Genomic DNA, 461,373 nt, shown 5'->3' with positions numbered 1-461,373 from the left:
ATTGATAAAACAACAGTTGTTGTGTAAATGGCTATGAGCGATAAACCAGATATAAGGCTCACCGTTAATAATCCGCCAATGGCAAGGGTCGTTGCAATCTGGGCTGCAATGACGATTGTCTTTCTTGAATACTTATCCGCTACATAACCTGCAAATGGAGCCATAAGCGTCCGCGGTAAAATATTGCAAATCAGATTTGTCGCGAAACTTGTTGCGGATCCAGTCAGTTGTAAAATGTAAAAACTAATCGCAAATGTGTATACTTGCGCTCCGAAGGAAGAAATAATCCTGCTCGTTGTAAAGGTCCATAAGTTATGCGTCGCGCGTTTTAATTTTAAAGCCTCATCCATAAAATTCCCTCCATTCCGAAAATGTTGCTTAATCAGATTAAACAAATAATAACATGCCCACACTATCTTTTCAAGGAAAAGTTTAATATAATTAAACTATGTTGTACTACATGGAGGTGCTACTCATAAATACATTAGGTGAAAGAATTCGCAAACTGCGAAAAGAGCAGAAATTCACATTGGAAGCATTAGCTGGTGATGAGTTGACGAAAGGCATGCTCAGTTTGATTGAAAACAATAAGGCGAATCCCTCAATGGAAAGCCTTACTTACATAGCGAGGCGCCTTGGCGTGGAAGTTTCTGAGTTGTTGGAAGAAGTGAGTAGTCAGGAACTAAGAGAAGTATTAGAAAAAGCGGAAAAGCTATTTCATACTAAAGTTGACGAGGTAACGGATGAATACGACCAGCTTATTGCGTTAGTTGAACCTTATATTCCGAAATTGGCTCATGATTATGAAGCTGCGCGCTTGCTAGAAATGTACAGCCGTACGCTAAGCAGGTTAAATAGAGGGGGATGGCAGGAACCTTCTGACAAAGCTGCTAGCATATATGAAGAAATGAATATAATTCCCAGACGCGCAGACATTGGTATATTTCGTGCGATGGTGAAATTCACCAAACGCGATTATGAAGGTTCTCTTAAAATAATGTTGCAGGAAAGACGGCTGATTGAAGAGAAAGCTGCTTTTATCGATCCTATGACTAGAATCGATCTTGACTATCATGAAGCCATTTTGCATTATGCTGTTGGAGATGCTCAATCCGCTAGACGTCTTTTGGAAACCGCTATCGATTTTTCAAAAGAACAACGCGTATTTTACAATATTGACAGCCTGTATCGCCTTTCCGCTGTTCATGCGATGATGACGCTCGATGAAAAACTGACGAATTATTATTCGGAAAAACTTAAGTTGTATGGAGATTTCACTGATGATGAAGAAGCATTCTATTTCCCGATCTTTTTGGAGATACATTATTTAAATTCGTATAAAAAATCGTATGAGGAAGCATTACAATTACTCAACCCCTATATTGAAACGCATGGAAAAGATAATAGTTATAGTCCCTATATGAATTTAGAAAAAGGAAAAACGTTTTACGGATTAGGTCGTATTGAGGATGCTTTATCTTCGCTAGTCGCGGTAGAAATCCCCGGATATGTTCATCATCCGCTAGATCTATCATTACTTTTTGAAGCAGATGTCTATATAGCTTTATGTCATCTAGCGCTTGGCAATCAAGAAAAAGCTTTAGAGCACGCCAAATTAGCTTTTAACAATATTGCGCCGATGCCGCATTCGCCATATAAAGATTTTATCAATGAAACCTATGAAAAAATCCGCAGTCGACACTGATGTCGGCTGCGGATTTTTTATTTATGAATGTTATTTTGTTGCGTTAGTCGTTTGAGAAGCGGGTTTGGTCGTTTGAGCTGCCGCTTTAGTCGTTTTGATAGCAGGTTTAGTCGTTTCGACGGCTACTTTAGTCGTTTTCACGGCAGCTTTGGTCGTTTCGTGCATTTTTAGTCGCTTTGCTTAAGCTTCGACCGTTTGCCCTTCTACATTCCCATTATAAATATCCGTATCTAGTTCTCCAGACATGCGTGCTGTTGTGACGCCGGCTGTCATTGAACCGCTGACGTTAACTGCTGTACGTCCCATGTCAATTAGCGGTTCGACTGAGATGAGTAGTCCTGCGAGCGCGACTGGCAAGTTGAGTGCGGATAATACTAGAATTGCTGCGAAAGTTGCTCCCCCGCCTACACCAGCTACGCCGAATGAACTGATCGCGACGATAATAACTAATGTTATAAGAAATTGTGCGTCGATTGGTTGGCCAACTGAAGGTGCTATCATTACTGCAAGCATAGCCGGATAAATTCCCGCACAGCCGTTTTGGCCGATTGATAATCCGAATGCACCCGCAAAGTTTGCAACGCCATCAGGAACACCTAAACGGTTCGTTTGCGTATTGATGTTGAGCGGTAAGGTTCCCGCGCTTGAACGGGACGTGAATGCAAATAGTAACGCATCACCGGCTTTTTTCACGTAAGTAATTGGGTTTAATCCCGAAAGCATGATAATAATCAAGTGGATTCCGAACATAACACCTAACGCTACGTAAGAAGCCATTACGAATTTCCCCAAACTGTAAATTGCGCCGAAATCAGATGTTGCCACAGTACGTGCGATAATCGCTAAAATTCCATAAGGCGTCAAACGTAATACAATTCGTACAATCCCCATTATTAGCGAATAGATTGCGTCGATTCCTTTTTTCACAGTGGCAGCATTTTCAGGTTCTCTGCGTGAAACTGCTAAATAAGCAAATCCTAGAAAAGCAGCGAAAATAACTACGCCAATTGTTGACGTCGGACGTGCTCCCGTGAAATCAAGAAAAGGATTAGCTGGTAAAAGATCTAATATTTGATCAGGAAGCGCGCGATCTGCGACTTCACCTGCTCGTTCCTCGATTGACACCCCGCGCGAGAGTTCTGCTTCGCCTTGGACAATTTCAGATGCGTCAAGTCCAAATATAAGTGTTGCTGAAATCCCGATAATTGCGGCAATCGCTGTCGTTCCAATAAGCATTCCTAAAATTCTTCCTGCCATTTTCCCGAAATCTTTCCCGATTGTCACTTTCGTAAAAGCCGCAAGTATTGAAATAAACACTAGAGGCATAACAATCATTTGAAGAAGTTTCACATAACCGACACCGATTATATTAAACCAAGGCATTGATTCTTGTAGAACGGCGGAATCTGTTCCGTATGCAAAATGTAAAATCAGACCGTAGGCAATTCCCAGCCCAAGACCAGTAAAAACTCGTTTTGAGAATGAAACATGTTTACGTTGCATTATATAGAGTAAACCCACTAATAGTAGAAGACCTACTATATTTATTATCAGTAATAGTGAAGACACATTTTTTCCTCCTAAATTATAATACTATCAATCACACTTTATACCAGTAATTCATATCAGTCAAGTAGGAATTGATATAAATATAATATATGTGCGTCTTCCTAATTCTGTCACATTCCTTACCCCATCAGTTATACTATAGTGAGTAATAATATGTTGAGGAGGCACTTATGTCGAACTTCATAAGTTTTACAGTCACCGCAATTTTAGTATTAAACATTTTTCTTGCTATCGCTCTTATATTTCTTGAACGTCGTGACGCCACATCAACATGGGCTTGGCTGATGGTCTTGTTTTTTATTCCGTTTTTTGGTTTCTTCATTTACCTCATGTTGGGACGACGTTTTCGAGAAAAACACCTTTTCCGATGGGAAGGCCGAAGTAAAATCGGCATCGACCAACTTATCAATTATCAAATTGAAGCAATTGAGGATAATACGCTTGATTTTCGAATTAAAGAAACCGAAAAGCATAAAGATATGATAAATCTTCATCTTCGAAACAATCACGCCGTGTTAACACAAGACAATGACGTTGAAGTTTTTAATGACGGGGCAGCAAAATTTACAGCGCTCATTGAAGACCTTGAAAATGCGAAAGATCATATTCATTTCCAATATTATATTGTCAGACTTGATAATTTGGGAAAGCGACTGTTGGATGTGCTCATTCAAAAAGCGAAACAAGGGGTTCAAGTGCGATTACTCTATGACGACATGGGGTCACGCGGTGTTCATAAACGACATTTCAGAGAATTGATACGCCACGGCGGACAAGTTGAGGCTTTTTTCCCTTCGATTCTACCACTCATTAACCCTCGTCTAAATTACCGGAATCACCGGAAGATTGTCGTTATCGACGGGCGTATCGGCTATATTGGCGGTTTTAATGTAGGGGATGAATATCTAGGGCTTAAAAAGAGGTTTGGTTATTGGAGGGATACGCATTTGCGAATTGAGGGAAGTGCAGTTCATCCCATTCAAACAAGGTTCATCTTGGATTGGAATCAAGCATCAGCAAATCAGGATATAGAATACAATGATGCCTTTTTCCCGGCTATTCCTCAAAAAGGATCTGTCAGCATGCAAATCGTTTCCAGTGGGCCAGACTCTGAGTGGGAACAAATTAAAGACGGGTACTTAAAAATGATATTCCGGGCAGAAAAGTATATTTATATTCAAACGCCTTATTTCATACCGGATGTCAGCTTCGTAGATGCTCTTCGAATCGCCTGTTTGTCAGGGGTCGATGTACGAATTATGATTCCAAATAAACCTGACCATATGTTTGTTTACTGGGCAACGTATGCCAATGTAGGGTATTTATTGAAAGCCGGGGCCAAAATTTACATTTACGATAACGGGTTTCTGCATTCGAAACAAATTGTAATTGATGATGAAGTGTCAACTGTCGGAACAGCAAATATTGATGTTCGAAGCTTCAAGTTGAATTTTGAAGTGAATGCCTTTATCTATGATCGTGATAAATCACATGAACTTGCGGAACTATTTGAACAAGATATGTTGCTGTCAACTGAACTTACGCTAGATCTGTACAATAAACGGTCAACAATGATTAAATTAAAAGAGTCGATCGCGAATTTAATTTCTCCGATTTTATAATTAAAAGGACGCCCAATGAAGAAGGGGCGTCCTTTCTATTTGATTAAATCCCTAAATATTCTTCAAGAGATATATTTTGCTTATAGATTTCTTCTGCGATTTCGATTCCGACGTAGCGGAAATGCCAGGATTCGTGCATATAACCGGTGATTTTTTCTTTGCCTTCAGGATAACGCATGATAAAGCCGTAAAGGTGTGCATTTTCGGCTACCCATTTACCGGCATCCGTTTCGCCGAACTTGGCGGATGCATAGTATTGCTCATTATCCACTTCGCCGATGTCGAAAGCGAGACCCGTTTGGTGTTCCGAGTAACCCGGGCGTGCGCTGTAACGATCGGCGGCTGCACTTCCATCCCGTTCTACATAACGTTCGTATAATCCTGTCTGGTAGTCATAGGAGCGATATGTGCTGAATGCGATAAGTTCAAAGCCGTCTAATTTAGCTGCTGCCGCCATTTCGTTGAATGCCGCTCTCGCCTCTTTACTTTCGCCGGGTGCATACGTCCTCGGGAGAGGATATTGTTTATTTGCGATAAGTATGCCTTTTATATAGGTCGGTTCTTTCGGCAACTCTTGGCCTTCAATGTATTTACGATTATCTTTATCGGGAGTTTTTTCAGGCATTTCTTCTTCTGGAGTTTCCCCTTCAGGAACTTCATCCTTAGGTTCTTCACCTTTATCATTTTCATCTATAATTTCAGAATCCGAATTTTCATCTGGATTAGTCGGCTCGGTTGTTTCATCCTCGACTTTATTATCATCTTTATAGATAACTAGTGTAATTGCGTCTTCAACTTTCTCGTAACTCTTTTCTAAATTCCAATCATTCATGCCAATCCATATGATTATCCCTGCAACTATAACCCCAAGACTAGTAAGGGTTATTGGTAGCGCTTTGCCTTTTTTCTTTTGTGATCTATACTGATAACTTTTTTTCCTCTTCATTTCATAGCCTGCCTTTTCGCAATATCACCTAAGTTTATCATTATTTCTAATTCAAGTCGCTAATTAATTGATAGCGAAAAAGGATACTTTTCGCGAGCACAGAGTCATATTACACTATAAATGATTATCAGAACGATAAAAGCGAGAACAAAAAAGTAGGATACCCATTTCATCCATTTTGATTCGCGCGCTAGCCCTTGGTCGTGGAATGTTTTTGCACGCATCCCGTTCGTTAACGCAAACAAACCTACCATCGATAAAACAGCCATATTCAAATTGAGTTGAATAACAAAATAAAATGAGGCGATTATTGCGATTCCAATTCCAATTCCAAATATCCATTTTACATTCATTCGGAAAACCCCCAAAAAAGAAGCCGAAGATTCCTCTTCGGCCTCGATCATTCTTTATTTTTCATCTGTTTTTACATCATCTTTTTTCGCTGATTTTGAATCCTTTTTCAGCTCAGTCTTCTGTTCACTCTTATCCGGAGTTCCAGCTGGTAGAACTTCTGGTTCCTTATAGTATAACTTCCGTCCGAGGTAAGTTTGGAAAATCAGAAGGATTCCGCCGATTGCCCAGTAAAGCGGAAGTGCAGCTATCGCTTTGAAAGAAATGAACATAATCATGATTGGTGATAAGTAGATGAACATTTTCATCTGTTGCTTTTGCTGATCTGGCATTGTCCAAAGCGAAACGCGTGCTTGGACGAAATAAACAGCACCTGCAATTAGCATCATGATCATATCGGGACTGCCTAAGTTGAACCAAAGAAATTTAGTTTCTTTTACTTCTGGCGAATATAAAATCGCAAAATAAAGACCCATAATGACCGGCATTTGAAGAATGAGCGGTAGACAACCCATATTGAGCGGGTTAACCCCATGCTTTGAATACAGACCCATCATTTCTTGTTGAAGTTTTGTTTGTTCATCTTTATTTCCTGATTCTTTCGCTTCTTTTAATTTCTTTTGGATATCTTCCATTTCTGGTCGAAGCGCATCCATCTTAATCTTCATTTCTTGTTGCGACTTATAATTTTTAAGCATAAGAGGCATAAGAATCAGCCTTATCAATATCGTGATCACTACAATTGCTAAACCGTAACTGCCACCAAATTGACCACTAAAAAAATGAAGTAACCACTCCATCGGTTTGACAAGAAGCTCGTAAAACTTACCTTCTTTGTTCTCGACTCCAGCACATCCGCTTAAAAATACAGCTGCTGTCATTAATATAGTTAACAATCCAAATCGTTTCATCAATAGATTCACCTTCACTAATTCAAACTACTGAAAAGTATACAACAAATCTACGTAGGAATACAATCTTTCTACGTTTAATTGTATTTTTCTTCTAGTGGGAGTGTGCAGTGGAAATATTTTCCGGCTAAGTTGTTGCGGAATCTTCGTGGTGTTTCACCTGTATACTTTTTGAATATACGTGTGAAGTAGCTTTGATTACAAAAGTTGAATCTATCTGATACATCCGAAATTTTCATGTCCGAAAAACGCAAATAATATTGTGACTCTTCAACTTTTTTCAAATTGATATATTCTACTAGTGTAATTCCAGTGTGTTCCCTAAAAATTCGCGATAAATGGCTAGTACTGACATCAAACATCGAGGATAGCCCTTCAACTGACATCGGCCCTTCAACTTCTTTGTCAATATATTGAACCACTTTGTTTACGGTATGATGCATTAATAATGAAAATTGCTTTTCCGCGACGATATAGATAAAGAACTCGATTAATTCTTCCGCTAACTTTTCTGCATTATCTTTTGTCAAACGTTGTTCAATTAGCATTAGGCATGTCGCATTAAACGATAATGCTTTTTTCGGCTCTGAATATTCCTTGCTAATATGTCTCGCAATGATTCCAGCTAACGTAATAAAATAATATTTTAATCCTATTAGCTCATTATCTTTAGATGTTTTGCTAACAATCTCAACCATCTTTTTCGCAGATTTTTTTGCTTCCTTCCTATCAAAACGATATAACTGCTTTAGTAGATTCTCTTCCGTTTCAAAAAACTGCTCATCAATTTCAAAGTAATTACTTTGCTCAATTTCATCAAGGAATTTACTTTCAGAAACGGGGTTTTCGCTCATCATTACATTCATCATTCTCACCTCTCAACAAAATTTGATTTATACTAGAAAGCTAGTTTGGTTCAATACTTTTGAAAAGGCGCACCCCAGGTAGGGCGCGCCCATTTTGCTTGTTATTGTTGTTTATTTTCTGGTTGCGGTTTATGGTTTTCATTGTAAAGTCCGTCTAAATCCACTTCTGAATTATGCTTATCTTGAACTTCTTGGTTATAGTAATGCACGCTCGTTTGAGCACCTTCACTTACCATTTTATTATCTTGCGTATCGTATGGATCTGAATGACCGACTTTGGTTTCTGTTGCACGGTTCATCTTCTGTGTATCGATAAACGATTCCACTTTTGTTTTCATGTTATTGAATGCAACCTGCGCTTTATCACGATTTTCTTTTTTACTAAAATAAGCATATGCACCGGCAGCAAGTGTCGCAAGCAGAAAAGTATTCTTTTTACGCGCCATAACAATCATTCCTCCTGAATTATCAAAAATTGTAATAAGTTTATATTATAAGTATACCCGAACCGAAGTAATTAGAAACTTTTTTTAGTAACATCTTGATGCTTGCAAAATTTCTTAGGTAGTTTTTAGCGCATTTATTTGTTATGATTACTAAAAGAAATACTGAGGTGACTAGGGCATGATTCGACCGATGACATCTAAAGATATTGAATATGTGCAACAAATTGCGCATGTCACATGGCGTGAAACGTATCGCGGCATCATTCCCGAAGAGCTCCAAACAATTTTTCTGGAACATTCTTATTCGGATATGATGCTTTTGATGCGAATGGAGAAAACGGAGATGTTGATTGCCGAAAGTGACGGGGTTCCTGTTGGCTTTGCGAATATAACAAAAGTTGACGAGGACGGCGATGCTGAACTTACAGCCATGTATATATTGCCGACCCATCAACACATTGGTTACGGGACGAAGTTGTTCCATAATGCACTTTCTACACTTAAATCTGCATCGCAAGTATTCGTTTATGTCGACGGAAAAAATGAAAGTGGACGAGCATTTTATGAAAAGCAAGGCTTTAAATTATTAGACGTTTTTGAAGAAACTTTTGAGGGACATCCGGTGGAAACTGCTCAATATGTATATTCATGCAAAAATCAATAAAAACCGCTCCCTGTTATCGGGATGCGGTTTTATTTTTATAAATTATAGTGGACGTAATGTGTCGTCGTATTGATTTTCAACAAATGTTGTTTCATCAGTAAGCGGCGCTTTTCTTGTGAAGCATAAGATTCCGGCTATATAAAGAAGGATTGATGTTGGCGATAAAACAAATGCGAATAATCCTGCCAGTATAAACATTGTACCCGCTAATTTCGGATTTTTATTATTCCATATGAAAATGATTCCCACAATCGTGGCTACTAAACTAATAACTAATACGATTACAAAAAGCCAACTAAAGTCAGCAAACGACTTGATCATGCTGAAAAATAAATCAACATCCTCCGCACTCAACGTTGGATCCGCTAAAAATTCAGCTTCCATCTGACTTCTAAGTGTTCCATCTGATAAAGCCACTTTCATAATTGCTGCAAAAACGAAAAATCCAATGATACCCAGCAAAGTAAACACTGCACCAATAATCGATAATACTTTTTCCGCGGTACGTTTCATTGCATAACCCCCTATTATTCTAGTTCCCTATTCTATACGTACATAATATTAAATAGTTTCATCTATTATTATTTCCGCACAGATAATTTACTTATAACATAGCAACAGAGACGTGACAATACAAAAAAGCAATCCGCTACTATTTATATGGCGGATTGCTTTCACTTAGACTTTTAAATCATTGTAATCGCCATAGCGCTCGAAAGCTGTGACAACATACGAACAAATCGGTTCCATCTTGAAATTTTTCTCTCGTGCATATTCTGCGGCACGGTCAAGTAGTTTTTTCGCTACGCCTTGGCCGCGTAAATCTGGCGATACAAAAGTATGATCCATTACCATGACATCGCTCAACATCGTCCATGATATTTCAGCGATAACCTTATCATTTTGTGTATTGCGAAACGCATATGCGTCCCCATCTAATTCTACCAATTCAAATTCCATATGATTAAAACCCCTTTCTATCCTTTGTTCGTAATGATCGGGCGTAAGGAAGCTTCGATTTCCGCCCTGCGCGGCTCTAGAAATGGTGGTAAGGCCAGCGTTTCTCCTAGTTTATCAATGGGTTCATCACTTGTAAACCCTGGCTCATCGGTTGCCAGTTCGTAGAGAATTCCATTGGGCTCTCTGAAGTAAATAGATTTGAAATAAAAACGATCGACTAAGCCGCTCGTCATAAAACCGTTTTTCCGTAAATGGTTTTCCCATTCCTTATATTCTTCCATTGTTTTCACGCGAAATGCGACGTGGTGCACGCTGCCGCGCCCGGGTCTTTCCACAGGCAGGTCAGTTCTTGTTTCTAGGTGGACTTCCGATGCAGGACCGCCTTCTCCCGTTGAAAATACGCGTATTTCAGGCATTCCTTCTACAATTGATGGATAAGATCCTATCTCTGTGAAATTAAGAATTTCAACAAGAACTTGAGCGGTCGATTCTGGTTTTCGTACAGTTAACGTCACAGGCCCTAGTCCAACAATAGAAAATTGTTCTGGAATATCTTCTTTCACCCAAGGAATACCATATGGAACACCTTCTCCATTATCAACGACGAGCATAAGCCGCGATCCTTCATGGTCTATAAATGATAATGTTTTACGTCCAAATCTTTCTCTGATTTCATCATGTTCGATTTGAAATGTCTCAAATCTCTTTTTCCAAAAGTCCAATGCTTCATCGGACATGACCCGAAAGCCGGTATTGCTAATACTCGAAACGCCAGGATACGTCCTACCCGCATTCGGAATATCAAAATAAGTCATATCTGTACCTGGCGTGCCTTCTGCATCTGCATAAAACAAATGATAAGAAGATGTCGAGTCCTGATTCACAGTCTTTTTAACAAGCCTCATCCCCAATATACGTGTAAAAAAGTCGTGATTTTTTTCAATGTCAGCGCTTATGGCTGACACGTGATGGATACCTGCAAGATTCATAAAAGAACTTCCTCCTCAACATGCCTCGAATTCAAGATACTTAAAGTTTACCATCTGATACTTCGCTTCACAATATATTTGTTTTTGTCACGTTCTGTACTTAATGATTACCTTTTTCGTCTTGAAACAAACAATTATAGAGTCTCTTTGGTCGTTTCGGCATCTGCTTTAATCGTTTTGTTGCCTGCTTTAGTTGTTTCGCCGCCTGCTTTAGTCGGTTCGCTGCCCGCTTTAGTCGTTTCGCCGCCTGCTTTAGTCGTTTCGCCGCCTGCTTTAGTCGTTTCGCCGCCTGCTTTAGTCGTTTCGCCGCCTGCTTTAGTCGTTTCGCTGCCCGCTTTAGTCGGTTCGCTGCCTGTTGTTTACTTTTTCAAATAAAAAAACAAGCCTGGTAAAACGGCCTGTGTAGAAACCTTATTTATTTATTCAAACCAAGTTTTAATTGAATCAACGAGATTCGCAAAGAACTCTTTTACTTTATCCCAGAATCCAGGATCGATTTCACCGATTTTCTCTTTGATTTTATTGCTCATATCCTCGAGTTGAGATGATAATTTGCTAAAGTCAATATCGAGACTGCGAATCTTATCCATCAAATCGATCAGCAGTTGACGGTCTGCTTCGTTCAACTCGATTTGCAGCTTCGATAATTGCTCATTCACAATTCGTTCGACATCTTCTTTGGTTGCAGGGTTTTGCTCAGCAATTTGTTTTTTAAGTTCCGTTAAAAGTTCTGAAACCTTATCTTTATCAATCCCGGAGCCTTCAGAGAACTTCGTTGCCAAGTTCAGTTCATCATTGGCGACATCTGTACGGTCCGTATCTAATTTTTCTCCGCTTACTTCATACGCTTTATAAATTCCTACGAGTGCCGAGTGTCCTGTTACTGGTTTCGGCGACGCCACTTCAACAATTGCATCTTCAATTCCAGCAGTTAACATTGCATTGGCGTACATATCCGCTGTTACTTGCGTGATGTTATCAGGGGTCACAATCGTAATAACAAGTCCTTTTCCAGCATCGCGTCTCGTAATTTTCGCTGATGAATACATGCGGGCATTTTTATTGCCATCTTTTATATAAGTCGTTAAGTCACTGCCATCAACCGTTACCTCTTCAACTTCCGCTTCATTGGCAACATCCAGACTTTCCTCTACGCTTATCTTTTCTGTTGCAGATAGATCCGCGCCGTAAACGACAATCGGCACACCTAATTTTTCATCAATAACCTTATCTGCATAAGTCGTTTCGGGTACTACAAACGCAACTAAAAGCGCAAGAGATGCAATGAACATCATTAACCTCTTCATAAATTCAACCTCCTTTATCTACCTATTAGTACGTCTTGGCTAAAAAAAGGTTCCTGCCTACTCGGATATTTTGGTCCAACCATCTTCCTGCGCAACTTTTCGTTCCTTCATCAGTCGGCCAAGCGCTCGTTTAAAAGCACCTTTACTCATGCTGAACATCTCTTGGATTTCATCCGGCGTAGACTTATCTGTAAAGGGCATTTTCCCGCCGACCTTTTGTAAATAATCGAAAATTATTTCAGCATCTCCCGACAAACGTTCTTCGACACGCGGAAGCATTGAACCGTTCATCGTTCCATCATCATGGACTTCGATTACGCGAACATCGACTTCTTGTCCAAGACGCGGCTCCCTTTCCTGCTCCGTGTTATGAACGAAAATCCGATAATTTTCAGGAATACTCAACATAAAGGAACCTACCGGTAATAAACGGTATGCTCTCGCTTTCAAATTCGTATTGAATAGATTTGGTTCTGCTTTCGTGTAATGTTCCATCACTCGTTCTTCTGTTGCGAGCCTGCCGAAAATCTCTCCGCCTAAATCTGTACGCAACGTCATGTATAATTCATCGCCCGGCTTCGGCCACAATGAGCGAATTCTCGGCATATCAGCGCCGTTAACAAGAACTTCAAAAGAAGAACCAATATCAACATAAACGCCTTCGCGATCATCTATGCGGATTACTGTTGCCCAACCGAATGTATCTGCTGTCATATTCGGCATTTTCATTGTAGCCGTTAATTCGCCGCGACGATTGGCATATAAAAATACATGCACGAAATCCCCGACTTGCACGCCTTCTTCTGAATCGGAAACGTTTAACATAATATCATTTTCATCGCCGCGAAGAACCCATCTCGAACCTTCTTGACCGATTATTTCCAATTCTGCTGTCTTTCCAGACTGTAATTGTTCCATATACTATCATCCTTTTTCTACTGTTTCTTATCATTTAATTTTTTCACGAAGTCAGTTTCCTGTTCTAATGTCTCTACTAAAGCGGTGATGCGGTCAATCGCATTCCAGCTCAAATGATGTTCAATTCCTTCTACATCACCGTAAATATTTTCTTCTTTTACACCGATAATTCGGAGAAAGTCCTCCAGAATATCATGGCGTTTCACTAGTTTTTTTCCGAATGCGAGACCCTTTTCTGTCAATTCAAGACCTTTATATCGTTCATAATGCACATAACCATCTCGGTCTAATCGTTGAACCATTTTTGTCACTGATGAAGGAAGTACATCGAGTGATTCCGCAATGTCAGATGCTCGCGCAATTCCGTTTCTTTCAATGTGTAAATAGATTTGTTCTAGGTAGTCTTCCATACCTGGTGTAGCCACTATAGATCGCCTCCAGTATGTATTCCCCGACTGATACTCATACTCCTTTTTTATTCTTCGTGTTTAGCATGTAGATAGAGGGGGTAAATTCATACTAATATCGAAAAGGAGTGAAGATTGTGGGCCGAATTCTTTGGTTTATCATAGTTGCGCTGATTGTATTTTGGTTGTTAGGACTGATATTTAAAATCGGCGGAGGGCTAATTCATATTATCCTTGTCGTTGCAGGAATTATTTTCATCCTTCAACTTATAACCGGCAGAAGAGCTGCATGACGAAAGGGATGTTGACTTCACAATTCGTGGAAGCTCAGCATCCCTTTCCTATTTATCTAGCCTTTAGCAATCATACGCCAACGCACTTTGCCTTATTCAATTTTCGCATAGATGCATGTGTTTCGTAAACTATTTCCATCAATCCCTATAGAATCTTGCTTTAAAATACCTTCTAACTGAAAATTAACACGCTCTGCCAACAAACGGCTTTTATGGTTTTCCTCATCGCAACGAATTTCTATGCGACGCGCACCTAATTCCTCAAATGCAAACTGTGTAATTCTTTCAACCGCTTCTGTCATATACCCTTGACCTTCAAATTTAGTATCCAGCCAATAACCGATTTCAAACTTCGGTATGCGCCAATCAATTCGATGAAGCCCAGATGAACCGATAAACTCTCCCGTTTCTTTTAAATAAAGATGCATTCGCAAATCTTTACGGGTTATAAAGTCAGCAATCGATTGCCTCAAGCTCTCTTCCGTTTCATGCAACTTGAGTCCAGGCGTTGCCCATGGCATCCACAAACGAAGTGAATCCATCGATTGTTGGATTGAATTCCAGACATCGAGTCCGTCTTCAATTTTCGGTGCACGAATAATGAGTCGTTCGGATTCAAATGCATCCGGAAAGTTGGGTATTTGAGAAGATGAAAGAGACGGATTTATCTCCGTGTTGTCTCCGTCTTCCCAAACGACAGGAGTTGTCGTCCCTTTATCAAAATCTTCTCGTGTAATGCCATAAGTAACAGCATCATAATACGAATTTTCTTTTGGTGAAAACCAAGCATTTCGCAGATGCGCCTCTTTAACGAAACCGGCACGCTCGAATGTTTTTCGCATAGCAAGATTATCCTGTCTCGTATGTCCTTCGAGTCGTATTTTACGCTCTTTCAAATTAAAAACGTATTTAGCGACAAGACGAAGTGCTCGTGGCCCGTAGCCATAACCCCTTGACTGATCGGCAATTCGTAAATCGAAGAGTGGAATTTCGTCTTGTAAATCGTAAATTTTCACGATGCCTACTTTTTCGTTGTCTTCATTTTCCACCCAAAATGTTTTTACTTCATCCGATTCATATCCGCCTTCTTCAATCGCTTTTTCAATAATATCACGACCGGGATGAGAATGGCCGTGGTAAGGCCATGTATTGGTCGTCATGAAGTGAATCAGTTGTTCTTGCTCTTCCATCGTCCATTCTTTTAAATGCATTAACATCCGTCCCCCATTTTCGAACTATCTATTTATGCGTATTAATCTAAGCGAATTCAGGACGACTAGGATTGTCGCGCCCATATCCGCGAAAATCGCAATCCACAAAGTTAACCATCCTGGAATAATTAGTAACAGGGCGATTAATTTCAGGCCTAATGCAAACATAATGTTTTCTTTAATAATTCGCAACGTTTTTCGGCTTAATTTAATCGTATAGGGCAATTTTTCAAGGTCGTCGGCCATCAATGCAATGTCTGCTGTTTCCAACGCGGCGTCAGTTCCTGCCCCGCCCATCGCAATCCCGACCGATGATGCCGCCAATGCAGGAGCGTCGTTTATGCCGTCTCCAACCATCCCGACACGACCGTACTCTTCTTCAAGTTGCTTAATCGCCGTCAATTTATCTTCAGGCATAAGTCCTGCGCGAACATCTGTCATGCCTAGTTTTTCTGCAATTGCTTTTGCTGTTTGTTTGTGGTCGCCGGTCAACATGACAGTATGTCGAATTCCGATTTCCTTTAACTCTTTAAGAATTGATTGGCTTTCTTCACGAATCGGATCGGCTACCGCGATCAAACCGCTGTATTCCGTTCCAGATGCAATCGCCATGACCGATTTCCCTTCTCGTTGGAGCGTTGATATCTTCTCTAAAGCTTTAGGCGGTACAGAAGAAATCTCTTGAATCCAATCGATACTTCCGACGTAAATCGGAATTTCACCGACCGATGCAAATGCGCCTTTTCCGGTTACTGATTGAAAATCAACAGCTTCGATTATTGCTAATCCTTTTTCACGGGCATAATTGACGATCGCTTTTGCAAGCGGGTGTTGGGAAAGCGACTCGACTGCGGCGATTTCTTGCAGAAGCCTTTCCTTTTCCACACCTTCATTCGGAATGAAATCTATAACTTCAGGGTATCCCTTCGTTAATGTCCCAGTTTTATCAAAAGCAATAACGTCTAAATGGCCTGTTTCTTCTAGATGCACCCCGCCTTTAATTAAAACGCCTTGGCGCGCGGCATTCCCGATTGCTGTAACAATCGCGACAGGCGTTGATATCACAAGTGCGCACGGACAGCCTACGACGAGGACAGCAAGGCCTTGGTAAACCCAAAGATTCCAGTCCGCGCCTAGAAGTGGCGGAACAACTGCTACAAGGAGCGCTAACACCATAATAGCCGGGGTATAGTATTTTGCAAAGCGATCGACAAACTTCTGCGATGGGGCTTTTTCCGCTTGCGCTTCTTCTACCAGATGAATAATTTTCGCAATGGTCGTGTCGCCTACTAATTTCGTTACGGCTATTTCCAATGCGCCTTCTTCGTTTAGCGTTCCAGCGAAAACTTCATCTTCTTTTTCTTTCAATACTGGAATTGATTCGCCGGTGATGGCTGCTTGGTTGATGGTTGATGAACCCGCTATCACCTTGCCGTCCATCGCGATTTTCTCGCCCGGTTTCACAATGAGTACATCGCCAACCCGGATATCCTCGGTTGGCAATTCAACAAAGCGTTCGCCTCTTTTTACAGTAGCAGTAGAAGGTGCAGCGTCCATCAACAATCGAATGGATTGCCTAGCTTTATTCATTGAATATGCTTCTAACGCCTCGCTCACTGCGAAAAGGAAAACGATAATGGCACCTTCTCGCCACTCGCCGATGATTGCTGCTCCGATAATCGCAATCGTCATGAGCGTCTTCATATCAAAATCTAAGCGAAATAGATTTTGTATGCCGATCTTGAACATGCTTGCGCCGCCAATGGCAATCGAAATTGCAAAAAATACAATCGATGGAACATATTTTTCGGAATGACTGATTGATAGCACAAAACCGATTGCTAGGAAAAATAATGATAAAGCTGAAATAATATTTTCTTTCCGTTTATAAAAAGGAATTAATGGTTCTAATTTCCGTTCGCTTGTCGACCTAACTTTTATGCCGTCAAAAGCGCCCGCTTCTTCAAGCTCTTCAATTGTGGTATTTCCTGTAATCGATAATTTTGAAGCGCCGAAGTTCACGTTCGCGTCTTCTACTAATGGTAAATCTTTGACGTTTTTTTCGAATTTCATGGCACAGCTTGCGCAAGTCAAATTTTCGAGCCGATATTCTTTTTTCTCAGTCGTTGTCACTGTCATCACCTTCTGTAGCATGGTCATAAGCGATTTTCACGAGTTGGTGTATGTGATTATCGGCTAATGAATAATAGACCATTCTTCCTTTACGCTTTGATTTGGCTAAAGAGTGGTCCCGTAAATAACGTAAATGATGAGATGCAGTTGCGTCTGAAGAATTGATAACCGCCGCCACATCACACACGCACATTTCTTCTTCCAAGGTCAAGGAATAAGCAATCTTTAGTCTTGTGTCGTCTGCAAGCGCCTTGAAAATTTGCACCATGCCGTCCAGGTTCGGAAGCAGTCCTTGAACGCGCTCGACAACATCTTCATGTACACTTTTGACCTCACATATATCTTTAATCGTCATCATGTTCACCTCATTCAAATGGTCGTTTGATTATAGAATAGTATATGCAAATTTTTTTGATGTTGCAAGGATTATCAAACGAATGTTTGAATATGTTTTTCGACGTTTTTTCGCGGTCTTTTCCAGACTAAGAAGAGCATTGCAGTAAAGCGTTGTAGGTGACCATTGCAAACTAATCATGTAGTATTTTATATATCGCTATCTTTTATTCTAAGTGAAGGAAGTGTATTTAATGTATAAACGAATTCTAGTTGCAGTCGATGGTTCAGAAAACTCAAAGCGGGCAGCGCAACATGCCGCAAAACTGGCAGCATTGAGCAAGGAGACGCATGTCGAAATTTTATACGTCCAAGACTTTGAAAAAATAAAATCCGATACACAAATAGCACGGACCGCTACGATCGATAGCGAAAGACAAAAAAGAATCGCCCCGATTAAAGGCGTATTTGAACAGCCGCCCGTCAGTCACGAGTTAATCGTCAAGCAAGGAGAGCCGGGTTCGACAATTGTCAGTTTCGCTAATCGAGGCGGTTTCGATCTAGTTGTCATCGGCAGCCGCGGTTTAAATTCATTTCAAGAAATGGTGCTCGGCAGCGTGAGTCAAAAAGTAGCCAAACGAGTCAATGCACCAGTGATGATTGTTAAATAAGATTAAAAACAGAGCCCTAATTCGATGATGAATTAGGGCTCTTTCATGTACCTGTAATTACGAAGGGAGATTTAATTGCCACGATACGCCATACCGGTCATTTATCCAACCAAACCTCTGACTAAACCCATAATCGCCAATTGGCATAAGCGCTTCTCCTTCTTCAAGAAGTTTCTCATAAAGGTCGTTAATTTCCTCTTCAGTATCGCAAGTTACAAAAATCGAGAAGGAAGGCGTAAAGGTAAACTGATGTTTCACATTACTGTCAATGCACATAAACGCTTGTCCTTTCAAGGAAAATGTCGCCTGCATGACAGTTCCTTCGTCTCCGCTTTCACCTGCTCCGTAACGAACAATACTTGTAATTTCCGAATTGTCGATGAGTGAAACGTAATAATTCATCGCTTCTTCCGCCTTGCCGTCTTCAAACATCAAGAATGGTGTAACTTTCCCCATTATCAATCGACTCCTTCCCTTCAATTTTTTAAAATAGAACTAAGCCGATTAATGACCCTATTCTACTTCTCTTCTTTATGCAAAACATCATGTAGATCATCCGTGCCGGATATATCCGCTAATTTCACATTCGACCGATAAGCTGCACGAACGAGCAAATGCCCCGCTACGGGAGCCGTCAAAAATACAAACACAATTCCCAATAATAAACGGACACTGATAAAGTGAGCCGTCGACCAAAAGTAAATAAAGGCGCCTAATAATGTCAGTAATACCGCTAATGTCGAACTTTTCGTCGCTGCATGGGACCTTGTGTAAACGTCAGGCAAACGAAGCAATCCATAGACGCTAATGACACTCATAATTCCACCCAATAAAATAAATAAAGCTCCAACGAATTCACCGATCTCGCTTGCGTTCAACGACAACACCCCTCTCGATAAACTTTGAATAGGCGATTGTTCCGATGAACGATAAAATCCCTAAAATAAGAATAGCCTCAAGAAAGGCTTTTGTATTCATCAAGACTGAAATGACAGCGATTGAAGCGATTAAATTCACGCCGATCACATCAAGCGCTAAAACTCGATCAGGCATCGATGGCCCGAGAATAATACGCAGTACAGCCATCCCGATGGCAATTGCAAATAAAACAAGCGCAATTGTAATCATCATTTGTATCATTAACGGGTCACCTCCATGATTGCTTTCTCAAAATTTTTCAACTGACTCAAAATCGCGCCGCGCTCACTTTCAACATCCATCGCATGGACGTAAAGGACATTGCCTTCCGGCGAGACTTCCATTACGACGGACCCCGGCGTCAAGGTTAGCAATAGTGAAATCATTGTAATCTCAAGGTCGCTTCGCAACACAGTCTCATGCCTGAAAATGCCAGGTTGTATTTTCAGCTTCGGACTTAAAATTTGTTTCAAAACGAGCACGCTCGATTGGATTAATTCCCAAATGAAAATCAAGAGCAGTTTAAACGTCGCGTAGACTCGCCGCAAATAGAACCGGGTACCGAAAAAGCGATGCATGAGAAAGATAACGCCAATCCCAACGAGAAAGCCTGCGAAAAATGTAGTAAGGATTATTTCGTCTTCATCGATTAACAGCATCCACAGAAATGCGATCACGATATTCAATAACAACTGGGCCAGCATGACTCGTCCACCTCACTTTCCATTACCGATTTCCATTCATGACCGCGTCTATGTAAATCTGAGGATTCATCAATGTTGTCGCTGCATCGCTGACATAGGCGGCAATGCTTTCCGCGCCGATTCCGAGCGCAATCGTCCCGATCCCCAGAACGACGCACGGCAACAACAATCTATTCTGTAGCGGGGTTTCTTCATCCTCACTAATAATTGTTTCGCCCCAAAAAGCATTCATGAAAATTTGCAGGAGCGAGTATAGAACGAACATGCTCGACAGAAAAGCGATTGCCAAAAGCGTGTAAGACCCCGCTTCCACAGCACCTTGACCAACATATAGCTTTCCTATGAATCCGCTGAGCGGCGGAATGCCGGCAAGCGACAAGGTCGTTAAGAAAAACAACCATCCCAATGCCGGATAATTTCGGATTAACCCGCTCATCTCTTCAATACGCGAAGTCCCCGTCAAATAAATCATCGTCCCTGCAAGTAAAAACAATAAAGCTTTAATAATCATATCGTGGACGAGGTAATAGATTGAACCCATTATCGCCACTTCTGTAGAAACTGCTAGTCCCACTAATATAAAACCAATCGTAATGACAACATTATACGTCACGATTTGACGAACATCTTTATACGCAATCGCGCCGATACTTCCGCCAATCATCGTGAGTGCCGCCATGACACCGATCAGCGTATGTGTAATGGATGGTTCGTGGTAAAAAATAAGCGTGAATGTCCGGAACATCGCGTAAATGCCGACCTTGGTCAGAAGCGCGCCAAATAACGCAGCAATCGCTGTTGGCGGAGCACTATACGAGCCCGGCAACCAAAAGTAAAGAAGAAGACCCGATTTCAAACTGAAGACGATTAAAAAGATCAGACTAATTGTCGTAAGTAGCGGGCCTTGCCCCACTTCCGCAATCCGTTCGGACAAATGCGCCATATTGAGCGTTCCTACTGAACCGTATAAATATGCGATACCTAGCAGGAAAAACCATGATGACAAGACATTGATAACCACATATTTAATTGATTCAACAAGTTGAACTTTTCGTCCCCCGAGGGTGATCAGCACATACGAAGCCAATAGCATGACTTCGAAACAGACGAACAAGTTGAAAAGATCCCCCGTTAAGAAAGAACCGTTCACACCCCCTATTAAAAACAACACGAATGAGTAAAAGTACATATTTTCACGCGTCGCTCCAATTGTGGAAAACGCATAGAGCAAAATAATTGTCGACACAATCGCTGTCGTCAAAACTAAAAGAACTGAAAAGGAATCAGCGACAAACAAAATCCCATACGGCGGCAGCCAACCACCGAAATCGAGGCGCAAAATACCCTCCGACTGGATAGCATTTAGAATAGAAATGCTGACAACCCCTGTTGCGATAACCGCGAGAAGACTTAAGACGCGCTGCACTTTTACGAATGAACGTAGAAAAATCAGGATAACACCCGCCAACAATGGAATAACCATTGGAAGAACTACGATATTATTCATCTGTAAAACCCCGCAGTTCCTTGGAATCGTCCAAACCAGTTTCTTTATACGTTCGATACCCAAGCACCAACAAAAATGCAGTAACCGCAAAGCTAATCACAATCGCTGTCAAAATGAGCGCTTGCGGAAGCGGATCCGTATAGCTAGTCGCATTTTCATCTAATAGCGGCGCACTTCCTTTTTTCAACCCGCCCATCACCATTAATAAAAGATGGACCGCATGAGATAACACAGCACTTCCTACTATTATTCGTATCAAACTCCGGGACAGTAGCAAGTAGACAGCTACGGTCACAAGTATTCCAACCAGAATCGTTATTAACGTTTCCACCTGCTACACATCCTCACTAATACTTAATATGATCGTTACAACTGTTCCGACAACTGTCAACGCAACCCCTACTTCAAATAAAACAACGGTCGCTAATTCTGTATCACCGAACACCGGCAAATGAAAAACGCCGAATGTTTGAGTTAAAAAAGCTGCGCCAAATAAAACCGCCCCTACACCCGTCCCGACTGCAAAAATAACGCCGACGGCCGCAACCTTCTTGAAATCAACCGGGATACCTTGTTGAACAGTTTCGATATCATGCACCAAAAACAATAAGACTAAGGCAGACGAAAGAACAAGACCTCCGATAAAGCCGCCGCCCGGGCTATTATGACCGGCGAAAAACAGCTCCACGCCAAAAGTTAAAATGATGAAAACAACAGCTTTTGTTACTGTACGCAAAATGACATCATTAGTCTTCAACGTCTCGTTCCCCCTTCCTCGCCTTGAGTTTAATCAATGTATACACACCAATACCAGCGATGAAAAGCACGACGACTTCCAGCATCGTATCGAACGCACGAAAATCTCCTAAAATCGTATTGACGATATTTTTACCGCCTGTTAATTCATACGCATTTTCAAAATAAATCGAGATAGAATCGAATAATTTATTGCCTTGAACTGAAAGCGCAATAACCGTGACAAGCACACCAGCAGAGATTGCGATAATTCCATTCAGGATTTTCGATGAACGAACCGATTTTTCTCGCTTTAATTCCGGCAAGAAATAAAAGCATAAAAGGAATAATGCAGTCGTCACCGTCTCGACAACAATTTGCGTCAAAGCCAAATCAGGTGCACGGAATATGACAAAAAACAATGCGATTGAATAGCCCAGAACGCCGTTCAATAAAATGGCTGTGACACGCGATGGAACGAAGACGATGCACACAGCAGCAATCGCCATGACTAAGACTAGAATCACTTCATTGATCAATATAGGCGCGTCGTTTGAAACGTCAAATGAAAAACCGCCGAGTAACACTAGACTCCCACCCACCGCAAACAGAAAGAATCCGAATATATATGTAAGATAATCGCGAAGATGTCCTGACATATAATAATTCGTGATTGCGGTTGAGCTGCTTTCCATTTGCTTCAAAGACCAATTATAAAGCGTGTCCAAATTCCAAAGCATCGGACCAACTGAATATAGCGAACGCCAACGATGCAAAGAAATGTACAATAAAAACCCGATAATCACCACGCCGATTGTCATGAGAAGCGGCATATTGTTTTTCAGTCCGTGCCAGGCCGAAATATGGGGTGTTAACTGATCAACATCCAAGAAAGTCGGATAGATCGCGGCCATCGCAGGTCGCAACAAATAGTTTCCGATGATATTCGGAAAAAAGAAAATTCCAACCACAAGTACTGCCAAAACAGATGGCGCGATCAGCATTCCCTTTGAAGCTTCATGCGCTTTTCTGTCCAGTCGATCCGGTTGATGTTCGCCGAAAAACGTTTGAAAAACAATGATCATACTGTAAACAAACGTAAAGATGCTGGCTATCCATGCGACAATCGGAAAAATAGTTCCCAATGAACGAATTGATAAGACATCGAAATCGCGCATCATTAACATCGCTTCAAAAAACATTTCCTTACTAAGAAAACCATTAAACGGCGGCAATCCGGCCATTGAAAAACTTCCGATCAGCGCGATTGAAAATGTCACAGGCATAAGAGACATTAGTCCCCCGAGTCTTCGAACGTCACGTGTACCGACATTATGGTCGACAATTCCGACGACCATGAAGAGTGCGCCTTTGAAAGTTGAATGGTTGATTAAATGAAACAATGCAGCGAAAGTTGCTTGCGTATACAGAATTGAATCCGAGGAAACGCCGGCGTTTAGTGCTACAGAGCCCAGTCCAAACAAACTCATCACTAACCCGAGTTGACTAATTGTCGAATAGGCTAACAGCGCTTTTAAATCAGTCTGTCTGATCGCGTTTAATGAACCCCAAAACAAAGTAAGCAGTCCGATACCGCTGACGGCATAAAACCATACTTCTTCACCGCCGAATATCGTTGTAAATCGTGCGACTAAATAGATACCAGCCTTTACCATTGTTGCTGAGTGTAAATAAGCACTCACTGGTGTCGGTGCTTCCATCGCGTCTGGTAACCAGATATGGAAAGGAAATTGTGCGGATTTCGTAAATGCACCGAGTAAAACGAGAACTAAAGCCGCGACAAATAATGGGTGATTCGTAAAATCCCCTATCGCTGCGATATTTTCTCTAATGCTGAATGTTCCAGTCATCGCATACAACATGACAAACCCGATAAGCATCGCCAATCCGCCTGTAACTGTGATGAGCAAGGACTTTTGCGCGCCGTATCTGGATTGTTTCCGGTGGTACCAAAATGCAATCAATAAGAAAGATGAAATGCTCGTTAATTCCCAAAAAACGTAGAGCACCATCATATTATCCGAAAATACTACGCCGAGCATAGCGCCCATGAACAAGAGTAAATACACATAGAAATGTCCTAACGACTCCCGATCGGACAAATAATAAATCGAATAAAGAATAACAAGACTTCCCACTCCCGTAATCAGGAGTCCGAATATTAAACTAAGACCATCCAAATATGTAGTGAAATTAATACCTGCGGAAGGAATCCAAGATATTGTTTTTATGTATGTTTCGCCAGCGGCAACAGAGGGGACGTATCTGACCAACCCTATAAATAATAAAATAGGAACAACGAGTACGAACCAACCAATATTAATACGTGGGATGAATTTATATATGAATGGAATGAGGATAGCAGCAATAAAGGGAATAAGTATTGCCATTAATATTGTTAACAAATGCTTACCTCCAATCTAAAACTTTTGAATTATAAAGAAAGCTTGACTCATGCGGTGACTGAGCGCATAATAGGATGCCATAGAGGACTTCAAATATCGACATATGTTATTAAGTGGTTTTTCTGCCTAGGGTTACTAATGTACAGTGGAAATTATACACTAAAATCGCTTTGTTCGCACTTAGAAGCATTTTGATCAATCAACTTGTCCTATTCGGCAATATCATATATACTAGTTAAGTTTTCATATACAGGAAAGTTTTCGTTCATGATTATGGAAAGACTATAATTAAACAAGAGGTGAATACCACCATGGGCAAGGTAAAAGGTCGTATGGACGAGGCTATACTCGTTTGTGTCTACTACGGTCCAAATGGTGAACGTCTCATAAGACGAGGACATAAAATGGCGAGTATCATGAATTGTCCAATTTATATTTTAACCGTGGATCCCCTTCCTTTCGACGAGTTCGATGCTGAGAAATCCGATTATGTGGAACGCTGGCAAGCACTTGCGGAGGAATTGGATATTGATGAATTTATTATTCGCGACAGCGAAAAACGTCCGTCTGCTAAAGTGATTGCGGAAGTTGCGCATGAGCATAATATTACGCAAATTATTATCGGACAAACTGCACAGAGCAGATGGGAAGAAATTACGAAGGGATCTTTCATGAATGTGTTATTGCGTGAAATTACTTTTGTCGATTTCCACGTTGTTTCCGTTGACCGTTCTATAAAAGATGAAATTGAAGGGATGTTCGAAAAGGGCGTCCGTGCTTATTTAGTTAAGGAAGGCGAGGATTATCGCGTGAAATTCACCTTGTCTAAAGATGCGTGTTATAAGGGGATTTTCTTTAAAGAAATCGGCACTGATTTTAACAATGGAATTTTCAAGTTCTTTAGCAACCATAAGATGTGCCAGGTTCATATAACTGATGATCTGGTTGCTAATCCTTCGTTGATTCAGGAAAATAAAAAAGTAAATTGAATTCGTTGTGGACATTTGTCCAACGTTTATAACATTTTCGAGTACTTGAATTATACATTATTCAGGTGCTCGTTTTTTTAATTCGTTGATTTCCGTTCCGGACATACACGTTGTACTTCATCCGGGCCGAGAATATCTAAAAGAGCCCGAATTCTTATGCGAATTCGGGCTTCATTTATGTTTTTAATTTTGATTTTGAATCAGAAAAATGGACGCGTGACTAGTTAGTCAATTGCCTCTTTTTCTTCTCCAACGATTTTCACTTCGAGTTCAAGGTCTACGCCGAAGTTCTTTTTGACTTCGGCTTTTACCATTTCAATGGTTTGTATATAGTCCGAAGCAGTTGCGTTGTTTTTATTGACGATGAAACCTGCATGTTTGACGGATACTTCTGCTCCGCCGAATCCTCTTCCTTGGAGTCCGCTGTCTTGAATGAGTTTTCCCGCAAAGTAGCCAGGCGGACGTTTAAAAACGCTACCCGCTGATGGGAATTCAAGAGGCTGTTTGGATTCTCTTTGGTAAGTAAGGTCTGCCATTTTGGCGTTGATTTCTTCTTGGCTGCCGACTTCAAGTTTGAAATCTGCCGATAGAACATAATAGCCTTTTTTCGTAATAATGCTTTGGCGATAGCCAAGTTCTAGCTCCTCTTTGGAAAGAACGATGCGCTTCCCTTCTTTTGTGAGCACGGTTACTTGGACGATAATGTCTTTAATTTCCCCGCCGTACGCCCCGGCATTCATCGCCATCGCGCCGCCTACTGATCCTGGAATGCCGCAAGCAAATTCGAAACCAGTTAATGACTTTGCGCCCGCAAGTCGGGACACGTCGAAAATATTCGCGCCGCCTTCTGCGTGAACAGAAGTGCCTTCGATTTTTATTTGATTAAGTTTTGATAAATGAAGAACAATTCCTCTGACTCCGCCGTCCCGCACGACCATATTGGATCCATTTCCAAGAAGGAGCAGCGGAATGTCATGCTCATGGGCATAACGCACGGTAGCTTCTGTTTCATCTATTGTAGTTGGGATGACAAGAATGTCGGCGGAACCGCCAAGCTTCGTCATCGTATATTTGCATAAAGGTTCATCGATTCGGAGTACACCGTGTTTAATTTTCCCTTGTAAATCTTTATACCACTGATGCTTTGACATCAACATCCAGTCCTTTCAAATTAGCCTTTCACCTCTATTAGTATGCTTGGAAATTGTTTATTTGACAAGGATTGTTTATTGAAAGAAAAAGAACACTTCTTTCTGACTACCTTTGGACGAGGGAAATAGTGATAACGCTGCTTTTTTTAGAGATCTATAATTAATTAAAACAAATAGCTTGAATTCAAGATACTCTCCCTTTATAGTAGATGATAGCTTCAAAAATAAAAGGAGGAATTTTAACATGAGTAAATGGGTAGTAGATGCTTCGCATTCAAACGTCGGGTTTTCTGTAAGACATATGATGGTTTCAAAGGTGCGCGGACGTTTCACGGGAGTCGAAGGCACGATTGAAGGGAATCCTGAAGATTTGACAGGGGCTAGCATAAATTTCAAAATTGACGCGGCGACAATTCATACAAACAGCGATGATCGCGACAACCACCTTCGTTCGGCGGACTTTTTCGATGTTGAAACATATCCGAATCTATCGTTTGTCTCTACTAATATCGTTAAGTCTGGCGACAATGAATATGAGATTACAGGAGATATGACGGTTAAAGGCGTTACGAAACAAGAAACGTTCAAAGCTGTTTACGAGGGCAGCGGAAAAAATCCATGGGGCGTGGATGTTGTTGCTTTTGAAGTTGAAGGTAAAATTTCAAGAAAAGAATTTGGCCTGACATGGAACCAAACGCTTGAAGCTGGCGGCGTTCTTGTCGGCGATGATATTACGATTACAATTGAAGTGCAAGTAAACCCTGCACAGTAATATAAATGAAAACGGACATGCGGCTTTAAAACCGCATGTCCGTTTTTCATATGTCGCAATTATCGTCTTTACAAGCGCCGTTTGCATCGCTGTTTAAAATTGTAAGCTTAGGTTGAATGCCTTCTTCTTCGGCAACTTTTTGAAGCGCCTCGGCAAAGGTTTCAGCGGGTTGTGCCCCGGATATCGCATATTTACGATTAATGACGAAAAACGGCACGCCTTGAACGCCAATTTGCCCTGCTTCGGTAATATCTGCCTTCACATCATCCGCGAACTCCTCCGAATGAAGGACTTGTTCTGCCCTTTCTTTTGAAATGCCTACATTTTCACAAATATCGATAAGCACATCATCTAAGCCAATTCGTTTTGATTCAATAAAATATGCATGGAGTAATTCCTCAGTCATCTTTTCTCCAAGCCCCTCTTGTTCAGCAAGTTTTGCAAGACGGTGGGCATTGAACGTGTTCGCTGGATGCATCGTATCGAAATTGTACTTTAGTCCAACAGTCTCCGCTTGCACGACGACATTATCGGTCATTCTTTTCGCTTCTTCTACGCTTATATTATATTTCTCTGCAAGTGATTCTTGCATTGTTTCATCTGTTGTTGCCGGAGCATTCGGGCCAAGTTCATACGCTTTGAAGACAACTTCCACTTTATCCCCTAGACCCGTTTTCTCCAAAGCTTCTTCAAATCTGCGTTTGCCGATGTAGCAAAAAGGACAAACGTAATCGGACCATACTTCAATTTTCATTGGTGAACACCTCTCCTTTTATTTATCATAAATTCTTTGAATTAAGGTAACAATGTATATGCCTGCACTAAAGTTCAAAAAGGAGGCTTTTTTGGATGTCGAAATCATTATGGCTTCGAACTGCTTATCCACGTGACGATTATCCTTCACTTGAGGAAGATCGACATTGCGATGTTTGCATTGTCGGTGGCGGTTTGAGTGGAATCGCGAATGCCTATTTCCTCGCAATGGAAGGAAAAGATGTCATTCTTCTAGAGAAAAACCTGATTTTAGAAGGAGCGACGGGAAATTCCACAGGTAAACTGACCGTCCAACATAATATCGTTTATGCGAATCTAATTAAAAAGTTTGGACTAGATGCAGCAAAACTATATTACGAAGTGAATAAAGAAGCAGTTCATTTCGGACAATCAATCGCCTCGGATGAAGAATTAAGGACCGCGAACTCCATTCTTTATTCTCAATCGAATTTCGGCACCCAAGAACTTCGGAGAGAATTTGACGCTTATCAAGAAATCGGCATTCCCGGGGAACTCGGCAGAAATTCAGAGCTGCCTATTCCCTTTGATGCAACTCTGACTTTGAAAAATGAAAGCCAAATACATCCAGTGCGATTTGGACAGAAGTTGGCACGATTGGCAGTCGAAGCCGGTGCACGAATTTTCGAATATACAGATGTTATCGAAATGGATTTCAACAGTAAATACTTGACGACTAAAACCGGTAATACGGTCCATTTCAATGAACTCGTTTTATGTACGCATTATCCCATTGAAGCACTTCGAGGTATTCAAGTTATGAAGCTAACCGTTGATCGTTCTTATATTGTTTCTGCCGAGGCGGATATGGCGTTGCAAGGACAGTATATTTCCGTTGATTCGCCGAAAAGATCTGTTCGAACTGCGAAAATTGACGGAAAAACTTATATTCTACTATCAGGCGCGAGCCATCCTGCGGGAATGAAAGAAAATACGGAAGCGCATTACACTCGTTTATATGATGATATGGAGGACACTTTTAAACTATCTAGAACTAAGCTGGGTTGGTCAGCGCAAGATCCTGGGACGCCTGACATAATTCCTTATGCCGGAATAATATCTTCTGACATGCCTCATATCTATTTAAGTACGGGGTACAGAAAATGGGGACTTTCAAACTCGCTAGCTTGCGCAAGAATTATTAGCGATCAAATTGTCGGGAAAAAGAACCGCGCGACTCCCCTATTCGCGCCAAGTCGTACTGGATTCGGGGCATTTGTACTTCAAGCATTAAAATTAACCGGGCTAGTCACCAAAGAATTCGCAATCGGACATATTACAAGGAGAGAAGCGCCAATCTGTACACATATGGGTTGTAGAACGCGGTGGAATAATGCTGAAGAAACATGGGATTGCCCGTGTCACGGCTCACGCTTCAGAAAAGACGGTTCCGTTCTCGAAGGGCCTGCTACAAAACCGCTGAATCTATCCCGCAATAACGTTCCGTAAAACCCCATCAACGGCACCAAAGTGCGGAGGAATAAAAATCAATTCCTCCCTATTGCCCGATTGGTTCAACTAACAATCAGTTGAGAAGAATTGAACTGCATTCTTCCTTAAAAACCACTGATTGAAGTTTCACTTTATAAACTAATCCCTTCCCCTTTGCGGTATACTACCCTAAAAGGGGTGTTTCAACTGACATTACGTGAAATAAGGCGCATTCGCTGGTCGAAAGAAGACCGTTATCCGTTCAACCCTGAAGTTGTTCAAAACTTCGATTCACTAAATTTGACCGCTCCCGTGACAATAATTGCTGGTGATAATGGAAGTGGCAAAACGACGCTCCTTGAAGGAATTGCTGCTGCCGCTGGAAGTATTTTGATCAGCGGCGAGCATATGGAAATGGATCGTTCTTTTTCCCCGGCATTTGAATTAGCGGATGAGTTAAAATTAATTTGGTCCGTGAAAACAGGCAATGGTTTCTTCTTCAGAGCATCCGATTTCATTACATACACACGCAGCCTCGCAAACATTCGTGAAGAGGCGCGAATTACGATGGAAGAAATTAAAAAACGCGACCCGAACAGTCTTGAAATATTACCCTATGCCCGCACCTATTATGAACTTCGCCATTTATACGGCGTGGGGCTCGATAAAAGGTCCCACGGCGAAAGTTTTCTGGATTTATTTCAAGCGCGTTTTAAACCCGATGGATTCTACATACTTGATGAGCCGGAAGCACCGTTGTCGCCAAACAGGCAACTAAGTCTGCTCGCCATGCTCCATGACATGACAAAAGACGGGGCTAAATTTCTAATCTCGACCCACTCGCCGATTCTCATGGCCTATCCCGATGCGGATTTATATGAAATCCAAGACGGCGAACTTGTAAGTCGTTCGTTTGACGAAATCGAACATGTTCAGCTAACGCGAAACTTTTTGAATGAACCTGGAAGGTATTTGCGACATTTGTTGGATTGAAAATATGAATTCCAAACCTCGCATTTCTGCCAATAAATTAAGTAATAATGATTATGTTCATTGAAATTCGCTTCAGCGCTAAGGAGGGATTTAACTGTATCCCTCTTTTTTGTGCCATCGCTACCACTTACAAGATACTTAATTCCTCGTAGATTTATAAATGAAGTCTTTCATTCTAGCTGACTCGATAATCAGTCATATTAATACAAAATCCACCTTTTAGTTCAGTCCGAATTAAATATCACCTGAAATTTTGTTTCAATATTTTCGCTATAATATGAAACTTTACTTTATTAATTTCATAAAGATAATATTCCCCTTGACACCTTGATGCGACTCACTTCCTTCCTCTTTCCCAAAGTTATACATATGCCGTTACTCCCGGTACTTTTCAATCATAATTTCATCGATAATTACAAATTATAGTTCTCAAGTGGCGTAGACAGTTTTTTAACTATCCTATATCTTTAAAGTGTTGTAAGACTTTTTCAATATTTTGTTTATTCTATTAAAATTAGTCAGGAGGAGACGTATGCGACGCAATGCAGTGTATTTTTCGATGGCTGCGGTCTTAACGACGACATTACTATTCAATACGGGGACCGCGACAAATGCCGAAGATGGGAAGATTAATAGGTCTACAGTCAAAAAGAAAGAAAACAAGTTAGCAACATCTAATCCGCATCCTGAATTTTCTTGGGGTAATTCTGGTCCCGTTTCACCGGTTCTGCATCCCGGCTCAGTCAAAGGTGCCGGCATGGTGGAAGAACCATTACTGGAGATTGATTCAGTTATAGAGGAGATGATCGAAAATGGAACAATGCCTGGTGCCGTGACGTTCGTTGCAAGACGCGGTCATATCGTTCAACATGAAGCCTATGGTCAAGCTGTATTGTATTCAGATGACACCGGGACAGAGGTTGAAAACCCCATTTCAATGGATAAGGATACAATATTCGACCTCGCCTCTATCAGTAAAATTTTTACAACTACTGCCGCAATGATGCTTTATGAAGATGGCCATTTTGATCTGGATGATCCTGTTGCAACCTATATACCCGAGTTTGCGCAAAATGGAAAAGGCGATGTAACAATTCGTCAATTGATGACACATACATCAGGTTTTACTGCTTGGGTTCCCTTGTACACGATTGGTAAAAGCCGGGAAGACCGCATACAATACGTGTTTCAATATCCATTGGCGAATTCACCGGGAACGAAATACACATATAGTGATTTGAACATGATTACTTTAGGAGAAATTATTGAACGAATTTCCGGAAAGGGTCTGGATAAATATATAAAAGAAAAAATTACTGGACCACTCGATATGAAGGATACAATGTACAACCCTACTGCAGAATTGAAAATGCGAATTGCTGCAACTGAATATCAGCCCGGGATAAACAGAGGGCTTGTCTGGGGCGAAGTCCATGATGAAAATGCATGGTCACTTGACGGGGTTGCCGGACATGCCGGGGTATTCTCCACCGCAAATGATTTGGCAAAACTTGCCCATATGTATGTAAATGATGGCCGTTATGGAGACAAACAGCTGCTGCAGCCTGAAACAGTTCAATTGTTGGTTGAAAATCAAATACCTGAATTCCCTGGAAACGACCATGGCTTAGGATGGGAGCTTTCACAAATGTGGTATATGGATGGATTATCAGAAGCCTCGACACTTGGACATACTGGTTATACGGGAACATCGATCGTTATCAATAAAAACAACGATACAATCGCTATATTATTGACGAATCGTGTTCATCCGACTCGTGCAACCGTCTCAACCAACCCGGCCAGACGTCAGTTCGCTCAACAGGTTGCTGATGCCATCCCTGTTTCTATGCCGAACAAAAAAGACGGCGCATGGTTCTCGGGATACGGCGGCCTTTTAGATAGAACCCTGACTGGAGAAGTCCATCTGGAAACGGATGCTACACTTTCATTCGACACATGGTATCGAACAGAACAAGGCTATGACTTTGGTGTTGTTGAGGTATCGAGTGATGGCGTAAATTGGAATACTGTAGTGGATCCATATACAGGCAGCAGCATTGATTGGCAATCCGATGAAGCACGCATACCTGCAGGCACTACCCACATCCGCTTCCGATATGATACAGACACTTATAATAATGGGCGCGGCTGGTACGTAGCCAATCTTAAGCTTACAGGACTAGGAAATGAAAGCTTGCCACTTGATGTAAGCGGTGACGGCTGGACGAAACGCAATTACTAAATCTTAGGAGGAGAAGAATTGAATTTATTTCGAAAAGCTCCATTTGTTTTAGTAGCTATATTTGCATTGCTGATCAGTCCTTTTAGCTTCTCGGGGAATGTCGTTAATGCGGAAGCTGGCAATCATGTGAAGGACCTGATCATTTTTCAAAACATCCCCGAAGCAACGATTGAAGTGGAAAATAACCAAATTGAACTTAAAGCCTTGCATCTATTTGATGACGGACATTTTAAAACGACATCCGGAAATTTGACTTGGCATTCCAAGAACAAAAATGTGGCTTCTGTGAATGAAGATGGTGTCGTCACATTTACAGGACAAAATGGACGAACGTTTATTACTGTGACGGATGGCGAGTTTACAGATGAAATCGCCGTTCACTACAAAGCGAGTGAATCCAATAAACATTCAGTGATCAAAGAAAAAGGTGATCGCTACAATGTCATCGATCGTGCAATCAATGGTATGACATTGAATGAAAAAGTCGGCCAGATGCTTATGCCTGATTTCAGGAACTGGAAAGGTCAAAATGTGACGAAAATGCTTCCGGAGATTGAACAGTTGATCCAAGAGTACCATCTTGGCGGCGTTATTTTATTCCGGGAAAACGTTGTTACAACCGAACAAACTGCAAGACTAGTAGCAGAATATCAAGAAGCTGCCGAAAAGTATGGTCTTCTGATGACAATTGACCAGGAGGGCGGAATTGTAACACGTCTTCAATCAGGTACGGACATGCCTGGTAATATGGCACTCGGGGCGACACGCTCCTCTGAAATTGCCCATGATGTCGGTCAAGTCATTGGTGAAGAATTAAATGCACTCGGGATCAATATGAATCTTGCACCTGTTTTGGATGTCAATAACAATTCAGATAATCCGGTCATAGGTGTCCGTTCCATTGGTGAATCGCCGGAATTGGTGGCGGAATTAGGTGTTGCCTATACGAAAGGTCTCCAAAGCGCCGGTGTCGCGGCGACTGCAAAGCATTTTCCGGGTCACGGAGATACGGCAGTCGATTCGCATCTTGGATTACCTGAAGTTCCACATGATAAAGAACGATTGATGGAAGTGGAGCTTTACCCATTCCAAAAAGTAATGGAGGCAAACATTGATGCGATCATGACCGCGCATGTTACATTTCCGAAAATTGACGATACGAAAGTGATTTCCAAAAAAGACGGTACGGAAATTTCCTTGCCAGCCACGCTGTCATATAAGGTTCTAACCGAATTGATGCGCGAAGAAATGGGCTATGAAGGGGTAATCATTACCGATGCCTTGAATATGTTGGCGATTGCCGATCACTTCGGTTCGGTTGATGCGGTTATCCGTTCTGTTAAAGCAGGAACAGACATCATACTAATGCCTGTAGGACTAGAGGCTGTTGTTGATGGTTTGCTCGAGGCTGTCGAAACGGGTGAAATCAGTGAAGAACGCATTGAAGAATCGGTAAAACGAATCTTGAAGTTAAAAATCGAGCGCGGCATTGTAAAGGCCGAAAACCCACAGCCTATCGAAGATGTGGTAGCCAATGCCGAAGCCGTTGTGGGATCCTTTGCACATAAGCAAGTCGAAGCAGAAGCAGCCAATCGTTCGATCACACTTGTTAAAAATGAAAATGCACTTCCATTGAACGTTGCGAGCAACGAAAAAATTGTTGTTGTAGGCAACACGTATATTGAGGATTTGTATACTTCAGTAAAGATTCACCATGAAAATACGGTGCTTATCAAGGCTTCAGGACCGTTAACAGATGCACAGCTACAACAGTTACAGGATGCAAGTGCAGTCATTGTCGGAACGAATACATCAACCGTTAGCGCCCGTGATCCTAACAGTGCACAAATGAGAATGGTGAATCAACTGATTGAACATGCAGATGCACCTGTCATCGGTGTTGGAATACGTAATCCATATGATATTATGGCCTTCCCCAACGTCGATGCTTATTTGGCACAGTATGGATTCAGGGATGCAAGCTTCAAGGCAACTGCTGCAACACTGTTTGGGGAAAACAATCCTACAGGACTGCTGCCGGTAACCATTCCGGGTCAGAACGGCGGCGTTTTATATGACTATGGTCATGGACTTTCATACTAAAAAGGAGTTGAATGAAATATGAAGAAAACGCTTGTAACATTGTTTGCATTTCTTTTGGTGCTCAGTTCCCTTACCGTGGCTTTTGCCGATAAGGGCGACAATGGCAAAGGGAAAGATAAGGGAAATTCAAATGAATTTAAACTTGGTGTCGAGGTTTTGCTGGATGAACAAAAGGATTTGATCCAAGGTAAACGTGTCGGTTTGATCACAAATCCGACAGGTGTCGATCAAAACTTGAACAGTATTGTCGACCTGCTCTACAATGATCCTGACGTTGAATTAACCGCATTATACGGCCCAGAACATGGTGTCCGCGGCGATGCGCAGGCTGGTTCCTATGTCGAGTACTATATTGATGAAGCAACAGGCTTGCCTGTTTACAGTCTATACGGACAAACGAGAAAGCCAACACCAGAAATGCTAGAAAATATCGATGTACTTCTGTTTGATATCCAGGATGTAGGAACGCGTTTCTACACATACATCTACACGATGGCCTACGCGATGGAGGCAGCTCAGGAAAACGATATTCCGTTTATTGTTCTTGATCGGCCGAACCCATTGGGCGGTCAGAAAGTTGAAGGACCAGTGCTTGACCCTGACTATGCATCCTTTGTAGGGAATTATCCTATCCCGCTGCGTCATGGCATGACTGTTGGCGAATTAGCAACATTATTTAATGAAGAATTTGAAATCGGCGCTGATTTGACTGTAGTCCAAATGAATGGCTGGAAACGCAATATGTATTACCATGACACGCCATTGCAATTTGTCCTGCCGTCACCAAATATGCCAACATTTGAGACAGCGTTGGTCTATCCAGGCGCTGCTTTAATTGAAGGTACAAACGTTTCAGAAGGACGCGGAACGACTAAACCGTTTGAATTGATCGGCGCTCCGTTTGTCAATAGCACAGAATTCGCTGCAGCCTTAAATGATTTGAATCTGCCTGGCGTAACGTTCCGTGCAGCATCGTTTACACCGACATTTTCAAAGCATAGCGGCAAATTAAGCCATGGGGTTCAAATTCATGTTACAAACCAACAACCTTATGACCCGATTGTAACAGGGCTTCATATCGTAAAAACCCTTCATGATATGTATCCGAATGACTTTGAATTCAGAGCTAGAAACAATGCCGGCATTTCATTTTTCGATAACCTGATCGGAAATGGCTGGGTAATGGACGCAATTAAAAATGGAGAATCAATCAAATCAATCGAGAAACAATGGGAAGATGATCTGAAAGAGTTTGAACAGTTACGTCAAGCGTTTTTACTCTATTAAAATAGGAAAAGAGACAACCGATTGTGGGAATGGTTGTCTCTTTTCTAATTCGGTATTTTCTTATTTCAATGCATCCGTCAATACTGGAACAATTTGCTTCTTCCGTGACACGACGCCTTTTAATGTCGCTGTGTTATTTATTGGCGAGACATTAAATGCTGCGCATGCGCGGTTTGCTTCCTTGCCTAGTGCTAGGACGATGGAATCGTTGTTGATGATATCGGTTACGACAAATAAGAATAATCCAAGATCTTTCGCCGCGATTACCGCATCGATTGCCGCTTCCAACTCTGGTTGTTTTTCCATGACTTCTTCAATATCAACTGCATTCACTTGCGCAATTTCGATTTTCAAGCCGTCTTCCAATGTGAATTCCTTGGCGTCTAGCGAAATGAGATCTGCGATTGTTTTATCACTTAGGTCAGCGCCGGCTTTCAGCATTTCAAGACCGTATGCTTCCGCGTCAACCTCTGCGATTGCCGTTAATTCTTCCACTGCTAAACGATCTTCTTCTGTAAATGTAGGCGATTTAAACAATAGTGAATCTGATATTAATGCAGAAAGCATAAGTCCTGCGATATTTTTAGGCACTTCCACGCCGTTTTCTTTAAATAATTTATTCAAAATCGTAGCTGTGCAACCTACTGGTTCAGCGCGGTAATAGAGCGGATCACTCGTTTCAAAGTTTGCAATGCGGTGGTGATCGACAACTTCAATGACTTGAACTTCGTCAAGATCGTCCACGCTTTGTTGTTTTTCATTATGATCAACTAATATTACTTTTGACGCTTCGGGGGCCGCTTGTTTGATTAAACGCGGTGCTTCAAAGCCAAAATGCTCGAGTGCATAAGCCGTCTCGCCTGTAACCTCGCCAAGGCGAACCGCTTCTGCATTCATGCCCAATTGTTTTTTAAGGTATGCATAAGTAATCGCTGAAGTGATTGAATCCGTATCCGGGTTTTTATGTCCAAAAACTAACACTTTTTCCATGAAGTAATTCCTCCTGATTATCTATCGTCACATATATATTATCACAATGAGGTATCCTGTAGAGTGATATTTTTACCTACAGATATATTCTGCACTCTTTCATTGAAAAGAATCGCTCTAAGTCCATCATTATTTTCCACGAAGTCTGCCAATGTGTAACTATCTAGCACTTTAAAATAAGCAGCGAGCGCTTCATGCAACACACCTTTTAATCTGCAAGCGGGCGTAATCACGCATTTATTCAACTCGCAATTAAAACACTCGACAAGATGAAAATCATCCTCAGTTTTTCGTACAACCTCACCGATATTTATATCGCTCGGTTCCATATTTAATCGAATGCCCCCACCGCGACCACGCACAGTTTCAATTAAACCATGCTTGCCCAATTCGTGGGCGACTTTCGTTAGATGATTTTTTGAAATTCCATAAGCATCTGATATTTCTTGAACAGTTGATAACTCATCTTTACCTTTAATGCCTATATATAAAAGAACACGCAGGGAAAAATCCGTGTACATCGTTAAACGCATCTTTTGTTTCACCGCTCTTTCCTACCCCATTATACCTTTTGTGTCAGTCACGTGAAAGAAATGTGACCAAAATAGCAACCAATTCTAAAGTTATATATTTTATATAGCTTTTAATTTTTGTCTGCGTTATTCTTAATTTATTAACTAAAACTAAAAGGACGTGTTAATATGCTATCACAAGAAACGATTAACATTATTAAATCTACTGTTCCCGTGCTGGAACAACATGGAAAAGCGATAACAACTGTCTTTTATAAAAATATGTTCGAAGCCCACCCGGAGCTTTTAAATGTATTCAATCACGTTAATCAATCACAAGGACGTCAACAAACGGCTTTAGCCAATGCGGTTTATGCAGCTGCAGCAAATATCGACAATCTCGGTGCCATTTTACCAGCGGTTGTTCAAATTGCGCACAAGCATAAATCACTCGGGATTACAGAAGATCAGTATCCGATAGTTGGCCATCACCTATTGGGCGCGATAAAAGAAGTTCTCGGAGATGCCGCTACACCTGAAATTATCGAGGCATGGGGAGAAGCATACGGCGTAATTGCAGATGCCTTTATCGGAATCGAAAAAGAAATGTATGACGAAGCAGAACAACTTGACGGCGGTTGGAGAACATTTAAGGACTTCACGATTGTCAATAAGGTCGTTGAAAGCGAAGTCATTACTTCATTTTACTTAGAAGCAGCGGACGGCAAAAAACTTCCTGCTTACAAACCGGGTCAATACCTGACTGTTCGGGTTAATATCCCGGGCGAAAATAATACATTTAATCGTCAATATAGCCTTTCCCAAGCATCAACTGGCGATGTTTACCGAATTTCAGTTAAACGTGAAGATGAAATTGAGCCATACGGGAAAGTATCTGTTTTCCTTCATAACCATGTAAACATTGGAGATACAATCGAAGTTAGCGTACCAGCCGGCGATTTTTATCTAGATACTGAGAATACGGCACCTGTCACGCTCATAAGCGGCGGTGTTGGCATTACCCCAATGATGAGCATGTTTGAAACAATTGCGAAAGATTCGCCGGAACGTCCTGTCGCGTTTCTTCATTCGGCACGAACACGAAAACACCAAGCATTCCATGAGCGCTTAGTCGAATTAAATGCATCTATGCCGGATTCAGCGTACGATGCTCTTTATTCAGAAGAAGGAGATGGCTTCATCACGCGTGAATTCCTAGCTGAACATGTGCTTGAAGGCAGCGATATTTATGTGTGCGGACCGGTTCCATTCATGCAAGCTGTCATTAGCAGTTTACATGACCTTGGAATTCCGGAAGAGAAAGTCCAATTCGAATTCTTCGGTCCAGCTGTACAATTAGAACTCGTAAATGCTTAAGAACAAAAGCGCAAGGCGCCCGTCTAGCCCCGACAGGCATAAGCAATCGAGCGACGTGGCGCTCTTTGCCAGGGAAGAATGCAGTTCAATTCTTCTTTATAGCTCGATTGCTTATGACCCGAGGGGCTGGCGCCTGGAGCTAGACGTGAAATCTCAAAAGCCGTTCCTCATCATTGAAGAACGGCTTTTTTTTGTTCGATTTTTGCAATATAGTCAATGGATATTTTGTTGAAGATTTCAGGCTGATCAATATTGCATACATGCCCGCTGTTTTTAATCTTGATAAATTCAAATGCGTCGCTTTTCCGAATCGCTTCTTCAATCGGCGGGATGAATAAGTAATCTTCGTCTCCCATGAGGAAAAGTGTCGGAATGTCTGTTGTTGAAGTCTGAAGACGGGTTAAATAAGGATTGATGAGCTTCGTTAGAGAGAACCATTTAATGAATTCTTTCTGATACATTTTTTTCGCTTCATTGACAAAAGCTAGACGGGATTCTTCATGTTGCTTTCGCGGCATGATAATATAGGCGAATAATTTATAGAGGAACATATAAGGCACGAAGCGCTTTGTAGCACGGCCAATCCATAACAGTAGTTTCGTTCGAATATCAAAACGGATAATCGCGCCGCCGAGGATAAGTGACTTTACACGTTCGGGATAATTATCTGCCATCGTTTGGGCAACAATCGTGCCGAGCGACATGCCGATAACATGCGTTTTTTCTACATTCAATTCATCTAAAACATCGATGACTTCTCTTGAAATATCTAAAAAAGTGTCGCCTTTTTTCCAGCGACCACCTTCCGATTTTCCATGTCCGCGCAAATCGATAAGAAGGACGTTATGTTCTTTTCTAAATTCACGAATTTGTTTAAACCAAGTCGAAGAGCTCCCGCCTGCCCCGTGCACAAAAGTAACCCACGGCGCATCTTGGCCAACTTCGTAAGTTCGATAATGAAGCATAATTCCCCCCCTAGACTATTGATATTCTTTATAAATTAATTTGATTAAAGTTTAGTAGTTAATTTCAGTTGACACTTCTACAATTTATCATATCTAAGGGGTTTATTCAAACTGAAAGAAGGCCAGTTTCCTGACCTTCTACTGGTAATTATTATTTTTTGAAATTGTTATTTTTCTAGTAATTTTAGCGACTCACGGTTGAACGCGGGCAAATCATCGGGGGTTCGGCTTGTTACGAGTTGGTTTTGGCAAACGACGACTTCTTGATCTAAATAGTGGGCGCCCGCGTATTCCATATCGACTTTAATGGATTTGTATCCTGTTGCATGTCTTCCTTCGAGCGATTTGGCCGAAATTAATAACTGAGGACCGTGGCAAATTGCGAATACGGGTTTTTTATCATCCATGAACGCCTTTGTAAATTCTACAAAGCGATCATCTGCACGCAAAATATCTGGTGAAAATCCGCCAGGTAAAAGTAATGCATCGAAATCTTCAGGTTTCACATCATCGATGCCGTGATCTACTTTGAGCGACTCACCTTTTTTCCCAGTAATCTCCACGCCTGATTCCTTTTCAATTGTTACGACTTCATGACCAGCGTCTTTAAATGCTTGTTTCGGCACTGTGAACTCCGAGTCTTCGAATTCATTTGTGATTAATGTTGCGATTTTAGCCATGTAATTGAGACACTCCTTTGTTCGTTATACTACTTGTTTACCCTATTTTTATATAAGAAAACTTAGCGGTATTTCGAAACAAATGGATTATCTTTTTCATGAAAACGCCAAGGGTAATGGACCGCTTCCCCAGAATTCCCGATCCCGACTCTCGGCCCGGCAACGATTTCCTCGACCTTCTTCCCTTCGGCAATGAAAAGCGGTTCGTGTGACCAATGGTGGCCGTAATAGTCCATGGAGATGTTCATGGCTTTTGTCAATTTACCCGGACCATTCGTCCAATCGATCTCTCTCATATGTTCACCGCGATTTTTCCTCATTACTTCATGACCGAGAACCGGTTCAACAGCGCGGATAAGAATTGCGTGCGGCGTGCCGACTGGACCGGCAACGACATTGATAAGTGTATGGGTATGCATTTGGTAGGTATAGACGAGTCCCGGACTGCCAAACATGATTTCCGTTCTTTTTGTTCTTCGATTGTTAAAACTGTGGGCAGCTTGATCTTCCGGCCCTTGGTAAGCTTCAGTTTCAACTATTCTTCCTACCAACAGGCCTGAAGGTTGTTCGTGGACGATATATTGTCCTAATAATTGCTTTGCAAGTTCTAATCCGGGTGACTCGAAAAATGATTTATCGACTGGTTTATACATATATAATCGCCCCCTTCCATTTGCTATTATTCCCTTCAATTTGTTTTACTAACACGGTATAATTAAGAAAAAAGAAATGCGGGTGGGGTCTTCGTGGAACGACTGCAAAAGGATATTATACAATTTACCAAGGCGCGCAACTGGGACGGGAATCATGATGCACGAAATCTCGCCATATCCATCTCACTCGAAGCCAGCGAGCTACTTGAACATTTTCAATGGCAATCAGCAGAAGATGCGCTTGCTACTAACAAGCAGGAAATTGCTGAAGAAGCGGCAGACGTCTTTATTTATTTGTTGCAGTTTGCAGATTTACTTGGGATTGATTTGAAAGAGGAAGCTCGGAAAAAGATTGAGAAGAATGAAGCGCGGTTTCCTGTTTAATTATTGGAAAAGTCGTCTAGGGTAGGCGACTTTTTTTGTTGCGTTGTAATTTGCTTGCACTAAAATGATTTTGCTTGCAAGTTGGGATTTTATGCCTACACAGATTCCGATACACGCTGAAACGGAAGTCTACAATACAAATAAAAACAAGTACTCGAATAACAAACTCTTCCAAGTACTCGCTTTTTAGAAAACACTGATACCTATTCCTCAATCAAACCTTTTTCAATCAGAAAATCCCTCGCCACATCTTCTGGCTTCTTTTTATCCAAATCCACACGGGAATTCATTTTCAACATATCTTCTTCTGTGATTTTCCCTGCTAAGCTGTTAAGTACTTTTTCTAGCTCCGGGAACTTTTCCAGCGTGTCTTGACGAACGACTGGTGCTGCGTCGTATTTCGGGAAAAACCCTAAGTCATCTTCTGTCGTTGCCAAGTCGAAAAGTTGAATTCTGCTATCCGTTGTAAACGCTGGAATCACATCGACATCGCCGTTCTTCACCGCTTCATACATCACATTTGGATCTAAACTCTTGGCATCTGCAAACTTAAATGGGTACGCATTGACAAAATCATCATACCCGTCACCTTTACGCTCGTAAAAAGCGTGTGGCGCGCCGAATACCATATCTTCTTTTGACGACTTCTCAGCTAGCTCTGAATATGTGGCTGAATCGTAGGATTTTTCTTTTGTGTAGGCTAATGTATATCCATTTTCAAATCCGAGCGGCTCCAACCATGTAACAGCGAACTTGTCTTCGTAACCCTTTTTCACACGATCAAATACGCTTTCGGAACTCTCGCCAGCCTCCGACTCTTCCTTTAATACATCTTTAAGGCCTGACCCCGTATACTCGACGTATAAATCGATCTCGCCTTTTTCAATGGCAGGCGTCAGTATCCCTATTTCACCTAGACCATCTTCATATCTCACCTTGTAATCCGTTTCAGATTCAATATAGAGACCTAATATATGAGGCAAGATATATTGTTCTGTCCACGGCTTTCCACCGATCACTATCTCATCTTTCGAACCACAAGCGCTAAGCAAAAGTGCTAGTGAAAGGACGATAACTCCCATAATTTTCTTCACATGAATTCCCCCATCCTATTGATTGTTGATACCTTTAGGTGTTACTCTCTTCTCCACCCATTTCAAGACTAAATCGAACATGATTGCAAGTAGCGCTACAGGCAGCGCACCTGCAAGAACTAAAGCGTTGTTATACGATTGAAGTCCTCTGTAAATGACATCCCCTAATCCGCCTGCTCCCACAAATGTTGCGAGCGTTGCGATGCCGACCGTCAAAACGGTAGCTGTTCGAATCCCAGCCATAATGACCGGCAATGCGATCGGCAGTTCAATCTTTTTCAATATTTGATTCGGGGTCATCCCCATTCCACGACCGGCTTCGATAATCGATTCATCTGCGCTAGTCAAACCGGCATATGTATTGCGAACAATTGGTAATAAAGCGTAAATAACGAGTGCAATAAGTGCTGTTTTTGATCCTATTCCGATTAGCGGCACTAAAAATCCGAATAAAGCTAAACTCGGTATGGTTTGTAAAACTGCGGTCACGCCGATAATCGGCTCCGCAAAACGGTGATACCTGGCAACCAGGATTCCAGCGGGAAGCGCGATTAGAATTCCGATAGCGAGCGCTACAAAAGATAAATAGATATGTTGAAAAAATGCTTCCGTTATTAAATCTGAACGGCTGCTAATCGTCTCAAGGAAATTACTCATACCGAAAGCTCCCCTTCCCGGTCTTTCATGGCCGCCTTCAAAAGAGTGTGATGTCCGAGATATCCTATAATAAGGTCATTGCGCTTAACAGCAATTCGTTTATTTGAATTATCGGCAAGTAAATCAATTGCTTCTTGGACCGTTATCATCGAGCTGGCTTCCGCGTAATCGCCTACCCAGGTTTCATCCAATAGCTCGTCGAATTCCTCGAGTGTTCTCTGTGCAAAATCCCGTCTACGCGCAATTCGATCTTGACCGATGAAATCACGTACAAAATCCGTTGCTTGATGTTCGATTAATTCATCAGGCGTTGCCATTTGTTCAATTTGACCTTCACGCATAATGATGATTTCATCAGCGATTTCTAACGCTTCATCCATATCATGCGTGACAAACACAATCGTTTTCTTTATTTTCTTTTGGAGTTTACGTAACTCCACTTGAAGTTGCTCGCGGCTAATCGGGTCCAGCGCGGAAAAAGGCTCGTCCATCAAAATAATATTGGGATCGCTTGCTAATGCCCGACTTACCCCGACTCTCTGTTGTTGACCTCCAGATAATTCAAACGGGTAGCGACTTCTATATGTTTTCGAATCCAAATCGACCAATTCAAGCAATTCATCAACTCTAGCCGTAATCCGACTCTCATCCCATCCCAACATTTCGGGGACTATCGCAATATTTTCTTCAATTGTCATATGAGGAATCAAGCCGATCCGTTGAATTACATAGCCGATCGAACGCCGGAGTTCGACTTCATCTCTTTCGGAAACAGCCTGTTCATCGATGAATATCTCGCCCGATGTCGGAAGTTCTAGTCTATTGATCATCCGCATGAGCGTCGTTTTCCCACAACCGCTCGGACCTATAATCGCGGTTAATTTATGAGTCGGGATTGTTACTGTAACCCCGTTTAAAGCTTTCGTTCCATCTGGAAACACTTTTGTTACGTTGTCAAATCGAATCACGTCTTCACTCCTATAGTACTATCTTCAGGATAGTCCCTGTCCTTGTGCAAATTCGCGGTACAAATCATGTGTTGCAATGAGCTCCTCATGTTTTCCTATGCCAGTAACCTTTCCTTTTTCCAGAAAGATTAACTGATCCGCATGAATGACCGTCGCCAATCTATGTGCGATAATGAGCGTTGTTCGCCCTTCCATGAGACGAACGAGCGCCTCTTGAACATGAGTTTCTGAACCACTGTCTAAATTCGACGTGGCTTCATCGAGAAGTAATATTTCAGGGTTGTAAAGTAACGCTCTAGCAATCGCGATGCGCTGGCGCTGCCCACCCGATAATTTCATTCCGCGTTCGCCGACAAGCGTTTCGAACTGTTCAGGCATCTCTTCGATGAAATTGACTGCATTCGCCGCTTCTGCAGCACGCCTCACTTCTTCAGTCGTCGGTCTTAAATCAAGTCCATATGCGATATTATCCATGATTGAACCACTAAGTAAAGGGCTTTCCTGCGAAACATACCCAATTTTACCGCGCCACTCGGACAGAGCGATCGTATGAATCGATTTACCTCCTATTGAAACTTCCCCACTTGTCGGCGTATAAAACCTCTCCAACAATGAAAATACCGTCGTCTTGCCTCCTCCGCTCGGCCCTACCAAAGCGGTTACCGTTCCGGGATTGGCCTCAAAAGAGATTCCGCTAAGAATTTCCTTTCCAGGTTCATAAGAAAAATGGACATCTTCAAATTTAATGATTCCTTCAGGAACAACTTGACTCCCCGTCGAAACTTCACTTTGCATTTCAATAATATATTGAATGCGTTCCGTAGCCCCAACCGCTTTTTGGAATGAAGTGAAAAACGATGCCATCTGCGCGAACGGCACGATAATCTGAAACATGAAAAAGATAATGGCAACGAGCGTGCCAGCCGATAAAATTCCTCGTGATACCTGAGAGCCGCCGTATCCTAATATAACGACTAGAATACTCATCATCGTTAACGTCATGATGGGGGATATGACAGCTTGTATTTTTGCTTCTTTCAAACCAAATCCAAATAATGAGCGAATTGCTTTTTGGCCTTGCTCCGCTTCCGTCTTCTCCGCACGGGATGCCTTTACAAGTCTTATATCGCCGAGAACACGACCTAAATGACCTGAAAACCTTGCCATTTCTGCTTGTGTAGCCTTCGCAACTTTATGCATTATGCGACCGAGCGGAATGATAATAGCCATGCTGATCGGAATACTGATCAGCATAATCAATGTCATTTGCCAGGATAGAAAAAACAATATAATAATCGATCCAACAATCGATATGACGCCAGATACAAAGGTCACGAGATGATTCGTCACTAATTCCTTCAGCGTTGTCGTGTCTTGTGTAATCCGGCTCATCGTTTCGCCGGTTTCATTCGCATCATAATACGAAACCGGTAGACGGAGCACTTTATTCCACAACTTCCCGCGCAGATCCGCGACAACCGTTTCTCCTATATATGTCAATAGATAATGAGAAACGCCGCCGGTCAGTGCTTGCACGATAAAAATCACAAACAAAAAAGCAGCCGTTTTCCAATTAAATAATGCATCAGCCAACGTATCTACAAGCGTTTTCGTGATAAGCGGAATGACTAGCCCCGCAATCGTCGTCATCAATGAAAGAATGAGTGCGACGACGGTAACGCCAATTGGCCATTTCAGCTTTTTTAATAAAGCGAAAAAGTCCTTTGTCGAGGATTTTTTATTATCTTTAATTTGTTCTACCATTCATGACTCTTCCCCTTTGGAGTGCGATTCTCTATGTGTTTGAAATGTTACTGAGTATGCGTCCGATTTCCAACCAGTCTGCATCTAGTGATGGTCGATGTGAAGGACGATAAAATATGGATGCCGGATGAAAAGTCGGGACGATTGTATATGTTTCACTCGTCCAATTAAATTTTGTATCGTCTAGTTCCTTTAAATACTGTATTGGTCTCTCTAACAGTTGTCCATGCAATTCGGTGACTTTCGTATCTTTTCCTAATAAACGTTGCAACCCGACATTGCCTAGCGTGACAATTAACTTCGGTTTAACCGTCAATAATTCATAATCGAGTACAGGCGCGTGTGCCAAAATTTCTTTTTGCGTGGGCGGCCGGTTATATTTCCGCTCCGTTAACGTGCCATCACGCTCTCTTTTCGTTCCCCATCTATACGGTCGACTCCGCACAGCACTGGTAATGTAAACATCTTCCCTCGATAAACCAATCGTAGCTAGCGATTTCATCAATTCTTTGCCGGCACGGCCAATAAACGGGATTCCGTCCACGAGTTCGAACTCGCCGGGTGCTTCGCCGATCAGCATCAGTTCGGGATTTCTCGGACCTTCACCGTAAATAAACCCTTCTACCGGGAACCCTTTGATGCGGTCTTTTCCAAGTTGTGCAATCGATTCTGGTATGCGGAACATTGAAACACCCCTTTCCTTTGTTTTACTGTAACAAAAATAACCTCTCCACTAAAGGAAAGGCTCTAGACTTCTTAGATTATGAACGGATTTAGCGCATTTTCTACACTGTTGGAAAAGTTCTTACCTGCGCCCCAGTCAAAACGCATCACGAGGCCTTCAGACGTACCCGCAGCCACTGCGCGCACATTGGTCTCGCCATCGAAATTATCGATGGTCACCGTAAGCGATGCCCGATTATTCGTGCGCATATAAAATTTCTCTAGAATAATAACAATTACTATTTTATCATCTACAGTTCTTTCATATTGATCGACAAGTGTACCACTCACACTTCTCCCGAGAACCCAATCTTTAATCGTTTCCATCGCTTCAGTCGGCGTTAAGTTAACGAGGAAATTTCTTACAGCCATTGTTAATTCCTCCCCCAGCTTTTATTCATTATACGTATTGATTCGGGGAGAAGTTTCATTATAACGGGGGTACAGTGCGTTTATTCTCGTTACGGGTGGCGTTGTTCTCGGTGCGCTTCCAGTTATGCTCGTTGCTACTCGGTTTATTCTCGTTGCTCATAGATTTATTCTCGCACCGAGATTTTCAGTTTTTTCGCCGAGGATTTGGAGCATGAAAAAAGTGCTTGAACAATTAATCGTTCAAGCACCAAGTGTGTTTTATTCCAACTCCAATTGCTTCGTCTCTGTTCCTAGGAAAACAACCGCCAGGACGCCGATGATGATGGCTCCGCAGAAAATCCCGAAGATCAGGCCGAAACCGTATCCCGCCGCCAATAATGAACCTACGAGGAGCGGGCCGAAAATACCGCCGATTCGACCGACTGCTGCGGCCATTCCTGAACCTGTCGCGCGAATAGATGTCGGATATTGTTCTGGTGAATACGCATATAATGCACCCCATGCTCCTAAGTTAAAGAATGATAACAGCGCACCTGAAACGAGTAACAAGCCAAGTGTTTCCGCATTTCCAAATATGTAAGCACTTGTAGCTGTTCCAAGAAGATACGTTGCCAATACAAATTTTCGCCCGACTCTTTCGATTAACCAAGCCGCTGTAAAATAACCCGGCAACTGCGCGAGCGTCATCAAAAGTACATAGCCAAAACTTTTAATCATACTGAAACCTTTCATCACCATCACACTCGGCAACCAAAGGAACATTCCGTAATACGAGAACACAACCATGAACCAAACAATCCATAGCATCACCGTGCGCTTCGCATATTTTTTCGACAAGAGCAGCTTCATCTTCGCACCGGCAGATTGCTTCGGTTTCCCGTCTTCCACATACTTCGGTGAGTCCGGTAAGTTTCTTCGAAGATAAATCGCATAAAATGCTGGTAGTGCAGTAATTATCAAGGCGACTCTCCAACCAAACGAGGGAATAACGAAATAAGCGATCAGCGCAGCGAGCAACCATCCTGCCGCCCAAAAACTTTCAAGTAACACAACAACTCGTCCACGTTCTTTCGCATCTACACTCTCAGATACAAGCGTCGATGCCACTGGCAGTTCCCCGCCTAGGCCGGCCCCAACAAAGAAACGTAAAATTAAAAAAGCAGTAAGCGTCATCGTTAATGCTGACAAACCGCTCGCGACCGAGAACAAGACAAGTGTTATCATAAATACATTCTTTCGACCGATTCGATCCGCTAACAATCCAAATCCGAATGCGCCTACTGCCATTCCGATTGAGTTCACGCTACCGATCCAACCCATTTCAACCGATGATAAATTCCATTCGAGCGCAACTGCTGCGATAACGAATGATAAAATTCCAACGTCCATCGCGTCGAACATCCAACCTGTTCCAGCCAGTCCAAGCAAGCGATTCCGTGATATTTCTTTTTTCTTCTGCTTCAAAATTCTCTACTCCCCGTGTTCATATTCATGTGTCATGACACATGTCATTATACTTCACTTCTTAATCAAACACAAAGGTTTTTTTGAGAGCACTGATTTCAGCGCTCTCGTTTTTCACACGATCAATACAAGACTTACGGCCATAACCGCCATGCCGGCCATCATTCCGTAAATCGACGAATGGGCTTCGTCGTATTTTTTGGCGGCGGGCAGTAGTTCATCAATTGAAATGAAAACCATAATCCCTGCGACAGCTGCAAAAATTACGCCGAACATGACCCCGTTCAAATACGGCATGAGAATAAGATAAGCCACAATGGCACCGACAGGTTCAGCCAATCCTGAGAGGAATGACAACTTGAACGCTTGCATTCGATTACCCGTTGCATAGTAAATTGGAATCGCGACGGCAATTCCTTCGGGGATGTTGTGAATGGCAACTGCAATGGCAATCGCTATACCGAGCGTAGGATCTTGCAAGGCTGAAGTAAACGTCGCAATGCCCTCCGGAAAATTATGAATCGCAATCGCTAACGCAGTGAACAAGCCCATTTTCTTCAATTTGGCATACTCGGCATTCGTCGGGCCTTCATTGACATCCTCAACGCTTTTCACATCATGCGGATTTCCGATAGCTGGAATAAAGTGATCAATAAGTGCGATTAACAGCATACCTCCGAAAAACCCGGCAAGTGTCATCCAATATCCATTTTTCGCGCCGAGTTCGAGTACTAACTCAGCTTTCGCCTTAAAGAAGATTTCCACCAATGAAACGTAAATCATCACACCGGCTGAAAATCCGAGAGCCACCGATAAAAACTTGGTATTCGTCCGCTTTGTAAAAAAGGCAAGCAAACTTCCAATACCAGTCGCCAAGCCTGCAAATAGGGTTAACGCAAATGCAAAAATTATACTTCCATCCATACACACATCTTCTTTCTAAGTTTTCGTTAATGCTATTGTATGCCAAGAGTTTCCCATGTGCAAAACTTTAAATAATTCTCTCAATGATTAATTTGTAAGACAAAAAAGAATCGGCCTATAGAAGACCGATTCTCATGTTTTTCTAAAATTAAAATGCTTCTTCCATCTCGCTAATCATTTCTTTCATTGACTGAAGACCCCCGCCTGATAAGTACCAGTAGTCAGCGTTTAAATAAATTATTTTATCATTTTTATAAGCATTTATTTTCTTGACAAGGTCATTCTCAATTGAATCTTTTACGCTCGATTCCGTACCGACCGCGGCATCACGATCTACTACGAAAAGAATATCTGGATTTGTTTCCACAATATATTCAAACGTAACATTTTGACCGTGCGTAGATACTTCAATTTTTTCATCAGCAGCCTTGAAACCAAACACATCATGAATTAAACCGAAACGTGAATTAGGTCCGTAAGCACTTACTTTCCCTTCGCTTCCAAGAACAATCAATGCTTTTTCATCGACATTTGAAGTTTTTTCTTTAATCGTAGCAATTTGCTCGTCAATTTCGGCTAATTCTGTTTTCATTCCATCTTCTTTATCAAATATTTTAGCGACAAGATCCATATTCTCTTTAAATGAATCCATATAGTGCGCCGTATCTAAACCGACGTAAACAGTAGGGGCAATTTCACTAAATTCTTTGTAAAGATCTGCCTGACGTCCAGAGATGAAAATTACATCTGGTTTCATCGCATGGATCGCTTCAAAATCAGGCTCTTTCAAGCTGCCAAGGTTTTTATATTTTGCATCTTCAAATTTGGACAGGTAACCAGGAACGTTTGCTTGCGGTAGGCCCGCGATTTCAACACCAAGTTCGTCTAGCGTATCAAGTATGCCAAAATCAAACACAACAACTGTTTCAGGATTTTTTTTCACTTCTACTGGCTCTTTATCGAGTTCATGAGTAACTTCAACAACTTCACTGTCAGCTTTCTCACCTGTCGAACCGGATGTTTCAGGTTTTTTGGTATCAGTTCCACATGCCACAAGAAAAGCCATTAATGCAAACATCATAACTGCTATAGATAATTTTTTCATCATTTGTTCCCATCCTTTATTTTATGAGTTGAAATAAACGCAAATACGGCAGTTGCTTAATTGTTTAATCGGGATATCCATGTCGTATATTTCTTTCAATGAATCCGAGTTAATAATATCATCGGTCGGTCCATCTTTAACGACGCGGCCATCTTTAAGTGCAACGATTCGATCAGAGTATACAGATGCAAAGTTAATATCATGCAAAACGATGATGACTGTTTTTCCAAGATCATCAACAAGTCTGCGCAAAATCTTCATAATTTGTACCGAATGTTTCATATCCAAGTTATTAAGTGGTTCATCCAATAAAATATAATCAGTGTCTTGTGCAATAACCATCGCGATAAATGCGCGTTGACGTTGACCGCCAGAGAGTTCTTCCAAATAACTATCTTGCATGCCCATTAAATCCATATAATCGAGGGCTTGATCGATGATACGAATATCTTCTGCGTTTAAACGACCTCTAGAATATGGATACCTGCCGAAAGATACGAGCTCGCGAATTGTTAAACGGACATTCATGAAATTTGATTGTTTTAAAATCGAAACTCGTTTCGAAAAATCATTCGACTTCATTTTTTTTACGTCTTTTTTATCGACAAGCACCTCTCCCGTGTCCGCATCGAGAAGGCGGCTTACCATCGAAAGGAGCGTTGACTTTCCAGCACCATTCGGCCCGATGAATGAAGTGATTTTTCCGGGATGTATATTCACGCTAACATTTTCGACGACCGCTTTTTTACCGTAAAACTTCGTTAGCTCACGGACTTGAATCATGTAGATCGACTCTCCTTTAATAATAAGTAAATGAAGTAAATGCCGCCGACGAAGTTGATGATGACACTTAACGTCGTCGAGAACGTAAATACGCGTTCCACAACCCATTGCCCGCCAACGAGAGCGAAAACACTCATAAGCGACGCGCCGATAATGAGAACAGAATGCTTATATGTTTTAAAGAATTGATAAGATAAATTTGCAACGATGAGTCCAAAAAAAGTAATCGGTCCAACGAGCGCTGTTGAAACAGCGATTAACACCGAAGAAATGATGAGCGTCTTTTTAACAACTTTATCGTATGATACGCCCAAGTTGATGGCAGTGTCTCTCCCTAGCGACAAAACATCAAGGTCATTTATCGATCTCCAGCCGATAATCATTGAGATAACAATAATGGCAAGCGCCCACCAGACAAGGTCTCCACTAACATTGTTGAAGCTCGCGAACATTTTGTCTTGCACCCGCAAAAACTCATTCGGATCAATAAGGACTTGCAAAAATGTTGAGATGCTACCAAAGAATGTTCCAACGATAATTCCGACAAGCAACAGGAAATAGATTGGTCTCTTCCCTGATTTAAATAAAAACTGATACAACAGGAGCGCAAACACGATCATTGCCGATACGGATAAAATGAAATTCACGTGTTTGTTGACAATCGTCACATGCGATGAGCCGAGAAAGAAGATTCCAACTGTCTGCAAGAGTAAATAAAGCGAATCGAACCCCATAATGCTCGGTGTTAAAATCCGATTATGTGTAATCGTTTGGAAAATAACTGTCGAATAGGCAATCGCGACGCCTGTTAATACCATAGCTAGCACTTTGATTCCGCGGCGCGGCAATGCATAATCGAAACTTCCGTTTAATCCTTGAAATAAGTAAAGACTGCAGAAAAGTACGGCAAATGCACCGAGAATAATCATTTTTGTTGAATTACGCATACGATTTCCTCCTAAACAACAAGTAGAGGAAGATACCGCTTCCAATGACGCCTACCATTAAACTAATTGAGATTTCATAAGGATAAATGAGAACTCGACCCAAAATATCGCAAATAAGGAGAAATATCGCTCCAAGTAGCGCAGTATGCGGCAAAGTCTTTTGCAAGTGATCGCCTTTAAAGATTGAAATGATATTTGGGATTATTAAACCTAAAAAAGGAATCATCCCAACTGTTAAAACGACAGTTGTCGTAATAAGCGCAACAAGTATAAGACCGATATTTACGACTCGCCGATAAGCAAGCCCGAGGTTTTTAGAGAAATCTTCTCCCATTCCCGCAACCGTAAATCGGTTTGCAAAGAGATAAGCAATTAGAATAACCGGAATACTTATGTAGAGAAGCTCAAAACGCCCTTTCATTATCATAGAAAAATCGCCTTGCAACCACGCTGACATATTTTGAATAACGTCCGCCCGATAAGCTAAAAACGTCGTTACAGATGACAGTATACTCCCAAACATAAGCCCTACTAGCGGTATGAAAATCGCGTCCTTGAACTTTATTCGATCAAGAATTTGCATAAACAAAAGCGTGCCGGCAAGCGCAAATGCAAATGCGACAATCATCTTTTCAATTGTTGATGCGTTCGCGAACAAGAGCATTGAAACGAGGATTCCAAGCTTTGTTGCGTCGAGCGTACCAGCAGTCGTCGGTGAAACAAATTTATTTCTGCTTAGCTGTTGCATAATTAGTCCCGAAATACTCATACCAGCACCTGCTAGAATGATTGCGACGAGTCTTGGCAAACGGCTAATCAAGAATATTTCCGTTTCTTCCGATTTGAAATCTAGCAGACTCATCGGAGTTATATGGCTGACTCCTACAAATAACGAAAGGAAGGAAAGGCCTATTAATGCAACTATCAAATAACGTTTCTTCATGAGCAGCCTCGATATCGATTATTTAAATCTAATTGAGAATATTGCACTGAAAACCATTATCAATTAGACTTAATCTCAATTATAGCACCGGTTAAATCGATGTCAATAATAAATGAAAATGATTATCAATTGGATTTCTATGGACTATATGAGAAAAGTATACAAAAAAGAAGCGCATATTATGTACAAATATATTTCGTATATCGAATCTAAATGTCGTTTTAAATGGCAGAATCCGCTATACTATCTTTTAGTGAAGGAGGAATAAATACTTTATGTTAAAACAATTCTTTTCTTATTATAAACCCCATAAAAGGCTATTTATCATAGACTTTTCGAGTGCCGTATTCGTCGCTTTGCTCGAACTTGCATTTCCATTGGCGGTTCAGTGGTTTATTGACGTCTTGCTTCCTGGTGGCGATTGGGGAAAAATCGTAACGGTTAGTATTTTATTACTACTGGTCTATTTATTAAGTACTTTCCTTCAATATATCGTCAGTTATCTCGGTCATAAACTGGGTATTAATATTGAAACGGATATGCGTCAACAACTTTTCAACCATGTACAACGGCAATCGTTCAGATTTTTTGATAATACGAAAACTGGACATATCATGAGTCGAATTACGAATGATTTATTTGATATAGGAGAACTTGCACACCATGGTCCCGAGGATCTGTTTATCGCGATCATGACGCTCGTCGGAGCATTTATTCTTATGTACAATATCAATCCGGAACTCGCCATCATTGCAATCGTTATCGTTCCGCTCCTCGTGGTGCTTGTTACATTCTGTAATATTAAAATGAATCAGGCGTGGACAAATATGTATGGGAAAATTGCAGACGTTAACGCCCGTGTCGAAGATAGCGTTTCGGGTGCGCGCGTAGTTCAATCATTTACGAACGAAGAATTTGAAATCTCGCGTTTTGAAACGGATAACGGCAACTTTCGAATCGCTAAACTAGTTGCTTATAAAGTGATGGCGTGGACGCATTCGAGCATGTATATGATGACCCGATTGATGACCTTAGTCGTTCTCGTGGTTGGCGCTTGGTTTTCTTTCAACGGAAAACTATCGTATGGTGAACTCGTCGGTTTTATACTTTTTGTTAACATCCTTATCAAACCTGTTGATAAAATCAGTGCATTACTCGAGCTTTATCCAAAAGGAATGGCTGGTTTTCGCCGTTTCCGCAATTTGCTCGAACAAGAACCTGAAATCGAGGACCATCCCAACGCAATTGCTGTTAATCATTTAACTGGCGATATCATCTTTAAAGATGTTTCGTTCAATTACGACAGCACGAAAGTTGTTCTAAAGGACGTTAACTTGAGTATTCGTGCGGGCCAAACGGTTGCTTTCGTCGGCCCATCCGGCGCAGGTAAAACAACGATTTGCTCGTTAATCCCTAGATTTTATGATGTGAATGAAGGATCCATTTCAATTGACGGGATCGATGTTCGTGAAATGACGCAAAAATCGTTGCGAGCACAAATCGGAATTGTTCAGCAAGATGTCTTCTTATTTACGGGAACCATTAAAGAAAATATTGCATACGGAGACTTAGAGGCTTCAGATGAAGAAGTTTATGAGGCTGCGCGTAAAGCGCATCTTGAGGAATATATCGCCTCCTTGCCAAATGGGTACGAAACTCAAATTGGCGAACGCGGATTAAAGCTTTCCGGCGGACAAAAACAACGACTTGCCATTGCGCGCATGTTCTTGAAAAATCCTCCGATACTCATTTTAGATGAAGCCACGTCTGCGCTTGATACGGAAACGGAGCGGATTATTCAACAGTCACTTAATGAACTCGCCGAAAATCGCACGACGCTCGTTATCGCTCATAGACTTGCGACAATTCGCGATGCGGACCGCGTCATCGTTGTCACGGAAGATGGGATCGCAGAAGATGGAACTTATACTGAACTCCTTGAAAAAGACGGGATTTTTGCACATTTGCATAATATTCAATTCCAAAAAGTTTAAGTTTCGATTTTCTGGACAGTATAAGTTCATCCCCCTTTCTCAAAAAAAGAATGCACCGCATTTGACCTCCCCCCGGTCATGCGGTGCATTTTTTGCTTATTAATAACTGGTCACGAATTCTTCGAAACGTTCTCGGTCATACTTCAACATTTCCACGGTCATGACAGTTCCATCTTCGTCATAAGACGTTTTTTTCACATTGGCTTTGTCATTTAAATACGCGACGATATCTCCGCGGTCAAATGGGATGAGCACTTTACACGTAACGTATTGATCGAAAACATATTTCTTGATTAAATCGACCAGTTCATCGAGACCTTGTCCCTCTTTCGCCGATAACCATACATTATTTTCACTCACATGCGGATAATGCACTTCAGCCAAATCCGATTTATTGAATACGTTTATGGTCGGTACGTTTTCGACCCCGACGTCATTGAGTGTTTGATCGGTGACGTCCATCATGAACCGATATTCAGGATGCGAAACATCAACGACTTGAAGCAGAAGATCCGCGTCACGCGCTTCTTCTAATGTAGAACGAAATGCCTTCACCAAGCTATGCGGTAGTTTACCAACAAAACCAACTGTATCGGTTAATAGAAATTCCTTATTATCCGGTAACTTGACATTCCTCACGGATGTATCCAATGTCGCGAATAACATATCTTTTTCAAACACTTGTTTTTCTACGGACGCATTCATCTTTTCGAGCAGCCCGTTCATAAGCGTTGATTTTCCCGCATTCGTATAACCCACGAGTGATACGACAGGCAAACCACTTCTTCTGCGCTGTTTTCGCTGTGTTTCCCGTTGCGCTCCGACACTTTCCAAATCTCGTTTCAATTTGGCAATTTGATCTTCAATCACTCTTCGGTCTAGCTCAAGCTTCGTTTCACCAGCACCTTTGTTTTGAAAACCTCCGCCCGTCCCGCCGCCTTGTCTGCTTAACGACGCGCGCAGTCCGACTAAACGAGGCAACATATATTGTAATTGCGCTAAATCTACTTGCATTCTCGACTCCCTGGAACGAGCTCGTCTCGCGAATATATCAAGGATCAGCATCGTTCGGTCGATGACTTTGCACTCCAGCCCATTTTCCAAATTTCGAATTTGTGAAGGCGATAATTCATCATTGAATATGATTAAGTTCGCATCGGTTCCTTCAAAGTAGTTTCTAATTTCGCCTATTTTTCCCGTCCCTACATAATGAGAGGGATTGACACGCTCCATATTTTGAACGACGGTACCGACGACTTCCACGTCAATCGCTTCGGCAAGATTTCCCAGTTCCTCCATCGAGTATTCAAAATGATCATCTGTTTGAACTTTTACACCGACAAGCACTGCGCGTTCGACTAATATATCCAAGAAAACGACTCCCTTCAACGACTTACCTATATTAATTTTACCATATACAGTTTTTTGCAACAAACGGAAGGGAATCTAGTATGTTATCTTATACATGCTCAATAACGACTTCTATTAGTCTTTCCTCTTTCACTTCTCGGTCCTTGCCGATGAACTTCAAGTTGACATTTGGTAACGCTATATTATTTTCTGAATGTATAGTCGACAATAATGACGACCATTCAGCTGCAGCTTTGACAGGCTCATTCACACTGAAAACACATTCCGTAATGATCAGCTTTTCATTGTCCGGCAAAATTGTACCGTCTTCACGCAGCTCATTGAAGCGCTCTTCATCATCTTTTTCCCATTCTATAAAGAATGGGAACGGCAAATCTGCTGATGGCTGTTGATCGACGAAGAGCATTTTCCACCTGCGGATATCGCCGGTCACCGTCTTTCTTTCAGCTTCTATAACGCCCGAGGTCTCATAACCAGCTGCACGAAGGCGCGTATCAAAAGCATTTAGATTTTCTGCAGAAAAACAAATTGTTCCCCAAGCTTCCCCTTTAGGAACATCACGCAACAATAAATTAACGAGTTGATGACCGGATTTCTCTGCAATGTCTTTATTTTCAACTGAAAGCCATTCAATATACGCATTTTCCACATACATGAGTGCATTATGCGTTCCCCATTTTTCATGACTTCCCCCGATTACTGCATGCCACCCCATCTTTTCTTGTTCAGCGACAATTTCATCAGGCGACTTTTCCGTGAAATAAACAACATGATCAAGTTTGACCATCCCCATCCCTCTTTCAAATTGTTATCTTTCTCGATTAAGTTTTTCTAACGTATCCGTAAATTCTTGTTCGATTACAGGATCCTTTTTATAGGTTAATAAACTTATGAAATACGTCACAAGAAGACATAAAATGAACCCGGGAACAATTTCATACAGCGTATTGGTAAGGAATTTTATATTCCCCCAAATAATGACTGTAATCGCGCCGACGACCATACCAGACAACGCCCCGACAGTCGTAATTTTCCGCCAGTATAGCGATAACAAAATAATTGGACCGAATGACGCCCCGAAACCAGCCCATGCGAACGACACGAGTTTCAGGATCGTGTCATGGTCGCCCCACGCCAAAACTGCGGCTACGATTGAGACTAGCAAGACAGACATCCTGCCTAAAAACACATAACTTTTATCAGATGCATCTTTATTAATGATTGCTTTATATAAGTCCTCGATTAGCGCGGAGGATGTTACAATTAGCTGTGAAGAAATCGTGCTCATAATTGCGGCTAAAACCGCTGCAAGCATGATACCGGCCACGAACGGATGGAAGATGATTTGACCAAGAGCAATAAACACCGCTTCCGAATCCACCAACTTTGTTCCTGCATTTTGTTGGTAATAAGCAATTCCGACAAGCGCAGTCGCAATAGCTCCCGCCAGACTCAGCATCATCCAACCTATCCCGATTCGTCTGGCACTTTTCGTCTCTTTTACGGATGTAATCGCCATAAATCGAACAATAATATGCGGTTGACCAAAATAGCCCAGTCCCCAAGCAACTGAGGAAATCACGCCAAGCGTTGTCACACCCGAAACCAAATTCAATAAGTTCGGGTTCACTTCCCGGATACTTGCTGCTGTTTCTCCAAATCCTCCTGTAATGAAAACACCGAATAGCGGGACGAGAATCAGCGCTAGGAACATTATCAATCCCTGAACGAAATCCGTATAACTTACCGCAAGGAATCCCCCGAAAAGCGTATACGCCAAAACTACAGCGGAAACGATTAGTAGTCCAGTATGGTACTCGAGTCCAAACGAGCTTTCAAAAAACACGCCGCCCGCTACCATTCCTGATGAAACATAAAAAGTAAAAAATATTAATATGATTATCCCGGAAACTATACGGAGAAGACCCGATTTATCCTTCAATCTGTTTTCCAAAAAGCTTGGAATCGTAATGGATTCATTTGAAACTTGGGTATACACACGTAAACGGGGCGCAACGAACAACCAGTTTAAATAGGCACCGACCGTAAGACCAATCGCAATCCATGCTCCTCCTAACCCTTTCAAATAAATGGCTCCCGGAAGCCCCATCAGAAGCCACCCGGACATATCTGCTGCCCCGGCACTAAGCGCAGTAACTGCAGGACCGAGAGATCTTCCGCCTAACATATAATCTGTCAGATTCGATGTCCGTCGAAAGGCATAATACCCGATAATTAACATGGCAGCCATGTATAAAATAATTGCAATTAATTGATAGACGTCGCTTGACATTAGTATCCACTCCTTTTATGTTATATTCTAATTAAAACAGGTTTCCCTTCCATAAGATACAGATTTTCAAAAATCAGTTTTGGAAATATAATACACTAGTAGACAGGATTTGCATATTTCCCCTAATTCCCCGGGAAATATACACGAAACGACAAGGAGGAAATAAAATATGATACATACTAAATGGCTCGATAAAACGGTAGAAATGGCAATCGAAAATGTGCGCAATGGAGGAGGTCCCTTTGCGGCAATCGTTGTGAAAGACGGCGAAATAATTGGAACCGGAACAAATCTTGTCCATGTCAACAATGACCCTTCAGCACACGCAGAACTACTAGCCATTCGTGAAGCATGTGCGGCTCTTTCATCAGTCGATTTATCCGATTGTGTATTATATGCGAGCGGAGAACCATGTCCAATGTGTTTAGGCGCCGCCTATTGGTCGACAATCGGGAACATTTACTATGCATGCAGCAAGGCCGATGCATTAGAAAGTGCAAATTTCGACAATCCGCTTGCCGCATTCTTTTCTGATCAGTCCAAAGAACCTGAAAACCGCGAAGTTCCTTTTATTCAAATGAAAACAGAGAATTCACTAGCCCCGTTTCATGAATGGAATCGTAAAAATACGAACACTTAAGTTTTGATTTTGTTTTCAGTGGGTATCGTGTTCCTAAAGGAGGCGATTTCACGATGCCCTGGAATAATAATGATTATCCCGCGTCGTTCAAAAACCTTGAACCCGATGTTCGAAATAAAGCTATTGAAATAGCGAATGCACTCATAGAAGAAGGCTATGATGATGGACGCGCAATTCCAATCGCAATGTCGAAAGCACGTGAATTTGTTCACGGCGATGACGTCAATAGACCAGAATATGAAGTGATCTCAAAATCCGATCAATGGATTTTCAAAAAAGTCGATGGTAAAAAAACAATTTTCAAGAATGATACCAAAAATGATTTATTAGAGAAAGCGAAGCCTTATGTTAATAAACAAAACGGGATTTTAAGAATTTATCATGAAGACGGTTCGCATGAAGATACTTTGTATGATTGACTGAAATAAGCGTATCCCTCTCTCAGGGATACGCTTATTTTGTTAGTTAATTTTCACTTCAGCCATTTCCTGCAGTTTAAATTTCATAATTTTTCCCGATGCGGTCATTGGGTATTCATCGATAAATTCAATGTAACGCGGGATTTTATGGAATGAGATTCTGCCTTTGCAAAATTCCTTCACAGATTCCTCGTCAATTTCCGCCCCTTCTTTCGGGATAATCCACGCCATTAATTCCTCGCCGTATTTAGGGTCCGGAACGCCGACAATTTGTACATCTGCTATCGCCGGATGCGTATAAAGGAACTCCTCGACTTCGCGCGGATAGATATTTTCACCGCCGCGGATGACCATATCGCGAATTCTTCCCGTAATACTGAAATAACCTTCCTCATCCTCAATGGCAATGTCTCCTGTGCGCAACCAACCTTCTTCGTTGATAACCTCTTTTGTGGCTTCCTCGTTATTGTAATAGCCTTTCATGACATGATACCCGCGCGTCCATAACTCTCCTGGTTGACCGACTTTCACTTCTGCCTCGGTAACAGGATTGACAATTTTCACTTCAACATTCGGATGCGGCTTCCCTACCGTTGATACTTTCTTTTCAATCGGGTCGTCCGTTCTTGTTTGCAAGAAGACGGGCGACGTTTCCGTTTGGCCGTAGCAAATGGTTATTTCGCTCGCTCCCATATCATTAATCACGCGGCGCATGACTGCAATCGGGCATGTTGAACCGGCCATAATGCCCGTGCGCAGTGAAGAAGTATCATACTTTTTGAAATTCGGATGGTTTAATTCTGCAATAAACATAGTTGGAACACCGTGAAGCGCTGTGCATTTTTCATCTTGAACCGCTTGCAATACTTTTTCCGGATTAAATTGCTCGATAATAATCATGGCGGATCCATGTGTCACCGCTGCCATCGTCCCAAGAACGCATCCGAAGCAATGGAAAAACGGGACTGGAATACAGACTCGGTCATGTTCGGTCAGTTTCATGAAGTCTCCAATCTGCTTCCCGTTATTGACGATGTTATTATGCGTCAGCATTACTCCTTTCGGAAATCCTGTTGTACCCGATGTATATTGTATATTAATGACATCATCCGGACGGAGCCCCTCCAAGTGCTCATTTAAAACAGTATCTGTAATACCATAAGCATGAGCCATAAACTCTGACCAATTGTACATCCCTTGTTCGCCGCGGTCGGACATAAGAATGATTTTCTTTAAGTGAGGGAGTTTCTCACTCGAAATAACGCCCTCTTTACTATGTATGATTTCGGGGCATATCGAACGGATGATATCTATATAGCTTGTCCCTTTAAAACTCTCATCTAGAATTAGCGTGGTTGCCTCGGATTGCTTAAGTAAATATTCTAATTCCGCTGCTTGGTAATTGGTATTCACCGTGACAAGAACAGCACCCATTTTCCCTGTCGCAAATTGGCTCAATAACCACTCGCGTTTATTATCTGACCAAATCGCTACATTATCGCCCTTCTTGATGCCCATGCCAATGAACGCCTTCGCTAGCAAATCCGTTTCTTCATCAAATTCTTTGTACGTTTTTCGAATTCCATGTTCAGGATACACATAAGCTTCTTGATTTGGATAAAGTTCTGCTTGCTCTTTAACAATTTCCCCTACCGTCTTTTGCAACAATGCCAAGACCATCCCCCCATTTCTAATTTCTTCTATAAGTCTATTTTATCACAAGATTCTAAATGATTGTAGAGGCTTTTGAATGTATATGGAGGTGATAAAAAGTTATTTTCACCAATATATAGACATAAATATCTAAAAAAACCGTTTCACCGACTAGCAGCGAAACGGAAAGTTGCTCTTTATTCGACAGGAAACACTCTTCCCCGTTCATCTTTATACACGACATGCTCTCTTTCAAACTTTGTCGGCGAATCAAGTCCCGCCGCTGCCGCGATCCGAAATAAGCCTTCCCGCATCGTTAAAATGTAGTTCGTCACGCGGAACTTTTTCTCTTCAACAACAAGCCCTTTTTGCAATTTCGGATCCGTCGTCGCAACACCTGCGGGACAAGTATTTGTATGGCAACGTTCCGCCATGATGCAACCGACTGAAATCATGAAACCGCGGGCAATTTGAACGAGATCGGCTCCCATCGCTAAAACAATCGCGGCACGATCCGGCGTTGTCACTTTACCTGATGCAATGATTTTCACGCGGTCACGGACTTCGAATTTTCGCAGCGCATCATCTAGCAGAATGAGTGCGGAACGAAGCGGCAATCCGACTCCGTCAGCAAGATCTTGATAAGTTGCACCAGACCCGCCTTCAGCACCGTCTAGGGAAATGAAGTCAGGCCCTAAACCTGTTTCCTGCATAAATGACGCAAGTTCTTCCGCGTCTTGCTTCCCGCCGATAACTAATTTAATGCCAACAGGTTTACCTGTGTGATCTCGAATTTTATCAATAAAATCGAATAGAGTCGGATAATCACTGAACTGATTAAAACGATTCGGGCTGTTAATGGTCGTAAATGGGACGACGTTTCGGATTTCCGCGATTTCTTCCGTTACTTTCTCCCCTTCGACATGCCCACCGCGCATCTTTGCCCCTTGCGCTAATTTTATTTCAAAAGCTTTCACTTCCGGAATCTCTGCTTTTTCGCGTAATCGTTCCCAGCTGAACTCGCCTTCTTCCGTTCTAAACCCGAAGAGGCCTGAACCGATTTGCGCGATAATATCGGCGCCCCCAGCCAAATGATATTTGGATAACCCGCCTTCTCCTGTGTTCATCCAAGCCCCTTTTGCCATGCCGATGCCTTTTGACAACGCTGTAATCGCATTTTCACCAAGTGATCCGTAACTCATTCCAGACTGACCCAGCAAACTGCGAACGTGAAAAGGGTGTTCGCAATCTGGACCGATAATCACAGCATCTTCTTCTGGCAGCAACCACGGCAATGCCGGAATTTCTTCACGATGCTCGCGTCTTGCGAATAAGCCGTCTTCATCCACGATATAGCGCATCGTGTCGACAAGTGTTTCATTATCCACGCGCATTTCTTCGTTCTGTTTTGTAAACATTGCATTGCGAATAAAATAACCAGATTCATCGAAATCGCGTTTTGATCCAAAACCGATGACGCTGCTTAAATATTTTCCTGGGAGGACCATATGTAAGTATTCTTCACGATTAAACGGCTCCCCGTCATTGTCATCATTGAATAAGTATTGCCGAAGCTCTGGCCCGGTCTTCTCTAGCATATAACGCATACGGCCTAAAATAGGAAAGTTTCTTAATATGGCATGTTGTTTTTGCCGACGGTCTAATAAGTATAGAAAAACCACAATTATAATCGGAACAATCACTAGAATCGAGATGACAATCATCGTCGTAATCGATACTCCTTCAAACCAATTCATACCCCACACACCCTTCCCAAGCTTTATTAGTAGTTTACCACGAATGATGTCTGATACTCTTGAATTATGTAATTACTCAATTTTAGGAGGAAATTGTTATGACGATCAAACTATTAACAGCGCATGCTTCAGTGAGAAAATATAAGGACTATACGCTATCCAAGGAGGAACTTCATGAAATAATACGTGCAGGGCAACATGCTGCAAGTTCCAATTTTGTACAAGCTTACTCTGTCATTCATGTGACGGAAAAGGAAACACGGAACGAACTTGCGCGCTTGTCAAAAAATCCAGGACAGATTTTATCTGCTGGCGCGGTTCTCGTACTGTGCATGGATTTTTATCGTGTAAAACAAGGCGCAAAAATGTTAGGTAAAGAAATCGACTTCTCTCTTGCCGAACACTTACTTGTCGGTGCTACAGACGTTGCTTTATTCGCACAAAATATTGCGATTGCGGCTGAATCGAAAGGATACGGAATTTGTTATATTGGCGGCGTGCGTAATGCTCCCGAGGAAATCAGCGAACTCCTAAATTTACCGGAAGGCGTCGCGCCGATGTATGCGATGACAATCGGCGTGCCTGATGAGGCAAATGAAGTGAAACCGAGACTGCCAGTAGAAGCGATCATTCACGAAAACAGCTACGATGGCGACAAATATGACGCGATCATCCCAGCTTATGATAAAACGATGAATGATTATTACATGAGTCGCGGCTCCAATCAAAAAGATGCCGCATGGTCTGACTCTATGGCCGCATTTTTAGGAGAACCTCGACGCACATATATGAAAGAATTTCTTGAAAAGCGTGGATTTGAGTTTAACTAACGTCAAGCGCTCGACAATCAAAATCCCGATAATTAGTGTAGAATACTGATCATATCAATGTTTCATTAGGAGCGACTGACCATGCAATTTGAAGAATTAGTAAATACACTTACAGAACAACTATCAAACGGATTGTTTATTAGCGGGACGATTAGCCAGCCGCGCATGAAATCAGATGAGCTAAAGCGTGTTCGGCTCAAGCCGGTGAAGCTACGCGACGAATTGCACATCCAATTTGAATTTCAATACGAACGGATCTTAAATCATGAAAACATTCCACTCAACGATTTACATGATAAATTGAAAGGTCTACTTGAGCGATTTCGCCAAGTACATCTTGAGTTTTCGAATGAAAAAGTTCATATCCAAATTTCAAAAAAGTTTAAAGTGCTATGGAAAACCGAAAAAACGGCATCGGAGAAAGTTGTTGATTTATCGCATAATCGCAAGAAAAACTACTTGCTCGATGAAAATACGCCCTATCCGTTTTTAATACGACTTGGCGTTCAAACCCCCGAAGGCAAAGTGCGGAATCAGCATCATGATAAATTCAGGCAGATTAACCGGTTCGTCGAATTCATCGATGACAGCCTAGCCCATTTACCAACGGATCGGACCATCCGCATTCTCGACTTTGGTTCGGGAAAATCGTATTTAACATTTGCGCTCTATCATTATCTACGCATTGAAAAAGGGCTGGATATTAAAGTGACGGGGCTCGATTTGAAGAAAGAAGTGATTGAGGAATGCAACTTGATTGCAAAAGACCTTAACTACGATAATCTCGAGTTTCTTGTCGGCGACATCAATGAGTACAATGAGGAAACCTCCGTGGACATGGTCGTCACGCTGCATGCTTGCGATGTCGCGACAGATATGGCACTTGCTCGCGCCGTCAAATGGGATGCAAAAGTTATATTAAGCGTGCCATGCTGCCAACACGAGCTGTTCAATCAGATCAAATCGCCAGCGCTCGACGTCATGCTCAAGCACGGACTAATTAAAGAGCGTTTCTCTGCACTCGCAACTGATTCAATCCGTGCGGAACTATTATCGCTTGTCGGCTATGAAGCGCAATTACTCGAATTTATCGACATGGAACATACGCCGAAAAACATTTTGATTCGCGCGTATCAAACAGGTCGTAAAGCGACAGATGATGAATTCAATACCTATAAAGAGTTTCGAAACTTATTAAGTGCAACCCCATTCTTGGAGAATGAACTGAAAGACTTATTACCATAACGAAAAGCATTCACATTCAACTGTGGATGCTTTTTTTGATATGACGTTCAATCCAACATTTTTTTCAAATAAAAAAAGTGTTTCACTGTTATTATGATTGGCAGAAACAAAACGGTGTTGTACGACAATTCTACTATTTATAGAAAGTCATGCTATTATTGTAGGAAGATATCTGTTCATTCATAAAGGAGTTGTGGGTATGCCGGTTTATAATAAACTTGTACGCGATCGCATTCCGGAAATCATCGACTTGTCGGGAAAGTTTTTTACGACTCGCATTCTTGAAGAAGATGACTATTTGATTGAGATCAATAAAAAGATGCATGAAGAACTTGCTGAATATGAAGAAGCAACGTCAAACGAAGATTCGATCGAGGAACTTGCGGATTTACTCGAACTTATTTATGCAGCCGCGAACACTTATGGGATAACTATTGAAGAACTCGAGAAAATTCGTCTCGATAAAGCAAAGAAACGCGGCGGATTCGATGAACGCATTTTTCTTGTGGATGTAGAAGATGACTGAAGTATGCAACTATCGTCTACATTCTCATTTCGAAAGAAAATATATAACTGCCAACGATTAACTTTCGTAGGCAGTTTTTCAATGGCTGGAAACCTAGTGCTAATTTGCCAGAAATGGTGTATACTAGATTAGCTGATTTGGAGCACCATACTGTAACCAAAATAATTTTCGTCAACACGAGTCCGTTTAGTCATATGACTAACGTGGGCTTTTTCTTATGGATTAAAATAATTGAATTGAGGGATTGTTAGTGAAGGTACAAGATTATGAGCGATTGCTTCGTATTAAAACAACGGGTATGCGTAGTGGTTTGAAGAAATCGGCTCACCATCACCGTTATGAAGCGACGCCATATTCAGCATTGGATGAACTTTTCTTCGAGTATGATTTAAAGAAGTCAGATGTCGTTGTCGATTTTGGATGCGGAAAAGGGCGGGTTCCCTTTTATATTCATAGCCGCTTCCAGACTCTGGTGAAGGGTGTTGAGATGAGTGAAGAACTTCATCAAAAAGCACTTAAGAATAAAGCGAATTACCGTCAACGGGTAAAACGCGCAAAGGGATCTATCCGCTTTAAAAATAAATTGGCCGAGAATTATAAAGTAAAGCCTGAAGATAATCGTTTTTATTTCTTTAATCCGTTTTCAATCGAGAACTTCAGAAAAGTTGTGAATAATATTTTGCTTTCTGTTGAAGAAGAAAAGCGCACAGTCGATATTATTCTTTATTACCCAACGATAGAATACATTCGGTTTCTTGAAAGAAGCACCCCTTTTAAAGTCGTGAAAGAAATTCGCGTGCCTAAGAAATACGAAAAAGACAATCATAAACGATTTTTGATTTATCGATATAAAGCTGAATAAACATAGGAAAACCGGGCAAATGGGCTCGTTTTTTTATTTATCGATTCCTGCAAGAAAATATTATCAATTAACAATCGAATATATTTTCTTCTTGATGGCATCGATGCTTGTAAACAAAATATAAGTTTCAGTTGTCGTTTTAATGACTATTCTATCGACAGTACCATAAGGAAACCCTATTCGAATAGCATCCTTTTCTTTACCAATATATGTATCGTCTTCTGTCACCTCTATAATTTCAGAAATAGGAATTACTATTTTAGCTAGTTGCCATTTAATAATGATATTATCGTTAAGTTTTTCAACATTAAGTTCAAACAAATTATGATACCTCCACTATATTTAATTAAGCGTTATATTAATCAATACGGAAATATACACCAATAGTTTCATAGATATCAATAAAAAAGACAGCATAGCTGCCTTTGTCAAAAACAATTAAATTTTCATTTCACAAACAATGCATCGCAGCTTTCGCTTCATACCACGGGACAGTATACCCTTTTCCCTTGGCGCAGAAGATCGATGAGGATGTGTACGCTGGGTCAGCATTTTTGTCGTATCCAATTTCTTCGATTACTTGTTCAGGGTTATGGCAACAATCATAACCGCCAAATTGCAATGACAATACCCCTTTTCCATTCGTAATGGATGCGAAAATGGGACTGTAATTCATGAAGGTGGCGACGGGCACCCGACCTTTTATGATTGTTTTGTCTCCCACTGTTTCTGGTGAATGGAATGTGCCGTGCGCTTTTTGGATATCGGTAAGAACACGACCCATTACATCGATATCTACTTTTATTTTTAAGTCATAATAAGGTTCGAGTAAAATGTTTTCGGCTTGTTCTAAACCTTGTCTCAAGGCGCGAAACGTCGCTTCCCTAAAATCCCCGCCGGATGTATGTTCATTATGGCCTCTTCCTGTTAGCAATGTGATTTTAACGTCAGTTAAGGTCGATCCTGTTAATAAACCATGATGATTTCGTTCAAATAAATGACTTTGAATCAGGTTTTGATTACCAATAGACAGATCATTGGCATGGCAAATGTTGTCGAAAGCGATGCCGCTATTTCGCTTAGCCGGTTCAATTTTAAGATGCACTTCAGCGTAATGCCTTAATGGCTCAAAGTGACCATAGCCAATGACGGTTGATTCGATTGTCTCTTTGTAAAGAATATCTGGATCGCTAAATGAAACCTTATAAGCAAAGCGTTCTTTCACAATTTGTTCGAGGACTTCGAGCTGGATAATGCCCATCACATGAACGTGGATCTCTTTAAAGTGTTCATCCCAAACTACGCGTAACGAAGGGTCTTCCGCATCTAATAGTTTGAAACAATGCAGCATTTCTTTCGGATGGATAGATGAATCATAGTCAACTTTGGATGTCAGTGTTGGCACTAATTCGAAACTCGCCTTCTCCTTTATTCCCCCTACCCCATCACCGACATTGGCATTTTTCAAACCTGCCACAGCGAATAGTTGACCGGCTTTCACTTGATTGACCGATTCGAAATTACGACCATTATAAAGTCTGATTTGCGTTATTTTCTCCGTATGCTTTCCAATTTCCACATCGTCTCGCACGGAAAGTAAGCCACTGATTGATTTTAGATAGGTGATTCGGTTTCCATTTTCGTCATGCCTAATTTTGTACACGCGTGCAGCGAAATCGTCGTCGTCCGAATACGATGTTTCTGTTAATCGATCCAACAAATCAAGAAACTCTGCCACACCACGATCATGCAATGCCGACCCTGCTGAACAGGCAAAGATTTGGTGATGTTGAATCATTTCTTTTGCCTTTTCAAGCCATAGATCTTTGTCATATCCTTTTTCCATATAATGTTCAAATAAGTCTTCATCGCGTTCTGCAATAAATTCAATTAAATCTTCTTCCATTACACCCTTAGCAAAACTATCCGTGAAGTCATAAACATCCTCCGTTAAGTTTTCTCGAATCTCTTTAATGACATCGGCAACAATCGTTCCTTCTCGATCGATTTTATTCAGAAAGAAAAAGGTTGGCACTTTGAGCTTTCTTAGCAATTGCCACACCGTTTCGGTATGCCCTTCGACGCCGTCTACAGCGCTAATAATAATGACTGCGTAATCCATCACTTGTATCGCGCGTTCCATCTCCGGCGAGAAGTCTACGTGTCCCGGTGTATCGATGATTGTGTATGTAGAATTGTTGTATGTAAATTGAGCTTGATCTGCAAATACGGTTATGCCACGGTCTCGCTCGATATTATGGCTGTCGAGAAATGCATCTTTGTGATCAACGCGGCCTCTTTGTTGAATGCTATTTGTATGATAAAGTAGTTGCTCGGAAAAAGTTGTTTTTCCGGCATCTACATGCGCTAGTACTCCGATTATTTTGTACATCCATACCCACTCCCGCTACTTTTTCTTTAGTATATCATCGCTTTGATAAGGATAATTACGAATACACAAAAACCGAGCGAATGGGCTCGGTTTTCTTGTACACTTATTTCATTGTTGTCAGCACTTTACGAATCACTTCTTTTTAAGCTCCGCTTTGAATAAATAACTCAATTCCCTACTTTTAATATCGTCTAAATCACCGTCACTTCCTTTTAACATGTTCCCGGAACCGGTGTACCAATACGCCAAATAGACGGGTTCATCAGTTTCGACCGGGATTTTTCCTTCAAACGTTTTAGCACTCGATGAACCCCCTCGAAGCGTTTTCATTTCCTGCGTCGTCACGCCACTTGGGTGTCCGAAAAGAACCTTTCCTTTTTCACTGTCTGTAATGACAGCGAAACTCACCGCGCGATCTTTAGTGTCTAAATTGACTGGATTAGGTGGGAGATTGTTTTGAATAAACTCGCCGTTTTCGTATTGCTCAATTGCAAAATAGAGTTCATAGCCTTTCGGAATTTGACCGATGATTTCAAAATGGTCGGCCCATTCACCACCTGAATTCTTTATGAGTATCGATTCTTCTTCTGTCAAAATACGTTCCGAAATCATCAAGTCGTTTGAACAAGCAGATAGCGCTAAAGTTAGAAGCAGTGCAAAAAAGAGTAGTCGTTTCATTTAATCCCTCATTTCATTCAAAATAGGAGAAGCTTTTGTTCATTCCAACATTACATCTAAAAACACATAACCATCACGTTCATGTTGATCAGAAAATACGATGGGCACGCGTTCGCTGAATATCGGCCCGTCTACGACGACGGTATGAAATTCACCGGCTTCACCGCAAGAATCTATGCCGAGCGCCTCTAATTCATCAATTAGTTCGGTCGTGAATTTCCTTCCGACAAATTCGCTTGGCATCATTGTTGTATTCACTACGACAATGTATGCTTCAAATCCTGCTTCTACGAAATCTTGTACCACCTTTGTTCGTGACTCCATCCATAACGGATGAATTGCTTCGATACTGACTTTCGCGCAGGTTTCCTGAATCCATTTTAAATGGTCTTCTAAATCGATGTCGCCGAATACGCCGTGATTAATTCCCGCATCTTTGCATTCTTTCATCGCATCTAAAAACTGTTCTTCGTAGCCATTCCAATCCGCACCGCGAATCATTAGCGGAACGCCTAAACTCTTTGCTTGCGCTTTGACTATTTCAATTGGAAGTGCGTGGGATTTCGATCGTTCCTGGTCCTCTTCAAACATCGTCCATACTCTTTTCGGAACAGCCCCAGATTCTAGTGCCCGGTAATAAGCCATTGCGGAATCCTTGCCTCCGCTCCATGATGCTACAAAAGGTAGTCCTGTCATTCTAATCATCCTTTTTTAGATAAGTATATCATTGGAATTAAAAAACGCAGGCACCTTTTCGTGTCTGCGTTCCTTGATTATGACGGCATTGGCGTGTCTGTTGGTTCCGCGTAGCCTTCTTTGTAGGTTTCATCAATAATCGTGCGAATTTCTTTGAGCGACTTGCCTTCTTGGGTCATCATGACTGAATCTACCGCGGTATCCAGGCATACTTGACAACGCGTGCTGTGATCGTCCCACACGACTGAACCATCTTCACGGATTTCATCAATGAAACAGTTCATATTGCTTCCGTGATTCGCGCTTTCACCGCAGCCGCAGTAGCACGGCATCCACTCGATGATATCGGTGGCGGTAGCGGCGACTTGATAAACGAGTCTCATACCTTCGGGTTTATCATCAAGAAACGACGGCAAAATATCAGTTGAAGCGGTCACTTCTTGTAGATCACCATTGGGAAGCTGATGCTGCTCGCCGACTGCCAAATCGTGCTTTTCATGTGTTGTATTTGTATTTTTTCCACAAGCTGATAGAACGAGAACTATCGCTAGGAAAATCAATAGTAATGTTTTCTTCAAGTGTCATCACTCCAAATTGCATAGTTATCCTTCTAGCATAGCCAAAATTGTCCGTTTTAGGAGTTACAATTTCGTGAACAATTAGCAGAAGCTGAAAAGCCTCTTGACTAATAAATTAGCAAAAGGCGTAACAATGCATGTTAGTTAGTGCTGACAGCTTTGATCGTTAAGTCTAGCAATCTTAATATTTCTTCTTTCTAAGCAGTAAATTCATCATCAACTCTTGCTCCTCGAGTAGCGTTAGTTCCGTAAGTGTTCTTACCCCAATGTTCCTCTTACTGCTTCGTAAACAAAGCTATCAATAGAATTAGTCTTCCAACAAAAATCCATCCCATAATTAAAGAAATAATCAATAAAACCGATTAATTTTCTTCGAAATGATTGATTTGTCTCAGGTCGAAATCTTCATATTTTGTCCATTGTATTCTTATTCTTTATGTGATATCTTTCACAATAACGAATAGTTCCTAGGAGAGGTTTAAATGAACTACTATAATCCAAAGGAAATTGCAGATATCGCCATTCAAAAGGGGACTGAGAAGGCAAACATTTCAAATACTGCAGTTGCCTTATTAGGTTTTTTGGGAGGAGCATTTATTGCTCTAGGTTATCTTGCTTGTATCCGTGTAACGGGTACAATGCCGAATGAATGGGGAGGACTAGTGACACTTATTGGGGCTGCTGTTTTCCCTGTAGGGTTAGTCCTAATTTTACTTGGCGGAGGAGAGTTGCTGACAGGCAATATGATGGCAGTTAGCATCGCTTATTTCGCTAAAAAGGTAAAGCTTTCACAGTTAGTGCGTAACTTGCTTCTTATCACTTTCTTTAATTTTCTAGGTGCATTGTTTATTGCTTATTTCTTTGGGCATTTTGTTGGTTTAACAGAAGGTGCCTTTTTAGAAAAAACGGTTCTTACAGCAGAGTCAAAAATTAATGATACTTTTTGGGTCGCGTTTGTCTCTGGAATTGGCTGTAACTGGCTTGTTGGCATGGCCGTTTGGCTATGTTATGGGGCAAAAGACTTTTTCGGGAAAATCTTAGCCATTTGGTTCCCTGTTATGACATTTGTATTAATAGGATTTCAGCACGTTGTTGCCAATATGTTCGTGATTCCAGCGGCTATTTTTGCAGGGGAATTATCATGGAATACATTCTTGCCAAATATCATTCCTGTCTTTTTTGGAAATTTGGTTGGTGGAGCTATTATAGTCGGTTTATTCTATTTTGTGGTTTATAAACAAGATGAAGTGAAACTAAGATCAGTCGATCAAAGAGATGAAGTGAAACTTAGTTCAGTTGATCGAAAAGAGAGGAAGGTTGGTTAAAGTTTAAAATATGTTGATTGGATGGAAGCTGTTGCAAAAAAATGATCATATGCCAATTTGATATAATGATGAGTCGACAGGAATTTGGCTTTTTATTAACCCCCTCCTGCTTAATTAATAAGTATAGGGCATTGTGCGGTTTCTCCTTTCATCTTCCAGAATATATTTATAAAAGACAACCTCAATATATTAAGCGGTTGTCTTTTAATTATCTTGGAATTTATTAATAATCCAATTACAATATTTGTTCTTCGATGAGTATATCGATTAGGTCAGACCAGTCTTCAATCCGTGGTATGTCCAAATGTTTATTGTAGGACTGCGTTTTTGCATACAACTTTAATGGGTGGTTTCTTAATGTCTCCAAAACGGCAGGCTTGTCATCAAAGTAATAATCAAGTTCTAGATCATTGATAATATGAACCTTGTCTTCATCATTCATTCCGTAAAAAAACCTGTCTTTGCGAACCGGAAACTTGTTGGCAATCATCCATTCCATCGTACGCTGACCATGTTCTTTCGGCCTTGCCGTAATATAATAAATTTCATGCCCTTCGCTTTCTAGCCTTTGCAATATTTCCACGGCATCCGGATAGGGCGGGCATGATGTGTAATAGATTTCATCTAATGAACTGTTCCACATCTCGCTTCCCTGCTCGGCTGTCATGCCGAAAAGCTCGTGAATCTCAACTTTATCCAGCGCATGAAAGAGATCTACTTGCACATCACGATTCAGTTTTTTATTGTATAGATTAAAAGCATGTTCTCTCAGGTTAATCAATGTATCATCGATGTCAAAACCAAATTTCATAGTAAACTCCCTTAGTTTGTTTTATATTTCGGATAGCCAGTGAACTTGATATCTTTACCGATTTGGGTAACTTGAAGATTTTCCAAGTCCACGGCATCACGCATTAGTTCGACGCCTACACCTTCAAGAAATGTAGGCGCCTGTGAGCCTCCGACCAGTTTCGGAGCGAAATAAATCTCCACTTTGTCGACGAGCTGGTTTTCAAGAAATGCAGCGTGAATAGTTCCGCCCCCTTCAATCAGGACCGAGGAAACGAGCTTTTCACCAAGAATACGGACGACGTCATTCGGGTCTACATGCTTGATCCCTGATGTTGGATAAATTGAAATTCCTCGTTCCTCCAATATCCTCTTGGCTTTTTGGTCATATTTATTGGCCGTGAAGATCCAAGTGGGTGCCTGTTCGTCGGTAACAACCTTCGAATCCAGTGGAATTCGTAATGTAGAATCTAAAATGACGCGAATCGGATTCCTTCCATTCGGTATCCTTGTCGTCAATTCAGGATCATCTTCGATTACCGTATTTACGCCGACTAAAATTGCCATATGTTCATTGCGCAGCATATGTACATCGCTTCTCGCCTCTTCAGAAGTAATCCACTTGCTATCGGCCGTATGGGTAGCAATCTTCCCATCTAATGTGCTTCCGGCTTTCATCGTCATGAACGGCTTTTGTTCAACGATGAATTTGTTAAATACTTCGTTCATCTTTCGAGATTCCTCTTCCATTACACCGATGACGACTTCGATTCCCGCATCTTCCAAAATCTTAACTCCGTTGCCTGCGACGACTGGATTCGGATCCAGTGTAGCAATCACTGCTGTCTTGATACCAGCTTCCACAATAGCTACTGCGCACGGGCCTGTCCGTCCGAAATGCGAGCACGGTTCAAGGGTTACATAAATCGTGCCGCCTCTCGCCTTATCACCGGCCATTCGAATCGCATGTATTTCAGCATGGGGTTCTCCAGCCTTCAAATGCGTACCGATACCAACGATTCGATTTTCATTGACAATAACTGAACCTACAAGCGGATTCGGATCAGTCTGTCCTTTCATCGCACGTGCATTCTCAATGGCTAATTTCATATAAAATAAATGATTAGTCATTTGGGCATGTTCCTTCTTCTTCCAAATGGCCAGAACGCATAATCTTTGTCTGCAAATACTTTTCGTTATACTCTGACTTATCGCCCCATAGCGGTTCGCGTCCTGATATTGGAAGACCAGCGTCTTGCAGTGCTTCTAGCTTTTTCGGATTATTCGTCATCAGCTTGACGGGTTTTGTTCGTAAAGCTTTAAGGACTTGAATTGCATCCTCATAATTTCTGGAATCATCGACAAACCCGAGACTTTCATTTGCTTCCACCGTATCGTAACCATTCTCTTGAAGCACATACGCCATCGCCTTGCTAAATAAACCAATTCCGCGCCCTTCATGGTTCGCCAAATAAAACAACGCACCTGTCCCATGATCTGCAATGTTTTTCATCGACTGCTTTAATTGGTAACCGCAATCGCATCTTTTACTGCCGAATATGTCTCCCGTATGACAAATAGAATGCATCCGGATCAGTGCATCCTCTGCGTTTTCAAAATCTCCGTAGACAAGCACGCTTGACTGTTGGTACTCCGCCAAATTCTCGGATGATAGCTTATCAATGATTTCTTGGTAATTTTCCGTTACCTGGCATTGGCTTAGCCAACAATACCACTGGAAAACAACCGTTTCTCCGTACAGATTAACGGGTAGTTTGATTGGACCTACCAAGTAGATGGCGCCTTCACCGGTCTTTATCATTTTGATTTTCCCTTTTAAGACCTCAAGGATTTCAGGTTCCAGCTTCGCATGCAACATAATAATCATTCCTTTTATTTTAATTTAAGTTATTGTGCAAATTTAGCCGTTCGATACTATGCTTCAATAAATCATATATAAAATCCAATTCACAGGGATAGGATTAAAGCATTTACTTGAAAAAATAATGTCTATCTTATGTGTATGAAAAACGAATGCTATAGCAACGTCACTTTGCCCGGGGTACATAATTTATTCGAGCGACCCGTACTATTACAATCCATTGTTTCTCTAAAAACCGAATTATAGACCTACTCATTCGTTCTTTATTTATTGAAAACTGTTCTCAATTAGTTGTTTTTATTATAGCACTGCGATAAATATAAATAATAGCAAAAGGCAACTGTTACTTAGAAACAGTTGCCTCTTGCTATTGTTTTATATGAGAAATGATTCTACTAAACTTACGAATTGCCAGTCATTTTCGATGGGTCAACGTATTCGTCGAATTGTTCTTCTGTTAATAAACCTGTAGCAAGCGCAGCTTCTTTTAATGTTGTGCCGTTTGCGTGCGCAGTTTTCGCGATTTTTGCTGCATTTTCATATCCGATATAAGGATTGAGCGCAGTTACGAGCATCAAGGAGTTGTTCACGTGATGCTCGATGACTTCGCGGTTCGGTTCGATTCCTACCGCACAGTTGTCGTTGAAACTAATTATTGCATCCGCCAGTAGTGTCACGGATTGCAAGAAGTTGTAAATGATAACCGGTTTGAAAACGTTTAATTCAAAATTACCTTGGCTCGCTGCAAATCCGATTGTTGCGTCGTTCCCCATTACTTGGGCGACTACCATTGTGATCGCTTCGCTTTGTGTCGGGTTCACTTTTCCTGGCATAATGGAGCTTCCTGGCTCGTTTTCCGGGATTGTAATTTCACCAATACCCGAGCGTGGACCGCTTGCTAACCAACGTACGTCGTTTGCGATTTTCATGATGTCTGCTGCAAGCGCTTTAACCGCACCGTGAACATAGACGATTTCATCATAGCTAGTCAGTGAGTGGAATTTATTTTTCGCAGACGTGAATTCAATGCCGACTGCACTGCTGATTTCTTCAGCAACACGGTCGCCAAATCCTTCAGGTGCGTTCAATCCAGTACCAACTGCTGTTCCGCCGATTGCGAGTTCTTTCATTGATTCGACGCTATCTGTAATCATTTTTTCAGTTTTTTCGAGCATGCGGTGCCATCCGCTAATTTCTTGACCAAGCGTTAATGGTGTTGCGTCTTGTAAATGCGTACGGCCGATTTTAATAATGTCAGAGAATTCCTCGGACTTTTTCGCGAAAGTTTCTTTTAGTTTTGCAAGCGCTGGAAGTAGTTGCTCTTGTACCGCGATTACCCCTGCGACATGAAGCGCTGTCGGGAATGTGTCATTCGAGCTTTGAGATTTATTCACGTCATCATTTGGGTGAAGGCGTTCTTCTTCATCCCATGATTTAAGTAATTGGTTGCCGCGATATGCGATGACTTCGTTGACGTTCATGTTCGACTGCGTGCCGGATCCTGTTTGCCATACGACTAGCGGGAAGTTGTCGTCAAGTTTTCCTGCGATGATTTCGTCTGCTGCTGTTGAAATCGCATTCATTTTAGCATCGGAAATGGCACCGTTTGCATGGCTTGCAATCGCTGCTGCTTTTTTCAAATGTGCAAATGCGCGAATGACGCCAATCGGCATTTTTTCGCCGCCAATTTTAAAGTTTTGTTTACTGCGCTGTGTCTGCGCACCCCATAGTTTGTCCGCTGGAACTTGAATTTCACCAAATGTGTCATGTTCAATACGATAATCCATCTTTCATCCGCCTTCCGTTATGTATCATTACATTCCTTTCTATTATAACATGACTTTTTAGTATGTTAACTTCATTCAGAGAATGCTTATTAATAATTGGGGGATTGAAAAAAATGCGGTAAATATAGTCCATTAAAAAATGACTATCAAATATACACACACTTTGATAGTCATTTATAATTTTTCTTTCAAAACCTTGATAAACGCGGCTACGATTTTTGGGTTGAATTACTTTCCTTGTTTATCATAATTCAGTTCTCAATGCATTGATGACATCGATTTTCGTCGCTTTTCGTGCTGGACGCCAGCCGGAAATCATTGCAACGCTAATACTGATGGTAGAAGCGATAACGACGAGTTGCCATGGAATGATGGAAAACTTGACTTGGATGCCCCCAAGATCTTCTTCGCCTAATGCTGCAGTAACAATAATCGGGAGGACGAAGTTTGCGATTATGCTGACACCGTATGAAATCACGATGGCAAGGAATGTACCTAAAATTCCAATCCACGCACTTTCCATGAGGAAAAGTCTCTGAATTAACTGCGGCTTTGCCCCAATCGCTTTCATAACACCGATTTCACGAGTTCGTTCCGTCACCGCCATTGTCATTGTGTTGAAGATCCCGATAGATGAAATTAATATTGCAATCGTACCCACGAAGATTAGTCCTGCTTTTAACGCAAAAAAGAATACGTCGAGCTGATCCAACTCTTCTGTAACGGAATAAACACTATGTCCTTGGTCTTTTAGCGTTTTTGTAATAGCTTTTACGTTTTCCAAGTTATTGGCGTAGACCATCACGTTATTATAAAATAAATGCATGGCATCTGGATGATCATCTAGTTCCACTTCCGTGTTAGCCTTGTAGATTTTTTCGATTGTCGGAATGAGAGATGCATTTGTATAGATGCTTTGATCTGTGAACCAGTCTCTAGCAGGCGGTGCCGCGACACCAACAATTGTTAGTTTGAGTTCGTCCTTTTCGAACATATCACCATTGAAATCGCCTAATCGGACTGTAAATTGCTCACCGACTAAATTTCCTTCGTAGCCTTTGAAACCCTCTTCCCCTTCTTCGACTTCGCCATTCGCCTCTTCCTCTGTAAGGAGGAATTGACCAAAGTGGCTTCCCACAACAACTTCGTTCGGGTTTTCCGGCAATCTTCCTTCAGCTAGTTTAAATCCTACTTTTCCCTCTTCAATAAAATCGGTCGCTATGATGCCATTATTCCCTTTCATGTTTTTAAAACTTGTTTCTGTTTGCGCATTGAATTCTTGTCGATTAACTACTGCACTGACGTGATCAATTTTCTTAAATTCATCGGCTATTTCCTGTGACATTTCACTCGCATAAACTTGAATTTCGGTTACTTTTCGATCTGATAAAATCTCTTTGGTGATTGTGTCGTGGATGCCAAAGCCGACTGAAGCGAGTACAATCAGAAATGCTGTACCCATCGTTGCAGCAAGAACGGTCATAAACACGCGTAATTTATTTTTCGAAATATGTTGTCGAACGAAATCGATTTGATCTTTAAATTGCATGTTGAACGACCCCTTCCTTTAATTCGCCATCGTGCATTGTATAAACCCGATTTGCGGTTTGGGCGACTTCATCGTCGTGGGTGATGATGACGAATGTGATGCCGCGGTTTTTATTCAGCGATTGGATGAGTAACAGAATTTCTTGCTCTGTTTCAGAGTCGAGGCTTCCGGTTGGTTCGTCCGCTAAGATGATTGGCGGATCCGTGATGAGAGCGCGCGCGATACTTACCCGTTGTTGCTGTCCGCCCGATAATTCGTTTGGGTAGTGGTCTTGAACTTCTGTTAGACCGACGTATTTCATTAACGTGTTCACTTTTTCTTGGCGCTCCGCCTTTTCAATTCCTTTGAGCTTTAGCGGTAACTCGACATTTTCAAACGCGTTCAGTCCAGGCATGAGTTGAAAGTTTTGAAAGATAAACCCATAATTGTTCAATCTGAATTCTGCATTGTCCGTTTCATTGAAAATAGAAGTTTCAATTCCGTTCACTTTAATTTCTCCGCTTTCCGGCGCCATGAATCCAGCGAGTATATGTAAAAGCGTCGATTTACCGGAACCGCTTTTCCCGACGATTGAAACAATCTCTCCGTCGTTGACATCAAAATTTACATCTCTTAACACCGGGATATGCTTCTCTTTCCCTTTTTTGCCGATTTTGAATGAATGATTTAATCCTTTGACCGTAATCATATTTTCCCCTCCATCTGATAGTGGTTTTATTATAGAGGATTGTTCTTAAGGTTGTGTGAGGATAAAAATGAAGAAATTCTTAAGGTTTTTGGGGGAACTTGGGAAGCTTGCTAGTAGATTGCGCTCTTTCTATTCCCGTATCGAGCCGACTCTTCCTTTTATTCACGTTGCGGCGTGGGTTGCTCTCGCTGCGGAGCTGGTTGTGCTCGGTGCTCCTACGATTATTCTCGTATCAAGCCGACTCTACCTTTTATTCTCGGTGCGTAGCGGGTTGCTCTCGGTACGGGGCTGGTTGTGCTCGGTGCTCCAACGTTTATTCTCGTATCAAGCCGACTCCAGATTTTATTTTCGTTGCGTTTCGGTTTTCCATAGCGTTTAAGCCCGTATTAAACTGGGTTGCTCCCGTTACGAATTTGGTTATGCCAATATAAAAACGGAACCCGACATTTTGGGTTCCGTTCGATGAAAATATTATTCTTTTGTTGTTGCAGTTTCAGCTTCGACCGGGTCGCTGTTTTGTACGGCGTGTGTTAGTTGGTCGATGCTTGGGCGCAGATTGTGTTTGCCCGCGTAGCTTTCGAGCATTTCTTTGACGTCGATGCCTGAAGTGGCTTTTAATGTTTCTTGGAGTGTTGACATTAGGTCGGTTGCGTAAGATGTTACTTTGTTCGCACCGCCGCCTTCTCCGCCACCTGTGTCGACGACTGTAATTTTGTCGATGTTTGAAAGCGGGCTGGCAATTTGTTTCGCGTACTCAGGAATCATTTCAATGACCATATCAAGCATTGCAGCCTGGCCGTATTGTTCGAACGCTTCAGCGATTTTGCGTTTCGCTTCGGCTTCTGCGAGACCTTTCAAGCGGATGATATCTGCTTCGGATTCACCTTGTGCACGTTGAGAATCCGCTCTCGCCTGACCTTCAAGGCGCACCTTTTCCGCATCAGCTGTTGCTCTAGCTTCAATACTATATTTCTCGGCATCTGCTTCAGCCATTTGTCTAGATTTTGCGGCTGCTGCATTTTGTTCGATTGCGTAACGATCCGCATCCGCTTTCTTCTTAACTTCGGAGTCGTACTGCTTCTCGCGACGCAAGATTTCATTTTCTTCAAGTTCGATTTGCTTTTGACGCTCGATGATTTGAATTTGCATTTCTTGCTCCATAACTTCTTGTTTGGAACGAGCTGATTGCAATTCGTATGCTTGGTCCGCACGTGCTTTTGCGCGGTCTTGCTCAAGACGATATTCCGCGACTTTTAACTGATTCTCTTTTTCTGCTTCAGCAATTTCAGTTGCACGTTCAAGCTCCGCTTTTTGTGCTTCTTTCGATGCTTCGGCATTTTTAATACGCGTTTCTTTTTCCGCTTCAACGGTTGCAATATCTGCATCGCGTTTCACTTGTGCAATACGCGGTTTTCCGAGTGAATCGAGGTAGCCGTTTTTATCGCGAACATCTTTAATTGTAAATGAAACGATGACGAGTCCCATTTTGGAAAGGTCCTGTGATGCGACACGTTGCACTTCCTGGGAGAACATATCACGGTTCTTATAAATCTCTTCAACGGTCATTGATCCTAAAATCGATCTCAAGTGACCTTCTAAAACTTCTTTCGCTTCATTTTCACGATCTTCTTTTGATTTTCCTAAAAACTGTTCAGCCGCAGTTGCGATTTCAGTAATCGATCCACCGATTTTAATAATCGCAGTTCCATCTGCCATTACCGGAACGCCCTGCTCTGTATAGACTTCAGGCGTTGTCACTTCAAGCTTGCTCGATAAGAGGCTCAGCGGTTTTGCTTGTTGGAACACTGGAAATACGAATGTACCTCCACCACGAATGATTTTCACGCGGTTTCCTGAATCGTCTGTATGGACGTTTTTGGTCCCTAGATAACTACCAGTTACGATAAGCGCTTCGTCTGGACCGACTGTTTTGTATTTTGAAATGTACACAAGAATTACTGCCAATAAAACAAATACTACAATTCCAATTGCTAACCAAGTTTCCGGCATTGTGTTTCCCCCTTAAGTTTTTATTTAGAATCTGCGAAACGGAATGGTTCATATTCTTTTACAATAAGCGTGCCTTCTTTTACATCAATTACAAGTACTTCTTTTCCGTAATCAATGCTGCTGTTTTCATAACCGGAAGCACGTTTTGAAATAAGTCCATTCACTGTTTCAATGACGACCTCGCCGAATCCGTCGACTGGCACGGGTACGATTACCTTACCAACTTGCCCAGATAATGAAGCATCCGTGTAGGCCAGTGACACTTCTGCCGACGAAAGCGGAAGTAAAACAAAAAAGTAAAGTAGTAAATCGAGTACAAAGGCGATGGCTAAAGCTACAATTATAATGATGCCGCTATTCCAGTCCATCGTGAGTTCCAGAATATAGCCGGTAGCAGCCGTGAACGTTAGAAAAGAAAGTACAACCGCTGGATCCAAAAATGGACTTCCTTCACCGATTCCTTCCGCGATATCACTGAAAAAGACATACAAAATTGTAATCAGACCTAAAATGATTAACGCATACAAGTAAAATTGCACGATAGGTAAACCAAATAGTTCCATTTTCCACACCCCTTTACACTACTATACTCTTCTTCCAATACAGATACGTATGAAGTTCGCGAAAGTTTCAAATTAAATAAGTTTTATTTTCCATAATACAGATTCTATTTATTAAATCTTCTAAACTTTTGATTTTTGAGTTTATTTGGTATAATCAAGTTGTTCATAATTAAATTCCGGTAATACGGATGGAGGCTTTATAATGTTTAGTTTACGAAAAACAGATCCCTTTTTCACGGCTTTATTGGCGATCGCGGAGCATGTTCAGGAAGCTGTTCACTATGCAGATGACTTCAAAATTAATAATATTGCTGATTTGAAAGAGGTAAGTATAAAACTTAAAAATTATGAAAGAGAATGCGATTCTCTTGTTTATGAGCTAACAACGAAGCTTAATACATCATTTATGACACCCATTGAGCGGGAAGATATTTTGCAACTTTCGATTAAAATGGATGACATCCTTGATGGGATCGAGCATTTTTCAGCACATCTCGAAATGTTTTCGCTCATTGATGTTGATGAGTATGTTCATTCTTTTATGGACAACATTGTGAAAAGCACTGATGAAATAGTCTTAGCAATGCAATTACTATCCAAGAAAAAACTTGTCGAGATGCGCGAACATGCTGTTAAAATCAAGGGATTTGAGAGCATATGCGATGAGATTTACCGAACATCTATTAAACAACTTTTCATAACTGAAAAAGACCCGATTCGAATTATTCAATTCAAAGACATTTATGAACAACTCGAAGATGTAGCAGATTACTGTGAAGACGTTGCAAATACAATTGAAACCATTATTATGCGTAACGCATAAGGGGGAGCTAAATGGATACGATTCTACTCCTCACAATACTTGTCGTTATATTCGCGCTCACATTTGATTTCATTAACGGATTCCACGATACCGCAAATGCAATTGCAACTTCGGTTTCAACACGGGCATTAAGACCGCGAACGGCTGTTTACATGGCTGCGATCATGAACTTTATCGGAGCCCTGACTTTCACTGGTGTCGCGAAAACAATTTCCAAAGACATCGTTGATCCGTTCCATCTTGATAACGGGGCACTTGTCATTTTAGCGGCGTTAATAGCGGCCATTGCTTGGAACCTGATTACTTGGTATTTTGGGATTCCATCGAGTTCTTCCCATGCCTTGATCGGATCGATTGCCGGGGCCGCAATTTCCGCTGCTGGATTCGGCATTTTAAATTACAGGGGCTTCAGTAAAATTTTACAGGCGCTTATTATATCGCCTTTTATCGCTTTAATTGTCGGATTCTTAATGATGTCGTTATTCAAGGTTTTATTGAAAAATAGAAATTTATTCACGGCGAATACTCGAATCCGTTATTTGCAAATCGGGACAGCTGCCCTTCAAGCGTTCACCCACGGAACAAATGATGCGCAAAAAGCGATGGGAATCATTACAATGGCCCTTATCGCAGGCGGACTGCAAGCCGGCGAAGACATTCAACTATGGGTCCGGGTTTCGGCGGCTGCAGCTATGGGACTAGGAACTTCTGTCGGCGGCTATAAAATCATAAAGACGGTCGGAACTAAAATCATGAAAATTCGTCCTGTTAACGGAGCGGCTGCTGACTTATCTTCTGCTGGTATTATTTTCGCCGCAACATTACTTCATTTGCCAGTTAGTACGACGCATGTTATTTCTTCAGCTATTATGGGAGTCGGAACAGCGCAACGTGTTCGCGGAGTCAACTGGGGCGTCGCGCAAAGAATCATTTTAACATGGATTATTACATTGCCGATTTCTGCTGCACTTGCCGCAATTGTATATAAAGTTCTTGAATTGTTTTTTTAATTTAAACATTTCACTTGCATTCTGCGAATATCCCTGTTATGATAAAGAAGAATTATTTTTGTTCGACAACATGATGGTCTCGGAAATCTTGACCGCTTCAAGACTTGAGCAAGGATAGTAACACAATGTGTGTAAACATTACACACGAGGAGGAAACAAACATGGAACAAGGTAAAGTAAAATGGTTTAACGCAGAAAAAGGTTTTGGATTCATCGAACGTGAAGATGGGGACGACGTATTCGTACATTTCTCAGCTATCCAAGGCGAAGGATTCAAGTCTCTTGAAGAAGGCCAAGACGTAACTTTCGAAATCGAACAAGGCGAACGTGGACTTCAAGCTTCAAACGTTGAAAAAAACTAATTTGAACTAACCATTCAAAAGCCATTCCCTCAGGGGGATGGCTTTTTTTCTTTGTTTATTTTTTATAAATAAACGCATATCTATCGTATGGATAAAAGACTTTTTAAACTATTTCCGTTATTATATAAGAATAAAGTTTAATTTTACCAACGGAAGGAATGACTACCTTGCGCACACTCGCTCGCTTTGTTACAAGTAGCTATAAATACATAATTATTTCATGGATTGCCATCTTTATCATCATGGCACTTTTCGCGATTCGCCTCCCTAGCATGTTGGAAGGCGACGGCTTTGAAATGAACGGAGATCATGCGGCCGTCATGGATATTGTTTCAGAAGAATTTGATATGCCAGCCGAAACCATGTTGCTCGTATTCGATCGTGTCGATGATGAAATGATTTCATATACGATTGAAGATATCGAAAAACTTGATGTGACCTCTGCAATTGATTCACCGCTAGAGGATGAATCACTCTATAAAGAAGACGTGTCCTATGCTCTTCTCCACTTTGGAGATGAAACCGATAATATGTCCGATGTCGTAACGGATATCCGCGACGCCATCGGGGATAAAGACGGAATTACGTTGACAGGTGCCTCTGCAATTTCTAAAGATATTAACACAGCAAGTCAGAAAGACCTTATTACGGCTGAGGCGATTGGACTTCCGATCGCGATTATTGTATTGCTGTTTGCATTCGGGACTGTAGTTGCATCGATGGTTCCACTTATGATCGGAATCGTCACAGTCGTGTCATCCTTTGGTATCTTGACGATTTTAGGCGCTCAAATCGATTTATCTATATTCGTATTAAATATTATTCCGATGCTTGGTCTCGCGCTTAGTATTGACTTCGCCTTATTATTTATTAGCCGCTTCCGTGAAGAACGAGTTCATAGCGATATACTCGATGCGACAACCACCACGATTCTCACTGCAGGGCGTTCGGTTATTTTTTCAGCGTTTTGCGTGTTTATCGGGCTCGGGGCGATGTTATTGATTCGAGTTGACATTTTCCAAAACATTGCAGTCGGCGGGATGATTGTTGTTGCAATGGCGGTGCTTAGTTCCGTGACACTGCTCCCTTCCGTTCTTATTGCACTTGGTGATCGAATTGAAAAACTGCGCATTTTAAAAGTAAGCTCGAATGGCTCGAATGCTTGGCGTAGATTTGCCAATGCGGTGATTAAACGTCCGGTTCTAATTACACTTGTCGCTGTAATTTTACTCGGCATCGCGGTAATTCCAGTGAAAAACATGGAGTTGTCGATTCCTGAAATCGATTCTCTCCCGGAGTCGTATGATTCCCGTTCTGCTTTTGAATTGGTCGAAAAAGAATTTGATCTTTCAGGTGAATCTTCACTTTATGTGATTGCCGAGCGGTCTGGCGGTTGGGAAGATGAAGATGGTTTAAAGTCGATGAAAGAACTTGAAGATCAATTGCAAAGTGATAATCTCGTTAAAAATGCAACCACGATTTTTAGCGCGAGCGAAATCGGCTCGGTTGACGAGTGGAATCAAGCTATGCAAGTTCCTGAAATGGCGGCGGGACTCACCCCGCTGCTCGAAACATTCGTGAAGGTTGAAACACTCATGATTCCTGTAACGCTTTCAGCGGATGGTTCATCCGAAGAAGCGCAGGATTGGGTTCGGGATTGGTCGGATTTGGAGACTGATTGGAATTTACTGATTGGCGGAGCAGCAAAATTCAACCAAGAAATCTTCGATGAAATCTGGGATAAAATCGGCTATGTTCTCGGATTAATTGTTGTAACGACTTTCTTTATTCTCATGATTGCATTCAGATCTCTGTTAATTCCTATTAAGGCGATACTGATGAATATCATCGGATTGTCCGCTACATTCGGGATTCTCGTGTACATCTTTCAATACGGGCACTTCGGACTCACCGCGGGATCTATCGCGCTCATTATTCCTGTCATCGTCTTTAGCCTTGTCTTCGGATTAAGCATGGACTATGAAGTCTTCTTAATATCAAGGATGCAGGAAGAGTATGCGAATTCCTTCGATAATGACAAAGCAACGGTTGAAGGACTCGCGACGACGAGTAAAGTGATTACGTCCGCTGCGCTAATTATGATTGTGCTAACGGGGGCCTTCGCCTTCACAGATGTCATGCCCGTGAAGCAAATCGGGGTCGGCATCGCCATCGCAGTCGCTATCGACGCGACGATCATTCGCCTGCTGCTTGTTCCAAGTTTGATGAAGTTATTCGGCAAATGGAACTGGTGGTTGCCGTTCGGGAAAGGGCTTTATAAAGGTAAATAAAAAAGTTGTCTGTACATCGGGTTCCCGAAAGTGCAGACAACTTTTTCTTTTAGACGTTCAGTATTTGCGAATCAACATCCACATCAATAATGGATACATCCTTCTCTTCACCATTCCGATCTTTATCATACTCAGCCATGACTGAAAAATAAATGGCTGCGACAATCACGATCACGAAAAGGACGATTCCAATCACTAGATGCTTTCCTTTCATTTTCAATCACTCCTTAACTTGTGTAAACTGCTCGTCTTTCAAGTAACTTTGCGCGTAGCCGTAGTTACCGAAACTTTCTTCTAAGTTCAGTCCGTGATAAATATTCCAAGCGCCTTCTTCTTCGACTAATTTCAGCTCGACGCCTTCACCGTTGACCCATGTTTCTTCGACAGCTGGTGTTTCTGCTTCTTCCTCTTCTTTTGATAATAAAGCAATGGAGTCCGCAATCGTTTTGCGAAGCTCTTCTTCTGTCGCCTCTCTTACATTAACCAGTCCTCGGTCATCCGCGCTGTAGCCAGGAAGTCCCGCGACATACACGAATGCATTGCCGTTCGGATGGAGATGTTGCACGACGACTGTTTTGTCTAACACGCTATCTTCGTAATGGTAATTCACGCGCTTCATGGATACTTCTTTTCGTGTCAATTCTGGAAATGATTCAATAATTTCTTGTTTTTGTTCAAATGTTAGCATAGGGTTCTCTCTTTTCATTTTATATTTTAGAATAGCATTACGATTCTTTTACTGTTAATCCCAGAACGCGGGCAAAGCCAATCGCTTGTTCTTTTGAAACGATACAGCCTGTGATGTTCGGAAGCGTGACTTCAATTCGCTCATAGGTGCTATCCGATAAATCCACGCCTTTTAAATCCGTTTCGGAGAAATTAATATTGTCCATTTTGCATTTGGAAAAACGAACTTCTTTAAAAGTGCATTCATAAAAATCGCTGTCCGATAAATTACTATTCGCATAGTCGACTTCTTTCATTCCAGAAAAACTGAAGTTGCTATAGCGTGCCTCGCACTCATCGAATAATGTATGGCTCACTTTCGAGTTTGCAAAATCAGCGCCCGTTAATTTAGAATTCACAAATTCACAACGATGGAAAAATGCGTTTTGAAAATTAGCATTCGAAAAATCGCAGTTTTGAAAAACAACGTCAACGAATTCAGCTGCTCTTAATTCGCAACCTGAAAAGGATACCTCTTTAAAGTAGACATCATCAAATGATAGCCTTTCATCTTCAGAACCTTCTAAAGTCCCGCCGGTAAAGCTAGATTTTTCTATGTGCCCATCAAAGCTCCAGACATCAGCGACCGACAGCTCTTCATGAACTAGCGAGACTTTCGGCCGTTGCCGTTTGCCTATTTTCTTTTTAGTCAAGCCTAATTCCCCCTAACGCGTTTTCCATTCTGTGAAGATGATGAATAAAACTACAACTGCAATGGCAAGAATATAAAACCAACCTGGAATACTGCTCAACATTCAAATGCACCCTCATTTCTCTGTGTAGCTATAATAATAGTAAAGTCGATTGTAATTGATGGAATCCCGATACGGAGCGCTTCGTTCACCTTTTCTCCGCTCGCTCCCCAGGTCAACGGCGTCATGCGAATTAACTTCGCGAGCAGTTCCTGATCGAGCGGGAATTGATATGTGATTCGTTCCGTCTTTACATCGCTAAAATGTTCCGCCACTCGGGCGGCCGGATCTGCATCTTGTTCGCGCCCGGCTTCATCGTAAAATACAGCACGCAACTCTTTCAAATAGTCCTGTTCCGGTACGACTTTCAAAAACAATCCATCCGGTTTGAGGAGCCGAGTAAATTCAGCGTAGTTTGCGGGCGATAAAATATTGAGAATGACATCAAATTGTTCATCGGCAAACGGGCAATTTGCAAGGTCCGCCACAGCCCATATATTGCCGGGATGATCCTTTGCAGCGGCTAGAATTCCTTCTTTTGAAAGATCAATTCCAACGCCTGTGACATTTTTTCGGAGTTTAGAGAGTATGGTCGATAAATGGGATCCTTCACCGCACCCCGCATCGATGATCACCGCTTCTAGTTTATCTTCTAGTTGTTTTGAAATTAAATTTGTACTACTATCTAGCACCGGATTAAAAAATCCGCTATCGATTATCGTTTTCCTTGCTTCAAAGAGAGCTTTATCGTATTTCGTGAGATGTCCTCCCGAGGTCAGATTCACATAACCTTGTCTCGATAAGTCGAACGAATGATTTTTCGTGCAGACAAGCCGGGACTTGTCGATAAGTATTAGTTCCGTCCCGCAAACTGGACAACTAAATAGATGGGCGTTCTTTTCAATTTGTTCCGCATTCATCATTTTTTTAGATATCATTACTTTTTCTCCGTTCATCAGTTGTCTCTCTAGTATACATTTTGTGGACCGCGATAGGAAACCTTTGTGGTAAAGGTTTCCGCTATAATCACAACCTTATCCGGGTTATACTAATAAAAAGGAGTTTATATTTATGAGGAGATTATTTCTTTTACTATTATTAATTGCCACAATTTATTTTATAAAACCGCTTTGGGAAGAACCTGTCTCGAAGTATTTTGATATTTCATTTCTAGAGCCTTTCGATGAAAAAGTTGCAACGTTTCTGACGAGCGAATCAGTAACTTCCGCGATAGATTCGATAAACGATACGGTCGATAAAGCTTATTTTTTCTTATCTTCAAAAACAGCGGATAAAAGCATGATTGTTGATCATGTCGATAAACCGAAGTTAGTAAAACCTCTGAACACTAAGCTTGCGATTTATAATATAGAACTAGGAACGCCGGAAGCTGATGTCGTCGAGAAGCTCGGTGAACCAAACCGCGTTTCTCTGAATGAATACGGATCCACTTGGAATACGTACCACGACGGCTATCATAATTTCATGATGCTTTCTTATGATAAGAACGGAAAAGTCGACGCCATCTACACGAATGATGATTTAATCTCGTCGGATATCGGTATTGAGTATGGTTCTGCAAAATCAGTCGTGCGAGAAACGTTAGGCGAACCTTTGAAGGAAATTCGAAAAGGATTAAATATATATATATTGCAAGACAGTGAGGAATTCGACTTGTTCGAGGTAGACGGCATGTATGCGTATGTATTTTATGATTTGCATAAAGACGACACCGTTACTGCGATGCAACTCGTTTCTACTTCACTTGAACGTAAAAAAACCGGCATGTACGCCGGCGGTAATAAAACGCTTCGAAACGGTTTCGAAGTTCAGCTCTTCGACTTGACGAATGCTGCGCGTGTCCGAAATGGACTAGTCGCGCTCGAATGGGATGACCGATCTGCCGAGACGGCAAGAATGCATAGTATCGATATGGCTGAAAATAATTATTTCAGTCACGATAACTTGGAAGGAAAATCCCCATTTGATCGCATGAAAGACAATGGCATCAAGTTTCGCGGCGCAGGCGAAAACCTGGCTTATGGCCAAACTAGCAGCATCTTTGCACATGAAGGCTTGATGAATTCGAAAGGCCACCGTGATAATATCTTGCAAGATATTTATAGTCATCTCGGGACGGGTGTTGCATTTAACGAAAAATCAACGCCGTTTTACACAGAAACCTTTTTGTTGAAATAATTTACTTAGCAGTGATTGCCGCGCATGCGATTCGCGCGCCGGAATTACCCGCAGGATCTGTTTCGTAATCGTCTGGACCTTCATGAATGACAAGTGCGCTGCCGTCCTTGTCTAGGATTGAATTGTCCATGCCTTGTTTCAGTGTAATATCGGTTAAATGCAAGCTGACATTCACTGTTCCGTCTTCGGCAACTTCGATATTTGGCAAATCGCCTAAATGGAAACCTTTCGGGTTATCAAATCCATGTTCCTTACTTGTCGGGTTAAAATGACCGCCCGCTGACTCGAATGTTGGCGTTGCGCACTCGCCTTTTTCATGAATATGGGTGCCATGTATACCTGGTTTTAGCCCTTCTGCCCTAATGTCGATGATTAAGGCTTTGCTATTTTCAGTGAACGCCACTTCCCCGATCTCGTCCCCGTCGACATTAATAAACGGGGCACTCAGATTTTCCGTTTTATCTCCACTGACTGGCAGTTTGGTTTTCTTTTGCAAGCAACCTGACATGACAAACAATAAACAACAGCTTATGAACAGTAGTAATATGCGTTTCAATAGAATTCCTCCTAGGAAAATGTTTTCATTTTCTTAGGTTGTCCAAGTTTTCAACATTTTATGTATAGAAAACTATTTTCAGACAAAAAGCGACTCTTCCTTATTTTTCGTAAGGAGCGAGTCGCTTTTTTCAATCAAGAAATAATTTTTCTAAATCAAGTGGAACAATTGATTTTCCGTCTTTGTAAACGCGCATATTCCCGCCAGAAATTTCGTCTATGAGCATGATTTCGCCCGTTTCGCTGTTACGTCCGAATTCCAACTTAATATCATAAAGTTCCAGTCCTTTGGCAGCAAGTTCATCTTTGACAATTGACGATACATCTTTCGTCAACGTTTCGAGTGTTTCATATTCTTCATTTGTTAACAGACCGAGCTGATTGAGCGCGTCTTGACTGATCGGCGGATCGTTTCGCTTGTCATCTTTTAATGTCACTTCAACAAAGGCATCTAGCGCTTGGCCTTCTTCACAATATGCGCCGTATCTTTTAAGAAAACTTCCGACAGCGCGGTACCTGCAAATGACTTCAAGTCCTTTTCCGAAAGCGGTTGCCGATTTTACGGTCATTGATACATTGTCGAGATCCGTATTGACATAATGCGTCGGTATGCCTTTTTCCATCAATTTCTCGAAAAAATATTTTGTCATGCGCAGCCCCGATTTCCCCATTCCTTCTATGGTCAGTCCAACCTGGTTCGCACCTGGATCAAATACGCCGTTTTCACCCGTTACATCGTCTTTAAACTTTAAAAGTACATTTCCGCCGTCTAATTTATAGACATCTTTTGTTTTGCCTTTATAGAGAAGTTCCATGAGCTCGTCCCTTTCCGTCCAACTTTATTCTTATAGGTCTATTATAAAGCAATTTTGCGGGAAGAAAAAGAAATGTGTGGTTTTTTGTCTTTTTAGTTGTTGTTGGTTGATGCGTTGTTATGTGGCTTTGGTCGTTTTACGCGCGGATTTGTTCGTTTACGCGCGCTTTATTCGTTTTACGCGCGGATTTATTCGTTTACGCGCGGATTTAGTCATTTCGCCGGTCCCTTTACAGTTCAATCTTTTCCACTTTACTTGATGTAGGTCAAGGATTCATTATCGAAGCCGTCTTATGATGTATATAGAAAGTAAATAAATTATTGGAGGATGAGGAAAATGAAAAAAGCAGTATTTGGTTTGGAGCCGTTAAGCTGTCCGACTTGTATTAAGAAAATCGAGATCACTGTTGGAAAATTGAATGGTGTGGAAGAGGTAAAGGTTTTATTTAATTCCAATAAAGTCCGTGCACAGTTTGATGAAAATATTGTGAAGGCGGATCAGATTAACGAAGTCATTACGAAGCTCGGCTATCCCGTGTTATCGCAAAAAGTTTCTTAACTAACGAGAGAGGTGGAAAAATCATGAATGCAAAACGCACTTCACAAATTACCGCGTTGACCGGTATTCTTCTAGCCATTGCAGTCGGCCTCCATTTCGGGGGCCTTCACGAATGGCGCCAAGGAACGCTTATCGCGGCGACGATTATCGCTGGGATTCCAATTGCAATAAAAGCGTTTCAAGCATTACGAATGAAAGCCTTCAGTATCGAACTTCTTGTCACAATCGCTGTTATCGGTGCCCTCTTCATCGGCGAATACGTTGAATCAGCCGCCGTAACATTTCTCTTTTTATTCGGCGCATTCCTCGAAGCGCGCACGCTCGAAAAAACACGTTCTTCCCTTCGCTCCCTCATCGACATGGCACCGTTGGAAGCGACAGTCATGCGGAATGGAGAAGCAGTTATCGTCTCTGTAGATGATGTTGAGAAAGGCGACCGCATCATCATTCGTTCCGGTGAAAAAGTTGCCATTGACGGTGCAATCGTTTCAGGTAAGGCTTCATTGAATGAAGCTGCGATCACCGGTGAATCTGTTCCAGCAAATAAATCCATTGATGACCGTGTATTCAGCGGAACGATTGTCGACAACGGATTTATTGAAGTAATTGCCGATAAAGTCGGTGATGATACAACATTCGCTCGCATTATTGAACTTGTCGAAGATGCGCAAGAAGCGAAATCAAAAACACAAAAGTTCTTGGATCGATTCGCGAATGTTTATACACCAGCTATCGTCATCTTGTCTGTGGTCGTTTATATTTTCACACGCAATATCGAAATGACACTAACCTTCCTAGTCGTCGCATGTCCTGGGGCTCTCGTTATTTCTGCACCCGTTTCCATCGTTGCGGGAATTGGTAACGGCGCACGAGACGGCGTGCTCGTTAAAGGCGGAGACATTATGGAAACTCTTGCGAAAATCGATACCGTTGTTTTTGATAAAACAGGTACGCTCACAAGAGGACGTCCTGAAGTGACAGATATTCATACGTTTTCGGGCGATAAAAACAATCTGCTGCGTATCGTCGCGGAAGCTGAAATGATTTCCGAACATCATCTAGGGCAAACAATCGTGAAAGAAGCTCGTAAACGCGGCATTCCCCTTTTGAATGAACCCGAAGAAGCAGAAGTCATTGAAGGAAATGGCATTCGTGCTCAAATCGAAGGTAAACTTCTCACTATCGGAAACCGCAAATTGATGGCCGCTAATGGAATCAATGTGGACGATGCAGTCGAAAGTTATGCTGTGAAACGTGAAAAACTTGGCAACACTGCAATTTTTGCAGCAATTGACGGTGTCGTTGCAGGGATTTTCTCCATTGCCGATCAAATTCGACCAGAAGCCAAAAGCGCTTTGAATGAACTCCGAGCAAGTGGCGTTAAACAAATTATCATGATGACTGGAGACAACCGCCATACTGCGGAACTTGTCGGTAAACAGCTAGGATTAGATGGGGTCTATGCCGAACTACTTCCAGAAGACAAAGTAGCCATGATTCAAAAATTGAAAGAAGCAGGCCATAAAGTCGCAATGGCTGGTGACGGCATTAACGATGCACCTGCAATCGCAACAGCAGATATAGGACTCGCTATGGGTGAAGGCGGAACGGATATTTCAATGGAAACGGCGGATGTCGTCTTAATGGCAGACAGACTCGACCAATTTTCACATGCTTACTCGCTCGCCAAAGCAACGATTAGAAATATGAAGCAAAATACGTATTTCGCGGTTGGCACAGTCGTCCTTCTTCTCGCCGGCGTGCTCTTAGGCAAAGTGTTTCTCGCATCCGGTATGCTCATCCATGAATTGAGTGTACTCATCGTTATTCTAAACGCGGTGCGATTAATACGGTATACTAAAAAACAAGTAAACATTAAGCAGCCGGTGCCGATTTTACAAACAGAATGAACTTGGGGGGTACAATTGAGATGCAAAAAATGTGCATCTCAATTGTACCGATTTTCAACCATTTAGATGCGAATGAAATGAGCGAGATTGTAAAGGAAACCAATTCTGTAAAATATCCGCGCTGTCATACGATACTTCTGATGGACTCTATATCGTTCACAAAGGTCGTGTAAAGATTTACCGTTTATCCGAAACGGGTAAAGAACAACTAGTTCGGATTTTAGGACCAGGAGATTTTACGGGAGATCTTTCATTATTCACGAAATCGGTTCACGATTCTTATGCAGAAGCAATGGAAGCCGTTGAACTATGCGTCATGAGTCGAGATAATTTTCAACAGTTCATCTTAAAGTACCCGGCAATATCACTAAAAGTCCTAAGCGAGTTCTCTAAGAGATTAGCGAAAACTGAAAAACAGGCGGCAAATATTGCGATGGAAACTGCGGAAACGCGCATTGCGATGTATTTAGCGGAGATTGCCGACGAGACAATGCGTAATACTGAAAACGCTTCCATTATTATCACCTCCTTTCCACACAAAATGGAAAGAGAGGATTGATAACCAACCACCCTCACAATATTCAGTTGTAATTTAATAATACCATATTCCGATTATTTTAATAACTTTTAATGTGTATTACTCAATCTTTCGACAAACGCACTGACCTCACAATAAAATACACCATCGAACCGAAATTAATCAGTAAGAATGCAGGCAAAAACCATGCGCCTAATGAATCATGCTCGCCAATGGCAATTTGAACGCCTTTCCAAGTCAAATAAGAAAATAAAAGGACAATTTCATTTTTCAATACATTAACAAGCAGACGGCCATTCAAATATTGTGCACGAACATTATCTTTTGTTAAATTCATATAGTTATACACATGTGGAAACTTTTCCAAAACCGTCATCCCAATCCACATCACTAGCCCTATTATGGGTAGAATAAGAATCTCGCCTTTGCCGCCCCAACGATCTACCTCGCCAGCTGCATTATAATGCGCAGGAATCTCACTCAGTATTACTGTCCATGATGAGATAAGATATACTATCGCACCGACAAAGGCCGCTAATGTAATGACGTTAAGAAGCAACTCTAATGGAGTCATTTTCAAGTTCAAAATGGGCCTATTATTCAATTCGACCAGCTCCTCTCTTTCTCTATATACTTACTACGGAAAATTAAACGTTAAGTTTCAATAGTTTAGGGAATACCATAATCTGAAGACATGAAATCATTTCATGCGCTTTGAATTACTCCCCTTCGTGTGACATAATAGAACAGTTACAGAAATATACATACCGTAAAAAGGAGGTCCCAAAATTGTTTTTTATAGAATCAAAACGAATTGCTGTCGTTATTTTCGGATCATTATTACTTGCAATTTCTCTAAATTTTTTCTTGATCAATGCTAATGTCTATGCAAGCGGATTTGCTGGGGCTGCCCAGATTACATCTAGTGTATTCGAGGACTATTTAAACATTAAATTAAGTACCGGAATTTTATTATTACTATTTAATATCCCGGTCTTTATATTAGGATGGTTCAAAGTAGGAAAAGGATTTACCATCTACAGTATTGTTTCCGTTGTTTTCACTACAATTTTCTTAGAAATCTTGCCTGTAATTTCGGTGTCCGAAGACATTATATTAAATGCAGTCGTTGGCGGGGTCATTGCCGGTATCGGTGTAGGCATATCATTAAAACTAGGTGCATCAACAGGTGGTATGGATATTGTTGCAATGGTCCTGTCGCGATTACAAGACAAGCCGATTGGAACGTATTTCTTAATACTTAACGGAGTCATTATCGTTGCAGCAGGTGTTCTTTATGAACCGGAAAATGCCCTTTATACAATGCTTGCGCTATATGTAACAACTGCGGTAATTGACACAATCCATACGCGTCACGAGAAAGTTACAGCAATGATAATTACACGAAAAGCCGACGAATTGCAACAAGCCATTCACCAAAAGATGGTACGCGGGATAACAATTTTACCCGCAAAAGGGGCTTACTCGAAAGAAGATAGAAATATGTTGTTCCTCGTCATCACTCGTTATGAATTATACGATTTAGAAACGATCATTAAAGAAGTCGATCCGAACGCTTTCACAAATATTGTGCAAACGGTAGGGATTTTCGGATTCTTTAGAAGAGAAGGCGATAATATCGCTTAATGAAATAAGGGCTTAATTCCAACAGGGAATCCATTGAATTGGGTTCTCTTTTTTATTGCTAAAATCGGATAGTTACTCTGATTTAGGGGAAAGTAATTTCAAAATGGTTCGTAGGAGAGATTAAATGAGAGCTGTTACCTATCAAGGTCCAAGAGACATTAAAGTGAAAAAGGTCGATGCACCGAAAATTGAAAAGGCCGATGATATTATTATCAAAGTCACTTCAACAGCAATATGCGGTTCTGATTTGCACATCTATTTAGGGTCGGTGCCAACTCACAAGGATTATGTTATCGGGCATGAACCAATGGGTATTGTAGAAGAGGTTGGCCCCGCGGTGACAAAGTTAAAAAAGGGTGACCGTGTCATCATCCCCTTTAATCTATCGTGCGGGGATTGTTTTTATTGCGACCATGCAATGGAAAGTCAATGTGATAATTCCAATCGAAACCCGCATATCGATACCGGCGGATTTTTAGGTTTTACTGAACGCTATGGCAATTATCCCGGTGGGCAAGCTGAATATTTACGCGTTCCTTACGGCAATTTTACGCCTTTCCTCATTCCCGAATCATGTGAACTCCCCGACGAAGCCCTTCTTTTTCTTTCTGATGTTCTACCGACTGCTTATTGGAGCGTCGAAAACGCCGGGGTTAAAAAAGGTGACACAGTAGCGGTCCTCGGATGCGGACCAGTCGGACTTATGGCTCAGAAGTTCGCTTGGATGCGAGGGGCAGAGCGCGTAATTGCTGTCGATCATGTACCTTATCGTTTAAACCACGCCGTTAGGATGAATCAGGTAGAAGCGTTAAACTTTGAAGACTTCGACCATATGGGAGGACATATTAAAGAAATAACGAGTGGAGGTGTTGACATTGTTATCGATTGCGTTGGTATGGACGGTAAGAAAAATATTTTCGAAAAAGCAGGACAAAAAGTTAAACTGCAAGGCGGTACGTTGAGCGCGATCGATATCGCCCATAACGCCGTCCGTAAATTCGGAACTATTCAACTCACAGGTGTCTACGGGCTACTTTACAACATGTTTCCACTCGGTGATTTATGGGAAAGAAACATCACTTTAAAGATGGGTCAAGCTCCAGTCATCCACCACATGCCAACACTTTTTGACATGATTAAGAATCGTGAATTCGACCCGACTGAAATTATCACGCACATCGTATCACTCGAAGAAGCCGCCATCGCGTATCAGCGTTTTAATGATCACGAAGACGACTGTATTAAAGTAATATTGAAACCTTGATTAAATTAGGAACTATAAACCTTCTTTGGTTATAGTTCCTTTTTTATCGTCGTTAGTTGATACAGTTAGCATTTCCCTCTTTTACTCCTTTAATTTATATCACCTAAATAGGTTGGAAGTTTCTTTCCGTCAAAATAACCAATTAAATATTTCCTAATGGTTTGAGGATATAGCCTATATTGCAGCAGTTCTGCTACAGACAGCCATTCTACGCCAATCTGCCCGACATCCGGTAATATTCCATTTTTGATATGCTCGTTTCTTTCTTTTAATCTGCACAAAAACATAAATTCCATTTGATGAACTTGAAAGTCGAACGCTGCATGTTCATGATTCTTCCCAATATATTCGCGAATAAAAATCATATCGCCAATCTCTATTTCTTCACCAATTTCTTCGATGCATTCTCTTTTTAAAGTTTCATGAAGGGTTTCTCCATGTTCTTGTCCGCCTCCAGGTAAAATGAAATAATGGCCGTCCTGGTCTGCTTTTTTATTGTCAACAGCTTATTATCTTGAATGATTACTGCTTTGGCTGAGTTTCTAATTGCCATTTAGCCGCCTCCTATCAATACAGGCACTGTTCGATATCTTTGAACAGTGCCTGTTTAACAAATTTTTATTTAGTAATGATGAACACGCCACCACAATGCGAGATTGGATAGAATTCCGATGTACAAACATCTCCAAACGCTGAATAAATTTCATCTGCGACAAAATAAAATTCATCGTCATCCCAATATCCAGCACTTTCTTTTCTGCATTTATCAAGATTCTCTCGTGTTTGAAAAGCGATGTCGCCAATGAGAATCTGCCCGTCATTGTTCAGTAATAGCAGTAGTTTTTGAATGAATGTAATTTTGGCTTCATCTGTTAAATGGTGCAGTGCATAGGTACTGACGATTGCATCATATTTATTAGTTAAAATCTCTTCAGGTAAACCATTTGAAATATCCCACTCGATTAAATTCGCCTGCGGCATTTTAGATTGAGCTATCGCAATCATTTCTCCTGAAAAATCTATGTCATCTATTTGATGACCATTTTCGTATAGTTTACTTGTTAAAACGCCAGTGCCAAATCCGATATCTAACACCTTAGACTGCTTTGTTTGCATCACTTCGTTAAATATTGTATTTAATATTTCTTTATATCCTGCGAATGGATACAAATTACTCTCTTCACTTATTTGTACCGTTTGATCGTATTCGTTTGCCCACAAATCAAATCCTTGCTTGTTTAGCATAAATGCCCTCCTAGTAGTAGCACGACTAGCGAGCATTCCATTTGCTCAATTAGTCGCCCATCATTTCTCCAAAGATAGTCTGAATTTGAATCGTTGTGTTATTTTTCATAGCACTCTCCACCTTCCTTAATTGATTTAATAGTACCACAATTTTTTGTATAATACGGATTTTATTTTTGGGTGTTTACAGGACATTTTTTTCGCTTGCACTCGATGACTGTTTGCTTGTGCTTAATCTAATTTGCTTGCAAGTCTTGACCTTCGACCCTTTCAAATATAAGAAAAACCCCTAGGAAAGGTTTCCAAAAAGGGTACGGAAGAGATAATATCGTTTCGAAATTATATAATTCAATAGAATGGAGATACACCACCAAAATCAATAACAAGCATTGCATTTCCATATTAATGAAATACATATTTGGGTTAATTCTTGAAAGAAACTTCAAACAAATAGTCTTCCTTTTGAAATGTGCATAATATTAATCTTGTAGTTTCTAGATATAAATCAAATTGTTAAAAAATCCGTCCTTATGGTGCTACCAATTCAACCTTTATTCGATCAGGATCTTCGAAAAAGACAGCATAATAATCTTTCCCGCCGGAGTATGGATGCCTATCAGTATAGAGTATCGTAACTCCCTTATCCTTCAACTTCAGAGTGATAGCATCAACTTGCTCCCGTGAAACTGCATGAAAGGCCAAATGATTAAGACCCACCCGGCGTCTATGGTAAGGAACATCAAGAAATCTTTCTTCTGTTTGAACAAAAACGATATACGTTTCACCAAGCCGCCAGCTCTTTCCGCCTTCCCACTTTTGGAACTGATCATAGCCCAATTCCTCCAAAAACCAAATCCAAAATTCAACCGTTCCCTTTAAATCAGAGACATTTATCTCTACGTGATGAATAACTCCTTTTGGCAATAGAAATCCTCCTAACTAAACGCATCAATCCCTTACAAATAGGCAAGTAAGTCTTTTATATGTTTTATTTCATAAATATCCTCATTACAATAAGTAGAACCTACACCTATGCCGAACCCCTTCATTTTCATATTGATGGCTAATTCAATGTCTACCACTGAATCACCAACCATGAATGATTTATTAATATTTATATCTGGATATTTTTTTAATGCTTCTGTAATCATTCCTATTTGTGGCTTAATACAAGCACAACCTTCACTTCGTTTGTGTGGGCAATAGAATATATCTAAAACTTCAATTCCGTGAAGAGCCAACTCATTTAGCATCATTTCTGTAATTTCTTTGTACTGTTCCATCGATATAAATCCTTCATTTAGTAAATATTGATTCGTAATGATAATAATTTCATAACCTTTTATCTTAACAGATTTTAAAGTCTCAATTGAATCTGACAAAATTACCGGTTTTTTTATATATGTCCATTGATGATCCGGATAGTCTTCAATGATCGTTCCATCCCTATCAAAAAATGCAACCTTCAAATTAGACACCCTCTTTCAATTAATCTTTTCATGAAAATTTCCCCGACTACAGATAATTACTTCCAAGTTTGATCTAATATATCAGAATAAAAATCAATTGCTTTTTTATAATCTAGTATTTCTTCATTCTTCGTGGTACTTATCAAGGATTTCAGCAATAACTCCATTGCACGACCGTGCTCATTTAAATTGTATAAAGTCATGGCATAAAAGACTTTGATCGCTTCATTATTTGGATATAATTCAATTCCCTTTTGAAATACTTCTCTGGACTTTTCGTAATCACCTAATGTTCGGTATGTACTTCCCAATCCTATGATGGCACCTTCTAAGTCTTTTCCTGATAATCCGAGTTGAATGGCCTTTTCATAATAGGCCACTGCTTTTGATTCCAAACCTAATACATCATAGCTCCACGCGCATTGATAGTTGATGAATGCATCTTCGGGATATTCATCTACTAACTTAATGAGCAATTCGTTCGATTCCTTTTGTTTACCTGTTTTTCTCATTTCAATTGCTCTATCTATTTCTATTTGCATCGTATTTGCCCCCCCTGATATTTTCTAATTGAATTAATATTAACACAATTCTGCGCAAGTTTTTACTAAATAAAAAAAGTCGCCTAAGCAACCAGTTAATTTACTTCTATAACGAAAGCATAGTAGGCATCAGCGTGCGATACGTTCGCTTCTTTTTCATCCATCCACATCACACTATAGATGTAATAGTAGACTCCTTTTTCCATCGGCGCTATGAATCGATTATTTTCTATCTTTACTTCCGTGCTATCATTCTTGTTCTCCATCTGTCCCACATAGATCTCATTAGGCTGCGGGTTATAGTCCATCTCGATGGTAATTTCCTCACCTGGGCTTACCTTTATTGGTTCCTTTCCTTCTAAAAGTTTATGTGGTCCAACAGTATCTGCGCACATGTTTTTCCAACAATAGCTGCCAAGCACGGTTGCATAGGTATCATTTTTAATTTTCACAACGGTTTTTGGCGGCTTTTCCCCTGACATTGACTCTCTATCACTTGAACATCCAATCAAACCGATCCCTAGAAACAGCACGAGTAGTAACAACCATTTTTTCATACAATTCCCCCATTTATTGAGTAGACGGAATTGTCATCGTTTAGTTACTAATTCGCTAGATTAAATTTTAATAACATATGTTTTCGCGATAATATCGTAAAGGGATTGTTTCTTTTTCGTGAAGATTGCAGTCAGTATATAAGCAAACATGAGTGCATAAATGACGCCGTGGAACAGTCTATAAAGAGTGCTGCAGGTTTACAAAGATACACTTTGCATCATATGTTTAAACGAATGGAAGAAGCTACTTTTCGTAAATAAATTTAGGGCGTAACGTCAAAGTTACCCCCTGTTTTTTTAGGTTTTAGTTGCCCGATACCGTCTGAAATGGAACTTCTGCGCCGTTGGCAAAGACCTGGATTTTGTCGTACTTTTGATCTGGCCTAATTTTATATAGCACCTTATGCTTTAAGTTTTCATTGGAATAGTCTTCCGTATACTCTACTTCGTATAGAAAACTACGGACATCTTTATTGGCCTTTTCGCTTTTTATTTCAGTAAATGTCAGATTTGAATTAACCACTAATGCGATAACAATGAACATAATTGCAAAAAGGATTGCACCAAAGGTTTCAAGAATCCATATATTTGCATTTCTGTTATATTTCCATTGCATGAATCCGCGGATGAACGAAATGACCATGAGAAATGGAAATATAACAAAGAATATATTGAAATCATCGTACTGAAAAATCAGGGTAGATGAAACGACTAGATAAATAATGAAGCAAAACGTTAATAAGATGAATTGACGTTTCTTAATTGACTTACTTAAGGGGTTTCCCTTTCGATCAATGTTAAATTTTCTTTTCAGAAAGTATTCCATACTGAATGCAATAACAATAAATAGAATGCCTAAAAGTAATAGTTCTTTCATAATTAAACACCCCTTAACTTCCGCTTGTTGCGGATTACCTGTATGAATGATAGGACTAGTAATAGAAACGATATTATGGAATCATAAAAAATTTTTTACAGAAAATCCCCTTCGCCATGCCAATTTGCTGTCATTACTATACGAAACAGGTAGTGGAAAAGATTCAAAATCGGTTTATTTGAAAATGTAAAAAGTGAATTTGCTTACGCTAAAGAAAACCCATTTACAATGTAACGTGCAAATTGTACAATTGAGCGTAATTCATTACTCAGAACATTACAGATACAAACTTAAGGGGGTTCCAAAATGCCAGTCGTATCTATGCTCATCTATGCTTTTGTTGCTAGTTTTACACCGGGGCCAAATAATATCATGTCTTTAATGTTCGCCAATCAATATGGTTTCAAAAGGACGGTTCGATTTTGTTTGGGTGTGGGTACTGGCTTCTTTGCCCTCTTATTAATAAGCAGTTATTTTAATTTACTTCTGAAAAACTACATTCCAAAAATCGAGTTCTTTATGGCGATAGTGGGAACAGCGTATATGTTATACCTTGCTTTCATTATTATTCGGAGTAAAGGAGATAGTGAGGATTCAAGTGGTGGAAAATATAATAGTTTTGTTGCGGGTGCGTTTTTACAATTCGTCAATCCAAAAGCCGTGCTCTATGCGCTTACTGTCGTTTCTACTTTTGTCTTGCCTTACCATATAAACCATTCAAGCTTATTATTTTATTCAGTCATACTTGCAGTTATCGGATTTTTGGGCACCCTCAGTTGGAGCATCTTTGGATCACTTTTCAAAAAGTTCTTAGCGAAATATAGAAGTCAGTTTAATATTGTGATGGCTTTGTTGTTGGTGTATAGTGCTGTATCGATTCTAGTGAGGTGAAATTTATTAACAAGCAACCAAAACACAGCCATTATGGATGCTCATTAGATTTAACATCACATCAACTGGCGTCATGTTTCCCTTCTACTAGTTGTTATGAAAAGGTCTATTCAAACATCGCGGAGCGTATTAATTTATAGAGAATCCAAATTCAAAGATTGAAGATGTGTTCTTCGACTTTATATTTCCATTTTCTCTACTGAATACATTTTTTCAATAATGAAAGGAGAGGTGCAGCATGGGTTTACTATTATATTTAATCATTGGCGGTATCATCGGTTGGTTCGCGGGCGTAATTTTAGGAAAAGATTTGCCGGGCGGAGTCATAGGTAATGTTGTTGCCGGTATTGTCGGTGCATGGATTGGAGGCAGACTACTCGGTTATTGGGGTCCCAAACTCTCTGACTTTTACATTGTCCCCGCAATCATCGGAGCAATTATCTTTATTATCATCTTAAGTTTTGTTATGAAATCCATGCGTAAGAGTTGGTGATCTCTTGATATGAAAGAAAATGTGAAATCATATGTAAAAATTATTTTAAGCCAATCCAAACTTAAATCTATCAAAATATAAAAGGAAGAACACTACCTTTCTCTGTTCAGTGTTCTTTCTTTTTACTCAGTAAGCTCTTCCCGCAACTTGTAAGATTTCCTCAAAAACAGCATGCCACCCTTTATGGTATTTTGAAGCCTCTTCAGGACGGATAAAAATACGTCTACTTGATTCAAATTCCGCGTCAAAATGGTACTTGCGTGAAATGTTCATCCGATAAAAAACTTGATAGCCTATTTTCGGATAGGGACTTTGTTCATTCCACAATGGATTTTCATTATGATCGATTTCAATCGCTCCTAAAAGCTGGCACTCTCCTTCGACATAGCCTTCTTCCATGGCCTCACGTCTAAAACAATCTTCAGTTGTTTCACCAACTTCGATATGGCCGCCTGGGAAATCCCATCCTCGGTCATTCAAATCGACCATCATTAACTTTTCATCTTCAAAACAGAAGCCATGTACACTCGTGATAAGATCATTTTCCGGCAGCAGACCAGGTTTCCACGTCAGTTTCAGTTTATGCCCACCCCAATCTACGTGAGTTGTTGTTGTCTGTATGCTGTTATTTGAACGCCATGCCTTCGCTTTTTCCACGAGCTCATTTACAAATTGTTCTTTTCCATCCTGATATTGATGCGTGTCATGAGGAAACTGTTTGGCAAGTTTCCTTTTTAAGTCGCCATATTTTTCTGCTTCAAGTGGATGTGCTATTAAAAACTCTTTGAAATCCAAATGGGTTTGTATGGCTTCATGTCCAGCTTGAAATATATGCACATGATGCGTTCTATTGCCTTTCCCCTTTGGAAAATACCTTCTGCCCGGGATTCCAAATTCGCCTCTTGGTTCATACCCCATGGCCCTCATCTTATTGTTATATAAATCTACTGCTGCAATGTTTTTTACAACAATTAAAATATCAATTATCGGTTTCGCATAGCTCACTGGCGGGATTGATGTACTTCCGATATGAAAAATATCTATCAGTTCATCTGTAAATACTTCTTTCAGAACTTTTTCTTCCTTGTGATATAACTTTTCCCATTCAGTCGTCCAAGGAAGAATAAGTGTTTTCCTCACTGGTGCCACCTACCTTTTGCTATATTCCATCAACCAACAATCGCGATACTCTCCTTCATGAAGCTCCCTTTTCGGTAGCAACTTCACTTTTTCAAAACCACATTTTTCATAACAGCGAATAGCACGTTCATTCCACGTTTGTGGATCCATCACTAACCTGTCAGCCCCTTTTTCGCGAATTAAATACTCCGTGACAGAACTGATAAGCTGCGTACCTATTCCCTTATCCCAATACGCAGATTCCGCGATAAACTGATCCATCCCGTAAATGACATCATTTAAATCCGAATAGCCATAGAGTTCTCTTTCTTCCTCATCTATTTCATAAAACTGAACATAACCAATCGGTGTTTCATCAAATTCAATTATGCAACGCGTCACACCTTCTTCATCATCAAAATATTCCCGCTCGACTTTATCAGCGTCAAAAGGGTTATCGCGGCCTTCGTAATACTGGAGAACTTCAGGATTTGAAAGCCATTTTGCTAATTGGGGTTTATCACTATCTACTAATGCACGAATCCGCAAGATTTTATTTTCTATAATAATCTTAGCCTTTGAAATTAACCCAACATCCTCACGAATTGCTTCCACAATTTCAGCAACCCTTAACTCATCAGTAGAAATGAACTTTCCAAAACACGCATCTTCAAATGCTGCTATACATTTGTCTGTTTGTTGAAAGCACCAATTCCCTTCAGTTTCACCCCTATCTAAAAGCCTCTGATGAATTGTCTCTTTTTTAGCAGTTAAACAGAAATGAAAAGTTTGCTTATCTATCTTTTTGAGTCCGTTCAAAATGTACTCGAAATAATCCTTATTGTAAATTGTCATCGGGACGATTAAATTCTTTTTAGTTTGAAGTTGTTCTGCAATATTAACAGTTAAACTTCTCCACATTTCCAGGTCTTGAAAATTGTCTGTTTGTTCATTTTGTTTCTTAATTTCATCTGGAATAACATTGCGTAACATGAACCCGATATCTTCTGGATCAAACAACATGAAATCATCAAGATCCTCTAGTAATTTATTCGCGACAGTTGTTTTTCCAACACCGAATGCGCCGTTAATCATAATTATCATTGGAATCCTCCATCATTTCATGCTATTTCCCTTCATATGTCAAAAACGGCTCGTACATCATAATCGCATGGTTTTCTGTGATGAATTCATCATCGATTAGCTCGCCGCCCATATTGTATACCTCTCTATAAATCGCATTGTGCCTTACGTAGCCGCCCCATAATTCCAACGAATATCGATGATCTTTTTCGTGCACTTTATAAGTCTTTGTTGATGGTGCCGTAGCCCGCCATTCACCGACTAAATCATGATCCGTCAAATAAATGACGAGCTGATAAGGTGCGTTTGTTTCGTTCTTTATTTGCAAATCGAGATAATTGTACGCACATGTAGCACCGCTTCCGAATGGCTGCCGCCTATTTGAATCCGGAAACACGTCATAGCTATGGCGATACCTTTCCGTCACTGTGAGGGGGGTGTGGAGCGTCATCCAATAGATCAAGTTCGATAATTGACACAGTCCGCCGCCAATTCCTGTCCTCACTTTCCCGTAATGCAGCACCATGCCATCGACATAACCTTTACGTTTTGTCGGATTTCCGATCAAACGCCAATAAGAAAAAGTTTCACCCGGTTGAATTACAAGTCCATTCATACGCTTCGTAGCAATCTTCAAGTTCGTGATCTTGTTATGTTGCAGCTCCATATCGACTTCCTTCAACTTGCGAAGCAATGGTGTTCGATGTTGGATAATCATATGGCTAAGTTTTTCAACTGATAACTTTTTCGCGTATTTCTTACCATCTGTATACCACTCCGAATAACGCTTCAGTCGATAAGCTTTCTTTCCGAAATAAATTCTAAACTTGCTTCTTTTTTTAGGCTTCAATGAAATCAAAATCAGCGGCCCCCTTTTTGATTACAATATTTTCTATAGTAATTCGATACCGACGCCTATTTCCCCTTTACTCTCCGACAGAAAATAAATGCATTTCACCTGCTAATTACTGCAAGTTATATTCGTAATTGTGCCACTCGCCGAAATTACCACGACAGCAGGTTACATAACACATATACTTTGGTTATAAAGAGCATTAAATTGGAGGCGTTACAATGGCGATTGTTACGATTAGTGACATGGAGATAGTTGAAAGGGGCGGGATTATCATGTGCGGGTGGGAAAAGTGATCGGGGTTATCAGGAAAAACGGCGTTGGTAATCGTTAGGTTCTGGAACAAAAGGCTGATTTCCTAAAGACATTGATCGTCTGAACAGATAAACTAATGTCAAGAGAGGTGTCTGAAATGAAAGTATCTTTGATGATTGATAGTGATTATAAGGAAACAAAAGTGACGATAGAATGTCCTGAACTGGACGATTCCGTGCAAGAAGTACTTGATTTTATTAAAGGAAGAGAGACGGAGTTCCTTATTGGCCGAGATGGAGAGATGCAGCATATTATGAAGCCCGACGACATCCATTATTTTCACACGGAAAAAGATAGCGTAGTAGCAGTAACGGCTGATGGGTCATTTAAGCTAAAAGAGAAGTTATATGAATTGGAGGAAATTCTTCCTTCGGCAAAATTCATTCGGCTGTCGAAATCGGTGATCGCCAATCTTTACGAATTAAGCCGCTTTGAAGCGTCGTTTAACGGCACACTTTGCGTGTATTTCAAGTCGGGTGTGAAAGAGTATGTATCGCGGACATACGTAAATGCCATTAAAGAGGCATTGAAAATGAATAGGAGGAAAAACGTATGAAAACTTTTTTATTCAGAAGTATGATTGGGATATTCTTCGGTGCGTTTTTAGCTGTAATAGTGACGAATTCAGTCGTATACTTTGGAAATCAAGATATGCTAGATGGGCAATTGTTTATGAAAAACTCATTGGGATCTATATTTTGCGGGTGGTTTTTTACGGTCTCTCCACTTTATTTTGAGAATCCCAAATTGCGACTTACACAACAAACTGGTCTACATTTCGCGACTGTTGTTGTTTTATACTTCATACTTGCGTTTGGGATTGGATGGGTTCCGTTCACCTTGAAAAGTTTCCTAGTTGCGTTATTAGTATTCATTGTCTTCTATTTATTTTTCTGGATTGCCTTCTACCTGTATTTTAGAAAACAAGCACAGAAATTGAATGAGGAACTTAAGGGTCTATGAATAGCAAAATTCCGCACAAGTTATTTAACCGTGCGGATTTTCGTTGCGTATTAACTAATGTTCCCTATCAGGCGGATTGCCATATAAACCGCGACTCCCCAAACGACGAGAGCAGAAACTTTATTTAATAAAGCCATGAGTTTCCCACTCTGATTCAATTTACCAAAATAGCGCCCTGCTATCGCAAGTCCTAAAAACCATAACCAGGATACAATAATTGTTGTAAGCGCGAATGCAAATCTGGCATCCCCGGAATAGCTTAATGAATTCGTGCCGATGACGCCGATAGTGTCGAGGATTGCATGCGGATTTAGAAGAGAAACAGACGCTGCGAAGATAATTTGTCTTTTCATTGAAAAAGTCTGACCCTCAACATCAGTTGTCGAAACCGTCGTCTTCCATAAAACAAATCCCATATAAATTAGGAAAATAATTCCAACATTAAAAATTATGTTCTCGAGCCAAGCTAACGTCAGCACGAGAAGTGATACTCCTGAAACTGCAGCGACAATAAGTATCGTGTCACATATTCCAGCTGTTATTACGACTGGCAACGCCCTAGAAAACTTTGGTTGCAGTGCGCCTTGATTGAAAACAAAAACATTCTGTACGCCCAACGGAATAATAAGCCCAAATGCTAGAATAATTCCATGCAAAATTGCTTCAGTCATTGTTTCCTCCACTTCCTTTATCTATGTATAAAAAAGTCACACCAGGGATACTCCCAGTGCGACATTATTGTTACTTCGTCTTTTGCAGAATGACGACTTTTAAATAGTTGAATTCCGGGAAATCGCGATTTGTACGGAAATCTTTCGGTAATGATGATTCCTCGAGAATTTTGTATTTTGAACCCGCATCTGTAAATGCTTTTTCAATAAATGTTTTGAATCGCTTCATTCCGAAACTTGCGTTATTCGTCGATGCGACGATAATTCCATTTTTCTCTGTAATCGCGATGGCATCCATCAGTAATTCAGGATAGTTTCTGGCGGTACTAAACGTATATTTCTTGGAGCGTGCGAAACTTGGCGGATCAAGAATAACAAGATCAAATTTCAATTCATGTCGTTTTGCATAGCGGAAATAATCGAAGACATCCATTACACGGATTTCTTGTTGTTCATAATCAAATCCGTTCACGCTTAACTGTTCGATTGTTTTTGCTTCGCTTCGACTTGCCAGGTCGATATTCGTTGTTTTTTGTGCGCCGCCATGTAGAGCTGCAACGGAAAATGCACCTGTATACGAAAATGTGTTAAGTACATTTTTGCCTTCGGAATAGTTTTCACGGATTGATTGGCGAACGTCACGTTGATCAAGGAAGATGCCCGTCATTGCACCATCATTTAAGTCGATTGCAAAGTTCATGCCGTTTTCTTTTATGATGATAGGAAAATCTCCTTGTTCGCCGCGAACGAAATCGTCTTGTTCGATGTATTGACCTTTCGTATCGAAACGTTTCTTTTCATAAATTCCTTTGTAGTCCACGATTTTCTCGAGAACTCCATAGACATGATGCTTGAGCGAATAAATTCCTTGGCTATACCAACTCACCATGTAATACCCATCAAAGTAATCAATGGTTAGTCCACCGATTCCGTCGCCTTCACCGTTGAATACTCGAAATGCTGTCGTGATAGGATCATTGAAAAAAGACTCACGTCGTTCAAGAGCTTTTCTAATTTTTGATTCGAAAAAGTCAAAGTCGATTTCCTCATCTTCATTTTTTGTAAGTACCCAGCCAATCCCCTTGTTTTGCTCACCGTAATAGCCTTTAGCTACAAATCGCCAATTACGATCCACTAGTCGAATAATGCTACCTTCTTCTTTTAGCACTTCCGGGTTCATAACTGCCTCTTTTAATATTAGCGGGTAGCCCTTTTTTATATCTGCGATACTTTTTGCGTTTAGTTGTAAATCAATTGATTTAGTCATAATTTCATCCATTCCATCTTTTTCTTTATTATCGCATGTTTACCCTCAAATTGCGAAAATAAAAAAAGCTTTCTTAAAAAGAAAAGAAGCTTTTTTTATTATGAAAGTATACGTACTGCCAAGTGCCGCCACATACCTATTTTCGGGGGCAACCGTTCTTCTACCCCTCTTACATTTTGCAAATAACTTTGTAGTTCTCCTTCATATACAGGTTTGAGATTAGGTAATTGTGTAAAATGATGCGGTTGCACTAAATTCGGAGGAATCGAAAACATTTGTATTCCACTTTCGTTCACAATTGTCGCTACGAATTGGGAGCAAAAATATGCATGGTTTCGGTTAATACTCTTGTTCATCGCCACAGCAAATAGCCCAATGAAATTATATTTATAATGATCCTGATTTAATTCAATTTGATGGATCCGCCGACGCATACATTCGTATTTTTCGTTGGAGACTTGATAGCTAAAAATTGCACAATCTGCATCTATAAATATTCCATCCGTAACATTTTCTCGAACAAATCCACCGACAAAAGGATTATGCTTATTTTTTCTTCCAAAGCTATACACTTCTTTTAATTCCTGATCAAAAGCAATTGATGCGTGATTTAAATCTTTTCGTGTATACATACCAATCGCCCTCGAAAGTAATGTCCCGGTGTCAGTTAATACAATATATATTGTTTTTTGCCCCATGGCACCCTCCTACTTTCCCCGTTCCCGGGAAGCAATTCGCCTCCCTATCTTTTCTATATCTCTAATCATGCCCTATTTTAAATTCCATGTATACGGGCCGCAGAGGGAATTTATCTAGGACCCGCGACTTACTTTTCACTTGAAAATTAAAACCGATCTTGAGAAGCTTATCTGTCTAGTATAACCATTATACGTTTATAAATGGGAAAAAGTTTCAAATTTTAATATATTTCGTATGACGAATCAATCTATATTTATAAATTTTTGTTATCGAAATATAAGTAATATTTTATTCCGTGTGTACTTAACTAATTCTACTTTTTTTTGTAAATACCTTCATTGAAATATCTTTTTATTCCCCGATTCCATCCACCCTTCGATTAAGAACTCTCCTAACAATCATAGCAACTCCCATCCCTACAGATATAATTGCAATTAACAACCCCATAATTCGGTCACTTAGCTGTCCATTTTCAATAAGAGGATACTCTTCACTAAAAATAAATGGAACAGTTGAAAAAACGCCCATTGTCGCTGCTAATCCCAATAAAAATACAAGAGCAATCGGATAATCATTCTTACTAAAATAAGCATTTTTAGAGATTGACATGACCGCAAAATATAGGCCCGGAATCCAAACCATTATAAACGCCTCTAGTAAAGGAGATGCCCAAATTCCATAACCCGCCTTAATGTAACCGTTAAGTCCGATTAGTATCATTGCTAATATAAATGACTGAAACCCGATTCTATGTCTGTTCGAAATTTGAAATTCATCATATCGAGCTTTTTTCATTTTGACTCCTCCCAAAATAAATCATTTAATGTTAAATCGAGCGCTTTGCAAATTGCGATGCAAAGATTTAATGACGGATTGTAGTCCCCATTTTCGATCGCATTCATTGTCTGGCGTGTAACCCCAACGGTGTTCGCCAATTTTGCTTGCGACAAATCTTTTGCTGCGCGTGCCGCCTTTAATCGTAAATTTTTATTCATCGCAAATCCTCCTATTAATTTGATATTAGTAAAAATATAAAAATATGTCAACTATACCCGACATTCCGCATCATATATATGACACTAAGTATAAAAAAAAGAAGCACAGTGACAATTCATCTGGACTTCTTGTATCAATTACTATCGCCAACCACTAATACGGTCCGCTTTTTCAACGAAAGCCGCCGACAAAGCAGTCAATCGTGCGGAAAGAAGTTCTTTTCTGCCTTCAAATGTCCGGGTGTATACTAGTTCAGCCTCTCCGACACGTTTTTTCCACTCTATTTGCAAGAACTCAGCATGCTCTTTTTTTCGACCTAGTTCTTGCGGAACCGCATGGACATCTCTTCTCTTAATCAACTTTCCTGCTCGTCGAATAAGCAAGTACCTTGGATTTTCAATTGGATCTATAAACTCTTTCAATGCTTTCATAAACACATTTTTATCGTGCGTTGTTCCGTCCATAAGCCAACAAGTATACTCGCTAAGTCTATCTTTTGTGACATGAATCATTCCTTTTCGATATGGCGTACTAACTAGTTTTGCATTATGCAATGAAACATATAACGCCTCGCCTATCTCTTTCATACTCGATTCGACAGAAGGATTCCTGAAATAGAGTTTTCCCACTCTCAAGATTGAAGGCAATCCAAAAAGAAAACCAAGAATGATTCCGTAAAACAACCCCATACCGATCGATACACCATCGAACTTCCATAGAATTTGAGCGGCATCGACAATTCCGCCTACTGTAGTAAATCCAGCAAACCATAGTAATCCTCTCAAAGAGTGTTGCAGGTAAAATGGGCGCGGCCATGATTTTCTATCCGCCACAATTTCTTCTGTCATTTCACTCCCATTGAAAATTGCACGTTCCCATCTGACAAATAACCCATCAAGATTAGATGATCTTGCAAATGTTTTTGCATTCATTAACCTGATTTTTTCTAATGTAAAAGGAGGATAATCCAATCTCAAGCGGGCGATTCCGGTTTCAATCACATCTTTTTCAACGCCAACACCGACGAGCGAACGAAAACGCCTATCCATTAAGTCGTAATCATAGCCCCTATCCTCTATATCACGATTAACACAAACCAGATGCCAGATAGATGATGTTTTTTCTGGATTGTTACGGTCCACGCGAATCGCTCGTCCTCGCATTTGATTTGATTGCATAAATGAGCCGACATAAGAGGCCATAATCAGTGAATTTACACACGGCGCATCCCAGCCTTCCCCGAGAAGCGCTGCAGTTCCAATCAACACATCGATTTCACCTTTTGTAAACACTTCAGTCAAAATTGAAACCACTTGTTGGCGATTCCCTGCGTTCAACTCTGTGCGAATGAAAGTCGGATCATGCGTCAGTTCTTTCCATCGTAACTGACAATCTTCGCGAATCGCTATATCTTCGACAAGTTGTTGCGCGTTCTTGGGAATGATGACGAGTGAACCTGTTAATATCGCTGCCTTAACATGTATCCCGACACTTCGTCTAATCATTTCAAAAATCGGTACTACTCCGATGCGAGTGAGCGGCAACTCATCGTCAGTACTATTCGGGAGATCGGTTAATCGAATATAATCAGTCAGAATGACCATCCGTAATTTTTCTTGCAATGAGGTCTTTTCGTATTTTATAATTTCTCGAATGCTGTTCAATTTCGAAACACTTTGGGTGAGTTTTCTATTCATTCCGCTGGTGGATTGTAAACGAACCTTTCTCCGCTCAATCGCGCCCATTCGAGCTAGCCGGTCTTTAATATTTTTTCGGAATTCCTTTTCGGCTGAAATACGCTTATCTGTATATAAAATCCCCGTTAAAAGTTCTTCCAACCATTCGGATGATAACGCAGGCATATCTTTTTCAGAGACACCAATGATAGGCAATGCATCCAAATATTTGTCGCTACCGACATGGTTTAAAAAGATTAATATGCTCGAAAAATAAGCGGGTTGTTCTAAAATTTCTCCGACATATTCCATTGGATCCATTAACCAAGGATGGCTTTCAAGCAAGTTCTTGCTTCGTTCATCATGAATAAAGGATTCGATAAACTTATGCGCTTCATCTCTAAAATGAAGAATCATTTTCAGTTCCTCATCTTGAGGTGCAGAAAAATGGACATAGTCTTGATGCGGACATAATTCTTTTGCTTTGACTAGTTCAGGCACGCTAATTTCAATGTCAATCGTTCCGCATAATTGAATATAGCGCTGCCATTCCGATGCTGAAACATCGAAAGGCGGTGTTGCGGTCAAGGATACTACATTGCTATTTTGAAGTTCGTTACGAAGTTGCATCATCGAATGCCACCAAGCAGTCCGTAAATGATGGGCTTCATCTAAAATAAGCGTGCCAAAACCGATTGCTTTTATTTTTTGTTGGATCCGTGCACTTTCACTCAAGACGATAGGTTCCTCTTCTAGTAGCTCAGCATCATCGACGAGTTCGTCATCTTCCTCTTCAAGATAATCATTTTCTTTATAAATGGAATGTAAAGATTGATAGGTTGTGATTGTGATAAATTTCGGGTTTTTAATGTCCATGGAAATCCAATCCGGTTGTTCGTCCTTTAAGAATAGCTCCGTAAAACGATCTTTCCATTGTTGTTTAATCGCCAATGTCGGCGCTACGATTAATGTTGCTTTATTCATCCGCAACATGACCTCCAACCCGAGCACCGTTTTCCCTGATCCGGGCGGTGCGATAAGGTGAAGTTTTTTGCTTTTCATATGAGCGTTAAGTTCGTTCAATACCCTTTTCTGATAGGACCGCCATTCATAGCAAAACTGGATCCCTTTCGGAAATGTTTTCATTCGACAATCCCCCTCTATGTTCATATACGGTTTCACTTGTATCGAAGTTTCACATTCTTTCCATAGAATCAAAAAGACATCCACTAGATAGCAGATGCCTCCATAAATTTTATTCTTTAAACAAACTCTTCGAATAAAGCAAACCGACAACACCTACAATCGTAAACAAGATTGCCCGGATCAGTATCGAAACAGCCCCCAAGTCAATGATGAATAACTTCAGCACGCACAACACGATTAATCCTGCGCCGATGAATTTTACGTATTTCCAACCGAGTTTCCTTCCGATGCTGACTGACGCAAAGGCGAATGCGAATAACAGGAATGTGTGTGCGAGAAGGATGTATTCCGTATCCCACTCATAAGTTTGCGTAAATGTCAGGAACCATTTATTCAAAAAGATGAAGTATACGACTTGCATAATGATCGCCAGAATCGGCAGCTTAACTTTGAATTTTGCTAGTGTGATCATGAATTTATCTTTCATGATCGTTATAAATAAGAATGTGAGTCCGATTAGATAAAGTATTTCAACGGATAGATTGAAAAGGTAATGTTCAAATTCAATGTAAGTTGCCAACCGGACACCCATTGTGATTAATCCTAAAAATAGATATAGAATTACAGCGGAATATGCTAAGTACTTCCCTCTTGCCCATTTTGAAAACTGCATCATACTGCCGATTGCGATAATCATGACCAGTAAATGAATATGTTCGTTTGTCGCAAAGCCGATTTTAAAGTCGGATAAAACGACGGTGGTCAGCTTCAACAGATAAACAAGCAAAATAATCTGGCCGACAATCAAACTTTGATCGATTTGCCTTAGTTCGACTTTCAAATTCTTAGGCAGAAATTGATAAGCTGTATAGTAAATGAATACAAGTGTCAGTATTAACACAATCCAAGACAAATTTTCCAACGATATAAACTCATAAATTCCTGTCGCAAGAAAAACTGCGGAACCTGCGATCACATAAATAAACGAGCTCGTCGCAATGGTTCTTTTTGTTTTATAGCGAAATCCCACCCATAAACCGACAGCTCCGTTGACAAGCAACAAGATGACCCTCATTACGCCAGTTTCTATGTTAAATGCCAAGATAAATGCACTTACCGCAAGGACTCCTACCGCTGAAAATACGCCTAGCAGCAAATCGTCTTTTTTCGAAAATGAAAATACAGAAAGTGTGACATAAAGTGCTGCGAAAAGACCATATACGAGAATCTCCGGATTGTGCTCCAGCACTTTAATCCAACCTAGTGCGAATACGAAATTCGAATAAATCAGCGATTCGGTAAACACATGCCGCTCGATTTTCCCCTTTAAATAAAAGGCCAGCAGCAATACATGTTGAATTAAAACAGTGCCTACAATGATCGGTTCGTCCCCGACTTCCCCGCTTAATACGCCGTAAGTCACCAATGTTAAATGGAACAAAAGAAACGAAATGTAAAAGGATATTTTGTGTTTTTGTCTGAGCGATACATAAAACAAGGACAAGAACAAAATCAGGATGTAAGCGCAAAATTGAATGGAAGTCGCGCTTTCGCCTTCGAGCAGGAATGGGAGTAGGAATCCTGCGATTGCTGAAAAGATTGTCAGTGTTTCTGATTTTGTTTTCTCGGACAACCATAATCCCGCCGCAATATAAGCGACTCCGATAATAAATGCCACTATAAAACTAAAATAGCCGTAGAGGTGATGGGCTGCAAATGTCGTGAGAATCCCGAGCGCGATAAAACCGCCGAGCAAGGTTAAGCCGAATACTTTATTCTTTTTCCCGTAGTACTTCATTCCAAAGTAATAGAGAAGTCCGGTTCCGACGTACCCCATCACGATTCTGACAGGATTTGTGATGAAGCCGTTGTCCATGCCAACTTTCAGCCCCCACAGGACACCTAGTAGTAAAATGAACATGAACACGCGTGGAAGCCATTGACTCAGGGCTTTCTCGAAATCAAACTCTTTCCTCGCAGGTTTCGTTATGACAGCAGTCGCACTTTGTTTATCAGGAGTTACTAGTGGCCTAAAAGGTTTGATTTCCTTCATTACTGGTGCAGTTTTGCCAATTAACTGTGCTTGTTGTTCTTTTAGCAATTTCATTTCTCTTTCTAAATGCTCGAGCCTCTTTAAAATATCCTGATGATTCTCTGACATTTTCCCCCTCCTCCACCTAACCTATTTTATGAAATCAAAAAAGATGCTACCCTACTAATTAAAAAGTAGAGTAGCACTCTTCATTTTCCAAGTATTACTAATTATTTTACCAAACTATCAAACGAACATACAACATTAATCTACAGGTATATCTGTTTCAATTTTGTTTCTTTTATTATGCACTGCTTTAAAGAAGAACAGCACTGCAAGAAACACCGTTAGCACAATGCCGACGATATAAGATACATTCAAGTCTAAATTGAATCCGATTTTCTGATTTAGAATGTAGATAAACACCATATAGGTTATAAACAGCGCTGGCACTAGCGAAATAATATAATTCTTCCCTTTGATGAATAGATACATCGTCGCAATCCACAACGCGATCGCTGCAGTTGCTTGATTCGCCCACGAGAAATATCTCCATAATAGGTTGAAATCGATTTGCGTCAACAATGCTGAGACGATGAATAATGGAATCGCGATTACTAAACGTTTGACCATTTTCTCTTGATCGATTTTCAAATAGTCTGCAATGATTGAACGTGCAGCACGGAATGCTGTGTCTCCAGATGTGATTGGAAGTACAATCGCACCTAACACCGCAATCGTTCCACCGACAGCTCCGAGTAATGTCATTGAAACTTCATTGACAACAGATGATGGTGTACCTGTTTTAATAAATTCGCTTAAAGTCTGTCCATCTAGCATGCTCATCGCGGCTGCCGCCCAAATCATAGCGATGACAGCTTCAGCGATCATCATTCCGTAAAACACATAACGACCTTGTGATTCTTTTTCAACCGTTCTTGAAATAATCGGTGACTGTGTTGCATGGAAACCTGATAGCGCCCCGCAAGTGATCGTGAAGAAAAGAATCGGGAAAATCGGCAAGTTATCAGGATGCATATTTTGTAAACTCAACTCTGGAATTTTATAATCGGAGAATAATAATGCAATCCCGACACCTACTGTACCAAGTAATAAAACAGCTCCGAAATACGGGTATAATCTACCAATGATTTTATCGATTGGCAGAATCGTTGATAAGAAATAATAAACAAATATAACGCCGATAATCACCCATAAAGCAACTTTACCATTCACTAAGATGCTTAATAGAGATGCTGGTGTTGTTACAAACACAGTTCCTACTAATAAAAGCAGCAGTAACGCGAAAATATTTACGATATGTCTTGAAAATGCGCCGAGGAACTTGCCTGCTAATTCAGGAATATGCGCGCCTCGGTTTCGAATTGAAATCATGCCTGTCAAATAGTCATGTGTCGCTCCTGCAAAAATCGCGCCTAAAACAATCCATAAAAACGCGACCGGGCCGAATAGCGCACCCATGATCGGACCGAAAATCGGACCTGTTCCCGCTATATTTAAAAGCTGGATCAAAGCGTTTTTATGTTTGTTCATCGGTACATAATCTACACCATCAGCATTTGCGTAAGCCGGCGTTTTTCTTGATTCGATTGGATCAAAAACTCTTTCAACAAATTTACCATAAATAAAATAGGCCGCAATTAACACAACGATAGACACTAAAAAAGTAATCATATTACCAAATACACTCCCATTTCCTTGAATTGAATACGCTTTCATTATTTATAAAAAGAATTTATATCGAAAACGTCCTTTGCGATTTCTATCGCTTTTCTATAGTTTAACAGATGTTTTCTGATAAAGGCGTATTCTGTCGTAACATGTCGAAAATGATTGCTAATGTGTGATTGTGATTCATTTACGTATATTTCATTTTCATTCATATAAAAAAACCAGCCTCGATAACTCCGGCTGGTTGTTGAAGTTTATTTATTCTCCGCCTGATTTCCGCTCGGAATCATTCGCTCCGCGTGAATTAAGAGCCGGTGCGTGTTGCTTCCATAGGGGTGGCAGGTGATGAGTGTGGATAAATCTTGTTTTGGTTGAATTTGGAGCGAGTCGGTTTCATGAGGCAGTATGACTTCTTGGCTGGTGATGCGGTATGAGATTGTTTCATTTAATACATGGATATGAAACACGTCGCCTACATGTAATTTGTCTAGATGTTGAAACTGTTCCCGCGTGATGCCGCCGCGGTGTCCAGCTAAGACAGAATGCGTGTTGAGGCCCCCGATTGGGAGGGAGGATCCTTCTACTTGAGCGACGCCTACGCTTAAATTTTCTTGTGTTGCGCCGATATAGATAGGTTCTTTAATTTTCATTTTTGGTATTTCAAGAACTCCGAATATGTTCTCGTTAATCGCATGATCAGTGCAATCGATAGTTCCTTCGACTGTTGATTCGAAACTAAAAGGATCTTGAAATGCTTCCGAATTTTCGAAGATAGCATCGTTGCATTTTGCAATCGAGTCGATTCGCTGTTTCGCTTCTTGATCGGTCACTTGCCTAATTTCTTCTTGAAATGTTTGGATGATTGCTTCTTGTTCGATTGAATTGGAGTAGCGGGCGATGTGTGGATAGAGAAAAATGAGTAACCCGATACTAAAAAGCACGACAATTAGCCAATTTTTTCTCAACCTCATCACTCCTCGTTTTGCGCTTTCACAACTTTCTTCCGATAAATTAAGTAGGACACTGCGAGAATTATTAGTAGCGCAATCATGATGGCCCCAAATGGATTAAAAGCCTTCTTCATACCCATATTATTTTCTTCATTTAATCGCTCCATCACTTCGGACTCAGATCGGTAACCGATACGTTCACCGCGCACTAACATGCGATGGGTATTGATCATATAAGGTTCGCATGTAATGAGCGTCGCAAAGTCTTTGCCTTCTTCAATACCCAGAAGTTCCACTTCATTCGGCAAAACAACTGATACTTGGTCTACTTTGTAAACCAATGTTTCATCCAATGATTTGATGAAAAATAAATCTCCCACCTTTAGCTTATCCAAGTTCCGGAACATTTTTGCACTGGGCAGTCCACGATGTCCCGTCATTACGGCGTGCGTCCCTTTTCCACCAATCGGCAAAGACGTATTTGAAAGATGCCCCACTCCGCTTGCCAACACTTTTTCACCAGTTCCGTGGTAAATGGGAAGCTTCACATCAATTTTCGGAATTTCGAGACTCCCCATTGATTCACCTATATTTAACACGTTGAAATACCCCGTAACGGTCGTTCCTTCCGATTCTTCTGCAAAAGGGTCTTCAATTGGCACGGTTGAGTTTATTATTTTTTCATTATAGGCTGCGGCTTGGTCTTTCAAGTCTTTGATTTCCGATTTGGTCAGCTTCAGTATCTCTTCATCGCGCTCGCTAATGATCGTGTGATGCTCTTTTGTAGCAAGAACATTGCTCATTATTGGGTACGCGAAAATGGCAAGGCCGATAAGAAAGACTATCGCAAATAGGACGTTTCGCTTCATGATAGACCACCCCTATGTAGTAAAAACTTTGGTTTTAAAAAGATAGGGAGACAGGCTCCCTATCTCTTATTATTGCAAGTTACCTCTTACTTGATAGCTGGTTTTTCTCTGCGCGCGTAGATGAAGACTGCTGCTCCCATTAGGAGTAGCCCGATGCCAGAGAATAGCGTTGTTCCGATACCTCCGGTTTTTGGTAAATCCCAACCAGATTTAGAGTTCACTACATTAATAATTACGTTTGCTTCTGTTGCATCAATCGTAACCTCAATTGGTTTCAGCAATTTACGATAACCATCCGGTGCTATTACTTCGTGTAACGTGTATTCTCCATAATCTAGTTCTGTCCATAAAATTGTTCCACCCGTTCCCGTTTCAACTACATCACCGTTAGAATTTCTTAGTTCAAAGTTTGCTCCAGATAATGCATTTCCCTTTTCATCTACTTTATTTACCGTCAAAGATCCAGCTGTAGGAACTACATTTATTAGGTTTGATTCAGAATTCCCCTCAGTATCGTTTCCATTTTGATAATCAATTTTCCCGATGTTTGCAATTGGCTCTCCAGCCGTTGCTTCTGTTTTAACATTCGCTTTGAAATTAATTTTGATACTTTTGACTCCAGCGAGTGCCGCGAAATTATCGACTGTCCATTTAAGCATTTGGCCTTCTTGAGAAAATGCTAGTGCTGATTTATCTACACCTTCCACTGTCCATGTACCACCGTATGCTAATCTCGCATCTAATTCATCTTTAACTATAAAACTTTGATAATTTTGGATGTCAGATGGAAGTGTAATATTTAAATTGTATTCAAATTCTGTCTCACGGTTAATTGGCAAGTCTGCCTTCTTACCGTTGATTGTTTTTTCAATTTTAGGTTCGTGATAGTTCTTAACAGTAACTTTTACAATTGTACCGCGTTCGTCGATTTCCCCTGTAAACTTCCCACTGGCCTCAATTTTAAAGTGATGCTCCGCTCCATTAAGAACAAAACCTTCTACAGTAGCAGTCTCTTGGAAATAGTATTCACCATATAACAATGCATCAACTTGAATTTTCCCACCGTTCTCTGTTGGAAGGTCAGTTTTAATTGGAGTGGCATTATTTTTTTCATAAAGATCAAACATAACTCCATCTAGTCCAGTACCAGCTTCACTATTTTCTTTGAATAATTCTACCGCTCCGCGGATTATTTCGTTCTTCGGATAAATATGAACGTTATAATATATATCCGTCCCGTTTGCGCTTGTCATTGGGATATCCACGGAGTAGATATTTGTATTTAAATTAACATTCTTTGGGCCGGCTGTTTCTTCAACTGTATAACGTCCTAATTTTAAATTATCAAATAGTGCTACCCCATCTACTGTTAACTTTACATCAGAAAAGTCTTCTACTGTCGGTGTCCATTTATCCAATACTGGATCATAATCATGTGTTTTAATAATTGTAAATTCTACATCATCAATTAACACTGCATCGTCTTTTGGAATGTCCCCCTGTTGTCCCGCCGAACCATCACCATCTTCACCTACATAACCTGGTTCAACCTCATACTTGTAAATAGTTAAACTACCCGTTGTTCTAACTTCTTCATTAGCTTCCGCATTGGCAACCTCCCCCGTAGCCATTGTCATAAATGTGAGTAACGCAATCATCATTACAGCGATCAGTTTCTTGATCTGCATTTGATTTTCTCCTCTCCATTATGTGTTTCATTGAAACTGTTACCTACCTCATTCATTCGGCTTTCTTCTGCGCAAGAAGAAACCGAGCGTTAACACCATCAATAAAGCACCAAATCCGTAGAATCCAGCTGCTCCGATGCCGCCCGTTTTCGGAATTATCCATCCACTTAATGTATTGACCACAGTCTTTTCGATGTGCAAAAGATCACCTGGTCCAATCGTAATTTCAATTGGTTGCAGTAACTTTCGATAGCCATTCGGCGCATTAGTTTCTATCAATTGATACTCGCCCCATGCAAGACCCTCAAAATCGATTTCTCCGGAAGAGTTTGTTGTTTTAGTTCCTACATGATCTCCGTCTTTAACCCATAATTCAAATGTTGCACCTTCTAGGACTTCTCCACTCTCATTAACTTTTAATACTTTTAAAGAACCAACAACCTCAGTATTCGTTACAATAATCTTTCCATTAACTAATGGGCTATAACTAACTGCATAACCATCCGGGACATTTTGCTCCACTACTGAATAACGAATTTCTTCTCCTGAAATCGCATCGTATTTTCTCAAGTCCGAGAAGGAACCCTTCCAACCGTTGTTTTCATTAAGTAACAATGTTTGTGAGGTATCTTCATCATTTGCGAGTAATTTGATCGTGACTGAACTTGTTTTTCTTCCGTCCCATTCCTTAACCACATCTACTGAAATTTTTTCATCATTGGTGTTGGTGAAAATAAAACCCTTTTCTGTCATGGTTTTTAAAGTTGAATAACCAGCGATTGCAACTTCCTCAACTCTATAGTTAATTTTCTCACCAGTTATATGATGAAATTCTTTCAGATTTGAAAAGGAAGCACGCCACTCGTTTGCATCATTTAAATCCAACATTTTTCCTGTATCTATGTCATCAGCAAATAGTTTAATAGTGACGGAACCTGCCGCTGGACCAATCCACTTTTTCTCCACTTCAATGTTAAAAAGGGTTGGGGTGTAAGTATTCGTTACAATCCATTCATTCCCAATCAATTCAACTAATTTAACATAGTTAACAGGTACAGTTTTTTCATCGACAGTGTATTCATATTTTCGGCCATATGCATCAGACACAGGAACATCCGTCCAAGTATGAGCCCAAGCAGTGGGGCTTTCTGTTCCATTAACAATTGCCGATTTAAATTCCTTACCTTGCCTCATAAGCATCAAGGTGATTGCGGGTCTTTCCGTTCCACCTACCCATGTTTTCTTTCCTTTTACATCTTTCTTGGGAATCTTGAATAGAAGATTTCCTTCTTTGATGTCGTGTCCTCCACCTTGCACAGATGTCACCGAAAACTTATACACCTCAGAATCACCTAAGCCTAATTCCAATAAATCAAACTTGAAAACCGTCCAATGCGCATCGTCAGTATTCCCTTGTATTCCAACTTTCGGGTCATATTCAATACAATTTACATAAATTTTGGTCGTCGGATTATATTGATCCATACCCATCGATGATTTTCCATTGAGAACCATACTTTTGAGCTTGTGTGTTGAGTTGATTGCAGCGTATACGATGTTTCCATTCGTCCATATTATTCTCGACCTAGTGTGGTCATTTGTGGATTTTTCAATTTCAATAGGCACAACTACTGAGCTATCATCGAACTCATAAGTATCGCCTGGACAGGATGCTATTGTTGCAGTATTTACCGCTGTTTTTCTAGCAGAATCATCTATCCCTACCACCTTGTCGTCACCTAGTGAAATTTCTTCCTCTTTCTCCAACACAATATACGAATGTGTCACTGTATAATTTTTAACCGATGTTTCATAACCCTTAACCTCACCACTTTTTACCGCGTACTCAATTAATGCGCCATCACCGTCATATTTGTCCAATCCACCAAACAAATAGGATGTCTCCACATTTCCCAACGTCACCGACTTTACTTGTTCGCCGGTTTGCTTGTTTACTAGATACAGTTTCACTGACGGTGGATTTTCGCTTTCCGGAACATTTATCCATTGATTCGAAACTAAAATATCCACTTTCTCATCTACAACCGTTTTCTCTGGTTCGGTTGTTTCAATTGGTTCAGTCTTCCCGACTACCTTGACTTCCACTTCTTCTGCCGAATCCTCTATCTCCTCCGATGCTTGCGACGTGTCATCAGACTTCTCACCTTCTTTGGCCATGGCTTGTAGCGATGGTAAAACTATTGATAGAATGATCATCCCTATCAATAGCAAAACGGATGACCGTTTTAAAACCATGGATAAAACCCCTCCTTTTGCTGATCTATTTCAACGACAAAAATCCGGTCGCAATTGTAATCGCGACCGGACTGTCGTAGCAACTAATGCCGTAGACTCCAAAGTTTTGCGCCCTTTAATTTCTTAAAGTTTGCCTATTATTCTATGTTGGATGAGGACTTTTATTACACAATCATTGGTAGTATCTTCAGCATATAGAACATTGAAAGTTGCCGCTATTGACGAACGTCAGTAATCCAGTATTTTTTTGCATGGGATTTTCTTGAAATAAAAAATGCCATGCAAATATTGTCAATGACAAAATTTGCATGGCATTAATGAAATTAGTTGTTCTCTGCAAAGGTCTTCATGGCATCGCGCATAAATTCAGCGAGCCCCTCGCCAAACTGATCGATGTTTTTTGTGAACCGCTCGTCGGCGACATACATTTCACCGAGTCCCGCAAAAGCTTCTAGCGAATAGGTTCCAAAGTTATTGTTCAACATATCGAACCAGTCTTTAATAGCCACTTGCGCTTTTTCAGATTTTGGATCCGTATGACGCAACTCCGCTAGGTTAAAGTAAATACGATTCATTTCCTCTTGAACTTCGGGGCCAAACTGCGCGACCTTCTTCTTCGACTCGTCAACCGCTTTATCCCCCCACCGGTCCCTGGCTTCCTGTTCGTATGGGTTCGTGCTAAAATCAAATCCTTGAAATTTCTCTTCGTTCGTCATCCTTAACTCTCCCTTCTCATGGCGAATTGTTTTCTCAATCGTATCGATCATTTCATCCAGTTGCTGCCGTTTAGCAATCAGCATTTTTCGTTGCATTTCGAAAGCTTCCTGGCGATCAAACGATGGACTAGAAAGCAATTCCTTTATTTTTTTCAAAGAGAAGCCGAGTTCGCGAAAGAATAGTATTTGTTGTAAGGTTGCCAGATTTTCCTCTGAATAAATCCGGTATCCCGCTTCCGTCAAAACATCCGGCACGAGCAAGCCGATGTCATCATAATGATGGAGTGTGCGCACACTAACACCGGTCATCTGTGATACTTCTTTCACTTTCATCGCGATTCGCCTCCCTTCATTACCAACAATAAACTATGACGTAACGTGAGAGTCAAGGATAAGTTTTACTTTTCTTCTAGCTCGATAGTTGTAAAAAATCCATCCACTATTGGATGAATATCTGGATCAGTATGATAATAGTTGCCGTTTAAATAAGTTTCACTAAATTGAAATGTCCGATCATCATCTTCGAAAAAAGTAATAGAATACCTAAAACCATCTCTTTTCCCTTGATCATCGTCAGGGATAAATTTAATGTTTTTTATTTCACCAATAAAACCCTGAATCTTTTCATAATCAGTCGTAGTCACTTCATAGCCTGTACTTCCATCAACAATTCCGATTTTAGAAACATCGTTCAAGTCGTTCTCACAAAATTCCTCGAAGGTTTTAGTTTCCAATCCGCACCCCGACAGTAACAATAAAATCACTAACAATAAGGATAATCGATAAGATTTCATTACTAACACCCCCATCTACTTCTTCAACCAAAAAAAGAAAATCATCGTGTATGCGAGTTTTTCTTCATTTGAAATATGGGATCCAAAACGGATATAATTATGAACGCCCTCCGCTTCAAATGCTGGATGCAAAGCATAAGGAAAACGGCCGAATCGGTACTTCGCAGTCATTTTTCTTTTGTCATCTAAAACATCGATATCCCCTGCCATATTATTCGACCTGAGCTCCCGCCATACCCGATCATTTTCATGAAATAAAGTTCCCCTATTTTTAAGCACAGATTTCGTTAGCCATTGCTCGAAATAGCCGATTCTTTTTCCGTCTCTGCTATGGAGCGTCAGGAGAAAACGGTTACCGTTATTCCACATGGTAAATGAGGCTAAAAGTTCTTCTTTCATATCAAGAATGTCATATGTTGCAGGTAGAATAAATCCTTCTGAAAGAATTTTAACAGCGGTTAATTTGCGTGCAAAAGGTCGGCGTTTTGTAGGGAGGATTTGAAATAAAGAAATACCTGCAGCATTGACGTTATGCATGGTCGGATAAAATGACGGCATCCACTGCAAAATTAACTCATCAATATTTTCAAAATGGACGTCACTTTCGATTTCAGCCATCGTTTCATCTCTGAGGTTCTGCTGCGCATTATTGAAAAAAAGTCCCGCAATCAGTAAAGAAATTGCGGATACTCCTGAAACGATTAGCGATTCCCCGTTCACTGAAAAACCCTTGAACCAAACAAAGTAAAAAACAATGGCGTAAATCGCTGCGATGCTGCCCCCGACAAATGAAAAAATCGATGTCTTCCGGTAAATTTTCTTCATATCCTTCGCTCACCTTACCTTTTCATCCCACGGCGGGAGTCATCACTCAAGTTTACTTTTTCTGATCATCAAAAAACTAAATCTCGTTTCGGATAAAATGATCGCACTAAGTATAAGCACTGCCCCGATACCCATTCTGAGCGTCAATACTTCACTTAAAATCGCGACTGAAAATGCCATGCCCCAAAATGCTTCTGTCGAAAGAATGATGGCCGCTTTTGTTTCTGAAATATACTTTTGGGCGATTGTTTGAAGTAAAAAGGCAATCGTCGTTGAAAATATTCCGAGATATACTAGTGGATATAAACCTGCAGGCTCAAACGAAATTGATGTTTCGCCTTTTGAAAGTATGACGATAAAAGCTATGATTGCGGCAACCGCCATTTGAACGAGTGTCAGTAAAACCGGATCTTCGTCTTCTACGAATTTCGAAGTGTAAAAAATATGAAACGCAAACGCGAAGGCGCAACAAACCGTCAGGAAGTCCCCTAGATTAATTTCAAAGGATAATTGAAGCGATAATACCGCAACGCCGACAATCGCTAGAATCGCACCGCCCAGTTCAAATACATTAATTCTTCTTTTGTAAATTAAAAACCCGATAAAAGGAACAATGACAACGTTAATCGCGGTCAGAAAGGCATTTTTAGAAGGCGTCGTGAATTGCAAACCGACCGTTTGAAGCGCAAATGCCGCGTATAAGATGCTTCCTAAAATCGCGCCTTTAATGAGCGTCTTTCTCTTGATTGCTTTTAGTTTATTATTGAAAATCAGGCATAAAATGAGTGCGCCTATTAAAAATCTTCCCGCCATCAATTGATACGGCGTATAATATTCCAATGCCACTGCACTGGCTACAAACCCACTGCCCCATATGATTGCAGTGATTGTCAGCCCGATCTCACCAATGTACTTTCTCATTTCATCCCTCGCAAGCTTTCTCAAATTAGCATCTATTTATATGAATTTCTCAATTATTTCTTTCACAGTTCCTGCGGTAGTTAAATGAACATTTTCACCCGACCATAGTGACATGAAATCACTCTTTCCTTGTATTGCCGCCTCTTTTCGTATTTCCTTTGTTAAGTCATTTTGATAAGGATAAGGCGCGATTTCTGCGTTTTTCATCTCTGAAATGAATCGATTTTCGATACCGCGAGCAGCTTTACCCGAGAATGCTGTTGTAAATGTTGTACATCCTTCGGTTGAATGTAGTATTTCCCGCTTATGCAACGGATTTGCACCGCTCTCGTTCGAAGCCAATAATGCGGTTCCAATTTGGACAGCTTTTGCTCCGGCGGATAACGCTGTTTCGAGCATCATTTTATTCGCAATGCCGCCAGCAGCGATGACTGGAATTTCGACTGCGTTTACGCAATCTATTAGTAGTTCATTTTGTGGACTGAGGGTTAATTCGCCGTGGAAAGATCCTCGATGTCCTCCCGCTTCACTACCTTGGACGACTACAGCATCCATTTTAGCGTCTACTACAAGCTTTGATTCTTGCACGGTTGTTGCCGTTCCGATTAAATATACACCATTTTCTTTCAATAAGTGAATGGTTTTTTCATCGGGCATTCCGAACGTAAAGGAACAGATTTTAATACTTTCCTCGATTAACACCTGGACTTGATCATCGAATTCGGAAGTTGAACGTTTCTGTATTTCCGAAGTGATGCCGAGTTCCCTTCGAAATGGTTCAAGTGCGTTATAGGCATCTTCCAATTGTTTTTCATTCGGTTCTATTATTTCAGGGATAAATAGATTCACCGAGAATGGTTTTTCCGTCCGGGCTTTTACTTCTCGAATAAATTTACGCGTATCCGCAGCTGATAGATAGCCTGCCCCGATTGAACCCAATGCACCAGCTTCCGCACAGGCTGCGACAAATTTGGGTGTCGTGACGCCTGCCATCGGTGCTTGAATGATTGGGTGTTTCATTTGTAAGAACACTAAATTCATTCCTTTCGAAAATCATATACGTCTTTTCGAACATCTAACTCCTTGCCATTGAAGGAAACTGTATGTTCATCAATCCAAACTATTTCTGCAGTTGATTCGCGGTAACCCCAGTAAATATTTTTCTCCCTATCCCTCTTTTGATGATAAACAGCTTCACCTCTAACGGCATCCGCAACAGTCGCGCCGCTCATTGACACATAGGCCTTGACTGTATACTCACCGGTTGGTGATTGGGATTCTGTTAGGAATTCTCCATCGGGAAGATTGGACATGCTGAAGAAAAAGTGATTGATGACCAATAACAAAATAATAATTGCACTCGCAAGACCTGCCAATAAAATCCCTAATACTTTCATGAAATACTTCATATTAAAGGGTACCTCCCTTTTTCCGAATAGGGCGTTCAGGAATGAGGCAATGTTACTTTACTGAATCGAAACATAACCCGTTTTCTCGATGATTTCCTGTCCTTGTTCGGATAACATCCATTCTATGAATTTCTCAAGATGCGGATTTTCACTACCTGCGGTTATTGCATAGAATTCCCCAGTAATCGGGTAAGCCCCAGAACGAATGGTTTCGATTGTTGGTTCGACATCATTCAAAGCCAGCAAGCGAATGCGCTTGTTTTGCGTCATTTCAGTGGAGTAATACCTGAATGTGTACCCCATGGCGTTGTTAAAATTTTTATAATCGGAAACTTGGTCGACAATTGTTCCCATGAGCGACGCGATATCTTCTACAGGCGGATCCATGATCGGCACTTCTCCCATGAATTGTTGAAGCGCGGTCTGGCTGCCGCTATCCTCAGGCCGTTGGAAAGCGCGAATCGTTTTATCTTTCCCGCCGACCTCTTTCCAATTTGTGATTTCGCCGGAATAAATCCCTTTGACTTCATCTGTTGTTAAGCCTGTTACAGGGTTTTTGGCATTCACGAAAAAGACGAACGCTTCTTTCCCGATTGGCGTCAGTTTTAATTCGCGACCTTGATCTTTCGCCCTGTTTAACTGTGCGTCAGACGGGGCCAATGCAAAAATCATATCGACGTCTCCATTAATAAGGTTGTCGTAGGCTTGACCTGTACGATTCGACATCACTTCGCTGTCATATTGATCGTATTCTTTTTCAGGATAAACCGCTTTAACGAACGCTGAATAGACCGGATAAAGTGCAGTCGCTCCGTCAATAATCGGCAGATTGTCTTCGATTTTATAAGTTGATGGTTCAGAAAGCGATACAACTTTGGATGCTTTGCTAAAAGGTGCATACGCATAGGTATCGACATCACCATCTTGAACGGTAGCTCTCGTCTTTTCGTAAAATCCTGGAATGGTGTAAATGAGCGATAAAGCGATTGTGACTCCTAAAATTCGGTAAATGGCATTCTTCGGTTTTTTCAATGAGAAAAATCGGATTGTGAAATAAAAGCCTGCGGAGATATAGAGAACGACGATAAATGGAATTAGAAAAGGCATCCCGCTCAAAAAGGCCACGGCCCCCCTATGAACGCAAAAGGGAATATGAGCCCCATAATCAATAAAATATAAATGACATTTAGCAAATGATTTTTCAACCCGAATTCCCCCTTGATGCGATTTTTGTTTATATTCCTATTGTACATGATATGGATAAGGAATTTTCAATTAATTTTCACTAAATAAAAAAGATCCGAGAAGGATCTTTACTTTATTCCAATATCTCCGCTACGCGGCCGACTTGACCATCTTCGAGTCTTACTTTAATCCCATGCGGATGAAACTTTGATTTCGTTAATAAATCTTTTACGACGCCTTCAGTTTTTGCGCCAGTGCGCTGGTCTTTTTTCAATATGATTGCGACTTTTATACCTGGTGTGATATCATCACGATTTTTTCCGTCCATTGTTCAATCCTCTTTTCTTTTTTGAAACATGCTTTGCACGACATGGGCAGTGCCTGTATGTAGCTGTCCTTCTTCACGATTCACTTCGCCAACGTGAAAATGCTTGATAAAATAGCCGTCAAATTTTTCGAGTATTTCCTTCGGGTTAATGAGCATGGACTCGTTTCTTGGTCCGCCTGTTCCATATGCAAGTTGTTCTTTTGTATACAATTCACTTATATAGTATCCGCCTGGTTTCAAAGATTTTTTAATTCCAGAAAATGTGCGCGCCATAACGTCTTCAGGCAAATGGCCAAAGATATGGACGATGGCATCCCATTGTTCGGCTTCCCATATAACGTCTGCAAGATCACGATATTCAGTAGTCACGACAACTCCTTTTTCATCAGCGAGTTGTTTTGTTTTATCAAGCCCTGCTTGTGCATAGTCCCACGCGGTAACATCGAATCCGAGCGAGGCTAAGTACACCGAGTTTCGCCCCTCGCCTTCCGCGATGCAAAGCACTTTCCCTTTCGGCATAAGCTTTGCGGCTTCGACCACGAATTCATTCGGCTCTTTCCCGTACACGTACTCATCTGTGGAGAAACGTACGTGCCACATATTCGACATTCTGCATCAATTCCCTTCGGATATGGTGGTTCTAGTTTAGCATACCGGGGGTTGTGAGGGTTGCGATTGCGTTTTCTGAGTTTGGTCGTTTCAGAGGTTGCTTTAGTCGTTTCACGCGCTGGTTTAGTCGTTTCTTCAAGTGCTTTAGTCGTTTCACTCAATACATTGGTCGTTTCGACCGCTAGTTTAGTCGTTTTCCGTCGTTTATAGTCGTTTCGTCAAATCAAGTGCCGTAAAATCACTTATACATAACGACACTTTCCACAAAAGCATCCATTCGCGATTCCATCATCCGATTTGTAAGTCCTTCAACTCCTAAATCCGTCCATCCTTTATAAACAGTCACTGGTCCATCGATGGCATCGAAAATAGATACGATATCAAAATAAGCATCATAGACGAATTCGGTTGCATGACGGCAGTACGCTTTTAAAAATAAATCCGCGATTTCTACTCCGTGCAATAAAGCTAGATTCACCCTACAATGACCGACGTCAATTCCAGCGGGGCCCAGGCAAGCATTCGGCCAATCCACAATACCGCTAACTTCGCCGCCTCTCCATAACACATTTGCTGGATGGAAATCTCGGTGGATGAATGTTTCATGGTATTTTGGTTTCTCACCGTGTAATCGTTCTAGTCCTGCCGCCCACACACCTTGCTTTCTTGTCCATTCTGGAATTTCAACATGCACATGATTCATATACGGCGCATACTTCCATGGAAACTCCCTCGCTTCAATTCGATGAATTTCACTAAGCGTTTTAGCCAATCCATCAGTCCAAGCATGAAAATCCAGTGGCTCTAGTACAACTTTCCCTTCTACTTTCGTCATCAGAATCGAAGGCAACCCACATTTTTCACCAGTTTCATCAGTTGCTATAAGTAATGGTGTGGATAAATCGCCTCTGGACGCTATTTGTAAATTTCCTGATTCATGCAACACAAGATCTGGTTCTTCAAGGAGCCATTCCTCGTTATTAAATTGGCGCAATATTATGGGGTCCTTTTCAGTTTCCACTTCATATATAAGAGATGAGGCACCCCCGTAAAGTCTTTTCATCGACTTGACCGCAACACCTAGTTCATGTTCTATCCAAAGTTTCCGTTTTTCATTTAAACTCAAATTCATCCCCCATTTAACAGTAAAAAAATCAACCCAGCTAAAGGATTGATTTTTTCCACAACTTATTTTCCCACCGGTTCAAAATGAACTTGTTTAGTACCGGTTATTTTCAGTTTTTGCCCCTCGACTAATTGAACATCACTTTTCGTTTGAAGTGATCCTCCGCCGACTAGCTCGTAAACACGGACCTCTTTTCCTGGATCAAAGACCTGTAAGTATCCCACCAACCTGTCATCGGTTGTAACAATATAATTGCCTGCGTTAATATCCAAACCGACCTCCCATATTCCCGGTGATAAGCTATTTGAGAGTTTCGTTTCAGCGTGACGAACCGTTGCGCCTTCCAATCCACCATCAAAGAAAATTGTATGGTTTTCACTAAGGTCGACAGTCAAAGAAGAGTCCACCCCGTAAAACCGATCAAACATTTCGCGGATCAATAAATCGCCCTGTTCATCATAAATAAATACATTTCCCGCCTCACCCGCAAAAATCTCATACCTGCCCTCAGGAACATTCACTTCCATTCCCGACTTTTCGATTTCACCCGTTTCTATGTTCTGCCCTTTCGAATTGTTGCGATCAACCGTGTCGAAAATCGTCTGACTTACTTTCCCGACAATCTCATCTTTTTCTTCTCCGACAATTTCACTGTTTTTTTCAGCATCAGTCATATTGTTGTATGTCGGGGCATTGAGTATACTTCCGCAACCGGCAAGAACTAGTAACACGGCAAAAAGCAAAGTAATCTTACTAACTACCTCTTTAATCGGTGCTGTGATAGTGTTTTTCATAATATTCCACCGTCCCTAGCGCGCCTATTGTCAGTTCTTCGTCATTCAATACGAGTAATCGTTCTATCCATTTGATTTGTTCCGGAATCGACATGCCCGCCAATGGTATGCAAAGTAGTCGCTTTGCGATATAAATATGATCATCTGGCAACGCGTATCTCAACTGTTCATACTCATCTGAACTAATGACAATCTTTATAAAGGATTCATTTTTCTCATTCAACATTTGTTGCTGAACAATTTTCCCTTCTTTTAAGAATAGCACGCGGTCCGCATATAAATCCAAGTTCTCGAGTAAGTGCGAGGAAACAAAAATCAGCTTATCTTCTTTTTTCATGTCGAGTAAATAGTCGGAAATGAGCGCTACGTTCGAAAAATCCAAGCCGTTCATCACTTCATCCATCAACATGATGGGCGTATCCGCCGCTGCCATCATCGCAAAACAAAGCCTTTGTCGCATACCGAGCGAATAGGTGCCAACTTTTCGCTTAACATAGTCGCCCATTTTTAACCTTTCAATAATCCCTGGAAGATGTTTTGTAGAGCCTTTCCACATGTTGCCGTATAATTTCAAGTGATCAACGCCCGATAATTCGTCAAATAAATCATCTTGATCTGGAAAAGTCGACATATGCTTATGGATATAAAGCTTATCTTTTTCAGTATTGAAACCATATTTATCATTGAATGTCACTTCCCCATTTGTCGGTTTCAGGAAGTTTGCCATGACGTTGAATAACGTCGTTTTACCCGTACCATTTGGTGCAGCTAGCCCGATTATTTCACCTTTATTCGCCGTTAACGATAAATTATCCAAGACGACTTTATCTTTGAATGCAACAGAAATATTCTTTAATTCTATCATCGTCTACCCCGACCTCCCCCGTTTTACACGCTTCTACTCAATGTTCTCTGCGTCTGTCGATAGCTAATTTTATTTTTCGCAAATAGTACGATGATCAGTAAGGCGCAAAGGACAACTAACCATAGGATTGAGTACCAAAAATCGATTTGGGCATTCTCCAACTGTTTCGCTAAAGCTCCAGAAAGGACACTTGAAAAGTCGATGTATTTTAACGGATGGAAGACCGAGAAATTCACTCCCCAGACCAATAGCAAATTCGGAACTAAAAACAAACTGAATCCAACCAACACGTTTGCAAAAGCATTTTTGAACAGGATATTGAGCAGGATGCTTAAATACAGAACGACTAATGTAATAGCTGCCAACGCCGCCAATGCATACAGCAAGTAATCGAAAATGATGACTGCTTCATAGCCGCCATTTCGGTAAATGACGATAGGATCCGTCAAATAACCCGTTCCGAACTCTTTTGATAAAAAATAATGCCCAAAAAGCAATCCTGCAATGAGAAATACCATCGTTTGAATGAAATGGATCAAAACTTTAATATTGATTTTATTCATAAATGAAATCGGAAATCCGCTCATGACCGTCTGATGCCTTTGTTCATAGACAATGATTTCGCTGCTGCTTATCAAGACAAAGAAAATAAACGGCAATCCGCTTAACAAAGCCAGTGCAGAAGCATAATGCGGTTCCGCTAAAAACTTATTTGAATCTAACTCCAATTTCTCTTTCTGAATAAATCGCAATAACGCATCTTCTTTTAAGATTTCTTCTTTCGGAACAATAAAATGCTGCGGAACACCCGGATAACCTAATTCATGCGCTTTGAGTCGCAATTCGTTTAGCTCCAAACCGTTTGCAACATAATCCTCAGTCACTTCGCCTTCCATGATATAGAATCTTTGAAAGTTCACCAATGTAGATTGCCGGGTCAAAATCTCATACATCGCTTGTTTTTCCGCATCACCTTCTTGCAAATCGTCACCATAAGACTTGAATAATATACTATTCGAATTTGCTTCCGCCCCTTTTAGGTCTCGCAAATTTTCCGCCGGCGTCTGATTTGTATAAACGATAAACAGCGGGAAAAATAGCATAATGACGATACCAAGAAACCAATTCTTCCGATTCTTTAATATGATTTTTGATTCAAAAAGAAAGTATCTCCAAAGCATAATCGTTTCCTTTCTTCCAAAAAGGCGTCAGTTTGTTTGATAAAAACGCTGTTTGTTTACAATTCGAGCAATAAGAACAAGCAAGAACTCAATAATAACGATTGAAATGATAAATAAAAGATAGCCTTTTGAATAAGTAATCGTTTCTAGATTCACCAAAAAGTTTTTTGCGCCAGTGATTACCTTTCCAAACTCAAAATAAGTCTGAGGGAAATGGCTGATTTCAACACCGAAAATATCTCTTAATGTTCTTGTGAAGTAAAGGCGTTCAGAAAAAAGAATGAGCGAACTGACAAGAAGGACAAGCCATTCGTTCTTCAACACCAAACTTAATACCATATTCAACCTAATAAATAAGTACACAAGAATCGGGATGAAACCTATTGCAAGTAACAGGAATTTCCCAATCGAAATCATTTCAGAGTCCATGAAATCGACTTCACTGCCCGGAACTAGCACAGGAATTTGTATATCAAAATAACCGAAACCATTTTGGAATGTTAATGCGGTCATTCCGGCAATGAATAGCGCTAATAGCACTAGCATCGTATAAGAAAATGCCACGAATGTTTTAAGATTGATAAGACGGTACCAAGATAAGGGGATCCCTTGTAAAACTGTCGGGTTTTTTCGATCTCGCACGAGCACATCACTACCGAAATAAATTGCGCAAAAAAAGATTAAGTAAATCATGGGACTTAACAATAAATTCGACAAAACCTGAAGCGCTGTCTTTTGCTCAATTATTTCATTAGAAACTGGAAGATCACTAGTTAAATAGCTGTCATAGCGTAAATTCATTTGCTGCAATAGATTTGAACGATCCTTGTGCGGAAAAGGTGACTTCGGAAATAATGTCTTGTCCTCTATAAAAGCCATTGAATCTATGTTCAGGATTTTAAAACGTAAATACCGAGTATATTCCTCATTTTCGAACGCATGAACCATCGCGTTACGAACTTTATTTTTATATTCATCTTGCGCATAGGCCGACATGCCAATAAATTGGATGATTCCCGTCGCGCCTCTGGCTTCCCTGCTTTCTTGGGAAGCCTTTGTGTCTGAGACGAGAACCTTCAATTCATCGACATCTATCGTGTCGATTGTTTCCTGATTTGGCAAAACGATAAAACAATAACTAAAAACCAATGCAGCTAAAAATACAATGAACATATTATTCTTTTTACTTTTTCGCATGAGCATGAACTCATGTTTTACAAAGAATCGATTCATCCTAGCCTCCCCTAACCTAACTTTAGTTCTAGGGTTTTCAACATTCTATCTACTCCCTATTTTTTACTAGTTTACCAAAGTGGCCGAAAAGTAACAAGGGTTCGATTATTAAATCAATTCATCTGCTTTTCACTTTTTCATAAACAATTTCGCCTGCAACCACAGTCATTACAACCTTCGCAGCAATTATCCCTTCATCTTCAACAGCGAATAAATCGGTGTCGAGAATCGTGAAATCGGCATCGAAGTTTTCCCCGAGTTTCCCGCGCACATCGCCTTTTCCGATAGTGGCGACACTTCCCGCTGTAAATAAATGAACCGATTCGAAACGACTAAGTTTTTCAGTAGGCAAATAGCCTTCATGGGTCTCACCTGGTTTTCGCCGAGTTGCAGCGGCATAGATTCCGAGTAAAGGATCCGCTTCTTCAACCGGCGCATCCGAACCGCCGCCGCAAATGAATCCGCGGTCGATCAACTTTTTCCAAGCGTATGCCCAGTCCAGGCGGTCTTCGCCTAACCGGTCCATCGCCCAAGGGAAATCTGACGATACAAATACCGGTTGTAGATCAAGAATGACTGGCAACTTTTCCATTCGCGCAACCAAATCGTCACGCAACACATTCACATGAATCAATCTGTCGCGCTTCCCTTCAGGAACAGGATGTTTTTCAATGGCATCTAGTGCCTTTTCAACTGCTGCGTCCCCAATGACATGGACAGCTATCGCTTCATCGTATTTCCTCGCTAACTTAACAAGTTCTTCAATCTCTTCATCAGTAAGGACTGCCACCCCAGATGTTTCAGGCGTATCCGAATACGGCTTGCTCAATAGCGCGGTTTTTCCACCAAGCGCTCCGTCGATGAAGAACTTCATCTCACCGGGCGTAATCCACGGTTCATCGTAAGTTGCCTTTTCCTCCATTAATTGTTCGAATACCGGGGATCTTCTTAGTAAATGAGCACGAAACTTCCGCTGTTCGCTGATCACATTTTTAAACGCTTGAAGCGGTTTCGTGTAATCGCCGTAATAACCGAGATCATCTGTCACTGCGCCGGTTAATCCCAGAGCGACCAGGTCATCGACGGATTTTGTTAAAGCTTTTGTCAACGATTCTACTGTTGGTTCCGGCAGTAAATTCAGCAACAGGTCCTGAGCGCCTTCATGAAGATAGCCCGTTGCTTCGCCGTTTTCATCGCGTTCGATAACGCCGTCTTCAGGATTTGCGGTGTCTTTCGTAATTCCAGCGAGTTCGAGAGCTTTTGAGTTTGCGAGGACTGCATGGCGGCATGTCCTTTTCAATACCATTGGAGAATCCGTGACCTTATCGAGTTCGCTCGCTCGGGGAATTCTTTTATCCGGAAAATTATTTTCGTTCCAACCTTCCCCCACAAACCACTCATCCGGCGATAGATCTTTATGCGCAGCGTGAAGCATGGCCATCATTTCATCCGCTGACTTTGCTTTTGCTAAATCAAGACTAAGTAGCTTTTCACCATGCCCGATCATATGCATATGGCTATCGACAAATCCCGGATAGAGAACCGCCCCTTTTAAATCGATTTCTTTACCCGCCTGCCCTTCTAATTCCTCATAGGTTCCAACCGCGATAATTTTCCCCCCTTCTGTAAGGAGCGCCTCGACTTTATCGCCTTCAAAACTCATCGTATACATCGTGCCGTTATGCCATACTGTTTTCATGTACAATTCCCCCTATCTATTTATATAGTCTAAACTTTCGGGCAATCCTCTGCAACGGCCGCGAAAAAAATGCTACAATTATAGTAGAAATATATTGGAGGGATTTCATTGAGATTAACTGTTTATTTAGCAGGAGAAATTCATAGTGCGTGGCGAGAAGAAGTCAAAGTGAAAGCTACAGCTTTAAATTTGCCCATTGACTTCGTCGGTCCGATGGAAGATCACGACCGTTCCGATAATATCGGAGAAGAAATTTTAGGTGAGCAGCCAAATGCCATCTATAAAGATGCGACGGCTTCGAACTTTAATAATTTAAGAACTGAAATTCTAATGAAGAAGGCTGATCTTGTCATCGCTTTGTTCGGCGAAAAGTACAAGCAGTGGAATACTGCGATGGATGCAAGCGCTGCTGTTGCATACGGAAAACCGCTTCTTCTTATTCGTCAAGAAGCACATCACCATGCGTTGAAAGAATTGTCGCGTAAAGCGCATGCTACTGTTGAGACGGTCGACCAAGCGATTAAGGCACTTCATTATATATTTGAATGAAGATTTTCAGGACTCCACTTTGATTAGTGGGGTTCTTTTTTTGATTTGATTCGATTGGGTAGGCATTAAGTATTGCGTTGCGGATATATGTATCAATCGTACAGATATACATGATAAAGCTTCTTATATCGCGTATTATCTGACGGACATCCACTCCAATTTACAAAATCTTTACACCTCCTTTATACTTCCTTAACAATCCATCTGTATTATTAGTACTAGATAAATCGAATGGAGGATTCTCATGACATTAATGAGTGAGCATAAAGAAGCTATACAACTTCGACTGATGGACAATGCGAACTGGAGAAAACCTGTTTATGAAACGAACGGATTGAATCTTTGGTACGGGGCTACGCATGCACTGAAGAATATCGATCTTTCCATTAATGAAAAAGAAGTAACCGCAATTATCGGTCCATCCGGTTGCGGGAAGTCAACTTATTTAAAGACCCTGAATCGAATGGTTGAAATGGTTCCTGATGTATCTATATCTGGACACGTTACATTCAAAGGAAAAAACATTCTCGGAAAAGCGATGCCTGTTGAAATGCTTCGGTCTAAAGTGGGCATGGTTTTTCAAAAACCAAATCCCTTCCCTAAATCGATTTATGAAAATGTCGCATTCGGGCCTAAAATTCATGGAATTCGAACCAAGGCGATGATCGATAATATCGTCGAAGATAGTTTGCGAAAAGCTGCCCTTTGGGATGAAGTGAAAGACCGCCTTCACAAAAGTGCTTATGGGCTTTCCGGCGGGCAACAACAACGACTTTGCATCGCTCGCTGTCTCGCGATTGATCCTGAAGTCATATTGATGGATGAACCTACTTCCGCCTTAGATCCAGTTTCGACGCACAAAGTGGAAGAGCTAATAAATACGATTAAAAACGATGTAACAATCGCAATCGTCACACACAATATGCAACAAGCAGCGCGGATTTCAGACCGTACAGCGTTTTTTCTAAATGGTGAAATTATTGAATGCGATCAAACATCCACAATCTTTAATAACCCTACGGACCACCTAACGAATGACTATATAAACGGCCGGTTCGGCTAACAATCAAACACCGTCTTTTATTCGAGAAGTTCCTATCTCCTCGAATAAAAGACGGTGTTATTCATTTTACTTTTATCTCCTTATTTACAAAATGTTTACATTAAACACATACTAGCTTAACAATCACTCTTTATACTAAAAATTAGAAAGAGCAAATCTTTCTACTAAAACAGAGATTAAGAGGAGGACTATTCAAATGAAATTGAAAAAGTATCTTTTATTCCTAGCTATCGCAGCTCTTGCAGCAGTTATTGCCGCATGTGGAGCTGAACCGAAAGCAAATAATGACGAACAATCTAAAGGTAACAACGAAGAGTCTAAAAGTAACAACGAAGAGTCTAAAGATAACAGTAACTCCGAAAAGCTAGAAGGAAGCGTTGTGATTGATGGATCTGGAACAGTTTATCCGTTGATGGCTAGAATCGCTGAAGAATACATGATAAATGAACAAGAAAATGTATCTGTTGAAGTTAGTCGTGCGGGAACAAGTGCAGGATTCAAGAAGTTTTTAGTTAAAGACGGAACAGACTTTAATGACGCATCCCGTCAAATAAAAGATGAAGAAGCAGCTGAAGCAAAAGATTTAGGTATTGAAGTAAAAGAATTAAAAGTTGCATTAGACGGCTTAACCTTTGTCATTAACAAAGAAAATGACTGGGCTAAAGAAATGACTCCCGAACAGCTCATTAGCATATTCAAAGCTGACAGCGGTGTTAAAAAATGGTCGGATCTTGACCCGAGTTGGCCTGATGAAGAAATCAAGCCTATGGGGCCGAACGAAAACCACGGAACGTATGAGTTCTTCTATGAAACCATTTTAGAAAAACAAGATCTCGTTGACACTGTAAATCTACAACAAGATTATTCTACACTCGTTAACTTAGTAGCTGAAGACGTTAATGGAATTGCATTCTTCGGATTTGGGTACTACGTCAATAATAAAGACAAATTAGAAGCAGTTCATGTAGATTTCGGGAGCGGCGCGGTAGAACCATCGCTCGATACTATTTCGGAAGACGGCGACTATGCGCAGTTTACTCGGCCAGTCTTCACATATTTGAACGTTCAACATGCAACAGAAAAACCTCAAGTTCTAGATTACGCGATTTATTTGATGCACAATATCAATAACTTTGCCGGAGAAACTGGATTCGCACCAATTCCGGATGAGGAAGTCAAAGAAGGCGTTGAATACTTGGATGGATTAAAAAACTAAAAATCTCTAAAAGAAGATGAGCGCGCTTCCCATGCCCTCATCTTCTTGCACCTTATAAATGATAAAGGAGTGCTCTGTGCAATGCCTATTAAGAATGAAATCGCAAGAAAAGAGATTGGCATCAGGGAATTAATCGAACAAAAGCAGCGCTCAAGAAATTTCAAAGAAATGTTCGAAAGAGCTATTCCAATATTTCTATTTCTAATAGCATCAATATCGATCTTAACAACCGCGGGTATCATCTACACATTGTTATCGGAAACGATCGAGTTTTTTAAACGGGTGCCAATGGCAGAATTTTTTACTGGTACTGTGTTAAAACCGCTTAGTCAAACACCGCAATTTGGTGTCCTGCCGCTTATTGTCGGTACGGTCACATCTTCACTCATCGCTATGGCAGTTGCCGCCCCTATCGGTTTAATGTCTGCAATCTATTTGAGTGAATATGCGTCTGATAAGGTTAGAAAAACGGTTAAGCCTTTACTTGAAATCCTCGCGGGGATTCCCACAATTGTCTATGGATTCTTCGCATTCACTTTCGTCACGCCGCTACTGCGCGAAATTATACCTGGGCTTGCAGCAACAAACATTTTAAGTCCCGGTATTGTGATGGGCGTTATGATCATTCCAATGATTGCGTCGTTGTCTGAGGATGCGATGAGTTCGGTTCCAAATTCGATGCGTGACGGTGCTTTAGCGTTAGGTTCAACGAAATTAGAGGTGACGAAAAAAATTGTGATTCCTGCCGCACTTTCTGGAATCATCGCCTCCTTTGTTCTCGGAATCTCTCGTGCGATCGGGGAAACGATGATTGTCACGATTGCTAGCGGAAGCACGAAAAACTTCACATTCGACATTACACAATCCATGCAAACGATGACCGCTTATATCGTCGAAGTAACCGGCGGAGATGCACCAGCAGGCTCCACAATCTATTACAGTCTGTATGCTGTTGCGATGACGCTATTTGCATTCACGCTACTGATGAATTTATTGGCAAGATCAATTTCCCGTAAATATAGGGAGGAGTATTAATAATGGAAAAAGTCTTAGAGCGTAAAATGAGCAGAAGAATGAATATGCGGTTACTGGTAAATTCTGTTGCCAAATATATCTTTCTACTGGCTACTCTATTCGGTCTCGTTGTGCTTTCAGTTTTAATTTACCGAGTCTTTTCCGAAGGGTTTGGGTGGTTAAATTTCGATTTTATAACAGGAAAATTGTCGACTCAACCTGAACGCGCGGGGATTATGGGCGCAATTTTGGGGACATTCTGGTTAATGCTCGTCGTCGCTCCCGTCACCATGTTTTTGGGCGTCGGAACAGCAATTTACTTGGAACTTTATGCGAAGAAAGGACGTTTGCAAGGTTTCATTCAAACAAATATTTCAAACTTAGCTGGAGTTCCTTCTATTGTATATGGGATTCTAGGATTGACTGTATTTGCTCGCGCGATGAATTTCGGTAATATCGTGTTAGCGGGCGGGCTCACAATGTCGCTCCTAATTCTCCCGATTGTCATTGTCGCAAGCCAGGAGGCCATTCGAGCGGTCCCGAATCCGTTAAGTGAAGCATCTTACGGAATGGGCGCGACGAAGTGGCAAACGATTAAGGAAATCATCTTGCCTGTAGCACTGCCTGGAATATTAACGGGTGCAATCTTATCGCTATCACGCGCAATTGGTGAAACCGCGCCGTTAGTAGTTATTGGAATTCCTGCGTTATTAATTCCTTTTCCGGGCGGGATTCTCGACAAATTTACAGTCCTTCCCATGCAGATTTATTATTGGACACTCGACTCATCCCTTACTGCAGAGTACGCGAATTTAGCGGCTGCGACAATCATTGTGTTGCTTGTCGCTTTATTATTGTTAAACACAACTGCAATTATCATTCGGAATAAATTCCAGCAAAAACACTAAATGAAAAAAGCTATCCAAGTAGCGTCTCGCACACGCTCACATTGGATAGCTTTTTGTTATTACTCCGTCAAACCCATTTCAGCTTGAACAACAGCGACAATTCGTTCTACATAGCGTTTACAGTCATCGATTGTAGGTGCTTCGACCATTACGCGAACGAGTGGTTCTGTACCTGAAGGACGAACGAGAACTCGACCGTTGCCAGCCATTTCTGTTTCGACATCAGCAATTATTTTTGCAACTCGTTCATTGGCTGTGACTGCATTTTTATCAGTTACGCGAACATTGATGAGTTCTTGCGGGTAAATCGTCATTTCGCTCGCAAGACTAGATAATGTGCGTCCAGTTGCTTTCATGATATTCACGAGTTGGAGTCCAGTTAGAAGTCCGTCACCCGTCGTATTATAGTCAAGGAATATAATATGACCAGATTGTTCTCCGCCAAGATTATAATTGCCTCGCAGCATTTCCTCGACGACATATTTATCGCCGACTGCGGTTTTCACGCTTGTCAAACCGTGTTCAGTAAGGGCTTTGTAAAACCCTAGATTACTCATGATCGTGGAAACGATAGTATCCTGTTTTAAACGTCCTTCAGATTGCAAGTAACGTCCGATGATATACATGATTTGATCGCCATCGACGATTTTACCGTTCTCGTCCACAGCAATGAGACGATCTCCATCGCCGTCAAATGCCAATCCGATATTCGCCTCTTTTTCAACAACAAATTCAGCGAGCTTTTCAGGATGTGTCGAACCCACCCCATCATTTATATTAAGTCCATTTGGAGATGCGCCCATCGTTGAAATGTCGGCATCTAAATCTGCAAAGACATGTGTAGCCAATGTAGAAGTCGCGCCGTGCGCACAGTCAACGGCTACGTGTATACCCGTAAAGTCTTCCTCGACGGATTGTTTCAAGTATTGAATATATTTATGGCCGCCTTCAAAATATTCCATTACAGAACCGACATCTGCACCAGTCGGGCGAGGCAACGTATCTTCCTGTTCATTAAGCAATTTCTCAATTTCTTCTTCTTGCTCTTCCGTCAGTTTGTAGCCGTCTGCACCGAAAAATTTAATGCCGTTATCTTCAACCGGATTATGTGACGCGGAAATCATAACTCCGCCATTCGCATTCATAACGCGGGTTAAATAAGCGACGCCGGGTGTGCTAATAACGCCGAGTGTCATAACTTCTACACCTGTCGATAAAATACCAGCAATTAAAGCACTTTCAAGCATATAGCCCGAAATACGTGTATCTCTACCCACAATTACACGCGGCTTCTCCTGCGAGTCCTTTGTTAACACATAACTCCCAATTCTTCCAAGTCTAAAAGCAAGCTCTGGGGTTAGTTCGTCATTTGCAATTCCACGTACGCCATCCGTACCGAAATACTTTGTCATTTCCATTCTCCCTTTCAAACTACACATTGTATCGAATTCATTAAGCGAGTTCAATTCTCATTGTTACTTCTTCTTCAGAAAGTGTCCACTGCAAATTCTCCGGACCTTCTACCGTAACAGGATAAACATCCTCGCCCTCTGCAACTGTTTCTGATGCATCAATTGAAACCGTAAAGTCAGTTTTTGCCAGTTTATCAATGATGTCAGGTTCTGCCACAACTGTCAATGTCACTAATCCATTTTCCGGTTTTATCAATGTACTTTTAAATTTTTGATCAAGACCGTTTACATGTATTTCAACGTTTTCAAAGCTGATTGTTTCGGTGGCCGGTTCGGCTTCCTCCGTCGCAATGTCATCGACTAAGTTATCTTCCTTTTCCGCTTCTGCTTCCGTTTCCTCTTCCGGTTCTTCAACCGTAGCTTTAACATCTACTTTCACTTTTGAAATCGACATTGCAGAAACGCCTTTTGGTTTTGGAATCGTAATTTCCATCGATTGTGACTCTTTTAACTTTGACATATCAACATCGACTGTAACCGCATCTATTGTGTCGAGAATTTTACTTGGACCAAAAATCGTTATTTTTTCCGATGCGGATGATAGCGAATCAATCGTCACATTATCTGGCGGAGTTCCCGTAGCTTTTATTTCAATCGGAACTTCTTTATTATTTTCAACAACTTCCACCTTGACCTTAACGGTTTCCGGGACTATCGTGACATCCAGCTTATTCAAATCTCGATCAAGCACTCTAATTTTAGCTTGTTGCTCGAATGAATCCCTAACGCCATTTTCACTAGAGACGGTCGCCTTCACAAAACTAATTGACTCGACGATGCTTTTAGCGCCCGTCACTTCAATTACAGATGGAACGACATCTATACTAGAAACATGAAAATCATCGGCAAGTAGCCGTTTATTGAATTCAGGTTCTACTTTGAACGTTTCAGTGATCTTCTCTTCGATTAATACATTCACCATGGCTGGATCAATGCGCACCTGTAATTTCTCCGAAATGTTTTCAGATTGTATACTAACCTGATGCCTGCCCATCGTCAATGTCCGCAAATCGACAAATAAAGAAAAATCTTTTAACATCTTGGTTGTTTGAACAAGATTGATCGGTCCTTCAATTGTTATATTAACTGTTTCAGGCACGCCGGTCACAACTAGATTTTCATTGTCATAATACACTTCAACGGGTACATCGCTGATCATATCGAGGTGGTCGCCGACTTTATTGCCATTCTGTTCTTTATCATCAGTCTGGACTGAATAAAACAAGATAACCGCTAGAAATAAGGCCGTGAAACGAAGAAACCATGGGTTGTCCATAATCCTATCCATTTCTTCTCACTCCCCATTTCCATTTGGAAGTATTTTTTTGCTCAGGTGTCACGCCGAACCAAACTCTTCGAAGTCTTACTTCGAACTCTTCAATACTAAGATCACGATGTAAATCACCGTCAATCGCTAAGCTAACCGCTCCCGTCTCTTCAGAAACAATTATTGTAATGGCATCCGTCACTTCACTCAACCCAAGAGCTGCACGGTGCCTAGTTCCTAGCTCCTTTGAAATAAAAGGACTTTCAGATAGCGGTAAATAACAACCCGCTGCTGCAATTTGATTTTTGTGTAAAATAACTGCACCGTCATGAAGCGGCGCATTTGGAATGAATATATTTATTAAAAGTTCAGATGTTACAACTGATTGAAGCGGTGTACCTGTTTCGATATATTCACTTAACCCCGTTTCGCGTTCAATTGAGATGAGCGCACCTATCCGACGTTTCGCCATGTAGTTCACGGATTTCGATAATGCTTCCATCAACCGATCGTGTTCTTCTTCTTCTTGCATCGCTGTCCGCGCAAAAAGTCGGCCACGTCCAAGTTGTTCGAGGGCACGACGCAATTCTGGTTGGAATATAATAATGATTGCTAGGAAACCCCAAGGCAATACTTGATCTAACAACCATTTTAAAGTGTCAAAATGAAAAACATCTGTTAGTAATCGAACAATAATAAGAACAAAAATCCCTTTTAATAACTGTACTGCTTTCGTTCCTTTAATAATCTTGAATAACTGATAAATAACAAACCAGACAAGAAGCACATCCACAATATTAATGAACGTTGCGACTGGACTGAGGTGAACAACTTTTTCCCAAAACGGCATGTGCTTCGCCTACCTTCATTGACGATTTCATATGTTTACTAGTATATCATATCGATGCCACTCTTTGCTTCTATAAAACATATGAAAAGCGACCGAATACCGCCACCCGCGGTTTTGTTCGGTCGCTAAATTTACTCTTCTGCAGGGTCATCCTTTTTCGATGATGGCCAAATATCTTTCGCCGTCTTCTTGATCTTATACCACAACCAGTCAAACGCCTGATCGATTTCTTCAATTTCTCCGGTTACTACGGCGGTGGAGGCCATATATTTTGACCCGCCAATGACTGTAATATTTCCATCTACTTCGCCATCGACTCGGAGTTCCCCATTTTTCACAACGACATCGCCTTTTACGACTTCTCCTTCAGGAACGAGAACAGTTTCTCCTTCAACGACGAGGTTTGGTTGTTTCGTTACTGAAAATTGTTGGTCATTGCCGAAACTTGAAAACGTTGAAACGCTCATCATTAGGAAGAATAACGCTACAGCTGCCATTAGCGGATGTTTCCTGAGCCACCTCTGAACTCCAGCTTGCTTTTTCTCTTTCGGCAGACGATTCATAACTCCTTCTACAAATCCCTCAGGTGCTTGTATTGGTTCTATATTCTCTAACAATGCGATCGTCTCGCTCATGCTTTTCATAAGTTCATCACATTCCGAACATGATTCGAGATGCTTCATCAATTCTCGCTCATCTTCACGGGTAATGTCACCATCTAAATACGCGTGCATAGAATGAACGATGTGTTCCGGACACGTATTCATATCAGATTCCTCCCTACAAATTGCCCATTTGTTTTCTTAAGGCAGCTCGACCGCGGTGTACGCGAGTTTTAACAGTTCCCAATGGCAATTCTAATATATCACTTATTTCCTGTAACGGTAACTCTTCAATATAGCGTAATATAATAACTGAACGGTATTTATCGGAAAGCTGACCTATTTCGTATTGAATGCGTTCCTGCGTTTCCATTCGTTCTATCTCTTCTTCTGGAAGTTCACCGGCTGCCGCAATTTGCGAATACATTGTGAGTCCTTCCGTTCCCGGGACATTTGCGTCTAGGTAATAATCAGGCTTTTTCTTTCGTATACGATCGATGCATAAATTCGTCGCAATTCTAAATAACCATGTTGAAAACTTTCGCTTCTGGTCAAAAGTATGAATGTTGATATACGCTCGGACAAACGCCTCTTGCGCAATATCTTCCGCTTCTTGCCGATTACTCAACATTCGATAACAGACATGGTAAAGACGGTGTTGAAATAGAGTCACAATTTCCTCAAAAGCATCTTGATCGCCTTTCAACACTTCATCTATTCGTTTATTAATCAAGTCATCCACAGTTTTCCCCCCGCTCTATGCGGCTGCCCCTTCTATACGGTTGAAGGTGTCAACAGGTTTCATTTATTTTTAAAATAGTTTATTTAATATTAACAGATTTTAGGAATAATTTCCCTGTTTATTTTATTTTCAATAAATTTATTCCATTTTCAGGTCTTTTTATCATGAAAAAAGGCTTATCCATTTAGTGGACAAGCCTTTTTTATATAAAAAGATTATATCGTTTACAGTAATTTTTCACCAAACAATGAACCAAGCAGACCGACTGCAACATCTGCAGTTTTATTTTTTTCATCTAAAATCGGATTTACTTCAACAATTTCAACGGATGTAATGAGTCTGGATTCTTCCAGCATTTCCATAGCCAAATGACTTTCGCGATAGTTAATCCCGCCTGGCACTGGCGTTCCTACACCAGGCGCATATAGCGGATCTAGCGCATCCAAGTCTAATGACAAATGCACGCCGTCCAATTCGCGGGATTGTAGATAGGCGATGGAGTCTTGCATCACCGCCGTCATGCCGTATTTATCAATTTCATGCATCGTGTATACTTTAATGCCTTTTTCTTTAATTAACTCCCGTTCTCCAGGATCGACTGATCTCGCTCCAATAATTACTATATTTTCAGGTTGCACTTTCGGACCATCTGTATGTATATTTACAAGTTGTTCATCACCGAGACCAATGCTTACCGCCATTGGCATGCCGTGAATATTTCCAGAAGGCGATGTTTCACTCGTATTCAAGTCAGCGTGTGCATCGTACCAAATTACCCCTAAGTTTTCGTATGCCGATGCAAGTCCCGCAAGCGTTCCAATCGCAATGCTGTGATCTCCCCCAAGTACAAGCGGAAAACTTTCACCTTCTACAATGTGGGACACTTTTTCCGCGAGATTTTTATTTGCTTTAATCACTTCAATCAGATTTTTCAGTTTGGAATTTTGTGTTTCTGCATCTTTCGCGATCTCAATTTGAATATTGCCTTCGTCGATTACTTCATGTCCAATTGCTTCAAGGCGATCGATTACGCCTGCATATCGTATTGCACTCGGTCCCATATCTACACCGCGTCGGCTTTGACCGTGATCTAGCGGAACCCCAATGATTGATATTTTACGTTTCTCCAACTTTAACTACCCCTTTCGCACAATACCTATAGTATAAATCGCAAAATGAATTGGCTCAACTCGACAGTATATCGAATTTTTATTCATTATTCGATCATGCGGGCGTGGAAACGACTAAAGATGCGAGTCAAACGACCAATGATGCATCCGAAGCGACTATTCACCTGGTTCAATCGACCAATAAGCTACTAGAAGCGACCAATCGCATCATTCAAACGACTAATGAGGGTGTAAAGGAGAATTTAAAACACAAAAAAAATCCTTCCCGAGTCATTGGAAAGGATTTTTTGAAAATTTACTGGGGTAGCTGGATTCGAACCAACGAATAACGGAGTCAAAGTCCGTTGCCTTACCGCTTGGCTATACCCCAAAGGTAGAGATTATTTTCCCGGCAGATCTATTTTTGATAAAACCCTCAAAAATATGCCTCAATTGTCAAAACAAGTTTTGACTAGTGATTTAGAGAAGAATTTTCAAATGCGAAGCATTTTAAAATTCATTGGTGGTGGGGGACGGATTCGAACCGCCGAACCCTGAGGGAGCGGATTTACAGTCCGCCGCGTTTAGCCACTTCGCTACCCCACCTGGTTATATATACCTTTTCCGGCAGTTCTATTTTTGATAAGACCCTCAAAAATAATGCCTCAATATCAAAACTTTGTTTTGATAAGTGATTACAAGGAAGAAATTTGAAACGCAAACGTTTCAAATTTCTTTATGACCCCTACGGGATTCGAACCCGTGATACCGCCGTGAAAGGGCGGTGTCTTAACCGCTTGACCAAGGGGCCTTGTGAAAAATAATGAAGTAAGGCCATTGATGGCAGCTTTAATACATTTGTTTACGTACTATCGACGAAACTTAATTGCAAAAATTCACGTTTGGCAATCCTATGTATTCTCTGGAGCTTCCAACCGGAATCGAACCGGTGACCTCTTCCTTACCATGGAAGCACTCTACCTACTGAGCTATGGAAGCGTATGGCTCCGCAGGTAGGATTCGAACCTACGACCGATCGGTTAACAGCCGATTGCTCTACCACTGAGCTACTGCGGAATAATCATTAATTTATCAACAAAATCTATTATAACAAAACAAATATAAAAAGCAAGCTTTTTGCTCTTTCTGACAGCGACTTTTAAATAATAACATGACTTCATCATATTTGTCAAATCATGCTCATATCGTATACATAGGTTGTGCAAAAGGAGGACAAGATATGTACAAGAAATTAATTATTTTATTTATTATTACTTGTGGTTTGTTTTTACTTTTTCCACCGTTGCCAAAAAACTATTCCCTGACAAACGTCTTCCGTATCACTGAAGAACCAGTTGCTATTACGCATGGTACATATGGTTCTGCACTTACTGTTAATATTTCGTTCGGTGATGACGAAGTACTGAATTGGATCAAGGAATTAAAAAAGCCCTATCCGACACTTTTTATTGACATGGATTGGGCTGGTCGGTTTCCAGAAACAGTTCGTATTATCAAAGATAAAAATATTCCTACCGCTCTTCTCGGACATGATGGTTCAGCTTACGAAAATGATGCAAAACTTTTAGTGCAACAACTAGAAGAGTTCGAAAAGGTCTTCGGCGAAAAACCATTGTGGTTTCGAACGAAAGACGAAGTGTTTTCTCATTTTTTACATGAACTTCTATGGGAGTCCGAAGTAAATGCAATTGGTTCTTCTTATGTATGGACCGGCGGCGATATTCCACCCGAAATAAAAGGAGAAATTATTTCTATACCCCATCACAGGAAACTACGCGTAAATTTAGCTGACATAAAAAGACTTTCCGAAAGTCGAGATTTCCAATCAATTGAAAATGTTATTTTTGGTATTCAGGGAAAAACGAAAAAAATTCCTAAATAATCATCTTCATTTTTACCGTACAAAAAAACAGCACAATTGTCTGATTCGACAAATTGTGCTGCTTTTTATTATTTAGAGGCTGCCGCTTTCTTTTCTTTTCGACGCGCTTCGCGACGAGCGTCTAATTTTGCCTTATCAATATCTGACATTGTATTATACTTTGGCAAAGCCAATATTTGATATGCATTCACCGCAAGAAGCGGGAATAAAAGTATTGTCACCCACGTATCGATATTACCAGAACGAACCATGAGTGCCGGCAACCATTCGAGTGTCGTAATGACAATCATAAAAAACAATGCTGATATGAGCGTATGTTTCTTCGTCCACTTCGCTTTAAAATAAGCTGTAATTGCAGAGACAATGACAAGTGAAGCGAGTAATGTTAAGTATAATAATGAACGACCCGTATCTTCAGACGTCAAACGGAACCTAAAGAAGATCAAGTCAAACAGAACCACCGCTATAATTAAAAGCTGCACCCAATTCCAAAGTGTCAGCGTTCTAAAAATATTCACGCCAAATTGATGAACTGTTAAGTAGGCAAAGAAACCCATCTGCGCCACGACACTCATTGTGAATCCCAAAAAGACCATCCATAGTAGCGCACCTATGAACTGCCAAGTTTCACCTGCAGCTAATAACTCCGAAAAGAATCCCCAACGGACAATCAAACCGGCTACCGCTGTAACGAATCCTCCAATTAATAACGCGTTAAAAAAGAATTTAACCCAATTTCGTATTGTCACGACAATTATTCCCCCGTTTTAGATTGCTCTTATTAGTGTAACAACGATTTCCCTAAAAATCTATTTATGAAAACATTAAATGCATATTATCCGCCTGAATGTGAACAATAGATGAAAACGGATTGAAGGGAATGAATTCCGTGAAGAAAAGCTTACTGAAAGTTTTTGCTGTCATATTTTTATTAGCCGGGTGCACTACGGAAAATACCGCCCCGAATTATGATGAGATTAAAAAGATGATGACAGATTCGCTTCAAACAGAAGATGGAAAGAAAACACTTCGCCAAATATTGTCTGAAGATGATTTTCGCGAATTGCTTGCACTGGAACAACCAGAAGTAAAAAAGTCGATAGAGGAAACATTGCTTTCCAAAAAGGGAGAAGACTTTTGGAAAAAAGCATTTGAAGATCCCAAATTTACGGAATCAGTCGCTAAAAGCATGAAGGAACAACAAGAGGACGTTATGAAAAAGTTAATGGAGGATGCTTCATTTCAAAAAGCAATGGAGGATTTTTTCGGACAACCCGATATGCAAAAACAAATGGAAACAATTCTCAAATCTTCAACGATGAAAGAGCAATACGAAAAAGCAATCGAAGAGACGATAAATAGCCCACTTCTTCAAACGAAATGGGAGAAATTAATTAAAGAAGCCGGAAAAGCAGAAGAAAAAGGTGAAAAAGGCAAAAAAGAGGAAGAATCTGGACAAGGAGGTCAAGGTGGTCAAGGTGGTGGCGGAGGAGGAGGCAAATAGCCCCTCCGCCATTATATGTTTATTTGTTCGTTTTTTCCAAAATGCGATTTGCAATTTCTGTATAAATCATTCCGATTGGATGGTCCTCCGCATAAACAGATGGAGCGAAATCTTCTTCATTCCAATCTGGTTGCCCAAGTGGAATTTGACCGATCAAATCAGTCCGAAGCTCTTCAGCTAATCGAGTACCTCCGCCTTTACCGAAAACATATTCACGCTCGCCAGTAACTTCTGATTCGAACCACGACATATTTTCAATAACACCTATTAGTTCGTGATCCGTCTGAAGTGCCATAGCTCCGGCACGCGCAGCTACAAATGCTGCTGTCGGGTGAGGTGTTGTAACGATAATTTCTTTTGATGCAGGAAGCATTTGATGAATATCAAGAGCGATATCCCCAGTTCCCGGCGGCAAATCGAGGAATAAGTAGTCGAGATCCCCCCACTCAACATCACGGAAAAATTGGTCCAGTGCTTTTCCAAGCATTGGGCCCCTCCATACAACCGGTGCATTATCTTCCACAAAAAAGCCCATCGAAATGACTTTGACACCGAGACGTTCTACCGGAATAATTCGATTATCGCGAACAATCGGCATTTCCGTAACACCCATCATATCCGGAACGCTGAATCCGTAAATATCAGCATCAATTAAACCGACTTTTTTTCCGAGCCGTGCAAGTGCAACCGCGATATTAACCGATACAGTTGACTTTCCGACGCCGCCTTTACCCGAAGCAATTGAGATAAACTCAACATTACTTAATGGCGATAATATATCTTGTGCTTCCGACTCAGTCGCCGTTCCGCGAAACTTATCCAGAACTTCTTGCGATAGTTCTTCAAATCGAATCCCGACGGTTTTGGCACCAGCCTCTTTTAAGATATCGACAACCTTCATTTGAAACGGCAATTGTTCTGCAGTATTGACTTTAGCTAGTGCAAGCTTGACGCTAACATGCTCTTTCTCAACGTTAATTGAAACTTCGCTTATTCCATCCGTCTCCGCAAGTGATTTATGTAAAAACGGATCTTTTAACTGACCTACTAATTCACGTACTTCTTGTTCATTGATCAACGTCAACACTCCTTGGAGGTTTATTCAATTCGCCTCCAAGTATACCACAGTCAATTATACGTTTCGATCGAACGAGCTCCTACATTTCTTCAGCATTCATGAAGTTCATGATTCCTTCGACAATCGCATCTGCAACTTTCCCTTGATACCCCGGATCTGTTAATAGCGCCCTTTCTTCAGGGTTCGATATAAAACCTGTCTCAACAAGGACTGATGGCATGGGCGCATGTTTCAACAAATAGACTCCGCTGATTGCAAGAGCTTCACGGTCAGTATTTTTCAAGTTGCTGCGAAAAGAATTTTGAATCGCTTTTGCCAGAAACTCTCCGCCAGGATCGCCGCCCTTATGATAAAACACTTGAGCCCCGCGCCATTTTTCCTGTGGAATCGCATTGACATGAACGCTAATAAAGACATCCGGGTTTTCATTTACAGTAATATCTTCGCGTAATTTAAGATCCGCCAGCTTCCGAGATCGTATAGATGGAAATTGATCTCCCGGCGCATGTTCCGCTAAGGCATCACCACTTTTTTCCCGCGTCATGACAACCGTCGCACCTTTTTTCTTCAATCGTTTAGCAACTTCATGCGAAATACTAAGTGTAATATCGCGTTCCACAACGTCGCCCGCCGATGCACCGCCGTCCAATCCTCCGTGTCCGGGATCAATCACAACTTTCACACCCGCAAGTTCCTCAGGCATAAAAAAAGCATTATCCGATGCCTGTACCCCATAAATGACAATACCAAGTGTGCAAAAAAAGATAAATCCAATTAGCCCCCACCGTTTCATATAGACACCGCCTTTTTCCTCCACTATACGCACGAAAGAAGAAAGATATGTCCACAAAAAAAGGAACCTCAAAGGGTCCCTTCTCACCTAAAATTATTCAGTTTCGCCTTCCCACTCAAGCATGCCGCCAGTCATATTGGTAGCATCATACCCAGCACCTTCTAAAAACTCCGTTGCACGCCCACTGCGTCCGCCTGAACGGCAAATGATTATGTAGGGCTTCGACTTCTCGAGTTCATCTACACGCCCTGCAACCTCTCCAAGCGGGATGTGGATAGCCCCTGGTATAATTCCTTCCGCCACCTCGTCATCCTCTCGAACATCCACTAAATTCAATTGTTCGCCGCTTTCCAACAATTCTTTTACCTCAATCGGTGTAATTTCCTTCATCTTACAGTCCCCCAATCATTATTTTATCTATTTTAACATAACCTGATTTTTTTATCTGTCCGGGTTTTTCAATTCTACAAACAAAGAACCGTCATCTTGGATTTGAGCTAGAAATACTTGATCAGCGGACTCCACGCCTTTTTTGCGAAGTTCTTTCATGAGCCACTCTTCCGTCAAACTCAATTCCGTCAGGGTTTTCTGCATCACTTTACCGTCTGAAATGAGTTCCGTCGGAAGGTATTTCGGGGCTGTTGTAGACGCTTTAACGTCTTGTTTCGTTGCGCCTTGTTGTGTAATCTTTTTCATGACGCTAAGTTGTCCGTTTGTTTCCAGTATGGCGTAGTGAACGTCCTGGAGAGTGAATATCGATTGCTCGCGCAACATCATCATCAAGTCATTGACATGCAGCCGTTCTTTCTTCATCGCATTCTCCATAATGGCTCCTTCTTTTACCACAATGGCTGGTTGATCATCCAATACGACTCGTAAGTTACTCGACTTAAGCGAAATATAACTCGCCAACAAAGTTAAAATCGCCCACCAAGCGAGTGCAACGAGCCCATCCATAAACTTCACATCAGTTTGGCCTGCAATTTCCGCAGCGATTGAACCAAATGCAATTCCCGTGATATAATGAAAAAAAGTTAACTGACTCAGTTGTTTTTTACCAAGCATTCGCGCCAATATTAGGAGCGCCACGAAAGCACCCGTCGTCCTAAAAATCATTTCCCAAAAATCAAATTTAAAGAATTCCACTTCAAACAACACTACCCTTCTTTTAATCCAATCGGGTGTAGTGTGTACTTAACTCGGTTCACGTATTCAACAAATCATTTTCCCGCTTCTGTTATCAACAGTTTTTGTAATTAGTCCACTCTCAAGAAAGATGATCTTATCTCCGAGTTTCTCCGCTTCTTGCATATCATGCGTGACGATAATGAAGGGAGTCTTCCATGTTGCATGCAGCCTTTGGAGTTCCTCCTGACATTCCAATCTCGTTCTTGAATCAAGAGCAGATAATGGTTCATCCAGCAGTAACAAGGACGGCTCAGTCGCAAGCGCTCTTGCAAGCGCCACTCTTTGCTTTTCTCCTCCGGAAATTTGATGAGGATATTTGCTTAGCAGATGATTGATTCCCAAGGTATTCACTAATCGTTCAATACGCTTCTCCGCCTCAATAGCGTTCATTTTTTTGACGCCGTACGCAATGTTTTTCTCCACAGTCATATGAGGAAATAGCGCATAATCTTGAAATAAATAGCCGATGTTACGTTGTTGCGTGGGAAGTGGTTTTTCATTATCACAAAAGAATATGTTTCCATTCAAGGTGATTCGTCCATCATCGGGATGATCTAACCCTGCAATTGCATTGAGTATTGTTGTCTTCCCAGAACCAGACGGTCCAACCAATACGAGAATTTCATCTTCTACTGTCAAATTAATATCCACTAAAAAATGGGGCAATTTCTTTTTGATTTGAACTTCAAGCATGTTATCGACCTCTTACGCATTGTCATTTTTATAACGTTCAATATTCCTTCTACTCCACCAGTTCAGCCACATAATCGTGCTAAACCCGAGCGCGACGATGATGACGACCCAGAAAGTCGCCTTTTCCATTTGCCCCGATTCAACCGCAAAATAAATCGCCATCGGAATCGTGTCTGTTTTCCCCGGGATATACCCTGCCAACATTAGCGTAGCACCGAATTCACCGAGACCGCGCGCAAAGGATAGGACAAGTCCCGCAAGAAGTCCCGGCCAGGCAAGTCGAAAGGAAATCGTCCAAAATACGCGCCAATTCGACGCGCCCATCGTCCGCGCCGCATTTTCCATTCTAGCATCCAAACTTTCAAATGCTGCCGCCGCGCTTTGATACATCAGTGGAAATGAAACGACAATCGACGCAATCACAGCCCCTATCCAAGTAAATACAACTTGGAAATCAAACCAATTCAACAGCCAACTGCCTATAAAGCCATTCTTTCCGAATAAAATAAGCAAGCCGAAACCGACAACTGTCGGCGGCAATACAAGCGGGAGCATGAATAATGATTCGATAATGCTTTTTCCAAAAAACTTTTTACGCGAAAATAGATGCGCGAAGAACACTCCAAAAATGAAGACAAAAAAAGTGGAGATGCCCGCTACTTTTAACGATAATAATAATGGTGAATAATCGGTCACGTACATCCCCCTTGCTTATTTGAATCCATGTTTATGTAATAGTTCTTGTCCTTTTTCACTCGTTAGAAACGCTAAAAACAACTTCGCTTCTTTGGAATGGGATGTATCTGAAACGACTGCACCCGGATACATGATCGGGTCATGCCAATCCGAATCGGCTGTAGCCACGATCGTCACTTTTCCCGAGCGTAACGCATCGCTCGCATAAACAATACCCACATCCGCATTCCCCAACTCGACATGCGTCAACACTTGACGCACATCCGAACTTAGCACTAAACTCCCCTGCAATGAATCCCATAGCTCTAGATGTTCCAGTACTTGTTTTGTATAACGACCCACAGGTACGCTTTCTGGTTCGCCAATCGCTAAATGTTCAACGGTAGCAGAACTAATCTCATCGAATGAAGAAACTTTGACCGGCTGGTTTTTATTTGCAATCAAAGCCAGCTCATTTTCAGCAAAGTTCACACGCGTTTCTTTTAGTATCATGTCTTCCACCTGCAGTTTATCCATATCGCTTTCGCTCGCCGACAGAAATACATCCGATGGCGCACCTTGAATAATCATTTGCGCTAATTTCCCTGAACCTCCGAAATTAAAAGTAAGTTCAATAGATGGATGTTCATCTTCAAACACCGGTTTCAGCTCATTCAACACATCCGTCAAACTAGCCGCCGCAGAAATCATCAAAGTGGTCTTTTCCTCTTTGTCCTCCGGCGTACAACCGATAAGTAATAAAACGAAAAATATCATAACAAGAAAATATATAATTTTTTTCACCGAAACATTCTCCTTAGGAGCAACATTACAAATCACTTTATCTACCTACGAATTATATCATTATGGAAAGAATAAGCCTATGGGAGAAGATGTGAGATGAAGAAATAAAAAAATCCTTTCAGGAGTGACAAGGATTTGTTGAAAAACCTAGGGGTCTTTGGTATTTATTTATTGACCAATAACCTACAATATAAAAAATACCTACACTAATAAATCCTTTTGATGTAGCTGTTCAGTTTGCAGAGGGTAAAAAAGGAATTCCCTAATGCAACAATAGATACTACTGGACATTCCTTAGGTGGTGCTCTCGCTACTTATGTACGGGTTTTAGCGAAATACAATGGACTGAAATTCATCAGGCAGACAACGACCTTTGCTGCGCTAAACGTCTATGGCATGTTCGCAGAAGATGTACAAGAGAAAATCAATAGCGATGCTTACCGACAGTATTCAATCGTTAGGGAATCATAGCTCGGAAAACTTTGGCCATGTTTTTATCCGATGGCGAGAACGTCTTACCCCCCGGACAGTCAGAAACTTGGCTAAAAAAGCTGATAACTTACAGGATAAAGTGAAAAATTCTTTTTAATGAAGTTACAACAAGCTGCGGATGATCGAATTATGCAACTTCAAAGGATGACAATTGGGCACAAATATTTCTTACAATGCAATATAATTATTATGGATTATTATTCCGAAGTGTATTATTATTTTTCCCGCCCGGAACAGAAATCAACGGATCAACTAAAAAACGAATACCAGAATAATGGATTGTTCAAGTAATCACTATTGTTATTATTAAAATTCACCACAAAAATGATTATCATTTTGAGAATTGTGGCGCTTACGTCCGCCTTTAAGACCGTATTTTTTACGTTCGTTCATTTATATTTTAAATATGAAGAAACTAGGACTAAAATGAATTGCAAAAGATGTTTTTTAGACATAAATCTCCTTCTCGATTATTAGTAGTGTACTTACTACTTTGCATCTTTACCTTATAGTAGGTGGCTCTAATTATATAAGTACCATTTTATTGATTAAACTTCACTCATGGAAATGACAAGTATTTATTGACATGAACACGGGAAGCAAACGTCACTATTATTTGGAGAAGGCATACAACGCTTTATATCTCCACCAGAAGGGTATTCTTCACATCTGAAACCTTTTCTTTCTTCACATAATCTCATACTAATACCAAGTCGTGCACATACTTCCTCAAGTTGTCTATAAGTTAGATTTTCCTCAAGAGATTCAAAATTTCCTGAACAAAAACCTCCATTAGAAGAAAAAGATACACTTTTTTCGAAATCCTGCATTGCTTTTTTGATTTTATTATCATTTATAAACCGTTCATTATCTTCTTTATAAAACCTTTGTAAGTCTTGAATATTATAAATTAAACCGTTTGGTTTATTTTTTATAAGTTCCTCAAATTCCTCAATCGTATCAGCAGGTTTAAAATTTAGGTTAAATTTGTTCAAATTCATCGTTAAATCATCCTTTCTTCAATATTAACACACTGATATTATCTATCCATTACCAATGGTTATACTTGGAACATTTTTCTATGTGATTTTATAACAGGATTTTCATTTTTAAATATATTTCATCGTATAAATTTATTGGGACATAATAAATTGGGAGGTGAAGAATGATGGAAAATGGATCTAAAAAAGAGGAGTCCTTAGGCGAAGTAAAAACAAAAAATTACCAATTAGAACTTTTGCCTTTAGGAGTAGTATTCCGTGAAAAAGCACCAAACTTTAACGGACTTGAGACTGGTACATCAGCTTCGGTAACAGTAACTGCAGGCTTAGATACTGATTCCGATCCCCCTGATACAGATTAAAAAAGTCATCAGTCACCAACTTTTAGTTGCTTAGCTAAATTTTGGTGACTTAATGTTTGATTACAATATTAAAGAATCAAGCTAGTAGCTTCTTTCTTTTTGGAGGAATGAATTATGAGTTACGTTTTATTGTTTGGAAGCGAACATGATCCACATATACAAGTAATACATTCTAAATTGGTTAACCATGGGGCACGTAGCATTATATTTGATATTAACAACCAAAACCATTTACTCTCTTTAGCTTTCAGTGATGGCCAATTCAACGGTACATTGAATGTGGATAATGTAAGAATAGATTTCAATGAAATATCTAAGGTTTGGTGGCGAATTAAACCTAATCCTTATCTTGGTGATGACATAAATCAAAAAGCTACTAGAGATTTTATCAGCACTGAGTGGCGTTCATTATTAAATAGCTTATTTCATTTTACTCCAAATTGCCATTGGATTAACTCTCCATTTCATCAACATCAGATAAACTATAAATCCTATCAGCTGTCGATTGCACAAAAAATTGGATTTTTAATACCTCAGACCGTAATATCTAATGATGTTGAAAAGATTATTTCTCATTTCAAGAGACATAACAGTCTCATCTATAAACAGGTAGGATGGACGATGTTTCCAAATGGAGACATTATATTCACCAACGAGGTTAGTAATAAAGATTTAGAAATCCATCATGAAAAAATACCTGTTGCACCAGGTATTTTCCAGGAGCTCCTTGATAAAGAGTACGAGCTCCGAGTAACAGTAGTGGGCGATATTATAAATTCAGTAAAAATTAACTCTCAACAAAGTGAGAACACCTTATTAGATTGGAGACACGATCAGTTATCAGAGATGTATGAACCATATACTATTGATTTGACATTAGAAAAGATGCTTTTTGAATTTAATTCTTTATCAGGAATATCATATGGGGCATACGATATTGTTAAAACCAAATCAGGTCAATACATTTTTCTAGAATGTAACCCAAGTGGACAGTGGTTATGGATTGAAGAGAAGGTAAAATCATATAAGGTAACAGATGCACTAGTTGAAATTCTTAGTTCTTAAATTATAACCCTTATGAATTGATGAACCAAAAATTCATTTTACATGTCCAATTACGAACATAGTATTAAGGCTCATGAAAAAACGGTTTATGGTTCTTATGAATTTGGTATGCTTTGAAAATGGACATTATTGAAAGGAACCCATTAGAGCATGTAACCATACGACATCCCCATGCTTCTCTTTTGTTTGAAGCGGGAGCTATATAAGAGGTTCAGGAACGATTAAGACACTCCGATATACAAATGACATTGAATATTTATATACACGTTACCGACTATCTTAAAGAGCAAACAGCAGAAAAATTTCAAAGTTATTGAGCTATGAAATTGCGGTCACTCGTGGTCAAATGCACTTTTCAAGCATAAAAAAGACCCTTTTCACATAAGTGAAAAGAGCCTTGAAACGTAGATATATTATCGTTTTGAGAATTGTGGTGCACGACGCGCGCCGCGAAGACCGTATTTTTTACGCTCTTTCATACGTGGGTCACGTGTCAAGAATCCTGCTTTTTTAAGTGCTGGACGGAAATCAGGGTCAACGTTTAGAAGTGCACGTGCGACACCATGACGGATTGCTCCAGCTTGTCCTGTGTATCCACCACCGTGAACATTTACAAGAACATCGTAGCTTCCTAGAGTTTCTGTAGTGTTAAGTGGTTGTTTAATGACTTCACGAAGTGTTTCGAATGGTACGTAGTCTTCTGCATCACGGTTGTTGATGATGATTTTTCCATCACCAGGTACGAGACGCACACGAGCTACTGAACTTTTACGACGGCCAGTGCCGAGATATTGTACTTGTGCCAAAGCTATTTTCCTCCTCTAATTTATCCGATAAGCTCGTAAGCTTCTGGATTTTGTGCTGCATGTGGATGATCCGGACCAGCATATACGTTTAGTTTTCTATAAACTTGGCTGCCTAAAGGACCTTTTGGAAGCATGCCTTTAATAGCAAGTTCTAGCATTTTAGTTGGGTAGTTCGTACGCATTTCAAGCGCTGAACGCTCTTTCAAGCTACCTGTATACCCTGAGTGACGGTAGTATTTTTTATCTTTTAGTTTATTACCTGTAAGATGAATTTTCTCAGCATTGATGATGATCACATGATCACCTGTGTCAACGTGAGGTGTGAATGTTGGTTTATGTTTACCGCGTAAAAGTGCTGCAACTTCTGAAGCAAGACGACCTAAAGTCTGTCCTTCAGCGTCGACAACGAGCCATTTACGCTCTACTTCGTGACCTTTAGCCATGAATGTTGTACGCATGTTTGAATCCTCCTAATTTACCTTAAATTTCCCGTTTTATATCTATATCCCTAAACACAAATAACCTTCCGGGGCTTTTTTGTGGGGTTTTAGAAATACCACTACTTATCTTATACCGAATACGCAAGTAAGTCAAGCATTTTATAAAAAAACACGTGGCAAAGTTGCTCTAATTATCATACGTCACGCTTTCCAGGTACAAACCGTGTGACGGCGCGGTTTTGCTCGCTTCTTTTCGGTCTCGTAATTCAAGAATTTCCTTGACGTTTTCGGGGGTATGCCAACCCACTCCCACTGCTAGCAACATGCCCGCAATTGTTCGTACCATATTGTACAAAAAACCGTCGCCTTCAATTGTCATGATGAGTTCATCATGACTTTTTTCAAGCGTTAATAGACGGATTGTCCGCACTCGATTTGATGTAGCTGTTTTAGATGAACAAAAACTTGTGAAGTCATGTGTGCCGATTAAATATGCGGCAGCTTCCTTCATCTTTTCAACATCTGGTCGCCATCTCTCAAGGTGTACGGAAAAGTTACGCTCAAACGGGCTATGTACTTCTGCATAAGACCATTTGTAGACATATGTTTTCCCAGTTGCAGAATAGCGCGCGTGAAAATTTTTATCTACATATTCTACTTCTACAATCCGGATATCCTTTGGCAGCAACACATTTAACGCCATCCGCCATCGATCCGCGGGCAATGTAAGCGGTGTGTCAAAGTGGATGACTTGTCCAAATGCATGCACCCCTGCATCCGTCCTGCCGCTCGCAACTGAGTGTATTGCTTTATCTTTATGAATTTTCACCAATGCTTTATCAATTTCCGATTGGACAGTCCGCATGCCAGGTTGCGATTGATAACCCGCAAAATTCGTCCCATCATAAGCGACGGTCGCTTTTACACGATTCATCTTTTCAACCTCCTACCCTTTCAACAAATAAAGGGCACCAATTAGCATGACGAGCAACACCATAGAAATTGTGTCACGCGAGCCCCATGTCAATTGTCTATAGCGCGTTCGTCCCTCGCCGCCGCGATACCCACGGACCTCCATCGCAATCGCAAGCTCCTCAGCTCGTTTAAACGCGCTGACAAAAAGCGGAACGAGTAGTGGAATCACCGCGCGAATTCGTTGTTTAATGGATCCCGTACTAATATCAGATCCACGAGCAAGCTGCGCTTTTAAAATCTTGTCCGTCTCATCCATCAGTGTCGGAATAAACCGCAACGAAATCGACATCATTAAAGCCAGTTCATGGACAGGCAATTTAAATCGCTTAAATGGATTTAACAAGTCTTCCATGCCGTCCGTAATGGAAATCGGCGATGTCGTCAGTGTTAAGATTGAGGTCATTAATACAAGGACAAGAAACCTTATAGAAATAAAAATCCCTTGACGCAGTCCTTCTTCATAAATTTTAATGATCTTCAAATCGACAAGAAGTGTTCCTTCTTTCGTAAAGATAATATGCATTAAAAAGGTGAAGATGATTAAAATAAGAATCGGTTTTAATCCGTTAAGCAAAAAATAAAGACGAATGCGCGAAATGAAAATGACGAATAATGTAAATGCCAATAATAATCCATAAGTCGCTACATTATTAGCAAGAAATACGGCAACGACAAAAAAGAGGACGAATAGCAACTTAGAGCGTGGATCCAGTTTATGAATAAATGAATCGCCAGGTATATACCGACCAAAAATCATTTTTTCTAACAAGAATCGGCACCTTCTTCCAAAGCTGCCTTGGCAATGAACTCGGCAAGTTGTTCTTCAGTAAGTGCAATGTCCGAAAGTTTGCGGCCAATCTTTTTCTCGAAGTCTCTTTGAAATTGGACAGAACGAGGCAAGCCCAGCCTGTAGGAAGCCAACTTTTCTTCATCCGCAAATACTTCTTCTGGCGTACCTGTCATTACGGATGTTCCATTGCTCATGATGATCAAATTATCCGCATATCTTGCCGCATCTTCCATACTATGCGTAACAAGGATCGTCGTTAAATCTTCTTTCTTATGGAGATGGTTAAACAATTCCATTATTTCCTTTCGGCCGCGCGGATCTAGCCCTGCTGTCGGTTCATCTAGAATGAGGACGGAAGGTTTAAAGGCGAGTACCCCCGCAATCGCAACTCGCCGCATCTGTCCCCCCGATAAATCAAAAGGCGACTTTTCGGCGACATCCTCTGGAAGCCCTAAAAGAGTAATCAGCTCATAGGCTCGCCTTTTCGCTTCTTCTTCGGACACGCCAAAATTCATCGGGCCGAACATGATATCTTTTACAACCGTTTCTTCAAATAATTGGTGTTCCGGAAATTGAAAGACGATGCCGACATGACGTCTTACATCCTTTAAACCTTTCGTCTTCGTACCAGCTGATATCGTAGTGTCACCAATCCTCACAACGCCTTCTGAAGGCTTTAACAGGCCGTTCAAGTGCATCAGCAATGTTGACTTCCCGGAACCCGTATGACCGATAATCGCGGTGTAGGAGCCTGAATGGATGGTCGCATCTACTCCTTGCAAAGCTCTTTTTTCAAAAGGCGTGTCTTTACTATAAAAATAACCTACATTTTGAAGTGAGATGTCCATAATTCATTCACCAACTCTTCTTCTGTCATATGTTCACCTTCAAGGCTCAATCCGTTTTTACGAAGGAGTTCTGAAACTCTTAAAGCAAATGGCATGTCAAGGCCTATCGATTCCAGTTGTTCGCCATGTTTAAATACTTCATCAGGTGTTCCTGTTTGCAGTATTTTCCCTTTATTCATCACAAAAATACGGTCGGCAAGAAGTGCTTCTTCCAAGTCATGTGTTATTGAGATGACCGTGAGGCCCGTTCTTTGTTTTAATTCCTGCACAATGCGAATGACTTCATCTCTTCCCTGAGGGTCGAGCATAGACGTCGCTTCATCCATGATCAATAGATTAGGACGTAATGCAAGAGCTCCCGCAATCGCGACTCGTTGTTTCTGTCCGCCAGACAAATGGTGTGGCTCATGGTCAAGGAATTCGCTCATCTTCACTTGTTTTAACGATTCGTGGACACGTTTGACCATTTCTTCAAATGGAATCCCGTTGTTTTCTAGTGCAAATGCGACATCATCTTGTACAGTCGAACCGACAAATTGGTTGTCAGGATTTTGAAAAACAATGCCCAATCGCGATCGAATGTCCCACAGGTTTTCATTCGTCAACTGTTCATTAAAAACATTTACTACGCCGTCCTGCGGGAATAGGAGACCGATTATCAATTTAGCCATGGTTGATTTGCCCGATCCATTATGTCCGACAATCGCAATCCATTCGCCATCCTTAACAGAAAGAGACACGCCGTCAATCGCTTTCACCACTTCGTCATCGTCCGTGGGATATGAGTACGATACTTGTTCCAGTGATAAGATTTCCTTCATTGCCATCACCTCCAGCATTATTTTTATGTATAGAAATAAAAATCCCTTGCTGATTGCCAAGGAATTCATAGTTTTTAAATAAAAAAAAGCGCGCACCTCATCCGAAGAAATGCGCTCATATCTATAACGAATACCGGAGTGCTCAGGTCCAGTACCGCGGACGAGGTGCGTAGAGCTAGACCAGGCAGTAAGTAACCCGCTGATCGTAACACTCAGCTTTAAATTGTCGTATAAATCTTTTAAAAAAGAGGGTGTGGACAAGCATTTGCCAGACACACCCTGCCTTAAATTTAAATCAAACACGCCTCGGCGTGTTTGCGTCGGGATTTTGAATTGAGCTAGCTCAATTGATTCCTTTCAAAATCCCTGACATCCGCCGGAGGCTTTAATTTTATTCAGCAGGGGTTCGCCCCCTGATGGATAAAATTAAACTAGTTCAATTACCACTACTGGTGCACCGTCTCCGCGACGGGGACCCATTTTCATGATACGTGTATATCCGCCTTGACGTTCTGCATAGCGTGGAGCTACATCATCAAACAACTTTTGGATTGCAAAGACTTCAACATCTTCGCCTTCCGCGTTTGTCATTGTAACTTGCTCACGGCGCATGTATTGTGCAGCTTGGCGACGTGCATGTAAATCTCCACGTTTACCAAGAGTAATCATTTTTTCAACGACTGAACGCAATTCTTTTGCGCGTGCTTCTGTCGTTTGAATGCTTTCATGTACGATAAGATCAGTTGTAAGGTCGCGAAGCAACGCTTTACGTTGTGAACTTGTACGTCCAAGTTTTCTGTATGCCATAAGAGTTTCCCTCCTTCAACCTATAAAGTCAATCAATCTTCTGTTCTTAAATCAAGATTAAGTTCATCTAGCTTCGCTTTCACTTCTTCAAGTGATTTACGACCCAGATTGCGTACTTTCATCATTTCTTCTTCTGTTTTATTTGAAAGCTCAAGGACAGTATTAATGCCCGCGCGTTTTAGGCAGTTATAAGATCTAACAGATAAGTCAAGTTCTTCGATCGTCATCTCTAAAACTTTCTCGATCTGATCCTCTTCTTTTTCCACCATAATTTCCGCAGTTTGTGCTTCATCTGTCATGTTGACAAATATATTCAAATGCTCAGTAAGAATTTTCGCCCCGAGTGCAACAGCCTCTTTCGGGCCAATGCTACCATTTGTCGTAACATCCAATGTCAATTTATCAAAGTTGGACAATTGACCAACCCGAGTATTTTCAACTTGGAAATTGACGCGTGATACAGGAGTATAGATCGAGTCGACTGGAATTACACCAATTGCAAGATCCTCGCGTTTATTTGTTTCAGCTAAATCGTAGCCGCGACCACGAACAGCATACATGCGCATGCGTAAGTGTCCATTTTTTCCGAGCGTTGCAATCTTTAAATCAGGATTCAGAATTTCTACATCACTGTCATGCGTAATATCCGCTGCAGTAACAACTCCTTCACCTTTCACATCAATCTCGATTACCTTCTCTTCATCTGAATAGATTTTAAGAGCTATTTTTTTCACATTCAAAATAATCGTAGCGACATCTTCAACGACACCTTCTACAGTTGAGAATTCATGAAGAACTCCGTCAATTTGAATGGACGTTACAGCAGCTCCTGGTAATGAGGAAAGAAGAATTCGACGTAGGGAATTCCCTAAAGTATTCCCGTAGCCACGCTCAAGTGGTTCAATGATAAACTTCCCGAATTTGGAATCATCGCTGATTTTCACTGTTTCAATCTTTGGTTTCTCAATTTCGATCATTCGTTTACCCTCCTTCAAAACGTCGTATAACTTGGCCGTTCCATATTGAAATCGATATTCACAGACGGCAAATTGCAGTCTTATAATTCATTTTTACCAAAAAATGTGTTTCTCAATCAAATGGATGAAAAGCCATTATACACGGCGGCGTTTTGGTGGACGGCATCCGTTATGTGGAACCGGAGTTACGTCTCTAATTGCGGTTACTTCAAGTCCAGCAGCTTGTAGTGAGCGAATTGCAGCTTCACGTCCAGCACCTGGTCCTTTAACAGTAACTTCAAGAGTTTTTAAACCATGCTCCATAGATGTTTTAGCAGCAGTTTCTGCAGCCATCTGTGCAGCAAATGGTGTTGATTTACGGGATCCTCTGAATCCTAGTGCACCAGCACTTGACCATGAAAGTGCGTTACCTTGCATGTCCGTAATTGTAACAATCGTATTGTTAAACGTCGAACGGATGTGCGCAATACCGGATTCGATATTCTTTTTCGTACGACGACGTGTTGTTTGTTTTTTACCTTTAGCCATGTTAAGAAGAAACCTCCTTTACGTATAATTTATCTTCTAACTGCGCGCTTAGCGCCTTTACGAGTACGGGCGTTGTTTTTCGTGTTTTGTCCGCGAACTGGTAGTCCACGACGGTGACGGATACCACGGAAGCTTCCGATTTCCATCAAACGTTTGATGTTAAGGGAAGATTCACGACGAAGGTCACCTTCTACTCTTAAACTGTCAATTTCTGTACGGATTTTGTCGAGTTCTGCATCAGTAAGGTCGCGAACGCGAGTTTCTTCAGAAACACCCGCAGCTGCCAATACTTGTTGTGCAGTCGTTTTTCCAATTCCGTATACATAAGTTAAAGATATAACAATGCGCTTATCGCGCGGAATATCTACTCCAGCAATACGTGCCATATTGATTGTGCACCTCCTTCAATTTAGCCTTGTCTTTGTTTATGTTTTGGATTTTCACAGATAACCATTACTCGCCCACGTCTGCGAATAACTTTACATTTTTCACAGATCGGTTTTACAGATGCTCTAACTTTCATCTTACCCAACCTCCTTCATATTCCGGAGTACAAAAGTTTATTTGAAACGGTACGTGATACGACCGCGCGTCAAATCATAAGGAGAAAGTTCCATAGTTACTTTGTCGCCAGGCAGGATACGGATAAAGTGCATACGGATTTTGCCAGAAACATGTGCAAGAATCGTATGGCCGTTTTCAAGCTCAACTTTAAACATCGCATTTGGCAACGTTTCGACTACAGTACCTTCTACTTCGATTACATCGTCTTTCGTCATCAATCCTGTCTCCCTTCTCTATCATTAAAGGTTCTCACCATCAATCGGCATCAGTCGCCTTTAAAGCTATCTTCAACATATGTCTGGAACACAAGAGTGATGTTTGAAAGACGTTTGTCGCATTACGCTTCCCATAGTAAATAAATCTTTCCACATATGTTGTGGTCGAATCGCTATTAGGAATGGACACGACCGTCCAGATTGCCTTGGATGAGTTCCTAAGCTACGTTATTCCAGTTCTATGCACAAGAGTAATTTTATCAATAAATGATCAAATAATACATTTTGCGGATTTAGAACCTTTACGCCTCAGAGAACTCCAGCAGTTCTTATCCCGGGCATCATATGCTTTTGCAGCTCTTTGTGTGAAATACCTCTCCGACTAGCAACCAGCATGAGCCCGGAAAGGTTTACTGTCCGTTCCCTTGCAGGATTGCGTCCAGTTCTTTGAAAACGTCATCGATGTCTTGTTCTCCATCGATATTAGAAAGCACATTTTTAGCATTATAAAATGCTAGCAGCGGTGCTGTTTGAGTCATATTTACTTCCAGACGATTCTTTACAGTTTCGGGATTATCGTCCTCGCGCTGATAAAGTTCGCCACCATCTTTATCACAAACACCTTCGACCTTTGGCGGGTGGAATTGTAAGTGATAAGACGTTCCGCATACTTTACAAATACGGCGACCCGTTAATCTTTTAACGAGTTCATCCGGATTCACTTCAATATTCAGAACGTGCTCGATTTTTCGGCCCATGTCCTCTAAAAGTGCATCTAACGCTTCTGCTTGAGGAACCGTTCGCGGGAATCCATCGAGAAGGAATCCTTTATCGCAATCTGGTTTGCTCAGTCGTTCACGCACGATGCCGATCGTTACTTCATCAGGAACTAAAGCTCCTTGATCCATATACGATTTCGCTTTTATACCGAGTTCTGTACCTTCAGAAATAGCGGCACGGAACATATCGCCTGTAGAAATATGAGGGGTCTCGTACTTTTCAACAATACTGTCTGCCTGTGTGCCTTTTCCGGCACCCGGCAAGCCCATTACTATGATATTCATACGGTTTAGCCTCCAAATCTATTTCATAAAGCCTTTATAATGTCTTTTTACAAGTTGTGATTCAAGTTGTTTCATCGTTTCAAGTGCGACACCTACAACGATTAGTAAACTCGTTCCCCCAATTTGCAAAGACTGCGGCAGATTAGCTACATTGATGAAAATGATAGGCATTACTGCAACTAACGAAAGGAAGATTGCCCCAACAAACGTTAGTCTATACAAAGTGCTTGTTAAATAACGCTCTGTATCATGACCTGGACGAATGCCCGGAATGTATGCTCCTTGCTTTTTCAAATTATCTGCGACATTTTCAGGATTAACCTGGATGAATGCGTAGAAATAAGTAAATGCAATAATGAGGCCTACATAGATAACCATCCCTACCGGATTAGTATAGTCGAATATATTAATTATTGTCGACGTTACTTTGCTTTCCCCGAAAAATGATGCAATTGATTGTGGTGTGATGAAAAACGCCACTGCAAAAATTACTGGGATAACACCCGCTGCGTTTAGTTTCAATGGCATATGCGTTTGTTGACCCGCTGTAGTTTGACCACGGCCTGTCGCACGCTTTGCATATTGAACCGGAATTTTACGCAATGCTTCTTGTACGTAAATAACTCCGACTGTTACCGCAACAATAACGAGAAGCAATAAAACCATAATCGCTAACTTTATGAATAATGCGTCACCCGCATCTTGAATTTGTGTTGCATACAACTGGTTTGCTGCAGTTGGGATCCCGGCGACGATTCCAGCGAAGATGATGATGGAAATACCATTTCCAACGCCTCTCTCTGTAATCTTTTCACCGAGCCATAATAGGAATGCAGTTCCAGCTGTCAGAACGATTGCAATCACTACGTAGGTTGCAATACCTTCGTCTTTTATGAGCGTTCCACCATACATTCTGTTAAAACCGAATGACATTGCGATTGCTTGAATAAAGGCTAGCACAATTGTGAAGTATCTCGTGAACTGTGCAAGTTTACGTCTTCCGACGTCCCCTTCTTTCGCCCACTCTGTAAACTTTGGTACGACATCCATCTGCAATAATTGCATGATGATGGAAGCTGTGATGTAAGGCATAATTCCCATTGCTAAAATGGAGAAGTTCGCCAAAGCACCACCGCCGAAAATATTAAGAAACCCGATTAAACTGTGATCTGATTGTTGCAAAGCAGTCGCATCGACGTTTGGCACAGGAATAAATGCACCAAGTCTGAATGCGATCAATACCAGCAACGTAAAAAAGATTTTATTTCTTATATTTCGAACGCGCATAAAGTTAGAGATTGTCTCAAACATTAAATCACCTCGGTATGTCCGCCGGCTTTTTCGATAGCTTCCTTAGCAGCAGCAGAGAATTTGTGGGCCTTAACTGTAATCTTTTTCTCAAGTGTTCCATTGCCTAGAATCTTGATTCCTGATTTAGTTTTGCTGACAATACCCGACTCAAGTAACATTTCGGGTGTTACTACTGTGCCTTCATCAAATAGGTTAAGTTTATCGATATTTACTACTGTATAGTCTTTACGGTTGATGTTTGTAAAACCGCGCTTAGGAAGTCGTTGGAATAATGGTGTTTGACCACCTTCAAATCCTAGACGTGTACCACCGCCGGAACGAGCATTTTGACCTTTATGCCCTTTACCAGAAGTTTTCCCAAAGCCAGATCCGATGCCGCGTCCAATACGTTTCCGTGATTTACGAGCACCTACAGCTGGTTTCATTTCATGTAAGTTCATTTCATTGGCACCTCCTTAATAAGAAAAACGGGATTATAGTTCTTTAACTTCAACCAGGTGGGATACTACGTTGACCATGCCACGAATTGCAACATTGTCTTCATGTTCAACCGTCTGATTAATTTTGTTTAGCCCTAAAGCTTCTACTGTTTTACGCTGTGCCGGTTTTGAACCGATCACGCTCTTTTTAAGGGTGATTTCGAGTTTGTTCGCCATTGTCTTTCCCCCCTTAACCTAACAGTTCTTCTACAGTTTTTCCGCGCAATTTTGCTACATCTTCTGCACGTTTCAAATTCTCTAGTCCTGAAATTGTTGCACGAACCATGTTGATCGGCGTGCTTGAACCAAGTGATTTTGAAAGAATATCTGTAATACCAGCTAGTTCGAGTACAGCACGGACAGGTCCGCCTGCGATAACTCCTGTACCAGGTGCAGCAGGTTTAATTAGAACTTGACCTGCACCAAAGCGTCCGAGAACTTCGTGCGGAGTTGTACCTCTAACCATTGGTACAAAAATTAGGTTTTTCTTAGCATCTTCAATTGCTTTACGGATAGCCTCTGGAACTTCCTGTGCTTTCCCAGTTCCAAATCCGACTCGACCGTTTTTGTCGCCGACTACTACAAGAGCAGTAAAGCGGAAACGACGTCCACCTTTTACAACTTTAGCAACACGGTTAATCGTAACTACGCGTTCTTCAAATTCACTTTTATTCTGATCATTACGACGCATTAAATATGTCCCTCCTTTTAATTAAAATTCCAGACCATTCTCACGTGCTGAGTCAGCAAGAGCTTTCACACGGCCGTGAAATAGGTAACCGCCACGGTCGAATACAACCGATTTGACGTTTTTCTCTCCGGCTTTATTCGCGATTATCTCGCCAACTTTAGCAGCAGCTTCAGTGTCCGCTTTAGACTCGAGACCAAAATCTTTGTCCATCGTCGATGCGCTAGCAATCGTTACTCCGTTCACATCATCGATCAATTGAGCATAAATATGCTTATTTGAACGATAAACGTTTAAACGAGGACGCGCTGCAGTACCGCTAATTTTCGTACGTACGCGATAATGACGTTTTTTACGGACAGCGTTTCTATCATTTTTCGTAATCATCGTGGTCACTCCTTCCAAATACCTATGCGGTATTATTTACCTGTTTTACCTTCTTTACTACGTACCTTTTCGCCTTGGTAACGGATTCCTTTGCCTTTATAAGGCTCAGGCGGGCGTACTTGACGAATTTTAGATGCAAGAGCACCAACGCGTTCTTTATCAATACCAGTTATTTTAACTTTTGTATTTTCAGGAACTTCGATTTGTACACCATCTTCCGGTGTAAATTCAACCGGGTGTGAATAACCGACGTTAAGAACTAGTTTGTTTCCTTGAAGTTGTGCACGGTAACCTACCCCAACAAGTTCAAGTGAACGTTCGAATCCTTTTGAAACGCCTGTAATCATATTATCAAGAAGTGAACGTGTCGTTCCATGGATAGAACGGTGTTGTTTAGATTCAGATGGACGAATTAACGTAATAACGTTGCCTTCTTTTTCGATCTGAATATCTTGGTTAAATTTATTAGTAAGTTCGCCTTTTGGTCCTTTAACTGTAACAACATTACCTTCTGAAAGTGTAACTGTTACTTGTTCAGGTACTTCAATCGGCTTTTTTCCTATACGGGACATTCAATTGCACCTCCATTCAATTGTTGCGTATTACCAGATGTAAGCTACGACTTCTCCGCCTACTTGTTTAGCGCGTGCTTCCTTATCAGTAAGAACGCCATGTGATGTAGACACGAGGGCGATACCTAAACCATTCAATACTTTAGGAACTTCATTTGTTTTTGCATAAACACGAAGTCCTGGTTTTGAAATACGTTTTAGACCAGTAATAACACGCTCGTCGTTTTGACCATATTTAAGGAAGATTCGGATGATGCCTTGTTTGTTGTCTTTAACAAATTCAACATCACGGACGAAACCTTCACGTTTTAGGATTTCAGCAATTTCTCTTTTCATGTTTGATGCAGGTACCTCAAGCTTCTCGTGACGAACCATGTTCGCGTTACGGATGCGAGTAAGCATATCTGCGACCGGATCACTCATTGTCATTCCATTGACCTCCTTCCCATATTTGGGGATTACCAGCTTGCTTTTTTAACGCCTGGAATTTGTCCTTTGTACGCTAATTCGCGGAAACAAATACGGCAAAGCATGAATTTACGATATACAGAGTGCGGACGTCCACAACGTTTACAACGCGTGTACTCTTGCACTTTAAATTTAGGTGTACGTTTTTGTTTTGCAATCATTGATTTTTTAGCCATGATTTCGCCTCCCTCTTATTTACTTCTGGAATGGCATGCCGAACTGCTTAAGCAACTCGTGTGCTTCTTCATCTGAATTAGCAGTTGTTACGATGTTAATGTCCATACCACGAATTTTAGATACTTTATCATATTCGATTTCAGGGAAGATCAATTGCTCTTTTACACCAAGCGTATAGTTTCCACGACCGTCGAATGCTCTTTTTGAAACACCGCGGAAGTCACGAACACGTGGCAATGAAACGGAAATCAATTTATCTAGGAACTCATACATGCGTTCACCGCGTAATGTAACTTTTGTTCCAATAGGCATTCCTTCACGTAGACGGAATCCTGCGATAGATTTCTTCGCTTTTGTGATAACTGGTTTTTGACCAGAGATAATCGCTAAATCTTCCACTGCCGCATCTAGTGCTTTCGTATTTTGAACAGCATCGCCAACACCCATGTTGATTACGATTTTGTCCACTTTAGGAACTTGCATCACTGATGTATATTCAAACTTGCTCATTAGAGCAGGTGTAACTTCGTTAATAAACTTCTCTTTAAAACGGCTCATCTATTGGACCTCCTTTCAACCGCTACTTAGTTATCCAGTACTGCACCGGATTTTTTAGCAACACGAACTTTTTTGCCATCTTCAATCTTGTACCCTACACGAGTTGGCTCGTTAGTTTTAGGGTCGATTAGCATGACGTTTGAAACATGGATCGCTGCCTCTATGCTCATTATTCCGCCTTGAGGATTTTCCTGGTTAGGTTTCGTGTGTTTCTTAACGATGTTTGCACCTTCAACAATCACACGGTCCTTCTTAGGAAAAGCTGCTAGGATCACGCCGGTCTTACCTTTGTCTTTCCCGGATATGACCATAACTTTATCGCCTTTTTTTACATGCATTCTGTCGCACCTCCTGTTTTGCACTGTCATGTTAATTAAAGTACTTCTGGAGCAAGAGAAATAATTCTCATGAAGTTGCTATCGCGAAGTTCGCGAGCAACAGGTCCAAAAATACGTGTTCCACGTGGGCTCTTGTCGTCCCGGATGATCACGCATGCGTTCTCATCAAAAGTTATATATGATCCGTCGTTACGACGAACGCCGGTTTTCGAACGCACGATAACAGCCTTGACGACTTCGCCTTTCTTAACAACGCCACCTGGTGTTGCTTTTTTCACTGTACAGACAACGATGTCACCGATATTGGCTACTTTGCGACCTGTACCACCAAGTACTTTAATTGTAAGAACTTCACGAGCGCCTGAGTTATCGGCGACTTTCATACGACTTTCCTGTTGAATCATTGAGGCTACCTCCCCTCGGATTTCAGTATCCGATATCTATTAAATAACGATTGCTTTCTTGACGATTTCAGTTAGGCGGAAATGTTTTGATTTCGAAAGCGGACGCGTTTCCGCAATGCGAACGATATCTCCTATTTTCGCTTCGTTCAACTCGTCATGAACTTTATGCTTTTTAGAATACTTCACACGTTTACCGTATAAGGTATGCTTCTTTTGTGTTTCGACCAACACAGTGATCGTTTTATCCATTTTGTCAGAAACGACGCGCCCTGTATATACCTTGCGCTCATTACGCTCAGTCATAGTTGGAACCTCCTTCATCAGTTATTTGCACTGATTTCTCTTTGACGTATTACAGTTTTCATGCGCGCAATCGATTTACGAACTTGACCGATGCGTGCAGTGTTTTCTAATTGACCAGTCGCCAATTGGAAGCGAAGGTTGAAAAGCTCTTCTTTCAGTGATTTCACTTGTTGCTCAATCTCTGCAGTTGTTAAGTCACGGATTTCTTTAGCTTTCATTAGATTCACCACCAATTTCTTCACGTTTTACAAACTTACTCTTAATAGGAAGCTTGTGAGATGCAAGACGAAGCGCTTCACGAGCTACCTCTTCATCGACACCTGCAATTTCAAACATGATTCTACCAGGTTTAACAACTGCTACCCAGCCTTCAACAGCACCCTTACCGGAACCCATCCGAACTTCAAGAGGCTTTTTTGTATATGGTTTGTGTGGGAAAATATTAATCCAAACTTTCCCTCCACGTTTCATGTAACGTGTCATTGCAATACGCGCTGCTTCAATTTGACGGTTTGTGATCCATGATGCTTCAAGAGCTTGAAGACCATACTCGCCAAATTCAACAGTTGCTCCACCTTTTGTAGTTCCACGCATGCTGCCGCGGAATACACTACGATATTTAACTCGTTTAGGCATTAACATATTAGTTGCCTCCTTCCTCAGAGTTCTTCTTTCTCGCTGGAAGGACTTCTCCTCTGTAAATCCATACTTTTACGCCAAGCTTACCGAATGTTGTATCAGCTTCTGCATGAGCGTAGTCAATGTCTGCACGTAAAGTATGAAGAGGAACAGTACCTTCACTATAATGTTCTGCACGAGCGATGTCCGCACCGCCAAGACGTCCAGAAACTTGTGTTTTAATCCCTTTCGCACCAGCGCGAAGTGTACGTTGAATTGCTTGTTTTTGCACACGACGGAATGAAACACGGCCTTCTAATTGACGTGCAATGTTTTCTGCTACTAATTTCGCGTCAAGATCTGCACGTTTGATTTCGATGATGTTGATGTGTACGCGTTTGCCTGTAATCGCATTTAATTGTTTACGGAGAGCTTCGACCTCGGAGCCACCTTTACCAATTACCATTCCAGGTTTCGCAGTGTGAATAGAAATGTTTACACGCTTTGCAGCACGCTCGATTTCTACTTTAGAAACAGATGCATCCACTAGATGCTTGTCAATATACTCACGAATTTTCAAGTCTTCATGCAATAATGTTGCGTAGTCTTTTTCAGCGTACCATTTTGACTCCCAGTCACGTATGATACCGACACGCAAACCATTAGGATGTATTTTTTGACCCACGAATTATCCCTCCTTCTTCTCTGCTACCACGACAGTGATGTGGCTTGTGCGTTTGTTGATAGCACTTGCGCGTCCCTGTGCACGTGGGCGGAAACGTTTCAATGTCGGTCCTTCATCAACGAATACTTCGCTAACAATTAAGTTCTCGACATCCATTTCATAGTTATGTTCAGCGTTTGCGACGGCTGAATTTAATACTTTTTCTACAGCTGGAGATGCCGCTCTCGGCGTCAGACGTAGAATTGCCACAGCTTCACCGATTTTCTTACCTCTGATAAGATCAACCACTAGACGAACTTTACGAGGAGCAATACGGACTGTGCGGGCAGTAGCTTTAGCTTGTTGCATCAGATTTACCTCCTCTCAATTAACGACCTGTTTTCTTATCGTCGCCACCGTGATTTCTAAATGTACGTGTCGGTGCAAACTCACCTAGTTTATGACCAACCATATCTTCAGTAACGTATACTGGTACGTGTTTACGACCATCGTATACTGCAATCGTCATTCCGATGAAAGACGGGAAAATTGTTGAACGTCTTGACCATGTTCTAATTACTTGTTTTTTCTCTGAACCTTTTTGCGCTTCGACTTTCTTTAAAAGATGATCGTCTGCAAAAGGTCCTTTTTTCAAGCTTCGGCCCATGTCAGAACCTCCCTCCTTGATTTGACTACGGCCCAATAATTGAACCGCAGTGATTCTAACTTACTTCTTGCGACGACGAACAATATGTTTGTCAGAAGCGTTGTTTTTCTTACGCGTTTTGTAACCAAGCGTTGGTTTGCCCCATGGTGTAAGTGGTGATGGCATACCGATTCCAGTACGTCCTTCTCCTCCACCGTGCGGGTGATCGTTCGGGTTCATTGCGGATCCACGTACTGCCGGGCGTTTACCCATCCAGCGTGAACGTCCTGCTTTACCGATGTTGATAAGTTCGTGTTGTTCGTTTCCAACTTGACCGATTGTTGCGCGGCAAGCAGAAAGGATCATGCGCACTTCACCGGATTGAAGACGAATAATGACATATTTACCTTCACGTCCTAGAAGTTGTGCAGATGTACCAGCTGAACGTACGAGTTGACCGCCTTTTCCAGGTTTCATTTCAATGTTGTGGATTGTTGAACCCATTGGAATGTTTTCAAGCGGCAGTGCGTTACCTACTTTAGCGTCAACATCTGGACCTGACATAATTGTCATTCCAACTTGAAGACCTTTTGGAGCAAGGATGTAACGTTTTTCTCCATCAGCATAGTTAATTAAAGCGATATTCGCAGAACGGTTCGGATCGTATTCGATCGTAGCAACGCGTCCTGGTATGCCATCTTTCCGACGTTGGAAATCGATGACACGGTATTGGCGTTTATGGCCGCCACCTTGGTGACGAACAGTAGTCCTACCTGTATTGTTACGTCCGCCTGACCGTTTAACCGGCGCTAGCAATGATTTTTCTGGCTTATCCGTAGTAATTGCGGAGAAATCAGATGAAGTCATATTACGACGTCCATTAGAAGTAGGTTTGTATTTTTTAATCACCTTGTTTTCCCTCCTTCGTATAATTCGTGTTACTTAATAGTAGAAACTTATAGTTCGAATAGTTCGATGTCGTTTGAGTCCTCAGTTAACGTAACAATCGCTTTACGGCGTTTGTTTGTATAACCAGCGTGTTTACCCATACGTTTGAACTTGCCTTTATAGTTTTGTACGTTTACTTTTTCTACTTTCACTCCGAAGATTTCTTCAACAGCTTGCTTAACTTGTGTTTTGTTAGCGCGCGTGTCGACATCGAAAGTGTATTTTTTAAACTCCATTTGATCAGAAGTACGCTCGGTAATGACCGGACGTTTTAAGATATCACGTGCTTCCATTAACCAAGCACCTCCTCAATTTTTTCTACTGCTGCTTTAGTTACGACGAATTTCTCGTGCGCAACGATGTCAAGAACATTGATGCTGCTTGCAGTTACAACACTGATTCCAGGAATGTTACGAGCGGACAATGCCACCGTCTCATCAAGGTCTGCAGTGACAACCAATGCTTTTTTGTCGATTGAAAGATCTTTCAATACTTGTACAAACTCTTTTGTTTTTGGTGCATCAAATGACAATTCGTCAAGAACGATAATGTTCTCTTCGCGTACTTTTGATGAAAGTGCAGATAAAAGAGCGATTCTGCGAACTTTTCTTGGTAATTTGTATGCGTAGCTTCTTGGTGTTGGACCAAATACGACACCGCCTCCACGCCATTGTGGGGAACGGATTGACCCTTGACGCGCACGGCCTGTTCCTTTTTGACGCCATGGCTTGCGTCCACCGCCAGCAACTTCAGAACGGTTTTTAACTTTGTGGTTACCTTGGCGTAGTGATGCACGCTGTTGGACCAATGCTTCAAACAAAATCGCTTCGTTCGGCTCGATTCCGAAAATCGCATCGTTTAATTCGATTTCGCCAACTGAAGAACCTGTTTGACTTAAAACGGATACTTTTGTCATTCCAACTTCCTCCTTCCTTTATTAATTAGTTCCCTTTAATCGCGCTTTTCACTTGAATAAGAGATTTACGTGATCCTGGAACGTTACCTTTAATTAGTAGCAAGTTGCGCTCAGCGTCAACTCTAACAATTTCAAGGTTTTGAATTGTTACTGTTTGATTTCCCATACGTCCTGGTAGTTTCTTACCTTTGAAGACACGTTGAGCGTCTACAGATCCGATTGAACCTGGTGAACGGTGGAAACGTGATCCATGAGACATGGAACCAATTGAATATCCGTGGCGCTTAATAACACCTTGGAAACCTTTACCTTTTGATGTACCTACAACATCGACGATATCGCCCTCTGCGAATGTATCGACTTTGACTTCCTGACCAACCTCGTGTGCGTTAACGTCCAAACCACGAAATTCGCGGATGAAGCGCTTAGGCGTTGTATCAGCTTTCGCAACGTGCCCTTTTTCAGGTTTGTTCGATAGCTTGTCTCTTTTATCGTTAAATCCTAGTTGGATTGCTTCATAGCCGTCCGTTTCTGCAGTCTTCTTTTGAAGAACAACGTTTGGAGTAGCTTCAATCACTGTTACTGGGATCAGATCACCGTTTTCAGCAAAAATTTGCGTCATGCCGATTTTTTTCCCTAAGATTCCTTTGGTCATTCGTCACACCTCCTGTAATATAATAAATTTGTTCTATCGATTATAATTTCTATTATAATTTGATTTCAATGTCTACGCCTGATGGTAAATCGAGTTTCATTAACGCGTCGACAGTTTGCGGTGTCGGGTTAACAATATCGATCAGACGTTTATGCGTGCGCATTTCAAACTGCTCACGTGAATCCTTGTTAACGTGTACTGAACGAAGAATCGTGTAAACAGATCTTTCTGTCGGTAGCGGTATCGGACCCGATACACTTGCTCCAGAACGTTTTGCTGTTTCGACAATCTTTTCAGCAGATTGATCAAGGATACTGTGATCATATGCTTTTAAACGAATACGAATCTTTTGTTTTGCCATTACTTTCCCTCCCTTTCGCCTAATTAATAGACATTCTCCACGAAAATTTCCCACACACGCGCCATGGCAATGCGGCCGGGTGTGTCGGCAACCTCTCGCTTCATCGCAGTCAAAGAGCAACATTCAACATTATACACAAGGAAAAAGAATTTCGCAAGTGTTTTAACGAAATTCTTTTCAATGCTTTTATTATTATAGTCGCTTTGATAACTAGATGCAATAACCTAGCAATTAGTCGGAAAAGTTACTAAGCTCAATCTAGCAACATTACCGCAATCCAACCGAATACTAATAACGGAATACTGAAGTGAATAAAGGTTGGAACACAAGAGTCCCATATGTGGTTGTGTTGTCCGTCCGCATCTAGTCCCGCTGTCGGTCCTAACGTCGAGTCGGATGCAGGTGAACCGGCGTCTCCAAGCGCGGCTGCCGTCCCTACAAGCGCAATGATAGCCATTGTACTGAAACCGAAAGCGATACTTAATGGGACGAAGATGGACGCAATGATCGGAATCGTGGCAAATGAGGAACCGATGCCCATCGTCACTATTAAACCAACGAGCAGCATTAAGAGTGCTGCCAATCCTTTATTATCTCCTAACATTTCACTTGTACGCTCTACAAGTAAAGCAACATGGCCTGTTTCATTAAGAACCGCAGCAAATCCGTTCGCAGCAATCATAACGAATCCGACGAAAGCCATCATCTTCATGCCGTCGTTTAATAGATCATCTGCTTCCTTCCATTTTAATGCTCCAGTTATATATAAGATACCGATTCCGGTAACAGCTCCTGCAATCATGGATTGCGTCGGTATTTGTACAGCAAGTGTACCGATCAAGGCAATTACAGTAAATACGAGATTACGAGTTTTAATTTCTACAATGTTCTCGGACACTTCGATTTGTCGGTTTTCGTACTCTCTCGGTTTTCGGTACGAAATGAATATCGCGATTAACAAACCGATAACAAGTCCTAACACTGGAATAACCATCGCTTTCGGAATATCCGACATATTAATTGTCAGACCAGCGAGTTTCATTTGAGTTGCTAATATTTCATGGAAAATGAACCCGAACCCATACGGTAAAATCATATACGGCACGGTCAACCCGAACGTTAAGACAGAAGCGATCAATCGACGATCGATTTTCAACATATTCAAGACGTGTAAAATCGGCGGAACTAATAATGGGATGAATGCGATATGAATCGGTATTAGGTTTTGCGAGAACATCGCCATTAGAAGCAGGATTAAGATGACCAAAACTTTCCCAAGCGCTGTACGATCTTCTTCTCCGTCTTTCTTTACGATTTTCAACATTCCATTGACGAGCAACTGCGGAATCCCGGTTTGCGAAATCGCAACAGCAAATCCACCTAAAAGGGCGTAGCTTAATGCAATATTGGCACCGGCCCCGAGGCCCCCTGAAAACGACTCTATTGTCGCCTCAAACGTAAGACCGCCCGTTAGGCCCCCCGCGATTGCACCCACAACCAACGCAAGCACTACATTCACTCGAATTAAACTTAAAAACAACATAACTACTACTGCAATAAGAACTGCATTCATATATTTCACTCCTTAGAGATTTCATTCTGCTAAAGTACTAAAGTTCACTGTCCTAATTTAACAAAATACTCTTAGTCTGTCAATAAACAAATTTTAACAACCTTACCAGAGGAGTATAACGACTAAAATGCTGACCATTGCGATCAATATCTTCAGACAAACGACTAATACCGCAACGCAGGCGTCTAAAGAAGCTATATGTTTATTCCCGCACTAGGATTTCGCACAACTTTGTTACCTGATCGCCGCCCGTTGTTCCCGTAACGGATGTGTTTATTCCCGTAGCTCGCTTGTTTATTCCCGTATTGTGATTTTGCACAACTTTGTTACCGGATCGCAGCTCGTTGTTCCCGTAACGGGAGGTGTTTATTCCAGTAACTTGCTCGAAGCTACCAATGACGCCACAACGCAAAAAAACTCCCGCCACGTCTGGCAGGAGTTTTTCATATTAGTATAAATTATTTTTGGATTGAAGCAACTACGCCTGATCCAACAGTACGTCCACCCTCACGGATAGAGAAACGCGTACCTTCTTCAAGAGCGATCGGAGAAATAAGTTCAACTTTCATTTCTACGTTATCGCCAGGCATAACCATTTCTACGCCTTCAGGAAGTTCGATTACACCCGTTACGTCAGTTGTACGGAAGTAGAACTGAGGACGGTAGTTTGAGAAGAATGGAGTGTGACGTCCACCCTCTTCTTTTGATAGAACATAAACTTCAGAAGTGAAGCTCGTGTGTGGAACGATTGAACCTGGTTTAGCAAGTACTTGTCCACGTTGGATATCTTCACGTGCTACTCCACGAAGAAGAGCTCCGATGTTGTCGCCAGCTTCTGCATAGTCAAGAAGCTTACGGAACATTTCTACACCTGTAACAGTTGTAGATTTAGCTTCTTCAACAATACCGATGATGTCAACAGTATCGCCTACTTTAACTTGTCCACGCTCAACACGTCCAGTTGCAACTGTACCACGACCTGTGATTGAGAACACGTCCTCAACAGGCATCATGAATGGTTTGTCAGTTTGACGTGGTGGTGTTGGGATGTACTCGTCAACAGCAGCCATTAGTTCCATAACTTTATCTTCGTATGCTTCGTCGCCTTCTAGTGCTTTAAGCGCTGAACCTTGGATAACAGGAATGTCATCGCCAGGGAAGTCATACTCAGAAAGAAGATCACGGATCTCCATTTCAACTAGCTCAAGAAGTTCTTCGTCGTCAACCATATCACATTTGTTCATGAATACTACTAAGTAAGGAACACCTACGTTACGTGAAAGTAGAATGTGCTCACGTGTTTGTGGCATTGGGCCGTCAGCTGCAGAAACAACTAGGATTCCGCCGTCCATTTGTGCTGCACCAGTGATCATGTTCTTAACGTAGTCCGCGTGACCTGGGCAGTCAACGTGCGCGTAGTGACGGTTTTCAGTTTCGTACTCGATGTGAGACGTGTTAATCGTGATTCCACGCTCTTTTTCTTCTGGTGCGTTATCAACTTGGTCATATGACTGAGCTGTTCCACCTAGTCTTTTCGCAAGAACTGTTGCGATTGCAGCTGTTAGTGTTGTTTTACCATGGTCAACGTGACCAATTGTTCCAATGTTCGCATGCGTTTTGGAACGATCGAATTTTTCTTTACCCATTATGGAAAGCCTCCTTAAAATATAAACATTTAATAGTTTTTATAGCTATTGTAGCAATAAAGCTACAACAGCTTAGTGCATATAAATTATTTATACTAGAATCAACAGCGAATTACAATTATTCGCCTTTATTCTTTTTAATAATTTCTTCTGAAACTGACTTCGGAACTTCTTCATAGTGATCAAACACCATTGAGAAGACGCCGCGTCCTTGTGTGTTAGAACGAAGTGCTGTTGCATAACCGAACATTTCAGCAAGTGGAACCATTGCAGCAACAACTTGTGCATTACCGCGCGCTTCCATTCCTTCAACGCGACCACGGCGTGATGTAATATCACCCATGATATCTCCCATGTACTCTTCAGGAATAATGACATCAACTTTCATCATTGGCTCAAGAAGAACCGGGTTGACTTTTGAAGCTGCGTTTTTAAGTGCCATAGAACCGGCAATTTTAAACGCCATCTCGTTGGAGTCAACGTCATGGTAAGAACCGTCGAAAAGACGTGCTTTAATGTCAATCAGTGGATATCCTGCAACTACACCATTTTCTAGCGCATCACGGATACCTGCTTCAACAGAACCGATGTATTCACGTGGAACAGATCCTCCGACAATATTGTCGATAAATTCGAAACCTGCACCCTCTTCGTTTGGTGAGAATTCAACCCAAACGTGTCCATATTGTCCACGTCCACCTGATTGACGGACGAACTTACCTTCGATTTCCGCAGATTGACGGAAAGTTTCACGGTAAGATACTTGTGGAGCACCAACGTTTGCAGCAACGTTAAACTCACGACGCATACGGTCAACGAGTACGTCTAGGTGAAGTTCACCCATACCTGCAATAATAACTTCGCCAGTTTCCTCATCAGTATGAGCATGGAAAGTTGGATCTTCTTCTTGTAGCTTAACTAAAGCTTGACCCATTTTATCTTGGTCCGCTTTTGTTTTTGGTTCAATTGCAACTGAGATAACTGGTTCTGGGAAATCCATAGATTCGAGAATAACCGGAGCTTTCTCGTCACATAGCGTGTCACCTGTACCTGTATCTTTTAATCCGACTGCAGCTGCAATGTCTCCGGAATGCACTTCAGAAATCTCTTCACGGGAATCGGCATGCATTTGCAGAATACGTCCTACACGCTCACGCTTACCTTTAGAAGTGTTCTGAACATACGATCCAGATTTTAGCGTCCCGGAATATACACGGAAGAATGTAAGTTTCCCTACATATGGATCCGTCATAACTTTAAACGCAAGAGCCGAGAACGGGCCGTTGTCGTCTGCAGGACGTGTAACTTCCTCTTCGTCGTCAGGATTGATACCTGTCATCGGAGGGATGTCAATTGGTGATGGAAGGTAGTCGATAACTGCGTCAAGGACGAGTTGAACACCTTTGTTTTTGAACGCAGTTCCACATACGACAGGATAAAACTCTACGTTTAGTGTCGCTTTACGAATTGCTTCTTTAATTTCAGCTACAGATAGCTCTTCGCCGTTCAAATATTTTTCCATCAATTCTTCATCGAACTCAGAAATCGCTTCAATTAGTTTTTCACGATATTCTTCTGCCTTTGCAACATGTTCTTCAGGGATATCACGGACTTCAACGTCCATGCCAGTGTCATCGCCATAGAAAGTTGCTTTCATTTCGATTAAGTCGATAATCGCTTCAAATTGATCTTCCGCGCCAATCGGTAACTGGATCGGGTGTGCGTTTGCACCTAGACGATCATGGAGTGTACTTAGTGCGTAAAGGAAATCCGCACCTGTTTTGTCCATTTTGTTAACGAATACTAAACGTGGAACTTGATAGTTTGTAGCTTGTCTCCAAACCGTTTCAGTTTGTGGTTCAACACCTGATTGTGCATCAAGAACAGTTACCGCGCCATCAAGTACGCGTAAAGAACGTTCAACTTCAACAGTGAAGTCTACGTGTCCCGGTGTATCGATGATGTTTACGCGGTGACCTTTCCATTGAGCTGTCGTAGCGGCAGACGTGATTGTAATTCCACGCTCTTGCTCTTGCTCCATCCAGTCCATTTGAGATGCACCTTCATGCGTTTCACCAAGTTTATGAATACGACCTGTGTAATAAAGGATACGCTCAGTTGTCGTTGTTTTACCCGCGTCAATGTGAGCCATGATTCCAATGTTACGAGTATTCTCTAAGGAGAACTCTCTTTCCATGCTGTTTATCTCCTTCCGTGGATTAGACTTTTAATACTGTCCGATCTTACCAGCGGTAGTGAGCGAATGCTTTGTTCGCTTCTGCCATTTTGTGCAATTCTTCACGTCTTCTGACGGATGCACCTGTGTTGTTAGACGCATCTAGGATTTCATTCGCAAGACGCTCTTCCATTGTTTTCTCACCGCGTTGACGGGAGTAGTTTACGAAATAGCGCAGACCTAGAGTTGTACGACGCTCTGGACGCACTTCAACTGGAACTTGGTAGTTCGCTCCACCGACACGGCGTGCACGAACCTCTAGTACTGGCATAACATTTTCTAGTGCTGCTTCAAATACTTCCAATGGATCTTTCCCTGAACGTTCTCTAACAAGTTCGAACGCACCATAGAGGATTTTTTGAGAAGTACCTTTCTTTCCATCAACCATCATTGAGTTAATAAGACGTGAAACCAGTTTCGAGTTGTAAATCGGATCTGGTAGTACATCACGTTTAGCTACTGGACCTTTACGAGGCATATTGTTTTCCTCCTTTCGATTTCGATAAGTTACTTATATTTTTACTTCTTAGCTTTTGGCTTTTTAGCTCCATACATTGAGCGGCTTTGCATACGGCCAGTAACACCAGCTGTATCAAGTGCACCACGTACGATATGGTAACGAACACCCGGTAAGTCTTTCACACGTCCACCGCGAATAAGTACAACGCTGTGTTCTTGCAAGTTATGACCTTCACCTGGGATATAAGCGTTAACTTCTAGAGTGTTAGTCAAACGAACACGAGCATATTTACGAAGTGCCGAGTTCGGCTTCTTCGGTGTCATTGTACCAACACGCGTACAAACACCTCGTTTTTGTGGTGAGTTTACGTTTGTCATCGACTTTTTAAAGCTGTTATAGCTTTTTCCTAGTGCCGGTGATTTTGATCCAGCAACCTTCGTTTTACGGGGTTTGCGGACTAATTGGTTAATTGTAGGCATCGATTTTGTCCTCCTCTCAAATGTAAATTTGTAAGACCACACATCCAGGTGGTTCATTTTTGGGGTAAAAACAAAGTCTTTATGCTTTCTTGATGCATAAAAACGGTTATCCAGTAATCGCAACGACGGCTGTACCGACTTCAATACCGCATGATTCTCCAAGTTTTTTCCTTGAATCGACATAAGATATCGGAATGCGATGCAGTTCGGCTTCCTCCACTACTGGAGCAATCAGTCGCGTCTCAGAATCCTGAGCGATAATGATCTCTATAACTTTACCTGCACGAATTGCTTTTACTGTTTGCTTTATACCGATGATTGTTTTCTGTGCCTGGGCTACTTTTTCATAAGACATTTACATATCCTCCAAAGTACAGACATATTACTATCAACCTTTTGTATATTATCATCTAAATTTGAATATGTCAACAAGAATTAAAAGATACGGGGGGATTATTTTCGGCTCCCCCCGTAAATTCTAAGAGCTTACTCGGCTGCAGCTTTTTCGTCTGCATCTTCTAGTGTTTCATGATTCATCTCAATCTGGCGATAACGTTGCATTCCGGTTCCTGCTGGTACAAGTTTACCGATAATGACGTTTTCTTTCAGACCGAGTAATTCATCCATTTTACCTCTAATTGCTGCATCAGTCAGGACACGTGTTGTTTCCTGGAACGACGCGGCTGATAAGAAGGATTCTGTTTCAAGTGACGCTTTTGTAATACCGAGAATAACTGGACGGCAAGTTGCTGGAGCTTTTCCGAGTTCGAACATTTTGTTATTCGCTTCTGCAAATTGATGAATATCGACTAGAGATCCTGGAAGTAGATCCGTGTTCCCTGCCTCGATAATATTCACTTTACGAAGCATTTGGCGAACCATTACTTCGACGTGCTTATCACCGATTTCAACACCTTGCATGCGGTATACTTTTTGAACTTCTTTCAACAGATATTCTTGAACTGTAGCAACGTCTTTGACAACGATGAGTTCTTTCGGATCGATTGAACCTTCTGTTAGCGGTTGGCCGCGTTCAATTACATCGCCGACTCTAACCGTGAAGCGCGCGTTGTAAGGTCCAAGGTATTTACGTGTTTCCACGCTGCCTTCGACTGTAACTTCATGCTGGCCTTCGCGAATTTCATCGATCTCCGTAACTGTTCCGTTGATTTCCGAGATAACTGCTTTACCTTTCGGATTACGCGCCTCGAAAATTTCTTGAATACGCGGAAGACCTTGTGTGATATCGTCTCCAGCAACTCCACCTGTATGGAACGTACGCATTGTAAGCTGTGTACCCGGTTCTCCGATTGATTGCGCAGCGATAATTCCAACTGCTTCACCAACTTCGACTTGTTCACCTGTTGCCAAGTTAATCCCGTAACACTTCTTACATACGCCGTGCTTCGTATCGCATGTAAATGCTGAACGAATGGAGACTTTTTCAATCCCTAATTCCGTTATAATACGGGCAGTGTCTTCAGTGATTAACTCATTTCTGCCAAGTATCACTTCGCCAGTTTCAGGGTGATAAATTGTTTTCTTCGTGTAACGGCCGAAAATACGCTCATCGAGTCTTTCGATGACTTCTGCGCCTTCCATAAGTGCGCCGATTTCCAATCCACGATCCGTGCCGCATTCATCTTCTCGGACAATGACGTCTTGTGCAACGTCAACGAGTCGACGAGTCAGGTAACCCGAGTCAGCCGTCTTAAGCGCCGTATCTGCAAGTCCTTTACGGGCACCGTGCGTAGAAATAAAGTACTCAAGAACAGTAAGACCTTCACGGAATGATGACTTGATCGGAAGTTCGATAATACGTCCAGCCGGGTTTGCCATCAATCCTCGCATTCCTGCAAGTTGCGTAAAGTTAGAAACGTTACCACGAGCACCTGAATCACTCATCATAAAGATCGGGTTCAGATTATCCAAGGATTCCATAAGTTTAACTTGAATGTCATCCCTAGCAGCACTCCAGTAAGCAATAACGCGGTCGTAACGTTCCTCATCCGTGATCAGACCACGACGGAACTGTTTCAACACGTTGTCTACTTTACTTTGTGTTTCAGCAAGAAGTTCATCTTTATTTGGAAGAACGATAATATCGGACATTCCGATTGTTATTCCAGCACGAGTTGAATATTTAAAGCCAAGATCCTTCATCCGGTCAAGCATTTTAGAAGTCTCTGTAATGTGGAAACGTTTGAAGATCTCCGCAATGATATTACCGAGAATATTCTTTTTGAACGGTCCGACGAGTTCAGTGTTTTCGAAATGCTCTTTCACATTTTCAGTTCCTGAAATGAAGTACTTGTCTGGCGTCTTGATTTGCAAGTTGAAATCCGTCGGTTCATTAATATAAGGAAATGACTCCGGCAAGATTTCGTTGAAGATAACTTTACCAACAGTTGTTAGTAAGAGCTTTCCATTGTTTTCTTCAGTAAATGTTGGATTTTTCAGCGAACCTGCTTGAACAGCTATACGCGTATGAAGATGAACATAACCGTTTGTATAAGCGATCATCACTTCATCCGTATCGCGGAAAACTTGGCCTTCGCCTGTTGCTCCCTTACGCTCCAACGTCAAGTAATAGTTTCCTAAAACCATATCCTGGGAAGGGGTAACAACCGGTTTTCCATCTTTCGGGTTCAAAATGTTTTGCGCTGAAAGCATCAGAAGACGCGCTTCTGCTTGTGCTTCAGCAGATAAAGGTACGTGAACCGCCATTTGGTCACCATCAAAGTCCGCGTTGTATGCAGTACATACAAGCGGGTGAAGTGTAATCGCACGGCCTTCTACTAGTACCGGTTCGAACGCTTGAATTCCCAGTCGGTGAAGAGTAGGTGCTCGGTTCAAGAGCACTGGGTGTTCTTTAATAACATCTTCGAGAACGTCCCAAACTTCCGAATGGAGTCGTTCGATTTTACGTTTAGCACTTTTAATATTATGGGCAAGTCCCCGTTCAACGAGTTCTTTCATAACGAAAGGTTTAAACAATTCGATGGCCATTTCTTTCGGCAAACCGCATTGATACATTTTCAAGTTCGGACCAACAACGATTACAGAACGACCTGAGTAGTCAACACGTTTACCTAGCAAGTTTTGACGGAATCGACCTTGTTTTCCTTTCAACATATGAGAAAGAGATTTCAATGGGCGGTTTCCTGGTCCAGTAACTGGTCGACCGCGACGACCGTTGTCAACGAGTGCGTCAACTGCTTCTTGAAGCATGCGCTTTTCGTTTTGAACGATAATTCCCGGTGCACCAAGATCAAGAAGTCTTTTCAGACGGTTATTCCGGTTAATAACCCGACGATACAAGTCATTCAAGTCGGAAGTCGCGAATCGACCGCCGTCTAGTTGAACCATTGGGCGCAATTCAGGTGGAATGACAGGTAGAACTTCAAGAACCATCCACTCTGGTCTATTGCCGGAGTTACGGAATGATTCAACAACATCCAGACGTCTAATTGCACGTGTACGGCGTTGTCCTTGAACAGTTTTCAGTTCTTCTTTTAATGTTTCTGTTTCTTGATCTAAATCGATTGCTCTAAGGAGACGTTCAATTGCTTCCGCACCCATTAGCGCTTCGAATTTATTACCGTATTTTTGTCGATATGCACGGTATTCTCTTTCAGAAAGCAATTGCTTTCTTTCGAGTGGCGTATCTGCTGGTTCAACAACGACATAGGAAGCGAAATAAATGATCTCTTCCAATGCACGCGGTGTCATATCAAGAATAAGACCCATACGACTCGGAATTCCTTTGAAGTACCATATATGCGTGACTTGAGCCGCAAGTTCAATGTGGCCCATACGTTCACGACGCACTTTTTGACGTGTTACTTCTACTCCGCAGCGATCACAAACGACGCCTTTGTAACGAACGCGTTTATATTTTCCACAGTGACATTCCCAATCTTTCGTAGGACCAAAAATACGTTCACAAAACAGACCTTCTTTTTCCGGTCTCAATGTACGGTAGTTAATTGTTTCTGGCTTTTTGACCTCACCATAGGACCACGAACGGATTTTATCCGATGAAGCGAGGCCTATTTTCATATACTCAAAGTTGTTTACATCTACCAAGGAGCCTACCTCCCTTAAGTGTTATCGCTGGCAATTGGTTTTGGGGGAAAAGTGATTTTCTTTTCCAGGATTATTAACAAGGTTAATTGGTTATCGAAAGTATAGGGGAAACGGCAGCTTCCCCTATTCTTCTTTTATAATTATTGCTCTGCCTTCATAAGATTCAAAGCATCAGTTGGTTGCGTGTCATCATCTTCATCTAAGTTGCGAAGTTCTATTTCTTCGTACTCTGATGAAAGCATCTTGACGTCTAACCCCAAACTTTGAAGTTCTTTGATGAGTACTTTGAACGATTCAGGGATTCCCGGTTGCGGGACGCTTTCCCCTTTAACAATCGCTTCGTACGTTTTCACACGTCCGACGACGTCATCGGATTTCACAGTTAGAATTTCTTGCAACGTATAAGCTGCACCATAAGCTTCAAGCGCCCAAACTTCCATCTCTCCGAAACGCTGTCCGCCGAACTGCGCTTTACCACCAAGCGGTTGTTGCGTAACGAGTGAGTAAGGACCTGTTGAACGAGCATGCAATTTATCGTCAACCATATGATCAAGTTTGATCAAATACATAACTCCGACGGATACGCGGTTATCAAAAGGTTCACCTGAGCGTCCATCATAGAGAATTGTTTTACCATCTCGGTCCATTCCAGCTTCTTCCATCGTCAACCAAACATCTTCTTCGTTTGCGCCGTCAAATACTGGAGAAGCCATGTGAATACCAAGCTTTCTAGATGCCATGCCTAAATGCATTTCGAGCACTTGCCCGATGTTCATTCGGGAAGGAACACCTAGTGGATTTAGCATTACATCAATCGGCGTGCCATCTGGTAAGAACGGCATATCTGCTTCGGGTAAAATACGTGAAATGACACCTTTGTTACCGTGTCTTCCAGCCATTTTATCTCCAACAGAGATTTTACGCTTTTGAACGATGTACGCACGAACTAGTTGGTTAACTCCCGGTGGAAGTTCATCTCCGTCTTCACGATTGAACACTTTCACGTCGAGAACAATCCCGCCCGCTCCGTGTGGCACGCGAAGTGAAGTATCTCGCACTTCTCGCGCTTTCTCACCGAAAATCGCATGTAGAAGGCGTTCTTCAGCCGTTAATTCAGTGACACCTTTTGGCGTTACTTTTCCGACTAGAATGTCGCCGTCGCGAACTTCTGCACCAATACGGATGATTCCGCGGTCGTCGAGATGACGAAGCGCTTCTTCACCGACGTTTGGAATGTCGCGTGTGATTTCTTCCGGTCCAAGTTTCGTATCTCGCGCTTCTGATTCGTATTCTTCGATATGAACTGAAGTATAGTCGTCATCTTTCACGAGACGCTCACTCATGATGATCGCATCTTCATAGTTGAATCCGTCCCACGTCATGAATGCAGTAAGAACGTTACGTCCAAGTGCGAGTTCTCCTTTTTCCATTGACGGACCGTCTGCAAGAATATCATTTGGTTCAACTCGATCTCCGACGCTGACAATCGGGCGCTGGTTATAACAAGTCCCTTGGTTGGAACGAATAAAGTTGTCCAAACGGAAAATTGTCAAGTCGCCTTGAACTTCTTTTCCATCGATTGTTTCAATACGACGTACTCGGATTTCTTTCGCTTCGACATGTTCCACAATTCCAGTATGCGTTGCCAGAACTGCAGCTCCTGAGTCACGTGCAGATACGTGTTCCATGCCTGTTCCTACAACCGGTGATTGAGGATTGAGAAGCGGAACCGCTTGACGTTGCATGTTTGCTCCCATAAGCGCACGGTTCGAGTCATCATTCTCAAGAAACGGAATACATGCTGTAGCCGCTGAAACGACTTGCTTAGGCGAAACGTCCATATAATCGATTTGTTCACGTTTGAATACTGTGTTATCTCCTTGGAAACGTCCGACAACCTCTTCGTTGACGAATGAGCCGTCCTCGTTTAGAGGCGCGTTCGCTTGAGCAACTACGAAGTTATCTTCCACATCAGCAGTTAAATAATCAATTTGAGCTGTTACGCGACCCGTATCAGGATCGACTTTTCTATATGGAGTCTCAATGAAACCGAATTTATTCACTTTAGCAAATGTTGATAATGAGTTTATCAATCCGATATTCGGACCTTCCGGTGTTTCAATCGGACACATGCGTCCGTAGTGAGAGTAATGCACGTCACGTACTTCCATTCCAGCACGTTCACGCGTCAACCCGCCGGGTCCAAGTGCAGACAGACGACGTTTATGCGTCAACTCTGCCAATGGATTTGTTTGGTCCATGAACTGTGAAAGTTGCGAGCTTCCAAAAAATTCTTTGATAGATGCGATAACTGGACGAATGTTAATCAATTGTTGTGGCACAATAGACGACGTATCGTTAATTGACATTCGTTCTTTTACAACACGCTCCATACGGGAAAGACCGATTCGGAATTGGTTTTGTAAAAGTTCGCCTACCGAGCGAAGACGTCGGTTACCAAGATGATCGATATCGTCTGTATTTCCGACACCGTGCAATAAGTTAAAGAAATAACTAACTGACGCAAGAATATCAGCAGGCGTCACATTTTTAATGGCATCGTCGACATAAGCGTTCGAAATGACATTAATCGCTTGTGGTTCATCACCATTTGGATTCGGCGCATACACTTTAATAGATTGGATTACAGTTGGTTCATCCAGAACACCTTCCGCATGCGTGATTTCACGGAAACCTATTCCTTTTTCTAAATGAGGCAGTAATGTGTTGAGGGTACGGCGATCGATAACCGTGCCTTCTTCTAGAAGGATTTCGCCCGTTTCAGGGTCAACAAGCGTTTCCGCTACTGTTTGGCCGAATAGACGGTTTTGAATATCAAGTTTTTTGTTCATTTTATATCGACCCACATCTGCTAGGTCATATCTTTTCGGATCAAAAAATCTTGAGTACAACAGACTTCTTGCACTATCGAGCGTTGGCGGCTCGCCTGGACGAAGTCTTTCATATATTTCAAGTAATGCTTTTTCTGTAGTTTCGGTATTATCTCTTTCGAGCGTGTTACGCAAATACTCGTTATCGCCAATTAGATCGATGATTTCTTCATCGGTCGAAAAACCTAGCGCGCGTACGAGCACTGAAATTGGAAGCTTTCGCGTCCGATCAATTCTAACGTGGACAACGTCTCTAGCATCGATTTCATACTCGAGCCAAGCACCCCGGTTCGGAATTACAGTCGCTCCGAAACCGCGTTTCCCGTTCTTGTCGATCTTTGCGTTATAGTAAACGCTTGGTGAACGGACAAGCTGAGAAACAATAACTCTTTCCGCACCGTTAATAATGAATGTACCGTTTTCTGTCATGAGTGGAAAATCACCCATGAAGACGTCCTGTTCCTTCACTTCTTCAGTTTCCTTGTTGTGCAGGCGGACCTTGACTCGAAGCGGCGCTGCGTAAGTCACATCACGCTCTTTCGATTCATCAACAGGGTATTTCGGATCCTCAAGATGATAATCGACAAATTCTAATTGAAGATTTCCTGTGAAATCTTCGATTGGAGAGATATCACGGAACATTTCCCGTAAACCTTCCTCCAAGAACCACTCGTAAGATGCCGTCTGAATTTCGATTAGGTTTGGCAAATCTAAAACTTCACTAATCCGCGCGAAACTTCTGCGCTGACGGTGTTGACCATATTGAACTAGATGACCTGTCAACTCATTCACCCCTCATATACAATAATAATTCTTTTCAAATACAGAAAAACGGTGTACGATATAAAAAAACTAAAAAGAAAATGAGATCTACTGCGAGCTCATTTTCGATTTGACAATTTTCTATCCATCATAAGTATGCCAAATAATGTTAACTTTCATGCAAAAGGGCACACGATTGCATTATATTAATTTATCCATCTTTTAACGCTACCATATAAATAACACTGCGTCAAACTTTAATCGCCTTAATAATATGATAGCCTTTTTTCTTCATGATAATCTCCGCATTGCCAAAAAGTTTTTCAAGATGTTGAATCGTGGAAGGCGCGCCTTGTTTTTTCTGAATGACAACCCACAATTCCCCGCCAACTTTCAACTTCGAAAATGCACCATCGTAAAAACTAAAAACGGTACTTTTCCCCGCACGTATCGGCGGATTCGTCAGTATCGCGGCAAATCCTGTAGCCGTGACGTCATTAAGCGCATCGCTAGAATAGATTTCAACATTTGAAATGCCATTATTCTCCGCGTTTTTAGCACTTAATGCTAACGCGCGTTCATTCACATCGACCATATGGATTTTTCGTTCTGGAAATGAAGAAGCGATCGATAACCCAATGGGCCCGTATCCGCAACCCGCATCGAGCACGTCGCCTTCAATCTCTGGTATCACAAATGATTCCACAAGAAGCTTTGAACCGAAATCCACATCTCCTTTACTGAAAACACCTGCATCCGTGAGAAAACGAAATGATTTTTGTCGCAAAGCGGCAACTAATTCTTTCGGCTGACTCTTCACTGTTGGATCTTTTGAATAATAATGTTCAGACATTAAGATTCTCCTTTTATTGAAGTAAAGAAACGTCCGTTTCTTCAAAACAAAAGCGCAGAGCGAAGCCCTGAAGTTTTATGTAAACACTCTTGTTTTAAATAAGTTACCCATAATCCACCTACTCCATAATTCAACAGAGTATAAAATAACGAAGAAAAGCCCGTCTTCGCTGACGAGCTTTTCTTCACTATTCATAAGAATTACTTAAGTTCTACAGATGCGCCTACTTCTTCAAGTTTAGTTTTTAGCTCTTCTGCTTCTTCTTTAGCAACGCCTTCTTTAACCGGACCTGGTGCTCCGTCTACAACTGCTTTAGCTTCTTTCAAGCCAAGGCCTGTAATTTCACGAACTGCTTTGATAACTTGGATTTTTTTGTCTCCAGCAGATGTAAGAATTACGTCGAATTCTGATTGCTCTTCTTCAGCAGCTCCGCCAGCAGCTCCGCCAGCAACAGCAACAGGTGCTGCAGCAGTTACGCCAAATTCTTCTTCAATTGCTTTTACAAGGTCGTTTAGTTCAAGAACTGTCATTTCTTTAACAGCATCTAAGATTTGTTCAATAGTCATTAATAGTTCCTCCTAATGGTTTTTTATTGTCAAGCTAACCGCAACGGGCCCAGCTTGCATTTTTTTGTTCAGGCAGCTTGATTAAGCTCCTTCTTTTCCTTCTTTGTCGTCTGCAACAGCTTTCGTAATTGCAGCGAAGTTGCGCATTGGCGCTTGTAGAACGCTGAGTAGCATAGAAAGTAAACCTTCGCGTGATGGAAGTTCAGCTAACGCTTTCACTTCTTCTGCAGATGCAAGCGCACCTTCAATCACACCAGCTTTAATTTCGAGCTCTTTGTTCTTTTTCGCAAAATCGTTAAGGATTTTTGCAGGTGCAACAACATCTTCATCTGAAAACGCGATCGCGTTCGGTCCTGTCAGGTGTTCGTTCAACCCTTCAAGTCCTGCTGCTTCAGCCGCACGGCGAGTCATTGAGTTTTTATAAACTTTGAAATCGATTCCTTGGTCACGTAGCGTTTTACGAAGTTCCGTAACTTGACTAACATTTAGACCGCGGTAGTCAACTACAACAACTGTAGATGCTGACTTTAGCTTGTCTTCAATTTCAGTAACAACTGCTTTTTTCGCTTCTAATACTTTGCTCATCTGGACACCTCCTAAATAAATTTCTTACTCATACCATAATAAAAAGCCCTCTGTCTACATAGCAGACACGAGGGCAGAAAAAGTCGTCTTCTTTATTTAAGAAAGAGCGTCTTGTCCTCGGCAGGATTATTAAGCGGCAAGCCGCTCCTACTGTCTACGGTACAAATAATATATAATTAACAACGTCGATTATCTTATCACAAGATAATCCAGTCTGTCAACATTTATTTTTGAACTTTAACACTTGTTGTATCAATTTTCACAGCAGGGCCCATTGTAGTCGTTACGTTAACGGACTTCATGTATGTGCCTTTTGCAGCTGCAGGCTTCGCTTTTTCAATCGTATCAAAAACTGTCAAGAAGTTTTCTACTAGTTTTTCATTGTCGAATGATACTTTTCCGATTGGCGCGTGGATGATTCCAGCTTTGTCCGCACGGTATTCAACTTTACCAGCTTTGATTTCTTCAACCGCTTTTGCAACGTCGAATGTAACAGTTCCTGTTCTCGGGTTCGGCATAAGCCCTTTAGGTCCGAGTACGCGACCGATCTTACCAACTTCACCCATCATGTCAGGAGTCGCAACGATAACGTCGAAATCGAACCATCCTTGTTGGATTTTGTTGATGTACTCTACATCGCCAGCATAGTCTGCACCAGCAGCTTCTGCTTCTTTAAGTTTTTCGCCTTTCGCGAAAACAAGTACTCTTTGAGTTTTACCAGTACCGTTCGGCAGTACAACTGCTCCACGAACTTGCTCATCATTTTTCTTTGTGTTGATTCCTAGACGGAATGCAACTTCAACTGTCGCGTCGAAGTTTGCTGTGCTCGTTTTTTTCGCAAGATCAATTGCTTCTTGCACATTATATAACTTATTGCTATCGACAAGCTTCAATGCTTCAGCGAACTTTTTACCTCTTTTTGCCATTTGAAATTTCCTCCTTGTTGTGGTGTTAACGGATTGAACCTCCCACGAATAAAGGTTGCGAGTTCCGAGGAACTACCGCAACCTCTTTACTACAATGCAACTCTATATCAGTCTTCGATAGTGATTCCCATACTGCGCGCAGTACCTTCAACCATCGCCATTGCCGATTCAACTGATGCAGCGTTCAAATCTGGCATCTTTTGTTCTGCAATTTCGCGAACTTTATCGCGTTTTACAGTTGCTACCTTCGTTTTGTTCGGTTCACCTGAACCTTTTTGAAGATTAGCTGCAACCTTTAGCAATACTGCCGCAGGTGGAGTTTTAGTAATGAATGTAAATGAACGGTCTTCGAACACAGTGATTTCAACAGGAATAATTAGACCCGCTTGATCTGCTGTACGAGCGTTGAACTCTTTACAGAAGCCCATGATGTTCACACCTGCTTGACCTAGCGCTGGTCCAACTGGTGGAGCCGGGTTCGCTTTACCTGCAGGAATTTGTAGTTTTACAATTGTAGAAACTTTTTTAGCCACGTGATATACCTCCTTAAGTCCGTGATGTGGTAATCGGGTTGCCCCTCCCACTCAATATGTGCCTGCCGACTTGTGTCGGTAGAATCAGTAAAATAAATCAATCTGCCGATTGACAGCCTGACCTTTGAAATGATACCACTTTTTCGTTACTAGTGCAAGTGGCATTCATATTATATTTTTTTAACTTGGACGAAATCCAGTTCCATCTTCGTTTCTCGGCCGAACATATCTACAGCTACCTTAACTTTTCGCTTGTCTTGATCGATTTCTTCGACTTTTCCTTGGAAATCAGCAAACGGGCCTTCAAGGACTTGAACGAGTTCGCCAAGTGAAATATCCATTTGAGCCACACTTTCTTTTACGCCCATTTGTTTCAGGATAAAGTCTACCTCTTCCTCAAGAAGCGGAGTCGGTTTTGCGCCGCCGCCTGATGAACCTATAAAACCTGTTACGCCAGGAGTATTTCGAACGACGTACCATGAATCATCTGTCATAATAATCTCCACTAGAACATAGCCAGGGAAAGTTTTCTTCATGACTGTGCGTTTTTTGCCATCTTTAAAATCTGTTTCTTCTTCTTCTGGGACGATAACTCGGAAAATCTTATCCTGCATGCCCATCGTTTCAACGCGGGCCTCCAGGTTAGCTTTTACTTTATTCTCATAACCAGAATACGTATGAACGACATACCAATTCTTTTCCATTTCCATAAGTGCTAGGACTATTCGTCCATCCCTCCTTTTTCCATACAAATTAAAAAAACCCGTTATGTTCGCAGACGGGCTATTTTTCAGGAATTATTTATTCTACTTTATTATAACGTAAAGTTCCACACTATTAAAAGTTAATGTACCATTCCATCAAACTTGATATCCCTAAATCCGTAAGCGCGAAAAAGACCGCCATAAATACGACCGTCACAAGAACGACAATCGTGTACTTAGTAAGCTGCTGTCTCTTTGGCCAACTCACTTTTCTCATTTCTGAGACTACGTCTTTAAGAAAACCGGTAATCTTCCCCATTTGTATCGTGCCCCTTCGAATACAGATATATTGCTTCCCAATTTAGGTAGCTTTTATGCAGTTTGCCTATGCACAGTATGCGAATTACAGTGTTTACAAAACTTCTTTAACGTCAAACGCTCCGACGGATTATTATTGCGTGCAGGAACCGAATAATTGCGCGATCCACATGCATCGCAGCTCAATATTATTTTTTTAGCCATTTTATCACCCTCGGACCTTTAGTCTTGCTAAAGAGTATCACCTTGCATGTCCTCTGTCAACAACTCTCGTAATAAATTCCTATCTTACAGCATCAAATTGCATGTATCGTTCGAGTTTTCGTTTAATTCGTTGCAATGCGTTGTCAACTGACTTTACTTGCCGATTCAACTCGAAAGAAATTTCTTGGTAAGACTGGCCATCCAAGTATAGAGCTAGCACTTGTTTTTCGAGTGCGCTTAGTACTTTGTTCATTTCTTTTTCCATATGACTATAATCCTCTTGATTGATGATTAAGTCTTCAGGGTCGTCATGGACTGAACCCGATAACATATCGAGCAACGTGCGGTCGGATTCTTCCGAGAAGACAGGCTTGTCCAATGAAATCGATGAGTTAAGCGGAATATGTTTTTGACGTGTTGCAGTTTTGATCGCGGTAATGATTTGCCTTGTAATGCACAGCTCGGCAAAACCTTTAAACGAACTTAACCGATCCGGCTTGAAGTCGCGTATCGCCTTATACAATCCAATCATGCCTTCTTGGATAATATCTTCGCGGTCTCCGCCAGTTAAAAAGTAGGAGCGCCCTTTCAAACTAACAAATGAACGATACTTTGTAATCAGATAATCAAGCGCATCCGGATTGCCCTTATGAATAATAATAATGATTTCTTCATCGGACAACGCAGTGAAGTCTAAAACTCTATCATCGATGTATGTTTTTTCCACTATAGGATCACTCCGGTTCATCGTTGCTATAAACCTAGTATACCGTATGGAAAATTTTGTCGTCAACTGTTTATTTCATTCCGCGTCTCCATTTTTCAAATATTTCTTTAATTTCGTCAGTTAAATCGATCTTCGACACGGGTCGCTGTTCTTCAAAGTTTTTCACGCTTTTCGATATTAAGTTAGTAATCTCTCTCATTTCAATTTCGAGTTCACGCGCTGATTTCCGCAACGCACCTTGCGCAAAGATAATCCATTGCTCAGTGAAATCAGATGTGGCGACGTGAATTTGGACACGTCGGCCACTAAGTTCGGAAACAAGTTTCTCAATTCGCTCGTCGGCTGTTTCGTTTTCCCTTGTGAATAAAACTTCGACATCATGTCTTCGTTTCTTTTTCTCGATTCCAGGCATCATGTACGCATCAAAAACGACAATGACCCGCCACCCCATATAGGCCTTGTACTCGGCCATCCGTTCGATAAGTAAATCTCGTGCATCTGCCAACTGGTGTTTTTTCAGTTTTTGCAGTTCCCCCCATGCACCGATAATATTATAGCCATCGACAAGAAGAACATTTTGCTTTTCCATTGTTACTATTCGGCAGGTTGGCGCTTTCGCAACACTTCATACATGAGGAGAGAAGCTGCAACAGAAGCATTTAGCGATGTAACATGTCCACGCATAGGAAGGTTGTATAGGAAATCGCACTTTTCTTTTAGAATGCGCGACATGCCCTTACCTTCACTCCCGATAATCACAGCAAGGGGAAGGGTTGCATCCATTTTTCTGTAATCAGCAGAACCTTTTGCATCCGTTCCCGCAATCCAGACGCCGCGCTTCTTCAATTCATCGACAGTTTGCGACAAATTATTCACGCGTACGACAGGAACATGTTCGATTGCACCCGTTGATGCCTTTGCCACAACTGCCGTCAACCCAACAGAACGCCTTCTTGGAATGATGACCCCGTGAACCCCCGCTGCATCAGCTGTGCGCAATATAGAGCCTAAATTATGCGGATCTTCAAGTTCATCTAAAATGAAAAACAAAGGGTCTTCCCCGCGGTCAGCTGCAACTTCAAAGAGATCATCAAGTTCCGCGTAACGATAGGCCGCCACAGACGCAATAATTCCTTGATGATTCACATCCAACATGCTATCTAGTTTTTGCTTTGGAACTGATTGGACGATCACTTTCGCTTCTCTTGCAAGCGACAAAATTTCGCCGATGCTTTTTTTGTTTAATCCTTCGGCAATCCATATTTTATTTAATTCCCGACCTGAACGAAGCGCTTCGACTATCGGGTTTTTACCACCGAGCATTTCGGATTCAATTTCAGTCATAACGTTTCACCCTCCTTGGCATTCTCAATGATTCGAATGGATTCGACTATAAATTCTTCGGTTCTTTCGGTCCTGCCGAGCAGATATAAAAAGCCGAGAATCGCTTCGAAACCCGAGCTGTTTTTATAAGTGCCGACATCTGTATTTTTCGGAATCGAGCCCGACTTCGCATTGCGGCCGCGTCTCATGACGGCCGCTTCCTCTTCTGTTAAATAATCCGAAGCCAACATCTCTTGCAAAATAGCTGCTTGCGATTTCGCGGATACATATTTTGTCGCTTCTCGGTGCAAAACATTCGGTTTAACACGGCCCGAACGCAGTAAGTGTTCTCGGACCGCTTGCTCGTAAACCGCGTCGCCCATATACGCCAATGCGAGAGCGTTCAATTGTTTTACATCCATATCTCTTAATACGTACATACGAATTAGCCTCTTCTCCAGCGCGTTCCTTGCGCGGTATCTTCTAGAAGAATTCCTTTCGCGACGAGTTCGTCACGAATTTCATCAGCCCGCCCGAAATCCCGGTTTCGACGCGCTTCAAGCCGTTCTTCGATTAATTCTTCAATATCTGTATCTAAAAGGTCTTCTGCGTCATTGAAAGGCAAGCCGAGTACATTCATCAATGCATCAAATGTTGTCTTAAAGTATGCTAACACACTAGTTTCCGTATTTTTTTCCAATAAATAAACGTTAGCGAGTCGGACAAGTTCAAAAATCGCTGCAATTCCGTTTGCAGTATTAAAGTCATCATCCATCGCTACGGTAAAGTCATTTTTGCATTCATCAATCTTGTTCATCCAAATATCTTTTTGATCGCCGAGATCAGCAGAGTTTTCTAGTCGATGTTTAACATTATTGTAAGCAGTCGTAATTCGCTCTAAACCATTCGCCGCATTTCCAACAAGTTCTTCCGAGAAGTTAATCGGGTGTCTGTAATGGACGGACAGCATGAAAAACCGTAGCACTCTTGGATCGACTTGTTTTCGGATTTCATTGACCAAGACGAAGTTATTTAATGACTTCGACATTTTTTCATTGTCGATATTAATATAGCCGTTATGCATCCAATACTTCGCGAAAGGTTTTCCTGTCATTGCTTCAGATTGCGCAATTTCGTTTTCATGGTGCGGGAATGTCAAGTCTTGGCCGCCCCCGTGAATATCGATCGTATCGCCGAGGTGAACGCGCGCCATTGCCGAACATTCAATATGCCAACCCGGACGCCCTTCCCCCCATGGACTTTTCCATGAAACCTCATTTTCTTTTGCCGCTTTCCACAAGACAAAGTCCAATGGATCATCTTTCTTTTCGCCTTTTTCGATTCGCGCACCGACGATTAGCTCATCCGTTGATTGTTTGGATAGCTTTCCATACCCGTCGAATTTTGTCGTACGGTAATAAACATCGCCGTGGGATTCGTAAGCGAAACCTTTATCAATCAACACTTCGATAAATTCAATAATGTCGTCAATATGGTTTGTCACGCGCGGATGAACATCGGCTTCAGAGCATCCAAGTGCGGAGACATCTTCAAAATAAGCGTTGATGAAACGCTCTGTCAATTCACTAGTGTCTTCGCCGAGTTCATTTGCCGCCGCAATAATTTTGTCGTCGACGTCCGTAAAGTTGGACACGAACTTCACATCGTATCCACGGAATTCGAGGTATTTGCGAACCGTGTCGAATACGATGACAGGTCGAGCGTTTCCGATATGAATGTAATTGTAGACGGTTGGTCCGCATACATACATCGAAACCTCCCCTTCGACTTGCGGGATGAAAGGCTCCTTTTTTCGTGTTAACGTATTATAAATTTGTATGTTCATTGCAAATCCCTTCCTTGTTCATAGATTCTTCGAGTTCCTTAAGGCGTTCTTGGAGTTGGGAAATTTTATTTTCAAGCAAATCGCATTTATCGGCTATAGGATCCGGCATGTCTTGATGGTCAAGTTTTCGGTTTACCTTTACGCCGTTTGTAACGACTACTTGCCCCGGGATTCCTACGACTGTCGAATTGGCCGGGACATTCTTCAGTACAACAGAACCCGCGCCAACTTTACTATTCTCTCCAATTGTGATGGATCCAAGCACCTTGGCTCCCGTTGCAACAAGCACATTATCCTCAAGTGTCGGATGCCGCTTTCCTTTCTCCTTGCCCGTACCGCCTAACGTGACGCCTTGATAAATGGTGACGTCATTGCCGATTTCGCAAGTTTCACCAATAACGATTCCCATGCCGTGGTCGATAAACAATCGACGCCCGATTGTTGCGCCTGGATGAATTTCGATTCCGGTAAAAAAGCGGCTGATTTGAGAAACTGCACGCGCTAAAAATAGTAAATTCAGTTTATACAACGCATGCGCGATTCGGTGCGCCCAAATAGCATGCAAGCCGGAATACGTCAGTATTACTTCAAATACACTACGTGCTGCAGGATCCTGGTCAAAAATGCATCGTATATCTTCTTTCATTGTCCGAAACACCGGCTTCCCTCCTAATTTAATTTCGTGAAAACAAAAATACGCCCCTGTCAAAAATGACAGAGACGCATTGAATGCGTGGTTCCACTCCGCTTGAAAGGTTCGCACCTTCCCGCTTAATGCCTGTTAACGTTGGCGAAACGTCCGGCTTACTACGACTTCAGCGCGGCACTCAAAGGGGCATTTCCACATCGTAATGACTCGGATCACTTTCAGCCAGTGATGATCCTCTCTGAAGAGCTTACCTATGTGTACTTCTCCTTATCAACGGTTTAATCATTTAATTACTTTCAATCTTACACGCAAAGTCTGGAAAGTCAAAATTATTGTTCTGCGTATTTGGCAATGCGTGAAATTGCAATTTCTTTTCCAACGAGGGCGATGGCTGCAGGTAATTCAGGTCCGCTCGTTTCACCCGTCGTGACAACGCGAATCGGCATGAATAAGTTACGGCCTTTATGACCCGTTTCTTTTTGAACAGCGCTGATCGCCGCTTTGATCGACGGCGCGTCAAATGTTTCAAGTTCAGAAAACTTGTTTTCCAACGATGCCATTACTTCCGGAACTTGTTCACCTGCAAGCACCTCTAAGGATTGTTCATTATATTCAATCTCATCCTTGAAGAACTGGGCGGTTAGCTCGACGATTTCAGCCCCGTAGCTCAACTGGCCGTGATATAAAGCGATTAAATCATGTGCCCATTCTTGTTGTTCTGGAGACAATTCTGCTGGCAATGCACCTGATTTTTGCAAATGAGGCAGCGCCAGTTCAATTACTTTTTCGAGCGGCAATTGTTTAATGTATTGGTTGTTCATCCACGTTAGTTTGTTTTTATCGAATGCAGCCGGGGATTTCGATAAACGATTTTCGTCAAAAATCGAAATAAGCTCTTCTTTCGAAAACAGCTCATCTTCTCCTTCTGGCGACCAACCAAGCAAGACGATAAAATTGAATAACGCTTCTGGCAAATACCCAAGCTCCTTATATTGTTCGATAAACTGGATAATGGCTTCATCACGCTTACTCAGTTTACGACCGCTTTCATTCACAATTAATGTCATATGGCCGAATACCGGTGTTTCCCACCCGAATGCTTCATAAATCATTTGTTGTCTCGGCGTGTTTGATATATGGTCGTCTCCGCGTAAAACGTGCGTGATTTCCATGTAGTGGTCATCTACAACAACAGCAAAGTTATACGTTGGAATACCATCTTTTTTCACGATGACAAAGTCGCCGATTCCGTCTGATTCAAATGATACATTATCTTTTACGATGTCGTTAAACGTGTACACTTTTCCGCGCGGCACTGCAAAGCGGATGCTCGGTTCTCTGCCTTCCGACTCGCGTTCAGCTCGTTCCTCGACAGATAAATGACGACATTTCCCGCTATAACGCGGCATCTCATTTCTTGCAGTTTGCGCTTCACGTTCAGCTTCTAACTCTTCAGGCGTACAGTAACATTTATATGCTAAATCTTTCTCTAAAAGTTCATCATATAGTTTTTTGTATAGATCATTTCGTTCGGATTGACGATAAGGCCCGAAATCTCCACCGACGTCAACACCTTCATCCCAATCAAGCCCTAACCAATCTAAATACTTGAGTTGGGAGCTTTCGCCGCCTTCGATATTCCGGCTCGAATCTGTGTCTTCAATTCGGATGATGAATTTTCCGCCTTTACTGCGTGCAAACAAATAGTTGAATAGTGCCGTACGTGCATTTCCAATATGTAAATGCCCGGTTGGACTCGGTGCGTATCGAACGCGAACTTCCTTCGTCATTATTAATCCTCCTAAGTTTTCGTGCATATATCCTTTTTATTTTAACATATGTTTGATTTTACAGAAAAGATGTTAGCTCTTTTGCAATAGAATCGTTGCCATCGCTGCTATTCCTTCTCCGCGGCCCGTAAATCCCAATTTCTCTGTCGTTGTCGCTTTAACATTAACTTGTGAAGTCTCTGCTTTTAAAAGCTTTGCCACACGTTCTTGAATGACTTCGATATGCGGCGCCATTTTTGGTTGTTCTGCAATAATCGTGCAGTCAATATTCCCCAATTTATAACCCCGTTCAGCGACTAGTTTCCAAATCTCTTCTAGCAAAACTGCAGAGTCCGCATCTTTAAATGCCTGATCTGTATCCGGGAAATGTCGACCTATATCGCCTTCGCCAATCGCGCCCAGCGCCGCATCCGTAATCGTGTGAAGCAGCACATCCGCGTCGGAATGACCCGAGAGTCCCTTATCATGCGGAATTAATACGCCACCAAGAATTAAAGGACGGCCCACTTCAAATTTATGCACATCAAAACCTTGTCCAATCCGAATCATACAAAATCCTCCAGTTGCCTCTTAAGTATTATTTCACCGAACGCAAGATCTTCTTGCGTCGTCATTTTCACATTTTCATACGTACTTTCTACAATCTGAACTGGATGTCCCAGTCTTTCAACGAGCATGGACTCATCCGTTCCTAAAAAACCATCGCGAGCTGCCAGTTCCGATGCCGCTTTCAACACCTCATATTTGAAAGCTTGCGGAGTTTGAATGATCCATAGCTTTTCGCGGTCAACCGTCTCCTCAACAACTCCATCTGTCGCTGTTTTCATCGTATCTTTAGGTTGAACCGCTGCAATCGCCGCTCCAAACTCCGTTGCCTTTTGAACGAGATCAGCGATGACAGACCTCTTCAAAAATGGACGAGCTGCATCATGAACTAAAACAATTCCATTTTCCGCATGCGCTTCAATACAAGCCGCAACACTATATTGGCGTTCCGTTCCGCCGTCCACAATTACCTTGATTTTCGAAATCTCAAAGCGGTCAAGCATGGATTGAATTTCTTGTCGTTCATCCGGCTTCACCGCTAGAATAATTCCTTTACATGCTGGATCTCCTTCAAACACTAACAGCGTATGAATAATAATTGGTTTATGATCGAGTTGCAAAAAAAGCTTATTATAGCCGGCACCCATACGCTGTCCGCTTCCGGCTGCCGGCATCATTACCGTGTAGTCCACTTTTCCATCTTCCTCGTCTATCGTTATTAATTTGCCTTGGCAGATCGACCATTTTTCGGTTTCGCGAAAATCATTCGCCCTGCTGATGTTTGCAACACGCTCGTTACAGTCACATCAATTGCGTTGCCGATATGGAACTTCCCATCTTCAACGACAATCATCGTACCATCGTCCAAATAAGCAATCCCTTGCTGATGCTCTTTCCCGTCTTTAATAACGACGACATGCATGTCTTCACCGGGAATAACGACCGGCTTGACCGCATTCGCTAAATCATTAATGTTCAATACAGGAACACCGTGCAGATCAGCGACTTTGTTGAGATTAAAATCATTGGTGACGACAAGGCCACTCATCTCTTTTGCTAGATGGACGAGCTTAAGATCAACTTCCGCAACGTCCGCAAAATCCGTGTCCGTTATTAATATTCCTGGACCCTCATCCGTTTGCAAGCGCCTCAAAATATCTAGCCCGCGCCTGCCTTTTGTTCTCTTCAACGTATCCGAAGAGTCTGCAATATGTTGCAGTTCCGTCAACACAAACTGCGGAACAACGAGCACTCCTTCGAGAAAACCAGTTGCTGAAATATCTGCAATGCGTCCATCGATAATGACACTCGTATCTAGTATTTTATATAGGTTCCCCCGTGTAGCGGCTAACGCATCATCAGATTCTTTCCTCTTACTGCCGGTGTTTTTTGCAGATTGAATTGCATGGAGAAATTCATCACCTTGTTTAAAACCGACTTGAAACCCTAAGTAACCGAGAATGACGAATAACACCGTCGGCAACACCGAGTTGAGGAGCGGAATTTCGATATTCCCTAACCAAAAACTTATGAGGAATGCTACACTTAATCCAATGATTAAGCCGAGCGTCCCAAATAACAAGTCAAAAATAGGCGCTTTTAATAACCAATCTTCCATCCATTTGACAAAATTCACGACCGGTGAAGTTAGAAAAAGATTTAATAAGAAAAAAATAAGTGCGCCGATAATAGCGGATATATACGGGTTATTAATGAGCGGATTTGAAGTAAATGTAAATAACGAGAATAATTCCGGTAAAAATATGACTCCTAGCGTGCCTCCAATAAGTAAAAATGAAAGCTGAACAACTCTTTTCAACATATGAAACACCTCCTTAATTAATTATACATGTATTCCCAACCACCCGCCTTTAATAACCTAGTTAAATCCGTCTAAATGTGACTAATTTAACGCGGCGTTCTGACCCTCGTTGTCTAGCATGTGCAAAATGCACTAAATTCAAGCAAGTAATTCTAGGGACTAACACGTAGCCCCTATTTTGAAAAACCGACTTTCAAGGCATCGCTAACAGTTTCGACACCGATTACTTGAATTCCTTTTGGATAATCCCAACCGCCCAAATTTGATTGAGGGATGATTGCGCGTTCAAATCCTAGTTTGGCAGCTTCGGAGACTCGTTGTTCAATACGCGACACGCGCCGAACTTCCCCTGTCAAGCCAACCTCTCCAATAAAGCAGTCGGATAAACCAGCAGCCGCGTCGCGGTAACTAGATACAATACTTACTAACACGGCAAGATCGATAGCGGGTTCATCTAATTTGACGCCGCCTGCGACTTTAATATAGGCATCTTGCGCTTGCAGCAGCATGCCCATTCGTTTTTCTAAAACAGCCATTAAGAGAGATACCCGGTTTTGATCGAGCCCTGTCGCCATCCGTTTGGGATAATTAAAGCTTGACGGTGTAACGAGGGCTTGGATTTCAACCAGTATCGGTCGCGTTCCTTCCATGGAAGCGACGACTGTTGAACCCGCTCCGCCTTGCGATCTTTCACGCAGAAATAATTCCGAAGGGTTCAGAACTTCTTTTAATCCGGATTGCAACATCTCAAAAATCGCGATTTCATTTGTCGAACCGAACCTGTTTTTAACGCTCCGCAAAATCCGATACGTATGATGGCGTTCCCCTTCGAAATAAAGAACGGTATCTACCATATGTTCAAGTATGCGCGGACCCGCAATTTGCCCGTCTTTCGTTACGTGACCAACGAGGAATATCGCGATGTTTTGCGTTTTCGCGATACGCATGAGCTCGGCTGTACATTCACGCACTTGCGTAATGCTTCCCGGAGCCGATTTCACTTCGGGATGATGAATCGTCTGGATGGAGTCGACAATGACAAACTTCGGTTTTACTTCTTCAATTGTATGATGAATTTGTTCCAAATCGGTTTCAGCATATATGTAAAGTTCATCCGATAAAACACCAAGTCGTTCTGCTCGCATTTTTGTTTGACGAATCGACTCTTCACCTGAAATATATAAAACACGATGGCCAGCATTCGCTAGAAGTGAGGATACTTGAAGAAGAAGGGTCGACTTGCCGATCCCTGGATCTCCGGCAGTCAGAAGAAGTGAACCCGGTACAATCCCCCCGCCGAGAACTCGGTTTAGTTCACCTAAGTCAGTTTCAACGCGTGGTTCTGCTTGTGTTTCAACTTTGCTGATCGGCATAGCTTTTTGACGCACATTTTCAGAATGCTGGAATGCGCCGCGCGGACCTTTACTAACGACTTCAATTTCTTCGTTCATTGTGTTCCATTCGCCGCAACCTGGGCAGCGTCCCATCCATTTAGGAGATTCATAGCCACAATCTTTACACATGAATTTTGATTTTCTTTTAGACATATTTACCTCCAAAGACGGAAAGGACAGTCCTATCCCGCCGAAAAATCCGACGGAGGACTATCCTGATTCCACTATTACTTTTCTATTGTTACTTCTTCCGTTTCGATACCTTCTGTTCGAACGACAAATTCATCATTTTCGACATCGACTACAACTTTACCGCCAGTTAGGACCGTTCCTCTCAGGAGCTCCTCAGATAACCGGTCTTCAACATGTTTTTGAAGCGCACGGCGCAAAGGTCGAGCACCGTATTCAGGATCGTAGCCAACTTCCGAAATCTTCATTTTCGCTGCGTCTGTTAATTCAAGAACAATATCTTGTTCTTCGAGACGTTTCGCTAATTCGTTCGCCATCAGCGTAACGATTTTGCGCAAGTGCTCTTTTTCAAGCGAGTGGAAGACAATCATTTCGTCAACACGGTTCAAGAACTCCGGACGGAATGTTTTCTTCAACTCATCGAGCATTTTAGATTTCATGCCTTCGTAATCAAAATCCGAATCTTGCAAGTTGAAGCCGACATAGCGGTTCGATTTAAGCGATTGGGCACCGACGTTAGATGTCATAATGACGACCGTATTACGGAAGTCGACTGTGCGTCCTTTTGAATCCGTTAGTCTGCCGTCTTCTAACACTTGAAGAAGAATGTTGAAAACATCAGGATGCGCCTTTTCGATTTCATCCAATAAAATTACCGAGTACGGCTTGCGGCGAACTTGTTCGGTTAATTGACCGCCTTCTTCGTGACCGACATACCCCGGAGGAGAACCGACGAGACGAGATGTGGAGTGTTTCTCCATATATTCGGACATGTCGACGCGAATCATCGCATCTTCATCTCCGAACATCGTTTCCGCTAACGCCCGTGCAAGTTCTGTTTTCCCGACACCTGTAGGGCCCAAGAAGATAAATGAACCGATAGGTCGTTTTGGATCTTTCAGCCCAGCACGCGCTCGACGAATTGCTTTCGAGATGGCTGTGACGGCTTCCGCTTGACCAATAACACGGCCGTGTAATGTTTCTTCCATATTCAATAATTTGAGCGATTCGGTTTCAGCAATTTTTGAAACAGGGATGCCGGTCCACATGGCGACAACTTGCGCGATGTCATTCACCGTCACCTTCGATTCTGTCTTGCCTTGTTCTTCTTTCCACGCTTTTTTCGTTGTATCGAGCTCTTCTTTCATCTTCTGTTCTTTGTCGCGGAATGACGCAGCCTTTTCAAATTCTTGGCTTTGAACTGCAGCATTTTTCTCGGAACGAATAGCTTCTAATTTCGTTTCAAGCTCCTTTAAGTTTGGAGGTGTCGTATACGAACGCAAACGCACTTTAGACCCCGCTTCATCGATTAAATCAATCGCTTTGTCAGGCAGGAACCTGTCAGAAATATAACGATCCGACATTTTCGCTGCAGCTTCGATTGCCTCATCTGTAATTTTCACGCGGTGATGCGCCTCGTAACGGTCGCGTAATCCTTGAAGAATTTGAATGGATTCGTCGACAGTCGGTTCGTCAACTTGAATCGGTTGAAAACGTCTTTCAAGCGCTGCATCTTTTTCAATATATTTACGGTACTCATCAAGCGTTGTCGCACCGATACATTGGAGTTCTCCTCGCGCTAAGGATGGCTTTAAAATGTTCGATGCGTCGATGGCACCTTCTGCGCCGCCTGCGCCGATGAGCGTATGAAGTTCATCGATGAATAAAATAACGTTGCCTGCTTGGCGGATTTCTTCCATTACTTTTTTCATGCGATCTTCAAATTCGCCGCGGTATTTCGTGCCTGCGACGACCGTTCCCATATCGAGCGTCATCACGCGTTTATCGCGAAGGATTTCCGGCACTTCATTGTTCACGACTTGTTGTGCAAGACCTTCTGCGATCGCTGTTTTACCGACACCCGGTTCTCCGATCAGCACCGGATTGTTTTTCGTGCGGCGCGCTAGCACTTCAATAACACGGGTAATCTCATTGCTTCTTCCAATTACAGGGTCAAGTTGGCCTTCACGGGCCACTTCTGTTAAATCTCGCGCAAGTCCATCTAATGTCGGCGTTGCCGCGGAAGCAGATGCGTTCGAATTTGAACCGCTTGAACTTTCAGTAGTTCCCAGCAATTGCAATACTTGCTGGCGAGCCTTGTTAAGACTGACACCGGCATTGCTTAAAACACGCGCCGCGACTCCTTCGCCTTCACGGATAAGCGCAAGCAAAATGTGTTCTGTTCCGATATATGAATGATTTAACTTCCGTGATTCATCAACAGATAGTTCAATTACTTTTTTTGCACGCGGTGTATAGTGAACGATAGGACCAACGTCTTTTGTGCCGGATCCGACAAGCTTGTTGACACCTTCTTCAATCGTTACAAAACTGACGTCGATTGCTTCAAGCGCTTTCGCTGCGATCCCCCCGCCCTCGCGAATAAGGCCGAGCAAAATATGCTCTGTGCCAATGGACTCGTGTTTCATGCGAATCGCTTCTTCTTGGGCAAGTTGCAACACTTTTTGTGCTCGTTGTGTAAATCGGTTAAACATCATAATTCAGTCCTCTCCTTCTACTATATATAATCTATTCCACAACCTTATACGCCGTTAAACGAAAATAATTAAATCTTTATAAAGAAGGTCGGGTATAACACGCCTTGACCTAATTTGACTAATTATACGCCAATGAAATACAAGGTTCAAAATTTTTGCCTATTCTTCAGTTCCTGTTTCAGCTGACGGCCGAGTACCATCTATGGACAGTCGCTCCCGGAAGAGTTTCGCCCTGAAAATATCGCGTTCTTCTTGCGTTAAGTCCGTTTGGGCAAATTGCTGAAGAAAACCCGGCTGCATAAAAATCATGAGCTCATTGAGGATCGACATATCAACATCTTTAATAATCCCCAAATCGATGCCGAGCCGTACATCCGACAAGCAACGAGCGGCTTCGCCTGTTTGCAATAATCGTGAATAGACGAGCGTCCCTAGTGATCGGAACAATCGATTTTCAAGCGCGATTTGCGATTTTTCTACTAATAAATTTCGCGCTTTGCGTTCATGGGCTAGAAGATGCGACGTGATATTGCTGAGATCCTCAAGGATTTCGGCTTCTGTTTTTCCAAGCGTTACTTGATTGGATACTTGATAAACATTGCCGAGCGCTTTACTTCCTTCACCATAACTTCCCCGAACGACCAAACCTAAACGCCCGATTGCCGGGATGATTCGTTCAATTTGTTTCGTAATCGTCAATGCAGGCAAATGCATCATGACCGATGCCCGCATTCCCGTTCCCGTATTCGATGGACAACTCGTTAAATAGCCAAAATTCTCATCAAATGCATAGGGCAATTCTTTTTCTAATATATCGTCCACGTGGTTGGCTTGATTGAAGGCCTCTTCCAACTGCAAACCAGGATAAATGCATTGAATCCGAATATGGTCTTCTTCATTGACCATGACGCTTATTGACTCATCTGATGACAGTAAAACAGCGCCGTGTCGTTTTGGATCCGTCAAATGCGGACTGACCAGGTGTTTTTCGACAAGCACTTCCCGATCCAATGAAGACAGTTCGGACATTCTCGAATAGGTATAATCATCTTCATTGTCATCCAATAAAGTTCCCGCCACGAGTTTGTCGACGGCTAAAGCTTCTTCGTCATTGGCGGCGATTGGAAACTTATAACCTCTTAAATTTCGGGCCAACCGAATACGTGTGGAGAGTACAATATCGGAGTTTTCACCGTGAGCAGTCATCCAGCCTGTCGCTGCGTTTTGAATGAATTTCTCAATCGACATTGCGTTCTTCACCTCCATGCGCAAGCTGCTTTTGAAGTTCATTTGCCTGGTCGCGTAAAGCGGCAGCCTCTTCGAATCGTTCTTCCGCTACGGCAGCTTGCATTTTCGCGCGCACTTCTTCAACTTTTCGTTTGATCGCATAAACTCTGTTAAACGAAACAGGAATTTTCCCTGTATGGGTTGTATGACCGCTATGCAGTTTGCCGAAGACGTTCGGAAGATGTTGTCTGAACGTGTCATAACATGTTGCACAGCCGAATTTCCCGATGTCGAGGAACTTTGAAAATGTTAAGTTGCATCCCGGGCATTCAATACTTCCGAATTGATTGCCACGCGTTTGTTGCTGCTCCGTTTTGAATGGTTCCGTTCCGCCAAACCATTGAGATAAGAATTGCTGAATCGATAACGGTTCTTGATTTGGATCAAAATGGAACGTTTCCGATTGGAATGCGCATTTCTCACATAAGTGGCGTTCGACGGCTTCACCGATATACCCTTTTTTAATAATGACGGAAGCGGGTCTTTCTTTACAGTTTTCACAAATCATAGTGTGCCACCTCACTTTTGTTAGGTTCCCAAAAATCAGCTTTGCTTATAGTTGTTCATAAATAAGCGTTATGAGCATTGCGCGCAAAATACGCGCCCGGATTTCATCGCGTTCCGGCAGCGGAATACGGATTGTCGTTCGATCGACCGCTGCAAGAATCAACTTCGATTCGCGCTCCGATATCACTTCTTCATCGACGAGCCGATGCACCACATCTAGCGCCATCGTATGCGAAGTTCCGCCGTCCAGACCGGCTAAGATATGTTCAATTAATTCTTTACGGGAATTCGGGCGGACACGAAAAATACGAATATAGCCACCGCCGCCCCGTTTCGATTCAACCGCATATCCACGCTCCGCTGTAAAGCGGGTATTGATCACGTAATTAATTTGCGATGGCACACATTGAAATTTCTCTGCAACTTCATTGCGCTTAATTTCAATAATGCCATTCTGTTCCTTTTCGATAATCGCTTTTAAATACCCTTCAATAATATCAGAAATGTTTCGCACGTCCTCACCTCTTTCATCACGGGCGATAAGGTATTGACTTTGACTATCTTTGACTTAATTGTACAATCGAATTTACCGATTCGCAATTGATTTGCATTGGATTTGATGATCTATTTCAGTATCGGGTATGGGTTGGTTGTTTAGACATTGGATTGGCGCGGGGGGCGGAATTTAATGGAGTGAAGAGAGGGATGCACGTTGTTACCTGGTTTATAACCGCAACGGGCGGGGCGACAAGTTTGTTCCCGTATAGTGGCGGTTTGTTCCCGTAACGGGCTACTTTATTCCCGTATCTCGATAGTTTATTCCCGCAACGGGCGGGGCGGCGAGTTTGCTCCCGTATAGTGGCGATTTGCTCTCGATGCAGATCGGGTTGTGCTGGATGCTCCAGCGGTTATGCTCGTATCGAGACGGTTCCGGTTTTTATTCTCGTTGCGTCGCGGTTTGCTCTCGCTACGGATTCGGTTGTGCTCGATGCTCCAGCAGTTATGCTCGTATCGGTTGATGTTCGAGATGAGGAGTTCCCGTGGTGGCGATGAGTTGCCAACACGTCACCCGGAAACATAAAAAATGAGCTCCCCATAAAACCGGGAAGCCCATTCCAATTTATTTCACGCTCATATTCGTCAATTCCCTCACCGGTAAAAACAGTTCCCCGGTGTCTAAATACGTCAAGACTAGCTTGTCGCCTTCTTGAATATAGATCGCAAGCGGTTCAACTTCGGAGGAGACGAGAAAGTTTCGACCGTCATCTGCCAAAATCGACACTAACGTAAAGTCTCCGACACGTTCTTTAAACACACGGGAGACCGTGATTGTTGCTTTTGCCTCTTCCGCATTTGAACTGCCGTCGACTGTGCTGCCGCCTCGCTGAAGCGCGGTCTTATAAAGTTTCAACGCTTCGTTTGGCGTGTTCCCAAACACGGATATTTCCGGATTCGCTGCGGAAACGATAAAGTAATTTTGCAAAAATCCGTTAGAGTCCAGAACTGGCGTCAGCCAACTTGCCTCGCCGTAAAAATTATAAAGAACCGGCATTTCGCCAGACCATTTCTTCTCGATAAACTTCTTCTCGATAATTTGCAGGGCCCCTTGCGAATCCATATACGACTCTTCAAGATTCCCGGTGTAATAAGTCGCTTTTCCTGTACGGCCATCTGTCAACGCATAGCCCAGCATTGAATCGACGCCTTCTTTCGGACTTGTAAAGTCTGTGAAGTAATACATATGCCCCTCTTCATCAAATATCGGGCTCACATTTGCTTCTGTGCCTTCATCAGAAGGAAGTTTCACATCTTTCTTTCCGACAACAGAATTCCAAAAACCGTGAATGTAATTACCGAAATAACTATTTTGCAGGCTTACGGCTTCCGGAGAAACCGCGCCGTTAATAAAGGCAGGCACTTCAGAAATCGGGAATTTCTCAATATCGCCCGTCTCTGGATCCATCATGACAATGCCTTTAACGTCAAAACCGTTTCGCCCGGTAATAAATTCCCCATACGAACGAATGTAATGAGGTTTTCCTTCATCATCGACTTCCAGTTGAACATCACCGTAAAAGATGAGGTCCGGCATATTCATTCTTATGTGCCGCTCAACATTCTTGCCGAAAAAAGAGGACGGCGTGTATATCATTTCAGCTTTCACAAATTTCGGATTGTCTGCCGAATCAGTCGCGCTCATCGTGAAGTATCCAGGAGTCGTTTTCGCGCTCAACCATTTGAAGAACCCTGAAAATTCAACAGGTGCGATGTAGACGAAATCATCGCCCACCTTCTGGATTTGCAAGTTGCCAAGTTCATAGTAGCTCGTATTCGGCACTTGTCCGAACGCTTTTTTCATTTTATTCCGCGCGAACTTCGGCGGAACGCTTGCAGGTGTTTTCGTCTCATCAAATGCCGTAATTTCCACTTTCTGATCCATTTCAACCGCATTATATTTCTTGTCTGCGTTGAACAGCGGAGCACTTAGTAAATAGACAACAAAAACTGCTGCTCCGATAAAGAGGATGATTTTCGGTTTGCGGTCTTTCGGCCCCGCGAACGCAACCCCCATAAATGTGACGATAAGAAGCATCAGCCATAATGACGTCCAATTTCTATCTAAATTCGATAGGTAATAAACTCCGAACACGATGACTGCTATCAAAACTGCAGTACTAGCCAAGGCCGCCCATCGGTTGAACACTAACCCTGTTTCTTCATTTTCCTTATTCCTTTTCACAGTTGTCGCAAGCGGAACAATTATCAAACTCGATACAATTCCGACTATAATTGAAAATAACAATAGGTTGATCATATGATACACTCATTTCTCGTAAAAAATTTTAACTACTTCTTTTATACGATTGGAAGACGAAAGTGTTTCATTTCTTCTACAAAAAAATTCTTCAATAACAAAACGGACTTCCCTAAACTCTGGGAAATCCGTTTCGCTTTATACAGATACATTTCGTTTTAACGGTTCAAGATCAACTTCAAATCCTAAATCCTCAAGCATCTTCCGGTCTTGATTTCCTTCTTGACCTTCAGTAGTCAAGTAATCGCCTATAAAAATTGAATTCGCTGGAAATAATCCAAACGGTTGCAAGCTGCGTAAGTTTACTTCTCGGCCACCCGAAATTCGAATCTCTTTCGACGGATTCATGAACCTGAACAAACAAAGTACTTTTAAACAATAGCGCGGGGTTAACTCATCTACCCCACCAAGCGGCGTGCCGTCAACAGCATGTAAAAAATTTACAGGGATTGAGTCTGCATCCATTGCATGTAAACTGCGTGCCATTGCGATAACATCTTCTTTTGTTTCACGCATACCGATAATAACCCCAGAACAAGGCGAAATGCCCGATTGCTTTACTAAATCAACCGTATTGACTCGGTCTTCGTATGTATGTGATGTTGTAATACTTGCATGATGGGCTTCAGATGTATTGATGTTGTGGTTGTATCGATCGACGCCCGCTTCTTTCAATCGCACTGCTTGCTCTGCTTTTAATAATCCTAGACACGCACAAACTGTCATATGTTCATGTTTTGATTTAATTTTTTTAACAGAATCAATGACTATGTCAAGTTCACGATCAGCAGGCCCACGCCCGCTCGCAACGATACAATATGTACCCGCATTCAGTTTCGCCGCGCGTTCGGCACCGGCAATAATCTCTTCTCTTTTCATCATGGAATACTTTTCGATCGGCGCTACGGATACAATTGACTGCGCACAATACCCACAGTTTTCCGGGCATAGTCCTGACTTTGTATTAATGATCATATTAAGCTTAACTTTATTGCCAAAATAATGTTTTCGAATTTTATAGGATGCATGCAAAAGGAGCAGCAAATCGTCATCCGTGCTATTTAATATCGAAAGTGCTTCATCATCAGATAGTACTTCCCCCGCAAGGACGCGTTCGGCTAATTTATTATATTGCGTCATAAATTACGCCTCACTTTTAACACTTTATACATGCGGTGTCCGAAAATACCTGCCAAAACAGATAAAAATATATCTTTCGGCAATGGCGGTACCATCCATAACCAAGCGATTTTGTAGGTGAATGCATCGGGGGCAGCCGCCCAAAGTTTATAAGCGAAGTACATCCAGTTCGTCCCAAATCCGTAGTTAATCACACAACCAACGAGTGCCGCGAAAATATAACTGTTTAAATGACCATTTTTCTCAACGATTTTCCCGACTATGTACGCCACAAAAATAAATGAAACAATAAATCCGAAAGTCGGGCTAATAATCGAACCAATTCCTCCGCTAAACTTCGCGAAAACCGGTGCTCCTGCAAGCCCTACAAACATGTAAACAGTCATCGAAATTGCGCCTAACCGACTTCCAAGAATTAAACCTGCAAGAATCGCGAAAAATGTCTGAAGCGTGATAGGAACTCCGCCAACCGCCAAAAACGGGGCAAATGCCGTAATGTTTGCTCCGATCATCATGAGTGCCGCAAACATCCCGCTATAGACCAAACTTAATGCACTCATTCCACTTTTTGCTTTTGTCGTTGCTGTTGTCATAAGTCACCTCAATAAGTTATTTGATATTTTTAATAATAAGAGATGACCACATTTGTGTCAACATGAATTTACTTTAGGTTAACTCAAAAGTTTTACCCACAAAAAAATACCGACAGCTCGATGGCCGTCGGTACTTATTATTTCTTTTTAATTTCATCTTTCGGAAAGAGAAAGTATGAAATGATCCCGCTCACAACTAAAGCGCCAATCGTGATGAGGACGCGTGATGTTTCGGGCACTTCTGTATGGCTCCGATTTAACATGAACCAGCTACCCCAAGCAACGATAATCATTATCGGAACCGTGTACGCTAAAGCTCTCAACTTGTTCACCCTCAGTAAGTTTTAGTAGCTTTAGTCTATCATAATTCGGTTTTAGAACCAGCGTGAACGGCCTCTCCTGCCGAACTCAGGACCATAGCCACCTCCGAACTCCGGTCCAAAACCACCACGTGGGACGACTGGTGCTCCCATTACATCTACCGTCGTTTCTTCATAATAATGTCTTGGTATATCGACGTAATGATGTCTATTCACGTTGACAATCGGGTGAATAATAGGAACTTCCCGCGGCATAAATTCATCGTGACATCTATACTCCGGCGGGCATACAATCGGCATAACCTGATTGTCATGGCAATTTCCATGTTGCATCATACGATCACCTCCTCCCTCTAGTACATGTTTTTAAAAGGAAGACAGACGGGCGAGCGACTATAGGCTTTTGAAAATAATGAAGGGGGCTGCGGAACGGGAATAAAATCGGCGACCCGCGCGTTGCGGGACAAAGATAGTCCGGTACGGGAGCAAAAGTGGCGACCCACGCGTTGCGGGAATAAACCAGCGAGATACGGGAATAAAGTAGTCCGTTACGGGAGCAAACTGCCGCGATACGGGAACAAACTGTCGCGATACGGGAACAAAAGTGGCGACCCACGCGTTGCGGGAATAAACTAGCGAGATACGGGAATAAGATAGTCCGTTACGGGAGTAAACTGCCGCGATACGGGAGCAAAAGTAGCGACCCACGCGTTGCGGGAATAAACCAGCGAGATACGGGAATAAAGTAGTCCGTTACGGGAGCAAACTGCCGCGATACGGGAACAAAAGCGGCGACCCACGCGTTGCGGGAATAAACTAGCGAGATACGGGAATAAGATAGTCCGTTACGGGAGCAAACATCCGCGATACGGGAATAAAACTGGCGACCCGCGCGTTGCGGGAATAAAAAACGGGGGCGGATACGAGAAGAAACGTTGGAGCAACGAGAGCAAATCGCCACGCAACGAGAATAATAAATGGGTCGACTATATACAGGAAAAACAAAACACAATAATCCGCCGTGCACTTTATTCAAGAAGTCAAACTATTTTATTTTCCTGTTAGACACATTAGATGATTCATGGTATCATACATTCAGAAAATTATGTAAAGGGGAAGATGTCATTCATTATTAAAGCACGCCGCGAACCGATAATACTTGAAGGTCTTAGAGCGGCATTATCACGTATTGATCCAACGCATGAAAAATATGCAGTGCTAAATACCCCCCATTTGTTGGACGAAAAAAACTTTTCCCTATTAATCAATGATCTTCTTCATAGCGATAAAGAATTTATACCTAAGCCTCTTTGCGTAACTTACTCTTTACAAAAAAATGATGTTTTTACTGGCGTCTTCTGTCCCTCATGCAGTTTTTTAGGTATGACGAAATATAGGGGCGGTTGGCGTTGTCCAGCATGTTCACGAAAAGATTCGCATGCCCATTTCCAAGCCATACGAGATTGGTTTCTTTTATTCGGCGGTAAAATAACAAATAGAGATTGTCGCGAATTTCTTAACATATCACAACGGCAAACAGCTACCCGAATACTACAAAGCATGGAATTACACGCAGAAGGAGAAAAACGCAATCGTACTTATGCATTGACAACCTTCGGCAAAAGCGAACAATAGTATCCTAATAAAAAACGTGCACTAAATTCCCAGTGCACGTTTAAGGATTTATTAAAATATGAATAGGAAGATAGAAAACATAACCATAATTGTGACCACTATGATAGTCCCGAGGGTTATCATGACAACTCCAAAACCGCGCGTTGCTGAAAAATTATGCACGAGCCCGATTGCTTTTGACAGTACGACAATACCATAAATCGAAACACCCATTGCTATCAAATTGTTGATTAAATAAAATCCAGTCGACATATTTGTTATGGCGAAAACATCTACCGGCTGCATAAATAACTTCTCTCCATAGATGATAACGGCGATAAACCCAATTGGCATCGTCCAAATCATCGGAATTGACCCGGCCGCAACAGCATAACACATGTTCCGAATCGTTCCGGTTCCACCTAATAACTTTCCCAGCCAAGTATAAATAACAGATGCCAATCCCCAACCCGCTATATTGAGGATGATTGATATTACCGTGATAATCAATAGAATAGCTGGTAAGGAAAAACCTTCGAAAAAACCTAGATCAGCAAACATTAAAATCCCTGTAGCAAAAGAATATAAGATGGCTAGAAAAACTAAGTAACTGATCGGTTTATTGTCCATCATATATTGCACGGTGTTCTTTGGCTGAGACCAAATCGATAATAACGGATTCATATGGAACCCCCCTTTTTTTAATTATCAATCTAATGGCAGGAAATGTCTACCTAATTTTCAAACTTCTTTCATGCACTTTGACCATTCTAATATATGCGGGAGCTTTCCATCGGATTTATCAAAAAAACATTAAATCCAACTATTTCACACAAAATAAAAAAGAGTCTTCCTGATTAGGAAAACCCTTTGTATGACACGTATAATTAGGCAACTTTATTATTGGTAAGTCTCAGGTAGTTGTTGTCCTTGGAAATAGTGTTCCTTTGCTCCCTTTGCGCTGGAATCAAATATTGGCGCGCCTTCACTGACCATCCGTAACGAAGCAATATGATCCTCGTCATGTCTAAGCGCCATTTCTTCCGGATCAACTGGTAAACGATTCATAAACGATCAGCCCTCCTTTACATAATAACCATGACTAAATGTGACAGGAAAAAAATCGTTTTAAATCAAATCAAGCATCTGTTTTAGTTACACTAAACTTTCTGTCACTAGTAAACTACTACGCTTTATTCATTATACTTTCGCGATGTAGGGTTATACTATGCAGTAGGGAGGGATTTTTATGCAGAGAGTTATCTTATTTGACGGCGAGTGTAATTTCTGTGATGCCAACGTGCAGTTTATCATCAAACGGGATCCATACGCACATTTCCATTTCGCATCATTGCAAAGTGAAATAGGTGCAGCGTTCACGAAAAAATACGGCATACTCGAAAGCGTAGACAGCCTAATCTTGATTGAAAACAATAAAGCTTACACAAAATCGGATGCCGCCCTTCGAATCGCGAAAAAGCTTGATGGTTTATGGCATCTGTTATTCATATTTATACTCGTCCCGCGGCCGATCCGTGACGGCGTTTATAACTACATCGCTAAAAATCGCTATAAATGGTTCGGCAAAAAGGAACTGTCATGTTCATTGCCATCCCCAGATGTTCGAGAACGATTTTTATAAATTAAAAAAGCCTTTTGGATTTCTCCAAAAGGCTTTTTATATTTACACTTGCAAAGTCTCATATTCTTCTTTGGTAAAGGCGCGCGATCTTACTAGGAAACGTTTTCCCTCAACACCTTCGAGTGAAAACATGCCTCCGCGACCTTCCACTACGTCGATAATGAGTTGTGTATGTTTCCAATAGTCGAACTGGTTTTTATGCATATAGAACGGCGCATCGCCAATGTGGCCGAGAAGGACATCTTGCTCACCGATTATTAATTCGCCATCTGGGTAGCACATCGGCGATGATCCGTCGCAACATCCGCCCGACTGATGAAACATGAGCGGGCCGTGCTTTTTCTTCAAAAACTCAATGAGTTCCAGTGTCGCGTCCGTTGCAATCACACGTTTTGTCATCGACCTGCTCGCTCAAAAGAATCCTTGCTTGTTTTCGTTGTAACTAACAAGCATATTTTTCGTCTGCTGGTAGCCGGACAACATAGCCAGATGGTTTTCGCGTCCGATACCGGATGCTTTGTAGCCTCCGAAAGCCGCATGAGCCGGGTAGACGTGGTAGCAATTCGTCCAAACGCGTCCTGCTTGAATGCCGCGACCGAAACGATAGGCCGTATTGACATCTCGCGTCCAAACTGCAGCGCCTAGACCATATAATGTGTCATTCGCGATTTCGAGTGCTTCTTCTTTCGTTTTAAAAGTCGTCACAGAAACGACAGGTCCGAAAATTTCTTCTTGGAAAATCCGCATTTTATTGTTGCCTTTAAAGACTGTCGGTTTGACGTAATAGCCTTCCGCCAACTCTCCTTCGAACTTATTCCGTTCGCCGCCCGCTAAACACTCTGCCCCTTCTTGTTTACCGATGTCTAGATAGGACAAGATTTTCTCCAGCTGTTCCGTTGAAGCTTGTGCGCCCATCATCACTGTTGGATCGAGCGGATTTCCGACTTTAATGGCTTCTACTCGTGCAAGCGCGCGCTCCATGAATTTATCGTAAATTGATTCGTGAATTAAAGCCCGCGATGGACATGTGCAAACTTCCCCTTGATTGAGCGCGAACATGACAAAACCTTCGACAGCTTTATCGAAAAACGCGTCGTCTTCGTCAGCAATATCCTCAAAGAAGATATTTGGCGATTTTCCGCCCAGCTCGAGCGACACAGGGATTGTATTTTGAGATGCATATTGCATAATGAGCCGTCCTGTTGTTGTTTCACCTGTAAAAGCAATTTTCCCGATACGCGGATTCGACGCGAGTGGTTTTCCTGCTTCCAATCCGAAACCATTCACAACGTTTACGACGCCTGCCGGAAGCAGATCTTCGATTAATTCGACAAGAACCATAATCGATGCCGGAGTTTGTTCAGCCGGTTTTAAAACGACGCAGTTTCCAGCTGCTAATGCTGGGGCGAGCTTCCAAACCGCCATTAAAATCGGGAAGTTCCACGGAATAATTTGACCGACTACGCCGATCGGCTCATGGAAATGATAAGCGACTGTGTCATCGTCAATTTGACTCACGCCGCCTTCTTGCGCACGAATTGCCCCCGCGAAATAACGGAAGTGGTCAATTGCGAGCGGGATATCCGCATTTAAAGTTTCGCGTACCGCTTTCCCATTTTCCCACGACTCCGCTACAGCCAACATCTCCAAGTTTTGCTCCATCCGATCTGCGATTTTCAATAAAATATTCGAGCGCTCCGTTACAGATGTTTTTCCCCAAGCATCTTTTGCGGCATGCGCTGCATCGAGAGCAAGTTCAATATCTTCTGCCGTTGAACGGGCTACTTCTGTGAAAACTTTCCCCGTAACTGGCGTCGGATTGTCAAAATACTCACCGTTTACCGGCGGTGTCCATTTCCCACCGATATAATTTTCGTACCGTTCCTTGAAATTCACTTTCGCTCCGTCCGTGTTTGGAAATGCGTAAACATGATTCTCTACTGCTTGTACCATTTTCCATTCCTCCCATTTCGATAATTTTCTAGTACATTTGTTGCGAATAAATTTTCTTGAATCTATTCGACTACCAAATTCCTGAAATTCTAAGAGGTTGCCCACTCATTATGTCAGATTAAATATAATATTTCAACTAAACAGATAGCGATTTTTGTTTTAATTCGAATTTACGACAAAATCTTTGATATTTCGTTTGTATTCCCCAGGAAATAGAACGAATAAATTCCAAATCTCGACCCGGCTATTGACCCTTCAATTCTTGCAAAAGAATTGAAGCCCACTATAAATATCTTTTAAAACCACTCACTACCACTAACAATTATTTGATTCACCTGACTCCACTCCCTGCTCTGTTGGGGTTATCTCCAACATGATGATTTGACGTGATTTTTTCACGCACTGCTATCCTATGGGCTGACACACAGGAATATACCAAAATAGTTAAAGTTTTTATTCTACAAAAAAACCTCTCCATCTTTTCTAGATAGAGAGGAAATACTTTTAAAATTATTAGTTGAACTGTTTTAGATAAGCCCAAGCATACTGTGCATATAGTTCTGCACCTGTGGCAAGTGCATCTTCGTCGATATCGAAGTTCCCATGGTGATGCGACCATTCAGTATCTTTACCGGGATTCCCACTGCCTACGAGCGCGAAACTTCCAGGGGCTTCGTCTAGATAAAACGAGAAGTCTTCAGCGCCCATCGTTGGTTTTTCAGCAAAGATAATTTCGGATCCAAATGCCTCTTTCGCAACTTGTTGAACAAGAACAGCGCTTTCTTCATCATTAATGACTGGTTGTGTACCGCGGATGTACTCAACTTCTACAGTAGCACCGTACGTCTCCGCCACGCTTTGTGCGTAGTGACTAATGCTCTTTTCAATATGATTTCGCGTCTCTTGATTAAATGTACGGACGGTTCCTTCTATGAGAGCATTCTCGGCAATCACGTTGAAACGAGTGCCTACATCCATTCTTCCGATGGTTAGTACAGCTGCATGTTGTGGATCAATTGTCCGCGAGACTACTGTTTGAATATTCATAACAAACGAAGAAGCAACGAGTGCAGCGTCGATGCAATCTTCTGGAATTGCTCCATGTCCGCCTTTCCCTACAAAATTAACCCTGAAAATATCAGCCGCGGCAAACGACGGCCCAGGGGTACAAGAAATTTTATGTGTCGGCATTTGTGACCAAATGTGGATGCCGAATACATTATCGACACCATCCATCGCACCTTGTTCGACCATCGCTTTTGCGCCTTCGGCAATTTCTTCAGCGGGTTGAAAGACAAGACGTACATTTCCTTGAAGTTCATCCTTCACTTCTGATAATGCTTTTGCAGCAATTAATAGCATAGATGTATGTGCATCATGTCCACATGCATGCATTTTACCACTCACTTTGGAAGCATAAGGGACATGAGTATTAAGCTGTTCAACAGGTAGCGCATCCATATCCCCGCGCAGTGCAACCGTTTTTCCGTCGGTTTGACCTTCTATCGTTGCAATGACGCCCGTCGGTTCGGCTCTTCGATATGTAATGCCAAGCGCATCGAGATAATCACAGATGAATTGGGTTGTTTGTACTTCTTCCCACGGCAATTCCGGTTCACTGTGTAATTTTCGTCGAAGCGCTGTGAGTTCGTCACTATATTGGGTAATTAAATCTTTAATTTGTTGATTAATCATGAAGACTCTTCCTCCATTAATCGTCTTACTGTTTCGAATAAAATATTCGTGCCGGCTGCCAAATCGCTTGCATCCGACCATTCTTCCGGGCAATGGCTAAGTCCGTCTTTACTCGGGATGAATACCATTCCACAAGCAGTGAAATCTGACAACACCATTGCATCATGGCCAGCACCGCTTTGCATGTTACAGTTCGTAATTTCTAACGAATCGCTAGTCTCTTTTAAAATCGAACGAATATTTTTATCCAAGAACTTCGGTTGAATGTAGAGCATTTCCTCCACGCTGATATGAATACCCTTCTTTTGTTGAGCAGCAATACGTTCTTTAGTACGTCGAACAGCGTCTAGTACATGTTCTTCCTTGCCCGCTCGTATATCGACCGTGAAGTTCACTTTTTCAGGAATTACATTCGCCCCATTTGGATAAACATTCAATCGACCCGTTGTAATGACTGCCCCTTCCCCGATGGAAGTTGCCAGTTCAGGCAAGTCACCAATAATTTGTGCGGCCGAAACAAGGGCATCAGAGCGCCGGTTCATTGGCGTTGTACCTGCATGTCCAGCTTGACCTTTCACTGTTACTTCCAATTGTGTCAGTCCCACAATTGCCTCAACAATACCAACCTGGATAACTTTTTCTTCAAGAATTGGACCTTGTTCGATATGCAGCTCAAGAAAAGCACGAATTGTTTCGGGATTGCGCACTTTCCTTTTCGAAGGATCCAGTCCGATACTTAACATCGCCTCTTCAGCCAAAATACCATCTTTATCCGCGAGTTCTTTAAAGTCCTCTTCAGAAAGTATCCCCATCATGCCTCTTGAACCCATGAGCCCCCCGCCAAACCGCGAACCTTCTTCTTCAACCAGCGCGATAATTTCGAGGGGGTACGCTGGTTGTATTTCGTTTTCTTTAAATAATGCAGCTATTTCCAACCCAACAACAACACCTGCGGTACCGTCGTATGCACCGCCATTCGGAACAGAATCAAAATGAGAACCGACAATAACAGAAGGTCTGTCCGGTAATATTCCCTCGAGTTTTCCAAAAATATTCCCGAATCCGTCCTCTGTTACTTCGAGATCGTACTCAATCATTTTTTCTTTAATATAGGTTCGTGCCTGTAAATCTTCTTTGCTATATGTAAGCCTTGTCACACCTCGACCTGGAGTTGATGTGAAACGGCTTAATAATTCGATATGTTGTTCAATCCGTTCTTGATTTGCCATCATAGACTTATCCTCCCATTACTTATAGAAATCCAACAAAAATACCAGCGAGAATAACAGATACAATTGTGACGCTTATAAAGCCGCCGACAAGCATCGGTGGAAGCATATGACTCGTCAATACTTCCCGCTCCTTTTCATCTTCAGTCAAGGAGACGATTACTTCGTTCGTAATGATGTAGTCCGCCGGGAAACCATACAATGCAGTTAAAGAAATAGCGAATGCCATCTCCTTACTTACTTTCAACACTTTACCCATGAAAAATGAAAATAGGTACATGCCGATTACCCCTAATCCGATACAAACAACAAGCGGATATAGAATATCCATCATCATTTCGGGTGTTGCAACTTTCAATCCGTCGAAGACGAAGAGCATTAACGCAAGGATCGCAAATCCGAATCCATTTGCTTTTTGCAATACTTGACGCTCCAAAAATCCAATACTCGTCGCAATGACACCGAATAATAAACAAAGAACATAAGGACTAATTGTAAAGAGTGGTGCAAGCAATTCAGATGTAAGGTATGCCAGATACCCTACAATGGCCAGTCTGAAAAACTTAAAGTAATCCGTATTATATTTCTCAGGCATTTTGCTAAATAACTTGAGTTCTTGTTGTTTTATATCGTCCTTACTTTCAGATTTCTCCGCCAGTTCCCCATTTCGAAGCTTGCTAAGAAGCATTTTACCTTCTTTCTTAAGTACAAATGAAGTCAATGGGTATCCTGCAAACCCTTGCATCACGTATATAACAATCGCGAAAACCGACAACATCGTCAGTCCAGCGCCAGCCGCGCCTTCTGACATAATTAACGCCGATACGATACCGCCGACTAATGGCGGAATTGCAACGAGAACTGTTTGAACGTCAAATAACAACGTGCCGATTCCAAATAATATGACAACAATCCCTAAAATTCCTGCCAGGGAAATTAATATTGTTTTCCACTGCCTTATCAATTCTTGAACAGAAAGCAATGTACCCATATTTGTTATCAGTAAATAGATTAACATTGTTGCAACAACGGGCGGTACACCTGCAAGAGCGACAATATCTTGCGGAAAAAAAGTCCAATAGCCAAGCAAAAATAGGACTGCACTGATAAACACGGAAGGGATCCAAGCTTTCGTGCGAACTGCGACAAGATCTCCGATGAATAGAATAGCTACGACAAGCACTAAAGCGAGCATTTGCGACACCAAAATCCCTCTTTTCTAATAATAAAGAATTAACTTACACTACCATAATAAATTGTGAAATAAAAGTGTATCTTTTTACCATTATCAAAAAATAATGAGATTTATATTTTCTTTATTTGTTCATTTCTCCTTAATAATTTGTTCATATTTTCCAAGTACTCTATATGTAACGAGAGAAAATATGAGGAGGAATTCAGATGGATTATGAAAAGAAGAGGAGTCCTTGGAAACAGTTTTTATCCACTGTGGGAGCTGGAGTCATTGGATCAGCGCTGACGCTCGGGGTTGTTTTTAACACGAATTTAGCTCCTGCGACTTCACAAAATGCTTCCGGTGTTCAGGCGGAAAATACCCAATCCTATAACATTGAACAAACTTCAGCAAAAAGCGCTCCCCTTTCGCTTTCAGACATGGTTGAACAGGCTTCGAGCGCGATTGTCGGTGTCGTAAAATATCAAAGTAGCGGAAACCGTTTTGCGCAAAAGGTAGAAGATGTTCAGAGCGGAACAGGATCTGGCGTTATTTATAAAGTCGATGGAAACGACGCTTATGTCATTACGAATAATCACGTCATTGATGGTGCGCAGAAAATTGAAGTTTCTCTTGAGAGCGGAGATACGACGACCGCTGAACTGATCGGTCAAGACGCACTTAGCGATTTAGCTGTATTGAAAATCGATGCCAAATACGCGAAAAGCGTACTTGAATTTGGCGATTCCGATGCGCTCCGAGCTGGAGACCCAGTTGTCGCAATCGGGAATCCGCTCGGTCTAGAGTTTTCTAGAACGGTTACACAAGGAATTGTCAGTGCCGTCGACCGGACGATAAATGTCGAAACAGCTGCAGGCGCATGGGAATTAAACGTCATCCAAACTGACGCGGCTATTAACCCTGGAAATTCAGGAGGCGCATTGTTAAACGCGGCTGGTGAACTGATTGGCATTAACAGCTTGAAAATCGCGCAAGGCGGCGTTGAAGGACTCGGTTTTGCGATTCCGAGTAATGAAGTCCTTCCGCTTGTCGATGAAATCACTAAAAAAGGCAGTGTTGAACGACCATATATCGGCGTTGGTCTTGCCAATCTCAACGAAGTTCCGGCAGAATTTGTGCAACATCTTCCTGATTCTGTCGAAGGCGGCGCCATGATTGTTAGCGTCGACCCTGAATCAGCGGCTGGAAAAGCCGGTATCAAGGAACAGGATATCATTACCGAAATCAACGGCACGGCCGTGAAAAACTCTACTGAATTACGAAAGTATCTTTATTCAAAACTTAAAGTCGGCGATAAAGCCTCTTTCACCATTTACCGCGAAGCCGATAAAATAACGATTGACCTTACTTTAACGAGCAACAAAAAATAACGATTCGAAGCTGACCCCTCCTCATATGAAGAGGGGTTTCTAGTTGCTAATTTATCGTTTTCGCTTTAATTTTAAAACAAAGAGAACTTTGGAAGGAGGCGCGGTTTGTTGAAAATTTTAGTAATCGAGGACAATGAAAGTGTCTCTTCGATGATAGAATTGTTTTTCTCGAAAGAAGGAATTGAAGGCGAATTCGTTAAAGACGGGCGCGAGGGCTTGAAACGAGCGAGAGAAGGCAGTTGGGATTGCCTCATCATCGACTGGATGTTGCCTGGCATGGAAGGCATTATGATTTGCCGAAAATTGCGCGCAGAAAACTATTCCGGACCGATTATCATGCTCACCGCCAAAGACAGTGAATCCGACCAAGTGCTAGGCCTTGAAATGGGCGCGGATGATTACGTAACCAAGCCGTTCAGCCCGCTGACATTAATGGCGCGAATAAAAGCTGTCACCCGTAGATACTCGACACATACAGCCGAAGCCGAACAACCGGGAATCGTCAAAACCAATCATTTCATCATTAATCAAAACACGCGGGAAGTACTTCTAGACGGAAAACCTATCCAAAACTTAACACCAAAAGAATTCGATTTGTTACTCCATTTTGCGCAGCATCCAAAACAAGTTTTTTCACGAGAACAACTACTAGAACGCGTTTGGGGTTTTGATTTTTACGGAGATGATCGAACGGTGGATGTTCATATTAAGCGTCTGCGCACAAAAATAGCGACCGATACGCAGCCGTTTTTCCATACGGTTTGGGGTGTCGGGTATCGTTTCGACGAAACTGTTGGTGATTCCACTTGAGGATTAAATACTTATACCAACAAATTGCGAGTCACTTAAGCGTGATTATTGTCGCATTTTTGATTTTAAGCTTAGTGTTTTCCCAGTACGTCGAGAAATTCGTTTACGACTCGAAAACTGAAGAACTCGTGACCTACGGGAAAAACATTTTGTCAGATATGGAAAGAAACCAATTTAATTCGAGTAGTATCTTAAAATCCTATGGACATATTCTCGACGGCCGAGATATTCAGTACAGCCTTTTCAACGAAAACTCAGTCATCACGTATTCAACCGGGCAGAAAACACCTCTTATTGAACTGCGAGACGAGGAATGGCAAAACATAAAAAGCGGAAATATCATCACTGTTAAGCAAGAATTCAACCGATTCGATGAAGCCGTCACTTTCGTCCTATTGCCGTATTTTCAAAACAATCGCTTCATCGGAGGAATCCTGCTCACTTCCCCCATTAAAGGATCGCGTCAAGTCGTCTCGCAAATGAATTCCTTTTTACTTTATACAACCGCGATCGCGCTGGTATTTTCATTATTGCTTAGCTGGATTCTATCCACCTTACATGTCCGTCGCATTAAAAGACTTCAAGAAGCAACATCGCTCGTTTCCGGCGGAGATTATTCCGTACGCATTCCCTCCTCCAATTTCGATGAAATCAGTGAACTCGCCGGCGATTTCAATACCATGGTGGAGAAACTGAATGACTCTATGGAAGAGATTGAAACATTGGAAAATCGACGACGTCAATTCATGGCGGATGTCTCCCATGAATTAAGAACGCCGCTCACGACGATTCGCGGAATTATCGAAGGAATGAGCAACGACATGATCACCGAAGAGGAAAAATCAAAAGGACTAGGACTAGCGAGCAATGAAACACGACGCCTCATTCGCCTAGTCAATGAAAACTTGGATTACGAAAAAATTCGCTCGAACCAGATCGAGCTGCATAAACAAGATATTCAACTCATCGAGTTATTCGAAATCATTAAAGACCAACTTGCTGATATGGCCGCACAAAGGAACAATGATATCGTTATTTCTGCTGAACCTTATGTAACTTTGCATGCGGATTATGACCGTTTAACGCAAATTTTGATTAACATCACCAAAAACAGCATCCAATTTACAGAGAACGGCGTTATATCTTTACGCGCTTATGACCAAAATGAACATATTGTGATTGAAGTTTCAGATACGGGCATTGGCATTGATCCCGCTAATATTGAAAAAATATGGAGCCGCTTTTATAAGGCCATTTTATCGAGAACGACGAACCCTTATGGAGAGTTCGGCCTAGGGTTATCCATTGTCAAACAACTCGTAATGATGCATAATGGAACAATTGACGTTGCAAGTGACAAGGGAAAAGGAACAAAATTTACAATTACATTGCCGAAATAGGGTATACTACTAATACGCAAACGGAAATTTCCATCAACTAATTCTATTTGTTAATAGTTTGTTCATATTCGGCATGTACAATCGAATTAAATCTAACATTTATGGGGGAGAAATAATGCGCAAGAAGTTCATGAAATCACTACTACTCACGGGTGTACTAGCTTTAGCATTTGTTATCGCAGGTTGTTCAAATGATGATGGTGGAGAAAAAGTAGCGACAGTCGACGGTCAAAAGATCACAAAAGATGAGTTATACGATGCAATGGTTAAAACAGGCGGTCAAGAAGCGCTTTCTGTACTAATTGACGGCAAATTGATTGATCTAGAAGTAAAAGATAAAAATATTAAAGTTTCCGACAAGGAAGTCGATGATGAGCTTGCAACATTCGTTGAACAAACTGGCGGCGAAGAAGCTTTCAAATCCGCTTTAGAAAAAAGTGGAATGAGCGAAAAAGAATTCAAAGAAAATATCATCGAATACCTGTCACTTCGTAAATTATTAGAACCACGCATCGAGATTACTGATGAAGAAATCGAAACATATTTCGAGGAAAACAAAGAACAACTGGACGAAGCTGAACAAGTACAAGCAAGCCATATTCTTGTTGAAGATGAAAAAACAGCGAAAGAAGTTAAGAAAAAACTTGATGCCGGCGAAGATTTCGCGAAACTTGCCGAAGAATATTCACAAGATCCATCCAACGCGAGTAACGGCGGCGAACTTGGGTATTTCGGAAAAGGTAAAATGGTTCCAGAATTCGAAGAAGCTGCATTCGCGATGAAAGTCGACGAAATTAGCGACCCTGTGAAAACTAGCCACGGTTACCACATTATCCACGTAACGGATAAAAAAGAAGCGAAAGAAGCTACTCTTAAAGATTCAAAAGAGCAAATTAAAGATGCAATTTTCGAGCAAAAAATGCAAGCGGAATATGAAGTCTTAATGGGCGAATTGAAAGAGAAGTATAAAGTTGAAAATACTTTGGAAGAAAAAGAAGGCAAAGCGTGAAAATAAGTTAGCGTTTAAAGGAAAAGCTCACGGGCTTTTCCTTTTTTTATTGGGAATTTGGCTTGTAACTTGTTGGCTGGCGATTGCTCTCGGTGCGATGGCCATTGCTCTCGTTGCGTTGCGGGTTGCTCTCGGTGCGCGACCGGTTGCCCTCGGTGCTCCAGCATTTATTCTCATATCGCACCGACCGCGATATTTAATACCGTTACTCGGCCCGTTATGACCGTTGAGCAAATTTCGATTCCTTCTTTTTCAGAATCAACAGATGCACAGCAAACATCACATAAATAAGCACCATCGAAATAATCCAACTTACAATTATTTTCCATTCATCATTAAACGACGTAAAACTAAACGCTATCTGTGGCCCGAATAATAAAATGGGAATCACAATGGCAATCCACTGTTTTAACCAAATTGCCCCGAGGACAAAGATTAAAGCACAAATAATCGCAATGACGATGTTCATCTTAGGCGACGCTACATACAATGGTTCGATAAAAAACATGCTTGAAAGCGCCACAACGAAAAACAAGAGCATGACGGAAGTGACCGCGAAAAATGATGCAAAAAAACTTTTCTTGCCAGTCCATTCCTTTTTCGCCATGTTTCTGAACAATGCCCAATAAATAATAAGCGAAACAATTGCAACAACCGGCACCCCGATTAGCTGGATGATATTTACTTCAAACGCACCGTTTATCGCACTTCCCATCACCGAATACGCTACAATAAAAAGCCCAATAAACGGCACGTATTTCAACCAAGCGGCATAATCATTCGTCATCTCTTTCTCCAATGACTCCATGTACTCGGCCGGCGATCCAGCCGTTATGCTCTCAACACTTTTCCCGCGACTTTCAGGTTCCGCGAGGTGATCTTCCAACTCCCCAGTAACTTCAACAATTTCCTGTTCATTTTTCCCCGATGTGAATAAATACATCCGAACGTTTTTGACAAACTCATCACTTCTCTTTGATAGCTTCATGATGCTCCCCCTCCCTTTCCAATAACAAATCAACACCTGTTGATAGCTCTTTCCAACGAGCTTTAAAACCTTCAAGCTCAGCTCTTCCTTCAGGAGTCAGCCAATAATACTTCCGTTTCGGGCCATTCGGAGATGGACGCATCGCTGTCGACACGAATCCTTCTTTTTGCATCCGAAGCAGCACGGGATAGATGCTTCCTTCACTGACCATCGTTAGTCCGAATGTCCCCAATCGCTCAATCATCTCGTACCCGTATGTTTCCCCTTTGCTGATGACTGCAAGAAGACAGCCTTCTAAAACCCCTTTTAACATCTGACTCGATGAAGCCATCCATTCCACCTCCATTGTCGCTATCTTGTAATACATACTAGCAGGCACAGTTTAAAATGTCCACTACATTGTATAGCAACATAGCCAACAAAAAAATCGACTCCAATCAGAGTCGATTTTCTGTAATTATGCTTCTAAATGTTTCAATGCTTTTGCAACTTGAACTGTACGCTTTGCTTGGTGCTGAACTGCGGCTTTAATTGCTGCTTCATCATCGGCGATTTTACCGTCTTGCCCAACAGTGACACTCGTTCCATACGGGTTTCCGCCGGCCGCAAAAGCAACTGGATCTGTATAGCCCGGTGCCGCTACAATCGCGCCCCAGTGGTAAATCGTCGTATATAAAGAAAGAATTGTCGCTTCTTGTCCGCCGTGTGGATTTTGCGCGGATGACATCGCACTCACCGCTTTATTCGCAAGCTTCCCTTGCGCCCAAGATCCGCCTGTCGTATCCAAGAAGTTTTTCATTTGTCCAGGCATATTTCCGAAACGCGTCGGTACGCTGAAAATAATGGCGTCTGCCCATTCAAGATCTGCAGGCGTCACTTCCGGAACGTCTTTCGTCGCCTCGACGTGAGCTTTCCAACCTGCATTCGAATCGATTGCAGCTTGTGGAGCTGTCTCGGGCGCTTTCAACACTCTTACTTCAGAACCAGCTTGGCTCGCTGCTTCTTCTGCCCATCGTGCAAGTTGATAGTTTGTACCACCCGAACTGTAATAAACGATTGCTGTATTTAAGTTTGACAAATTATCCATCTCCTTTGTGCTTGTATTCCCGAATAGTCTATATAAGTAACCCATTTTTTATTCACAGCTCCTGCAAGGAATTTGATTTAGAACTGGCTTCGGTACCAATCCGCTGCTACAGCGACTTCAGATCCTGTTAACGTATGCCCGTTCATCTCCCAGTGTACCGTTGTATTCGCGCCAGCACCTCTTAAAAGCTCATCAAGTTCTTCAGACTCCGCAGCCGGACAAATCGGATCATTTTTCCCCGCGGCGATAAACACTGGAACCTCGGAAAGATTCGGCATCCGAATACCGCGCAGCGGGACCATCGGGTGATGCAGACTCGCGCCTTTTAACGAATCGTCATAGTGGAACAATAAACTCGCTGCGATATTGGCACCGTTTGAATAACCGAACGCCACAATATTCGAGCGATCAAAACCGTGTTCTCTTGAAGCTTCATCAAGAAATTCATGCAGTTCTTTCGTGCGGAAAACTAAATCTTCCTCATCAAATACCCCTTCCGCTAACCGACGGAAAAAGCGCGGCATGCCATTTTCTGACACATTCCCCCGTACGCTTAATACCGAAGCTTCGGGGTCAATCATTTCAGCTAGCGGCAATAAATCTTGTTCCGTCCCGCCTGTACCATGCAGTAATAACAAAACCGGTTTCGACGAATCGCTACCTTGTTTGAAAATATGCTTCAAGTCACATTCCTCCTCCCAATTCTTTTCCCAGAATAGCTTAAATTAAACTATCTCGAATTCAAGGTAATGTTATCAAACCAGATTCACATTGTCAAAGAGGTTGTTTCATTCGAAATTTGAAAATCGCCAATATTGCCATGCGATGACGCCGGACATCCAAGCAAGTCCCTTACTCTTGCTTAAATGGATGGTGCGCCACCCACTACCTTCCCCGCGAGAGAGATAGATTTCGTGATGGGGCGCTTGATCATGAAAACCCGTCATATCGAATGTTCCGTCGCGCCTAAAGACAGCTCGCACTTCATAGTCAATAGTAGGCGCCGTAACGAGCGGATTGCCAACAGCATGCGTCAATAAAAAACCGACTTCTCCCGGTTGATGTTCACTTTTTTCCAACACGATACCTTCGTCTGATGCGACAGCGTCTCCACGAAGATTTCCGACACGATCATAAGCAATCGTGCGTCCAATATCTTTCGTGAACGTCATTGATTGGTGATTAGGATAATCGAGATTCACATTGACACATGTACGATATTTTTCACTTTCAGGATGAAAACCTCTGCCGTCACCTTTAAAAATATGATTTTTCGACAATGGATTTGGATTGACGACAAAATCTTCCTGTAAAAATGTAGCGTAGCGAAATTTCCAATAGTCCACATTTTTTCGATGTTTCCTTTTTAAGACAGGGACTAACAAATTCCTCGGCTCCGCAATCAACTTCGACACGGTATAACGTTCTATAGCCGGTTCTGCGCTGGCAGAATTTTTATCGAATCTCTCGAACACATTGGATAATAGCGATTTACTTCGGCTCATTCGCTCTTCAGATTTTTTTAACGGTCGTTTTGAATGAATTCGATATGTATATTGTTCATCTAATGAGAAGTCGCGGTCAATATAGCGATTCCCTTTCACTGTCTGCATATAAATGCCGTTACGATAAATTTCATAAGTATCGACATCTTTAATTTCTTCCCATGACAAGGCAATTTGCGTCTTTGCGACGATGGTCGTCATGACCAGGAACTGAAGCGGATTTTCAGCATTTCGCTCCTCTGCAAATGCCGAGGTTTGAAGTGCAATGACGTCTACAACTTCATCATTGATAAGCCGTTCAATCGAATAATTATACATTTTCGCATGTTTAAAATCACCGTCTGAAAATTCCGCGACAGTCCCTTCATAGAGAAGTTCCTCATCACGATAAACCTGATAAACTCCACCGATATCCTTCCATGCGAATGCGATTACGTCATGCTTATGCGTTACGGTTTCCACTTCGAAAAGGATTTTATTGTCCATACAAAAAGCCACACTCCCTCTAAAAGAAAGTGTGGCGTATTTTATAGTGTGCTATACGTCTTTACTTACATTTCGACACCGGTTAGTGCAAGCGTGACGCGGCCTTTGATATTTCGTGTCGCTTCTTCCGTATTTTCAGCTTTTGCAATCGCTGAAATGACTGCAACTCCAGATGCACCTGCATGGATGACCTTGCTCGCTTTCCCCTCAGTGATACCGCCGATTCCCACGATGCACAAGCCAGGAAGATGCGAGACGATTTCTTTAACAAGTTCCGGTCCTACTGCAGCTCCGGCATTTTCTTTCGAATCAGTTTCAAATAATGGACCGACGCCGACATAATTCGCTCCTGCGTCTGATGCGGTTAATGCTTCATTCACCGAATGTGTTGAAACACCGAGAATTTTGTCTGGGCCGATTTTTGAACGCACTTCTGAAACGACCCCGTCTTCCTGTCCGATATGAACGCCGTCCGCATCTATTTCGAGCGCTAAATCCACATCGTCATTGATAATGAATGGCACCTTGTATTCATCACAAAGCGCTTTACATTTCGCGGCTAACTCTTTCAATTCAGCACCGACGAGCGCGCCCTCTCCTTTTTCACGGAGTTGGAAAGCGGTTATGCCGCCTTTTAACGCCCCTTCGAGTACAGTTAGCGGATCTCTATCGCCTATGTTTGGTGTTCCCATTATAAAGTATAATTGTAGTTTGCTTTTATCCAATAATCGCAACCCCTTCTATATGTTTCTTGTTTTTCATGCGACGGCCATACGCCCAATGATTCGTTGGCCCATGACCGCCGCCGATAGTCAGACCATCTTCAATTGCCGCATGGATAAAATGCTTTGCAGAAACGACCGCATCTTCGAGTTTTTCTCCATTCGCTAGAAATGCCGTTAAAGCAGCTGCGTATGTGCATCCCGTTCCATGCGTGTCTTTAGTATTTACCCAAGAAGAGCGAACTGAAAACTTATTGCCTATTTCCGACATGAACACATCTTCAGCAAAAGATGCATTACGGCGATGGCCGCCCTTGATGACGACAGCCTTCGCGCCTAAGGCTAGTATATGCTTGGCCGCCTCTTCTATGTCTTTATCCGTTTCGATGGTCAACCCCGTCAAGATTTCAGCTTCCGGGATATTCGGCGTTACAATCGTCGCCAACGGTAGAAGTACGGACTTCAATGCCTCAACCGCTTCATCATGAAGCAAGGAAGCTCCGCCTTTGGCAATCATGACTGGATCGATAACGAGCGGAATCCCTTTTTCACGTATCGATTCAGCAACTGCATGTATAATCTCTGCTGAAAACAACATGCCTGTTTTTATAGCTTTCACTGTAAAATCATCTGTAACTGCTTTAATTTGTTCAGATATAATCTTTGGTTCTATTGCTTGAACCGCCGTCACGCCGTGTGTATTTTGCACCGTGATGGCTGTTATTGCTGATGTGCCGAACACGCCAAGTTCTTGAAAAGTCTTGATGTCCGCTTGAATTCCAGCGCCACCGCCACTATCCGAACCCGCGATTGTCATTGCTACATTCACCATATAGAAACACGCCCTTTATTAAAGTTAAAAAGCCGCCCCTGAAGACGATAGGAAGCGGCAACCATGAAAACAAAAGGCGCGGATGCCCACTTTCCTACGTCGGTATAATCCGAATCAGGTTCCAAGGGTCCGCGCATACTCGCACGTCTCAGCCTATATTAGGCACCCCTAGTGGTTATCAAACTATTCAGCTTTGATTCCACTATAACATACTTGAACGAAAATCCGAAATGGATATTGTGACGTGTTTTAGACTTTTAGGATTATGAAATATATTCTCTTGGTATTCGACTTCTAAATTTGCAAACCCTTTTTCACTTTTTATTAATCTATGATATAGTAGTTGTGAAAACTAATTGAATGATTTTGCCACTAGGGGTGTCTTTTTTAAAGACTGAGATGCATATGGATATGCGGACTCTTATTACCTGATCTGGTTCATGCCAGCGGAGGGAAGTGGGACTGCATATTATCACGTTTTTAATTCGAAACCGCAGGCCGCTTCCCGACTATCAGGAGGCGGCTTTTTCAATTCCAAAAATGAGTGAAGGCGGGAATCAATTGAAGAATCAAACCGAAAATCTCTTAACAAAACTACGTGCGGAGCAGCCACTAATTCACTGCATCACAAATATCGTGGTCGCGAATTTCCAAGCGAACGGCTTACTTGCGCTCGGCGCATCACCGGTGATGGCGGATGCAATTGAAGAAGCTGCGGAAATTGCGGCAGTGTCGTCTGCGACCGTATTAAATATCGGAACGTTAAAACGGGATACCGTGGAAGCAATGATTCTGGCTGGAAAAAGCGCCACAAAAAACGGCTCTCCTGTCGTACTTGATCCAGTTGGTGCCGGGGCTACTTCTTTCCGAAAAGACTGCGTTCGACAAATTTTGAATGAAGTCGATATAACGCTTATTCGATGCAATGCAGGCGAATTGGCAGCGATTGCGGGGGGTGTTTGGCAAGCAAAAGGAGTGGACGCGGGTGAAGGCGATGCCGATATCGAGGATATTGCGAAAGATGTCGCGCGTAAACATAATTGCGTCGTTGCCGTCTCTGGAACAGTCGATATCTTGACAGATGGTATTGAAATCATCAAAATAACAGGCGGTCATCCGCTTATGACACGCGTCACTGGCGTTGGATGCTTATTAAGCAGTGTCGTCGGTGCCTTTTTGGCGGTCGCCCGAGAAAATAAAATGGAAGGTGCCGCTACTGCATTGACTTTTTATAAACGCGCCGGTGAAAAAGCCGCGGAACTTGCTGAAGGACCTGGCGATTTTGCCGTCCATTTCTTGAACGCGCTTTATTCAGAGGAGGATATTGAAAAATGAGTACACGAAAAATAGCGATTATGACGATGTTTGTAGCGATAGCTGTCGCTGGATCAGCATTTGTTTCATTCCCCGCGGGTATCGCGCGGGCTTACCCAATTCAACATGCTGTCAATGTGCTGGCTGCGATTATGCTCGGACCGATTCCTGCACTTACGATTGCATTTGTGACGGGGCTCGTTCGCTTGTTAACCGGGACGGGATCGCTTCTTGCATTTCCGGGCGGCATGATTGGCGCTTATCTGGCGGGGGTGATGTACAAGCGGTTCGGAAAGACCGCGTTTGCCGGGATTGGCGAGGTAATCGGGACGGGCTTCATCGCCCCATTGTTTGCGGTTCCGTACGCAAAAATCTTGATGGGTACGACGGTCACGACCTTTTTCTTCGTCCCGCCGTTTCTCGTTTCTAGTTTCAGTGGAGCAGCGTTAGGATTGTTACTCGCTTCACGATTACAACATACACAGATCGGGAGAAAACTTGGAACGCTAGAGTAATATCAATAAGCCGCTTCAACGCTTAAGTTGCGGGAGCGGCCTCTTTTATGAATCATTCTCTTCAACTGAATTAACATTAAGCAGAAGCGTTTGTCAAAAACCGTTTCTTTAATTGCGTGGAGAATAGCTCGAGACCGATTGCGATTACTAGTATAAAGTACGTAATAAACCCAACTTCACGTAGATCGAAATAGAAACCGGAAGCCATTAACAATTCAAAACCGATGCCACCAGCACCCGCTGCAGCACCCATTGCTACCGCAACTGTAAAATTCGTTTCAAAGCGTAAAAATGACCAGGATAATAAGGAACTTGCAGTTGTAGGGATGACAGCATGCGTCACAATATGCCACCAATTTGCTCCGCTTGCACGCAATGCTTCGATTATTCCCTCGTCTACTTCCTCAAACGATTCAGAGAAGGCTTTCACCAAAAATGCAACCGAATGCAAGACCATTCCTAGTATGACCGCTTCGCTTCCAAGTCCTGCCGCAATCGCAAGAATCAATACCCACAACACAGTCGGTACAGCACGTATAAAAGTCACAACGACAATAATCGCGTTCGAAACCGTCTTTGTCGATAAATTTTTTGCAGCAAATAATGCAAGAAACAAAGAGAGGATTACCCCCAACAATGTCGAAAGAAAGCCAAGTCCCAATGTTATGCCTATTTGGCCAACCGCATCCAACAAAGTAAAATGACTAAAAGAGGGTTGCAAAAACATCACTTTCAAATTATATAACGTTTCGTTTGTCGCTTCTATTAGAGATATCCCTTTTAAGTCGAAGGTCCAAAATCCATAAACCGTTAATATAAAAAGTGATAGAAATGTAAGCAACATGACAATCTGCGACTTTCCCCAAACTTTAATTTTTATTTTTCCAGCGCTCGTCTTCTTTTTGAAATCATAGGTCAGATCATTACTCTTTATCGTCGTCATTATAAAATTACCCTCCTGACATAATTGGAAATGAGTTCAATTCCAATTACAACAACGACAATACTGATTGTGATCAAACTCACCACATTGTAGTTCATGCTTTTATAATATAAATCGAACATGAAGCCGATTCCCGTTCCTGTTAAAATCCCGACAAGCGTCGAACTTCTGATATTCGTTTCAATCATATATAAAATCCAACTAATCATTTGCGGCGAACATTCCGGCATGACCGCTTTCGCCACCATCTGAAAATAAGTAGCTCCCGATGCCCGTAAAGCTTCGACTGAACTACTACTCGTTTCATCAATCGTTTCAATAAAAGCACGTGTTAAAAATCCGAATGTGGCGAGAAATAAAGCAAAGTATCCTGTTAACGCATTTTGCCCGAATGACAAAAGCAGGATTAACGCCCATGCGACAATCGGAATGTTTCGATATACCGAAGCAATGATTCGGCTCAATGATGCGAAAAAGTTATTCACCTTCGTAGTTTGCGAACCCATTAATGCCAAGAACATCGCTACAACAGCGGCTGTTGTAGTGGAAGTAATCGACAGAAAAATAGTTTCTACTAATTTTTCTAAAACAGATGGAAATTTCTCTAAGGATTGCGCTGAAATATACAGGTTAGAAAACATCCAACCAATCGCTTTAGGCAAGGTTTGAATTCCATGCAAGAAATTGAAATTCGTTAACTTTGCAGATAAAAGCGTAATGCCAATAAGCGTGACAAAGAAAATTGTCAGTTGTTTTTTACTTTTCTTATAAGCATGAATCGTCATCGAAGGTTCCCTCCTATTCCATTATTAAACTTCCGGCTTCAGAACCATAAATTGCATGAATCGCCTTTGACGACAGCGCTTTTGACTCCCCGTCGTAAACAACACGACCACTATTCAATCCAATCACCCGGTCCGAGTATTTCCGGGCTACATCGACCTGATGAAGGTTGACAATACAGGTTATATTCATTTCCTTCGAAATGCTTTGTAAGTGATCCATAATTACTTTCGAAGCATTGGGATCTAACGAAGCAATCGGCTCATCACAAAGGAGCAACTTCGGGGATTGTATTAAAGCACGCGCAATACCGACACGTTGCTTTTGCCCCCCACTCAGTTGATCGCATCTTTTATAGGCGTGCTCGCTCATTCCTAACTTCTCAAGAAGATGAAACGCCTCCATTTTTTCATCTTCTGTAAACATTCCCAAGACACCTTGCAATGTCGATTTATGGCCAAATCTACCATGTAACACATTTTCAATGACTGTTAAACGAGAAACCAAGTTGTAATGTTGAAAAATCATGCCTATTTTCGTTCTATGTTTACGTAAACTTTTTTTATTTAACGACGACACATCGATTCCATCGAAGTGGATATCCCCTTCAGAAATATTAATCATTCGATTAATGCAACGAAGAAATGTTGATTTACCTGCACCAGATGGGCCAATAATCGATACAAACTCACCTTCAAATATTTCCATGTTAATATCTGATAAAACATTCTTCCCTTTTTCATAATGCTTAGAGACATCTTTAACATGTAATAAGGCCACCTGAAAAACTCCTTGCATCAATTTTTTTATCGGAAAGCATGTGCCTCATCATCGGCACATGCCCGCTCAGTCTAGTCATGATCTTATTTTGATAGTTCGCGGATTGGATTAAACCATTCGTCATCTACAGAAACAAATCGCTCTTCCGCTTTTTTTGTGAAGAGACCTGAAACTTGGGAATCCGCAGGAACAAAGATACTTTCGTTATTTGCAATCTCATCTGAAATTAAAGCGTCTTGAATTTTCTTGAAATCGTCCTCGCTTAACACCTCTGTGTTCGCAACAAACGGCGCATTTAAAACAGGTGTCACGTTAATCAATGTGAATTCTTCACCGTACAAATTATTAAATGGTTCTGCAGCATCATCTTTCACTCTGTAAATTGCGCCTTTTTTGTTCGCTTCACCTTCTGCAACTTCTACATAATTCCCAACACATGTATCACAGAATGCAGCAACGTCAGCACGGCCATTTAAAAGGTTTACAGCAGAACCCTGGTGCGAATCACCGTATAACACATCTTTGAAGAATGTTCCGCCCTCCATCAAATCCTCTTGCGTCAATTCTTTCCATTTATCTTGTGTTGAAAAATAAGAAACGATATCAGTTGAAGGAACTTTAAACCCTGACGTTGAACTGCTTGATACGAACGAGAAATCGGAATCGACAATATGATCTATTGAATAGTCACCATCTACTTTATAGTTCTCTGCATCTGCCTTTTTCACAGCCAACCAGCTATAGTAAACTGCATCATCAATTGTGCCTGATGCGCCACTTGGAACAACAATCGGCTTGATCTTATCATTCTTGTTACTTGCCTCGATATATCCCTGCGCCCCCATGAATGCAAGCTGTGCGTTTCCATTAGCGATTGTTTCAATAGCAACGGCATAGTCAGTCGTCAGCTTATGGTCGACCTTTTTTCCAGTTACCTCTTCAACTACCTCACCAATTGCATCACGTGCCGCTTTTAAATCATTGCCTGATTCATTTGGATACCAAACCATTACCAACTCATCTGAATTTGATGCAGATCCTGTGGAACAAGCTGCTAAAACCGACGCTATAACGATAAGTGTTAAGAAAGACAAAATTTGTTTTTTCATTTTTGCTCCTTTTTAATAGATAGTTTTTTTGCTAATGTCCTCATATATTGTAAGAGTTTGTAAGGACTAATTCGAAGAGTTGAGTCGGGCTTAACTGCTCTCCAATTTCAACTTGGCATCCATATCGACCATGAAAATCACTGCCGCCAGTCTGAAATAATGAATACTCATTTGCATATTGCGCAACTCTCTTCCTGTCTTCTGCTGTATGAGCGATGTGATTGCTTTCGATTCCGTCGAGTCCATTTTTCACAAGTTCAGGAATCAGGTCATATGAATCCAGTTGTCCAGGATGCGCCAAAACTGCATAGCCGTTATCTGCCTTGATTGCCCTGACAGCTGAAATGGCATCTACGTATTCAATATCTCTTGCACAAATTCCATTTCCTTTAAAAAGTTTCTTATACAGTTTCTTGTAGTAGTGCGTGTTAAATGGCTCATCAACTAAAGCCTCCATAATATGTTGTTTGTAAATAACACCTGACGTCATTGCTTTTTTTGCAACTTCTATAAATTCAATATCAAAATAATTCTTTTGCAATTGATGAATTTGCCACAAGGAATTCTCATGTCTTCTTGATAACAATGGATTACAAAGTCTTTTTATTTGGGTTGCTTCCTTATCAAAGGCATAGCCTAGAATATGCACTTTACGGTTCCTTGAAAAATCATAAGCCGATATCTCAATACCAGGGATCACTGTAATTCCATATTTTTTACCTGCAATTTGTGCCGGTTCGATCCCACGAACTGTGTCATGATCGACTAAACTGACATGAGTTAGGCCTTTCTTTGAAGCCATTTGAAGTAGCTCCTCCACAGAGAAAGAACCATCAGAGTAATTGGAATGAATATGTAAATCTGCCTTCATCAGTAAAACCTCCTTTTTAAACAACGATTTTCTTCTGCAAGTCATAGACTTTATCGCATAAGCCATCCATAAATTCTAAATCATGAAAGATGCCAATTAATGTTGTGCCACCAATTTTCAAGCGTTCAATAATTTCTCTGACTCTCAATTTAGAAGCATCATCCAAGCTCGCTGTCGGTTCATCCAATAGAAGGAGTCGAGGTTTTTTTACAATGGCACAGGAGATATTCAATCGTAACTTTTGCCCTCCTGAAAACGTATTTGGATAACTGTCCCATAACTCGGGATCCAGTTCGAAATGAGTCAACGCATCTTCTGCGGCTTGCCTTGCTTCATCTTTGGGCCGTCCCATTTCAATAACCGCTTGTTCTACAAGTTCGCGGGCAGTCGTTCGTGGCATTACGTTCAAGAATTGTGACACATAGCCAATTTCATGTTGGCGTAAATACAAAACTTCCCTTTCTGAAAGCTTTGCCAAATCCACCAATCCGAACTTCTCAGAGTTGTAGAGTATTGAACCTTTTTCCGGTAAGTACGTTCGGTAAATGCTTTTTAACACGGTCGATTTTCCACTGCCACTCTTCCCTACAATTCCGATAAATTCACCTTCTTCCAGTGAAAAGTTGATTGTTTCAATTGCTGTCATTTTTTTAGTTAAATGATGAATTATAAAGGATTTACTTAAATCTTTAACTTCGAGTAATCGCGACATGATACCCTACCTTTCATCGTATAATTTAATAAATTCTGCAATGTTCAGCTGGAAGTCATCTATTCTATTTTTAATTGTTTCAAAGGACCAATCCCACCAACTGATGCGACGAAGCGCTTCAATCTCGTCATCTGAAAATCGGTATTTAATAACTTTCGCAGGAACACCGACAACAATCGCATAAGGCGGAACATCTTTTGTCACAACGGCTCCACTTCCAACGATTGCCCCAATGCCAATTGAAATACCTGGCTGAATAATGGCACCATGACCGATCCAAGCGTCATGACCGATGTATGTGGTTCGGCTTTCACGTTCACCTAAATACTGTTCATCATCCCGATCACCAAATCCATACATGGCCTTACGGTAAGTAAAATGGTGAAGGGATGGCCTTTTATAAGGATGATCTGTTGGTCCTATTCGAGTCTTTGCAGCGATATTGACAAACTTTCCGATTTTCGAATTTTGTATGAAACAGAACTGCCCCGTGTATGAATAATCATCTAACGTGGCATTTTCGATGAAATTGTACAGTCCGATTTCTGTAAATGCACCAAGTTGAGTGTTTTTCAGTTCAACATTGTCATGAATATAAGGCTTCTCGGTTAAATGAAGTTCCTTTGTTTGCATCGACGCGGTACACCGTCCTTGTAATTAGTTTTCCATCCACTATTGATGTCGTAACCATCGGATATCCATCGTCCATTTTTTCAATAATAATGATATCTGCCTTTTTCCCTTCTTTAATGGACCCAATATCCTCATCCATTTGAACAGCTTTTGCGGGATTCAGTGTAACGAGCTGGAACATTTCATGTAGGTCCTGTCCGTATTCTTCATTTAATTTGAAAATAGAATGAAGCAATGCAGCCGGATAATAATCGCTACATAAAATATCAATTGTCCGTTTCTGAATAGCCTCTGCTGCCGATAAGTTTCCAGAGTGAGAACCTCCAAGCAACACATTCGGGGCTCCTGCAATCGTCCATAAACCCATTTCATTGGCTTTTTTCGCAACTTCTAACGTCGTTGGAAACTCACTAATCGTTGTACCGAAACTTTTTACGAGCGATAACTTTTCTATGTCATCGTCATCATGCGACGCAATCGCAATCTTGTTATCTAGCGCGATTCGAGAAATCTCCTTGATTTGTTCGAGTGTGATTTTTTCTGTGTTCACGTTACCCGCAATGATTTTGTCCAACTCTTCATCAGATAGTTCATTGAATCCCTGTAATGTCTTACGATAGATTTCCAAGTCTCGGTATTGTCCTTGTCCCGGTGTATGATCCATGAAGGATATCAAGTGAACTTTTCCTTCTGCAACGTTTTTGGTGAAACGCTCTACCTCATTAATATTGTCGATTTCAAAGCGGGCGTGAGTACGATTCCTGATTAAATGCTCACTCGTCGATGTGTCATTAATGGCATCGATAAGTCGATTCACGTTTTCTGGACTGCGTATCGGTTTAGGTGCAAATCCATTGCCCTTATAAATCGAGAGGGAGTGAAACATTGTTGTAATCCCATGGCTCACTAAGATTCGTTCAGCTTCCCGAATACCCATTTTAAAATCCATTAAGCAAGTCGGTCTCGGGGAAATAATTCCTTCGATATAATCCGAATGGATGTCTACGAATCCCGGTGAGATATATCCGCCTTGTGCATCGATTAGCGAATAGCCACTGTACATGGCAATATCCTTCGCCGGGATAATTTCTTGGATTCGGTCATTACTAATCACGACTGCATGGTTTTCAAGTATCTGTTCTTCCATAATAATTTGGCCATTTATCAGAATGTACACAGAAGCACTCCTTTAAATTAATGAATAAACTAGCTGTTGCGTATACGCATGCTGTGGATCTTCCAATATTTGATCAGTTAACCCTTGTTCAATAATTTCTCCGTTAAGCATGACAATGGTACGGTTTGCCAACATCCGAATAACTGCTAGATCATGTGATACAACAAGCATGCTTATTCCAAGTTCTCTTTGAATTCTTTTAATCAGATCAAGAACACTTGCCTGTACCGATAAATCTAAACCTGTTGTAACTTCATCCAAAAATAAAATCGGCGGATTATTGGACAGCGCTTTTGCAATCTGAACACGTTGCTGCATCCCGCCCGAAAACTTCTTTGGTTCATCTTTCATACGGGCTATAGGAATATGAACATGTTCAAGTAATTCTTTGCTTCTTTCTTCCATGCGTTTTACTCTACGGTCCCCAGCTGCAATAAGCTTTTCAGCAATATTTCCAACAGATGAAAAATCCATTTTTAATCCAAGTATTGGATTTTGGTACACCATCCCAAGGATATAATTTCGAATAAATCGGTGTTGTTGAGATGACTCTTCAAAAATATTCGTTTGCCCACCTTGATACGAACGAATAAAGGCTTTCCCGTCTGTTACAGCTTCATCGAAATACAGGCACTTCATCAGCGTCGACTTTCCGCTTCCGCTTTCTCCGACGATACCCAGTATTTCGCCCTCATGTAAATCGAATGAAATATTACGGCAAGCATAAACGGTTTGGCACTTAGGGCAATGGTTCTTCTCGATGATTCTATTCGCCGGATCCGCACAGTCGGCGCAACCTGGTCCGTACTGTTTCTTCAAATTCCTTACTTGTAAGATTGGTTTATCGTGCATGTGCGACCTCCACTTCTGCAGTAATCCCGTCTTCGTTCAACATGGATAGACAATAGCTAGTATCATTGCATTGATATTCAGTGCTGCCTGTTTCCTGATTTACCAATTCATCAAGAAATACATTCGTTGCAGAACACAATCGACATTGTTTACCATCAAACGTTTCGACTTCGAATGGGTAGTCTTCAAATGCAAGCGACACAACATTTGTGTAGGGAGGAATCGCATAGATTTTCTTTTCCCTACCAGCGCCAAACAAGATCAAAGCTTCCGATTGATGAATTTTCGAATTATCGAATCGCGGAATTGGACTAGGCGCCATAACATATCGGTCATGTACAAGTACAGGATGATCTGCATCCGTGGCTGTTTTTCCATACTTCATAATTTGTTCAAACAACATGAGCCATGCACCGCTGTAATCATTTTCAGCATGAAGTTTTTTCGTCTTGAATTCACTCGGTTCAACCCAGCGCAAAGGTTCAGGAATTGGAACTTGTAACACCATAATTTGCTCTTCCGTCAAAGGAACTTCTGGAATACGGTGTCGAGACTGAATGATTGTCGCCTCGCTTGTTTCGATTGTCGTTTTAACGCCAGTTGTTTTATTGACAAGTTTCTTTATGTTAACCGCATTGACCGATTCATCGGATCCTTGATCAATCACTTTTAAGACATCTTGTTTTCCGATTATCGATAATGTGATTTGAAGGCCGCCAGTCCCCCAACCGCGAGCAATGGGCATCTCTCTTGAAGCGAATGGCACTTGATAGCCTGGAATGGCTACCCCTTTTAAAATAGCTCTTCGTATTTCTTTTTTGGAACCTTCATCAAATAAAGCGAAGTGTGTTTGCAACTGCATTATTTTTCAGACTCCTTTTTTATTTTTCGCATGCTATCGAGCTTGGATTGAAATGTCACGTAATGCGGCAATTTCAAATGTGAGATAAAACCGCTAGACTCTACCGAATCTATGTGGAGCAGTACGAATTCTTCATCCTGTGTTGGATATTCTTTCTTCCCAACTTCTAAACTATGATCTAAAATGCTTATCGCAATGGCTTTCGTTTCGTTTTGTCCATAACAAATGCCATAGCCGATTTCAAATTCCATTTCTTCTGTATTGTTCTCGTTTTGAACAGAAACCGGTACAAACGATTCCACTTCTGTCACTTTGATTTCACCGATATAATAATCATTTTCTTCATCATCCGATTGTTCGGTTGGATGGCTAATCCAAAGCGGCAACTTGCCTACACGTAACTCCCCGACTGTTGGATGGACTTGACCGAATCCTCTAATGGCCGCATACCCTAGCGATGTAACAGCACCGGTTTGTCCTCTCGTCAACACCTGCAATCGCTCACTGCGTGTCGTCGGGAACTGAAGACTCTGTTTTGTTACGTCTATCGGTTCCGTGTTGTCGTCTTCAATTTGAGAAAACAACTTTTCCCCACGAAGATACTCAACAACTTTTGGTAGTGTGGTTAAGTCGGGATTAGTTGTTGTTTCAATTTCCTCGCTCAAAAATTGCGACACCCACTCTTTCATCCCTGCTTTTGATTCTCCAATCAAATCAAAGTCCATTAATCGATGCGTATAATCATAGGAAGCCCCTAATATTTGTCCTCCCGGGATATCCTTGAAACTCGCTGATATTCTCCGTTCGACAGCCATTGTATTTGTCTCGACAACCCGTGTATAATAAGTCCTCGGCAAAGTTGAACGATGAGCTCGCAACAAAAATACGGCTTCTTCCACATTGCCTTCCGACTGTTTAATCGCAATTGCTGCCAAAAACTCCGAGTATAGGCTACTTTCAGACATGACTTGGTCAACCATTCCACGCATAGTCGCCGTAATCGTTTCGAGTTCCAATAGTTCATTCGCATGGATGCGTTCATAAGTCAGGCGCTTAATCGACTCCTCTATCGCTTCAGCGCCGCCCTTTACAGCTACATAAGCCATTAGTACACCTCGCGCTTGTGAATAATCGTCGTTCTAGGCAGGCACATGATATTGCTTTTTCGATCGATTAAGATGATGTCTACGCCAAGCGGATATTCTTTCATGGCTTCCGCTCTTTCAGCTATCCAAAACTCACTATCAACTATTTCAGCGTTTTGCGTATGCGCAATTCCTGGACCCTCTAACGTAAGCTGATTTCCATTTGACAACCTATCTGTTTCAATTAGAATGGTTGCGGACTGCTGCGGATTCGTTAATGTGCCTTTTTTCGCCTCTTTAAAAACTTCTTTTATCATTTGTTTTTTAGCATCTTTCATAATGAAGATATAATCTGCTGCTTGAAGATCTACAACTTTTGAATAGGTAAAGGATGAAAGAAATTCTTCAATCAGATCAGCTTGTTCGCCAACGACATGAAAACGCGTCTCCGCATCCAACAATGTGATTGCACTAACGAAAATTGAATGCTGGCAATATTCGTGTTGTCCAATCGGTCTTCCAATTTCCTCAATATTTTTTATCGTTCCGGGTCTTGACATGCAATGAAGGAAAGTACGAAAAACTTCTTGTGTATCGTGTACTAAGTCAATGGCCATGATCTCACTCCTAGTTTGAATTTAAGTTTCATCATTCGACATCCATCATTTCAAAATCAACTTTCGTTTTTAAAATTGCTCTTTCTCTAGTCGTTTTATTTTCACGAATTCGTCTTTCTTCTTCTTCAAAAAGTAACGTCCAATTTTTAGTTTCCTTTAACGCGCCTTGGTATGCTGCATCAATCACTGCCAACTCATAGGAAAGTTCTTCTTCATTGCCCACCACGATGCCAATTCCTATTTTATTGTTGATTTGCACCTTTGTTTCAGTCACTAACACTTCACCAAGATAAAAAAGTGAATTTTTGGCTGTCTCCCTCAACTTGATCATTGTTAACGCATGTTGCGGTTCTGACAAAATTCGAACAGCATAGTTACGTTCAATTTCACGAGCTAAGTCTTTTGCAAAACTAGGTGAGCCGTCGATTAGAATTGCCGTTCGTCTGCGTCGATTCATCATCTCACTCCTTTACAACACAAGCTTATCTTGTTGCCAAGTTGCGTGGTGTTAAGGGTTTGTAAAAAAGATTGTTAAAGGAATGTAAAGATAGAGAAACAAAAAACCTTATCCAAGGATAAGGTTTTTACTTGTTTAGTCTTCCGCAATGACATATGTAAATAAGTCGCTACGATAAATAATTTTTGTATAGCCCAGAACCCTATTTTGATTGGCTTCAATGCAATCACTTTCAACAACCAATAACGGTACCAGTGCAGCACACTCGAATAGCGCACGTTCCACACTCGTTGGAAATGAAATACTTACACAACCTTTATTGCTTGAAAAATCCGTATAGCCTTGATCGGCATAATAAGAGAACATTGATTGAATATTGTCGCCATCTCGCTCAATTCTCGGGAAAACAGATTTTGAAACATATGAAATATGTAGAGCAGTGGGTTGTGAGTCAACAATATGAAGACGTGAAATCTTAATCACTTCATCATCCTGCCCTACTTGTAGTTTGGAATAGATTTTTTCATCATAAGGAACTTTTACATACCCGAGATTCTGTGTTTCCAAATCATGTCCCGCATGTTTCATTGCCTCGGTAAAACTTTTACTTCCTGTAAGATTCAATTCTAACTGATGCTTTTTAGGCTTCAAAAACCGACCTTTTCCCTGCTTTGAATAAATGTAACCCATATCTTCCAATTTTAATAATGCGTTTCTCACATTGATCCGAGGCATATTATAATAAATTGCCAATTCATTTTCCGAGGGTAGCCGATCATTTTCTTTATACTTTCCTTCGATAATCAATTGAAGTAAATCATCTATAATTTTCGAATCATTTTGAGCAAGCATTTTTTCACCCTTTTCAGCTAGTGTTTATTTTTATTTCGTCTCTGAGGTCGTCTTTTTCATCTCATCAAAGCTATTTAAAGTAGTGCAGGAGACGTCTGCACCCTTTCATTCCGTCAAAATTCATCGATACAAACTTCATATGATCATCCCAACTTTCTCAATATTTTTTCCGAATTAAGAGCATGTCCCATTAGTTATAGGTAGCAACTCTTTTTAATTTCTATTACTACTGTTTCTTAACTATATCTACACAGTGTTAAAGAAGTGTTAATGCAATGTAAAATAATTGTAAATTTACATAAAGTTGGCGAGAGTGTTAAACCATGGTTTTTAGAAACACTTGAGGCCGCTCCGGCAATTTATTTACCGGGCGGCTATTCTTTTTAATGATTTTTATAATAAAGAGCGTCAATCCCAAATTCGTTCTACAGAAACTTCTCCAGTATGAAATGTTATACGATAGACATCAGGATTTGTGAGATCCCGCCATTCTTCAAAACCAAACCTCTTATCAAAACATCTTAACAATAATGTCATCAGATTTCCGTGCGTCACAATGACCGTACGAGAGCCAACTTCCAATTCTTTCACGACTTTATAGGCGCGAGTCATTGCTTCTATCGAAGACTCGCCGCCTTTATATTTTAAATGGACATCCGAAAAACTGTCTCTTAATTTTCCTATCCAGTCTTTTTCATCTTGTGAGCTAAGCACGCGCTCGGTCAAATCACTATTTTGTTCAATACACAGTCCTTTCGATTCGGCAATCGGCATTGCCGTGCACCTAGCGCGAACGAAGGGACTTGATATGATTCTATCTATCTCGACATCACCGAAAAACGACACTAGTTTCTCAGCTTGCACCTTTCCTTCTGGCGTCAATTTCGCATGCGGACACTGCCCTTCAGCCTCGCAGTGACGCACGAGATATAATACTTTTTCCATAACCAACACCTCACTCTACTTTCCCCCGGAAACCAGTAATGGAAACATTTTCATTTGGATAAAAAACAGCGCTTACATTTTTTTAGACGCTGCTTTATAATCATCCTGTGTATTCAGTACACTCAAAACGGATAGGCATGAACTATATTCCCTTTTCGACCGGTTGTGGTTACAGCTTGCGACAAAGAATTTAATATCGCTTCTTCGGTAACTTCAGTGGCCGCAAGGAAAAGATCATTCATAATCGCGTGATCTTCTCTTAATTGAAAACTGCTTTCGACACTTCCCGTGGAGGTATGCTTTATTTTACGTGCTGTCGAAAAAGCAATGACAATGTCTCCACTTCCATTGCTGAAGTGGCTGCCGGTCTTGCCAAGCCCGATACCGCACCTTTTCGCTATTCTTCGCAACTGCCTGCTATCGACTGGAGCATCGGTAGCCAAAATAATCATGATTGACCCGTCTGCTGATTGGGGATAAGCCGGAACTTCTGATTCATCATCCAACTTATACTTTTCAATCTGAAAGTCCTCTTTTTCGCCGAAATTACTTAGAACGAGACAACCAATTGTATAATTATTCTTCGACCTATCATCTTTAACAACTCTAGATGAAGTACCAATCCCGCCTTTATAGCCGAAACAAATCATCCCTTTTCCAGCGCCGACCGCACCTTCCAATGAAGAATCAGTAGTTGCTGCTTTAATTGCAGCTATAGCGTCTTTTGGTTGAACCGAAAGCGCGCGTATCGCGTTCAATCGACTGTCATTGCACTCCCCGACAACAATATTAATTGTCCCAGTCGCGTCGCCAATTTCAGGGGTTTCTTCCAACATATATTGAAGCGTCCCATGAGTCACCGCGGGAACTCCAAATGTATTCGTTAACATAATCGGCGATTCAATGAGACCTAATTCTTCTAATTGGACAAGCCCCGTTGTTTTACCAAAACCATTCAATACATAAGTCGCGCCGACAACTTTATTTCGGAATAAATTATCTCCGTGCGGCAAAATAGCTGTCACGCCAGTCGCGGCGTATTCCTCTCCATCCAAAGGTTTATCAATCGTGACATGCCCGACCTTCACACCTTCCACATCTGTAATACAGTTTTTCGCTCCAACAGAAAGCCGTCCAATCGTTATTCCACGCTCTCGAATCTTCTTCGGTTCATTCATCTTTATCCACTCCGATTAACAGTGTTTTTATGAGTATACCAATAAATAGACAAAAAACTCAGCAATATTGAAATTGCTGAGTTTTCGTGTGTGATTATCACTTATTCATTTGAGCAAGAAAATCGGCAAGTGGATCGATTTCTTCTTCAACTGGCGTAGGCTCGCTCTTTGTCACCTGGGTCCAGTCAAAATTATCTAAATCATCATCTATGTCACGATAATCATTCGTTACCGGTTCGACGGTGGCTGCTGTTTCTTCTTGAAGATACAAGGCTTCATCCACTTCTAATGCATTACTGTTAAGGGATGCAAAGAGGGCTGCCGTACGGTTCGGATCAGACAAGAGCTGATAGACAATGCTCCCGAGAAGCGCCTCGGAATGTTCGTGTTTCAACCAATCTCGTTGCGCTTTCGACAACCCTTTTGGCAGCGGAATGACAATGGCTTCTCGGTGTTTTAATAGAGAATCATTCACCCCATAAATCACAAACTCTGCAATTTTACTGGAGAAGTTTCTTCTTTCAACTTCTTTCAGTTTTTGCAATTCTCGTAATGTGTGATCTGATGTGTCGGAAGGAATTCGAAACGTAATGGGTTGACCCCTTTTTAATCCTTTTTCATTCATGCACAATCACCCTATTTAGTTTTAGCCGCTACTTTTTCTTCTGCTTTCGGTTGTGCTTTTTGATTCTTTTTAGCGAAATCTGTAATCAGTTTATAATAGGCATTCGCCATCATCCAAACACTCTCTTTTTCATCTTCAAAGAAATCGATGTTATAGCCGTCTAAGCTATTATTCAACGTCTTCAGGTAATCCTTAAGAACAATCGACCCTCCACCGATGAAATAGCAAATTTCAGTTTGTGAATTTCTTGCCCAAGTATTCCGCAAGTGACGGTATTGCTTTTTCGCTAAATCCAAGAGAATCCGGTCTACGATATCATGCACGTTTGTACGGCTACCTCTCACCATGATGTGATTGCGGTCATTCTTACGCGTGAGAATATCCACTACATCCGCCCGGCTATCCAACTCAACTTCATGTCGAGCATAGATTTCTTCGCGAATCGCATCAAGCGACTCCGATACGCCCAAGTTAAATCCTTGCGCCTTATCATCATCTACTTTGCGGTTTTTAATAACTGCTACATCTGTTGAAAGGCCGCCAATATCTTGAATCAGGATTTGTTTGTCGATCAATTCTTTATTGATAACATTCAAATCATTGTCCATGACAAGGTTTATAAACGCTGCGAATCCTTCCGGATAGACTTTAACTTCGTCAAATTTGATATTCACTTTAATTCCTTGATATTTAGGTGTCACTAAAAACTCTACTTGGTGAACAGAACCAAGCAATTGGGAACGATAACCAACGTCTTTCCCTTCTTTCACTTCTCTCAGCGGAAGTCCTGTTCCTAATGTGTAAGTAGCTTCGATGACATTATCTTTGCGTTTGAAAACTTCATTATTCTCTTCTCGAGCCGCGTCCAATGCCAGTGCCGCAAATAACATGACAAGCGTTTGATCTTCTTCAGACTTGTTGCTCCCTGGATCAAGTTCAGTAGAATTTCCGCTTTTCGCCGCCAAGTTTCCAACACGGTAAATCGAATTGTTGTCTTTTAGTGCAGGGGAGTGCAAACGAATATGAATTCCATCAACCGATTCTTGTTTATCTAATTCTTCGATTCCGATAACTGGACGATCTTCGATATCCTGTGCAATAACATTCGGGATGTTAAGTTCTGCTTCTAATTTTCCGAAAATAGCTTTTAGTGAATCATTTCCTACGTCAACTGCTGCAATGCGCGAATTTGTCAAAATAAAACATCCTCTCTATTAACCTAGATTACTATATAAACTTTATCGAACTTCTATTAGAAGGTCAATGACTAGCAAAGATTTAACACACAACTGTAATGTGTTCACATTGATGTATACAAGATTACAATATCGTACACACGCGTCACCTATTGATGTGTACAGGTTTGTATACTTGTATTCTTTATTGTGTACACTTGTATACATAATTGTAAACATGTAACTATTTTTGTAAACATCGTAAATAGGAGGTTTAGAGAACCATTCAGATCCCCTCTCCTCCCCCTATTTTTTGCAAATAAAAAAATCGGCGCCAAATTACGCCGACTCTTGGAAAAATTCATTATAGTCGATAAATATGCTTTGAAATTAACTATGAAAAAATGATTGATTTACATAGTAAAAACCCGTATTTTTTATAAATGTACTCAAAAACCGACCTCACAGCATGCATTCTGAGGTTAATCAACGGGTATAGGAGTCATAGAATACCTGATTACACTAAAATCGCTTATATTGGCTACTGTGGCTTCAGGAATAATAGGGACAAAGCTGACGAAAGATTGTGATAATAATCGAGGTAGAATTAGAGTATATGCTTCTAATATGATAGAATAGAATGACAATTACGAAAGCAGGGTGGGCGGTTGGTTACTTCCCTTAAAGGGGGGTGATGCCAATGATAACAACTTTTGAGTTATTCAGTTTGCTAATGCAACTTTCCGTTGTATGGCTGACGATTATAACCATATTGTTATCGGTATTCTTTTTCCAAATGAAAAAGAAATAACCGTCCCCCGTGACTAGGTTCGGACGGTTATTTCTACACCTAACGGACCAGCCGCTCTTCTTGCGGTTAGTAGTTGTGAAGCCGGATGTTAGCGCACCCGGTCTTTTTCATGTTATGCACTTCTACTATTATTATACGCTAGGGATTACAAAAAATCCAATATTCTAATTTCACGCAAAAAGTCTCTATCCCTATTAGGCGATAGAGATCAATTTAAAGAATTAAACGATGATTCTTTCCTTCGCTTTCGCCTCAATTCGACGTTTGTGTAAAATTGGTTCAGTATAGCCATTTGGCTGATCTATCCCCTGCAAGACTAAATCGCATGCAGCGGAAAATGCGACAGAGTCGGCGAAGTTAGGTGCCATCGGACGGTATAATGGATCATTGGCATTTTGTCCATCCACCACTTTTGCCATGCGTTTCATCGTTTCAATTACTTGCTCTTTTGAACAAACTCCGTGGTGCAGCCAGTTTGCGATATGCTGACTTGAAATCCGTAGTGTGGCGCGGTCTTCCATCAATCCAACATCATTTATATCTGGCACTTTCGAACAACCGACACCTTGGTCTATCCATCGCACGACATAACCTAAAATCCCTTGGGTATTGTTATCGAGTTCTTCTTGAATTTCTTCCGGAGACCAATTTGGCTTTTCGACTAACGGAATTTGTAGAATCTCATCTCTTAAATCCAACGAACTTTCGATTCCCTTTTGGACTTCCCCGACATCCACTTGATGGTAATGAAGCGCATGTAACGTTGCTGCCGTTGGAGAAGGCACCCACGCAGTATTCGCGCCAGCTTTTGGATGGGCAATTTTTTGTTCTAACATTGCAGACATTAAATCTGGCATCGCCCACATGCCTTTACCAATTTGTGCATGGCCAGGTAACCCGCTATCAATTCCAACAGCTACGTTCGATGTTTCATAAGCCTTTAACCAATTTGCTGTTTTCATCTCATTTTTAGGCATCATTACGCCTGCCACCATAGACGTGTGAATCTCATCACCCGTACGGTCTAAAAACCCTGTGTTAATGAATGCGATTCTTTCTTTCACTTCATTGATACACGCTTTTAAGTTCAGCGATGTACGCCGTTCTTCATCCATGAGGCCAATTTTCAATGTATTTCGCTTTAAATCCACGATATCTTCAATGCGGTCAAACAGCTTATTTGCAAAGGCCGCTTCTTTAGATCCATGCATTTTTGGTTTTACAATATAAATCGAACCGTGATTAGAGTTTTTAAATTCCGGATGAGATAAGTTAAGTTTAGCAATTAACGATGTCATGACCCCATCAAGAATCCCTTCCGGAACTTCTTCTCCTTCTTTATCCAATATTGCACTATTGGTCATTAAATGCCCTACGTTCCGAACGTACATTAGAGAACGGCCAGATAATGTAATCGTTTCACCATTTGGAGATGTATACGCGCGATCCGGGTTTAATGTACGTGTAATCGTTTTGCCACCCCGTTCAAAAGTAGCCGTCAGGTCCCCTTTCATTAAACCTAACCAGTTGCGATAGACACCTACTTTATCTTCCGCATCGACCGCAGCAATAGAATCTTCGCAATCCATAAGTGTTGAGAGTGCCGCTTCTAAATAAACGTCTTTTACACCCGCTGCATCGTCTTTACCAATCGGATGCGCACGATCAATTTGAATTTCAATATGCAGGCCGTTATTCACCAATAATATAGCTGTTGGTTCTTGGGGATTTCCTTGATACCCTACCAACTTCTCGGCATCTTTCAACCCTGCTTTATCCCCTCCCTTAAGTTTCGCTGACAATTTACCGTCAACAATTGCATATTTCTCCACATTCGTATGGGAAGCATCCGCTAATGCTGCATGTTCGTCTAAAAATTGGTTCGCAAAGGCGACTACTTTATTGCCGCGGACAGGATTGTATTTTCCGCCAATTTCTGCTCCATTATCCTCGCTAATTGCGTCTGTTCCGTAAAGCGCGTCGTAGAGGCTCCCCCAACGAGCATTTGCAGCGTTCAGCGCATAACGGGCATTGTCTACTGGTACAACTAACTGCGGCCCGGCTTGTATAGCGACTTCACTGTCTACATCGGTTGTCGACACTTTAAACTCTTCAACTTTTGGTTCAAGATAGCCGATTTCCATCAGAAAAGCTTTATACTTTTCAAAGTCAAAGGACTTTTGATGTTCTGTATGCCATCGACTAATCTGTTTTTGTAATTTATCGCGTTCCACTAATAATTGCTTATTTTCCGGTGATAGTTCATGAATCAGTGTGCTGAAATCTGACCAAAACTTTTTTTGATCGAGTCCGGTATTAGGTAACACCTCTGAATTAACGAATTCATAGAGTAATTGCGAAACTTGAAGATCGTTAACATCAACATAATTTGGCATCTTTTTATCCCCCTACATTATTTTACTTTCGACAATGTTAAAAACGTCTCTATATCCTTTTAGTAGGAATAGAGACGCTTTATTTATTGGTCATGCCTACCGATACAACGTTCACACTCATATACGACTGATTCAATTTTTTCGGTAAATTTCTCTCCGCATTCCGGGCATTCTTTCTCTACAGACATCTTAACGTTTTCTTTTCCTCTCATTATGATCTCCTCCAATTTTTATGAACTTCCACCCTTTTTAAGGGGTGGAAGTTTTATTATTTCCGATTAACGATTAAGCAAATTGCGCTTCTTCAGTAGAACCTTTCATAGCCGTTGTAGATGAAGTTCCACCTGAAATCACTTGCGATACTTCATCAAAGTAGCCAGTTCCGACTTCGCGCTGGTGCCTCGTTGCTGTATATCCTTTCGGTTCGCTCGCAAACTCAGCTTCTTGCAGTTTAGAATATGCGGCCATGCCGTTATTTTTATATTCATGCGCAAGTTCAAACATGCCGTGGTTCAACGAGTGGAATCCTGCAAGTGTTACGAACTGGAATTTGTAACCCATTTTCCCTAGTTCTCTTTGATAGTTTGCAATTTCCTCATCGGAAAGCGCTGCTTTCCAGTTGAATGATGGTGAACAGTTGTACGCTAACAGCTTACCTGGGAACTTTGCATGAATCGCATCCGCAAACTGTTGTGCTTCTTCTAGATTCGGTGTTGAGGTTTCACACCAGATAAGATCTGCATAAGGAGCGTAAGCTAACCCTCTTGCAATCGCTTGATCAATACCCGCTTTTGTACGGAAGAACCCTTCTGGTGTCCGTTCACCTGTGATAAATTCTTGATCCACTGGGTCGATATCACTTGTCACCATATCTGCAGCGTCGGCATCCGTTCTTGCGATGATGATTGTTGGTACACCCAACACGTCTGCCGCTAGACGAGCAGCCGTCAAGTTGCGTACAGCGTTTTGTGTCGGCAGTAATACTTTCCCGCCTAAATGACCGCATTTCTTTTCCGATGCGAGTTGATCTTCAAGGTGAACACCAGCCGCACCCGCTTCAATCATACTTTTCATGAGTTCAAAAACGTTCAATGGGCCGCCAAATCCCGCTTCCATGTCTGCTACAATCGGCGCAAACCAATCGAATCCGTCTTCTCTTCCTTCTGAATGATCGATTTGGTCAGCCCGTTGCAGTGCTTGGTTAATGCGCTCTACAACTTTCGGAACGCTATTAACTGGATATAAACTTTGATCGGGGTACATCTGACCTGCTAGATTCGCATCGGCTGCAACTTGCCAGCCACTTAAATAGATTGCTTGTAAACCGGCTTTCACTTGTTGAACAGCTTGGTTTCCAGTTAATGCACCGAGCGCATTGACAAAATCTTCTTCATGAATCGATTTATATAGACGCTCTGCTCCTTTTTTTGCAAGCGTATGTTCAATTTGAATAGAACCTCTAAGTTTTACGACATCCTCACCTGTGTATAATCTCTCAATGCCATTCCATCTACCATCATTTCTCCAGCTTTCTTCTAATTGTTTAGCTTGCTCTTCTCTGTTTAACATACAAATCATCCTCCAATATTTTTTATTTAAATAAACTGTTCCATAACAGTTGTTGTTGATATATACTACTATATAACAGAATTTTTAATCTGTCACAATGTTTTGATAGAATCGCATAATTGCCGACAGAACCGCTTATATCAGGATGAAAGAGTTGACGAGTGTTTAGCTTCTTAAAACTGAAGGAGGAATTAGTATGACGAATGAAGGATTACAACAGTTGGTCAGTTTAATGAAAGATTGGATTCCGTACGATGCTTCCATAGTTGTTGCCACTGATAACGCTTATTCGCAATACATTTCTGGCGCACATGATATTCGCATTCAAAAAGGACAAATGATAGAGAAAGGAAGTGTCGCTGAAACAGTTATCGAGAAAAAGTGTAAAGTAGAAAAACTCGTAGATGATTCAATTTTCGGAGTTGCCTACTACGGAATTGGCTATCCTATCCGTATAGAGGAGAAAGAAGGGGCATTAATTATTATTTTGCCTGCAACACATTCGTTTACTAAACAGCAACCGCTCACCTTTTTAACAGGGAGAAATGAGGACCTTTGGTGTCCAATTGCAATAGAAGAAGTTTCTCATATAGAGAGCTTGCAAAAAAAGACTTGGTTTTATACAAATAACGAGGGTTATCAATCAATCTATACGTTAAAAGATTTAACGCTTCAGCTTCCTACTAGTTTTATACGAATCCATAGATCCTATATCGTGAATATATCGCATATCATGGAAATTTCGCGTGACTTTGCTTCAAACATTCAAATTACATTAAAGGACGGAACTGTGTTGCCTGTCAGCCAAACGTATTCTGCAGACGTTCGTAAAAAACTCGGATTTTAAAAAATCGCAAACTCGCTTTCTTTTTAAATTTTCGGAATCATGCACTTGTATTTAAAATTTAGATGTGGTAATAATTATTCATCTAAACAAATAAATCAATGGAAAAGAGGGTTAATTATATGGAAAGTGTAACTGCATTAGAGGTCCATCGAAAGCATAGAGGGAAAATGGAGATTAAATCTAAGGTTCCATTGGAAAACGATGTCGACTTGAGCTTAGCTTATTCACCTGGCGTTGCAGATCCTTGTGTCGAAATCCATAATGACCCTACCAAAGTGTACGATTATACAATTAAAGGGAATTTAGTTGGCATCGTAACGGACGGCACTGCTGTTTTAGGTCTTGGTGATATTGGACCGGCCGCGTCACTGCCTGTGATGGAAGGAAAAGCATTGCTACTTAAAAAGTTTGCGGATATCGATGCGTTTCCTATTTGCTTAGATACAACTGATACAGAAGAAATTATTCGAACCGTTAAATTACTAAGCCCCACTTTCGGCGGTATCAATCTTGAAGACATATCCGCACCGCGTTGTTTTGAAATTGAAAAACGACTGCGTGAAGAATGCGATATCCCGGTATTTCATGATGATCAGCATGGTACAGCAATCGTTGTTTCCGCTGGTCTAATGAACGCTTTAAAATTAGTGAATAAAACAATGCAAGAGATAAAAATCGTTGTGAATGGAGCAGGCGCTGCAGGTATCGCGATTACAAACTTGCTTATCTCCCTCGGTGTCAAAAATATAATGATGTGCGATTCAAAAGGAATTATTTATAAAAATCGTCCGCATGGGATGAATGAACAGAAGGAACATATTGCTGAAATAACAAATTCGAGCGAAGAAACAGGGACATTGAAGGATGCATTAAATAATGCGGACGTATTCATCGGTGTTTCGGTAGCGAATATTTTAACGAAAGAATTAGTCGAACGCATGAATCCAGACCCGATTGTTTTTGCACTTGCAAACCCGATTCCAGAAATTCTTCCTAATAAGGCCAGAGAATACGGAGTTCGGGTCATCGCAACCGGTCGATCGGATTACGCCAATCAAGTGAATAACGTCTTGGCTTTTCCTGGTATTTTCAAGGGCGCATTGAATGTTAGAGCTAAAGATATTAATGATGAAATGAAATTAGCCGCAACATACGCCATTGCTTCGTTAATTACCCCAGCGGAATTAACTGAAGAATATGTTATTCCCAATCCTTTCGATCCACGAGTTGTAGATGCAGTTTCTAGAGCTGTTAGCGATGCTGCTATTAATACAGGTGTCGCCCAGATTTGATCAATAAATCAAAGTACTATTGCGCCAAGCCCCCAAAATCTTCGGGGCTTCTTTTCTGTTTTCAAATCGTGTAACAGTCTCCTGACCTCCCGATTGAAAAACCAGCTATAAAGCTGAACACATAGATACCTAGTGAAGAAATCCAATACAACTGGTGGTTGTCTTTAATGGCAAAAAGTGCAATTACGTAGAAATCATCGTCCTCTTTTCCCTTCAATTCGCAACGCTTCAGCCATTTCGACACTGTCTTTCAAATAATCCTGTGCTTTTGCGTTATACACTTCTTCAGGCGTCATCCAATACACGACGTCCACCTCGTCGGCACTAACTGCATGAGCTTCTCCTTCTACTTCTTCACAAAGAAAAATTACATTTACAACATGAAATCCGTTATCTGTGACAAAATTTGTGCTTTGTATATAACGCGGCTTGCCTATTATTGAAAGACCAACCTCTTCTTTCACTTCCCGAATGATTGTATTCTCCAACACACCTGTAGAATTTTCCTCAATTTCCACCTTTCCACCGACCAAAGAAAGCTCTCCGCCAGCATGCGCTTCCTTTTCCCCCCGCTTGATGATTAAGTACTTACCGTCTTTGTAAATCGCTGCCTCTGTGTTAACGATGAACATAAAATCCCCCATCCTTTACTTCTATTTATAAACATTCACAGTTTATCCGTGACTTGCTAACACCTTCTAGTACCACTACTAAAAAACCTTTATATATATAAAAAACAGTACCCATTTCACGGATACTGTTTCTCATTCAAATACATCACTTTCGACTTTCAAAATCCTTTTCAATGTTTTCCTTCCAAAGACGGTCTATCTTTTGACCTTTTCGAAAAGATGTAACAGCCTCATTAAGCGCTTGGAAATTAACTTGAGTGCCTTCGCTGTCAGCATGATAGTTTACGGCATAGTCTTCTTGAATCCCGAACTTCGAAGCGGTAGCCAATGCGTCGATATTGGCACCGAGGAAGATAAACTCCCAGCCGTACTTAACCTTTTGGTGCTCAATCATTGCCTTTATCTTCGCATAATCGTATTCACGGCTGGCGTTCTCCATTCCATCCGTGGTGATGACAAAAAGTACTTTTCCAGCACGCTCTTCTTCACTCGTTCTCTTTTGGACATTGCCGATTTTATGGATAGTCGACCCAATAGCATCCAGCAATGCAGTCGTGCCGCCCACCTCGTATTCCCGTTCGGTAATCGGCGCAATCCCTTTGATCTTAATACGGTCATGCAGCAAGTCGATGTCGTGGTTGAATAAAACCGTAGTGACCGTCGCTTCGCCTTCTTCATTTTTTTGTTTCGCTAGCATCGCATTATAGCCGCCGATGGTATCCGCCTCAAGCCCCGCCATCGAACCGCTTCTGTCTAAAATAAAAACTAATTCCGTTCCATTCGCATTCATATTTGTCAGCCTCCTCGTTTGTTACCGGAACCTCCGTCCGGTTTCCTCTACAAATTAAGAATAACAAGTTATGAAATCGAATAGGTCGCTTCAGAAGCGACATTTTTACGCGCCTAACAACACTTGATCAAAACTAAATAGCACCTCATTGATTTCGTGAATATTATAGACTTCCTCTTCAATGAAATACTCAATAATCACATCGAATTTATAACTCCGCGACAACGTGTACCCCGCTTTCGCCAATAAATCGATTGTTTCATCAAGGTTTAATTCCAACGCGATCGCGAAAGCAATGACGGTTTTTTTAAGCGGCGTGTAATCGACTGAATTGCGGATTTTAGAAAATAAACGACGGTCGATATTCGCTTTTCGATACGCAGCCGCGTCTGTCATGCCCTTTTCATCGATTAAACGCAACAAGCTTTTGGAAAAAGATTCATCCATTTGCGCTAAAACGTCATCTAGACTTCTTTTGATAACGGGCGTTTCGATTGGATAAGCCTCTGATTCCTGCAAAATTTCGCTTTCCAACTGCCGTCGATTTCGAGGATAAGCGGCTTCATGCTCTTCCACATAATGCTCATCGATATACTCTGCAATCGATGTAAACAGCTTCTTGCTTATCCCGAACGCCTTCTTATCGAAAACAACAAGATAGACATATATATCATGCTCGCACAAGAATTCGCTTATGGTCGACATGGCGACTTGGAAGGCTTGTTCTCTGGGATAGCCGTAAATTCCAGAAGAAATTAGCGGAAACGCAATGGACTCATAACCTTCAGCAACAGCAAGCGCTAATGAGTTTTTATAACAATTTCTAAGAAGCGTTTCTTCATTCGCCGTGCCGCCTTTCCAAATCGGTCCGACCGTATGAATAATTTTCTTCACCGGCAATTGAAATCCATCAGTAATGACAGCCTCCCCTGTCGGACATCCGCCAATATCATCGCACGCCGCCTGCAACTCATCTGCGCCAGCAGCATTAAAAATAGCCCCGCAGACACCGCCCCCCATTTGAAGCGCGCTATTTGCCGCGTTCACGATGACATCTACACGCATCTTTGTAAGATCATTTCGCACAATTTCTAAAGGCATCGCTCAAACCTCCAATAGTGATACTTCTTTCTTCTATTCTACAAAAACGCCATTTATCCTCTGTAAAACTCGGGGTTCTGCTTTATAATTCGGCCATTCAGTTGTACACTTAACTTTGAAAGGTCGTGAATTGCCATGGAAAATCACTTAAAATCCTCCAAACAAGATATCAAACTAGGCATTTTGTTATGGTTTAGAATCACTCGATTTTACAATAAAAACATTAAATATACGAATCAACATCTAAAAAACTGGAACTTGACCGCAGCCCAATTCGATTTACTTTCCAATGTCGGAAAGAGCCAGCCGATTACTCAACAAGAATTAGGCGAGAAACTAGTCGTCACAAAAGGAAATATCACTCAATTACTGAACAAGTTGGAAAGCATGGATTTAATCCGTCGTGACAGAGAGTGGAAAACGAATTACATCTCATTAACGAATAAAGGAAAAGAACTTTATAACGAGGTCGTGCCTGAACAACAACTTTTTCAAGCAGAGCAATTCAATAACTTGGATCATGAAGAAAAGAAACAACTGCTTCATTTACTAAAAAAAATTCAAGGCTAAACTATACACTTGATTTTTCATCAGTTTAGCTATAAACTGATATTAGAAAAGGAGGATTAATGACATGAAAAATAACAATATGATTTGTGATTTAGAGACGGGTATTTGCGGACCAGGCGGCGATGCGGAAATGGAGATGATCGACCTCAACGCACCTGAAAAGAAGCTCACACTTTACTACGTAACGGATCCAATTTGCTCTCATTGCTGGGCGCTTGAACCTGTTCTGCGCCGCTTTGAAAAGCAATACGGCCACTATTTAAACATTCAAACCATCATGGGTGGATTATTGGAAAAATGGGGCGGTTTCGCGGACACCAGCAACGGCATTAACAAACCTTCTGACGTTGCCGGGCATTGGAGAGAAGTCGGAGACCATTCCCGCATGCCGATCGATGGCACTGTTTGGCTCGAAAACCCTATTTCATCATCCTACCCGCCGTCTCGCGTGTTTAAAGTGATTCAAAAAAAGAATGAGCAACTAGCATCCACATTTTTACGCCGAGCAAGAGAAGCCGTTTTTGCGTTTAATCAAAACATCGCTGAAGACAAGGTATTAATCGACATCGTCAACGAGTTAGGATTAGACGGCGAAGAAATCATTCGCGAAGCAAACCAAGCGAGCAGCCAAGCGCTCTTAAACCAAGATTTCGAACTGACAAGAAACTTGGGAGCCAGAGGGTTTCCAACAATCATTCTAGTAAATGAAGATAACAAAGGCGTTAAAATCGTCGGGGCACGTCCAATCGAATCCTACATCACCGCATTAACACAAGTTCTCGAGAATGAAGCACCGCAAGCAAAAGCAGTCCCTGCACTATCCAACTTACTCCAAGAAGAAGGATTGCTGTTCTCACGAGAAATCGAAGAGCTCTATGACATCGAACAAAAAGACATCGCTGCCTTTATTCAAAAAGAACTAACGACCGGGCAATATGAAGAGAAGGAAATTCTCGGTGAAGTTTATATTGAAACAAAATAAGAATATCGCTTTGCTATGCCCACTTGAATTCACGTGGGTATTTTTTATTTGCACGACCTGAATCAATTATCCACATGTGTATAAAATTGCTTGGTATACATATCGTGTGTAGACTAAGTATTGAATTAATTATTTCATGGAGGGGAAATTAATGAACTTAAAATTTGTCGGTATGATTATTTCAATATTCATTATTGCCTTCATGGTTATTATCACTATTAAAACTAATTTTGTAGGGAAAGATAAATCTGTTAAATTAGAGGAGTACCCCAGTGGTTTAATAAAAGATCAAGTTAATAAATTAGAAAAAGAAGGCTCAGAGTTTGAAATAGGGTCTGAAAAAAATAATGTCGCGCCTGATTTTGAATTAAAAAATTTATCTGGTGAAATGGTTAAACTCTCCGACTACAAAGGCAAGAAAGTATTCCTGAATTTTTGGGCATCATGGTGTCCACCGTGTAGAGTTGAAATGCCGCACATGGAGAATTATTATAAAAAATATAAGGACTCAGAGAATGTAGAGATTATTGCAGTCAATATGACTACCGATGAAAGAAATATTGAAAATGTTGAGAAGTTTGTTGAGTCTCTTGGATTATCATTTCCTGTGCTATTAGATCCTGAAGGTGAAATAAATGATTTATATGATTTTGATTATTATCCAACAACATATTTGATAAACGCCGATGGAATAATTGTGAAAAAATTTTGGTATGCAGTAGATGAAAAAAAGATTGAAGAATTGATAGATAATATTGAATGAGTTAAACCTGATCAACAGCACCAGTTAGTGGGGTTGATAGGTTTTTTTAATCCATTCAAAAAAAGTACTGATAAGAACCCCCAATCGACTATTATCACTCCACAAAACATATAAATCCTAATCAGGAGGAGATTCTATTTTACTCAAGTCAAAAAGTCGTTAAGCCTTATTTGATTACGCGTAGTTTGCAACCCGAAAATCAGGAAACGCCGACCCAATTCATCGAGACGGATTTAATACCTAGCCATTTATTTTATCGACGAAACCATTTCTCTTATCCAACGCTTTCTGCCGCTAACTATTGGATTCCGTTAAACGGTTCCGTCAACACACCTACACTGTTTTCCATGCAAGATATCCTTCAATTACCGTCTAAAACGATTAACGTAGTCCTCGAATGTGCGGGAAACAAACGCAGTTTATTTGAACCTAAAGTGTTTGGTGAACAATGGGGAAAAGGAGCAATTAGCCAAGGGGCATGGAAAGGAGTTCCGTTAAGGGCTCTTCTTGAACTTGCTGGAATTAAAGATGGAGCAAAAGAAGTTGTCTTTGAAGGATACGATTTTGGGAAAAGAACTGATTTAGATCGTGTATATACATTTACCAGGAGCTTGCCGATTGCAAAAGCACTTCATCCTGACACCATAATTGCTTATGAATATAATCACCAACCCATTCCATTTAAGCATGGTTTTCCCTTGAGACTAATCGTCCCGCAGTGGTATGCAATGGCTTCTGTTAAATGGATAAAGCAAATAACGGTAATTAATCAAAGCTTTAAAGGCCCCTATCAGTCTATTGACTATGTTTATTATCCGCATAAAGAGACGAACGAGGACGCCCGGCCCGTAACAACAATGAATGTCAACTCCACCATCCAAAAGCCGCTAGATCGGGATATCCTCGACACAGGTAAGCATTTGATTAAAGGGATTGCATGGACGGGTAAAGGCACTATAACAAAAGTAGAAGTCAGTACAGACAATGGGCAGACTTGGTCAAACGTGAAGGTTAATAAAGGCGACAATAAGGGCTATAAATGGGTATCTTGGTCTCATGTATGGGTAATTGCAGAGAAAGGCGAATACAGAATCATGTCGAAAGCAACCGATTCCTTTAACCGAGTTCAGCCATTAACCCCTCTTTGGAATCGAAAAGGCTATGGATATAATGCCGTCGATGAAATTATGGTTAAAGTAGAATAGCGACCTAAAAGTAGAGCAGGAATTAACATTCTCTGCTCTGCGGTAGGTTCTAAAATAATTGGGATTACCCACTAAGCCATAAGAAAATCGTTATTGGAAAGTTTGAAAGTAATTATTCATTCCCATTTATACACTTCATACTCTAGGTGATTTAACTAACTAGTCCATCTCAATCCTGAAAGTTCGGGTAAAATATCTCTGTGATGTCCCCAATTTAGAATATGAATATTCTGTAGTTCGGAATCGGGTAATGAGGATATACTCCGAGAGTTATAAGCAGGTTTGTGAACGTAAATTAATAAACGTTCAGCCAAATCAATATCTTTTGACCACATTTCATTTGTCGGCTTTTGCAGACCATGTAACCTTCCAACATAAACCTTAGTGTTATTCGAGGCATTTGTATCGAGCCAACCTTCTTGTGAAATTCTTTTTCCTAGAGTCTGAAAATCAGATTTGCCAATGTACAGCAATACATCGCTACCGTAAACCGGATGTTTCCCATAAATCTGATAAATACCGTAATCAGTCACGACATTCGTTAAATTCGGCAGGTCTTTCAGATTGTATGATCCTTCCCAATCAATTTGAATTAAATGTGTTTTTGCAATCACCATTTTTTCTATCCCCCCTCTAACAACAATATGTTTAGTATTGAAATTGTATTTTCATGTCAGGTGTTCAATGTTACTTAATTGTTTTAACCTCTTCAGATTTCTTTCCTTTAATAAATGAATATACATCTCTAAAGAAGCCAAGGTACGCAATCAATAACAGGATCGCCAGCCGCTATATGCAGGATATCCGTTTTAGTTAGTCCGATTACTCTATATTCGCCTATACATCAGCACAACAAATGCGATATATTAGCAATAGGTGATGAAATGAAAACGAAACTATACGTAAACTACGAAAACTCCATTGCAGGAATGACAATGAAAGATGAAACGGAACTTGAAAACAACAATATGGCGCTTCATGCATGTGAAAACCCTGAAAATATAATTATGAACAGAAAAAAACTAGCCGCGTCTTTACAATGCGACCTGGCGTCTTTTGTATGCGCTAATCAAACTCACAGTGCCCACTTCCACAAAGTAACCCTCACGGACATAGGACGCGGTTCTGAGCAGCTAGAAACCGCCATCCAGGATACAGACGCACTTTATACTTACGAACCGAACATAGTCCTGTGCAGCTTCACAGCGGATTGCGTACCTGTCATTTTTTATAATGAAAAAACAAATCTCATCGGAGTCATCCACTCCGGCTGGCAAGGCACAGTAAAAGAAATTACACCGAAACTGTTCGAGCATTTAAAACAAGTTGAACAATGCGATCCACACGATTTCCACGTTCAAATCGGCGCTGCCCTGAGCCAAGAAAAATTCGAAGTCGATGAAGACGTGTACCGTAAATTTAAAGATCTTGACTATGCGGACGAGTTTATGTATTTCAATGACAAAACCAACAAATACCACATCGATAATCAATTAACCGTGAAAAAACAATTGGAGCTAGCGGGCATCCCTGCTGAACAAATTACGATTGATCAAACCTGTACATATCAAGATCCGGACGGCTTTTCATATCGTGAAGACAAGCAGTGCGGAAGGCATTTGAGTTTTATCGTTAGAAAAAGTGACTGATTTAATGTTCGAAAATGTTTTGCTTGCACTTAGTCAAGGTTTGATTGCACATAAACGTTTTTTGCTTGCACTCAACACGATTCGCTTGCGAGTCGGGACTTTTCAACTACCTATATTCATCCTCAAATGTCGATGAATCTGACCAATTATCAGCTACATAAAGTCACAGAACTAAATTTAATTTTAATTAAAAAAATTGTATTAATTCACAATCGTTGCGTGCTATAATATACGAAACTAACAAGTCATTTGGGGGAGTCGCGACGTGAAACGATTGATTGTAATGATGGCTGCATTATTGATGGGGTTTGGCACGACAGTAAGCGCGGAAAGTGATTATGAATGGATTGAAGGCGGCACATCAGTAGATTTGGGCGACATCGTTTCGATAGACCTCGATCCAGAATTCGTCTTTTTAGACGCGGAAAATACGAAGCAAATGTCTATGGACTACGGGGATCCTGTTTCAGGGTACGAAATCGGAAGCATATTCCCGATGGACGAATCTCAAACATGGGCGGTCTTTTTCGATTATGAAGAGACGGGCCACATCAAAGATGATGAAAAGGAAAAGATCGACGCTAAAGCTTTATTGAAAAGTTACAAAGACGGGGCGGAAGACGCCAATAAAGACCGCCAATCAGGCGAGCGCTTTTATGTAACCGGATGGGACATCGAACCGCATTATGATGAAAAGACGCATAATCTGACTTGGTCCTTATTACTAGAAGATGACAATAAAGAAACCTTTTTAAACTATAATACTCGCTTACTGACAAGAGAAGGGAATATTTCAGTCGTTCTTGTGACTGACCCGGATAATCGAGAAGCGGATAAAAAGTTGCTGAACGAACAAATTTTGCCCAAGCTAGAAGTAACAGCCGGCAACAAATACGAGGACTTTGACAAGTCCACTGATAAAGTGTCCGAACACGGCTTGAACGCTTTAATCTTAGGCGGCGCGGGATTAGCTGTAGCCAAAAAGGTAGGAATTCTAGGCGTCATTCTAGTTTTCGCTAAAAAGTTCGGCGTGTTAATAGTAGCTGGTCTTGCGGCACTTTGGGGATTCATCCGAAAGAAGAAAAAGCAACCAGTTTCATTTGAGGAAGAAGTGGTAGCGACTGAGGAAGACGAAGAAAAAGATTCATTAAATAAATAAAAGAAGCTTAGTCGTCACTTTCTAACTGTGACGAACTAAGCTTTTTTATATCAAGTAGTTACTTTTATTCTAGTTTTTTCCTCCGAAACATCTTCGACAACCGGCTTTGCTTCTCTCAAACCCAATGTCTCTGCTGTCATCGCATGAATCTCTTCTAACAGCTCCGGGTTTTGCCCGAGTGACACGCCGTATGAAGGAAGCATTTCTTTAAGTTTGGGTTCCCACTCGTCCATATGATCAGGGAAGCATTTATTAAAGATCTCAAGCATAACGTGAACCGCAGTAGAAGCGCCTGGGGATGCACCTAGTAATGCTGCAATCGACCCATCTTCCGCACTAATAACTTCCGTGCCAAATTGAAGCGTTCCTTTTCCGGCCACAGTGTCTTTAATGACTTGTACACGTTGACCCGCGACGACCAAATCCCAATCCTCGACTTTCGCATTCGGGATGAACTCGCGCAATTCTTCGATACGCTGCTCTTTCGACAGCATGACTTGCTCGATCAAGTACTTTGTCAATGACATCTCTTTCGCGCCCGCCGCCAACATCGTTAAGACGTTATTCGGTTTTACCGAAGTGATTAGATCCATATTTGAACCAGTTTTCAAAAACTTCGGCGAGAAGCCGGCAAACGGTCCAAAGAGCAACTCTTTTTCATTCTCGATAAATCTCGTGTCAAGATGCGGAACAGACATTGGCGGCGCTCCGACCTTAGCTTTGCCGTATACTTTCGCATGGTGCTGAGCGATAACATCCGGATTATTGCATGCTAAAAATATCCCGCTTACCGGGAATCCGCCAATATGTTTTGATTCTGGAATGCCGGTTTTTTGTAGTAAATGCAGACTTCCCCCGCCTCCGCCGATAAAAACGAACTTCGCTTTGTGGCGTTCAAGTTTCCCGCTGCCGTTACGCACTTTTAATTCCCATGAGCCGTCTTCTGCACGCTTAATATCTTCAACGCTATGCTTGTAATTCATATCAACGTTTTGACCCTTTAAGTGGTCAAACAACATGCGCGTTAAAGCCCCGAAGTTAACGTCAGTTCCAGAGTCGATTTTGGTCGCTGCTATAGGTTCTTTCGACTTTCGATCTTGCATGATCAATGGAATCCATTGCATCAGTTTTTCCGGATCATCGGAAAACTCCATCCCTTGGAATAAAGGGTTGTTCGTCAATGCTTCAAAACGTTTCTTTAAAAACGCGACATTTTCTTCTCCTTGCACCATGCTCATATGCGGCAATGGCATGATAAAGTCTTCTGGATTACTGATCAGACCGCTGTTTACCAGATAAGACCAAAACTGCATGGACAGCTGAAACTGCTCATTAATCTTGACGGCTTTACTGATATCCATTGTCCCGTCCGGCTTTTCTGACGTGTAGTTCAGCTCGCACAAGGCCGCGTGCCCTGTCCCCGCGTTATTCCATTCATTGGAGCTCTCCTCGCCTGCCATTACAAGCTTCTCAAATACTGTAATCTTCCAGTCGGGCGCCAATTCTTTCAGAAGCGTCCCTAAAGTCGCGCTCATGATTCCGGCGCCTATTAAAATAATATCTGTTTTATTTTCTTTATTATTCATGTCAACGTCTCCATGCTCCGAATTTTCAAAAAGGATGGAGACAATTCCCCCCTATCACACCTTTTTTCTCCCTATGCCCCTATCACAATCTATCGTTATTATGTTCTCATAATTTTATCTACTATTTCTAATTATAGACTAGTTATGACATATAAAAAAGGGTGAAATTTATTTGGAGTTTTTGCACGAATTAAAAATTAACATTAAAATCACATGAAAATTAGCTCGTATTTTTCACCAAGCCATTTTCCACTCTAATATCTGTCATTCAATTAAATCAATCGTCCTGACTTTCACCTCTTTAATCGCCCTGACCGTAACCTTCCTCTGCAGCCATTGCATCTTCTTTCGTTACATGAACGGTCCCGAATGGATGGTTAGGCGGCGCATATATCGAGTAAAGTTTTAGCGGAACATTGCCAGTATTGATTACATTGTGCCATGTTCCCGCAGGTAGCACGATCGCAGAATCATCATAAATATTTCTTACAAAGCTTAAATTATCTTTACTCTTGCCCATTTGAACGATACCCTGACCTTGTTCAACACGCAAGAATTGGTCAACGTCAGCGTGCATTTCCAAACCGATATCTTCGCCAACATCGATACTCATTAAGGTAACTTGCAAGTATTCTCCGGTCCATAAAGCCGTACGGAAAGTATTGTTTTGCTGCGTAGCTTGATTGATATTAATGACAAACGGTCCTGCTCCGTAATCTTTTAATGCAATACTGTCATTACCATAGGATGAATGAAAATAATCAAATCTGTTTGCAAGATCTACCTCAACAGGAAGAGTCCAGCAACCACATTGTCTACCGTAACTATACATTGGCATATCAGCATAATGAGGATACGGATAATGATACATATTTGGAACGTAATACATTTAAATCCACCCTTTCATAACTAATGAATTATCCTATGCGTTATGTAGAGAGAATGTACTTAAATCCAGATTTCATAGCCGCAAGTCATTTCTGCTAAGATAAATTTTTCCATGTTTACTTTAATTACAGTAAGTGCAGGATATGTGTACAAAAACAAAGGAGTGTTATTTTCTATGGGCATGCAAGATAAAGTGAAACAGGAACTGTCGAAGATTAACGTCGAAGAGAAAGATCAGATTTTAGAGAATTTCAACCAATTCAAACAGTACCTCTCAGAAAAAGTAGAGCTGGGCGAAAATATGGGGTTAAGCGAAGAAAAGCTTGCGAAAACTGCCGAGTTAGTTGCAAATTATCTCGCCAACCACGAAGAACCTCGTAACCGTGAGGAAAAGGTTTTAATGGAACTTTGGAAGGCCGGATCCAAAGAAGAGCAAGGCGTGCTTGCACATATGCTTTTAGAAATGGTTAGAAGAGCTTGAAATAAATTGATCATGACCGTGTTTTGGTCTAATGAAAAAGGCGACCGCTCAAGTGGTCGCCTTTTTAAACGTATAAATTACTTGAAAGCAGAAACCTTCTTCAACAAAACACAAACCGGAAGCGCGATGGCCATCCCCACGACGTTTTGAACGATATTCCCTGGAATCGAAGCCAAAGGAATAATCCAACTGCCAAACAAGACCCGTTCACAAAGAAAATAAACGGCTAGCATAACCGGAATCGAAACGATGGCAGCAAGCAGATTGAATGGCATGCTATTTCCTCTCCGACCGTTCGACCAAGCAATTTTACCAACGATGTAACCTTGCAACCCGCGAGCTAGAATAGTGAAAGGCGCCCATAACGTCCAACCCGAAACCAAGTCAAATAACCCCATGCCGACAGCCCCGGCAATCGCTCCTTTTTTAGGCCCGAATAGAATCGATGCGATAAAAAGCATGCCCGTTCCAAGATGCACCAACCCGCCATTTGCCGCAATTGGCAGTCTGATATTCAACAAGAGTGTCGCCACAAATACAAGTGCTATTAGCATTGCCGAAAGAATAAGATCAAAAGTGCGCGATTTTGAATAACCAACTGTAGTTGCTTTCATTATCCACTAACCTCTTCCAAATTAATATTATAAATTTAATACTGATAACTTAGCACGGAGCTGACATGTTTAAAAGTATCAATCGCGACCATAAAGCAGGGGTCAGATTGCGGAATAAATAATATAGACCTTTTACTTCAAAGTAAATATCTACTATAATGAGAAGAAGTCAACTATAGTCAAAAGATTACAATATTACAGAAATCTATTCATTGGGGGAATGACCATGTATATCGGGGATTTATTATTAAAAAGAATCGCCGTCGCAACTGTGAACAGCGATCAAACAGTTACCGAAGCTTTAGCTAAAATCAATGATAGTGGCTACAGATCGGTGCCTGTCGTAGGTGCAGACGATACCTATAAAGGCATGATTTATAAAGTGGACCTGCTCGAATATCTTCTCGAGCAAAATGGCGATGGAAACGCATCAATTGGTCCATTAATAAAACACCAAGATATTTATCTAGACGAAAATGTCTCGTTCTTAAATGCGCTACTTGAAATTAAAGCATTGCCGTTCATCAGCATCGTGAAAGACGGAAAACTGACAGGGATACTCACTCATAACCAAGTCGAAAGCGTGTTAGAAGATGCATTCGGACTAAAAACGGGCGGCATCAATATGACAGTCGCATCGTCGGAAGCGGCGGGCACGCTCGAGAGATTGACCAAAACGTTGCGCGGCGAGCATATCGAAGGATTATTCACGCTAGACAACGGTTCAGTACTCGCGAGACGCGTCGTCGTCACCCTGAGAGGCGATAAAACTAACGAGGAAATCGATAAACTGAAAAATAAACTGGAGAAAAACGGCTTCAGAACTTTGCAAACGAATCGGATTGAAAAGAAATGGTGAAGCAGATGGATTCCTAATAATAGGGGGATTAATAATGAAAAGAGTTTGTCATCAATGTCAAACGGAAATGATAGATGATTGCAAAGTAAATGTTGAAGGCGGGATGTATGGAATTAAAATTAGTCAAAAGGGCAAAGGAATCTTCAATAATATTTCTGCAAAACCTAAAGCAGCTATCTGTCCAAACTGTGGTTATGTAGCTTTCTATATTGATGAGTTTAGAGAATTTAATAAGTAAATACACAATCTCGACAAACCAGAATATATATTATAAGCCTGATTCCTTAAACAGATAGAGGAATCAGGCTTTTTCATGTTTCAATATCCTTAACACTTTGTGCCATTAGTCATAAATCAGGCCATATTCTTGAGAAGGAACTTAGACAGTGAAGCTTTGTAGATGTAAAATAAAGCTGTACCAGAAGATATTTTAAAATATGATTGCTTAAGAAGCGGTTTGATGGTTAAGACAGCATGAAATGGAGAGTTAATCTTGAAAAAGTATCAAACTTTATTATTTGATGTAGATGATACACTATTGGATTTCGGAGCTGCAGAAAGTGAAGCTCTACGATTGTTATTTAAGGAACAAAACATTCCCCTGACCCCTGAAATCGAGGCATGCTATAAAAAGATAAATCAAGATCTCTGGAAGTCCTTTGAAGAAGGGAAAATTAATCGCGATGAGGTCTTGAATACTCGCTTTTCAATTTTATTTCAGGCATATAATCGAGAAGTTGATGGAGCTCTACTGGAAAAGAGCTACCGCAGCTATTTGGAAGAGGGAAAACAACTTGTTGACGGGGCTCTTGAATTGATAACAGAGCTACAAGATCAATACGACTTATATATTGTCACGAACGGTGTTTCCAAAACTCAGTACAAACGATTACGCGCTTCGGGATTATATCTATTATTTAAAGATATTTTCGTGTCAGAGGACACGGGCTTTCAGAAGCCAATGAAGGAGTATTTCGATTACGTATTTGCAAGAATTGCTGATTTCGATCTAAACCGAGCATTGATCGTCGGAGATTCTTTAAGTGCGGATATTTTAGGCGGCCAGCTAGCCGGAATAGACACATGTTGGTACAACCCCGAAATGAAGCCCAACAATACAAATATTGTTCCAACCTATGAAATTCAAAAACTCGAAGAGCTTTATCGGATTTTGCTATTAAAGGAAAATAAAATTGGTCTCAGTTAGTCAACCGTGCATGCATGATTTTCTATCGGGCTCGTTTTAATATAGTGCAATAACATATTGACATGGTAATTTTTCTCTGATAGATTATATAAAAGTCTTTGACGAGAAAAAGTACGAAAAGAACCCTGTTCCCCAGAGAGTCGGCACTTGGTGAAAGTCGATGAACAGCGCTTATCGGAAAATCATCTCCGAGATGCAAAGCTGAGAATTGGTAAGCTTTGACGGATTTCCGCCGTTACACTGGAGGACGTATGATTGTACGTTGATGAGAGCCGTATGTTTCTTGATAGAAACTTGCGGAATTTGGGTGGTAACGCGAGCACAAACTCGTCCCTTTTTTAAGGGGCGAGTTTTTTATTATTTAAAAAGAAGGGGTTTTGCTAATGAAGAATTTAGTTGTTGTCTTAGGTTCATTGATCGTTGCATTTGCGTTTAACTGCTTTCTCGTTCCTTTCGGGATTTTGAGCAGCGGTATTAGCGGAATCGCCATCTTACTCGGGTTACTTACCCCATTTAACACGGGTGTATTGAATTTCTTACTGAATTTGCCTTTACTTGTTTTAGGCTATTACAAGCTCGGAAAAACCATCACGATCAATACTTTGGTCTGCGTAGCTTCACTATCTGTCTTCTTATATTTGTTGCCAGAAGTTGCGATCACGGACAATATGCTGTTGTCGACCGTTTTCGGCGGAGGGATCGGAGGTCTTGGCGTCGGTCTTATCCTGAAGTATTCCGGAACGTCCGGAGGCTTGGACATTATCGCCATCATCGTTTCTCGTGTGAGTTCTTTCAGCATCGGCCTTCTTCTCACGGGCATGAACGGCATCATCGTTCTCATCTCAGGATTCATCTTCGACTGGGAAATCGCGCTCTATACAATGCTGTCTATTTACATAACGGGTAAAATGATCGACACCGTCTTCACCGACCACGTCAAACTGACAATGCAAATCGTCACAACAAAAGGTCAAGAAATACGCGAGGAGCTAATCGCATCCATTTACCGCGGAATTACGATGTCCGAGGGGTACGGGGGCTATACGCAAGAGAAGAAAGATATATTGATGATGGTCCTCACCCGTTACGAAACACTGCATGTCAAAGACATTGTGCGAAAACATGATGAAGACGCGTTTATTAATATGTATGAAACTGTCGAGGTTGATGGTAAATTCCACAGAAATTTAGAGGCTTAAAAGTTAATTGTGTCGGTGCCTGTGCACAGGCACCTTTTTTATTTCATTTCTCCAAATACCCCTCTTTCACATGGGATTTATAAGCCAAGGAACTAAACAGGAAAATAAGCCAGCACGAGAATAGATACATAATAGTTGAAACGTACGGCATCATGATGGCATCTCCAAATCTATCGAAGTATCTCCGTGTTGTTATATAGTCACCACCAAAACCGAGAAAGGTTAACAAAATCACAATTGCATAGTACACATATGCCATCCATTTTATTTCTTTATCATCACCCGGATAGACAATCGGCACTTCTGTTCGCTGATCGAATCTCGCCAAAAAGAAAATGGCAATAAAGAAACCGACTAACAGCAATTGATAAACGATTTCTTCCCTCAACACTTTCAGCAATGGAAATGTCATATAGAAGGTGAAAGCGTATAATTGATACATAATTGTCAACCGATATGCTTTCTCCTTATTATCTGGAAATCGAATCACTAAAACAATCGGCATGAGCAGCAATATGACAAAGACCGCAATTATCCACATTGTGAATAAATGGTCATATGCCGGGATGAACGCCACCATCGCTGCTGCTAGTAGAGGTAATAAATATCCCATAATCATTGTCTTCAATGGTTTTTCAAATGGACTTCCCATTGACTACTCCCCCTCGCTTTATGAATAAAAGAAAAAATCATTTTATACTACTGGATATAAACATCGAAGCATCCTGATTCATGAATATACGATTTCCATGATAGAAAGTTTCAATTTCAGTTGTTTTAAATCCAACATGGGATAATATTTCTTTCAATTCATCATGCGAAAAACCGTTATGAACTTTCGGATGGTATATTTTCTCGTTTTTGTCGAAATCAACTATGATTAACTTGCCGCCGTCATTTAAAATATTGAACAAGCTTTGTAAAATTGCTTTAGTATCCGGAATATGTAGAAGTACTAGTGACATTATAACGATGTCCGCCTTAAATTCGGGAGTTTCTTCAGTGAAATCTGAATAGAGCACTTTGGAGTTGGTAATTCCTCTTTGGGAAATTTTAGCTTCCGCAACCTCTAACATCTGTTTTGACGAATCAACCAACAGAACAGAATCCACTAGATCTGCTAACTCTAAACTAACCAGACCAGTGCCGCTCCCATAATCAATTAAAGACTTAGATTCGCTTTCGATCAATTCTGGTCTTACTGCCTCAACGACAACTTTAGCTAATTCAATTCTTTCTTTTGTATCATATCTTTTGGCCATCTCTTCAAAAACGTTATTTTCCATATATTACACTCTCCTATTTACATATGGTCATTATAGCAAAAGCAAAAGCCATATCCGACACTGTATAATTGTACTTAGATATGCAGTGTCTACTCAGGGGAAAAACAAAAAGGAAGTGCCAAACGATGAATTTAGAAACAGTTATGCAGGAACTCGAAGCCCTCGGCAAGGACCGAACTAAAAAAATGTACATATCCAATGGTGCGCATGAGCCGCTATTCGGCGTAGCAACAGGCGCCATGAAACCAATCGCGAGGAAAATAAAAATAAATCAGCCATTAGCCGAAGAACTTTACGCCACAGGAAACTATGATGCCATGTACTTTGCAGGCATTATCGCCGATCCTAACGGCATGACTGAGTCGGATTATGATCGTTGGATAGATGAGGCGTATTTTTATATGCTCTCGGATTACGTAGTGGCCGTAACCTTATCAGAGTCAGATATCGCGCAGGAAGTCGCTGATAAATGGATCGCGAGCGGTGAAAAACTGAGAATGTCAGCGGGCTGGAGTTGCTACTGCTGGCTTTTAGGAAATCGAAAAGACGCCGAGTTTTCGGAGAGCAAAATTTCCAAAATGCTCGATCTCGTCGAAAACACGATTCACGATTCGCCGGAACGAACGAAAGCCTCTATGAATAACTTTCTATCCACTGTGGGGATTTCATATTTGCCACTACATGAAAAAGCCGTCGAAACCGCAAAAGCTGTAGGTATAGTAGAAGTCAAACGGGACAATAAAAAAAGCAGTTTCCTGAACGCTTCAGAAGGCATACAAAAACAAGTAGATAAAAATAAGCTCGGTTTCAAACGCAAGTATGTGAGGTGTTAAAAATAGCCTTGTACCACTAAAATAAGGAGACCAATTCATAATGAAAACAGAAAAAGAGCTACGGACTTGCGACAAAGGCCACAACTATTACAAGAGCAGCGATTGCCCAACCTGTCCGACTTGCGAGCAAGAACGGAAACCTGAAAGCGGATTTTTGTCTCTGCTATCGGCACCGGCAAGGCGGGCATTGGAACACAATGGAATCCAATCTTTGCAACAACTATCATCCTATAGCGAAAAAGAGATATTGCAATTTCACGGGATCGGACCAGCATCATTACCCACACTTCGGACTGCTTTGAAGGAATACGGGTTATCATTTAAAAATTAAACACTCACTGACTTTTTAGGCCCCCTGCATAAGAAAGTGCATGCGTTTATTAACATGTATGAAACTTTCCTAATTGAAGGTGATTACAGCCATAAGTCAAGAATCCAAATTTACGTTTAGGATTTTGAAAGATAAAAAAGCCTAATCTCTCCGTATATTTAGCGAAAAATTAGGCTTATAATCTTTTACAAACATCCCTTTTCTTGAATAAGAATCAAATAGAACTGAAGTCTCTTCCAATAAAATTAGCTGAAACTGGACTTAATTCTAATTCTCTTGCCCAAACAGACAGTTGGCCAACATGATGAATTTCGTGAGCAACTATATGATGTAGTATTTCACCTCTTGTATAAGTTGCTTCATCCCAAGAAACAGACACAAGTTTACTACATGATTCATCCGGATTTGATTGTATAAACTTTAATATCTCATTACGTAATGTATCTGAAAGAGATTTAACTTTTTCGAGGGTATTATAATCATTAAACTGAACTACCACATCGACTTCACCCAAAATAGCACGTATCCAACTATACTCCACATCAATTATATGAAAAAGAGTATATAAAATACTTCCCACCCCTCCAATACGGTCTTTCAACAAATCTTCGGGTGTTAATTGTTTACACCAGTTAAACCATTCGTCTCTTACTTGCCAGTTATACTCAAAAAACTTCATCATTCGGAACACCCCAATACTTCCTTATCTAATAACATTGCTGCCATTGCCGAAAAACCATAGTTTCATGAATAGCTAACTTCTTATACGCATACAGCAGCTAATACTTTTTGAATATCATATATGCTGTCATCTTTTCTAAACTGCTTTTCTATCGCGGGAATTTGCGCTCCGGATATCCATATTTTCAGTTCTGCATCTAAGTCAAACCGTCCTGCAGTTTCTATACTAAAATGTGAAATGCTTTTATAAGGAATCGAATGATATTCAACCTTTTTCCCCGTGAGTCCCTGCTTATCCACCAATAAAAGACGCTTGTCTGTGAACACAATCAAATCTCTCACCAGTTTAAATGCAACATCCACCTCTTCACCATCAACCAAAAGTCTTTCTAGTTCTTTTGCAACTTCCTCTTTGTTCGCAGTAGAAGCGTTTCCCATTAGAGCATTTAGAAATCCCATTGTAATCCCTCCTAGTATAGAATGATTACTCTAATACCCAAAGCAATGACTTGTTCATGATTCTCGATTCAATTTCCTAATAATAAGCTTTCCCGTGATCAATACGTACATTTACGTCTACTTGATTCAAACTCTTAATAATTAAAGTCCCCAACTGACGAGTATTAAAAGGATTCCCCTTCGAATTAAATAAAGGTACTAAAATCTCACCTGCAATAACCTTTAAAACAGGCATTATCACAGATTGCTTTTCCCCATTATCATAAACTTCAATCGTACCGCTTTCTATCTCTCTTACTTCATAATTTCGATATGTTGCGCTTTTAATGACGGCAATCTCACTATCATTTCGCACCTTTGTATTCGGTTTATAAATCTTCGACATCGCAATAGACAACTTGCCGCTACTGTTGGCAGTCATAAGGGTCTTCGCCTCTTCGATTGATTTGTCTAATAGAATTTCAAGTTCCATTTCATCAGCGTTGAACCTCAAAATAATAACCCGATCAACATATTGCAAAGTATTCGGGTTGAAAGATACATGACCATGTCCACTAGACATCGAAGTCGTTTTCACCGAAATCCTTTCATTGTCCTTTGTAACCACGTCATAGCCTTTTTCATTCACATTGTCCGCCATATTCCCATTCGTGTACATCGCCACATACAATTCACCGATACGACCCATGAGATGCGTCAATTCAGCCGGACTCGCTCCCCAACTGATTTCCCTTTCCAACCAACTCATTGCTTCGCCTAACGATTGTATGATTTGCATTTGTGTAAGCGCCAAGTGGAGCCCCCCCTTTATTACTCACCTTCGACAATTAATTTGAAAGTCCTTTTATTGGTTGAAAGCTCCTGACTCACTATCTCATAATTTGGTACAATGGAAATAAGTGCTATTCAGAAAAGATATTCAAATTAGCAAAAGGGATCTGAATAGAAGGGGGTTATAACATTGGATAATAAATCACAAGGGATTATAGAAGAGATTTACCTTACAGAAAAAGAATACCCTTCATCAAACTTAATTCAAAAGTTATCTGTAGATGAGTACGTAGAAACTTTAACCATGCATGCGGCAAATATCATTGGCGATAAATTAAAAGGATTAGCTGACGAGGATAAATATAATGAGATTTTCCAGTTAATTGATCAAGTACATGAGCTGGCCGGGAAAGATGAAAGAGAATTTAGTCAGCCTTTATCAATGATCACTTACAGCAAAAAGGAAAACACGATACCCATCAAGGAAGATCTATTTTTAACACGCGTTGACGTTTTATATAATGACTCTCATAAGATTAAAAACTTCTTTAAGACACTTGCATATGAAATGCAGACATCCGATGAAGTTTTCTTTCTAGTGAGCTTCGTTAGAATGTCTGGTGCCCAATTGTTAACCAGGGAACTAATTGAATTAGAGAGAAGAAGTGTACCAGTCAAAATTTTAACAACTACATATTTAAATATCACGGAGGCAAAGGCTATTCGTCATCTATTGAAATTTAAAAACGTAGAAGTAAAGATACTGCCATTAAAAAATGAGTCCTTTCATACAAAATCTTATTTATTTAAACGAAACTCCAATCAAAATACAGTGATTATAGGATCTTCTAACATTTCACATTCTGCCCTAATTAACGGACACGAGCTCAACGTAAAAATTCCACATACACAGCACATGCCGGCTTATGAACAAACGATGGATTTTTTTAATAAAATGTGGACACATGAAAAGGCTATATACCCTACAGAAGAGTTTTTAATGCAATATGAACAACACCAAAAGACGGAGACTAAATTATTACCATCCTTTACTTTCGAACGTGAAGTACCATATTTAGAACACACGGATATAAAGCCCAATGAAATGCAAAAAGAAGCTTTAAAAAACTTAGTTTTCACTAGGAAAAACGGACATACCAAAGGAGTTATCATTGCAGCAACCGGAACTGGTAAGACATACCTATCAGCGTTTGACGTACAACAATTCCAGCCAAAAAGACTTCTCTTTATTGCTCATCGAGAGGAATTACTAGATGGTGCAATAAAAACATTCAACTCACTGTTCCAGGATGAATTTCTTTGCGGGAAAATCACGGGGAATAAAAAGGAATTTGATAAACGGTTTATTTTTAGTACGATCCAATCTTTATCAAAAGACAATACACTAGAAAAATTTAATCCAGATGACTTCGACTATATGATCATTGACGAATTCCATCATGCGGAAGCGCCTACTTATAGGAAGGTTATCGATCACTTTAAACCGAAATTTCTTTTAGGATTGACTGCAACACCAGAAAGAATGGACGGAAGAAATGTTCTTGAGTTGTGTGACAACAATATTGTTTATGAAATCCGTTTACGAGATGCATTAGAGGCTGAATTATTAGCTCCATTTCATTACTTTGGGGTAGCGGACCAAACAGTTGATTATGACAAAGTAGATATTTTGAATGGGCATTATGAAGAAAATTCACTTGTCCGAGCACTATCTACATTCACTAGAGTTGAATTTATTATTGATAAAATGAAAACTTATGGACATGACGGAGACTTCTTGCACGGGTTAGGATTTTGTGTGAATATTGAACATGCAAAATATATGAGTGCGGAATTCAATAAACGAGGGTTTGTAACTGAATGTTTAACTGGCGATGATTCCGTTGAATACCGACAAGCAATAATTAGAAGATTAGAAGACCCCAAAGACGAATTGACTATGATATTTACTGTAAATATTTTTAATGAAGGTATCGATATTCCAAAAGTGAATCTAATGCTTTTTCTAAGACCAACTGAGTCTTCTACTATTTTTATCCAGCAATTGGGAAGAGGATTACGAAAAATAGAAGATAAAGAGTATGTTACAGTTCTCGATTTTATCGGAAACTATAAAAAATCTTTTATAATTCCTTTAGCATTGTCTGGACAGTATAATGCCAGAGCCTTTGATACCGATTCGTTACGTGTCGCTGTTCTTCATGAATTTGCGGATGCACCTGGGGGGTCTGTCGTGCAATTAGATCCTATAGCACAGCGGGAAATATTAAATAGAATTGACAATATTAAACTAAGTTCTGTTGCGGTTCTTAAGGAAATGTATGCACAGTTTAAATATGATCTTGGTAGGTCTCCGGAAATTATAGACTTTTTATATTCCGAAGAAGCACCGAGCCTAACCTTCTTTATTTATAAGTTCAGGTCTTGGGTAAAGACCAAAGAATACATGAAAGATCTTAATCTTTACGATAAGGAAATTTTAGAAAACGACTATAAATATGAAATTATCGAAAGAATTGAGAGTATGCTCCCAATTAAGTGGCCATACGAATATGCCATCATTTATTTAGCTAAGGGTAGTAATGAAATTTCGATTAACGATGTAGTTAAATGGTTAACAAAGAGGTTCGACCTTGAAATTAATCGCGATGAACATGAATCACTAATTATACGTGCTATGGATAGATTATCAAAACGTCATAAACAGCAAAAGTGGAGTTTCGGGGAAAAGAAGGGTGAGGTATTTTACGTTAAAAATACAATTACCAAAGTTTTTAACGATGACAGTTACGCCAACTACGTAAAAGATAGACTTGAATACGGTTTAATTGATTTCCGTAGGTCATTCCGCACTGATATGGTTTTAGCCCAAGAGAAGAAGCTAGCACTTTATCGCAATTACACTAGAAATGAATTAATGTTTATTTTTGAAGCGGAAGTTCCTGAAGGCACCTGGCGAGAAGGTGTAAGCAGAGTAGATAATCACTATTTACTATTTATCAATCTTAATAAAGCCGATGACGTTGAGGACCACTTACTTTATAAAGATTTCTTTAAAGATCCAACTACTTTCCATTGGCAAAGTCAAAATAAAACATCACATGAATCTGGACAAGGTCAGGAATATATTAACCACAAAGAACGCGATATTCACATCCACCTTTTTATACGTAAATTTTCTAAAATGCACGGAATGACTTTACCATTTATGTATCTAGGCGAAATTGATTACGTAAGTAGCCACGGGGACAAGCCCATGAATATTATTTGGAAATTACATAAGCCTGTCCCTGAAGACTTATATCACGACCTTATCAGATAACAACTTTTCAATTGCAGGTATATCTGCGGGTGCCCAGTTTAGAGTGTTGAGCTCTTTTCTAGGCACCCATTTTATTTCTGCATGCTCGGATACCTCAGGTACTCCTTCAATGATTTTCGATAAAAACGTTTCAAGTCTAACAATAACTTTTTCATATTCATAAGTTGTGTCATCGACATGTTTCAATACTTTAATTCTGCAACCTAATTCCTCGTCGATCTCTCTAATTAAGGCTTCCTCTTTAGATTCGTCCTCTTCAATTTTACCGCCCGGAAATTCCCAGTAATTAGGCAAAGTCATTTCTGGTCCTCGTAATGCACAAAGTATTTCTCCGTTCTCATTTTCAATAATTGCCCCAACAACATGTACTGTTTTTTTAATCGATCTCACCTTTTCTATTTGCAAGTTAAGCTTTGCATTAGTTTTATATACCAATTGTCCGATAACAGCTACTAATTTTCAACAATCATACCAACCCATCCAAAAAGCATCTCCGGTTCTGTTGTCACGGACCTTCAAATACTCTTGCCATAAAACAATCTTTGTTTAGTAGTTCGCTGCAATAATGTGTACCATCTGTTTCCAAGTAAAATCCCTAAAGCATAAGAATATCACAGTAATCTTTCATTTCATCTATTTTGAGAAAATGTGTCATGAGAATACGATCTAATTGGCACTGCGTTGTGCTTACAAATTCAAGGTAACCCTCGACGTAAATTGCATAAAGGCTATCTCTCCCTCAATTAATAAACCTTTTATAAAATAGTCTTCGGCATGTCTTTTCCAACTTATTAATTCATCTAAAAAAACTCCCCTTCTAATCCCACTGCATACCATCTAGTAGATCCACTTCCGGCACGGCTCGAATGCTTTCACTGCCACAAGTTTGACAATGATCTGTTTCATCTCCATGCATGGAATCGCATTCATTGCAGACATAGAGTATTTTGTTCATTTGAACCTCCCCCTTTGTCATTTTATTAATTTAATTATATCAAGATCGGAATTCATCCCCTATTTCCTTAGGGGGGCTAATTCCGCTGAAACACTATAGTCCATCAAAGCCTCGCCAGAAAATGCTTTATCAATTAACTTCCTTAGCGCCGTCGTAATAACCGAACAAATTTCGAAATGTTTTTCTTTTTTGTTGATTGGAACGTGTTGGTAATTGCTTCTAGTGACAAGGCTTCGAATAATTCTTTTTCGTCTTGTTGAATTGAGTGCATATCACTGATCCCCCCTGATCGATCGATTAAGATTTCATAATGATATATAGACCGGGGTTCAAAGAAAGGAGACTTTCGAAAAAAATAAGCCATCTCCTTTGTTATAAAAAGAGATGGCTTAATGTTTATTTTTTCATTTAAGGTAAGTCGAGAAACAAAATATTCTATCTTTTAATATAAATTATTAATTAAAGAGTTTAATATATCTCTACCTCTCCTTTTAATAAATTTCTTCGCGCTTTCTCCCTTGTCGGAATTCAAATCATTTTCTATAATGGAGAGTTCTCGCTCACTTGGATAATCAACTTTCCTCAAATATTCAACATCTAGTATATGTCCTTCTTTTACTTGCGAATATAAATTATCATCTTTTTTACTTCTATTTAATCTTTTGTCCATAAACATAATATTACCTAAACTTCCACCTGGTATCTCTTCTGATTTATATATGGGACTTAACCTTCTTCTAGCTATAATGTGCTCATAATCATAAGAATCCGCTGCAAAATAATTCAAGCTGAATGAATTATGAATTGTCAATAATGCTTTAGAGACATCTTCTAATCTGATACTACTTTTGTTAACTACCTCGTCATGCCATTCCAATAAATTATTAGTTAACTTTTCTTTATCAAGGGGTACGGAATACCTAATGTTTTTGTTAATATATATATCATTTAATAAACTATCTCCCGAGCCTCTCCATGTACGGTTTACAATATCTAGAACATAATACTTAATAAAGTTCTTAGTTATTAAATTGTAACTTGATCGGTAATTAGAAATTGTTTTAATCGCTTTACTATCAAAATCCACATCATATCGAGTCACCCACAAAGCCGCGAAATAGGACATTAACTGAAAGTTTGTTTTAACTTTTGATTCATACTTTCTTTCATTTCCTGGAAGTAATAGATATTTATTAAAGTAAGTATTAATTGTTTGGTAAACATCTAATGTCTTTTCAACTATTTCTTCCACGATAGCTGGATCTTTAAAAAACTCAGCTTTATCGATAACCTTATGGAGCTTATTGTTTGGTATGTTCATCAGAATACCCATCGTAGAATATCCTATTTCATTGGCAAGGTCCTCTTTTTCTATATCGTTTTTCCCGAAAAAGACATCTAACTCTTCTATTATTAAAACTCCGAGGGCATAGCACAATTCAGATAAGTTTATTTTCCGTTCTTTCCGCATTGAGTATTCATCGAAATCCTTTATCTCGATTTGTCGTGAATCATTTAATTTAATATACCTCTCAATAACCTTGTTCAAAATATTTGAACCATTTTCTCCGTTATCAAGATAAATTTCTGAATTACTCCATTGTGCTGCAAAAACTTGATACTTGCTTAATTTTTTCCCGCCCCGATTAAGGTTCTCGAAAACCTCTGCCAATTCACTCTGATCGCCTATAAACTCGATACAAGGTATTACTATTTCATTTATATCTAAATAATTCCTGGAAAAGTTTATTATATCCGTTTGAATATTGACGGCATATCTTTCTAATTCTCTCGGAAAGACTGGTATTTTCTCTTTGATTCTATCATTTAAATAATAGTTACATAATTCCTCATTTTTATTATGCTTTTCAATTATTTCTTTTATTATCTCCTTTATTATTCCCCGATACTCCCTTTTTTGTGCCTCATTTATTTTAATATCAGTTTGTATACTATTTACAATCTGTTGGATAAAATGATCTACATCCATGTACTTTGAAGGGTCATCACGGAAATCTAGTATCGTAGTATACCTTTGTAGCCCATCAATCAAACTATATTTTCCGATATCTTCGTATTTATATATCAGAATTGAACCAAAAGGATATCCCTTATGTAAAGTTCTGATAAATTGTTTCTTCTCATTATCGCTCCATACCAATGCCCTTTGAAAACTTGGTAGCATCACCTTATTTTCCAGTTCCTTAAATGCAAACTTATCAATCTTATATTTCATTATATATCTCCTCCATTATAATGAGTGACAGTTGCAAAACAGCCCATTTAGTATCATTTTACTATACATATCCACTTTATGTAAACCAATAGAAATCTATACTACTAGGACTAGCCTATTATAGTCGAAAATCTATTCAAACCATTTGAATTCACCAATTGTTAGTGTTGTCACCTTCCTAATTCTTCGGCTTCGCTTATTTCCATAGGTATTGTGAGGTGCAATACGTTGAATTAGGGTGGCGAGTCTACCCTATTTTTGTTTTTAATTTTTAGTTACAGTTAGGAATAATGTAACAAAGGTGAACTGCCATCCTTGAATGTATTTCACCCTCAAGCGGAAATTTATTAGAACGTACCTGTGAAGTGCATGGTTCAATTATGACAATTCACGACTTTGGACAAAAAACCAAGAGGATATCGACAAGAGTTTATACAGTCGATATCCCCTTCTTATTTTTGCAATTGTAGTGTATCGTCCGAAGGAGAGATATTTATATATAAACAGTAATATTTTTTTAAAAACTCAGAGGTTTTATCGTTATAAGTGTAGAAATACGTTAGAAGTTTGTGAAGTGATTCTAAAAATAACGAGGCAGGTTAATGAAATATAAAAATTTCATTGAAAGATTTGAGGAGGGAATAAATTGAAAAGAGTAAAATACATTCTATTTTTACTACTTCTTTTCAACGCTATTGTACTAACAGCTTGCAGCGAAAAAGAAGCCTATGAGATAAAAAAATTTGATAGTAAAGTGTCTGAATCCGAAAACGAAATACAATTGGAACTGGCTTTTGAAATTGTCAATAATTCGAAGGAAGATTACTATTTCACATTCGGTTTTCCGTCATATATTCAAGATGCTCTCATTTCCAAAGTTGGTACTGAAAAATTACCTGCTAGTAGTTACCATTCAGGAGTTGCAATTATAGCGGTCAGTAAGAATGGTGGTGAAATGACAGAAGGAACAATTGAAGCCATACTTAATGGTGAGATTCCTTTTGTAGAACATATTCTAATTGGAAAAGCTATAAGTCTAGAATAGAAGGTGTAATTAATTACCGGGTGCGTTTGTCAGATACACTCCTATAACTTTTTGAAAGGTGACGGATTATGTACATACCAAAATATTTTAAAGTCACAAATGTTGATGAGATTTCGGGTTTTATTCAAAAAAATTCTTTCGGAACAGTTATCACGACAGAACAAGGTAAACCGATTGCCACTCACTTGCCTATGGCGTTAAAGAAAAAAGATGAGGATTACTATATAACTGGTCATATGGCTTATGGGAATCTCCAATGGAAGACGTTTGAGCACTGTGATAATGTGCTTGTTATGTTTCAGGGTCCTCACGCTTACATTTCTTCTTCTTGGTATGGGCATGAAGAGGTTCCGACGTGGAATTATCAAGCCGTCCATATATATGGCAAAGCGAGTATTATAGAAAAAGAAGAGTTGATAGAAGATTTGACAATCATGCTGGAAAAGTATGAAGAAAATCGTGAAAATCCTGTTTTGTGGGATAAACTTTCTCCAAGGCTCTTGGAAAATCAATTAAAAGGTATCGTTGGATTCAAGATTAAGGTGGGAGAAGTTCAGGCTGCATATAAATTGAGTCAGAATCGAAATGAAGCAGATTATATAAATATCATTGATCAATTGCAGAATGAAGGAAAACCGGAAATGGCGGAAGTGATGGAAAAAAGATTAAAAAATCACAAGTAAGCAACCTTTTATTCAGTCTTGAAATATATGTGTCAGGTACCTTTTATTGGTACCTTTCACGAAACTATTTATCATCCGCCTTGTTAAATTCACCTTCTAATTCCTTTTCAATTTCATCATCACTGACTGTAACAATTTCATCTTTAACTTCGTACTTCGTTTTAATTAACTGACCTACCACTGATTTGTCGATTCCATCCTTTACTGCTGTAAAGATCACTACGTACAAAATAAATAAACCGACAAGCGATAATAAGATAGTTCCCCATACCATTGATATCTCCCCCGTCTGTTTTATTTACTCGATTGTTTCTGGAAGACTGATCAAAGCAGACTTCGCTATGTGCAGATTCGTAAGTTTTTCAAAGTCTGTTGGAGTTAAAAACATTAATACATCGTCGCCAAAGTCATGTGAAGTATAGATGGATTCATCATTTTCATCCAAGATATCGAAATGGAAGAAAGGTGAATGCGTTATAATGTCTTCTGGCGTGCTTTTACAAATGAAACCTTTAACTTTATCACTTAATACAACAGTTAATAAGGTCAAATTATCGTCAGCTATTCCCCTTACATAATTAATATCTAATTCGAATAATTGCTTGATGCCATAGCCTGAATAACCTATGTCTGTCTCGGCTAAATCGGCTGGCCAATATTTAAATCTTGCTTTTGTTCCTTTTTCTAGAAAGAAGCCTGTGATAGTGAGCCAATTTTGTTTTATTGATTGTTGTCGTAACTCATAGCCCCCTTCTAACTCTTCAAGGTTGCTTGTATCCAATCTGAAATTGTACATCCTCCCACACATCCTTTAATATTTTAAGATCAAGTACGCCACTAGTGGGGCTGCTGAAACCATAGCCGATAATACCACTAGTTTTGTATTGCCTTTACATCGGCTGTATAGATCGTTAAATAGATTGATGCCAATTAGCAAGAATATTATAGGCAAGTAAAAGCTGTGAGTAGACCCTGACGCAGGGATTATTAATAAAAAAACTCCAATAATAGTGCCATAATGAATTGTCTTTTTCATGAAGGAATCTTTTTCCATCGTTTTATCCATAGAATCTACCTACCTTTCACTACTTGATAGTATTCGACCATAGTGTGTTTTACACCTTTAAATTCAAGAATTTAAAAGTGCACGGTGCAATTATGACAATTTACGATATTGGATAATAAACCAAAAGGGATACCGACAAAGTGTTATATAGTCGGTATCCCTTTTTAATGTATACAATTGTAGTGTATTGTCTGAGTCCTGTCATGCACAGGCACCTTTTAGGAAGGTTTTTGTTGTAATGATACTTTGAAAAACGCGAAAGAAGAGATGCATGTAATTATGGATGCTGTGAAAAAAAGGATTAAAAATGGTGCGATTTTCAGGCTGATGATGACGATGATTATATTCATCAGTGTGACGACTAGCGATATGATCGGATTTTTTAGCGTCATGTATAAAGCGTTTTTTAAACTAATCTGTAATTTCGTTTGAAAGTGAACCGTGTTGGAAAAGAAGTGAATGGTGAACATCGCGACAAAGAAAAATAATGCATAGAAGAAATACTTGAGAAATTCATTTACGAAGTTCACAAAGTAAAAGTAGTCAATTAATAATATGGCCCAGATCAAAACGATAACAAATCCGCCGAGCATGCTTCTTACATAATTTTCTTTATAGTATTTCCAAAATGATCGAACAAGCGGTATATCTTCTTCGTTTAGAACCCACCTGCGGACTACCGCAAACATGGCGGTTGTTGCAGGAAAAAAGAAAAATGGCAGCATTATCATAATAATTGCACTGAAGAATATGAATTCACCAGTTGTATCCGTGAATAATAAATTCAGTCCGACAAAAATAATTGGGATATTGAAAAATAACCACAGTAAATTGGTTACCGCAAGCCTCGTCGCCCATTCTGTAATTATATATAAACCACCAAATAGCCCTTCTGTTCTCATTATGAATCCACCTTTACCTATTTATTGTCGACATTGGAGGTTACTTTCAGCAAGTTTCTAGTAACTAGTATTCTATACGGCAATTAATTTTTTAACAATGGTGGATATTTTTTTCATAAATAAATAAAATGGTGAAAACTATTTACAGTTATCAGAATTAATGTTATTGTGTGCATGTAAGCGAATACATGGCCGCGGAGGAGATAGATAAAATGCTGTTAAATAAATATAAAGGAATCATTCCTGCATTCTATGCTTGTTATGATGATGCTGGAGAAATATCCGAGGAAAGAATTAAGGATTTGTCTAATTATCTCTATGAAAAAGGTGTCAAAGGTCTTTATGTTGGTGGAAGTTCTGGAGAATGTATTTATCAAAATCTTGAGGAAAGAAAGGCAACATTAAAATATGTTGCTGACAACGTAAGAGGAAAGCTTACTTTGATTGCGCATGTTGGAGCACCGTCAACAAAGGAGAGCATTGAACTGGCGCAGTATGCGGAAGAATTAGGATATGATGCATTGTCTGCTATCCCGCCAATCTATTTTCTGCTTCCAGAAACGGCAATTGAAAAATACTGGACAGAAATTATGAATTCAACAGAGCTACCTTTTATTATTTACAACATACCGCAAACGACGGGTTATAATCTTTCAACTAATTTACTGGAAAAATTGTTGAAAAACGAGAAGCTGATCGGGGTAAAAAATTCATCCATGCCAGTCATGGATATTGAAAGATTCAAAGCCGCAGCAAATGAAGATTTCATTGTATTCAACGGTCCAGACGAGCAGTACGTTGCGGGTCGGCTGATCGGAGCGGATAGCGGAATTGGCGGGACATACGGTGTAATGCCGGAGCTTTTCTTGAAAGCTGAGGAATATGTAGCTGCAGGAAAGTTTTCTGAAGCGAGAAGCATTCAAAAAATGATTAACGATATCATTATTGAATTATGTTCATTGAATGGTTCGATGTACTCGGTAATTAAAGAAATTTATAAACTTAGAGGATTAAATATCGGTTCTGTCAGAGGACCTTTAGAGCCGGTAACCGGAGAAGACCTCAATAAAATAGAAGGCATCAAGAATATGATCGATGATGCCATTACAAAGTTTGTTTCAGGAGAAGCGCAATGAGTGGAGTCAAGTATGGTGTCGTAGGAACTGGTTACTTTGGCGCGGAACTTGCGAGAATACTGCATGATATTGAAGGCGCTGAAGTTGTAGCCGTGTATGATCCGGAGAACTCGGAAGAAATCGCAAAAGAATTGAATTGTGCAATCGAGAAAGATGCAGAATCATTATGCCAGCGCGAAGATATAGACGCGGTCATTGTGGCATCTCCTAATGCTTATCATAAAGAACCGGTGCTATATGCGGCTCAAAATAATAAGCATGTATTTTGTGAAAAGCCGATTGCACTTTCTTACGCTGATTGTAATGAAATGATTGAAGCGACGAAAAAAAATAACGTTATTTTTATGGCTGGACATGTTATGAATTTCATGGACGGCGTGCGCCGGGCTAAGCAGTTAATTCATGAAGGTGTCATCGGGGATGTTGTTTTTTGTCATGCGGAACGAACTGGTTGGGAAGATGCACAAGAAACGGTCAGCTGGAAAAAGAATCGGGAAATTTCCGGCGGGCATCTGTATCACCATATTCATGAATTAGACTTTATTCAATTTATCATGGGGCCGGCGACAAGGGTGAATATGGTCGGCGGAAACGTTGCGCACCAAGGGGAAAATTTTGGTGATGAAGATGACCTATTATTGATCACGCTTGAGTTCGGCGGCAATAAATACGCCACGTTGCAATATGGATCTGCTTTTAGATTCAATGAGCATTATGTCAAGATTCAAGGAACAAAAGGCGCAATATTATTGGACCTTCAAGATGTGAAAGTTGTCGTGAAAACAGCAGAGAAAGAAGAACAATTTTTACTGCATGCCTCCAAAGAAGAAGATGAGGACCGGGCTAGAATCTACCAAAATCTTCATGGCGGCATTGCGTACGGTAAACCGAGTCAGTCGGTTCCGATGTGGCTTGATACGATCATGAAACGGGAACTGCAATACTTTCATGATGTTATTTTAGGTGCTGAAGTAGAAGAAGAGTTCGTTCCATTATTGGATGGCACGGCGGCTAGAGCTTCTATTTCGACGGCTGATGCACTTACATTATCGCTGAATGAAGATCGAAAAGTGAGTGTAGAGGAAGTCATCTTGAAAAATGAAAAGCTGAATGCGTAATCCAGGATTTATTAATTAATATAAAAACTATAAGGAAAAGGAGAGATTACTATGTTTAAGGGACGTTTATTCAGAAAATTATTGTTACTTGCACTTGCTTCAATCGTTCTCGTTGGTTGTTCTGATAAAGATAAAGATAAAGGATCAAAAGGCAGCGAAAAAGGTGCAGATGGAAAGGTTCAACTTACACTATGGTTAACACCTCAGTGGGAAGGTGTTCTAGATGCTACTGAGAACGGGGCTAGTTATGATAGTTTCTTCAAACATGCAGCTGAGAGATTCTCAGAAGAATATGATAAACACGATGTAGAGATTAAAGTGGAAGTTGTCGCGTCAGATCAACGGGACGAACTATTAAACGTAAATCTTAACGGCGGAACGCCACCGGATATATTCTATGAAAGTGTCTTTGCTATGGGCGAGTACGCGCATAGAGGCGCGCTAGTTCCTTTAGATGACATCGTTGATGATGAAGCGAAAAGTGATATCGGTGAAACTTATTGGGACAACGTAACATTTGGCGATGAGGTTTACTTCTATCCGTTTTCTCATATGCCTGGAACTTTAACGTATAATGCCGACATGTTTAAAGCGGCTGGATTGGAAGACTATATCGGAGAAGAAAATGAAATTAAAACATGGACTTTAGAAGAATATGAAACAATCTTAAATACTCTTAAAAAGGATTTACCGAAAGATGAATACCCTGGCGCATACCCAATGGCTTTATATGCACTTAATAATCAGGGAGACACTTGGAACCTTGCTTACTTAAGAATGTTTGGCAATGAGTTCTTCGATGAAGACGGAAATATTGTCCTCGACGATGCGAATGGAGCTAAAGCTGCTAACTGGCTGAAAAAGATTTACGACGAAGGCTTAACAAATCCAGGTGCTGAATCCGTATCTTCTAACGATACGATTGCCATGTTCCAAAACCAGCAGCTTGGAATCAACTTTACGAATTCTGTTTTATTTAACAACATGAAGGCAGATATGGAAAGCGGTAAATCACCGAAGTTTGATGCAAGACTTGCAAATATTCCTTCTGAAAGTGGAAAACCACTGACATTCACTTATGTGACAGGGGCGGCAGTATTCGATACTGGAGATGAAACTAAAATTCAAGTGAGTAAAGACTTCGTGAAGTTTTTCTCTTCAGATCCGGAACTTGTGAAATCATCTAAGAATGGTGTGCCTGTCAGATCTTCAGTGGTTGAACAATATACGGATGAAAACCCATTGTTTGCAGCCTATGATGAAAACGCTCAGTATGTCTTCAGCTTTACTGGTAACGTACCAGGCTACAATCAATTAAGACAAGTGCTCTATCCTGAACTTCAAGCACTTTATACTGGCCAAAAGACTGCAGAAGAAATCGTGAAAGATTATCAAGAAAAAGGAAATGACATTATTAAAGAATCAAAAGAAGACTCCGTTATTTTCCAATAATCGTTTTTGCATAGTACGAATATTTATTGAGCCCCTATAAATGGGGCTCAATCTATATAGAAAGGTTGTGGGTACTAATGAATATTAACAGGGCTGCATTGAAAGAAAATATGACTGGTTATCTATTTATCGCGCCACAGTTTATACTGTTTCTTCTCTTTCTAGTGTACCCGATATTTGAAGGAGCTCGGTTAAGTCTATATAAAATAAATTATCAAAAAGAAACTTTTGTCGGTTTTGATAATTACATTAAATTATTTAGTGATCCTGTATTTGTGAAGTCTACAATCAATACCATTATCTTTGTTGTTTTCATTGTGGCATTGACAGTCTTATTCGGTATTTTTGTAGCTTCAGCCGTATTTGATAAAAATGCTAAGTATGTTTCATTTATTAGAGGAAGTTATTACATACCTGTAATGGTATCGATGGTAGTTATGAGTATGATTTGGGGATTTTTATTGAATCCGGCAAATGGCCTTATTCCATTTGTAACGCGAGAGATGGGATTGCCCGCAGTCAATTTTCTTGGGAATAAGGATCTCGTATTACCCGTAATTATTTTCGTTACCTTTGCAACTAACGTCGGGCAAGCCATTATTCTTTACATAGCCGCCATGATTGGTGTGCCGAAGGATTTGTTTGAGGCTGCTGAGATTGATGGGGCTAGTCGAATGCAAGTTATCAGGCAGATTTTGATCCCCTCGGTTAAACCGATGACGGTATACATCACAATTATTAACATCATCGCTGTGTTAAAGATATTCGTTGTTATTCAACTATTAACTGGTGGCGGACCGAATAATGCGTCTACGACACTCATGTATTTCTTATACAATAATGCATTCAAATACAATCAATTGGGCATCGCATCTGCTGTCGGCGTGATTATGTTCACAATCACATTGTTACTGTCAATTCCGCAGTTAAGATCCGTGCTAAAGAACGATTAGGGGTGAGAAGATGTTCGGACGAAAAGATAAAATTAAAAAAGAACCATTTGATATTGCCTCCAATATTTTTGTTACGTTCTTTGCGGTATTAAGTCTATTTCCTCTTTATTGGTTATTTACAAGTTCACTGAAAAATAGTTCGGATGTTGTGAAAATGCCGCCTGATTGGTTTCCAAAGACAATAACACTATCCAACTATATAGAAGTATTTAATAGTCAACCGGCTTTAAGATGGACGTATAACAGCTTAGTTGTGTCCCTCGTTTCGACCGTTGCGCTTATTGTCGTTAGTTGCCTTGCAGCTTACGCGTTCTCAAAGCTTAAATTTAAAGGCAAAAACGTTCTATTTATCATCTTCATTTCAAGTTTGATGGTTCCAAAGGAAGTTGTTATTGTTCCTTTGTTCCGGATCATTCAAGATTTGGGGATGGTCAATACATTGAACGGAATGATCTGGCCTAACGTTGCGACAGCCTTTGGTGTGTTTTTACTGAAAGGATTCTTTGATAGCATTCCAGATTCATTAAGGGAATCTGCGAAAATGGACGGCGCAAGCGAATTGAAAGTACTTTATCAAATCATGTTGCCGATTGTAAAACCTGGTATAGGGGCTTTATTCATCCTGAATTTTGTTCAGGTTTGGAATGACTATTTATGGCAATTAGTAGTCGGACAACAGAATGAAGTGAAAACGCTAATGGTCGGCGTTGCAACCTTAATGCAAGACTTGAATCCAAACTTTGCATATAAAATGGCTGGAGCTACAGTTGCAGCGATTCCGATGTTAATCATTTTCGTGTTATTCCAGAATTACTTTACACGCGGATTATCGATGGGCGCGGTGAAAGAATAATTTATTTGTGGGAGACGGTTTTACTATGAAAAGAAATGAAGAGATTTTCGCGTCAATTAAAGGAAAGCTTATTGTCTCTTGCCAAGCATTGCCTGAAGAACCCCTGCATAGCTCTTTTATTATGGGGAGAATGGCTTCTTCCGCAATGAAGGGCGGCGCGGCAGGAATCAGGGCCAATAGTGTCGAAGATATTAGAGAGATTAAAAAGACTGTGGACTTGCCTATTATCGGCATTATTAAACAAGTTTACGATGGTTCAGATGTCTTCATTACGCCGACAATGACAGAAATCGATCTTTTATGCGAGGAAGGCGTAGAGATTATTGCGCTGGATGCGACTAAAAGGGTCAGGCCGGATGGAAAAACAATAAGTGAAGTTTTTCCTATGATTAGAGAAAAGTATAAAGATCAGCTATTTATGGCGGATTGTTCTACATATGAAGAAGCAAAAGAAGCATATGAGTTGGGATTTGATTGCTTAGGTACGACCCTTAGCGGTTATACAGATTATACGCAAGGCACGAAATTACCAGATACAGCTTTATTAGAAAGGTTAGTAAAAGATTTTCCTATACCGATTATTGCAGAAGGCGGTATTTGGACGCCAGAGGAACTAAAAACTGTATTTGAACTAGGGGTTTATTCAGCAGTTGTCGGAACAGCAATTACAAGGCCTATGGAGATCACGAAACGATTTATTGCGGCGATTCAGTGAAATTGTATATAGATGGATATAAGTTCTAGGTGTGGAATCTCTTCAATTGCCTAGGAACTGACTAGGAGGAGCACCCATGACAAAAGTAGATATCCTTGCGTTAATACATTCGATATATAATCGATTTACAAATACCGAAAAAAAAGTTGCAGACTATATCCTTAACAATACAAATAATGTTATTTACATGTCGATTACGGACTTAGCTGAAGCTTGCGGTGTAGGCGAGTCGAGCGTCTTCAGATTTTGTAAAACATTAAAACTTAGAGGTTACCAAGAGTTCAAAATCGCTTTGGCTCACAATACGACTTTGGGTGATGAAATGCCCCAACTTTCGAGTCAAGTGACAATGGAAGATACGGTTGCCGAGTTATCCTCCAAAATGTTAGCTGCCAATATTAATGCACTTACAGAAACACATAATTTAATTGACTCAAATGTTGTCGGGAAAGCTGTTGACTTAATCATTGAAGCTGAGAGGGTTCACTTTTTCGGTGTCGGTTCTTCTCTGATGACAGCGTTGGAGGCAAAGAATAAATTTATGCGAATTACCAATAAAACAGAATGTTCGATTGACTCCCATCTGCAAATCATGTCAGCTTCTTTAATGACAGAAGCTGATGTTGCTGTCTTGATTTCTTATTCGGGATCGACTAAAGATACGATTGAAGTTGCAAAAGTTGCTAAAGAAAGAGGAGCGAAAATCATTGCCATCACAAGATTTTCTAAATCACCTCTGACTAGTTTTGCGGATATCACCTTGCTCTGCGGGGCAAATGAAGGTCCTTTACAGGGCGGTAGTTTAACAGCCAAAATATCACAATTGTACTTATTGGATCTTCTTTATACCGAGTACTTCAAACGAACAAGCGAAGTATCAAGTGTCAATAAGGAACACACTGCGAATGCTGTTATTGAAAAGATGATGTAAAAGGCACCAGTGAGCGGTGCGCTTATGATAATTCAAGGGGATATCGACAATGGGTTATACCGATATCCCCTTTTTATTTTATGCAATTGTTTAAAGCGAGTATCTATAAAGTTATATCGCTTCCCCATTGAATCCCTCAATGGTCTCGATGAACTTTTCGATTGTCGAGGTTAAGTAGGCATTGGATCTTCTGATAAAAATGGTATTAATTTCGCTGTATTTTTTAGGGAGGGTGTGGCATTGGATGAGTCTCTTCTCCTCCAAATGTGTGACTGCTGATTTAGGGACGAAGGTGACGCCCAGGCCTACCGTGACGCTGCTCAAGATTGTTTCTAAAGTGCCGAATTCCATCACTTTTTGGGGTTTGAAATTTTGATCTTTATACCATCTCTCGAGCCTTGCCCGGTAGCCGCATCCTTCGCTAAAGCAGAGGAATGGCTCATTTTTAAGTTCGTCCAGCGAAGTTTCTTTCGTATCGGATATCAAGACGAGTTCTTCTTTAAAAACGTCGTGTGCAACGAGGTCTGGGTGCAGTTCTGTTTCCGTGACGAAAGCGCCGTCCAATTTATGATTCAATACATCTTCTTGCAACTTTTCAGTAACGCCCGAGAACAGGGATAGATCTACATCTTGATACTTTTTATTATAAGCAGAGAGAATATGCGGCAATTGAATGACGGTTTCTACCGTGCCGATTTCCAATTTACCCGCCGGTTCTTCTCTGCTTTGGATTACTTTCTTCATTTCATTCGTGAGCGATAAAATCTTTTCGCTGTATACCAATAGTTTTTTGCCTTCGGGCGTTAATGTCATCCCGCGATTGTGTCGGTTAAACAAAGGGGTATTCAGCTCAACTTCGAGTTTTTGGATTCTTGCTGTTACGTTTGATTGGACATAACTCAACTCTCTGGCCGCAGCTGAAATGGTCCCCTTTTCTGCAACCATTTGAAATATCTCCAAGTCCTTAAATTCCATCTCTTTCGACTCCCCTTTTAATAGCTAGCTTGATGATATCACAAATAATGATAACCAACATCATTATTGTTCGTTTTACATGATTCCTATCTTATAGTTCAATGAATATATAGATAAAGGTGAAGGAGAATTTGATTCATTGAAAAACAAAGTTTTGTGGGGGGCTCTCTTGTGTTTCATAGCGAGCGTTTCCTGGGGCGCGATGTTCCCGGTTGCGAATCACGCGTTCAATTATATTGACCCGTTTTATTTCACGATTTTTCGTTACATATCAGTTACAGTGATATTAGTTGTTCTTCTCCTATGGAAAGAAGGTAAACAGGCTTTTCGCTTTGAAGGAAAGGGGCTATCACTATTGTTCTTTGGGACGATGGCTTTTACCGTGTATAATTTACTTATTTTCTGGGGGCAAGATTTACTTGGTGAGCCAGGCGTTATGATTGCATCGATCAATGAGGCTTTAATGCCGATGATTTCTATTGTTATCGTATGGCTGCTCAGTAGAAATCGACCGCATGGCATTACGCTATTCTTTGTATTCACCGCGTTTGTCGGCGTATCGCTCGTCATTACAAAAGGGGATTTCGGCACGTTCCTAACTGCAACTAGTGACATTATTCCTTCGTTACTCATCTTTATTGCGGTTGTTGGCTGGGTAGTTTACACGATGGGCGGCAGCAGGTTTAGCGAGGACGGCTGGTCTGCACTGCGTTTTTCAACGTTAAGTTGTTTACTTGGGACAGCTGTAGCGACAGTTGTCACGATTGTTTGCACGTTTACCGGTTATGTGACTGTGCCTACAATGGAAACAATCCAAATTGTTAGCCCGCATATCGCATTTATGGCTATTTTCCCGGGTCTCATTGCATTGCTTGGATGGAATATTGGCGTGGGGATCCTGTCTCCATTAAACGCGCTGTTGTTCATTAACTTTGTACCTGTGACAACGCTCGTTATTTCATTCGCCCAAGGCAATCAGTTGACCGTTTATGATTATACCGGAACAGCATTCATTGTTTTTTCATTGATTGCTAATAATATTTTCATCAGAATGCGCGAGAACAATACAACACCGCAGGTTCTGAGAAAGAGGTTGCGCGAGGTTCTTTCTTTATTGCAGAATCAAGCTTGACTGAATGATAAAAAGTATAAAGTGCCAGGTACCTTTTAAAATAAAAGCATCTTCATCCGCGAATTAAGTTTTCGTGGGGGAAGATGCTTTTTAGATTGCTTTATTTATCCGAAGAAAAAACAAAACAAAATTCCATAATCGTGCCGGTTTGTTTAAGTAATTATATCATTTGGAAGTAATTCTTAAAAAGTATCCATCTGGGTCACCAATCTTAAATCCTCTCATTTTCCAAGGGTATTTTTCTACATCAACTTCAATTGGATAGTTGCTATGGAGACATCGCTGATAAACTTTTTCCAATTCATCTACAACAATTATTAATTCAAAACCGTTTCCTTTAACATCGCTTATAGCTTTACTGTTAAAATAATGTTCATCCCCTAGGATTGATTCAGAAGTAATTAACAATGAAAAGCAATCGTAATTGAAGCGACCAGAACGTTCATTTCGACCGTAGAGTTCCAGTCCAATAATATCTTGATAAAATTTCAAGGATTCCTCAATGTCCTTTACATACAACTCAACTCTAAAAAGTACACTCATATTTTCTTCTCATCTCTCTTAATACGTTAATTTACTCTACTACTACTCAACAAAATGGCCCGTTTCTTGAACTACTATATAGCAAGATAACCTCTATGCTCCCTATTCGAGTAGGCAATAATGCTGTAAGCTGCATCATCTTCGTCAACGTCAAGACGTCATTCAGCATGGTTTTTTTCACATGCTATCTTCATGATTTTTGCAGTATTCAACCCATAATTACACCTTAAGTGTCCTTAATCTGGATTTGAGTTACCTAATTTGTTCCTTATATATGTTTTATGAATAAGCAGTACGTAAAAAACGTTGTCATCCAAAATATATTAGACAGGAAGAAAATGCTTTTATTTATGGCTAACTCAGCACACCATTATTACGAAACTCCAAAATTTGCTCCTTTGTATACCCTTGCGCCATTAAGACTTCTTCAGTATGCTCCCCAAGCCGAGGTCCAACATGAGTGTACACCGGTTTTGCCGATGAAAATTTAAGAGGCGTGGCAATTTGCTTCTGCCCTTCGCCGTCTGGTCTCGGCACTTCTGTTATCATTCCACGTGCCCGCAGTTGCGGGTGCTCACATGCTTCAGCGAACGTTAATACCGGTTCCACGCATCCTTCGAACCCTTCATCAAAGACCTCTAACCATTCATCAAAGTCTTTTTCCAGGAATGATGCTTTTATTTCTTCCTTAAATCGATGCTGATCCGCTGGTTTCTCACTCATCGCGAACCTTATCAAGTCCGGTTTTTGTAAGGCTACGCAAAGCAACATTCGAAATTGCGGCTCCAAGCTCCCTACTGAAAAGCAACGGCCGTCTTTTGTTTCGTAATAATCATAAAAAGTACCGCCGTTCAGGAGCAATTCTTCCGGCTGTGGCTCCACTCCGTTAACAAGATAATCAGGTCCGAACATCGCGTTCAATGCGAATGATGCGTCGGTCATACTGATATCGATATACTGCCCTTCCCCCGTTTTTTCTCGGTGGAGCGCCGCCGCTAGAATGCCAATGACTGCATTCATCGATCCGCCTGCGATGTCTGCGATTTGGATGCCCATCGTAGTTGGTTTTTCGCCTCTTCTCCTTGAGTAATCGAGCATTCCCGATAACGCCAAGTAATTATTATCATGTCCGGGACGATTTTGATAAGGTCCCGTTTGGCCGAATCCCGTTAATGAACAATAAATCAGTCGCGGATTTACTTGTTTCATTGATTCGTAATCAAGTCCTAATCGCTTCATCACGCCCGGACGGAATTGTTCGATGACAATGTCGTAGTCGAGCACCAATTTCTTAACTATTTCGACCGATTCTTCCTTTTTCAGATTCAAAGTGATGGAGCTTTTAGAGCGGTTGAGATGATGATGCGTTGCTTGCATGCCGCTGAGTAAATCGGGTCTCGTCGATGATTCCACTTTCAGGACATCAGCCCCCATATCCGCGAACATCATCGTCGCGTAAGGGCCAGGTAACAACGTTGAAAAGTCTAATATTTTCATTCCTGATAAAATACCGATTGCTAGTCACTCCCTTCCGACTAAACGCGCTCGATTATCGTCGCGTTGGCCATGCCCATGCCTTCGCAAATGGCGAGTAATCCGTATCGGCCGCCTGTGCGCTCTAATCTGTTCATGAGTGTGACTAATAGCTTCGTGCCGGTTGCCCCGAGCGGATGTCCTAGCGCGATGGCTCCGCCATCTGGATTGAGTTTGTCGGGATCTGCTCCGATGTCTTTCAACCAAGCGAGCGGTACTTGGGCAAATGCTTCGTTGACTTCGTAGGTGTCCATATCGTCGATTGTCAGCCCTGCTTTTTCTAGCACTTTTCGTGTGGCTTCAATCGGGCCTGTCAGCATGAGCGTCGGATCGGATCCAACGACGCTTCGAGCCACGATTCGGGCTTTCGGTTTCAAGCCGAGCTCGTCGGCTCTTTCACGCGACATGAGCAGGACTGCTGATGCCCCGTCGCTCATTTGACTCGCGTTACCTGCAGTGATGACGCCGTTTTCGTCGAAGACTGTTTTTAATTCGCTGAGTACTTCAACGGTAGAACCTTCTCGCGGGCCTTCGTCGACTGAAACGGTTGTGATAGTGCCGTCATCTTGTTCAACGTCGACCGGCATAATTTCATTTTCGAAATGCCCATTATTAATCGCATGAAATGCTTTTGTATGGCTGTCCGCTGAGTAACGATCCAAGTCTTCTCGGGTGAATCCCCATTTTTCCACCATACGTTCGGAAGATAGGCCTTGATTGATAATCTCGTATTTTTCCGTCAGTTTAGGACTTGGTTTTGTGTCTTTCATCGTTGCTAACATCGGCACGCGCGTCATATTTTCCACGCCGCCCGCGATGACGATATCCATATCTCCCGAAGCGATTGCTTGAGATGCGAAATGGACCGCTTGTTGGCTCGAGCCGCATTGACGATCGATTGTGACGCCGGGAACATGGATTGGGAACCCTGCAATTAGCGCTGCTGTTCTTGCGATATTACTTCCTTGTTCGCCCATTTGCGTCACGCAGCCTAAAATGACATCTTCCACATCGCCTTTATTAATTCCAGCGCGCTTAACTAGCCCATCGAGCACAACTGCCGCAAGCTCATCCGGCCTGTATCCAGCGAACATTCCTTTTCTTCGGCCAACAGCCGTGCGAACTCCTTCTACAATTACAACTTCAGTCATTTTACGTTCCACCCCTTTTTATGAATAAATCTTTTACCGCGGTTGCATCCGAATTCCGCCGTCCAGCCTGATAACTTCTCCGTTTACATAGCCGTTTTCAATTAAGAATAGTGCTGTCGATGCATATTCATTGGGCGTTCCGAGTCGCTTTGGAAATTCGACCATTCCCTCGAGTTTTTCAACGACTCTTTCCGGCAATCCTTCTGCCATCGGCGTTCTGAATAAACCTGGCGCAATCGTATTAATGCGGATGCCGTATGAGGAAAGATCCCGTGCAATCGGCAACGTCATTCCCGCGACGCCCGCTTTACTCGCACCGTACGCGGCTTGCCCCATTTGGCCGTCGAAGGCTGCGACCGATGCCGTGTTTATAATGACCCCTCGTTCCCCGTCTTCTGTCAGCGGCTCGTTTTTCGCCATTGCTTCCGCCGCCAGTCTCAATGTATTAAATGTCCCGATCAAGTTAACGTCGATGACTTTTTTAAAGTTCTCTAATGGCATCGCGCCTGCCCGCCCGACTGTTTTTTGCGGCGGCGCGATGCCTGCGCAATTAACGCATATATGTACAGCTCCAAAAGTATCAATCGCTGTTTTGATGCCCGCTTCGACCGATGTTTCACTTGTGACATCTACGTTTGCGTACGAGACATTTCCCCCTAATTCTTCGCACACTTCATTCGCTTTGGATTCATTCAGATCGAAGATGACAACTTTAGCCCCTTTATCCACTAAACTTCTGACCGTTCCAAGACCTAAACCAGAAGCTCCCCCAGTAATGACGGCCACTTTATCTTGAATATCCACTTTCCCACTCCCTTTTTACGATACTTTCTGAAGATTCTATCTCACTATAATTCTAGCAATCAATTTACTGAATTGCAATTCAATGTCAAGCAAGATGTATTAAAAATATGATTTATTTAGGTGCGAATTTTTTTGATTTCGATAGATGTGAACAGTTGGTACATCAATTTTGGTTGCGCTTTCACAAAAAAATGGACAAAATTACTATATTATAATTTTTCAGATAGTCATTGATTTTTGACTATTGGCTCTCTATAATTACCCTAACAACTGTTAGGTGGTGACAAAATGAAGCGACAAGAACTGATAGATGCGGCACTTCTCCATTATTCTTTACATGGTTATCAAGGCGCCACAATGAGAAAAATCGCGTCGGAAGTCGGGATAAAACCTGCTTCTATCTACTTTTTCTATGAAAACAAAGAAGCGTTGTTCATCGCAGCATTCGAGCAGTTGCTTTTGAATCATTTTGATGAAATGAATAGAATCCTCCTTGAAAACGAGGATGCTACGGTCGACAAGATATTTTCGGCGATGTTAAAAGGAATTGTTTCTCACCATACGGGAGATCTTCAAGCGACAACAGCTTATATTTCACTCGTAACTTCGCCAATCCCGGAAATTAAAGCGGATTTGCAAAAGCATATGCTCAAATATACTGACTGGCTCGTCGATTCCTTGGAAGCTCTTTTGAAAAGAGATTTTCCATTAATCCCATCAGAAGAAGTGAATCGTGTTATCAAGCAATTTGTATTAATCGGAAATGGCGTGTTTTGGGGCATCAATCTTTACAAAGGCAAAGATTTTGAAGAACAAGTGGCATTGGCCGACCAAATGATTCAATCCATATTCGACGTATTGAAATCTGAATATTCATGATTATAAATAAAATATAATGAAAAGCGAGGGAAAAATTATGGAAAAAAGAGTTGAACCAGAATTAGTGCAAGACTATGAACTGGAACCAGTTCCACAAGATAAACGTAAAGGTTGGGGGAAGCTTTCGATTGTTTGGATTGGAGGCATCGTCGCTCTCTCTGCAACAGCACTAGGCGGGGCACTCGGAGGCGGACTTTCCATGACAGATGCAGTTATTGCTTCGTTCATCGGTTGTTTCATATTGGCAGTACTTAGCGCTCTTTGCTGTGTAGTCGGAGCTAAAACGGGGCTGTCGACATCGCTCGTTTCCATGTTTGCCTTGGGGCGTTATGGTTCGTACGCGGTGTCAGTTGTTGTCGCGATTGCCCTTTTCGGCTGGTTCGGCGTGCAGCTCGATCTATTTGGAATCAGCTTGCACAATGTGCTTGTTGATGTGTTTAACCTTAACATTCATCCAAAAATACTCGTTGTCGCGGGTGGCGTTTTAATGACAACGACTGCTTTTATCGGTTATAAAGCAATTGAAAAACTAAGCCTGATCGCCGTTCCCCTTCTTGCAGCTTTATTAATCGGTTCATTGATCAAAGTAATGAATGGTAGATCATTTTCAGAAGTCGCAGCGGCTCCTCTTATCGGTGATCCTTTAACGGTTGGATTGTCAATTTCACTGGTTATCGGTTCCCTTGCGATTGGGGCGATTATCGGACCTGACATTTCCCGATATGCCAAATCATCGAAAGATGCAATTATTGCTTCATTTGTCGGATTTTTCGTCGGGTTCAGCATTGTTCTTATTATCGCTGCCATCCTTGCAAAAGCGACCGCAGAAGTAGATATCGTTGCCATCATGCTCGGACTTGGCTGGGGTACTGGCGCAATGTTAGTTCTCATACTTGCGCAGTGGACAACGAATGATAATAACTTATATTCTTCGGCACTTGGATTTTCTGTTATCTTCAGAAAAACGCCTAAGTTCATTTTAACAATCGCCGCAGGATTTATCGGTACGATGATGGCGGTTGGAGGGATTTACGAAAACTTTATCCCCTTCCTTATTTTCTTAAGTGCCTTGATTCCCCCAATTGGTGGAATTTATGTTGGAGACTTCTTATTGAACAGGAAGAAATATGATTTTGAAAACCTCTCATCAATGAAAAACTTGCATATTGTCAGTGTTTCAATTTGGGTGCTTTCATCACTTGTTGCGTTTATGACAACACCCGCGCCTAATGGATTTGGACTGTTTTCTATAACCGGAGCGTCTGGATTTGATGCGTTTTTGGTCGCATTCGGCCTTCAGCTTATCGCAAGCAAAGTTATGCAAAGCTCGAGTGAAAAACTTGTTTTAGTGAAGCAAAGGGGGAAAATTTCATGAGATATATTGGAATAGAAGAAATTGAGAATATCGCGATTGGAGCAGCCTTACTGGGTACAGGTGGCGGCGGTGACCCTTACATCGGAAAACTAATGGCGCAGCAAGCCGTAGAAGAATACGGACCCATTCGCCTGATAAGCCCGGACGAGGTTCCGGATGATGCGCTTGTTATCCCTTCTGCCATGATGGGTGCGCCAACTGTTATGGTCGAGAAAATTCCTAACGGCGAAGAAGCAGTTGCTGCATTTGAAGCGATTCAAGAGTATTTAGGCAAGGAAGTGTATGCGACAATGCCAATCGAAGCGGGCGGCGTCAACTCATTACTCCCCCTCGCATTGGCTGCGCGACTCGGTTTGCCTGTTATCGACGCGGATGGAATGGGACGCGCGTTTCCTGAACTGCAAATGGTGACATTTTACTTGGATGGCGTCCCTGCAACCCCGATGGTTTTATCGGATGAAAAAGGAAATAATCTTCTCCTCAATACGATTAATAATGTATGGGCTGAACGGATTGCGCGAACTGCGACGATTGAAATGGGCGGCTCAGTAATGCTTTCCATTTACCCAATGGACGGGAAAACAGTGAAACAGTCCGCAATCCATAATATTTTAACGCTAGAAGAGGAAATCGGACGAAAAATCCGTGAAGCGAAAGAACGAAATGAAGACCCAATTGAAGAAGTGCTTAAATTGACGAACGGCCATCGACTCTTCAAAGGAAAAGTGACGGATATAAACCGAAAAACTGAAGCAGGTTTTGCAAAAGGAACTGCGACGATTGAAGGTTTAGACGACTATAAAGGTGAAGAGTGTTACCTTCATTTTCAAAATGAACATTTACTTGCCGAAACTAAAGATAAAGTACTTTGCGTGACGCCCGATTTAATTGCTGTTCTGGATTCGGACACGGGCATGCCGATTACGACTGAAGGACTGAAATACGGTGCGCGTTGCATCGTCATCGGAATGCCGGCCAATCCTCTGTGGCGCACGGATAAGGGAATTGAAGTCGCGGGTCCTCGTTACTTCGGCTATGACTTGGATTTCACACCACTCGAGGATTTAATTCGCAAGGAGGGGAACTGACATGAGTAGTTATAGAATTGGTATTGACGTTGGCGGTACGCACACAGACGCAGTCATTTTAGATGAATCATATAACGTTATTTCTGAAGTGAAAGCACCTACGACAGAAGATGTCAGCAGCGGAATTTATAATGCGATGAAGGAAGTCGTCGCATCGGCTGATGTGCCTGTAGAGAAAATTAAGTTCGCGATGCTCGGAACGACACATTGCACGAATGCGATCGTCGAGCGAAAACGATTGAATCGCGTTGCCATCATCCGCATCGGCGCTCCGGCTACGCTTGCGATTAAACCGCTGGTCGGTGTTCCCGAAGATTTAAAGACCATCCTTGGCAAACACGTTTATCTTGTCCGCGGTGGTCATGAGTTTGACGGTCGTGAAATCGTTGAATTGGATGAACAACATATTTACCAAATTGCAGAAGAGATTAAAGGTCAAGTAGATTCCGTCGCGATCGTATCCGTCTTCTCCCCCGTCTCAGACACGCATGAGACAAGGGCGGCAGCCATATTAGCGGAGGTTCTCGGAAATGATGTAGCTCTTTCAATGTCCAATGAAATCGGAAGTGTGGGCCTCTTAGAACGAGAAAATGCGACCATCTTGAACGCCGCTATCGTCGATGTCGCACGATCTACAGCGGATGGCTTTGTCCAAGCGTTAAAGCAAGAAGGCATTCACGCAAAAGTGTTTTTCGGACAAAATGACGGCACGTTGATGTCGGTGGAATATACAGTGAAATACCCGATTTTAACGATTGCTTGCGGACCAACAAATAGTTTGCGCGGTGCTTCCTATTTAACCGAGCAGTCTGACGCAATCGTTGTCGACGTAGGCGGGACAACGACCGACGTTGGTGTGCTGATTGGTTCATTCCCTCGTCAGTCTTCCCTTGCAGTTGAAATTGGCGGTGTTCGTACAAATTTCCGAATGCCTGATATCTCTGCCATCGGGCTCGGCGGCGGCACGATTGTTCAAATTAATGATGATAGAAGTTTCCAAATCGGTCCTGAAAGTGTTGGCCATAAGCTCCATGAAAAGAGTTTAATATTTGGCGGCGATACACTAACGACGACAGACATTGCCGTTGCTCTTGGGAAAGCTGAACTTGGTAATCCCGAGCATATCGCTCATTTGGATAAAGCATTACTTGAAAAGATTTACGCAGAAATGATTGGTATGGTCGAAGAATCCATTGATAAAATGAAAACAAGTGCAGAACCCGTTCCCGTCATTTTAGTAGGAGGCGGAAGCATCTTGTTCCCTGCTGAATTAAAAGGCGCATCCGAAGTGATCAAACCGAACAACTCTGGCGTCGCAAATGCCATTGGTTCCGCAATATCACAAGTAAGCGGACAAATCGAACGAATCTTTTCACTTGATGAGCTTGGAAGAGAAAAAACACTTGAAGCTGCCAAAGAAATGGCTCGACAAGAAGCAATCAACGCCGGGGCTGATCCTGATGATCTTGTCATCGTTGATTTTGAAGATGTGCCGCTTGCTTATTTGCCAGGTGACGCAACGAAGATACGTGCGAAAGCAGCTGGGGCTTTGGCAATTGGTTAAAACCTATTCTTAAACAATGATATAGTGTGTATATTAACAACGAAATTCCCCAAGTCATTATAGACTCGGGGAATTTTAATTTACCTACTTTCAAACAATGTTAAGACTCAGTAACCTTCTTTTTCCTCGTATAGCGTAAATAGTAATACAGATAACATGCACCAATAAAACCAAGGCCTAAAAATAGCGACACACGTTGCGTTGGATCGATTGCTGTGAAAGCGAATAGCAGTATGCAAATCGAGATACAGAGAATCGGGATGAACGGAAAGAGACGCACTCTGTATTTCAAGTCTTCTAGCTTACCTCCATCTTTCAAATACTGTTTTCGGAATCTATATTGCGATAAAGCGATAATCAGCCAAGTTATTGTTCCGCCGATTCCGCTGACAGACAGCAACACTACAAATAATGTTGATTCCGCTATGAAACTAGTAAGCAGCGACAAGAGCGCGAAAGCCAACGTTACATATAATGCATTCATAGGCACGCCGCGTTTATTCAATTTCCCAAACAGCGGATGCGCCATTTTGTCCTGGGATAATGAATAAAGAATTCTCGTACAAGCGAAGAGACCGGTATTTCCGACTGACAAAATGGCTGTTAATATGACGAAATTCATAATATCCGCCGCGAATGGAATGCCGATGATATCTAAAACAGTCACGAATGGACTTTCAAGGACCCCGGCTTGTTTCCATGGAACGAGTGCCGACAAAACGAAGATCGCAAGTATATAAAACACAATCACCCGCACAACAATCGTGCGAATTGCCTTCGGTATGTTTTTCTCGGGTTCTTCCGTTTCTCCGGCTGCGACCCCCATAATTTCAGAGCCTTGAAATGCGTAAATAACAGTCATCATAACGATAAAAACGCCCGTAACTCCTGTGGGCAATATTCCGTCCGCGACAATATTAGACAAAAATGGGGCCGGTGTTCCGTCCATTGCAATTAACCCGAACATCGCACATAAACCGATCCCGATGAACAAAATAACTGCAATGACTTTTATTCCCGCAAACCAGTATTCTGTTTCGGCAAAGGTTTTGGTACTTAAAGCGTTGATGGAAAATAGAAGCACTATGAATAACGCGCACCAAATCCATGTCGGCACATCCGGGAACCATCTTCCCATTAATAATCCGGCTGCGATAAACTCAAGCCCTACATACAGCGCCCAACTTAACCAATAGATCCAACCAATCATAAATCCTGTTCCGGGTCCGATATACTTGGTTGCATGGGCCTGGAAAGATCCTGAAACCGGCATTATCACCGACAGTTCTCCAAGGCATACCATTGCTAAATACATTAGCAGACCGCCTACTAGGTAGGCTAAAATTGTCCCAATCGGTCCGGCTTCCCCTATCGCATAGCCCGAACCTAGAAATAATCCCGTTCCGATGACTCCTCCTAATGAAATCATGAATAAATGTCTACTTTTCATCACTCGCTTAAGATTCTGTGGACCTTCTTTAACCGTTTCCTTCATATTCACCATCCTTCTTTTGTGGTGTGGAAAATTTATTTCAATGGCAAAAGGTGTTTCAATCTTTTTTGCATGAGTAAATGAAAATGGTGGACACAGTTTTCAGTCAAAGAAAACCTTCCTCGTTTGTACACACCCGTTTCTATCCCCTTTTGAACGACTTCACAAATCTCTTTGTCTTCTTTTCGTACATCTTCATCGACGGCCATCAGTTCTTCCTCTTCATTCGAAATGTTATCGTTCATAAAAAATGTCGTATAAACGTATTTGGTTGTTTTATGATCAATCGGTATCGACTGGTGAATAGATACATTTGGCGGTCCGGGATCAAATGAGAACCACATATTCGGGTAAAGCCAGTAGTACCTCCCCCCTTGACCCATTTCAAAATCGCTTGTCTCGCCTTTGAGCGGGGTTTCTTGATAAACGTAATTGTCGTAAAGAGCCGATTCATACTGTCCCATATCCACTTTGGATACGAGTGATTTATGGACGAGCGGGCAATGATCACATTCCAAGTAATTATCGATTCCTACTTTCCAATTCGAATGGCAAATCGTTTCCTTCACCCGAACTTTTTTAAATCGTTCCAAATTATCGTTCTTCACATGTTCAAATAAACCGCCATACAGTTTTGTCATCGGTTCTGCATGCGGATCGAGATTGACAAAAATAAACGACTCGAATAGCTCTAATCGGACGTCATGCAAGCAAAAGTCTTGCGCGTTGAAGCTCTCGACGCCTTGCATATTCGGAGCTCGATTAAGCGAGCCATCCAATCGGTAAGACCACGCATGATACGGGCAAGTTATGATTCTTTTATTCCCTTCTCCTTCAACTAGTTTTGCAGCCCGATGACTGCATACGTTATAAAAGGCACGCATTTCCCCATCATTTCCTAATGTCACAAAAATCGGCTTTCCAACGATTTCAGTTGTGATATAATCGCCCGCTTTTTTAAATTCACTAACATGTCCCACATACTGCCAGGACTTGGCGAATATTTCAGTTCGCTCTACCTCTAAGACGTCAGGGTCTGTATAAAGCCATGATGGTAAAGTGTGCGCTTCGCTAAGTTTTTCGCTGACTAGAACTTCATTTCCCATTGATAGGAACACCCCTTTAGTTAGTTGGAATTAATTAAATGTATAACTGCGATGTTCTGTCACTGTATGAAATTATTCTTGTAATAATGTGTTTTAAAGTTATTACTTTTTCTTAATTGGGCGGGAGCGTTGGAGGATGGGAGGACTTCGAGAGCGATTACGCGTAATTCATAAATTGGGCGGAGATTATTGCCGGTTTTAACCGATTGGGAGGACATAATCGTTGTTTTTATCCGATTGAGCGGACGTTATATGAGATTGCGCGAAACAACATCAGGGTAAGACCACTTCGTAAATAAATAAAACTACACCAATCTCGACTTAGGATAAATTTATAGAATTAAGAAGGTTTATCTTAAACAAACGTTGAATTCTACTGACAGAAGGGCGTAAGGGTTGATCATAATAAAGAAACGAAGAGAAGCAACGCCTAAATTTTTAATAACTATGTCAGTTATTTACGCCTTATTTACAATTTATCAATGCTATCAAGTTATTTATACGCCACATACATTCATAAGAGTTATTAACTTAGTAGTTATAATCTTTCTGTCTGGAGCAACTGGGGCTTTTATTCGAGAATCATTTATTTTAAGGAAGAAAAATTAACTACTAGTTTGAGTATATTCAACTAACGGAGCAGGATAGTTCAACAAGGTTTACTTGAAAAACTAATCGATGAAAGGAGTTTCATAATGGAGTGGATTTTGATTAGCATATTCTCAGCTATAATAATATTTATGACAGTTTATTCTCTGATTAAAGTCTTCAATATCGCATATAAAAGAAGAGAATTATCGCTTCGTAAATTCAGGCTTTTAGTAACTGCTTCATTCTTAGCAGGTTTACTCGTAGGTTCGATCTTGCCCTTCTTTTATCAAAAAATATTTGATGGAATACTTTGATCTCCTTTGCCGAAATTTATCGAGAAACACTAACTAGTGTTGAGCTTATTCAAGTATCTATTAATTAATTTATTCAACCTACAGCATAGTTTTAGGAACAGGGGGGACATTGTTGAGAAATAAACCAATGCTATATAAAACGTACAACGATGATACCTTCATGAAAGATAGGAAATTTATCTATATTGCTCTAGTTCCTTTTATTATATCTATGGTGTTAAATTTTCCTTTCCCACATAAAAATCCTTATGGCGAAACAGTTGTTACGGCATTAAATATACCTATTAGAACAGTAAATGGTTTTCATTACGTTGGTTTAGCATCGTTATTGTTACTAATTGCAAGCCTATCTTTATTGGGGAAATCATTGAGGAAGTATCATGTTCGATTTCAATTTCTTGCTATTATGATAGCGATTTTTATTCCTCCTTTCATAGCCAGTACATATCAAAAAACCGTTGCAACTGGCATTTATGCAATTTCCTATCAAAGCGATGAAAGTAATTGTAATTTTGAAATGAAAAATGAGACAACGCTGCATGGAGTATGTGAACTTCTTTTCGAAAATTATAATAAAGGAAATACCCAATTCACTGTTGAATTTTATGAACACTATCCCGGCGAAGATGATTTACCAATGTTATCGCTCATGAACAACGATGCACTATATGTGGTCACTTTAAAAGGGAAGGAACGTAAACGAATAGTAATCAAGAAAGATATTGATGTGTCGCAGATGAAAAACCACATAGAATGGGGCCAAGCAAGTGATATCACAATTATTATTAAGTCAGGAGAAAAAACAAGGAAGTTATGAGAGTAGTATAAAAATCTAATTAATCTAACGGAGTGAAAGAGGGGTTTCTTATGCCACTAGAAGAAGAAGAAGAAGAAGTTTTAGAGCTGTTAATTGGAGGGTTTTCTGTTGTAATAGTCCCCTGTCGATTTAGCCCAGTCAAACCATTCACAGCAGGCCTCTTTCAGTTCATATGTTTTGCTCAATTCTTCAGATATTCCTAAATATCGATCCAAGTACCAACGATTTTTCTTCGTCAGCTTTTCACTACGTTTATATAAACGTGTCGCATTCTTTTACATTTCTTGCGGTCATACGCATGCCATTCTCACTGTACTTTTCTCCAGACTTCATCAATCGTCCGATATATATAACGACAATAATGGAAACAATCAGCGATAATCAATCGAATCCTTCTTCCATTCTGTCAAAAGTTGCGCTTTTTCAAAAGTATGGAGTTTAAATCAGCAATTCCAGCGAAGGCAGATCAATGGAAAAAAATCACTTGATTATTTGAAAAAGTAATACACAAGCTATAAATGATTAAGAAAAAAAACAGTCTACAGAAAGGTGGAGTAAAAATGAAAAATAACATTCAGGTATTACCAATTGTTGCAGCCATTGGAATTGGCGCTGCTGCCTATAGCCTGATGACCGGGCGTGGCGGACAATTACAAAATATGATTCCGCAGTTATCTAACATGGGCAATCAAGGCACAACTAACCAGCAACAGTAATCTACAGTCGGAACATGTTCCCAATAAAATTTAGCGATGAAACACTGACAGTTAGCTATGGTATGGATGATCATTCTTAGCTAACTGTCGTTTACATATGGTGGTAACACACTTAATTTTTGTAATATAGTGTTGCGATTACCGGCAAATGATCGGAAGCGTTCGGTATTTTTGTTACAATACTGGCATCGACTACTCTAAAATCTTGACTGGCGAAGATATAATCCAGCCTCGCTCTTGGGCGATGTGATGGATAAGTGCAACCTGCATCTTTTCCTTTCAAATGCCATGCATCTTGAAACTCTTCAGCTAATTTATTCCATCCTTTAGATCCCGGTCTCATATTCAAATCCCCCATTAAAATAACTGGATTGGAATTCTTATGGTGATGATTTACTATAAAATCTGTTTGCTTCCTGTGAAGAAAGGGATTAAGACTAAGGTGTGTAACATTTATTTGAATGGGTTGTTTGTTTATCTGAATGGTGGCATCTAACAAAGACCTTCCTTCGATTATCCCTGATACTTCATTGATTTGGTGCGTTTTCTTTATAAGAATTGGGAATGTAGATAAAAGAGCATTTCCATATTGTCGTACCTCTTTTAATGACTTTGATTGTTTTGAAATAGATGGGCTGAAGGCATAATCCATTTTTAATTGATTTGCAAGCCAATCGGCCTGATCCTCATAAAGACTGCGCTTGGAAAAGTGCCTGTCAACCTCGTTAAGACCGATGATATCAGCATTACATATATCGATAACTTCAGCAATTCTGGAGAGATTGGCTTGTTTATCCAATCCCTTGCCATGATGAATATTAAAAGTCATTACTTTGATCTCCAAAAGTTATTCTCCTTAATAAATAGCCTTTATACACTCATTTTTCTCATTATTATCGTTTCAATACATTTAATTTCTTATATGGTTATCAAGGATCATTAATCTAAATAGTGATTTTGAATAGAATAGAATCAAATATGAAAGGTATGCTATTCATGACAAGATAAATATTCTGAAGAAAAGGAAAGGTTAAAGGATGAAAAAAATGTCATATATTTTAACCCTCATCATCATTGTGTTTGCAATCATCTTTTTGAGAAGAGGCATGAAACCTCCAAATCAATCTTTAGAACAAAAAAATGTCACACAATCAGAGAATCCCATCATTCTATTAATAATTGACTCCTTAATGGATAAGCCTCTCCAGCAGGCGATCAAAGAAGGACGTGCGCCAGCTTTTAAATATTTAATCGAACAAGGTCGTTATTACCCAAACGTTATCAGCAGTTATCCAACGATGTCAGTAACAATCGACAGCTCCCTTCTAACCGGAACCTATTCGGATAAGCATCGAGTTCCAGGTCTTGTTTGGTACGACCAAAAAGAAAAGCGGCTCGTGAATTATGGAAGCGCAAAAGAAGAAGTGTTTAAATTAGGATTAAAAAATGTGATTGAAGACAATCTGTATCATTTAAATCACTCCCATTTAAGCCGTGACGTAAAAACGATACATGAAGAATTAGCGGTGAAAGGCTTGCAAAGTGCCTCCATTAATGCACTTGTCTACCGGGGAAACGAAAAAAAGACATTAAACATGCCGAAAGCGTTATCGAAGCTGGACATGCTGCCCGAAAGCTTGCAAATTGAAACGCCATTGTTATTTTCCTATGGTGTATTGGCACAGTTTAGCCCGAAAAACAATCAAAACACCCAACCATGGGAAAAGTTCGGATTTAATGACAAATTTGCTGCTCAGGAATTAAAATATTTAATTCAAAATGGAAAGCTTCCTGCTTTTACAATCACCTATTTTCCAGATCTCGACCAAAGTATTCATAAAAACGGTCCTATGGATCATATTGATGCCATCGAAAAAACAGATAAGCAGCTTCAGGAAATATTCAGTGCTTACGAATCTTGGGACGAGGCACTCAATTCCGCTATTTGGATTGTAATGGGAGACAGCGGACAAGCAAATGTCGGGGAAGAAAAAGGTAAATCATTAATCCATTTAAATGAGATTTTAGACTCTTATAAAGTACACAAAATCACAGAACCAGTAAAAAATAATGACCAAATCGTCTTAGCATATAATGAAAGGATGGCTTTCATCTATAATTTAGATCAAAATATAGCACTTGAAGAAATCGCAGTCCATCTTCAGCAAGATGATCGAATGAATCTGGTTGCCTGGAAAAGTGGTTCAGATGTGCATGTAGCAGCAAGTGGCTATAAAGAAAAAATAATATTCCGCCGTAACGGAGACTATAAGGATAAATACGGTCAGTCATGGTCATTAAAAGGTGAACATGCTGTTTTAGATCTTTCAGTAAACAATCATAATGTCGAATATGGTACCTACCCGGATGCACTGGCACGATTGTATACTTCCTTACATTCCCATCCCGGAAATTATATTATCGTTGATGCAAAGCCCGGTTTTGAATTTGCGGGCGAAGGAACGCCAGTCCATCCAGGAGGCGCGGCACATGGGTCCATTCACAAGCAGGATTCATTGATTCCAATGATTGTCACGGGGACAGAAAAGGAGCCAAAGCATATGAGAGTTGTTGATTTGTATCCTTGGATTATACAACTATTGAAGGACTAAAAAGATTTTTTAGTCCTAGGGGGCTAATTAGTATATTTAACTGAAAGCCCCTCGAATTCTTTATAATATCATCCTTGAGCAAAAGATGTATATCCAGATTCTAGAACAGTCTCCAACGAAGTTTTTCAGTTTCCCTAAATCTTTTATCTATGGCATTCGATTATATCTTTGAGGCAGTATTTATTACCTTAGTGCATATAGACAGGAATAATTTGCCCCCTAATTTCTCCATCAGGATTTTGTTCAGTGTGAGCGTTTACATACGTAAGTTCTTTTTGCATAAGTTCTAGTAAGTCACTGACATCATCTACACCTACGTTATTTTCGACGATATCCTTATCTGTAATGATTCCAGTAATTATTCCCCGACGAGTGCTTATCCCATTTTGTTCTTCTAAAGTCATTAAATCAGCCCCAAATAGGAAAACGAGGACGGGTCCATTTACACCACGAGCGCCAAAGTGAATATGTGCTTGAACGAAATTTTCAATATCGTTGACTTCTAGATGGAATTTAATTGTTGTACAATGCTTGTTAGAAATAAATTTAGCCACTCCAAAAGCTTCTGTATTTACGGGAGGTACTTCGTTTTTACCTCTTAGCTTTGCGATAAATTTCTCCAAAATTTTCACCTCCTTAGCAAACTAATGTATTCTATGTAAATCGAAGCAGACTTGTATAGGTAAAAGGATTAGAGGATTAAAAAGGGGCATCGCGTCTATTTAGTGTTTGGGCCAGATTGACTGATGCAGACCCTTGATTATGAACTGAAGTCTAATTCACAACCTCTATGTATTCCATATGTTTGATACAATAAAATGGGAAGGCAGTTATAGTATATGGATACATGGGTGCCGATAATTACAGGTTTATTCACATTATTTGGAGCAATAGGGGGTGGGTGGATAACTGCGTATGGTAATGGAAAGGTGCAAAAGGATAAGTTGTCTATTGAGATCTCTAGAGAGAACAACACTACTCATATAATTAAAAAAAACGCTCATCCTCTGGATTGGGTGTTTTTTGAATTCGGCGTTTATATACAATCAAAATTATAGAACGGTTATTTCATCTGGTAAAACATTGAAGAAGCTAAATATGCAGGTATTTAAAAGAGCCCAATTCCTAAACGAATTTGGGCTCCAATGTTTTATTCGAATAAAAGTCAGTCGTTTATACTGGTACTTCCAATTGCGCTCTAAATCTCACTACAGCCTTCTCCAAATCAACAACATGACCCATTTCATTCAACGTCACGCCGATCAGCTCAACCGCTTTCTCCAGCATTTCCGCAGTCGTATTCCCCATATGCCCGATTCGGAAAGCTTTCCCGCCTAAATGTGCGAGCGATCCAGCGAGGATGACGCCTTTTTTCGCCATTTCGTCACGGAATGTTGCGTCGTCCACACCTTCTGGATACAGAATACAACTTAATGTTGCTGCGGCGACATCTTCTTCTGCCAACGCTTTCATGCCGTATTCGGCAAGTCCCGCGCGTACTGCTTTTCCGTAAGCTTCATGGCGTATATAACGTTTTTCTAGACCTTCATCCAGAACCATTCGCATACCTTCGTGGTAAGCGTAAATCAAGTTCACCGGTGGGGTCGCGAAATATTTGCTCGGGTCGTTCATTATCGGAATCCAGTTATAGATGTCAGCATAATAAGCCGGTACGCGTTCAATTTTTTCGCGCGCTGCTAATGCGGTTTTATTGAAAGCGACGATTGCAAGACCTGGTGGCACCCCAATTGCTTTTTGTGAACCTGTTAAAATAACGTCGATTTTATAGTCAGGATTGCCGTATTCTTTGCTCATATCTTCTTCAATCGCTGCGGTTGCAACAACGCCGTCCAATATGATGAGTGCGCCGTGCTTTTTGATGACCGGCACGAGCGCGTCTAAATCGGCGACAACTCCTGTGGAAGTGTCCGCGTGTGTTATTGTTACAGCTTTAAATTTATCGGTAGCGAGCTTGGCTTCGACTTCGCCAGGTGTTACTTGCTTGCCCCATTCGGATTGAAGCACTTCAACGTCGATGCCGAACGCTTCGCCTAGTTTAATGAAGCGGTCGCCAAAATAGCCTTGGCTGATGACTAATAACTTTTCTCCTGCGGTAACAGTGTTGACGAGTGCCATTTCCATCGCGAGCGTTCCTGATCCCGATACGACAAATACTTCCCCGTCTGTTCGGAACATTTCTCGGGTCATGTCGATGGCCTCTTTGTAAATCGCGGTGAATCTTCCGTCCGTGTGGCTTCGTGTTTCCTGTGCCATTGCATCATAAATTGAATCGACGACCGGTGTTGGTCCAGGAATGAGTAGCATTTCTTCGTTACGCATATTATCCGCCCTCCAAAATGAATACTATTGTTCTATCACTAGTATATCATTGTTCGGTTTTTTCAGCATTTTTTCGTAGGCTGCTACTAGCAAATCAACACTATGCACCGCGTCCATTTGAGCCGCCAGCCCCTCGCGTTCATTGCCGAGCTTCATATTCTAAGACTTAGATACGGGGATATATGACATTTTCATCAACAATTATGTCTCCTGGTCGCTGCCATCCAATATTCTCCCTAAAAAGAAACCATCAATCTCGCTTAATTTGCCGCGCCAAAGGATTTGTCCCTTTGAAGGAGTTGGCTTGCTGTCGCCGCAATATACCTTGGCGTCTTTCATATGGAGAAAATTCGCCTCGGTATCATCGTTTTTCTGGGCAATCTCCTCAGCCTGATCCAGCTCTTCACTCAGCATCTGGGCAATGTCGTTTCCACCTTCGAGAGTACTGCTTAAGGTGCTGAAGTATTCCTTTGCCGATACCAATGTACCTGTAATGACAGCTCCTTTAACATTTAATGTGATATCCAAGTTGAAGTCGTGTTTATTCGCTGCTTGCACCAAAAATTCAAGTATATTATCTTTATTATGTCCAGAACTATTACTCATTTTTACTGCTCCCTTCTTAATCCGTCCAAAAGCAGATAGGATTCCTCATCTCGGGAACTTACATTGTACGTTTTTCCCTCACCTTTTTTATTTGTTTTCTTGGATTCGTTTTTTTTTTCGGATTTCTGCTTGGAAGCTTTCTCAGATTTGGCATCCGAACGAGTGCTACTCTTTGTTTTTTGATCTTTATTCGGCGTTCCTTTTTCTAACTCGTCAAGTTCTCCATTTTCTTCACTCGCGTCTTCGTCCTGATTATGCTTGCCTTCTTCATTTTCCTCGTCGTCTTCCTGTACATCTTCCGTTTCCACCTCGGAATCTTGAATTTCTTTAGGTTCTTCAAGTTCTTCCTTTTTAGAGTCCTCTGAGTTACTGTTATCTTCGGTCTCTTCATTTTCTTCAGGTTCTGACTCAACTTCATTTTCATCTTCCTGGTCGTAACCTAAAGCTTCCTTTTCATCTTTTTCTTCATCGGATCTATCCTGCTTTTCATCACTTTCTTCCTTGCTAGCCGTTGCCTCATCATTTCCTTTACCGCTATCTAGATCCTGGTCCTCATCAGAGTTCTCTTCTTCGTTCTGGTCTTCTTCCTCTGTCGAGTCCTGGCTTTGGCCATTTTTGTCTTCAGCTAGTTTTACTAGAAGCTCTTCTATTTTGCCCAGCCGATCCTGAAGTTGTTCATTTTCTGCTTTTAAAGTTTCATATTCCTGGTTAGCCGATTGATCATCTGCCTTGGATTTCGCCTCGTTATCTTGATCTTTATATTGAGGCTCTTCCTGCACTTGTTCATCGTTTTCTTGCTGTTTTTTATCTGTTGAATCGTCATTTAATGGATTTTGTAAAACAGAGCCAGACTCTTTGCTGTCATCTTTGCTTTTATCTTCCTCTTGATTGTCCGCGGCAGAATCTTGTGAATAGCTTTGATTGGATAAGCTTTCCGATTCATTCGAAGTTTTATTTTCCTCTGAAGCTGAATTATTTTGTCCATTCTTTCCATCTGATAGTTTGGCAAGCAAACATTCCAGGCGGTCTAGACGATCTGAAATGCTTTTATTTTTTTCAGAGGAATTCTCAGAAGCATTGTTGGATGGCTCATGATCGTCGGAAGTATTCCCGCCTTCTTTTGAAAACAATTTGGATGCATTATTCTTAATGGTATTGACGGCTTTCTTCGAACTGTCTTTCACTGCATGCCCCAACTCCAAACCTTTGTCGCTTAGCTTTTGGCCATTTTCAGGTGTAGCCAAGTATCCGACTGTTGCACCAATCAGGCCTCCTGCTAGTGATCGTTTAAGATTGCCTTTTTTATTTCCTTCAGTTTGATTTTCCTTCAAGATTGTCTCAGTCATTTCGTTTCCTCCTAGTATGCTTGATACTTTCTTTGTTATTAGATTAGTTATAGTTTTCTAGTTGAACTAATTGGATTTTAGCCCGCTTGCTGACATGCTCTTTTCAAGCATTTCGATTCTCTCGTGGAGCTTCCGGTTCTCTTCCTCTAGAACCTTCGTATTGCTGTCCACCGCTTTGGAAGATAGATAGGGGTCGGTTTCCCACCAGTCCATGCCGATTTCCTTTGCCTTGTCGACCGAAGCGACAATCAGCCTGATTTTGATGGTGAGCAGTTCTACATCCGCAACGCCGACTGTAATGTCTCCTGCAATCACCACTCCTTTATCGAGTATCTTCTCAAGTACGTCTACAATCGTGTTGGATTGCATGGAATGTTCCATTTAAAGTCCTCCTTGGGTGTTTGTATTAAAGCAAGCTTCCTAAAGGACCCAGGTCAATATTCAAGTCTTCGGCATCTAGACCGAATATTTCTTTTAGCTCTTCCATTTTCTCTTCCAAATTCATCAATGCTTCGCCTAAGTCCTCAACCTGCTGATCCGTCAGCGTTCCGCCTTCGACTCGCCGAATAGCGTGTCTTTCCACTATTTGTCGCAATAGCTCAATTACGGTCAGCACCAATTGCGCCAATCCATGCTCCGCATTATCAGGGTCTAAATTAATCTTTCCACTTGCTTGGTTGGCCGGTAGCATCAGTCAATGCCTCCCTCTGTCTTTCAAATTGTTCTGAAGATACGGTTTTATGGCTTCCCGCTTGGGCCTGTACGAGAGATTCTACTGAAGCGATCAATACTCTCAAATCCAAATACACAAGATCTATGCCAGCAATGGAAATCACTAAATCCGCCTTGATCGCAACACCTTTATCCAGGATGACATCCAAAATATCAATGAGCGCTATATCCTTGTTTTCCATCGATTCTCTTAATGCCATAGTTCCATCTCATCCTCACTTATGAAAAGTTAGAGAAGTGATAGGCTGGCCATGGCCCAGTTGCTTCGAACTGCCATCCCATTCCCTTCATGTTCTTTTCATATTGCTGGATCTGTTCTAAAAAGTTTTCTACATCTGCTTCGGGAATCAGATAGACGCTATTCCAAGTCATCTCATCCTTTCTTCCCGTTACGTCATTGCTCCAAGTTTTTTTGACATTTCCTTTCAGTGCAATTTCGCTTAGATGTCCATGAATGTTTTCACTAATTCTGTTTTTTTCTTCTTCCAGTTCGGATTCGATCAGTTTGTCTAGCTTTTTCTTTTCGAAAAATTGCTTTCCCTTAGAAAGTTGACTTATTTCTTCTCTTTTTGCTTCAATGGCCGGATTGCTCTCACTCACCTGTTCTTTTAGCAATTGATCATCGCAGTATATTTTCAAATTCCACTCCTCATTTCCGTGAATCGAGGAAAATGTATCAATCAAGTGCGCTTCCTTCGTGTGTACCGCGTTTTCCAAACTTGCCTGGTTTTTAAAAAGCGTGCAGAACTTCAGGGGCACTACCGTGTACATCTTGGAGAGCATCATGACAGTTTCGTGATGGTGAAAAGCCTTTTCCTGGAGCCACTCCATGTCATTGTTAATTTGTTCCTGAATACTTTCCTCCGAGTACTGTTCTGCATCAAGGTCGCAGACAACGGCAGTTGTCTTGCCTATAGGGAGGGTGTATATGTGCCCTTTGCCATCGAAGCCTTTATTAGAAGGTATCTGTTGTTTGCTTAATTCCTCAGTTGGTATCAATCCATATAAGTAAATGAGACTGTCCATCTTTTCCTTTCCTCATTTCTTCTTTGTCATCTCTTCCCATTGTTGCATTTCCATTCGTTTTGCCATTTCATATCGCAGGATCAACTCTTCTTCTTTTTCTTTATATGCCTCTTCTGGTATCTCCCCAAGTTCATACATCATTTGAAGCTGGATCAGTTTTTGCTGAATTGTCGGAAGATCGTAAAGCTCTTTATCAGCTTCCTCTTTCACCTTTTCACCGATTTTTATGACCAGGTTGATTGGAGCGGAAACCAGTTTATGGATCATCACGCATCCTCAACTTTTAAACGGATATTGATGAAATTATACGCGGGCCAAGGTCCGCTGTAGCTGAACTCTACCTTGTCCTTCCACTTTTCGTATGTTTCATTAATTTTTTTATCGAAATCTGCTTCTTTCCCTCGGTCTACTAAGAAGGCTGCATTAAGAAGCATTTTCTCCCCGATCGGGTCGTTGGTCTTAGATGCTTCAGCCAGCTCCGTCAATGGGCTGAAGACTTCCTGCTTTACATCCTGTTGCAGTGAAGTGATTATTTTTTGGGCAGCTCCGCCAATCTGAATTCTCTCGTAATAGCTGGCTGCTTCTGATTTCCCTTGCACGGCCTTTGCCATTTTATCGATTTTCGAATTCTCGGCGACAAGCGATTCAAGCCAATCTTTTTTGCCGATTACTTTCAGACCTAACTCCACCTTCCCCTTTATCGCAGGGAACAGTTTTTCAAACTGCGGATATAGATTTTCTAGCAGCACGCCAACGTCTTCCTTGGAGTGGAATACACTGCCGAAGCTGACAGGAATCACGGTGTCGTTCACTTTCATCACTTGCGAGACGACATTTTGGTGCATAAGTAAATTGTCTTTATTCGGATGATAGATTTTCATCGGAACCTCTGCTGCTACAATCGCTGCATCTTTATAGCGTATGATAAACAGCTCTTTGGTTTCACCTTCGATAGTAAACGTGCCGAAATCTTCGTCTGTTTCTGTCTGGATTCCGCAAAAAATATAGATGCCATTTTGCTCTTCTTGGCTCATTTATAGTTCCTCCCTTATTACTTATTACTTGTTACATGTTGATGCAGGCCTTTTTGATTAATCTCTCTGCTGCTTTGATCGGTTCATCGGATTCGATGCACCTGCTCACTTGGTGACCCAGAATGTCCAAGCACAGTCGTACGAAATCAGGATTGGATCCATCAATCTTGATTTTTTGTTCTGCCGCCAACCTCGCAATCATGATGGATGCCCGAAGACTCGGACCGGTTTCTTCTATGCATTCTTTGCGCAGCTTGGCGACCAACTTTGTAACGGCTGCAGCGTCTTTTTCATCGATGTCGGCTTTATGAGCTACGATTGCCGCCTCACGGTCATGATCTTTATGATCGATATAAATGGTGATGAGCCGGTCAAGAAGCGCATCCTGCGTTTGGTAAACCCCCGCGTATTCATCCGGATTGCTAGTGAAGATCACCGCAAAGTCGGGATGGACTCGGATAAAAGGCTCGGTTAATTTGGTGCCGTACAACGGAAGGATACCTTCCTCCAAAATGGATAGAAAGATGTTATTAGTAGTAGGCAATGAACGTGTAAACTCATCGTAAACCAGCGTGTATCCGTTCTTGACCGCCTCGAGCAATCTTCCATCCCTCCACGTCTCCGTCACGTTTTCATCCCACTTATAGACCGACCGTATATAATTGTCGACCACCTTCTTGCTCGTATAACCTGTAAAGTCGCCTATCAGGTCTTTGTTGTTCAGCTCATGGTTGCCGTGTATGAGCATGACAGGTTTCTTTCTTCTTTTAGCAAGTGCAAGAGCAAGAGATGTCTTTCCGGCTCCAGATGGGCCTGTTAAATGGATGGGATACCCGGCTTTCATGTACCGCAGCGAACGGGAAAGCAGTTCTTCCGTCTTTTCATCGCGAATGATTGTCCGTGAATTCTTGTCGATTTTGCCTTTTAAGACCGTCACTCTGTTTCCTCCTACTCCCAAGACTTACTCTTCCATATTGATGGAGCTTCTAAAACGGATATCCCGCCTTTTATAGGATGTGATTTCCTTTTCCTCATTTAGATGGACATCATAAACGCCAAGCATTTCATCCTTTGCATATCTCTTCATATATTCCTTTTCCTCAATGACTTCCACCGTGAGCTTCCAGCCATTATCATCACTTGCTTCTACGGCAGTAATTTTATGGACCGGGGCTACAAACTCATTGAAAAATCCCGTCACATTTCCGATAATCTGTTTAATTTCCATGGCAGCCTCCTGCTAAAAGCTAGCATGCCAGGGTTGCTTTAACCCTGGCGACGCCAGCGGATTTCTAGATACTAAATCGAGCATTGCCTTCATTCGATTGGAGAGCAAGACCGTCTTCTTCAGCACCGTCTTGCAGCAGCCCAACCGCCTCCGCGTATCGCAGCCATGTATCGACACTGGCAATGACCACCCTTGCTTCAACGGTCAAAATCTCAATCCCGACAACTGATACTCTTACAAATGCATCAATTACAATCCCTTTATCCAGAATTCGGTCAATAACCTCCGCTAAACTTGAACTGTCTGTACTTTTTTGAAGTGCCATTATTGCATTCTCCTTTCGTTAATCCTTTTAAGAACTAATGGTCCGGATGTCTTTAATAGTTTTAATCTTGGTGGCTCCCTTAATGTCCTTGGCCGTCTTGATCGAGCCAATTCCCTTAATGTCCGAGACACCTTTCACTTTCCGTTTATCATCACTTTTACTTGCCGAGGAGATTTTTTCCTGAATTTCTTCCCCCGCCTCGACCACTTTCCCAAGCTTATCCCGGGCAGAAAGCAGAAAATCCTGGGTTTTTTCCTTCGCTTCTCCTGCATTGTCTTCAACTTTATCGACTAACTTTTCTTTGGCATTTCCCAGTTTTTCGGTTAATTGATGTCCCTTGTCCTGGACATTCTCGACTATTTTCTCCTTCGCTTTATCAGCTGCAACTTCTTTCACTTTGTCTTTAATCGGTTCTGGTGTATGTTCAATCACCTTTTCGGCCACTTTCCCTGCAGTTTGTGCCAGTTTCTTGTCCATACCCTAGCCCCCTTCGAGTTAAAGACTTGTTATCACTTGGTAGCCACGAGATCATTCAACATTTCTTCAATCTTTTCAAGGCGATCGTTTAACTGTTTGTTTTCTTCTTTTATTTCGTTATAGCTTTGTTGGTTTTCCGGTTTTGGAACACTGTCATCGCCCTTCTTTGGGGACAGCAGCCCTTGTTCGATTTTATTCATGTACCCAGAAGCAAGATGCTTGATGCTGTTTTGCGCTTGCCCTGCTAGAAGCTCCTGAGCCGTTTTTCTGAATTCCTCGCTCGCCACTTTCACCAATTCGGATTCACTTAATTTTTTCATGGCCTTCTTGCTCGTATCCGGATTGGCAAGCAAGCCGATTCCCGCTCCAACCACACCGCCGATCAGCGCATAGTTCATGGAATAATTCGGCCCTTTCTTTTCTTGTGCCGGCTGATTATTTTCCGTTTGCTTTTGTTCTTCCTTTTCCACCACTTCATAGTTTTCATTGGATTCTTGGCTGTTCATTTTCTGTCATCCTTTCTTAATAACTTAATTGCTCTTTTTGATCCCGGCCTTCATCCTGCAAGAGGCCAACAGCCTCCGCGTATCGAAGCCATGTATCCACACTAGCGATAACCACCCGGGCTTCCACTGTAATTATTTCAATGCCGACTAGAGAGACCCTTACAAAGGCATCAATCACAATCCCTTTATCTAGGATTCTATCAATCACCTCAGCAAGGCTTGAACTATCCGTACTTTTTTGAACACTCATTATTGCTTCCTCCTATCCATTATTTCACCTGGCTGGAGTTGCGTTTTCAATTTTATAACTGGCCGTGTTATTTATATACCTGTGTTAAACTCAAATAAACTAGGGAATATTAACCAACACCCAAATACCTGTTCTTAAAAACAGGTATTAAAAAGAGCCCAATTCATATGAGAATTTGGGCTCCAAGTCTTTATTTGAATAAAAGTCAGTTAATTATACAGTTACTTCCAATCGCCAATATTACAAACAAAAACCAAAAAGTCACACCATATTGATGTGACTTTCAACTTAGTCCTATTTTAATCTTTTCGACTAGTACCATTCTGAGTACTTTCAGCAATTGGAGAATCTGCTTTTTTGAACTCATTATTGATAGGCGGTGAAGAGGCTTTTACCGGATCTCCGTAGGCTGTATCGGTAGTTGGATCTTTCTTGTTTTCGCTAGCACTCGCATTCGTGTTCGTGTTCGTGTTTTTATTCGTCATTATTGAACCTCCTAGCTAAATTTCCAAAACCATCTAGTCATCCCTTTAACTTTATAATCTCCAATAATGCGCTAATCATGCATCTAATTGCGATTATAAAATGCAACCCGTAGATCACCGAGTGTAGTGTTCACTTTTCTACCAATTATATATCATCGTTCCGACTTTTCAGCATTTTCATAGGCTTCTACCAGCAAATCAACAATATGCACCGCGTCCATTTGATCCGCCAGCCCTTCGCGTTCAATGCCGAGCTTCATTTGCAATAAACAGCCGGGGTTCGTCGTCACAATGGTTTTCGCATCGGTCTTTTTCGTTTGCTCCATTTTATAATCTAGAATCTGCATCGACATTTCAGACTCTACGATGTTATAAATACCGGCAGATCCGCAGCAACGGCCCGCGTCATGCATTTCAACAAACGTGACGCCTTCAATCGATTGCAGTAATTTACGAGGTTCTATAAATGTTTTCTGGCCGTTTTTCAAATGACAAGAATCTTGATACGTAACGATTTGGTCATCGAGTCGAAGCGGCAGCTTATCAAATTCGAGTTCGACTAATATGCTAGTGATGTCTTTGATTTTATTCGAAAAGGCTTGCGCGCGCTCGCTCCACTCGGGATCATCTTTTAACAGATGCCCGTAGTCCACTAGAAATGCACCGCATCCGCCGGCATTCGTAATGATGTAGTCGACTTCGGCCGCCTCGAACGCTTCGATATTGCGTTTGGCCATTTCTCTCGCCCGGTTTTGCTCTCCGCTATGCCCGTGCAATGCCCCGCAACAGCCTTGGGTTTTCGGAACGACGATTTCGCATCCTGCATATTGCAATAGTTTCGTCGTGGAATCATTCGTGGACATGAAAACCGTATCCATTAAACAACCTGAGAAAAAGGCGACGTTTTTCTTCCGTTCCCGAAGCGGTGCAAAATGACGTTGTCTTTGTTTCATTTCCTTTTTCTTAGGAACTTCGGGCAACACTTTTTCCATCGTGCGCATCGTTTCAGGGAATAGGTTCATGATACCGACTGATCTCGTGATTTTTTGAAGGCCCGATCGCTGGTAAAATCCGAGCAAACCGACTGCACCGATCATTCGGTTGTGATACGGAAATAGATTATTAAAGAAAATACTTCGCATCGCTTTTTCAGGTAGTGATTGATTGTTAGTTTGATAGATTGCATCCCGTGCTTGTTCGAGTAAATGACCAAATTTCACACCTGATGGACAAACAGGTTCGCATGCTCTGCATCCCAAGCATAAATCGATGGAGCGTTTGACGTCTTCATCAGGTTCGATAAGTCCATCCACGACGCCTTTCATCAATGCAATTCTTCCGCGCGGGGAATTGATCTCTTTCTTGCCGGATTCGATATAGGTCGGACAACTCGGCAAGCAAAAGCCGCAGCGCGTGCAATTCATCAGTTCGTTGTAATCCATTTTCTCTTTAAAGCTCACTTGAATCCGCGCTTTTTCCTCCGTGCTCATCATCTCAAATCACCACCCGATTGCGTTCGGACTCCGAGAAGATTTTGCCCGGGTTCATGATATGGTTCGGGTCGATCGCCTTTTTGATGCCTTGCAGCACTTCAACCCCGGCCTCCCCTATTTTCAAATGCAAATAAGGTAATTTCATCGCGCCGACACCATGTTCCCCGGTAATCGTTCCGCCGAGTTCGATCGCTTTATGAAAGATTTCTTCAAATGCTTTTTCCACGAGAGCCATTTCTTCTTCATTACGCGCATCCGTCAAGCAGGTCGGGTGAAGATTTCCATCCCCCGCATGCCCGAATGTGCAAATGGTGAGCTGATACTTTTTGGCGATTACTTCGATTTCACGCACCATTTCCGCGATTTTGGAGCGAGGCACTGTCGCGTCTTCTAGGATTGTCGTCGGCTTCACTCTTGAAAGCGCGGATAAAGCCGTTCGTCTCGCGCTTGTTAATGCATCGGCTTCCGCTTCCGTTTTCGCCACTTGCACATCGACGGCATTGGTCAATCTGCAGATTTCTTCGATTTTCGCCAAGTCCCGCTCGACTACTTCCGGCGGTCCATCTTGCTCGATCAGCAACACCGCTCCGACATCTTTAGGGAGCCCGATTTGCGCAAAATCTTCAACGACCCTTACAGTTTGCTGGTCTAAAAACTCGAGAGTTGCCGGAATAATACGGTTAGCGATGATTGCCGAAACGGCTTCTGCTGACGTTTCTAAGTCATCAAATAGCGCAAGCATCGTTTTCTTCGTTTCCGGCTTGGGAATTAATTTCAACGTCGCAGCCGTCACGACACCGAGCGTCCCCTCCGCCCCGACAAATAATCTCGTCAAATCATAACCAGCCACGTCTTTCGCCAACTTGCCGCCTGTATGAATGATTTCACCATTCGGTAATACGATTTCGAGCCCCATGACATAATCTCTCGTCACGCCGTATTTCAACCCGCGCAACCCGCCTGCATTCTCGCTAATATTTCCGCCTATTGTTGAAATATGCATTGATCCTGGATCTGGCGGATAAAACAATCCTTTTTCTTCAGCCGCTGCGATGATATGGGAAGTGATAACGCCCGGCTGGACAGTCATCGTTAAATTCTCTTCATCTATTTCTATAATTCCATCCATATGTTTAAATAGAAGAACAACGCCGCCTTGCAATGGAGTCGTGCCTGCGCTTAAATTCGTGCCGGATCCTCTTGGAACGATCGGTATTTTATGTTCGTTGCATAGTTTGACGACCGCGGCGACTTCATGCGCATTTCTAGGTGAAACGATGCAATGAGGCATCGCCTGAAAACCCGGCGTCGCGTCGTACGAGTAAGCAAGTAACGACGCCTGATTGTCCTCGACATTATCTTTTCCGACAAATTGTTCAAACTGTGATTTTATAGCTTCAGAGATCATTCGCATTCTCCTACTTTCAAATCTATTTATCGTCAACCACAATATAAGTAGCTTCTATCGGCCCGTGTACACCGACAATGAGGTTCATTTCAATATCCGCACTGTTGCTTGGTCCTGATATAAAACTAACACATGACGAAACTTCACGCCCTCTTTTATTTGCTTCATGAATTTGTTTCACTGCTTGCGTCATCCGCGGAACGAGCGTGCTTTTCGGGATGATAACTACGTGAACTCTCGGGAGCAAACTGATCGAACGGCCGTTATCTTTGTCGTTGAACAAGGTGATCGTGCCGGATTCCGCAAGCGTGATTTCGCTAAACGTAATACCGATGTCCGCTTGTTCAGCGAAAACTTGGTTTTCCGTGCCGATAGCCGAATCCCAAAGACGAACATCGACGCCTTCCTGTTTAAGGTCGTCAAAAATAACTTCCAATCCGTATTCTTTATTCCGGCGGTCATTCGCCGCGAGCACTTTATTTCCGTCATGCCCTTTTATCGCCGATTTGAGCATTTCCGATAATCCATCGAAGTTCGTCCGTTTGAAGTTCGTATGAATGACTTTGCATTGCTGCTCCAAAACATCGACTAATTCGTCTTGCGACAATCCGTCATAGACCTCCCACTGCGGACTGAGACTCCATTTTGGACGCTCTACTCCCGTTTTTCTACGGGGTCTTCCGAGTGTATTAGCCAAGTTATCTAAAAAACTTTCACGGTTTTGAATGGTCATTTCGACTTCTCTCCTTTTTGACGTTCCTTGAACCACGAACGAAACGTTTGTTGACTAGGAGCAGGAAAATCGCGCTGTGCTGTCCAATTTTTTAACGGACCCGGACCATTTGTAATGTTTTCGTCTTTCGTCCACGGTTTTAATGCCGTGCGCGCCAGCTTGGAACTTAATTTATAAGCAGCTGGATGGGTTGACCACTTCACAAATCCATTCATCGCAATTTTTTCAGCTGTCGGCGCCATATTTTTTTCCACCATGATTTCACGATGACGAATTAATTGCTCATGGAGCGGAATTTTCACAGGGCAGACATCTGTACAAGCAGCGCACAACGTTGAAGCATGCGGAAGCTCTTTATGATTTTCGTAGCCGTCCAGTAAAGGCGTCAAAACCGCGCCAATCGGACCCGGATATATCGAACCGTACGCATGGCCGCCAATATGACGGTATACCGGGCAAACGTTAATGCATGCCGCACAACGGATGCAGTGTAGCGCTGATTGGAATTCAGTCCCTAAAATTTCAGACCTGCCATTATCGACGATGACTAAATGGAACTCCTCTGGTCCGTCGATTTCCCCTGCCAAACGCGTTCCAGTGATTCCAGTTATATAACTTGTTAACTTTTGACCGACAGCGGATCTTGTCAGCAAACTAACTAAAACATCTAGTTCTTCCCATGTAGGCACGATCCGTTCCAGACCCATGACCGAAATTTGCGTATCAGGCAATGTCGTTGCAAGACGCGCGTTTCCTTCATTCGTCACGAAAGTCACCGCACCTGATTCGGCTACTGCAAAGTTGCATCCCGTAATCCCGATATCTGCCGTCAAAAAGTCTTTCCTTAATTCTTCACGTGCAAATAAACCAAGTTCTTCAGGCGTGTTCGATTTGTCATAGCCTCTTTTATTGGCGAAGGTTTCTTTTATTTGGTCTCTATTCAAATGTAGCGCCGGCGTCACAATATGGGACGGTACATCGCCGTCTAATTGTAAAATCCATTCGCCCAAGTCCGTTTCAATGACTTCCGATCCGGCTTCTTCTAACGCTTTGTTTAAGCCGATTTCTTCGGTCACCATCGATTTGGACTTCACGACTTTTTTGCCGTTTTTCCTTTTTACGACTTCTTTAATATATTCATTGGCTTCATCCGCAGTTGCAGCAAAAAATACATGCCCGCCGCGTTTTGAAACATTGTCACTCAATTGTTGCAAGTAATAATCAATGTTTTCCAACGTATGCGACCGTATTTCTTCGCCTAAGGACCGCCAATCTTCCCAGTTTCCTAATTCTTCTGTCGCCACGCCTCTTCGACCTCTGAAACGACCTTGAGCAGAAGCAACTGAATTCAACATAAAGTCATTTTCGATTCCTTCTTGAACTCGAGTTTCAAATGAAGGATCGCCGATACGAATACCCATCTAAATCACTCCTTCACTTAACGGTATTTAATATTTCAGCAAGATGAACGACTTTCACGTAGCTTCCTTCTCTAGACAGCCGCCCACCGATATTTAACAAACAAGCCATGTCTCCGCCGACCAAATACTCCGCTTCTGTTTCAACGACATGATCCGCTTTTTCCTGAACCATTTGCCCTGAAATGACGGAGTTTTTAACAGCAAACGTCCCGCCGAATCCGCAGCAATCCTCGCCATGCGGCAGTTCTACGAAATCTACGCCTTCCACATTTTGCAACAGTTGCACAGGCGCTGCCTTCACCCCTAAAATTCGGGTCATATGACAAGATGGGTGATACGTCACTTTTCCTTTGAATGTGGAACCGACATCGACAATTCCCAAAACATCGACTAGAAACTGCGAAAGCTCGAACGTTTTTGCGGCCAGTTTTTTTGCTTCTTCTTCCCATTCGGGATCCCCGCGAAAAATTGCCTCGTAACCTCGCAACATCGCTACGCAAGAACCAGACGGACCGACAACATATTCCGATTCGCGGAAAACCTTCATCATATGCTTCATCGTCGCTTTCGTGTTTTCCAAATACCCGCTGTTGTAAGCCGGTTGACCGCAACAAGTTTGCGTATCAGGAAAATCGACCTCGCACCCGAACCTTTCCAAAATTTCCACAGTGTCTTTCCCGACATTCGATGTCATAATATCCGCCATGCATGTTATAAACAAAGAGACTTTCATCTCGATCACCTCTACTATTCTCTAAATTTCATATACTTTTCCAATGACCTTTCGACATTCGTTAAATGCTCCAACATTGATTGGTAAGCCTTTTCCGGCTCTCTCGCTTTGATGGCGTCATAGATTTTTTGGTGTTCATGAATCAATGAAACCGTTTTTTTCTCCGAATAAATCAACACTTCCCGCGTCTCTCTCAACACACTGACCATCACTTCAGAAACCGACCGCATCAAATGAATGAGAATGTCATTATGCGTTGCGTTCGCAATCGCCATGTGAAAGTGCATATCGGCGTCCTCGCCAATTTCACCATTTTTTTGAGCATGCTTCATCTCTTCAATCGCGTCTTTAAGCGGGATTAAGTCTTCTTCTTTATGATGGAGTGCAGCCGATCTTGCCGCTCCCACTTCAAGAATTTTACGTACTTCATACAATTCTTTGATGTCTTCCATCTTCATTAGCAACCCTGCATTAACGGGCAAGGCAAAGTTCGAAGCATCGAATTGCGTGATATAAGTCCCTTCGCCTTGCCGCATGACGACTAATCCCATCGCGCGCAAACCGCTCAGCGCTTCTCTTACCGCAGAACGGCTCACATCAAAACTTTTTGCCAATTGCTCTACTGAATCTATTTTATCGCCAGGTTTTAACTCACCGTTTTTTATCATGTCAATCAGTGCATCCGCAACTTCTTCATAAATCTTCTTTATTTGAATACGTCTATTTCCCATTATTTTTTTCTCTCCCAATCAAGCTTTATTCCTACTTCAAACTTTACTGGATAGAAGGGCGTATTGGAAGAGTTGGTTGTCTTCATTACAGCAGCGAAAGAATGACAAACCCGCCAACTCCCGCCAATAAACAATAAAGTAAAGAAGGGATTATCGTTTTCCGGATAATATCGCCTTCTTTTCCTGACAATCCAACAACAGCCGAAGCGGCAACAACGTTATGGACACAGATCATATTACCCGCCGCAGCCCCGATAATTTGACCCGCCAATATAACTTCCGTGCTAAGCCCGGTTTGCTGAGCGATACTAAACTGGACCGGTGAAAAAGTCAGCGTGGACACGGTTGCACTTCCTGTAATGAACGCCCCCAATGCACCAAGGAATGGCGCTACAAACACCCATACAGGACCGAAAGCACCCGCTAGCGCTTCCGCAATATATTGAGGCATGCTGATTAGATCTTTCACGTTCATCCCCGAATTCGTAAAAACTTGCACTAAAGCGAGCGTGAATAGCAACGCAAAACTTGCGCTCTTAATGGAAATCAATGATTCTTTGCTCGCCTTTGTAAAGTTGCTAAATGATTTTCTTTGTATGAATACCGCTAAAATTGCAGCTAAAATGAGAATCGTCCCCGGAGAATATAAAACTTCCCATCCCGATGTCACGCCTTCAACTCCAAGAACATTGCTCCATGTGAAATCTACCGCAGAAAGAGCAAAATCCTTAACTGCCGGAACAATGCGCGTGAGCAGCAATAACCCGACGACAACGAGGTACGGAGACCATGCTGTCAGCAACCCCATCTTCGATTTTTCTGTCCTTAATTCAAAACCGTCGCGAAGAGCATCTTTCCACTCTATTTTCGGCATGAGAAACCCTGCTTTTGCGGTTCCTGCCGCAAGAACTAAACCAGTTAGCGATGCTAGAATCGAGACAAACTCAGGTCCGAAAAGCGTTGCATATAGAAACGCGGAAGACGTATATCCAATTCCGACAAGTAACGCCCATGGAAGTAACGCGAAAGCATCTGTCAAACCTTTCTTTTTACCGAAAAACACCGTTAAAATGACAATGAGCGTGAATGGGATAAAAGTTCCCGCGAAAAAGTCCAGCATCGTTATTTTCTGAGCCACTTCATGATAGAGAACCAAGTCAGCTCCAGGGAGATTACTCAACCCTACAACGACCGGCGTACCAACTGCTCCGAACGGGACAGCCGAACTATCCGCGATCAAAGCTAAAACGGCTGCCGCCATCGGATTAAACCCTAACGCAAACATCAATGGACCAACTACTGCGGCCGGCGTTCCGAATCCCGCAGCCCCTTCTATCAATGCGCCAAATAAAAATCCGACAATCACGACTTGCACGCGCATATCGCCTGAAATGCTTTGGAACCCTTGGTTAATCCGTGCCACCGCGCCTATATTTGTTAGCGTGTTTAGTAATACTACCGCCCCGAATAATATTAATAGAATCGTTAACGCCTTATGTCCTCCCTGCAAGATTGACGCTAAAACAATTTCGCCTTTCATTCCCCAAACTGTCAGTCCTAAAATAATTACAATAATTGAACTAAAAAACATTCCCTTTAACGCTGACATTCTTAAGATTACTAGAAAAAATAATGGCGCAATAATTGCTGTTAGTGCTACAAGTAATAACAAATTATTTCCTCCTCCTTTGACGTTGTCTCCTTTTATAAAGTCTTATCATAAGGTCATCTGATGACTTGGTTGGAAATATAGTATCTGTCTGCGATATAAATTTTGGTGCGTGTTCTATGTAATCGTTTTCACAGTGAATTTAGTATACCGTAGATTTCATGATGTGACAAAGTTATTTTTATTATGTTGTTTTCATTCACATTGAATTTTCTAAAATCTATGACCAGAAATCATGTTAACAATCAAGTTATTAAATGGCAAGTCTTTTTTTATTCCGGGCAAGAAAAAACCCCACTTTCCAGTGAGGTTTTACTTCCAATCTATTCTCTTTCAACCGGCATCGAGCAACATCTGAAAGAGCCGCCCGACTTGATAATTTCCGAAAAGTCGACTTCGATGACGTTGAATCCGAAGTCTCTCATTTTTCTATTCACATCAGTATTTTGAGGCAAGCTGAACACTTTTTTGTCTCCGATTGAAAGGACATTCGTCCCCAGGGTAAATTGTTCTTCTTCGGATACTTCGATGAGCGTGTACCTGCTCGCCAGCATCTGAACCGTTTCATCGTCCAATGCTTTCGGAAAAATAAGCGCGACTCTTGGCGAAAGAATATTAAATACACAGTCCAAGTGCAAATAACTTTCATTAAATCGAATTGGAATGACTTCATGTTCCGGGAGCTTTTTTGATAATTCGTGGACGGCATCCATGCTCGTCCGGCTGCTAATGCCGACAAAGACAGTGTGACGGTCGATAATGACGTCGCCGCCTTCTATTTTATTCGTCCGAAGCTTATTATATAAAGTGTTCGTCGATTGCAACCATCTTTCAAGCGTTTTTTCTTCACCTTCGCGAATATCCCTTCCCATTTCAGCGATGAAAATATCATCGCCTAACGTAAAGCCAATATCGCGGGTGAATACTTGTTCTGGAAATTGCTCTGACGCTGGTAATCTAATGACTTCCACATCATGCTCTTCCAATTTGTCTAGGAATGCCTCATGTTGTTTTTTAGCAATGTTTTTATTTATGTTTTCATTTTTATAGTGTGCTTGAACTTCATTAATCACTTCTTGAATTTCCATATATTTCGGCTCGCAAACGATCACTCGCTGCAACGTATCGTATTCACTTCGACAACCTGTGGAAGTGTTCTGTTCAGCTTCTTTTGGAAGTTTCATTTTGAATATCCTCCGGTAAATTTATTTGATCCAGTAGTAGGGATTCCCTATTTACCGTATTTCAAACACTTTCGAATCTAAATCGTTTCATTTCCGCTTAGATGGGTACTTATAAATTAGCAGTGAATATAATTGAGTAGAACATCTATTGGGACGGAGGAACATTATGATTATGACAGGCAAGGATTTACTTGAAAAAAAGGACTTCGAAACAAGAGATGATTTACCCGAATGGCTTATCAATGAATATAAAACATTTCATAAAATCGTGACCGATAAAACGTTTCCTTGCTATTTTGGAATGGCAGGAGAATTGGGCGGCGAATTGCGCTACGGCTACGTGACGCAAGATGATTGGTCTAATTTACCGAATATCTTAAAATCATTTTTATCACTTTTTGATAACCCCAAACATAAAAGGCATGGATTATTCGTTTTTGTCGAGCCGTTTGAGGTTGAAGGATCTATCGAAGACTACCGGAAACAATTTTGGGACATCTTGCAGTATTTGCATGACGTCGATGAAGTCGAATGGCCAGCAGAAAGTCCGCGCGACCCGGACCATTATCTATGGGATTTCCGGTTTCACGGCGAGCCGATATTCGCATTCGGCAATGCCCCGGCTTACAAACAACGAAAGACCCGGCACCTGGGAAATTCCATGGTCATCGGTTTCCAACCGCGAAAGATTTTCGAAGGATTAAAAGGAACAGAAAAAGGCGGAATCATGTCGAGGGAAAAGGTTCGTAAACGCGTCGAGGTGTGGGATCAGTTGCCGAAACACCCGGACATCAGCCACTTCGGAGATCCCACGCATAATGAATGGAAACAGTTTTTTATCGGAGATGATAGTGAACCGATTGTTGGAAAATGTCCATTTTTGCATAAGGAAATGAAGTGAACGCCGCCTGGATGGGCGGCTTTTTTGTTGTTGGCGGTTTGCTTGCAGTTAGGGGCAGTTTCTTTACACTCCGGCGGGTTTTGCTTGCACTTGAACGCAGTTTCCTTGCACTAGTATGACATTTGCTTGCACTCAGAGGAATTCTCTTGCAAGTTGGGACCTTCCACCTATGAACATTCCTGACTTAAAATCGGTTTCCTCGCTATTTTCTAATAAAAAAAGGCTAAAACCGTTGATTGGTTTTAACCTTGTTGGCGTCAATCATTTAAGACTCTTAAGATAAAGCTTTCCTTATAATTCGTGTAATCATCCATATTCCCAGTTTCATTCTGAATAAAATTCGCTTTTAACTCCTCATATTCTTTTCTTAATTCCACTGACGAATTTAGTTTGTCACGGAATAAAATCAAGTCATTCCACTTTGCACCTTGATAATCTACCATATGAATAATATGAGTTTTGATGTCGAAGGTCTCATTGTTATCGAATTTAGCCAAAACGATTTCATCTTCTAGCACGACACGAAGCCGATAAAAACTGATCTCCTGCATACTTTTAAAGAGCTGGGAAGGAACATTATTTATATCTTCTACACCTACAGCAATATCAATCATTGGTTTTGCTTTAATTCCCGTGATTGAGGTGCTGCCGATATGTTCAATGCGGTTGATGTCTATCCCGATAGCTTCATGAATTTCTTTTTGGACGGTTAAGAATTCTTCTTTCCAACCATTTTGCGGTTGTACTAATTTAATTTCCCCTCTTTTTAAACCTAAAATCACTTTGCCAACTCCCCATTCCCTGTCTTTTATTGTCGATTTCCCAGGAAATTTGCCAGTTTACTTTCCGCCCATTTCATAATAAAGATCCATTTCAGATTGAGGCACCATGCCGCCGCCTGTTGCCCAAACGATATGCGTGGCATTCTGTGAATTTGACTCATTTATATTTCTCTGGATCGTATTTACAGGTCCTATCATTCCTGCCAGCGCGGAGGGTTCGAGTCGAATGCCTTCCGAATCGACCAGTAGTTTTAATAGTTTAAATAGTTCTTCATCTTGAATGGTGTAAATTCCGGATAATAACGGTTCCATCGTTTTTCCCGCATGGTGTGAAGGCCTGCCTACCGCAAGACCATCTGCCGCGGTCAGATTGTTAAGACCGAATTCTTGTACGGACACTTTTTCGTGCAGCCCTGTCATCATGCCTAATAATACAGACGGCGAGTGCGTGGGTTCCGCGAAAAAACAATGCACATTGTCACCAAATATGAGTTTCAATCCGAATGCAACACCGCCCGGGCTTCCGCCGACTCCGCAAGGCAAGTAAACAAATAGCGGGTTCTCCTCATCGACTATCGTTCCGCGTTCTTTCAATTGCGCTGCAATCCGTTCGCCCGCAACTGCATAGCCGAAAAATAAATCATAAGAGTTTTCATCATCGATAAAATAACAGGACGGATCCGATTCGGCTTCCCGACGCCCTTCGTTTATCGCTACACTGAAATCATAAGGATATTCGATGACAATGACGCCTTTTTCCCGTAGAAGATCCTTCTTCCACTGTTTTGCATCTGCCGACATATGAACCGTAACGTTAAAACCGAGTTTCGCACTCATAATTCCAATGCTTAGTCCGAGATTTCCCGTTGATCCGACAGCAATTTTATATTTTGAAAATAAATTTTTGAATTCCGGCCCCGCCATTTTCGCGTAGTCATCTTCTTTAGTAAGCAGTCCGTGTTCTATCGCAAGCGTTTCTGCATGCTTGAGCACTTCGTAAATTCCGCCGCGCGATTTGATGGAACCCGAAATCGGCATTGCGTTATCTTGTTTTAACAGCAGTTCGCCCGGAACCTGAACCGCGTAATTTTGTTCGAGTTCTTTTTTCATGTTTGGTATGGCGGTCAGCGGTGATTCAAGAATCCCATTCGATACTTGGGTTTCAGGAAAAACGAGTTGAATATAAGGCGCGAAACGTTTTAATCGATCGGAAGCGTCTTTCACATCCTCCGCTGTCACGTTCACCTTAGTAAGACCTGTTTTCGTTGTTTCTATCAAGGGATTCACCCAGAAGACTTCTTCTTGATTCATAATGTTTCCGATTAGTGGCAACTTTTCTGCCCACATATTTGTGTCTACTTGACTCATTTAGGTCTCGCTCCCTTTTCAGAATGATCTATAACTAGTATACCATCCCGGGCTGTTTGCAATCTCGTCCTAACGTTTTATTGATTCAAAACAAATTGTTCAATGAGCTCTTCAGTCAGTTGAAATTTAGGATTTGTCTTATCGCTTCCATCTGCATCAACACCCATAACAACCGAAATAATGCGCCGCCCGTCAAAAACGCCTGTACTCGCGAAACAAGGTCCAGCCATCTCTGTATAACCAGTTTTCAAGCCATCAATTTCCCCTACAGCCATAGGCATGCCCGGCAACATTGAATTCGTGCTCCAAAGCTGATTGCCAGCGGTTGTTGTGAAGTTTGTTATTTTCGTGAAATCAAGCACTTCTGGATGCTTGTCAATTAATTTCTGAGCGATTACTGAAACGTCTTTCGCAGAAGAAAGATTCGTTTCGTCTTGACTTTTTCCTACATAATCACCATCCAAGCCGCTCGCGTTATAAAAAGTTGTTTTCTTGAGCTTAAAAGCCTTTGCTTGTTCATTCATAAGATCGACAAAAGCATCTTCAGATCCACTCACCATTTCAGCAAGCGCAATTGCCGCGTCATTTGCAGAAGTTACAGTCATCGCAGTGAAAAGTTCTTTCACAGTATATGTACGATCATTTGACATGCCTAGTTTAACAACAGCCGATTCGCTGGTCATCTCGCGAACATACTCACTCGGACTGTATTCACTGTCCCAAGATAACGAACCGCTCTTAACAGAATTCAGCACAAGGTATTGCGTCATCATTTTAGACATACTCGCGATAGGCAGCGATTCAGTACTATTTTCTTCATACAAAACCTTTCCCGTATCCGCTTCAATTAAGATCATTGCCTTCGCATCCACATCAAAGTCGTGTGCTTCAGTCGTTGAGTTATTATTTTTAAATGCAAATGTAAAGCCGATAATTAGTATGAGGACGATAAATAAAAACCTTTTCATGTTTAACACGCCTTTTCATTTATTCGTTATTTCTATCATAGCCCATGAAACTGAAGAATCCCTAATTGAAATCATTAAGTATTTCTTAAGATTCGCTAATTATTATAGGACGAATTTTAGAACCCCAATAAGACAAGACGCCTGAGAAACTTCCCCCCTATAGTGAACTTAGTTGATTGGAGTGGAAGGCGGCGACTCCAGCGGGAATAGAGTGCAAAGATGGAAAGAGAAAATTCACTCTTTCCTTATCAACCGAAAGCCCCGCAGGAAGAGCCGTCACGAAGAACGGCTTTTGCGACCGAAAAGCGAAGCGTTTGGGAGCACGGTTTTAGCGACGAGGAGATTGAGGTGATGCCCGCGGAACGCGTCCGCCTGGAATGGAAATCAACGATTCGGGTAAAAAACAAGTACCTGAATAATGGACTTTTCAGGTACCCGATAGTGTTATAATTATTGAACAGCCTTTAGCTATTTCATGAAAAACCAAACAAAAATTAAAATTACCCCAAACGCCACCCATAACAAAGATAACATTTTCTCGCGTTTCCTCTTATCTTCCATCCCTCTAGTAAAATAGCGAACAATTAATTCAACCACAATCGCAATAACAATAATCAATAACCAATTCACGTCAATTCCCCCTATTAATAACCTATTTTAGCATATCCCAATGCACACACCACCGTCATCCAACACGAATACAATACTGTAATGATCTAATGATGGTGGTGTATTCGATGGAATTACAAACAATTCTAGCTGGGCCAACATTAAGGAGAGTAGATACGAATTCAGTCGCGATTTGGATTGCGACCAGTCGATCCTTCGATATTGATGCGGCAATTTTCAAGATTAATGAGAAGCTTTCATTGCCCGTACGAACAGCCACGACTTCAATTCGTGCAGGGGAAAACCTATACATTCACCTCGTTGAAATTTATGGTTTTTTTCCTATGGACACCTTACTCGGCTATGATTTATATTTTCATGACGAAGAAGATTCCTACGATCTGACGAGCCTCGGTTTAATTTCCGACAATGAAGAGCAGTCCATAACCTATGATGACATCCCTTACCCATCCTTTTTTATTCCCGCGAACACCACTTCGAACTTCCTTTATGCATCTTGTCGAAAGTTTCACGGAAAGGGTGGTGATTCACTTGTAGCCGGGGATAAAATGCTTTGGAACGCGCCCAGAAACTTAAAAAAACGACCGAGTTCGCTATTTTTACTAGGCGATCAAATCTATGCAGATGATGTGGCAGAACCACTTTTCTCGGTTATTCAATCGGTCGTGGAACGTCTGGCATTTGAAAAAGAAGATTTAACGCAATTAGAACCTCGCCTGGCTGACCATCCTTTCAATCAATTACTCCAGAAAGTGAACGGTCGCCAATTCGGCATGGAACAATTTTGCCAATTCACATCGGCAAGCATGAGCAATCATTTAATGACTTTTGGGGAATATGCCGTGATGTATCTCTTATCATGGGGGCCGAGTTTATGGGAAACGGCTTATATTCCCACATTCGAAGAAGTCGTGGAAAAGGGAAATTATCATTTCATTTTCCCGAATGACGACACTGAAATTGCTAAATGCAAGAAAAGATATAATCAGCAAACGGAAGACCTTCTCCAAACCATCGGAAATCTGCACCAGGTTCGCAGACTACTAGCGAACGTGCCCACGTATATGATTTTCGATGACCATGATATAACGGATGATTGGAATTTATCTTATCAATGGAAGGAAAACGTTTCGCGTTCAGCTTTAGGTAAACACGTTATTGCCAACGGTTTATGTGCATATTGGGCTTTTCAAGGCTGGGGCAATGAACCGCTACGGTTCGAGGAGGCGTTCCTACAGTCGATGGAAGATCATTTAGACAGGTTCGTTGCCGGCACACCCGCCTATGAAGAATGGCTCGAACGGCTTTGGCCATTTACTCATTGGCACTTTGTCGCTCCGACTAGTCCTGCAGCATTATTTCTCAACACGCGAACGATGCGTTCTTTTGATGAAGCTCCGCAACCCGTGAAAGTCGGTTGGATGTTCAAAGAAAATATTCAAGCACCGAGATTGATTGGGCCTGAAGGATGGAGGTCGATAGCAAAATCACTTTCTTATTCCGATTGGAAGAAGAAAGATCCTTTAATCATTATTTCGCCAACACCTTTATACGGCATGGGGCTAATTGAATCCGCGCTTCACTCCTATGTCTATCCGCTTCGGGCCATCGGAATTCCTGTTCATGAAATGCTCGATTTTGAGGTATGGAAATATAACGGCAAGGGGTTCAGCGATTTTATCAGATATATTTTTAAGTGGCAGCCTTCCCAGTGCATCATACTATCTGGAGATGTCCATTACGCTTCCGCCGTAAAGTCACGTGTCGAATCCAAGAACGGGGCGGAGACGGATATCGTCCAATTCACGAGCAGTCCTTCAAATAACATGAGTTTTACCGGCGTTTGGGGATTCCTGATGAAGACTGCGATATGGTGGAATGCGCAGAAACGAAAAGGGAAGACAATTCAACGTCATTGCGATGATTCGTTCACCATTTTAAATGAAGGCTGTAATGGGGACAGTTGTCCTGAATGGCAAGAAGAACTCAGTTACTTGCCGACACGTAAAGGAACGATTGTCGAGACGAGAAACAATATTGGCCTTTTATCTATCGAAAAGGGAGCGATTGAAAATTCATTACTTCAGATAAAAGGCGAACAACTAAAGGAAATCCAATATAAAAGTTAAACTCCGCCGTGTGATCGGCGGAGTTTCGCTCTTATAAATTTGTCCGTACATTCCATAGTTCCGGAAAAAACTGATGATCGAGGACCGATTTCAAGTAACTTACACCCGCTGAACCGCCAGTCCCTTTTTTAAACCCAATAATCCGTTCGACCGTTTTCATATGACGGAAACGCCATTGTTGATGGCTATCCTCAATATCAACCAACTTCTCGGCGAGTTGATATAAATCCCAATGAGCCTCTACATTTTTGTATACCTCCAACCAGGCGTCCGCGACAGATTGATCTCCCTTATATGTGATGGAGATATCTCGGTCCAGCAATGCCGGACTGATCGAAAATCCAGCTTTCGCTAGAGCCCGAATCGATACATCGTAAATACTCGGAGCTTTAAAGGCCGCTTCAAGTTCCCCGGCAAGTTCAGGGTCTTTCTCATAGATTTTCAAAATATGCGGTTGCTTATAACCGAGCGCGAACTCGATAAGCCTATTTTGATATGATTGGAAACCTGATGCGCGGCCCAAGCTGTCGCGAAACTCCATGTATTCTGCCGGCGTCAAGGTTGCTAAAACATCCCAAGCTTGAATGATTTGAGTTTGAATGCGAGAAACCCGTGCCAACATTTTAAACGCTTCCTGCAATTCATCCTTTTCGATCGATTCAATAGCAGAATTAATTTCATGTAAAATGAGTTTCATCCAAAGCTCGCTCACTTGATGAATGACGATAAAAAGCATTTCATCATGGTGCCCTGAAAGGCGCGTTTGGCTAGACAACACTTTGTCGAGATTCAAATATTCACCGTATGTCATCTGTTCTTTGAAATCTGTATATATGCCTTTGTCATCCATCTTTTCTCTCTCCTCCTATTGAACGTAGAACTGCGCGAACTGGACTACCATCAGCTCCTGTTAAAGGGAGTGGCAACGCAATTAATTCGTAATCGCCTAGCTCGACAGTCTCGAGGACGATATTTTCTAAAATCATCACGCCGTTATTGTTTAGCGAATGATGCGCTTCCAGCGATTTACTCGTTTCCGGGTCGACGGACGGCGTATCCACGCCGATGAGACGAACTCCGCGCTCTTTTAATAAAGGGCCAATATCCGCCCGTAAATAGGTGAAGACTTCCGGAAAAACACTCGGATCTGGATGACTTCCCGTTTTGAATAAAATCCGCTCCGCACCGCCGAAATCGATATTCTCCAATTCTTCCCGACCGATGCTTTCATATCTTGAAACATCAATGACTCGCGCCTGGCCGATATACAAATCAATTGGCAAATCATGCACTTTCAATCCGTCGTCGTCAAAATGAAAGGGCGCGTCAATATGCGTTCCCATATGCGTGCTTGTCGTCATTTTTCCGATATTCACGGAACCCGTGTCCGCCTTATTAAACGCAACTTCGTACGAAAAAGGCGTATCCCCTGGCCATTCTGCCATTCCGTTTTGAAGCGGTTGGGATATATCAATCCATTTCTTCGTCATGCAACAACGCCCCTTTTGTTCTCGAATTTCTCATAGCGTTTTTCATCCATGATATTTTTCAGTTTCTGTACAGTATGCCAAACATCTTCGAATGAATTATAAAGTGCCACAGGCGCAAGTCTTACTCCATTTGGTGCGCGGAAATCTGGAATAACCCCATCTTCTTTTAATGCACTGCAAATTCGTGCCGCTTCTTTATGTTCGAGCAAAATATGGCCGCCGCGCGTTTCATCAACCGGACTTCCGATTATAAACCCTTGCCCGTCAAGTTCTTTGCGAATTAATTCCAATAGGTAGCTTGTCAATTGAAGCGATTTTTCACGGACCTGCTTGATGCCGACTTCTTCAAATAGTTTGAGCGCTCCGATAACAGGAGCTAAACTTAGGACATGCGGTGTGCCGATTTGATAAGCTCCCGCATCCGAGGCCGGATCCATCTCGTGGTCCATATCAAATTGCGATTCTTTTTTGGACCCGAACCATCCGGCTAGACCTGGTGCGTTCTCGAAGTTTTTTTCGTGAACGAACAATCCGCCAACGGAACCAGGGCCGCCGTTCAAATGTTTATACGTGCACCAAAATGCAAAATCTACACCCCAATCATGGAGTGAATGTTCAATTGCACCGGCTGAATGGCATAAATCGAAACCGATTGGAATTCCTTTTTCGTTCGCTGCAGCCGATAGCCGTTTCATATCAAGTATTTGCCCGCTTCGATATAGAATTGACGGCAGGACGATTAACGCAATGTCATCCGTCATCGCTTCTATAATATCGTCTTCCGCTAAAAATCGACCATCCCGACTTTTCACGCGTACAAGATGTTCAACCTGGTCATATCCTTTTAACGACAACTGACTTTTCAATGCGTATATATCTGAAGGGAAATTCAGTTCGTCTGCGAGGATTTTGGTTTTATTCCCCGAAGGTTTGTAAAAGGTTGCGGCGAGTTGATGCAAGTTCGTCGTTGTCGATCCCGTCGCAATCACTTCGTTTTTCATGCCCCCGACAAGCGGAGCCATTTTTTCTCCGACCGATTCTGATAAGTAGAACCACGGATTATCGCCTTCTGTCCAACCATCAATGCCAAGTGTTTTCCACGAATCAAGCAAGTCCAGCAACGTTTTTTCTGCTCTTTTCGATAAAAGACCTAATGAATTTCCGTCCATATAAATTGTGTTTTCCCGTAAATAAAAATCTTCTCTGTAGCTAGCCAAGTCGTCGTTCTTATCGAGATTACGTGCATAGTCAAGTGATGTCGGATTCAATTTATATACCCCCGTTTAAGTTTGCTATCTAATTTAAATTATATCATTAATGAGATTGTCGGTGGAATTCGCTTTTTAGCACAAAATAAAAAATACAGACAGAAGTGTATATATACCACTTCCACCTGCATTGATTAACTAGAATACCCACTCACATGATTTTTAAACATTCCTAAAATTCATTTGAACCAGCCTTTTTCTTTAAAGCGAGAAATCGCCTCAATCCGATTTCCAACGCCTAATTTATCCAAGATCGTAGAGATATAATTTCGAACCGTCCCCGGTGTTAAATACAACTCTCCCGCGATTTCTTTCGTCGTCTTTCCTTTTGACACGAGTTTAAGTACTTGGCTTTCGCGCTCCGTCAAAGGGTTTTCATTTTCATCGTCAAAAGCGATATCGACTAGTTCAGGTGCATAAATCCGGCGGCCATCCATAATGGTCCTAATCGAGTTAACAAGTTCTTCAATGGGACTATCTTTCAATAAATATCCGCGCACGCCCGCTTTTCGGGCTCTTTCAAAATAACCGGAACGGGCAAACGTCGTTAGTATAATGATTTTACATGACGAGCCTTGTAGCGCTTCGGCTGCATCCAATCCAGTTTTCACAGGCATTTCAATATCCATTATGCAGATGTCAGGCTCATGCTCGTTCACCAATTGGACGGCCTCTTCTCCGTTTTTCGCCATGCCCACGACTTCCATATCATCTTCCATACTTAACAAGGAACCTAATGCGCCCAACAGCATCCCTTGATCTTCCGCCAAAACAATGCGTATCACGTCAATCCCCCCCAGCATTTTTCTTAATAATATCCGGAACGCGAATCGTCAATTTTGTTCCTGCATTTGCTTCAATATCTAAACTGCCATTTACAAAATCCAATCGTTCTCGAATCCCTTTTATGCCGTTTCCAGGTAGATTGATCCCTTTACCCGGAATCCCGATTCCGTCATCTTCCACGCGAATTAGAAACTCATTTACTGATTGTTCGAATTCAATATGGCATTTGGCCCCGTAACTATGTTTCACGACATTTGTCACGGCTTCTTTCAAACACATGCTTAACACATTTTCAACTAACGGCGGAATGTCCATCTCCTCGGGGTTTCCTTTTACCGTTAACTCCATTTCGGCTGCTTTCAGAATCTGCTTAATGCGAATTAATTCATCCTCTAGCTTCGTCATTCGTATATCATCCACGAGATCCCGTACTTCTTTTAATGCGGTACTAGCGGTTTGCCGAATATCTAATAATTCCTTTTCAGCGGCATCCGGATTTCGTGAAATCAGTCTCCCTGCAAGGTCGCTTTTCAAGCCGATCAGCGATAATTTCTGTCCGAGCGTGTCATGCAAATCCCGCGCAATGCGTTCACGTTCCTCAAGAATGATCAATTCTGAAATGCGTTCTTTCGCATGTTCCAATTGTCCTTCTAATTTCTCGCGTTTGTTTCGATTGTACAAATTGAATGGCAAGAGTACCGTACCCAGAACAGAGATGAGGATAAAATGAATTTGCGGTAAAAACAATTCGATTTCAATAAAGAAACCAATAACTATCGCCATAATTGTAAAGGCGATATGGAGACCGTACATGATGAAAAACCCGACCGGATTTCGTATATTCCCTATGAAAAAGGCCGTGAATATGGATAAGTACAAATATCCGAATAACAAAGTCATGACGACATTAATGATAATTTCAAAGCTGATCCACATATAGACAAGTCCGCTTTTCGACTTGTATGAAAAACGATAGGATAAGAAAAATAATAGCAATAACGTTATACCGATTGCGATTTCATAACCGGATGAGGACCTGAATATGAAAAAGAACGGTAATAGACAAAATACAGCCCACGCATAAATACTAAGCCATGGACTTTTAGGAAAAATACTGTACCAACTACTCATGTTGCCCGCTCACCGTCCTAACTGTTACCCCAATTGTACCAAATTTTCCTACTCATTAGTATGGACAAGAAAAAAACAGCCACCTTAGTTACAAGGCGGCTGCTCAAGAGGTTTTATTTCCCTTCAAAACTTGTGCGTTTCGGTTTTAAATCCATTGAGTGACGTGCTTTTCGAACCATGCTTTTAACTTCGCCAAATGTAACGAATCCTTTTTTCTTCGGATCATAAAGTTTGTATTTAAGCGATTCTAAACTTGTTTTGATGGTGATTGTTGTTGCGTTATGAAGAGGCGGCACAGATTCATGCGCTACTTCTAAGTTGTAATTCGGTACGCGCGGCGACAAGTGATGGACGTGGTGGAAACCGATATTCCCAGTTGCCCACTGCAATACTTTCGGTAGTTTGTAGTATGAACTTCCTTCGACTGCAGCTTTCACATAATCCCATTCCGACTCTTCTTCAAAGTAAGAGTCCTCGAACGTATGTTGAATATAGAACAGCCAAATGCCTAGCGCTCCGGCAACAAACATGATTGTTCCTTGAACGATGACAAATGCTTGCCATCCGATCAGTAAAATTAACAGCGTATATAACACAACGAGAACCGCGTTTGTTAGATACGTATTGTTTCTTTCTTTTTGTCTTGCGTCTTTTCGATTAAAACGGCTTGAAATCAGGACTAAAAATAACGGTCCAACTCCAAACATGACAAGTGGGTTACGATACAAGCGATACGTAAAACGCGTCCATTTGGATGCTTGGACATATTCTTCAACAGTCATGACCCAGATGTCACCGACACCGCGCTTATCAAGATTTGAACTTGAAGCGTGATGGATTGCATGCTCGCGTTTCCATTTAGAATAAGCGAATAGCGTTAAAACTCCTGTAATGGTTCCGACAATATCATTTGCTTTGCGGTCCTTGAAAAATGATCCGTGCGTGCAGTCATGGAATATGATGAATGTTCGAATGACAAATCCTGCCGCGATAATCGCGAACGGGAGCATTAACCAAACAGACACCGACAAACTTTGATACGCTAAGAACCAAAAAATAAATAGTGGCGGAATCGTGTTTACTAATTGAATGATACTTTTCTTTTTATCTGACTTTGCAAAAGGGGCAACATTCTTATGCAGCTTCATCGTTTTTTCTTTACTCATGTTATCCTCCCTCGATTAATGATCATATTTTTTAATCATTTCTTAATTTTAATGATAAAGGGTTTCTAGACATCGCATAAGACATAAACGTCATCACTTTGAATATGACAACTGTCATGTATTGTGAATTTTTCACGAGAACTTATACATGAAAAAAATAGAAGTGAACCTGAAAATCCGGTTCACTTCTATTGACAGTGTGCATAAAGCAAATTGCATATTTAGTTATCCACATGTGCATAATTCGTCAGTCGATGCTATTCTCTTTCAAACCTCTATTAATCTCATTGTCTGTGATGACAGTATGGGACGCGTTCCAAACTGCTTCACCTTTGTTCAAAATGAATAGTTGCGGTGATTGGTGTTCAACGCCCAACGCGCTTTCGATTTCATTGGATACCGGACGGCTTTCACGTACTTTTAGCCAATATTTCGGAAGATCCGTTTCAAAATTCTCGACTCTATTAAATGCGGTCGTGCTGATTGGACATGTTGTACTATGCTTCAGAAGAAGTATAGGCTCGTCCTTCGATTTAGCCAAAACGTCTTGCCATTCCTCAATCGTATGTAACTCTTTCATCACAATCATCTCCCTATATCATTTTTTACTTGTACACAATATATATAATACTTTGAGCGTATTGTCTAGTTCCCTGTTCGGTACTTCAATTTTAAATCTCCACGGTGCGCGACTAGAATGATTCCGCAAAGTAAACATGTTAAGAGGATAAATTGGGTATGATAAGAAAATACGAGCAAAATAATCGGTAATGAAACAATTGCGCTAATTCCGGCTGCAGTGAAATTTTTCACGAACAGATATAAGATGGCGAAAACGCTTGCGAATATAGCAAAGACGAGCGGGCTAAAGACAAGCAGTCCGCCGATAAACGTGGATACTCCTTTGCCGCCACGGAATTTGAAAAGGATTGGATATACGTGTCCGACTACGACGGAAACCAGAACAAGAAGTTCAATCAGCTGGTTGAAACCAAACAATCGAGCAGCGAGGACTGCAATTGCGCCTTTCAGTGCATCGCCCAAAAAAGTTACGACAAACGCTTTTTTTCCATAGAGCCGGCCAACATTACGGGCTCCGGGATTTCCGCTGCCTTTCGTGCGGATTTCTTCTTTGTAATAAAACGTACTAATTACGGAACCTATTAAAAGGTTTCCTAGTATATACGATCCGATTATTAAGCTAATCAATAACATCCAAATCGCCCCTTATCTTTTCTAATAAAAGGAGACAACTATGAAACAACTTTCGCTAAGAATTATATTTGCTTTTATCCTATGTATCGGGTTTGGTATATTATTTGTTTATTTTTCAACTACCATTGGTGATGATTCTCTATCAAGCTTCGATCACATCTTGATAAATGCCATTCAAGGAATGGAAACACCTTGGCTTACTAGCATTATGAAGTTTTTCACATGGATTGGTTCAGGATATGTTGTAGTGCCGATCACAGTAATTTCTGCTCTTTTATTGTATTTTGTATTTAAAAAGCGTCATCAAGCATTGCTTTTAGTCGTCGTGATTGGGGGAACTATTGCTTTTAATCGTCTTTTAAAACTGTATTTCAAACGGGAGCGTCCCGTGATTCATCGAATTCTGGATGCCAATGGCTATAGCTTTCCAAGCGGCCATACGATGATGGCATTCAGTCTTTACGTGATTATTGCCTATATTGCATGGCGAAATGTTGAGACTAGATTGGGAAAGTTCCTATTGATTGCGTTCGCTATATTTATGATCATAATGATCGGGACAAGCCGAATCTATCTTGGCGTTCATTTCCCGAGTGATGTTGCCGGCGGGCTGATGGCAAGTGGTTTTCTGGTTACGGTTGCTGTTACGGTTTATTCGCTTTATCTAAGGCGCATTGGTAGGGAATAATAATTGTGGCGGGAAATAGCCGAAGTCGAAGCAACGGCTATTTCGCGTTACTTTTCTTTTTGTGTTTTTTAAAATCATACAAACCGCGAACTAAGTAGAAAAGGAAAGAAGCACCGTAAAGAACCATGGCTAATGGAGAGTCTGAAAAAATCAGGGAAAGCACGATGCCTAAAACAAGTAAAATTAGAGCCACAATGAAATCGTAAACATATCTAGGAAAATTCAATTAAAGTTTTTCTCCTTCAAGGTTTAATTGCCACGATACGCCGTATTGATCTTCTATCCAGGCGAACTTAACGCTGAATGGTGTCGGTCCTAAATCCATTAGAATCTTCCCGTCTTTGGCTAATTTCTTGAAAACAGTATCGATTTCTTGTTCAGTTTCGCATGATACACATAAAGAAAATGCGGCAGTGAATGGATGTATATCGTTCTCATTACCATTGTCAATTGCCATGAATGTTTGGCCGTGCAATGTAAAAGTTGCATGCATGACTGTACCATTTTCTTGATGTAGAATACTTTCAATATGTGCATTGTTAAAAATGGATGCGTAGAATTTTATCGCTTCTTCGGCATTGCCGTTGAACATTAGAAGTGGGGTGATTTTTTGATTTTGATTCGTCATGTAGATCCCCTTTTAGTTAAGTTTTTCTGCTTCTTCTTTTGTAAGAACTTTTGGTTTAAACCCGCTAAGTTCAATGTATTCGGTTTTTCCGTCTACTTCAACTGAAAAGATGTCACTTTTATTTGTCGTGTGAATTGCTCCGATTTTCTTTTCCTTATAAAAGTCTTTGATTTCTGTTTCGGCGTAAAATGGAACCTTTTTGTCTATTGGAGTTACTTGAGCTCCCGGAACTTCAGAAGCATTATTATTTTCTACTTTCGGTTTTCCTTTGTCAGCTAACTCTTGTAACAGATCGATTACTTCACCAAAGCCGATAATTAAAAGACCTATGAGTGTTGGCGTGAAAAACGTTGTTAACGCGATTATAGAGATGCTGCCGAATTCCATCGCGTATTCACCGAGAAAAGCAACTCCGTGTATGACCCCCCATGAAATAACAATAACTCCCGCAACTTTTAAAATAAACCCCATTAGATTTGTTCTATCAAATAACTTTCTCTCCATTACAAATCCCCTTCCTGTATTTCGTAATTTTCAGTATACTATACGTATCGAGATTACTAATAGTTTCATTTCAAATTAAGGAGTTTTAATTTATGAATTCATTCACTAAGCGCGTCGTTAATATAATTCAATCGATTCCTCCGGGGCAAGTCATGTCGTACGGTCAAGTCGCTGCGGCCGCGGGAAATCCAAGAGGTGCGCGGCAAGTTGTTCGGATTCTACATTCGATGAGTGAAAAATATGCGCTTCCGTGGCATCGAATTATTAATGCGAAAGGCGAAATTTCTTTTTCCGGTAAAGACCAACGTGGAATGCTCGAGGCAGAGGGTGTCGAGTTTGGTTTAAATGGGAAAATCGATTTAGCGGCGTATCGCTGGTTTCCAGCTGATGTTGAGGAAGGTTAATCTACGGGGGGGATTCGATGAAACTGTGTAAAGGCGTTCTATTATTTATTGTTATCGTCATGTTATTCGGTTGCGGCAAAACGCCTTCTACTATGACAGGCGATAAAATTATTCAAGAAACAACGGTAGTATTGATGGTTGATAAACAATCAGTGCTTGCAGATGCCACGATGTGGAAGCTCACCGATAAAACGAAAATCCAATCGAACACAGGCGCGAAGACGACAATCGATGACTTAAAAGCCGGAGATATAATCAGCTATGAAAACGAAGGACCTATTGCAGAATCGTATCCTCAACAAGGAACGTTGAAAGAAATTACTTTGTTCAACGATGACTATAGTTTAAAAGTGAGTTCAGCAATCCTGGCGTTTCTTGAAAATCAACCGTATGGCAACTTAGTCGAGTTTGAAATTTTATCAGTTGAGGGGAACGAACTCACGGCACGCATGAAAGTTTGGGACTTTGAAGTCGACGGCCGATTTTTGACACAGATAGATCTTGAAACAAATGAATTCACGATTAGCGAAGAATAATTTTACCAGTTGATTATTGGTTTATTTTTACTCATAATAAGAGATTGCGAGATTTTATTTTAAAAGGATGAGTTTTATGTGGAATGAATTTAAAGAGTTCGCGTTTAAAGGAAATGTGTTTGACCTTGCTGTTGCGGTTGTGATTGGGGCGGCATTCGGGAAGATTGTTTCCTCTTTAGTTGAAAATATTATTACCCCTTTTATCGGCATGATATCGGGTGGCATCGATTTTTCAGGGATGCATAAAAAAGTAGGCGACGCCGATTTTACATATGGAATATTCCTGCAATCTATTATTGATTTCTTTATTGTCGCAGGCGTTATTTTCTTGGTGATCCGCTTCCTGTCGAAATTCAAGAAAAAAGAGGATGTCGTGGAAGAAGTCGAAGAAATCGATGCGCAAGAAGCGCTTCTAATGGAAATTCGCGACTTGTTGAAAGAGCAAAATAATAAATAAGTTTTTAGCGTAAAAGGACAGCCTAATTTAGGCTGTCCTTTTTAATTTATTCAATCGTGATATCTTCAGCATTCAATCGATTTACGATGCTATTTCTCAGTCTACTGACAATACCGTTTTCAACAAGTATCAATTCATTGCCATCGTTAAAGTGAAATTCATACTCGGAAAACCCTTCGTCTGAATGCACCCGGTTGAAAATGACCCGGTCGATTTCATTCCAGGAATAGGTATGCTTTTCTGTCGTGAACATCTCCCGGTAGGAAATCGAATCGGTTGATAATGATGTGTAGTTTAATGATGCAACGTAAAATGTAAGACCGCTTAACAATAGGAAAGCAATGCTGACCAGGACTGGAAACTTCCTTTCTGCCAATAAAAACAGTGCCAAAGGCGATAATGTTAGAAAGAGAAAACCTATGCTATAAACGCCGTAAGTTTTTCCGGCTACAAATATATACCAGTTATCCGGTGTGTGATATAAAGTATTTGCAACAAATGTCGGCAACACTAAAATAATTACGGGAGATATAACTGCGATACAAATGGCAATTGCCATGAAGATATGCTTCGTTTCATAATCTTTGAACATGTCACACCCCTATTCCAAAAACAGCACCCTCTTATCGAAGGGTGCTGTTTTTTATTTAATCAACAGTGACAGAAAGCTCTTTGACAAGCAATGACGGAGATCCATAGCCGCCTGGCGCAAATTCTAAGTCCGAAGCGGTTTCTACAATATTTTTCATATAATCATAGTAGTTTCCGGCAATCGTCATTTGTTTAACGGGCGATGCTACTTTGCCGTCCTTAATATAGAAGCCTGTAGCTGCAACCGAGAAATCCCCAGAAATTGTGCTGGCACCCGAATGGAGTCCGGCTAAATCCGTGATAAGAACGCCTTCTTCGACTGATTCAACGAGTTCCTGTTTACTTTTAGCGCCCGGTGCAATGTACAGATTGATTGGCGCGACAGAAAGTGTTCCTTTATAGGATTTTTTATGGGCATGCCCCGTCGTTTCTACGCCGTCTTTTTTAGCTGTTTTTCGATTATGAAGAAGTGTTTGAAGCTTACCGTTCGAAACAATAGTTTGTTTTTTAGTAGCAACGCCTTCCCCGTCAAAGTTCGATCCCATAATTGATTCCGGATGAAATGGATCATCGATCAATGTGAACACTGAAGAAGCAATTTCAGTTCCGACTTTTCCTTTTAATAAGGATTGGTCCTTTTGCGTATTTTCCGCTGAAAATATTGCTGTAAACGTAGCAAGGAGAGATGCAGCGGCATCATGTCTCATAATTACAGGGTATTTCTTTGTCGGTATTGATTTTTCACCTAAATTAGATAAAGCCTCTTCCGCGACTTCTTCTGCTATTCTATCGGCATCAAGCGATTTATAGTCTCGCGTCATTTCAAAGACCATACCTGTTTTCATTTCATCGCCTTCTTTAACAACAGCCGAAACAAAAATGAGGATGCCGTTTTTCCTTTCATTCAATGAAAGACCTTTGTTGTTCGCCATGATGCGGTCTTCATTAAATTCTTGCAACACGCAATAATTAACCGTGACGATGCGCGGATCATAAGCAAGGACTTTCTTTTCGATGGACTTAATCAGCTCAATTTTTTCTGAAGTCGGGACATTCGCTAGTTCTTCACTGTAAAACCCATGGCCGTTATAACTGTCGTTACCTTCAAAAATATCGCTGCCATCATCCTCGTCAAGGACATCGGCATTGGCAATCGCGCTTTCGATTAAGAATGGAATCGATGCTTCCTCGATTTTTTCCGTGTACGCATAACCCATTTTACCGTTATAAAGACCCCTAAAGCCGAGCCCGCCTTCTTCAGATGTTTCGTAAGTGTCGATTTCCCCTTCAAAAATCATGCATTGGAATGATTCGGTTTTTTTATAAAAAATTTCAGCTTCTTTAAAATTAGCGTTCACCGCTTCGGACAACAACTTCTCTTGAAATTCATGGATAGTCATCATTCGTTATTCCCCCTTTGTCCCGCCGACAGTTATTTCACTGACTCGAATCATCGGCTGACCGACGTTTACAGGTAAACTTCCGCTTATCGACCCGCACATTCCCGCACCGTGCGCAAGATTGTTCCCGACCATATCGACGAGTTGCAATGTTTTTGCACCATTCCCGATCAATGTCGCGCCGCGGACAGGTCTGTCGATTTTTCCGTTTTTCACGAGATAGGCTTCTGAAACGGCAAAGTTATAGTCGCCCGTTGCTGGATTCACCGAGCCGCCGCCCATATATTTCGCGTAGATTCCATTTTCCGTAGAGGCGATGATATCTTCAGGTTTTGATTTCCCCGGTGCAATATAAGTGTTCGTCATCCGCGATGTCAGATTAAATCTGTATGATTCGCGGCGCGAAGAACCCGTCGCTTCCGCATTCATTCGGCGCGCATTAAATTTATCAATCAAATAGCCTTTCAAAATTCCATCTTCAATCAGGATATTTTTTCGCGTCTTTTCCCCTTCATCATCGATATTGAGCGAACCCCATTCATTCGGCAGCGTTCCGTCATCGATATACGTCACGATATCCGGCGCCACTTTTTCACCGATTCGATTTGCGAAGACTGAGTTGTTTTTCGCAACGGATGTCGCTTCTAGTCCATGACCGCAAGCTTCATGGAAAATGACCCCGCCGAATTCATTATCAATAATGACCGGGAATTTTCCGCTCGGACATTCATCGGCTTCTAGCATCGTCACCGCAATGCGAGCCGCCTCTCCTGCATAATGATCAAGGTCCAGGTTTTCAATAAATTCAAAACCTGCATGCGCCCCCGGTCCGTAAAAACCAGTCTGCAATTCTACACCGTCAGATGCGGTGGCTTGAATCGCCAATCGGCTATGAACCCGAGTATCTTCCACGAATTTCCCCTCGGAGTTTGCGATGAGGACGTTTTGTTCTTCATCAATATAGCGCAGGCCGACTTGACGAATGCGCTCATCATAATTTCTAGCAATATCATTCGCTTTTTTCATAACTGCTGCCCTCTGTGCATGTTTCACAGTTTGCGGTAGTTGCGAGATTGTGTGGATCGGCTGGATGATTTCTTTTTGTAGCGGATGAATCGTGCCATTTCCCCCGTCTTTTATCGCGAGCGCCGCCTTTTTAGCAGCTTTCACTAATCCTTCTTCCGAAAAATCGGTCGTGTACGTATACACGTTTTGAAGTCCAGAAAAAATTCGAATCCCGATACCGAAATCGCGTCCCGATATACTTTTTTCAATTTTATTATCCTGGAGTGCCAATGTGTTTGCATATCGATCCTCGACAAACACCTCTGCAAAGTCGCCGCCCGTTGATAATGCGGCCTCGATTACATTTTCGATGATTGATTGTTTAATCATAGTTTTGTTCCCCCCTAGACTTAATTATAACGGATGTTCGATTGTTTTGTATTGTTAGATTCTTTTATTTTTAGTGTGGATGGTGGATATCCGTAGTTTGGGAGAGGATATCCGACGTTTTGAGCTCGATATTCGATGAAACATACGTGATATCCGCACATTTCAAACTTATATTCGAACCTTTCAACCTTATATTCTCAAATCACGCCCTAAGACCTACTCCTTTTTCAAATAAAGAAGTTGTTTCTCCAATTCTTTTAACGATAAAGTGTATTTCCTACCTTTCTTTTCCCCATGGAACGGCAAATTCATTTGCTTCATCAAGCGAGTTGTTTTATCTATCGATGAAAGATGAAGAAACTCCCTGCATTTCTTATTCGTCAACGAGTTTCCAAATAACATAAAGTAATCAAGTACCGCCTGTTTATGCGCATCCCTACTAAAATGTTTGCAGGATTTACAAATCCATCCCCTCGTTGTTGAAATCATTTCATGTAACCCACATTGATCACATCGAACCCCGGTCATAATTTCTTCACTATCAATTTTATATTTTTTACAAATAGGGAAAGGATTAAATTCACGGTGGGACGCAACAAGTTTATTTGCTATTAAATCAAGTGCTTGAGTGTCTATGATGGGTGGAGATTTCATTAACTTCCTTATATAAACCGGAATTTCGAGTGGAAAAAGAAGCGTTAAGTTTTCTGGAATGTTCTCAAAACGTTGCCTGGGACTAGGAAAGACCGCTACACCGTGTATTGGGAATCCTTTTAAATCATTCGAATGAAACCAATCCTCCAATAAAAACTTATTTCTCTCGAGTTGTACAGAAGGACATTCAAAAACATCAACTTGTCCATTTTCCAATTTACGCATCAACTGCCTGCTTTCATGCAGAAATTTAATGTCACCCGCAATATTTTTCATTTCAAAAATGACAGCTCCTTGGTGCGATAAAAATAGTGTATCCAATTGAAAAAGCCCTGTTGACTGCAAATTTAAATCATGGAATATGTAATGACGATCGAGAAACGAATACTTCAAAAAAATATTAGTCAAAATCCTTTCACCGTTTACTCCAGCTCGAACTATTCGAAGCTCTTCAGCAATCCCGCTTTGTTTTTTATATGAATGAGATAACCGCGAATTTAACGCTTCAAGTCCTCTCAATTTTAATGGAACTTCATTCTTTTTTATAATCAATCAATACCACCCCCATTCAGAGCGTACCACGAGTAATATTCTTTTGATACACATTGTCTGAAAATTTAATCTTGAATGGTTTTTCTCTATGAAAATCAATTTTTCATAGGGAAACTGGCTTGAAAATTAATATATCAGCAGTTTTTATGCATATATCCTTCACATAAACGCGCATAAACCTTGCATAAAACTTTATATCTGAAACTTCCAAGTCGTGATATCCGCCTATTCAGCACATTTATCCGTCACATAACTTCGGATATACCTCACATAAAACCAGATATCCGCATATTACACACATATATTCTCGAATCAGGACTATCCACCCAGCAACATTTCCGTCACATCCCCCGATTGCCCGCCGCGGCAAGTAATGATATACTAGATGAAATAGGTTTATCGAAAAAGGAGTGAAATGCTTCATGTGGTTCTTATACATTATGTTTACACTATTCGCATTCGTCAGCATCGGTACAATCGCAGGCCTGGTACGTACATTCAGCAGTGATAACTAATTAGCTCCAAATATAAAAAGCCCTCTGCAGTTCATTTGCAGAAGGGCTTTTTGCTTTTTAAGCAGTAACATCACGTTTAATAAAGGTTAAATAACTAACTACCATGAACAAAACAGCGTAAACGCTAAGAACCGCTACCGAAAGCGCCATCGTATTGCTTTCCAACATTTTAAAGCCGATCTCGTATTGCGTTAAATCATGCGCAAAGAAGATATATTTAGCAATCTCAAACTTCTCCAGGAAAAGAACAATCATCGAGCCTGTGAAAAAAAAGAAAATCGATAAACCAACCGCCAATGATGTAGAGCGGAAAACTGATCCAACCATGAACGCAAACGTTGAAATCATGAATACATTCATCAGTGATAAGAACATCATGTACGCTGACTTGGCCCACACCGCTGTAACCGCCAAATCAGAGCCGCTCCAGATAATTGAATTTCCTTCCGCTGCCGGGAAAAAGATAAATGCGCTGATAATGGTAAATACATACGTGAGCACGGTTAATGCCAACCCGAACAATAAAATCGTTACGTATTTAGAGGTTAGTATCTTCCACCGTTTTACCGGTCTTGATAACAGCATCTTAATCGTCCCTTGTGAAAATTCTGACGCCACGATACCAGCTGAAGCAATAATCGTGAATAAGGTAACGAGCAACATTATGCCAAATGCATTCACAATGATGCTTTCACGGCTTCCAGGTTGATTCCATTCTTCATTCGTAGCGATTGTCTCTTCTAAACCCTGCTTCTGTGCCTCTAAATCAGCTCTTTCATCATCAGTTAAATCTGGTGATGCAAGCTGCTCTTCCATTTGAACAACATCCGCTTCCATGTCCTCAAGCCATGTTGTGTCAGTAAATCGTTCAGACAGTTTTGAGAGTCCTGTAAAACCGACGATTGCAACAACAAGGAGTATGGCCATAATCCAAGTCGCCTTTTTAGACATTAATTTCATCCATTCATTTTGTATGAGCTTCAGCAATTTGGCCACCTCCTGTGATTTCTAAGAATTGATCTTCAAGTGTTTTACGATGCGGATTAACCGCGAACAACAGAATCCCTTCCGTCGCAAGCTTTTTAATGAGCCCAGGAATTTGTTCTTTTTCCGCTTCAATAATAAACCCATCATTAAATAATTCAACCTCGAATCCTTCTGCTACTAAGATGTTTTCGACCGCAGATGCAGGTAAAGCTTCAATATAATAATGTGATTTCTCAGTATCTGCCGTCTCCTCGACATCGATTAGCTTCCCATTTTGGATAATCGCAATCCGGTCGCACATCAATTCGATTTCAGACAACATATGACTCGATACAAATACCGAAACTCCTTCATTTTCGGCAATGCTTCTCAAATACATCCGGAACTCGCGAATCCCTGCCGGATCTAGCCCGTTAGTCGGTTCATCGAGGATCAAAAATTTCGGTCGGTGTAAAAGAGCTTGCGCGAGTCCAAGACGCTGCCGCATTCCGAGCGAATACGTCGACACTTTCTCATGAATTCGATTTTGCATGCCAACTTGCGCTATGACCTCGTCGATTCGCGCTTTCGTCACCCCGTCATGCATTCTCGCGAAGTGAAGCAAGTTTTTATAACCCGACATGAACTTATACATCTCAGGATTCTCGACAATAACGCCGACCTTTGAAATGCTGCCTTCAAAATCATCTTTTAATGATTTCCCTTCGATTAATACATCACCTTCTGATGGTCTCATTAATCCAACCATCATCCGAATCGTCGTTGTTTTTCCAGCCCCATTCGGTCCGAGAAATCCTGTAATCTGCCCCGGATACAACGACAAATTCAAATTATCGATGATTTTTTTCTTCCCGATCGTTTTCGATAGATTCTTCAATTCTACTACCGGTTTTACTCCCACATTATGACCCCTTTCTAAACAAAGACACCATCCAACTGGTGGCATCTTTTCCGTGTTTGTCACGAATTTCATCGACCGCCTCGTGCGCGATCATTTGCCCTTCTCTAAGTACTACGATTTCATCGAGCAAAGGTTCCACTTCTTTTAATTCATGCGTCGACATAAAAATCGTTTGTCGCTGTGTATCGGTAAAACGGATAAGAATTTTCGCAATATCATCACGCACCATTGGATCCAGTCCGGAGAAGGGTTCATCCAACAAATAATAGCTCGCTTCTCGACCAAGCGTGACTGCGATTTTAACCCGACCGCGATTCCCTTTTGATAAATCCTTCATTTTCGAATCAAGGCCCACTCTCAAAAACTGAGCAATTTCCTCTGCTTTTATCAAATCAAAATCCTCAAACTGCGAATCATAAAATTCGAAAAGCTGCTCGACTGTAAAATATGGATAGAAAAGATCCGTATCCGGCATATAAGCGATTTCAGAAGCAATTTTTCGCGTAATGGACGCGCCCCCATATAACGCTTTTCCACTATCCGGTGTCAATAAACCAGCCGTCAATTTAAGCATCGTCGTTTTGCCACTGCCGTTTTCCCCGACCAACCCGATAATCTTCCCCTGCGGGATAATCAAATCGATTTCATGAAGCGCTTTTCGCCTTCCGTACTTTTTCGAAACCTGTTTCAACTCAATCATTCTTTGCACCCCGTTTCGTTAAATAGTCCACCATTTCCGCCGTCGTAAAACCAAGCGCGTTACTATTTTGAATGAATGACGCGATAAGTTGTTCTTTCATTTCGTCACGGAGCCTAGAAATTTTCCGGATATCTTCCGTCACGAAAGAACCCTGCCCCCTCTTCGTTTCGGTAATCTCCATTTGCTCCAGCTCCTTATAGACGCGTTGCATCGTATTTGCATTCACACCAGCTTGAACCGCATAATCCCGGACAGATGGCAATTTCTCGCCAGGCATCAATGACCCCCGAATAATATCGCCGATAATCCGGTCAATCAGTTGCTGGTAGATTGGTTTATCTGGAAGAAAATCCATCGTCATAACCTCACTTTCCTCTCAAACAACTTGGCACCCGCCGCGAAAAATATAAGCGTTAAAGCTCCGTATAGGATGAGTCCCCCAACCGAGAAGACGACTCCCTCTGGTACAGTTTCCGTGAAAAAATGACTGTTTTGTTCGTTATAAAAAGCTAAGCCTGTTAATTTAACTGATCCAAATTCTTTGATTGTCGTTAGAAATTGCAATGATCTAAACAACTCTGCGATAACAGATCCCGTAGATATTCCCGCAAAAATAAGTAGTGTTGTAAAAATAACTGACAAACCTCTTGATCTGGAACGTCCTATTTGATAAATCGACCAGAACATAAAACCGAAGCCCATGATATAAATCGACTTCAAAAATATTGATATCATGACGCTGACTAGTGAAAGCGCGCCGTCAACCCTCGATATGGTTCCGTACGCATCTGACATGATGAACGAAATACATAGTAGAACCCCATTCAATACGAGAATTAATGCCGTCACCGCTACCGCAAAGATCGCTTTAATGCCGACAAGTTGCCACATCGGCGCAGGCGAATGCAACCAAATATCCGGTTGTTTCAATTCCTTCTCAAGGCTTGTAAATAAAAAAGCTACGCCCATAAACATCGTAAACACAAACCAAGTACCAGCTATGATAAGCGAGTTTTCAAACGAATTTAAAGGTAAATCAAACGCACGGTTAATCAGCGGAGGCACGGCCATCACAACCGCAATGTTCAAAAAAACCGGACCGAGAATTCCCCATCTGTGCAGAATCCACTCTTTTCTCATTAACCCTTTCAACCGTTTCATGTCCATATTAAAGCCTCACTTTCTTTTCGAATAAAGCGGCTGCCGTCATGAAAAAAAGAATACCTGCCAACAGACCCAAGAAAATATCCCCCATATAAAATACCAGTGCATCTATTTCCGTAAAGAAATTCTCTTCCCCGAAATGATAAACGCCTTCACTTGGTCCTCTTATTGGGCCAAAACCTTTAATCTTTTCAATAAAATCCATTGCTGCAGCTTTTTCAATGATCCACATCGAGAAAAAGTACAGCAATAATAATGTCGGCGCAATCATCCTTTTGGCATATGAATTGAGTAACTGATAAAGAACACCTACGAATGAAGCTGCACACAAAATTAGCAGCGATAACAAGTAAAGCATTGTAAATAACAAGACAATCGCTGTAAATGTAGGGCCAAATGAAATTCCCGACACGATTAACCCGAATGCATTTATGATAAGTACAATAAACGTGTTTATGGCGCCAACCAACCCAGCAAACGCCATTTTTGAACCAAACAACTTATAAATAGAACCTGTCGAGTGCAACCATATATCTAGCCGATTCATTTCTTTTGTGAATGATATTAAGAAAATAACTGTAGGAATGCCTGCGCCCAACATCATCCATTGAATGCTTACGCCAAGCATAATTACTGGAAATTCTATTCCCCAATTAAAGAGTTGATTGCTTAATGGGATTAGAAGTGTAAATATAATCGATGCGCCTATCGTTATATAGAGCGCAGCGCCCATCACCGCCCACTCTTTCCTCAACAAACCGTTCCACTGTTGCACTAAAACTCCTCCCTTCTACCTGTAATCAATCGGATATGCGCCTGTATATTAAAGCCTCACTTTCTTGTCAAACAATGTAGTTGCGGCTATGAAGAATAAAACTGCTAACGTAGTATCGATTATTAATTCGCCGGTATGGATTTCCATACTTGCAAATTCAAATGAGAAACTCTCTTTTTGAATATCGTAAGCAACTTCCTGATTTAACCGTCCAAAATAAGTAATTTTAGTATAGATCGCCGATTCTGCTAATCTGGCTTGCAACCAAGATAAAAACAAAAAGATCATAACAACGATCGGTCCTGAAAACCCTTTTACAACTGGTTTTAATAATTGATAAAGCACCCCGAGGAATAAACCGATGCACATGCTAAAAATTGCTAACAAAAAGGACATAATAACAATTACCGCTGAAAACTTTGATACGATGAGAAAAATAATAAATGGAAACAATATATTCACGAACCCGATTATTGAAGCAAATACCATTTTAACGCCGAAAAGTTTAACTGTCGGTGCTGTTGAATGTAGCCATATATCCGGCCGATGCATTTCCTTATTCAGTGAGACAAGTAAAATCATTGTCGGTAAAACCACACTAAAAACTATCCAAAGCGTACTAAAAATCGACAATAACTCCCTTACACTTAACTCTTCAGAACTGGCAAGTAAGAGGAAAAGAATAGCGATTAATAGCATTATTAGCGAGCCGTAAAACCATCCTTTCATCGCAAGCCACTCTTTTCTCATTAACCCATTCCACTGTTTCATATATTCATCTCACCCCTGTATTGGTGTATTAGTTACATAGTACACTATATGTACGTTAGAAGTAAAGTGTTTATTCTAAAGAATTATTAGTTTTTATAATTACCTGATTTTGCTTGCACTCCGGGAGGGTTTGCTTGCACTTTAGATTGATTTCCTTGCACTTCGGCTTACTTTGCTTGCCCTAAACAAAATTTGCTTGCAAATCGTGACTTTACACCCTATAATTCCCCACACAAAAACACCTCTTCCAACGAGTAAAAGAGGTGTTTCATCTAAATAAATCGATTAATAATAAGTTGGATAATGAGCACTACGGTAACGCAGCGCAGGAGGATTTTAACGTGGCGCGGGTTTAACTTTTCTGCAAGACGGACACCGATTTGTGCACCCGACAATGATCCAGCCATGAGCGCGAAGGCGATTGGCCAAATGATTTTTCCCATGGCGATATAACTGATTGCCGCTCCGAAACCGCTGGAAAACGTGGCGAGTCGAACGAATCCGATTGCTCGGAGGTACGCAATTCGAAGATGACCGAACAAATAAAGCAGAAGCGTTCCTTGCCCCGGTCCAAACATTCCATCGTACAAGCCGATGCCAAAAAGTCCAGGAACGCCTACTTTTGTCGGTCGAAGATCTTCCTCGCCCGTGAAGTCGGCTTTTGAAAAGAATGAAGTTAAGAATGCGAAAATTAAAAGCACAACAGCAACGGTATACATCGTGCTTTCCGTCAACCGTGTTGCGACAAATCCGCCCGTGAATCCACCCGCGAGCGACATGGGAATAATCCAAAAGGATTCTTTCAAGGTTATCTGCTTTTTTAACAATACCGTTATAAATGTCGAAAACGAGCTTACTGTTGTAGACATTTTCCCTGCCCCGATGACGGAATGAATCGGAATGCCCATCAACAACATAGCCGGCACTGTAATAAGACCACCCCCGCCCGCAAGCGTTCCAAGTGTCATTGCCGCCATGCCGATAAAATACAATAGTACATAATCCAAACCATTCACCACCTTACCCTTAGTATACGTCCACTCACCTGATTAGGAAATACGATTGTTTCAAACTAAGTCCATAAGGGTTTCTTATCAGGTGAATTCCAAAAATGGTCATAGGGTTTTCAAGAATCTAACTGTATACTAAAGATATAAGGAGGAGAAACATAATGAGTACATTCTTAACTGGCATTGACCATATCCAAATTGCTGCACCAAAAGGCTCTGAAGATAAAGCGCGGGCATTTTACGGCGAAATCCTTGGCATGAAAGAAATTCCAAAACCGGAAAACTTGCAAGGACGCGGCGGGTGTTGGTTCCAAATCGGTACGCAAGAAGTCCATATCGGCATCCAACCAGATTTCACTCCAGCGAAAAAAGCCCATCCAGGATTTACCGTGAATGCGCTTCAACAACTTAAAGAGCGATTAGAAGAGTTTGGCTATGCAATCAGCGAAGAACCGCCCATCGTAGGCCGATCCCGTTTTTTCACGCATGACCCATTCGGCAATCGCATTGAATTTCTAGAGTTTGAATAATCATGCTTCAATAATTTCACGCTCTTGAACATCGAGTTTTTCTAACCCATGAATAATTTCATCACGTTTTCTCGCAAGGTCGTCTTGTACACGACGCACATCTCTTAACACGTCATTTAATCTGCTTTTAGCATCCGTAATTCGTGAATGCACGGCCCAATCCGAAAAGATATTGTCGAAAAAAATGTCCGTAAACGTAAAGATATCATTTTTGTTTACGGTAAAAGACTCTGTGGCGACGTTTTGTACGTCCATTAACTCCGTTTCAAAATGACGCAAGGCACGCTGCGCGCCGTGGACATAGTCGTCTGAACTGTTGATTTCCGAGTACTTTAACGCTGAGACAATCAGCCCGCCGCCGAGAAACGTATCCCAGACCGACATTCCTTCTGCCGAGCCGAGCTTATCGATTGCCGCCCCAAGTGAACGGCTCGCTTTATCTCCAGCATCACGCGCCTCATCAATCTCACGCAAAATGGAACGCAATGTCACGCGCTCATCAGCAATTTTTTGCAGCGTGCTATTCGCCGTGGAATCATATCGGCGAATCCACGTTTCTTTCTCCTTTAAAAAGTCGGCCCAGTCTTCATCGATGTAGGCAAAGTCAGGGTTTTTCATTTCTGCCCGCAATCTCTTTGCTTCCGCTTCAAGGTCAATAAGATTTTTTTCGGCTTCATTGTATTTCAGTTCCGCCTCTGCAGCTTCCGCAATTTCCTTTTCCATTTTTTCATTCCATTTGCCGGTCCACTCATTTATTTTATTCGCGAATGAAAATCGTCCAAGTTTCGCGACGTCCTGTTGTTCTTTCGTTAATTGCTTATGAAAACGATCGCGCGCGATTCGCGCTTCTTTCACCCCCATCTCTGCCCCTTCCAGTCGCCGCTTCACCCGATTTCGTTCCGTCCGTCTCATTGTCAACTCCAACTGCCGCTCGTGAATATCTCCTCTCATCGACACCGCCTCCTTTTTATTCTATACGGATTTGTCTGAATAAAGTTTCAACATTCTTGATGCGAATCAAGGCGCCCAAGCAAAATATCACCTATTCTTAAAATAGAGGTGATTGTATGAAACGTATTTTAATCTCTATTATGCTCATTTTATCGACTTGCGGAAATGAAACTGTAGTCAATACATTGCCAGACCCCGTTCCAGATCAAGAAATACATTCATCTGAAGAAGGATTATCCTTAACGCTTCTCGAAGATACATTTACTGGTTCACCATCAATCATTTCTACTTATATTCAAAATGAAAGCCAAGACAATTATAGCTATGGAGGCTTCTACCATATTGAAGTCGAGAAAGACGGGCAGTGGTTCATTATTACGTACTCGGATGCCGTTTTTATTCAAAATCCGCGGTTCAAAGATTTCGGAAGCACTTTATTGGCAGGAGATGAAGCTTTCCAATCTTTTTCCGTCGAAGAACTTGGGGTGACCCTTTTTCCAGGAGATTATAGACTTGTCAAAACATTTTTATCTCAAGGTGAATCCTTCTATGAAATAACCGTAGCCGTACCATTTTTCGTAAAGTAAAGGAGAAGAGTTAAGTGGTTTGTATATTTGATCAAGGCTCTATCAACAAAGGCGTAACGGACGAAGAGATAGTAGCTGCGCAAGCAAAATTAAGTGTTTTATTGCCCAATGATTTTCTTGAATTAATGAAGAAATCAAATGGCGGTTATGTAAACTATGATAAACGAGCATTTCCCGTTGATTTCAATATTGAAAGCGGCGATGTATTTATTGAAGTAGTAGAAATCATGGGCGTCCATGAAGAAGGAATTTTACTAAGTGAGTATTTGGCACAAGAGTGGGATTTACCGAGGAATCTTGTTTTATTCGCGGGTAGTGGCCATGCATGGGCAGGTTTTAACTATGAAGGACGAGATACTCCAAATGTGGTGTATGTTGAACCGGATGATGGAGACGGGAATAACTTTCATGTTATCGCGGAATCTTTCACGGAATTTTTAAGTAAGTTGGCTGATCCGAATAAGTATAAATGAAAAAGTCCGCGATGCTCCGCGGACTTTTTGCGTTCTAATAATGGTTCGTCTTAATTCGTTCTTTCCGGTGTTCTCTTCTTGCGGGTCCCATGTCATACAACGCTTTTTCAGCTTCTGTTTCCGGTTTGATACCCGGAACAGGGGTTGGTTTTTTGTTCTCGTCCATCGCGACCATCGTCAAAAAGGATTCCGTCGTTAATTTCTTCACGCCAGTCAATAGATTCGTCGAGTGCACTAGCACATGTACTTCCATGGAGGTGCGTCCCGTTGAACTGACAACCGCTTCCAACTCCAAAACATCACCTACATAGGCGGATGATACGAAGTCGACCCGGTCGATTGAGGCCGTGACGACAGCCGTATTGGAATGCTTCATCGCGGTAATCGCCGCAATTTCATCGATGTAGGCGAGCACTTTCCCGCCGAATATCGTTTGCAAATGATTCGTATCAGGCGGTAACACTAATTTAGTTTGAATGGTGCGAGATTGGCTCATTGATCTTGTTTCGGACATTTTATCATTTCCTTTTCTTAACTGTTTCATTTCAATATACCCGTTATGCGGATTGTTGAACAACTTTTCCATCAATAGAAGCGGCAAACTTTGTCGAAACGACCAAAGCACACATGCAAACGACTAATACCCACTCCAAAACGACTAAAGCGCAACGCAAACGACCAATACCCAACCCGAAACGACTAAACAGCACTCCCAAACGACCAATACCAACATCTCAAAAAAATAAAAGGCAGAACCCCACCCAATCGAGGTCTGCCTTTAAACCATTTTCGCCAACAGCGCATATATTCGTTTCATGTCTTCTTGCAACGCCCATTGATCCCGACCGAGCCATCTGCAATGAATCGCATTTCCTTCCAGTCGCGTCATGCTCGCCTGCAATCCTTCTTCCACACGCAGTGTCTCCTGTACCGCACGAATGTCAACATCATCGATATTTGGCGACACGAGCCACACAGATCCGATGTACATCGCGCCTTCCAGGACACCGACGCCGCCGAGTTCCAATTGACGAGGTGAAAAATGGAGTGAATCGAATGCGATTAAATCACCTTCGACAAATATCTTGAAATTTGACCGAAACGATTCATAATCAAAAATCTCGCCGCGTTTCTCTCGTCCAGGCGCAATAATTTCGCCCCATAACACCGTAGAATCAGCCGCCACGCGAAGCGTCGTGTCCACTTGAAACTTCGCATCGACGAACGGAATAATGACTTCCGGCATCCATTCGAGACGAGCTCGTTCCGCGATATCAACATCTAATTTATAAAAACATGTTTCACCTGTGTGTGAAGGGTAAATTTTCATCGCCGACTGTTGGACTAATCGAACCCGGGTGTCGGGTGCAAGCTTTATCGTAATATCGTTACGATCGCCCGCAACCATGCCGCCTGAAGATTCCATAATATAAACAGTCGCAGTCGGGTCTTTCCCTTCGTACAACTCACGGCTGGCTTTTAACGGAGGTTGTTGGAAAACGTGAGGCATCCGCGTAATGCCCCTTCGCAGTTCGAATTCCAAGTCCAGTTTTCCGTTATGATGCCTGCGTGGCGGGTTAACCATTTTCACCAACAGGTTTTGCTCCTTCCAAGAGCATATGATGCTGAATCCACTCTACAATTTTATCGACGTTCTTTTGAGTTCTCACGTCTGCGAAAATATATGGACGACCTCCGCGCATTTTTTTCGCATCGCTGTCCATCAAGTCAAGATCAACGCCAACATGCGGAGCAAGCTCGGTTTTATTGATTAATAAGAGATCGGAACGCGTCAATGCCGGGCCGCCTTTTCGCGGAATATCTTGTCCTTCTGCAACGTCAATGACATAAATATACCCATCGACAAGCTCTGGGCTAAACGTAGCGGATAGATTATCCCCGCCGCTTTCAACAAAAATAATGTCAAGATCTTCAAATCGGTCTTTCATTTCATCGATTGCAGCGAAGTTCATCGATGCATCTTCACGGATTGCCGTATGCGGACATCCGCCAGTTTCAACGCCAATAATACGGTCTTCTCCAAGAACACCATTTTTCATCAAAAACTGCGCGTCTTCTCGTGTATAAATATCATTCGTAATAACACCTATATTATAATCTTTGTGCATCGCGCGAGTCAGTTGGTCAACGAGTGATGTTTTACCCGAACCAACCGGTCCGCCGATCCCAATACGTACTGGTTTCATAGAAAAAAACTCCTTTATTTAAGAAATAAATAATCTCGAGAATAAATACTCATGTCTCATCGAAGCGAGTTCGATTCCGAGCGCATTGTTACTGATATTCTCAATCGTCAAAGTAGAAACTAAATCCGCGGCTTCTTTTACGGGGTGAATCAATTCATTTATCGCTTGAACCCCCGTGTTTTGGCCGAATGGAACGGCACGAACCGCATTTTGAACAAGCCCGCTCAAAGAAGCATATAAGTACATCATAACGGCATGATGCATGCTGACGCCTGTCGTTGCGCTATAGATGCCATACAAAACAGCGTAATGCCCCTTGATGGAATTCGCATCGATGCGTTCTTTCCATTCGGCTAGAAATTCATCAGTTCCCAAAGGAGAAACCGTTCGAATGAACTGCCTGCCGAGATTCACACTTGCATCGCGCGATTCTTTTGCTAGCTTCATTGCACCGCATAACTGCTCTAACTCCAACAGCTTGTCCACATCCTGCTTCAAAGCGGCAGCATATGCTTCTTGAATAAGAATCGCATCGCTCCGCACTAAATTATTGAACAAGAAGGACGTACAAAACTCGATCAAATCGTCTTTTGTCCGAATCTTATCTTCTTGGATGTATGTTTCCATTCCATATGATTGCGTGTAAGAGCCAATCGGAAATGCTGAATCATGTATTTGAAAAAGCTGTAATAGCGCAGAATCAGTGGGAGTGGCCACGGTATTTGAATGGTTGTTTAAATCGTCTTTCTGTCTTTTCATACGCAACACCCACTTCATCTAATAATGTATTCAATGTATGATCCGCGCGCACGACAATTTCGTTGTCATCGATTAAGGACGGCGTATGCCGGTTGCCTAATTCAAATGCGGCTTTCCCCATTTCAGTCATATTTTTCGGACTGATAACAATGACAGGCTCCAATTTCGTTCGGATTGCAATACGACGTTCTGCATCTTCATACAGGATATCCCCGTATTGAAGCGGTTCTTCTTGGTTTAGCCTTAAAGCAATGTCTGTCCCGTGGTCGGTTTCCGTGCGGAGAATGCGCTTGCTCAACTCTTCCCAGTCAAGCTCGATCCATTCTGTCTTTTTGCCGGCAATCTCTTCTTCATTGCCAACGTTGCCAATCACTCTTTCAATCAACATAGTGGACCCCTCCTTAAAAGACCTGCGTGATGCAGGTCACAAATTTTTTAATCAAAACAAGAAATAACGCTGTGCCATCGGTAGAACGTCTACAGGTTCACACGTAGCAAGTTCACCGTCTATTTTTACTTCATATGTTTCTGGATTCACGTCTATATCCGGTGTTTCACTATTATGTTTCATGTCTGCTTTTGTAATGTTACGGCAGTTTTTCACCGTACCAATCATTCGTTTCAAACCAAGCTTTTCAGGAAGTCCTTCTTCAATAGCAATTTTCGGAAGGAAAGTCATCGCAGCATTTTGAGGTCCTTTACCATGGAAACCGTACATGCGACGTCCCATCATCGGTTGCGGCGTTGGAATCGAAGCGTTCGGATCTCCTGTCATTGCATAAACGGCAATCCCGCCTTTAATGACGACTTCTGCTTTCACGCCGAAAAATGCCGGGTCCCATAGAACAATATCAGCAAGCTTTCCTTCTTCGAGGGAACCAACTTCATGACCGATGCCTGATGCGATGGCCGGGTTAATATTTAACTTTGCAATATAGCGCTTCACGCGGTAGTTATCGTTATCTTTTCCTTCATCTTGCGGAAGGGGTCCACGTTGCATTTTCATTTTATTCGCAGTTTGCCACGTTCGAATTGCTACTTCACCAACACGGCCCATTGCCTGTGAATCGGATGACATAATACTGAGGATACCCATGTCTTGCATAATATCTTCAGCTGCAATCGTTTCAGGACGAATACGAGAATCAGCAAATGCTACGTCTTCTGGTACGTCATGTTTCAAATGGTGACAAACCATAAGCATATCTAAATGCTCGTCAATCGTATTTGTTGTAAATGGTTTCGTCGGGTTAGTCGATGCTGGCAGCACATTCGGATACGATGCCATTTTCAGCTGATCCGGTGCATGTCCGCCGCCTGCCCCTTCCGTATGGAAGACGTGAATTACGCGTCCGTTAATAGCATTGATTGTTTCTTCTACAAATCCAGCTTCATTAAGCGTGTCGGAATGTAGCGCTACTTGTATGTCATACTCATCTGCGACACTCAAACTTTGATCGAGTGCCGCAGGAGTCGCGCCCCAGTCTTCGTGAATTTTCATGCCGATCGCACCCGCACGAACTTGTTCCACTAATGGTTCTGGAGATGAGGCACTACCTTTCCCGAGAAGTCCGACGTTCACCGGTAAATCTTCAACGGCTTGGAGCATGCGATGCAGATGCCACTCACCAGGTGTAATACTTGTAGCTTTTGACCCTGCCGCTGGACCTGTCCCCCCGCCAATGAATGTCGTTGTGCCTGCATTCAGTGCAGTCTCGACTTGCTGCGGGCTGATAAAGTGAATATGTGTATCAATCGCCCCCGCTGTCGCGATTAAGCCTTCTCCCGCATAAACTTCAGTCCCAACCCCAATGATCATTCCTTGATCGACACCATCCATTGTATTCGGGTTTCCGGCTTTACCAATTCCGGCAATGCGGCCGTCTTTAATACCGATATCCGCTTTCACAATCCCGGTGTAATCAACAATCATGACGTTTGTAATGACTGTATCCAAAACACCTTCATCGCGTAATGATTTACCATCTTGTCCCATTGAAACGCGGAGTGACTTTCCGCCGCCGAATACACCTTCGTCCCCGTATTTCGTGTAGTCTTTTTCGATTTCTATCCATAAATCCGTATCCGCAAGTCGTACTTTATCGCCGACCGTCGGACCAAACATTTTTGCATATTGATCGTGTGTTACTTTCATTTGCCTTCCGCTCCTTTATAGCCACCTTCAGATGCTTTCTCTACAATTTCATCTACATTATGCGTGGAGCCTTCGGTTAACTTGTTCAATCCGAAAACATGACGTTTTCCGCCAAATTCAGTTAACTCAACTTCTTTTTCTTCACCTGGTTCGAATCGAACCGCCGTACCTGATGGAATATTTAAATGCATGCCAACTGCTTGTTCGCGGTCAAATTCTAGATTTTTATTCACTTCGATAAAGTGGAAATGGGAGCCAACTTGAATCGGTCTGTCGCCTGTATTTGCGACACGAACTGCTTTCGTAGGGCGTCCAGCGTTAATTTCAATAGTTCCTTCAGCAGGCCTGATTTCTCCTGGGATCATGTGTATTTCCTCCTCTTATTGAATTGGGTTGTGGATAGTGACCAGCTTTGTTCCATCCGGGAATGTACATTCAATTTGTACATCGCTAATCATATCCGCTACTCCTTCCATAACATCATCAACTGTCAATATTTGTTTACCATCGCTCATTAGTTGTGCAACCGACTTCCCGTCTCGTGCACCCTCCATGATATAGTGGCTAAGATACGCCATAGCTTCTGGGTAATTTAACTTAACCCCGCGTTCTTTTCGTTTAATAGCAAGCTCGCCTGCTACGTGAAGTAGTAACTTTTCCTGTTCAACTGGTGATAACTTCATCAAAAACACCTCTTTTCTTGAAATTCAAATAAAACTACCCCTAGATAGGTTTAGATTTTCTGTAAATATTTAATTTATTCTATTTATATATATGGTTGCATGGACATGCATGGGACAAAGATTTTGTTGTGAAGAATTGGGCAAGCAATTGAATGAATCTTACAACGAGAGGGGGCATCATTCATTTATCAATTGTAATAGATAGAAATGACATATTCAACAATGACACACTATAGTTATTGAAGTGTTCGAATTGTTCACGATTATTCCGATCATTTCGTGTCTACTCAGATTGTCATTGAACCCCCGGTAAAATTGTCAGCGTGAGATTATCTGCATCTAGCCTTGCATCGACACCGAGCGGAACTGCAAAATGAGGTTCGCAGTGGCCGATTTTAAAGCCTTTGACTACCGGCTTGTAGAATTGACTGAAATAGTGATCGAACACTTCATCTAATGTCAATGTCCATTGTTTTTTCGTTTCTGTTTTCGAAAAATCGCCAAGGACAATCCCCGCTGCATCCGCTAGCTTTCCGCTCATCCGTAGCTGATTAAGCAAACCGTCAACGCGCGCGGGTTCTTCGCCGATGTCTTCCAACAACAGTAATTTGCCTCTCGTATCAATCTCAAACTTGGTCCCGATTCCACGGGCAAGCAACGACAAATTCCCGCCAACCAGTTCTCCTTCTACGGCACCGGAAGTAATAGCGCTTAATTCAGAAATTGCATTCGTATAATGAAGCTCCATTGGTTCAAATAATTGCTGAAACATTTTCCCCGACATTTCGTGAAAATCATCAGTTCCTACGTTTGGTCCGAGCATCGGTCCATGGAAAGTTACAAGATTCGAATAGAGTCCCATAGCCGTATGAAGAAATGTGATGTCGCTGAATCCCCAAAAAATCTTCGGGTTTTCTTTCATTAACTGCAAATCAAGTTGATCGGTAAAACGAGCTGCCCCGTAACCGCCGCTTGAACAAATTATGCCTTTAACTACAGGGTCTTTAAACATGTCATGCAAATCTTCTAATCGTTCTTTGTCGGTTCCCGCAAGATACCCATTAATTTTCCGCGCGTGTTTGCCAAATTTCCACTTCAACCCTAACCCCTCAAGAAATTCCAACGAACGCTCCAGGTTTTCTGGGTTTGGCGGACTTGATGGTGAAACAATACCAATTGTATCGCCCTTCTGTAATCTTTCTGGACGTATTCTCATATTAAAAACCTTCCCTTCTACTTAGACTAATATAACTCATCTATCTTTAATCTATCATAACCTATGCGCAATTCAAAAAACCGCTACCCAGTTGCCCGGATAGCGGTTTTAGATTGTTAATTATTTAACTGGGTCTTTTTGTGTTACGCCCCATTTCCATGGGTAGTAATTGTCTGAAGATTGGTCAATTGAGTAGTTCGCAACACGTTTGTTAACTAAAGTTGTCGCGTAACGGTATACAGTTGGTGCAACCGGAACGTCTTCAACCATTAGTTCTTGCCACTCATCGTAGATTCCTTTACGGTATTCAAAGTCAAATGCTTTCTCTGATGTACCTTCTTTAAGAAGTCTATCGTTTTCTTCGCTTGTGTATCGTGAGTAGTTATATGAAGCTGTTCTACCGTATAGACCTTCAGGATCCGGGTCAGAACCAGTTCCCCAAGCACCTTGGAAAATATCAACTTTTGGATCATCCGATTCTACCATATCGTAGAAAGAGTTGAATTCGTGTAGACGGCCATCTGTAAGTTGAACTTTAATCCCTACATCTGCCCAGTTTTGAATGTAGTGTTGTGCAATCGGCTCTGCAACTTCTCCACCTTCCATGGAAGCGAAGTTAAGAACGAATTCATTACCGTCAGCGTCTTCACGGATTCCGTCGCCGTTAGTATCTTTAAATCCTGCTTCGTCAAGCAATGCTTTTGCTTTTTCAGGATCATAAGCACGACCTGGGTTATCAGCGTCATGGAAGCTTGCGAATACTGGAATGATTAGTGTTGTTGCTGGGAAACGAAGACCGTGGTACATTTTCTCACCGATTACTTCGTTGTCCATAGCATGCCACATTGCTTGACGTACGCGCTTATCAGCAAGTTTAGCATCTGGATCTGTAATGTTTTCTTTCTTTTTCTCGTCCCATTTACCGAGTTTGAACCCGATATATGTGTAAGCAAGGTCAATTTTTGCAAGCAAGTCAACGTTTGTAAGCTCTTTTGCATTCAAATACTGGTCCGCCGGAACTTCTGCGATGTCAATACTTCCTGCTTCCAGTTCCTTAAGAATGGAAGAAGTGTTCACTACTTTTAAAACAACAGATTCTGCAGCTGGTTTTCCTCTCCAGTAATCTTCGTTTCTTACATATTGTACGGATTCGCCTGGTACGACTTTTTCAACTTTATAAGGTCCGAATCCAATTGGAGTAGTACGGATCTTTTCAGATTCAACGATCTCATCAATTGTAACCTCACCTTTTGTAACGTCGCCAAGATAGTGACGTGGAACAGGATATGTCCAAATACCTGACATTAATGATGGTGACGCTTCTAAGTAGTTAATCGTAATTGTTTTGTCATCTTCAGAAATCTCAATACCTGAAATTTCTTTTGCCTCGCCTTTATGGTACGCTTCCATACCTTCAACGTTGTAAATTGTATACGTGTAACGGTCACCTTTGTAATCTGGGTGACCTAGAAGTTCGTATGCGTATAGAAGGTCGGACGCTTTAACTGGCTCTCCGTCATGCCAATTTACGTTATCGCCAATTGTAATTGCTATTGTTTTGTTTTCGTTTGAAACTTCGTATTTTGCTGCTCCCTCGTTAGTAATGAGGTAGTCGCCGTCAGTTGCTAATAGCTCTTCATCAAAGAACTGCATTACTTCAGCATCCGGTCTGCCTGAGTAGAATACAGGGTTAAGCGTTCCTTCAAATGGCGTATTTGATACTAATGCATAGTTCAAAGTTCCATCTTCGATTGTTTCTCCGGTGTTAGATACGTCTAGCGGGAAGTCAAGTTCTTCTTCTTCAGCCGCATCTTCGCCTTCTGTTTCTTCTGTTTTCCCTTCATCCTTGCCTGGGTCTTTCTTGTCTGCATCCCCTTTATCATCTTTACCTGAACATGCAGCTAAAAATACGCTGAGTGCTAGCATAAGACTGATAAGAAGCATTAGTTGCCTTTTTCCCAATTGTATTACCTCCCCTGTTTGATTGGTCAACTTACGTCAACCTTTGTCTTGCATCGGACGCGCGTTTAATCGCTTGACCGATATAATTTATACACAACATCACTACTAAAATCAGCAATGACGCAGGTAACCATACCCACCACTTATTTTCCATGACATCCGGGTGTTGCGCGTAAGCGATCAATGTTCCGAGTGAGGGCGTGCTTTCTGGCAAACCAAACCCGAGGAACGTCAGACCCGTTTCAATCCCGATGTTTCCGGCTAAAGTAAGTGTCATATTAACTATGACGAGAGAGCTCAAGTTAGGAAAAACTTCGAATAGCATGATTTTCCAGTTTGGAGTCCCTAACGTCTTCGAAGCATTGACATAGTCAAGCTCCCTTTCAGCAAGCGCTCTAGAACGAATAAGCCTTGCCTTGCCAAACCAAAGTAGAATACTCATAATCCCGATAAATGACCAAACGTTGAATTTTGGAACAATTACAACGAAAACGATAATAAGCATCAATGTTGGCAGGACCATCAAAAAGTCGAGCATACGCATAATTACAAAATCTACCTTGCCGCCAAAATAACCGGAGATTAAACCTATCATTAATCCGAGAAATCCAGCGATCAATGTAATTGCTACCCCAATCGTGATGGAGTTTCGTGCACCGATGACTAGTTGGACAAATATATCGCGTCCCCCGCGGTCCGTGCCGAGCCAAAATTCTTTTGAAGGTTTTTCATATATTTGCATGAAGTTTGTTCGAGCCGCTTGTACTTGGTCGATGAAAAATGGGGTTATATAAGCTATTAGTAAAATAATTGATAAAATGATAAGCGCAATCATCGCCATTTTATCGCCCTTAATTTCACGCCAAATCGTTTTTCCGAAGCTTACATGTTCTGACTGCGCTTTTAAAACTGCTGCTTCTTCCGCATCGACTGGTATTTCTGTTTTCATTTTGTTACCCTCCGTTCACTCAAATTTTCATCAATCAATGCGGATTCGCGGATCAACAATACTCAAAATGATGTCCGATAACATCGTTCCAATAATAACTGCAGCGCCGGAAATCATAACGAGTGCTGATACAACTGTAAAGTCCCGTGTTTGAATCGATTGAATGAAGAGTTGTCCGAGTCCGGGATAACTAAATATTGATTCAATGAACACTGACCCCGAGATAAGTAATGTAATTTCGTACCCCATGAAAGCCGCAATCGGCAAGAGGGAGTTTCGTAAAATATGGCGAGTGTATACTCTGCCTTCAGGCACACCTTTTGCACGCGCTGTTTTCACAAAATCCTTTAACTTCGTGTCGATAATATCGTTTCTCAAGTATTGAATCGTACCCGCGGTTCCAATGATCGCCCCGGATAATGTCGGTAACACGAGGTGATTCGCTTTACTGACAAAATAGTCCCAAGTTCCATTCTGAATTGTTATATCAACACTTCGCCCGGTAGGGAACCAACTAAAATAGAAACCGAAAATGAAAAGCATGATTAATGCAAAGATAAATACTGGCGTCGCTATTGAAAAATAGTTGTATGTAACAATAGCTTTATCAGCCCATGAATTATTCCAACGCCCTGCAATAATTCCTAAAGGAATCGCGATGAGGTAGATGGTAATCATGGTCGTTAGCGATAACAGCACGGTATTGCTAAGCCTATTCCCTAACAAGGATGTTACTTTTTGTTTATGAACGTAAGACATTCCCATATCGCCTTGAACAAAATTCGTTACCCAACGACCATATTGTTCGTACCACGGGTCATTAAAACCTAACTTCTCCCTAAGTTCTTCCATATGTTCCGCGTTTGCCTCGGGATTTCCTTGAAACGCTCCGGTCAACGCATCGCCCGGCATTGCTTTTGCAAGAAGAAAAATGATGACGCTCAGCAATAACAGTTGTGGGATCATGACTAATATTCTGCGTAGTATAAAAGTTAACATATTCTCATAATCCCCCTTTAAGGCAATGCAACAGAATGGGTGTCTGATATTTTCTTAAGATCGAATATTCGCCCATCCTTGTCGAAGTAATTATCGTATCCTGTGCGATATTCATCATCAATCGCTTGGCGCAAATGCGTCTTTTCAAGTCGTAACGCTGGGTCCATTTCCGGGATAGCAGAGATTAGACGCTTTGTGTAAAGGTGTTTCGGGTTACTATAAATCTCATCCGCTAGTCCTTCTTCTACTAATCTACCGCGGTACATAATCCCGATCCGGTCGCATAAATGTTGAATGACGCCAAGATCATGACTAATAAATAAATACGACAGGTTAAATTCTTTTTGAATGTCTTGCATAAAGTTTAAAACTTGCGCCTGAACCGATACATCAAGTGCTGAAACCGGTTCATCTGCAACGATTAGTTTCGGATTTAAAGTTAATGCGCGAGCTATTCCTATACGTTGACGTTGCCCGCCTGAAAATTGGTGAGGATAACGATAGATAGATTCGGGATTGAGCCCGACTCGTTCAATTAACGCTTGAACTCTCTTTTTCTCTTCGTCTGGTGATAGACGTTCGAAATTACGAAGAGGCTCTGCAACTATATCAAGCACCCTTTTTCTAACATTCAGCGAAGAATAAGGGTCTTGGAAAATCATTTGGATATCGCGAGTGTGAAGACGTTTTTCTTTTCCTCGAAGTTTTGCTAAATCTTTTCCTTCGAATAGAATTTCTCCTGATGTTACTTTATTCAGCCCGATAACTGCACGACCAGTTGTTGTTTTTCCGCAACCCGACTCTCCAACAAGACCGTATGTTTCGCCTGGTTGTATTTCAAAACTGACCCCGTCTGCAGCACGAACATGATCGACTACACGTTGGAAGAATCCGCCGCGAATCGGGAAATGAACTTTTAAATCATTAACTTTTAGTAAAGACATGTTTTTCTACTCCTGACTCTTCCGTTTGAAGATGGAAGTTTTTGTAGCAAGTGCATCGTACAAAATGCCCTGGTTCTACTTCGTGTAAAACAGGATCTTTCTCATGATCCTCCTGTGGAATCCAAGGAATTCTCGGGGCAAAGCGACAACCTTCTCGGTCTAGGTTTTGCAGTGACGGAACAATACCTTGAATTACATGAAGTCTTCCTTTGTCTGGCATATTCGACGGGATAGAACTGAGTAAAGAACGGGTATAAGGATGTAATGGATTCTTAAACATTTCATTTACTCCCGCAAGTTCCACAATTTGCCCTGCATACATAACAGCGACTCGATCGGCCATTTCTGCAACGACGCCGAGGTCATGAGTAATTAGAACTATTCCCGATTTCATCTGGGCTTGTAATTCCTTCATCAAGTCCATAATTTGTGCTTGGATTGTAACGTCCAGAGCAGTTGTCGGTTCATCGGCAATTAATAGAATTGGATCGCATGCAAGCGCAACCGCAATAACAACACGCTGTCTCATTCCACCCGATAATTCATGCGGATATTGCGAATAGACACGATTTTCATTCTTTATGCCTACTCTGCGAAGTAGTTCCAGAGTGCGCTTTTTCATGTCCGCCTGCGACAACTTAAGGTGATATTTCATCGGCTCCGTGATTTGCGACCCAATCGTTGAAAGCGGGTTTAGCGCCGTCATCGGATCTTGGAATATCATTCCCATATCTTTTCCGCGAATTTTATTAAGTCTGGCACGTGATAAGTTAAGAAGATTTTGCCCCTTAAAGTTAACCTGACCTTCAAGTTTTGTAACTCTAGCATCATGAAGTCCTATGATAGATAGGGCTAAAGCACTTTTCCCACAACCTGATTCTCCTACGATGGCGAGCACTTCATTCTCGTGGATTTTCAAGGAAACATCATCTACCGCAGCGTAGTATTTTCCCTTGATGCTAAACGACGTGCGGAGATTTTCAATTTCCAATACAGTGTTTCCCAAGAAAAATTCCTCCTAACTTAAACTAGTTCAAGCAAATATCTAATTTTCAGATTTCTAACTTCTTGCACTAATATACTACAGAAAATAGAAGTTTACAACTGCGTTTTTTTTAAATTCATAGTGTTACAATAATTTTTTTTATGACAGTAGAGTTACAAATGCTGATTTAAGTACATTTCTAAGAAGTTTTTTATAAATGCAAAAAAACTTTATTTAGAAATAATTTATTTTTCCTTATTTTTTCGCAAGAAAAAGAAGCCCTGCTGTAAAATAGCAGGACCTTATACTCTAAGAAATTCAAGGAATTATTTAAAAAATTTCAACTTAGCATACCAATGTCACAAGCAGCAAAACGCTTATGTAGAACTAATTCTCCATAAACTAAGAATTTGATGAGTTTGCTGTGGAGGAAGCCGCCATCGCCGCTATTGTCACCGCCATCACTGCCTGTTGGGCTTGAATCAGAAGTTCTACGGACGTCGCTAGACTCATAATCGCTTCTTCTGCATTACCTACCAATTCATGAATTACATAACCAATACCCAGAGAAAGCGCCATATCTTTTTTCCATTTCAGCGGACTTGATTCTTCAAGCGCAAATGTTAACTCGACAATTTTTCGCAGTTCGTGATTTGACACGTTAAATATTGTCAGAAATCCAATGAGCGGATAGTGAATCGGCCGTACTTTCGTTTCCCCTGCAAAGTAATGGTGAATTTCTGTTGCTTTCGTAATTAGCGAAGGGTTGAAATCTTCGTTCAAATAAGTCATTACTTGCGATAACCATTGTAGTTCATTGCCCGCGCGGAACTTTTCCTTGCGAAGCGCATCATAGTACATACGCATCGATTTTGCTTGCGTTACTGGATTGAATCCTCTTTTCGCCAACAAAACAGCATACGTATAATCATCATCAGACGTTAAAAAGAAATGATGTTTTTTCATTTCGGCAAATAGAGCTTTTGCAAGCCGGGCTTCAGTGTCATAGGATTCTTTATCGTTTGTCATAAAGAGTGCCGCTAAATAGGAATGGATTGTATTCCGAAAACCGAAAGTCCGTAGTATGCGTTGTTTTTCGAATAAGCGAATAACTTCTTCTTCGATGTTAACGCCAGGTTGATCGAGAAATGCAGCCATCATTGGCAAGAGATTTCCTCGCAAAGGCGAGAACCAACCCGCTTTTTGTTTTATCGCATCCATTGAGCGGCTCAAGCTCTCCGCATCAAACTCACGCTCCGAAGTGACGTAGTACGAAGTAATTGTCAACACAACATTTCGATCGACTGTCCAACCAGCCAATGACTTTACTTTTTCATACGTCATTTCAACGTCTCGCCTAATCGCATTCGTATCCAAATTACCCACCCCTTACTATATCTGTACGAATTGACTCGGGAAAGGTTTCAATAATTTACAAATGAATTAAATATTCACTGTTATTCTTTAGCATGTGAAAGCGCTATTATATGGTAGGAATTTTATTTTTCGATGCGTTAACGAGTTTTTCGACAGTTTTCAAATCTCCGTCGTGAAGAGCGGTTACGATTGCACTTCCGACAATTACGCCATCTGCAAAACTTCCGATCAACTCGACTTGTTCCGTTGTCGATATTCCAAAACCCGCAAGAACAGGAACAGAACTGACAGCTTTCAACTTTTGCAGATGTTCTTCCAGTTGCCCTTCAAACCCATCCCGAACGCCCGTTATCCCATTCACGGTCACGGCATAAATGAAGCCTTCGCCCGCAGCCGTTATTTTTTCGATCCGCTCAGGCGGACTCGTCAACGAGACAAGCGGGATGAGTGCAATATCCGCATTCGTCAACGCATCGCGAACCAAATCTACTTCTTCGTAAGGCAAATCCGGGATAATCAACCCGCTAATTCCGCTGTTTCGACAGTCGTCTGCAAATTCCTCGATGCCGTACTGAATAATCGGGTTCAAATACGTCATTAAGATAATCGGCACCTTCACTTCATCTTTGAAAGAAGCCACCGTTTCTACGACTAGACGAAGCGTAACCCCTTTCGCAAGCGCACGTTCACCGGCTTCCTGAATGATTGGGCCATCTGCCACAGGATCGGAAAACGGGATACCGAGCTCGATTGCAGTCACTCCGATTTTCTGGAGAAATAAAATCGTTTCTCTCAATTTTTCAATACCGCCATCGCCCGCCATGATATAAGGAACAAACGCTTTATCCCCACGTCTGTTGCATGCTTGAATCGCCTCTGTTATTTGCTTTTTCGTCATGACTTATCCCCTCCAAGTGCCGCCTTTACAGTTTCTACGTCTTTATCGCCGCGTCCTGATAAACAGACGACAATAATTTCTTCTTTACTCATGTCCGCAGCAAGTTCCACCGCATATTGCACAGCATGAGAACTTTCTAACGCCGGAATAATCCCTTCCGTTTGCGACAGCAACTGAAGCGCTTCAAGTGCGCCTTCATCTGTTATCGATGTATACGCAGCCCGACCGCTTTCATGTAAATGACAATGTTCGGGGCCAATCGCGGGATAATCCAAACCCGCCGAAATCGAATGCGCTTCTTGTATCAACCCATCCTCATCTTGCAACACATACATATAGGCACCGTGCAATACGCCTTCTTTTCCACCGGCAACCGCTGCCGAATGAAGACCGGTCGCAATTCCGCTGCCTGCCGCCTCGACACCGAATAATTTCACATTTTCATCTTCGACAAACGGATAAAACATGCCAATCGAGTTGCTTCCGCCCCCTACGCAAGCGACCACCGCATCAGGCAATCGCCCTTCTTTCTCCAAAATTTGCGCTTTCGTTTCATCGCCAATCACCCGTTGGAAGTCGCGGACAATTTCAGGAAACGGATGCGGACCCAATGCAGAACCTAAAATATAATGCGTATCTTCGACATTCGTCACCCAATAGCGAAGCGCTTCATTGACCGCATCTTTCAACGTGCCCGCGCCTTTATCAACGGATTTTACAGTGGCACCGAGCAGCTCCATCCGGAAAACGTTCAATTCCTGTCGGCGAATGTCTTCTTTGCCCATGAAAATCGTGCACTCAAGTCCGAACAACGCGCAGACAGTTGCCGTTGCAACGCCGTGCTGACCTGCACCCGTCTCTGCGACAATTTTCTTCTTCCCCATGCGCACTGCAAGTAGGGCTTGGCCGACAGTGTTGTTGATCTTATGAGCACCCGTATGGTTCAAATCCTCCCGTTTCAAATAAATCTTCGCGCCGCCCGCATGTTTCGTGAGTCTTTCCGCAAAATAGAGCGGCGTTTCGCGCCCGACAAAATCTTTTAAATAATAAGCGACTTCGGCCAGAAACTCCGGATTTTCGATTGCCAAGTCATAAGCCTTCTCCAATTCAATCAATGCGGTCATTAACGTCTCTGGCACGTATTGCCCGCCGAATTTCCCGTATCGTCCAGACCTTGTTTGCTCTTTAACCATCAGAATCGCACTCCTTCTTTAACTGCCTGTATAAATTCCTGTATTAATCCTTTATCTTTTCGTTTACCTCGTTCTACGCCACTTGATACATCCACCATAAAAGGACGAACTCTCTGAACAGCCTCTTTTACATTGCCGATGTTTAATCCGCCCGCAAGAATTATTTTCTCAGCGGGAATTTCTGCAGCTTTTAGCAACTCCCAATCGAACGTGACCCCGCTCCCGCCTTTATAAACCGTGCCCGGCGCATCAAATAAGTAATAATTCGTCTCGTATTCTGATGCCTCTTTTACATTATCGGTACTTTTCACGGATAACGCTTTAATCGAAGGCAACTGCATTTTTCTAATAAAATCTGCATCTTCATCCCCATGAAATTGCACGTAATCAAGGGGAACCGCCTTGAAAATACGTGTAATTTCCTCCTGTGTTTCATTGACAAAAACACCGATTTTAAGCACATTATCCGGTATTTCTCTTGCCAGTTCTTGTGCCTGTTCAACGGTTACTCTCCGACTGCTTGGCGCAAAAACAAAACCAATCGCATCCGCACCGGCATCTACCGCGGCGTTCACATGTTCACGTTCCATTAGCCCGCATATTTTCACCTTCGTCATCGGACAGCCCTCCCGAGCGGAACTTGCAATGCTTCAATTGCTTCAATAACGGAACCGCTTCGCATCAAGGATTCACCGACGAGCACCCCGTTCGCGCCGGCTTCTGCAACCCGAACCGCGTCATCTCGCCCGACTAAACCACTCTCGCTGATCAACACCCGTTCTTCGTCAAACGGGAAATGCGCCGCCACTTCCTCCGTCCTCGCAAGATCCACTTCAAACGTTCTAAGATCACGGTTATTCACGCCAATTAATTTTGCATCGATTTCCAGCGCTGATTTCAGTTCTTCGACGTCATGCACTTCGACGAGTACTTCAAGCCCTGACCCCGTTGCATACGAATAAAGTTCTGCAAGCTCTTTAGTCTCCAAGGCTGAAACGATCAGCAATATAACAGACGCCCCCGCACTTCTCGCTTTATCGATTTGCACTTTATGAATGATAAAATCCTTGCATAAGAGCGGCGTTGAAACAGCAGCCGCAACAGCTTCCAAATCACCAAATGACCCTTGGAAAAAAGGTGCATCTGTCAATACTGAAATGCATGCGACGCCGGCTTCGCTATAATTTTCAGCTTGCGTAACAGGATCCGCGCCTTCTGCAATTAACCCCTTGGAAGGCGACGCCCGCTTCATCTCCGCAATGACTTGCAACTTTTCAGCTTTGTGCAATTTTTCGAATAAAGAAGGGCGGGTTTTCCCACTTTTAACCGCGATCATTTCCTCGGCGAGCAAAGCTTCCACTTCAATTCGTTTCTCCCGTAGAATCTTGTCTAATATCGTCATATGACCAGCTCCTCCTTCTGACCGATCTTTTCACTGAACGCAATCACTGCTTCCAACTTTTCTAATGCGCGGCCCGATAAAATACTATCCGTCGCCAGTTTAACGCCTTCTTGTATCGTTCCCGCTTGCCCGTTCGCAAACAAGCCTATTCCTGCATTAAAAACAACGGTGTCGAAACGCGGACCGCGTTCCCCGCCAAGAACAGAACGAGTGATTTCTGCATTTTCGACTGGTGTTCCTCCGCGGATTGCTGATAAATCTGCCGCTTGCAAACCAACATCATCCGGCGTAAGCGAAAATGGAATTAAATCTCCTTGATCTAGCAATACAAATGCGTTTTGGCCTGCCAGCGAAGCTTCATCCATCCCGCCAGCACCCGATACGACAATCGCCCGTTCGCGCCCTAGCATTTGAAGAACGGATGCATATTCCATGATGAAATCGGGTCGACTTATTCCTGTAAACTGCGTGTGCAATTGAAGCGGGTTAGTTAACGGTCCGACGAGATTGAATATCGTCGCTTTTCCAATTTCACTGCGCACTTCCCCAATTCGCTTCATTCTCGGATGCACATTCGGAGCGAACAGAAAGGAAACCCCTTCTCGTCGAAGCAACTCCCCCATTTCTTCCGGGCTGAAATTCGTATGAATCCCGAGTGCATCGAGCACGTCTTGACTGCCAGCGGCGCTCGAAATTTTCCGATTTCCGTGTTTCGCGACCGATGCGCCAGCACCCGCTAAAACGAAAGCCGCTGTCGTGCTGATATTAAAGCTGTTGACACCGTCGCCGCCCGTCCCGCAATTATCCATATAAGAACCCTTTTCTACGTTCAAATCAATCGCAAATGATCGCATGACGGATGCGAGAGCAGCCACTTCATGAGCCGTTTCCCCTTTTGCCGATAATGCGACCAAGAACTTCTTGATGTCCTCTTTCGGCGTATTTTCATCAAATAATAACTGTGCCGCCTCTTTCATTTCTTCATATGGCAAATGCTGATTCTGCTCAACTAGTTTCAAATGCTTTTCCATGCTCATCTCTCCCCGTCTCAATTTTCAATCATCCTTGAATAACCTCTAGTAATGATTTTGCTTTATTCACAGTTTCCAAGTATTCATCTGTCGGGTTGGATGCCTGCACAATGCCGGCACCCGCTTGAACATAGGCTTTTTCACCTTTTATCAACATCGTGCGAATCGTTAATGCAAAGTCGATATTGCCGTTCAAGCCGATATAACCAATCGCGCCGCCGTATATGCCGCGATGCTGTTCTTCCAACTGGTCAATAATATCCATCGCCACTGATTTGGGTGAACCTGTCACCGTGCCAGCCGGTGAACTCGCTTTAAGTGCGTCAAGCGCATGCAACCCGTGAGACAATGTTCCTTCAATTTCTGAAACGAGGTGTATCACATGTTCATAGCGGACCGTTTCCATATAGTTCGACACGCGGACGGTTTCTGGAATGCACATCTCATTCATTTCTTTTTTACTTAATTCAACAAGCATATCGTGCTCTGCAAGTTCTTTCGGGTCTTTCCGCAATTCCTCTTCTAGCGCGAGATCTTCTGCTTGATCTTTACCGCGCCGCCGCGTTCCAGCTATCGGATTAACCATCACCGTGTCTCCTGTTACTTTCACAAGACTCTCGGGAGACGTTCCGATAACGGTATGATCCTCGAATTCCATGTAATACATATAGGGAGACGGATTGCTTTTCCGCAATTTGCGATAAAGCGCGAATGAGTCGCCTTGAATATCCGCTTCCAACCTGCGCGATATCACGATTTGCTCGGCCACACCTTTTTCAATAAAGGAAATTGCTTCGCGCACTTGTTCTTCGAATTGTTGTTGCGTAATTCCGCATCGATAAGGAGACATGCTTACAGCCGCTTCCTTTTCAGTAACGCCATTTAAAATCATATCTTCCAACGCCTCTAAATTCGGCTCGCCGTACACCGGGTTGATTTCTGTATGCAACAAAGTCACTTCATGAAATTTGTGGTCGTAAATAATGACGGTATCGTAAATATTGAAGTAGACATCCGGCATTTCTAAGTCGTCTGCTCCACGCACTTTGCCATTTCGTGCAGCTCCGTAACCGACATACCCAACCGCGCCGCCTGTGAATGGATAATTCACATCATCCGTAATTCGCGGCATCAGTCTCTTTAATAATTTATATAAGTCGCCTTCATGCTTGTAAGCCCGCCCGTTTGTATAATCCAACTCCTCGATTTGACCATCTTGGCCCCGGTACGCTTTCACCGGGTTCATTCCTATAAACGAATATCGTCCAGAGCCTTTCTGAATGGATGAACTTTCTAGTAAAAACTTCTGCTTCCCTTGCAGTCGCCTGAAGATTAAAATCGGCGTGAGCGAATCGCCATTCAGTTTCTTTATCGTCGTCCGTAAGCTTTTTGTTTTCATTGTCATCTCATCACTCCTCGTTTTTCATTGAAATAAAAAAAGCCCCCTGCAAAAGGACAGATTAGTCCGATTGCAGAGGACGGTTTAACCGCGTTGCCACCTCTAGTTGAAGTATTTCTACTTCCTCTTGGCGCGCTTTTATAAAACGAAAGCACATCCCATAACGCGGGATAGACGTCCCCCTTGGAAAAATTCTCCAAGAGGACTCTCATAAGTCCATTCACAAAGGCCGCGTATCAGTTTCCACCACCCACTGATTCTCTGCCAAACGCTCACCCGTGCTACTCTTCTTATTCAACAATTTCTCAGCTATGCTCTTCTCATCTCAGCTCATCTGTTCCGTGGGCGGCACCGCTCTCGGTACCTCCTGCCCGTCTTTGAAACAAAAAAGTTCTTACAAGCATAATACATGAAATCAGAATTGTCAACCACTTTTCCGGAAATTAATTCAATATGGGAATAACCCCGCCGCTAGTCCATTAATTGATATCCAACGATTCGTCATTTACACTGGATATAAAGAGTAATACACACCAACAGACAGGATGACTTCAATGAGAATTAATAAATATTTAAGCTCAGCCGGAATTGTCTCAAGACGTGGCGCCGATAAGTGGATCGAAGACGGGCGTATCACGATTAACGGACAACCTGCCGAACTTGGCAGCCGAGTAAATGAAGGCGACGACGTCCGCGTAGACGGAAAACCAGTAAAAACCGAAGAACAACTCGTCTATATCGCGCTGAATAAACCCGTCGGCATCACAAGCACGACAGAACGCCATATTGAAGGCAATGTCGTCGATTTCGTCAATCATCCACTGCGCATATTTCATATCGGCAGACTTGATAAAGACTCGAATGGACTCTTGCTACTCACAAACGACGGCGATATTGTGAATGAAATACTGCGCGAAGAGCATGGTCATGAAAAAGAATATATCGTCACGGTCGACAAACCGATTACGAAAGAGTTTGTGCAAAAAATGGAGTCTGGCGTCGATATTCTCGGGACAACGACAAAACCGTGCAAAGTGAAACAACTCGGGCCTCGCAAATTCAACATCACGCTCACACAAGGATTAAATCGCCAAATCCGCCGCATGTGTTCCGCACTCGGTTTCACAGTGAAAAGCCTGCAGCGCACACGAATCTTAAACATCCATCTTGGTAATTTACCGAATGGAAAATGGCGCGATTTAACGAAAGACGAACTGGATGAAATGTTTAAAATGATGAATTATGAACCGAAACGATAAAGAAAGCAGTTCCAACCCCGGAAGATTCCCGGGTGGGAACTGCATTTCTTTTAATTAGAAGTTCAATTTTGTATTTTTTCTTTTTTTAATCCAACTGCCAACCAAGAAATAATTAATGAGATTACAGGAAAAATGATGTTCCAAGAAGACACTTGAAGTTCTAAATCAGGATAATATTGTTTAAAGTGCCATACTTCATATAAGAGATTAAGAAGTAGCGTCACAATCGATCCAACAAATACTTTTTTAGTGATGACGGACAATAAAACCCCTAATCCAATAACAATAAAAGGAATGATAACTAACTGCATCAGAAACGGGTCAACATGTTCCACAAAGACTTTCATAATAGGCCTCCCCCCCCCCAAATATAATAATATTATAGCATGAACATTCGATCTATTCAGATATACATTTACAAAACAGCATAAAAAAGCTGTTCAACATCTCTACTGACGTTGAACAGCTTTTTATTTTACACATCAACCATTTCCAAAAATTGTCGTGTGCGTTCGTTTGTTGAGTGATTGAAAAATTGCTCGGGGGTTGCATTTTCTATGATGCGACCTTCATCTAGCATGATGATGCGGTCAGCTACTTCTTTCGCGAATTTCATTTCATGGGTGACGACAACCATTGTCATTCCGTCATTCGCCAACTTTTTCATCACTTGAAGCACTTCCCCGACAAGTTCGGGGTCGAGCGCTGATGTCGGTTCATCAAATAACAAGGCTTTCGGTTTCATCGCGAGGGCTCTTGCGATTGCCACACGTTGTTTTTGCCCGCCCGATAATTTATTTGGGTACACATGGGCTTTGTCAGCCAAATCAACCTCTTCAAGAATCAATAATGCTTCTTTTATGGCCTCTTCCTTATTCATCTTTTTCACAATAATCGGCGCTTCTATAATATTTTCGAGCACCGTCTTATGAGGGAAAAGATTGAAATGCTGGAACACCATGCCTACTTCCGCCCGAACATTTGACAGGTCGTCTTTCTTCCGGTCGACTTTCCGATCATCGATTGAGATTTCACCTTCATTTATTATTTCGAGGAAATTCAAACAACGGAGGAGCGTGCTTTTTCCTGAACCGCTGACGCCGACAAGAACAATGACTTCTCCGGCATTGACATCAATGTCGATTCCTTTTAAGACTTCTAAATCACCAAAGGATTTGTGAATGTTTACCCCTTTAAGCATCAAAACTCCTCCTCATGCTTTATCAACATCTAATTTATTTTCGTACCATTTTAATAGTGCAGAAAAAATCAGCACTAATACGAGGTAGTAAAATCCAACAACTAGAAACGTTTCAAATGGTTGGAATGATGATGCCGATTCCCGGTTAGCTAGTCCAAATAATTCAGAAACACCGATGACATACACGAGCGATGAATCTTTTAGCGTGATGATGAACTGGTTGCCTAATGGCGGAATCGCTCTGCGCAAGGCTTGCGGGAAAATGATTCGGCGCATGGTCTGCGAGCGGTTCATGCCTAGCGCAAGACTCGCTTCACGTTGTCCGCGGTCGATTCCCTGGATAGCTCCTCTGAATATTTCAGCAATATATGCGCCGTTATGAACACCTAGCGCAATCGCACCTGCCCAAAAATTCGACAGAACGATGATCGACGTAATACCGTAATATAGAAACATTATCTGTACGATCAATGGCGTTCCGCGAATTAACGTAATATACAAGTTAGCGATTGTTTGCAGGATTTTAGATCTCGAGATTTTCATTAGAGCAAAGACAATACCGAATGCGGTACCTATCACGACAGCGATTGCTGTTAATTCTATTGTTATGAGTGCTGCTTTTAGAAAACCTTCATATGTTCGCATAAATACATCATACAAAGTTATAAATATATCAGGCACCGGCAATGACCTCTTTCTTCAACAAGTAAATTGGAGTGTTCACTCTAATAATTCAACGCCTTCCAGATCGAGGTCTAGCAAGTTTCGTTTGAACCATTTTTGCGAAATCTCATCATAAGTTCCGTCGTCAATCATCTCTTGGAGCGCTTTATCAATAGCTTCTCTTAATTCATCATTGTCTTTTTTCACGGCAATGGAAGGTTGTTCAACCCAAAGCGGCTTGCCCACTTCTTTTACATCAAATCCATTGTCAATCGCTTGAAACCCAACGATATCCGCTGTAATGACTGCATCTAGTCGCCCTTTAATCGTTAAGTCTTTCAGTGCGACGACGTCACTGCTGTAATACTGAAGGTCATCAGAGAGCGTTTTGGCCGGCTCTTCGTAAGTCGATTGCGCAACAACGCCAATTTTCTTCCCTTTAAGATCATCGGCCGATTTAATTTCCGTGTTATCTTTTGAAACAAATATCATGCCGCCAGAGTAGTAGTAAGGCTCGGTGAAGCTTGCCTGTTCTGCACGTTTTTTCGTGTACGCCATTGAACCGATGATGGCATCATATTTCTCTTCAACGAGTCCTTGTAAAATCGTCTCAAATGGATTCGTAACGGGATTTGGTTCAAGACCGAGTTTTTCTGCGATAGCCGTCCCGATTTCAATATCAAACCCAGTGAGTTCTCCGCCTTCTTCAAAGTTAAATGGCTTATACAATCCGCTCGCCGCAAATGTTAAACTGCCTTTTTTCACTAGTTTATAGTTTTCTCCGGGTTCTTTGCTGGCTCCGTTATTTTCAGCTTTTTTCTCTTCCCCGCATGCTGATAAAAGCAAGACTGAAGCAATTAGTAATAGAAATAATGATTTCAATTTCGTCATCTTGTCAAATCTCCCCTTTGTTTTATGTATTTTATAACTACTGAACCTCTGACTTTCCTTTCCCTACATTTTTTACGATAAACAAGTAGTTAGAAAGTTAGTACAAAAGGGCGGTTTAGATGATAGGAAAAAAGCTGTACAAACACCTAGGTGTTTGTACAGCTTTCATTAATCCCGTTGATAGTTCGCAATGATCACCGCAAGTTCGTCTAACAATCCGTATGCCGTGTCATCCAAGTGATTGTTGATAATCGCCGAAAAGATTAGCGTTTCCCCGTCTTTCGTTTCCGCATACCCCGCCAAAGACGAAACGCCGTTTAGCGTTCCCGTTTTCGCTTTGACTTTGCCTTCTGCTGCTGTGCCATTCATTCGATAACGCAATGTTCCTCCGACAAATCTTTCTTCAATGCCCGCGACAGGTAATGAATTCACGAAGTCATCGTACCAGGGTTTTGTTTGCGCAATAAATAAAAGATTGGTCACTTCATTGGCGGTGACGAGGGTTTTATGGGACATCCCTGAACCGTCGCGCAGCAATATGGTATTCATGTCCATGCCTATGTCAGCGAGTGTTTTATTCATAACCTCAAGCCCTTTGTCCCAACTTCCTTTGTCGCCGATTACTCGTCCTATTTCTTTGACGAGAACTTCCCCATGTCCGTTATTGCTCAACTTCATAAAAGGCGTGAGTATTTCTTTTAAAGGTATGGACTGGTTGGTAGCCAATAGACTTGCGCCGCTAGGAACTTTGCCTGTTCCGATTTGTGTGACGTCAGTGAATTCGATGCCTTGCTCGTCAAGTACGTGTTTGAATACATTCAATGTGTAATTCGTCGGTTCCCAAACCGATGCCCAGGAACGATTTTGTTTTAAACCTAGCGGGACTGTTCCGGAGACGATGACCGTGTTCGAACCATGTACGCGCTCTGCTTTAATATAGGATGTCCCGTTCTTCGCAACGGTTTTTGTTTTATTGACAATTTTTATATAACTGTTTTCTGGAACCATTCGAATCGACCCGGCTTCACCGGATTTGGCAGCGGGATACACGTCGACGATAACCGTTCCAGCGTCAAAATCGTCATTCGGGGAAAGCGTCAACGCCGAAACTTGCGCGCCAGAGTAATACGGCTCATCTGACCAGTTCAAATCTTGTGAAAGCCGATCATCGTCATACCATGTATCATCTCCGAATAGATTACCGGCTATGGAATGAATGCCTTTCTCTTTTAATTCCGTTGCAAACAGGATTAAATCGTCTTTTGTAAGCGTCGGGTCTCCTAGTCCTTTTATATAAAGATTCCCTTGAAGCTCTCCATTTTTAATTTTCCCGTCTGTATACAGTTCTGTTTTAAATGCGTGCTCAAGTCCGAGCGTCTCAAGGGCCGCTGCTCCTGTGAGAAGTTTCATGAGAGAGGCTGGATGGACTCTGGTATCGCCTAAATTTGTGTAAAGTATTTTCCCGTCCGCCGCGTTTCGTATGCTGATAGAAGTTGTTGTTCCTTCCAGTCTGGCGTCTTTCAATACTTTGTTAATCTGTTCCTCTAATCCAGCATTATTTTCAATTAGTTGTTTTTCCATTTCTTCGTTCGGCTTAATTTCTTTAAATACAAACTCTTTAGAAGAAGGCGAGACAACAACTTCTGATTTGTCTGATTGATTCTTGATAACTGGGATGATTATTACTACCAGTATAAGCATGAAAACAACAATTGATTTTCCTATCCGTAGTTTATCCAATTGACTGCACCTCAGCATTCATTCATTATGATGAAGATTACCATCCAGGTTTTCAAATAACACTTTTAGGGCAAATTAACAAAGAGAATCATTCATTTTTTCGAAAGAGGGGTGTTGTCATTGATCAAAAAAATTGAAGAAGATGAAATTGCAATCGGTTTAATTCAACTGCTGAAAGATGGAAAGAAAGAAGAGTTTCAAGATGTCACCAAAGAACTTATGCCTTATGACGTTGCACATTTATATAAGGAATTACCGACAAAACGCAAACCCCTTTTCCTTGAATATTTGGATTTAAAGGAGTTAGCGTATCTCTTGCGCTACCTGACTAGAGATGAACAGCTCCACGTTATTGAAATTCTGAAACCTGATCGTTCAGCAGAACTCTTAGATCTTATGAAAAATGATGAGCTTGCGGTCATGTTGACAGGATTATCAAGTGATGCCATTGATAAACTTATTAAAAAGATGAAACACGAAGAGTCTGCCGCGATCCGTAAAATCCTTTCCTATCCCGAAAAGTCTGCCGGGCGCTCGATGTCTGACCGCTTTGTATGGATCGAGAAGTCATACACGGTTGAAGAAGCCATCGATAAACTAAAACACTTCTCGGATTTGGCGGAGTATTTGAACTACCTCTACGTGATTGATCATGAACGAAAACTAGTCGGCGTCGTTTCTTACCGTGATTTATTGCTCGCGGAAACTGATGTTGTCATTGAAGATATCATGGTCAAAAATGTTGTTAAAGTTGACGTGTCGACGAAACAAGAAGAAGTGGCGAAACTGATTGCCAGGCATGATTTCGTCTCCATCCCGGTTGTGGTGGAGGATAATACATTGGCAGGAATCATTACGGTTGATGACGTTGTCGATATTATTATGAGAGAAGCAGATGACGATATCGGGATGCTTTTAGCTTCAGGTAAGGACATCGACTTCACTACGCCGCCGTTCATTGCGGCCTATCGACGTCTTCCGTGGCTTATTTTGCTGTTATTTATCGGTCTTGTTTCCGGAAGTATCATTGCAAGATTTGAAGCGACGCTTGAAGCTGTTGTCGCTCTGGCCTTTTTCATGCCGATGATTGCTGGAATGACAGGAAATACGGGAACCCAATCGCTCGCCATCGTTGTGCGCGGCTTCGTGACCGAAGATCTTAGCCCGAAGAAAACGATGAAACTGATTTTCAGAGAGTTTTTAGTCGGAATTATTATTGGTTTAACTTGCGCAATTGTTATTTTAATCATCGCATACATTTGGCAAGGCAGTTTGGTTCTTGGGTTAGTTGTCGGTGCTTCCTTACTTGCTACCCTTATTATCGGGACGCTCGCAGGAACGATTATCCCGCTTATTTTGCACAAGTTCAATGTGGATCCAGCTGTTGCATCCGGACCGCTTATCACGACAATCAATGATATTTTATCACTTCTTATTTACTTTGGCATTGCGACGATGTTTATTTCTAAGCTAATGTAATACAACAAAAACATTGTGTTACAATTGAGAAAATGGTGCCAAAGGAGATATTGATATGACTCAAATTAATAGAATCGGTCAAGTTGCAGTACCCGTAAAAGAATTAAACCGTGCAGTTTCTTTCTACCGAGATATTTTAGGTTTATCGCTTTTATTCAATACTGATACGATGGCATTCTTTGACTGCGACGGTGTGAGACTGCTCTTGACTCTACCCGAAAAAGAGCAATTTTCGAAGGCTAGTTCCATACTTTATTTCAACGTCGATGACATTCACGAGCGTTACGAAACGTTGAAAGCCAAGGACGTTTCATTTTTGGATGAACCGCATGTTGTCGCAAAAATGGGTTCAACAGAAACATGGATGGTGTTCTTCAACGATACCGAAGGCAATACGCACGCTTTAATGAGCGAAATCGCGGTTTAGGCTATTGAATTAATAAATAAAACCCGGTAAATAACAATATCACATAAGTAAAAATTCGAAAATACGTTTGATTGATACGGTGGAATAGGCCTTGTCCAAAATACAGCCCTAAAACGACAAGGGGCAATCCCATTCCACTCGATGTCCAAACGGCTTGATTCGTCCCGGCAAAAAGAACTAGAACAATTAAGCTTATTGAATAAATGTAGAGATAAAACGCTAACGTCGTGGCGCGCAATTGCGCTTTCGGCGTGCCTGTTCCTGAAAAGTAGAGCAGTAAAGGCGGTCCAGGCATGCCGATTCCCGTCGTCAGCAAACCCGATATGCCTCCCGCACAATAATCACGGAGCTTCGTCATCTTTAAGCGGAAATTCAAAATAAGCAAAAGCGTTAACGTTAAAATGACTACTCCAACACCGACTTTCAACTTCCCCGTTTCCGTGAATAAGAAGATCAGAATCCCGATTGGCAACCCTGGTAAACTTCCAATCATGAAGCGTTTTAAGATGCCCAAGTCAACATCTTTGCGTATTTTTCTAATAAGCGCCGCTGAAATGACGAGCGATAGGAGTAAATTGATTTGAATGGCTTCTCTTGGTTCAAAAATCAACAGTAAAAACGGCGTTGCCATGATGGAAAAGCCGAATCCCGTGCTTGTTTGTAAAATTGATGCGAATAATATGATGACAATAAAAAGTAAAATAGTCATTTCGAGTCCACCTCATAACTATTTCATATCATACCATTTTGAAAGATTAATTACTCTCGGAATGTAAACGCTATCAATCCTGAGTAAATTAGTCTGAATAATTTTACTTTGATTATTTCATTGACTTGTCATTCTTTTCACTCTAGAGTATGAATTAATTCTTGCGACAATCGAATAGCAAAACATCACTTTCTTATCAAGAGAGATCGAGGGACAGGCCCTATGACATCTCGGCAACAGATTCATGCAGAATGAATACTGTGCTAATTCCTGCAAGTGCTTCGGCATTTGAAAGATGAGAACGAGATGGTTTCTTACATACTAGAAGCCCTCTTTTTTCTTATCGTTCTAATGATAAGTGAGAAGGGGCTTTTTCGTTTTTCAAAACTGGAAAGATTGATGGATGGCTGAGAAGTTGTTTAAGCGGAATGAGTGTTTTATCAGGAGGTCATTACATGATTGAATTTAAAAATGTCTCGAAGACGTTTAGTCTTGGAAAACGGGAGGTGCATGCGGTCAAGGATGTTTCCCTATCGATTAAAAAAGGGGATATTTACGGCATTATCGGATTTAGCGGCGCTGGAAAAAGTACCTTGCTGCGGTTGGTGAACATGCTTGAACGCCCGACTTCTGGTTCTGTGTTCATCCAAAACGTTGACGTCAGCTCATTATCAGCGAAGGAGTTGCGCACGCAACGCCGGAACATCGGAATGATTTTCCAAAACTTTAACTTGTTTAACTCGAGAACTGTTGCCGGAAACGTCGCTTATCCTTTAAAGCTGGCAGGCGTATCAAAACAGGAAATCCATGAGCGTGTAAAAGAACTATTGGCTTTTGTCGGTCTGTCCGATAAAGCGAAAGATTATCCCGATCAACTATCCGGCGGACAGAAACAACGTGTCGGAATTGCCAGGGCGCTTGCCAGTTCCCCGGAAGTTCTAATCTGTGACGAAGCGACTTCTGCTTTGGATCCGGATACCACAGCCGATATTTTACGGTTGTTGAAAAAGGTGAATAAGGAGTTGGGGATCACCATTCTTCTTATCACACATGAAATGCACGTCATCCAATCCATTTGCGACAATGTGGCGGTCATGGAAGATGGCGAAGTGATCGAGTCGGGCGCGGTTTTCGAAACCTTTACGAATCCGCAGCATCCGATGACGCAACGTTTTATCCAATCGATCCAACAAGACTTGCCTTCGGAAAAGCTGTTGGATGAATGGCGGTCAAAAGGCGGTACCCGGTTATATCGCGTTATTTTTAAAGGTGAAATCGCAAGCGACCCAGTACTGTCGCAAGTCACTAGAAAACACGGAATCGACTTCAACATCGTTTACGGTTCTGTTCGAGAAGTTCAAGAACGTTTTTTCGGAAATCTCCTTATTTCATTTGAAGGCGAACCGGAAAAGATCCAAAAAGTATTGCAGGAACTTGAAAAGATCGTTGACATAAAGGAGGTCATTAAAGATGAGAGTTGATTGGTCCACGTTTTGGCCACGGATTGTAGAAGCGACTGGTGAAACGCTCATTATGGTGATTGCCACACTTATTTTCGGTTCAATCATTGGGATCTCCCTCGGTCTTCTATTATTTGTGACAAGAGAAAATAATATTTTGGAAAATAAAGCAGTTTCACAGGTGTTAAATATTCTTATCAATATCATTCGACCGATTCCATTCATCATTTTCTTAGTTGCCATTTCACAACTAACGAGATTGGTTGTCGGTACAACCATCGGAACGACCGCGGCGATTTTCCCGATGACGATTGTGGCGAGTTTCGTTGTTGCCAGAGTCGTTGAAAATAACTTGGTCAGTATCGACCCTGGTGTTATCGAAGCTGCGCAAGCAATGGGGGCTAGCCCGCTTCGGATTATCTTTACGGTATTGATTCCAGAAGCGCTTGGGCCTTTGATATTAGGATTGACTTTCGTTTCAGTCAGTCTAATCGACTTTTCCGCGGTTGCGGGAACAGTCGGGGGCGGAGGCCTTGGACATATCGCCATGACTTATGGTTACCAACGATTCGACGCGAGTGTCATGATCGTAACGGTCGTCATCCTCATCGTTATGGTGCAACTCGCGCAATGGATCGGAAATACGATTTCTAGAAAAGTTATGCGTCGTTAATTGACAGATAAACTTAATTAAAAGGAGAAGAGAAAATGAGAAAATTATTGATTTTATGTTTAGCGATTTTTACTGCGGCTATATTAACTGCTTGCGGCGGAAAAGGTAATGCAGATGGTGACACAGTTAAAGTAAAAATAGGCGTTAACGGATCAGATGGTGTGCAGTGGCCAATTCTTAAAGAAAAAGCGGCGAAAGAAGGCATTGAAATTGAACTAGTCGAATTCGCGGATTATACTTTGCCGAATAACGCACTTGCTCAAGGCGATGTTGATTTGAATGCATTCCAGCATTTTTCTTTCTTATCCCAATATGTAAAAGAAAGCGGAAATGAACTTGTTCCAATTGGTTCGACGATGTTTGCACCGCTAGGCGTTTACTCCGAAAAAATCAAGGATGTTTCTGAAATTAAAGAAGGCGACAAAATCGCGATTCCAGATGACCCTTCTAACCAAGCACGTGCACTGCGTCTACTTGAAAGTGCTGAACTCATTACACTATCTGATGATTTCGGATTATTTGGAGACCCGAGTAAAATAGTAGAAAATCCATTGAAATTAGATATTATTCCGATGGTCGCACAACAAACACCACGCGTATTGCCAGACGTTACTGCAGCAATTATTAACAACGGAATTGCTGGACAGGCAGGATTTTCACCAGGCGAGGATCCGATTTTCAGGGAAACTGCAGATGATGAAAGTATTTATCCCTATGTGAATTTAATCGCAGCAAGCGAGAAGGAAAAAGACAATAAAACATTCAAACGCATCGTTGAGTTATACCAAGAAGACGATATTGCAAAGGCTGTTGAAGAAGATACAAAAGGCGGGTCTTATCTGATCAAGTTAACGCAGGATGAGATTGACAAGGTATTTGAAGACCTTAAAAAATAATTGAACTGGGGGCATTCATAATGAGCATTGTAACAGAAGAGACGAACACGTTATTCCAATCCATCGAAAAGAACCGCAAGTTATATATTCAAACGAGTCAGGAGATCCATGCTAATCCGGAAATCGGGAATGAAGAAGTGTTTGCCAGCGCTAAACACGTTGCGCTGTTGGAAGATGCGGGTTTCGAAGTGACAACAGCCGTTGCTGGTCATGAAACATCCTTCTACGCTGTGAAAGACAGTGGAATAGAAGGCCCGACAGTCGCTTATCTTGCTGAATATGATGCTCTTCCAGGGTTAGGACATGCATGCGGACATAATATTATAGGTGCGACGAGTGTTGCAGCGGGAATTGCACTCGCTGAAACACTTCCTGAAACAGGAGGTCGAGTCGTCGTTCTCGGGACTCCTGCTGAGGAAGGCGGTCCTAATGGCAGCGCGAAAGGCAGCTTCGTAAAACATGGCTACTTAAAAGATGTGGATGCAGCGCTGATGATTCACCCATCCGGCAAAACTGCGACGACAGGGGAATCGCTTGCTGTAGATCCACTCGACTTCCACTTTTTCGGAAAACCTGCTCACGCATCCGGTTCGCCGCATCACGGCATTAACGCGTTAGACGCTGTTATTCAACTGTTCAACGGCATCAATGCGCTTCGCCAGCAATTGCCGTCCGACGTCCGTATTCACGGCATCATTACGCACGGCGGGGATGCCCCGAATATTATTCCGGAATATGCATCGGCACGTTTCTATATACGCGCAGCTTCATGGAAAAAAACAGTCGAGGTTTCGGATAAAGTACGAAATATCGCAGAAGGAGCCGCGCTAGCGACAGGCGCGACCGTCAAAATCGAACGCTTCCAAAATGAAGTGAAAGACCTTGTCCTTAACTCGGTTCTTGATAATGTCTTGGATGAAGAACTTTCTGCACTTGGCGAAGTGGTTCATACCGAAAAGAGAGAAGGTAAAGGTTCCACGGACGCTGGAAATATTAGTTACGAAGTTCCGACTGCACATCCGTATATCAAAATCGGTCCTGATAATCTTGTCGCGCACACGGACGAGTTCAGAGAAGCTGCGAAGTCGGAAATTGGCGATGAAGCGTTGATTACAGGCGCAAAAGCTTTAGCGTCTACGGGTTATCGTTTATTGACGGACTTTGAATTGCTTCATCGCGTGAAGCAGGAGTTTGAGCGGGCGTTGGCTGCGAAGACGGAGTGATTTTAGGGGGGGTGGCTCTAGGTCCGGGCGTGGCGACTTTTGATTTAGATGGCTTTGGTCGTTTGCGGACGTGCTTTAGTCGTTTCGGGATGTACTTTAGTCGATTCACATGTGCTTTAGTCGTTTGCAGACTCGCTTTAGTCGTTTCAGCACCCACTTTAGTCGTTTACCCAAGTATCAACCAATCCACCCATACAAAAAAGGTTGCCACATCGGATGGCAACCTTTTCTATGTCAATAATTAAGCAAACTCTTCAACTAGTTCGCGCATTGTCCCGTTCTTTGCCAAATTCGTATGCCAAGAAAATGCTTTTTCCAAAACATGCGGGGTTTGACCGCCTCTTTCAAGCGCTTCGCTGTAATACGCGCGCAGTTGGTCGCGATACATTGGATGCGCGCAATTCTCGATGATCAATCCGACACGTTCTCTCGGCGCAAGTCCGCGCAGATTCGCATAGCCTTGTTCCGTCACAATGACATCCACATCATGTTCTGTATGGTCGACGTGTGAAACAAATGGCACGATACTTGAAATGTCGCCGCCTTTTGCAACTGATTTGGTTACAAATATGGCTAGTCGTGCGTTACGCGCAAAGTCACCAGAACCGCCGATTCCGTTCATCATCTTCGTTCCAGAAACATGCGTCGAGTTCACATTCCCGTAAATATCCAACTCGAGCGCAGTATTAATGGAAATCAAACCGAGACGGCGAATGATTTCAGGATGATTCGAAATTTCTTGCGGGCGCATAATCAGCTTGTCGCGATATTCTTCGAAGTTATTAAATACCTGTTCCATTTTCTCTTCAGATAATGTAATCGACGCACAAGACGCGAAACGAACCTTGCCCGCATCAATCAAATCAAACACCGCATCTTGCAGCACTTCAGAATACACTTCTAAATCCTCGAATTCAGAGTTGATCATGCCGTGCAGCACCGCATTCGCTACGGAACCGATTCCTGACTGCAAAGGCGCTAACTTATTTGTTAATCTACCAGCTTGTACTTCCGAACGTAAAAACGTCAATAGATGTTCCGCCATAATTTCTGTTTCATGGTCTGGTGCCACAATCGTTGAAGGGGAGTCTAATTGATTGGTGAAAACAATTCCTTTCACTTTCTCCACATCAATCGGAATGCCGATTGTACCGATACGATCATCCGCGTTCGTTAAGTGGATCGGCTGACGCTCGCCTTGTTTTCCCGGATCGTATAAATCATGTAATCCCTCAAGTTCAGTTGGCTGCGCCGTATTGATTTCAATAATGATCGACTTTGCATGCTCTGCGAATGTCAATGAGTTTCCAACGGACGTTGTCGGTATTATCATTCCGTCTTCCGTTACTGAAACCGCTTCCAAAATTGCGAAATCAATTGGATCGATCACTTCCGCACGAATCAGTTCTGCAGTATGCGATAAATGATGATCAACAAAGAGATGTTCCCCGTCATTTATTTTCTTCCGCATCGTTGGTTCTGCTTGAAATGGCAGACGTTTGTTTATAATGCCCGCTTCTGCAAATAACCGATCAATATCCGACCCCAACGAAGCCCCAGTAAACACATTCACCTTGAACTTTTCATGCTCTGCACGTTTCACCAATGCCAATGGAACTGCTTTCGCGTCACCAGCCCGGGTAAATCCACTCAACCCCAATGTCATACCGTCCTCAATCCAGGATGCCGCCTCTTCCGGTGTTACAACAACGTCTTTCAATTGATGATGTTTAATACGATTCATAGGTTTATCCATCGATTTATTCCACCTTTCATAACTTTTAGTTAATTCTACAGGATGGAAATAGTCGATGGGAGGTTTCCGTTTTGTAATAAAGAATTACTGGCTAAAGCACTTAAAATCATGTTTGAAACAGAATATATTAGAACCCTAAAAGCTTCCGGAAATAACTAGAATACGATTGGCTAACCGGGATTTTCGTTTCGTCATCCATCGCCAAAACAAAAGTCGAGTGCGTGTCCGGGAAGATTTCTTTTATATGGTGGACGTTTACGATAAACGATCGATGGCATCGGACAAACGAATCTCTTGGCAATAAATATTCAAACTCTTGCAAAGTGTTTTTATGCGTGCCTGAAAAACCATCTGCGACGACGATCGTTTTACGGTCCTTCACTTCAACATACTTCACATCTTTAAATGAAACAGGAATCCAGCCATCAGGCGTCTTTACAGTCACGACAGACTTCCCGTCCGTGTAGGCAGGATAAATCGCCATCACGCAACCTTCCAATTCACCGTCATGATGAAAAGGGACCGCCATGCCGTGATAAGGAACCCCGAAAACGTCCCGGTCAATAAACTCTGACACTTTTTGTTTCTGGGCAAGCGCTTTATAGGCAATCGTTCCCTCCTTTACTGGATCCCCCGCACTAATTTTCAAATCAATCCGTTTACTCGGACGATAATAAATATATTCTTTCGTATCTGAAATAGCGATTGATATTTCATCAGAAAATAACTCGCCAATCACATCTAACAGTGAATCGATTGTAAAACTTTTCATTTATGGACTCCTTCAAATAAATTCATAGTTTCCATTTATTATACTACAACTAATTAATTCATAATAAAAATGGTGTTCCGGTCATTACCAGAACACCATTTTTATATTTATTCAAACCACACCATTATCCCTTTCCCTAGAGTTTGATTTCTTAACAACAAGCCATAACTCTCAACATTGTCGGGAACCGTAAACTCCAACACAGCGCGCATCTGCCCATCTCGATATCCTTCTAACCAATGCTCATCTTTCCAGCTATCTGATTCAAGCACTTTGACTTCGACCGGGCGATAGCTTTCCTCTCCTACAACAAGAGAAAAGTTTTGCTTTGGCCGCATTTCATGTGTCATCGAATCTAGTACTTCAAAGGAAAATTCGATTGCAATATTCTTCTCTCCCGCTTCGACAGTTGGAAAACTACTCTCTACTTCTTTAGCCTCGTAGGATAAGGCTAATTTTCCCTGACTAGTTTCAGTTGATGCGAACTCCAATTCATATTCTCCCGGGGTTTCGTAAACTTTCTCTTTTTTCTCATGTTCAGTGTTCAAGCTCGGTTTGTTGAAATCCGTCTTTCCCTCAACACCGCCTTCAGTTGGACTAAAAGCCGACTCCACTTCAACCCCTGTATGAGCTCGTTCAATTTTAGGCGTGACCTTGACCATCGTAACTAGAAAAGTACCCACCAATAAAATAGATGTTGAGATCAAAACCCATTTTAAACGTTTTTCCACAGCTTTTTGGTTCGAAATATTTCCACCCATACCTTCACTCGGATTTATTCGAACTGCTCTTTCCGCAGGGAAAATCGTTCCGATTAACCCAATGACTACCGGGATCAATCCTGTCGCTAAGATAAACCCAATTTCCTCTTTCGGGAAAGCACTATATAATCCCCACATCATCAAAAATGCAATTGTTAGACCAATCATCGCAGCAAATAGACCACTAAACATTCCTTCCACCAAGATTAACCTACGAATGCTCCATCTTTTCCATCCGATTGCTTGGAGTAAAGAAATTTCTTCTCTTCGTTCTGAAACATTCTGCCACATAATTTCCGCTGTGGTTAAAACAGCGATAATTAAGGACACGATGATCGCAACATAATGTGTAGGTCCTATCTCCAATGCGACATACTCACCTAATAATGAGGTGTACATAATTCCTTTTAATCTGAATGTAATGTAGAGAAACACAGCCAATAAAGCGGTTGGTAACGCAATCGAAATAACCGATAGAAAACTCCTTTTCCACTTACCGATAAAATGGTTAAAGGCCATGCGATTAATGCCTTTGGCTTGGAACATCCGTTTACTTTTACCTGAAATTTCTCCTATGCGCATTGCTTCATAGGGAGAAATATTCCGCGTTAACATCATCGGAATAATCGCCCCTAGCACGTAAACGATAAGTCCAAATAAACCGGTCCATAAGAAACGATTAAAAGATATCGTGGCATCACCCGATACAAAAACAAAACCGAGCATCATCCAGGAAATTAACGCGACGAATAGACCAATTATGCTAGATTCCAAGAACAATAATCGACTTAATTGACTCGGTCGCCAGCCAATAGAAAGTAATACAGCAAACTCTTTTCTTCTAGCTAGCAAATTAACGATTCCAGAGGCCCATACGTAGACGATTGCAACAGCAATAACGCTCGCAACTACGCCTGAAAAACCAACTTTCGTTTCCCTGAAAATAGAAATAGACGATCCAATATTCACCCATGGTTGTTGTAACCAACCAATATCACTTTTATCATCTAAGCCAGGAACATAGGTTAACGCTAATTGCGGGGAAGAGCCTATTGTGATATCTGTAATGAGTCCTGTTTTACTTTCAATTTCCCTAGCAACCTGTTCCAATATGGCCTGACTTTCATCACCTATATCTACTATCCCGGATACTTTAATCCGAATTGCTGAAATGGGCTTATCCCCTAATACCCTTTCTGCTGCTTCTATTGTTGTTAACATACCCGGTGGATCGGTTAAAAAGCTATAACGGTCGCCAATTGGTTTTAACTTTTTAGGTGGATTCACTGGATTACCTTCTGAATCCATTACAAACTCGGCAGTGGCGGGACGATAGGTTTCCATCGGCAATTCACTAGCTGGATCCTTTGAGATTGCTAGCTTACCAGCATCGTAAAAGCCTATCCAATTTGGTTTAATTTGCGGCAAGTCCAAGAATTCTTTTGCCATTAACTTAGGTTCTCGGAAAGACTGCGTATTTTGATACACGCCTACGGTATCTTCATCATTCTGGAAAGGAATCACTTGGTAGGAATATGGCCACCGGTCGGCATAGGGACTTGAGATTTCACGATATTCCAATGGACTAGGCTTATACACAATGCCTGTAATTTCTTCACCGTATGTCTTCGATTCGTTCTCTTCAACTACTTCACCTGTTTTCCAATCAACACCTGTCATCCTGCTGACAAATGTTTCAAAGGCTTCTTCCCCTGTAAAAGAGAATGTATCAGTCACTTCTCCTTCAAGAGTATCTAGATAACTTACTCCCCCGGCTTCCTTAACGCCTTCCATTATTTCATTAGCATTGTCTTTATTAATGGAAACATCAAGGCGTTCAAAGGTAATGTCTACTAACGTTTGGGCAAATGCTTTTTGATTAACAATGATCGGAAATTCATGGTATTTATTTGATTCATTAAAATAGTAGGTATCGGTAGCCTCAAAATACCGACTTGTTCCTAAATCAATGATTGCTTTATCTAATTCAATTAGCTTCGCTTCTTGTTCAGGATCGATTCCTGCTAAAAGGGTTTCTCCAGTAACCATCAAATCCATATGCGGAGCACCAACCCCATATTCAGATCCTTTATTTGAAATATCCCAAATATCGATTGGAAAGTAGGAATTATGGGATTCTATTTCCTCACCTATCCCATTATTTACGGTTGTCGTCGTTGTCCTTCTATAAATGCCTTCCTTAGGTAATTCGACCTTATTAAAATTCACATCATATATAGCGTAGCCGATCATCGCGATTGGTGCTGCAACCTCTACACCCGGTATATTCTTTATCACTTCATATTGTTCAACACTAATCCCTCCACTTAAGCCACTTAAGTAGTTAGGTTCCAACAGTTTTTTCTCCTCCGTAACACTTCGGGTTCCCTGTGGACGAACAACGATGTCATAAGAAGCTGACCATCTTTTTTGTAAGGTATCGACAATTGTCCCTTTATTTATTTCAGATAATCCAATCAAGTATGTCAATCCAGCGCTAACAATGAAGGCCCCAACAATTAATAAAATAAACCGCTCTTTCCGTCTCCACCAATTCTGCCAAATAAATCGAATCACGGTGTTACACCCACTTTATCCGAAATGACATCACCATCTTTCATCGAAATAATACGTTTTGCTTTATCCGCAAGCGCTGGATCATGGGTCACAAATAAGACGCCGCATCCTTCTTGTTCATTTAGTTCTTTTAACAAATCATAAATTCGTTCTCCTGTTTGTGTATCCAGGTTACCTGTAGGTTCATCCGCTAGTAGCCAGCTTGGTTTGTGTATAATGGCACGAGCAATTGCAACGCGCTGTTGCTGACCGCCTGATAATTGAGAAGGAAGCGAATTCATTTTATCCAGAAGCCCTACTTGTTCCAGGACTTCTTTTGCTCGTTTTAATTTGTCATATGGGACTTTTCTAGAAAACAATGGGGTAAGAACATTTTCCAATGCAGTTAATGTGGGAAGGAGATGGAATTGTTGAAAGATGAAACCTATTTCTTCAAAGCGAAAATCGGCGATTCGGTTTTTTCTTTTGGTTAAGATTTCTTCACCATCATAAAAAATGCCACCCTGCGTCGGCTTATCTAAAGTGCCTATCAAGCTTAGCAATGTGGATTTTCCAGAACCCGACGGCCCAATGATCGCTGTGAATTCTCCTTTTTCAAATGTTAAATTAGCATCTTTAAGCGCAGTCGTTTTTGTACCATCGCCCGCAAAAGATTTTTCAACATGTCGACAGATGATTTGTTGTATCAAATTTCTCCCCTCTTTCCTTCTTTATTGCTATTAATATTATCTTACATCCAATTTCACTACACATCAACGAATAGTTTGAATTTTTATTATATTCTTCCTTGTATATTACAAAAGTTTTATAGATGACGGGGGAAATTGGGTATGATGAAGTTTACATTAAAGGATTTCACATTGAAATCCGAAGAAGGTTTATTTCTGTTCGAAAGAGCGTTTTGCAGAACAAACAAAAACCGAGTACGTGAACGATGAAGTGTTTCACTTACTCGGCAGAATTCAGATTTCAATGAAAATGTAGATAGCTTTCGTATCATGAACAACGAAGCACATTATTCCCCTAGAATTGCCCATTATAATCTCCCGGCACAATTGTTCTTAATTGGTTATCTTCCTGATTTTTTCATTATAAATCATAGTGTAATTTTGATTTTCTTCAATTAAGGCCCATATACTAAATTCCTCTATATAGACTTTCCGATTATTTGAAAGCACTATCCATTGTTCTGCACTAGTTATATCCTGTTCTTTGCTAATCACATTAATGTTTTGAGTGGTATTTTCAAGAACAGTGTTTTGATTAATAATAAAGAGTTTTCCTAGGAGTCTCGCTGTCTAGCATTAAACTCGCACTCCATCTGGTTCTGGCACAAAACGAAGAACGATAATCCCTATAATGAATAGCACAACCAGGCTGAACACGCCGTAAGATGAATGACCCGTCAATTGCGAAGTCACACCGACAAGCAACGGACCCATTACCGACGCAAACTTGCCAAAAATATTATAAAAGCCGAAGAACTCGTTCGCTTTTTCTTTCGGAACAAGTTTAGCGTAATATGAACGACTCAACGCTTGAATTCCACCTTGCGAAGTCGCAACCAACATGGCAAGAATCCAAAAGTCTGTTTCTGTCTTCATAAAGAACGCATAAATACAAACAATAATATAAACAAAAATCCCGACGTACAACATCTTTTTCCCCGTGAACTTCTTAGACAAACGACCATAAATAATCGCAAAAGGCGCAGCCACCACTTGCGTCACAAACAAAACAATCAACAACGTCGTCGCGCTAATACCCAAATCTGTCCCGTAAGCCGTCGACATCGAAATAATCGTTCCGACCCCATCAATATAAAAGAAATAAGCAATTAAAAATAAAAACACGTGACGGTATTTTCGTATGTCTTTGAACGTACGACCCAGCCTTACAAAACTTCCTTTAATAATATTGGGATCGCGCGGGATTGAATGAATCTGGACAACATACTTAAGCATCGGGACCGTGAAAACAATCCACCAAATCGCTGTAATGACAAACGCGAGCTTCATCGCAAATCCTGTCGCAAGCGGTATTACCTCTTTATCAGCCAACAAAATCAACGCGATACTAATAATGAATGGAATTGTACTCCCGATATACCCCAATCCAAAGCCGCGGGCTGATACTTCGTCCATCCGCTTTTCAGGCGTCACGTCGACTAAAAATGCATCGTAAAATATATTTGCCCCGTGGAAGCCAACCGCTGTTATCGCATAAAAAACTAATAATAGCGTGCCATTTCCTTCTGGAATGAAAGCCAATGACGCCGTCGATAAAGAACCGATTGCAAAGAAAGTAAAGAAAAACTTCTTTTTTAACCCTTGATAATCTGCAAGCGCCCCTAAAATAGGACCAATCATCGCGATAATAAATGTTGCGAAAGCGACTGCATAACCTAAATAGGCCGTTGAATCCGAGTTGGCTATACCCGCATTTGAAGCAACAGATTTATAAAACAAAGGAAATACTGCAGTCGTTATAATGATAGAGTACGCTGAATTCGCCCAGTCGTACATCATCCAACCGCTTTCTGTCTTGTTAAACTTCTTCACTTCAATTCCCCCCTCCCACACTTCTACTATCTAGTGTACAACAAATGGAGTGAGAATATATATAGTATTCTAACTTTCGTCTATTCTAGTTCCAATACATGTTCAATCACTTTCCCATCCGTCTTTCCCAAATCAAGACCTAGAAGACGCGCAAAAGTCGGCCCTTCATCGACCAATCTCATTGCAGGGATTTCAACATTCGGCTTGATGCCTTTTCCAGTTGCAATGAAAATCGTTTCATAGTTATCCTTAGTCGGCGAATACCCATGCGAGGCAAACGTGTACTTGCCGCTAGCCACATCCTCCTCGGTAATCACTTCGATAGAATTACCTTCAAGATGCTCGGTGAAATAAAAACCGCGACGCGCTTCAACCATAAAGGCTGCTAGTTCATCAGCGCCGCGACGACCGGCTTCCTCGCCGTCGATAACAAACTCAACACCATTTTCTTCATTCATCACTAAAGAATGCAGTAGTGCACGAACCCGCTCTCTCGTCCCCGCATCATTTTTATCTTTCAAATAAATATAAGCCGAACCGTCGTTGCTCTTACAATAAGCCTTCCAACTCTTTACTCTTCCACGTTTATTCACTTCTATCAAGCCGCTTTCTTTGAATAAAACATTCAATTTCACGACTTTTGAATGATTCAACGAACTATGATCCCCTAACGCGACAATGGTTGATTTTTCATACAGACCGCTGTCCTTCAAAGCCGTTAAAATTTTTCCTAGCCTTGTATCATGGCGATGAATGGCCGAATTTGCTTCCTCAGATGAAAATCCATGACGATGTCGTTGTGAATCCAAATCAACCAAATGAATCAGCATGAGATTCGGTTTTTTCGTTTTGATCGTATGAACAGCCGATGCTGTCACAAAATCATCGAGTTCAGGTTGCAGAATCCCGTTACGTAGGTGTCCAAATCGTTTATTCATATCATATTGATACCTGATGCTTCCATTCCGCAAAGAGGTCAAAATTTGATGATGCCATGGACGATTCGCAAAAATTTCCGGCATATGATAATCGATTTTCGCTTTCGCCGTTACAGGCCACAACAATGCCGCTGTCGACATGTCCGCTTTTTTTGCTTCGTCATATAATGTGGTCCCTTGAATATGATGCCGCCCCCAATACCAATCAGGCGATTCTCTTCCGGGTTGAAGCAATGTATTTGTCGGGACTCCGTGTTGATTGGGGTATTTTCCAGTCACGATACTAGCATGACAAGGATATGTGACCGAAGGATAAATAGTTTCAACATTTTCACAAATTGCGGCGTGCTCAAGCAAATCCCTGAAATTTGGTAGTTCCTTCAGCTTTTGAATGTCCTCGGAGGATAAACAATCGAAAGAAATCACAATTAAATGATCGGTTAATCGTTGCAAATAAACTCACACCCGTCCCTATATAGTCTTCTCATTCTATCAGAGAAAAAACTGGTCACCAAAGGAGTAAATCTCCTTGATGACCAGTTTTCCCTATTCTTTCATTGGTAAATCGAATTGCACCGACTTTTCCTTATATTAATTTGTTATTTGCAGCACCTGTTGTTGTCGGAAAAACAATCCGCCATCCCACAAAAATAAAGATGAGCAAAACAGCGATATATATATAAGCTCCATAATTTATAAACGTTGATATCAAATGGGTAATTACAAAAACTAAGGTGACTATGCTTAACAAGAACATTTTGAAGCCGTCCGTTTCTTGGGCGAACTCAAATGAATTGGAGAAAGGATATGTTTCATTATTGATAATCTTATACGTAACCAATGTTTGTAGAATCCCGCCCAATAACACCGCTATCAATTCCGGAATCACGTTCAGTGTATATATCCATGTGAAAACAACACTTAGAAGTAGAAATACAGGTAAATATAACTTCACCAAAAATGCTTTCAACGTTCCGCTATAGGCAGCCGAACGATTTTTAATCGGTGCTGCCTTTAATAACCAACTGCCTTTATAACTTCCCGAAAACTTCAACATATGAACAGTCACCGGAATGAGGAGATTACAAAAATAAATGAATAAAAACGTCCGCCCTGTTGAAATATCAGCCAAACTTCGTTCACTCAACTCCGTATAAATAAAGATAAACGGAAAAACAAGTGCAATCCCTATGCCTGGATATGTTTTCAACTTAAACTCGCGCTCTTTCTTCATCATTGTCATCGCAAATCGAAAAAACAATCGCTCCTCTTTGCTGCGGCACGTTAAGGCAGCCCATAAGTTCGCAAGCCAATTGCTTTTTCGTTTTTTTCCCGAATCACTTAATAACTTCTCCAAGTTCCGTTCAAATGAAGGCATCAGACGCGCATAAAGAAAAATAGCGATGACAGGAATGATAAAACCTAATAACGCTAAACTAATAAAAGGGCCCGTAAAGATTGGATGCATGGCTAACTCGAATGTTGCGCCATACCATAACGGCGGAATGAATACATGCCACCAACTGAATGAGTAGACAATATCAAAATCAACCACATTAAATGATCGTATGAGGATTTGGTAACCTACGATAATACCTACGGATAACATGATTTGAACATAGTTGATAATGTCTTTTAGCCTTTCGCCATCAAAGAAACGTAAAACGAATAAATAAATTAATGCAGTCAATACGACTACAAAAAGCAGAGTAAATACCAAGTCTATGAAAAATACGATTGAAAATACAATCCCGTGTCGTACAAGACCGACAATAAGCGGGACAGTAACAAAAGCACCCGTAATAACCGTCATATAAATCATCACGTGCACAATCTTAGCTGCATTAATCGTCCTTCCGTTAATGGGCTTCGTATTTAAAATATTTTTATCGCGAACATCAAGAAGGACTGTTGAAAAATCCGAAATCATCGAGGTCATGATGATAAAAATAATCAAGCCGAATACAAGACTCATTTGAAAAACATAATTCGTTCCCAGAAGCAAAAACGGTATGAGAATAAGCCCGTATAACGCATAAATCCATAATGATTTGAAAAAGTGATTGCCTTCCTTCTTTTTAGAATCATTAAAAATTGTTGGAACTCTTCTTTGATCCATCGTCAATTTAATCGAAAGGATTTTTTGCAAAGCATCATAATCAATGCCGAACTTCTCAAATAAACCTTTAAATAATCTGAGGAACTGCAATGATTTAAAGGTCTGCATCATGAGAACCCTCACCAACAATCGATACGACTCGTTCTGCAATTGTTTTATTTTCTGTAAAGCCCGTTAATTGATTGAATATATCTGAAAGCGTGCCCTTTTCACTCAAAGCTTGTAATTCCGTGAAACTACCATCAGCGACAACTTTTCCTTCTACAAGCAAAACTATCCGATTACTAATCTTCTCGACGAGATCCATAATATGCGACGAATAAAATATCGTTTTTCCCTGTGCCGCCAATTGAGCTAACAATTCTTGAATAATCATAATGCTATTCGCATCAAGCCCGCTTAATGGTTCATCTAAAAATAACAGATCGGGATCATGCAACAAACTGGAAATAATCAGCGTTTTTTGTTTCATGCCTTTTGAAAATGAAGAAAGCCTTTTATGAGCGACATCTTCCAAATCAAATTCATTCAACAATCTTAACGCTTTCTCCTTCGCGTCGGAATTGTCCATTCCGTACAACTCACCCGTAAATTGTAAATATTCGAGTGCAGTAAGGGTGTCATACGCTTCCGCATTTTCAGGAACATAGCCTATTCTTCGTTTATAATCGGGGTTCCCTTCTGAAATGTCACAGCCAAAAATTTCGACTTTCCCCTCAAAGCCATCAATCAATCCAAGCATGATTTTTACAGTCGTACTTTTCCCCGCGCCGTTTGGACCTATATAGCCAATAATTTGTCCTTTGAACACATCCAAGTCCACGCCATTTAATACGCGCTTCGGACCATAATTCATCGTTAAATCGGTAAGCGACAACACTTTCTCAGATTCCATTTTCATTCCCCCCATCGTCATTATATTACCACAATTTTCAAACAGAAAAGACGAAAATAATTTCTACTGATCGGCTTAAGAGAATATGTTTCATGTGAAACAAAAAACGACAAATAAAGAGTTGGTTTGGTGATTTACAATAAAAAAAGACGAAAGAAAAAACTTCTTTCGTCTCATAAAGTAATTTTTATATAAACATGCCCGCAATTGCCGCGCTTAAAAGTGAAGCCAACATTCCCGCAGCAACCGCCCGAATTCCCAGCCGTGCAATATCCCCACGTCGAGTCGGCGCCAATTGACCTAATCCGCCTAGAAGAATTGCCAATGAGCTTAAATTCGCAAATCCGCATAGCGCAAAACTGATGACAATTACGGTTTTAGGCATTAACTCGGGAATTTGAGGCGCAAAATTAGCATAAGCTACAAATTCATTTAACACGAGCTTTTGACCGATAAAACCTCCCGCCGTTACCGCTTCTGACCAAGGGACGCCAATCGCAAATGCAAGCGGTGAAAACAAAATCCCTAACATCGCTTCGAGCGTAATCGAGCCATAGCCGAACCATCCGCCTATCCAGCCTAACAGCCCATTAATCATGGCAATTAACGCAATAAAAGCCAACAACATCGCACCGACATTTAATGCCAGTTTTAAACCGTCACCTGCCCCGCGCGCCGCCGCGTCAATCACGTTTACAGAATCGATATCCTTTTCCATCTTAAATTCTGTAACGGCTGATTCTTCCCTTTCCGGTATCATCATTTTCGCCATGATCAATCCAGCGGGTGCCGCCATAAAACTTGCAGCAAGCAAATATTCAAGTGGCACGCCTAATAAGGCATAACCCGCTAAAACAGACCCTGCAATGGAAGCTAGTCCTCCCGTCATAACAGCAAAAAGTTCTGATTTTGTCATGTTCGCTAAAAATGGACGAACTACAAGCGGTGCCTCTGTTTGTCCAACGAAAATGTTGGCTGCCGCCGATACTGATTCCGCACGACTTGTTCCAAGCAACTTTGACAATCCGCCGCCGATCAACTTAATGACCCATTGCATAATGCCAAGATAGTATAGAACGGAAATCAAAGACGAAAAGAAAACGATAATCGATAACACTTGGAATGCGAATACAAATCCAAAGTTCTCCGTATCCGCAACGGGACCGAAAAGAAAACCAATCCCTTCACCCGCATAGTCAATCACACCTTGAACTATTGCTGATAACCATGCCAGTCCTTTTCTACCCGTTTCCCACTCCAACACAATAAATGCAAACAATACTTGTATCGCCAATCCGACTAATATCGTTCTGAAATTTATAGACCTTTTCGCATTCGACAAAAGAAATGCAATTCCGAGCACAACAACTATGCCGAAAAGTCCCCATAGTAAATTCAATTATTCCACCTCATAATATTCATTTTTCCCACATGAAAAACCATTGCGAAAATGCATGCAATTGCCGCATTGACAAGCTTTATCAATAGGTGACCTCGGAATTTTAACAGACAATCTCACTAAAGTAAATGGAAAATGAAAAGACCGCATCCTAATAACTAGGATGGGCCTTTTCATTTATTTAATACTATTTTTATTTCAACGAAGAGAGTGTTCTTTAACTTGCTGACGCATCAAGAACTTTTGTATTTTGCCGCTTGCATTTCTTGGAAGCGCATCCACAAAGTGATATGTTCTTGGACGTTTGTAACCTGCTAGCTTATCGTGGTTTTTACAAAACTTCTCGAGATCATCTGCGGTCAGCGCCGGATCTTTACTGACAACGAATGCAACCACTCGCTCTCCCCACTTTTCATCAGGCACGCCCAAAACGGCAACATCAAGTACCGCTTCATGCTCGTGCAAAACATCTTCCACTTCACGCGGATAAATATTTTCACCGCCACTAATGATCATATCGTCGACGCGGTCCGCGATATATAAATAGCCGTCCTTATCCATGTAACCGAGATCGCTTGAGTGATACCAACCTTGATTTAATGCATCTATCGTATCTTCCTCGCGGTTATAATACCCGACCATCATGCAAGGACCTTTCACGATGATTTCTCCGACTTCGCCGGGCGGTAATATGTCTTCCGGGTTCGACGGTCCATCTGCATTTGCCCGCACCACTCGGATTTCATGATTGTAACAGGCTTTCCCGGCAGATCCGGCTTTCGTCAGCTGCTCGTCCTCCATCAAAAACGTAATGGCGGGTCCCATTTCCGTTTGTCCGTAAGCTTGGACTAAATCGATTTCTAACGCATTTTTCACTTCATTCACAAGTACTGGCGCCATCGGAGCAGCACCGTATAGGCCTAACCTCAATGATTCCGTATTATAGGCGGCAACATCTTCCTGCAGGATCATATTCCACATCGTCGGCGCCGAAAACATGATCGTCACTTTTTCTTCTTCAATCGTTTTTAACGCTTTTGCAGGGTTAAACTGATGCATGATGACGCTTTTCGCACCCGCTTGTACGCGCGGGATGACATTGCAATGTAGTTCAGCACAGTGAAACATCGGTGCCGCAACAAGCCCGATATCGTTCTTCGTGCATTTTAAAGCGGTTATGCAAATAAGACTCTGCTCGGCCATTGCACGATGGCGATGGATGACGCCTTTCGGACTGCCTGTCGTCCCGCTCGTATACATGATGGCATACGTGTCCATTTCATTCACTTCGATTTGTGGACTCGCAGTAGACGCCCTCGCTACTTCCTCCTCATAACTTTTAGCGAAATCAGCCTTATTTTCATCAATGAACCAAAATTGAATATCGGGGAATTTTGCTTGCACAGAAGATACAACTTCCTCTAAAGATTTTTCAAATAACACGACTTTCGGGCTTGCATCTTGCAATATATACGAAAGTTCCTCTGATTTTAACCGGAAATTGATTGGATTGAACACTGCCCCTATTTTAGCAGTCGCAAAAAGCGTCGTTGCGAGTTCACTCGTATTGAATAAAAACGTAGAAACACGATCTCCTTTTTTAACGCCTACCGAAATCAGCGCGTTCGCAAGTCGATTCACATCCTCCGCCCACTCTTCATACGTCCATCTTTTATTTTTCTTTAAGTCAACAAGCGCTTCTCTTTTAGGATAATTACTGACGGTTTGATCAAATATCTTCCCCAATGTTGCGTACATTTATATCATCCCCTTTATTAAAGATATATCCCCTTTAATAATGTCAGATAATATTAACTATTGCAACACCTCTTTGTGCCGAATTAAAAAACACGTTTGCTTTTGAACGTGGCTCGACTATTTTTTCAACTCGAATACTTCTTCAACCGTTAAATACCGCCAATGACCGATTTCCAATTGGCCAAGCATAAGATCTTTGATTTGCACGCGTTGTAGTTTTGTTACTGTGAATTGGAAATGCCTGCACATTCTTCTAATTTGGCGGTTCAATCCTTGGGATAAGGTGATTTTAAAACGATAATCGTCTATTTGTATGACTCTACACTTTTTCGTCGTAATGATTGTTTTTTTTCTGGGATTATAAATTTCCACACCGCCTGCCATGCTGGTGATAAATCCTGCGGTTATTTCTTTATCAACCGTTACAATATAGCCTTTTTCTTCATTATTTTCTTCTCGTAACAAATCATTCACAATGCTTCCATCATCGGTCAGTAGAATTAGTCCTTCCGATTGCTTATCGAGTCTACCGACTGGAAAAATCCGTTCTGGGTAATTGAGGAAGTCAATTATATTTCCTTCAATATTGGCGGCGGTGGTGCATGTCACCCCGGGCGGCTTATTGAGCATGATGTAAATGGCATTTTCTTTCGCTAGTAGAAGACGACCCTCCACTTTAACCTTGTCACCTTCATTGATCATGCGACCGATCCCAACTATCACACCGTTAACAGTCACTTTCTGTTCTCTAATCAACACATCCGCCCGTCGTCTTGAACAATATCCCGATGATGCGATAAATTGATTTCCCCTCATTGTTTACCTCCATCAATTCGTAAAAAAAGACTTACCTTCTAGGCAAGTCTAATTCTTGATACGCTATGCGGTATTCCCCGTCTTCTGCGACTTCTGCATGAAACAAAGCTTTAAGTGCAAAACTTTTTTCCAAATCCATTTCTTTCATGATTTGCTTTAAGCGCACTTGCAGTTCTTCGTTCTCTTTAACGAGTTGTTTCATTTGCGATTGATAGTACTTCATAAGTAATTCTTGGCTCCTTCCGGGAATCAAAACCTCTAGCCTGAGTATACCATTACTGCGGTAGACTTCATCAATCAATGTAACCGACATCATTACAACGGTTGCCATTTTTACAACCTTTCATTCTCAATAATTTCAACAAACCGGGCCGCTGCTCGCGTCAGTGGAACACTTTTCAGCGAACATGCCCCGATGCTTCTTTTAGGAATGGATTCAATCAGTTCGACTTCATTCAACAAGCCATTTGTTAAGTATTCTTGGGAGAATTCTCTCGTCACGCATGCAATACCCAAATTAATTTTTGCAAACTCCAATAATAAATCATGCGAACCTAATTCAAATTCCGGCGATATTCGTACACCTTTCGAAAGTATATAGTCCTCGACATACTTCCGAGAATTTGATTTTGATTCGAGGAAGATTAATGGCAATTTCACTAGTTTATCGAAGCTGATTGGTTTCGATAAAATACTTCTATACTTCTGCCCGCATACAAAAATGTCTTGAACATCTGCGAATGGGCGAAGTTCTAGCGTTGGATCGTCCAGTGGAAAGTTGCAAATGACAATATCCACTTCTCCCGCTTTCAATATTGAAATCAATTCCAATGTCGTGCCGTTTTCAATTTTATATTTAATATTTGGATAGCGATTATGGAATACTTCTAGGTAAGGAAGTAAATAATACCTGGAGATGGTGTCGCCAACACCGATTCTTAATTCGCCTGCGGTCAAATTTTTGAATTCTAAAATTTTATCTTCGCCAACATGCAACAAATTGATTGCTGAATTTGCATATTCAAATAGAAGTTCGCCTTCATGGGTGAGCGTAGCTCCCTTAGGCGTACGATTAAAGAGACGCACATCTAACTCCTTTTCTAATTGCATAATCGCTTGACTGACTGCAGGTTGCGTCATGTACATATTTTTCGCGGCTTCTGAAAAACTTTCACTTTTGCCGACCTGACAAAATACTTTATATAAATCTAATTTGCTTACCATATAACCATCCCTTATACCTACCATTTGTTATATTAATTTTACTTATACCACTAACCTAGTGTATATTACAAGTAGATACTTATCATAACTGACAGTGACTTTCCTGTTAGTAAGGAGCGATTTTTGTGGAAAGAGTAGTAGGAACCGTTGCTAGAGGACTTCGTTGCCCGATTATTAACGAAGGCGATAACATTGAAGAAATCGTTGTAGAGAGCGTTTTGAAAGCTGCTGAAATTGAAAAACTAACTTTTAAAGATAAAGACATTGTGTCCATAACAGAATCGATTGTTGCACGTGCTCAAGGGAACTATGCGACGATCGATCATATTGCTACAGATATAAAAGCTAAATTTGAAGAAGATACGATCGGTGTCATTTTTCCGATTTTAAGCCGTAACCGTTTCGGTAATTGCCTGCGCGGGATTGCCAAAGGTGCGAAAAAGATTGTGTTGATGCTTAGCTATCCTTCAGATGAAGTTGGAAACCACTTAGTAGACCTCGACATGCTGGATGAAAAAGGCATTAATCCTTGGACAGATGTACTGACGGAAAAAGAATTCCGCGATCTTTTCGGGTCCTGCAAACATGCTTTTACAGGAATTGACTATGTTGAGTACTATAAATCATTAGCTGCAGAATTCGGTACAGAATGCGAAGTCATTTTCTCCAATAAACCGGAAACTATTTTAGAATATACGAAAAGCGTGCTAGCTTGCGACGTTCATTCAAGAATTCGAACGAAGAAAATCTTGAAAGCCAATGGCGGCGAAAAAATCTACAGCCTCGATGATATCTTAACTGAATCGATCGATGGCAGCGGTTATAATAGTGAGTACGGCCTTTTGGGTTCAAACACCGCAACTCATGACGGCATGAAACTATTCCCGCGTGATTGCCAACCTGTTGTCGACAACATTCAAAAGATGTTAAAAGACAAAACCGGTAAAACAATCGAAGTAATGGTTTACGGAGACGGCGCATTTAAAGACCCTATCGGCAAGATTTGGGAACTCGCAGATCCAGTCGTATCACCTGCCTACACAGCAGGACTGGACGGAACGCCAAACGAAGTTAAACTGAAATATCTTGCGGATAATAACTTCGCTGAATTAAGAGGAGACGAGCTTAAACAAGCAATCTCAGAGTTCATCGATACCAAAAACGACGACCTTCATGGTTCGAACGAATCTTTAGGAACGACACCTCGAAAACTGACGGATCTTATCGGTTCATTAGCCGACTTAACCTCGGGAAGCGGAGATAAAGGAACGCCGATTGTCTTCATACAAGGTTATTTCGATGACTTTACTAAATAATACATTCTTAAAACACCGCCAACATGTGAATTTGTTGGCGGTGTTTTTTCATTTTAATCTAAGCTATTTTAATAATACCTCCCTTAGAAGGTTGTGTCAGTCATTCCCGGTATTTCAGCGCCAATCCCTTCAAGAAGTTTCTAGCATATCTATCGCCGCACTCTTTATAATTACGGTGCCCTTCTTTCCTAAGTACAGCACTCAATTCACTTTTCGATAAAATGGTTCCTGTGTCGCTTAAGATATCGAGCATGTCTTCACTAGTAAGTGACAGTGCAATTTTAACTTTCTTAAGAAGGATATTATTAACGTTTCGATCATTCATCGTCAGTGGGACTGGTTTATCAGAATCAGCTGCGCCTCTTTTATATGTGATCAAACCGTTTAAAAAGGACTCTAACTGATTGTTGTCGAGTTTTTTCTTATATTCGTTTTCCTGGAATTCATCATCCATTTCATGACCATCATTTTTTACTTTTAATAAAATATCACGTACTTCTTGATTGGTTATTTCGATGCCGCCCAGTCCGAAAATCTCAACCATATCCGCATCTTTTATATCCAATGCATATCGCAATCTAATTAAAATATCATTATTATTCATTTTTATCTCCAACCTTCCTATCCTTATTCACTTATGAAGCGTTTAAGAGGCAAAAATAGACGAGAGAGCTATCAACTCTCGTCTAATTGTTTGATGTGCATTTATTCATACCCCTTATTTTCCAATTTATATACTTGGAAAGAATAAGTAAGTATATCAGCTTCACGCTTGTAGATACTAATAAATAGTTGAGAATTTATAAATATCACGACTTCCTGTCATTCATCCTACACTGAACGCCCGGCTTTTACCACAAAACAGGAGTTCAATTAAAGACAGTACTGCTAAAACTTCAAAAAAATTAAAAAATGAACACTTTGTGAAACTATTCACATAATCATTGTGAATAGTTTCACAAGGTGTTATTATATGTTTAGTAAAGCAAAAGAGAGAGGTAATTAAAAATGAGAAAAATAATGATGTTTGCAATTAAAGAACATGAAAGAAAAGTTGCATTAGCTTGGGCAAAAAACAATCAAGTGGATGTTACATTTTCTGAGGATATATTAAATATGGAGACCGTTGATCAACTAAAAGGATTCGACGGTGTGACAACACAGCAAACGGGGAAATTAGATAATCGTGTTTATGGCCGGTTAAAAGAATTAGGAATAAAGCAGATTGCACAACGAACAGCTGGATTCGATATGTACGACCTTGAAAAAGCATCGGAAAATAACATTATTATCTCTAACGTACCAAGCTATTCACCAAACTCTATTGCTGAGTTTGCCGTAACATCAGCTTTACAACTTGTACGAAAAACACATTTACTCGAAGAAAAAGTTAGAGAAAAAGACTTTAGATGGCAAGTTCCTATTATGGCGAAGGAGATTAAAAGCCTAGAAGTTGCCATTATCGGTACAGGTCGGATTGGACAAATAGCAGCTCGAGTTTTTAAAGCTTTCGGGTCTAAAGTCGTCGGCTATGATTTATATCAGAATGAACAAGCGAAGCAACACCTTGAATATAAGGATACCGTAGAAGAAGCAGTCGCAAATGCAGACATCGTTTCCATTCATATGCCTGCAACTGATGATAACCATCATTTATTTAACGCAGAATTATTTAATCATTTTAAAGATGGTTCAGTCTTTGTCAATACGGCAAGAGGTTCCATTGTAGATACAAAAGCGCTGTTGCAAGCATTAGATAGCGGAAAAATTTCCGGAGCTGCATTAGATACGTACGAAAATGAGAGTCCTTATTTTCCTAAAGACTTCCGTGATAAAGAAATTTCTGACCCGATATTAAAGGAATTAATAATGCGCCCAGAAGTTATCTTAACGCCACATATCGCTTTTTACACGGACATAGCAGTTAATAACTTAGTGGAAGGCGGACTAGATGCAACTCTATCCGTACTAGAAACTGGTACGTGTGAAACGAGAGTTAATTAAAAAGCACAAGTTTGAATTTTATTGATGGGAAGATAAATGTGGAGAACTATCCGACTCTGCATTCATTTTCCCATTATTTTTCGTTTCTATTTATGATACGGTTCATTTTTCATAATTTTAAAAGCCCGATAAACTTGTTCCATCAAAATAAGCTTCATCAGTTGATGGGGAAACGTCATTTTCGAAAACGACAAGAGTTCATCCGATCTTTTGTAAATCGATTCATGCAATCCAAGCGAACCACCGATTACAAATGATACTTTACTTCGTCCGTATGTCATTAGCGACTCCAAACCAGCAGCCAACTCTTCCGAAGTTTTCATCTTCCCTTCAATCGCTAACGCAATGACATAATCATTTTCTCCGATTTTCGCTAGAAGTCGTTCGGCTTCTTTTTTCTTCACAATTTCCATATCTGCTTCACTCAAGTTTTCAGGGGCTTTTTCATCAGCCACTTCAACAATATTTATTTTAGCATACGGTTTGAGTCTTTTACTGAACTCTTCAATGCCCATTTTCATATATTTATCTTTTACTTTTCCCACTGTCGCAATCGTAATGTTCACAAGTTATCCACCCTTTTTTTATCGTTACAAACATATCTTATTAACATATCCACAGAAGTTATCTACATATTGTGTCCGATTATTTGTTCGCCACAACATACAATGCAGACTCATCACAGTATGTACACTTTGTGGATAACTTTTCTGATTCCGGAACCGCTTCCATTATCGGATAAACTTCCTCCTGCAAGATTAACTCCTCAAGTGCTTGATCTATATGCATTTGACAGCTATATATCTTCAAAAATAACCCTACTTTCCTTCATCCTCTTTTACACAAACTTATTCACAAATTCCAAAAACTATCCACATCTAAAAAATAAGCATATAAATAAGCGGAACAGCCATCATCTTCGCTACTCCGCCTATTTGTGGATAAGTTTTTAATCCTTAAAAAGCATTCCCATTTTCAAGAGTCATTTCTATTTCAATCAATTGTCCATCACGATAAACTTTCATCGTCATCTTGTCGCCAACTTCTTTTACATTATACAGATGTTTTCGCAAGCTCACCATATCCTCAATTTTTTCGCCATCCATTTCAACAATGACATCATATCGTTTAACCTCTGCTCTGGATGCTGGAGAATTTGGAACAACTTCATTTATGACTACGCCTTCAGTAACCTCATTCGGCAATTTTAATACAATTTGTTGCTGCGCAGGTATGCTGGCAAGATCGATTAGTGTCACACCCATGGTAGGACGAATGACCTCACCATGCTGTTCGAGCTTTTGTATGATTGGAATCGCTAAATTTATCGGGATCGCAAGTCCGATTCCTTCAACTGTTTCCTGTGATATTTTCATTGAATTAATGCCGATTAACTGGCCCGCTAAATTAATAAGTGCGCCACCTGAATTTCCGGGATTAATCGCCGCATCCGTTTGCAGAACATCCGAATACCAGTCAACAGCACCGTCATGATTAAAATCGATTGGAATCGATCTGTCTTTACCAGATACTACACCAAGTGTAACCGATCCTGAAAAGCCCAAGCCCAGTGGGTTTCCAATCGCAATAACGGTTTCACCACGTTTTAGCGCATCAGAATCTCCGAACTTAGCAACCGCTTTTACATCAGTTGCATCGATTTCAATGACCGCTAAGTCCGTCCACATGTCGCTTCCAATAAGTCGTCCTTGTGCCTTTTTGCCGTCATCAAATGTAACATCGATTTCTTGTGCGTCTTCGACAACATGATGATTTGTGACGATATATGCTTTTCCGTTCTCTTTTTTATAAATAACGCCTGAGCCCGTTCCAGTTTCTCTCGTCGTTTCAGATGATGACCAAAAATCACGAACCGTTTGTAAATTTGTAACGCCGACGACTGCATCTGTGACCGATTCAACGACTTCCGTGATGTCCGTGTTAATATCAACAGATAATCGCTCTTCTTGCATGACGTTGTTTTTTACATCGGGTACTTTATTCGAGGTATTTCCATTTGGAAGAAGAAGCCACACGAGCAGCGCACCGACAACGACACCAAGTAAACCATAGATGAAGCCACTGCCTCTCTTTGGTGGACGATTTTCCCGTTTTAAAGGTCTTTCATATTCTCGTTTTTCTATTTCTTGTGAATTTGATTCAGTGTTATCCAATGATGTTTTCGATTCATCCGATTCCGAACTAGATGACTTATTGAATTCGTCCATACGCTTCATCCTTTCTACTCTATCTCTAATTAAACATACCCTTATTTACTCAAATATAACGAAAAAACCTTGCTATGAGGGCATTGACAACTCCCCGAGCAAGGTTTTCCCTCATACTGTAACTAATTCAGTTGGCTCATCTGCGTCCGTGTCAAAAAGATGAACATATTCACCCGCAATGATTCCGCATGTTTCCAATGTTTGCGTAACACTCATCCTCGCTAGGTCTTTCATATTATTATCTTTACTTAAATGAGATAAGTATATTTTTGTTTCTTTCTCAAAAACAACTTCACTCATAGCTACTGCCGCATCTTCGTTTGATACGTGACCGACATCGCTTAAAATTCTTCTCTTGACAGACCATGGATAACGACCCATTTGCAACATGCTGACATCGTGATTGCTTTCGAAAACAAAAGTATCAGCACCGCTTATAATACCTTTCATGCGATCACTTACGTAACCAGTGTCCGTAATGATCGCCAACTTTCGCCCATTTTGATGAAAGGTGTAAAACATAGGATCCGCCGCATCATGTGAAACAGAGAAAGATTCAACATCGAGACTCCCGAAAGATTTAACAGTCTCCATATCAAATTGAAAGCGTTGGTCCAGCGGGATTTTCCCGACAAGCCCATCCATCGCTTTCCAGGTCTTTTCATTTGCATAAATGGGGGTCCCATACTTTCTCGCGACAACGCCGAGGCCCTTTATGTGGTCGCTATGCTCATGCGTGACAAATATTCCATCCAAGTCTTCCATTGAACGATTAATTCTTGCAAAAAGACTTTCCAGCTTTTTACCGCTAAATCCTGCGTCAACTAAAAATTTATGTTCATCATTTTCTATAAATATTGCATTCCCGCTGCTTCCACTTGCGAGTACACTAAAACGCATATCAAAAATCCCCTTGATCATCTATTTCCAAGTCTTCAACATTCTCATCTATTTCTGGGTCTTCCAATTCATCTTTAAACTCGATCACTTTTCCATCCGTTGCATTAACAAAGTAGTCTTCAATTTCTTCATCCTCTAATTTTACACGAACATGCCACGTCGGAGCAAATACTTGGGTTTTGGTTAATTGAATATGTGTTGAATAACCAAGTGAAATATTTATCACGGTCGAACCTTTTTTTAAATAATCTTTTGAAGATAAAGCGTTTATTGCTTCTATCGGCAATAATAAATCTTTTTTCTTGTTAAAATTAATAAACTCGCCAAACATGCTTTGCTCATAACTTATTATGTTTTCATCTTTATCCCAATGAATGATCAGCATCGCATTTTTGTTGAAAAAGATCGGATAGTCATCAACCTTTTGGAAGAACATAGCTTGTCTCTTATCCTCGTCCCGCCCCCATAAAACATATTCCTTTCCGTTCAACACATGTGTTGCAAGAAATTCCGTGAACTGTTCCTCGCCTTTTGAATTTTTCAATGGATATGGGGCTTCCAGTCTTGAAATAAGGTGTTCTTCATCGACTAACGTGAATTTTTGGCCGGTAAACTTATCGAGTTCTTCTTCGGGAAACTCGGCTATTTCCGCCGAAACATAATAAGATTCGTCAGTAAATACCGGAAGTTCACCATAAGAGATATCATCCAACCGCAAAGATTCCTCGATCGAAGTTTCTCCCATTACTTGAAGTTTTTGGGCATCCTGATGACGATCTATATAGAGTGAATAAAGAAATACGTTTAATATAGAAAACACGACAATAAATATTGTTTTCGTTTTATTCCAATCCAATCATTTCACCTCCCAGATTTTCTGGTGAAAAGCGAATCCAGTTGCCTTTAATTTTATAAAACCATGAAGGTTCCAACATGAAAAGATTTGGATTTGTATCGTATTTCATGAAATAGCCCGGGATGATTTCCTCGACTTGGCCCCCATCGATTTCATCTGATTCAATTAGCATTTTTGCAACATCAACGCCTGATGCAAGATATACTGTTTCAGTTTCTGATGGTAAATTTGAATCTAATATATAATAGGGCCGTTTATAACGAAAAACTCGTTCGTCGCCCCATACTTGTTCAATCATGGTTGATGTTGTATCGCTGAAAACTGGCAACCCATGAACATGAAGTTGGAATTCAACAGTACGTGAAAGGGGGTTCATATTTGTAAGTCTATATTCGTTCGACCATCCGCCGTGTTCATTGATAAAATCAAACACATCAAGTAATAAATCAGAAGGAAATGCTACTTCATTCGTTTTTGCCGTAGGTTGCACATATTCTAGGATCTTCTTATCTGTATTGATGGTCATAAGCGCATGATCGTCTTGAAATTCTTCCTGGTTCTGACCCACTTGACTGCGTCTTACCGCATTCGGATCACTGAATAGAGCATCTCTGAAGCGAGATGGGCTTATGCTGTCTTGGTAATACGTATTTCGAATAATCTCTGACCGGTTAACCGGAATCATAATTAAATGTTCATCACTTGTTGCCACTTCTGCATATTCGGAGAAGTTTTTCCCTCTGACCAAAAGCGATTGGTTAAATTTCTGCAAATCAGCAACATGAACTTGCGCACTATAACGCGATTGATGCAAACTGCTTACAAAGTGCATATCCAATGTTGTATTTAATGTATTCCATTCAACAATGATTCGATCAAATGATGTCTCGGGAATATTTTCATCATCTATGTCCATCAGGTTTTCATAGACCCGTAATGGTACTTCAGCATGATAGAACAAGGTAAAACTATTTCTCTTTTTCATCAATAAATTCAATTTATCAGCATTAAAGTTTTGATCTTTTAATATATCTGTTATCGTCCAATTTTCCATTGCCTTTAAAATATGTTCAATTTCAGTCGAGTCTGTCGTTCCCGTTAAACTGTCTTGGATACGAAAAATTGACTTATATGGTTTTATGACCTTTTCAATAGTAGCTCGATTGGATATTGAAATATCAACGGTCGGTTTTTGATCTATTGTTTGCAAGTTGGGCGTATATGTCCATATTGAAAAAGTTAAGGTAATGCTCAGTGCAATGAGTAAGAAAAGAACAATTGACTTAATTGTTTCCACTTGTTTCATTCCCACTCACCGCCTTCATCAAGTTCGAACGGCAATGTGAAGAAAATTGTCGTTCCTTGTCCTTCTTCGCTCTCCGCCCATATTTCCCCGCCATGCGCCATTATCATTTCCCGGGCAATCGCAAGCCCTAAACCCGTGCCTCCCAAGGCTCTAGAGCGTGCTCTATCTGCACGGTAAAATCTGTCGAAAATCCGATTAACGTTCTCAAAAGGAATTCCCATTCCGTCATCAGAAATCATTACTTTGATGTATTTATCAAGAACGGAGACCCCGAAGTAAACTTCTCCGCCGTCCGGAGAGTACTTTAGTGCATTTGAAATAATATTATCTATGACCTGTGTCATTTTATCGGTATCGATTTCGACGAATAACTCGATATCCGGAAAAATACGCCTAAAATTGACATTTTGCGATTTAGATAATTCAAAGCGATCAATGATAAAGTTGAAAAAATCTTTAAATTCTACCCATTCCTTATGCAAATCATAATCCCGGCTATCCATACGAGATAATTTCAATAAGTCTTCGACAAGTCGTATCATTCGCTCGGTTTCAGTCTGCGTGACGTGCAAAAATGACGGTGCAATTTCTTTATCTTTCCAAGCACCGTCAGCAAGGGCTTCCAAGTAACTACGCATCGTTGTAAGAGGCGTTCGCAATTCATGCGAAACATTGGATACAAATTCGCGTCGCTCCATATCTATTTTTTCTTGCTCTGTATTGTCATGCAGCACGACGATGAGTCCATTGACAAATCCGGTTTCTTTCTGCGTAACTGAAAAACTTGCACGTAATACATAAGACAGTTCGGTGGTGCTATAATCTAATGCAAGGGAGTCTCTTAATTGAACCAAATCTTCAAAAGCATACTCAGATTCGAGGCTGAGAACTGATGTAATCGGCCGATTCAACACATTTTCAGCAGATACTTTCAACATTTGAAGTGCTGTATCATTAATGAGCACGACACGACCTTTACGATCCGTGGAAATAACGCCATCGGTCATATTTTCAAGGACCGATTCAAGCTTTTTCCGTTCTCCTTCGGTCGAAGCTTGCGACTCTTGCAGTCGGTTCGTCAAATGGTTAAAGGCGACAGCAAGTTGGCCCACTTCGTCATTGCCATATACACGCACTTTACGTTGGAAGTTTCCTTTCGCCATCTCCTGTGCTTGCCTTCGCATATCAGAAATCGGCCTAGTGATTGTTTGAGCGATAAAAATCCCCAAAATGACGGTAATCGTCAGAGAAACAATTGTTCCGCCAGCAAGTATTTGGTTGATTTCGTCCATCTGTTTAAACATTTTTTCGATATTCGATTTAAGATATAATGTTCCTAATACTTCATCTTCGACTTTAATAGGAGTGACCCAAACCATGACGCGTTTTCGAGTATGTTTATCAAGGTATATGTTTTCGCTCGGAGACCCTGATGCAATGGACCGCCTTACAATGTCATCCATGGAACGTTGACCGATCATAGATTGATTATCAAGAACATTAGATGCCAAGATTCGGTTTCGGGAGTCAATGACGCGAATTTCAATAATATCATCTGAGGTAAACCCCGAAAGGACGGCCCATAAACTCGTTTCGAGTTTCGGATCGTCCTCTGATCGCTCTTTTAGCATTTCTTCGCGCACGCTATATTCGACAATTTTCATTCTGTCTGCAATAGAAGTAGTAAAGTTGGTTTTTAACGTTTCTTCAAGCTCTCTAGCAAAATAAAGTCCAATGATTTGCATCGCTATCAATATGAGCAATACATAAATGAGTACGAGTTTTACGTGGATGGACCTAAAAAAACTAACTTTCTGCATGCTAGTTACTCCTGTTCCGGATCTCGTAAGTAATAACCGACGCCGCGTCTAGTTACAATCCATGCTGGATGGCTTGGATTATCTTCGATCTTTTCGCGTAATCGACGAATGGTAACATCTACCGTACGCACATCGCCAAAATAGTCATAACCCCAAACAGTTTGAAGAAGATGTTCGCGGGTCATAACTTGTCCGACATGCTTTGACAAATAGTGAAGCAATTCGAATTCACGATGTGTCAATTCAATCGTTTCTCCGCGTTTCAACACTAAATACGCATCGGGTTGAATAATCAAGTTCCCGACTGTAATATTATTTGTCTCATTCTCGTTTTCTTCTAATTCAACTTTCATATGCCTGCGCAAATTCGCCTTCACCCGCGCAATAAGTTCTCTAGTTCCAAATGGTTTAGTAACATAGTCGTCTGCTCCTAGTTCAAGACCGAGAACCTTATCAATCTCAGAGTCTTTGGCAGTCAACATAATTATCGGAAAGTCATACTTTTTTCGTACTTCGCGGCATACTTCCATGCCATCTACCTTAGGCAACATTATATCTAGAAGCATTAAATCCGGTGAAACCTCTTCAACTTTCTTGAGGGCTTCTTCACCGTCATATGCACAATAAACAATAAAACCTTCTCTTTTCAAATTAAATTCAAGTATATCAGCAATTGGTTTTTCATCATCAACAACTAAAATTGTTTTATTTTGCATGTTTTATTCCTTTCCCGCTCTACCAGCGCCTCATCATTGTTCCTACTACTCTACCACTCTTTACAAGCTTTCGCACGTTCTAAACCGCATTACCTCGTAGTTATTTCCTGGTAATAAGTAGATTAATATGGGATTTTTATATACAAAAAGTACAGAAAAAGATTTACTATACCTCTTCCTGTACTTTCATTTTCAACTTATCTATCTTTAATTATTTCAATACACTTAAAGGATTCACAAGGGAGCCATTTTTTGTTACTTCAAAATGAAGATGAACGCCTGTAGAGCGGCCTGTGGAGCCCATCACGCCTATTTTAGATCCTCTAGATACTGTTTGACCCACGCTTACGTCAATCGAAGATAAGTGCGCATACAATGTTCTGTACCCATTGTTATGATCGATTTCAATTCTATTGCCATAAGCTCCGCTCCAACCAGCGGATACGACAACGCCGTTATCTGAAGCCAATATGGAACGTGATGAAGGTCTAGCTATATCTATTCCTCGATGCAGTCTGCCCCAACGCGTCCCCATCTTGCTTGATACATAGCCGCCAACCGCAGGCCACTTGAACGATCCCTCGCCTCTTGAGGGCATTACTTTCGTTCCGACGACTGTTATTTCATCTGTTGGTTCAACAATTATTTCTTCTTCAAGTTCTTTTTTTCCAATAACTTTTCCATTCTGTTTGATAATTTGTTCAGTAACAACTTTCTCTCCATCGGAACCTTTTTTTGTTACTTTCCTATCGCCCTTGTTGAGGTTATTGTCATCTTTAGAAACCTTTTTATAAGAAATCGTTTCTCTCTTCTTCGACTCGAAGTACGCCTTAACTTCTACGAGCGGTTCTAATTTCGTTACATTGATTTTTTCACCAGGTTTTATGACCGAATTTTCGTTCAATCCCGGATTAATTTCAAGTAACTTGGCCGTCGCCATCCCATGCGCATTGGCAATTTTACTAAGTACATCACCTTTTTGAATCGTATATTTCTGTTCTTCTAACGTTCCTTTATTTAAAAGTTTAACTGCTTCATCAACAGTCATTACTTCTTTCGGTGGTACAACGGCTTTGATTGCATTCAAGTCTGCATTCATAACTATTTTAGTAATTCGCGTTTCATTTTCTTTTAATGGTGGTATATCTTTAGTAGATTTCTCAAAATCAATCAGTTCCTGTTCGGTAACTGTTTGTAGTTTTAGCGCTCGAATTACTTCATCATAAGCTGTTTTATCTTTGACGTTGAGTTGCCGCTCCCCGTCAACTTCAATTCCGACTGCTTCTGCTTCAACGGATACTAGCTTTTGAAGTTTTTCGATGACTACAGCATCCTCAATTCCTATTTCGAAAACCCGTTCAGGAACGATTGATAGATCCGTTGAAATTTTTAAGGACAAGTCTTCGAATTCTTTGGCTGCTTTATCAAGTTTCAGAGACTTCAATTCGTCTAACTTTGTTTTATCGGAAAGACCGCCTATATGCTCGCCTTTCCAGTAAACATGGTAAATCGTTTGGATCTCCGATTCAGCTTCTTCTGCGAATGTTGCCTCTGTGCTGAATCCAGTGAGCAACAAGATAATAAGAATTTTTCCGACTAATTTTGACACCCATTTAAAATTAGGTGGTGAATCCTCATTATCTGATATTCTATTTAAAAACATGTAGATAAATCCCCTTCCATCTTGCCATCAAGATATATAGATATTGCTTTGATTCTAGTAAATTGTATTTTTACACCTTCTATAATTTATCACATCTTTTTGACTAATTGTTGAATTGTCGAGCTTTGTAAAGAAAATGTATAATAGCATCCATTTTCTTGAAACCGGTAGGCAATAAAGTGCATTTTTTGTTTTATTTTCCGCTTTTATACATATTTCGACCTATTACCAAGTCTTTTTGTCATATTGCCGATTACCTAAAACCAATTTCATCCATCCTTCAATAAAAAAGACACCTTGTTAACCAAAATTACTTGGTTAATAAGGTGTCTTCGATAGATTGATTGAATGAGTTTAAAAACCTTGCGGTGAATGTTGACTCCAATCAACGTTGACAAACTTGTTGTATTCTTTAGCAAAGGCAAGCGTAACCGTGCCCGTCGGACCATTACGTTGTTTTGCAATAATAATTTCTATCATATTCTCATTCTCTGTCTCTTTATCGTAATAGTCTTCGCGATATAAGAAAGAGACTATGTCTGCATCTTGCTCAATACTTCCTGATTCTCTCAAGTCTGACATCATCGGACGCTTGTCTTGTCGTTGTTCGACGCCACGTGAAAGTTGGGATAATGCGATTACAGGTATTTCTAATTCTCTCGCTAATCCTTTTAATGAACGGGAAATCTCGGAAACTTCTTGTTGTCGGTTTTCACCAGATCTTCCGCTTCCTTGAATAAGCTGCAAGTAATCAATGATAACCATTCCAAGGCCGTGTTCTTGTTGAAGACGGCGACATTTTGAACGAATCTCGTTAACTCGAATACCTGATGAATCATCTATGAAAATACCAGCATTCGAAAGACTTCCCATTGCCATCGTCAATTTGCGCCAATCCTCCGCTTGAAGGTCTCCCGTTCGCATTATTTGAGCATCTATATTACCTTCCGCGCAGAGCATCCGCATAACTAGCTGGTCAGCACCCATCTCCAAACTGAAGATCGCCACATTTTCAGTCGTTTTTGTCGCGACATTTTGAGCGATGTTTAATGCGAATGCCGTCTTACCAACGGATGGACGCGCTGCAACTATGATTAAATCGTTGCGTTGAAATCCCGCGGTGACTTTATCCAAGTCTGTGAAACCTGTTGGAATTCCAGTTACATCGCCTTTTTGAGTATGCAGAAGTTCGATATTATCATACGTCTGTACAAGCACATCTTTTATGTGTTTGAAATCTCCTGCATTCTTGCGGTTAGAGACTTCCATCATACTTTTTTCAGCCTCGGACAGAAGCGCTTCTACTTCATCCTCGCGTGTATATCCATCTTCAACAATCGTCGTAGCGACGCGTATTAGTCTGCGAAGTAATGCCTTTTCTTCAACTATATTGGCATAATGGACAATATTCGCCGCCGTCGGGACAGAGTTTGCGATTTCGGTTAGATAGGAAATCCCGCCGACATCTTCCAGTTCTTTTTTAGCGGATAGTTCTTCTGTGACAGTCACAACATCGATTGCTTGTCCCCGGTCGCTCAGGTTTAGCATCGTCGTAAATATCTTTTGATGAGCCATCCGATAAAAATCTTCAGGCACTAACACTTCAGCAGCGGTGATCAACGCCTGCGGTTCCAGGAATATTGCGCCGATGACCGACTGTTCCGCTTCGTTATTATGGGGTGGAATTCGATCGATCATCTCATTCATGATTCATATCTCCTTACGCTTCCTCTGTAACATGTACTTTTAATGTCGCCGTGACTTCCTGATGAATTCTGATTGGAATATTTGTATAACCTAGTGAGCGAATCGGCTCGGGCAAATCCATGCGGCGACGATCGACTTTAATGCCATTTTCTTTATTAAGTGCGTCTGCGATTTGTTTCGACGTGATGGATCCGAACAAACGTCCACCTTCACCAGATTTTGCTTTCATTTCAACTGTAACTTTCTCGATTTTTTCTTTTAATACTTTTGCTTCTGCTAACTCTGCAGCTGCATTTTTCTCTTCGCGTTTTTGCTGCCCTTTTAATTTGCTTAAATTGGCCGGTGTCGCTTCGATTGCCAGGTTGTTTTTTAGTAAATAGTTTTGAGCATAACCTACTGAAACATCCTTTACATCGCCTTTATTGCCTTTACCTTTAACATCTTTTATAAAAATCACTTTCATTATGATTATCCCCTTTCTACTTCCATTTTGTTTTTAATAATTAATTTTAATTTATCTATAGCTTCTTCTATGGAATCTGCATCTATTTGGCATGCAGCATTCGTTAAGTGACCGCCGCCGCCGAGTTCTTCCATTATGACTTGGACGTTGATTTCGCCAAGTGAACGGGCGCTGATGCCGACTTTTCCATCTGCTCGTAACGCAACCACGAATGAAGCGGAAACGTCTTGCATGGCTAGTAAAATGTCTGCAGTTTGCGCTATAAGAACAGAACCATAAACAGTATCTTCATTTCCTCTAGCAACAACGATTCCTTTTTCCAGCCATTCTACAGTTTCAATAATTTTTGCTCGTTCCATGTACGTGTTTATATCCTCTTTTAACAAGCGTTGAACGAGAACGGTATCTGCACGGTTTGTTCGAAGGAATGATGCCGCCTCGAACGTTCTAGAGCCTGTACGCAGTGTAAAGCTTTTTGTATCGACGATGATGCCTGCAAGAAGCGCTGTCGATTCTAGCATCGTTAATTTTTCATGTTTCGGCTGATACTCGAGCAGTTCTGTAACCAATTCCGCGGTAGATGATGCATACGGCTCCATATAGACGAGCATCGTATTATTTATAAATTCTTCACCGCGTCGATGATGATCGATCACGACAACTTTTTCCGTCTTTTCCAGTATCCGTTCATCAATGACCATGCTTGGTTTATGTGTATCGACAACAATCACAAGCGATTGCTCGGTTAGCATTGATAAAGCGTCATCCGGCTCTAGGAATTGAGAATACAATTCCTCGTCTTGGTGTATTTCATGCATTAAGCGAGTAACACTTGCGTCGAGTTCATCATAGTTAATGACGACGTAACCATCCACGTTATTCATGCGTGCCATTTTTCTTACACCGATTGATGCGCCAATCGCATCCATATCCGGAAATTTATGTCCCATAATAATAACTTTATCACTATCCTGTATTAAATCGCGCAGTGCATGCGAAATTACTCTTGCACGGACTCTCGTTCGTTTTTCGGCAGGATTTGTTTTTCCGCCGTAAAACTTAACTTTTCCATCAACTTGCTTAATTGCCACCTGGTCGCCTCCGCGTCCAAGCACTAAATCCAGACTCGACTGCGCAAGTTCTCCAAGTTCGATGAGGGATGTTGAACCCGTACCTACCCCGATGCTTAACGTTAGTGCAGTGCTTTGTTCTTCTGTCGCCTCGCGTATATCGTCAAGAATTGAAAATCTTGCTTTTTCTAACAGACGGAGAGAAGCTTCATTGAAAACAGTTAAAAATCGGTCGGATGCAATTCGTTTGACGTAAATCCCGTTTTCTTTCCCCCACTTTGAGACAAGTGAGGTTACAAGTGAATTCAGTTGGCTTCTCGTCTGGTCGTCCATCGCCTGGGAAAGTTCGTCATAGTTATCGACGAGTAAAATTCCTAGAACCGTTCGATCTGAATGATAAAGCGTTTCGATAGCCAATTGCTTCGTAACATCAAATAAGTAAATCAGCTTTTCTTCCGCATTGTAGGATACTTTATAAGATTTATCGTTCACGGCCAGAATTTCCTGCTCATCATCTGGATGATCTACAATCGAATATAACTGATCAGAGAGGTCAGCCAATTCTTTCCCGATTAGCGAATCTAACTCGAATATATTAGAGGCATATGGGTTTGCCCACTCTATTCCTCTTTTTTCATTTATGAGTATAATTCCGATTGGCAGTTCGAGAAGTGCTTCTTCCCCAACTTTTTTCATGCGATAGGAAAGTGTTTGAATATGTTTTTCAGTTTCAAGATAGGTTTGTTCTTCTGTTTTCCACGCAATTCCAATCGCTAATACGAATAAAACAGAGAAAATAAGCCCTGGCCAAAATTGAAACATAAGCAAAAACACTGCCGCCATCAATCCAAGAAGCGACAACGCAGCTAATGGATAGCGTATTGATCTTTTCCTGAAAAAAGAGTTCATTGTTGTCATCTCCTAGTTCGATTTGTTTCTCCCGATCCATGCCCGAATATTCATGCCTACATCAAGTACACCAAGTAAAATTGTTAGTTGACTTAATAATATGGCAATAACAGTTGAAATGACATTCAACCATTTCGGTAATCTTGCTTCATTTAAATAATAATGAAGAAATGAAATCCCTTGGATAAAAAATAAAAACCTTAAGATCACGGAAGCATTCACGATGGTAAGTTCCATAGTAGATCCTTGTGTTGGCGGTGCAAATAAAGGTAGTAACATCACGGTTAAATAACACCATAAAAGAATAACTGGCAATTTCATGTTCCTGAACAATGGGAACTTGGGCGGGTCATATCCAAATCGTTTAACAACGAACAAGTTAAGCACAACAATCAGAAAGGCTATGCTAAAGGAAATAATAATAATAAACGATGGGATGGCAAGTTCATAAAATGCAATCATATCATTCATTTGAGCTTGAAAATTTTCAGGCAGTTCTCCGTAGTCTACCAAAGTGGCGGATATAAATTCTTGCGTTTTCTCTAATCCACTCATCATTTCGTCAACAACATTAACACCAAAGAGCAGTACTGCCGCAACATATGTCAAGACGAGGCTTAGCAATAGTGTTAATCCAGTTGCCATGAACGTATACAATTTGGTTTTTTCAAGTCTGATTGTATCCCCGATAACAAATCCAATAATGCCGCAAATAAGCGCAATTGGCACTAGTACTAGTCCGCCAACCGCGACAGATAACATTACACTAATTATTAGTATGAGAAGGGATGCAAGTCGGTCATAACGTAACCTGAAGAGAATAATGGGTAGTGGAATAAAAAGTGCTGTCAAGCCGCCTACTAACGGAATATAAATTGAAACAGTCAGTAAGATCGTAAATAATGCAATCATCAACATTCCGTTTGTAATGCGTTTTGTATTATCTTGCATAATGTATTCCTCCGATGATTCGAATGCTTATTTCTATATATATTCAGCGATAACAGAATCCGATTAATAATTGTTTGTCATAACTTTAATTATATCATGATTACTGTTTATAAACCAAAGAAGAATATACGTTCCTATATCTGTCCAAGCGAGATAAAGTAAAAAACCGTCCTAGACTGGATTATGCCAGTGTAAGACGGTCTATATATTGTCAGATTATCTTTCTTCCGAGCTAAATGGAAGAAGTGCCATCGTACGTGAACGTTTAATCGCAACTGTAAGTTTACGCTGATATTTAGCGCTAGTTCCAGTTACACGACGAGGTAAGATTTTTCCACGCTCAGAAACGAATTTTCTAAGTAGGTCAGTATCTTTATAATCGATGTGCGTGATGTTATTTGAGTTGAAATAACATACTTTACGGCGTTTGCGGCCTCCACGGCGTTGTCCCATATCATTTACCTCCTTGGTAAAAGGAATAATTCTCTATTCCCTATATTAAAGTTTGGTACAATGTCAATGATTCCATTAAAATGGCAAGTCGTCGTCCGATACTTCTATCGGACCTCCGCCTGTCGAAAATGGATCATCGTTTGTACGTGTATAATTTTGCTGATTTGGTTGGTAATTCGATTGCTGATACGATGGCTGTTGTTGTTGAGCGCCTCCCTGGAACGGTGCTCCTTGATAAGGCGCATTCGAACCCTCTTCGGACCTTCCGCCAGCATTCGCACTGCGCGGTTCAAGGAATTGCACGCTATCAGCTACAACCTCTGTCATAAAGACACGATTGCCATCCTTACCTTCAAAGTTGCTCGTCTGTATACGACCTTCTATTCCAGTAAGGCTGCCTTTCCTTAAAAAGTTCGCTGTGTTTTCTGCTTGCTTGCGCCAAGTTACACAGTTAACGAAATCAGCTTCGCGCTGACCTTGTTGGTTTGTGAATGGTCTGTTCACAGCGAGTGTGAAACGAGTGACCGCAACACCACCTTGTGTATACTTAAGCTCAGGGTCTTTTGTTAAGCGGCCAACTAAAACGACACTGTTAATCATCAGAATTCGACCTCCCTCATCATCTTGTAGGTTTCAACTGTTACGTCATCTATAAATAGATTAAGCATCAAGGCGAATAGCCATATGGCGAATAATGTTTTCGTTAATATTCGCAAGACGTTTAAATTCTTCGAGTGCATTTTCTTCAGCGTTAAGAGTCACGAGTTGGTAATAACCTTCGCGGAAGTCGTTGATCTCATAAGCGAGACGACGTTTTCCCCACTCTTTCGACTCGATGATTTCTGCACCATTTGATGTAAGAACCTCATCGAAACGTTCGATTAGCGCTTTTCTTGCATCTTCTTCAATTGTTGGTTGCACAATGTACATAATTTCGTATTTTCTCATCTTTAGTCACCTCCTTATGGACTTTGGCCCTGCTGATGACAGCGGGCAAGGAGCAAGTAATTGTATTACTCACATCAATACATACTACCATGATTCTATCTATTATACAACCTTTTATACTATAATTGAAAATGAGGTGACGTTTATGAATGAACTTCCCGTGCCAGATGAAATTGTTGATGTCGATTTGAACACCATTGCAAAGAAAGGTATTTACCTTACAATTATACCGCTAGCTATTCTTCTCCTGATTCACTTTATAATTGAAGAAGGGTTTTATTTCAATTTAACCGGCTATACCTTGCTATTGTTTTTTGGCGGCTATATTATTTTGGTCGTCTTACATGAATTTTTTCATTTATTCGGATTCCGCGTATTCGCAAATGTTCCGTGGAAAAGAATGAATGTCGGCATTAACTTAAAAGCGGGCATTGCCTATGCAACGACGGATATGCTCATGACGAACCGCGCGATACGGAAAGCCCTCCTGCTGCCGTTCTGGTTAACAGGCATCCTGCCGGCCCTCATCGGCCTTTATTTCGGCAGTGGCGTGCTTGTTATATTATCCGCGCTCTTAATTGGCGGAGCTGTCGGTGATTTCGCTATGTATAACCAACTGAAGAAGTTACCCGATGATTGGCTCATAAAAGACGATCCTCAATTGCCCCGTTTATATGTTTATTCTCCTGAAAAAATTAATCATTAAAAAGAACTCTTTACGCTTTGTTAGCTAACGTAAAGAGTTCTTTTTTCGCAATTATACGTTGAAACGGAAGAGGATTACATCCCCGTCCTGGACGACGTATTCTTTTCCTTCTTGTCGGACTTTCCCATTTTCTTTTGCCGCAGCCATCGAACCCGCTTCGACTAGATCATCATAGGCAACCGTTTCTGCGCGGATGAATCCTCTTTCGAAGTCTGTATGAATAATTGCAGCACATTGCGGCGCTTTCATCCCTTTACGGAATGTCCATGCACGAACTTCTTGAACACCCGCCGTGAAGTAGGTTGCGTAGCCGAGTAGATTATAAGTCGCTCTGATTAACTGATCCAATCCAGACTCTTGAATACCGAGTTCTTCGAGGAACATTTCCTTATCCTCATCATCAAGCTCGGCCATCTCTTCTTCTATTTTCGCGCATACCACAATCACTTCTGCGTTATCCGTTTTTGCAAATTCGCGAACTGCTTTCACATATTCATTTTCTTCTGTATTGGCTATTTCATCTTCATCAACGTTTGCGACGTAAAGCATCGGTTTTATCGTTAATAAATGCATGCCTTTAATTAGAGAAAACTCATCATCTGTAAATTCTACTGAACGCGCTGGACGTTCATTTTCAAATGCGTCTTTCAATTTCAACAATACCGGCTCTTCTAACATGGCTTCTTTATCTTTTTGTTTTGCCATCTTAGTCACGCGTTCTAGTCTTTTATCGACGCTTTCCATGTCAGCAAGTATCAGTTCAAGGTTAATAACCTCGATGTCATTGATCGGATTAACCTTTCCGGATACATGTGTAATGTTTTCATCCGCAAAACAACGAACAACTTGACAAATCGCATCGACTTCACGAATATGGGATAAAAATTTATTCCCCAATCCTTCACCCTTGCTTGCGCCCTCTACGATTCCCGCAATATCAGTAAATTCGAAAGCTGTCGGAACCGTCTTCTTTGGTGTAACAAGCTCAGTCAGTTTTGCAAGTCTTTCATCTGGCACCTCGACAATACCGACGTTTGGATCAATCGTACAAAACGGATAGTTGGCAGCTTCTGCTCCCGCTTTTGTAATTGCGTTAAATAGTGTAGATTTTCCAACGTTCGGAAGACCGACAATTCCTGCTGTTAATGACATTAAAGTCAACTACCTTTCATCTATATCAATTCTTAATATTTTATTAAATACAACTCTTCTAGTATAAGGAGTGGGACTATAAATGTCCATTTCCTCATTTAGATGGCTTTTTCAATTACCTTTTTCATCTTCTTCGCAAATTCATTTCGCGGCATCATAATGCTATGTCCGCAACCCTCACATTTAATGCGTATATCCGCACCCATTCGTATAATTTTCCATGCGTTCGTTCCGCAAGGGTGTTGTTTTTTCATTTCAACAATATCGTTTAAAGCGAACTCTTTATTGTTCATCTTCACTGATCCCCTCTTTCCCTTGATAAGTCATGATTTTAGGATATGGAATTTCGATGCCATGTTTATCTAAAAAGACCTTTAAATCTTTTCTGAATTTGCGAGCGAACGCCCATTGCATCACAGGCTCTGTCTCGGCAGTGACTCTAAAGACGATTTCCGAAACAGCAAGATCTTGTACACCGATCAATGTGGGTTTTGCGATTAAGCCGCCATACCCAATCGGCAAAGTAGTTAAAAATTCCTCTAACAACGATTCCGCTCGGTTAATATCCACTTCATAGCCGATTCGCACATCGATTATTGCAAGCGAGTTATTAATCGAGTAATTGATAACCTGGGTGATACTGCCGTTCGGGAGGATATGGATTTCCCCGCCGTATGCACTGATTTTCGTCGTTCGAAGTCCAATTTCTTCAACAGTCCCCATCGTCGTGCCGATTTCTACATAATCTCCAACTGAAAATTGATCTTCAAAAATAATGAAGAATCCTGAAATGATATCTTTCACCAAGCTTTGAGCGCCAAATCCCACAGCCAAACCAAGGACCCCTGCACTTGCTAACAAACCGCTTATATTCATGAACTCCGCCAAAATTGCAAGGATTGCCGAGAAATAAACAACATAAGCAAGCGTGTTTTCCAGCAACTTTAACAACGTTTTTTCCCGCCGCTCGGACGGTCGTAATCGGGTTTTAACTTTCAGCGTAAACATTCTTCGAATTATCATTTTACCAATTGCAACGACAATCATTGCGACCACCACAATAGCTGCAATTTTAAGCGCTAAGACTCCTAAATCAACCCAAGTTTCTTGGTTAAATATAAACTTCTCGAATTTCTTTGCTTTCTCATCAAATTCCTCCACATAACTCCTCCTCTCGTATAATCGCCTTTCAGTTTGCATATACTTATTAAAAATTGAAATGGAGAGTTCACATGAGAGCTGCAGTTACAACAACATACGACTATCGTATCCATTATAAAGATTCGGGTGCTATTTGGAAATTAAGTACGTTTTTTCTCGAACATATTCCATTTCATAGCCCAGATCTCGTTTTTTTCTGTATCGGGACTGACCGCTCCACTGGAGATGCTCTAGGGCCTCTCACAGGGTCTAGGTTAACAGAGTTCCAAGCTTTCCCCTTCCCTGTCATCGGAACTCTTGAAAGCCCGCTACACGCTCTTAATCTGGAACAACATATTAAAGATGTCTATATTAAAACTCCGAACGCTTACATAGTTGCGATTGATGCTTGCCTCGGAAAAGAAAGTTCAATCGGACAACTTATCGTTCAAGATGGTTCAATGCTGCCTGGACTAGCTGTCGGAAAAAACTTGCCCGCAGTGGGTAATGTTTCGATTAAAGGAATAGTTAACATCGGCGGCTTTATGGAATACGCGGTTCTGCAAAGTACGCGCCTTCATCTTCCTTTTGAAATGAGCCGGACAATTGCTCGCGCTTTACAGCTTGCCAATAATCGTTCTAAATTATAGAACATAAACGATTGAAACAACAACTGCCACGACTAAAATGCCCGGAATTAAATTAGCAACTCTGATTTTAGTAATTCCGATTAAGTTTAATCCTATCGCTAAAATCATAAGTCCGCCCGTAGCTGTCATCTCCGATATAAAAAAGTTCAATAGCTCATCAGGTATATACTTGCTGATTTGCGTTGAAAATATCGTGATAATGCCTTGATATAAAAATACCGGTACCGCTGCTATAGCAACACCGATTCCAAGCGTGGAACTTAATATAATTGAAGTGAAACCATCGATAATGCCTTTCATCACAAGTACATCATGATCATTTCTTAAACCGCTATCAATAGCGCCGATAATCGCCATGGATCCAATAACAAATATGAGCGTAGCCGTTACAAACCCCTGAGCGACTCCGGGACCTTCTTTTTTCGCAGGCATCTTACTCTCAATCCAATGGCCTAACTTATTTACTAACTCATCAAGATCTATCCATTCACCAATGACAGCGCCTACTACTATACTTACGATAACAATGAGTACCTGAGTGCTTTCAAATGTCATTTGAATCCCGATAACTGAAACCGCTAAACCAATTCCGTACATCACAGTCTCTTTCATACGTTCAGGTATGTTATGTAAAAATCTACCGAAGATTGCTCCTAACACTATTAATAACGCATTTATTATGGATCCGAATAAAATCAACTTATCACTTCCATTATATAAATTAAAAATATACCTATTTTGCAATTTCGCAAAATAGGTACTCCATTACTCATTAAGTAATTCTAGTATTCGTTCTAAGTCATCTTCTGAGAAAAACTCGATTTCAATTTTACCTTTGTTTTTATTCTTCTTAATGACTACATTCGTGCCAAAGTAATCTCTTAGTGTCGATTCACGTTCCATTAAAAATAAATCTTCTGTTTCTTTCCTTTTTGTTTCACGTGGAACATTTTCGTTTATTTTTTGTACGAGTCTTTCCAATTGGCGTACGTTTAAACCCTCTTTAATTACTCGGTCCGCAATTGCCTTCATTTGCTCATTAGTTCTCAGACCTAGTAATGTTCGTCCATGTCCCATCGACAACTTACCTTCGGTGATTGTATCTCTAATTTTTTTCGGAAGAGATAGTAGTCGAACGTGATTAGCGATATGTGATCTACTTTTCCCGAGTCTAAATGCGAGTTGTTCTTGCGTGAGTTTCAAATTTTCCATGAGATTATGATACGCTTCTGCTTCTTCTATCGGAGTGAGATCTTCCCTTTGAAGGTTTTCAAGAATCGCCAGCTCCATAGTCTCTTCATCGGTCAATTCACGGACAACTGCTGGTATTTCTTCTAATCCTGCGAGTTTTGCTGCTCGAAATCTTCTCTCGCCAACTACAATTTCATATGTCATTCCAGTTTTCCTTACAATGATAGGCTGAAGAATTCCATGTTCTTTGATTGAATCACTTAATTCTTTAATTGCAACCTCATCAAACACTTTCCGTGGTTGGTATGGATTCGGCTTAATACTTTTCACATGTACTTTTTCGACTTTTTCTGCTTTTTCTGCTTTTTCTGCTTTCGATAATGATTCGCCTGGAAATAAAGCATTAATCCCTTTCCCAAGACCTCTAGCCATTGTGCACCACTTCCTTTGCAAGCTCTAAATACACTTCTGCACCACGTGATCTTGAATCATAAACAATGATTGGTTCTCCATGACTCGGCGCTTCGCTCAGTCTTACGTTTCTTGGAATAATTGTTCTGTACACTTTATCTTGAAAATACTTTTTAACTTCTTCGATTACTTGAATACCTAAGTTTGTTCTTGCATCAAACATGGTCAATAGAACTCCATCGATTGTTAAGTCTTCATTCAAATGTTTTTGGACAAGACGAATCGTACTTAATAATTGGCTTAATCCTTCTAAAGCATAGTATTCACATTGCACTGGTATTAATATTGCGTCAGATGCCGTCAATGCGTTGATTGTCAATAAACCTAATGAAGGCGGACAATCTATAATAATATAATCATACATTTCTTTAGCTTCATGAATGGCATGTTTCATTCGGACTTCTCTTGAAATTGTTGAAACAAGTTCTATCTCGGCTCCTGCCAACGAAATTGTAGCTGGTATGATATCTAAATTTTCTACTTTAGTTTGTAAAATAACGTCTTTTATATCAACATCATCAATCAAAACATCATAAATACAGTTTTGGACGTCTCCTTTATTGATCCCTACCCCGCTTGTAGCGTTCCCTTGGGGATCTGTATCAATTACTAAGACTTTTTTGCCTATATGGGCAAGGCAAGCACTTAGATTTACAGATGTTGTCGTTTTTCCGACGCCGCCCTTTTGGTTGGCAATCGCTATAATTCTCCCCACGCTTGCACCTGCTTTCCTACCTGTAAATTTTATCTACTTCATTTTTCTATTTTATTAAAAACTTTATTAGTAGATTCATAGAGATAATATTATAAGTCATAAAAATACTCCTGCCATGACTGAGCAAGAGTATTTTACTTTTTCTTTGGTATCTTTACTGTAATCGTGTAGAAATCCTCTGAATCTTCTTCCTCTGTCTCTAAGTCAATACCACTTTTAGAAACCAGACTAAGAGATTGTTTAATAGTATTCAGAGCAATTCGAACATCTCGACTAACCGATTTCCTTTTCGTAGCTTTTTTCTTAGAATCTTTCTCTGGATTTAAAACTTTATAAACCCTTTCTTCCAGTTGCTTCACATTTAACTGGTTCGCAATTGCTTCCTCATGTAGCGCAATTTGAAGTTCAGGATCTTTTAATGGCATTAAAGCGCGGGCATGTCGTTCAGATAATTCTTTCCTCATAATCGCCGTTTTAATTTCATCCGGCAACTTAAGTAATCGTAACTTGTTTGCAATTGTAGATTGCCCTTTTCCTAACCTTTGCGCTAATGCTTCTTGCGTTAATGAGTGTAACTCTAATAATTGTTCATAGGCGAAGGCTTCTTCGATCGGTGTCAATTCTTCCCGTTGCAGGTTTTCTATTAAAGCAATGGAGGCAGTTTCTCGATCATCTAAGTCCCGAACAATAGCTGGCACTTCTGTCCATTCAAGAAGTCTCATTGCCCGATATCTTCTTTCACCCGCAATAATTTCAAACTTTCCATCACCAGCGGAACGAATAACAATAGGTTGAATTACGCCGTGTGTATGAATTGTTCTTGCAAGTTCCTCAATTTTCTCTTCAGAAAATATTGATCTAGGCTGATACTTGTTTGGTCTTATCGCGTCAATTGCAATTTTCTGAACTTGTTCTTGACGTTCCCCACTCGTTTCCAAATCAACTTCTTTTTCCCCGCCAAAAAAACGTGAAAAAGGACTTTTCATTCATTGCACCACCTTTTCAAACTTCCCCGTACTATTATAACTAATTCGACAAAAATATAAATAAACCTTCTATCAAAAAATGTTCCACGTGAAACATTTTATTGAATTGGTGTTTTATTTGGAATACCAGGTTTTCGAGGATATCTACCTGGAGTATTTTTCATCTTATTGAAAATGAAAATGTTACGTTCACTTTCTTCTATCGGTAGTAAAAATGAATGCTTGTCTTGAATTTTCGCACCAAGAACAGCAAGAGGTTTTTCAGCATCCACTAATTCGTCTTTAGCCGCCGCGCCCTTCATGGCAATGAATTGGCCGCCTTTTTTCACGAGTGGAACACATAATTCCGATAGAACGGATAATCTTGCCACCGCTCTAGCTGTAACAATATCGAATTGTTCACGGTATTTTTTATTTTGTCCGAAGTCTTCTGCTCTTGCATGGACAAAATTAACATTTTCAAGCTTAAGTTCCTTTGCTAAATGTTCTAAAAAACCAATCCGTTTATTTAATGAATCCACGATTGTCACTTCTAGTTCAGGAAAACAGATTTTAATGGGAATACTCGGAAATCCTGCACCAGCGCCAACGTCACACAGCGTAAGTTTTTTATCAAGATTAACATAAAAAGCAGCTGTTATGGAATCATAAAAGTGTTTTAAATAAACAGAAGGTTCATCAGTAATCGCCGTTAAGTTCATTTTTTCATTCCATTCAACGAGTTGATTGAAATAGGTATCAAATTGCTGTTGCTGCTTTTCGGATAATTCTATTCCATGTTCTTGTAAAGCAGCTAGAAATTGTTCTTTATTCACATGCATTCCTCCCTATGTACAAAAAGCTGGCACGGATAACTATTGTCTCCGCACCAGCAACTCCACGCATTCCTTAACTAGATATTTTTGCAATTCTGCCTTGTTCGATATAAACAAGTAAAATCGAAATATCCGCTGGGTTTACGCCTGGCATGCGCGATGCTTGAGCTATTGAAAGTGGTCTTACTTTGTTCAACATATTCTTCGCTTCCGATGCAATACCAGAAATTGCATCGTAATCGATATTTTCAGGGATTTTTTTATCTTCCATTTTGTTCATTCTTTCAACCTGTTGCATCGATTTTTCAATATAACCTTCATATTTAATGAAAATCTCAACTTGTTCAGCCACTTCATTCGATAATTTTTCCTCAGGTGGAACGATTCTCGAAATCTGATCATAACTGATTTCAGGACGTTTCAGGAGATTAGCAGCTTTCATTGGTTCTTTTAATTCGGAACTAGTTGTTTCTTGCATAATTTTATGAACATGTTCGGCAGGTTTTACAGTGACCTTGCGAAGTCTAGCAACTTCTTCATTAATTTGGTTTTGTTTTAACGTATATTTTGCATAGCGTTCATCACTAACAAGTCCAAGCTTATAACCGATTTCAGTAAGCCGAAGATCCGCATTGTCGTGACGAAGTAACAAACGATATTCTGCACGTGATGTGAGAAGTCGATAAGGTTCATTCGTGCCTTTCGTGACTAAATCGTCAATGAGCACACCTATATACCCATCAGAACGGCCGAGAATAAGTTCTTCTTTTCCGAGTGCACGTGCAGCTGCGTTAATACCAGCCATTATTCCCTGACCTGCAGCTTCTTCATAGCCGGATGTACCATTTAGTTGCCCAGCTGTATACAGATTTCGGATTTTCTTCGTTTCAAGTGTTGGTTTTAGTTGTGTAGGTACGATTGAATCGTATTCTATCGCATAACCAGCACGCATCATTTCAGCTTTTTCAAGTCCTGGAACACTTTCAATGAGTCTTTTTTGAATATGTTCAGGCAAACTTGTCGATAATCCTTGAACATAAACTTCTTCTGTATTCCGACCTTCTGGTTCTAAGAAAATTTGATGACGGGATTTATCATTGAATCGGACGATTTTATCTTCTATTGACGGGCAATAACGTGGTCCTGGACCAATTTTTTCTCCAGAATACATAGGCGATAGATGCAGGTTTTCATTAATAATTTCATGTGTCAGTGGTGATGTATAAGTGAGCCAACAAGGTAGTTGATCCAAGATATACTCTGTCGTTTCAAAACTGAATGCACGCGGTTCTTCATCCCCCGGTTGAATTTCAGTTTTACTATAATCTATCGTTCGACTATTAACACGAGGCGGCGTTCCTGTTTTAAAGCGAACCATATCAAACCCTAATTCACGGAGATTATCCGCAAGTTTAATGGAGGGCATTTGATTATTCGGACCGCTTGAATATCTGATGTCCCCAATAACAATTTCCCCGCGTAAAAAAGTACCTGTCGTGATGATTACAGTTTTAGCGCGATATACTGCGCCGACCTGTGTAATTACACCTTTTACCTCATCATCTTCAATAATTAACTCATCGACGGAAGCTTGACGTAAAATTAAGTTTTCCTCTTCTTCAAGTATCCGTTTCATTTCTTGTTGATACAGCACTTTATCAAGTTGTGCACGAAGCGCACGAACTGCCGGGCCTTTTCCGGTGTTTAACATTCTCATTTGAATGTGCGTTTTGTCGATGACTTTCCCCATTGCACCGCCAAGTGCATCAATTTCACGCACAACAATTCCTTTGGCAGGTCCTCCAATAGAGGGATTACATGGCATAAAAGCAACCATATCTATATTTAACGTTAATACAAGCGTTGAAGCGCCCATACGAGCCGAGGCTAATGCTGCTTCAACACCAGCATGACCGGCTCCGATGACTATACAATCGAACGTGCCGGCTTCAAATTTGTTTGGCATGTTCTTTATCCTTCCTTCTATGCGGACGGTATTCAATATTCAATACCTGTCCTTTTTTATTTTCCAAGACAAAAACGAGAAAATAATTCATTTATTAAACCTTCTTGCACGGTATCCCCGACAATTTCTCCAAGGATTTCCCACGTACGCGTTACATCGATTTGTATCATGTCGACTGGAACTCCTAATTCGGCTGCTTCAATCGCATATTCGATTGTTTTACGCGCTTTATGAAGCAATGCGATATGCCGAGCATTTGAAACATATGTTAAATCTTCTGATTCGAGATTTCCTTCAAAAAAGAGTTTTGCAATCGCTTCTTCGAGTTCATCGATTCCTTCGTCTTGAAGAAGCGATGTGGTCACGATTGTTCCTTCGGCAGCAAGGCTCTCTACCTTTTTCATATCAATTTTTTGAGGTAGATCGGTTTTATTGATCACAACGATCGTATCCATGCCAGATACTGCTTCAAAGAGTCGTTCATCTTCGATTGACAATTCTTCAGCGCTATTTAGCACAAGCAGAATTAAATCCGCTTCTTTTAAGACTTGCCTTGATCGCTCCACGCCAATCCGTTCGACAATATCTTCCGTTTCGCGAATACCCGCCGTGTCGACAAGACGAAGAGGAACCCCGCGCACATTGACGTATTCCTCAATTATATCACGCGTTGTACCCGCTATGTCGGTTACAATGGCTTTATTTTCTTGTACTAAACTATTTAAAAGCGAAGATTTCCCTACGTTCGGCCTTCCGATAATGACCGTAGATAAGCCTTCCCTTAAAATTTTCCCTTGAGAAGAAGTTTGAAGTAATTTATCAATTTCTTCTTTGACCCATGTGCATTTATCGATCATGAGAGGAATTGTCATCTCTTCAACGTCATCATACTCGGGATAATCTATCGTCACTTCAACCTGTGCAAGCGTTTCTATTAAGGCATTTCGTAATTTGCCTATCAGTTTAGAAAGTTTTCCTTCCATTTGACCCAATGCAACATTCATGGCGCGATCTGTTTTTGCACGGATTAAATCCATTACCGCCTCTGATTGCGACAGGTCAATGCGTCCGTTAAGAAAAGCGCGCTTAGTAAACTCGCCAGGCTCCGCTAGACGCGCACCTTCCGTTAAAATGAGCTCCAGCACACGATTTACCGCAACAATTCCACCATGACAATTTATTTCAACGACGTCTTCTCGCGTAAAAGTTTTTGGAGCTTTCATCAAAGATACCATTACTTCTTCTACAGTTTCGCCTGATACTGGATTTACCAAGTGTCCATAATGGATTGTATGGGATTGTTCATCTATTAACTTTTTTCCGCCCGGGGATTGGAAAACGCGATTCGCGATTTGAATTGCTTCATCCCCGCTTAATCTGACAATCGCAATTGCCCCTTCTCCCATCGGAGTTGAAATTGCAGCTATCGTATCAAAATGCATAGTTCTCACCTTCCTCATTAGTTACTCACATGTGGATAACGTATTTCCGGACATGACTTCCTAACATAGTATATTAACATAAATACGTCCAACGTCATAGTACTTCGTAATAATTTTTGTGGATAATTTAGATTCTAAAACATAAAAAAATCCTGCAAAGAGTGCGATAACTCTTTGCAGGATACTATTTTTACCTGATCGGTTCGATGACGAGATAACGATATGGATCGGAGCCTTCCGAATAAGTTTCGATATCCAATCGACTCGAAAGCGAATGATGAATGACTTTTCTTTCATATGACGGCATCGGTTCAAGTTGCACTTTTCGTCCTGTACGAACTGCCCGGTCCGCCATTCTATCCGCTAATTGCTCCAAAGATTGTTCGCGCCGACTGCGGTAATCGCCAACATCGATACGTACAACTTTAAATTGTCCAGAGTATTTATTTGCAACTAGCTGACCTAATTGTTGCAATGCATTTAAAGTTTGACCGCGTTTCCCTATTAATAACGCTGCTTTTTTACTTTCTAACTGGAAATTTACATATTTCCCGTCCATTTGATAAGAAACAGCAAGATCATTGACGCCCATCGCTTTCGCAACGCTCATCAAATACTGTTCTGTTTCACGAATCGCATCTTCATCATCTTCTAAATAGCTATCTTCTACAAGATTCTCATCAATTGCATCTACTGAGGAGTCTTTATAATCATTATCTTCTATTTCAAGCTCTTCTTTTACATTTGTTTCAATAGGACTCTTTTTTTCAATGACAGTAATTTTCACTTCTGCTTCTTTTGATCCAATACCAAAAAAACCTTTTCTACCTTGATCAAGTACTTCAACTTTTACTTTCTCGCGGGAGACATCGAGTGTTTGTAATGCCGCTTCGATCGCCGCTTCAACAGTGGCTCCCCTTTGCGTCATCATTGTCATTTTCTTTTCCCTCCTACTTTTGCAGGTACCACTTCTTCTTTCTTGAATGGTTTGTATATGAAATAGTTTTGAATGACTGAAATAATGTTACCGATTACCCAATAAAGCGATAGTGCCGCGGGTAGTATTGTACCGATAACAACAATAAATATCGGCATAATATACATCATCATTTTCATTTGCGGATTGCCCATTGCAGGTCCAGTACGAAGAACGATGAATTGCATGATTCCCGCAATAACTGCAAGTATGATACTTGGTGTAGCAAGTTGGAACCCAAGAATCGATCCAAGCTCGATTTCCGGCGTATTATTCATTCTGCTTATTGCATGATAAAAACCAATAAGGATTGGCATTTGAACGAGTACCGGTAAACAACCCGCTGCTGGATTGATTTTTCGTTCTGTCATGATTCGCTGCATTTCTGTACGGTATTTTTCTTGAGTGACCGCATCTTTTGATTTATATTTTTCTTTTAAAGCGTTTAGTTCAGGTTGCACTTCTTGCATCTTTTTCGAGCTCTGTGTTTGTTTTATCATTAATGGCAATAAAACAAGTCGAATAAGAATCGTTACTGCAACAATTCCATAACCGTAAGTCCCTAACAAGTCTTTAAAAAGCGTAATTAATGAAACTAACGGCCAAACAATGTATTTATTCCAAAATCCTTCGCTACTTTCGTAGATCGGTTCACTAAATTCAGTACAACCTGCCAAAAATAACGACAGCATTGTCAGCATAAGGACTAGTCCTATTCTTTTGTTCAAATCGGCTCCCCCAAATCGTATCTTCTTTATCACAGTTTATCATTTTCATATGTACGTTTCTACTTGTGATTTTTTTTTATAACGCGTGCAACGCGTAAAACATGCTGTAAACTCTTCTTAGTTTCATGAAAATCTTTTGTCGCAGCTTGATGTCTTGCAATAATAATATAATCCATATCATTTTGGACTTCATCTTTCATTTCTAAAAAGGATTGTCTAATATAGCGTTTTATGCGGTTTCTTGTCACTGCATTCCCGATTTTTTTGCTAACCGAGAGTCCGATGCGAAACTCCGCTTGTCCCTCTTTTCGATAACAATAAACGACAAATTGTCGATTCGCAAATGATTTTCCTTTTTTAAAAACCAATTGAAATTCTTTATCTTTTTTAATCCGCTGGCGTTTATTCATTAAAAATACACCTGCTCCATTACTAGTATTATGTATATAAATTCAGGAAAGGTTGTTCTATCTTCATAACATCATGTTCCAGATCAACCTTTTCGAAACAGTTCTACAAAAAAAAAGACCACTGGATGTCAGTGGCCTTATGCTGAAAGTTTTTTTCTTCCTTTGAGCCGACGAGCTGCGATAATTCTGCGCCCGCTTTTCGTGCTCATTCTTGCACGGAAGCCGTGAACTTTACTACGTTTTCTTGTATTTGGTTGGAATGTACGTTTTGTCATATTAAGACACCTCCTGCTTGATTGTCATTGAAACCGCGTGACAGTCCTAATAAGTATAGAGAAATTCAAAGAAAATGTCAATCATTTATTTTATAACTCTCTCTTAAACATTTCCGCGCTTAAAAAGAGTTATCCACATTTCATAATCAAAACTAGAAATATCTTTGTGCATACAATTTTAAACAAATTTTTCTCTGTCGACAGTTATCGACAAGATTTTCACATGTAAATGCCTGTGGATAACGGTTTTATCAACAATGAATCGAATTGTTGATAAGCCCTTTGACTCCTTGTAATAATCAGCATTGCCTGTTACAATGAGTAAGATTTAATTGTGCACAATATAAAAAACAAATTTGTTATCCACAATTGTTGATACGTTGTGGATAATTTTTTCCCCACTTTTGCATAATTGTTATCCACACAAGTGAATTATGTGTATAATACATATTTTGCATATGTAAAATACATAGTAAAGGAGGTAACTAGTTGAAACACTTAGAAGAATTATGGACTAAAGTGTTATCACAAATAGAAGAACGAATTTCAAGGCCTAGTTTTGAAACGTGGCTCAAATCGACGAAATTAATCTCTTATGAAGAAGAGATTGTTACAATCGCCGCTCCAAACACGTTCTCTAAAGATTGGCTTGAAAATCATTATGTCCATTTAATAACCGGTATTTTATCCGAATTAACTGGTGAAGATCGGTTAATTCAATTTATCGTGCCTAAAGACATGCAGGAAAATGATTTTATGTTACCAAAACCAATCGAAAAAACGGTTGAAACGGTAAATTCGAATTCTACAGCTGGCATGCTTAATCCAAAATATACGTTTGACACGTTCGTCATCGGCTCGGGCAATCGTTTCGCTCATGCCGCATCATTAGCTGTCGCGGAGGCTCCTGCAAAGGCTTATAACCCTCTTTTTATATACGGAGGCGTCGGTTTAGGAAAAACACACTTGATGCATGCGATCGGGCATTATGTAATTGATCAAAAACCAGATGCAAAAGTAGTTTATTTAACATCTGAAAAGTTCACCAATGAATTTATCAATTCGATACGTGACAATAAAGCCGTCGAATTCCGAAATAAGTACCGAAGCGTAGATGTCCTATTAATTGACGATATTCAATTCCTTGCTGGAAAAGAACAAACTCAAGAAGAATTTTTCCATACGTTTAATACGCTCCATGAAGAATCCAAACAAATCGTCATATCCAGTGATCGCCCGCCCAAAGAAATTCCAACATTAGAAGATCGCCTCAGATCCCGCTTTGAATGGGGACTCATCACGGATATAACGCCGCCAGATTTGGAAACGAGAATTGCAATTTTACGTAAAAAAGCAAAAGCGGATGGACTCCTTGATATTCCTAACGAAGTCATGATGTATATCGCCAATCAAATTGATACGAATATACGAGAATTAGAAGGTGCTCTTATACGAGTTGTCGCTTATTCTTCATTAGTCAATAGTGATATCACAATGGATTTAGCCGCAGATGCATTAAAAGATATCATTCCAAATGATACTCCGCGCACTGTTTCAATCTTGGATATTCAAAAAACAGTCGGTGGGCATTTTAATATTCGATTAGAAGACTTTTCTGCGAAGAAACGTACGCGTGCAATAGCGTTTCCGCGTCAAATTGCCATGTATTTATCAAGAGAGCTTACTGATTTTTCTTTGCCTAAAATTGGTTCTGAATTTGGCGGACGAGATCACTCAACGGTTATCCATGCACATGACAAAATTCGATCAATGTTGAAAGAAGATAAATTGCTGCAACAAGATATTCAAGATATAAAGAAACTATTAGGGCGAGGTTAGACTGTTAGTAACCTAGAATAACTACTGCACACTTATAAACTAGTTATGAACATGTGGACAACGTGATACCAGTAATGAAATCGTACTTATCCACGTATCCACAGGCCCTATTACTATTACTACTATTTTAAATAACTAATATAAATATATAGGCGAGGGGTATGACATGAAATTTGAAATCAAGAGAGATGAACTTCTCGATGGATTAAGCGATGTAATGAAAGCAATCAGTCAAAAAGTTGCGATTCCTATTTTGACCGGAATAAAAATCGAAGTGAATGAAAGCGGCATGACAATGACAGGAAGCGATTCTGACATTACAATCTGCACATTCATTCCAGCAGAACGTGACGGAGAACAACTCATTAAAGTGAATGAAAGTGGCAATATCGTATTACAAGCAAGAGTATTTAGTGAGATTGTTCGCAAACTACCTACAAATGAAGTGAAAATCGAAGTAAAAGATGGTTTCCAAGCATTAATTCGTTCAGGTAAATCTGAATTTAAATTAATCGGTTCGAATCCTGACGATTATCCTGTTCTTCCAGATGTAAGAGACGAACATAGTTTTTCGCTTCCAGCTGATCTGATGAAATCGATTATTCGTGAAACAGTATTCGCCGTGTCTCAACAAGAAACACGCCCAATTTTAACTGGAGTTCAATGGGTAGCTGAAAACGGCAAACTTTCTTGCGTAGCAACGGACAGTCACCGGCTTGCAAGAAGACTTACTTCCCCGGAAGAAATGCCGGCAGATCCTTTAAGCATTGTTATTCCGGGTAAAAGTCTACAAGAATTAAATAAAATATTGCCCGACAATAATGATTCAATCGAAATTCTGATTACTGAACAACAAATTCTCTTTAAGACGGCTAATGTTTTATTTTATTCCCGATTACTCGAGGGAAATTATCCTGATACATCAAGATTAATACCAACTGAAAATAAAACATCGGTAACAGTAAACGGTCGTTCTTTACTTCAAGCAATTGATCGTGCATCATTATTAGCACGTGAAGAACGTAATAACATTGTTCGTTTTTCAACCGATGAAGGAAAATTCATCGAGATCTCATCAAATTCACCAGAAGTAGGAAATGTAGAAGAAATGGTAGAAGCCATTAACGTTACAGGCGATGAATTGAAAATTTCATTCAGTGCGAAGTACATGATGGATGCTTTACGTGCAATCGATGGACAAGATGTTGAAATTCAATTCACCGGCGCAATGCGACCATTTATACTAAAATCAGTGAATGACGACTCAATTCTTCAACTGATACTTCCGGTCAGAACATATTAATAAAAAAGGATAGTCGCTAATTGACTATCCTTTTTTACTTATTGCCGAACTTCTTGTAAAATAGAAAGAACCACTAAATTATGAAAGGTTGTGCGCCAATTGAATGATTTAATAATAAATGCGGAATTCATAACGCTTGGTCAGCTACTCAAGATGACGAATGCGATTAGTTCTGGCGGTATGGCAAAATGGTATCTTGATGAACATACCGTCTATGTAAACGGCGAAGAGGAACAACGTCGCGGAAAAAAACTGCGTCATGATGATATTATAAAACTACCTGAGATCGGTACATTTAAAATTATTGAAAAGACAAATGGCTCATCGGATGTTCATTGAGCAACTTGCATTAACTAATTACCGAAACTATAAAACCCTTGATTTATCCTTTTCCCCGCAAATCAACGTATTAATTGGCGAAAACGCGCAAGGAAAGACAAATATCATGGAAGCAATCTACGTTCTTTCAATGGCAAAATCGCACAGGACATCAAATGATCGTGATTTGATACGCTGGGACGAAGAATATGGTAAAATAGAAGGTAGCATCCAGCGCAAATATGGACGCCTTCCTCTAGAACTTGTAATTTCTAAAAGAGGAAAAAGAGCGCGAGTCAACCATCTTGAACAAAATCGTTTAAGTCTTTATATCGGGCAATTAAATGTTGTGATGTTTGCCCCTGAGGATTTAAATCTCGTGAAAGGAAGCCCGTCTGTCAGAAGACGATTCCTCGACATGGAAATTGGTCAAATTTCTCCGGTTTATCTTCATGATCTCTTGACTTTTCAAAAAATATTAAAACAACGTAACGCGATATTAAGGGATAATCGCGGTAAATCTAATTTTAATGATGTCATGTTTGATGTATATACTGAGCAATATATTCAAGTGGCTGTACAAATTATTCGTAAAAGATTTTATTTCATGGAACTTCTTCAAAAATGGGCAGAACCTATTCATAAAGGTATTTCCCGCGGAATGGAAACACTAAAAGTAACGTATGGAACATTAAAAGGCATTGAATCGGGGCAGACTCAGGAAGAAATGGAATCCGTGTTCGAACAAAGACTACTTGAAATGCGGCCGCGCGAGTTGGATAGAGGTTTGACATTAATCGGCCCGCATCGCGATGACCTGCATTTTTTCGTAAATGGGTACGACATCCAAACATTCGGCTCGCAAGGTCAACAGCGAACGACAGCTTTGTCTTTGAAACTCGCCGAAATTGAACTTGTGAAACAAGAAGTGGGAGAATCACCCGTATTGCTTTTAGACGATGTATTATCAGAATTAGATGATTTTCGACAATCACATTTACTGAACACGATTCAGGGAGAAGTTCAAACCTTTGTTACAACTACGAATATAGCTGGAATTGATCATGAAACGATTCGTCAAGCTAATATTTTTGAAGTGAACGCAGGTGCAGTAGTAAAAAAAGAGTGAGAATATGTTTTTTTGTGCCTATGCACGCACGTACCATGCTAGGTGGTATACGTTCAGAAAGGAAAGGTGAACAAGCTTGGCAATGGAAGAAAAGAATATACAGGCCTATGATGAAACCCAAATTCAAGTACTAGAAGGACTAGAGGCCGTCCGAAAACGTCCCGGCATGTATATTGGGACAACGAGTTCGAGAGGACTTCATCACCTTGTTTGGGAAATAGTTGATAATAGTATCGACGAAGCGCTCGCTGGTTATTGTGATCACATTGAAGTGACAATGGAAAAAGATGATTGGATTCGCGTCGATGATAATGGCCGGGGAATTCCGGTCGGGATTCAAGAATCCACAGGAAGACCTGCCGTTGAAGTGATTATGACTGTTCTTCACGCCGGCGGTAAATTTGGCGGCGGCGGTTATAAAGTTTCAGGCGGACTGCACGGAGTTGGTGCTGCCGTAGTAAACGCATTATCGGAAACTACTGAAGTATACGTTCGTCTAAATGGAAAAAAATATTATATTAAATTCGAAAAAGGAATTCCCGTAGTTGAATTGACGGAAGTCGGAACATCTGAAGAGACAGGTACAAGTGTCCGATTTAAAGCAGATCCTGAGATATTCAAAGAATCGACAACATTCGATTATGATATTCTTGCAAATCGTTTACGCGAACTAGCATATTTAAACCGCGGTCTTCGCGTCTCCATTTTCGATGAACGAGATGACAGTGGAAGAACCGACTCTTACTATTACGAGGGCGGAATCAAATCATACGTAGAGCATCTAAATAAAAATAAGGAACCGATTCATGAAGAACCTATTTTTATTGAAGGTGAACGAGACGATATAGCTGTTGAAATCGCCATGCAATACAATAGCGGTTTTTCAGAAAATATCCATTCCTTCGCGAATAATATTAATACGTATGAAGGCGGGACGCATGAGTCAGGTTTTAAGACAGCGTTAACGCGTGTTGTCAATGACTACGCACGTAAAAACGGAGCACTTAAAGAATCGGACCAAAACTTATCCGGTGATGACGTCCGTGAAGGTTTGACGGCAATCATTTCGATAAAACACCCAGATCCCCAATTTGAAGGGCAAACTAAAACTAAATTGGGTAACTCTGAAGTCAGTACGATTACTAACTCACTATTTTCTGAAGGGTTGCAAAGGTTTTTGCTCGAAAACCCATCAACAGCTCATAAAATTATTGATAAAAGTTTAATCGCGGCACAAGCACGATTGGCTGCAAAGAATGCACGTGAATTCACACGAAGAAAATCGGCTTTGGAAGTTTCGAGTTTGCCTGGTAAACTATCCGACTGTTCTTCCCGTGACCCGGCAATAAGTGAATTGTATATTGTTGAAGGTGACTCCGCAGGCGGTTCTGCTAAAAATGGCCGTGATCGACATTTCCAAGCAATTCTGCCGCTACGCGGAAAAATTCTAAACGTGGAAAAAGCAAGATTAGATCGAATTTTGGGGAATGCTGAAATTCGTATGATGATTACCGCGCTAGGAACGGGAATCGGTGAAGAATTCGCGCTTGAAAAAGCACGTTATCATAAAGTCGTCATTATGACTGATGCTGACGTCGATGGCGCTCATATTCGAACACTCTTATTAACCTTTTTCTTTAGATTCATGCGTCCGCTTGTAGAAGCTGGATATATTTACATTGCTCAACCGCCACTTTACAGAGTGAAACAAGGTAGATCCGAACAATATTGTTATACAGAAGAACAGTTAAACGAAATTTTGAACGGATTACCGCAAGCTCCAAAACCTGTCATTACCCGTTATAAAGGGTTAGGTGAAATGGATGCGGAACAATTATGGGATACAACAATGGATCCAGAACAAAGAACATTATTGCAAGTAGAACTAGAAGATACGATTACGGCTGATGAGACATTCCAACAGTTAATGGGGGATGACGTCGAACCGCGTCGTAAATTCATTGAAGCAAACGCACAATATGTACAAAATATTGACACGTAATAACAGAAGGTACTGAAAGGAGTTTACCAACATGGCAGATATGCCGAATCGTGGTGTCCAAGGGATTAACATTAGTACGGAAATGAAAACTTCATTCCTCGATTATGCAATGAGCGTTATCGTTTCCCGTGCGCTTCCGGACGTAAGAGATGGACTAAAGCCGGTTCACCGCCGTATTTTATACGCAATGCAGGATTTAGGGAACACTGCGGATAAACCGCATAAAAAGTCTGCTCGTATTGTCGGTGACGTAATCGGTAAATATCACCCGCATGGTGATAGTGCCGTTTACGATACGATGGTACGTATGGCACAAGATTTTAACTATCGTTATATGCTTGTTGACGGACATGGAAACTTTGGTTCTGTCGATGGTGACTCTGCAGCAGCAATGCGTTACACAGAATCTAGAATGTCTAAAATTGCGATGGAACTTTTACGTGATATCAACAAAGATACAATTGATTATCAAGATAACTATGATGGCCAAGAAAGAGAACCAATTGTTTTACCAAGCCGTTATCCAAATTTACTCGTCAATGGATCCTCCGGGATTGCTGTAGGAATGGCGACAAATATCCCTCCGCATCATCTTGGAGAAACAATAGACGCTGTATTGGCGCTATCGGAAAACCCGGAAATCACTACTGAAGAATTAATGGAGATTATGCCCGGTCCAGATTTTCCGACAGGCGGAATTATTTTAGGCCGCAGCGGAATTAGACGAGCCTATGAAACTGGTCGCGGATCAGTTATTATCCGAGGGAAAGTTGAAATTGAACAAAAGGCAAATGGCAGAGAAACCATACTTGTTAATGAATTACCATTTCAAGTAAACAAAGCGCGATTAATAGAGAAAATTGCCGAATTAGTTCGAGATAAAAAAATAGAAGGCATTACAGATTTAAGAGACGAATCAGACCGTACAGGAATGCGGATTGTTATCGAGGTTCGTCGCGATGCGAATGCCAATGTATTATTAAATAATTTATATAAACAAACCGCATTGCAATCAAGCTTCGGTGTCAATATGTTGGCACTAGTCGACGGTCAGCCGAAACTTCTTGCACTGAAAGAAATTCTATATCATTATTTAGAACATCAAAAAGTCGTTATTCGCAGACGTACGCAATATGATTTGAAACGCGCGGAGGATCGCGCACATATTTTGGAAGGTTTGCGTATTGCTCTCGATAATATAGATGCAATCATTGCACTCATTCGCGGATCCAAGACTACCGAGGAAGCCAAGACCGGTTTAATCGATAAATTTAATTTATCTGAGCGACAGGCACAAGCAATACTCGACATGCGTCTTCAACGTTTGACAGGTTTAGAACGTGACAAAATTGAAGAAGAATATAATTCACTTCAACTTTTAATTGCTGAGCTTCGCGCGATTCTTGCAGATGAAGAGAAGTTATTAGACATTATTCGTGAAGAATTACTTGAGTTGAAAGAACGTTACGGCGATGATCGTCGAACTGAAATTACACTCGGCGGTGCAGAAATGATTGAGGATGAGGATCTTATCCCAGTCGAGAACTCTGTACTAACACTTACCCATAATGGTTATATTAAACGTTTACCAGCGAGCACGTACCGAAGTCAACGTCGGGGCGGCCGAGGAATTCAAGGAATGGGAACAAATGATGATGATTTCGTTGAACATCTGTTAAATACGTCAACACATGACACAATTCTATTCTTTACGAGCAAGGGGCGCGTTTTCCGAACAAAAGGTTATGAAGTTCCAGAATTTAACCGTACGGCGAAAGGTCTTCCAATCATTAATTTGCTCGGTGTAGATAAAGAAGAAAAAGTAACAGCAATGATCCCAGTAGCCGAATTCGAAGAAAATAAGTACTTCTTTTTTGTTACGCAAAACGGGATAGCTAAAAGGACACCTGTTTCAGCATTCGCAAATATTAGATCCAATGGACTTATCGCACTCACATTACGCGGAGACGATGAACTAATTGGGGTTAAAATGACAAGCGGTGAAGAAGAAATTGTCATCGGAACAAAAGATGGCATGCTTATTAAATTCAACGAAACTGATATTCGATCCATGGGTCGTGTAGCAGGCGGCGTTCGCGGCATCCGTTTACGCAAGGGCGACATTGCAGTTGGCATGGATGTTGTGGATGAAGGAAAAGAAATCTTGGTCGTAACAGAAAAAGGTTTTGGAAAACGAACGCCACAAGAAGAATATCGCATTCAATCACGTGGCGGTTATGGACTGAAAACACTCAATGTTACCGAACGAAATGGATCACTCGTTGCAATGAAAGCAGTTGATGGCTCAGAAGATTTAATGCTCATTACAATTCATGGCATCTTAATTCGAATGGACATTAGCGATATTTCCGTAATCGGAAGAAGTACTCAAGGGGTTCGTTTAATTCGTCTTGGTGAAGATGAACTTGTTGCAACGGTTGCAAAAGTCGAAAAAGATGAAGACGAAGAAAATAGTACTGATGAAGATGATGAGACAATAGTCGAATCTCAAATTACCGAAGAAGACGATTCTCCATTAGATGAATCTGACTCTTCTATAGAAGCAGTAGATGGAAACGATGAAGAAGAGTAAGTTTTAAAAATTAACGCCAACGTGTCTCGTTGGCGTTTTTCTTTTACAGATACAACTAACTCATCACGAAATTGTGTTGTGGAAATCGGCGTGAGTTATTTCAATTAACTATCTATTATTTTGCTATTGTAATTAAAATAATTAGATGGTATAGTTATAAACGTTGCGAGTTCGTTGAAAGAAAACGATAAATTATTTTCAAATTTGTTGTTGACATGTGAAACGCAATTTGGTATGATATAAAAGTTGCTGTTACGAGACGGCAATGCAGAAATGAATATGTAAGTGAAGTTCTTACTTACTATAATGAACCTTGAAAACTGAACAGCAAAACGTCAAGATATAACGTTTCGTTAATTCGAAACAAAAACGAATCTTCGGATTCAAAGTCAGCAAAATGAAACTCGAGCTATTCAAGTTTCTCTATTATGGAGAGTTTGATCCTGGCTCAGGACGAACGCTGGCGGCATGCCTAATACATGCAAGTCGAGCGAACATTTATTGAAGCTTGCTTCTTTAAATGTTAGCGGCGGATGGGTGAGT

The 461,373-nt window shown here is 41.2% G+C and carries 497 protein-coding genes, 5 tRNA genes, 1 rRNA gene, 2 pseudogenes, 4 riboswitches and 4 other annotated features (1 of these 513 only partly in view); of the genes and pseudogenes, 119 read left to right on the top strand and 386 right to left on the bottom strand.

All coding sequences use genetic code 11. The features are described 5' to 3' along the window. Positions 1-350: the 5' portion of an MFS transporter gene (locus tag G8782_RS09590; RefSeq protein ID WP_172370708.1), read on the bottom strand. Its footprint begins 952 nt before the window's first position; the window shows 350 of its 1,302 coding nt (coding positions 1-350); the start codon lies at positions 348-350; its stop codon lies beyond the left edge, outside the window. A 110-nt stretch (positions 351-460) separates the two neighbouring features. On the opposite strand from G8782_RS09590, the gene G8782_RS09585 reads away from it, so the two are divergent. Continuing rightward, a complete protein-coding gene (locus tag G8782_RS09585) occupies positions 461-1,705 on the top strand; it encodes a helix-turn-helix transcriptional regulator (protein WP_172370707.1) in 1,245 nt (414 codons plus the stop codon). Positions 1,706-1,735: 30 nt separating this feature from the next. Here the strand turns inward: G8782_RS09585 and G8782_RS18605 are convergent, their stop codons facing one another. After that, the gene (locus G8782_RS18605) at positions 1,736-1,870 is read right to left on the bottom strand and encodes a hypothetical protein (RefSeq protein WP_281357910.1); all 135 of its coding nucleotides are present in this window, start codon (positions 1,868-1,870) and stop codon (positions 1,736-1,738) included. A 15-nt stretch (positions 1,871-1,885) separates the two neighbouring features. Then, complete coding sequence (locus tag G8782_RS09580) at positions 1,886-3,274, bottom strand: cation:dicarboxylate symporter family transporter (protein ID WP_172370706.1); 1,389 nt, start codon at positions 3,272-3,274, stop codon at positions 1,886-1,888. Positions 3,275-3,444: 170 nt separating this feature from the next. Between G8782_RS09580 and cls the strand changes: the two genes are divergently transcribed. Continuing rightward, the gene (cls, locus tag G8782_RS09575; RefSeq protein WP_172370705.1) at positions 3,445-4,896 is read left to right on the top strand and encodes a cardiolipin synthase; all 1,452 of its coding nucleotides are present in this window, start codon (positions 3,445-3,447) and stop codon (positions 4,894-4,896) included. A gap of 43 nt (positions 4,897-4,939) precedes the next feature. Here the strand turns inward: cls and G8782_RS09570 are convergent, their stop codons facing one another. The 5 genes from G8782_RS09570 to G8782_RS09550 form a co-directional block, all read right to left on the bottom strand. Beyond that, positions 4,940-5,842 carry a M15 family metallopeptidase gene (locus tag G8782_RS09570; RefSeq protein ID WP_246231618.1) on the bottom strand — a complete coding sequence of 301 codons (903 nt, stop codon included), beginning with the start codon at positions 5,840-5,842 and terminating at the stop codon, positions 4,940-4,942. Between the two features lie 104 nt (positions 5,843-5,946). Next, a complete protein-coding gene (locus tag G8782_RS09565; protein ID WP_172370704.1) occupies positions 5,947-6,195 on the bottom strand; it encodes a hypothetical protein in 249 nt (82 codons plus the stop codon). Between the two features lie 54 nt (positions 6,196-6,249). Beyond that, positions 6,250-7,104 (bottom strand): membrane protein insertase YidC, encoded by an 855-nt coding sequence (yidC, locus tag G8782_RS09560; protein ID WP_172370703.1) that lies wholly within the window; start codon positions 7,102-7,104, stop codon positions 6,250-6,252. Between the two features lie 77 nt (positions 7,105-7,181). Further along, positions 7,182-7,970, bottom strand: coding sequence for a helix-turn-helix domain-containing protein (locus G8782_RS09555; RefSeq protein WP_172370702.1), 789 nt, complete (start codon positions 7,968-7,970; stop codon positions 7,182-7,184). Positions 7,971-8,071: 101 nt separating this feature from the next. Further along, positions 8,072-8,416 (bottom strand): hypothetical protein, encoded by a 345-nt coding sequence (locus G8782_RS09550; protein WP_172370701.1) that lies wholly within the window; start codon positions 8,414-8,416, stop codon positions 8,072-8,074. 178 nt (positions 8,417-8,594) lie between these two features. Here G8782_RS09550 and G8782_RS09545 point away from each other — a divergent pair, with 178 nt between their 5' ends. After that, the gene (locus G8782_RS09545) at positions 8,595-9,080 is read left to right on the top strand and encodes a GNAT family N-acetyltransferase (protein WP_172370700.1); all 486 of its coding nucleotides are present in this window, start codon (positions 8,595-8,597) and stop codon (positions 9,078-9,080) included. 42 nt (positions 9,081-9,122) lie between these two features. On the opposite strand, the gene G8782_RS09540 is transcribed toward G8782_RS09545, so the two are convergent. From G8782_RS09540 to G8782_RS09530, 3 genes are all read right to left on the bottom strand, one after another. Then, positions 9,123-9,593 (bottom strand): DUF4064 domain-containing protein, encoded by a 471-nt coding sequence (locus G8782_RS09540; RefSeq protein WP_172370699.1) that lies wholly within the window; start codon positions 9,591-9,593, stop codon positions 9,123-9,125. Between the two features lie 165 nt (positions 9,594-9,758). After that, positions 9,759-10,061, bottom strand: a complete 303-nt coding sequence (locus G8782_RS09535; protein WP_343035033.1) for a GNAT family N-acetyltransferase — start codon at positions 10,059-10,061, stop codon at positions 9,759-9,761. After that, on the bottom strand, positions 10,058-11,029 hold the full coding sequence (locus tag G8782_RS09530) for a ring-cleaving dioxygenase (protein WP_172370697.1): 972 nt from the start codon (positions 11,027-11,029) through the stop codon (positions 10,058-10,060). Before G8782_RS09530 ends, G8782_RS09535 begins: the two co-directional genes overlap by 4 nt. Positions 11,030-11,176: 147 nt before the next feature. On the opposite strand from G8782_RS09530, the gene G8782_RS09525 reads away from it, so the two are divergent. Continuing rightward, positions 11,177-11,404, top strand: a complete 228-nt coding sequence (locus tag G8782_RS09525) for a hypothetical protein (RefSeq protein ID WP_172370696.1) — start codon at positions 11,177-11,179, stop codon at positions 11,402-11,404. 44 nt (positions 11,405-11,448) lie between these two features. Here G8782_RS09525 and G8782_RS09520 read toward each other — a convergent pair whose 3' ends face one another. Genes G8782_RS09520 through mntR form a run of 3 tightly spaced genes read right to left on the bottom strand, consistent with a single transcriptional unit; the run spans position 11,449 to position 13,679 of the window. Continuing rightward, on the bottom strand, positions 11,449-12,336 hold the full coding sequence (locus tag G8782_RS09520; RefSeq protein ID WP_172370695.1) for a DUF1002 domain-containing protein: 888 nt from the start codon (positions 12,334-12,336) through the stop codon (positions 11,449-11,451). A 57-nt stretch (positions 12,337-12,393) separates the two neighbouring features. Further along, entirely contained in the window at positions 12,394-13,254 is an 861-nt protein-coding gene (locus G8782_RS09515) for a CvfB family protein (RefSeq protein ID WP_172370694.1), read from the bottom strand. A 17-nt stretch (positions 13,255-13,271) separates the two neighbouring features. Continuing rightward, entirely contained in the window at positions 13,272-13,679 is a 408-nt protein-coding gene (gene mntR, locus G8782_RS09510) for a transcriptional regulator MntR (protein ID WP_172370693.1), read from the bottom strand. Between the two features lie 119 nt (positions 13,680-13,798). On the opposite strand from mntR, the gene G8782_RS09505 reads away from it, so the two are divergent. Beyond that, entirely contained in the window at positions 13,799-13,954 is a 156-nt protein-coding gene (locus G8782_RS09505) for a lmo0937 family membrane protein (protein WP_172370692.1), read from the top strand. A gap of 92 nt (positions 13,955-14,046) precedes the next feature. Here the strand turns inward: G8782_RS09505 and G8782_RS09500 are convergent, their stop codons facing one another. Genes G8782_RS09500 through G8782_RS09490 form a run of 3 tightly spaced genes read right to left on the bottom strand, consistent with a single transcriptional unit; the run spans position 14,047 to position 17,653 of the window. Continuing rightward, positions 14,047-15,165 (bottom strand): GNAT family N-acetyltransferase, encoded by a 1,119-nt coding sequence (locus tag G8782_RS09500; protein WP_172370691.1) that lies wholly within the window; start codon positions 15,163-15,165, stop codon positions 14,047-14,049. A gap of 24 nt (positions 15,166-15,189) precedes the next feature. Further along, on the bottom strand, positions 15,190-17,304 hold the full coding sequence (locus tag G8782_RS09495; RefSeq protein ID WP_172370690.1) for a heavy metal translocating P-type ATPase: 2,115 nt from the start codon (positions 17,302-17,304) through the stop codon (positions 15,190-15,192). Then, entirely contained in the window at positions 17,285-17,653 is a 369-nt protein-coding gene (locus tag G8782_RS09490) for an ArsR/SmtB family transcription factor (RefSeq protein WP_172370771.1), read from the bottom strand. Before G8782_RS09490 ends, G8782_RS09495 begins: the two co-directional genes overlap by 20 nt. A gap of 232 nt (positions 17,654-17,885) precedes the next feature. Here G8782_RS09490 and G8782_RS09485 point away from each other — a divergent pair, with 232 nt between their 5' ends. Next, on the top strand, positions 17,886-18,302 hold the full coding sequence (locus G8782_RS09485) for a universal stress protein (RefSeq protein WP_172370689.1): 417 nt from the start codon (positions 17,886-17,888) through the stop codon (positions 18,300-18,302). Positions 18,303-18,359: 57 nt separating this feature from the next. On the opposite strand, the gene G8782_RS09480 is transcribed toward G8782_RS09485, so the two are convergent. The 8 genes from G8782_RS09480 to G8782_RS09445 form a co-directional block, all read right to left on the bottom strand. Then, positions 18,360-18,758, bottom strand: a complete 399-nt coding sequence (locus G8782_RS09480) for a VOC family protein (RefSeq protein ID WP_172370688.1) — start codon at positions 18,756-18,758, stop codon at positions 18,360-18,362. A 62-nt stretch (positions 18,759-18,820) separates the two neighbouring features. Beyond that, complete coding sequence (locus G8782_RS09475) at positions 18,821-19,180, bottom strand: Na+/H+ antiporter subunit G (RefSeq protein WP_172370687.1); 360 nt, start codon at positions 19,178-19,180, stop codon at positions 18,821-18,823. Next, entirely contained in the window at positions 19,158-19,442 is a 285-nt protein-coding gene (locus G8782_RS09470) for a Na(+)/H(+) antiporter subunit F1 (protein WP_172370686.1), read from the bottom strand. Before G8782_RS09470 ends, G8782_RS09475 begins: the two co-directional genes overlap by 23 nt. After that, the gene (locus G8782_RS09465; RefSeq protein WP_172370685.1) at positions 19,442-19,924 is read right to left on the bottom strand and encodes a Na+/H+ antiporter subunit E; all 483 of its coding nucleotides are present in this window, start codon (positions 19,922-19,924) and stop codon (positions 19,442-19,444) included. The genes G8782_RS09470 and G8782_RS09465 overlap by 1 nt, the downstream gene beginning before the upstream one ends. Positions 19,925-19,946: 22 nt before the next feature. After that, on the bottom strand, positions 19,947-21,431 hold the full coding sequence (locus tag G8782_RS09460; RefSeq protein ID WP_172370684.1) for a Na+/H+ antiporter subunit D: 1,485 nt from the start codon (positions 21,429-21,431) through the stop codon (positions 19,947-19,949). Next, positions 21,424-21,762: a Na(+)/H(+) antiporter subunit C gene (locus G8782_RS09455; RefSeq protein ID WP_172370683.1), complete on the bottom strand. Its 339-nt coding sequence runs from the start codon at positions 21,760-21,762 to the stop codon at positions 21,424-21,426. The genes G8782_RS09460 and G8782_RS09455 overlap by 8 nt, the downstream gene beginning before the upstream one ends. A 3-nt stretch (positions 21,763-21,765) precedes the next feature. Continuing rightward, a complete protein-coding gene (locus G8782_RS09450) occupies positions 21,766-22,188 on the bottom strand; it encodes a Na(+)/H(+) antiporter subunit B (RefSeq protein WP_172370682.1) in 423 nt (140 codons plus the stop codon). Next, positions 22,178-24,592 carry a Na+/H+ antiporter subunit A gene (locus tag G8782_RS09445; RefSeq protein ID WP_172370681.1) on the bottom strand — a complete coding sequence of 805 codons (2,415 nt, stop codon included), beginning with the start codon at positions 24,590-24,592 and terminating at the stop codon, positions 22,178-22,180. Before G8782_RS09445 ends, G8782_RS09450 begins: the two co-directional genes overlap by 11 nt. 311 nt (positions 24,593-24,903) lie before the next feature. Here G8782_RS09445 and G8782_RS09440 point away from each other — a divergent pair, with 311 nt between their 5' ends. After that, positions 24,904-25,581, top strand: coding sequence for a universal stress protein (locus G8782_RS09440; protein WP_172370680.1), 678 nt, complete (start codon positions 24,904-24,906; stop codon positions 25,579-25,581). Between the two features lie 224 nt (positions 25,582-25,805). Here the strand turns inward: G8782_RS09440 and murB are convergent, their stop codons facing one another. Next, positions 25,806-26,732 (bottom strand): UDP-N-acetylmuramate dehydrogenase, encoded by a 927-nt coding sequence (gene murB / locus G8782_RS09435; protein ID WP_172370679.1) that lies wholly within the window; start codon positions 26,730-26,732, stop codon positions 25,806-25,808. Positions 26,733-26,976: 244 nt separating this feature from the next. Between murB and G8782_RS09430 the strand changes: the two genes are divergently transcribed. Continuing rightward, positions 26,977-27,504 (top strand): YceI family protein, encoded by a 528-nt coding sequence (locus G8782_RS09430; RefSeq protein ID WP_172370678.1) that lies wholly within the window; start codon positions 26,977-26,979, stop codon positions 27,502-27,504. A 46-nt stretch (positions 27,505-27,550) separates the two neighbouring features. On the opposite strand, the gene G8782_RS09425 is transcribed toward G8782_RS09430, so the two are convergent. Continuing rightward, positions 27,551-28,258 carry a DsbA family oxidoreductase gene (locus G8782_RS09425; protein ID WP_172370677.1) on the bottom strand — a complete coding sequence of 236 codons (708 nt, stop codon included), beginning with the start codon at positions 28,256-28,258 and terminating at the stop codon, positions 27,551-27,553. Positions 28,259-28,353: 95 nt separating this feature from the next. Between G8782_RS09425 and G8782_RS09420 the strand changes: the two genes are divergently transcribed. The 5 genes from G8782_RS09420 (at position 28,354) to G8782_RS09400 (ending at position 36,355) form a co-directional block, all read left to right on the top strand. Beyond that, positions 28,354-29,745 carry an FAD-dependent oxidoreductase gene (locus G8782_RS09420; RefSeq protein ID WP_172370676.1) on the top strand — a complete coding sequence of 464 codons (1,392 nt, stop codon included), beginning with the start codon at positions 28,354-28,356 and terminating at the stop codon, positions 29,743-29,745. Positions 29,746-29,925: 180 nt separating this feature from the next. Then, a complete protein-coding gene (locus tag G8782_RS09415) occupies positions 29,926-30,720 on the top strand; it encodes an AAA family ATPase (protein ID WP_343035028.1) in 795 nt (264 codons plus the stop codon). A gap of 532 nt (positions 30,721-31,252) precedes the next feature. After that, a complete protein-coding gene (locus G8782_RS09410) occupies positions 31,253-32,965 on the top strand; it encodes a serine hydrolase domain-containing protein (protein WP_172370675.1) in 1,713 nt (570 codons plus the stop codon). An 18-nt stretch (positions 32,966-32,983) separates the two neighbouring features. Next, positions 32,984-35,068 (top strand): glycoside hydrolase family 3 protein, encoded by a 2,085-nt coding sequence (locus tag G8782_RS09405; protein ID WP_172370674.1) that lies wholly within the window; start codon positions 32,984-32,986, stop codon positions 35,066-35,068. An 18-nt stretch (positions 35,069-35,086) separates the two neighbouring features. Next, positions 35,087-36,355 (top strand): exo-beta-N-acetylmuramidase NamZ family protein, encoded by a 1,269-nt coding sequence (locus tag G8782_RS09400; protein ID WP_172370673.1) that lies wholly within the window; start codon positions 35,087-35,089, stop codon positions 36,353-36,355. 60 nt (positions 36,356-36,415) lie between these two features. On the opposite strand, the gene G8782_RS09395 is transcribed toward G8782_RS09400, so the two are convergent. Both G8782_RS09395 and G8782_RS09390 read right to left on the bottom strand, forming a co-directional pair. Then, on the bottom strand, positions 36,416-37,345 hold the full coding sequence (locus G8782_RS09395; RefSeq protein ID WP_172370672.1) for a manganese-dependent inorganic pyrophosphatase: 930 nt from the start codon (positions 37,343-37,345) through the stop codon (positions 36,416-36,418). A 41-nt stretch (positions 37,346-37,386) separates the two neighbouring features. Beyond that, entirely contained in the window at positions 37,387-37,878 is a 492-nt protein-coding gene (locus G8782_RS09390) for an Rrf2 family transcriptional regulator (RefSeq protein ID WP_172370769.1), read from the bottom strand. A gap of 168 nt (positions 37,879-38,046) precedes the next feature. Here G8782_RS09390 and hmpA point away from each other — a divergent pair, with 168 nt between their 5' ends. Beyond that, complete coding sequence (gene hmpA, locus G8782_RS09385; RefSeq protein ID WP_172370671.1) at positions 38,047-39,234, top strand: NO-inducible flavohemoprotein; 1,188 nt, start codon at positions 38,047-38,049, stop codon at positions 39,232-39,234. 170 nt (positions 39,235-39,404) lie between these two features. On the opposite strand, the gene G8782_RS09380 is transcribed toward hmpA, so the two are convergent. The 3 genes from G8782_RS09380 to G8782_RS09370 all read right to left on the bottom strand — a co-directional run bounded on the left by G8782_RS09380 (position 39,405) and on the right by G8782_RS09370 (position 41,532). After that, positions 39,405-40,199 (bottom strand): alpha/beta fold hydrolase, encoded by a 795-nt coding sequence (locus tag G8782_RS09380; RefSeq protein WP_172370670.1) that lies wholly within the window; start codon positions 40,197-40,199, stop codon positions 39,405-39,407. Positions 40,200-40,366: 167 nt separating this feature from the next. Then, positions 40,367-40,879: a type 1 glutamine amidotransferase domain-containing protein gene (locus G8782_RS09375; RefSeq protein WP_172370669.1), complete on the bottom strand. Its 513-nt coding sequence runs from the start codon at positions 40,877-40,879 to the stop codon at positions 40,367-40,369. Between the two features lie 62 nt (positions 40,880-40,941). Further along, positions 40,942-41,532, bottom strand: a complete 591-nt coding sequence (locus G8782_RS09370) for a DNA-3-methyladenine glycosylase (protein ID WP_172370668.1) — start codon at positions 41,530-41,532, stop codon at positions 40,942-40,944. Positions 41,533-41,625: 93 nt separating this feature from the next. Here G8782_RS09370 and G8782_RS09365 point away from each other — a divergent pair, with 93 nt between their 5' ends. Continuing rightward, positions 41,626-41,916 carry a nucleotide pyrophosphohydrolase gene (locus G8782_RS09365; protein ID WP_172370667.1) on the top strand — a complete coding sequence of 97 codons (291 nt, stop codon included), beginning with the start codon at positions 41,626-41,628 and terminating at the stop codon, positions 41,914-41,916. A gap of 203 nt (positions 41,917-42,119) precedes the next feature. On the opposite strand, the gene G8782_RS09360 is transcribed toward G8782_RS09365, so the two are convergent. The 12 genes from G8782_RS09360 to G8782_RS09305 all read right to left on the bottom strand — a co-directional run bounded on the left by G8782_RS09360 (position 42,120) and on the right by G8782_RS09305 (position 53,660). Beyond that, on the bottom strand, positions 42,120-43,010 hold the full coding sequence (locus tag G8782_RS09360) for a glycine betaine ABC transporter substrate-binding protein (RefSeq protein ID WP_172370666.1): 891 nt from the start codon (positions 43,008-43,010) through the stop codon (positions 42,120-42,122). Between the two features lie 15 nt (positions 43,011-43,025). After that, positions 43,026-43,667, bottom strand: coding sequence for an ABC transporter permease (locus G8782_RS09355; RefSeq protein ID WP_172370665.1), 642 nt, complete (start codon positions 43,665-43,667; stop codon positions 43,026-43,028). After that, on the bottom strand, positions 43,664-44,635 hold the full coding sequence (locus G8782_RS09350; RefSeq protein ID WP_172370664.1) for an ATP-binding cassette domain-containing protein: 972 nt from the start codon (positions 44,633-44,635) through the stop codon (positions 43,664-43,666). Before G8782_RS09350 ends, G8782_RS09355 begins: the two co-directional genes overlap by 4 nt. Before the next feature lie 24 nt (positions 44,636-44,659). Further along, positions 44,660-46,399: an ABC transporter ATP-binding protein gene (locus G8782_RS09345; protein WP_172370663.1), complete on the bottom strand. Its 1,740-nt coding sequence runs from the start codon at positions 46,397-46,399 to the stop codon at positions 44,660-44,662. A gap of 31 nt (positions 46,400-46,430) precedes the next feature. After that, the gene (locus G8782_RS09340; protein ID WP_172370662.1) at positions 46,431-47,084 is read right to left on the bottom strand and encodes a uracil-DNA glycosylase; all 654 of its coding nucleotides are present in this window, start codon (positions 47,082-47,084) and stop codon (positions 46,431-46,433) included. Positions 47,085-47,155: 71 nt separating this feature from the next. Then, positions 47,156-47,494, bottom strand: coding sequence for a DUF6054 family protein (locus G8782_RS09335; protein WP_172370661.1), 339 nt, complete (start codon positions 47,492-47,494; stop codon positions 47,156-47,158). Positions 47,495-47,752: 258 nt separating this feature from the next. Beyond that, positions 47,753-48,895 carry an MFS transporter gene (locus tag G8782_RS09330; protein ID WP_172370768.1) on the bottom strand — a complete coding sequence of 381 codons (1,143 nt, stop codon included), beginning with the start codon at positions 48,893-48,895 and terminating at the stop codon, positions 47,753-47,755. A 177-nt stretch (positions 48,896-49,072) separates the two neighbouring features. Beyond that, on the bottom strand, positions 49,073-49,882 hold the full coding sequence (zupT, locus tag G8782_RS09325) for a zinc transporter ZupT (RefSeq protein WP_172370660.1): 810 nt from the start codon (positions 49,880-49,882) through the stop codon (positions 49,073-49,075). Between the two features lie 148 nt (positions 49,883-50,030). Continuing rightward, the gene (locus tag G8782_RS09320; protein ID WP_172370767.1) at positions 50,031-50,987 is read right to left on the bottom strand and encodes a siderophore ABC transporter substrate-binding protein; all 957 of its coding nucleotides are present in this window, start codon (positions 50,985-50,987) and stop codon (positions 50,031-50,033) included. 21 nt (positions 50,988-51,008) lie between these two features. Then, positions 51,009-51,770 (bottom strand): iron ABC transporter ATP-binding protein, encoded by a 762-nt coding sequence (locus G8782_RS09315; RefSeq protein ID WP_172370659.1) that lies wholly within the window; start codon positions 51,768-51,770, stop codon positions 51,009-51,011. Further along, complete coding sequence (locus G8782_RS09310; protein WP_172370658.1) at positions 51,767-52,717, bottom strand: iron chelate uptake ABC transporter family permease subunit; 951 nt, start codon at positions 52,715-52,717, stop codon at positions 51,767-51,769. The genes G8782_RS09315 and G8782_RS09310 overlap by 4 nt, the downstream gene beginning before the upstream one ends. After that, entirely contained in the window at positions 52,710-53,660 is a 951-nt protein-coding gene (locus G8782_RS09305; RefSeq protein ID WP_172370657.1) for an ABC transporter permease, read from the bottom strand. Before G8782_RS09305 ends, G8782_RS09310 begins: the two co-directional genes overlap by 8 nt. Positions 53,661-53,935: 275 nt before the next feature. On the opposite strand from G8782_RS09305, the gene G8782_RS09300 reads away from it, so the two are divergent. Next, positions 53,936-55,654, top strand: coding sequence for an ABC transporter ATP-binding protein (locus G8782_RS09300; RefSeq protein ID WP_172370656.1), 1,719 nt, complete (start codon positions 53,936-53,938; stop codon positions 55,652-55,654). A gap of 99 nt (positions 55,655-55,753) precedes the next feature. On the opposite strand, the gene hflX is transcribed toward G8782_RS09300, so the two are convergent. The 3 genes from hflX to putP all read right to left on the bottom strand — a co-directional run bounded on the left by hflX (position 55,754) and on the right by putP (position 59,318). Further along, positions 55,754-57,025 carry a GTPase HflX gene (gene hflX / locus G8782_RS09295; protein WP_172370655.1) on the bottom strand — a complete coding sequence of 424 codons (1,272 nt, stop codon included), beginning with the start codon at positions 57,023-57,025 and terminating at the stop codon, positions 55,754-55,756. Between the two features lie 88 nt (positions 57,026-57,113). After that, positions 57,114-57,812 (bottom strand): VOC family protein, encoded by a 699-nt coding sequence (locus G8782_RS09290; protein ID WP_172370654.1) that lies wholly within the window; start codon positions 57,810-57,812, stop codon positions 57,114-57,116. Positions 57,813-57,833: 21 nt separating this feature from the next. After that, entirely contained in the window at positions 57,834-59,318 is a 1,485-nt protein-coding gene (gene putP, locus G8782_RS09285; RefSeq protein ID WP_172370653.1) for a sodium/proline symporter PutP, read from the bottom strand. A gap of 169 nt (positions 59,319-59,487) precedes the next feature. Between putP and G8782_RS09280 the strand changes: the two genes are divergently transcribed. Then, a complete protein-coding gene (locus G8782_RS09280; protein WP_172370652.1) occupies positions 59,488-59,958 on the top strand; it encodes a nucleoside deaminase in 471 nt (156 codons plus the stop codon). Positions 59,959-60,011: 53 nt separating this feature from the next. Beyond that, positions 60,012-60,377 (top strand): DUF2188 domain-containing protein, encoded by a 366-nt coding sequence (locus G8782_RS09275; RefSeq protein ID WP_172370651.1) that lies wholly within the window; start codon positions 60,012-60,014, stop codon positions 60,375-60,377. A gap of 42 nt (positions 60,378-60,419) precedes the next feature. Here G8782_RS09275 and G8782_RS09270 read toward each other — a convergent pair whose 3' ends face one another. Continuing rightward, positions 60,420-62,051, bottom strand: coding sequence for an AMP-binding protein (locus G8782_RS09270; protein WP_172370650.1), 1,632 nt, complete (start codon positions 62,049-62,051; stop codon positions 60,420-60,422). 176 nt (positions 62,052-62,227) lie between these two features. Further along, positions 62,228-63,787: an FMN-binding glutamate synthase family protein gene (locus G8782_RS09265; RefSeq protein ID WP_172370649.1), complete on the bottom strand. Its 1,560-nt coding sequence runs from the start codon at positions 63,785-63,787 to the stop codon at positions 62,228-62,230. A gap of 98 nt (positions 63,788-63,885) precedes the next feature. Here G8782_RS09265 and nfsA point away from each other — a divergent pair, with 98 nt between their 5' ends. The 4 genes from nfsA (at position 63,886) to G8782_RS09245 (ending at position 67,250) form a co-directional block, all read left to right on the top strand. Further along, complete coding sequence (nfsA, locus tag G8782_RS09260; protein ID WP_172370648.1) at positions 63,886-64,617, top strand: oxygen-insensitive NADPH nitroreductase; 732 nt, start codon at positions 63,886-63,888, stop codon at positions 64,615-64,617. 81 nt (positions 64,618-64,698) lie between these two features. Next, entirely contained in the window at positions 64,699-65,862 is a 1,164-nt protein-coding gene (locus tag G8782_RS09255) for a class I SAM-dependent methyltransferase (protein WP_172370647.1), read from the top strand. A gap of 199 nt (positions 65,863-66,061) precedes the next feature. Next, entirely contained in the window at positions 66,062-66,388 is a 327-nt protein-coding gene (locus G8782_RS09250) for a nucleoside triphosphate pyrophosphohydrolase (RefSeq protein ID WP_172370646.1), read from the top strand. A gap of 250 nt (positions 66,389-66,638) precedes the next feature. Beyond that, the gene (locus G8782_RS09245; RefSeq protein ID WP_172370645.1) at positions 66,639-67,250 is read left to right on the top strand and encodes a methyltransferase; all 612 of its coding nucleotides are present in this window, start codon (positions 66,639-66,641) and stop codon (positions 67,248-67,250) included. A 63-nt stretch (positions 67,251-67,313) separates the two neighbouring features. Here G8782_RS09245 and G8782_RS09240 read toward each other — a convergent pair whose 3' ends face one another. The 5 genes from G8782_RS09240 to G8782_RS09220 all read right to left on the bottom strand — a co-directional run bounded on the left by G8782_RS09240 (position 67,314) and on the right by G8782_RS09220 (position 71,594). Further along, positions 67,314-67,571: a SunI/YnzG family protein gene (locus G8782_RS09240; RefSeq protein WP_172370644.1), complete on the bottom strand. Its 258-nt coding sequence runs from the start codon at positions 67,569-67,571 to the stop codon at positions 67,314-67,316. 130 nt (positions 67,572-67,701) lie between these two features. Beyond that, positions 67,702-69,642, bottom strand: coding sequence for a GTP-binding protein (locus tag G8782_RS09235; protein WP_172370643.1), 1,941 nt, complete (start codon positions 69,640-69,642; stop codon positions 67,702-67,704). 132 nt (positions 69,643-69,774) lie between these two features. Further along, positions 69,775-70,320: a hypothetical protein gene (locus G8782_RS09230; RefSeq protein ID WP_172370642.1), complete on the bottom strand. Its 546-nt coding sequence runs from the start codon at positions 70,318-70,320 to the stop codon at positions 69,775-69,777. Positions 70,321-70,359: 39 nt separating this feature from the next. Next, on the bottom strand, positions 70,360-71,016 hold the full coding sequence (locus tag G8782_RS09225) for a Dph6-related ATP pyrophosphatase (RefSeq protein WP_172370641.1): 657 nt from the start codon (positions 71,014-71,016) through the stop codon (positions 70,360-70,362). A 77-nt stretch (positions 71,017-71,093) separates the two neighbouring features. Continuing rightward, entirely contained in the window at positions 71,094-71,594 is a 501-nt protein-coding gene (locus G8782_RS09220; protein WP_172370640.1) for a PCYCGC motif-containing (lipo)protein, read from the bottom strand. Positions 71,595-72,076: 482 nt separating this feature from the next. Here G8782_RS09220 and G8782_RS09215 point away from each other — a divergent pair, with 482 nt between their 5' ends. After that, positions 72,077-72,919 carry a formate/nitrite transporter family protein gene (locus tag G8782_RS09215; RefSeq protein WP_172370639.1) on the top strand — a complete coding sequence of 281 codons (843 nt, stop codon included), beginning with the start codon at positions 72,077-72,079 and terminating at the stop codon, positions 72,917-72,919. Between the two features lie 235 nt (positions 72,920-73,154). Here the strand turns inward: G8782_RS09215 and G8782_RS09210 are convergent, their stop codons facing one another. The 8 genes from G8782_RS09210 to G8782_RS09175 all read right to left on the bottom strand — a co-directional run bounded on the left by G8782_RS09210 (position 73,155) and on the right by G8782_RS09175 (position 82,187). Further along, positions 73,155-73,730, bottom strand: a complete 576-nt coding sequence (locus G8782_RS09210; RefSeq protein ID WP_172370638.1) for a 5' nucleotidase, NT5C type — start codon at positions 73,728-73,730, stop codon at positions 73,155-73,157. Between the two features lie 11 nt (positions 73,731-73,741). Then, positions 73,742-74,839, bottom strand: coding sequence for a bifunctional diaminohydroxyphosphoribosylaminopyrimidine deaminase/5-amino-6-(5-phosphoribosylamino)uracil reductase RibD (gene ribD / locus G8782_RS09205; RefSeq protein ID WP_172370637.1), 1,098 nt, complete (start codon positions 74,837-74,839; stop codon positions 73,742-73,744). Then, positions 74,832-75,587, bottom strand: coding sequence for a GTP cyclohydrolase II (locus tag G8782_RS09200; RefSeq protein ID WP_172370636.1), 756 nt, complete (start codon positions 75,585-75,587; stop codon positions 74,832-74,834). The genes ribD and G8782_RS09200 overlap by 8 nt, the downstream gene beginning before the upstream one ends. Positions 75,588-75,991: 404 nt before the next feature. After that, complete coding sequence (gene fumC, locus G8782_RS09195; protein WP_172370635.1) at positions 75,992-77,377, bottom strand: class II fumarate hydratase; 1,386 nt, start codon at positions 77,375-77,377, stop codon at positions 75,992-75,994. A 244-nt stretch (positions 77,378-77,621) separates the two neighbouring features. After that, positions 77,622-78,926 (bottom strand): ABC transporter permease, encoded by a 1,305-nt coding sequence (locus tag G8782_RS09190; protein WP_172370634.1) that lies wholly within the window; start codon positions 78,924-78,926, stop codon positions 77,622-77,624. After that, positions 78,916-79,614, bottom strand: coding sequence for an ABC transporter ATP-binding protein (locus G8782_RS09185; protein ID WP_172370633.1), 699 nt, complete (start codon positions 79,612-79,614; stop codon positions 78,916-78,918). Before G8782_RS09185 ends, G8782_RS09190 begins: the two co-directional genes overlap by 11 nt. A 471-nt stretch (positions 79,615-80,085) precedes the next feature. Further along, positions 80,086-81,624 carry a flotillin lipid rafts scaffold protein FloT gene (floT, locus tag G8782_RS09180; protein ID WP_172370632.1) on the bottom strand — a complete coding sequence of 513 codons (1,539 nt, stop codon included), beginning with the start codon at positions 81,622-81,624 and terminating at the stop codon, positions 80,086-80,088. Between the two features lie 20 nt (positions 81,625-81,644). Next, a complete protein-coding gene (locus tag G8782_RS09175) occupies positions 81,645-82,187 on the bottom strand; it encodes an NfeD family membrane protein (protein WP_172370631.1) in 543 nt (180 codons plus the stop codon). Between the two features lie 202 nt (positions 82,188-82,389). Between G8782_RS09175 and G8782_RS09170 the strand changes: the two genes are divergently transcribed. From G8782_RS09170 to G8782_RS09155, 4 genes are all read left to right on the top strand, one after another. Continuing rightward, positions 82,390-83,010, top strand: a complete 621-nt coding sequence (locus G8782_RS09170) for a DUF47 domain-containing protein (RefSeq protein ID WP_172370630.1) — start codon at positions 82,390-82,392, stop codon at positions 83,008-83,010. A gap of 11 nt (positions 83,011-83,021) precedes the next feature. Beyond that, on the top strand, positions 83,022-84,020 hold the full coding sequence (locus tag G8782_RS09165) for an inorganic phosphate transporter (RefSeq protein ID WP_172370629.1): 999 nt from the start codon (positions 83,022-83,024) through the stop codon (positions 84,018-84,020). 161 nt (positions 84,021-84,181) lie between these two features. Further along, a complete protein-coding gene (locus G8782_RS09160) occupies positions 84,182-84,382 on the top strand; it encodes a cold-shock protein (protein ID WP_172370628.1) in 201 nt (66 codons plus the stop codon). 158 nt (positions 84,383-84,540) lie between these two features. Continuing rightward, positions 84,541-86,673: an MMPL family transporter gene (locus tag G8782_RS09155; RefSeq protein WP_246231617.1), complete on the top strand. Its 2,133-nt coding sequence runs from the start codon at positions 84,541-84,543 to the stop codon at positions 86,671-86,673. A gap of 49 nt (positions 86,674-86,722) precedes the next feature. On the opposite strand, the gene G8782_RS09150 is transcribed toward G8782_RS09155, so the two are convergent. From G8782_RS09150 to G8782_RS09135, 4 genes are all read right to left on the bottom strand, one after another. After that, positions 86,723-86,887 carry a hypothetical protein gene (locus tag G8782_RS09150; protein WP_172370627.1) on the bottom strand — a complete coding sequence of 55 codons (165 nt, stop codon included), beginning with the start codon at positions 86,885-86,887 and terminating at the stop codon, positions 86,723-86,725. Positions 86,888-86,893: 6 nt separating this feature from the next. Next, positions 86,894-87,361 (bottom strand): hypothetical protein, encoded by a 468-nt coding sequence (locus G8782_RS09145; protein ID WP_172370626.1) that lies wholly within the window; start codon positions 87,359-87,361, stop codon positions 86,894-86,896. 37 nt (positions 87,362-87,398) lie between these two features. Continuing rightward, positions 87,399-88,052: a pentapeptide repeat-containing protein gene (locus G8782_RS09140; RefSeq protein WP_172370625.1), complete on the bottom strand. Its 654-nt coding sequence runs from the start codon at positions 88,050-88,052 to the stop codon at positions 87,399-87,401. Positions 88,053-88,147: 95 nt separating this feature from the next. Further along, positions 88,148-89,029: a putative RNA methyltransferase gene (locus tag G8782_RS09135; protein WP_172370624.1), complete on the bottom strand. Its 882-nt coding sequence runs from the start codon at positions 89,027-89,029 to the stop codon at positions 88,148-88,150. Between the two features lie 133 nt (positions 89,030-89,162). On the opposite strand from G8782_RS09135, the gene G8782_RS09130 reads away from it, so the two are divergent. Further along, positions 89,163-90,290, top strand: coding sequence for a CAP domain-containing protein (locus G8782_RS09130; RefSeq protein WP_172370623.1), 1,128 nt, complete (start codon positions 89,163-89,165; stop codon positions 90,288-90,290). 1 nt (position 90,291) lies between these two features. On the opposite strand, the gene G8782_RS09125 is transcribed toward G8782_RS09130, so the two are convergent. Further along, entirely contained in the window at positions 90,292-90,846 is a 555-nt protein-coding gene (locus G8782_RS09125; protein WP_172370622.1) for a superoxide dismutase family protein, read from the bottom strand. Positions 90,847-90,976: 130 nt separating this feature from the next. After that, the gene (locus tag G8782_RS09120; protein ID WP_172370621.1) at positions 90,977-91,660 is read right to left on the bottom strand and encodes a phosphoribosylaminoimidazolesuccinocarboxamide synthase; all 684 of its coding nucleotides are present in this window, start codon (positions 91,658-91,660) and stop codon (positions 90,977-90,979) included. 336 nt (positions 91,661-91,996) lie between these two features. Here G8782_RS09120 and G8782_RS09115 point away from each other — a divergent pair, with 336 nt between their 5' ends. The 3 genes from G8782_RS09115 to G8782_RS18785 all read left to right on the top strand — a co-directional run bounded on the left by G8782_RS09115 (position 91,997) and on the right by G8782_RS18785 (position 94,687). After that, positions 91,997-92,218, top strand: a complete 222-nt coding sequence (locus G8782_RS09115; RefSeq protein ID WP_172370620.1) for a heavy-metal-associated domain-containing protein — start codon at positions 91,997-91,999, stop codon at positions 92,216-92,218. 23 nt (positions 92,219-92,241) lie between these two features. Further along, positions 92,242-94,128 (top strand): heavy metal translocating P-type ATPase, encoded by a 1,887-nt coding sequence (locus tag G8782_RS09110; protein WP_172370619.1) that lies wholly within the window; start codon positions 92,242-92,244, stop codon positions 94,126-94,128. 112 nt (positions 94,129-94,240) lie between these two features. Continuing rightward, positions 94,241-94,687, top strand: coding sequence for a Crp/Fnr family transcriptional regulator (locus G8782_RS18785; protein WP_172370765.1), 447 nt, complete (start codon positions 94,241-94,243; stop codon positions 94,685-94,687). 82 nt (positions 94,688-94,769) lie between these two features. Here G8782_RS18785 and G8782_RS09100 read toward each other — a convergent pair whose 3' ends face one another. Continuing rightward, positions 94,770-95,270 (bottom strand): DUF1648 domain-containing protein, encoded by a 501-nt coding sequence (locus G8782_RS09100; RefSeq protein WP_172370618.1) that lies wholly within the window; start codon positions 95,268-95,270, stop codon positions 94,770-94,772. Between the two features lie 185 nt (positions 95,271-95,455). On the opposite strand from G8782_RS09100, the gene G8782_RS09095 reads away from it, so the two are divergent. Then, complete coding sequence (locus G8782_RS09095) at positions 95,456-96,313, top strand: YitT family protein (RefSeq protein WP_172370617.1); 858 nt, start codon at positions 95,456-95,458, stop codon at positions 96,311-96,313. 124 nt (positions 96,314-96,437) lie between these two features. Then, positions 96,438-97,577 carry a zinc-dependent alcohol dehydrogenase gene (locus G8782_RS09090; RefSeq protein WP_172370616.1) on the top strand — a complete coding sequence of 380 codons (1,140 nt, stop codon included), beginning with the start codon at positions 96,438-96,440 and terminating at the stop codon, positions 97,575-97,577. An 89-nt stretch (positions 97,578-97,666) separates the two neighbouring features. On the opposite strand, the gene G8782_RS09085 is transcribed toward G8782_RS09090, so the two are convergent. The 7 genes from G8782_RS09085 to G8782_RS09055 form a co-directional block, all read right to left on the bottom strand. After that, positions 97,667-98,041, bottom strand: coding sequence for an NUDIX domain-containing protein (locus tag G8782_RS09085; protein ID WP_343035032.1), 375 nt, complete (start codon positions 98,039-98,041; stop codon positions 97,667-97,669). A gap of 154 nt (positions 98,042-98,195) precedes the next feature. Continuing rightward, positions 98,196-98,822 (bottom strand): class I SAM-dependent methyltransferase, encoded by a 627-nt coding sequence (locus G8782_RS09080; RefSeq protein ID WP_172370615.1) that lies wholly within the window; start codon positions 98,820-98,822, stop codon positions 98,196-98,198. 528 nt (positions 98,823-99,350) lie between these two features. After that, positions 99,351-99,746, bottom strand: a complete 396-nt coding sequence (locus tag G8782_RS09075) for a VOC family protein (RefSeq protein WP_172370614.1) — start codon at positions 99,744-99,746, stop codon at positions 99,351-99,353. Positions 99,747-99,778: 32 nt separating this feature from the next. Then, positions 99,779-100,300 (bottom strand): D-glycero-alpha-D-manno-heptose-1,7-bisphosphate 7-phosphatase, encoded by a 522-nt coding sequence (locus G8782_RS09070; protein ID WP_343035025.1) that lies wholly within the window; start codon positions 100,298-100,300, stop codon positions 99,779-99,781. A 47-nt stretch (positions 100,301-100,347) separates the two neighbouring features. Beyond that, the gene (locus G8782_RS09065) at positions 100,348-100,833 is read right to left on the bottom strand and encodes a tetratricopeptide repeat protein (RefSeq protein ID WP_172370612.1); all 486 of its coding nucleotides are present in this window, start codon (positions 100,831-100,833) and stop codon (positions 100,348-100,350) included. A gap of 95 nt (positions 100,834-100,928) precedes the next feature. Further along, a complete protein-coding gene (locus G8782_RS09060; protein WP_172370611.1) occupies positions 100,929-101,390 on the bottom strand; it encodes a hypothetical protein in 462 nt (153 codons plus the stop codon). Positions 101,391-101,694: 304 nt separating this feature from the next. Next, positions 101,695-102,267 carry a DUF4181 domain-containing protein gene (locus tag G8782_RS09055; RefSeq protein WP_172370610.1) on the bottom strand — a complete coding sequence of 191 codons (573 nt, stop codon included), beginning with the start codon at positions 102,265-102,267 and terminating at the stop codon, positions 101,695-101,697. Between the two features lie 306 nt (positions 102,268-102,573). Between G8782_RS09055 and G8782_RS09050 the strand changes: the two genes are divergently transcribed. Both G8782_RS09050 and G8782_RS09045 read left to right on the top strand, forming a co-directional pair. Continuing rightward, positions 102,574-103,158 (top strand): LysE family transporter, encoded by a 585-nt coding sequence (locus G8782_RS09050; protein ID WP_172370609.1) that lies wholly within the window; start codon positions 102,574-102,576, stop codon positions 103,156-103,158. 238 nt (positions 103,159-103,396) lie between these two features. Next, positions 103,397-103,651: a GlsB/YeaQ/YmgE family stress response membrane protein gene (locus G8782_RS09045; RefSeq protein WP_172370608.1), complete on the top strand. Its 255-nt coding sequence runs from the start codon at positions 103,397-103,399 to the stop codon at positions 103,649-103,651. Positions 103,652-103,777: 126 nt separating this feature from the next. Here the strand turns inward: G8782_RS09045 and G8782_RS18685 are convergent, their stop codons facing one another. The 4 genes and pseudogenes from G8782_RS18685 to G8782_RS09025 form a co-directional block, all read right to left on the bottom strand. Next, positions 103,778-104,791, bottom strand: coding sequence for a GrpB family protein (locus G8782_RS18685; RefSeq protein ID WP_343035024.1), 1,014 nt, complete (start codon positions 104,789-104,791; stop codon positions 103,778-103,780). Positions 104,792-104,800: 9 nt separating this feature from the next. Beyond that, positions 104,801-105,340, bottom strand: a complete 540-nt coding sequence (locus G8782_RS18780) for a GNAT family N-acetyltransferase (protein WP_425505485.1) — start codon at positions 105,338-105,340, stop codon at positions 104,801-104,803. Positions 105,341-105,496: 156 nt separating this feature from the next. Next, positions 105,497-105,865: pseudogene (locus G8782_RS18775) on the bottom strand (AAA family ATPase); the annotation flags it as partial. A gap of 31 nt (positions 105,866-105,896) precedes the next feature. Beyond that, on the bottom strand, positions 105,897-106,718 hold the full coding sequence (locus tag G8782_RS09025; protein WP_172370762.1) for a VanW family protein: 822 nt from the start codon (positions 106,716-106,718) through the stop codon (positions 105,897-105,899). A gap of 400 nt (positions 106,719-107,118) precedes the next feature. On the opposite strand from G8782_RS09025, the gene G8782_RS09020 reads away from it, so the two are divergent. Next, positions 107,119-107,577: a LytTR family DNA-binding domain-containing protein gene (locus G8782_RS09020; protein WP_172370607.1), complete on the top strand. Its 459-nt coding sequence runs from the start codon at positions 107,119-107,121 to the stop codon at positions 107,575-107,577. Then, positions 107,574-107,984, top strand: a complete 411-nt coding sequence (locus tag G8782_RS09015) for a DUF3021 domain-containing protein (RefSeq protein WP_172370606.1) — start codon at positions 107,574-107,576, stop codon at positions 107,982-107,984. Before G8782_RS09020 ends, G8782_RS09015 begins: the two co-directional genes overlap by 4 nt. 50 nt (positions 107,985-108,034) lie before the next feature. Here G8782_RS09015 and G8782_RS09010 read toward each other — a convergent pair whose 3' ends face one another. From G8782_RS09010 to G8782_RS08910, 21 genes are all read right to left on the bottom strand, one after another. Then, a complete protein-coding gene (locus G8782_RS09010; protein WP_172370605.1) occupies positions 108,035-108,655 on the bottom strand; it encodes a LysE/ArgO family amino acid transporter in 621 nt (206 codons plus the stop codon). Between the two features lie 70 nt (positions 108,656-108,725). Further along, positions 108,726-109,922: a class I SAM-dependent rRNA methyltransferase gene (locus tag G8782_RS09005; protein ID WP_172370604.1), complete on the bottom strand. Its 1,197-nt coding sequence runs from the start codon at positions 109,920-109,922 to the stop codon at positions 108,726-108,728. 98 nt (positions 109,923-110,020) lie between these two features. Further along, a complete protein-coding gene (locus G8782_RS09000) occupies positions 110,021-110,620 on the bottom strand; it encodes a hypothetical protein (protein WP_216667819.1) in 600 nt (199 codons plus the stop codon). A gap of 352 nt (positions 110,621-110,972) precedes the next feature. Continuing rightward, positions 110,973-111,416: a hypothetical protein gene (locus tag G8782_RS08995; RefSeq protein WP_172370603.1), complete on the bottom strand. Its 444-nt coding sequence runs from the start codon at positions 111,414-111,416 to the stop codon at positions 110,973-110,975. Then, a complete protein-coding gene (locus tag G8782_RS08990) occupies positions 111,413-111,616 on the bottom strand; it encodes a helix-turn-helix transcriptional regulator (RefSeq protein WP_172370602.1) in 204 nt (67 codons plus the stop codon). The genes G8782_RS08995 and G8782_RS08990 overlap by 4 nt, the downstream gene beginning before the upstream one ends. 141 nt (positions 111,617-111,757) lie before the next feature. Next, on the bottom strand, positions 111,758-114,439 hold the full coding sequence (locus G8782_RS08985) for a DEAD/DEAH box helicase family protein (RefSeq protein ID WP_172370601.1): 2,682 nt from the start codon (positions 114,437-114,439) through the stop codon (positions 111,758-111,760). A 109-nt stretch (positions 114,440-114,548) separates the two neighbouring features. Then, positions 114,549-116,600, bottom strand: a complete 2,052-nt coding sequence (locus G8782_RS08980) for a DUF2339 domain-containing protein (RefSeq protein WP_172370600.1) — start codon at positions 116,598-116,600, stop codon at positions 114,549-114,551. Between the two features lie 135 nt (positions 116,601-116,735). Continuing rightward, positions 116,736-118,166 (bottom strand): carbon starvation CstA family protein, encoded by a 1,431-nt coding sequence (locus G8782_RS08975; protein ID WP_172370599.1) that lies wholly within the window; start codon positions 118,164-118,166, stop codon positions 116,736-116,738. 251 nt (positions 118,167-118,417) lie between these two features. Continuing rightward, a complete protein-coding gene (locus G8782_RS08970; RefSeq protein WP_172370598.1) occupies positions 118,418-119,128 on the bottom strand; it encodes a class C sortase in 711 nt (236 codons plus the stop codon). A 5-nt stretch (positions 119,129-119,133) separates the two neighbouring features. Then, on the bottom strand, positions 119,134-119,982 hold the full coding sequence (locus tag G8782_RS08965; protein WP_172370597.1) for a class C sortase: 849 nt from the start codon (positions 119,980-119,982) through the stop codon (positions 119,134-119,136). Between the two features lie 86 nt (positions 119,983-120,068). Continuing rightward, the gene (locus G8782_RS08960) at positions 120,069-121,670 is read right to left on the bottom strand and encodes a SpaA isopeptide-forming pilin-related protein (protein ID WP_172370596.1); all 1,602 of its coding nucleotides are present in this window, start codon (positions 121,668-121,670) and stop codon (positions 120,069-120,071) included. Between the two features lie 48 nt (positions 121,671-121,718). Further along, positions 121,719-123,926 carry a Cna B-type domain-containing protein gene (locus tag G8782_RS08955; protein WP_172370595.1) on the bottom strand — a complete coding sequence of 736 codons (2,208 nt, stop codon included), beginning with the start codon at positions 123,924-123,926 and terminating at the stop codon, positions 121,719-121,721. A 58-nt stretch (positions 123,927-123,984) separates the two neighbouring features. After that, positions 123,985-124,071: riboswitch (cyclic di-GMP riboswitch) on the bottom strand. A 178-nt stretch (positions 124,072-124,249) separates the two neighbouring features. Next, on the bottom strand, positions 124,250-124,981 hold the full coding sequence (locus tag G8782_RS08950) for a TipAS antibiotic-recognition domain-containing protein (RefSeq protein WP_172370761.1): 732 nt from the start codon (positions 124,979-124,981) through the stop codon (positions 124,250-124,252). Positions 124,982-125,040: 59 nt separating this feature from the next. Then, positions 125,041-125,436, bottom strand: a complete 396-nt coding sequence (locus G8782_RS08945; RefSeq protein WP_172370594.1) for a hypothetical protein — start codon at positions 125,434-125,436, stop codon at positions 125,041-125,043. Positions 125,437-125,451: 15 nt separating this feature from the next. Beyond that, a complete protein-coding gene (locus G8782_RS08940; protein ID WP_172370593.1) occupies positions 125,452-126,261 on the bottom strand; it encodes a hypothetical protein in 810 nt (269 codons plus the stop codon). Between the two features lie 42 nt (positions 126,262-126,303). Next, a complete protein-coding gene (locus G8782_RS08935) occupies positions 126,304-127,182 on the bottom strand; it encodes a DMT family transporter (RefSeq protein WP_172370592.1) in 879 nt (292 codons plus the stop codon). A gap of 36 nt (positions 127,183-127,218) precedes the next feature. Further along, positions 127,219-128,223 (bottom strand): NAD(P)H-dependent flavin oxidoreductase, encoded by a 1,005-nt coding sequence (locus G8782_RS08930; protein ID WP_172370591.1) that lies wholly within the window; start codon positions 128,221-128,223, stop codon positions 127,219-127,221. Further along, positions 128,220-128,591, bottom strand: a complete 372-nt coding sequence (locus G8782_RS08925) for a DUF5412 family protein (RefSeq protein WP_246231615.1) — start codon at positions 128,589-128,591, stop codon at positions 128,220-128,222. Before G8782_RS08925 ends, G8782_RS08930 begins: the two co-directional genes overlap by 4 nt. 57 nt (positions 128,592-128,648) lie before the next feature. Then, the gene (locus tag G8782_RS08920) at positions 128,649-129,698 is read right to left on the bottom strand and encodes a PstS family phosphate ABC transporter substrate-binding protein (protein ID WP_172370759.1); all 1,050 of its coding nucleotides are present in this window, start codon (positions 129,696-129,698) and stop codon (positions 128,649-128,651) included. Between the two features lie 211 nt (positions 129,699-129,909). After that, positions 129,910-130,104, bottom strand: a complete 195-nt coding sequence (locus tag G8782_RS08915; RefSeq protein ID WP_172370590.1) for a YwbE family protein — start codon at positions 130,102-130,104, stop codon at positions 129,910-129,912. Positions 130,105-130,107: 3 nt separating this feature from the next. After that, complete coding sequence (locus tag G8782_RS08910; RefSeq protein WP_246231614.1) at positions 130,108-130,713, bottom strand: SAM-dependent methyltransferase; 606 nt, start codon at positions 130,711-130,713, stop codon at positions 130,108-130,110. Positions 130,714-130,773: 60 nt separating this feature from the next. On the opposite strand from G8782_RS08910, the gene G8782_RS08905 reads away from it, so the two are divergent. Further along, positions 130,774-130,923: a hypothetical protein gene (locus tag G8782_RS08905; protein ID WP_172370589.1), complete on the top strand. Its 150-nt coding sequence runs from the start codon at positions 130,774-130,776 to the stop codon at positions 130,921-130,923. Positions 130,924-130,951: 28 nt separating this feature from the next. Here the strand turns inward: G8782_RS08905 and G8782_RS08900 are convergent, their stop codons facing one another. From G8782_RS08900 to G8782_RS08875, 6 genes are all read right to left on the bottom strand, one after another. Next, positions 130,952-131,839, bottom strand: a complete 888-nt coding sequence (locus G8782_RS08900; protein ID WP_172370588.1) for an aminoglycoside phosphotransferase family protein — start codon at positions 131,837-131,839, stop codon at positions 130,952-130,954. 62 nt (positions 131,840-131,901) lie between these two features. Then, positions 131,902-132,633: a hypothetical protein gene (locus G8782_RS08895; protein ID WP_172370587.1), complete on the bottom strand. Its 732-nt coding sequence runs from the start codon at positions 132,631-132,633 to the stop codon at positions 131,902-131,904. After that, positions 132,605-133,498 carry an ABC transporter ATP-binding protein gene (locus G8782_RS08890; RefSeq protein WP_172370586.1) on the bottom strand — a complete coding sequence of 298 codons (894 nt, stop codon included), beginning with the start codon at positions 133,496-133,498 and terminating at the stop codon, positions 132,605-132,607. Before G8782_RS08890 ends, G8782_RS08895 begins: the two co-directional genes overlap by 29 nt. A gap of 23 nt (positions 133,499-133,521) precedes the next feature. Beyond that, on the bottom strand, positions 133,522-134,679 hold the full coding sequence (locus G8782_RS08885) for a hypothetical protein (protein ID WP_172370585.1): 1,158 nt from the start codon (positions 134,677-134,679) through the stop codon (positions 133,522-133,524). Between the two features lie 27 nt (positions 134,680-134,706). Then, complete coding sequence (locus tag G8782_RS08880; protein WP_172370584.1) at positions 134,707-135,912, bottom strand: hypothetical protein; 1,206 nt, start codon at positions 135,910-135,912, stop codon at positions 134,707-134,709. Between the two features lie 118 nt (positions 135,913-136,030). Further along, positions 136,031-137,611 carry an amidohydrolase gene (locus G8782_RS08875; RefSeq protein WP_172370583.1) on the bottom strand — a complete coding sequence of 527 codons (1,581 nt, stop codon included), beginning with the start codon at positions 137,609-137,611 and terminating at the stop codon, positions 136,031-136,033. A 108-nt stretch (positions 137,612-137,719) separates the two neighbouring features. Between G8782_RS08875 and G8782_RS08870 the strand changes: the two genes are divergently transcribed. From G8782_RS08870 to pstA, 5 genes are all read left to right on the top strand, one after another. Further along, the gene (locus G8782_RS08870) at positions 137,720-138,160 is read left to right on the top strand and encodes a YtoQ family protein (protein ID WP_172370582.1); all 441 of its coding nucleotides are present in this window, start codon (positions 137,720-137,722) and stop codon (positions 138,158-138,160) included. A gap of 289 nt (positions 138,161-138,449) precedes the next feature. Then, on the top strand, positions 138,450-139,223 hold the full coding sequence (gene pstB, locus G8782_RS08865; protein WP_246231627.1) for a phosphate ABC transporter ATP-binding protein PstB: 774 nt from the start codon (positions 138,450-138,452) through the stop codon (positions 139,221-139,223). A 196-nt stretch (positions 139,224-139,419) separates the two neighbouring features. Then, on the top strand, positions 139,420-140,439 hold the full coding sequence (locus tag G8782_RS08860; RefSeq protein WP_172370580.1) for a PstS family phosphate ABC transporter substrate-binding protein: 1,020 nt from the start codon (positions 139,420-139,422) through the stop codon (positions 140,437-140,439). An 81-nt stretch (positions 140,440-140,520) separates the two neighbouring features. Further along, positions 140,521-141,474, top strand: a complete 954-nt coding sequence (gene pstC / locus G8782_RS08855) for a phosphate ABC transporter permease subunit PstC (protein WP_172370579.1) — start codon at positions 140,521-140,523, stop codon at positions 141,472-141,474. Between the two features lie 26 nt (positions 141,475-141,500). Beyond that, positions 141,501-142,361 (top strand): phosphate ABC transporter permease PstA, encoded by an 861-nt coding sequence (pstA, locus tag G8782_RS08850; protein WP_425505484.1) that lies wholly within the window; start codon positions 141,501-141,503, stop codon positions 142,359-142,361. Positions 142,362-142,420: 59 nt separating this feature from the next. Here the strand turns inward: pstA and glmM are convergent, their stop codons facing one another. The 6 genes from glmM to rocF form a co-directional block, all read right to left on the bottom strand. Beyond that, positions 142,421-143,773: a phosphoglucosamine mutase gene (gene glmM, locus G8782_RS08845; RefSeq protein ID WP_172370577.1), complete on the bottom strand. Its 1,353-nt coding sequence runs from the start codon at positions 143,771-143,773 to the stop codon at positions 142,421-142,423. A 40-nt stretch (positions 143,774-143,813) separates the two neighbouring features. After that, positions 143,814-145,121 carry a CdaR family protein gene (locus G8782_RS08840; protein ID WP_172370576.1) on the bottom strand — a complete coding sequence of 436 codons (1,308 nt, stop codon included), beginning with the start codon at positions 145,119-145,121 and terminating at the stop codon, positions 143,814-143,816. Continuing rightward, the gene (gene cdaA / locus G8782_RS08835; RefSeq protein ID WP_172370575.1) at positions 145,114-145,950 is read right to left on the bottom strand and encodes a diadenylate cyclase CdaA; all 837 of its coding nucleotides are present in this window, start codon (positions 145,948-145,950) and stop codon (positions 145,114-145,116) included. The genes G8782_RS08840 and cdaA overlap by 8 nt, the downstream gene beginning before the upstream one ends. A gap of 131 nt (positions 145,951-146,081) precedes the next feature. Beyond that, positions 146,082-146,717, bottom strand: coding sequence for an anti-sigma factor family protein (locus G8782_RS08830; RefSeq protein ID WP_172370574.1), 636 nt, complete (start codon positions 146,715-146,717; stop codon positions 146,082-146,084). 13 nt (positions 146,718-146,730) lie between these two features. Continuing rightward, on the bottom strand, positions 146,731-147,294 hold the full coding sequence (sigW, locus tag G8782_RS08825; protein ID WP_172370573.1) for an RNA polymerase sigma factor SigW: 564 nt from the start codon (positions 147,292-147,294) through the stop codon (positions 146,731-146,733). Between the two features lie 224 nt (positions 147,295-147,518). After that, complete coding sequence (gene rocF / locus G8782_RS08820) at positions 147,519-148,424, bottom strand: arginase (RefSeq protein ID WP_172370572.1); 906 nt, start codon at positions 148,422-148,424, stop codon at positions 147,519-147,521. Positions 148,425-148,474: 50 nt separating this feature from the next. Between rocF and G8782_RS08815 the strand changes: the two genes are divergently transcribed. Next, positions 148,475-148,753, top strand: coding sequence for a hypothetical protein (locus G8782_RS08815; protein WP_172370571.1), 279 nt, complete (start codon positions 148,475-148,477; stop codon positions 148,751-148,753). On the opposite strand, the gene G8782_RS08810 is transcribed toward G8782_RS08815, so the two are convergent. The 5 genes from G8782_RS08810 to G8782_RS08790 all read right to left on the bottom strand — a co-directional run bounded on the left by G8782_RS08810 (position 148,723) and on the right by G8782_RS08790 (position 149,480). Further along, a tRNA-Gln gene (locus G8782_RS08810) sits at positions 148,723-148,794 on the bottom strand. The two genes, G8782_RS08815 and G8782_RS08810, sit on opposite strands and share 31 nt — an antisense overlap. Positions 148,795-148,924: 130 nt before the next feature. Next, positions 148,925-149,009: transfer RNA gene (locus tag G8782_RS08805), tRNA-Tyr, on the bottom strand. A gap of 133 nt (positions 149,010-149,142) precedes the next feature. After that, positions 149,143-149,214, bottom strand: a tRNA-Glu gene (locus G8782_RS08800). Positions 149,215-149,326: 112 nt separating this feature from the next. Continuing rightward, positions 149,327-149,402 (bottom strand) — tRNA-Thr (locus G8782_RS08795). Between the two features lie 3 nt (positions 149,403-149,405). Beyond that, positions 149,406-149,480, bottom strand: a tRNA-Asn gene (locus G8782_RS08790). 163 nt (positions 149,481-149,643) lie between these two features. On the opposite strand from G8782_RS08790, the gene G8782_RS08785 reads away from it, so the two are divergent. Further along, complete coding sequence (locus G8782_RS08785; RefSeq protein WP_172370570.1) at positions 149,644-150,306, top strand: polysaccharide deacetylase family protein; 663 nt, start codon at positions 149,644-149,646, stop codon at positions 150,304-150,306. A 68-nt stretch (positions 150,307-150,374) separates the two neighbouring features. Here the strand turns inward: G8782_RS08785 and G8782_RS08780 are convergent, their stop codons facing one another. Further along, positions 150,375-151,055 carry a KinB-signaling pathway activation protein gene (locus G8782_RS08780; protein ID WP_172370569.1) on the bottom strand — a complete coding sequence of 227 codons (681 nt, stop codon included), beginning with the start codon at positions 151,053-151,055 and terminating at the stop codon, positions 150,375-150,377. Between the two features lie 131 nt (positions 151,056-151,186). Between G8782_RS08780 and gerD the strand changes: the two genes are divergently transcribed. Next, positions 151,187-151,810: a spore germination lipoprotein GerD gene (gene gerD, locus G8782_RS08775; RefSeq protein WP_172370568.1), complete on the top strand. Its 624-nt coding sequence runs from the start codon at positions 151,187-151,189 to the stop codon at positions 151,808-151,810. Positions 151,811-151,829: 19 nt separating this feature from the next. Here the strand turns inward: gerD and G8782_RS08770 are convergent, their stop codons facing one another. The 7 genes from G8782_RS08770 to modA form a co-directional block, all read right to left on the bottom strand. Beyond that, positions 151,830-152,888: an Mrp/NBP35 family ATP-binding protein gene (locus G8782_RS08770; protein ID WP_172370567.1), complete on the bottom strand. Its 1,059-nt coding sequence runs from the start codon at positions 152,886-152,888 to the stop codon at positions 151,830-151,832. Between the two features lie 79 nt (positions 152,889-152,967). Further along, a complete protein-coding gene (locus G8782_RS08765; RefSeq protein ID WP_172370566.1) occupies positions 152,968-153,681 on the bottom strand; it encodes an N-acetylmuramoyl-L-alanine amidase in 714 nt (237 codons plus the stop codon). Between the two features lie 93 nt (positions 153,682-153,774). Next, complete coding sequence (locus G8782_RS08760) at positions 153,775-154,071, bottom strand: rhodanese-like domain-containing protein (RefSeq protein WP_172370565.1); 297 nt, start codon at positions 154,069-154,071, stop codon at positions 153,775-153,777. Positions 154,072-154,122: 51 nt separating this feature from the next. Further along, positions 154,123-154,797, bottom strand: a complete 675-nt coding sequence (locus tag G8782_RS08755) for a YetF domain-containing protein (RefSeq protein ID WP_172370757.1) — start codon at positions 154,795-154,797, stop codon at positions 154,123-154,125. Between the two features lie 96 nt (positions 154,798-154,893). Next, positions 154,894-155,562 (bottom strand): ABC transporter ATP-binding protein, encoded by a 669-nt coding sequence (locus G8782_RS08750; protein ID WP_172370564.1) that lies wholly within the window; start codon positions 155,560-155,562, stop codon positions 154,894-154,896. 12 nt (positions 155,563-155,574) lie between these two features. Beyond that, positions 155,575-156,264, bottom strand: a complete 690-nt coding sequence (gene modB, locus G8782_RS08745) for a molybdate ABC transporter permease subunit (RefSeq protein ID WP_172370563.1) — start codon at positions 156,262-156,264, stop codon at positions 155,575-155,577. Positions 156,265-156,273: 9 nt separating this feature from the next. Beyond that, positions 156,274-157,041: a molybdate ABC transporter substrate-binding protein gene (gene modA, locus G8782_RS08740; protein WP_343035019.1), complete on the bottom strand. Its 768-nt coding sequence runs from the start codon at positions 157,039-157,041 to the stop codon at positions 156,274-156,276. A gap of 237 nt (positions 157,042-157,278) precedes the next feature. Here modA and G8782_RS08735 point away from each other — a divergent pair, with 237 nt between their 5' ends. After that, positions 157,279-157,512, top strand: a complete 234-nt coding sequence (locus G8782_RS08735; RefSeq protein WP_172370562.1) for a lipase family protein — start codon at positions 157,279-157,281, stop codon at positions 157,510-157,512. A gap of 599 nt (positions 157,513-158,111) precedes the next feature. On the opposite strand, the gene G8782_RS08730 is transcribed toward G8782_RS08735, so the two are convergent. After that, positions 158,112-158,534, bottom strand: a complete 423-nt coding sequence (locus G8782_RS08730) for a hypothetical protein (protein WP_172370561.1) — start codon at positions 158,532-158,534, stop codon at positions 158,112-158,114. Between the two features lie 164 nt (positions 158,535-158,698). Between G8782_RS08730 and G8782_RS08725 the strand changes: the two genes are divergently transcribed. Both G8782_RS08725 and G8782_RS08720 read left to right on the top strand, forming a co-directional pair. After that, positions 158,699-158,896: a hypothetical protein gene (locus G8782_RS08725; RefSeq protein WP_172370560.1), complete on the top strand. Its 198-nt coding sequence runs from the start codon at positions 158,699-158,701 to the stop codon at positions 158,894-158,896. A gap of 114 nt (positions 158,897-159,010) precedes the next feature. Further along, a complete protein-coding gene (locus G8782_RS08720) occupies positions 159,011-159,961 on the top strand; it encodes an MvdC/MvdD family ATP grasp protein (RefSeq protein ID WP_172370559.1) in 951 nt (316 codons plus the stop codon). A gap of 413 nt (positions 159,962-160,374) precedes the next feature. Here G8782_RS08720 and rpsI read toward each other — a convergent pair whose 3' ends face one another. The 72 genes from rpsI to G8782_RS08360 form a co-directional block, all read right to left on the bottom strand. Then, entirely contained in the window at positions 160,375-160,767 is a 393-nt protein-coding gene (gene rpsI, locus G8782_RS08715; protein ID WP_172370558.1) for a 30S ribosomal protein S9, read from the bottom strand. 20 nt (positions 160,768-160,787) lie between these two features. Continuing rightward, entirely contained in the window at positions 160,788-161,225 is a 438-nt protein-coding gene (rplM, locus tag G8782_RS08710) for a 50S ribosomal protein L13 (protein WP_172370557.1), read from the bottom strand. Positions 161,226-161,394: 169 nt separating this feature from the next. Beyond that, positions 161,395-162,141 (bottom strand): tRNA pseudouridine(38-40) synthase TruA, encoded by a 747-nt coding sequence (gene truA, locus G8782_RS08705; protein WP_172370556.1) that lies wholly within the window; start codon positions 162,139-162,141, stop codon positions 161,395-161,397. A gap of 12 nt (positions 162,142-162,153) precedes the next feature. Further along, positions 162,154-162,951: an energy-coupling factor transporter transmembrane component T family protein gene (locus G8782_RS08700; RefSeq protein ID WP_172370555.1), complete on the bottom strand. Its 798-nt coding sequence runs from the start codon at positions 162,949-162,951 to the stop codon at positions 162,154-162,156. Further along, positions 162,945-163,820: an energy-coupling factor ABC transporter ATP-binding protein gene (locus G8782_RS08695; RefSeq protein WP_172370554.1), complete on the bottom strand. Its 876-nt coding sequence runs from the start codon at positions 163,818-163,820 to the stop codon at positions 162,945-162,947. Before G8782_RS08695 ends, G8782_RS08700 begins: the two co-directional genes overlap by 7 nt. Further along, complete coding sequence (locus G8782_RS08690) at positions 163,796-164,641, bottom strand: energy-coupling factor ABC transporter ATP-binding protein (RefSeq protein ID WP_172370553.1); 846 nt, start codon at positions 164,639-164,641, stop codon at positions 163,796-163,798. Before G8782_RS08690 ends, G8782_RS08695 begins: the two co-directional genes overlap by 25 nt. Before the next feature lie 426 nt (positions 164,642-165,067). Next, positions 165,068-165,448 carry a 50S ribosomal protein L17 gene (rplQ, locus tag G8782_RS08685; protein WP_172370552.1) on the bottom strand — a complete coding sequence of 127 codons (381 nt, stop codon included), beginning with the start codon at positions 165,446-165,448 and terminating at the stop codon, positions 165,068-165,070. Between the two features lie 32 nt (positions 165,449-165,480). Continuing rightward, on the bottom strand, positions 165,481-166,425 hold the full coding sequence (locus G8782_RS08680; protein WP_172370551.1) for a DNA-directed RNA polymerase subunit alpha: 945 nt from the start codon (positions 166,423-166,425) through the stop codon (positions 165,481-165,483). Positions 166,426-166,560: 135 nt separating this feature from the next. Next, a complete protein-coding gene (gene rpsK, locus G8782_RS08675; protein WP_172370550.1) occupies positions 166,561-166,953 on the bottom strand; it encodes a 30S ribosomal protein S11 in 393 nt (130 codons plus the stop codon). A gap of 29 nt (positions 166,954-166,982) precedes the next feature. Next, positions 166,983-167,339 carry a 30S ribosomal protein S13 gene (gene rpsM, locus G8782_RS08670; protein ID WP_172370549.1) on the bottom strand — a complete coding sequence of 119 codons (357 nt, stop codon included), beginning with the start codon at positions 167,337-167,339 and terminating at the stop codon, positions 166,983-166,985. Between the two features lie 23 nt (positions 167,340-167,362). Then, a complete protein-coding gene (rpmJ, locus tag G8782_RS08665; RefSeq protein WP_075526647.1) occupies positions 167,363-167,476 on the bottom strand; it encodes a 50S ribosomal protein L36 in 114 nt (37 codons plus the stop codon). Positions 167,477-167,513: 37 nt separating this feature from the next. Next, positions 167,514-167,732 carry a translation initiation factor IF-1 gene (gene infA / locus G8782_RS08660; protein ID WP_172370548.1) on the bottom strand — a complete coding sequence of 73 codons (219 nt, stop codon included), beginning with the start codon at positions 167,730-167,732 and terminating at the stop codon, positions 167,514-167,516. 410 nt (positions 167,733-168,142) lie between these two features. Next, positions 168,143-168,796: an adenylate kinase gene (locus G8782_RS08655; RefSeq protein ID WP_172370547.1), complete on the bottom strand. Its 654-nt coding sequence runs from the start codon at positions 168,794-168,796 to the stop codon at positions 168,143-168,145. A gap of 18 nt (positions 168,797-168,814) precedes the next feature. Continuing rightward, on the bottom strand, positions 168,815-170,107 hold the full coding sequence (secY, locus tag G8782_RS08650) for a preprotein translocase subunit SecY (RefSeq protein ID WP_172370546.1): 1,293 nt from the start codon (positions 170,105-170,107) through the stop codon (positions 168,815-168,817). Further along, entirely contained in the window at positions 170,107-170,547 is a 441-nt protein-coding gene (gene rplO / locus G8782_RS08645) for a 50S ribosomal protein L15 (RefSeq protein ID WP_172370545.1), read from the bottom strand. Before rplO ends, secY begins: the two co-directional genes overlap by 1 nt. Positions 170,548-170,580: 33 nt before the next feature. Next, positions 170,581-170,763, bottom strand: a complete 183-nt coding sequence (rpmD, locus tag G8782_RS08640; protein ID WP_172370544.1) for a 50S ribosomal protein L30 — start codon at positions 170,761-170,763, stop codon at positions 170,581-170,583. A 13-nt stretch (positions 170,764-170,776) separates the two neighbouring features. Then, a complete protein-coding gene (gene rpsE, locus G8782_RS08635; protein WP_172370543.1) occupies positions 170,777-171,277 on the bottom strand; it encodes a 30S ribosomal protein S5 in 501 nt (166 codons plus the stop codon). A gap of 21 nt (positions 171,278-171,298) precedes the next feature. Further along, the gene (gene rplR / locus G8782_RS08630; RefSeq protein ID WP_172370542.1) at positions 171,299-171,661 is read right to left on the bottom strand and encodes a 50S ribosomal protein L18; all 363 of its coding nucleotides are present in this window, start codon (positions 171,659-171,661) and stop codon (positions 171,299-171,301) included. 32 nt (positions 171,662-171,693) lie between these two features. Next, on the bottom strand, positions 171,694-172,233 hold the full coding sequence (rplF, locus tag G8782_RS08625; protein WP_172370541.1) for a 50S ribosomal protein L6: 540 nt from the start codon (positions 172,231-172,233) through the stop codon (positions 171,694-171,696). 30 nt (positions 172,234-172,263) lie between these two features. Continuing rightward, positions 172,264-172,662, bottom strand: a complete 399-nt coding sequence (gene rpsH, locus G8782_RS08620; RefSeq protein WP_172370540.1) for a 30S ribosomal protein S8 — start codon at positions 172,660-172,662, stop codon at positions 172,264-172,266. 29 nt (positions 172,663-172,691) lie between these two features. After that, positions 172,692-172,877: a type Z 30S ribosomal protein S14 gene (locus G8782_RS08615; protein ID WP_172370539.1), complete on the bottom strand. Its 186-nt coding sequence runs from the start codon at positions 172,875-172,877 to the stop codon at positions 172,692-172,694. 19 nt (positions 172,878-172,896) lie between these two features. Next, positions 172,897-173,436: a 50S ribosomal protein L5 gene (rplE, locus tag G8782_RS08610; RefSeq protein ID WP_172370538.1), complete on the bottom strand. Its 540-nt coding sequence runs from the start codon at positions 173,434-173,436 to the stop codon at positions 172,897-172,899. 26 nt (positions 173,437-173,462) lie between these two features. After that, positions 173,463-173,774 carry a 50S ribosomal protein L24 gene (gene rplX / locus G8782_RS08605; RefSeq protein ID WP_172370537.1) on the bottom strand — a complete coding sequence of 104 codons (312 nt, stop codon included), beginning with the start codon at positions 173,772-173,774 and terminating at the stop codon, positions 173,463-173,465. A 35-nt stretch (positions 173,775-173,809) separates the two neighbouring features. After that, entirely contained in the window at positions 173,810-174,178 is a 369-nt protein-coding gene (gene rplN, locus G8782_RS08600) for a 50S ribosomal protein L14 (protein WP_172370536.1), read from the bottom strand. 39 nt (positions 174,179-174,217) lie between these two features. Next, entirely contained in the window at positions 174,218-174,481 is a 264-nt protein-coding gene (rpsQ, locus tag G8782_RS08595; protein ID WP_172370535.1) for a 30S ribosomal protein S17, read from the bottom strand. A gap of 17 nt (positions 174,482-174,498) precedes the next feature. Continuing rightward, complete coding sequence (gene rpmC, locus G8782_RS08590) at positions 174,499-174,699, bottom strand: 50S ribosomal protein L29 (protein ID WP_172370534.1); 201 nt, start codon at positions 174,697-174,699, stop codon at positions 174,499-174,501. Beyond that, the gene (gene rplP, locus G8782_RS08585) at positions 174,689-175,123 is read right to left on the bottom strand and encodes a 50S ribosomal protein L16 (protein ID WP_172370533.1); all 435 of its coding nucleotides are present in this window, start codon (positions 175,121-175,123) and stop codon (positions 174,689-174,691) included. The genes rpmC and rplP overlap by 11 nt, the downstream gene beginning before the upstream one ends. Before the next feature lies 1 nt (position 175,124). Then, complete coding sequence (gene rpsC / locus G8782_RS08580) at positions 175,125-175,784, bottom strand: 30S ribosomal protein S3 (RefSeq protein ID WP_172370532.1); 660 nt, start codon at positions 175,782-175,784, stop codon at positions 175,125-175,127. 3 nt (positions 175,785-175,787) lie between these two features. Continuing rightward, a complete protein-coding gene (gene rplV / locus G8782_RS08575; RefSeq protein ID WP_172370531.1) occupies positions 175,788-176,132 on the bottom strand; it encodes a 50S ribosomal protein L22 in 345 nt (114 codons plus the stop codon). A 19-nt stretch (positions 176,133-176,151) separates the two neighbouring features. Further along, positions 176,152-176,430, bottom strand: a complete 279-nt coding sequence (rpsS, locus tag G8782_RS08570; RefSeq protein WP_172370530.1) for a 30S ribosomal protein S19 — start codon at positions 176,428-176,430, stop codon at positions 176,152-176,154. Between the two features lie 60 nt (positions 176,431-176,490). Continuing rightward, positions 176,491-177,318: a 50S ribosomal protein L2 gene (gene rplB, locus G8782_RS08565; RefSeq protein ID WP_343035017.1), complete on the bottom strand. Its 828-nt coding sequence runs from the start codon at positions 177,316-177,318 to the stop codon at positions 176,491-176,493. Positions 177,319-177,365: 47 nt separating this feature from the next. Further along, the gene (rplW, locus tag G8782_RS08560; RefSeq protein WP_172370529.1) at positions 177,366-177,650 is read right to left on the bottom strand and encodes a 50S ribosomal protein L23; all 285 of its coding nucleotides are present in this window, start codon (positions 177,648-177,650) and stop codon (positions 177,366-177,368) included. Further along, on the bottom strand, positions 177,650-178,273 hold the full coding sequence (gene rplD / locus G8782_RS08555) for a 50S ribosomal protein L4 (protein WP_172370528.1): 624 nt from the start codon (positions 178,271-178,273) through the stop codon (positions 177,650-177,652). The genes rplW and rplD overlap by 1 nt, the downstream gene beginning before the upstream one ends. Before the next feature lie 25 nt (positions 178,274-178,298). Continuing rightward, positions 178,299-178,928, bottom strand: coding sequence for a 50S ribosomal protein L3 (rplC, locus tag G8782_RS08550; RefSeq protein ID WP_172370527.1), 630 nt, complete (start codon positions 178,926-178,928; stop codon positions 178,299-178,301). 52 nt (positions 178,929-178,980) lie between these two features. Further along, positions 178,981-179,289, bottom strand: coding sequence for a 30S ribosomal protein S10 (rpsJ, locus tag G8782_RS08545; RefSeq protein WP_172370526.1), 309 nt, complete (start codon positions 179,287-179,289; stop codon positions 178,981-178,983). A 253-nt stretch (positions 179,290-179,542) separates the two neighbouring features. Next, positions 179,543-180,862, bottom strand: a complete 1,320-nt coding sequence (locus tag G8782_RS08540) for a Na+/H+ antiporter family protein (RefSeq protein ID WP_172370525.1) — start codon at positions 180,860-180,862, stop codon at positions 179,543-179,545. A gap of 458 nt (positions 180,863-181,320) precedes the next feature. Then, a complete protein-coding gene (gene tuf, locus G8782_RS08535) occupies positions 181,321-182,508 on the bottom strand; it encodes an elongation factor Tu (protein ID WP_172370524.1) in 1,188 nt (395 codons plus the stop codon). A 118-nt stretch (positions 182,509-182,626) separates the two neighbouring features. Further along, entirely contained in the window at positions 182,627-184,705 is a 2,079-nt protein-coding gene (gene fusA / locus G8782_RS08530; protein ID WP_172370523.1) for an elongation factor G, read from the bottom strand. Between the two features lie 46 nt (positions 184,706-184,751). Continuing rightward, positions 184,752-185,222: a 30S ribosomal protein S7 gene (gene rpsG / locus G8782_RS08525; protein ID WP_172370522.1), complete on the bottom strand. Its 471-nt coding sequence runs from the start codon at positions 185,220-185,222 to the stop codon at positions 184,752-184,754. 41 nt (positions 185,223-185,263) lie between these two features. Continuing rightward, entirely contained in the window at positions 185,264-185,683 is a 420-nt protein-coding gene (gene rpsL, locus G8782_RS08520; RefSeq protein ID WP_172370521.1) for a 30S ribosomal protein S12, read from the bottom strand. Positions 185,684-185,789: 106 nt separating this feature from the next. Then, on the bottom strand, positions 185,790-186,038 hold the full coding sequence (locus G8782_RS08515; protein ID WP_172370520.1) for a ribosomal L7Ae/L30e/S12e/Gadd45 family protein: 249 nt from the start codon (positions 186,036-186,038) through the stop codon (positions 185,790-185,792). Positions 186,039-186,169: 131 nt separating this feature from the next. Next, a complete protein-coding gene (gene rpoC / locus G8782_RS08510) occupies positions 186,170-189,772 on the bottom strand; it encodes a DNA-directed RNA polymerase subunit beta' (protein ID WP_172370519.1) in 3,603 nt (1,200 codons plus the stop codon). A 140-nt stretch (positions 189,773-189,912) separates the two neighbouring features. Continuing rightward, complete coding sequence (rpoB, locus tag G8782_RS08505; RefSeq protein ID WP_172370518.1) at positions 189,913-193,455, bottom strand: DNA-directed RNA polymerase subunit beta; 3,543 nt, start codon at positions 193,453-193,455, stop codon at positions 189,913-189,915. A gap of 220 nt (positions 193,456-193,675) precedes the next feature. Further along, positions 193,676-194,278, bottom strand: coding sequence for a class I SAM-dependent methyltransferase (locus G8782_RS08500; protein WP_172370517.1), 603 nt, complete (start codon positions 194,276-194,278; stop codon positions 193,676-193,678). 200 nt (positions 194,279-194,478) lie between these two features. Continuing rightward, positions 194,479-194,844, bottom strand: a complete 366-nt coding sequence (rplL, locus tag G8782_RS08495; protein ID WP_172370516.1) for a 50S ribosomal protein L7/L12 — start codon at positions 194,842-194,844, stop codon at positions 194,479-194,481. A gap of 81 nt (positions 194,845-194,925) precedes the next feature. After that, a complete protein-coding gene (rplJ, locus tag G8782_RS08490) occupies positions 194,926-195,429 on the bottom strand; it encodes a 50S ribosomal protein L10 (RefSeq protein WP_172370515.1) in 504 nt (167 codons plus the stop codon). Between the two features lie 30 nt (positions 195,430-195,459). Next, positions 195,460-195,607 (bottom strand) — a sequence feature (ribosomal protein L10 leader region). Between the two features lie 46 nt (positions 195,608-195,653). Then, complete coding sequence (rplA, locus tag G8782_RS08485; protein ID WP_172370514.1) at positions 195,654-196,355, bottom strand: 50S ribosomal protein L1; 702 nt, start codon at positions 196,353-196,355, stop codon at positions 195,654-195,656. Positions 196,356-196,462: 107 nt separating this feature from the next. Continuing rightward, positions 196,463-196,888, bottom strand: coding sequence for a 50S ribosomal protein L11 (gene rplK, locus G8782_RS08480; RefSeq protein WP_172370513.1), 426 nt, complete (start codon positions 196,886-196,888; stop codon positions 196,463-196,465). A 170-nt stretch (positions 196,889-197,058) separates the two neighbouring features. Continuing rightward, the gene (gene nusG / locus G8782_RS08475) at positions 197,059-197,592 is read right to left on the bottom strand and encodes a transcription termination/antitermination protein NusG (protein WP_172370754.1); all 534 of its coding nucleotides are present in this window, start codon (positions 197,590-197,592) and stop codon (positions 197,059-197,061) included. A gap of 133 nt (positions 197,593-197,725) precedes the next feature. Then, positions 197,726-197,911 carry a preprotein translocase subunit SecE gene (secE, locus tag G8782_RS08470; protein ID WP_172370512.1) on the bottom strand — a complete coding sequence of 62 codons (186 nt, stop codon included), beginning with the start codon at positions 197,909-197,911 and terminating at the stop codon, positions 197,726-197,728. 53 nt (positions 197,912-197,964) lie between these two features. After that, complete coding sequence (rpmG, locus tag G8782_RS08465) at positions 197,965-198,114, bottom strand: 50S ribosomal protein L33 (RefSeq protein WP_172370511.1); 150 nt, start codon at positions 198,112-198,114, stop codon at positions 197,965-197,967. Positions 198,115-198,193: 79 nt separating this feature from the next. Continuing rightward, positions 198,194-198,862, bottom strand: coding sequence for an RNA polymerase sporulation sigma factor SigH (sigH, locus tag G8782_RS08460; RefSeq protein WP_172370510.1), 669 nt, complete (start codon positions 198,860-198,862; stop codon positions 198,194-198,196). A 49-nt stretch (positions 198,863-198,911) separates the two neighbouring features. Beyond that, positions 198,912-199,430: an NYN domain-containing protein gene (locus tag G8782_RS08455; protein ID WP_172370509.1), complete on the bottom strand. Its 519-nt coding sequence runs from the start codon at positions 199,428-199,430 to the stop codon at positions 198,912-198,914. Between the two features lie 5 nt (positions 199,431-199,435). Further along, positions 199,436-200,185, bottom strand: coding sequence for a 23S rRNA (guanosine(2251)-2'-O)-methyltransferase RlmB (gene rlmB / locus G8782_RS08450; protein WP_172370508.1), 750 nt, complete (start codon positions 200,183-200,185; stop codon positions 199,436-199,438). Next, positions 200,182-200,604, bottom strand: a complete 423-nt coding sequence (locus tag G8782_RS08445; protein ID WP_172370507.1) for a Mini-ribonuclease 3 — start codon at positions 200,602-200,604, stop codon at positions 200,182-200,184. Before G8782_RS08445 ends, rlmB begins: the two co-directional genes overlap by 4 nt. A 5-nt stretch (positions 200,605-200,609) precedes the next feature. Continuing rightward, positions 200,610-202,010 carry a cysteine--tRNA ligase gene (cysS, locus tag G8782_RS08440; protein ID WP_172370506.1) on the bottom strand — a complete coding sequence of 467 codons (1,401 nt, stop codon included), beginning with the start codon at positions 202,008-202,010 and terminating at the stop codon, positions 200,610-200,612. Next, entirely contained in the window at positions 201,991-202,668 is a 678-nt protein-coding gene (cysE, locus tag G8782_RS08435) for a serine O-acetyltransferase (protein WP_172370505.1), read from the bottom strand. The genes cysS and cysE overlap by 20 nt, the downstream gene beginning before the upstream one ends. 55 nt (positions 202,669-202,723) lie before the next feature. Next, positions 202,724-202,942, bottom strand: a binding site (T-box leader). 46 nt (positions 202,943-202,988) lie between these two features. Beyond that, positions 202,989-204,449 (bottom strand): glutamate--tRNA ligase, encoded by a 1,461-nt coding sequence (gltX, locus tag G8782_RS08430; protein ID WP_172370504.1) that lies wholly within the window; start codon positions 204,447-204,449, stop codon positions 202,989-202,991. A 72-nt stretch (positions 204,450-204,521) separates the two neighbouring features. Continuing rightward, a complete protein-coding gene (gene ispF / locus G8782_RS08425; RefSeq protein ID WP_172370503.1) occupies positions 204,522-204,998 on the bottom strand; it encodes a 2-C-methyl-D-erythritol 2,4-cyclodiphosphate synthase in 477 nt (158 codons plus the stop codon). After that, positions 204,995-205,687 (bottom strand): 2-C-methyl-D-erythritol 4-phosphate cytidylyltransferase, encoded by a 693-nt coding sequence (gene ispD / locus G8782_RS08420; RefSeq protein WP_172370502.1) that lies wholly within the window; start codon positions 205,685-205,687, stop codon positions 204,995-204,997. Before ispD ends, ispF begins: the two co-directional genes overlap by 4 nt. Before the next feature lie 26 nt (positions 205,688-205,713). Further along, positions 205,714-206,817, bottom strand: a complete 1,104-nt coding sequence (locus G8782_RS08415) for a PIN/TRAM domain-containing protein (RefSeq protein WP_172370501.1) — start codon at positions 206,815-206,817, stop codon at positions 205,714-205,716. Between the two features lie 173 nt (positions 206,818-206,990). After that, positions 206,991-208,364 carry a DNA repair protein RadA gene (gene radA, locus G8782_RS08410; protein WP_172370500.1) on the bottom strand — a complete coding sequence of 458 codons (1,374 nt, stop codon included), beginning with the start codon at positions 208,362-208,364 and terminating at the stop codon, positions 206,991-206,993. A 74-nt stretch (positions 208,365-208,438) separates the two neighbouring features. Continuing rightward, positions 208,439-210,898: an ATP-dependent Clp protease ATP-binding subunit gene (locus G8782_RS08405; RefSeq protein ID WP_216667816.1), complete on the bottom strand. Its 2,460-nt coding sequence runs from the start codon at positions 210,896-210,898 to the stop codon at positions 208,439-208,441. A gap of 159 nt (positions 210,899-211,057) precedes the next feature. Next, on the bottom strand, positions 211,058-212,146 hold the full coding sequence (gene mcsB / locus G8782_RS08400) for a protein-arginine kinase McsB (RefSeq protein ID WP_172370499.1): 1,089 nt from the start codon (positions 212,144-212,146) through the stop codon (positions 211,058-211,060). Next, positions 212,136-212,693: a UvrB/UvrC motif-containing protein gene (locus tag G8782_RS08395; RefSeq protein WP_172370498.1), complete on the bottom strand. Its 558-nt coding sequence runs from the start codon at positions 212,691-212,693 to the stop codon at positions 212,136-212,138. The genes mcsB and G8782_RS08395 overlap by 11 nt, the downstream gene beginning before the upstream one ends. A 45-nt stretch (positions 212,694-212,738) precedes the next feature. Next, positions 212,739-213,206, bottom strand: a complete 468-nt coding sequence (locus tag G8782_RS08390; RefSeq protein WP_172370497.1) for a CtsR family transcriptional regulator — start codon at positions 213,204-213,206, stop codon at positions 212,739-212,741. Between the two features lie 394 nt (positions 213,207-213,600). Continuing rightward, positions 213,601-213,771, bottom strand: a complete 171-nt coding sequence (locus tag G8782_RS08385) for a hypothetical protein (protein ID WP_172370496.1) — start codon at positions 213,769-213,771, stop codon at positions 213,601-213,603. A 41-nt stretch (positions 213,772-213,812) separates the two neighbouring features. Then, complete coding sequence (locus tag G8782_RS08380; RefSeq protein ID WP_172370495.1) at positions 213,813-215,507, bottom strand: hypothetical protein; 1,695 nt, start codon at positions 215,505-215,507, stop codon at positions 213,813-213,815. Between the two features lie 138 nt (positions 215,508-215,645). After that, complete coding sequence (gene bioB, locus G8782_RS08375; protein WP_172370494.1) at positions 215,646-216,647, bottom strand: biotin synthase BioB; 1,002 nt, start codon at positions 216,645-216,647, stop codon at positions 215,646-215,648. Then, the gene (locus G8782_RS08370; protein WP_172370493.1) at positions 216,644-217,240 is read right to left on the bottom strand and encodes a biotin transporter BioY; all 597 of its coding nucleotides are present in this window, start codon (positions 217,238-217,240) and stop codon (positions 216,644-216,646) included. Before G8782_RS08370 ends, bioB begins: the two co-directional genes overlap by 4 nt. Positions 217,241-217,377: 137 nt before the next feature. Next, positions 217,378-217,563: a histidine kinase gene (locus G8782_RS08365; RefSeq protein WP_172370492.1), complete on the bottom strand. Its 186-nt coding sequence runs from the start codon at positions 217,561-217,563 to the stop codon at positions 217,378-217,380. 51 nt (positions 217,564-217,614) lie between these two features. Beyond that, positions 217,615-217,896, bottom strand: a complete 282-nt coding sequence (locus tag G8782_RS08360; protein ID WP_172370258.1) for a hypothetical protein — start codon at positions 217,894-217,896, stop codon at positions 217,615-217,617. A 783-nt stretch (positions 217,897-218,679) separates the two neighbouring features. Here G8782_RS08360 and G8782_RS08355 point away from each other — a divergent pair. Further along, complete coding sequence (locus tag G8782_RS08355) at positions 218,680-219,195, top strand: hypothetical protein (protein ID WP_172370491.1); 516 nt, start codon at positions 218,680-218,682, stop codon at positions 219,193-219,195. Positions 219,196-219,246: 51 nt separating this feature from the next. Here G8782_RS08355 and G8782_RS08350 read toward each other — a convergent pair whose 3' ends face one another. Further along, entirely contained in the window at positions 219,247-219,858 is a 612-nt protein-coding gene (locus tag G8782_RS08350; protein WP_172370490.1) for a YIP1 family protein, read from the bottom strand. Positions 219,859-220,074: 216 nt separating this feature from the next. After that, complete coding sequence (locus tag G8782_RS08345) at positions 220,075-220,242, bottom strand: hypothetical protein (RefSeq protein WP_172370489.1); 168 nt, start codon at positions 220,240-220,242, stop codon at positions 220,075-220,077. Between the two features lie 181 nt (positions 220,243-220,423). Here G8782_RS08345 and G8782_RS08340 point away from each other — a divergent pair, with 181 nt between their 5' ends. Beyond that, entirely contained in the window at positions 220,424-220,816 is a 393-nt protein-coding gene (locus tag G8782_RS08340; RefSeq protein ID WP_172370488.1) for a thiol-disulfide oxidoreductase DCC family protein, read from the top strand. A 42-nt stretch (positions 220,817-220,858) separates the two neighbouring features. Here G8782_RS08340 and G8782_RS08335 read toward each other — a convergent pair whose 3' ends face one another. The 5 genes from G8782_RS08335 to G8782_RS08315 all read right to left on the bottom strand — a co-directional run bounded on the left by G8782_RS08335 (position 220,859) and on the right by G8782_RS08315 (position 226,897). Next, the gene (locus tag G8782_RS08335) at positions 220,859-221,215 is read right to left on the bottom strand and encodes a DUF779 domain-containing protein (protein ID WP_172370487.1); all 357 of its coding nucleotides are present in this window, start codon (positions 221,213-221,215) and stop codon (positions 220,859-220,861) included. 12 nt (positions 221,216-221,227) lie between these two features. Next, a complete protein-coding gene (adh, locus tag G8782_RS08330) occupies positions 221,228-222,769 on the bottom strand; it encodes an aldehyde dehydrogenase (protein WP_172370486.1) in 1,542 nt (513 codons plus the stop codon). A gap of 513 nt (positions 222,770-223,282) precedes the next feature. Next, positions 223,283-224,464 (bottom strand): amidohydrolase, encoded by a 1,182-nt coding sequence (locus G8782_RS08325; RefSeq protein WP_172370485.1) that lies wholly within the window; start codon positions 224,462-224,464, stop codon positions 223,283-223,285. Continuing rightward, a complete protein-coding gene (locus G8782_RS08320; protein WP_172370484.1) occupies positions 224,461-225,696 on the bottom strand; it encodes a Zn-dependent hydrolase in 1,236 nt (411 codons plus the stop codon). The genes G8782_RS08325 and G8782_RS08320 overlap by 4 nt, the downstream gene beginning before the upstream one ends. Positions 225,697-225,715: 19 nt before the next feature. Further along, complete coding sequence (locus G8782_RS08315; protein WP_172370483.1) at positions 225,716-226,897, bottom strand: hypothetical protein; 1,182 nt, start codon at positions 226,895-226,897, stop codon at positions 225,716-225,718. 197 nt (positions 226,898-227,094) lie between these two features. Here G8782_RS08315 and G8782_RS08310 point away from each other — a divergent pair, with 197 nt between their 5' ends. The 5 genes from G8782_RS08310 to G8782_RS08290 all read left to right on the top strand — a co-directional run bounded on the left by G8782_RS08310 (position 227,095) and on the right by G8782_RS08290 (position 231,700). Next, positions 227,095-228,258 carry a S1C family serine protease gene (locus tag G8782_RS08310; RefSeq protein ID WP_172370482.1) on the top strand — a complete coding sequence of 388 codons (1,164 nt, stop codon included), beginning with the start codon at positions 227,095-227,097 and terminating at the stop codon, positions 228,256-228,258. Positions 228,259-228,366: 108 nt separating this feature from the next. Next, entirely contained in the window at positions 228,367-229,068 is a 702-nt protein-coding gene (locus G8782_RS08305; protein WP_172370752.1) for a response regulator transcription factor, read from the top strand. Beyond that, positions 229,065-230,468: a sensor histidine kinase gene (locus G8782_RS08300; protein WP_172370481.1), complete on the top strand. Its 1,404-nt coding sequence runs from the start codon at positions 229,065-229,067 to the stop codon at positions 230,466-230,468. Before G8782_RS08305 ends, G8782_RS08300 begins: the two co-directional genes overlap by 4 nt. A 115-nt stretch (positions 230,469-230,583) precedes the next feature. Next, the gene (locus G8782_RS08295) at positions 230,584-231,477 is read left to right on the top strand and encodes a foldase protein PrsA (RefSeq protein WP_172370480.1); all 894 of its coding nucleotides are present in this window, start codon (positions 230,584-230,586) and stop codon (positions 231,475-231,477) included. After that, a complete protein-coding gene (locus G8782_RS08290) occupies positions 231,440-231,700 on the top strand; it encodes a hypothetical protein (RefSeq protein WP_172370479.1) in 261 nt (86 codons plus the stop codon). Before G8782_RS08295 ends, G8782_RS08290 begins: the two co-directional genes overlap by 38 nt. On the opposite strand, the gene G8782_RS08285 is transcribed toward G8782_RS08290, so the two are convergent. The 7 genes from G8782_RS08285 to thiD form a co-directional block, all read right to left on the bottom strand. Continuing rightward, entirely contained in the window at positions 231,695-232,465 is a 771-nt protein-coding gene (locus tag G8782_RS08285) for a DUF1129 family protein (RefSeq protein WP_172370478.1), read from the bottom strand. The two genes, G8782_RS08290 and G8782_RS08285, sit on opposite strands and share 6 nt — an antisense overlap. Then, positions 232,443-232,796 (bottom strand): PadR family transcriptional regulator, encoded by a 354-nt coding sequence (locus tag G8782_RS08280; RefSeq protein WP_172370477.1) that lies wholly within the window; start codon positions 232,794-232,796, stop codon positions 232,443-232,445. The genes G8782_RS08285 and G8782_RS08280 overlap by 23 nt, the downstream gene beginning before the upstream one ends. Positions 232,797-232,922: 126 nt before the next feature. Then, on the bottom strand, positions 232,923-233,597 hold the full coding sequence (gene wrbA / locus G8782_RS08275; protein ID WP_172370476.1) for an NAD(P)H:quinone oxidoreductase: 675 nt from the start codon (positions 233,595-233,597) through the stop codon (positions 232,923-232,925). A gap of 32 nt (positions 233,598-233,629) precedes the next feature. After that, complete coding sequence (locus tag G8782_RS08270; protein ID WP_172370475.1) at positions 233,630-234,235, bottom strand: alpha/beta hydrolase; 606 nt, start codon at positions 234,233-234,235, stop codon at positions 233,630-233,632. Positions 234,236-234,340: 105 nt separating this feature from the next. Beyond that, a complete protein-coding gene (locus tag G8782_RS08265; protein ID WP_172370474.1) occupies positions 234,341-235,543 on the bottom strand; it encodes a DUF3238 domain-containing protein in 1,203 nt (400 codons plus the stop codon). A 65-nt stretch (positions 235,544-235,608) separates the two neighbouring features. After that, positions 235,609-236,268 carry a thiamine phosphate synthase gene (thiE, locus tag G8782_RS08260; protein WP_172370473.1) on the bottom strand — a complete coding sequence of 220 codons (660 nt, stop codon included), beginning with the start codon at positions 236,266-236,268 and terminating at the stop codon, positions 235,609-235,611. Continuing rightward, on the bottom strand, positions 236,261-237,097 hold the full coding sequence (gene thiD, locus G8782_RS08255) for a bifunctional hydroxymethylpyrimidine kinase/phosphomethylpyrimidine kinase (RefSeq protein WP_172370472.1): 837 nt from the start codon (positions 237,095-237,097) through the stop codon (positions 236,261-236,263). The genes thiE and thiD overlap by 8 nt, the downstream gene beginning before the upstream one ends. A gap of 74 nt (positions 237,098-237,171) precedes the next feature. Next, a riboswitch (TPP riboswitch) is annotated at positions 237,172-237,277 on the bottom strand. 184 nt (positions 237,278-237,461) lie between these two features. Then, a riboswitch (TPP riboswitch) is annotated at positions 237,462-237,569 on the top strand. Between thiD and thiM the strand changes: the two genes are divergently transcribed. Both thiM and thiW read left to right on the top strand, forming a co-directional pair. Then, positions 237,554-238,432 carry a hydroxyethylthiazole kinase gene (thiM, locus tag G8782_RS08250; RefSeq protein ID WP_343035016.1) on the top strand — a complete coding sequence of 293 codons (879 nt, stop codon included), beginning with the start codon at positions 237,554-237,556 and terminating at the stop codon, positions 238,430-238,432. Its footprint overlaps the riboswitch before it by 16 nt. Then, on the top strand, positions 238,429-238,926 hold the full coding sequence (gene thiW / locus G8782_RS08245; RefSeq protein WP_172370471.1) for an energy coupling factor transporter S component ThiW: 498 nt from the start codon (positions 238,429-238,431) through the stop codon (positions 238,924-238,926). Before thiM ends, thiW begins: the two co-directional genes overlap by 4 nt. 76 nt (positions 238,927-239,002) lie before the next feature. On the opposite strand, the gene G8782_RS08240 is transcribed toward thiW, so the two are convergent. The 21 genes from G8782_RS08240 to aceA all read right to left on the bottom strand — a co-directional run bounded on the left by G8782_RS08240 (position 239,003) and on the right by aceA (position 259,358). Next, complete coding sequence (locus tag G8782_RS08240) at positions 239,003-239,869, bottom strand: PhnE/PtxC family ABC transporter permease (RefSeq protein WP_172370470.1); 867 nt, start codon at positions 239,867-239,869, stop codon at positions 239,003-239,005. Then, positions 239,869-240,654, bottom strand: coding sequence for a PhnE/PtxC family ABC transporter permease (locus tag G8782_RS08235; RefSeq protein ID WP_172370469.1), 786 nt, complete (start codon positions 240,652-240,654; stop codon positions 239,869-239,871). Before G8782_RS08235 ends, G8782_RS08240 begins: the two co-directional genes overlap by 1 nt. A 13-nt stretch (positions 240,655-240,667) precedes the next feature. Continuing rightward, positions 240,668-241,432: a phosphonate ABC transporter ATP-binding protein gene (gene phnC, locus G8782_RS08230; RefSeq protein WP_172370468.1), complete on the bottom strand. Its 765-nt coding sequence runs from the start codon at positions 241,430-241,432 to the stop codon at positions 240,668-240,670. Between the two features lie 83 nt (positions 241,433-241,515). After that, on the bottom strand, positions 241,516-242,541 hold the full coding sequence (locus G8782_RS08225; RefSeq protein WP_172370467.1) for a PhnD/SsuA/transferrin family substrate-binding protein: 1,026 nt from the start codon (positions 242,539-242,541) through the stop codon (positions 241,516-241,518). A 40-nt stretch (positions 242,542-242,581) separates the two neighbouring features. Then, the gene (locus G8782_RS08220; RefSeq protein WP_172370466.1) at positions 242,582-243,412 is read right to left on the bottom strand and encodes a PHP domain-containing protein; all 831 of its coding nucleotides are present in this window, start codon (positions 243,410-243,412) and stop codon (positions 242,582-242,584) included. A gap of 16 nt (positions 243,413-243,428) precedes the next feature. Beyond that, positions 243,429-244,124 (bottom strand): phosphonate C-P lyase system protein PhnL, encoded by a 696-nt coding sequence (locus G8782_RS08215; RefSeq protein ID WP_172370465.1) that lies wholly within the window; start codon positions 244,122-244,124, stop codon positions 243,429-243,431. 6 nt (positions 244,125-244,130) lie between these two features. Beyond that, positions 244,131-244,757, bottom strand: coding sequence for an LbetaH domain-containing protein (locus tag G8782_RS08210; protein ID WP_172370464.1), 627 nt, complete (start codon positions 244,755-244,757; stop codon positions 244,131-244,133). Beyond that, positions 244,711-245,934 carry a phosphonate metabolism protein PhnM gene (gene phnM, locus G8782_RS08205; protein ID WP_172370463.1) on the bottom strand — a complete coding sequence of 408 codons (1,224 nt, stop codon included), beginning with the start codon at positions 245,932-245,934 and terminating at the stop codon, positions 244,711-244,713. Before phnM ends, G8782_RS08210 begins: the two co-directional genes overlap by 47 nt. 12 nt (positions 245,935-245,946) lie before the next feature. After that, positions 245,947-246,786 carry an ATP-binding cassette domain-containing protein gene (locus tag G8782_RS08200; protein WP_172370462.1) on the bottom strand — a complete coding sequence of 280 codons (840 nt, stop codon included), beginning with the start codon at positions 246,784-246,786 and terminating at the stop codon, positions 245,947-245,949. Beyond that, a complete protein-coding gene (locus G8782_RS08195) occupies positions 246,776-247,648 on the bottom strand; it encodes an alpha-D-ribose 1-methylphosphonate 5-phosphate C-P-lyase PhnJ (protein WP_172370461.1) in 873 nt (290 codons plus the stop codon). Before G8782_RS08195 ends, G8782_RS08200 begins: the two co-directional genes overlap by 11 nt. Then, positions 247,648-248,754 (bottom strand): carbon-phosphorus lyase complex subunit PhnI, encoded by a 1,107-nt coding sequence (locus G8782_RS08190; protein WP_172370460.1) that lies wholly within the window; start codon positions 248,752-248,754, stop codon positions 247,648-247,650. The genes G8782_RS08195 and G8782_RS08190 overlap by 1 nt, the downstream gene beginning before the upstream one ends. Then, positions 248,754-249,350, bottom strand: a complete 597-nt coding sequence (phnH, locus tag G8782_RS08185; protein WP_172370459.1) for a phosphonate C-P lyase system protein PhnH — start codon at positions 249,348-249,350, stop codon at positions 248,754-248,756. Before phnH ends, G8782_RS08190 begins: the two co-directional genes overlap by 1 nt. A 31-nt stretch (positions 249,351-249,381) precedes the next feature. After that, a complete protein-coding gene (gene phnG / locus G8782_RS08180) occupies positions 249,382-249,807 on the bottom strand; it encodes a phosphonate C-P lyase system protein PhnG (protein WP_172370458.1) in 426 nt (141 codons plus the stop codon). Between the two features lie 135 nt (positions 249,808-249,942). Then, a complete protein-coding gene (locus G8782_RS08175) occupies positions 249,943-250,659 on the bottom strand; it encodes a GntR family transcriptional regulator (RefSeq protein ID WP_172370457.1) in 717 nt (238 codons plus the stop codon). Positions 250,660-251,067: 408 nt separating this feature from the next. Beyond that, complete coding sequence (locus tag G8782_RS08170; RefSeq protein WP_172370456.1) at positions 251,068-251,604, bottom strand: histidine phosphatase family protein; 537 nt, start codon at positions 251,602-251,604, stop codon at positions 251,068-251,070. Positions 251,605-251,726: 122 nt separating this feature from the next. Further along, on the bottom strand, positions 251,727-252,782 hold the full coding sequence (locus G8782_RS08165; protein WP_172370455.1) for a DmpA family aminopeptidase: 1,056 nt from the start codon (positions 252,780-252,782) through the stop codon (positions 251,727-251,729). A gap of 97 nt (positions 252,783-252,879) precedes the next feature. Further along, positions 252,880-253,407, bottom strand: coding sequence for a hypothetical protein (locus tag G8782_RS08160; protein ID WP_172370454.1), 528 nt, complete (start codon positions 253,405-253,407; stop codon positions 252,880-252,882). 11 nt (positions 253,408-253,418) lie between these two features. Beyond that, positions 253,419-254,603: a ParM/StbA family protein gene (locus G8782_RS08155; protein ID WP_172370453.1), complete on the bottom strand. Its 1,185-nt coding sequence runs from the start codon at positions 254,601-254,603 to the stop codon at positions 253,419-253,421. A gap of 1,011 nt (positions 254,604-255,614) precedes the next feature. After that, positions 255,615-257,789, bottom strand: coding sequence for a malate synthase G (locus G8782_RS08150; RefSeq protein WP_172370452.1), 2,175 nt, complete (start codon positions 257,787-257,789; stop codon positions 255,615-255,617). Positions 257,790-257,872: 83 nt separating this feature from the next. Further along, positions 257,873-258,001 carry a YhfH family protein gene (locus G8782_RS08145; RefSeq protein ID WP_172370451.1) on the bottom strand — a complete coding sequence of 43 codons (129 nt, stop codon included), beginning with the start codon at positions 257,999-258,001 and terminating at the stop codon, positions 257,873-257,875. Between the two features lie 73 nt (positions 258,002-258,074). Beyond that, entirely contained in the window at positions 258,075-259,358 is a 1,284-nt protein-coding gene (gene aceA, locus G8782_RS08140; RefSeq protein WP_172370450.1) for an isocitrate lyase, read from the bottom strand. Between the two features lie 196 nt (positions 259,359-259,554). Between aceA and G8782_RS08135 the strand changes: the two genes are divergently transcribed. Both G8782_RS08135 and G8782_RS08130 read left to right on the top strand, forming a co-directional pair. Beyond that, positions 259,555-260,205, top strand: a complete 651-nt coding sequence (locus tag G8782_RS08135; protein WP_172370449.1) for a LytTR family DNA-binding domain-containing protein — start codon at positions 259,555-259,557, stop codon at positions 260,203-260,205. Between the two features lie 119 nt (positions 260,206-260,324). Beyond that, positions 260,325-261,497, top strand: coding sequence for an NAD(P)-dependent malic enzyme (locus G8782_RS08130; RefSeq protein ID WP_172370448.1), 1,173 nt, complete (start codon positions 260,325-260,327; stop codon positions 261,495-261,497). 194 nt (positions 261,498-261,691) lie between these two features. Here the strand turns inward: G8782_RS08130 and G8782_RS08125 are convergent, their stop codons facing one another. The 3 genes from G8782_RS08125 to G8782_RS08115 form a co-directional block, all read right to left on the bottom strand. Then, complete coding sequence (locus tag G8782_RS08125) at positions 261,692-262,129, bottom strand: NUDIX hydrolase (RefSeq protein WP_172370447.1); 438 nt, start codon at positions 262,127-262,129, stop codon at positions 261,692-261,694. 145 nt (positions 262,130-262,274) lie between these two features. Further along, on the bottom strand, positions 262,275-262,919 hold the full coding sequence (locus tag G8782_RS08120; RefSeq protein WP_172370446.1) for a vWA domain-containing protein: 645 nt from the start codon (positions 262,917-262,919) through the stop codon (positions 262,275-262,277). 105 nt (positions 262,920-263,024) lie between these two features. Continuing rightward, entirely contained in the window at positions 263,025-264,020 is a 996-nt protein-coding gene (locus tag G8782_RS08115) for a macro domain-containing protein (RefSeq protein ID WP_172370445.1), read from the bottom strand. A 135-nt stretch (positions 264,021-264,155) separates the two neighbouring features. Between G8782_RS08115 and G8782_RS08110 the strand changes: the two genes are divergently transcribed. The 4 genes from G8782_RS08110 to G8782_RS08095 all read left to right on the top strand — a co-directional run bounded on the left by G8782_RS08110 (position 264,156) and on the right by G8782_RS08095 (position 267,540). Beyond that, positions 264,156-264,590, top strand: a complete 435-nt coding sequence (locus tag G8782_RS08110) for a MarR family winged helix-turn-helix transcriptional regulator (RefSeq protein ID WP_172370444.1) — start codon at positions 264,156-264,158, stop codon at positions 264,588-264,590. A gap of 64 nt (positions 264,591-264,654) precedes the next feature. Beyond that, positions 264,655-265,572 (top strand): DsbA family protein, encoded by a 918-nt coding sequence (locus G8782_RS08105; protein WP_172370443.1) that lies wholly within the window; start codon positions 264,655-264,657, stop codon positions 265,570-265,572. Between the two features lie 151 nt (positions 265,573-265,723). Continuing rightward, complete coding sequence (locus tag G8782_RS08100) at positions 265,724-266,335, top strand: peroxiredoxin family protein (protein WP_172370442.1); 612 nt, start codon at positions 265,724-265,726, stop codon at positions 266,333-266,335. A gap of 170 nt (positions 266,336-266,505) precedes the next feature. Beyond that, positions 266,506-267,540, top strand: a complete 1,035-nt coding sequence (locus G8782_RS08095; RefSeq protein WP_216667814.1) for a sulfite oxidase — start codon at positions 266,506-266,508, stop codon at positions 267,538-267,540. Between the two features lie 155 nt (positions 267,541-267,695). Here the strand turns inward: G8782_RS08095 and G8782_RS08090 are convergent, their stop codons facing one another. After that, on the bottom strand, positions 267,696-268,157 hold the full coding sequence (locus tag G8782_RS08090; protein ID WP_172370441.1) for a hypothetical protein: 462 nt from the start codon (positions 268,155-268,157) through the stop codon (positions 267,696-267,698). Between the two features lie 267 nt (positions 268,158-268,424). On the opposite strand from G8782_RS08090, the gene pgeF reads away from it, so the two are divergent. Together pgeF and G8782_RS08080 are read left to right on the top strand one after the other, a co-directional pair. Next, positions 268,425-269,189: a peptidoglycan editing factor PgeF gene (gene pgeF, locus G8782_RS08085; RefSeq protein WP_172370440.1), complete on the top strand. Its 765-nt coding sequence runs from the start codon at positions 268,425-268,427 to the stop codon at positions 269,187-269,189. A gap of 265 nt (positions 269,190-269,454) precedes the next feature. Beyond that, positions 269,455-270,348: a DUF2167 domain-containing protein gene (locus G8782_RS08080; protein WP_343035012.1), complete on the top strand. Its 894-nt coding sequence runs from the start codon at positions 269,455-269,457 to the stop codon at positions 270,346-270,348. 50 nt (positions 270,349-270,398) lie between these two features. On the opposite strand, the gene G8782_RS08075 is transcribed toward G8782_RS08080, so the two are convergent. Together G8782_RS08075 and G8782_RS08070 are read right to left on the bottom strand one after the other, a co-directional pair. Further along, the gene (locus G8782_RS08075; RefSeq protein ID WP_172370439.1) at positions 270,399-271,934 is read right to left on the bottom strand and encodes a malate:quinone oxidoreductase; all 1,536 of its coding nucleotides are present in this window, start codon (positions 271,932-271,934) and stop codon (positions 270,399-270,401) included. A gap of 301 nt (positions 271,935-272,235) precedes the next feature. Then, positions 272,236-272,823, bottom strand: coding sequence for a cupin domain-containing protein (locus G8782_RS08070; RefSeq protein ID WP_172370438.1), 588 nt, complete (start codon positions 272,821-272,823; stop codon positions 272,236-272,238). 174 nt (positions 272,824-272,997) lie between these two features. On the opposite strand from G8782_RS08070, the gene G8782_RS08065 reads away from it, so the two are divergent. Then, positions 272,998-273,303, top strand: coding sequence for a DUF3243 domain-containing protein (locus tag G8782_RS08065; protein ID WP_172370437.1), 306 nt, complete (start codon positions 272,998-273,000; stop codon positions 273,301-273,303). Positions 273,304-273,380: 77 nt separating this feature from the next. Here G8782_RS08065 and G8782_RS08060 read toward each other — a convergent pair whose 3' ends face one another. Beyond that, positions 273,381-273,917, bottom strand: a complete 537-nt coding sequence (locus G8782_RS08060) for an ECF transporter S component (protein WP_172370436.1) — start codon at positions 273,915-273,917, stop codon at positions 273,381-273,383. A gap of 226 nt (positions 273,918-274,143) precedes the next feature. Between G8782_RS08060 and G8782_RS08055 the strand changes: the two genes are divergently transcribed. From G8782_RS08055 to G8782_RS08040, 4 genes are all read left to right on the top strand, one after another. Next, entirely contained in the window at positions 274,144-274,776 is a 633-nt protein-coding gene (locus G8782_RS08055) for a CBS domain-containing protein (RefSeq protein WP_172370435.1), read from the top strand. Positions 274,777-274,810: 34 nt separating this feature from the next. After that, a complete protein-coding gene (locus tag G8782_RS08050; protein WP_172370434.1) occupies positions 274,811-275,014 on the top strand; it encodes a nucleic acid-binding protein in 204 nt (67 codons plus the stop codon). A 255-nt stretch (positions 275,015-275,269) separates the two neighbouring features. Continuing rightward, a complete protein-coding gene (locus G8782_RS08045) occupies positions 275,270-275,983 on the top strand; it encodes a YjjG family noncanonical pyrimidine nucleotidase (protein WP_172370433.1) in 714 nt (237 codons plus the stop codon). Between the two features lie 89 nt (positions 275,984-276,072). After that, positions 276,073-276,321: a binding site (T-box leader), on the top strand. Positions 276,322-276,366: 45 nt separating this feature from the next. Further along, complete coding sequence (locus G8782_RS08040; RefSeq protein ID WP_172370432.1) at positions 276,367-277,182, top strand: YitT family protein; 816 nt, start codon at positions 276,367-276,369, stop codon at positions 277,180-277,182. 43 nt (positions 277,183-277,225) lie between these two features. Here the strand turns inward: G8782_RS08040 and G8782_RS08035 are convergent, their stop codons facing one another. Next, positions 277,226-277,834, bottom strand: a complete 609-nt coding sequence (locus G8782_RS08035) for a hypothetical protein (RefSeq protein WP_172370431.1) — start codon at positions 277,832-277,834, stop codon at positions 277,226-277,228. A 37-nt stretch (positions 277,835-277,871) separates the two neighbouring features. Then, the gene (locus G8782_RS08030) at positions 277,872-278,468 is read right to left on the bottom strand and encodes a class I SAM-dependent methyltransferase (RefSeq protein WP_172370430.1); all 597 of its coding nucleotides are present in this window, start codon (positions 278,466-278,468) and stop codon (positions 277,872-277,874) included. Positions 278,469-278,593: 125 nt separating this feature from the next. Here G8782_RS08030 and G8782_RS08025 point away from each other — a divergent pair, with 125 nt between their 5' ends. Both G8782_RS08025 and G8782_RS08020 read left to right on the top strand, forming a co-directional pair. Continuing rightward, positions 278,594-279,301, top strand: a complete 708-nt coding sequence (locus G8782_RS08025; protein WP_172370429.1) for a DNA alkylation repair protein — start codon at positions 278,594-278,596, stop codon at positions 279,299-279,301. Between the two features lie 40 nt (positions 279,302-279,341). After that, a complete protein-coding gene (locus G8782_RS08020; RefSeq protein ID WP_172370428.1) occupies positions 279,342-279,632 on the top strand; it encodes an RNA polymerase alpha subunit C-terminal domain-containing protein in 291 nt (96 codons plus the stop codon). 214 nt (positions 279,633-279,846) lie between these two features. On the opposite strand, the gene G8782_RS08015 is transcribed toward G8782_RS08020, so the two are convergent. The 3 genes from G8782_RS08015 to G8782_RS08005 all read right to left on the bottom strand — a co-directional run bounded on the left by G8782_RS08015 (position 279,847) and on the right by G8782_RS08005 (position 281,565). After that, positions 279,847-280,314, bottom strand: coding sequence for a DinB family protein (locus G8782_RS08015; RefSeq protein ID WP_172370427.1), 468 nt, complete (start codon positions 280,312-280,314; stop codon positions 279,847-279,849). An 80-nt stretch (positions 280,315-280,394) separates the two neighbouring features. Further along, positions 280,395-280,772, bottom strand: a complete 378-nt coding sequence (locus G8782_RS08010; RefSeq protein WP_172370426.1) for a PH domain-containing protein — start codon at positions 280,770-280,772, stop codon at positions 280,395-280,397. 76 nt (positions 280,773-280,848) lie between these two features. After that, positions 280,849-281,565: a DUF6998 domain-containing protein gene (locus tag G8782_RS08005; RefSeq protein WP_172370425.1), complete on the bottom strand. Its 717-nt coding sequence runs from the start codon at positions 281,563-281,565 to the stop codon at positions 280,849-280,851. Between the two features lie 168 nt (positions 281,566-281,733). Between G8782_RS08005 and G8782_RS08000 the strand changes: the two genes are divergently transcribed. Further along, positions 281,734-284,886, top strand: a complete 3,153-nt coding sequence (locus tag G8782_RS08000; protein WP_172370424.1) for a DUF3427 domain-containing protein — start codon at positions 281,734-281,736, stop codon at positions 284,884-284,886. Here the strand turns inward: G8782_RS08000 and G8782_RS07995 are convergent. From G8782_RS07995 to G8782_RS07985, 4 genes are all read right to left on the bottom strand, one after another. After that, positions 284,863-285,267, bottom strand: a complete 405-nt coding sequence (locus G8782_RS07995) for an NUDIX domain-containing protein (RefSeq protein ID WP_172370748.1) — start codon at positions 285,265-285,267, stop codon at positions 284,863-284,865. The genes G8782_RS08000 and G8782_RS07995 overlap by 24 nt on opposite strands. Before the next feature lie 436 nt (positions 285,268-285,703). Next, positions 285,704-285,841, bottom strand: a complete 138-nt coding sequence (locus G8782_RS07990; protein ID WP_172370423.1) for a hypothetical protein — start codon at positions 285,839-285,841, stop codon at positions 285,704-285,706. A gap of 142 nt (positions 285,842-285,983) precedes the next feature. Beyond that, on the bottom strand, positions 285,984-286,112 hold the full coding sequence (locus G8782_RS18600) for a hypothetical protein (RefSeq protein ID WP_281357906.1): 129 nt from the start codon (positions 286,110-286,112) through the stop codon (positions 285,984-285,986). A 171-nt stretch (positions 286,113-286,283) separates the two neighbouring features. Then, positions 286,284-288,077, bottom strand: a complete 1,794-nt coding sequence (locus G8782_RS07985; protein ID WP_172370422.1) for a GmrSD restriction endonuclease domain-containing protein — start codon at positions 288,075-288,077, stop codon at positions 286,284-286,286. 646 nt (positions 288,078-288,723) lie between these two features. On the opposite strand from G8782_RS07985, the gene G8782_RS07980 reads away from it, so the two are divergent. Both G8782_RS07980 and G8782_RS07975 read left to right on the top strand, forming a co-directional pair. Then, positions 288,724-289,122 carry a hypothetical protein gene (locus tag G8782_RS07980; protein ID WP_172370421.1) on the top strand — a complete coding sequence of 133 codons (399 nt, stop codon included), beginning with the start codon at positions 288,724-288,726 and terminating at the stop codon, positions 289,120-289,122. Positions 289,123-289,190: 68 nt separating this feature from the next. Further along, positions 289,191-289,805: an FMN-binding negative transcriptional regulator gene (locus G8782_RS07975; RefSeq protein WP_172370420.1), complete on the top strand. Its 615-nt coding sequence runs from the start codon at positions 289,191-289,193 to the stop codon at positions 289,803-289,805. A 64-nt stretch (positions 289,806-289,869) separates the two neighbouring features. On the opposite strand, the gene G8782_RS07970 is transcribed toward G8782_RS07975, so the two are convergent. From G8782_RS07970 to G8782_RS07960, 3 genes are all read right to left on the bottom strand, one after another. After that, positions 289,870-290,079: a hypothetical protein gene (locus G8782_RS07970; RefSeq protein ID WP_172370419.1), complete on the bottom strand. Its 210-nt coding sequence runs from the start codon at positions 290,077-290,079 to the stop codon at positions 289,870-289,872. A gap of 24 nt (positions 290,080-290,103) precedes the next feature. Next, positions 290,104-290,586, bottom strand: a complete 483-nt coding sequence (locus tag G8782_RS07965; RefSeq protein WP_172370418.1) for a hypothetical protein — start codon at positions 290,584-290,586, stop codon at positions 290,104-290,106. Between the two features lie 503 nt (positions 290,587-291,089). Further along, a complete protein-coding gene (locus G8782_RS07960; RefSeq protein ID WP_172370417.1) occupies positions 291,090-291,773 on the bottom strand; it encodes a YesL family protein in 684 nt (227 codons plus the stop codon). A gap of 212 nt (positions 291,774-291,985) precedes the next feature. Here G8782_RS07960 and G8782_RS07955 point away from each other — a divergent pair, with 212 nt between their 5' ends. The 7 genes from G8782_RS07955 to G8782_RS07925 all read left to right on the top strand — a co-directional run bounded on the left by G8782_RS07955 (position 291,986) and on the right by G8782_RS07925 (position 298,931). Next, positions 291,986-292,909 (top strand): dihydrodipicolinate synthase family protein, encoded by a 924-nt coding sequence (locus G8782_RS07955; RefSeq protein WP_172370416.1) that lies wholly within the window; start codon positions 291,986-291,988, stop codon positions 292,907-292,909. Beyond that, the gene (locus G8782_RS07950; RefSeq protein WP_172370415.1) at positions 292,906-294,027 is read left to right on the top strand and encodes a Gfo/Idh/MocA family protein; all 1,122 of its coding nucleotides are present in this window, start codon (positions 292,906-292,908) and stop codon (positions 294,025-294,027) included. The genes G8782_RS07955 and G8782_RS07950 overlap by 4 nt, the downstream gene beginning before the upstream one ends. A 51-nt stretch (positions 294,028-294,078) precedes the next feature. After that, complete coding sequence (locus G8782_RS07945; RefSeq protein WP_172370414.1) at positions 294,079-295,479, top strand: ABC transporter substrate-binding protein; 1,401 nt, start codon at positions 294,079-294,081, stop codon at positions 295,477-295,479. 77 nt (positions 295,480-295,556) lie between these two features. Next, positions 295,557-296,432, top strand: a complete 876-nt coding sequence (locus G8782_RS07940) for a carbohydrate ABC transporter permease (protein ID WP_172370413.1) — start codon at positions 295,557-295,559, stop codon at positions 296,430-296,432. Positions 296,433-296,442: 10 nt separating this feature from the next. Then, positions 296,443-297,285: a carbohydrate ABC transporter permease gene (locus G8782_RS07935; RefSeq protein WP_172370412.1), complete on the top strand. Its 843-nt coding sequence runs from the start codon at positions 296,443-296,445 to the stop codon at positions 297,283-297,285. A gap of 25 nt (positions 297,286-297,310) precedes the next feature. After that, positions 297,311-298,000, top strand: coding sequence for an N-acetylmannosamine-6-phosphate 2-epimerase (locus G8782_RS07930; RefSeq protein WP_172370411.1), 690 nt, complete (start codon positions 297,311-297,313; stop codon positions 297,998-298,000). Positions 298,001-298,076: 76 nt separating this feature from the next. Then, the gene (locus tag G8782_RS07925) at positions 298,077-298,931 is read left to right on the top strand and encodes a MurR/RpiR family transcriptional regulator (protein WP_172370410.1); all 855 of its coding nucleotides are present in this window, start codon (positions 298,077-298,079) and stop codon (positions 298,929-298,931) included. Between the two features lie 111 nt (positions 298,932-299,042). On the opposite strand, the gene G8782_RS07920 is transcribed toward G8782_RS07925, so the two are convergent. Then, positions 299,043-299,906, bottom strand: a complete 864-nt coding sequence (locus G8782_RS07920) for a LysR family transcriptional regulator (protein ID WP_172370409.1) — start codon at positions 299,904-299,906, stop codon at positions 299,043-299,045. Between the two features lie 139 nt (positions 299,907-300,045). Between G8782_RS07920 and G8782_RS07915 the strand changes: the two genes are divergently transcribed. Next, complete coding sequence (locus G8782_RS07915) at positions 300,046-301,038, top strand: DMT family transporter (protein ID WP_172370408.1); 993 nt, start codon at positions 300,046-300,048, stop codon at positions 301,036-301,038. A gap of 165 nt (positions 301,039-301,203) precedes the next feature. On the opposite strand, the gene G8782_RS07910 is transcribed toward G8782_RS07915, so the two are convergent. From G8782_RS07910 to G8782_RS07895, 4 genes are all read right to left on the bottom strand, one after another. Continuing rightward, positions 301,204-301,581 (bottom strand): VOC family protein, encoded by a 378-nt coding sequence (locus G8782_RS07910; protein WP_172370407.1) that lies wholly within the window; start codon positions 301,579-301,581, stop codon positions 301,204-301,206. Positions 301,582-301,935: 354 nt separating this feature from the next. Next, complete coding sequence (locus tag G8782_RS07905; protein ID WP_172370747.1) at positions 301,936-303,096, bottom strand: CoA transferase; 1,161 nt, start codon at positions 303,094-303,096, stop codon at positions 301,936-301,938. Positions 303,097-303,116: 20 nt separating this feature from the next. Further along, positions 303,117-304,265, bottom strand: a complete 1,149-nt coding sequence (locus tag G8782_RS07900) for a thiolase family protein (protein ID WP_172370406.1) — start codon at positions 304,263-304,265, stop codon at positions 303,117-303,119. Between the two features lie 33 nt (positions 304,266-304,298). Beyond that, complete coding sequence (locus G8782_RS07895; protein ID WP_172370405.1) at positions 304,299-305,069, bottom strand: SDR family oxidoreductase; 771 nt, start codon at positions 305,067-305,069, stop codon at positions 304,299-304,301. A gap of 288 nt (positions 305,070-305,357) precedes the next feature. Here G8782_RS07895 and G8782_RS07890 point away from each other — a divergent pair, with 288 nt between their 5' ends. The 4 genes from G8782_RS07890 to G8782_RS07875 are packed head-to-tail and all read left to right on the top strand — an operon-like array spanning position 305,358 to position 309,975. Further along, on the top strand, positions 305,358-305,948 hold the full coding sequence (locus G8782_RS07890; RefSeq protein WP_172370404.1) for a TetR/AcrR family transcriptional regulator: 591 nt from the start codon (positions 305,358-305,360) through the stop codon (positions 305,946-305,948). 37 nt (positions 305,949-305,985) lie between these two features. Then, complete coding sequence (locus G8782_RS07885; RefSeq protein WP_172370403.1) at positions 305,986-307,323, top strand: purine-cytosine permease family protein; 1,338 nt, start codon at positions 305,986-305,988, stop codon at positions 307,321-307,323. Continuing rightward, positions 307,320-308,411: an S-methyl thiohydantoin desulfurase family protein gene (locus G8782_RS07880; protein WP_172370402.1), complete on the top strand. Its 1,092-nt coding sequence runs from the start codon at positions 307,320-307,322 to the stop codon at positions 308,409-308,411. The genes G8782_RS07885 and G8782_RS07880 overlap by 4 nt, the downstream gene beginning before the upstream one ends. Before the next feature lies 1 nt (position 308,412). Continuing rightward, a complete protein-coding gene (locus tag G8782_RS07875) occupies positions 308,413-309,975 on the top strand; it encodes a hydantoinase/oxoprolinase family protein (RefSeq protein WP_172370401.1) in 1,563 nt (520 codons plus the stop codon). Positions 309,976-310,075: 100 nt separating this feature from the next. Here G8782_RS07875 and G8782_RS07870 read toward each other — a convergent pair whose 3' ends face one another. Beyond that, positions 310,076-311,470 carry an amino acid permease gene (locus tag G8782_RS07870; RefSeq protein ID WP_216667811.1) on the bottom strand — a complete coding sequence of 465 codons (1,395 nt, stop codon included), beginning with the start codon at positions 311,468-311,470 and terminating at the stop codon, positions 310,076-310,078. Positions 311,471-311,502: 32 nt separating this feature from the next. Beyond that, on the bottom strand, positions 311,503-312,573 hold the full coding sequence (locus tag G8782_RS07865; protein WP_172370399.1) for an aromatic ring-hydroxylating oxygenase subunit alpha: 1,071 nt from the start codon (positions 312,571-312,573) through the stop codon (positions 311,503-311,505). Between the two features lie 1,017 nt (positions 312,574-313,590). Between G8782_RS07865 and G8782_RS07860 the strand changes: the two genes are divergently transcribed. Then, a complete protein-coding gene (locus G8782_RS07860; protein ID WP_246231612.1) occupies positions 313,591-314,295 on the top strand; it encodes a hypothetical protein in 705 nt (234 codons plus the stop codon). Between the two features lie 119 nt (positions 314,296-314,414). On the opposite strand, the pseudogene G8782_RS18485 reads toward G8782_RS07860, so the two are convergent. Then, a pseudogene (locus G8782_RS18485) lies at positions 314,415-314,680 on the bottom strand (transposase); the annotation flags it as partial. 175 nt (positions 314,681-314,855) lie between these two features. Here G8782_RS18485 and G8782_RS07850 point away from each other — a divergent pair. Beyond that, positions 314,856-315,011, top strand: a complete 156-nt coding sequence (locus G8782_RS07850) for a hypothetical protein (protein ID WP_172370398.1) — start codon at positions 314,856-314,858, stop codon at positions 315,009-315,011. A 112-nt stretch (positions 315,012-315,123) separates the two neighbouring features. Here the strand turns inward: G8782_RS07850 and G8782_RS07845 are convergent, their stop codons facing one another. After that, complete coding sequence (locus tag G8782_RS07845; RefSeq protein ID WP_246231611.1) at positions 315,124-315,855, bottom strand: endonuclease/exonuclease/phosphatase family protein; 732 nt, start codon at positions 315,853-315,855, stop codon at positions 315,124-315,126. Between the two features lie 202 nt (positions 315,856-316,057). On the opposite strand from G8782_RS07845, the gene G8782_RS07840 reads away from it, so the two are divergent. Then, positions 316,058-317,623 carry an alkaline phosphatase family protein gene (locus tag G8782_RS07840; RefSeq protein ID WP_172370397.1) on the top strand — a complete coding sequence of 522 codons (1,566 nt, stop codon included), beginning with the start codon at positions 316,058-316,060 and terminating at the stop codon, positions 317,621-317,623. Between the two features lie 188 nt (positions 317,624-317,811). Here the strand turns inward: G8782_RS07840 and G8782_RS07835 are convergent, their stop codons facing one another. The 25 genes from G8782_RS07835 to G8782_RS07715 form a co-directional block, all read right to left on the bottom strand. Next, positions 317,812-318,255, bottom strand: coding sequence for a CHRD domain-containing protein (locus tag G8782_RS07835; RefSeq protein WP_343035010.1), 444 nt, complete (start codon positions 318,253-318,255; stop codon positions 317,812-317,814). A gap of 541 nt (positions 318,256-318,796) precedes the next feature. After that, positions 318,797-319,963: a pyridoxal-phosphate-dependent aminotransferase family protein gene (locus G8782_RS07830; RefSeq protein ID WP_172370396.1), complete on the bottom strand. Its 1,167-nt coding sequence runs from the start codon at positions 319,961-319,963 to the stop codon at positions 318,797-318,799. Between the two features lie 201 nt (positions 319,964-320,164). Beyond that, positions 320,165-320,569, bottom strand: coding sequence for a gas vesicle accessory protein GvpU (gene gvpU, locus G8782_RS07825; RefSeq protein ID WP_172370395.1), 405 nt, complete (start codon positions 320,567-320,569; stop codon positions 320,165-320,167). 2 nt (positions 320,570-320,571) lie between these two features. Next, on the bottom strand, positions 320,572-321,915 hold the full coding sequence (locus G8782_RS07820; protein ID WP_172370394.1) for a YtxH domain-containing protein: 1,344 nt from the start codon (positions 321,913-321,915) through the stop codon (positions 320,572-320,574). Between the two features lie 66 nt (positions 321,916-321,981). Then, entirely contained in the window at positions 321,982-322,296 is a 315-nt protein-coding gene (locus G8782_RS07815; protein WP_172370393.1) for a gas vesicle protein, read from the bottom strand. Positions 322,297-322,321: 25 nt separating this feature from the next. Continuing rightward, positions 322,322-322,606, bottom strand: coding sequence for a gas vesicle protein K (locus tag G8782_RS07810; protein ID WP_172370392.1), 285 nt, complete (start codon positions 322,604-322,606; stop codon positions 322,322-322,324). Beyond that, positions 322,572-322,847 (bottom strand): gas vesicle protein, encoded by a 276-nt coding sequence (locus G8782_RS07805; protein ID WP_172370391.1) that lies wholly within the window; start codon positions 322,845-322,847, stop codon positions 322,572-322,574. Before G8782_RS07805 ends, G8782_RS07810 begins: the two co-directional genes overlap by 35 nt. Positions 322,848-322,866: 19 nt before the next feature. Continuing rightward, the gene (locus tag G8782_RS07800) at positions 322,867-323,673 is read right to left on the bottom strand and encodes a GvpL/GvpF family gas vesicle protein (protein ID WP_172370390.1); all 807 of its coding nucleotides are present in this window, start codon (positions 323,671-323,673) and stop codon (positions 322,867-322,869) included. A 12-nt stretch (positions 323,674-323,685) separates the two neighbouring features. After that, on the bottom strand, positions 323,686-323,940 hold the full coding sequence (locus G8782_RS07795) for a gas vesicle protein GvpG (protein ID WP_172370389.1): 255 nt from the start codon (positions 323,938-323,940) through the stop codon (positions 323,686-323,688). After that, on the bottom strand, positions 323,940-324,707 hold the full coding sequence (locus G8782_RS07790; protein WP_172370388.1) for a GvpL/GvpF family gas vesicle protein: 768 nt from the start codon (positions 324,705-324,707) through the stop codon (positions 323,940-323,942). Before G8782_RS07790 ends, G8782_RS07795 begins: the two co-directional genes overlap by 1 nt. A gap of 31 nt (positions 324,708-324,738) precedes the next feature. Next, complete coding sequence (gene gvpN / locus G8782_RS07785; RefSeq protein WP_172370387.1) at positions 324,739-325,644, bottom strand: gas vesicle protein GvpN; 906 nt, start codon at positions 325,642-325,644, stop codon at positions 324,739-324,741. Between the two features lie 24 nt (positions 325,645-325,668). Next, positions 325,669-325,935 carry a gas vesicle protein GvpO gene (gene gvpO, locus G8782_RS07780; RefSeq protein ID WP_172370386.1) on the bottom strand — a complete coding sequence of 89 codons (267 nt, stop codon included), beginning with the start codon at positions 325,933-325,935 and terminating at the stop codon, positions 325,669-325,671. A gap of 64 nt (positions 325,936-325,999) precedes the next feature. Continuing rightward, positions 326,000-326,260, bottom strand: a complete 261-nt coding sequence (gene gvpA / locus G8782_RS07775) for a gas vesicle structural protein GvpA (RefSeq protein WP_172370385.1) — start codon at positions 326,258-326,260, stop codon at positions 326,000-326,002. 27 nt (positions 326,261-326,287) lie between these two features. Then, a complete protein-coding gene (gene gvpQ / locus G8782_RS07770) occupies positions 326,288-326,737 on the bottom strand; it encodes a gas vesicle protein GvpQ (protein ID WP_172370384.1) in 450 nt (149 codons plus the stop codon). Between the two features lie 32 nt (positions 326,738-326,769). After that, on the bottom strand, positions 326,770-327,243 hold the full coding sequence (gene gvpT / locus G8782_RS07765) for a GvpT/GvpP family gas vesicle accessory protein (RefSeq protein WP_246231610.1): 474 nt from the start codon (positions 327,241-327,243) through the stop codon (positions 326,770-326,772). Between the two features lie 16 nt (positions 327,244-327,259). Then, positions 327,260-327,493 (bottom strand): gas vesicle protein GvpJ, encoded by a 234-nt coding sequence (gene gvpJ / locus G8782_RS07760; protein WP_172370383.1) that lies wholly within the window; start codon positions 327,491-327,493, stop codon positions 327,260-327,262. A gap of 299 nt (positions 327,494-327,792) precedes the next feature. Beyond that, on the bottom strand, positions 327,793-327,978 hold the full coding sequence (locus G8782_RS07755; protein ID WP_172370382.1) for a hypothetical protein: 186 nt from the start codon (positions 327,976-327,978) through the stop codon (positions 327,793-327,795). 152 nt (positions 327,979-328,130) lie between these two features. After that, the gene (locus G8782_RS07750) at positions 328,131-329,471 is read right to left on the bottom strand and encodes a (Fe-S)-binding protein (RefSeq protein ID WP_172370381.1); all 1,341 of its coding nucleotides are present in this window, start codon (positions 329,469-329,471) and stop codon (positions 328,131-328,133) included. A 1-nt stretch (position 329,472) separates the two neighbouring features. Beyond that, positions 329,473-330,879, bottom strand: coding sequence for a glycolate oxidase subunit GlcD (glcD, locus tag G8782_RS07745; protein WP_172370380.1), 1,407 nt, complete (start codon positions 330,877-330,879; stop codon positions 329,473-329,475). A 22-nt stretch (positions 330,880-330,901) separates the two neighbouring features. Beyond that, on the bottom strand, positions 330,902-331,612 hold the full coding sequence (locus G8782_RS07740) for a LutC/YkgG family protein (RefSeq protein ID WP_172370379.1): 711 nt from the start codon (positions 331,610-331,612) through the stop codon (positions 330,902-330,904). Continuing rightward, a complete protein-coding gene (locus tag G8782_RS07735; RefSeq protein ID WP_172370378.1) occupies positions 331,609-333,033 on the bottom strand; it encodes a LutB/LldF family L-lactate oxidation iron-sulfur protein in 1,425 nt (474 codons plus the stop codon). The genes G8782_RS07740 and G8782_RS07735 overlap by 4 nt, the downstream gene beginning before the upstream one ends. A gap of 13 nt (positions 333,034-333,046) precedes the next feature. Beyond that, positions 333,047-333,766, bottom strand: coding sequence for a (Fe-S)-binding protein (locus G8782_RS07730; RefSeq protein WP_172370377.1), 720 nt, complete (start codon positions 333,764-333,766; stop codon positions 333,047-333,049). Between the two features lie 14 nt (positions 333,767-333,780). After that, positions 333,781-334,497 carry a FadR/GntR family transcriptional regulator gene (locus G8782_RS07725; protein ID WP_172370376.1) on the bottom strand — a complete coding sequence of 239 codons (717 nt, stop codon included), beginning with the start codon at positions 334,495-334,497 and terminating at the stop codon, positions 333,781-333,783. An 85-nt stretch (positions 334,498-334,582) separates the two neighbouring features. After that, positions 334,583-336,169, bottom strand: coding sequence for an L-lactate permease (locus G8782_RS07720; protein WP_172370375.1), 1,587 nt, complete (start codon positions 336,167-336,169; stop codon positions 334,583-334,585). Positions 336,170-336,489: 320 nt separating this feature from the next. After that, positions 336,490-337,350, bottom strand: coding sequence for a dimethylarginine dimethylaminohydrolase family protein (locus tag G8782_RS07715; protein WP_172370374.1), 861 nt, complete (start codon positions 337,348-337,350; stop codon positions 336,490-336,492). A 166-nt stretch (positions 337,351-337,516) separates the two neighbouring features. Here G8782_RS07715 and G8782_RS07710 point away from each other — a divergent pair, with 166 nt between their 5' ends. Further along, positions 337,517-338,251 (top strand): YqcI/YcgG family protein, encoded by a 735-nt coding sequence (locus G8782_RS07710; protein WP_172370373.1) that lies wholly within the window; start codon positions 337,517-337,519, stop codon positions 338,249-338,251. A gap of 257 nt (positions 338,252-338,508) precedes the next feature. On the opposite strand, the gene G8782_RS07705 is transcribed toward G8782_RS07710, so the two are convergent. From G8782_RS07705 to G8782_RS07690, 4 genes are all read right to left on the bottom strand, one after another. Beyond that, positions 338,509-339,033 carry a GrpB family protein gene (locus G8782_RS07705; RefSeq protein WP_172370372.1) on the bottom strand — a complete coding sequence of 175 codons (525 nt, stop codon included), beginning with the start codon at positions 339,031-339,033 and terminating at the stop codon, positions 338,509-338,511. A gap of 57 nt (positions 339,034-339,090) precedes the next feature. Continuing rightward, positions 339,091-340,401 (bottom strand): D-serine ammonia-lyase, encoded by a 1,311-nt coding sequence (gene dsdA / locus G8782_RS07700; RefSeq protein WP_172370371.1) that lies wholly within the window; start codon positions 340,399-340,401, stop codon positions 339,091-339,093. A 77-nt stretch (positions 340,402-340,478) separates the two neighbouring features. Beyond that, entirely contained in the window at positions 340,479-341,369 is an 891-nt protein-coding gene (locus tag G8782_RS07695) for a serine hydrolase (protein ID WP_172370370.1), read from the bottom strand. Positions 341,370-341,837: 468 nt separating this feature from the next. Then, positions 341,838-341,999, bottom strand: coding sequence for a hypothetical protein (locus G8782_RS07690; protein ID WP_172370369.1), 162 nt, complete (start codon positions 341,997-341,999; stop codon positions 341,838-341,840). A gap of 107 nt (positions 342,000-342,106) precedes the next feature. On the opposite strand from G8782_RS07690, the gene G8782_RS07685 reads away from it, so the two are divergent. Then, positions 342,107-344,128 (top strand): metallophosphoesterase family protein, encoded by a 2,022-nt coding sequence (locus tag G8782_RS07685; protein ID WP_172370368.1) that lies wholly within the window; start codon positions 342,107-342,109, stop codon positions 344,126-344,128. Between the two features lie 31 nt (positions 344,129-344,159). Here G8782_RS07685 and kynA read toward each other — a convergent pair whose 3' ends face one another. The 8 genes from kynA to G8782_RS07645 form a co-directional block, all read right to left on the bottom strand. After that, a complete protein-coding gene (gene kynA, locus G8782_RS07680; protein ID WP_172370367.1) occupies positions 344,160-344,978 on the bottom strand; it encodes a tryptophan 2,3-dioxygenase in 819 nt (272 codons plus the stop codon). After that, entirely contained in the window at positions 344,971-345,618 is a 648-nt protein-coding gene (kynB, locus tag G8782_RS07675) for an arylformamidase (protein WP_172370366.1), read from the bottom strand. The genes kynA and kynB overlap by 8 nt, the downstream gene beginning before the upstream one ends. Further along, positions 345,615-346,886: a kynureninase gene (gene kynU / locus G8782_RS07670; RefSeq protein ID WP_172370365.1), complete on the bottom strand. Its 1,272-nt coding sequence runs from the start codon at positions 346,884-346,886 to the stop codon at positions 345,615-345,617. Before kynU ends, kynB begins: the two co-directional genes overlap by 4 nt. Positions 346,887-347,065: 179 nt before the next feature. Next, a complete protein-coding gene (locus tag G8782_RS07665) occupies positions 347,066-347,671 on the bottom strand; it encodes a response regulator (protein ID WP_172370364.1) in 606 nt (201 codons plus the stop codon). 1 nt (position 347,672) lies between these two features. Continuing rightward, positions 347,673-348,803, bottom strand: a complete 1,131-nt coding sequence (locus G8782_RS07660; RefSeq protein WP_172370363.1) for a sensor histidine kinase — start codon at positions 348,801-348,803, stop codon at positions 347,673-347,675. 113 nt (positions 348,804-348,916) lie between these two features. Continuing rightward, complete coding sequence (gene desA, locus G8782_RS07655; RefSeq protein WP_172370362.1) at positions 348,917-349,969, bottom strand: Delta(5) desaturase DesA; 1,053 nt, start codon at positions 349,967-349,969, stop codon at positions 348,917-348,919. Between the two features lie 247 nt (positions 349,970-350,216). Beyond that, complete coding sequence (gene ytxJ, locus G8782_RS07650; RefSeq protein WP_172370361.1) at positions 350,217-350,549, bottom strand: bacillithiol system redox-active protein YtxJ; 333 nt, start codon at positions 350,547-350,549, stop codon at positions 350,217-350,219. Between the two features lie 65 nt (positions 350,550-350,614). Further along, positions 350,615-351,184 carry a glycerol-3-phosphate acyltransferase gene (locus tag G8782_RS07645; RefSeq protein WP_172370360.1) on the bottom strand — a complete coding sequence of 190 codons (570 nt, stop codon included), beginning with the start codon at positions 351,182-351,184 and terminating at the stop codon, positions 350,615-350,617. A 40-nt stretch (positions 351,185-351,224) separates the two neighbouring features. Between G8782_RS07645 and G8782_RS07640 the strand changes: the two genes are divergently transcribed. Beyond that, the gene (locus G8782_RS07640) at positions 351,225-351,872 is read left to right on the top strand and encodes a phosphatase PAP2 family protein (RefSeq protein ID WP_172370359.1); all 648 of its coding nucleotides are present in this window, start codon (positions 351,225-351,227) and stop codon (positions 351,870-351,872) included. Between the two features lie 226 nt (positions 351,873-352,098). Here G8782_RS07640 and G8782_RS07635 read toward each other — a convergent pair whose 3' ends face one another. After that, positions 352,099-352,500, bottom strand: a complete 402-nt coding sequence (locus G8782_RS07635; RefSeq protein ID WP_172370358.1) for a VOC family protein — start codon at positions 352,498-352,500, stop codon at positions 352,099-352,101. 12 nt (positions 352,501-352,512) lie between these two features. Beyond that, the gene (locus G8782_RS07630) at positions 352,513-353,004 is read right to left on the bottom strand and encodes a hypothetical protein (RefSeq protein WP_172370357.1); all 492 of its coding nucleotides are present in this window, start codon (positions 353,002-353,004) and stop codon (positions 352,513-352,515) included. 92 nt (positions 353,005-353,096) lie between these two features. Here G8782_RS07630 and G8782_RS07625 point away from each other — a divergent pair, with 92 nt between their 5' ends. The 3 genes from G8782_RS07625 (at position 353,097) to mscL (ending at position 354,401) form a co-directional block, all read left to right on the top strand. Beyond that, on the top strand, positions 353,097-353,408 hold the full coding sequence (locus G8782_RS07625; RefSeq protein ID WP_172370356.1) for an MGMT family protein: 312 nt from the start codon (positions 353,097-353,099) through the stop codon (positions 353,406-353,408). A gap of 17 nt (positions 353,409-353,425) precedes the next feature. After that, complete coding sequence (locus G8782_RS07620) at positions 353,426-353,944, top strand: hypothetical protein (RefSeq protein ID WP_172370355.1); 519 nt, start codon at positions 353,426-353,428, stop codon at positions 353,942-353,944. A 76-nt stretch (positions 353,945-354,020) separates the two neighbouring features. After that, positions 354,021-354,401: a large conductance mechanosensitive channel protein MscL gene (gene mscL / locus G8782_RS07615; protein ID WP_172370354.1), complete on the top strand. Its 381-nt coding sequence runs from the start codon at positions 354,021-354,023 to the stop codon at positions 354,399-354,401. A gap of 46 nt (positions 354,402-354,447) precedes the next feature. On the opposite strand, the gene G8782_RS07610 is transcribed toward mscL, so the two are convergent. The 12 genes from G8782_RS07610 to G8782_RS07555 form a co-directional block, all read right to left on the bottom strand. Further along, the gene (locus tag G8782_RS07610; protein ID WP_172370353.1) at positions 354,448-354,993 is read right to left on the bottom strand and encodes a hypothetical protein; all 546 of its coding nucleotides are present in this window, start codon (positions 354,991-354,993) and stop codon (positions 354,448-354,450) included. 55 nt (positions 354,994-355,048) lie between these two features. Continuing rightward, positions 355,049-356,395 (bottom strand): TldD/PmbA family protein, encoded by a 1,347-nt coding sequence (locus G8782_RS07605; protein ID WP_246231609.1) that lies wholly within the window; start codon positions 356,393-356,395, stop codon positions 355,049-355,051. Positions 356,396-356,398: 3 nt separating this feature from the next. Further along, a complete protein-coding gene (locus tag G8782_RS07600) occupies positions 356,399-357,787 on the bottom strand; it encodes a TldD/PmbA family protein (protein WP_172370352.1) in 1,389 nt (462 codons plus the stop codon). Positions 357,788-358,003: 216 nt separating this feature from the next. Then, positions 358,004-358,993 carry a nuclease-related domain-containing protein gene (locus G8782_RS07595; RefSeq protein ID WP_172370351.1) on the bottom strand — a complete coding sequence of 330 codons (990 nt, stop codon included), beginning with the start codon at positions 358,991-358,993 and terminating at the stop codon, positions 358,004-358,006. A gap of 572 nt (positions 358,994-359,565) precedes the next feature. Beyond that, positions 359,566-360,495, bottom strand: a complete 930-nt coding sequence (locus G8782_RS07590) for an ABC transporter permease (RefSeq protein ID WP_172370350.1) — start codon at positions 360,493-360,495, stop codon at positions 359,566-359,568. Then, positions 360,473-361,441, bottom strand: coding sequence for an ABC transporter ATP-binding protein (locus G8782_RS07585; RefSeq protein ID WP_172370740.1), 969 nt, complete (start codon positions 361,439-361,441; stop codon positions 360,473-360,475). Before G8782_RS07585 ends, G8782_RS07590 begins: the two co-directional genes overlap by 23 nt. After that, on the bottom strand, positions 361,398-362,096 hold the full coding sequence (locus G8782_RS07580; RefSeq protein WP_172370349.1) for an ABC transporter ATP-binding protein: 699 nt from the start codon (positions 362,094-362,096) through the stop codon (positions 361,398-361,400). Before G8782_RS07580 ends, G8782_RS07585 begins: the two co-directional genes overlap by 44 nt. Next, on the bottom strand, positions 362,089-362,457 hold the full coding sequence (locus G8782_RS07575; protein WP_172370348.1) for a GntR family transcriptional regulator: 369 nt from the start codon (positions 362,455-362,457) through the stop codon (positions 362,089-362,091). Before G8782_RS07575 ends, G8782_RS07580 begins: the two co-directional genes overlap by 8 nt. Next, complete coding sequence (locus tag G8782_RS07570; RefSeq protein WP_172370347.1) at positions 362,454-363,263, bottom strand: hypothetical protein; 810 nt, start codon at positions 363,261-363,263, stop codon at positions 362,454-362,456. Before G8782_RS07570 ends, G8782_RS07575 begins: the two co-directional genes overlap by 4 nt. A gap of 1 nt (position 363,264) precedes the next feature. Further along, positions 363,265-364,035 carry a hypothetical protein gene (locus G8782_RS07565; RefSeq protein ID WP_172370346.1) on the bottom strand — a complete coding sequence of 257 codons (771 nt, stop codon included), beginning with the start codon at positions 364,033-364,035 and terminating at the stop codon, positions 363,265-363,267. Positions 364,036-364,083: 48 nt separating this feature from the next. Further along, entirely contained in the window at positions 364,084-364,806 is a 723-nt protein-coding gene (locus G8782_RS07560; protein ID WP_172370345.1) for a hypothetical protein, read from the bottom strand. 272 nt (positions 364,807-365,078) lie between these two features. Beyond that, positions 365,079-365,813 carry a sulfite exporter TauE/SafE family protein gene (locus G8782_RS07555; protein WP_172370344.1) on the bottom strand — a complete coding sequence of 245 codons (735 nt, stop codon included), beginning with the start codon at positions 365,811-365,813 and terminating at the stop codon, positions 365,079-365,081. 164 nt (positions 365,814-365,977) lie between these two features. Between G8782_RS07555 and G8782_RS07550 the strand changes: the two genes are divergently transcribed. Beyond that, a complete protein-coding gene (locus G8782_RS07550) occupies positions 365,978-366,346 on the top strand; it encodes a VOC family protein (RefSeq protein ID WP_172370343.1) in 369 nt (122 codons plus the stop codon). Here G8782_RS07550 and G8782_RS07545 read toward each other — a convergent pair whose 3' ends face one another. Continuing rightward, positions 366,347-367,297 carry a hypothetical protein gene (locus G8782_RS07545; protein WP_172370342.1) on the bottom strand — a complete coding sequence of 317 codons (951 nt, stop codon included), beginning with the start codon at positions 367,295-367,297 and terminating at the stop codon, positions 366,347-366,349. 116 nt (positions 367,298-367,413) lie between these two features. Between G8782_RS07545 and G8782_RS07540 the strand changes: the two genes are divergently transcribed. Both G8782_RS07540 and G8782_RS07535 read left to right on the top strand, forming a co-directional pair. After that, positions 367,414-367,884 (top strand): immunoglobulin-like domain-containing protein, encoded by a 471-nt coding sequence (locus G8782_RS07540; RefSeq protein WP_172370341.1) that lies wholly within the window; start codon positions 367,414-367,416, stop codon positions 367,882-367,884. Between the two features lie 14 nt (positions 367,885-367,898). Beyond that, on the top strand, positions 367,899-368,357 hold the full coding sequence (locus G8782_RS07535; RefSeq protein ID WP_172370340.1) for an SMI1/KNR4 family protein: 459 nt from the start codon (positions 367,899-367,901) through the stop codon (positions 368,355-368,357). A gap of 34 nt (positions 368,358-368,391) precedes the next feature. Here the strand turns inward: G8782_RS07535 and G8782_RS07530 are convergent, their stop codons facing one another. The 22 genes from G8782_RS07530 to G8782_RS07425 form a co-directional block, all read right to left on the bottom strand. Continuing rightward, on the bottom strand, positions 368,392-368,871 hold the full coding sequence (locus G8782_RS07530; RefSeq protein WP_172370739.1) for an acyl-CoA thioesterase: 480 nt from the start codon (positions 368,869-368,871) through the stop codon (positions 368,392-368,394). A gap of 43 nt (positions 368,872-368,914) precedes the next feature. Next, a complete protein-coding gene (locus G8782_RS07525) occupies positions 368,915-369,067 on the bottom strand; it encodes a hypothetical protein (protein ID WP_172370339.1) in 153 nt (50 codons plus the stop codon). Between the two features lie 68 nt (positions 369,068-369,135). Beyond that, positions 369,136-369,942, bottom strand: a complete 807-nt coding sequence (locus G8782_RS07520) for an urease accessory protein UreD (protein WP_172370738.1) — start codon at positions 369,940-369,942, stop codon at positions 369,136-369,138. Continuing rightward, positions 369,935-370,564 (bottom strand): urease accessory protein UreG, encoded by a 630-nt coding sequence (gene ureG / locus G8782_RS07515; RefSeq protein WP_172370338.1) that lies wholly within the window; start codon positions 370,562-370,564, stop codon positions 369,935-369,937. Before ureG ends, G8782_RS07520 begins: the two co-directional genes overlap by 8 nt. An 18-nt stretch (positions 370,565-370,582) precedes the next feature. After that, positions 370,583-371,323 (bottom strand): urease accessory protein UreF, encoded by a 741-nt coding sequence (locus tag G8782_RS07510; RefSeq protein ID WP_246231608.1) that lies wholly within the window; start codon positions 371,321-371,323, stop codon positions 370,583-370,585. Then, positions 371,265-371,711, bottom strand: coding sequence for an urease accessory protein UreE (locus G8782_RS07505; RefSeq protein ID WP_172370337.1), 447 nt, complete (start codon positions 371,709-371,711; stop codon positions 371,265-371,267). Before G8782_RS07505 ends, G8782_RS07510 begins: the two co-directional genes overlap by 59 nt. Positions 371,712-371,762: 51 nt before the next feature. Continuing rightward, the gene (gene ureC, locus G8782_RS07500; RefSeq protein WP_172370336.1) at positions 371,763-373,478 is read right to left on the bottom strand and encodes an urease subunit alpha; all 1,716 of its coding nucleotides are present in this window, start codon (positions 373,476-373,478) and stop codon (positions 371,763-371,765) included. Beyond that, entirely contained in the window at positions 373,475-373,843 is a 369-nt protein-coding gene (locus tag G8782_RS07495; RefSeq protein WP_172370335.1) for an urease subunit beta, read from the bottom strand. The genes ureC and G8782_RS07495 overlap by 4 nt, the downstream gene beginning before the upstream one ends. A 15-nt stretch (positions 373,844-373,858) precedes the next feature. After that, positions 373,859-374,161, bottom strand: a complete 303-nt coding sequence (ureA, locus tag G8782_RS07490; protein WP_172370334.1) for an urease subunit gamma — start codon at positions 374,159-374,161, stop codon at positions 373,859-373,861. Between the two features lie 295 nt (positions 374,162-374,456). Then, complete coding sequence (locus G8782_RS07485; protein WP_172370333.1) at positions 374,457-375,377, bottom strand: S66 peptidase family protein; 921 nt, start codon at positions 375,375-375,377, stop codon at positions 374,457-374,459. A gap of 120 nt (positions 375,378-375,497) precedes the next feature. Beyond that, positions 375,498-377,321, bottom strand: coding sequence for an oligopeptide ABC transporter substrate-binding protein (gene opp4A / locus G8782_RS07480; protein WP_172370736.1), 1,824 nt, complete (start codon positions 377,319-377,321; stop codon positions 375,498-375,500). Positions 377,322-377,370: 49 nt separating this feature from the next. Further along, complete coding sequence (locus tag G8782_RS07475; RefSeq protein ID WP_172370332.1) at positions 377,371-378,288, bottom strand: ABC transporter permease; 918 nt, start codon at positions 378,286-378,288, stop codon at positions 377,371-377,373. Between the two features lie 30 nt (positions 378,289-378,318). Beyond that, positions 378,319-379,287, bottom strand: a complete 969-nt coding sequence (gene opp4B / locus G8782_RS07470; RefSeq protein ID WP_172370331.1) for an oligopeptide ABC transporter permease — start codon at positions 379,285-379,287, stop codon at positions 378,319-378,321. 17 nt (positions 379,288-379,304) lie between these two features. Then, positions 379,305-380,231, bottom strand: coding sequence for an ABC transporter ATP-binding protein (locus tag G8782_RS07465; RefSeq protein ID WP_172370330.1), 927 nt, complete (start codon positions 380,229-380,231; stop codon positions 379,305-379,307). Then, the gene (locus G8782_RS07460; protein ID WP_172370329.1) at positions 380,212-381,237 is read right to left on the bottom strand and encodes an ABC transporter ATP-binding protein; all 1,026 of its coding nucleotides are present in this window, start codon (positions 381,235-381,237) and stop codon (positions 380,212-380,214) included. The genes G8782_RS07465 and G8782_RS07460 overlap by 20 nt, the downstream gene beginning before the upstream one ends. A 381-nt stretch (positions 381,238-381,618) precedes the next feature. Further along, on the bottom strand, positions 381,619-382,593 hold the full coding sequence (locus G8782_RS07455) for a DUF4003 family protein (RefSeq protein ID WP_172370328.1): 975 nt from the start codon (positions 382,591-382,593) through the stop codon (positions 381,619-381,621). 106 nt (positions 382,594-382,699) lie between these two features. Continuing rightward, positions 382,700-383,491: a tryptophan synthase subunit alpha gene (gene trpA, locus G8782_RS07450; RefSeq protein ID WP_172370327.1), complete on the bottom strand. Its 792-nt coding sequence runs from the start codon at positions 383,489-383,491 to the stop codon at positions 382,700-382,702. Beyond that, positions 383,488-384,684 carry a tryptophan synthase subunit beta gene (trpB, locus tag G8782_RS07445; protein ID WP_172370326.1) on the bottom strand — a complete coding sequence of 399 codons (1,197 nt, stop codon included), beginning with the start codon at positions 384,682-384,684 and terminating at the stop codon, positions 383,488-383,490. The genes trpA and trpB overlap by 4 nt, the downstream gene beginning before the upstream one ends. Next, positions 384,684-385,301, bottom strand: a complete 618-nt coding sequence (locus G8782_RS07440; protein ID WP_172370325.1) for a phosphoribosylanthranilate isomerase — start codon at positions 385,299-385,301, stop codon at positions 384,684-384,686. The genes trpB and G8782_RS07440 overlap by 1 nt, the downstream gene beginning before the upstream one ends. Then, entirely contained in the window at positions 385,298-386,086 is a 789-nt protein-coding gene (gene trpC / locus G8782_RS07435; RefSeq protein WP_172370324.1) for an indole-3-glycerol phosphate synthase TrpC, read from the bottom strand. Before trpC ends, G8782_RS07440 begins: the two co-directional genes overlap by 4 nt. Beyond that, on the bottom strand, positions 386,083-387,123 hold the full coding sequence (gene trpD, locus G8782_RS07430; RefSeq protein ID WP_425505483.1) for an anthranilate phosphoribosyltransferase: 1,041 nt from the start codon (positions 387,121-387,123) through the stop codon (positions 386,083-386,085). The genes trpC and trpD overlap by 4 nt, the downstream gene beginning before the upstream one ends. A gap of 22 nt (positions 387,124-387,145) precedes the next feature. After that, entirely contained in the window at positions 387,146-388,522 is a 1,377-nt protein-coding gene (locus G8782_RS07425; protein ID WP_246231607.1) for a chorismate-binding protein, read from the bottom strand. Positions 388,523-388,588: 66 nt separating this feature from the next. After that, positions 388,589-388,823: a binding site (T-box leader), on the bottom strand. A gap of 247 nt (positions 388,824-389,070) precedes the next feature. On the opposite strand from G8782_RS07425, the gene rluF reads away from it, so the two are divergent. Next, positions 389,071-389,775 (top strand): 23S rRNA pseudouridine(2604) synthase RluF, encoded by a 705-nt coding sequence (rluF, locus tag G8782_RS07420; RefSeq protein WP_172370322.1) that lies wholly within the window; start codon positions 389,071-389,073, stop codon positions 389,773-389,775. A 62-nt stretch (positions 389,776-389,837) separates the two neighbouring features. Here rluF and G8782_RS07415 read toward each other — a convergent pair whose 3' ends face one another. The 5 genes from G8782_RS07415 to dacB all read right to left on the bottom strand — a co-directional run bounded on the left by G8782_RS07415 (position 389,838) and on the right by dacB (position 394,270). Beyond that, the gene (locus G8782_RS07415) at positions 389,838-390,122 is read right to left on the bottom strand and encodes a hypothetical protein (protein WP_172370321.1); all 285 of its coding nucleotides are present in this window, start codon (positions 390,120-390,122) and stop codon (positions 389,838-389,840) included. 128 nt (positions 390,123-390,250) lie between these two features. Beyond that, positions 390,251-390,976, bottom strand: coding sequence for an amino acid ABC transporter ATP-binding protein (locus G8782_RS07410; RefSeq protein ID WP_172370320.1), 726 nt, complete (start codon positions 390,974-390,976; stop codon positions 390,251-390,253). Positions 390,977-390,988: 12 nt separating this feature from the next. Continuing rightward, a complete protein-coding gene (locus G8782_RS07405) occupies positions 390,989-391,621 on the bottom strand; it encodes an amino acid ABC transporter permease (RefSeq protein ID WP_172370734.1) in 633 nt (210 codons plus the stop codon). Between the two features lie 75 nt (positions 391,622-391,696). Then, entirely contained in the window at positions 391,697-392,530 is an 834-nt protein-coding gene (locus G8782_RS07400) for a transporter substrate-binding domain-containing protein (RefSeq protein WP_172370319.1), read from the bottom strand. Between the two features lie 168 nt (positions 392,531-392,698). Continuing rightward, the gene (gene dacB / locus G8782_RS07395; RefSeq protein ID WP_246231606.1) at positions 392,699-394,270 is read right to left on the bottom strand and encodes a D-alanyl-D-alanine carboxypeptidase/D-alanyl-D-alanine endopeptidase; all 1,572 of its coding nucleotides are present in this window, start codon (positions 394,268-394,270) and stop codon (positions 392,699-392,701) included. Between the two features lie 120 nt (positions 394,271-394,390). On the opposite strand from dacB, the gene mgtE reads away from it, so the two are divergent. After that, on the top strand, positions 394,391-395,749 hold the full coding sequence (mgtE, locus tag G8782_RS07390) for a magnesium transporter (protein WP_172370318.1): 1,359 nt from the start codon (positions 394,391-394,393) through the stop codon (positions 395,747-395,749). Positions 395,750-395,804: 55 nt separating this feature from the next. Next, on the top strand, positions 395,805-396,176 hold the full coding sequence (locus G8782_RS07385) for a VOC family protein (RefSeq protein WP_172370317.1): 372 nt from the start codon (positions 395,805-395,807) through the stop codon (positions 396,174-396,176). Between the two features lies 1 nt (position 396,177). Here the strand turns inward: G8782_RS07385 and G8782_RS07380 are convergent, their stop codons facing one another. Continuing rightward, positions 396,178-396,885 (bottom strand): sulfite exporter TauE/SafE family protein, encoded by a 708-nt coding sequence (locus G8782_RS07380; protein ID WP_172370316.1) that lies wholly within the window; start codon positions 396,883-396,885, stop codon positions 396,178-396,180. 190 nt (positions 396,886-397,075) lie between these two features. Next, a riboswitch (SAM riboswitch) is annotated at positions 397,076-397,187 on the top strand. A 153-nt stretch (positions 397,188-397,340) separates the two neighbouring features. On the opposite strand from G8782_RS07380, the gene G8782_RS07375 reads away from it, so the two are divergent. The 5 genes from G8782_RS07375 to G8782_RS07355 are packed head-to-tail and all read left to right on the top strand — an operon-like array spanning position 397,341 to position 401,382. Beyond that, on the top strand, positions 397,341-398,366 hold the full coding sequence (locus G8782_RS07375; protein ID WP_172370315.1) for a methionine ABC transporter ATP-binding protein: 1,026 nt from the start codon (positions 397,341-397,343) through the stop codon (positions 398,364-398,366). Further along, positions 398,356-399,018 (top strand): methionine ABC transporter permease, encoded by a 663-nt coding sequence (locus G8782_RS07370; RefSeq protein ID WP_172370314.1) that lies wholly within the window; start codon positions 398,356-398,358, stop codon positions 399,016-399,018. The genes G8782_RS07375 and G8782_RS07370 overlap by 11 nt, the downstream gene beginning before the upstream one ends. Positions 399,019-399,053: 35 nt before the next feature. Beyond that, positions 399,054-399,914, top strand: coding sequence for a MetQ/NlpA family ABC transporter substrate-binding protein (locus G8782_RS07365; RefSeq protein ID WP_172370313.1), 861 nt, complete (start codon positions 399,054-399,056; stop codon positions 399,912-399,914). A 20-nt stretch (positions 399,915-399,934) separates the two neighbouring features. Continuing rightward, positions 399,935-401,137 carry a M20 family metallopeptidase gene (locus G8782_RS07360; protein WP_172370312.1) on the top strand — a complete coding sequence of 401 codons (1,203 nt, stop codon included), beginning with the start codon at positions 399,935-399,937 and terminating at the stop codon, positions 401,135-401,137. An 11-nt stretch (positions 401,138-401,148) separates the two neighbouring features. Then, entirely contained in the window at positions 401,149-401,382 is a 234-nt protein-coding gene (locus G8782_RS07355; RefSeq protein ID WP_172370311.1) for a hypothetical protein, read from the top strand. On the opposite strand, the gene scpC is transcribed toward G8782_RS07355, so the two are convergent. The 13 genes from scpC to G8782_RS07290 all read right to left on the bottom strand — a co-directional run bounded on the left by scpC (position 401,379) and on the right by G8782_RS07290 (position 418,713). Continuing rightward, positions 401,379-402,893: a succinyl-CoA:acetate CoA-transferase ScpC gene (scpC, locus tag G8782_RS07350; protein WP_172370310.1), complete on the bottom strand. Its 1,515-nt coding sequence runs from the start codon at positions 402,891-402,893 to the stop codon at positions 401,379-401,381. The two genes, G8782_RS07355 and scpC, sit on opposite strands and share 4 nt — an antisense overlap. A gap of 127 nt (positions 402,894-403,020) precedes the next feature. After that, a complete protein-coding gene (locus G8782_RS07345; protein WP_172370309.1) occupies positions 403,021-403,665 on the bottom strand; it encodes a LytTR family DNA-binding domain-containing protein in 645 nt (214 codons plus the stop codon). 107 nt (positions 403,666-403,772) lie between these two features. Further along, positions 403,773-407,003 (bottom strand): FtsX-like permease family protein, encoded by a 3,231-nt coding sequence (locus G8782_RS18675; protein ID WP_172370308.1) that lies wholly within the window; start codon positions 407,001-407,003, stop codon positions 403,773-403,775. Beyond that, a complete protein-coding gene (locus G8782_RS07335) occupies positions 407,000-407,692 on the bottom strand; it encodes an ABC transporter ATP-binding protein (protein ID WP_172370307.1) in 693 nt (230 codons plus the stop codon). Before G8782_RS07335 ends, G8782_RS18675 begins: the two co-directional genes overlap by 4 nt. Positions 407,693-408,307: 615 nt before the next feature. Then, the gene (locus G8782_RS07330; RefSeq protein ID WP_216667823.1) at positions 408,308-409,531 is read right to left on the bottom strand and encodes an MFS transporter; all 1,224 of its coding nucleotides are present in this window, start codon (positions 409,529-409,531) and stop codon (positions 408,308-408,310) included. A gap of 113 nt (positions 409,532-409,644) precedes the next feature. Continuing rightward, entirely contained in the window at positions 409,645-410,955 is a 1,311-nt protein-coding gene (locus G8782_RS07325; RefSeq protein ID WP_172370305.1) for an alkaline phosphatase family protein, read from the bottom strand. Between the two features lie 133 nt (positions 410,956-411,088). After that, positions 411,089-412,729: a hypothetical protein gene (locus G8782_RS07320; RefSeq protein WP_172370304.1), complete on the bottom strand. Its 1,641-nt coding sequence runs from the start codon at positions 412,727-412,729 to the stop codon at positions 411,089-411,091. Further along, positions 412,716-413,522: an ABC transporter ATP-binding protein gene (locus G8782_RS07315; RefSeq protein ID WP_425505482.1), complete on the bottom strand. Its 807-nt coding sequence runs from the start codon at positions 413,520-413,522 to the stop codon at positions 412,716-412,718. The genes G8782_RS07320 and G8782_RS07315 overlap by 14 nt, the downstream gene beginning before the upstream one ends. Positions 413,523-413,703: 181 nt before the next feature. Continuing rightward, positions 413,704-414,915 (bottom strand): NupC/NupG family nucleoside CNT transporter, encoded by a 1,212-nt coding sequence (locus G8782_RS07310; protein ID WP_172370302.1) that lies wholly within the window; start codon positions 414,913-414,915, stop codon positions 413,704-413,706. A gap of 198 nt (positions 414,916-415,113) precedes the next feature. Then, positions 415,114-416,673, bottom strand: coding sequence for a fatty acid--CoA ligase (locus G8782_RS07305; protein WP_172370301.1), 1,560 nt, complete (start codon positions 416,671-416,673; stop codon positions 415,114-415,116). 117 nt (positions 416,674-416,790) lie between these two features. Further along, on the bottom strand, positions 416,791-417,489 hold the full coding sequence (locus G8782_RS07300) for a pseudouridine synthase (RefSeq protein ID WP_172370300.1): 699 nt from the start codon (positions 417,487-417,489) through the stop codon (positions 416,791-416,793). A 31-nt stretch (positions 417,490-417,520) separates the two neighbouring features. Further along, positions 417,521-417,712 carry a hypothetical protein gene (locus G8782_RS07295; RefSeq protein WP_172370732.1) on the bottom strand — a complete coding sequence of 64 codons (192 nt, stop codon included), beginning with the start codon at positions 417,710-417,712 and terminating at the stop codon, positions 417,521-417,523. 110 nt (positions 417,713-417,822) lie between these two features. Beyond that, a complete protein-coding gene (locus tag G8782_RS07290) occupies positions 417,823-418,713 on the bottom strand; it encodes a LysR family transcriptional regulator (RefSeq protein ID WP_172370299.1) in 891 nt (296 codons plus the stop codon). Positions 418,714-418,838: 125 nt separating this feature from the next. Between G8782_RS07290 and G8782_RS07285 the strand changes: the two genes are divergently transcribed. Next, positions 418,839-420,029, top strand: a complete 1,191-nt coding sequence (locus tag G8782_RS07285; RefSeq protein WP_172370298.1) for a coenzyme F420-0:L-glutamate ligase — start codon at positions 418,839-418,841, stop codon at positions 420,027-420,029. Positions 420,030-420,129: 100 nt separating this feature from the next. On the opposite strand, the gene G8782_RS07280 is transcribed toward G8782_RS07285, so the two are convergent. Continuing rightward, positions 420,130-420,639 (bottom strand): DUF1456 family protein, encoded by a 510-nt coding sequence (locus G8782_RS07280; RefSeq protein WP_172370731.1) that lies wholly within the window; start codon positions 420,637-420,639, stop codon positions 420,130-420,132. A 398-nt stretch (positions 420,640-421,037) separates the two neighbouring features. On the opposite strand from G8782_RS07280, the gene G8782_RS07275 reads away from it, so the two are divergent. Further along, positions 421,038-422,033 carry a D-2-hydroxyacid dehydrogenase gene (locus tag G8782_RS07275; RefSeq protein WP_172370297.1) on the top strand — a complete coding sequence of 332 codons (996 nt, stop codon included), beginning with the start codon at positions 421,038-421,040 and terminating at the stop codon, positions 422,031-422,033. Positions 422,034-422,119: 86 nt separating this feature from the next. Here the strand turns inward: G8782_RS07275 and rlmH are convergent, their stop codons facing one another. From rlmH to rpsF, 16 genes are all read right to left on the bottom strand, one after another. Beyond that, a complete protein-coding gene (rlmH, locus tag G8782_RS07270; protein WP_172370296.1) occupies positions 422,120-422,599 on the bottom strand; it encodes a 23S rRNA (pseudouridine(1915)-N(3))-methyltransferase RlmH in 480 nt (159 codons plus the stop codon). Between the two features lie 79 nt (positions 422,600-422,678). Next, positions 422,679-422,843 carry a CxxH/CxxC protein gene (locus G8782_RS07265; protein ID WP_172370295.1) on the bottom strand — a complete coding sequence of 55 codons (165 nt, stop codon included), beginning with the start codon at positions 422,841-422,843 and terminating at the stop codon, positions 422,679-422,681. Between the two features lie 146 nt (positions 422,844-422,989). Beyond that, positions 422,990-424,261, bottom strand: a complete 1,272-nt coding sequence (locus G8782_RS07260; protein ID WP_172370294.1) for a S1C family serine protease — start codon at positions 424,259-424,261, stop codon at positions 422,990-422,992. Positions 424,262-424,372: 111 nt separating this feature from the next. After that, positions 424,373-425,161, bottom strand: coding sequence for an MBL fold metallo-hydrolase (locus tag G8782_RS07255; RefSeq protein ID WP_172370293.1), 789 nt, complete (start codon positions 425,159-425,161; stop codon positions 424,373-424,375). 1 nt (position 425,162) lies between these two features. Continuing rightward, a complete protein-coding gene (locus G8782_RS07250) occupies positions 425,163-426,017 on the bottom strand; it encodes a two-component system regulatory protein YycI (RefSeq protein WP_172370292.1) in 855 nt (284 codons plus the stop codon). After that, entirely contained in the window at positions 426,004-427,323 is a 1,320-nt protein-coding gene (locus G8782_RS07245; RefSeq protein WP_172370291.1) for a YycH family regulatory protein, read from the bottom strand. Before G8782_RS07245 ends, G8782_RS07250 begins: the two co-directional genes overlap by 14 nt. After that, complete coding sequence (gene walK, locus G8782_RS07240) at positions 427,320-429,143, bottom strand: cell wall metabolism sensor histidine kinase WalK (protein WP_172370290.1); 1,824 nt, start codon at positions 429,141-429,143, stop codon at positions 427,320-427,322. The genes G8782_RS07245 and walK overlap by 4 nt, the downstream gene beginning before the upstream one ends. A gap of 5 nt (positions 429,144-429,148) precedes the next feature. Then, positions 429,149-429,859 (bottom strand): response regulator YycF, encoded by a 711-nt coding sequence (gene yycF, locus G8782_RS07235; RefSeq protein ID WP_172370289.1) that lies wholly within the window; start codon positions 429,857-429,859, stop codon positions 429,149-429,151. A 211-nt stretch (positions 429,860-430,070) separates the two neighbouring features. After that, positions 430,071-431,522 carry a M23 family metallopeptidase gene (locus G8782_RS07230; RefSeq protein WP_172370288.1) on the bottom strand — a complete coding sequence of 484 codons (1,452 nt, stop codon included), beginning with the start codon at positions 431,520-431,522 and terminating at the stop codon, positions 430,071-430,073. A 354-nt stretch (positions 431,523-431,876) separates the two neighbouring features. Beyond that, positions 431,877-433,229, bottom strand: coding sequence for a replicative DNA helicase (gene dnaB / locus G8782_RS07225; RefSeq protein WP_172370287.1), 1,353 nt, complete (start codon positions 433,227-433,229; stop codon positions 431,877-431,879). 13 nt (positions 433,230-433,242) lie between these two features. Next, the gene (gene rplI, locus G8782_RS07220; protein WP_172370286.1) at positions 433,243-433,692 is read right to left on the bottom strand and encodes a 50S ribosomal protein L9; all 450 of its coding nucleotides are present in this window, start codon (positions 433,690-433,692) and stop codon (positions 433,243-433,245) included. A gap of 5 nt (positions 433,693-433,697) precedes the next feature. Continuing rightward, the gene (locus G8782_RS07215; RefSeq protein ID WP_172370285.1) at positions 433,698-435,671 is read right to left on the bottom strand and encodes a DHH family phosphoesterase; all 1,974 of its coding nucleotides are present in this window, start codon (positions 435,669-435,671) and stop codon (positions 433,698-433,700) included. Between the two features lie 12 nt (positions 435,672-435,683). Next, positions 435,684-436,622: a YybS family protein gene (locus tag G8782_RS07210; RefSeq protein WP_172370284.1), complete on the bottom strand. Its 939-nt coding sequence runs from the start codon at positions 436,620-436,622 to the stop codon at positions 435,684-435,686. Positions 436,623-436,838: 216 nt separating this feature from the next. Further along, positions 436,839-437,075 carry a 30S ribosomal protein S18 gene (rpsR, locus tag G8782_RS07205; protein ID WP_172370283.1) on the bottom strand — a complete coding sequence of 79 codons (237 nt, stop codon included), beginning with the start codon at positions 437,073-437,075 and terminating at the stop codon, positions 436,839-436,841. 75 nt (positions 437,076-437,150) lie between these two features. Beyond that, positions 437,151-437,675: a single-stranded DNA-binding protein gene (ssb, locus tag G8782_RS07200; RefSeq protein ID WP_172370282.1), complete on the bottom strand. Its 525-nt coding sequence runs from the start codon at positions 437,673-437,675 to the stop codon at positions 437,151-437,153. Positions 437,676-437,735: 60 nt separating this feature from the next. Continuing rightward, on the bottom strand, positions 437,736-438,023 hold the full coding sequence (gene rpsF, locus G8782_RS07195) for a 30S ribosomal protein S6 (RefSeq protein ID WP_172370281.1): 288 nt from the start codon (positions 438,021-438,023) through the stop codon (positions 437,736-437,738). Positions 438,024-438,168: 145 nt separating this feature from the next. On the opposite strand from rpsF, the gene G8782_RS07190 reads away from it, so the two are divergent. Continuing rightward, a complete protein-coding gene (locus tag G8782_RS07190; protein ID WP_172370280.1) occupies positions 438,169-438,729 on the top strand; it encodes a DUF3267 domain-containing protein in 561 nt (186 codons plus the stop codon). 51 nt (positions 438,730-438,780) lie between these two features. Here the strand turns inward: G8782_RS07190 and ychF are convergent, their stop codons facing one another. The 3 genes from ychF to G8782_RS07175 all read right to left on the bottom strand — a co-directional run bounded on the left by ychF (position 438,781) and on the right by G8782_RS07175 (position 441,042). Further along, entirely contained in the window at positions 438,781-439,881 is a 1,101-nt protein-coding gene (gene ychF, locus G8782_RS07185; RefSeq protein WP_172370279.1) for a redox-regulated ATPase YchF, read from the bottom strand. 98 nt (positions 439,882-439,979) lie between these two features. Then, positions 439,980-440,174: a DUF951 domain-containing protein gene (locus tag G8782_RS07180; RefSeq protein WP_172370278.1), complete on the bottom strand. Its 195-nt coding sequence runs from the start codon at positions 440,172-440,174 to the stop codon at positions 439,980-439,982. Beyond that, positions 440,164-441,042 carry a mechanosensitive ion channel family protein gene (locus tag G8782_RS07175; RefSeq protein ID WP_343035003.1) on the bottom strand — a complete coding sequence of 293 codons (879 nt, stop codon included), beginning with the start codon at positions 441,040-441,042 and terminating at the stop codon, positions 440,164-440,166. The genes G8782_RS07180 and G8782_RS07175 overlap by 11 nt, the downstream gene beginning before the upstream one ends. Positions 441,043-441,113: 71 nt before the next feature. Here G8782_RS07175 and yyaC point away from each other — a divergent pair, with 71 nt between their 5' ends. Beyond that, a complete protein-coding gene (gene yyaC / locus G8782_RS07170; RefSeq protein ID WP_172370276.1) occupies positions 441,114-441,671 on the top strand; it encodes a spore protease YyaC in 558 nt (185 codons plus the stop codon). Here yyaC and G8782_RS07165 read toward each other — a convergent pair. The 11 genes from G8782_RS07165 to rpmH all read right to left on the bottom strand — a co-directional run bounded on the left by G8782_RS07165 (position 441,666) and on the right by rpmH (position 451,646). Continuing rightward, positions 441,666-442,370, bottom strand: a complete 705-nt coding sequence (locus G8782_RS07165; RefSeq protein ID WP_172370275.1) for a DUF554 domain-containing protein — start codon at positions 442,368-442,370, stop codon at positions 441,666-441,668. The genes yyaC and G8782_RS07165 overlap by 6 nt on opposite strands. Before the next feature lie 66 nt (positions 442,371-442,436). After that, entirely contained in the window at positions 442,437-443,294 is an 858-nt protein-coding gene (locus tag G8782_RS07160; RefSeq protein ID WP_172370274.1) for a ParB/RepB/Spo0J family partition protein, read from the bottom strand. Next, on the bottom strand, positions 443,287-444,048 hold the full coding sequence (locus G8782_RS07155) for an AAA family ATPase (protein ID WP_172370273.1): 762 nt from the start codon (positions 444,046-444,048) through the stop codon (positions 443,287-443,289). Before G8782_RS07155 ends, G8782_RS07160 begins: the two co-directional genes overlap by 8 nt. A 134-nt stretch (positions 444,049-444,182) precedes the next feature. Beyond that, positions 444,183-445,034: a nucleoid occlusion protein gene (gene noc, locus G8782_RS07150; RefSeq protein ID WP_172370272.1), complete on the bottom strand. Its 852-nt coding sequence runs from the start codon at positions 445,032-445,034 to the stop codon at positions 444,183-444,185. A 98-nt stretch (positions 445,035-445,132) separates the two neighbouring features. Beyond that, positions 445,133-445,849, bottom strand: a complete 717-nt coding sequence (rsmG, locus tag G8782_RS07145) for a 16S rRNA (guanine(527)-N(7))-methyltransferase RsmG (protein ID WP_172370271.1) — start codon at positions 445,847-445,849, stop codon at positions 445,133-445,135. 73 nt (positions 445,850-445,922) lie between these two features. Further along, positions 445,923-447,815, bottom strand: coding sequence for a tRNA uridine-5-carboxymethylaminomethyl(34) synthesis enzyme MnmG (mnmG, locus tag G8782_RS07140; protein WP_172370270.1), 1,893 nt, complete (start codon positions 447,813-447,815; stop codon positions 445,923-445,925). A 56-nt stretch (positions 447,816-447,871) separates the two neighbouring features. After that, positions 447,872-449,257 carry a tRNA uridine-5-carboxymethylaminomethyl(34) synthesis GTPase MnmE gene (gene mnmE, locus G8782_RS07135; RefSeq protein WP_172370269.1) on the bottom strand — a complete coding sequence of 462 codons (1,386 nt, stop codon included), beginning with the start codon at positions 449,255-449,257 and terminating at the stop codon, positions 447,872-447,874. A 190-nt stretch (positions 449,258-449,447) separates the two neighbouring features. Next, on the bottom strand, positions 449,448-450,194 hold the full coding sequence (gene jag, locus G8782_RS07130) for an RNA-binding cell elongation regulator Jag/EloR (RefSeq protein ID WP_172370268.1): 747 nt from the start codon (positions 450,192-450,194) through the stop codon (positions 449,448-449,450). Next, on the bottom strand, positions 450,191-450,961 hold the full coding sequence (yidC, locus tag G8782_RS07125) for a membrane protein insertase YidC (protein ID WP_172370267.1): 771 nt from the start codon (positions 450,959-450,961) through the stop codon (positions 450,191-450,193). Before yidC (G8782_RS07125) ends, jag begins: the two co-directional genes overlap by 4 nt. 59 nt (positions 450,962-451,020) lie before the next feature. Continuing rightward, the gene (rnpA, locus tag G8782_RS07120) at positions 451,021-451,371 is read right to left on the bottom strand and encodes a ribonuclease P protein component (protein WP_172370266.1); all 351 of its coding nucleotides are present in this window, start codon (positions 451,369-451,371) and stop codon (positions 451,021-451,023) included. 137 nt (positions 451,372-451,508) lie between these two features. Then, complete coding sequence (gene rpmH / locus G8782_RS07115; protein ID WP_172370265.1) at positions 451,509-451,646, bottom strand: 50S ribosomal protein L34; 138 nt, start codon at positions 451,644-451,646, stop codon at positions 451,509-451,511. A gap of 489 nt (positions 451,647-452,135) precedes the next feature. Here rpmH and dnaA point away from each other — a divergent pair, with 489 nt between their 5' ends. From dnaA to G8782_RS07080, 7 genes are all read left to right on the top strand, one after another. Next, positions 452,136-453,485 carry a chromosomal replication initiator protein DnaA gene (gene dnaA, locus G8782_RS07110; protein ID WP_172370264.1) on the top strand — a complete coding sequence of 450 codons (1,350 nt, stop codon included), beginning with the start codon at positions 452,136-452,138 and terminating at the stop codon, positions 453,483-453,485. Between the two features lie 166 nt (positions 453,486-453,651). Next, on the top strand, positions 453,652-454,788 hold the full coding sequence (gene dnaN / locus G8782_RS07105) for a DNA polymerase III subunit beta (protein ID WP_172370263.1): 1,137 nt from the start codon (positions 453,652-453,654) through the stop codon (positions 454,786-454,788). Positions 454,789-454,887: 99 nt separating this feature from the next. Next, a complete protein-coding gene (gene yaaA / locus G8782_RS07100) occupies positions 454,888-455,127 on the top strand; it encodes a S4 domain-containing protein YaaA (RefSeq protein ID WP_172370262.1) in 240 nt (79 codons plus the stop codon). Beyond that, a complete protein-coding gene (recF, locus tag G8782_RS07095) occupies positions 455,117-456,235 on the top strand; it encodes a DNA replication/repair protein RecF (RefSeq protein ID WP_172370261.1) in 1,119 nt (372 codons plus the stop codon). The genes yaaA and recF overlap by 11 nt, the downstream gene beginning before the upstream one ends. An 82-nt stretch (positions 456,236-456,317) precedes the next feature. After that, positions 456,318-458,237 carry a DNA topoisomerase (ATP-hydrolyzing) subunit B gene (gene gyrB / locus G8782_RS07090; RefSeq protein WP_216667821.1) on the top strand — a complete coding sequence of 640 codons (1,920 nt, stop codon included), beginning with the start codon at positions 456,318-456,320 and terminating at the stop codon, positions 458,235-458,237. A gap of 31 nt (positions 458,238-458,268) precedes the next feature. Beyond that, complete coding sequence (gyrA, locus tag G8782_RS07085) at positions 458,269-460,830, top strand: DNA gyrase subunit A (protein ID WP_172370259.1); 2,562 nt, start codon at positions 458,269-458,271, stop codon at positions 460,828-460,830. A 425-nt stretch (positions 460,831-461,255) separates the two neighbouring features. Further along, positions 461,256-461,373, top strand: a 16S ribosomal RNA gene (locus tag G8782_RS07080); the annotation flags it as partial.

It is taken from the genome of Sporosarcina jiandibaonis, from assembly GCF_013184495.1.
GTDB classification, from domain to species: Bacteria; Bacillota; Bacilli; order Bacillales_A; family Planococcaceae; genus Sporosarcina; species Sporosarcina jiandibaonis.
This window is presented reverse-complemented; position numbering and strand designations above follow the sequence as displayed.

Excerpts from the sequence above, each read along its gene's own strand:
- gyrA (WP_172370259.1), top strand. The coding sequence starts at position 458,269 with ATGGCAGATATGCCGAATCGTGGTGTCCAAGGGATTAACATTAGTACG.
- trpA (WP_172370327.1), bottom strand. The coding sequence starts at position 383,491 with ATGACGAAAAAGCAAATAACAGAGGCGATTCAAGCATGCAACAGACGT.
- G8782_RS08725 (WP_172370560.1), top strand. The coding sequence starts at position 158,699 with ATGATGGAAAATGGATCTAAAAAAGAGGAGTCCTTAGGCGAAGTAAAA.
- G8782_RS07520 (WP_172370738.1), bottom strand. The coding sequence starts at position 369,942 with ATGGTTAACCCGCCACGCAGGCATCATAACGGAAAACTGGACTTGGAA.
- G8782_RS09045 (WP_172370608.1), top strand. The coding sequence starts at position 103,397 with ATGGGTTTACTATTATATTTAATCATTGGCGGTATCATCGGTTGGTTC.
- G8782_RS09015 (WP_172370606.1), top strand. The coding sequence starts at position 107,574 with ATGAAAACTTTTTTATTCAGAAGTATGATTGGGATATTCTTCGGTGCG.
- G8782_RS09430 (WP_172370678.1), top strand. The coding sequence starts at position 26,977 with ATGAGTAAATGGGTAGTAGATGCTTCGCATTCAAACGTCGGGTTTTCT.
- G8782_RS08115 (WP_172370445.1), bottom strand. The coding sequence starts at position 264,020 with ATGCCTTTAGAAATTGTGCGAAATGATCTTACAAAGATGCGTGTAGAT.
- G8782_RS07580 (WP_172370349.1), bottom strand. The coding sequence starts at position 362,096 with ATGATTGAGTTGAAACAGGTTTCGAAAAAGTACGGAAGGCGAAAAGCG.
- G8782_RS07475 (WP_172370332.1), bottom strand. The coding sequence starts at position 378,288 with ATGAAAACAGAAATACCAGTCGATGCGGAAGAAGCAGCAGTTTTAAAA.
- G8782_RS08120 (WP_172370446.1), bottom strand. The coding sequence starts at position 262,919 with ATGAATGCGAATGGAACGGAATTAGTTTTTATTTTAGACAGAAGCGGT.
- ytxJ (WP_172370361.1), bottom strand. The coding sequence starts at position 350,549 with ATGAAAGAGTTACATACGATTGAGGAATGGCAAGACGTTTTGGCTAAA.
- G8782_RS08285 (WP_172370478.1), bottom strand. The coding sequence starts at position 232,465 with ATGAAGCTATCAAAGAGAAGTGATGAGTTTGTCAAAAACGTTCGGATG.
- ribD (WP_172370637.1), bottom strand. The coding sequence starts at position 74,839 with ATGACTAATCATTTATTTTATATGAAATTAGCCATTGAGAATGCACGT.
- G8782_RS09460 (WP_172370684.1), bottom strand. The coding sequence starts at position 21,431 with ATGAATAATATCGTAGTTCTTCCAATGGTTATTCCATTGTTGGCGGGT.
- G8782_RS07585 (WP_172370740.1), bottom strand. The coding sequence starts at position 361,441 with ATGCCACCAGTTGGATGGTGTCTTTGTTTAGAAAGGGGTCATAATGTG.
- G8782_RS08760 (WP_172370565.1), bottom strand. The coding sequence starts at position 154,071 with ATGAAGGAAATTACACCGATTGAGGTAAAAGAATTGTTGGAAAGCGGC.
- G8782_RS09480 (WP_172370688.1), bottom strand. The coding sequence starts at position 18,758 with ATGGGGAAAGTTACACCATTCTTGATGTTTGAAGACGGCAAGGCGGAA.
- G8782_RS08350 (WP_172370490.1), bottom strand. The coding sequence starts at position 219,858 with ATGAATCCGTTATTATCGATTTGGTCTCAGCCAAAGAACACCGTGCAA.
- rplF (WP_172370541.1), bottom strand. The coding sequence starts at position 172,233 with ATGTCCCGTATAGGAAAAAAGCCGATTGAAGTACCTGAACAAGTAACA.
- rpsQ (WP_172370535.1), bottom strand. The coding sequence starts at position 174,481 with ATGACTGAGCGTAATGAGCGCAAGGTATATACAGGGCGCGTCGTTTCT.
- G8782_RS07360 (WP_172370312.1), top strand. The coding sequence starts at position 399,935 with ATGAGCATTGTAACAGAAGAGACGAACACGTTATTCCAATCCATCGAA.
- G8782_RS09200 (WP_172370636.1), bottom strand. The coding sequence starts at position 75,587 with ATGTTGCATGCGAAGCTGGAACCTGAAATCCTTGAGGTCTTAAAAGGG.
- G8782_RS09330 (WP_172370768.1), bottom strand. The coding sequence starts at position 48,895 with ATGTTCGACGCGATGGACGTTGGAATTTTATCATTCGTTATCGCAGCA.
- G8782_RS08280 (WP_172370477.1), bottom strand. The coding sequence starts at position 232,796 with ATGGCTTCATCGAGTCAGATGTTAAAAGGGGTTTTAGAAGGCTGTCTT.
- jag (WP_172370268.1), bottom strand. The coding sequence starts at position 450,194 with ATGACAATGATGACGCAAAGGGGAGCCACTGTTGAAGCGGCGATCGAA.
- fusA (WP_172370523.1), bottom strand. The coding sequence starts at position 184,705 with ATGGAAAGAGAGTTCTCCTTAGAGAATACTCGTAACATTGGAATCATG.
- G8782_RS07975 (WP_172370420.1), top strand. The coding sequence starts at position 289,191 with ATGTACATACCAAAATATTTTAAAGTCACAAATGTTGATGAGATTTCG.
- G8782_RS07695 (WP_172370370.1), bottom strand. The coding sequence starts at position 341,369 with ATGAAAAGGTTTTTATTTATCGTCCTCATACTAATTATCGGCTTTACA.
- G8782_RS08980 (WP_172370600.1), bottom strand. The coding sequence starts at position 116,600 with ATGTCAGAGAATCATCAGGATATTTTAAAGAGGCTCGAGCATTTAGAA.
- G8782_RS07970 (WP_172370419.1), bottom strand. The coding sequence starts at position 290,079 with ATGGTATGGGGAACTATCTTATTATCGCTTGTCGGTTTATTTATTTTG.
- G8782_RS07890 (WP_172370404.1), top strand. The coding sequence starts at position 305,358 with ATGAAGCGACAAGAACTGATAGATGCGGCACTTCTCCATTATTCTTTA.
- rplC (WP_172370527.1), bottom strand. The coding sequence starts at position 178,928 with ATGACCAAAGGAATCTTAGGGAAAAAAATCGGCATGACGCAAATTTTT.
- G8782_RS08235 (WP_172370469.1), bottom strand. The coding sequence starts at position 240,654 with ATGACGATTCATGCTTATAAGAAAAGTAAAAAACAACTGACAATTTTC.
- G8782_RS07380 (WP_172370316.1), bottom strand. The coding sequence starts at position 396,885 with ATGACTATTTTACTTTTTATTGTCATCATATTATTCGCATCAATTTTA.
- glcD (WP_172370380.1), bottom strand. The coding sequence starts at position 330,879 with ATGATCTCTGAAGCTATAAAATCACAGTTTGAACAATTTGTCGGAAAA.
- G8782_RS07810 (WP_172370392.1), bottom strand. The coding sequence starts at position 322,606 with ATGCTACCGGCCAACCAAGCAAGTGGAAAGATTAATTTAGACCCTGAT.
- G8782_RS07725 (WP_172370376.1), bottom strand. The coding sequence starts at position 334,497 with ATGGGAAATAGACGTATTCAAATAAAGAAGATTTATGAAGAAGTTGCG.
- nfsA (WP_172370648.1), top strand. The coding sequence starts at position 63,886 with ATGACGATCAAACTATTAACAGCGCATGCTTCAGTGAGAAAATATAAG.
- G8782_RS09345 (WP_172370663.1), bottom strand. The coding sequence starts at position 46,399 with ATGGTAGAACAAATTAAAGATAATAAAAAATCCTCGACAAAGGACTTT.
- G8782_RS08210 (WP_172370464.1), bottom strand. The coding sequence starts at position 244,757 with ATGCAAACAAAGGAACTTCATTTAACCGAGAAGCCTTATATTCATGAC.
- G8782_RS08125 (WP_172370447.1), bottom strand. The coding sequence starts at position 262,129 with ATGTTCATCGTTAACACAGAGGCAGCGATTTACAAAGACGGTAAGTAC.
- G8782_RS07910 (WP_172370407.1), bottom strand. The coding sequence starts at position 301,581 with ATGAGTGTACTTTTTAGAGTTGAGTTGTATGTAAAGGACATTGAGGAA.
- G8782_RS09005 (WP_172370604.1), bottom strand. The coding sequence starts at position 109,922 with ATGACTAAATCAATTGATTTACAACTAAACGCAAAAAGTATCGCAGAT.
- G8782_RS07160 (WP_172370274.1), bottom strand. The coding sequence starts at position 443,294 with ATGGCTAGAGGTCTTGGGAAAGGGATTAATGCTTTATTTCCAGGCGAA.
- G8782_RS08880 (WP_172370584.1), bottom strand. The coding sequence starts at position 135,912 with ATGAATCGATTCTTTGTAAAACATGAGTTCATGCTCATGCGAAAAAGT.
- G8782_RS09400 (WP_172370673.1), top strand. The coding sequence starts at position 35,087 with ATGAAGAAAACGCTTGTAACATTGTTTGCATTTCTTTTGGTGCTCAGT.
- G8782_RS08885 (WP_172370585.1), bottom strand. The coding sequence starts at position 134,679 with ATGCTTTGGAGATACTTTCTTTTTGAATCAAAAATCATATTAAAGAAT.
- G8782_RS07365 (WP_172370313.1), top strand. The coding sequence starts at position 399,054 with ATGAGAAAATTATTGATTTTATGTTTAGCGATTTTTACTGCGGCTATA.
- ureC (WP_172370336.1), bottom strand. The coding sequence starts at position 373,478 with ATGAAAGTAACACACGATCAATATGCAAAAATGTTTGGTCCGACGGTC.
- G8782_RS07405 (WP_172370734.1), bottom strand. The coding sequence starts at position 391,621 with ATGCGAACATATGAAGGTTTTCTAAAAGCAGCACTCATAACAATAGAA.
- G8782_RS09160 (WP_172370628.1), top strand. The coding sequence starts at position 84,182 with ATGGAACAAGGTAAAGTAAAATGGTTTAACGCAGAAAAAGGTTTTGGA.
- G8782_RS09175 (WP_172370631.1), bottom strand. The coding sequence starts at position 82,187 with ATGGAACTATTTGGTTTACCTATCGTGCAATTTTACTTGTATGCGTTA.
- G8782_RS08765 (WP_172370566.1), bottom strand. The coding sequence starts at position 153,681 with ATGAAACGGTGGGGGCTAATTGGATTTATCTTTTTTTGCACACTTGGT.
- G8782_RS08240 (WP_172370470.1), bottom strand. The coding sequence starts at position 239,869 with ATGACGACGATAAAGAGTAATGATCTGACCTATGATTTCAAAAAGAAG.
- G8782_RS08215 (WP_172370465.1), bottom strand. The coding sequence starts at position 244,124 with ATGTCGCGATTACTCGAAGTTAAAGATTTAAGTAAATCCTTTATAATT.
- G8782_RS08110 (WP_172370444.1), top strand. The coding sequence starts at position 264,156 with ATGGAAAATCACTTAAAATCCTCCAAACAAGATATCAAACTAGGCATT.
- G8782_RS07790 (WP_172370388.1), bottom strand. The coding sequence starts at position 324,707 with ATGAGCCAAGAAGAGCAAAATGGCATCTATATTTTTTGCGGAATCCAG.
- G8782_RS08320 (WP_172370484.1), bottom strand. The coding sequence starts at position 225,696 with ATGATGGCAAATCAAGAACGGATTGAACAACATATCGAATTATTAAGC.
- G8782_RS07795 (WP_172370389.1), bottom strand. The coding sequence starts at position 323,940 with ATGATCCATAAACTGGTTTCCGCTCCAATCAACCTGGTCATAAAAATC.
- G8782_RS07800 (WP_172370390.1), bottom strand. The coding sequence starts at position 323,673 with ATGGACAGTCTCATTTACTTATATGGATTGATACCAACTGAGGAATTA.
- G8782_RS07815 (WP_172370393.1), bottom strand. The coding sequence starts at position 322,296 with ATGGAACATTCCATGCAATCCAACACGATTGTAGACGTACTTGAGAAG.
- mscL (WP_172370354.1), top strand. The coding sequence starts at position 354,021 with ATGTGGAATGAATTTAAAGAGTTCGCGTTTAAAGGAAATGTGTTTGAC.
- secY (WP_172370546.1), bottom strand. The coding sequence starts at position 170,107 with ATGTTTGAGACAATCTCTAACTTTATGCGCGTTCGAAATATAAGAAAT.
- trpB (WP_172370326.1), bottom strand. The coding sequence starts at position 384,684 with ATGGTTAAAGAGCAAACAAGGTCTGGACGATACGGGAAATTCGGCGGG.
- G8782_RS07485 (WP_172370333.1), bottom strand. The coding sequence starts at position 375,377 with ATGAGAATACGTCCAGAAAGATTACAGAAGGGCGATACAATTGGTATT.
- G8782_RS07950 (WP_172370415.1), top strand. The coding sequence starts at position 292,906 with ATGAGTGGAGTCAAGTATGGTGTCGTAGGAACTGGTTACTTTGGCGCG.
- G8782_RS09305 (WP_172370657.1), bottom strand. The coding sequence starts at position 53,660 with ATGAAGAAACGTTATTTGATAGTTGCATTAATAGGCCTTTCCTTCCTT.
- G8782_RS07625 (WP_172370356.1), top strand. The coding sequence starts at position 353,097 with ATGAATTCATTCACTAAGCGCGTCGTTAATATAATTCAATCGATTCCT.
- infA (WP_172370548.1), bottom strand. The coding sequence starts at position 167,732 with ATGACGAAAGACGATGTAATCGAAGTAGAAGGTACTGTAGTCGAAACG.
- G8782_RS09135 (WP_172370624.1), bottom strand. The coding sequence starts at position 89,029 with ATGATATCTAAAAAAATGATGAATGCGGAACAAATTGAAAAGAACGCC.
- G8782_RS09420 (WP_172370676.1), top strand. The coding sequence starts at position 28,354 with ATGTCGAAATCATTATGGCTTCGAACTGCTTATCCACGTGACGATTAT.
- rplE (WP_172370538.1), bottom strand. The coding sequence starts at position 173,436 with ATGAGCCGTTTTAAAGAGAAGTTTATTAACGAAGTTACACCTGCTCTA.
- rpsE (WP_172370543.1), bottom strand. The coding sequence starts at position 171,277 with ATGCGTCGTAATGATCAGAATAAAAGTGAATTTGAAGAACGCGTAGTT.
- G8782_RS07255 (WP_172370293.1), bottom strand. The coding sequence starts at position 425,161 with ATGCGTTTTAGTGTACTCGCAAGTGGAAGCAGCGGGAATGCAATATTT.
- G8782_RS08200 (WP_172370462.1), bottom strand. The coding sequence starts at position 246,786 with ATGCACGATAAACCAATCTTACAAGTAAGGAATTTGAAGAAACAGTAC.
- G8782_RS07370 (WP_172370314.1), top strand. The coding sequence starts at position 398,356 with ATGAGAGTTGATTGGTCCACGTTTTGGCCACGGATTGTAGAAGCGACT.
- G8782_RS08975 (WP_172370599.1), bottom strand. The coding sequence starts at position 118,166 with ATGATTACTTTTTTAGTGTCTATCGTTGTGTTAATTGCGGCCTATTTT.
- G8782_RS09010 (WP_172370605.1), bottom strand. The coding sequence starts at position 108,655 with ATGACTGAAGCAATTTTGCATGGAATTATTCTAGCATTTGGGCTTATT.
- rpsL (WP_172370521.1), bottom strand. The coding sequence starts at position 185,683 with ATGCCTACAATTAACCAATTAGTCCGCAAACCCCGTAAAACGAAGGTT.
- rplX (WP_172370537.1), bottom strand. The coding sequence starts at position 173,774 with ATGCATGTAAAAAAAGGCGATAAAGTTATGGTCATATCCGGGAAAGAC.
- nusG (WP_172370754.1), bottom strand. The coding sequence starts at position 197,592 with ATGGAAAAGAATTGGTATGTCGTTCATACGTATTCTGGTTATGAGAAT.
- G8782_RS08040 (WP_172370432.1), top strand. The coding sequence starts at position 276,367 with ATGAAGAATTTAGTTGTTGTCTTAGGTTCATTGATCGTTGCATTTGCG.
- G8782_RS08945 (WP_172370594.1), bottom strand. The coding sequence starts at position 125,436 with ATGAAATCTTATCGATTATCCTTATTGTTAGTGATTTTATTGTTACTG.
- G8782_RS09335 (WP_172370661.1), bottom strand. The coding sequence starts at position 47,494 with ATGGCTGTAAGAAATTTCCTCGTTAACTTAACGCCGACTGAAGCGATG.
- G8782_RS07530 (WP_172370739.1), bottom strand. The coding sequence starts at position 368,871 with ATGTCCGAAACAAGATCAATGAGCCAATCTCGCACCATTCAAACTAAA.
- G8782_RS08385 (WP_172370496.1), bottom strand. The coding sequence starts at position 213,771 with ATGTTTCCGGGTGACGTGTTGGCAACTCATCGCCACCACGGGAACTCC.
- G8782_RS09440 (WP_172370680.1), top strand. The coding sequence starts at position 24,904 with ATGGGCAAGGTAAAAGGTCGTATGGACGAGGCTATACTCGTTTGTGTC.
- G8782_RS08990 (WP_172370602.1), bottom strand. The coding sequence starts at position 111,616 with ATGAATAAAAATTTACGATTAAAGGCGGCACGCGCAGCAAAAGATTTG.
- G8782_RS08965 (WP_172370597.1), bottom strand. The coding sequence starts at position 119,982 with ATGAAGCGAAACGTCCTATTTGCGATAGTCTTTCTTATCGGCCTTGCC.
- G8782_RS08730 (WP_172370561.1), bottom strand. The coding sequence starts at position 158,534 with ATGAATTTGAACAAATTTAACCTAAATTTTAAACCTGCTGATACGATT.
- G8782_RS09155 (WP_246231617.1), top strand. The coding sequence starts at position 84,541 with ATGACTACCTTGCGCACACTCGCTCGCTTTGTTACAAGTAGCTATAAA.
- G8782_RS07850 (WP_172370398.1), top strand. The coding sequence starts at position 314,856 with ATGAAAAATAACATTCAGGTATTACCAATTGTTGCAGCCATTGGAATT.
- G8782_RS07710 (WP_172370373.1), top strand. The coding sequence starts at position 337,517 with ATGATTATGACAGGCAAGGATTTACTTGAAAAAAAGGACTTCGAAACA.
- G8782_RS09000 (WP_216667819.1), bottom strand. The coding sequence starts at position 110,620 with ATGGGGCAAAAAACAATATATATTGTATTAACTGACACCGGGACATTA.
- G8782_RS08070 (WP_172370438.1), bottom strand. The coding sequence starts at position 272,823 with ATGTATTACGTTCCAAATATGTATCATTATCCGTATCCTCATTATGCT.
- G8782_RS09390 (WP_172370769.1), bottom strand. The coding sequence starts at position 37,878 with ATGCGTTTAACGATGTACACGGATTTTTCCCTGCGTGTTCTTTTATAT.
- G8782_RS08100 (WP_172370442.1), top strand. The coding sequence starts at position 265,724 with ATGAACTTAAAATTTGTCGGTATGATTATTTCAATATTCATTATTGCC.
- gvpO (WP_172370386.1), bottom strand. The coding sequence starts at position 325,935 with ATGGAAATTAAACAGATTATCGGAAATGTGACGGGATTTTTCAATGAG.
- G8782_RS07275 (WP_172370297.1), top strand. The coding sequence starts at position 421,038 with ATGAGAAAAATAATGATGTTTGCAATTAAAGAACATGAAAGAAAAGTT.
- G8782_RS08150 (WP_172370452.1), bottom strand. The coding sequence starts at position 257,789 with ATGCCAAATTATGTTGATGTTAACGATCTTCAAGTTTCGCAATTACTC.
- trpC (WP_172370324.1), bottom strand. The coding sequence starts at position 386,086 with ATGACGATATTAGACAAGATTCTACGGGAGAAACGAATTGAAGTGGAA.
- G8782_RS08860 (WP_172370580.1), top strand. The coding sequence starts at position 139,420 with ATGAAATTGAAAAAGTATCTTTTATTCCTAGCTATCGCAGCTCTTGCA.
- rlmB (WP_172370508.1), bottom strand. The coding sequence starts at position 200,185 with ATGACTGAAATTGAATCCGAAATGCTCGGTGGTAAAAACCCGATAGTC.
- G8782_RS09130 (WP_172370623.1), top strand. The coding sequence starts at position 89,163 with ATGAGGAGATTATTTCTTTTACTATTATTAATTGCCACAATTTATTTT.
- rpmG (WP_172370511.1), bottom strand. The coding sequence starts at position 198,114 with ATGGCTAAAAAAATAATATTGAGCTGCGATGCATGTGGATCGCGCAAT.
- G8782_RS09500 (WP_172370691.1), bottom strand. The coding sequence starts at position 15,165 with ATGCATTTAAAAGAATGGACGATGGAAGAGCAAGAACAACTGATTCAC.
- G8782_RS08840 (WP_172370576.1), bottom strand. The coding sequence starts at position 145,121 with ATGGATAGGATTATGGACAACCCATGGTTTCTTCGTTTCACGGCCTTA.
- secE (WP_172370512.1), bottom strand. The coding sequence starts at position 197,911 with ATGGGGAAGATTACCGGTTTTCTTAAAGACGTAGTCTCAGAAATGAGA.
- desA (WP_172370362.1), bottom strand. The coding sequence starts at position 349,969 with ATGAGTAAAGAAAAAACGATGAAGCTGCATAAGAATGTTGCCCCTTTT.
- G8782_RS08195 (WP_172370461.1), bottom strand. The coding sequence starts at position 247,648 with ATGCAGTTGCAAACACACTTCGCTTTATTTGATGAAGGTTCCAAAAAA.
- G8782_RS09315 (WP_172370659.1), bottom strand. The coding sequence starts at position 51,770 with ATGATTCAAGTCCGTGAGCTAACGAAGTTTTACGGTAAAAAAGCGGTC.
- G8782_RS09120 (WP_172370621.1), bottom strand. The coding sequence starts at position 91,660 with ATGGAACTTCTCTATAAAGGCAAAACAAAAGATGTCTATAAATTAGAC.
- G8782_RS09470 (WP_172370686.1), bottom strand. The coding sequence starts at position 19,442 with ATGATACAAATGATGATTACAATTGCGCTTGTTTTATTTGCAATTGCC.
- G8782_RS08190 (WP_172370460.1), bottom strand. The coding sequence starts at position 248,754 with ATGGCTTATGTAGCTGTAAAGGGCGGCGCTGAAGCGATAGAGGAGTCG.
- rplO (WP_172370545.1), bottom strand. The coding sequence starts at position 170,547 with ATGAACTTACATGAAATGAAACCAGCTGTAGGTGCTCGTAAATCACGG.
- G8782_RS08500 (WP_172370517.1), bottom strand. The coding sequence starts at position 194,278 with ATGTCTGAACATTATTATTCAAAAGATCCAACAGTGAAGAGTCAGCCG.
- rplR (WP_172370542.1), bottom strand. The coding sequence starts at position 171,661 with ATGATTACGAAAAATGATAGAAACGCTGTCCGTAAAAAACGTCATTAT.
- G8782_RS08175 (WP_172370457.1), bottom strand. The coding sequence starts at position 250,659 with ATGCTTGCTCAAAATGATTCGAAAATTATAGATGATTTACTTCAATTG.
- G8782_RS09515 (WP_172370694.1), bottom strand. The coding sequence starts at position 13,254 with ATGGAACAATTACAGTCTGGAAAGACAGCAGAATTGGAAATAATCGGT.
- G8782_RS07840 (WP_172370397.1), top strand. The coding sequence starts at position 316,058 with ATGTCATATATTTTAACCCTCATCATCATTGTGTTTGCAATCATCTTT.
- G8782_RS08875 (WP_172370583.1), bottom strand. The coding sequence starts at position 137,611 with ATGAAAACAGTATGGCATAACGGCACGATGTATACGATGAGTTTTGAA.
- G8782_RS08060 (WP_172370436.1), bottom strand. The coding sequence starts at position 273,917 with ATGAAAGCAACTACAGTTGGTTATTCAAAATCGCGCACTTTTGATCTT.
- G8782_RS07425 (WP_246231607.1), bottom strand. The coding sequence starts at position 388,522 with ATGACAATGAAAACAAAAAGCTTACGGACGACGATAAAGAAACTGAAT.
- G8782_RS09225 (WP_172370641.1), bottom strand. The coding sequence starts at position 71,016 with ATGACAGGACTACCTTTTGTAGCATCATGGAGCGGAGGCAAGGATTCC.
- G8782_RS09570 (WP_246231618.1), bottom strand. The coding sequence starts at position 5,842 with ATGAAGAGGAAAAAAAGTTATCAGTATAGATCACAAAAGAAAAAAGGC.
- mnmE (WP_172370269.1), bottom strand. The coding sequence starts at position 449,257 with ATGCATTTTGATACGATAGCTGCAATTTCAACTCCGATGGGAGAAGGG.
- cysS (WP_172370506.1), bottom strand. The coding sequence starts at position 202,010 with ATGAACATACAAATTTATAATACGTTAACACGAAAAAAGGAGCCTTTC.
- aceA (WP_172370450.1), bottom strand. The coding sequence starts at position 259,358 with ATGTTAAACAGAGAAGAGCAAGCTAAACAATTAGAAGAAAGCTGGAGA.
- thiW (WP_172370471.1), top strand. The coding sequence starts at position 238,429 with ATGAGTACACGAAAAATAGCGATTATGACGATGTTTGTAGCGATAGCT.
- G8782_RS09340 (WP_172370662.1), bottom strand. The coding sequence starts at position 47,084 with ATGTTCCGCATACCAGAATCGATTGCACAACTTGGAAAAGACCGCATC.
- rpsF (WP_172370281.1), bottom strand. The coding sequence starts at position 438,023 with ATGAGAAAATACGAAATTATGTACATTGTGCAACCAACAATTGAAGAA.
- G8782_RS07610 (WP_172370353.1), bottom strand. The coding sequence starts at position 354,993 with ATGTTCAAAGATTATGAAACGAAGCATATCTTCATGGCAATTGCCATT.
- G8782_RS09485 (WP_172370689.1), top strand. The coding sequence starts at position 17,886 with ATGTATAAACGAATTCTAGTTGCAGTCGATGGTTCAGAAAACTCAAAG.
- G8782_RS08445 (WP_172370507.1), bottom strand. The coding sequence starts at position 200,604 with ATGTACGTATTAAGAGATATGGATGTAAAACAATTGAACGCTCTCGCA.
- G8782_RS07330 (WP_216667823.1), bottom strand. The coding sequence starts at position 409,531 with ATGATGTACGACTGGGCGAATTCAGCGTACTCTATCATTATAACGACT.
- G8782_RS09235 (WP_172370643.1), bottom strand. The coding sequence starts at position 69,642 with ATGTACAAAATAATCGGAGTACTAGCGCATGTAGATGCCGGAAAAACA.
- G8782_RS07865 (WP_172370399.1), bottom strand. The coding sequence starts at position 312,573 with ATGGGAAATGAAGTTCTAGTCAGCGAAAAACTTAGCGAAGCGCACACT.
- G8782_RS09065 (WP_172370612.1), bottom strand. The coding sequence starts at position 100,833 with ATGCAAATAGAAATAGATAGAGCAATTGAAATGAGAAAAACAGGTAAA.
- rpsH (WP_172370540.1), bottom strand. The coding sequence starts at position 172,662 with ATGACAATGAGTGATCCGGTCGCAGATATGCTTACTCGCATCCGTAAC.
- G8782_RS08165 (WP_172370455.1), bottom strand. The coding sequence starts at position 252,782 with ATGAATGAACCGAAGAAGATTCGAGAGCGTGGAATAACGATTGGACGG.
- G8782_RS08090 (WP_172370441.1), bottom strand. The coding sequence starts at position 268,157 with ATGGTGATTGCAAAAACACATTTAATTCAAATTGATTGGGAAGGATCA.
- G8782_RS09395 (WP_172370672.1), bottom strand. The coding sequence starts at position 37,345 with ATGGAAAAAGTGTTAGTTTTTGGACATAAAAACCCGGATACGGATTCA.
- G8782_RS08540 (WP_172370525.1), bottom strand. The coding sequence starts at position 180,862 with ATGAATGCAGTTCTTATTGCAGTAGTAGTTATGTTGTTTTTAAGTTTA.
- G8782_RS08515 (WP_172370520.1), bottom strand. The coding sequence starts at position 186,038 with ATGTCTTATGAAAAAGTAGCCCAGGCACAGAAAACAATCATCGGTATA.
- G8782_RS07605 (WP_246231609.1), bottom strand. The coding sequence starts at position 356,395 with ATGATGACTATCCATGAATTTCAAGAGAAGTTGTTGTCCGAAGCGGTG.
- G8782_RS08925 (WP_246231615.1), bottom strand. The coding sequence starts at position 128,591 with ATGAAGTATTTCATGAAAGTATTAGGGATTTTATTGGCAGGTCTTGCG.
- G8782_RS09585 (WP_172370707.1), top strand. The coding sequence starts at position 461 with ATGGAGGTGCTACTCATAAATACATTAGGTGAAAGAATTCGCAAACTG.
- truA (WP_172370556.1), bottom strand. The coding sequence starts at position 162,141 with ATGAATCGTGTAAAAGCGACCGTCGCTTATGATGGGACGAATTTTGCG.
- sigH (WP_172370510.1), bottom strand. The coding sequence starts at position 198,862 with ATGAACCGGAGTGATCCTATAGTGGAAAAAACATACATCGATGATAGA.
- opp4B (WP_172370331.1), bottom strand. The coding sequence starts at position 379,287 with ATGTTAACTTTTATACTACGCAGAATATTAGTCATGATCCCACAACTG.
- G8782_RS08020 (WP_172370428.1), top strand. The coding sequence starts at position 279,342 with ATGAAAACAGAAAAAGAGCTACGGACTTGCGACAAAGGCCACAACTAT.
- ychF (WP_172370279.1), bottom strand. The coding sequence starts at position 439,881 with ATGTCATTAACAGCAGGAATTGTCGGTCTTCCGAACGTTGGAAAATCT.
- G8782_RS07990 (WP_172370423.1), bottom strand. The coding sequence starts at position 285,841 with ATGAACAAAATACTCTATGTCTGCAATGAATGCGATTCCATGCATGGA.
- G8782_RS07755 (WP_172370382.1), bottom strand. The coding sequence starts at position 327,978 with ATGACGAATAAAAACACGAACACGAACACGAATGCGAGTGCTAGCGAA.
- wrbA (WP_172370476.1), bottom strand. The coding sequence starts at position 233,597 with ATGGGTTACTTATATAGACTATTCGGGAATACAAGCACAAAGGAGATG.
- G8782_RS08915 (WP_172370590.1), bottom strand. The coding sequence starts at position 130,104 with ATGGACGGAAAAAATCGTGATGATATCACACCAGGTATAAAAGTCGCA.
- G8782_RS08455 (WP_172370509.1), bottom strand. The coding sequence starts at position 199,430 with ATGGAAAAGCAAAATGTTCTTCTTGTCGATGGCTATAATATTATCGGT.
- thiD (WP_172370472.1), bottom strand. The coding sequence starts at position 237,097 with ATGGTGAATGTAGCAATGACAATCGCGGGTTCGGATAGTGGCGGTGGC.
- G8782_RS07320 (WP_172370304.1), bottom strand. The coding sequence starts at position 412,729 with ATGCAGACCTTTAAATCATTGCAGTTCCTCAGATTATTTAAAGGTTTA.
- yyaC (WP_172370276.1), top strand. The coding sequence starts at position 441,114 with ATGAGAGCTGCAGTTACAACAACATACGACTATCGTATCCATTATAAA.
- G8782_RS09545 (WP_172370700.1), top strand. The coding sequence starts at position 8,595 with ATGATTCGACCGATGACATCTAAAGATATTGAATATGTGCAACAAATT.
- G8782_RS07345 (WP_172370309.1), bottom strand. The coding sequence starts at position 403,665 with ATGAAAAGTTTTACAATCGATTCACTGTTAGATGTGATTGGCGAGTTA.
- G8782_RS07875 (WP_172370401.1), top strand. The coding sequence starts at position 308,413 with ATGAGTAGTTATAGAATTGGTATTGACGTTGGCGGTACGCACACAGAC.
- rpsR (WP_172370283.1), bottom strand. The coding sequence starts at position 437,075 with ATGGGACAACGCCGTGGAGGCCGCAAACGCCGTAAAGTATGTTATTTC.
- G8782_RS07750 (WP_172370381.1), bottom strand. The coding sequence starts at position 329,471 with ATGATGAGCACGGAGGAAAAAGCGCGGATTCAAGTGAGCTTTAAAGAG.
- G8782_RS07545 (WP_172370342.1), bottom strand. The coding sequence starts at position 367,297 with ATGAGAGGAGATATTCACGAGCGGCAGTTGGAGTTGACAATGAGACGG.
- bioB (WP_172370494.1), bottom strand. The coding sequence starts at position 216,647 with ATGACGCAATATAATAAATTAGCCGAACGCGTCCTTGCGGGGGAAGTA.
- G8782_RS07630 (WP_172370357.1), bottom strand. The coding sequence starts at position 353,004 with ATGGAGAGAAAGTTATTTGATAGAACAAATCTAATGGGGTTTATTTTA.
- G8782_RS07385 (WP_172370317.1), top strand. The coding sequence starts at position 395,805 with ATGACTCAAATTAATAGAATCGGTCAAGTTGCAGTACCCGTAAAAGAA.
- G8782_RS08105 (WP_172370443.1), top strand. The coding sequence starts at position 264,655 with ATGAAAAATAACAATATGATTTGTGATTTAGAGACGGGTATTTGCGGA.
- mnmG (WP_172370270.1), bottom strand. The coding sequence starts at position 447,815 with ATGCCAAACAAATTTGAAGCCGGCACGTTCGATTGTATAGTCATCGGA.
- G8782_RS08065 (WP_172370437.1), top strand. The coding sequence starts at position 272,998 with ATGGGCATGCAAGATAAAGTGAAACAGGAACTGTCGAAGATTAACGTC.
- G8782_RS07230 (WP_172370288.1), bottom strand. The coding sequence starts at position 431,522 with ATGTTTTTAAATAGAATATCAGATAATGAGGATTCACCACCTAATTTT.
- gvpQ (WP_172370384.1), bottom strand. The coding sequence starts at position 326,737 with ATGGACAAGAAACTGGCACAAACTGCAGGGAAAGTGGCCGAAAAGGTG.
- rpmH (WP_172370265.1), bottom strand. The coding sequence starts at position 451,646 with ATGACAAAACGTACATTCCAACCAAATACAAGAAAACGTAGTAAAGTT.
- rplI (WP_172370286.1), bottom strand. The coding sequence starts at position 433,692 with ATGAAAGTGATTTTTATAAAAGATGTTAAAGGTAAAGGCAATAAAGGC.
- G8782_RS08355 (WP_172370491.1), top strand. The coding sequence starts at position 218,680 with ATGTCATTCATTATTAAAGCACGCCGCGAACCGATAATACTTGAAGGT.
- G8782_RS07540 (WP_172370341.1), top strand. The coding sequence starts at position 367,414 with ATGAAACGTATTTTAATCTCTATTATGCTCATTTTATCGACTTGCGGA.
- zupT (WP_172370660.1), bottom strand. The coding sequence starts at position 49,882 with ATGGATGGAAGTATAATTTTTGCATTTGCGTTAACCCTATTTGCAGGC.
- scpC (WP_172370310.1), bottom strand. The coding sequence starts at position 402,893 with ATGGATAAACCTATGAATCGTATTAAACATCATCAATTGAAAGACGTT.
- gltX (WP_172370504.1), bottom strand. The coding sequence starts at position 204,449 with ATGACGAAGGAAGTTCGCGTTCGATACGCACCGAGTCCAACCGGGCAT.
- pgeF (WP_172370440.1), top strand. The coding sequence starts at position 268,425 with ATGAAAACGAAACTATACGTAAACTACGAAAACTCCATTGCAGGAATG.
- G8782_RS07440 (WP_172370325.1), bottom strand. The coding sequence starts at position 385,301 with ATGACGAAGGTGAAAATATGCGGGCTAATGGAACGTGAACATGTGAAC.
- G8782_RS07820 (WP_172370394.1), bottom strand. The coding sequence starts at position 321,915 with ATGACTGAGACAATCTTGAAGGAAAATCAAACTGAAGGAAATAAAAAA.
- dsdA (WP_172370371.1), bottom strand. The coding sequence starts at position 340,401 with ATGAGTCAAGTAGACACAAATATGTGGGCAGAAAAGTTGCCACTAATC.
- G8782_RS07180 (WP_172370278.1), bottom strand. The coding sequence starts at position 440,174 with ATGAACAATAAAGAGTTCGCTTTAAACGATATTGTTGAAATGAAAAAA.
- G8782_RS09215 (WP_172370639.1), top strand. The coding sequence starts at position 72,077 with ATGAACTACTATAATCCAAAGGAAATTGCAGATATCGCCATTCAAAAG.
- yidC (WP_172370703.1), bottom strand. The coding sequence starts at position 7,104 with ATGAAACGATTTGGATTGTTAACTATATTAATGACAGCAGCTGTATTT.
- G8782_RS07885 (WP_172370403.1), top strand. The coding sequence starts at position 305,986 with ATGGAAAAAAGAGTTGAACCAGAATTAGTGCAAGACTATGAACTGGAA.
- G8782_RS08910 (WP_246231614.1), bottom strand. The coding sequence starts at position 130,713 with ATGTCGAATATGTGGCACGTACGTTTCTCCACAGATGAGTACGTGTAC.
- gvpT (WP_246231610.1), bottom strand. The coding sequence starts at position 327,243 with ATGAACAGCCAAGAATCCAATGAAAACTATGAAGTGGTGGAAAAGGAA.
- rpmD (WP_172370544.1), bottom strand. The coding sequence starts at position 170,763 with ATGGCGAACAAACTCGAAATCACCCTTAAAAAGAGCGTGATCGGTTCA.
- G8782_RS09170 (WP_172370630.1), top strand. The coding sequence starts at position 82,390 with ATGTTTAGTTTACGAAAAACAGATCCCTTTTTCACGGCTTTATTGGCG.
- rplJ (WP_172370515.1), bottom strand. The coding sequence starts at position 195,429 with ATGAGCAAAGTATTAGAAGCGAAAAAAGCAGTTGTTACTGAAATTGAA.
- G8782_RS09490 (WP_172370771.1), bottom strand. The coding sequence starts at position 17,653 with ATGACGATTAAAGATATATGTGAGGTCAAAAGTGTACATGAAGATGTT.
- G8782_RS07930 (WP_172370411.1), top strand. The coding sequence starts at position 297,311 with ATGAAAAGAAATGAAGAGATTTTCGCGTCAATTAAAGGAAAGCTTATT.
- G8782_RS07215 (WP_172370285.1), bottom strand. The coding sequence starts at position 435,671 with ATGAACTCTTTTTTCAGGAAAAGATCAATACGCTATCCATTAGCTGCG.
- G8782_RS07415 (WP_172370321.1), bottom strand. The coding sequence starts at position 390,122 with ATGAAAGTCTTTGTGGAACATGTTGACCCGTTTCTGATGCAGTTAGTT.
- kynB (WP_172370366.1), bottom strand. The coding sequence starts at position 345,618 with ATGACGAAGAAATGGATTGATATATCCCAACCGCTTCAAAACGGAATG.
- dnaN (WP_172370263.1), top strand. The coding sequence starts at position 453,652 with ATGAAATTTGAAATCAAGAGAGATGAACTTCTCGATGGATTAAGCGAT.
- G8782_RS09145 (WP_172370626.1), bottom strand. The coding sequence starts at position 87,361 with ATGCTAACATTTGAACAAAAACAAGAAATTATTGAATCATTTCCAGAA.
- G8782_RS07620 (WP_172370355.1), top strand. The coding sequence starts at position 353,426 with ATGAAACTGTGTAAAGGCGTTCTATTATTTATTGTTATCGTCATGTTA.
- G8782_RS08750 (WP_172370564.1), bottom strand. The coding sequence starts at position 155,562 with ATGCTTGAAGTTCAAATCAAAAAGAAATTGCCCCATTTTTTAGTGGAT.
- G8782_RS08380 (WP_172370495.1), bottom strand. The coding sequence starts at position 215,507 with ATGATCAACCTATTGTTATTTTCAATTATAGTCGGAATTGTATCGAGT.
- G8782_RS08720 (WP_172370559.1), top strand. The coding sequence starts at position 159,011 with ATGAGTTACGTTTTATTGTTTGGAAGCGAACATGATCCACATATACAA.
- G8782_RS09555 (WP_172370702.1), bottom strand. The coding sequence starts at position 7,970 with ATGAATGTAATGATGAGCGAAAACCCCGTTTCTGAAAGTAAATTCCTT.
- G8782_RS09355 (WP_172370665.1), bottom strand. The coding sequence starts at position 43,667 with ATGAGTAATTTCCTTGAGACGATTAGCAGCCGTTCAGATTTAATAACG.
- G8782_RS08295 (WP_172370480.1), top strand. The coding sequence starts at position 230,584 with ATGCGCAAGAAGTTCATGAAATCACTACTACTCACGGGTGTACTAGCT.
- rpsG (WP_172370522.1), bottom strand. The coding sequence starts at position 185,222 with ATGCCTCGTAAAGGTCCAGTAGCTAAACGTGATGTACTACCAGATCCG.
- G8782_RS07900 (WP_172370406.1), bottom strand. The coding sequence starts at position 304,265 with ATGACTGAAGTTGTAATTGTAGAAGGAGTTCGCACGGCTGTTGGCCGA.
- G8782_RS09275 (WP_172370651.1), top strand. The coding sequence starts at position 60,012 with ATGCCCTGGAATAATAATGATTATCCCGCGTCGTTCAAAAACCTTGAA.
- G8782_RS08695 (WP_172370554.1), bottom strand. The coding sequence starts at position 163,820 with ATGGACATCTCACTTCAAAATGTAGGTTATTTTTATAGTAAAGACACG.
- G8782_RS07600 (WP_172370352.1), bottom strand. The coding sequence starts at position 357,787 with ATGATTAAACAATCAATCATCGAAAATGTAATCGAGGCCGCATTATCA.
- rplW (WP_172370529.1), bottom strand. The coding sequence starts at position 177,650 with ATGGAAGCACGTGATATCTTAAAACGTCCGGTCATTACCGAGCGTACT.
- G8782_RS08050 (WP_172370434.1), top strand. The coding sequence starts at position 274,811 with ATGAAAAGAGTTTGTCATCAATGTCAAACGGAAATGATAGATGATTGC.
- G8782_RS07960 (WP_172370417.1), bottom strand. The coding sequence starts at position 291,773 with ATGAGAACAGAAGGGCTATTTGGTGGTTTATATATAATTACAGAATGG.
- G8782_RS18600 (WP_281357906.1), bottom strand. The coding sequence starts at position 286,112 with ATGCACTCAATTCAACAAGACGAAAAAGAATTATTCGAAGCCTTGTCA.
- G8782_RS07880 (WP_172370402.1), top strand. The coding sequence starts at position 307,320 with ATGAGATATATTGGAATAGAAGAAATTGAGAATATCGCGATTGGAGCA.
- G8782_RS09425 (WP_172370677.1), bottom strand. The coding sequence starts at position 28,258 with ATGAAAATTGAAGTATGGTCCGATTACGTTTGTCCTTTTTGCTACATC.
- tuf (WP_172370524.1), bottom strand. The coding sequence starts at position 182,508 with ATGGGTAAAGAAAAATTCGATCGTTCCAAAACGCATGCGAACATTGGA.
- G8782_RS07300 (WP_172370300.1), bottom strand. The coding sequence starts at position 417,489 with ATGAGGGGAAATCAATTTATCGCATCATCGGGATATTGTTCAAGACGA.
- G8782_RS07945 (WP_172370414.1), top strand. The coding sequence starts at position 294,079 with ATGTTTAAGGGACGTTTATTCAGAAAATTATTGTTACTTGCACTTGCT.
- rplP (WP_172370533.1), bottom strand. The coding sequence starts at position 175,123 with ATGTTAATGCCTAAACGAGTTAAATATCGTAGTGTATTCCGCGGCAGC.
- rpsK (WP_172370550.1), bottom strand. The coding sequence starts at position 166,953 with ATGGCTAAAGGTAAAAAACAAACAACACGTCGTCGTACGAAAAAGAAT.
- G8782_RS08265 (WP_172370474.1), bottom strand. The coding sequence starts at position 235,543 with ATGGACAATAAAATCCTTTTCGAAGTGGAAACCGTAACGCATAAGCAT.
- G8782_RS07245 (WP_172370291.1), bottom strand. The coding sequence starts at position 427,323 with ATGAAACAAGTGGAAACAATTAAGTCAATTGTTCTTTTCTTACTCATT.
- ispF (WP_172370503.1), bottom strand. The coding sequence starts at position 204,998 with ATGATTCGGATTGGACAAGGTTTTGATGTGCATAAATTTGAAGTGGGC.
- G8782_RS09520 (WP_172370695.1), bottom strand. The coding sequence starts at position 12,336 with ATGAAGAGGTTAATGATGTTCATTGCATCTCTTGCGCTTTTAGTTGCG.
- G8782_RS09370 (WP_172370668.1), bottom strand. The coding sequence starts at position 41,532 with ATGTATAAACCAGTCGATAAATCATTTTTCGAGTCACCCGGATTAGAA.
- G8782_RS07740 (WP_172370379.1), bottom strand. The coding sequence starts at position 331,612 with ATGACCATTCAAAACCGTGAAAGTTTTTTAGATAACTTGGCTAATACA.
- G8782_RS07730 (WP_172370377.1), bottom strand. The coding sequence starts at position 333,766 with ATGAAAGTCTCTTTGTTTATAACATGCATGGCGGATATTATGACATCG.
- G8782_RS08135 (WP_172370449.1), top strand. The coding sequence starts at position 259,555 with ATGACGAATGAAGGATTACAACAGTTGGTCAGTTTAATGAAAGATTGG.
- mcsB (WP_172370499.1), bottom strand. The coding sequence starts at position 212,146 with ATGTCGATTGAGAAATTCATTCAAAACGCAGCGACAGGCTGGATGACT.
- G8782_RS09410 (WP_172370675.1), top strand. The coding sequence starts at position 31,253 with ATGCGACGCAATGCAGTGTATTTTTCGATGGCTGCGGTCTTAACGACG.
- G8782_RS07735 (WP_172370378.1), bottom strand. The coding sequence starts at position 333,033 with ATGGGTATTCGTATCGGCGATCCTTCATTTGAAACTCGAGTTCAAGAA.
- G8782_RS07410 (WP_172370320.1), bottom strand. The coding sequence starts at position 390,976 with ATGCTTAAAGGGGTAAACATTCACAAATCCTTTGGTGATTTAGAAGTC.
- G8782_RS08015 (WP_172370427.1), bottom strand. The coding sequence starts at position 280,314 with ATGATGAAGTTTTTTGAGTATAACTGGCAAGTAAGAGACGAATGGTTT.
- G8782_RS07505 (WP_172370337.1), bottom strand. The coding sequence starts at position 371,711 with ATGTTGATTGAAAGAGTGATTGGCAACGTTGGCAATGAAGAAGAGATT.
- G8782_RS09020 (WP_172370607.1), top strand. The coding sequence starts at position 107,119 with ATGAAAGTATCTTTGATGATTGATAGTGATTATAAGGAAACAAAAGTG.
- G8782_RS07575 (WP_172370348.1), bottom strand. The coding sequence starts at position 362,457 with ATGACGATGGATTTTCTTCCAGATAAACCAATCTACCAGCAACTGATT.
- gvpA (WP_172370385.1), bottom strand. The coding sequence starts at position 326,260 with ATGGCACTTCAAAAAAGTACAGACAGTTCAAGTTTAGCGGAGGTTATT.
- G8782_RS08955 (WP_172370595.1), bottom strand. The coding sequence starts at position 123,926 with ATGGTTTTAAAACGGTCATCCGTTTTGCTATTGATAGGGATGATCATT.
- G8782_RS09090 (WP_172370616.1), top strand. The coding sequence starts at position 96,438 with ATGAGAGCTGTTACCTATCAAGGTCCAAGAGACATTAAAGTGAAAAAG.
- G8782_RS09210 (WP_172370638.1), bottom strand. The coding sequence starts at position 73,730 with ATGAAATTTGGTTTTGACATCGATGATACATTGATTAACCTGAGAGAA.
- rpsS (WP_172370530.1), bottom strand. The coding sequence starts at position 176,430 with ATGGGCCGAAGCTTGAAAAAAGGACCTTTTGCAGACGATCATCTTTTA.
- G8782_RS08785 (WP_172370570.1), top strand. The coding sequence starts at position 149,644 with ATGTACAAGAAATTAATTATTTTATTTATTATTACTTGTGGTTTGTTT.
- G8782_RS08145 (WP_172370451.1), bottom strand. The coding sequence starts at position 258,001 with ATGAGAGGAAAAGAAAACGTTAAGATGTCTGTAGAGAAAGAATGCCCG.
- rplM (WP_172370557.1), bottom strand. The coding sequence starts at position 161,225 with ATGCGTACAACATTCATGGCTAAAGGTCACGAAGTAGAGCGTAAATGG.
- phnH (WP_172370459.1), bottom strand. The coding sequence starts at position 249,350 with ATGGCCATTGACTTAGTACACGATACACAAGAAGTTTTTCGTACTTTC.
- glmM (WP_172370577.1), bottom strand. The coding sequence starts at position 143,773 with ATGACAAAGTATTTCGGTACGGATGGCGTACGTGGAATTGCAAATGAC.
- rplV (WP_172370531.1), bottom strand. The coding sequence starts at position 176,132 with ATGCAACAAGCTAAAGCTACTGCCCGCACAGTCCGTATTGCTCCTCGT.
- G8782_RS07495 (WP_172370335.1), bottom strand. The coding sequence starts at position 373,843 with ATGATCCCAGGAGAAATCAGGCCTGCTGAAGGAACTATTGAAATTAAC.
- G8782_RS09265 (WP_172370649.1), bottom strand. The coding sequence starts at position 63,787 with ATGAATTGGTTTGAAGGAGTATCGATTACGACGATGATTGTCATCTCG.
- G8782_RS08415 (WP_172370501.1), bottom strand. The coding sequence starts at position 206,817 with ATGTTGAAAAGAGTTGTTCAGCTTTCATTTTTACTTATTGGAGGCACG.
- G8782_RS07920 (WP_172370409.1), bottom strand. The coding sequence starts at position 299,906 with ATGGAATTTAAGGACTTGGAGATATTTCAAATGGTTGCAGAAAAGGGG.
- rplA (WP_172370514.1), bottom strand. The coding sequence starts at position 196,355 with ATGGCAAAAAGAGGTAAAAAGTTCGCTGAAGCATTGAAGCTTGTCGAT.
- G8782_RS08130 (WP_172370448.1), top strand. The coding sequence starts at position 260,325 with ATGGAAAGTGTAACTGCATTAGAGGTCCATCGAAAGCATAGAGGGAAA.
- pstB (WP_246231627.1), top strand. The coding sequence starts at position 138,450 with ATGGACAATGCGAACTGGAGAAAACCTGTTTATGAAACGAACGGATTG.
- pstC (WP_172370579.1), top strand. The coding sequence starts at position 140,521 with ATGCCTATTAAGAATGAAATCGCAAGAAAAGAGATTGGCATCAGGGAA.
- rnpA (WP_172370266.1), bottom strand. The coding sequence starts at position 451,371 with ATGAATAAACGCCAGCGGATTAAAAAAGATAAAGAATTTCAATTGGTT.
- G8782_RS09380 (WP_172370670.1), bottom strand. The coding sequence starts at position 40,199 with ATGCTTCATTATCGAACTTACGAAGTTGGCCAAGATGCGCCGTGGGTT.
- G8782_RS09280 (WP_172370652.1), top strand. The coding sequence starts at position 59,488 with ATGATACATACTAAATGGCTCGATAAAACGGTAGAAATGGCAATCGAA.
- G8782_RS08055 (WP_172370435.1), top strand. The coding sequence starts at position 274,144 with ATGTATATCGGGGATTTATTATTAAAAAGAATCGCCGTCGCAACTGTG.
- kynA (WP_172370367.1), bottom strand. The coding sequence starts at position 344,978 with ATGGATGACAAAGGCATATATACAGATTTCAAAGAACAGATGACATAC.
- G8782_RS09250 (WP_172370646.1), top strand. The coding sequence starts at position 66,062 with ATGCCGGTTTATAATAAACTTGTACGCGATCGCATTCCGGAAATCATC.
- gerD (WP_172370568.1), top strand. The coding sequence starts at position 151,187 with ATGAATTCCGTGAAGAAAAGCTTACTGAAAGTTTTTGCTGTCATATTT.
- G8782_RS07925 (WP_172370410.1), top strand. The coding sequence starts at position 298,077 with ATGACAAAAGTAGATATCCTTGCGTTAATACATTCGATATATAATCGA.
- G8782_RS07870 (WP_216667811.1), bottom strand. The coding sequence starts at position 311,470 with ATGAAGGAAACGGTTAAAGAAGGTCCACAGAATCTTAAGCGAGTGATG.
- walK (WP_172370290.1), bottom strand. The coding sequence starts at position 429,143 with ATGCAGAAAGTTAGTTTTTTTAGGTCCATCCACGTAAAACTCGTACTC.
- gvpU (WP_172370395.1), bottom strand. The coding sequence starts at position 320,569 with ATGAGTAATAGTTCTGGACATAATAAAGATAATATACTTGAATTTTTG.
- G8782_RS08370 (WP_172370493.1), bottom strand. The coding sequence starts at position 217,240 with ATGACAACAGCAACGACAAAAGCAAAAAGTGGAATGAGTGCATTAAGT.
- rplL (WP_172370516.1), bottom strand. The coding sequence starts at position 194,844 with ATGACTATTGAACAAATCTTAGATGCTGTTAAAGAAATGACAGTTCTT.
- rplD (WP_172370528.1), bottom strand. The coding sequence starts at position 178,273 with ATGACAAAAGTATCCGTTTTAAGTCAAACAGGTTCTTCAGTTGGCGAA.
- G8782_RS08680 (WP_172370551.1), bottom strand. The coding sequence starts at position 166,425 with ATGATCGAAATTGAGAAACCAAAGATTGAAACAGTGAAAATCAGCGAT.
- G8782_RS08940 (WP_172370593.1), bottom strand. The coding sequence starts at position 126,261 with ATGAAGAAAATTTACCGGAAGACATCGATTTTTTCATTTGTCGGGGGC.
- rluF (WP_172370322.1), top strand. The coding sequence starts at position 389,071 with ATGAGAATTAATAAATATTTAAGCTCAGCCGGAATTGTCTCAAGACGT.
- G8782_RS07940 (WP_172370413.1), top strand. The coding sequence starts at position 295,557 with ATGAATATTAACAGGGCTGCATTGAAAGAAAATATGACTGGTTATCTA.
- G8782_RS09320 (WP_172370767.1), bottom strand. The coding sequence starts at position 50,987 with ATGAAAAAATTATCTATAGCAGTTATGATGTTTGCATTAATGGCTTTT.
- G8782_RS09050 (WP_172370609.1), top strand. The coding sequence starts at position 102,574 with ATGCCAGTCGTATCTATGCTCATCTATGCTTTTGTTGCTAGTTTTACA.
- G8782_RS08035 (WP_172370431.1), bottom strand. The coding sequence starts at position 277,834 with ATGGGAAGTCCATTTGAAAAACCATTGAAGACAATGATTATGGGATAT.
- G8782_RS08025 (WP_172370429.1), top strand. The coding sequence starts at position 278,594 with ATGAATTTAGAAACAGTTATGCAGGAACTCGAAGCCCTCGGCAAGGAC.
- G8782_RS07645 (WP_172370360.1), bottom strand. The coding sequence starts at position 351,184 with ATGTTATTGATTAGCTTAATAATCGGATCGTATATACTAGGAAACCTT.
- G8782_RS08985 (WP_172370601.1), bottom strand. The coding sequence starts at position 114,439 with ATGAAAACATTTCCGAAAGGGATCCAGTTTTGCTATGAATGGCGGTCC.
- rplN (WP_172370536.1), bottom strand. The coding sequence starts at position 174,178 with ATGATTCAACAGGAAAGTCGTATGAAAGTCGCCGATAACTCAGGCGCT.
- G8782_RS09300 (WP_172370656.1), top strand. The coding sequence starts at position 53,936 with ATGTTAAAACAATTCTTTTCTTATTATAAACCCCATAAAAGGCTATTT.
- G8782_RS07290 (WP_172370299.1), bottom strand. The coding sequence starts at position 418,713 with ATGGTAAGCAAATTAGATTTATATAAAGTATTTTGTCAGGTCGGCAAA.
- G8782_RS07260 (WP_172370294.1), bottom strand. The coding sequence starts at position 424,261 with ATGGACGAATTCAATAAGTCATCTAGTTCGGAATCGGATGAATCGAAA.
- G8782_RS09465 (WP_172370685.1), bottom strand. The coding sequence starts at position 19,924 with ATGCTGGCCCAGTTGTTATTGAATATCGTGATCGCATTTCTGTGGATG.
- ureA (WP_172370334.1), bottom strand. The coding sequence starts at position 374,161 with ATGAAGTTATCACCAGTTGAACAGGAAAAGTTACTACTTCACGTAGCA.
- G8782_RS09540 (WP_172370699.1), bottom strand. The coding sequence starts at position 9,593 with ATGAAACGTACCGCGGAAAAAGTATTATCGATTATTGGTGCAGTGTTT.
- G8782_RS09550 (WP_172370701.1), bottom strand. The coding sequence starts at position 8,416 with ATGGCGCGTAAAAAGAATACTTTTCTGCTTGCGACACTTGCTGCCGGT.
- G8782_RS07660 (WP_172370363.1), bottom strand. The coding sequence starts at position 348,803 with ATGAGTAGTTGGTACAGTATTTTTCCTAAAAGTCCATGGCTTAGTATT.
- cdaA (WP_172370575.1), bottom strand. The coding sequence starts at position 145,950 with ATGCCGTTTTGGGAAAAAGTTGTTCACCTCAGTCCAGTCGCAACGTTC.
- gvpJ (WP_172370383.1), bottom strand. The coding sequence starts at position 327,493 with ATGAGTGTTCAAAAAAGTACGGATAGTTCAAGCCTTGCTGAGGTGATT.
- G8782_RS08075 (WP_172370439.1), bottom strand. The coding sequence starts at position 271,934 with ATGAATAATAAAGAAAATAAAACAGATATTATTTTAATAGGCGCCGGA.
- rplQ (WP_172370552.1), bottom strand. The coding sequence starts at position 165,448 with ATGGCATACAGAAAACTTGGACGTACAAGTTCACAACGTAAAGCGTTG.
- G8782_RS08895 (WP_172370587.1), bottom strand. The coding sequence starts at position 132,633 with ATGAAAAACACTATCACAGCACCGATTAAAGAGGTAGTTAGTAAGATT.
- G8782_RS08310 (WP_172370482.1), top strand. The coding sequence starts at position 227,095 with ATGGATTATGAAAAGAAGAGGAGTCCTTGGAAACAGTTTTTATCCACT.
- G8782_RS08340 (WP_172370488.1), top strand. The coding sequence starts at position 220,424 with ATGCAGAGAGTTATCTTATTTGACGGCGAGTGTAATTTCTGTGATGCC.
- G8782_RS08325 (WP_172370485.1), bottom strand. The coding sequence starts at position 224,464 with ATGATTAATCAACAAATTAAAGATTTAATTACCCAATATAGTGACGAA.
- floT (WP_172370632.1), bottom strand. The coding sequence starts at position 81,624 with ATGCCGGAAACTTGGTTAGCAATTGGAATTGTAGTATTTGTTTTATTG.
- pstA (WP_425505484.1), top strand. The coding sequence starts at position 141,501 with ATGAGCAGAAGAATGAATATGCGGTTACTGGTAAATTCTGTTGCCAAA.
- G8782_RS08920 (WP_172370759.1), bottom strand. The coding sequence starts at position 129,698 with ATGCCTTTTCTAATTCCATTTATCGTCGTTCTCTATATCTCCGCAGGC.
- G8782_RS09530 (WP_172370697.1), bottom strand. The coding sequence starts at position 11,029 with ATGAATCTTGCAGGTATCCATCACGTGTCAGCCATAAGCGCTGACATT.
- hmpA (WP_172370671.1), top strand. The coding sequence starts at position 38,047 with ATGCTATCACAAGAAACGATTAACATTATTAAATCTACTGTTCCCGTG.
- G8782_RS08160 (WP_172370454.1), bottom strand. The coding sequence starts at position 253,407 with ATGAATGAAAAAGGATTAAAAAGGGGTCAACCCATTACGTTTCGAATT.
- G8782_RS09150 (WP_172370627.1), bottom strand. The coding sequence starts at position 86,887 with ATGAAAGGAAAGCATCTAGTGATTGGAATCGTCCTTTTCGTGATCGTG.
- G8782_RS08960 (WP_172370596.1), bottom strand. The coding sequence starts at position 121,670 with ATGCAGATCAAGAAACTGATCGCTGTAATGATGATTGCGTTACTCACA.
- G8782_RS07560 (WP_172370345.1), bottom strand. The coding sequence starts at position 364,806 with ATGAAACAGTGGAATGGGTTAATGAGAAAAGAGTGGCTTGCGATGAAA.
- G8782_RS08225 (WP_172370467.1), bottom strand. The coding sequence starts at position 242,541 with ATGAAAAAACAAATTTTGTCTTTCTTAACACTTATCGTTATAGCGTCG.
- G8782_RS09290 (WP_172370654.1), bottom strand. The coding sequence starts at position 57,812 with ATGGTCAAACTTGATCATGTTGTTTATTTCACGGAAAAGTCGCCTGAT.
- G8782_RS09110 (WP_172370619.1), top strand. The coding sequence starts at position 92,242 with ATGAATGCAAAACGCACTTCACAAATTACCGCGTTGACCGGTATTCTT.
- G8782_RS08655 (WP_172370547.1), bottom strand. The coding sequence starts at position 168,796 with ATGAATATCATAGTAATGGGCTTGCCGGGTGCCGGAAAAGGCACACAG.
- murB (WP_172370679.1), bottom strand. The coding sequence starts at position 26,732 with ATGTCAAAGCATCAGTGGTATAAAGATTTACAAGGGAAAATTAAACAC.
- G8782_RS07315 (WP_425505482.1), bottom strand. The coding sequence starts at position 413,522 with ATGAAAATGGAATCTGAGAAAGTGTTGTCGCTTACCGATTTAACGATG.
- G8782_RS07570 (WP_172370347.1), bottom strand. The coding sequence starts at position 363,263 with ATGGACATGAAACGGTTGAAAGGGTTAATGAGAAAAGAGTGGATTCTG.
- cls (WP_172370705.1), top strand. The coding sequence starts at position 3,445 with ATGTCGAACTTCATAAGTTTTACAGTCACCGCAATTTTAGTATTAAAC.
- G8782_RS09310 (WP_172370658.1), bottom strand. The coding sequence starts at position 52,717 with ATGCGTAATTCAACAAAAATGATTATTCTCGGTGCATTTGCCGTACTT.
- rpsJ (WP_172370526.1), bottom strand. The coding sequence starts at position 179,289 with ATGGCAAAACAAAAGATTCGTATTCGTTTAAAAGCATATGATCACAGT.
- G8782_RS07400 (WP_172370319.1), bottom strand. The coding sequence starts at position 392,530 with ATGACGAAATTGAAATCATTATTTCTATTACTAATTGCTTCAGTCTTG.
- G8782_RS09230 (WP_172370642.1), bottom strand. The coding sequence starts at position 70,320 with ATGAAACGACTACTCTTTTTTGCACTGCTTCTAACTTTAGCGCTATCT.
- G8782_RS07955 (WP_172370416.1), top strand. The coding sequence starts at position 291,986 with ATGCTGTTAAATAAATATAAAGGAATCATTCCTGCATTCTATGCTTGT.
- G8782_RS08030 (WP_172370430.1), bottom strand. The coding sequence starts at position 278,468 with ATGGAAAATAACGTTTTTGAAGAGATGGCCAAAAGATATGATACAAAA.
- G8782_RS08345 (WP_172370489.1), bottom strand. The coding sequence starts at position 220,242 with ATGAATCGTTTACCAGTTGATCCGGAAGAAATGGCGCTTAGACATGAC.
- G8782_RS07805 (WP_172370391.1), bottom strand. The coding sequence starts at position 322,847 with ATGGCATTAAGAGAATCGATGGAAAACAAGGATATAGCGCTCATTGAT.
- G8782_RS08935 (WP_172370592.1), bottom strand. The coding sequence starts at position 127,182 with ATGAGAAAGTACATTGGTGAGATCGGGCTGACAATCACTGCAATCATA.
- G8782_RS09495 (WP_172370690.1), bottom strand. The coding sequence starts at position 17,304 with ATGACAGTGACAACGACTGAGAAAAAAGAATATCGGCTCGAAAATTTG.
- G8782_RS09115 (WP_172370620.1), top strand. The coding sequence starts at position 91,997 with ATGAAAAAAGCAGTATTTGGTTTGGAGCCGTTAAGCTGTCCGACTTGT.
- G8782_RS07985 (WP_172370422.1), bottom strand. The coding sequence starts at position 288,077 with ATGAAATATAAGATTGATAAGTTTGCATTTAAGGAACTGGAAAATAAG.
- G8782_RS08170 (WP_172370456.1), bottom strand. The coding sequence starts at position 251,604 with ATGGAAAAAGTATTATATCTCGTGCGTCACTGCGAGGCTGAAGGGCAG.
- G8782_RS09060 (WP_172370611.1), bottom strand. The coding sequence starts at position 101,390 with ATGAAAAAATGGTTGTTACTACTCGTGCTGTTTCTAGGGATCGGTTTG.
- G8782_RS08010 (WP_172370426.1), bottom strand. The coding sequence starts at position 280,772 with ATGGGATTTCTAAATGCTCTAATGGGAAACGCTTCTACTGCGAACAAA.
- rpsM (WP_172370549.1), bottom strand. The coding sequence starts at position 167,339 with ATGGCACGTATTGCTGGAGTAGATATTCCGCGCGATAAGCGCATTGTT.
- G8782_RS07830 (WP_172370396.1), bottom strand. The coding sequence starts at position 319,963 with ATGCGTAACGAAGAAATGCTACTCATTCCTGGACCAACACCGGTCGTC.
- G8782_RS08220 (WP_172370466.1), bottom strand. The coding sequence starts at position 243,412 with ATGAAGGCAGATTTACATATTCATTCCAATTACTCTGATGGTTCTTTC.
- ureG (WP_172370338.1), bottom strand. The coding sequence starts at position 370,564 with ATGAAACCAGTACGTATTGGGATCGGCGGACCGGTTGGTTCGGGTAAA.
- fumC (WP_172370635.1), bottom strand. The coding sequence starts at position 77,377 with ATGGATTATCGTATTGAACATGACACATTTGGTGAAATTCAAGTTCCA.
- G8782_RS08930 (WP_172370591.1), bottom strand. The coding sequence starts at position 128,223 with ATGAATTTAGTGTTCTTACAAATGAAACACCCAATCATTCAAGCACCG.
- G8782_RS07375 (WP_172370315.1), top strand. The coding sequence starts at position 397,341 with ATGATTGAATTTAAAAATGTCTCGAAGACGTTTAGTCTTGGAAAACGG.
- G8782_RS07550 (WP_172370343.1), top strand. The coding sequence starts at position 365,978 with ATGAGTACATTCTTAACTGGCATTGACCATATCCAAATTGCTGCACCA.
- G8782_RS07510 (WP_246231608.1), bottom strand. The coding sequence starts at position 371,323 with ATGAAAAGACAGAAAGACGATTTAAACAACCATTCAAATACCGTGGCC.
- dnaB (WP_172370287.1), bottom strand. The coding sequence starts at position 433,229 with ATGAATGAGATGATCGATCGAATTCCACCCCATAATAACGAAGCGGAA.
- gyrB (WP_216667821.1), top strand. The coding sequence starts at position 456,318 with ATGGAAGAAAAGAATATACAGGCCTATGATGAAACCCAAATTCAAGTA.
- G8782_RS09255 (WP_172370647.1), top strand. The coding sequence starts at position 64,699 with ATGCAATTTGAAGAATTAGTAAATACACTTACAGAACAACTATCAAAC.
- G8782_RS07305 (WP_172370301.1), bottom strand. The coding sequence starts at position 416,673 with ATGTACGCAACATTGGGGAAGATATTTGATCAAACCGTCAGTAATTAT.
- G8782_RS08690 (WP_172370553.1), bottom strand. The coding sequence starts at position 164,641 with ATGAAGGAAATCTTATCACTGGAACAAGTATCGTACTCATATCCCACG.
- ssb (WP_172370282.1), bottom strand. The coding sequence starts at position 437,675 with ATGATTAACAGTGTCGTTTTAGTTGGCCGCTTAACAAAAGACCCTGAG.
- G8782_RS07465 (WP_172370330.1), bottom strand. The coding sequence starts at position 380,231 with ATGTCTTTACTAAAAGTTAATGATTTAAAAGTTCATTTCCCGATTCGC.
- G8782_RS07295 (WP_172370732.1), bottom strand. The coding sequence starts at position 417,712 with ATGAAGTACTATCAATCGCAAATGAAACAACTCGTTAAAGAGAACGAA.
- G8782_RS09165 (WP_172370629.1), top strand. The coding sequence starts at position 83,022 with ATGGATACGATTCTACTCCTCACAATACTTGTCGTTATATTCGCGCTC.
- G8782_RS08890 (WP_172370586.1), bottom strand. The coding sequence starts at position 133,498 with ATGATAGAATTAAAGAATATTTCTGTTGCATTCAAAGATAAAGTCGTC.
- phnG (WP_172370458.1), bottom strand. The coding sequence starts at position 249,807 with ATGAATCGACGCAGACGAACGGCAATTCTAATCGACGGCTCACCTAGT.
- recF (WP_172370261.1), top strand. The coding sequence starts at position 455,117 with ATGTTCATTGAGCAACTTGCATTAACTAATTACCGAAACTATAAAACC.
- G8782_RS07935 (WP_172370412.1), top strand. The coding sequence starts at position 296,443 with ATGTTCGGACGAAAAGATAAAATTAAAAAAGAACCATTTGATATTGCC.
- G8782_RS07640 (WP_172370359.1), top strand. The coding sequence starts at position 351,225 with ATGAAACAACTTTCGCTAAGAATTATATTTGCTTTTATCCTATGTATC.
- G8782_RS09185 (WP_172370633.1), bottom strand. The coding sequence starts at position 79,614 with ATGATTACGGTCAAAGGATTAAATCATTCATTCAAAATCGGCAAAAAA.
- G8782_RS07715 (WP_172370374.1), bottom strand. The coding sequence starts at position 337,350 with ATGAAACTTCCAAAAGAAGCTGAACAGAACACTTCCACAGGTTGTCGA.
- adh (WP_172370486.1), bottom strand. The coding sequence starts at position 222,769 with ATGGTACAAGCAGTAGAGAATCATGTTTACGCATTTCCAAACACGGAC.
- G8782_RS08830 (WP_172370574.1), bottom strand. The coding sequence starts at position 146,717 with ATGAATACGTGTCCGGAACACATCGTTCATTCTATGCACGCGTATTTA.
- G8782_RS08405 (WP_216667816.1), bottom strand. The coding sequence starts at position 210,898 with ATGATGTTTAACCGATTTACACAACGAGCACAAAAAGTGTTGCAACTT.
- G8782_RS07210 (WP_172370284.1), bottom strand. The coding sequence starts at position 436,622 with ATGCAAGATAATACAAAACGCATTACAAACGGAATGTTGATGATTGCA.
- rpmJ (WP_075526647.1), bottom strand. The coding sequence starts at position 167,476 with ATGAAAGTTAGAGCATCTGTAAAACCGATCTGTGAAAAATGTAAAGTT.
- G8782_RS08335 (WP_172370487.1), bottom strand. The coding sequence starts at position 221,215 with ATGACAAAACGTGTGATTGCAACGGACGCGACACTGGAACTCATTGAG.
- G8782_RS18605 (WP_281357910.1), bottom strand. The coding sequence starts at position 1,870 with ATGCACGAAACGACCAAAGCTGCCGTGAAAACGACTAAAGTAGCCGTC.
- G8782_RS09080 (WP_172370615.1), bottom strand. The coding sequence starts at position 98,822 with ATGCTAAACAAGCAAGGATTTGATTTGTGGGCAAACGAATACGATCAA.
- G8782_RS09055 (WP_172370610.1), bottom strand. The coding sequence starts at position 102,267 with ATGAAAGAACTATTACTTTTAGGCATTCTATTTATTGTTATTGCATTC.
- trpD (WP_425505483.1), bottom strand. The coding sequence starts at position 387,123 with ATGAGCATGGAAAAGCATTTGAAACTAGTTGAGCAGAATCAGCATTTG.
- G8782_RS07190 (WP_172370280.1), top strand. The coding sequence starts at position 438,169 with ATGAATGAACTTCCCGTGCCAGATGAAATTGTTGATGTCGATTTGAAC.
- G8782_RS08395 (WP_172370498.1), bottom strand. The coding sequence starts at position 212,693 with ATGATTTGTGAAAACTGTAAAGAAAGACCCGCTTCCGTCATTATTAAA.
- G8782_RS08360 (WP_172370258.1), bottom strand. The coding sequence starts at position 217,896 with ATGATGCAACATGGAAATTGCCATGACAATCAGGTTATGCCGATTGTA.
- modB (WP_172370563.1), bottom strand. The coding sequence starts at position 156,264 with ATGTACGTGACCGATTATTCACCATTATTATTATCGTTAAAAGTAGCG.
- opp4A (WP_172370736.1), bottom strand. The coding sequence starts at position 377,321 with ATGCTTCTTATCAGTCTTATGCTAGCACTCAGCGTATTTTTAGCTGCA.
- yycF (WP_172370289.1), bottom strand. The coding sequence starts at position 429,859 with ATGCAAAATAAAACAATTTTAGTTGTTGATGATGAAAAACCAATTGCT.
- G8782_RS08615 (WP_172370539.1), bottom strand. The coding sequence starts at position 172,877 with ATGGCTAAAAAATCAATGATTGCAAAACAAAAACGTACACCTAAATTT.
- G8782_RS07635 (WP_172370358.1), bottom strand. The coding sequence starts at position 352,500 with ATGACGAATCAAAATCAAAAAATCACCCCACTTCTAATGTTCAACGGC.
- G8782_RS09565 (WP_172370704.1), bottom strand. The coding sequence starts at position 6,195 with ATGAATGTAAAATGGATATTTGGAATTGGAATTGGAATCGCAATAATC.
- putP (WP_172370653.1), bottom strand. The coding sequence starts at position 59,318 with ATGTCAAGCGACGTCTATCAATTAATTGCAATTATTTTATACATGGCT.
- rpmC (WP_172370534.1), bottom strand. The coding sequence starts at position 174,699 with ATGAAAGCTAAAGAAATCCGTGACTTAACAACTGCAGAGATTGAGCAA.
- G8782_RS09190 (WP_172370634.1), bottom strand. The coding sequence starts at position 78,926 with ATGCAATTTAAAGATCAAATCGATTTCGTTCGACAACATATTTCGAAA.
- G8782_RS08995 (WP_172370603.1), bottom strand. The coding sequence starts at position 111,416 with ATGAAAAAAGCTCGATATGATGAATTTCAAATTTCGAACAGACATAGA.
- G8782_RS09375 (WP_172370669.1), bottom strand. The coding sequence starts at position 40,879 with ATGGCTAAAATCGCAACATTAATCACAAATGAATTCGAAGACTCGGAG.
- G8782_RS08755 (WP_172370757.1), bottom strand. The coding sequence starts at position 154,797 with ATGATTTTTAGGACGACGGGTGCTTTCGTGGCGCTCCTAATATTGGCG.
- noc (WP_172370272.1), bottom strand. The coding sequence starts at position 445,034 with ATGAAAAGTCCTTTTTCACGTTTTTTTGGCGGGGAAAAAGAAGTTGAT.
- radA (WP_172370500.1), bottom strand. The coding sequence starts at position 208,364 with ATGTCTAAAAGAAAATCAAAATTCATGTGTAAAGATTGTGGCTATGAA.
- G8782_RS07685 (WP_172370368.1), top strand. The coding sequence starts at position 342,107 with ATGGAATTACAAACAATTCTAGCTGGGCCAACATTAAGGAGAGTAGAT.